At 67.9% G+C, this 453,436-nt stretch carries 438 protein-coding genes, 6 tRNA genes, 2 pseudogenes and 1 riboswitch (2 of these 447 only partly in view); of the genes and pseudogenes, 242 read left to right on the forward strand and 204 right to left on the reverse strand.

The genetic code is table 11. The features are described 5' to 3' along the window. Positions 1-537: the 3' portion of a cupin domain-containing protein gene (locus ACIA12_RS20070; protein ID WP_396368525.1), read on the forward strand. It extends 405 nt beyond the left edge of the window; the window shows 537 of its 942 coding nt (coding positions 406-942); the start codon falls outside the window, past its left edge; its stop codon occupies positions 535-537. A 3-nt stretch (positions 538-540) separates the two neighbouring features. Here the strand turns inward: ACIA12_RS20070 and ACIA12_RS20075 are convergent, their stop codons facing one another. The 3 genes from ACIA12_RS20075 to ACIA12_RS20085 are packed head-to-tail and all read right to left on the reverse strand — an operon-like array spanning position 541 to position 3,454. Next, positions 541-1,482: a hypothetical protein gene (locus tag ACIA12_RS20075; protein WP_396368527.1), complete on the reverse strand. Its 942-nt coding sequence runs from the start codon at positions 1,480-1,482 to the stop codon at positions 541-543. A 4-nt stretch (positions 1,483-1,486) separates the two neighbouring features. Further along, the gene (locus ACIA12_RS20080) at positions 1,487-2,197 is read right to left on the reverse strand and encodes a dienelactone hydrolase family protein (RefSeq protein WP_396368528.1); all 711 of its coding nucleotides are present in this window, start codon (positions 2,195-2,197) and stop codon (positions 1,487-1,489) included. Between the two features lie 21 nt (positions 2,198-2,218). Continuing rightward, a complete protein-coding gene (locus ACIA12_RS20085) occupies positions 2,219-3,454 on the reverse strand; it encodes an MFS transporter (RefSeq protein WP_396368529.1) in 1,236 nt (411 codons plus the stop codon). Positions 3,455-3,536: 82 nt separating this feature from the next. Between ACIA12_RS20085 and ACIA12_RS20090 the strand changes: the two genes are divergently transcribed. From ACIA12_RS20090 to ACIA12_RS20115, 6 genes are all read left to right on the forward strand, one after another. Then, complete coding sequence (locus ACIA12_RS20090) at positions 3,537-4,424, forward strand: LysR family transcriptional regulator (protein WP_396368530.1); 888 nt, start codon at positions 3,537-3,539, stop codon at positions 4,422-4,424. Between the two features lie 124 nt (positions 4,425-4,548). Beyond that, positions 4,549-5,625 carry an ABC transporter ATP-binding protein gene (locus ACIA12_RS20095; RefSeq protein ID WP_396368531.1) on the forward strand — a complete coding sequence of 359 codons (1,077 nt, stop codon included), beginning with the start codon at positions 4,549-4,551 and terminating at the stop codon, positions 5,623-5,625. A gap of 107 nt (positions 5,626-5,732) precedes the next feature. Then, positions 5,733-6,224 (forward strand): protein phosphatase, encoded by a 492-nt coding sequence (locus tag ACIA12_RS20100; protein WP_396368532.1) that lies wholly within the window; start codon positions 5,733-5,735, stop codon positions 6,222-6,224. 26 nt (positions 6,225-6,250) lie between these two features. Next, entirely contained in the window at positions 6,251-6,859 is a 609-nt protein-coding gene (locus ACIA12_RS20105) for a hypothetical protein (RefSeq protein WP_396368533.1), read from the forward strand. Positions 6,860-6,931: 72 nt separating this feature from the next. Then, a complete protein-coding gene (locus ACIA12_RS20110) occupies positions 6,932-7,831 on the forward strand; it encodes an alpha/beta hydrolase (RefSeq protein ID WP_396368534.1) in 900 nt (299 codons plus the stop codon). 59 nt (positions 7,832-7,890) lie between these two features. Continuing rightward, on the forward strand, positions 7,891-8,286 hold the full coding sequence (locus ACIA12_RS20115) for a RidA family protein (protein ID WP_396368535.1): 396 nt from the start codon (positions 7,891-7,893) through the stop codon (positions 8,284-8,286). A 3-nt stretch (positions 8,287-8,289) separates the two neighbouring features. On the opposite strand, the gene ACIA12_RS20120 is transcribed toward ACIA12_RS20115, so the two are convergent. Then, positions 8,290-9,600 carry an FAD-binding oxidoreductase gene (locus ACIA12_RS20120; RefSeq protein ID WP_396368536.1) on the reverse strand — a complete coding sequence of 437 codons (1,311 nt, stop codon included), beginning with the start codon at positions 9,598-9,600 and terminating at the stop codon, positions 8,290-8,292. A 63-nt stretch (positions 9,601-9,663) separates the two neighbouring features. Between ACIA12_RS20120 and ACIA12_RS20125 the strand changes: the two genes are divergently transcribed. Continuing rightward, a complete protein-coding gene (locus tag ACIA12_RS20125; protein ID WP_396368537.1) occupies positions 9,664-10,632 on the forward strand; it encodes a helix-turn-helix transcriptional regulator in 969 nt (322 codons plus the stop codon). Here the strand turns inward: ACIA12_RS20125 and ACIA12_RS20130 are convergent. Then, complete coding sequence (locus tag ACIA12_RS20130; protein ID WP_396368538.1) at positions 10,622-11,029, reverse strand: hypothetical protein; 408 nt, start codon at positions 11,027-11,029, stop codon at positions 10,622-10,624. The two genes, ACIA12_RS20125 and ACIA12_RS20130, sit on opposite strands and share 11 nt — an antisense overlap. An 85-nt stretch (positions 11,030-11,114) precedes the next feature. Between ACIA12_RS20130 and ACIA12_RS20135 the strand changes: the two genes are divergently transcribed. Both ACIA12_RS20135 and ACIA12_RS20140 read left to right on the forward strand, forming a co-directional pair. Then, positions 11,115-11,756: a MerR family transcriptional regulator gene (locus ACIA12_RS20135; RefSeq protein WP_396368539.1), complete on the forward strand. Its 642-nt coding sequence runs from the start codon at positions 11,115-11,117 to the stop codon at positions 11,754-11,756. 206 nt (positions 11,757-11,962) lie between these two features. Next, positions 11,963-13,303: a hypothetical protein gene (locus ACIA12_RS20140; RefSeq protein ID WP_396368540.1), complete on the forward strand. Its 1,341-nt coding sequence runs from the start codon at positions 11,963-11,965 to the stop codon at positions 13,301-13,303. Here ACIA12_RS20140 and dnaB read toward each other — a convergent pair. Then, a complete protein-coding gene (gene dnaB / locus ACIA12_RS20145) occupies positions 13,300-15,864 on the reverse strand; it encodes a replicative DNA helicase (RefSeq protein ID WP_396369377.1) in 2,565 nt (854 codons plus the stop codon). The genes ACIA12_RS20140 and dnaB overlap by 4 nt on opposite strands. Positions 15,865-16,253: 389 nt before the next feature. Here dnaB and ACIA12_RS20150 point away from each other — a divergent pair, with 389 nt between their 5' ends. Next, positions 16,254-17,570, forward strand: a complete 1,317-nt coding sequence (locus ACIA12_RS20150; protein WP_396368541.1) for an MATE family efflux transporter — start codon at positions 16,254-16,256, stop codon at positions 17,568-17,570. Between the two features lie 61 nt (positions 17,571-17,631). Further along, complete coding sequence (locus tag ACIA12_RS20155) at positions 17,632-18,192, forward strand: hypothetical protein (protein ID WP_396368542.1); 561 nt, start codon at positions 17,632-17,634, stop codon at positions 18,190-18,192. A 37-nt stretch (positions 18,193-18,229) separates the two neighbouring features. Here ACIA12_RS20155 and ACIA12_RS20160 read toward each other — a convergent pair whose 3' ends face one another. The 10 genes from ACIA12_RS20160 to ACIA12_RS20205 are packed head-to-tail and all read right to left on the reverse strand — an operon-like array spanning position 18,230 to position 28,188. After that, positions 18,230-18,589, reverse strand: a complete 360-nt coding sequence (locus tag ACIA12_RS20160; protein WP_396368543.1) for a YrdB family protein — start codon at positions 18,587-18,589, stop codon at positions 18,230-18,232. 19 nt (positions 18,590-18,608) lie between these two features. Further along, positions 18,609-18,983 (reverse strand): DUF4913 domain-containing protein, encoded by a 375-nt coding sequence (locus ACIA12_RS20165; RefSeq protein WP_164601935.1) that lies wholly within the window; start codon positions 18,981-18,983, stop codon positions 18,609-18,611. Continuing rightward, positions 18,973-20,826, reverse strand: a complete 1,854-nt coding sequence (locus tag ACIA12_RS20170; protein ID WP_396368544.1) for a type IV secretory system conjugative DNA transfer family protein — start codon at positions 20,824-20,826, stop codon at positions 18,973-18,975. The genes ACIA12_RS20165 and ACIA12_RS20170 overlap by 11 nt, the downstream gene beginning before the upstream one ends. Further along, positions 20,826-22,445 carry an ATP/GTP-binding protein gene (locus ACIA12_RS20175; protein WP_396368545.1) on the reverse strand — a complete coding sequence of 540 codons (1,620 nt, stop codon included), beginning with the start codon at positions 22,443-22,445 and terminating at the stop codon, positions 20,826-20,828. Before ACIA12_RS20175 ends, ACIA12_RS20170 begins: the two co-directional genes overlap by 1 nt. A 16-nt stretch (positions 22,446-22,461) precedes the next feature. Continuing rightward, entirely contained in the window at positions 22,462-23,982 is a 1,521-nt protein-coding gene (locus ACIA12_RS20180) for an SCO6880 family protein (protein WP_396368546.1), read from the reverse strand. Then, positions 23,957-25,507 (reverse strand): hypothetical protein, encoded by a 1,551-nt coding sequence (locus tag ACIA12_RS20185; RefSeq protein ID WP_396368547.1) that lies wholly within the window; start codon positions 25,505-25,507, stop codon positions 23,957-23,959. Before ACIA12_RS20185 ends, ACIA12_RS20180 begins: the two co-directional genes overlap by 26 nt. Position 25,508: 1 nt before the next feature. Continuing rightward, complete coding sequence (locus ACIA12_RS20190; protein WP_396368548.1) at positions 25,509-26,360, reverse strand: hypothetical protein; 852 nt, start codon at positions 26,358-26,360, stop codon at positions 25,509-25,511. Between the two features lie 11 nt (positions 26,361-26,371). Beyond that, positions 26,372-27,226, reverse strand: a complete 855-nt coding sequence (locus tag ACIA12_RS20195) for a hypothetical protein (protein WP_396368549.1) — start codon at positions 27,224-27,226, stop codon at positions 26,372-26,374. 45 nt (positions 27,227-27,271) lie between these two features. Continuing rightward, complete coding sequence (locus ACIA12_RS20200; protein ID WP_396368550.1) at positions 27,272-27,541, reverse strand: conjugal transfer protein TrbC; 270 nt, start codon at positions 27,539-27,541, stop codon at positions 27,272-27,274. Between the two features lie 14 nt (positions 27,542-27,555). Next, positions 27,556-28,188 (reverse strand): DUF6668 family protein, encoded by a 633-nt coding sequence (locus tag ACIA12_RS20205; RefSeq protein WP_396368551.1) that lies wholly within the window; start codon positions 28,186-28,188, stop codon positions 27,556-27,558. A 249-nt stretch (positions 28,189-28,437) separates the two neighbouring features. Between ACIA12_RS20205 and ACIA12_RS20210 the strand changes: the two genes are divergently transcribed. Both ACIA12_RS20210 and ACIA12_RS20215 read left to right on the forward strand, forming a co-directional pair. After that, positions 28,438-29,844, forward strand: a complete 1,407-nt coding sequence (locus ACIA12_RS20210) for a hypothetical protein (RefSeq protein WP_396368552.1) — start codon at positions 28,438-28,440, stop codon at positions 29,842-29,844. Beyond that, a complete protein-coding gene (locus tag ACIA12_RS20215) occupies positions 29,841-30,080 on the forward strand; it encodes a hypothetical protein (RefSeq protein WP_396368553.1) in 240 nt (79 codons plus the stop codon). Before ACIA12_RS20210 ends, ACIA12_RS20215 begins: the two co-directional genes overlap by 4 nt. 734 nt (positions 30,081-30,814) lie before the next feature. Here ACIA12_RS20215 and rplI read toward each other — a convergent pair. From rplI to ACIA12_RS20240, 5 genes are all read right to left on the reverse strand, one after another. After that, the gene (gene rplI / locus ACIA12_RS20220) at positions 30,815-31,261 is read right to left on the reverse strand and encodes a 50S ribosomal protein L9 (RefSeq protein ID WP_396368554.1); all 447 of its coding nucleotides are present in this window, start codon (positions 31,259-31,261) and stop codon (positions 30,815-30,817) included. Positions 31,262-31,275: 14 nt separating this feature from the next. Further along, on the reverse strand, positions 31,276-31,509 hold the full coding sequence (gene rpsR / locus ACIA12_RS20225; protein ID WP_020390880.1) for a 30S ribosomal protein S18: 234 nt from the start codon (positions 31,507-31,509) through the stop codon (positions 31,276-31,278). Positions 31,510-31,586: 77 nt separating this feature from the next. Continuing rightward, positions 31,587-32,201, reverse strand: a complete 615-nt coding sequence (locus ACIA12_RS20230; protein ID WP_363826972.1) for a single-stranded DNA-binding protein — start codon at positions 32,199-32,201, stop codon at positions 31,587-31,589. An 89-nt stretch (positions 32,202-32,290) separates the two neighbouring features. Continuing rightward, positions 32,291-32,581: a 30S ribosomal protein S6 gene (gene rpsF / locus ACIA12_RS20235; protein WP_164601910.1), complete on the reverse strand. Its 291-nt coding sequence runs from the start codon at positions 32,579-32,581 to the stop codon at positions 32,291-32,293. 209 nt (positions 32,582-32,790) lie between these two features. Next, positions 32,791-33,234, reverse strand: coding sequence for a DUF4241 domain-containing protein (locus tag ACIA12_RS20240; RefSeq protein ID WP_396368555.1), 444 nt, complete (start codon positions 33,232-33,234; stop codon positions 32,791-32,793). Between ACIA12_RS20240 and ACIA12_RS20245 the strand changes: the two genes are divergently transcribed. Further along, positions 33,135-33,938: a deoxyribonuclease IV gene (locus ACIA12_RS20245; RefSeq protein ID WP_396368556.1), complete on the forward strand. Its 804-nt coding sequence runs from the start codon at positions 33,135-33,137 to the stop codon at positions 33,936-33,938. The two genes, ACIA12_RS20240 and ACIA12_RS20245, sit on opposite strands and share 100 nt — an antisense overlap. A gap of 31 nt (positions 33,939-33,969) precedes the next feature. Here the strand turns inward: ACIA12_RS20245 and ACIA12_RS20250 are convergent, their stop codons facing one another. Next, positions 33,970-34,368, reverse strand: a complete 399-nt coding sequence (locus ACIA12_RS20250) for a hypothetical protein (RefSeq protein ID WP_396368557.1) — start codon at positions 34,366-34,368, stop codon at positions 33,970-33,972. Between the two features lie 122 nt (positions 34,369-34,490). On the opposite strand from ACIA12_RS20250, the gene ACIA12_RS20255 reads away from it, so the two are divergent. Next, entirely contained in the window at positions 34,491-35,030 is a 540-nt protein-coding gene (locus tag ACIA12_RS20255; RefSeq protein WP_396368558.1) for an NUDIX hydrolase, read from the forward strand. A gap of 72 nt (positions 35,031-35,102) precedes the next feature. On the opposite strand, the gene ACIA12_RS20260 is transcribed toward ACIA12_RS20255, so the two are convergent. From ACIA12_RS20260 to ACIA12_RS20270, 3 genes are read right to left on the reverse strand one after another with little or no spacing between them, the layout of a single operon-like run. Further along, complete coding sequence (locus ACIA12_RS20260; RefSeq protein WP_396368559.1) at positions 35,103-36,206, reverse strand: MFS transporter; 1,104 nt, start codon at positions 36,204-36,206, stop codon at positions 35,103-35,105. Between the two features lie 30 nt (positions 36,207-36,236). After that, complete coding sequence (locus ACIA12_RS20265; protein ID WP_396368560.1) at positions 36,237-36,953, reverse strand: SDR family NAD(P)-dependent oxidoreductase; 717 nt, start codon at positions 36,951-36,953, stop codon at positions 36,237-36,239. Positions 36,954-36,962: 9 nt separating this feature from the next. Further along, a complete protein-coding gene (locus ACIA12_RS20270; RefSeq protein ID WP_396368561.1) occupies positions 36,963-37,532 on the reverse strand; it encodes a TetR/AcrR family transcriptional regulator in 570 nt (189 codons plus the stop codon). Positions 37,533-37,667: 135 nt separating this feature from the next. Between ACIA12_RS20270 and ACIA12_RS20275 the strand changes: the two genes are divergently transcribed. The 4 genes from ACIA12_RS20275 to ACIA12_RS20290 all read left to right on the forward strand — a co-directional run bounded on the left by ACIA12_RS20275 (position 37,668) and on the right by ACIA12_RS20290 (position 41,750). Further along, on the forward strand, positions 37,668-38,594 hold the full coding sequence (locus tag ACIA12_RS20275; protein WP_396368562.1) for an SDR family NAD(P)-dependent oxidoreductase: 927 nt from the start codon (positions 37,668-37,670) through the stop codon (positions 38,592-38,594). Positions 38,595-38,886: 292 nt separating this feature from the next. Continuing rightward, positions 38,887-40,017, forward strand: coding sequence for a lipid II:glycine glycyltransferase FemX (locus ACIA12_RS20280; protein ID WP_396368563.1), 1,131 nt, complete (start codon positions 38,887-38,889; stop codon positions 40,015-40,017). A gap of 4 nt (positions 40,018-40,021) precedes the next feature. Further along, on the forward strand, positions 40,022-41,023 hold the full coding sequence (locus tag ACIA12_RS20285; RefSeq protein ID WP_396368564.1) for an alanine racemase: 1,002 nt from the start codon (positions 40,022-40,024) through the stop codon (positions 41,021-41,023). 46 nt (positions 41,024-41,069) lie between these two features. Next, on the forward strand, positions 41,070-41,750 hold the full coding sequence (locus ACIA12_RS20290; RefSeq protein WP_396368565.1) for a methyltransferase domain-containing protein: 681 nt from the start codon (positions 41,070-41,072) through the stop codon (positions 41,748-41,750). A gap of 30 nt (positions 41,751-41,780) precedes the next feature. Here ACIA12_RS20290 and ACIA12_RS20295 read toward each other — a convergent pair whose 3' ends face one another. Further along, positions 41,781-43,019, reverse strand: coding sequence for an MFS transporter (locus ACIA12_RS20295; protein WP_396368566.1), 1,239 nt, complete (start codon positions 43,017-43,019; stop codon positions 41,781-41,783). A gap of 112 nt (positions 43,020-43,131) precedes the next feature. Between ACIA12_RS20295 and ACIA12_RS20300 the strand changes: the two genes are divergently transcribed. Further along, positions 43,132-44,037 carry a LysR family transcriptional regulator gene (locus ACIA12_RS20300; protein ID WP_396368567.1) on the forward strand — a complete coding sequence of 302 codons (906 nt, stop codon included), beginning with the start codon at positions 43,132-43,134 and terminating at the stop codon, positions 44,035-44,037. 3 nt (positions 44,038-44,040) lie between these two features. On the opposite strand, the gene ACIA12_RS20305 is transcribed toward ACIA12_RS20300, so the two are convergent. Beyond that, positions 44,041-45,204 (reverse strand): NAD-dependent epimerase/dehydratase family protein, encoded by a 1,164-nt coding sequence (locus ACIA12_RS20305; protein ID WP_396368568.1) that lies wholly within the window; start codon positions 45,202-45,204, stop codon positions 44,041-44,043. Between the two features lie 148 nt (positions 45,205-45,352). Between ACIA12_RS20305 and ACIA12_RS20310 the strand changes: the two genes are divergently transcribed. Further along, positions 45,353-46,078 (forward strand): class I SAM-dependent methyltransferase, encoded by a 726-nt coding sequence (locus ACIA12_RS20310; protein ID WP_396368569.1) that lies wholly within the window; start codon positions 45,353-45,355, stop codon positions 46,076-46,078. Here ACIA12_RS20310 and ACIA12_RS20315 read toward each other — a convergent pair. Both ACIA12_RS20315 and ACIA12_RS20320 read right to left on the reverse strand, forming a co-directional pair. Next, positions 45,996-48,212, reverse strand: a complete 2,217-nt coding sequence (locus ACIA12_RS20315) for a glycosyltransferase family 2 protein (RefSeq protein ID WP_396368570.1) — start codon at positions 48,210-48,212, stop codon at positions 45,996-45,998. The genes ACIA12_RS20310 and ACIA12_RS20315 overlap by 83 nt on opposite strands. Then, a complete protein-coding gene (locus tag ACIA12_RS20320; protein WP_396368571.1) occupies positions 48,209-49,132 on the reverse strand; it encodes an NAD-dependent epimerase/dehydratase family protein in 924 nt (307 codons plus the stop codon). Before ACIA12_RS20320 ends, ACIA12_RS20315 begins: the two co-directional genes overlap by 4 nt. 253 nt (positions 49,133-49,385) lie before the next feature. Here ACIA12_RS20320 and ACIA12_RS20325 point away from each other — a divergent pair, with 253 nt between their 5' ends. Beyond that, positions 49,386-53,351 carry a GH92 family glycosyl hydrolase gene (locus ACIA12_RS20325; RefSeq protein WP_396368572.1) on the forward strand — a complete coding sequence of 1,322 codons (3,966 nt, stop codon included), beginning with the start codon at positions 49,386-49,388 and terminating at the stop codon, positions 53,349-53,351. Positions 53,352-53,521: 170 nt separating this feature from the next. On the opposite strand, the gene ACIA12_RS20330 is transcribed toward ACIA12_RS20325, so the two are convergent. From ACIA12_RS20330 to ACIA12_RS20345, 4 genes are all read right to left on the reverse strand, one after another. After that, a complete protein-coding gene (locus ACIA12_RS20330) occupies positions 53,522-54,715 on the reverse strand; it encodes a mannosyltransferase family protein (RefSeq protein ID WP_396368573.1) in 1,194 nt (397 codons plus the stop codon). Positions 54,716-54,823: 108 nt separating this feature from the next. Next, positions 54,824-55,201 carry a hypothetical protein gene (locus ACIA12_RS20335; protein WP_396368574.1) on the reverse strand — a complete coding sequence of 126 codons (378 nt, stop codon included), beginning with the start codon at positions 55,199-55,201 and terminating at the stop codon, positions 54,824-54,826. A gap of 65 nt (positions 55,202-55,266) precedes the next feature. Then, positions 55,267-57,501, reverse strand: a complete 2,235-nt coding sequence (locus ACIA12_RS20340; RefSeq protein WP_396368575.1) for a transglycosylase domain-containing protein — start codon at positions 57,499-57,501, stop codon at positions 55,267-55,269. A 112-nt stretch (positions 57,502-57,613) separates the two neighbouring features. After that, positions 57,614-59,110, reverse strand: a complete 1,497-nt coding sequence (locus ACIA12_RS20345; RefSeq protein WP_396368576.1) for a short-chain fatty acid transporter — start codon at positions 59,108-59,110, stop codon at positions 57,614-57,616. A gap of 222 nt (positions 59,111-59,332) precedes the next feature. Between ACIA12_RS20345 and ACIA12_RS20350 the strand changes: the two genes are divergently transcribed. From ACIA12_RS20350 to ACIA12_RS20370, 5 genes are all read left to right on the forward strand, one after another. Next, positions 59,333-59,914 carry a PadR family transcriptional regulator gene (locus tag ACIA12_RS20350; RefSeq protein ID WP_363827094.1) on the forward strand — a complete coding sequence of 194 codons (582 nt, stop codon included), beginning with the start codon at positions 59,333-59,335 and terminating at the stop codon, positions 59,912-59,914. 10 nt (positions 59,915-59,924) lie between these two features. Beyond that, the gene (locus ACIA12_RS20355; RefSeq protein ID WP_343968103.1) at positions 59,925-61,004 is read left to right on the forward strand and encodes an inositol-3-phosphate synthase; all 1,080 of its coding nucleotides are present in this window, start codon (positions 59,925-59,927) and stop codon (positions 61,002-61,004) included. Between the two features lie 94 nt (positions 61,005-61,098). After that, positions 61,099-61,962: a DUF72 domain-containing protein gene (locus tag ACIA12_RS20360; protein ID WP_396368577.1), complete on the forward strand. Its 864-nt coding sequence runs from the start codon at positions 61,099-61,101 to the stop codon at positions 61,960-61,962. Between the two features lie 89 nt (positions 61,963-62,051). Beyond that, the gene (locus tag ACIA12_RS20365) at positions 62,052-62,204 is read left to right on the forward strand and encodes a hypothetical protein (protein WP_396368578.1); all 153 of its coding nucleotides are present in this window, start codon (positions 62,052-62,054) and stop codon (positions 62,202-62,204) included. After that, on the forward strand, positions 62,201-63,295 hold the full coding sequence (locus ACIA12_RS20370; protein WP_396368579.1) for a hypothetical protein: 1,095 nt from the start codon (positions 62,201-62,203) through the stop codon (positions 63,293-63,295). The genes ACIA12_RS20365 and ACIA12_RS20370 overlap by 4 nt, the downstream gene beginning before the upstream one ends. On the opposite strand, the gene ACIA12_RS20375 is transcribed toward ACIA12_RS20370, so the two are convergent. Next, positions 63,267-64,613: a PEP/pyruvate-binding domain-containing protein gene (locus ACIA12_RS20375; protein ID WP_396368580.1), complete on the reverse strand. Its 1,347-nt coding sequence runs from the start codon at positions 64,611-64,613 to the stop codon at positions 63,267-63,269. The two genes, ACIA12_RS20370 and ACIA12_RS20375, sit on opposite strands and share 29 nt — an antisense overlap. A gap of 137 nt (positions 64,614-64,750) precedes the next feature. On the opposite strand from ACIA12_RS20375, the gene ACIA12_RS20380 reads away from it, so the two are divergent. Genes ACIA12_RS20380 through ACIA12_RS20390 form a run of 3 tightly spaced genes read left to right on the forward strand, consistent with a single transcriptional unit; the run spans position 64,751 to position 66,278 of the window. Further along, entirely contained in the window at positions 64,751-65,269 is a 519-nt protein-coding gene (locus ACIA12_RS20380) for a hypothetical protein (RefSeq protein ID WP_396368582.1), read from the forward strand. Next, complete coding sequence (locus ACIA12_RS20385) at positions 65,266-65,898, forward strand: transcriptional regulator (protein ID WP_396368583.1); 633 nt, start codon at positions 65,266-65,268, stop codon at positions 65,896-65,898. The genes ACIA12_RS20380 and ACIA12_RS20385 overlap by 4 nt, the downstream gene beginning before the upstream one ends. After that, positions 65,898-66,278, forward strand: a complete 381-nt coding sequence (locus tag ACIA12_RS20390; protein WP_396368584.1) for an HAD family hydrolase — start codon at positions 65,898-65,900, stop codon at positions 66,276-66,278. Before ACIA12_RS20385 ends, ACIA12_RS20390 begins: the two co-directional genes overlap by 1 nt. Before the next feature lie 200 nt (positions 66,279-66,478). On the opposite strand, the gene ACIA12_RS20395 is transcribed toward ACIA12_RS20390, so the two are convergent. The 3 genes from ACIA12_RS20395 to ACIA12_RS20405 form a co-directional block, all read right to left on the reverse strand. Beyond that, positions 66,479-67,453, reverse strand: a complete 975-nt coding sequence (locus ACIA12_RS20395) for a hypothetical protein (RefSeq protein ID WP_396368585.1) — start codon at positions 67,451-67,453, stop codon at positions 66,479-66,481. A gap of 226 nt (positions 67,454-67,679) precedes the next feature. Then, positions 67,680-69,113 carry a pre-peptidase C-terminal domain-containing protein gene (locus tag ACIA12_RS20400; protein WP_396368586.1) on the reverse strand — a complete coding sequence of 478 codons (1,434 nt, stop codon included), beginning with the start codon at positions 69,111-69,113 and terminating at the stop codon, positions 67,680-67,682. Between the two features lie 95 nt (positions 69,114-69,208). After that, the gene (locus tag ACIA12_RS20405; protein WP_396368587.1) at positions 69,209-70,657 is read right to left on the reverse strand and encodes a pre-peptidase C-terminal domain-containing protein; all 1,449 of its coding nucleotides are present in this window, start codon (positions 70,655-70,657) and stop codon (positions 69,209-69,211) included. Between the two features lie 280 nt (positions 70,658-70,937). On the opposite strand from ACIA12_RS20405, the gene ACIA12_RS20410 reads away from it, so the two are divergent. Together ACIA12_RS20410 and ACIA12_RS20415 are read left to right on the forward strand one after the other, a co-directional pair. After that, the gene (locus tag ACIA12_RS20410; RefSeq protein WP_396368588.1) at positions 70,938-71,576 is read left to right on the forward strand and encodes a dihydrofolate reductase family protein; all 639 of its coding nucleotides are present in this window, start codon (positions 70,938-70,940) and stop codon (positions 71,574-71,576) included. Between the two features lie 83 nt (positions 71,577-71,659). Beyond that, the gene (locus ACIA12_RS20415; RefSeq protein ID WP_396368589.1) at positions 71,660-72,730 is read left to right on the forward strand and encodes a glycoside hydrolase family 75 protein; all 1,071 of its coding nucleotides are present in this window, start codon (positions 71,660-71,662) and stop codon (positions 72,728-72,730) included. Between the two features lie 13 nt (positions 72,731-72,743). Here ACIA12_RS20415 and ACIA12_RS20420 read toward each other — a convergent pair whose 3' ends face one another. Both ACIA12_RS20420 and ACIA12_RS20425 read right to left on the reverse strand, forming a co-directional pair. Then, positions 72,744-73,850, reverse strand: coding sequence for a zinc-dependent alcohol dehydrogenase family protein (locus ACIA12_RS20420; protein ID WP_396368590.1), 1,107 nt, complete (start codon positions 73,848-73,850; stop codon positions 72,744-72,746). After that, on the reverse strand, positions 73,847-74,263 hold the full coding sequence (locus tag ACIA12_RS20425; RefSeq protein WP_396368591.1) for an acyl-CoA thioesterase: 417 nt from the start codon (positions 74,261-74,263) through the stop codon (positions 73,847-73,849). Before ACIA12_RS20425 ends, ACIA12_RS20420 begins: the two co-directional genes overlap by 4 nt. Positions 74,264-74,285: 22 nt before the next feature. Here ACIA12_RS20425 and ACIA12_RS20430 point away from each other — a divergent pair, with 22 nt between their 5' ends. Together ACIA12_RS20430 and ACIA12_RS20435 are read left to right on the forward strand one after the other, a co-directional pair. Beyond that, a complete protein-coding gene (locus ACIA12_RS20430) occupies positions 74,286-74,939 on the forward strand; it encodes an alpha/beta fold hydrolase (RefSeq protein ID WP_396368592.1) in 654 nt (217 codons plus the stop codon). Between the two features lie 46 nt (positions 74,940-74,985). Further along, positions 74,986-75,915, forward strand: coding sequence for an acyl-ACP desaturase (locus ACIA12_RS20435; RefSeq protein ID WP_396368593.1), 930 nt, complete (start codon positions 74,986-74,988; stop codon positions 75,913-75,915). On the opposite strand, the gene ACIA12_RS20440 is transcribed toward ACIA12_RS20435, so the two are convergent. Beyond that, positions 75,912-76,595: a MerR family transcriptional regulator gene (locus tag ACIA12_RS20440; RefSeq protein WP_396368594.1), complete on the reverse strand. Its 684-nt coding sequence runs from the start codon at positions 76,593-76,595 to the stop codon at positions 75,912-75,914. The two genes, ACIA12_RS20435 and ACIA12_RS20440, sit on opposite strands and share 4 nt — an antisense overlap. Positions 76,596-76,671: 76 nt before the next feature. On the opposite strand from ACIA12_RS20440, the gene ACIA12_RS20445 reads away from it, so the two are divergent. Beyond that, positions 76,672-77,145: a DUF4188 domain-containing protein gene (locus ACIA12_RS20445; protein ID WP_396368595.1), complete on the forward strand. Its 474-nt coding sequence runs from the start codon at positions 76,672-76,674 to the stop codon at positions 77,143-77,145. A 191-nt stretch (positions 77,146-77,336) separates the two neighbouring features. Here ACIA12_RS20445 and ACIA12_RS20450 read toward each other — a convergent pair whose 3' ends face one another. Continuing rightward, positions 77,337-77,594 carry a ribbon-helix-helix protein, CopG family gene (locus ACIA12_RS20450; RefSeq protein ID WP_396368596.1) on the reverse strand — a complete coding sequence of 86 codons (258 nt, stop codon included), beginning with the start codon at positions 77,592-77,594 and terminating at the stop codon, positions 77,337-77,339. A 417-nt stretch (positions 77,595-78,011) separates the two neighbouring features. Here ACIA12_RS20450 and ACIA12_RS20455 point away from each other — a divergent pair, with 417 nt between their 5' ends. Beyond that, positions 78,012-78,482, forward strand: coding sequence for a hypothetical protein (locus tag ACIA12_RS20455; protein ID WP_396368597.1), 471 nt, complete (start codon positions 78,012-78,014; stop codon positions 78,480-78,482). Positions 78,483-78,623: 141 nt separating this feature from the next. On the opposite strand, the gene ACIA12_RS20460 is transcribed toward ACIA12_RS20455, so the two are convergent. After that, the gene (locus ACIA12_RS20460; RefSeq protein ID WP_396368598.1) at positions 78,624-78,893 is read right to left on the reverse strand and encodes a ribbon-helix-helix protein, CopG family; all 270 of its coding nucleotides are present in this window, start codon (positions 78,891-78,893) and stop codon (positions 78,624-78,626) included. 235 nt (positions 78,894-79,128) lie between these two features. Here ACIA12_RS20460 and ACIA12_RS20465 point away from each other — a divergent pair, with 235 nt between their 5' ends. Beyond that, positions 79,129-79,542: a hypothetical protein gene (locus ACIA12_RS20465; RefSeq protein WP_396368599.1), complete on the forward strand. Its 414-nt coding sequence runs from the start codon at positions 79,129-79,131 to the stop codon at positions 79,540-79,542. Positions 79,543-79,692: 150 nt separating this feature from the next. Continuing rightward, positions 79,693-80,976, forward strand: coding sequence for an MFS transporter (locus ACIA12_RS20470; protein ID WP_396368600.1), 1,284 nt, complete (start codon positions 79,693-79,695; stop codon positions 80,974-80,976). Here ACIA12_RS20470 and ACIA12_RS20475 read toward each other — a convergent pair. Genes ACIA12_RS20475 through ACIA12_RS20490 form a run of 4 tightly spaced genes read right to left on the reverse strand, consistent with a single transcriptional unit; the run spans position 80,951 to position 85,456 of the window. Beyond that, a complete protein-coding gene (locus ACIA12_RS20475; protein ID WP_396368601.1) occupies positions 80,951-82,393 on the reverse strand; it encodes an ABC transporter permease in 1,443 nt (480 codons plus the stop codon). The genes ACIA12_RS20470 and ACIA12_RS20475 overlap by 26 nt on opposite strands. After that, positions 82,390-83,082 (reverse strand): ABC transporter ATP-binding protein, encoded by a 693-nt coding sequence (locus ACIA12_RS20480; RefSeq protein ID WP_396368602.1) that lies wholly within the window; start codon positions 83,080-83,082, stop codon positions 82,390-82,392. Before ACIA12_RS20480 ends, ACIA12_RS20475 begins: the two co-directional genes overlap by 4 nt. Beyond that, positions 83,079-84,377: a peptidoglycan-binding protein gene (locus ACIA12_RS20485; protein ID WP_396368603.1), complete on the reverse strand. Its 1,299-nt coding sequence runs from the start codon at positions 84,375-84,377 to the stop codon at positions 83,079-83,081. The genes ACIA12_RS20480 and ACIA12_RS20485 overlap by 4 nt, the downstream gene beginning before the upstream one ends. After that, positions 84,374-85,456 carry a hypothetical protein gene (locus tag ACIA12_RS20490; protein WP_396368604.1) on the reverse strand — a complete coding sequence of 361 codons (1,083 nt, stop codon included), beginning with the start codon at positions 85,454-85,456 and terminating at the stop codon, positions 84,374-84,376. The genes ACIA12_RS20485 and ACIA12_RS20490 overlap by 4 nt, the downstream gene beginning before the upstream one ends. A 273-nt stretch (positions 85,457-85,729) precedes the next feature. Here ACIA12_RS20490 and ACIA12_RS20495 point away from each other — a divergent pair, with 273 nt between their 5' ends. The 4 genes from ACIA12_RS20495 to ACIA12_RS20510 are packed head-to-tail and all read left to right on the forward strand — an operon-like array spanning position 85,730 to position 89,330. Continuing rightward, the gene (locus tag ACIA12_RS20495) at positions 85,730-86,443 is read left to right on the forward strand and encodes a response regulator transcription factor (RefSeq protein WP_396368605.1); all 714 of its coding nucleotides are present in this window, start codon (positions 85,730-85,732) and stop codon (positions 86,441-86,443) included. Next, positions 86,433-88,313, forward strand: a complete 1,881-nt coding sequence (locus ACIA12_RS20500; protein WP_396368606.1) for a sensor histidine kinase — start codon at positions 86,433-86,435, stop codon at positions 88,311-88,313. The genes ACIA12_RS20495 and ACIA12_RS20500 overlap by 11 nt, the downstream gene beginning before the upstream one ends. Before the next feature lie 13 nt (positions 88,314-88,326). Beyond that, complete coding sequence (locus tag ACIA12_RS20505; protein ID WP_396368607.1) at positions 88,327-88,746, forward strand: MmcQ/YjbR family DNA-binding protein; 420 nt, start codon at positions 88,327-88,329, stop codon at positions 88,744-88,746. Positions 88,747-88,772: 26 nt separating this feature from the next. After that, positions 88,773-89,330 carry a hypothetical protein gene (locus ACIA12_RS20510; protein ID WP_396368608.1) on the forward strand — a complete coding sequence of 186 codons (558 nt, stop codon included), beginning with the start codon at positions 88,773-88,775 and terminating at the stop codon, positions 89,328-89,330. 1 nt (position 89,331) lies between these two features. Here the strand turns inward: ACIA12_RS20510 and ACIA12_RS20515 are convergent, their stop codons facing one another. Next, entirely contained in the window at positions 89,332-90,012 is a 681-nt protein-coding gene (locus tag ACIA12_RS20515) for a DUF6518 family protein (RefSeq protein ID WP_396368609.1), read from the reverse strand. 93 nt (positions 90,013-90,105) lie between these two features. Here ACIA12_RS20515 and ACIA12_RS20520 point away from each other — a divergent pair, with 93 nt between their 5' ends. Beyond that, positions 90,106-90,819, forward strand: a complete 714-nt coding sequence (locus tag ACIA12_RS20520) for a hypothetical protein (protein ID WP_396368610.1) — start codon at positions 90,106-90,108, stop codon at positions 90,817-90,819. Position 90,820: 1 nt separating this feature from the next. Here ACIA12_RS20520 and ACIA12_RS20525 read toward each other — a convergent pair whose 3' ends face one another. Genes ACIA12_RS20525 through ACIA12_RS20550 form a run of 6 tightly spaced genes read right to left on the reverse strand, consistent with a single transcriptional unit; the run spans position 90,821 to position 96,286 of the window. Further along, positions 90,821-91,765 (reverse strand): LLM class F420-dependent oxidoreductase, encoded by a 945-nt coding sequence (locus ACIA12_RS20525; protein WP_396368611.1) that lies wholly within the window; start codon positions 91,763-91,765, stop codon positions 90,821-90,823. Continuing rightward, positions 91,765-92,508, reverse strand: coding sequence for an SDR family oxidoreductase (locus ACIA12_RS20530; protein ID WP_396368612.1), 744 nt, complete (start codon positions 92,506-92,508; stop codon positions 91,765-91,767). Before ACIA12_RS20530 ends, ACIA12_RS20525 begins: the two co-directional genes overlap by 1 nt. Positions 92,509-92,517: 9 nt before the next feature. Then, positions 92,518-93,201, reverse strand: coding sequence for a histidine phosphatase family protein (locus tag ACIA12_RS20535; protein WP_396368613.1), 684 nt, complete (start codon positions 93,199-93,201; stop codon positions 92,518-92,520). Next, complete coding sequence (locus tag ACIA12_RS20540) at positions 93,202-94,266, reverse strand: phosphotransferase family protein (RefSeq protein ID WP_396368614.1); 1,065 nt, start codon at positions 94,264-94,266, stop codon at positions 93,202-93,204. Beyond that, positions 94,266-95,060 (reverse strand): SDR family NAD(P)-dependent oxidoreductase, encoded by a 795-nt coding sequence (locus tag ACIA12_RS20545; RefSeq protein ID WP_396368616.1) that lies wholly within the window; start codon positions 95,058-95,060, stop codon positions 94,266-94,268. Before ACIA12_RS20545 ends, ACIA12_RS20540 begins: the two co-directional genes overlap by 1 nt. Beyond that, positions 95,057-96,286, reverse strand: coding sequence for an acyl-CoA dehydrogenase family protein (locus ACIA12_RS20550; protein WP_396368617.1), 1,230 nt, complete (start codon positions 96,284-96,286; stop codon positions 95,057-95,059). Before ACIA12_RS20550 ends, ACIA12_RS20545 begins: the two co-directional genes overlap by 4 nt. 59 nt (positions 96,287-96,345) lie before the next feature. Here ACIA12_RS20550 and ACIA12_RS20555 point away from each other — a divergent pair, with 59 nt between their 5' ends. Next, the gene (locus ACIA12_RS20555; RefSeq protein WP_396368618.1) at positions 96,346-97,017 is read left to right on the forward strand and encodes a TetR/AcrR family transcriptional regulator; all 672 of its coding nucleotides are present in this window, start codon (positions 96,346-96,348) and stop codon (positions 97,015-97,017) included. Positions 97,018-97,056: 39 nt separating this feature from the next. Here ACIA12_RS20555 and ACIA12_RS20560 read toward each other — a convergent pair whose 3' ends face one another. After that, positions 97,057-98,067 carry a LacI family DNA-binding transcriptional regulator gene (locus ACIA12_RS20560; protein ID WP_396368619.1) on the reverse strand — a complete coding sequence of 337 codons (1,011 nt, stop codon included), beginning with the start codon at positions 98,065-98,067 and terminating at the stop codon, positions 97,057-97,059. 131 nt (positions 98,068-98,198) lie between these two features. On the opposite strand from ACIA12_RS20560, the gene ACIA12_RS20565 reads away from it, so the two are divergent. After that, the gene (locus ACIA12_RS20565; protein WP_396368620.1) at positions 98,199-100,130 is read left to right on the forward strand and encodes a glycoside hydrolase family 30 beta sandwich domain-containing protein; all 1,932 of its coding nucleotides are present in this window, start codon (positions 98,199-98,201) and stop codon (positions 100,128-100,130) included. Here ACIA12_RS20565 and ACIA12_RS20570 read toward each other — a convergent pair. Both ACIA12_RS20570 and ACIA12_RS20575 read right to left on the reverse strand, forming a co-directional pair. Then, positions 100,121-101,362, reverse strand: coding sequence for an amidase (locus tag ACIA12_RS20570; protein ID WP_396368621.1), 1,242 nt, complete (start codon positions 101,360-101,362; stop codon positions 100,121-100,123). The genes ACIA12_RS20565 and ACIA12_RS20570 overlap by 10 nt on opposite strands. Positions 101,363-101,369: 7 nt before the next feature. Further along, positions 101,370-102,932, reverse strand: a complete 1,563-nt coding sequence (locus ACIA12_RS20575) for an alkaline phosphatase D family protein (protein ID WP_396368622.1) — start codon at positions 102,930-102,932, stop codon at positions 101,370-101,372. Positions 102,933-103,075: 143 nt separating this feature from the next. Here ACIA12_RS20575 and ACIA12_RS20580 point away from each other — a divergent pair, with 143 nt between their 5' ends. After that, positions 103,076-103,531 carry a GNAT family N-acetyltransferase gene (locus ACIA12_RS20580; RefSeq protein ID WP_396368623.1) on the forward strand — a complete coding sequence of 152 codons (456 nt, stop codon included), beginning with the start codon at positions 103,076-103,078 and terminating at the stop codon, positions 103,529-103,531. Here ACIA12_RS20580 and ACIA12_RS20585 read toward each other — a convergent pair. Further along, positions 103,528-104,145, reverse strand: coding sequence for a hypothetical protein (locus ACIA12_RS20585; RefSeq protein WP_396368624.1), 618 nt, complete (start codon positions 104,143-104,145; stop codon positions 103,528-103,530). The genes ACIA12_RS20580 and ACIA12_RS20585 overlap by 4 nt on opposite strands. A gap of 53 nt (positions 104,146-104,198) precedes the next feature. Between ACIA12_RS20585 and ACIA12_RS20590 the strand changes: the two genes are divergently transcribed. Next, on the forward strand, positions 104,199-105,002 hold the full coding sequence (locus tag ACIA12_RS20590; protein WP_396368625.1) for an aminotransferase class IV: 804 nt from the start codon (positions 104,199-104,201) through the stop codon (positions 105,000-105,002). On the opposite strand, the gene ACIA12_RS20595 is transcribed toward ACIA12_RS20590, so the two are convergent. Further along, entirely contained in the window at positions 104,977-106,413 is a 1,437-nt protein-coding gene (locus ACIA12_RS20595) for a CCA tRNA nucleotidyltransferase (protein WP_396369378.1), read from the reverse strand. The two genes, ACIA12_RS20590 and ACIA12_RS20595, sit on opposite strands and share 26 nt — an antisense overlap. 63 nt (positions 106,414-106,476) lie before the next feature. On the opposite strand from ACIA12_RS20595, the gene ACIA12_RS20600 reads away from it, so the two are divergent. The 8 genes from ACIA12_RS20600 to ACIA12_RS20635 all read left to right on the forward strand — a co-directional run bounded on the left by ACIA12_RS20600 (position 106,477) and on the right by ACIA12_RS20635 (position 116,528). Beyond that, positions 106,477-108,810 carry a hypothetical protein gene (locus tag ACIA12_RS20600; protein WP_396368626.1) on the forward strand — a complete coding sequence of 778 codons (2,334 nt, stop codon included), beginning with the start codon at positions 106,477-106,479 and terminating at the stop codon, positions 108,808-108,810. Continuing rightward, on the forward strand, positions 108,803-110,458 hold the full coding sequence (murJ, locus tag ACIA12_RS20605) for a murein biosynthesis integral membrane protein MurJ (RefSeq protein WP_396368627.1): 1,656 nt from the start codon (positions 108,803-108,805) through the stop codon (positions 110,456-110,458). Before ACIA12_RS20600 ends, murJ begins: the two co-directional genes overlap by 8 nt. 174 nt (positions 110,459-110,632) lie before the next feature. Continuing rightward, complete coding sequence (locus ACIA12_RS20610; RefSeq protein ID WP_396368628.1) at positions 110,633-112,315, forward strand: protein kinase family protein; 1,683 nt, start codon at positions 110,633-110,635, stop codon at positions 112,313-112,315. Continuing rightward, the gene (gene sigM / locus ACIA12_RS20615) at positions 112,312-112,986 is read left to right on the forward strand and encodes an RNA polymerase sigma factor SigM (RefSeq protein ID WP_396368629.1); all 675 of its coding nucleotides are present in this window, start codon (positions 112,312-112,314) and stop codon (positions 112,984-112,986) included. The genes ACIA12_RS20610 and sigM overlap by 4 nt, the downstream gene beginning before the upstream one ends. Positions 112,987-113,095: 109 nt before the next feature. Further along, positions 113,096-113,857 (forward strand): anti-sigma factor family protein, encoded by a 762-nt coding sequence (locus tag ACIA12_RS20620; RefSeq protein WP_396368630.1) that lies wholly within the window; start codon positions 113,096-113,098, stop codon positions 113,855-113,857. 118 nt (positions 113,858-113,975) lie between these two features. Then, the gene (gene trxB / locus ACIA12_RS20625) at positions 113,976-114,962 is read left to right on the forward strand and encodes a thioredoxin-disulfide reductase (RefSeq protein ID WP_396368631.1); all 987 of its coding nucleotides are present in this window, start codon (positions 113,976-113,978) and stop codon (positions 114,960-114,962) included. A gap of 49 nt (positions 114,963-115,011) precedes the next feature. Then, positions 115,012-115,341 (forward strand): thioredoxin, encoded by a 330-nt coding sequence (gene trxA, locus ACIA12_RS20630; protein ID WP_328331454.1) that lies wholly within the window; start codon positions 115,012-115,014, stop codon positions 115,339-115,341. A 59-nt stretch (positions 115,342-115,400) separates the two neighbouring features. Further along, on the forward strand, positions 115,401-116,528 hold the full coding sequence (locus tag ACIA12_RS20635) for an N-acetylmuramoyl-L-alanine amidase (RefSeq protein ID WP_396368632.1): 1,128 nt from the start codon (positions 115,401-115,403) through the stop codon (positions 116,526-116,528). On the opposite strand, the gene ACIA12_RS20640 is transcribed toward ACIA12_RS20635, so the two are convergent. Further along, positions 116,490-118,631, reverse strand: coding sequence for an MMPL family transporter (locus tag ACIA12_RS20640; protein WP_396368633.1), 2,142 nt, complete (start codon positions 118,629-118,631; stop codon positions 116,490-116,492). The genes ACIA12_RS20635 and ACIA12_RS20640 overlap by 39 nt on opposite strands. 85 nt (positions 118,632-118,716) lie before the next feature. On the opposite strand from ACIA12_RS20640, the gene ACIA12_RS20645 reads away from it, so the two are divergent. Next, positions 118,717-119,055, forward strand: coding sequence for a PadR family transcriptional regulator (locus ACIA12_RS20645; protein ID WP_396368634.1), 339 nt, complete (start codon positions 118,717-118,719; stop codon positions 119,053-119,055). Here ACIA12_RS20645 and ACIA12_RS20650 read toward each other — a convergent pair. The 4 genes from ACIA12_RS20650 to ACIA12_RS20665 are packed head-to-tail and all read right to left on the reverse strand — an operon-like array spanning position 119,041 to position 120,960. Then, complete coding sequence (locus ACIA12_RS20650) at positions 119,041-119,706, reverse strand: permease prefix domain 1-containing protein (RefSeq protein WP_396368635.1); 666 nt, start codon at positions 119,704-119,706, stop codon at positions 119,041-119,043. The two genes, ACIA12_RS20645 and ACIA12_RS20650, sit on opposite strands and share 15 nt — an antisense overlap. 30 nt (positions 119,707-119,736) lie before the next feature. Continuing rightward, on the reverse strand, positions 119,737-120,117 hold the full coding sequence (locus ACIA12_RS20655) for a DUF2784 domain-containing protein (protein WP_396368636.1): 381 nt from the start codon (positions 120,115-120,117) through the stop codon (positions 119,737-119,739). Next, complete coding sequence (locus ACIA12_RS20660) at positions 120,114-120,767, reverse strand: GNAT family N-acetyltransferase (RefSeq protein WP_396368637.1); 654 nt, start codon at positions 120,765-120,767, stop codon at positions 120,114-120,116. Before ACIA12_RS20660 ends, ACIA12_RS20655 begins: the two co-directional genes overlap by 4 nt. 16 nt (positions 120,768-120,783) lie before the next feature. Beyond that, complete coding sequence (locus ACIA12_RS20665; protein ID WP_396368638.1) at positions 120,784-120,960, reverse strand: hypothetical protein; 177 nt, start codon at positions 120,958-120,960, stop codon at positions 120,784-120,786. Between the two features lie 214 nt (positions 120,961-121,174). On the opposite strand from ACIA12_RS20665, the gene ACIA12_RS20670 reads away from it, so the two are divergent. From ACIA12_RS20670 to ACIA12_RS20700, 7 genes are all read left to right on the forward strand, one after another. Then, positions 121,175-122,485 carry a PLP-dependent aminotransferase family protein gene (locus tag ACIA12_RS20670; protein ID WP_396368639.1) on the forward strand — a complete coding sequence of 437 codons (1,311 nt, stop codon included), beginning with the start codon at positions 121,175-121,177 and terminating at the stop codon, positions 122,483-122,485. A gap of 107 nt (positions 122,486-122,592) precedes the next feature. Further along, on the forward strand, positions 122,593-123,540 hold the full coding sequence (locus tag ACIA12_RS20675) for a D-alanine--D-alanine ligase (RefSeq protein WP_396368640.1): 948 nt from the start codon (positions 122,593-122,595) through the stop codon (positions 123,538-123,540). Between the two features lie 46 nt (positions 123,541-123,586). Further along, complete coding sequence (locus ACIA12_RS20680; RefSeq protein WP_396368641.1) at positions 123,587-124,429, forward strand: SURF1 family protein; 843 nt, start codon at positions 123,587-123,589, stop codon at positions 124,427-124,429. Continuing rightward, the gene (locus ACIA12_RS20685; protein WP_396368642.1) at positions 124,426-124,767 is read left to right on the forward strand and encodes a DUF3817 domain-containing protein; all 342 of its coding nucleotides are present in this window, start codon (positions 124,426-124,428) and stop codon (positions 124,765-124,767) included. The genes ACIA12_RS20680 and ACIA12_RS20685 overlap by 4 nt, the downstream gene beginning before the upstream one ends. 74 nt (positions 124,768-124,841) lie before the next feature. Next, positions 124,842-125,615, forward strand: coding sequence for a class I SAM-dependent methyltransferase (locus ACIA12_RS20690; RefSeq protein WP_396368643.1), 774 nt, complete (start codon positions 124,842-124,844; stop codon positions 125,613-125,615). 113 nt (positions 125,616-125,728) lie between these two features. Continuing rightward, positions 125,729-126,151 carry a nuclear transport factor 2 family protein gene (locus ACIA12_RS20695; protein ID WP_396368644.1) on the forward strand — a complete coding sequence of 141 codons (423 nt, stop codon included), beginning with the start codon at positions 125,729-125,731 and terminating at the stop codon, positions 126,149-126,151. A gap of 251 nt (positions 126,152-126,402) precedes the next feature. Beyond that, positions 126,403-127,224, forward strand: a complete 822-nt coding sequence (locus ACIA12_RS20700; protein ID WP_396368645.1) for a MarR family transcriptional regulator — start codon at positions 126,403-126,405, stop codon at positions 127,222-127,224. Positions 127,225-128,531: 1,307 nt separating this feature from the next. Here ACIA12_RS20700 and ACIA12_RS20705 read toward each other — a convergent pair. From ACIA12_RS20705 to rpmH, 8 genes and pseudogenes are all read right to left on the reverse strand, one after another. Beyond that, on the reverse strand, positions 128,532-129,506 hold the full coding sequence (locus ACIA12_RS20705) for a ParB/RepB/Spo0J family partition protein (RefSeq protein WP_396368646.1): 975 nt from the start codon (positions 129,504-129,506) through the stop codon (positions 128,532-128,534). 308 nt (positions 129,507-129,814) lie between these two features. Next, the gene (locus ACIA12_RS20710) at positions 129,815-130,753 is read right to left on the reverse strand and encodes a ParA family protein (protein ID WP_396368647.1); all 939 of its coding nucleotides are present in this window, start codon (positions 130,751-130,753) and stop codon (positions 129,815-129,817) included. Positions 130,754-132,249: 1,496 nt separating this feature from the next. Beyond that, positions 132,250-132,924: a 16S rRNA (guanine(527)-N(7))-methyltransferase RsmG gene (gene rsmG / locus ACIA12_RS20715; RefSeq protein WP_363829211.1), complete on the reverse strand. Its 675-nt coding sequence runs from the start codon at positions 132,922-132,924 to the stop codon at positions 132,250-132,252. Between the two features lie 52 nt (positions 132,925-132,976). After that, positions 132,977-133,489: a R3H domain-containing nucleic acid-binding protein gene (locus tag ACIA12_RS20720; RefSeq protein WP_344844018.1), complete on the reverse strand. Its 513-nt coding sequence runs from the start codon at positions 133,487-133,489 to the stop codon at positions 132,977-132,979. A 352-nt stretch (positions 133,490-133,841) separates the two neighbouring features. Then, a pseudogene (gene yidC / locus ACIA12_RS20725) lies at positions 133,842-134,759 on the reverse strand (membrane protein insertase YidC); the annotation flags it as partial. Positions 134,760-134,825: 66 nt separating this feature from the next. Continuing rightward, on the reverse strand, positions 134,826-135,137 hold the full coding sequence (gene yidD, locus ACIA12_RS20730; protein ID WP_396368648.1) for a membrane protein insertion efficiency factor YidD: 312 nt from the start codon (positions 135,135-135,137) through the stop codon (positions 134,826-134,828). Continuing rightward, positions 135,134-135,487 (reverse strand): ribonuclease P protein component, encoded by a 354-nt coding sequence (gene rnpA, locus ACIA12_RS20735; protein WP_396368649.1) that lies wholly within the window; start codon positions 135,485-135,487, stop codon positions 135,134-135,136. Before rnpA ends, yidD begins: the two co-directional genes overlap by 4 nt. A gap of 30 nt (positions 135,488-135,517) precedes the next feature. Continuing rightward, positions 135,518-135,655 carry a 50S ribosomal protein L34 gene (rpmH, locus tag ACIA12_RS20740; protein ID WP_083933330.1) on the reverse strand — a complete coding sequence of 46 codons (138 nt, stop codon included), beginning with the start codon at positions 135,653-135,655 and terminating at the stop codon, positions 135,518-135,520. Between the two features lie 684 nt (positions 135,656-136,339). Here rpmH and dnaA point away from each other — a divergent pair. From dnaA to ACIA12_RS20770, 6 genes are all read left to right on the forward strand, one after another. Then, entirely contained in the window at positions 136,340-138,004 is a 1,665-nt protein-coding gene (gene dnaA, locus ACIA12_RS20745; protein WP_396368650.1) for a chromosomal replication initiator protein DnaA, read from the forward strand. Between the two features lie 511 nt (positions 138,005-138,515). Next, a complete protein-coding gene (dnaN, locus tag ACIA12_RS20750; RefSeq protein WP_396368651.1) occupies positions 138,516-139,661 on the forward strand; it encodes a DNA polymerase III subunit beta in 1,146 nt (381 codons plus the stop codon). 33 nt (positions 139,662-139,694) lie between these two features. Continuing rightward, entirely contained in the window at positions 139,695-140,615 is a 921-nt protein-coding gene (gnd, locus tag ACIA12_RS20755) for a phosphogluconate dehydrogenase (NAD(+)-dependent, decarboxylating) (protein ID WP_396368652.1), read from the forward strand. Between the two features lie 101 nt (positions 140,616-140,716). Further along, positions 140,717-141,859, forward strand: coding sequence for a DNA replication/repair protein RecF (recF, locus tag ACIA12_RS20760; protein ID WP_396368653.1), 1,143 nt, complete (start codon positions 140,717-140,719; stop codon positions 141,857-141,859). Next, on the forward strand, positions 141,852-142,406 hold the full coding sequence (locus tag ACIA12_RS20765) for a DUF721 domain-containing protein (RefSeq protein ID WP_396368654.1): 555 nt from the start codon (positions 141,852-141,854) through the stop codon (positions 142,404-142,406). Before recF ends, ACIA12_RS20765 begins: the two co-directional genes overlap by 8 nt. A 44-nt stretch (positions 142,407-142,450) precedes the next feature. Next, positions 142,451-143,782: a hypothetical protein gene (locus ACIA12_RS20770; RefSeq protein ID WP_396368655.1), complete on the forward strand. Its 1,332-nt coding sequence runs from the start codon at positions 142,451-142,453 to the stop codon at positions 143,780-143,782. Here the strand turns inward: ACIA12_RS20770 and ACIA12_RS20775 are convergent, their stop codons facing one another. From ACIA12_RS20775 to ACIA12_RS20785, 3 genes are read right to left on the reverse strand one after another with little or no spacing between them, the layout of a single operon-like run. After that, positions 143,783-144,328 carry a hypothetical protein gene (locus ACIA12_RS20775; protein ID WP_396368656.1) on the reverse strand — a complete coding sequence of 182 codons (546 nt, stop codon included), beginning with the start codon at positions 144,326-144,328 and terminating at the stop codon, positions 143,783-143,785. It abuts the gene before it with no gap. Continuing rightward, complete coding sequence (locus ACIA12_RS20780; RefSeq protein WP_396368657.1) at positions 144,325-144,918, reverse strand: hypothetical protein; 594 nt, start codon at positions 144,916-144,918, stop codon at positions 144,325-144,327. Before ACIA12_RS20780 ends, ACIA12_RS20775 begins: the two co-directional genes overlap by 4 nt. Continuing rightward, on the reverse strand, positions 144,915-145,547 hold the full coding sequence (locus tag ACIA12_RS20785) for a hypothetical protein (RefSeq protein ID WP_396368658.1): 633 nt from the start codon (positions 145,545-145,547) through the stop codon (positions 144,915-144,917). The genes ACIA12_RS20780 and ACIA12_RS20785 overlap by 4 nt, the downstream gene beginning before the upstream one ends. A 282-nt stretch (positions 145,548-145,829) precedes the next feature. Here ACIA12_RS20785 and gyrB point away from each other — a divergent pair, with 282 nt between their 5' ends. The 6 genes from gyrB (at position 145,830) to ACIA12_RS20815 (ending at position 152,193) form a co-directional block, all read left to right on the forward strand. Continuing rightward, positions 145,830-147,908 carry a DNA topoisomerase (ATP-hydrolyzing) subunit B gene (gene gyrB / locus ACIA12_RS20790; RefSeq protein ID WP_396368659.1) on the forward strand — a complete coding sequence of 693 codons (2,079 nt, stop codon included), beginning with the start codon at positions 145,830-145,832 and terminating at the stop codon, positions 147,906-147,908. A 162-nt stretch (positions 147,909-148,070) separates the two neighbouring features. Further along, on the forward strand, positions 148,071-150,734 hold the full coding sequence (gyrA, locus tag ACIA12_RS20795) for a DNA gyrase subunit A (RefSeq protein ID WP_396369380.1): 2,664 nt from the start codon (positions 148,071-148,073) through the stop codon (positions 150,732-150,734). After that, positions 150,734-151,759, forward strand: coding sequence for a DUF3566 domain-containing protein (locus tag ACIA12_RS20800; RefSeq protein ID WP_396368660.1), 1,026 nt, complete (start codon positions 150,734-150,736; stop codon positions 151,757-151,759). The genes gyrA and ACIA12_RS20800 overlap by 1 nt, the downstream gene beginning before the upstream one ends. A 109-nt stretch (positions 151,760-151,868) precedes the next feature. Beyond that, positions 151,869-151,942: transfer RNA gene (locus ACIA12_RS20805), tRNA-Ile, on the forward strand. 33 nt (positions 151,943-151,975) lie between these two features. Next, the gene (locus tag ACIA12_RS20810; RefSeq protein WP_396368661.1) at positions 151,976-152,107 is read left to right on the forward strand and encodes a DLW-39 family protein; all 132 of its coding nucleotides are present in this window, start codon (positions 151,976-151,978) and stop codon (positions 152,105-152,107) included. A 13-nt stretch (positions 152,108-152,120) separates the two neighbouring features. Further along, positions 152,121-152,193: transfer RNA gene (locus tag ACIA12_RS20815), tRNA-Ala, on the forward strand. A 60-nt stretch (positions 152,194-152,253) separates the two neighbouring features. Here the strand turns inward: ACIA12_RS20815 and ACIA12_RS20820 are convergent. The 4 genes from ACIA12_RS20820 to ACIA12_RS20835 all read right to left on the reverse strand — a co-directional run bounded on the left by ACIA12_RS20820 (position 152,254) and on the right by ACIA12_RS20835 (position 155,359). Further along, complete coding sequence (locus ACIA12_RS20820; RefSeq protein WP_396368662.1) at positions 152,254-152,565, reverse strand: hypothetical protein; 312 nt, start codon at positions 152,563-152,565, stop codon at positions 152,254-152,256. Between the two features lie 27 nt (positions 152,566-152,592). Continuing rightward, positions 152,593-153,804: an RNA polymerase sigma factor gene (locus ACIA12_RS20825; protein ID WP_396368663.1), complete on the reverse strand. Its 1,212-nt coding sequence runs from the start codon at positions 153,802-153,804 to the stop codon at positions 152,593-152,595. Further along, the gene (locus ACIA12_RS20830) at positions 153,804-154,208 is read right to left on the reverse strand and encodes a YciI family protein (RefSeq protein WP_396368664.1); all 405 of its coding nucleotides are present in this window, start codon (positions 154,206-154,208) and stop codon (positions 153,804-153,806) included. The genes ACIA12_RS20825 and ACIA12_RS20830 overlap by 1 nt, the downstream gene beginning before the upstream one ends. A gap of 257 nt (positions 154,209-154,465) precedes the next feature. After that, positions 154,466-155,359, reverse strand: coding sequence for an AraC family transcriptional regulator N-terminal domain-containing protein (locus ACIA12_RS20835; protein WP_396368665.1), 894 nt, complete (start codon positions 155,357-155,359; stop codon positions 154,466-154,468). A gap of 141 nt (positions 155,360-155,500) precedes the next feature. On the opposite strand from ACIA12_RS20835, the gene ACIA12_RS20840 reads away from it, so the two are divergent. Continuing rightward, positions 155,501-156,583: an aldo/keto reductase gene (locus ACIA12_RS20840; protein WP_396368666.1), complete on the forward strand. Its 1,083-nt coding sequence runs from the start codon at positions 155,501-155,503 to the stop codon at positions 156,581-156,583. On the opposite strand, the gene ACIA12_RS20845 is transcribed toward ACIA12_RS20840, so the two are convergent. After that, the gene (locus ACIA12_RS20845) at positions 156,577-157,044 is read right to left on the reverse strand and encodes a GNAT family N-acetyltransferase (protein WP_396368667.1); all 468 of its coding nucleotides are present in this window, start codon (positions 157,042-157,044) and stop codon (positions 156,577-156,579) included. The genes ACIA12_RS20840 and ACIA12_RS20845 overlap by 7 nt on opposite strands. Positions 157,045-157,142: 98 nt before the next feature. On the opposite strand from ACIA12_RS20845, the gene ACIA12_RS20850 reads away from it, so the two are divergent. Both ACIA12_RS20850 and ACIA12_RS20855 read left to right on the forward strand, forming a co-directional pair. Next, a complete protein-coding gene (locus tag ACIA12_RS20850) occupies positions 157,143-157,862 on the forward strand; it encodes a G5 domain-containing protein (protein WP_396368668.1) in 720 nt (239 codons plus the stop codon). A gap of 292 nt (positions 157,863-158,154) precedes the next feature. After that, the gene (locus ACIA12_RS20855; RefSeq protein ID WP_396368669.1) at positions 158,155-158,796 is read left to right on the forward strand and encodes a VanZ family protein; all 642 of its coding nucleotides are present in this window, start codon (positions 158,155-158,157) and stop codon (positions 158,794-158,796) included. A 97-nt stretch (positions 158,797-158,893) separates the two neighbouring features. Here the strand turns inward: ACIA12_RS20855 and ACIA12_RS20860 are convergent, their stop codons facing one another. Continuing rightward, entirely contained in the window at positions 158,894-159,505 is a 612-nt protein-coding gene (locus tag ACIA12_RS20860) for a pentapeptide repeat-containing protein (RefSeq protein WP_396368670.1), read from the reverse strand. 75 nt (positions 159,506-159,580) lie between these two features. Between ACIA12_RS20860 and ACIA12_RS20865 the strand changes: the two genes are divergently transcribed. Both ACIA12_RS20865 and ACIA12_RS20870 read left to right on the forward strand, forming a co-directional pair. Beyond that, positions 159,581-160,492 (forward strand): NAD-dependent epimerase/dehydratase family protein, encoded by a 912-nt coding sequence (locus tag ACIA12_RS20865; protein WP_396368671.1) that lies wholly within the window; start codon positions 159,581-159,583, stop codon positions 160,490-160,492. A gap of 4 nt (positions 160,493-160,496) precedes the next feature. Continuing rightward, positions 160,497-161,261 carry a protein phosphatase 2C domain-containing protein gene (locus ACIA12_RS20870; protein ID WP_396368672.1) on the forward strand — a complete coding sequence of 255 codons (765 nt, stop codon included), beginning with the start codon at positions 160,497-160,499 and terminating at the stop codon, positions 161,259-161,261. Positions 161,262-161,274: 13 nt separating this feature from the next. On the opposite strand, the gene ACIA12_RS20875 is transcribed toward ACIA12_RS20870, so the two are convergent. The 3 genes from ACIA12_RS20875 to ACIA12_RS20885 all read right to left on the reverse strand — a co-directional run bounded on the left by ACIA12_RS20875 (position 161,275) and on the right by ACIA12_RS20885 (position 164,566). After that, on the reverse strand, positions 161,275-162,315 hold the full coding sequence (locus tag ACIA12_RS20875) for a DUF4328 domain-containing protein (RefSeq protein ID WP_396368673.1): 1,041 nt from the start codon (positions 162,313-162,315) through the stop codon (positions 161,275-161,277). An 80-nt stretch (positions 162,316-162,395) separates the two neighbouring features. After that, positions 162,396-163,937 carry a glycerol-3-phosphate dehydrogenase/oxidase gene (locus tag ACIA12_RS20880; RefSeq protein WP_396368674.1) on the reverse strand — a complete coding sequence of 514 codons (1,542 nt, stop codon included), beginning with the start codon at positions 163,935-163,937 and terminating at the stop codon, positions 162,396-162,398. After that, complete coding sequence (locus tag ACIA12_RS20885; protein WP_396369381.1) at positions 163,934-164,566, reverse strand: TetR/AcrR family transcriptional regulator; 633 nt, start codon at positions 164,564-164,566, stop codon at positions 163,934-163,936. Before ACIA12_RS20885 ends, ACIA12_RS20880 begins: the two co-directional genes overlap by 4 nt. Positions 164,567-164,661: 95 nt before the next feature. Between ACIA12_RS20885 and ACIA12_RS20890 the strand changes: the two genes are divergently transcribed. The 4 genes from ACIA12_RS20890 (at position 164,662) to ACIA12_RS20905 (ending at position 169,730) form a co-directional block, all read left to right on the forward strand. Next, on the forward strand, positions 164,662-166,497 hold the full coding sequence (locus ACIA12_RS20890; RefSeq protein ID WP_396368675.1) for an FAD-binding oxidoreductase: 1,836 nt from the start codon (positions 164,662-164,664) through the stop codon (positions 166,495-166,497). A gap of 78 nt (positions 166,498-166,575) precedes the next feature. Next, positions 166,576-167,919, forward strand: a complete 1,344-nt coding sequence (locus ACIA12_RS20895) for an MFS transporter (RefSeq protein WP_396368676.1) — start codon at positions 166,576-166,578, stop codon at positions 167,917-167,919. Positions 167,920-167,982: 63 nt separating this feature from the next. Then, the gene (locus ACIA12_RS20900) at positions 167,983-168,702 is read left to right on the forward strand and encodes an SDR family NAD(P)-dependent oxidoreductase (protein ID WP_396368677.1); all 720 of its coding nucleotides are present in this window, start codon (positions 167,983-167,985) and stop codon (positions 168,700-168,702) included. Then, positions 168,699-169,730, forward strand: coding sequence for an S-adenosylmethionine:tRNA ribosyltransferase-isomerase (locus ACIA12_RS20905; RefSeq protein WP_396368678.1), 1,032 nt, complete (start codon positions 168,699-168,701; stop codon positions 169,728-169,730). Before ACIA12_RS20900 ends, ACIA12_RS20905 begins: the two co-directional genes overlap by 4 nt. A gap of 220 nt (positions 169,731-169,950) precedes the next feature. On the opposite strand, the gene ACIA12_RS20910 is transcribed toward ACIA12_RS20905, so the two are convergent. From ACIA12_RS20910 to ACIA12_RS20925, 4 genes are all read right to left on the reverse strand, one after another. After that, positions 169,951-170,619: a TetR/AcrR family transcriptional regulator gene (locus ACIA12_RS20910; protein WP_396368679.1), complete on the reverse strand. Its 669-nt coding sequence runs from the start codon at positions 170,617-170,619 to the stop codon at positions 169,951-169,953. A 64-nt stretch (positions 170,620-170,683) separates the two neighbouring features. Continuing rightward, entirely contained in the window at positions 170,684-171,490 is an 807-nt protein-coding gene (locus ACIA12_RS20915) for a sugar phosphate isomerase/epimerase family protein (protein ID WP_396368680.1), read from the reverse strand. Between the two features lie 4 nt (positions 171,491-171,494). Then, the gene (locus ACIA12_RS20920; RefSeq protein ID WP_396368681.1) at positions 171,495-173,558 is read right to left on the reverse strand and encodes a DUF4328 domain-containing protein; all 2,064 of its coding nucleotides are present in this window, start codon (positions 173,556-173,558) and stop codon (positions 171,495-171,497) included. A 205-nt stretch (positions 173,559-173,763) separates the two neighbouring features. Then, positions 173,764-174,492 (reverse strand): DUF4328 domain-containing protein, encoded by a 729-nt coding sequence (locus ACIA12_RS20925; RefSeq protein WP_396368682.1) that lies wholly within the window; start codon positions 174,490-174,492, stop codon positions 173,764-173,766. Between the two features lie 151 nt (positions 174,493-174,643). Between ACIA12_RS20925 and ACIA12_RS20930 the strand changes: the two genes are divergently transcribed. Next, positions 174,644-175,123 (forward strand): methylated-DNA--[protein]-cysteine S-methyltransferase, encoded by a 480-nt coding sequence (locus ACIA12_RS20930; RefSeq protein WP_396368683.1) that lies wholly within the window; start codon positions 174,644-174,646, stop codon positions 175,121-175,123. A 169-nt stretch (positions 175,124-175,292) separates the two neighbouring features. Beyond that, positions 175,293-175,613 carry a hypothetical protein gene (locus tag ACIA12_RS20935; RefSeq protein ID WP_396368684.1) on the forward strand — a complete coding sequence of 107 codons (321 nt, stop codon included), beginning with the start codon at positions 175,293-175,295 and terminating at the stop codon, positions 175,611-175,613. A 150-nt stretch (positions 175,614-175,763) separates the two neighbouring features. On the opposite strand, the gene ACIA12_RS20940 is transcribed toward ACIA12_RS20935, so the two are convergent. Beyond that, positions 175,764-176,498, reverse strand: a complete 735-nt coding sequence (locus tag ACIA12_RS20940) for a hypothetical protein (RefSeq protein WP_396368685.1) — start codon at positions 176,496-176,498, stop codon at positions 175,764-175,766. 218 nt (positions 176,499-176,716) lie between these two features. Here ACIA12_RS20940 and ACIA12_RS20945 point away from each other — a divergent pair, with 218 nt between their 5' ends. Both ACIA12_RS20945 and ACIA12_RS20950 read left to right on the forward strand, forming a co-directional pair. Next, entirely contained in the window at positions 176,717-177,259 is a 543-nt protein-coding gene (locus tag ACIA12_RS20945) for a peptidylprolyl isomerase (protein ID WP_396368687.1), read from the forward strand. Between the two features lie 85 nt (positions 177,260-177,344). Beyond that, positions 177,345-178,085 (forward strand): rhomboid family intramembrane serine protease, encoded by a 741-nt coding sequence (locus ACIA12_RS20950; protein WP_396368688.1) that lies wholly within the window; start codon positions 177,345-177,347, stop codon positions 178,083-178,085. On the opposite strand, the gene ACIA12_RS20955 is transcribed toward ACIA12_RS20950, so the two are convergent. Beyond that, entirely contained in the window at positions 178,075-178,686 is a 612-nt protein-coding gene (locus tag ACIA12_RS20955) for a TetR family transcriptional regulator (RefSeq protein WP_396368689.1), read from the reverse strand. The two genes, ACIA12_RS20950 and ACIA12_RS20955, sit on opposite strands and share 11 nt — an antisense overlap. Before the next feature lie 100 nt (positions 178,687-178,786). Here ACIA12_RS20955 and ACIA12_RS20960 point away from each other — a divergent pair, with 100 nt between their 5' ends. Both ACIA12_RS20960 and ACIA12_RS20965 read left to right on the forward strand, forming a co-directional pair. After that, positions 178,787-179,935 (forward strand): FAD-dependent oxidoreductase, encoded by a 1,149-nt coding sequence (locus tag ACIA12_RS20960; RefSeq protein ID WP_396368690.1) that lies wholly within the window; start codon positions 178,787-178,789, stop codon positions 179,933-179,935. Positions 179,936-180,034: 99 nt separating this feature from the next. Next, positions 180,035-181,699: a M14 family metallopeptidase gene (locus ACIA12_RS20965; RefSeq protein WP_396368691.1), complete on the forward strand. Its 1,665-nt coding sequence runs from the start codon at positions 180,035-180,037 to the stop codon at positions 181,697-181,699. Here ACIA12_RS20965 and ACIA12_RS20970 read toward each other — a convergent pair. Continuing rightward, positions 181,696-182,697 (reverse strand): LacI family DNA-binding transcriptional regulator, encoded by a 1,002-nt coding sequence (locus tag ACIA12_RS20970; protein WP_396368692.1) that lies wholly within the window; start codon positions 182,695-182,697, stop codon positions 181,696-181,698. The genes ACIA12_RS20965 and ACIA12_RS20970 overlap by 4 nt on opposite strands. A 169-nt stretch (positions 182,698-182,866) precedes the next feature. On the opposite strand from ACIA12_RS20970, the gene ACIA12_RS20975 reads away from it, so the two are divergent. The 7 genes from ACIA12_RS20975 to ACIA12_RS21005 all read left to right on the forward strand — a co-directional run bounded on the left by ACIA12_RS20975 (position 182,867) and on the right by ACIA12_RS21005 (position 191,714). Then, positions 182,867-184,369 (forward strand): alpha-N-arabinofuranosidase, encoded by a 1,503-nt coding sequence (locus tag ACIA12_RS20975; RefSeq protein WP_396368693.1) that lies wholly within the window; start codon positions 182,867-182,869, stop codon positions 184,367-184,369. Further along, a complete protein-coding gene (locus ACIA12_RS20980; RefSeq protein ID WP_396368694.1) occupies positions 184,366-185,694 on the forward strand; it encodes an ABC transporter substrate-binding protein in 1,329 nt (442 codons plus the stop codon). Before ACIA12_RS20975 ends, ACIA12_RS20980 begins: the two co-directional genes overlap by 4 nt. Positions 185,695-185,723: 29 nt before the next feature. After that, on the forward strand, positions 185,724-186,638 hold the full coding sequence (locus tag ACIA12_RS20985; protein ID WP_396368695.1) for a carbohydrate ABC transporter permease: 915 nt from the start codon (positions 185,724-185,726) through the stop codon (positions 186,636-186,638). Beyond that, on the forward strand, positions 186,635-187,462 hold the full coding sequence (locus tag ACIA12_RS20990) for a carbohydrate ABC transporter permease (protein ID WP_396368696.1): 828 nt from the start codon (positions 186,635-186,637) through the stop codon (positions 187,460-187,462). Before ACIA12_RS20985 ends, ACIA12_RS20990 begins: the two co-directional genes overlap by 4 nt. A 30-nt stretch (positions 187,463-187,492) precedes the next feature. Then, positions 187,493-189,718 (forward strand): family 43 glycosylhydrolase, encoded by a 2,226-nt coding sequence (locus tag ACIA12_RS20995; RefSeq protein ID WP_396368697.1) that lies wholly within the window; start codon positions 187,493-187,495, stop codon positions 189,716-189,718. Between the two features lie 92 nt (positions 189,719-189,810). Beyond that, complete coding sequence (locus ACIA12_RS21000) at positions 189,811-190,713, forward strand: glycoside hydrolase family 43 protein (RefSeq protein ID WP_396368698.1); 903 nt, start codon at positions 189,811-189,813, stop codon at positions 190,711-190,713. 71 nt (positions 190,714-190,784) lie between these two features. Then, entirely contained in the window at positions 190,785-191,714 is a 930-nt protein-coding gene (locus ACIA12_RS21005; RefSeq protein WP_396368699.1) for a hypothetical protein, read from the forward strand. On the opposite strand, the gene ACIA12_RS21010 is transcribed toward ACIA12_RS21005, so the two are convergent. After that, positions 191,701-193,068 (reverse strand): PLP-dependent aminotransferase family protein, encoded by a 1,368-nt coding sequence (locus tag ACIA12_RS21010; RefSeq protein WP_396368700.1) that lies wholly within the window; start codon positions 193,066-193,068, stop codon positions 191,701-191,703. The two genes, ACIA12_RS21005 and ACIA12_RS21010, sit on opposite strands and share 14 nt — an antisense overlap. Before the next feature lie 66 nt (positions 193,069-193,134). Between ACIA12_RS21010 and ACIA12_RS21015 the strand changes: the two genes are divergently transcribed. Next, positions 193,135-193,821, forward strand: coding sequence for a pyridoxamine 5'-phosphate oxidase family protein (locus tag ACIA12_RS21015; protein WP_396368701.1), 687 nt, complete (start codon positions 193,135-193,137; stop codon positions 193,819-193,821). A gap of 3 nt (positions 193,822-193,824) precedes the next feature. Here the strand turns inward: ACIA12_RS21015 and ACIA12_RS21020 are convergent, their stop codons facing one another. The 6 genes from ACIA12_RS21020 to ACIA12_RS21045 form a co-directional block, all read right to left on the reverse strand. Then, a complete protein-coding gene (locus ACIA12_RS21020; protein ID WP_396368702.1) occupies positions 193,825-194,466 on the reverse strand; it encodes a TetR/AcrR family transcriptional regulator in 642 nt (213 codons plus the stop codon). Then, positions 194,466-195,734, reverse strand: a complete 1,269-nt coding sequence (locus ACIA12_RS21025) for a methyltransferase family protein (RefSeq protein ID WP_396368703.1) — start codon at positions 195,732-195,734, stop codon at positions 194,466-194,468. Before ACIA12_RS21025 ends, ACIA12_RS21020 begins: the two co-directional genes overlap by 1 nt. Continuing rightward, on the reverse strand, positions 195,731-196,531 hold the full coding sequence (locus tag ACIA12_RS21030; RefSeq protein ID WP_396368704.1) for a hypothetical protein: 801 nt from the start codon (positions 196,529-196,531) through the stop codon (positions 195,731-195,733). The genes ACIA12_RS21025 and ACIA12_RS21030 overlap by 4 nt, the downstream gene beginning before the upstream one ends. Before the next feature lie 241 nt (positions 196,532-196,772). Further along, a complete protein-coding gene (locus ACIA12_RS21035; protein ID WP_396368705.1) occupies positions 196,773-197,561 on the reverse strand; it encodes an ABC transporter permease in 789 nt (262 codons plus the stop codon). Continuing rightward, positions 197,558-198,520: an ATP-binding cassette domain-containing protein gene (locus ACIA12_RS21040; protein WP_396368706.1), complete on the reverse strand. Its 963-nt coding sequence runs from the start codon at positions 198,518-198,520 to the stop codon at positions 197,558-197,560. The genes ACIA12_RS21035 and ACIA12_RS21040 overlap by 4 nt, the downstream gene beginning before the upstream one ends. A 141-nt stretch (positions 198,521-198,661) precedes the next feature. Further along, entirely contained in the window at positions 198,662-199,195 is a 534-nt protein-coding gene (locus tag ACIA12_RS21045) for an EXLDI protein (protein ID WP_396368707.1), read from the reverse strand. A 72-nt stretch (positions 199,196-199,267) separates the two neighbouring features. On the opposite strand from ACIA12_RS21045, the gene ACIA12_RS21050 reads away from it, so the two are divergent. Beyond that, positions 199,268-200,209, forward strand: coding sequence for an alpha/beta hydrolase (locus tag ACIA12_RS21050; protein ID WP_396368708.1), 942 nt, complete (start codon positions 199,268-199,270; stop codon positions 200,207-200,209). 18 nt (positions 200,210-200,227) lie between these two features. Here the strand turns inward: ACIA12_RS21050 and ACIA12_RS21055 are convergent, their stop codons facing one another. Together ACIA12_RS21055 and ACIA12_RS21060 are read right to left on the reverse strand one after the other, a co-directional pair. Further along, positions 200,228-200,836 (reverse strand): hypothetical protein, encoded by a 609-nt coding sequence (locus ACIA12_RS21055; protein ID WP_396368709.1) that lies wholly within the window; start codon positions 200,834-200,836, stop codon positions 200,228-200,230. A gap of 294 nt (positions 200,837-201,130) precedes the next feature. After that, positions 201,131-201,397 (reverse strand): cell division protein CrgA, encoded by a 267-nt coding sequence (locus tag ACIA12_RS21060; protein WP_396368710.1) that lies wholly within the window; start codon positions 201,395-201,397, stop codon positions 201,131-201,133. A 105-nt stretch (positions 201,398-201,502) separates the two neighbouring features. Between ACIA12_RS21060 and ACIA12_RS21065 the strand changes: the two genes are divergently transcribed. Continuing rightward, positions 201,503-202,270 carry a DUF881 domain-containing protein gene (locus tag ACIA12_RS21065; protein ID WP_396368711.1) on the forward strand — a complete coding sequence of 256 codons (768 nt, stop codon included), beginning with the start codon at positions 201,503-201,505 and terminating at the stop codon, positions 202,268-202,270. Between the two features lie 39 nt (positions 202,271-202,309). After that, positions 202,310-202,927, forward strand: a complete 618-nt coding sequence (locus ACIA12_RS21070; protein WP_396368712.1) for an aminodeoxychorismate/anthranilate synthase component II — start codon at positions 202,310-202,312, stop codon at positions 202,925-202,927. Between the two features lie 83 nt (positions 202,928-203,010). Here the strand turns inward: ACIA12_RS21070 and pknB are convergent, their stop codons facing one another. The 6 genes from pknB to ACIA12_RS21100 form a co-directional block, all read right to left on the reverse strand. After that, positions 203,011-204,900: a Stk1 family PASTA domain-containing Ser/Thr kinase gene (pknB, locus tag ACIA12_RS21075; protein ID WP_396368713.1), complete on the reverse strand. Its 1,890-nt coding sequence runs from the start codon at positions 204,898-204,900 to the stop codon at positions 203,011-203,013. Between the two features lie 124 nt (positions 204,901-205,024). Then, the gene (locus tag ACIA12_RS21080) at positions 205,025-206,479 is read right to left on the reverse strand and encodes a peptidoglycan D,D-transpeptidase FtsI family protein (RefSeq protein ID WP_396368714.1); all 1,455 of its coding nucleotides are present in this window, start codon (positions 206,477-206,479) and stop codon (positions 205,025-205,027) included. After that, positions 206,476-207,873: an FtsW/RodA/SpoVE family cell cycle protein gene (locus ACIA12_RS21085; RefSeq protein ID WP_396368715.1), complete on the reverse strand. Its 1,398-nt coding sequence runs from the start codon at positions 207,871-207,873 to the stop codon at positions 206,476-206,478. The genes ACIA12_RS21080 and ACIA12_RS21085 overlap by 4 nt, the downstream gene beginning before the upstream one ends. Beyond that, the gene (locus ACIA12_RS21090; protein ID WP_396368716.1) at positions 207,870-209,264 is read right to left on the reverse strand and encodes a PP2C family protein-serine/threonine phosphatase; all 1,395 of its coding nucleotides are present in this window, start codon (positions 209,262-209,264) and stop codon (positions 207,870-207,872) included. The genes ACIA12_RS21085 and ACIA12_RS21090 overlap by 4 nt, the downstream gene beginning before the upstream one ends. Positions 209,265-209,274: 10 nt before the next feature. Then, entirely contained in the window at positions 209,275-209,763 is a 489-nt protein-coding gene (locus ACIA12_RS21095; RefSeq protein ID WP_396368717.1) for an FHA domain-containing protein, read from the reverse strand. Positions 209,764-209,773: 10 nt separating this feature from the next. After that, positions 209,774-210,595, reverse strand: a complete 822-nt coding sequence (locus tag ACIA12_RS21100) for an FhaA domain-containing protein (RefSeq protein WP_396368718.1) — start codon at positions 210,593-210,595, stop codon at positions 209,774-209,776. A 234-nt stretch (positions 210,596-210,829) separates the two neighbouring features. Between ACIA12_RS21100 and ACIA12_RS21105 the strand changes: the two genes are divergently transcribed. Then, a tRNA-Leu gene (locus ACIA12_RS21105) sits at positions 210,830-210,913 on the forward strand. A gap of 96 nt (positions 210,914-211,009) precedes the next feature. Here ACIA12_RS21105 and ACIA12_RS21110 read toward each other — a convergent pair. Further along, positions 211,010-211,504 carry a hypothetical protein gene (locus ACIA12_RS21110; RefSeq protein WP_396368719.1) on the reverse strand — a complete coding sequence of 165 codons (495 nt, stop codon included), beginning with the start codon at positions 211,502-211,504 and terminating at the stop codon, positions 211,010-211,012. A 97-nt stretch (positions 211,505-211,601) separates the two neighbouring features. Here ACIA12_RS21110 and ACIA12_RS21115 point away from each other — a divergent pair, with 97 nt between their 5' ends. Beyond that, a complete protein-coding gene (locus ACIA12_RS21115; protein ID WP_396368720.1) occupies positions 211,602-212,435 on the forward strand; it encodes a carbon-nitrogen hydrolase family protein in 834 nt (277 codons plus the stop codon). On the opposite strand, the gene ACIA12_RS21120 is transcribed toward ACIA12_RS21115, so the two are convergent. The 3 genes from ACIA12_RS21120 to ACIA12_RS21130 form a co-directional block, all read right to left on the reverse strand. Continuing rightward, positions 212,432-212,899: a hypothetical protein gene (locus tag ACIA12_RS21120; protein ID WP_396368721.1), complete on the reverse strand. Its 468-nt coding sequence runs from the start codon at positions 212,897-212,899 to the stop codon at positions 212,432-212,434. The two genes, ACIA12_RS21115 and ACIA12_RS21120, sit on opposite strands and share 4 nt — an antisense overlap. A gap of 420 nt (positions 212,900-213,319) precedes the next feature. Then, on the reverse strand, positions 213,320-213,940 hold the full coding sequence (locus ACIA12_RS21125) for a GNAT family N-acetyltransferase (protein WP_396368722.1): 621 nt from the start codon (positions 213,938-213,940) through the stop codon (positions 213,320-213,322). Between the two features lie 69 nt (positions 213,941-214,009). After that, entirely contained in the window at positions 214,010-214,222 is a 213-nt protein-coding gene (locus ACIA12_RS21130; RefSeq protein ID WP_396368723.1) for a hypothetical protein, read from the reverse strand. Between the two features lie 133 nt (positions 214,223-214,355). Here ACIA12_RS21130 and ACIA12_RS21135 point away from each other — a divergent pair, with 133 nt between their 5' ends. Next, on the forward strand, positions 214,356-215,333 hold the full coding sequence (locus ACIA12_RS21135) for a helix-turn-helix domain-containing protein (RefSeq protein WP_396368724.1): 978 nt from the start codon (positions 214,356-214,358) through the stop codon (positions 215,331-215,333). A gap of 36 nt (positions 215,334-215,369) precedes the next feature. On the opposite strand, the gene ACIA12_RS21140 is transcribed toward ACIA12_RS21135, so the two are convergent. Beyond that, on the reverse strand, positions 215,370-219,038 hold the full coding sequence (locus ACIA12_RS21140; protein WP_396368725.1) for a S8 family peptidase: 3,669 nt from the start codon (positions 219,036-219,038) through the stop codon (positions 215,370-215,372). A 151-nt stretch (positions 219,039-219,189) separates the two neighbouring features. Beyond that, entirely contained in the window at positions 219,190-219,573 is a 384-nt protein-coding gene (locus ACIA12_RS21145) for a PASTA domain-containing protein (RefSeq protein WP_396368726.1), read from the reverse strand. Positions 219,574-219,657: 84 nt separating this feature from the next. On the opposite strand from ACIA12_RS21145, the gene ACIA12_RS21150 reads away from it, so the two are divergent. Next, the gene (locus tag ACIA12_RS21150; protein ID WP_396368727.1) at positions 219,658-220,443 is read left to right on the forward strand and encodes a PrsW family intramembrane metalloprotease; all 786 of its coding nucleotides are present in this window, start codon (positions 219,658-219,660) and stop codon (positions 220,441-220,443) included. Here ACIA12_RS21150 and ACIA12_RS21155 read toward each other — a convergent pair. After that, complete coding sequence (locus ACIA12_RS21155; RefSeq protein ID WP_396368728.1) at positions 220,440-221,378, reverse strand: LD-carboxypeptidase; 939 nt, start codon at positions 221,376-221,378, stop codon at positions 220,440-220,442. The genes ACIA12_RS21150 and ACIA12_RS21155 overlap by 4 nt on opposite strands. A gap of 74 nt (positions 221,379-221,452) precedes the next feature. Here ACIA12_RS21155 and ACIA12_RS21160 point away from each other — a divergent pair, with 74 nt between their 5' ends. From ACIA12_RS21160 to ACIA12_RS21190, 7 genes are all read left to right on the forward strand, one after another. Further along, positions 221,453-222,076 (forward strand): transcriptional regulator, encoded by a 624-nt coding sequence (locus ACIA12_RS21160; RefSeq protein WP_396368729.1) that lies wholly within the window; start codon positions 221,453-221,455, stop codon positions 222,074-222,076. Beyond that, positions 222,060-223,190 (forward strand): aminotransferase class I/II-fold pyridoxal phosphate-dependent enzyme, encoded by a 1,131-nt coding sequence (locus ACIA12_RS21165; protein WP_396368730.1) that lies wholly within the window; start codon positions 222,060-222,062, stop codon positions 223,188-223,190. Before ACIA12_RS21160 ends, ACIA12_RS21165 begins: the two co-directional genes overlap by 17 nt. Beyond that, on the forward strand, positions 223,169-224,110 hold the full coding sequence (locus tag ACIA12_RS21170) for an ornithine cyclodeaminase family protein (RefSeq protein ID WP_396368731.1): 942 nt from the start codon (positions 223,169-223,171) through the stop codon (positions 224,108-224,110). Before ACIA12_RS21165 ends, ACIA12_RS21170 begins: the two co-directional genes overlap by 22 nt. Before the next feature lie 174 nt (positions 224,111-224,284). Further along, a complete protein-coding gene (locus ACIA12_RS21175; RefSeq protein ID WP_396368732.1) occupies positions 224,285-225,391 on the forward strand; it encodes a DUF4185 domain-containing protein in 1,107 nt (368 codons plus the stop codon). A 272-nt stretch (positions 225,392-225,663) separates the two neighbouring features. Then, a complete protein-coding gene (locus ACIA12_RS21180; RefSeq protein ID WP_396368733.1) occupies positions 225,664-226,932 on the forward strand; it encodes an extracellular solute-binding protein in 1,269 nt (422 codons plus the stop codon). A gap of 4 nt (positions 226,933-226,936) precedes the next feature. Then, positions 226,937-227,908 (forward strand): carbohydrate ABC transporter permease, encoded by a 972-nt coding sequence (locus ACIA12_RS21185; protein ID WP_396368734.1) that lies wholly within the window; start codon positions 226,937-226,939, stop codon positions 227,906-227,908. Beyond that, entirely contained in the window at positions 227,905-228,738 is an 834-nt protein-coding gene (locus ACIA12_RS21190) for a carbohydrate ABC transporter permease (RefSeq protein ID WP_396368735.1), read from the forward strand. The genes ACIA12_RS21185 and ACIA12_RS21190 overlap by 4 nt, the downstream gene beginning before the upstream one ends. On the opposite strand, the gene ACIA12_RS21195 is transcribed toward ACIA12_RS21190, so the two are convergent. Continuing rightward, on the reverse strand, positions 228,735-229,439 hold the full coding sequence (locus tag ACIA12_RS21195) for a GntR family transcriptional regulator (RefSeq protein WP_396368736.1): 705 nt from the start codon (positions 229,437-229,439) through the stop codon (positions 228,735-228,737). The two genes, ACIA12_RS21190 and ACIA12_RS21195, sit on opposite strands and share 4 nt — an antisense overlap. Positions 229,440-229,575: 136 nt before the next feature. Between ACIA12_RS21195 and ACIA12_RS21200 the strand changes: the two genes are divergently transcribed. The 12 genes from ACIA12_RS21200 to ACIA12_RS21255 all read left to right on the forward strand — a co-directional run bounded on the left by ACIA12_RS21200 (position 229,576) and on the right by ACIA12_RS21255 (position 239,683). Beyond that, positions 229,576-230,508 carry a glycoside hydrolase family 16 protein gene (locus ACIA12_RS21200; RefSeq protein ID WP_396368737.1) on the forward strand — a complete coding sequence of 311 codons (933 nt, stop codon included), beginning with the start codon at positions 229,576-229,578 and terminating at the stop codon, positions 230,506-230,508. A gap of 343 nt (positions 230,509-230,851) precedes the next feature. Then, positions 230,852-231,349: an RNA polymerase sigma factor gene (locus ACIA12_RS21205; RefSeq protein WP_396368738.1), complete on the forward strand. Its 498-nt coding sequence runs from the start codon at positions 230,852-230,854 to the stop codon at positions 231,347-231,349. Beyond that, positions 231,346-232,065: a hypothetical protein gene (locus tag ACIA12_RS21210; RefSeq protein WP_396368739.1), complete on the forward strand. Its 720-nt coding sequence runs from the start codon at positions 231,346-231,348 to the stop codon at positions 232,063-232,065. Before ACIA12_RS21205 ends, ACIA12_RS21210 begins: the two co-directional genes overlap by 4 nt. Positions 232,066-232,188: 123 nt before the next feature. Further along, positions 232,189-233,328, forward strand: coding sequence for an endonuclease (locus ACIA12_RS21215; RefSeq protein WP_396368740.1), 1,140 nt, complete (start codon positions 232,189-232,191; stop codon positions 233,326-233,328). Between the two features lie 18 nt (positions 233,329-233,346). After that, positions 233,347-233,769: a VOC family protein gene (locus tag ACIA12_RS21220; protein ID WP_396368741.1), complete on the forward strand. Its 423-nt coding sequence runs from the start codon at positions 233,347-233,349 to the stop codon at positions 233,767-233,769. Positions 233,770-234,224: 455 nt separating this feature from the next. Continuing rightward, positions 234,225-234,482 carry a type II toxin-antitoxin system Phd/YefM family antitoxin gene (locus ACIA12_RS21225; RefSeq protein WP_396368742.1) on the forward strand — a complete coding sequence of 86 codons (258 nt, stop codon included), beginning with the start codon at positions 234,225-234,227 and terminating at the stop codon, positions 234,480-234,482. A 129-nt stretch (positions 234,483-234,611) separates the two neighbouring features. Continuing rightward, complete coding sequence (locus tag ACIA12_RS21230) at positions 234,612-234,917, forward strand: ArsR/SmtB family transcription factor (protein WP_396369382.1); 306 nt, start codon at positions 234,612-234,614, stop codon at positions 234,915-234,917. Continuing rightward, positions 234,914-235,732: a cation diffusion facilitator family transporter gene (locus ACIA12_RS21235; RefSeq protein WP_396368743.1), complete on the forward strand. Its 819-nt coding sequence runs from the start codon at positions 234,914-234,916 to the stop codon at positions 235,730-235,732. The genes ACIA12_RS21230 and ACIA12_RS21235 overlap by 4 nt, the downstream gene beginning before the upstream one ends. A 142-nt stretch (positions 235,733-235,874) precedes the next feature. After that, complete coding sequence (locus ACIA12_RS21240) at positions 235,875-236,930, forward strand: hypothetical protein (RefSeq protein WP_396368744.1); 1,056 nt, start codon at positions 235,875-235,877, stop codon at positions 236,928-236,930. Continuing rightward, positions 236,930-237,991, forward strand: a complete 1,062-nt coding sequence (locus ACIA12_RS21245; protein WP_396368745.1) for a hypothetical protein — start codon at positions 236,930-236,932, stop codon at positions 237,989-237,991. The genes ACIA12_RS21240 and ACIA12_RS21245 overlap by 1 nt, the downstream gene beginning before the upstream one ends. Positions 237,992-238,071: 80 nt before the next feature. Then, positions 238,072-238,902, forward strand: a complete 831-nt coding sequence (locus tag ACIA12_RS21250) for a siderophore-interacting protein (RefSeq protein ID WP_396368746.1) — start codon at positions 238,072-238,074, stop codon at positions 238,900-238,902. Positions 238,903-238,966: 64 nt separating this feature from the next. Next, complete coding sequence (locus ACIA12_RS21255; RefSeq protein WP_396368747.1) at positions 238,967-239,683, forward strand: NADPH-dependent F420 reductase; 717 nt, start codon at positions 238,967-238,969, stop codon at positions 239,681-239,683. A gap of 39 nt (positions 239,684-239,722) precedes the next feature. On the opposite strand, the gene ACIA12_RS21260 is transcribed toward ACIA12_RS21255, so the two are convergent. After that, positions 239,723-240,475, reverse strand: coding sequence for a hypothetical protein (locus ACIA12_RS21260; protein ID WP_396368748.1), 753 nt, complete (start codon positions 240,473-240,475; stop codon positions 239,723-239,725). A 47-nt stretch (positions 240,476-240,522) separates the two neighbouring features. On the opposite strand from ACIA12_RS21260, the gene ACIA12_RS21265 reads away from it, so the two are divergent. The 5 genes from ACIA12_RS21265 (at position 240,523) to ACIA12_RS21285 (ending at position 246,086) form a co-directional block, all read left to right on the forward strand. Next, entirely contained in the window at positions 240,523-241,434 is a 912-nt protein-coding gene (locus ACIA12_RS21265; RefSeq protein WP_396368749.1) for an aminoglycoside phosphotransferase family protein, read from the forward strand. An 18-nt stretch (positions 241,435-241,452) separates the two neighbouring features. Next, entirely contained in the window at positions 241,453-241,911 is a 459-nt protein-coding gene (locus tag ACIA12_RS21270) for a group II truncated hemoglobin (protein WP_396368750.1), read from the forward strand. Positions 241,912-242,081: 170 nt separating this feature from the next. Beyond that, complete coding sequence (locus ACIA12_RS21275) at positions 242,082-243,164, forward strand: glycine betaine/L-proline ABC transporter ATP-binding protein (RefSeq protein WP_396368751.1); 1,083 nt, start codon at positions 242,082-242,084, stop codon at positions 243,162-243,164. A gap of 55 nt (positions 243,165-243,219) precedes the next feature. Next, a complete protein-coding gene (locus ACIA12_RS21280) occupies positions 243,220-245,127 on the forward strand; it encodes an ABC transporter permease subunit (RefSeq protein ID WP_396368752.1) in 1,908 nt (635 codons plus the stop codon). After that, positions 245,124-246,086: an ABC transporter substrate-binding protein gene (locus tag ACIA12_RS21285; RefSeq protein WP_396368753.1), complete on the forward strand. Its 963-nt coding sequence runs from the start codon at positions 245,124-245,126 to the stop codon at positions 246,084-246,086. Before ACIA12_RS21280 ends, ACIA12_RS21285 begins: the two co-directional genes overlap by 4 nt. Positions 246,087-246,121: 35 nt before the next feature. Here the strand turns inward: ACIA12_RS21285 and ACIA12_RS21290 are convergent, their stop codons facing one another. Next, entirely contained in the window at positions 246,122-247,438 is a 1,317-nt protein-coding gene (locus tag ACIA12_RS21290) for an FAD-binding protein (RefSeq protein WP_396368754.1), read from the reverse strand. A 127-nt stretch (positions 247,439-247,565) separates the two neighbouring features. Between ACIA12_RS21290 and ACIA12_RS21295 the strand changes: the two genes are divergently transcribed. Then, positions 247,566-248,162: a ParA family protein gene (locus ACIA12_RS21295; RefSeq protein WP_396368755.1), complete on the forward strand. Its 597-nt coding sequence runs from the start codon at positions 247,566-247,568 to the stop codon at positions 248,160-248,162. Positions 248,163-248,738: 576 nt separating this feature from the next. Here the strand turns inward: ACIA12_RS21295 and ACIA12_RS21300 are convergent. Further along, positions 248,739-249,950 carry an ROK family protein gene (locus tag ACIA12_RS21300; protein WP_396368756.1) on the reverse strand — a complete coding sequence of 404 codons (1,212 nt, stop codon included), beginning with the start codon at positions 249,948-249,950 and terminating at the stop codon, positions 248,739-248,741. Positions 249,951-250,111: 161 nt separating this feature from the next. Here ACIA12_RS21300 and ACIA12_RS21305 point away from each other — a divergent pair, with 161 nt between their 5' ends. Then, entirely contained in the window at positions 250,112-250,963 is an 852-nt protein-coding gene (locus ACIA12_RS21305; RefSeq protein ID WP_396368757.1) for an SAM-dependent methyltransferase, read from the forward strand. Here the strand turns inward: ACIA12_RS21305 and ACIA12_RS21310 are convergent. Continuing rightward, positions 250,960-251,871, reverse strand: a complete 912-nt coding sequence (locus ACIA12_RS21310; RefSeq protein ID WP_396368758.1) for an oxygenase MpaB family protein — start codon at positions 251,869-251,871, stop codon at positions 250,960-250,962. The two genes, ACIA12_RS21305 and ACIA12_RS21310, sit on opposite strands and share 4 nt — an antisense overlap. A 36-nt stretch (positions 251,872-251,907) precedes the next feature. Next, positions 251,908-253,566, reverse strand: coding sequence for a PHP domain-containing protein (locus ACIA12_RS21315; RefSeq protein ID WP_396368759.1), 1,659 nt, complete (start codon positions 253,564-253,566; stop codon positions 251,908-251,910). 129 nt (positions 253,567-253,695) lie between these two features. On the opposite strand from ACIA12_RS21315, the gene ACIA12_RS21320 reads away from it, so the two are divergent. Both ACIA12_RS21320 and ACIA12_RS21325 read left to right on the forward strand, forming a co-directional pair. Further along, positions 253,696-254,040 (forward strand): PadR family transcriptional regulator, encoded by a 345-nt coding sequence (locus ACIA12_RS21320; protein ID WP_396368760.1) that lies wholly within the window; start codon positions 253,696-253,698, stop codon positions 254,038-254,040. Then, on the forward strand, positions 254,037-255,056 hold the full coding sequence (locus ACIA12_RS21325) for a hypothetical protein (RefSeq protein WP_396368761.1): 1,020 nt from the start codon (positions 254,037-254,039) through the stop codon (positions 255,054-255,056). Before ACIA12_RS21320 ends, ACIA12_RS21325 begins: the two co-directional genes overlap by 4 nt. On the opposite strand, the gene ACIA12_RS21330 is transcribed toward ACIA12_RS21325, so the two are convergent. Next, positions 255,020-255,556, reverse strand: coding sequence for a GNAT family N-acetyltransferase (locus tag ACIA12_RS21330; protein WP_396368762.1), 537 nt, complete (start codon positions 255,554-255,556; stop codon positions 255,020-255,022). The genes ACIA12_RS21325 and ACIA12_RS21330 overlap by 37 nt on opposite strands. Positions 255,557-255,564: 8 nt before the next feature. Further along, positions 255,565-256,860, reverse strand: coding sequence for an XRE family transcriptional regulator (locus ACIA12_RS21335; RefSeq protein ID WP_396368763.1), 1,296 nt, complete (start codon positions 256,858-256,860; stop codon positions 255,565-255,567). Between the two features lie 230 nt (positions 256,861-257,090). Between ACIA12_RS21335 and ACIA12_RS21340 the strand changes: the two genes are divergently transcribed. Beyond that, the gene (locus ACIA12_RS21340; RefSeq protein ID WP_328331733.1) at positions 257,091-257,267 is read left to right on the forward strand and encodes a hypothetical protein; all 177 of its coding nucleotides are present in this window, start codon (positions 257,091-257,093) and stop codon (positions 257,265-257,267) included. 364 nt (positions 257,268-257,631) lie between these two features. On the opposite strand, the gene ACIA12_RS21345 is transcribed toward ACIA12_RS21340, so the two are convergent. Then, positions 257,632-258,051, reverse strand: a complete 420-nt coding sequence (locus ACIA12_RS21345) for a hypothetical protein (RefSeq protein ID WP_396368764.1) — start codon at positions 258,049-258,051, stop codon at positions 257,632-257,634. A 28-nt stretch (positions 258,052-258,079) separates the two neighbouring features. Here ACIA12_RS21345 and ACIA12_RS21350 point away from each other — a divergent pair, with 28 nt between their 5' ends. After that, positions 258,080-258,511: a MarR family winged helix-turn-helix transcriptional regulator gene (locus ACIA12_RS21350; protein ID WP_396368765.1), complete on the forward strand. Its 432-nt coding sequence runs from the start codon at positions 258,080-258,082 to the stop codon at positions 258,509-258,511. Here the strand turns inward: ACIA12_RS21350 and ACIA12_RS21355 are convergent. Next, the gene (locus ACIA12_RS21355; protein ID WP_396368766.1) at positions 258,498-259,514 is read right to left on the reverse strand and encodes a GNAT family N-acetyltransferase; all 1,017 of its coding nucleotides are present in this window, start codon (positions 259,512-259,514) and stop codon (positions 258,498-258,500) included. The genes ACIA12_RS21350 and ACIA12_RS21355 overlap by 14 nt on opposite strands. Positions 259,515-259,574: 60 nt before the next feature. Here ACIA12_RS21355 and ACIA12_RS21360 point away from each other — a divergent pair, with 60 nt between their 5' ends. After that, positions 259,575-260,450, forward strand: coding sequence for a proline dehydrogenase family protein (locus ACIA12_RS21360; RefSeq protein WP_396368767.1), 876 nt, complete (start codon positions 259,575-259,577; stop codon positions 260,448-260,450). On the opposite strand, the gene ACIA12_RS21365 is transcribed toward ACIA12_RS21360, so the two are convergent. After that, on the reverse strand, positions 260,447-261,895 hold the full coding sequence (locus tag ACIA12_RS21365) for an MDR family MFS transporter (RefSeq protein WP_396368768.1): 1,449 nt from the start codon (positions 261,893-261,895) through the stop codon (positions 260,447-260,449). The genes ACIA12_RS21360 and ACIA12_RS21365 overlap by 4 nt on opposite strands. A gap of 127 nt (positions 261,896-262,022) precedes the next feature. Here ACIA12_RS21365 and ACIA12_RS21370 point away from each other — a divergent pair, with 127 nt between their 5' ends. Next, positions 262,023-264,305 carry an NACHT domain-containing protein gene (locus tag ACIA12_RS21370; RefSeq protein WP_396369383.1) on the forward strand — a complete coding sequence of 761 codons (2,283 nt, stop codon included), beginning with the start codon at positions 262,023-262,025 and terminating at the stop codon, positions 264,303-264,305. Here the strand turns inward: ACIA12_RS21370 and ACIA12_RS21375 are convergent. The 8 genes from ACIA12_RS21375 to ACIA12_RS21410 are packed head-to-tail and all read right to left on the reverse strand — an operon-like array spanning position 264,288 to position 274,852. Next, on the reverse strand, positions 264,288-264,920 hold the full coding sequence (locus ACIA12_RS21375) for a TetR family transcriptional regulator (protein ID WP_396368769.1): 633 nt from the start codon (positions 264,918-264,920) through the stop codon (positions 264,288-264,290). The two genes, ACIA12_RS21370 and ACIA12_RS21375, sit on opposite strands and share 18 nt — an antisense overlap. Then, positions 264,913-266,469, reverse strand: coding sequence for an AMP-binding protein (locus ACIA12_RS21380; RefSeq protein ID WP_396368770.1), 1,557 nt, complete (start codon positions 266,467-266,469; stop codon positions 264,913-264,915). The genes ACIA12_RS21375 and ACIA12_RS21380 overlap by 8 nt, the downstream gene beginning before the upstream one ends. 51 nt (positions 266,470-266,520) lie before the next feature. Further along, positions 266,521-267,678: an acyl-CoA dehydrogenase family protein gene (locus tag ACIA12_RS21385; protein ID WP_396368771.1), complete on the reverse strand. Its 1,158-nt coding sequence runs from the start codon at positions 267,676-267,678 to the stop codon at positions 266,521-266,523. Continuing rightward, positions 267,675-269,648 carry an acetyl/propionyl/methylcrotonyl-CoA carboxylase subunit alpha gene (locus tag ACIA12_RS21390; protein ID WP_396368772.1) on the reverse strand — a complete coding sequence of 658 codons (1,974 nt, stop codon included), beginning with the start codon at positions 269,646-269,648 and terminating at the stop codon, positions 267,675-267,677. The genes ACIA12_RS21385 and ACIA12_RS21390 overlap by 4 nt, the downstream gene beginning before the upstream one ends. A 5-nt stretch (positions 269,649-269,653) precedes the next feature. Further along, a complete protein-coding gene (locus ACIA12_RS21395; protein WP_396368773.1) occupies positions 269,654-271,219 on the reverse strand; it encodes an acyl-CoA carboxylase subunit beta in 1,566 nt (521 codons plus the stop codon). Continuing rightward, positions 271,216-272,349, reverse strand: a complete 1,134-nt coding sequence (locus ACIA12_RS21400) for an acyl-CoA dehydrogenase family protein (RefSeq protein ID WP_396368774.1) — start codon at positions 272,347-272,349, stop codon at positions 271,216-271,218. The genes ACIA12_RS21395 and ACIA12_RS21400 overlap by 4 nt, the downstream gene beginning before the upstream one ends. Then, positions 272,346-274,067 carry an acyclic terpene utilization AtuA family protein gene (locus tag ACIA12_RS21405; RefSeq protein WP_396368775.1) on the reverse strand — a complete coding sequence of 574 codons (1,722 nt, stop codon included), beginning with the start codon at positions 274,065-274,067 and terminating at the stop codon, positions 272,346-272,348. The genes ACIA12_RS21400 and ACIA12_RS21405 overlap by 4 nt, the downstream gene beginning before the upstream one ends. Beyond that, a complete protein-coding gene (locus ACIA12_RS21410) occupies positions 274,064-274,852 on the reverse strand; it encodes a TIGR03084 family metal-binding protein (RefSeq protein WP_396368776.1) in 789 nt (262 codons plus the stop codon). The genes ACIA12_RS21405 and ACIA12_RS21410 overlap by 4 nt, the downstream gene beginning before the upstream one ends. 563 nt (positions 274,853-275,415) lie before the next feature. On the opposite strand from ACIA12_RS21410, the gene ACIA12_RS21415 reads away from it, so the two are divergent. Beyond that, positions 275,416-276,135 (forward strand): GntR family transcriptional regulator, encoded by a 720-nt coding sequence (locus ACIA12_RS21415; protein WP_396368777.1) that lies wholly within the window; start codon positions 275,416-275,418, stop codon positions 276,133-276,135. A gap of 10 nt (positions 276,136-276,145) precedes the next feature. Here ACIA12_RS21415 and ACIA12_RS21420 read toward each other — a convergent pair whose 3' ends face one another. Together ACIA12_RS21420 and ACIA12_RS21425 are read right to left on the reverse strand one after the other, a co-directional pair. Next, positions 276,146-276,583, reverse strand: coding sequence for a MarR family winged helix-turn-helix transcriptional regulator (locus ACIA12_RS21420; RefSeq protein WP_396368778.1), 438 nt, complete (start codon positions 276,581-276,583; stop codon positions 276,146-276,148). A gap of 29 nt (positions 276,584-276,612) precedes the next feature. Further along, the gene (locus tag ACIA12_RS21425) at positions 276,613-277,770 is read right to left on the reverse strand and encodes an ROK family protein (protein WP_396368779.1); all 1,158 of its coding nucleotides are present in this window, start codon (positions 277,768-277,770) and stop codon (positions 276,613-276,615) included. A gap of 99 nt (positions 277,771-277,869) precedes the next feature. On the opposite strand from ACIA12_RS21425, the gene ACIA12_RS21430 reads away from it, so the two are divergent. The 6 genes from ACIA12_RS21430 to ACIA12_RS21455 all read left to right on the forward strand — a co-directional run bounded on the left by ACIA12_RS21430 (position 277,870) and on the right by ACIA12_RS21455 (position 283,714). Beyond that, a complete protein-coding gene (locus ACIA12_RS21430; protein WP_396368780.1) occupies positions 277,870-279,162 on the forward strand; it encodes an extracellular solute-binding protein in 1,293 nt (430 codons plus the stop codon). Continuing rightward, positions 279,159-280,046, forward strand: a complete 888-nt coding sequence (locus tag ACIA12_RS21435) for a carbohydrate ABC transporter permease (RefSeq protein WP_396368781.1) — start codon at positions 279,159-279,161, stop codon at positions 280,044-280,046. The genes ACIA12_RS21430 and ACIA12_RS21435 overlap by 4 nt, the downstream gene beginning before the upstream one ends. After that, positions 280,046-280,888 carry a carbohydrate ABC transporter permease gene (locus ACIA12_RS21440; protein WP_396368782.1) on the forward strand — a complete coding sequence of 281 codons (843 nt, stop codon included), beginning with the start codon at positions 280,046-280,048 and terminating at the stop codon, positions 280,886-280,888. The genes ACIA12_RS21435 and ACIA12_RS21440 overlap by 1 nt, the downstream gene beginning before the upstream one ends. Then, positions 280,885-281,955: an SIS domain-containing protein gene (locus tag ACIA12_RS21445; RefSeq protein WP_396368783.1), complete on the forward strand. Its 1,071-nt coding sequence runs from the start codon at positions 280,885-280,887 to the stop codon at positions 281,953-281,955. Before ACIA12_RS21440 ends, ACIA12_RS21445 begins: the two co-directional genes overlap by 4 nt. Positions 281,956-281,959: 4 nt before the next feature. After that, on the forward strand, positions 281,960-282,907 hold the full coding sequence (locus ACIA12_RS21450) for a carbohydrate kinase family protein (RefSeq protein WP_396368784.1): 948 nt from the start codon (positions 281,960-281,962) through the stop codon (positions 282,905-282,907). Positions 282,908-282,970: 63 nt separating this feature from the next. Next, the gene (locus ACIA12_RS21455) at positions 282,971-283,714 is read left to right on the forward strand and encodes a hypothetical protein (RefSeq protein WP_396368785.1); all 744 of its coding nucleotides are present in this window, start codon (positions 282,971-282,973) and stop codon (positions 283,712-283,714) included. A gap of 43 nt (positions 283,715-283,757) precedes the next feature. Here the strand turns inward: ACIA12_RS21455 and ACIA12_RS21460 are convergent, their stop codons facing one another. From ACIA12_RS21460 to ACIA12_RS21470, 3 genes are read right to left on the reverse strand one after another with little or no spacing between them, the layout of a single operon-like run. Further along, on the reverse strand, positions 283,758-284,201 hold the full coding sequence (locus tag ACIA12_RS21460; RefSeq protein WP_396368786.1) for an SRPBCC family protein: 444 nt from the start codon (positions 284,199-284,201) through the stop codon (positions 283,758-283,760). Position 284,202: 1 nt separating this feature from the next. Beyond that, positions 284,203-285,570, reverse strand: coding sequence for an NAD(P)/FAD-dependent oxidoreductase (locus tag ACIA12_RS21465; protein WP_396368787.1), 1,368 nt, complete (start codon positions 285,568-285,570; stop codon positions 284,203-284,205). After that, positions 285,555-286,037 (reverse strand): Lrp/AsnC family transcriptional regulator, encoded by a 483-nt coding sequence (locus ACIA12_RS21470; RefSeq protein ID WP_328331787.1) that lies wholly within the window; start codon positions 286,035-286,037, stop codon positions 285,555-285,557. Before ACIA12_RS21470 ends, ACIA12_RS21465 begins: the two co-directional genes overlap by 16 nt. 147 nt (positions 286,038-286,184) lie before the next feature. On the opposite strand from ACIA12_RS21470, the gene ACIA12_RS21475 reads away from it, so the two are divergent. The 5 genes from ACIA12_RS21475 to ACIA12_RS21495 are packed head-to-tail and all read left to right on the forward strand — an operon-like array spanning position 286,185 to position 291,676. Continuing rightward, a complete protein-coding gene (locus tag ACIA12_RS21475; protein WP_396368788.1) occupies positions 286,185-287,372 on the forward strand; it encodes a spermidine/putrescine ABC transporter substrate-binding protein in 1,188 nt (395 codons plus the stop codon). Between the two features lie 5 nt (positions 287,373-287,377). Beyond that, the gene (locus ACIA12_RS21480) at positions 287,378-288,544 is read left to right on the forward strand and encodes an ABC transporter ATP-binding protein (RefSeq protein ID WP_396368789.1); all 1,167 of its coding nucleotides are present in this window, start codon (positions 287,378-287,380) and stop codon (positions 288,542-288,544) included. Further along, entirely contained in the window at positions 288,541-289,470 is a 930-nt protein-coding gene (locus tag ACIA12_RS21485; RefSeq protein WP_396368790.1) for an ABC transporter permease, read from the forward strand. The genes ACIA12_RS21480 and ACIA12_RS21485 overlap by 4 nt, the downstream gene beginning before the upstream one ends. After that, a complete protein-coding gene (locus ACIA12_RS21490) occupies positions 289,467-290,291 on the forward strand; it encodes an ABC transporter permease (RefSeq protein ID WP_396368791.1) in 825 nt (274 codons plus the stop codon). The genes ACIA12_RS21485 and ACIA12_RS21490 overlap by 4 nt, the downstream gene beginning before the upstream one ends. After that, positions 290,288-291,676, forward strand: coding sequence for an NAD(P)/FAD-dependent oxidoreductase (locus ACIA12_RS21495; protein WP_396368792.1), 1,389 nt, complete (start codon positions 290,288-290,290; stop codon positions 291,674-291,676). Before ACIA12_RS21490 ends, ACIA12_RS21495 begins: the two co-directional genes overlap by 4 nt. 216 nt (positions 291,677-291,892) lie before the next feature. Here the strand turns inward: ACIA12_RS21495 and ACIA12_RS21500 are convergent, their stop codons facing one another. After that, positions 291,893-293,284: an aspartate aminotransferase family protein gene (locus tag ACIA12_RS21500; protein WP_396368793.1), complete on the reverse strand. Its 1,392-nt coding sequence runs from the start codon at positions 293,282-293,284 to the stop codon at positions 291,893-291,895. A gap of 154 nt (positions 293,285-293,438) precedes the next feature. Here ACIA12_RS21500 and ACIA12_RS21505 point away from each other — a divergent pair, with 154 nt between their 5' ends. Together ACIA12_RS21505 and ACIA12_RS21510 are read left to right on the forward strand one after the other, a co-directional pair. Continuing rightward, the gene (locus ACIA12_RS21505) at positions 293,439-295,085 is read left to right on the forward strand and encodes an amidohydrolase (RefSeq protein ID WP_396368794.1); all 1,647 of its coding nucleotides are present in this window, start codon (positions 293,439-293,441) and stop codon (positions 295,083-295,085) included. A 63-nt stretch (positions 295,086-295,148) separates the two neighbouring features. Continuing rightward, positions 295,149-296,573, forward strand: a complete 1,425-nt coding sequence (locus ACIA12_RS21510; protein WP_396368795.1) for a gamma-aminobutyraldehyde dehydrogenase — start codon at positions 295,149-295,151, stop codon at positions 296,571-296,573. A gap of 99 nt (positions 296,574-296,672) precedes the next feature. Here the strand turns inward: ACIA12_RS21510 and ACIA12_RS21515 are convergent, their stop codons facing one another. Then, positions 296,673-297,503 (reverse strand): LLM class flavin-dependent oxidoreductase, encoded by an 831-nt coding sequence (locus tag ACIA12_RS21515; protein ID WP_396368796.1) that lies wholly within the window; start codon positions 297,501-297,503, stop codon positions 296,673-296,675. 190 nt (positions 297,504-297,693) lie between these two features. On the opposite strand from ACIA12_RS21515, the gene ACIA12_RS21520 reads away from it, so the two are divergent. The 3 genes from ACIA12_RS21520 to ACIA12_RS21530 all read left to right on the forward strand — a co-directional run bounded on the left by ACIA12_RS21520 (position 297,694) and on the right by ACIA12_RS21530 (position 300,821). Beyond that, positions 297,694-298,638: an N-acetylglucosamine kinase gene (locus ACIA12_RS21520; protein WP_396368797.1), complete on the forward strand. Its 945-nt coding sequence runs from the start codon at positions 297,694-297,696 to the stop codon at positions 298,636-298,638. Positions 298,639-298,845: 207 nt separating this feature from the next. Next, the gene (locus ACIA12_RS21525) at positions 298,846-300,306 is read left to right on the forward strand and encodes a hypothetical protein (protein ID WP_396368798.1); all 1,461 of its coding nucleotides are present in this window, start codon (positions 298,846-298,848) and stop codon (positions 300,304-300,306) included. Between the two features lie 14 nt (positions 300,307-300,320). Beyond that, entirely contained in the window at positions 300,321-300,821 is a 501-nt protein-coding gene (locus tag ACIA12_RS21530) for an AAA family ATPase (protein WP_396368799.1), read from the forward strand. Here the strand turns inward: ACIA12_RS21530 and ACIA12_RS21535 are convergent. Then, entirely contained in the window at positions 300,810-302,873 is a 2,064-nt protein-coding gene (locus ACIA12_RS21535; protein ID WP_396368800.1) for a YhgE/Pip family protein, read from the reverse strand. The genes ACIA12_RS21530 and ACIA12_RS21535 overlap by 12 nt on opposite strands. Continuing rightward, positions 302,870-303,685, reverse strand: coding sequence for a hypothetical protein (locus tag ACIA12_RS21540; RefSeq protein ID WP_396368801.1), 816 nt, complete (start codon positions 303,683-303,685; stop codon positions 302,870-302,872). The genes ACIA12_RS21535 and ACIA12_RS21540 overlap by 4 nt, the downstream gene beginning before the upstream one ends. Positions 303,686-303,743: 58 nt before the next feature. Here ACIA12_RS21540 and ACIA12_RS21545 point away from each other — a divergent pair, with 58 nt between their 5' ends. After that, positions 303,744-304,352 (forward strand): TetR/AcrR family transcriptional regulator, encoded by a 609-nt coding sequence (locus ACIA12_RS21545; protein WP_396368802.1) that lies wholly within the window; start codon positions 303,744-303,746, stop codon positions 304,350-304,352. Between the two features lie 53 nt (positions 304,353-304,405). Here ACIA12_RS21545 and ACIA12_RS21550 read toward each other — a convergent pair whose 3' ends face one another. Together ACIA12_RS21550 and ACIA12_RS21555 are read right to left on the reverse strand one after the other, a co-directional pair. Then, positions 304,406-305,947 carry a molybdopterin-dependent oxidoreductase gene (locus ACIA12_RS21550; RefSeq protein WP_396368803.1) on the reverse strand — a complete coding sequence of 514 codons (1,542 nt, stop codon included), beginning with the start codon at positions 305,945-305,947 and terminating at the stop codon, positions 304,406-304,408. A 105-nt stretch (positions 305,948-306,052) separates the two neighbouring features. Next, positions 306,053-306,607, reverse strand: coding sequence for a MarR family transcriptional regulator (locus ACIA12_RS21555; protein ID WP_343966704.1), 555 nt, complete (start codon positions 306,605-306,607; stop codon positions 306,053-306,055). Positions 306,608-306,804: 197 nt separating this feature from the next. Between ACIA12_RS21555 and ACIA12_RS21560 the strand changes: the two genes are divergently transcribed. Together ACIA12_RS21560 and ACIA12_RS21565 are read left to right on the forward strand one after the other, a co-directional pair. Further along, a complete protein-coding gene (locus tag ACIA12_RS21560; RefSeq protein ID WP_396368804.1) occupies positions 306,805-307,806 on the forward strand; it encodes a hypothetical protein in 1,002 nt (333 codons plus the stop codon). Next, positions 307,806-309,317 carry a hypothetical protein gene (locus ACIA12_RS21565; RefSeq protein WP_396368805.1) on the forward strand — a complete coding sequence of 504 codons (1,512 nt, stop codon included), beginning with the start codon at positions 307,806-307,808 and terminating at the stop codon, positions 309,315-309,317. Before ACIA12_RS21560 ends, ACIA12_RS21565 begins: the two co-directional genes overlap by 1 nt. Positions 309,318-309,726: 409 nt before the next feature. Here ACIA12_RS21565 and ACIA12_RS21570 read toward each other — a convergent pair whose 3' ends face one another. Further along, positions 309,727-310,371 (reverse strand): GNAT family N-acetyltransferase, encoded by a 645-nt coding sequence (locus ACIA12_RS21570; protein ID WP_396368806.1) that lies wholly within the window; start codon positions 310,369-310,371, stop codon positions 309,727-309,729. A 64-nt stretch (positions 310,372-310,435) separates the two neighbouring features. On the opposite strand from ACIA12_RS21570, the gene ACIA12_RS21575 reads away from it, so the two are divergent. Further along, entirely contained in the window at positions 310,436-311,362 is a 927-nt protein-coding gene (locus tag ACIA12_RS21575; protein ID WP_396368807.1) for a hydroxymethylglutaryl-CoA lyase, read from the forward strand. A gap of 31 nt (positions 311,363-311,393) precedes the next feature. On the opposite strand, the gene ACIA12_RS21580 is transcribed toward ACIA12_RS21575, so the two are convergent. From ACIA12_RS21580 to ACIA12_RS21590, 3 genes are all read right to left on the reverse strand, one after another. Then, on the reverse strand, positions 311,394-312,224 hold the full coding sequence (locus ACIA12_RS21580; RefSeq protein WP_396368808.1) for a helix-turn-helix transcriptional regulator: 831 nt from the start codon (positions 312,222-312,224) through the stop codon (positions 311,394-311,396). A gap of 44 nt (positions 312,225-312,268) precedes the next feature. Continuing rightward, positions 312,269-312,964: an EcsC family protein gene (locus ACIA12_RS21585; RefSeq protein ID WP_396368809.1), complete on the reverse strand. Its 696-nt coding sequence runs from the start codon at positions 312,962-312,964 to the stop codon at positions 312,269-312,271. Between the two features lie 119 nt (positions 312,965-313,083). After that, entirely contained in the window at positions 313,084-314,001 is a 918-nt protein-coding gene (locus ACIA12_RS21590) for a class I SAM-dependent methyltransferase (protein WP_396368810.1), read from the reverse strand. Between the two features lie 96 nt (positions 314,002-314,097). Here ACIA12_RS21590 and aat point away from each other — a divergent pair, with 96 nt between their 5' ends. Beyond that, the gene (gene aat / locus ACIA12_RS21595; protein WP_396368811.1) at positions 314,098-314,784 is read left to right on the forward strand and encodes a leucyl/phenylalanyl-tRNA--protein transferase; all 687 of its coding nucleotides are present in this window, start codon (positions 314,098-314,100) and stop codon (positions 314,782-314,784) included. Here the strand turns inward: aat and ACIA12_RS21600 are convergent. Further along, positions 314,768-315,457: a TetR/AcrR family transcriptional regulator gene (locus tag ACIA12_RS21600; protein WP_396368812.1), complete on the reverse strand. Its 690-nt coding sequence runs from the start codon at positions 315,455-315,457 to the stop codon at positions 314,768-314,770. The two genes, aat and ACIA12_RS21600, sit on opposite strands and share 17 nt — an antisense overlap. A gap of 122 nt (positions 315,458-315,579) precedes the next feature. Here ACIA12_RS21600 and ACIA12_RS21605 point away from each other — a divergent pair, with 122 nt between their 5' ends. Continuing rightward, positions 315,580-316,041 (forward strand): nitroreductase family deazaflavin-dependent oxidoreductase, encoded by a 462-nt coding sequence (locus ACIA12_RS21605; RefSeq protein ID WP_396368813.1) that lies wholly within the window; start codon positions 315,580-315,582, stop codon positions 316,039-316,041. Positions 316,042-316,190: 149 nt separating this feature from the next. Here the strand turns inward: ACIA12_RS21605 and ACIA12_RS21610 are convergent, their stop codons facing one another. Beyond that, positions 316,191-316,676, reverse strand: coding sequence for a DUF1016 N-terminal domain-containing protein (locus ACIA12_RS21610; RefSeq protein ID WP_396368814.1), 486 nt, complete (start codon positions 316,674-316,676; stop codon positions 316,191-316,193). A gap of 73 nt (positions 316,677-316,749) precedes the next feature. Here ACIA12_RS21610 and ACIA12_RS21615 point away from each other — a divergent pair, with 73 nt between their 5' ends. From ACIA12_RS21615 to ACIA12_RS21635, 5 genes are all read left to right on the forward strand, one after another. After that, the gene (locus ACIA12_RS21615; protein ID WP_396368815.1) at positions 316,750-317,832 is read left to right on the forward strand and encodes an adenosine deaminase; all 1,083 of its coding nucleotides are present in this window, start codon (positions 316,750-316,752) and stop codon (positions 317,830-317,832) included. Between the two features lie 34 nt (positions 317,833-317,866). Continuing rightward, positions 317,867-318,379 (forward strand): GNAT family N-acetyltransferase, encoded by a 513-nt coding sequence (locus ACIA12_RS21620; RefSeq protein WP_396368816.1) that lies wholly within the window; start codon positions 317,867-317,869, stop codon positions 318,377-318,379. Positions 318,380-318,446: 67 nt separating this feature from the next. Then, positions 318,447-319,142 (forward strand): helix-turn-helix transcriptional regulator, encoded by a 696-nt coding sequence (locus ACIA12_RS21625; protein ID WP_396368817.1) that lies wholly within the window; start codon positions 318,447-318,449, stop codon positions 319,140-319,142. 150 nt (positions 319,143-319,292) lie between these two features. Next, positions 319,293-320,282, forward strand: coding sequence for an ATP-binding cassette domain-containing protein (locus ACIA12_RS21630; RefSeq protein WP_396368818.1), 990 nt, complete (start codon positions 319,293-319,295; stop codon positions 320,280-320,282). Further along, the gene (locus ACIA12_RS21635; protein WP_396368819.1) at positions 320,279-321,103 is read left to right on the forward strand and encodes an ABC transporter permease; all 825 of its coding nucleotides are present in this window, start codon (positions 320,279-320,281) and stop codon (positions 321,101-321,103) included. The genes ACIA12_RS21630 and ACIA12_RS21635 overlap by 4 nt, the downstream gene beginning before the upstream one ends. Here the strand turns inward: ACIA12_RS21635 and ACIA12_RS21640 are convergent. Beyond that, a complete protein-coding gene (locus ACIA12_RS21640) occupies positions 321,085-321,792 on the reverse strand; it encodes a hypothetical protein (RefSeq protein WP_396368820.1) in 708 nt (235 codons plus the stop codon). The two genes, ACIA12_RS21635 and ACIA12_RS21640, sit on opposite strands and share 19 nt — an antisense overlap. A 66-nt stretch (positions 321,793-321,858) precedes the next feature. After that, positions 321,859-322,812 (reverse strand): helix-turn-helix domain-containing protein, encoded by a 954-nt coding sequence (locus ACIA12_RS21645; RefSeq protein WP_396368821.1) that lies wholly within the window; start codon positions 322,810-322,812, stop codon positions 321,859-321,861. Positions 322,813-322,895: 83 nt separating this feature from the next. Here ACIA12_RS21645 and ACIA12_RS21650 point away from each other — a divergent pair, with 83 nt between their 5' ends. The 3 genes from ACIA12_RS21650 to ACIA12_RS21660 all read left to right on the forward strand — a co-directional run bounded on the left by ACIA12_RS21650 (position 322,896) and on the right by ACIA12_RS21660 (position 325,070). Continuing rightward, on the forward strand, positions 322,896-323,165 hold the full coding sequence (locus ACIA12_RS21650; protein WP_396368822.1) for a hypothetical protein: 270 nt from the start codon (positions 322,896-322,898) through the stop codon (positions 323,163-323,165). Between the two features lie 95 nt (positions 323,166-323,260). Next, the gene (locus ACIA12_RS21655; protein ID WP_396368823.1) at positions 323,261-324,202 is read left to right on the forward strand and encodes a DUF6528 family protein; all 942 of its coding nucleotides are present in this window, start codon (positions 323,261-323,263) and stop codon (positions 324,200-324,202) included. A gap of 43 nt (positions 324,203-324,245) precedes the next feature. Then, a complete protein-coding gene (locus ACIA12_RS21660) occupies positions 324,246-325,070 on the forward strand; it encodes a class I SAM-dependent methyltransferase (RefSeq protein ID WP_396368824.1) in 825 nt (274 codons plus the stop codon). Positions 325,071-325,082: 12 nt separating this feature from the next. On the opposite strand, the gene ACIA12_RS21665 is transcribed toward ACIA12_RS21660, so the two are convergent. Together ACIA12_RS21665 and ACIA12_RS21670 are read right to left on the reverse strand one after the other, a co-directional pair. Next, positions 325,083-325,226 carry a hypothetical protein gene (locus ACIA12_RS21665; protein WP_396368825.1) on the reverse strand — a complete coding sequence of 48 codons (144 nt, stop codon included), beginning with the start codon at positions 325,224-325,226 and terminating at the stop codon, positions 325,083-325,085. Positions 325,227-325,306: 80 nt separating this feature from the next. Continuing rightward, positions 325,307-325,795 (reverse strand): CbrC family protein, encoded by a 489-nt coding sequence (locus ACIA12_RS21670; RefSeq protein ID WP_396369384.1) that lies wholly within the window; start codon positions 325,793-325,795, stop codon positions 325,307-325,309. A gap of 166 nt (positions 325,796-325,961) precedes the next feature. Between ACIA12_RS21670 and ACIA12_RS21675 the strand changes: the two genes are divergently transcribed. The 5 genes from ACIA12_RS21675 (at position 325,962) to ACIA12_RS21695 (ending at position 332,290) form a co-directional block, all read left to right on the forward strand. Next, positions 325,962-326,819 (forward strand): DNA-formamidopyrimidine glycosylase family protein, encoded by an 858-nt coding sequence (locus ACIA12_RS21675; RefSeq protein WP_396368826.1) that lies wholly within the window; start codon positions 325,962-325,964, stop codon positions 326,817-326,819. A gap of 53 nt (positions 326,820-326,872) precedes the next feature. After that, positions 326,873-327,190: a rhodanese-like domain-containing protein gene (locus tag ACIA12_RS21680; RefSeq protein WP_396368827.1), complete on the forward strand. Its 318-nt coding sequence runs from the start codon at positions 326,873-326,875 to the stop codon at positions 327,188-327,190. Positions 327,191-327,329: 139 nt separating this feature from the next. Then, a complete protein-coding gene (locus ACIA12_RS21685) occupies positions 327,330-330,701 on the forward strand; it encodes a phosphodiester glycosidase family protein (protein ID WP_396368828.1) in 3,372 nt (1,123 codons plus the stop codon). Positions 330,702-330,737: 36 nt separating this feature from the next. Beyond that, positions 330,738-331,376, forward strand: a complete 639-nt coding sequence (locus ACIA12_RS21690) for a flavin reductase family protein (RefSeq protein WP_396368829.1) — start codon at positions 330,738-330,740, stop codon at positions 331,374-331,376. Continuing rightward, positions 331,373-332,290: an LD-carboxypeptidase gene (locus ACIA12_RS21695; protein WP_396368830.1), complete on the forward strand. Its 918-nt coding sequence runs from the start codon at positions 331,373-331,375 to the stop codon at positions 332,288-332,290. Before ACIA12_RS21690 ends, ACIA12_RS21695 begins: the two co-directional genes overlap by 4 nt. Here ACIA12_RS21695 and ACIA12_RS21700 read toward each other — a convergent pair. Then, positions 332,283-334,073: an alpha/beta fold hydrolase gene (locus ACIA12_RS21700; RefSeq protein WP_396368831.1), complete on the reverse strand. Its 1,791-nt coding sequence runs from the start codon at positions 334,071-334,073 to the stop codon at positions 332,283-332,285. The two genes, ACIA12_RS21695 and ACIA12_RS21700, sit on opposite strands and share 8 nt — an antisense overlap. Before the next feature lie 124 nt (positions 334,074-334,197). Here ACIA12_RS21700 and ACIA12_RS21705 point away from each other — a divergent pair, with 124 nt between their 5' ends. Further along, complete coding sequence (locus tag ACIA12_RS21705; protein ID WP_396368832.1) at positions 334,198-334,716, forward strand: SigE family RNA polymerase sigma factor; 519 nt, start codon at positions 334,198-334,200, stop codon at positions 334,714-334,716. Then, positions 334,713-335,525: a hypothetical protein gene (locus tag ACIA12_RS21710; RefSeq protein WP_396368833.1), complete on the forward strand. Its 813-nt coding sequence runs from the start codon at positions 334,713-334,715 to the stop codon at positions 335,523-335,525. The genes ACIA12_RS21705 and ACIA12_RS21710 overlap by 4 nt, the downstream gene beginning before the upstream one ends. A 48-nt stretch (positions 335,526-335,573) precedes the next feature. Here ACIA12_RS21710 and ACIA12_RS21715 read toward each other — a convergent pair whose 3' ends face one another. Both ACIA12_RS21715 and ACIA12_RS21720 read right to left on the reverse strand, forming a co-directional pair. Beyond that, positions 335,574-337,352, reverse strand: a complete 1,779-nt coding sequence (locus tag ACIA12_RS21715; protein WP_396368834.1) for an ABC transporter ATP-binding protein — start codon at positions 337,350-337,352, stop codon at positions 335,574-335,576. Continuing rightward, a complete protein-coding gene (locus ACIA12_RS21720) occupies positions 337,349-339,112 on the reverse strand; it encodes an ABC transporter ATP-binding protein (protein ID WP_396368835.1) in 1,764 nt (587 codons plus the stop codon). Before ACIA12_RS21720 ends, ACIA12_RS21715 begins: the two co-directional genes overlap by 4 nt. 189 nt (positions 339,113-339,301) lie before the next feature. Between ACIA12_RS21720 and ACIA12_RS21725 the strand changes: the two genes are divergently transcribed. Next, entirely contained in the window at positions 339,302-340,732 is a 1,431-nt protein-coding gene (locus ACIA12_RS21725; RefSeq protein ID WP_396368836.1) for an MFS transporter, read from the forward strand. A 52-nt stretch (positions 340,733-340,784) separates the two neighbouring features. Then, positions 340,785-341,756, forward strand: coding sequence for an ArsR/SmtB family transcription factor (locus tag ACIA12_RS21730; RefSeq protein ID WP_396368837.1), 972 nt, complete (start codon positions 340,785-340,787; stop codon positions 341,754-341,756). Here ACIA12_RS21730 and ACIA12_RS21735 read toward each other — a convergent pair. Next, positions 341,753-342,781, reverse strand: a complete 1,029-nt coding sequence (locus ACIA12_RS21735) for a GTP pyrophosphokinase family protein (protein ID WP_396368838.1) — start codon at positions 342,779-342,781, stop codon at positions 341,753-341,755. The two genes, ACIA12_RS21730 and ACIA12_RS21735, sit on opposite strands and share 4 nt — an antisense overlap. A 165-nt stretch (positions 342,782-342,946) precedes the next feature. Here ACIA12_RS21735 and ACIA12_RS21740 point away from each other — a divergent pair, with 165 nt between their 5' ends. The 6 genes from ACIA12_RS21740 to ACIA12_RS21765 all read left to right on the forward strand — a co-directional run bounded on the left by ACIA12_RS21740 (position 342,947) and on the right by ACIA12_RS21765 (position 348,821). Beyond that, complete coding sequence (locus tag ACIA12_RS21740) at positions 342,947-344,140, forward strand: ATP-binding protein (protein WP_396368839.1); 1,194 nt, start codon at positions 342,947-342,949, stop codon at positions 344,138-344,140. A gap of 22 nt (positions 344,141-344,162) precedes the next feature. After that, positions 344,163-344,948 (forward strand): methyltransferase domain-containing protein, encoded by a 786-nt coding sequence (locus ACIA12_RS21745; RefSeq protein ID WP_396368840.1) that lies wholly within the window; start codon positions 344,163-344,165, stop codon positions 344,946-344,948. A 30-nt stretch (positions 344,949-344,978) separates the two neighbouring features. Further along, positions 344,979-345,836: a DUF3152 domain-containing protein gene (locus tag ACIA12_RS21750; RefSeq protein ID WP_396368841.1), complete on the forward strand. Its 858-nt coding sequence runs from the start codon at positions 344,979-344,981 to the stop codon at positions 345,834-345,836. 61 nt (positions 345,837-345,897) lie between these two features. Further along, positions 345,898-346,671 carry a hypothetical protein gene (locus tag ACIA12_RS21755; protein WP_396368842.1) on the forward strand — a complete coding sequence of 258 codons (774 nt, stop codon included), beginning with the start codon at positions 345,898-345,900 and terminating at the stop codon, positions 346,669-346,671. Continuing rightward, positions 346,662-347,351, forward strand: a complete 690-nt coding sequence (locus tag ACIA12_RS21760; protein ID WP_396368844.1) for an alpha/beta fold hydrolase — start codon at positions 346,662-346,664, stop codon at positions 347,349-347,351. Before ACIA12_RS21755 ends, ACIA12_RS21760 begins: the two co-directional genes overlap by 10 nt. A 21-nt stretch (positions 347,352-347,372) precedes the next feature. Further along, positions 347,373-347,498: riboswitch (TPP riboswitch) on the forward strand. Then, positions 347,493-348,821 (forward strand): purine-cytosine permease family protein, encoded by a 1,329-nt coding sequence (locus ACIA12_RS21765; RefSeq protein WP_396368845.1) that lies wholly within the window; start codon positions 347,493-347,495, stop codon positions 348,819-348,821. Its footprint overlaps the riboswitch before it by 6 nt. Here the strand turns inward: ACIA12_RS21765 and ACIA12_RS21770 are convergent. After that, on the reverse strand, positions 348,818-349,528 hold the full coding sequence (locus ACIA12_RS21770; protein ID WP_396368847.1) for a flavodoxin family protein: 711 nt from the start codon (positions 349,526-349,528) through the stop codon (positions 348,818-348,820). The two genes, ACIA12_RS21765 and ACIA12_RS21770, sit on opposite strands and share 4 nt — an antisense overlap. 149 nt (positions 349,529-349,677) lie before the next feature. Here ACIA12_RS21770 and ACIA12_RS21775 point away from each other — a divergent pair, with 149 nt between their 5' ends. Continuing rightward, positions 349,678-350,358: a class I SAM-dependent methyltransferase gene (locus ACIA12_RS21775; RefSeq protein WP_396368848.1), complete on the forward strand. Its 681-nt coding sequence runs from the start codon at positions 349,678-349,680 to the stop codon at positions 350,356-350,358. A gap of 83 nt (positions 350,359-350,441) precedes the next feature. Here the strand turns inward: ACIA12_RS21775 and ACIA12_RS21780 are convergent, their stop codons facing one another. Together ACIA12_RS21780 and ACIA12_RS21785 are read right to left on the reverse strand one after the other, a co-directional pair. After that, positions 350,442-351,023: a methylated-DNA--[protein]-cysteine S-methyltransferase gene (locus ACIA12_RS21780; protein ID WP_396368850.1), complete on the reverse strand. Its 582-nt coding sequence runs from the start codon at positions 351,021-351,023 to the stop codon at positions 350,442-350,444. Beyond that, positions 351,016-351,516 (reverse strand): RNA polymerase sigma factor, encoded by a 501-nt coding sequence (locus ACIA12_RS21785; RefSeq protein ID WP_396368852.1) that lies wholly within the window; start codon positions 351,514-351,516, stop codon positions 351,016-351,018. The genes ACIA12_RS21780 and ACIA12_RS21785 overlap by 8 nt, the downstream gene beginning before the upstream one ends. A 307-nt stretch (positions 351,517-351,823) precedes the next feature. Here ACIA12_RS21785 and ACIA12_RS21790 point away from each other — a divergent pair, with 307 nt between their 5' ends. The 6 genes from ACIA12_RS21790 (at position 351,824) to ACIA12_RS21815 (ending at position 356,760) form a co-directional block, all read left to right on the forward strand. Further along, positions 351,824-352,387, forward strand: coding sequence for a flavin reductase family protein (locus ACIA12_RS21790; protein ID WP_396368853.1), 564 nt, complete (start codon positions 351,824-351,826; stop codon positions 352,385-352,387). A gap of 21 nt (positions 352,388-352,408) precedes the next feature. Beyond that, positions 352,409-353,467, forward strand: a complete 1,059-nt coding sequence (locus tag ACIA12_RS21795) for an ABC transporter substrate-binding protein (RefSeq protein ID WP_396368854.1) — start codon at positions 352,409-352,411, stop codon at positions 353,465-353,467. Then, on the forward strand, positions 353,464-354,312 hold the full coding sequence (locus ACIA12_RS21800; RefSeq protein ID WP_396368855.1) for an ABC transporter permease: 849 nt from the start codon (positions 353,464-353,466) through the stop codon (positions 354,310-354,312). Before ACIA12_RS21795 ends, ACIA12_RS21800 begins: the two co-directional genes overlap by 4 nt. Next, the gene (locus tag ACIA12_RS21805) at positions 354,288-355,010 is read left to right on the forward strand and encodes an ABC transporter ATP-binding protein (RefSeq protein WP_396368856.1); all 723 of its coding nucleotides are present in this window, start codon (positions 354,288-354,290) and stop codon (positions 355,008-355,010) included. The genes ACIA12_RS21800 and ACIA12_RS21805 overlap by 25 nt, the downstream gene beginning before the upstream one ends. Then, the gene (locus ACIA12_RS21810; protein WP_396368857.1) at positions 355,007-356,344 is read left to right on the forward strand and encodes an LLM class flavin-dependent oxidoreductase; all 1,338 of its coding nucleotides are present in this window, start codon (positions 355,007-355,009) and stop codon (positions 356,342-356,344) included. Before ACIA12_RS21805 ends, ACIA12_RS21810 begins: the two co-directional genes overlap by 4 nt. A gap of 62 nt (positions 356,345-356,406) precedes the next feature. Then, positions 356,407-356,760, forward strand: coding sequence for a 5-carboxymethyl-2-hydroxymuconate Delta-isomerase (locus ACIA12_RS21815; RefSeq protein WP_396368858.1), 354 nt, complete (start codon positions 356,407-356,409; stop codon positions 356,758-356,760). Between the two features lie 12 nt (positions 356,761-356,772). Here ACIA12_RS21815 and ACIA12_RS21820 read toward each other — a convergent pair whose 3' ends face one another. Both ACIA12_RS21820 and ACIA12_RS21825 read right to left on the reverse strand, forming a co-directional pair. Then, positions 356,773-357,771, reverse strand: coding sequence for a zinc-binding alcohol dehydrogenase family protein (locus ACIA12_RS21820; protein ID WP_396368859.1), 999 nt, complete (start codon positions 357,769-357,771; stop codon positions 356,773-356,775). Continuing rightward, positions 357,758-358,390 carry an NADPH-dependent F420 reductase gene (locus ACIA12_RS21825; protein ID WP_396368860.1) on the reverse strand — a complete coding sequence of 211 codons (633 nt, stop codon included), beginning with the start codon at positions 358,388-358,390 and terminating at the stop codon, positions 357,758-357,760. The genes ACIA12_RS21820 and ACIA12_RS21825 overlap by 14 nt, the downstream gene beginning before the upstream one ends. A gap of 94 nt (positions 358,391-358,484) precedes the next feature. On the opposite strand from ACIA12_RS21825, the gene ACIA12_RS21830 reads away from it, so the two are divergent. From ACIA12_RS21830 to ACIA12_RS21845, 4 genes are all read left to right on the forward strand, one after another. Beyond that, positions 358,485-358,856, forward strand: coding sequence for a winged helix-turn-helix transcriptional regulator (locus ACIA12_RS21830; RefSeq protein WP_396368861.1), 372 nt, complete (start codon positions 358,485-358,487; stop codon positions 358,854-358,856). Positions 358,857-358,922: 66 nt separating this feature from the next. Continuing rightward, entirely contained in the window at positions 358,923-359,804 is an 882-nt protein-coding gene (locus ACIA12_RS21835) for a glycerophosphodiester phosphodiesterase (RefSeq protein WP_396368862.1), read from the forward strand. A 252-nt stretch (positions 359,805-360,056) separates the two neighbouring features. Then, entirely contained in the window at positions 360,057-360,473 is a 417-nt protein-coding gene (locus ACIA12_RS21840; RefSeq protein ID WP_396368863.1) for an ATP-binding protein, read from the forward strand. A gap of 45 nt (positions 360,474-360,518) precedes the next feature. Next, positions 360,519-361,487, forward strand: coding sequence for a DUF5926 family protein (locus tag ACIA12_RS21845; protein ID WP_396368864.1), 969 nt, complete (start codon positions 360,519-360,521; stop codon positions 361,485-361,487). A gap of 230 nt (positions 361,488-361,717) precedes the next feature. Here the strand turns inward: ACIA12_RS21845 and ACIA12_RS21850 are convergent, their stop codons facing one another. Further along, a complete protein-coding gene (locus ACIA12_RS21850; RefSeq protein ID WP_396368865.1) occupies positions 361,718-362,917 on the reverse strand; it encodes an arginine deiminase in 1,200 nt (399 codons plus the stop codon). Positions 362,918-363,132: 215 nt separating this feature from the next. On the opposite strand from ACIA12_RS21850, the gene ACIA12_RS21855 reads away from it, so the two are divergent. From ACIA12_RS21855 to ACIA12_RS21865, 3 genes are read left to right on the forward strand one after another with little or no spacing between them, the layout of a single operon-like run. Beyond that, positions 363,133-363,891, forward strand: coding sequence for a glycosyltransferase family 2 protein (locus ACIA12_RS21855; protein ID WP_396368866.1), 759 nt, complete (start codon positions 363,133-363,135; stop codon positions 363,889-363,891). Beyond that, the gene (locus ACIA12_RS21860; RefSeq protein WP_396368867.1) at positions 363,888-365,456 is read left to right on the forward strand and encodes a DUF2029 domain-containing protein; all 1,569 of its coding nucleotides are present in this window, start codon (positions 363,888-363,890) and stop codon (positions 365,454-365,456) included. The genes ACIA12_RS21855 and ACIA12_RS21860 overlap by 4 nt, the downstream gene beginning before the upstream one ends. A gap of 32 nt (positions 365,457-365,488) precedes the next feature. After that, the gene (locus ACIA12_RS21865; RefSeq protein ID WP_396368868.1) at positions 365,489-365,839 is read left to right on the forward strand and encodes a cupin domain-containing protein; all 351 of its coding nucleotides are present in this window, start codon (positions 365,489-365,491) and stop codon (positions 365,837-365,839) included. 45 nt (positions 365,840-365,884) lie between these two features. Here ACIA12_RS21865 and larC read toward each other — a convergent pair whose 3' ends face one another. Both larC and larB read right to left on the reverse strand, forming a co-directional pair. Continuing rightward, positions 365,885-367,282 (reverse strand): nickel pincer cofactor biosynthesis protein LarC, encoded by a 1,398-nt coding sequence (gene larC, locus ACIA12_RS21870; protein ID WP_396368869.1) that lies wholly within the window; start codon positions 367,280-367,282, stop codon positions 365,885-365,887. Next, on the reverse strand, positions 367,279-368,019 hold the full coding sequence (gene larB, locus ACIA12_RS21875; RefSeq protein ID WP_396368870.1) for a nickel pincer cofactor biosynthesis protein LarB: 741 nt from the start codon (positions 368,017-368,019) through the stop codon (positions 367,279-367,281). Before larB ends, larC begins: the two co-directional genes overlap by 4 nt. A 98-nt stretch (positions 368,020-368,117) precedes the next feature. On the opposite strand from larB, the gene ACIA12_RS21880 reads away from it, so the two are divergent. Beyond that, positions 368,118-368,645: a DUF4446 family protein gene (locus ACIA12_RS21880; RefSeq protein WP_396368871.1), complete on the forward strand. Its 528-nt coding sequence runs from the start codon at positions 368,118-368,120 to the stop codon at positions 368,643-368,645. 30 nt (positions 368,646-368,675) lie between these two features. On the opposite strand, the gene ACIA12_RS21885 is transcribed toward ACIA12_RS21880, so the two are convergent. After that, complete coding sequence (locus ACIA12_RS21885) at positions 368,676-368,861, reverse strand: hypothetical protein (RefSeq protein WP_396368872.1); 186 nt, start codon at positions 368,859-368,861, stop codon at positions 368,676-368,678. Positions 368,862-369,004: 143 nt separating this feature from the next. Next, positions 369,005-370,597, reverse strand: a complete 1,593-nt coding sequence (locus tag ACIA12_RS21890; protein ID WP_396368873.1) for a diacylglycerol kinase family protein — start codon at positions 370,595-370,597, stop codon at positions 369,005-369,007. Between the two features lie 93 nt (positions 370,598-370,690). Here ACIA12_RS21890 and serS point away from each other — a divergent pair, with 93 nt between their 5' ends. Together serS and ACIA12_RS21900 are read left to right on the forward strand one after the other, a co-directional pair. After that, complete coding sequence (serS, locus tag ACIA12_RS21895) at positions 370,691-371,965, forward strand: serine--tRNA ligase (protein ID WP_396368874.1); 1,275 nt, start codon at positions 370,691-370,693, stop codon at positions 371,963-371,965. Beyond that, on the forward strand, positions 371,962-372,753 hold the full coding sequence (locus ACIA12_RS21900) for an HAD family hydrolase (RefSeq protein WP_396368875.1): 792 nt from the start codon (positions 371,962-371,964) through the stop codon (positions 372,751-372,753). Before serS ends, ACIA12_RS21900 begins: the two co-directional genes overlap by 4 nt. Positions 372,754-372,898: 145 nt before the next feature. On the opposite strand, the gene ACIA12_RS21905 is transcribed toward ACIA12_RS21900, so the two are convergent. Then, a complete protein-coding gene (locus ACIA12_RS21905; protein WP_396368876.1) occupies positions 372,899-373,540 on the reverse strand; it encodes a WhiB family transcriptional regulator in 642 nt (213 codons plus the stop codon). Between the two features lie 465 nt (positions 373,541-374,005). Between ACIA12_RS21905 and ACIA12_RS21910 the strand changes: the two are divergent. Next, positions 374,006-374,820 (forward strand): annotated as a pseudogene (locus tag ACIA12_RS21910) (HAD family hydrolase). 18 nt (positions 374,821-374,838) lie between these two features. On the opposite strand, the gene ACIA12_RS21915 reads toward ACIA12_RS21910, so the two are convergent. After that, positions 374,839-375,459, reverse strand: coding sequence for a bacterial proteasome activator family protein (locus ACIA12_RS21915; protein ID WP_396368877.1), 621 nt, complete (start codon positions 375,457-375,459; stop codon positions 374,839-374,841). A 32-nt stretch (positions 375,460-375,491) separates the two neighbouring features. Beyond that, positions 375,492-376,022 (reverse strand): CGNR zinc finger domain-containing protein, encoded by a 531-nt coding sequence (locus ACIA12_RS21920; protein WP_396368878.1) that lies wholly within the window; start codon positions 376,020-376,022, stop codon positions 375,492-375,494. Between the two features lie 25 nt (positions 376,023-376,047). Between ACIA12_RS21920 and ACIA12_RS21925 the strand changes: the two genes are divergently transcribed. Beyond that, positions 376,048-376,215 (forward strand): hypothetical protein, encoded by a 168-nt coding sequence (locus tag ACIA12_RS21925; RefSeq protein ID WP_396368879.1) that lies wholly within the window; start codon positions 376,048-376,050, stop codon positions 376,213-376,215. 29 nt (positions 376,216-376,244) lie between these two features. On the opposite strand, the gene ACIA12_RS21930 is transcribed toward ACIA12_RS21925, so the two are convergent. From ACIA12_RS21930 to ACIA12_RS21940, 3 genes are read right to left on the reverse strand one after another with little or no spacing between them, the layout of a single operon-like run. Then, complete coding sequence (locus ACIA12_RS21930; protein ID WP_396368880.1) at positions 376,245-378,887, reverse strand: FtsX-like permease family protein; 2,643 nt, start codon at positions 378,885-378,887, stop codon at positions 376,245-376,247. After that, a complete protein-coding gene (locus ACIA12_RS21935; protein ID WP_396368881.1) occupies positions 378,887-379,606 on the reverse strand; it encodes an ABC transporter ATP-binding protein in 720 nt (239 codons plus the stop codon). Before ACIA12_RS21935 ends, ACIA12_RS21930 begins: the two co-directional genes overlap by 1 nt. Further along, on the reverse strand, positions 379,603-380,181 hold the full coding sequence (locus ACIA12_RS21940) for a PadR family transcriptional regulator (RefSeq protein WP_396368882.1): 579 nt from the start codon (positions 380,179-380,181) through the stop codon (positions 379,603-379,605). Before ACIA12_RS21940 ends, ACIA12_RS21935 begins: the two co-directional genes overlap by 4 nt. Before the next feature lie 98 nt (positions 380,182-380,279). On the opposite strand from ACIA12_RS21940, the gene ACIA12_RS21945 reads away from it, so the two are divergent. Beyond that, entirely contained in the window at positions 380,280-380,699 is a 420-nt protein-coding gene (locus ACIA12_RS21945) for a VOC family protein (protein ID WP_396368883.1), read from the forward strand. Between the two features lie 27 nt (positions 380,700-380,726). On the opposite strand, the gene ACIA12_RS21950 is transcribed toward ACIA12_RS21945, so the two are convergent. Genes ACIA12_RS21950 through ACIA12_RS21960 form a run of 3 tightly spaced genes read right to left on the reverse strand, consistent with a single transcriptional unit; the run spans position 380,727 to position 383,185 of the window. Further along, positions 380,727-381,704 (reverse strand): NAD(P)H-quinone oxidoreductase, encoded by a 978-nt coding sequence (locus ACIA12_RS21950; protein ID WP_396368884.1) that lies wholly within the window; start codon positions 381,702-381,704, stop codon positions 380,727-380,729. A gap of 18 nt (positions 381,705-381,722) precedes the next feature. After that, positions 381,723-382,604: a phosphotransferase family protein gene (locus tag ACIA12_RS21955; protein WP_396368885.1), complete on the reverse strand. Its 882-nt coding sequence runs from the start codon at positions 382,602-382,604 to the stop codon at positions 381,723-381,725. A 41-nt stretch (positions 382,605-382,645) separates the two neighbouring features. Further along, positions 382,646-383,185 (reverse strand): molybdenum cofactor guanylyltransferase, encoded by a 540-nt coding sequence (locus tag ACIA12_RS21960; protein ID WP_396368886.1) that lies wholly within the window; start codon positions 383,183-383,185, stop codon positions 382,646-382,648. A gap of 57 nt (positions 383,186-383,242) precedes the next feature. On the opposite strand from ACIA12_RS21960, the gene ACIA12_RS21965 reads away from it, so the two are divergent. From ACIA12_RS21965 to ACIA12_RS21985, 5 genes are all read left to right on the forward strand, one after another. After that, positions 383,243-384,034, forward strand: a complete 792-nt coding sequence (locus ACIA12_RS21965) for a carbon-nitrogen hydrolase family protein (RefSeq protein WP_396368887.1) — start codon at positions 383,243-383,245, stop codon at positions 384,032-384,034. Positions 384,035-384,086: 52 nt separating this feature from the next. Then, positions 384,087-385,124, forward strand: coding sequence for an Rv2231c family pyridoxal phosphate-dependent protein CobC (cobC, locus tag ACIA12_RS21970; protein WP_396368888.1), 1,038 nt, complete (start codon positions 384,087-384,089; stop codon positions 385,122-385,124). Between the two features lie 119 nt (positions 385,125-385,243). Next, positions 385,244-385,852: a BatC protein gene (locus ACIA12_RS21975; protein WP_396368889.1), complete on the forward strand. Its 609-nt coding sequence runs from the start codon at positions 385,244-385,246 to the stop codon at positions 385,850-385,852. Continuing rightward, on the forward strand, positions 385,852-387,102 hold the full coding sequence (locus ACIA12_RS21980) for a cupin domain-containing protein (RefSeq protein WP_396368890.1): 1,251 nt from the start codon (positions 385,852-385,854) through the stop codon (positions 387,100-387,102). The genes ACIA12_RS21975 and ACIA12_RS21980 overlap by 1 nt, the downstream gene beginning before the upstream one ends. Before the next feature lie 367 nt (positions 387,103-387,469). After that, positions 387,470-388,456: a sucrase ferredoxin gene (locus ACIA12_RS21985; protein ID WP_396368891.1), complete on the forward strand. Its 987-nt coding sequence runs from the start codon at positions 387,470-387,472 to the stop codon at positions 388,454-388,456. A 599-nt stretch (positions 388,457-389,055) separates the two neighbouring features. Here ACIA12_RS21985 and ACIA12_RS21990 read toward each other — a convergent pair. The 3 genes from ACIA12_RS21990 to ACIA12_RS22000 all read right to left on the reverse strand — a co-directional run bounded on the left by ACIA12_RS21990 (position 389,056) and on the right by ACIA12_RS22000 (position 391,503). Then, positions 389,056-389,352 carry a hypothetical protein gene (locus ACIA12_RS21990; protein ID WP_396368892.1) on the reverse strand — a complete coding sequence of 99 codons (297 nt, stop codon included), beginning with the start codon at positions 389,350-389,352 and terminating at the stop codon, positions 389,056-389,058. A 50-nt stretch (positions 389,353-389,402) separates the two neighbouring features. Beyond that, a complete protein-coding gene (locus ACIA12_RS21995) occupies positions 389,403-390,005 on the reverse strand; it encodes a gamma carbonic anhydrase family protein (protein ID WP_396368893.1) in 603 nt (200 codons plus the stop codon). A 277-nt stretch (positions 390,006-390,282) separates the two neighbouring features. Continuing rightward, positions 390,283-391,503, reverse strand: coding sequence for an MFS transporter (locus ACIA12_RS22000; RefSeq protein WP_396368894.1), 1,221 nt, complete (start codon positions 391,501-391,503; stop codon positions 390,283-390,285). Positions 391,504-391,664: 161 nt separating this feature from the next. Between ACIA12_RS22000 and ACIA12_RS22005 the strand changes: the two genes are divergently transcribed. Together ACIA12_RS22005 and ACIA12_RS22010 are read left to right on the forward strand one after the other, a co-directional pair. Then, a tRNA-Ser gene (locus ACIA12_RS22005) sits at positions 391,665-391,753 on the forward strand. A gap of 351 nt (positions 391,754-392,104) precedes the next feature. Further along, complete coding sequence (locus ACIA12_RS22010; protein ID WP_396368895.1) at positions 392,105-392,761, forward strand: class I SAM-dependent methyltransferase; 657 nt, start codon at positions 392,105-392,107, stop codon at positions 392,759-392,761. On the opposite strand, the gene ACIA12_RS22015 is transcribed toward ACIA12_RS22010, so the two are convergent. After that, on the reverse strand, positions 392,758-393,582 hold the full coding sequence (locus tag ACIA12_RS22015) for an alpha/beta fold hydrolase (RefSeq protein WP_396368896.1): 825 nt from the start codon (positions 393,580-393,582) through the stop codon (positions 392,758-392,760). The genes ACIA12_RS22010 and ACIA12_RS22015 overlap by 4 nt on opposite strands. A 161-nt stretch (positions 393,583-393,743) precedes the next feature. On the opposite strand from ACIA12_RS22015, the gene ACIA12_RS22020 reads away from it, so the two are divergent. Continuing rightward, positions 393,744-394,472 (forward strand): class I SAM-dependent methyltransferase, encoded by a 729-nt coding sequence (locus ACIA12_RS22020; RefSeq protein WP_396368897.1) that lies wholly within the window; start codon positions 393,744-393,746, stop codon positions 394,470-394,472. An 85-nt stretch (positions 394,473-394,557) separates the two neighbouring features. Next, on the forward strand, positions 394,558-395,100 hold the full coding sequence (locus ACIA12_RS22025) for a dihydrofolate reductase family protein (protein WP_396368898.1): 543 nt from the start codon (positions 394,558-394,560) through the stop codon (positions 395,098-395,100). 6 nt (positions 395,101-395,106) lie between these two features. Here the strand turns inward: ACIA12_RS22025 and ACIA12_RS22030 are convergent, their stop codons facing one another. From ACIA12_RS22030 to ACIA12_RS22045, 4 genes are all read right to left on the reverse strand, one after another. After that, positions 395,107-395,865: a YybH family protein gene (locus tag ACIA12_RS22030; protein WP_396368899.1), complete on the reverse strand. Its 759-nt coding sequence runs from the start codon at positions 395,863-395,865 to the stop codon at positions 395,107-395,109. A gap of 58 nt (positions 395,866-395,923) precedes the next feature. Continuing rightward, positions 395,924-396,883, reverse strand: coding sequence for a sigma-70 family RNA polymerase sigma factor (locus tag ACIA12_RS22035; protein ID WP_396368900.1), 960 nt, complete (start codon positions 396,881-396,883; stop codon positions 395,924-395,926). Next, the gene (gene trpD, locus ACIA12_RS22040; RefSeq protein ID WP_396368901.1) at positions 396,868-397,899 is read right to left on the reverse strand and encodes an anthranilate phosphoribosyltransferase; all 1,032 of its coding nucleotides are present in this window, start codon (positions 397,897-397,899) and stop codon (positions 396,868-396,870) included. Before trpD ends, ACIA12_RS22035 begins: the two co-directional genes overlap by 16 nt. Before the next feature lie 160 nt (positions 397,900-398,059). Further along, positions 398,060-398,305, reverse strand: coding sequence for a hypothetical protein (locus ACIA12_RS22045; RefSeq protein ID WP_396368902.1), 246 nt, complete (start codon positions 398,303-398,305; stop codon positions 398,060-398,062). A gap of 161 nt (positions 398,306-398,466) precedes the next feature. Between ACIA12_RS22045 and sigJ the strand changes: the two genes are divergently transcribed. Both sigJ and ACIA12_RS22055 read left to right on the forward strand, forming a co-directional pair. Continuing rightward, on the forward strand, positions 398,467-399,339 hold the full coding sequence (sigJ, locus tag ACIA12_RS22050) for an RNA polymerase sigma factor SigJ (protein WP_396368903.1): 873 nt from the start codon (positions 398,467-398,469) through the stop codon (positions 399,337-399,339). A 96-nt stretch (positions 399,340-399,435) separates the two neighbouring features. Next, complete coding sequence (locus ACIA12_RS22055; RefSeq protein ID WP_396368904.1) at positions 399,436-400,716, forward strand: FAD-binding oxidoreductase; 1,281 nt, start codon at positions 399,436-399,438, stop codon at positions 400,714-400,716. 51 nt (positions 400,717-400,767) lie between these two features. Here the strand turns inward: ACIA12_RS22055 and ACIA12_RS22060 are convergent, their stop codons facing one another. Beyond that, entirely contained in the window at positions 400,768-401,679 is a 912-nt protein-coding gene (locus ACIA12_RS22060) for an SH3 domain-containing protein (RefSeq protein WP_396368905.1), read from the reverse strand. 224 nt (positions 401,680-401,903) lie between these two features. On the opposite strand from ACIA12_RS22060, the gene ACIA12_RS22065 reads away from it, so the two are divergent. From ACIA12_RS22065 to ACIA12_RS22075, 3 genes are all read left to right on the forward strand, one after another. Then, positions 401,904-402,683, forward strand: a complete 780-nt coding sequence (locus ACIA12_RS22065; RefSeq protein WP_396368906.1) for an enoyl-CoA hydratase/isomerase family protein — start codon at positions 401,904-401,906, stop codon at positions 402,681-402,683. A gap of 129 nt (positions 402,684-402,812) precedes the next feature. Beyond that, on the forward strand, positions 402,813-402,968 hold the full coding sequence (locus ACIA12_RS22070; RefSeq protein WP_396368907.1) for a DUF6131 family protein: 156 nt from the start codon (positions 402,813-402,815) through the stop codon (positions 402,966-402,968). Positions 402,969-403,045: 77 nt separating this feature from the next. Beyond that, the gene (locus tag ACIA12_RS22075) at positions 403,046-403,387 is read left to right on the forward strand and encodes a YciI family protein (protein WP_396368908.1); all 342 of its coding nucleotides are present in this window, start codon (positions 403,046-403,048) and stop codon (positions 403,385-403,387) included. 20 nt (positions 403,388-403,407) lie between these two features. Here the strand turns inward: ACIA12_RS22075 and ACIA12_RS22080 are convergent, their stop codons facing one another. Next, entirely contained in the window at positions 403,408-404,808 is a 1,401-nt protein-coding gene (locus ACIA12_RS22080; RefSeq protein ID WP_396368909.1) for an MFS transporter, read from the reverse strand. A gap of 185 nt (positions 404,809-404,993) precedes the next feature. On the opposite strand from ACIA12_RS22080, the gene ACIA12_RS22085 reads away from it, so the two are divergent. The 3 genes from ACIA12_RS22085 to ACIA12_RS22095 are packed head-to-tail and all read left to right on the forward strand — an operon-like array spanning position 404,994 to position 407,317. Next, positions 404,994-405,347, forward strand: coding sequence for a YciI family protein (locus ACIA12_RS22085; protein ID WP_396369385.1), 354 nt, complete (start codon positions 404,994-404,996; stop codon positions 405,345-405,347). Beyond that, a complete protein-coding gene (locus tag ACIA12_RS22090; protein ID WP_396368910.1) occupies positions 405,344-406,579 on the forward strand; it encodes an RNA polymerase sigma factor in 1,236 nt (411 codons plus the stop codon). Before ACIA12_RS22085 ends, ACIA12_RS22090 begins: the two co-directional genes overlap by 4 nt. A gap of 42 nt (positions 406,580-406,621) precedes the next feature. Further along, positions 406,622-407,317, forward strand: coding sequence for a hypothetical protein (locus ACIA12_RS22095; protein WP_396368911.1), 696 nt, complete (start codon positions 406,622-406,624; stop codon positions 407,315-407,317). On the opposite strand, the gene ACIA12_RS22100 is transcribed toward ACIA12_RS22095, so the two are convergent. Beyond that, positions 407,314-407,862 carry a DUF4240 domain-containing protein gene (locus tag ACIA12_RS22100; RefSeq protein WP_396368912.1) on the reverse strand — a complete coding sequence of 183 codons (549 nt, stop codon included), beginning with the start codon at positions 407,860-407,862 and terminating at the stop codon, positions 407,314-407,316. The genes ACIA12_RS22095 and ACIA12_RS22100 overlap by 4 nt on opposite strands. Before the next feature lie 128 nt (positions 407,863-407,990). On the opposite strand from ACIA12_RS22100, the gene ACIA12_RS22105 reads away from it, so the two are divergent. Beyond that, entirely contained in the window at positions 407,991-408,599 is a 609-nt protein-coding gene (locus ACIA12_RS22105) for a transglutaminase family protein (RefSeq protein WP_396368913.1), read from the forward strand. Between the two features lie 95 nt (positions 408,600-408,694). Here the strand turns inward: ACIA12_RS22105 and ACIA12_RS22110 are convergent, their stop codons facing one another. Beyond that, entirely contained in the window at positions 408,695-409,213 is a 519-nt protein-coding gene (locus tag ACIA12_RS22110) for an AAA family ATPase (RefSeq protein WP_396368914.1), read from the reverse strand. Beyond that, positions 409,206-410,399, reverse strand: coding sequence for a LacI family DNA-binding transcriptional regulator (locus tag ACIA12_RS22115; RefSeq protein ID WP_396368915.1), 1,194 nt, complete (start codon positions 410,397-410,399; stop codon positions 409,206-409,208). The genes ACIA12_RS22110 and ACIA12_RS22115 overlap by 8 nt, the downstream gene beginning before the upstream one ends. A 203-nt stretch (positions 410,400-410,602) precedes the next feature. Between ACIA12_RS22115 and ACIA12_RS22120 the strand changes: the two genes are divergently transcribed. The 12 genes from ACIA12_RS22120 (at position 410,603) to ACIA12_RS22175 (ending at position 427,591) form a co-directional block, all read left to right on the forward strand. Beyond that, positions 410,603-412,108, forward strand: a complete 1,506-nt coding sequence (locus ACIA12_RS22120) for a sugar ABC transporter ATP-binding protein (protein ID WP_396368916.1) — start codon at positions 410,603-410,605, stop codon at positions 412,106-412,108. 98 nt (positions 412,109-412,206) lie between these two features. Next, positions 412,207-413,223, forward strand: coding sequence for an ABC transporter permease (locus tag ACIA12_RS22125; protein ID WP_396368917.1), 1,017 nt, complete (start codon positions 412,207-412,209; stop codon positions 413,221-413,223). Then, positions 413,213-414,298, forward strand: a complete 1,086-nt coding sequence (locus ACIA12_RS22130) for an ABC transporter permease (RefSeq protein ID WP_396368918.1) — start codon at positions 413,213-413,215, stop codon at positions 414,296-414,298. The genes ACIA12_RS22125 and ACIA12_RS22130 overlap by 11 nt, the downstream gene beginning before the upstream one ends. Before the next feature lie 26 nt (positions 414,299-414,324). Continuing rightward, entirely contained in the window at positions 414,325-415,416 is a 1,092-nt protein-coding gene (gene rhaS / locus ACIA12_RS22135) for a rhamnose ABC transporter substrate-binding protein (RefSeq protein WP_396368919.1), read from the forward strand. Between the two features lie 10 nt (positions 415,417-415,426). Next, positions 415,427-415,777 carry an L-rhamnose mutarotase gene (locus tag ACIA12_RS22140; protein ID WP_396368920.1) on the forward strand — a complete coding sequence of 117 codons (351 nt, stop codon included), beginning with the start codon at positions 415,427-415,429 and terminating at the stop codon, positions 415,775-415,777. A gap of 1 nt (position 415,778) precedes the next feature. Next, on the forward strand, positions 415,779-416,936 hold the full coding sequence (gene rhaI, locus ACIA12_RS22145) for an L-rhamnose isomerase (protein ID WP_396368921.1): 1,158 nt from the start codon (positions 415,779-415,781) through the stop codon (positions 416,934-416,936). After that, a complete protein-coding gene (locus ACIA12_RS22150) occupies positions 416,933-418,972 on the forward strand; it encodes a bifunctional aldolase/short-chain dehydrogenase (protein ID WP_396368922.1) in 2,040 nt (679 codons plus the stop codon). Before rhaI ends, ACIA12_RS22150 begins: the two co-directional genes overlap by 4 nt. An 11-nt stretch (positions 418,973-418,983) precedes the next feature. After that, a complete protein-coding gene (locus ACIA12_RS22155) occupies positions 418,984-420,444 on the forward strand; it encodes an arabinose isomerase (protein WP_396368923.1) in 1,461 nt (486 codons plus the stop codon). Positions 420,445-420,454: 10 nt separating this feature from the next. Then, complete coding sequence (locus ACIA12_RS22160; protein WP_396368924.1) at positions 420,455-421,993, forward strand: rhamnulokinase family protein; 1,539 nt, start codon at positions 420,455-420,457, stop codon at positions 421,991-421,993. Between the two features lie 8 nt (positions 421,994-422,001). Next, entirely contained in the window at positions 422,002-422,538 is a 537-nt protein-coding gene (locus tag ACIA12_RS22165; RefSeq protein ID WP_396368925.1) for a LuxR C-terminal-related transcriptional regulator, read from the forward strand. Positions 422,539-422,811: 273 nt separating this feature from the next. Next, positions 422,812-426,759: a family 78 glycoside hydrolase catalytic domain gene (locus ACIA12_RS22170; RefSeq protein ID WP_396368926.1), complete on the forward strand. Its 3,948-nt coding sequence runs from the start codon at positions 422,812-422,814 to the stop codon at positions 426,757-426,759. A gap of 61 nt (positions 426,760-426,820) precedes the next feature. Next, entirely contained in the window at positions 426,821-427,591 is a 771-nt protein-coding gene (locus ACIA12_RS22175) for a hypothetical protein (protein ID WP_396368927.1), read from the forward strand. Between the two features lie 3 nt (positions 427,592-427,594). Here the strand turns inward: ACIA12_RS22175 and ilvA are convergent, their stop codons facing one another. Continuing rightward, the gene (gene ilvA / locus ACIA12_RS22180) at positions 427,595-428,866 is read right to left on the reverse strand and encodes a threonine ammonia-lyase IlvA (RefSeq protein ID WP_396368928.1); all 1,272 of its coding nucleotides are present in this window, start codon (positions 428,864-428,866) and stop codon (positions 427,595-427,597) included. 230 nt (positions 428,867-429,096) lie between these two features. On the opposite strand from ilvA, the gene ACIA12_RS22185 reads away from it, so the two are divergent. After that, the gene (locus ACIA12_RS22185) at positions 429,097-429,963 is read left to right on the forward strand and encodes a hypothetical protein (RefSeq protein WP_363816309.1); all 867 of its coding nucleotides are present in this window, start codon (positions 429,097-429,099) and stop codon (positions 429,961-429,963) included. A gap of 76 nt (positions 429,964-430,039) precedes the next feature. Here the strand turns inward: ACIA12_RS22185 and ACIA12_RS22190 are convergent, their stop codons facing one another. Genes ACIA12_RS22190 through ACIA12_RS22200 form a run of 3 tightly spaced genes read right to left on the reverse strand, consistent with a single transcriptional unit; the run spans position 430,040 to position 433,132 of the window. Beyond that, positions 430,040-430,999, reverse strand: a complete 960-nt coding sequence (locus tag ACIA12_RS22190) for an acetylxylan esterase (protein WP_396368929.1) — start codon at positions 430,997-430,999, stop codon at positions 430,040-430,042. A gap of 39 nt (positions 431,000-431,038) precedes the next feature. Beyond that, positions 431,039-431,497: a hypothetical protein gene (locus ACIA12_RS22195; RefSeq protein ID WP_396368930.1), complete on the reverse strand. Its 459-nt coding sequence runs from the start codon at positions 431,495-431,497 to the stop codon at positions 431,039-431,041. Between the two features lie 57 nt (positions 431,498-431,554). Next, complete coding sequence (locus tag ACIA12_RS22200; RefSeq protein WP_396368931.1) at positions 431,555-433,132, reverse strand: LCP family protein; 1,578 nt, start codon at positions 433,130-433,132, stop codon at positions 431,555-431,557. Positions 433,133-433,367: 235 nt separating this feature from the next. Between ACIA12_RS22200 and ACIA12_RS22205 the strand changes: the two genes are divergently transcribed. Further along, a tRNA-Ser gene (locus tag ACIA12_RS22205) sits at positions 433,368-433,457 on the forward strand. 839 nt (positions 433,458-434,296) lie between these two features. On the opposite strand, the gene ACIA12_RS22210 is transcribed toward ACIA12_RS22205, so the two are convergent. Continuing rightward, positions 434,297-436,735, reverse strand: coding sequence for a beta-L-arabinofuranosidase domain-containing protein (locus ACIA12_RS22210; protein WP_396368932.1), 2,439 nt, complete (start codon positions 436,733-436,735; stop codon positions 434,297-434,299). Positions 436,736-436,862: 127 nt separating this feature from the next. On the opposite strand from ACIA12_RS22210, the gene ACIA12_RS22215 reads away from it, so the two are divergent. After that, positions 436,863-437,882: a LacI family DNA-binding transcriptional regulator gene (locus ACIA12_RS22215; protein WP_396368933.1), complete on the forward strand. Its 1,020-nt coding sequence runs from the start codon at positions 436,863-436,865 to the stop codon at positions 437,880-437,882. Here the strand turns inward: ACIA12_RS22215 and ACIA12_RS22220 are convergent. The 4 genes from ACIA12_RS22220 to ACIA12_RS22235 form a co-directional block, all read right to left on the reverse strand. Beyond that, positions 437,879-438,292 (reverse strand): TIGR03618 family F420-dependent PPOX class oxidoreductase, encoded by a 414-nt coding sequence (locus ACIA12_RS22220; RefSeq protein ID WP_396368934.1) that lies wholly within the window; start codon positions 438,290-438,292, stop codon positions 437,879-437,881. The two genes, ACIA12_RS22215 and ACIA12_RS22220, sit on opposite strands and share 4 nt — an antisense overlap. A gap of 117 nt (positions 438,293-438,409) precedes the next feature. Continuing rightward, entirely contained in the window at positions 438,410-440,281 is a 1,872-nt protein-coding gene (locus ACIA12_RS22225; RefSeq protein WP_396368935.1) for a phosphoenolpyruvate carboxykinase (GTP), read from the reverse strand. A gap of 328 nt (positions 440,282-440,609) precedes the next feature. Then, on the reverse strand, positions 440,610-441,257 hold the full coding sequence (locus ACIA12_RS22230; protein ID WP_396368936.1) for a hypothetical protein: 648 nt from the start codon (positions 441,255-441,257) through the stop codon (positions 440,610-440,612). Further along, on the reverse strand, positions 441,254-441,832 hold the full coding sequence (locus ACIA12_RS22235; RefSeq protein ID WP_396368937.1) for a hypothetical protein: 579 nt from the start codon (positions 441,830-441,832) through the stop codon (positions 441,254-441,256). Before ACIA12_RS22235 ends, ACIA12_RS22230 begins: the two co-directional genes overlap by 4 nt. Before the next feature lie 83 nt (positions 441,833-441,915). Here ACIA12_RS22235 and ACIA12_RS22240 point away from each other — a divergent pair, with 83 nt between their 5' ends. The 3 genes from ACIA12_RS22240 to ACIA12_RS22250 all read left to right on the forward strand — a co-directional run bounded on the left by ACIA12_RS22240 (position 441,916) and on the right by ACIA12_RS22250 (position 443,241). After that, positions 441,916-442,377 carry a cupin domain-containing protein gene (locus ACIA12_RS22240; RefSeq protein WP_396368938.1) on the forward strand — a complete coding sequence of 154 codons (462 nt, stop codon included), beginning with the start codon at positions 441,916-441,918 and terminating at the stop codon, positions 442,375-442,377. Positions 442,378-442,412: 35 nt separating this feature from the next. Next, entirely contained in the window at positions 442,413-442,967 is a 555-nt protein-coding gene (locus tag ACIA12_RS22245) for a hypothetical protein (RefSeq protein ID WP_396368939.1), read from the forward strand. A gap of 198 nt (positions 442,968-443,165) precedes the next feature. Beyond that, a tRNA-Arg gene (locus ACIA12_RS22250) sits at positions 443,166-443,241 on the forward strand. Between the two features lie 650 nt (positions 443,242-443,891). Here the strand turns inward: ACIA12_RS22250 and ACIA12_RS22255 are convergent. The 5 genes from ACIA12_RS22255 to ACIA12_RS22275 form a co-directional block, all read right to left on the reverse strand. Beyond that, on the reverse strand, positions 443,892-446,138 hold the full coding sequence (locus ACIA12_RS22255; RefSeq protein WP_396368940.1) for a P-loop NTPase fold protein: 2,247 nt from the start codon (positions 446,136-446,138) through the stop codon (positions 443,892-443,894). A gap of 597 nt (positions 446,139-446,735) precedes the next feature. After that, positions 446,736-447,341, reverse strand: coding sequence for a GNAT family N-acetyltransferase (locus ACIA12_RS22260; protein ID WP_396368941.1), 606 nt, complete (start codon positions 447,339-447,341; stop codon positions 446,736-446,738). A 587-nt stretch (positions 447,342-447,928) separates the two neighbouring features. After that, on the reverse strand, positions 447,929-448,795 hold the full coding sequence (locus ACIA12_RS22265) for a helix-turn-helix domain-containing protein (RefSeq protein ID WP_396368942.1): 867 nt from the start codon (positions 448,793-448,795) through the stop codon (positions 447,929-447,931). A gap of 11 nt (positions 448,796-448,806) precedes the next feature. After that, entirely contained in the window at positions 448,807-449,376 is a 570-nt protein-coding gene (locus ACIA12_RS22270; protein WP_396368943.1) for a DUF6879 family protein, read from the reverse strand. Next, complete coding sequence (locus tag ACIA12_RS22275; protein ID WP_396368944.1) at positions 449,373-449,606, reverse strand: hypothetical protein; 234 nt, start codon at positions 449,604-449,606, stop codon at positions 449,373-449,375. Before ACIA12_RS22275 ends, ACIA12_RS22270 begins: the two co-directional genes overlap by 4 nt. A gap of 346 nt (positions 449,607-449,952) precedes the next feature. On the opposite strand from ACIA12_RS22275, the gene ACIA12_RS22280 reads away from it, so the two are divergent. Beyond that, positions 449,953-450,282 (forward strand): hypothetical protein, encoded by a 330-nt coding sequence (locus ACIA12_RS22280; RefSeq protein WP_396368945.1) that lies wholly within the window; start codon positions 449,953-449,955, stop codon positions 450,280-450,282. Positions 450,283-450,650: 368 nt separating this feature from the next. Here ACIA12_RS22280 and ACIA12_RS22285 read toward each other — a convergent pair whose 3' ends face one another. After that, on the reverse strand, positions 450,651-450,848 hold the full coding sequence (locus tag ACIA12_RS22285) for a hypothetical protein (protein WP_396368946.1): 198 nt from the start codon (positions 450,846-450,848) through the stop codon (positions 450,651-450,653). Between the two features lie 293 nt (positions 450,849-451,141). On the opposite strand from ACIA12_RS22285, the gene ACIA12_RS22290 reads away from it, so the two are divergent. Then, positions 451,142-452,248, forward strand: coding sequence for a hypothetical protein (locus ACIA12_RS22290; RefSeq protein WP_396368947.1), 1,107 nt, complete (start codon positions 451,142-451,144; stop codon positions 452,246-452,248). Between the two features lie 508 nt (positions 452,249-452,756). Here the strand turns inward: ACIA12_RS22290 and mraY are convergent. Then, positions 452,757-453,436: the 3' portion of a phospho-N-acetylmuramoyl-pentapeptide-transferase gene (gene mraY, locus ACIA12_RS22295; protein WP_396368948.1), read on the reverse strand. 406 nt of this gene lie beyond the right edge of the window; only the last 680 of its 1,086 coding nucleotides appear in the window; its start codon lies beyond the right edge, outside the window; the stop codon is at positions 452,757-452,759.

Raw genomic sequence — 453,436 nt, forward strand, 5'->3', positions numbered from 1 at the left:
CGACTGCTCGCCGCGCTTCCACCGGTACTGGTCGTGCCGGCCGCGGAGGTCGCCGGGCATGTGATGGACATCGTGCTCGGCGAGATCCAGCGAGACGAGCCGGGCCAGCAGTCGGTGCTCGATCGGTGGCTCGACCTTGCGTTGATAACGACCATGCGTGCGTGGTTCGCGCGGCCCGAGTCGCATGCGCCGGGTTGGTACCAGGCGCAGAGCGATCCGGTGGTCGGGCTGGCGTTGCGGCTGTTGCACGAGGATCCGGCGCATCCGTGGAGTGTGGTCGAGCTGGCCGACCGGACCGGGGTGTCGAGGGCCAGCCTGGCCAGGCGGTTCAGTGGACTGGTCGGGGAGGCGCCGATGGCTTATCTGACCGGGTGGCGGATCACATTGGCCGCTGACCTGTTGCGGGAGACGACCGAGACGGTCGAGTCGATCGCACGGAAGGTTGGGTATGCGAATGCGTTCGCGCTGAGCGTGGCGTTCAAGCGGGTCCGTGGCACGAGTCCGACAGCACACCGTCGAGCAAGCACCGCGGCCTGAGAGTCAGCGGTTGAGGATCCAGGCGAGGTCTGTTGTGGGGAGGTACGGCTCGAAGACGGGTGGTTCGGCGATGCGGTTCCAGAGGTCGCCGGTCGTGCGGGACGGCAGGTAGGCGTTGACGAAGGCGCCGTGGTCGACGCTCACCAGGGTGGCCTCGACGGTTTTCACCCGGCCAGGGAATGCGGCGCGGAGTACGGGCTCCGCGGCGGTGAGCAGGGCCGGTAGCTTCGACGGGTTCGCCGTCCGCAGCTGCCGACGGTAGGAGTCGAAGCCCGGCCAGCTCGCCTGGAGAGCTCGGTCGAATTCGAGTGGCTGGACGGCTTCGGCGTACGGGAGCTGTGTGGTGAGCAGGTGCTTGACCGCCCAGCTCTCGGGTGGCACGGGACCGGTGTCGACGAAGAGCCGGTCGGCTTGGACGAAGGTGGTCGCGAGGACGCGCGGGCTCGGGTCGGTGCGGCCGGCCTTGCGGTGGTCCGCGTAGGTCGTCGAGCGGTCGGCGTAGTTGGGGATCAGATGGATGATTCCGGCGCGCAGCAAGGGCTCCGCGGTGAGGATGCGTTGGCCGAGTGCGGTCAGATCCGGAGTGTGGATGCCGAGCTGCATCTCGGTGTAGTTGCGGCGGCGTTCGGGCTCGAGCGTCATCGGGTCGTCCAGCGGCGCTTGGTTGCTGCTCGCCACCATCAGCGGATGGAAGGCCCCCGGCCGGTGATCGGGCAATACCAGGGTGTCGACGATCAAGCGGGTGCGTTCGAGCAGCCACTCGTCGGCGGCCGGTACGACGGAGACGGCGAAGCGCTCGCCCTGCCGCCAGCGGAGTCCGTCCGGACCGGTGATGAATCGCTTCGCGTAGGCCTTGGCGACCAGCTCCGGAGTGGGGGCGAGCCGCCGGAAGAAGCGGTTCATCCGGCGGCTCAGCGCGGGATTGCGGCTGTACCCCTGCGCCATTTACTCAGGCGGTGGTGGCGTCGATGAACGCGAGCGCCTGCGGCCAAGAGAGCCGGTAGGCGTCGGCATTCACCTGCTTGTCCTGGCGGGCACTGTCGGTGTAACCGTGCTCGGCACCGGGATAGAACTGGGTGATCGTCGCCCCGGTCTCCCGACTCTGCAACGCCGTCTGCAACGCCTCGAAGTCCGCGACAGGTACGGCGGCATCGGCGCCCGGGTAGGCGATCAGCACCGGCGCGGTGATCCCGATCGAGTCCGCGATCGCGTCGTACGAGTGATTGGGCTTGAGCTCCGACGGCACCGTCGGGTGGAACGCGATCACGTTCGCGAGCCGGTGATCCCTTGCCCCCAGCAACAACGCGAACCGGCCGCCGAGGCACCAGCCGACCGTACCGACCTTGGTGCAGCCCAGCTCGCCGAACAGGTGGTCCAGCAGCGCGACCTGCTCGGCGAGGACGGTGTCGTCGTCCAGACCGGCGAGCAGCTCTGCCAACTCGTCGATCGTCGAGTTGTCGCTGCTCCGCCCCTTGAACGGATCCCAGACCAGCGCCGTGATCCCGCGGCCGGCCAACTCGTCCGCCCAGTTCCGGAGCTGCTCGCCGATCCCCTTGATCATCGGCAACAGCAACATCCCCGGCCCGGCGGCCACTCCGGCCGGCCGGGCAAGGTATGCGCTCTGCTCTCCGACCTGTACCTGACTCGCGTCAATGTCCACGCGTCGGAGGTTAACCGAACCTCAGGTCCGGTTGGCCTTCAGCATCCGCTGGCCGGCCACGTTGACGAGGATGAAGATGATCGCGGAGAAGATCAGCAGGGCGAGCTGGTCCGGGAGCAGGGCGACGCCGACACCGACGGCGAGGACCGGGAGCGCGAGTCCGGCGTACGCGATCAGGAAGAGTGCGGCGAGCACCTCGCCGCGTGAACCTGCGTCGGCCAGCGAAGCCGCGGTAGCGACCGCGCCACGGAAGACCAGGCCGACGCCGGCACCCGCGATCACGCCGCCAATGACGAACAGCCACAGGTTGGGGACCAGACCGCCGACCGCTACTCCGACCAGACCGACAGACATCAGGACCAGGCCGAGCCGAAGCTGCCACGGGCGGCTGAACCGTACGAACAGCACTTGGCTGGCCGCTCCCGCGATGAAGACCACGAACGTCACGACGCCTGCGAGCAGCCGCGAGGTGTGGTGCAGCGTGCCGGCCAAGAACGTCGGCGCGAGCGAGGTGAACAGTCCGAAGATCGCGAACGCCGCGAACGCGCCGACCGCCGTGGCGAAGAACTGCGGCTTGGCAGCACTCGGCAACGCGACCCGCTGCGGCCGGTACGCCGGACGCTCCTCCAGCCGCTCGACGGTCTCCGGCACCAGCGCGATACCGAGGGCGCTCAGCAGCAACAGCACGAGGAACAGCTCGTACGGACGATCCAGCGGCTTCGATCCGTACTCCGCGAGCAGCCCGCCGACGAGCGGACCGAACGCGAGCCCGCCCAGGTTCACCATCGACGAGATCAGCGCGGAGTGGCTCGGGTCCTCGTCCGGCCGCGAGATCCGTCGCAGCTCGGACAGGTGAGCCGTCGCGGTCGCCGTCAGCACGCCGACGCCGACACCGCTGATGAAGCGAGCGAGCAGCAACCCGGGCACGTCCTGCCAGAGCAGGAAGACCACGGCGGCCAGCGCCTCGGCCAGTACGGCGAGCAGGGCGACCCGGCGACGGCCGAGCCAGTCACTGACGTGGCCGGCCAGGTACAGGCTGACCATCACGCCGACCGCGTAGGCGGCGAAGATGACCGTGATGAGGAAAGTCGGGAAACCGTCCCGGCGCTGGTAGATGGCGTAGAGCGGGGTCGGGACGGTCGAGAACGCCATCGTGATCAGGAACGCGACAGCGATCATCCAGAAGCCGGCACTGTGCGCGAACTGGACGCGCGGACCGGCCTTGTCGAGCGAACGGGCGCCGGAAAGAGTTGTCATGCTTCAAGATTGCTCTCGTTGATCTATCGAGTCCAACGAATCTTCTTGCACTGTCTTATCGGTCATGGCGATAATTGAGGTTGTGGACAGCAGACAACTGGAGTATTTCGTCGCGGTCGCGGAGGAACTGAGCTTCACCCGGGCGGCGCAGCGGCTCTTCACCGTCCAGTCGACCGTCTCGGCCGCGATCCGCGCGCTGGAGACGGACCTGAAGACGACGCTGTTCGATCGGTCGACCCGGCGGGTGACGCTGTCGGACACCGGCGAGGCCCTGTTGCCCGAGGCGAAGGCTGCACTGGAGGCGTTGGACCGGGCTCGCGCAGTCGTCGAGGAGGCGTCGACCGGGCTGCGCGGCAGTGTGCGGATCGGCACGATGACCAGGCTCGGGCTCGTCGACCTGGCCTCGCTGCTGGGCGCCTTCTACCAGCGCTATCCGTTGGTCGACGTCCAGGTGACGACTTCGCCGACCGGGTCGAGCGGGTTGGCTGACGACGTGCGGCACGGCCGGCTCGACGTCGCGCTGGTCGGGTTGCCGGCGGCGGAGCTGACAGGGCTGGAGCCGCGCGAGTTGGCGACGGTGCACTTCGTAGTACTGGTGCCGTCTTCGCATCGGCTGGCCGGGGCGGGTGAGGTTCGGCTGACGGAGCTGGCCGGGGAGCGGTTCGTGGACATGCTGCGCGGGTTCGGGAATCGGAAGGCGGTGGATCGGGCTTTCGATCAGGCCGGCATCCCTCGGCGGGTTCAGGTGGAGGTACCGGATCTGACCACCGTTCCGGATTACGTGCGGGCGGGGCTGGGGGTTGCCGTCGTACCGGAGATCGACCTGGAGGAGGTGCCCGGCGTGGTCCGGTTGCCGCTGGCGGATGCGGGACTGACGTGGACGTTGTCGGCGATCACCTTGGCCGGCAAGCGGCCGAGCCGGGCGGTGACCGCGCTGCTGGACCTGATGGCGGCCTCGGTCCGGACGTGACGTACGCCACTTTGTTGATACATCACCAACTCGACGTACGCTCGAGGTAGACACCCACTCCTGGGGGCCTTTGCTACGGATCGTCCGGCACGTTCCTGCCGGCGAAGGAAAGGAAGTCAGCGACATGGCCACTGTGTCGTTCAAGGGAGCAACCCGGATCTACCCCGGCACCGAGCTCGCCGCCGTCGACAAGCTCGACCTGGACATCCAGGACGGCGAGTTCGTCGTACTGGTCGGGCCGTCGGGCTCCGGAAAGTCGACCGCGCTGCGGATGCTCGCCGGCCTCGAAGAGGTCAACGAAGGATCGATCTACATCGGTGACCGCGACGTCACCAACAGCCCGCCGAAAGAGCGCGACATCGCGATGGTGTTCCAGAACTATGCGCTCTATCCGCACATGTCGGTCGCGGACAACATGGGCTTCGCGCTGAAGATGCAGGGCATCCACAAGGAAGAGCGGGCCAAGCGGGTCGCCGAAGCCGCCAAGCTGCTCGGCCTGGAGGAGTACCTCGAGCGCAAGCCGAAGGCCCTGTCCGGCGGGCAGCGCCAGCGGGTCGCGATGGGGCGCGCGATCGTGCGTGATCCCCAGGTCTTCCTGATGGACGAGCCGCTGTCGAACCTCGACGCCAAGCTCCGGGTGCAGACCCGAACCCAGATCGCCGAACTGCAGCACCGGCTGGGCGTCACGACGGTCTACGTCACGCACGACCAGATCGAGGCGATGACGATGGGCGACCGGGTGGCCGTTCTGAAGGACGGCCTGCTCCAGCAGGTCGACACCCCGCTGAACCTGTACGACGCCCCGAAGAACCTGTTCGTCGCGGGCTTCATCGGCTCGCCGGCGATGAACCTGATCGAGGCCCGGATCGTCGACGGCGGCGCGATGATCGGCGACTACCTGGTGCCGATCGCCCGCGACCTGCTCGCCAAGGCGGGCGACGACACGACGATCATGCTCGGCATCCGGCCTGAGTCGTTCCACCTGGCCGACGAGGGCCTCGCCGTGAAGGTCTCGGTGATCGAGGATCTCGGCTCCGACGCCTACCTCTACGGCAGCGCCGTCCACACCGACGACCAGCAGATCATCGCCCGCGTCGGCACCCGCCTGCACGACGACAAGGGCGCCATCGTCCACCTCGCCCCCCAGCCGGAGAACCTCCACCTCTTCTCCAAGTCCACCGAACTCCGCATCACCGCCTGATCCCTCCCCCTCCGCCCCCTCCATTTGAGGGGTCAACCCCTCAAATGGAGGGTTGTCACCCCGTATGCAGGGGTGACAACCCACAACGTCGGGGGTTCACCCCTCAGATGTCGGGGCGGAGGGCAGTGGGCTGGGGACGCGCTAGCGTCGGCGGGGTGGAGACGTGGGAGTTGGGTGGGGCCGGGGTGTTGAGGCTGCCTTCGGGGCGGTTGGTGCGGGGGCGTGGGGTTCGCGACGGGGTGCCGGCGGGAGCGTTGCCGGCGTACGGGGTGTACTTGCTGGGGAAGGAGCCGCCTGAGGTTCCGTGGGAGTCTCGGTGGGTGGTGTGGCCGGACTTCCGGCTACCTGCGGATGATCGGGATGCCCGGGACGCGTTGGTAGGGGCGCTTGCGCGAGCGGGTGATGAACGGGTGGAGGTTGCCTGCGCGGGTGGGCGCGGACGAACCGGTACTGCGCTGGCCTGCTTGGCGGTGCTCGATGGGGTCGCGTCGGCCGATGCGGTGGCCTACGTGCGGGCGAACTATCACGCCAAGGCGGTGGAAACCTTTTGGCAGAAGCGTTACGTGCGGCGCTTCGAGGCTCGCCCAAGTCGTTCATAACCTGGAGATTGGCTACTGTCACGCAGGTGGATGACGTTGCTCCGGAGAAGGCGGGCTATCGGCGGTCGGCCGGGTCGGCGCGTGGTGAGGCGCGGCGGCGCGAACTGCTCGAGCGCGTGACCGATGAGGTCGGAGCCAACGGGTTGGTCGACTTCTCACTGCGCCGTGCCGCCCGGGCCGCCGGTACGACGCACAAGGTGTTGCTCTACTACTTCGACGGACCCGAAGACCTGCTCACCCAGGCCGTGCTCCAACTGCGCGAGCGACGGATCGACCGCAGCCTGGCCGCCGCCGACCTGGCGGACTCGACACTGGCTGGTCGCGTACGGGCGATGTGGCCGGTCCTCGTCGGCGACGAGTCCTGGGTGCTCGACCAGGCGATCGGCCTCGCGATGTACGACTCCGCCCGGTACGCCGAACTCGCCCGGACCGCGTCGGTGCGCTACCTGCCCGCGCTGATCTCGATCTGCCCGCCACAGTGGCCGGACGAGCGCAAGCACCAGGTGTCCGAGTTCATTCTCGCCGTCCTGCGTGGATTCCTGATCGAGTGGCGGACCAGCGGCGACGGACCCGGGATCGAGTCCGGCTTCGCCGCGTTGAGCCGGGCCCTCGACCACGAGGAGGCCAGGACCTAGGCCTCGACAAGTTTGCGAACCACATGGTTCACTTCTGGCATCGGAGAGCTTTCGTCAGAGGTGGGGTGCGTCATGGAGCGCGAGTCGGTGCGGTTCGTCAGCGGGGACGCGGAGTGCGTGGCCTGGTACTACCCAGGCACCAACGGTGGGTGTGTGGTGATGGCCGGCGGCTTCGGGGTGACGAAGGAGCCGGGCACGGACCTGTTCGCCTCGCGGTTCCAGCGCGCCGGGTTCGGCGTACTGGCCTTCGACTATCGGCGGTTCGGGGAGAGCGGGGGCTCTCCGCGGCAGGTGGCTCGGGTGGGTGAGCAGTTGGCCGACTGGCAGACCGCGATCGCGTACGCCGCTGAGCTGCCCGGGGTCGAGAAGGTCGCGATCTGGTCCTTCTCGTTGTCGGGTGGCTACATCTTCCCGATCGCCGCGCGGAATCCGCAGTTGGCCGCCGCGATCGCGCAGACGCCCAACGCGGATGGACCTGCTGCGTCACGCAATGCGGCACGGCACCAGAAGCCGTTGGCGATGCTGCGGTTTGCCGGGCGCGCTTTGGCTGACGCGCTCGGCAGCTTGATCGGGCGGCCGCCGTTGCTCGTTCCGCTGGTCGGGCCGCCTGGCACGGTTGCGCTCCTGACGACTCCGGACTCGCTGCGTACGAACGAAGCTCTTAACCCGGGCAACAAATACAACGAGTGGATCCAGGCGGTCGCCGCGCGGTCGGCGCTCCGAATCACCGCCTATCGACCCGGCCGGGCTGCCTCGCGAGTGAAGATCCCGCTGCTCGTCGTCGTCGCCGACCAGGATCAGACGGCGCTGGCTCAGCCTTCTGTCGACGCTGCCGCGCAAGCACCTGGCGCAGAACTCCTTCGTGTCCCCGGTGGGCACTATGCCCCTTTCCTGGAGCAGCACGACGTCGTGGCCGAGGCTGAAATCACCTTCCTGACAAAGCATCTGGTGTCCAATGTGGTCAGTGGGTGATATTCCGGAGATGGAGATATCCGTTTGACGGTGGCCGCGGCGGAGCGTTTGCTCTGAGGGTGACGATCGAGCGCACCAATCCCCCGGCCCTGCACGCGACTCCCGGCTATCACCATGTGACGAAGGTCCGCGCTGATGAGCTGATCATGCTGGCGGGGCAGTGCCCGCTCCGGCCGTCGGGTGAGCTGGCCAAGGGTGGGCTGAGCGGGCAGACCGAGCAGGTGATTCAGAACATCCTGCTCGCGCTCGAGGCAGCCGGCGCTGGTCCGGCGGATGTCGTGCGGACGGTCATCTACGTGGTCAGCGCGGACCGCGAGCAGCTCAGCGCGGTATGGACGCAGCTCAACGAGTCGCCGCTCGCGCCGGCCTTCACCAGCGCGAGCACGCTCCTCGGCGTCGCCCAGCTCGGCTTCCCCGGCCAGCTGGTGGAGATCGACGTCACCGCTGCTTTGTGACGGTCAGTTGATCGGGTGGTTGGCTTGCAGCAGGCCGTGTGGGTCGTAGACGCCACGGAGCCACCTGAGCCGGTCGTGGTCGGCGGGCTCGAAGGCGTACCGGAGTTCGTCGTCGGTGAGCGGACCCATGCTGAAGTTCAGCGACCGGCCGATCGCGTCCTTCGACCAGGGCGCGAGGATCTCGTCGTGCACGGCTCGCAGGTCGTCCTCTCCTGGTGACAGGACGGTCAGTGAGTACTGCGCGTCGCGGTGCCCGATCGCGTTCTCGACGGCCGGCTTCTGCGAGAGCGCACCACCAAGGTGCCGGATGCCGACGACACACATCACCGCCGCACCCGGCCCAGCCAGCTTGGGGATGCTGGCAAGGGCTTCAGGGTCAAGGTCGCTCAGCAGGGCGTTCCGGGAGCTGAAGGCATCGGGCCGACCCGGCTCGTCGAAGATCCGCCCGGACTCGCTGAACGGCAGGTCGCCCACCGTATCCACGAGCGGCTCGCCAAGAGCGCCGCGGAGGTTGCTGACCAGCGCGGGGGCATCGAGACCGTCCGGGATGATGCTGAGTTGGATTTGGGCGATGTACTTGCCTCGGAGTGCGGCCGGGATCTGTTTGATGTTGGGGAACGGGAGCACGGCTACGGCTGAGGTGACTGAGTCGGGGACTGTGCGGGTCCAGTCGCGCCAGGCTTGCAGGACGCCGGGGGTCGTCGCGAGGTCGTAGTACAGGCTGCCTCCGTGGAGGATCGGGACGGGGAACAGGTCGATCTCCATCGCGGTGACGATGCCGAAGTTGCCCCCTCCGCCGCGGAGGGCCCAGAAGAGGTCGGGGTCGTCTTCGGCCTTGCGCAGCTCGCCGTCGAGGGTGACGACCTCGATCCGGCGGACGTGGTCGGTGGCGAAGCCATAGCGTCGCGCCATCAGGCCGAGGCCGCCGCCGAGGGTGTACGGAACGGCGGTGACGCCGGGAAAGCTGCCCGACAACGGCGCGAGTCCATGCGGCGCGCTCGCCTCGATCACCTGCTGCCAGGTCGCCCCGGCCTGGACCCAGGCGGTCCGGTTCTGCGCATCGACGGTCACCCGGTTGAGGCGGGTGGTCGTGATCAGGAGCCCGCCGTCGAGCGGAGTGCCGTGTCCGTGGCCGCTTGCTTTGACCGCGATCGTGAGGCCGTGCTCGCCGGCGTACCGGACCGCGCGCTGCACGTCCTCGGGAGTTGTGGCGCCGACGATGTGAGCCGGCCGATGGGGTTCGCGCCGCTGGAAGCCGAGCCGCTCCTCGTCGTACCCGGGAGTGTCTGTGGTCCAGTGCTTTCCGGTAATCATGTGACCGACGCTAGAGGCGCTTCCGGACACATCTTGTCCGCAGGCTGTGCGAATCTGAGATCCATGAGCACGCGGAAGGATCTGCCCGGGCGACTCCTGCGGCTGCTCGCGCTGCTGCAGAGCCGCCGCGAGTGGTCCGGCAGCGAGCTGGCCGAGCGCCTGGGCGTCACCGATCGCACCGTACGCCGGGACGTCGAGCGCCTGCGAGCTCTCGACTACCCGGTGACAGGGACAACCGGTACTGCGGGCGGGTACCGGCTCGCATCCGGCAAGAATGTGCCGCCGCTGGTGCTCGATGACGACGAAGCCGTTGCGGTGGCGATCGGACTGGCCGGTGCCGCGGCGAGTGGCGTCAGCGGGATCGCGGACAGCTCGATGAGCGCGCTGGCCAAGCTCGAGCGAGTCCTGCCGGCTCGATTGCGGCCTTCGGTGGCGGCCGTCGGTGCGGCGGAGGTGGTCGGGCGGGAAGGTGCTCCACGAGTGGATCCTGGGCTGCTCGCAGTACTGGCTGCATGTTGCCGGGATCTGGAGATCGTTGCCTTCAGCTACAAAAATCGACGGGGGGACGACAGCCGGCGGCGGGTCGAGCCGACGCAACTGGTGTCTGTGGTCGGCCAGTGGTACCTGCTCGCCTTCGATCCGGAGCGCGACGACTGGCGGACGTTCCGGGTGGACCGGATCGGCGACCTGGCGCCGACCCGGCATCACTTCACTGCGCGCGACCTGCCCGCGGCCGACGCGGCGACCTATCTCGCCGAATCGTTTGCGGGTGCTGAGTACCGGCACAGTGTACGGATGGTCGTGCAACTGCCGGCCGACGAGGTCCGCCGGAGTTTCTTCCACGGCTCGCCGGGGACGATCTCGCCGCTCGGGCCGGACAGATGCGAGTACCGGTTGAGTGCCGACTCCGCCGGGATGCTGGTCCAGTACGTCGCGGCGATCGTTGCCTCCGGCGCCGACTACACGTTGGAGGCGTCGCCCGAGGCCGCGGCGCTGTTGCGGACGGTTGGGGCGCGCTTGGTCAGGCCGTGATCAGGCCCAGGCCGAGGGTCACGACGCCGACCGCCAGGGAGAGAGCACCCAGCCAGAGCACCCAGATGAACTGGTTCGGCTTGGTCAGGCCCTTGCCTGCTGACGAGGCGAAGAAGCCGCCAGACATCAGGATCGCCGCGACTGGGATGCCGAGCCGGCCGAGCCAGATCCAGACGCCTTGAAGGCTGGTCTGGTCGACGTACAGGAGTCCGACCAGGCTCAGGATCACCAGAACGCCGGCGTGGCCGTGACCGGCCCGCGCGAACGACTTCTGGAAGTCGGTCATCGGCACGTCGCCACGGACGATCTTGGTCATGAACCAGCCACCGAACTGGATCGTGACGATGGTGAGCAGGATCGCTCCGGCGATGATCCGGGACGCGTCGGTCAACTGCATGGCCTGCTCCTTGTATGGATAGTGACGGTATCCGTTTATGGATACTGCTACTATCCATCACAGACCAGAGAAAGGCAACGCATTTATGCGGATCGCAGAGTTGAGCCGAATCTCCGGGGTGCCGGTGCCGACGATCAAGTACTACCTCCGCGAGAACCTGCTGCCCCCAGGCGAGCTGACCAGCCCGAACCAGGCGTCGTACGACGACACCCACCTGCACCGACTCCGCCTGATCCGCGCCCTGGTCGACCTGGGCCAGGTACCGGTTGCCCGCGTGAAGGAGGTACTGGAGGGCCTCGACTCGAACACGATGTCGCTCCACGACAAGATCGGCCGCGCCCACTACGCCATCACCCCGCAACGGCAGCTCACCTCGACCTCGGAGGCGCACGACTCCGCGACTACCCAGGTACAGGACCTGCTCGCGTCCCGAGGCTGGTCCGTCCATGCCGACGCCCCGGCCCTCAACACCCTGATCGAGACGGTCGCCGCCCTGCGCACCCTGCACCAGGACCATCTGGTGAACTTCCTCGACTCCTACGCCGCCGCCGTAGAAACCTTCACCGAACTAGAAGTCGCCGCCGTCGAAACCCGCCCCTCCCCCGACGAACTAGCCGAAAGCGTCATCCTCGGCACCATCCTCGGCGAAACCCTCATCTCCAGCCTCCGCCTACTGGCCCACGAATCCATCTCCGCCAAGAGGTGGTCCTCCGACGCGCCCAGGTGAGCGTGCCGGCATGGAGCCTGCGCATCCCGTGCTGTACACCTGTCTCCTTCCGGCAGACCTCCACTGCGCCAGTCATGCAATGCTTTCCGATCCGATCCGGGGTGCCGTCAGGGGAACCTATGAGACTCATCTGCCAGTCATCTCCAACAAGCCGGAACGCAGGAGAGAGTTGGCTCTGGCAAGGTCCAGACAACTTTCGGGTCGTCGTGGACGTCGGGGCTGATCGCGAGTTCGGCGTACAAGCCGCCTCCTTCGCGCCTGATGTTCTCGTGCTGACGCACGACGACAAGGATCACGTCGGTGCGGCAGACGCCTTCTTCGAGGGGCGCAGCTACCGTCACCGGTTTCGTGGAACCGACCTCGGAGCACCTGAGGTTTGGGTTCCCCTGGATTGGCTCCATGTATTGCAGGCCCTCGCCCAGCTCGGCTACAGGAAGAACGAGCGCACGGCCCCTGGTCGAGATCGACAGGTCAAGGCGGCCATGCCTTCGCAGGGGCCAGTCGATGAAGACATCGATGCCATCAGAGATCTGCTCGGCACGCCTAAGCCTCGGCGCAGTCGATCAGAACCCTCAGTGATGGTCATCGGTCGTACCGGCGACAACAGGCCCGGACCACCCTCCGATGTCCCTGGCCCACAGAAACTCTCCGCCGAGATCGCACGGGGTGCGGCGGCCAGCCTCGGTCGAGAACTCCAAGTCCTCGATTCGCGAGAGCTAGGGCGCTATCCCAGACAACTCCGCGGCGAGGCGATGCGCCGTATCAGCCGTGCGGTCGAACCGGTGATCAACAGCCACCGGCAGGTCCTCTCCGACAATCGACGCGGCACAGGCCCGATCGCGGAGAGTTGGGCCGGCACTGATCGCCAGGTTGCCACTCGCGTCGCGGAGTCGGCCGTACGCATTGCCGGTATTCTGTTGGGCGCCTACGTCGCCGGTTGCCGCTTTCGTTGGTTTGACGTGGACCAGGCGACTATGGCGGAATCGCCTTGCTGGCCTTCCGAAGGGCTGCCCTACCTGGTAACCATAGTCAACGCGGTAGAGGTTGAGCCCCCGCCGCCGCCAGCCGCCGATCCGGCCCTGGCACTGACGCTCGCCACTCGGCTATCTGTCCAGAATCGCCGTGCTCTCGTCACCTATCTCTGGCCAACCATGCCCTCGCCTAAGAGCCCGTGGCCCCACACGAACCGGACGGACGGTGTGCTGATCTGGAGCGACGCGGAAGCAGTCGTCGCTGGCAACGCGCCGACAGCCGGGTTAGTGCCATGGAAGACAATCTCACTGATGTCCGCACCCCATCACGCCTCCGCAGTCTCGGCCCACGAGGCCATCTGGCTTCATCGCCCGCCAAATGTCAAAGTCATGCTGAGCAGCAACAACCAGAGAGACAGCAAGCACTTCCTGGCGATCCCCTCACAGCTTCGCGACTGCACCCGCTGCGGAGCCAAGCGGTACGACAGCCCAGTCGGCGCAGAATCGAGATCCTGGCCAGCCACCGATGGCATCGAACTAGACGGCCAGTGCGCTCGAACCCACCGCGCTCACTAGCCGTCGTGGGCCATGTCTACGAAGCGGGAGTAGTGGCCTTGGAAGGCTACGACGATGTCGGCGGTGGGGCCGTTGCGGTGTTTGGCGACGATGAAGTCAGCTTCGCCGGGGCGGGTCGACTCCCGCTCGTAGGCATCCTCGCGGTGCAACAGGATGACGACGTCGGCATCCTGTTCGAGGCTGCCGGATTCGCGGAGGTCGGAGGCCATGGGGCGTTTGTCGGAGCGTTGTTCGGAGCCTCGGTTGAGCTGGCAGATGGCGATCACCGGGAGCTCTAGTTCCTTGGCGAGGAGTTTGATCGAGCGGGAGAACTCGGAGACCTCGAGCTGGCGGGACTCGACCTTCTTGCCCGAGGTCATCAGCTGGAGGTAGTCGATGACGATGAGTTTGAGGTCGTGGCGTTGCTTCAGCCGGCGGGCCTTGGCGCGGATCTCCATCATCGTCAGGTTGGGCGAGTCGTCGATGAACAGCGGGGCCTCGGAGACCTCACCCATCTTGCGGGCCAACCTGGCCCAGTCCTCATCGGTCATCTTGCCGTTGCGCATGTGATGCAGCGGAACCTTCGCCTCCGCCGACAACAGCCGCATGGTGATCTCGTTCCGGCTCATCTCCAGCGAGAACACACACGACGTCAACCCGTGCTTGATCGAAGCAGACCGCGCAAAATCCAGCCCCAGCGTCGAGTTGTGAGTCGGGATCATGGATCGACCGGCCAGGTAGAGGTGATCAGCGTTGTCCACCTCTACGCAACGCACCGGCACGCTGTCGACCAAGCGGACCTGCTTGATCAGGCGGTTGCCGATCCGGATCGTCGAGTCGGGCCGACGCTCCTTGTGCGTGATCATCTTTCGCGACAGCTTGAAGACATCGTCGACGGTGCTGAACGTCAGCACGTGCCCGACCGAGGATTCCGCGGTCCGGCCCTGGACGATCCGGGTCCGGTGACCGCACTTGTAGCCCAGGCTGACGATCAGCTCATAGACGCCCAGCGCCAGCCGCTCGTTGGTCAGCGTGATCTGGCAACTGCCCGTCGGGTTCACCGTCCCGTCGGTGTCCATCAGACCCGCCAGCAACTCTCGCCGCTGCTGCTCGGACGCCCGGAGGTACTCCGCCGGGATGTGCTTGTCGCCCAGGACACCGATCTTCCGCAGTACGGCCTGAACGGTCCCGTGGTCGGCATGGCACTCCATGCAGCGCCGGCCGCCCGCGTAGGCGGCACCGCAATCCGGGCAGCTCGGCGCCGCGACGGCTTGCGACAGGAAGCGAGCCTTGCCACCGCAGGACTGCCCACAGGTCCGGACCTCGACCGTCCTGGGCACGAACTGCTTCCCGCAGACGACGCACTCACGAGTTGGCCGCGACTCCCGCGGGAACTGGAGCGAGTAGTTCAGACCCGACTGCTGTCCGACGACCAGGCCGGTTGCCTCGACGAACATCGCGACCTCCGGGTCCGCGGAGGTGAACCTGGCCGATGCCGAGTGCCCGTCGCCGAGCCAGACGCCGAGCGCGTACGGCGGCAGCGGCAGCGTCGCCGCCGGCAGGTCGAGCGCCTTGGCGTTGTCCACCGAATGATTCGCGCGCCGCTCGGAACCCGCGCAGTACAGGGTTTCGGCGATCTCCGCAGTCGTCCGGACGGCGGCGAACTGTTGCTGGCCCCGGGTCCGGTTGTACTGGTTCTCTGCTGCCCAGCGAGCCTTCCGGGATCCACGGGTCTCGGTCAGCCATTGGTGCTCTGCATCCGCGATGAGGGTGCTGCCGTCGGAGAAGGTCAGTTCGTAGCAGGGGCGGTTGAGCATGATGTCGGTTGCCGCGACGACCTTGGTGGGATGGCCGTCGGCGCCGATCAGCTCGTTGCCTATGGCAACTTCACCCATGGTGGTCCAGCCGGTTGGGGTCGGCAGGGGGGTGTCGAGAGCCAGCGCCTTACCCATGGCGGGACGGGCCGCGACGATGATCATTTGGCCGGGGTGGAGGCCGTTGGTCAGTTCGTCCAGGTCGGTGAAGCCGGTGGGGACGCCGACCATGGCGTCGCCGCGGGAGTCGATGGCCTCGATCTCGTCGAGGGCGCCTTCCATGATGTCTTTGAGGGGGGCGTAGTCCTCGGTGGTGCGTTTCTCGGTGACCGAGTAGATCTCGGCCTGGGCCTGGTCGACGACGTCGTCGACCTCGCCCTCGCCGGCGTAGCCGATCTGGACGATCTTGGTGCCGGCCTCGACCAGGCGGCGCAGGATCGCCTTCTCCCGGACGATGTGTGCGTAGTAGCCGGCGTTGGCGGCCAGCGGGACCGAGGCGACCAGGGTGTGCACGTACGGCGCGCCGCCGATCCGGGCCATCTCGCCGCGCTTGGCCAGCTCGGCGGCGACGGTGATCGCGTCGGCGGGCTCGCCCCGGGCGTACAGGTCGGTGACCGCGTCGAAGACGATCTCGTGCGCCGGCCGGTAGAAGTCCGTGCCGCGCAGGGTCTCGATCACGTCGGCGATCGCGTCCTTGCTGAGCATCATCGCGCCGAGCACGCACTGCTCGGCGGCCAGATCCTGAGGTGGAGTGCGGTCGAAGCCCATCTCCGGGCTGCGTTCTTCGTTCCCGCCGCCCGGCCCCCCGCGGAACTCCGCAACGCTCACTCGTCCAGCCTCCTCGTTCGGCTCGAATCGAACACCTGATCGAACCCTAGCGAACATCGCCGACACTTTCGCGGGCAGTCACGCGACCGTACGCCCCTCACGCCGACCCCTGGTAGCCAGCCATCCACAGGGGGTGTGGACAAGCCGTGCATAACCCCACGAAGAGCTGTGCACAGGTTGGGCATATCCCTGTGGATATCTGGGGACGAAGATCCACAACCCGCCTCTGACCTGCGGTTTTGTCCACCCACAACTGTGGAGAAGAAAAAGATTCGATACCCACAGGTCCAGTGCGATGCGCGCCGGCGCGGCCAGGCACAATAAGGCCCATGCCCCTTACCAGCTGGTCGCAGGATCGGGAGATCCTCCGGCTGGCGGTGCCGGCCTTCTTCGCCCTGGTGTCCGAGCCACTGATGCTGCTCGCCGACGCGGCGATCGTCGGCCACCTCGGTACGCCGCAGCTCGCGGCCCTCGGCGTCGCGGGCACCATCCTGCAGACGCTCGTCGGCATCTGCGTCTTCCTCGCCTACGGCACCACGTCCGCGGTCGCCCGTCGGATCGGGGCGGGCGACCATCGGGGTGCGCTGACACAGGGCATCGACGGACTCTGGCTGGCCTTGCTGCTGGGCGCAGTACTGGCCATCGTCGGTGTAGTGCTCGCTCCGCTGGCCATCAGTGGCTTCGACCCGTCGCCGGACGTCGCGGACTACGCAGTGACCTACCTGCGGATCAGCTGCCTTGGCATCCCGTCCATGTTGCTGCTGCTGGCGGCCACCGGCGTACTGCGGGGTCTCCAGGACACCAAGACCCCCATGGTGGTGGCGATCTCCGCCAACCTCGCCAACATCGGCCTGAACCTCTTCCTGGTCTACGGACTCGACTTGAACATCGCCGGCTCAGCGCTGGGCACAGCTATCGCCCAGACGGCAGCAGGAGTCGCACTGGTCTGGGTAGTGGTCCGCGGCGCCCGCCGCGACGGCGCCAAGCTGCGCCCCGACCGCCCGGGCATCCTGGCGTCGGCACAGGCTGGAATCCCTCTGGTGGTTCGCACACTGACGTTGCGCGTGGCAATCGTCCTGGCAACCTTCGTCGCCACCTCCCTCGGTACTACCTCAGTCGCCGCCCATCAGGTCGCCTTCACGCTCTGGTCCTTCCTGGCGCTGGCACTCGACGCCATCGCGATCGCCGCGCAGGCGTTGACCGGCCGCGCGCTCGGAGCCGGCGACGTCGAAGGGACCCGGGCGATCACCCGGCGGATGATGTGGTGGGGCCTGGTCTCGGGCTTCGTCGGCGGACTCGCGTTGTGGGGGCTGCGGGGCCTGTATGTCCCGTGGTTCACGTCCGATCCCGAAGTACGGCACACACTGGCCGCGATCCTCCTGGTGGCGGCGCTGTGGCAGCCGGTCAACGGGGTCGTCTTCGTGCTGGACGGCGTACTGATCGGAGCCGGAGACGGGCCGTACCTGGCGATCGCCGGTGTGATCGCGCTCGTTCTGTACGTGCCGCTGGCGCTCAGCGTGCTGTGGTTCGACGGCGGCGTGGTGGCTTTGTGGTGGGCCTTCGGTGGGTTCATGCTGCTCAGGCTGCTCACCTTGCTGACCCGCGAGCGCCGGGACAGCTGGCTGGTCACCGGGGCGACGCGCTGATCCACGGCTAGGCGGCTGACCTGCTTTTGCGGCATCGTGGGCTGCGAACGGAAGGAGCGGCATGGCCGACACGGATGACGAGCTCGCAGCCAAGCGCGCCGAGGAGGACCAGCAGCAGTTCGACGAGGAGGTCGAGCTGGACGCCCTCGAGGAGCGCGAACTCGCCGACACCCGGCGCAGGATCGAGACTGATGCCGACGTCGCCGATGCCATGCGTCGAGCCGATGTCGCCGAGCGGAACCACAGCTACCTGCGGGCCAAGGCGGCCGACGAGCGGTTGCTGGGCCACGCCGACACGGCCCACGCAGCGCATCTCCGAGATGGCGCCGCCGGCCGGGACGACGCTCAGTCGGACGCCGACCTGAGAGCAGCCGACCGGGCCCAGGCGAGGGCGAACTCTCGCTACCGCACGGCGGCCGATGACGATCGCCGGGCCGACTGGAACTACGCGGAGGGCCGCGCCGAGCGCAGCCGCTCCGAGCAGGCTCCGGCCGCGGAAGCCGTCCGCAACGCTCCGGAGGAGCCGCCGGTCGCCCGCAAGAACGTCCAGCCCGTCCGCCGCCGGATCAAGGACAAGGAGAAGGACCCGAAGGCCCTCCGCCACTTCGGCCTCGGCGACTGACCCGTACTCCGGACCGCCCCGCCCCCCACCAGTCGCGCTAGCTAGGCGTGGCCGCCGTGCTCAGGTGGCCGGCGCGGATGATCACGTAGTTGGCCGCCACCACCAGGACGAACACGGCCGCCAGGACGTGGTGATCGCGCGTCCACAGGGCAAGGCCCGCCAGCCCGAAGAAGGCGACCTTCACGACAGTCGTGATGACCGGGTTGCCGTAGCTCGCCGTGGGTGCGGCGAACAGACCCCAGAGCACAGCAGCGATCACCGGCAGCCCAATGGCGAGCAGGAGGCGGAGCGCAGTACTGCTGCTCGCGTTCCAGCCCCACCAGGCGAATACAGCCAGGCCAGTCAGCTCCACCAGGAACAGCAGGCCCAGATTGCTCCAGCGCCAGATCTCGTACATCTGTCTCCTCAGGGAGGTACTAGATCCCGCGCAGGTTGGGTTGGCGCTGGTCGAAGAAGAGGCCGGCGGGCGGCTCCTCCACCGGGAGTGGTGGGATCGGGTAGTCGCTGTGCACCCCGCGGCAGGCCGCGAACGGGCCGTCCGGGTCGAGCAGCGCCTGCATGTGCGGGTCAGCGTGGTCGCGCCACCAGACCGACATGCCGGTCGCCGGGTCGAGCCGCAAGTGCTCCCAGGCCCGCCAGATCGAGTCCAGCCGGCTCAGTGCCTCGGCATGCCGGAACCACTCCGGGCACCACATGTACTGCTGGCCGATGCGCCGGCAGTACAGGTAGACCAGGCGGTCCTCGACGAAGGCCGCTACATGCGGGTAGAAGAGTTCCTGCTCACCATCCACGACGCTGCTCCTCGGTCTGCTCCCAGATCGGCACCGGCGGGCCCGACGGCGCGGCCGGAGCCTGTGGCACTCCACCCGTGCCGGCTGCCACCCATGCGTTCGCCCCACCCTGCGCTGCGAACCCTGCGGCAGCACTTGGATCGTGGTGAGCCAGCGAGGCCTTCACCGCGCCGGCGTCGGGGCGGGCCATCCACGGCACGGTCTTGATCATCGTCGCCGGGATACCGGACGGGAAGATGACAGCGCGGCCGGGCGGCATCGAGGCGAGGTCGGAGACCTCCATGATGTGGTGCCGCTGGGTCTGCTTGCTCGTCCCGCGCTCGCCCTTGTTGTACGAGACCGAGCTGGACAGGATGTCGTAGTCGCCGATCAGCTTGCTCAGCCGCTCGAGGAAGTTCGCGTCTGATGCGCCACCGCCGTACACCCGGATGTTCGCCGCGGACCAGAGCTTCTCCATCCCGCGCTCGCCCCAGCACTCCATCCCCTGCGCCCAGGACTGCAGGATCGTCATCAGCACGATGCCGCGGGAGCCGAAGTGGCTGTAGAGGTCCGGCAGGTTCTTCCAGCGGCAGACGTTCGCCGCCTCGTCCAGTACGCCGACCAGCGGGTTGGGCAGCCGCCCCATCGGGCACGTCTTGGCGTAGTCCTCGGCCGCCTCCACGACGGCCACCGTCAACGCGGTCACCAACGGTCCCGCAGTACCGGCGCCTTCCTTGGACAGGCTGTACAGCGTGCCGCCCTCGCGGACGAACTTGTGCGGGTCGAACTGCGGCCGGTTGTCGTTCGGGCCGGCCGGGATCACCCAGCGAGTGACCTTGCGGTTGACCAGGAACTGGGCACTCTGCTGTGCGGTGCCGTAGACACCGGCGCGCTGCTTGTCCGGGGCGTTGATGACGCCGGACAGTGCGTCCGCGGAGAGCTGCAGACCCGGAGTGGAGCGCAGGATGCGCTCGGGCTCGTCGTTGCGCTGGTCGGCGAGCCAGCTGTAGACCTGCGTGATCGGGCGCTTGGCGACGGCCGCCGCCAGCAGCAGACCGGCTAGCAGGTCCGTACCGGCAGAGTCGAAGAAGGCGTCCGTCTGGGCGCCTTCCTTGCGCTGCGAGGCGACGAAGTGCTCCGCCAGCTCCCGCGCCTTCGTCTCGTCCGTGATGTAGCTGAGCGGGTTCCACCACCAGTTGTTCGGCTCGCCGCAGACCTCCTGCGGGTCGAACACCCAGACCGGGCCTTTCCTCGATCGGGGGTCACGAGTCGCGTCGACGATGTCGCGCTTGTTCGACGTGGCCACCACGGCCCCCGGAGCGTCCAGGATCGCCGGTACCGCGCGAGACGTCGTCTTACCGGTACGGGGACCCCAGATGTCGACGTGCATGTCCTCCCAGGACCCGAAGACCTCGAGGTTGTCCCGGACGGTGCGGCCGATCATCACGCCGGGACCCGCGTGCCCGGCGCCCAGCCGGTTGGCGATCTCCTGCGCGCCTTGCCGGGTGAGCTTGTAGATCTCCTTGCGCTTCGACATCAGCTGCGCGGATTTGTCGACGCGGGAGCCGGCATTGCGTCTCCGGGTGACCAGGTAGTACCCGCCGACGGTCAGCAGACCGAGCACGACGATCTCGATGATCAGTACGCCGGTAGCCGCGCCGGACCAGCGGACCCGGCCGTTGAGCATGTCGGAGATGTTGGTCATCGGATCGCCGACCGGCCGGGTGTGGTTGATCGCGGCGGCGATCTTGGTCGCCACCCAGGTCCCGCCGACGACCAGCGCGAACAGCCCGATCCCGATGAAGACCAGAACCGACTCCGCCGACAGCCCACCGGGGCCGGTACTCCGCTTGCCTTCAGCCATTACTCGTCTACTCCCGTGCGGGCGACAACGCGCGTTGTCGGGTCGGGGGGCGGCAGTGCCGTCATCGCGGGGTCGTCGAAGGTGTACTCCTCGACGACCTCTTCGGTACCGTCGTCGGCGATCTCCACCTTCAGTGGCCGGCCGTCCACGCCGGTCTTCCACAGCTTGTTCGTGTCGTTGATCTCGCGCTCGACCGAGGTCAACCCGACGTGCACCGGGATGCCCGGCCGTCCACCGACCTTGACCAGGAAGTTGCCTCGCCCGGGGGGCGCCGCCTCCTCACCGGTGGCCGGATCCCACGCGGGCGGGTCCTGCCAGCCGATCAGCATGTTCTGCTCCTCGCCGGACAGCGGTACGACGGCGGTCAGGTTCTCCATCTCGGCGCGCGGCAGGCCACCGCAGATCACCATCCCGGACCGTTCGACGAAGCCCTTCGCCTTCATCCGGTCCTCGGAGTGCTCCAGCGCCAGCAGGTCGGACATCGTGTGCGAGATCATCGCCATCCCGACACCACGCTGCCGGTTCAGCCGGGTCAGCGCGTCGACCCGGTCGACCAAGCCGCGCCCGGCGCGGAGTACGCGCCAGAGCTCGTCGAGGATGACGAAGTAGTGCCGCCGGGGCTCGAGACCGGCATCCGCCAGGGCCTGCGAGACCGCGACCGCGCCGAACCCGTATGACCAGCAGGCCAGCAGTACGGCGGCCTGCAGGCTGGTCTCGGAGTCGTCGATGTTCGAGACGTCGAAGACCACCGGTCGGTCCATCTTCATCGGCTGGTCGGTCTGCTCGGAGAAGATCTCGCCGAGCCGGCCGCCGCCGACCAGACCGATCAGCGACGCCTCCAGGCCTTCGGTGATCTGCCGGTACCGGTCCATGCTGCCGCGGTCGAGCGCGACATCGCGGACCCGGTCCGGCGCCTCCTGGACGACCTGCAGCAAGTCACGGAGTACCGGCGTGCCCTCGTGGCGCTCGTCGAGCACCTTGAGCGCCTCGTCGAGAATGGTCTCCTCGCGGTCGGTCGGCGGCGCGGACCGCATGATCGAGATCAGCGCCGAGACCATCGTCGACCGGCGGCCGTGCGCGTCGGCCTGGATCGCCTGCCGTGCACTGCCGGTGAGCCGCAGCGCGGCCTGCCGGGACTCGCCCGGGTCGAGCACGTTCAGGTGCCCACGGCCACGACCGAGCTCGATCACCTGGCCACCAAGGGCCACGACGAGATCCTTGTAGTCGGGCTTCAGGTCGCCAAGTACCAACGGCATCACCCCGTACCCGGCCAGGCCGAGCGCCATCCGCCGGGTGATCGTCGACTTCCCCAGACCGGGCTTGCCGAGCACGAACATCGACGGGTTGGAGATCAGCTTGGCGCGCATGAACCAGCTGATCGGGTCGCAGCACATGGTGGCCCCGGACAGGATGTTGCGGCCGATCGGCACCCCGACCATCGGGCTGCCGGTCCCCGCCGAGAACGGCCACATGCCGCAGACCTGGACGGTCGTACCGCGCCACTCCTGCGGGGCTTGCAGGTACGTCGAGTAGCCGCGCGCTGGGCCGGGCCAGCCACGTGGCATCGGCCGGCGGCCGCCCCGGCTCGGGTCGACCGGCTTCTTCTCCTTCTTGCTCACACTGACTCCCGCTGGGTCATAGCGCTTCCCGGAGGCCGGCCGGAACCGACAGGTGGCTCTGCAGCACGACGCCGAGCGGCAGCGCCGCCACGAAGGCGGAGTCCTGCGACCCGTACGCCGGGCGCAGCAGTACGCGGGCGGTCGCGCCGAGGTTGTCGATCGCGGCGACCATGTCGGGGATCTGCTCAGCCGTCATGACCGTGCCGGTGACGACCATGCCGAAGTTGACCAGGCCGGCGCCGCGGGCCTCTTCCATCGCGGTGCGGTCGGCTGCCCTGGCCTCGGTCATCGAGCGGGCCGACGGCCGGGACGACGTGGTCGCCCGGAAGGACGCGTTGCGCTTGTCAGCCTCGACCATCCGGGCCGCGGTGGCCGCGTCGAGCGGGCGGTAGAGGAGGGTGACGCGCTTGCGGTCGATGTCGGGGTGGGGACCGACCAGCTGGGACAGTACGGACGAGAAGACCTCGCCACGCGGGGCCTGGGTCATCTGCCAGGTCACCGACCAGGCGCTGTCATGCCGGTACTTGTCCCAGAACGCCTGGGCACCGGCCGGGCCGACATCCGTCCACTGCAGCTCGGGCGACATGCCCTGGCTACGGGCCTCGTCGATCAGTCCGGCGGCCGCCGGGTCGTACGCGATCCGGATCGTCTCGCAGAGCTCCTGGGCGTTGACCGGTCGGGCGGCGCCCGCGCCGGTGGAGTTCAGGCTCTGGGTCAGCGCGGGGAGCCGGGACGCGAGCTCGCGGCCCATGTCCTCTTCCTTGCGCCGCTTGCCGCTGCGGTCGGTGCCCTTGAAGGTCAGCGCGACCCGGGCCGAGACCAGCGCGGAACCCTCGGGGTAGGTCTGGACGACCTCGGTCAGCATCGCCCGGGCGATCGCCGGGGTGCCTTCCTGCATGTTGTTCATCACCTCGCGGCGCAGCCGGATCCCGGTGTCCGGGGCGCTCTCCACTGTCACCGAGGCGGCGATGATGCCCGGCTCGTGGCCCAGCGACGCGAGCCACTGACCCCAGTGCGCGACCCAGACGTCGATCTGGTCCTCGTCGACCAGCGAAGCACCGTCCGGCTCGGCGTTGATGATCACCGTGAAGTGCCGCGTGCTCGGGTAGAACAGCAGCGCGAACGGCCGGCCGTAGGAGTCCTTGTACTCGCTCAGCTGGGAGGCGGCCGCCAGACCGGGCAGCTGGAACTTGCCCCACGGCGTCCGCCCGAGCGGACCGGAACGGTAGATGTTGTGCTTGGCCATCTTTGCTCGCTGCCATCCAATACGGGTCGAGAGCCGTTGCAGGGCGGACTGGTTGTGTTTGTCCTTCATCATCAGCAGCAACAGGGAGCTGCCGACGATCAGCATGACGACCAGCGCCGCGCCCAGACCACCGGCGGTCAGGGCGATGATGGTCATCACCATGCCGCCCATCATGATTCCGGTGCCCAGCGTCCCCAGGCCGCCGATACCGGCCGAGGCCGGCTGGCGCCAGTTGCCGTAGGTCCGCGGGGCGGTCCGGACGTTGTCAGCCGCTGCCACTTGGTCCCTCATCCATCGCGTCGTTGTTGATCGTCTCGTTCGCGCCCGCCTGGGCCGCATCCTTGGTCACGTCGATGCCCTTCTTGACGGCAGCCGCGGTGGCGACCACCGCGATGCCGACCGGGCCCGCCGCAGCGCCGGCTCCTGCGGCCGCACCACCGGCCGCGGCTCCACCGCCTGCGGCAGCACCACCCGCAGCGGCACCGCCACCACCAGCGGCCGCGCCGCCCGCAGCACCACCGCTCGCGCCACCGGCTGCACCGCCACTCGCGCCACCGTCCGCACCGGCACCACCACCGCCGCCACCCCCGGCACTAGCCGGCGAGGCACCCCCACCTGCACCACCGGTACCACTGGGCTGAGGCGAGCCGCTCGGACCTGACGGCGGCGGCTGACTCGGCTGACTCGGCCTGGGGACGTTGCGAGCACCGCTCGGCCCGTCGCCCTGACTCTGGGCCGACTCGTTCACCTTGTCGCCGATCTTGTCAGCGCCGATCAGCTTGGCCGCGATCATCCCGGCACCGGCCGAGCCTGCCGTCGCGGCGACCATCGGTGCGATGAAGCGCATCAGGGCCGGCAACGCGAACAGGGCCAGCACCAGCATGGTGATGCCGACGACCATGTTCATGATCTGCAGGCCGACCGGGTCCTTGACCTCGCTGAAGTTGAAGCCGTGCCCGTTGTTCGACGCCAGCATGATGGCGGTCGCATAGACCAGGGCGGCCACCGGTTTGTACAGGACGAAGGCGAGCAGCCAGGAAACGATCCGCTTGAACCAGGCCTTGCCCATCTCGGTGTTGGTCGCCGCCGCCGCGATCGGCAGCACGCCGAGCAGCAGGATCAGCATCCCGCTGCGGACCACCATCAAGACGATCTGGATCACCGAGGCGAGCAGGGTCAGGATGCCGATCGTGATCAGCAGCCCGATACCGAGCCCGCCGGTCGCCGCCGCCGAGAAACCCATGATGCCCTTCATGGCGTCACGGAAACCGTCGCTGGCATGGAGCACCTGCGCCGGTTTGTCCAGGTCGACGCAGGTCCAGCCCTTCGCGTCCGCGGCAGGGTCACCGGTGGCCGTCACCGAGGTGGTGACGATGCAGTTCGCGAACTGGTCGCCGAACGAGATCAGCGCCTGGACCACCGCGATGCTGAACACCGAGGCGGCGCCGAAGGTGACCAGCGAGCGGATCAGGTCACGGGCCGTCTCGCCACGCTGGGTGTACGCCATCTGGATGGCGGCCACGAACACCCCGAGGGTGGCGACGGCGATGCCGATGTACTGCGTATGGGTCCAGATCCAGCCGACCGTGCCGCTGGCCGGCCGGCCGGTCGCCTCACTGCCCACCGCCGGTGTGGGGATGTAGACCCAGAAGGTGGCGATGGTGGCGAACATGCTGGCCAGGGCCTCGGAGAGGGCATCGAGAATTGGCTGGAACACGAGTTCGATCAACTTTCCGACGGCAGTTCCGAGTGCTTCCACGACCCAGCCCAGCAGGCAGTTGTACCAATTGCCGCCGCAGAGCGCGATCCTGATCATCTCAAGCCGCCTTCGGGGAGACGAAGCGCAACAGAGCGGGGAGCGCGACGATGCCCATCAGCATCATCGTCACGCCCGTGATGACCTTGAGTGAGTCGTCGGCCGGTGCGGCCATCAGCTTGATCGCGGTGGCATAGATCAGCGCGGCCACCGGTTTGTAGATCACGAACGCGACCAGCCACGAGATCGACCGCTTGAACCACATCATGCCCATCTCGGTGTTGGTGGCCGAGGCGGTCAGCGGCACCACGCCGACCAGCAGGATCAGCATCCCGTAGCGGATGATCATCAAGACCAGCTGGATCAGTCCGCTGATCACCATCAGGATCCCGACCAGGACCACCAGCGCCAGCCCGATCCGGCCCTTGAGCGGATCGGTGAGCTTGGCGGTCAGGCTGTCCTCGAAGGTCTTGCCCTTGCCCAGTGCCTGCTTGATGATCCAGCCCGAGAAACTGTCCGAGGCCTCGATCAGCAACGCGGCGAAGCCGGTGATACCGGCCGACACCATCGCCATCGTGATCAGGCTCTTCAGGATGTCGCGGAGCGGCTCACCGCGCTGCGAGATGGCCATCTTGATCCCGCCGGAGATCACCGCGATCGACGCGGCGAAGATCAGGATGTACTTGGTGTGGCCGGAGACGAAGCCGATCGTCTCGTTGCCCTGAAGATTCGGTGACTGGATGTCGATCCAGAGGAAGCCGACCGCCTTGACCACGGCGACGACGGCCTCGATCACCAGCGCCTTGATCGCGTCGAAGATCAGTCCGAAGAAGCCACCGAGGGCGACGTTGACGGCCTTGCCGAGGAACTCGGTGATGCAGTCGTCCCAGTTCGGTGGCCACCAGCAGTTCATCAGTGGAAGCATCACGCGCCCCCGAACCGGACGTACCCGGTCATCGACTGCAGCAGGTCCGGCTCGGTCGAGCCGTTGAAGCTGCCGTCGCTCTGCAGCACGGCTTTCCAGTCACCCTTCGACCAGGCCATCGTCACCGGGATCGACGCCACGTTCTTGTCGTCGATCCGGACCGCGATCGCGATGATCGCCCGGTTCGGCAGGTAGTCGAGCACCTTGAAGGCGGTGAACTGCGCCACCGTCTTGGTCTGCCCGGGCGTCGGCGGCGTCGCCTTGCCCTCGGCCAGCGCCAACTTCAGTCCCTGGTTGGGGACGAAACGCTCACGCAGTACCGGGATGGTCAGGTCCGGGTTGCGGATCTGACCGAGCGTCACCAGGGCGGCGAGCACCGCGCCGGTGGGCGAGTGGGCGAAGCAGGAGCGGACCCCAGCGCTGTTGGTCAAGGCCGGCCCACCTTCCTGCTGCGTCGGGATCAACATGTCCGCCTCGAACTCCCACGTCACCGCCGTCGGCGTCGTCCTGGGGATCCGCTGGTCGGGGTTCAGGTTCTTGCAGCCGCCGTGGCCCGGCTTCGGGCGCGCCGGGGGCGGAGTCGTCGTACCGGTCGGCTCCGCCGGCGGGGTCGCCGCCGAGCCGGTCGGTTCCTCGGTGGGCTGCTCGGTAGGAGCGGTACTGGTGGTCGGCGCCGACGGCTGGCTCACCGGGGTGTTGTTGCCCCGGGCGAAGAACCAGACCAGGAGGCAGACGAGCACCGCACCGACGACGATCACCGAGGCGACGAACCCGCGCCCCTGCCAGATGGCCTCGTCATCGCCGGTGCCGCCACCTCCGGCCCCGGAGTCGTCGTCCCTGCTGAACAGTCCCACTCCCGGATCAGCCTCCGGTGGCCGGGCGCGGGCAGTGGTTCAACGTCACGTCAGCTGTCCGACGAGGACGGTCGCGGACGCGATCACGATGCAGGCGGCCAGTACCCAGCCGAGCCGGGCGGCGTGCTCGCCACCCTCACCGCGACGCTGCCCGACGGCCATCATCGCGCCGGCGATCAGGATGCCGAGGATGCAGACGGTGAAGGCGATCCAGCGGACCCAGTCGACGACCTTGAGCAGCTTGTCCGAACCGGGCGGCGGAGTTCCGCCGTTGCCCATGATCAGGTCGGGAATCAGGTGTGCCAACATCATCATTGCGGTGTTGCCTTTCAGTAAGGGGCGGGGTATCCCGCTGGATTCGACGCGCGAAGAGCGTAGATGGATTCAAGGACTTCGAAAACCTCGTCCGGGGTGTTGTCAGGGGTGGGATCCTCCCCCCTTCGCCACTCCTCGATCCACGGAATGTCCCAGACCCTTGGAACCCCTCCGCCGACGATGTCGGCGAAATCGTCCAGCACTCTGGGCAACCGGCCAGGCGCGTCGGCGATCAGCACCAGACCGAGCACCGCCACTCCCTGGACCACTCCGGATGCCCACTCGATCGCAGCGCGCTGGGCCGCTCGCAGACCCGATCCATGGGTCCTGGCGACCAGTACCACCGGAGTCGGCACCGGCGGCGGCGGGATCGGCCAACGGTGGCCGGCCGCCCTGGTACCAGGCAGCAGTTGCGACATCGTCGTCTCGCCCGCTCCACCGTGCACACCGACCCACCACAGGGTGTCGGCGGCCGGAATGGCGAACTTGGGCAGCCGCTGGTCCTCCGCCGGCGCCGGTACGCCGTGCTGCGGCGTCGCCGGGCCTCGCGGAGTCAGGTCTGACGGCTGAGGCGGGCCCTGGTGCAGCTGCTGGGGACCTGGATCCGGCTGTTGTTGCCTCGTCCACGGGTTCTGCGGTTGCGTCATCGGCCCTCCTCTCGCGGTGTGTCACAGGCTGTCGCCCACAGTATTCTCTCGCTATCCGGGTGTGCTGGCGTGACCCATCCACAGGCGAGGATGTTTCTACCCCCTTGTCGGGGTCAGACGAGCCGGGGCCGGCTCGCGTTCTGGCATGCCATCGGGCGGAAGCATGAGTTACGGGCGGACGACATGCTAGAACGGCATCGGTACAGACGCTTCAACGAGGGAGTTTTGTGGCTGGAATGAGAGGTCACCGTGGCTGAGAAGGGCATTCCGTCCTGGCCGAAGGTGACGATCCGGCTGTACGACGACCACAACGCCGAGGTCAAGATCGCCGGCCGCAGTCACCCGGTCAACCACCACGACCCACGGCAGGCGGCGATCCAGCTCGTCAGTGAGCGCGCGGCCCAGCTCGGCCGCCCGGTGAAGGCGACCGCGATCGAGTCGGACGGCGCGTCCTGGCCATTGATCATCCACCCGGACGGCCAGGTCGAGTCGGTCGACGTCGATGTCAAAAGCAGCAAACCGATCTGGCCGATCATCGTGGCGACGATCGTGGCCGGCGTACTGATCGCCGCGACCGTCGTCTATCTGGTCGTCCTCCGGCCGTCGGGCGACGACGTCACCGAGCCGACCGTCTCGCCGAAGCTGCCGGAGCTGCCCGCGCCGAGCGTCGGGCCGGACCAGTTCGCCGCCCGGCCGGTGCCGATGGGCTGGACGGCCAGTGCCAGCTGGACCGTGGATCTCGATCCCGACACCGCCCCGGCCGTCTCCCCCGACGGCAAGGAGGTCGCGATCATCACGCCGGACGAGAAGATCGCGGTCTTCGACAGCAACGGCAAGGTGCTCTGGCAGGACAAGGTGCCGCGCGGCGCCGAGACCCCGGTCTACACCACCGTCGACGGCAAGCCGGTCGTGGCCGTGGTCGCACCGGAGTCCCTGTACTACTGGGCCGGCGACGGCGCCGAGGCGATCGAGCTCGAGCTGCCGAACACGGCCACCGTCGAGTTCTTCGGTACGTCGCCGCTCGTCGTGCTCAGCAGCGATGCCGGCGCGAGTGTCGTCTCGGGCGGTGAGCTCAAGCCACTGCCGACCGCTCAGCGGCTGACCACGCTGCTGCTGGCCGAAGGCGACAAGGCGCTCTCCGCGCGGTACGCGGGTCCGTTGTACTGGGACCAGCCGGACAAGGAGGTCGTCGCGTTGATGCCCAAGGCACCGAAGGGCGCGACGACCATCGACCACATCGTTGCCGCCAGCCCCGGTCGCGCGCTGGTGGTCTGGAAGACCCCGGTCGCCGATCGGGTGATCCCGACGGTGAACGACAGCACCAGCGGCGCCGTTCTCGCGATCTGCCCGACCGTGGCCGCGAACGAGGCGGCCGGCTGGCAGTGGGTGCCCGACGAGGCGCACAAGGTGGCCGCGTGGGGTGAGTGCCTGATCAACTTCAGCAGCAAGAAGACCGTGTTCACCAAGGACTTCGAGCCGCTGTCGATCACCGGGGTGACCGTCTACGGCCAACTCGGCAGCAACCTGTCCGCCGGTACGCCGGGAGGCAAGTTCCGTACCCTGGCCCCCGACACCGCCCGGCCGTGGGGTGTAGCAGGCACCCACGCGATCGTCGTCCACGATGGCGTCCTGTACGCGCTGGACAAAGCAAAGTGAAGCGACCACTGGCCGCTCTGGTCACCACACTGACGCTGCTACTGCCGGGCCTCCCGGCCGCGGCCGCCGGCGACGACCCCGCTCCCCAGTCCTGGCCCACCATCGAAAACCCAGGCACCAGCGGCGGCTCGGCCAACGACCCCAAAACAGTCGACTGGCCACAAATCACCAAACCCGACAACAGCACCACCAACGACCCCAAACCCAACGAATGGCCAGCCCCCGAACCGGGCTGAGCCCTCGAAGCCCTGCGCATCACGTCGGCGCCCAGGGCGATACAGCAAGGCGCTGAACCGCTGCGACGACGCCAGCCGAGCGCTCCCGAAGAAGCCCACACCGAGCCGAGCACCACCGGTAGCTGCGACCAAGGCCGACCCCGAGCCGCCTTACTTCCAACGCCCGCGAACGGACCGAAGGCCAGCCCCCGGGGGGCGCAGTGCCCGCGGCGGACGCTGCGGACAAAGCCGACCCCGAGCCGCCGTACCTCCAACTGCCCGGACGGACCGAAGGCCGGCCCGGAAGTGTGGGGCCGGCATGGCGCTGTGGGCGAGACCGGGGTGGAGCGCTGGGGGCGCGGGTGGGGACAAGCGAGCGCTGGCCAGGAGCTGTGATCCCTGCCCGGCCTGTAGGTGAGACCGCGGCGGAAGGCTGCGGGCGCGGGTGGGGACAAGCGAGCGCTGGCCGGGAGCTGTGATCCCTGCCCGGCCTGTAGGTGAGACCGCGGCGGAAGGCTGCGGGCGCGGGTGGGGACAAGCGAGCGCTGGCCGGGAGCTGTGATCCCTGCCCGGCCTGTAGGTGAGACCGCGGCGGAAGGCTGCGGGCGCGGGTGGGGACAAGCGAGCGCTGGCCGGGAGCTGTGATGCCTGCCCGGGCTGTGGGTGAGGCCGGGGCGGAGGGCGGGTGTTGTGGGTGGGGACAAGCGAAGGCCCGCTCTCCGGGGAGGGCGGGCCTTCGGGGTGGTGCTGGGACCTCAGACCGCCTGGACCTCGAGGCGGACGGTGGCGGCCACGTCGGAGTGCAGTTGCACTGAGACCTGGTGCTTGCCGGTGGTCTTGATCGGCGAGCCGATGGTGATGGCGCGCTTCTCGACCAGCGGGCCACCCGCGGTCTTGATCGCCGCGGCGATGTCCGCCGGGGTGACCGAACCGAACAGGCGACCGGTGTCGCCGGCCTTCACGTTCAGGGTGACGCCGAGCTGCTCGAGCTGGTTCTTGACCTCGCTCGCGTGCTCCTTGCCCTGGATCGCCCGGGCGTCACGCGCCCGCTTGATCGACTGGATCTGCTTCTCCGCACCACGGGTCCAGCCGATGGCCAGACCACGCGGGACGAGGTAGTTGCGGCCGTAGCCGTCCTTGACCTCGACAATTTCGCCGGGGGCTCCGAGGCCCTCGACTTCCTGCGCCAGGATGAGCTTCATGTCTCAGACCTCCCTCAGCGAGCGGTGCTCGTGTAAGGCAGCAGAGCCACCTCGCGAGCGTTCTTGATAGCGGTTGCGACATCGCGCTGGTGCTGGACGCAGTTGCCCGTCACCCGACGCGCGCGGATCTTGCCGCGGTCGGAGATGAACTTGCGCAGCAAGCCCGTGTCCTTGTAATCGACGTACGTTGCCTTGTCCTTGCAGAAGCCACAAACCTTCTTCTTGGGCTTCCGAATGATCTTGGCCATTGTGGTGCTCTCTTCCTACTAGCTAGAGCCCGGCTGCTGCCGGAATGGTCATTCGGTAAAACAGGCCTGCGACGAGATCAGAACGGAGGCTCTTCCATCGAGCCGCCGCCACCCTGACCTGCCCAGGGGTCGTTCTGCGGGGCAGCGGACTGACCGCCGCCACCGCCACCACCGGCCGGAGTGGCCCACGGGTCGTTCGCCGGGGCGCCGCCGCCACCTTGGTTGCCGCCGAAGCCGCCCCCTTGGTTGCCGCCGCCACCGCCGCCGAAACCACCGCCACCGCCCTGGTTACCGCCACCACCGAAGCCACCGCCGCCGCCGTCGGTGCGCGACGTCTTGGAGATCTTCAGCGTCGCGTACCGCATGCTGGCGCCGATCTCCTCGACATCGCACTCGAAGACGGTCCGCTTGTTCCCGTCGCGGTCGTCGTAGCTACGGGCCTTCAGGCGACCGTGCACGACGACCCGGGAACCGCGGGTGAGGGATTCGGCAACGTTCTCGGCAACTTGGCGCCACACCGAGCACGAGATGAAGAGGGTCTCCCCGTCCTTCCACTCGTTGGATTGCCGGTCCAGCGTCCGCGGGGTGCTCGCGATGGTGAAATTCGCCACCGCGGCGCCCGAGGGCGTGAACCGCAGTTCCGGATCACCCGTCAGATTTCCGATCAGGGTGATAGGTGGTTCGCCTGCCATTGCCGTTCCTCCTGCATTCGGGTGTGGCTGTGTCTACAGCTATCAGTAGCGGATGGCACCGACACCGAAGCCGTTGACGACCCCAGGGATCAGTGCTGGTCCGGACGGATGACCTTGGTGCGCAGGATCGACTCGTTCAGCGTGAGCTGACGGTCGAGCTCCTTCACGACCGCCGGCGTGGCGGTCAGGTCGATGATGGCGTAAATGCCCTCGGACTTCTTCTTGACGTCGTAGGCCAGCTTGCGACGGCCCCAGATGTCGAGCTTCTCGACCGTGCCACCTTCCTTGCGGACGATGTTCAGGTACGTGTCGAGGGACGGTTCGACGGTGCGCTCTTCGAGCTCAGGGTCGAGAATCACCATGACTTCATAACGACGCATGCGCGAACTCCACCTCCTTCGGACTTTGGCGGCCACGGTCTTTCCGTGGCAGGAGGGCGATGCGTGCCCGCCGCCGACAATCGCCGTCGGCGCCGAGCTGGGTCAAGCAGTAAGCCCGGTCGAAGGACCGGGCCCACACCAACAGAATACCAGCGCCTGGACACACCCTTGACCACTATCCACAGGCCAGTTCCGCCCGGGCGTGGCGCTCAGCCGGCCTCGAGCACAGGGTAGGCGCCGTCTCCCCAGCCCGAATGGGCCAGTACGACGTTCTCTCCCGCCGTCGCGGCCGGCATCACGATGTTCGCGCAGCCCTCGATCAGGTGCGTGCCGGAGTCCATCAGCGAGAACCAGCTCCGATCGGTGCCGTTGTCGAACAGCTCCTCGTACCAGTTCCCCTCCGGCATCCCGGCCGCAACCGCTTCGGCGTCCGCGAACCCGACAGTGCCCGCGTCGACGAAGACCGCCAGGCACTGGCCTTCCTCCAGCGGCTCGTCCGCAGGGGCGCGCGGTGGTTGCGGAAGTGTCGGTGGGCGGTCATAAGGTGACGGGCATGAGCTTGAAACTTGGCGCGCACGTTGAGCAGAACGATCCGCTGGCTGAGGCTGCTGACCGGGGTGCCGAGGTGGTGCAGTTCTTTCTGGGCGACCCACAGGACTACAAGGCGCCGAAGGTGGCGTACGCCGACGGCGCCGAGGCGCTGAAGGTGCGGGCGGAGGCCGAGGGGATCGACCTGTTCGTGCACGCGCCGTACCGGCTGAACGTGGCGACGCTGAACAACCGGATCCGGATCCCCAGCCGCAAGCTGCTGCAGCAGACCCTGGACAAGGCGGCCGAGATCGGCGCCAAGGGCGTCATCGTGCACGGCGGGCACGTCGGCGAGGACGACGACCCCGAGGCCGGCTTCGACAACTGGCGCAAGTGCATCGAGCGCGCGGACCTGCCGGTGCCGCTGCTGATCGAGAACACCGCGGGCGGCGAGAACGCGATGGCCCGCAAGCGGGAGCGGATCGCCCGGCTGTGGGACGCGGTGCAGAGCTCAGGCAACGAGCACGTCGACCGGGTGGGCTTCTGCCTGGACACCTGCCACTTCCACGCCGCCGGCGAGGACCTGCCGACGGTGGTCGAGCGAGTTGTCGCGATCACTGGCCGGATCGACCTGGTGCATGCGAATGGCTCGCGGGATGCGTTCGGCTCGGGCGCGGACCGGCACAGCAACTTCGAGGAGGGCGAGATCGACCCGGCCGAGATCGTCGCGGTGGTGAAGGCCGCCGACGCTCCCGTCGTGGTCGAGACCCCGAACGGCGACCACGGCCAGAAGGCCGACATCGACTACCTCCGCGCGCACCTCAAGTAACCCGCCAAGCAGTCCGCCCCGGCGGTCCGGGTCAGTCTGTGGGTGGGCGGTTGAGGTTGTGGAGCCAGTAGGTGATGCCCCAGGGGAGCAGGAGGGCCAGGCTGCCGGTGTCGCGGCCGGGGATGAGGATGTCGGCGCCGACGGCGATCACCAGGCAGATGGCTGAGAGCTGGAAGAGGTTCGTCGGGCCGACCTTGGTACCCAACGTGACCCGCCCGAGCCCGCAGGCGACGTACAGGGCAGCAAGGGCGAGGATGGCGAGTCCGGCGAGGGCGATGCCCACCCAGGCGGCCGTGCCGTACCTGTCCGACGACTTGACGATGTCGGCGACCAGGAAGACGCCGATGAACGCGGTGAGCACGGCGCAGCCCCAGAGCACGCGGATCGTGGTGCGCTGGGCGCGCTCGGGATTCGGTTCGGCAGCAGCCATGCGCGGGACGGTACCGCAGACCCGCGAGGCCCCGGTGCACCAGCCGCAGACCCGCAAGCGCCGGTGCACCAGTCGCAGGCCCGGATGGGCTCGGTGCACCAGCGGCAGACGAGAATGGTCCGATGCAGACCTGGGCCGACCGACTTCCCGACCTGTACGCCCCCAGCCACTGGCCGTGGGGTGAGCTCGACGTCCAGTTCACCACCGAACTGCCGCCTGACGAACTGATCAGCAACGCGCACGTCGTCGGCCGGACCGAGGGCGGCATCGTCGTCTGCGCCAACGACCTCGGCTGGCGGTTCCTGCCCGGCGGCACCCGCGAGCCGGACGAGACGATCGACAACCTGGTGGAGCGCGAACTGCTCGAAGAGGCAGGTGCCCGGCTCACCGGCCCGCTCATCTGGCTCGGCGCCCATCGAGCCGAGCACCGCCGACCGGCGCCGTACCGGCCGCATCTGCCGCACCCGGTCTCGTACTGGGCGAACTACGTGGTCGATGTCGTGGTCGACGGCCAGCCGACCAACCCCGACGACGGCGAGCAGGTCACCGAGGTGCTCGTGCTGCCTCCCGACGAGGCGATCGCCTACCTCGACGCGATGGACGACAACCACGGCGTGATGGGCAACCTGGTCAGGCTGGCTCAGGCAATGGGTCTGGTCTGACCGACCACGGCAGTACGAACGCGCTGACCAGGCACAACGCGCCGGCCACGAACATCGCAGTACGCAGGCTGGTTAACCCGGCAGTACGCCGCCCGCCGCCATGAACACGGGCTGGACCGAGCGCGACGTGATCGACCATGAGGTGAGTACCCGCGCCATGAACCCGTCCTGCGTGACCTCCATCCGGTAGGTCGCGAACGACGGGTTGAAGGCACCCGCGGCAACCAGCAACCCCGTCTCGGCCAGGATCAGCAGTAGGAACCCGTCGACACCAGACGTCGCCAAGGGCAGCAACAGCAGCCACGGCGTGCGCAGTACGCCGAAGACCAGCAGCATCCGGTGCAGCCCGAGGCGACGGGTCAGCCGCGGAGCGAGCCAGGCACCGAACACGCCACCGAGGCACGGCACCCCGGCGACCAGCCCGTACTGCCACGGGTGCATGTGCAGGTCACGCAGCATCAGCACGGGCAGCAGCGGCGACACCATCATCACCGGACCGCCGAACAGTTGCGAGTTCCAGAACAGCGACCGGAGCCCGCGATCGCGCCAGATGTACCGCCAACCGGCAGCGACGTCGCGCTTGCCCTGCCGCGCTACCGGCCCCGGCTCGGGCTTGCGAATGCGCCGGACGCCGACCGCCGAGAGCAGGTACGACACGGCATCGATCACGAGCGTCAACGGAGCGCCGACCAGGCTGACCAGCGCACCACCGATCGGCGGCCCGATGCTCAGAGCCGTCCAGGTGGTCGATTCGAACCGGCTGTTCGCCTCGGCTCGCCCCTCAACCGGCACCAACGCCTTCAGATGCGCGCCGCTCGCCGCCGTGAACGCGATCAACGCCGCCGACTGCACCACGCCGACCACGCACAGCTGTGGATAAGTCAGCGCATCGAATGCCATCGCGACCGGGACGCTCAGCAACGCGACGAACCGCACCACATCGGCCGCGATCATCACCGGCCGCTTGCGTCTCTGCTCGATGAAATCGCCCATCGGCAACGCCAGTGCGGCCCCCGCAAGCGCCGACAACGCCGCCAGCAGCGCCACCTGGAAGGTGCTCACGTCGAGCACCAGCACGGCGATCAGCGGCAGTGCGCCGTACCCGATCCCGCTCCCGATCGCGCTGATCGCATACGCAGTCCACAACCGCCCGAAGTCCTGACTCAGTGACGGCACCCGCCCGAGCGTAGAAGGCGCCACCGACAGTCAGCGGAGGTTGAGGCCGCCGTCGAGCATGATCACTTCGCCGGTCAGATAGTCGTGCCCGGCGATCGCCGCGATCAGGTCGGCGACATCCGCGGGTTGGGCGGGGCGGCGCATCGGGCTGAGGGTTTTCCACAGGGTTTGGGCTTCGGTCCAGTCCGCTGTCATCGGGGTGTCGACCAGGCCGGGGGCCACGGCGTTGACGCGGACCTCGGGGCCGAGGGCGGCGGCCAGAAGTTTGGTGACGTGGTTGAGGGCGGCCTTGGTCGCCGCGTAGGCGATCGAGCTGCCTTTGGGGCGGACGCCGGCGTGGCTGGTGACGTTGACTATTGCGCCGCGGGACTCGCGGAGGGCGGGCAGGGCTGCGGTACAGAGCAGCCACGGGGCGATGAGGTTCACCTCCAGGAGCCGGCGCCAGTCGGCGGCGGTGAGGGCGTCGAGGTCGGCGTGGGGCACCGGCCAGCTGATGCCGGCGTTGTTCACCAGTACATCGAGGCGCCCGTACGCTGCGAGCACCTGAGGTACCAGCCCTGCTGCCTCGTCCTCCTGCGACAGGTCGGCCTGCAGATAGCACCCGCCCAGCTCGGAAGCCAGCGCGAGCCCCGCATCCCGGCTGCTGCGCGAATGGACCACCACTGTCATCCCGTCGGCAGCAAACCGCCGTGCCGTCGCCTCCCCGATCCCAGAGGCCGACCCAGTCACCAGCGCCACCTTCTGCATGGCCTCACCCTAGGACGAGCGGTAGCGCAGGCCATCCATCAGCAGGTCGAGCAAGCGACCGGCCTGCTCACGGTTGGAGCTCGCTGCGAGCGCAACCCCGCTCAGGCTCATCAGCACGTCCCCGGAGTCGAAGTCCGGCCGGATTTCGCCGGCCGCTGCGGCCGCCTCCAGCAGCGGCTGGATCGCCCCGGTCAGCAGCTCGAAACTGTGCGCGTACGGATCCGCCCCGGAAGCGATCAGCGCCCGCAGCGCATCAGCCATCCCGATCTTGCGGGTCATGAAGTCGACGAAGCGATCCATCCAGGCCCTGGTCGCCTCGACCGGCGTCATCGTGGCAAGCAGCTCCGGCGCGGCCGCGCAGACCGCGCCCAGCTCGCTGCGATACACCGCCTCGACCAGCGCCTCGCGCGTCGGGAAGTGCCGGTAGAGGGTGCCGATGCCGACCCCGGCGTTCTTCGCGATGCCTTCGAGCGTCGCGTCCATGCCGCACTCCGTGAAGGCCTTTCCCGCGGCGTCGAGCAGCAGATCGCGGTTGCGCTGGGCGTCCGCCCGCAGCGGCCGCTCGTTCGTGGCACTCATCCCGATCCCCCCTCTCTCCGCCCCAGAACCTAGCCGAACCGACCGCCACCTTGTGAAGCGGAGGTTCCTCCGGTTAACTGGAGACCTTCCGGAGGGTCCTCCGGTTAAACCATAGCTCAGGACAGGAAGAGTCGGATGAGCAGAATCACCACTCCCTTCACTCGCGAGTCGACCGCCGCGGAGGTCCTCGCCGGCGTCGATCTGACCGGCCGCCGGGCCGTCGTCACTGGTGGCGCGTCCGGCATCGGCGTCGAAACCGCCCGGGCGCTCGCGGCCGCCGGCGCCGAGGTCACGCTGGCCGTCCGCAACCTCGAGGCCGGCGAGAAGGTCGCCGCCGACATCACCACGACGACCGGCAACAAGAGCCTGTACGTCGCTCCGCTGGAGCTGGCCGATCGAGCCTCGGTGCGAGCCTTCGCCACCAACTGGCAAGGCCCGCTGCACATCCTCGTCAACAACGCCGGAGTGATGGCCGAGCCGCTGAACCGTACGCCGGAAGGCTGGGAGCACCAGTTCGCGACCAACCACCTCGGCCACTTCGGACTGGCTGTCGGGCTGCACCCGGCGCTGGCGGCAGCCGGGGACGCCCGGATCGTCTCGGTCAGCTCCTCGGCTCACCAGCGGGCCGGCGTCGACTTCGACGACATCCACTTCGAGCGCCGTCCATACGACCCCTGGGTCGCGTACAGCCAGTCCAAGTCGGCGAACGTGCTCTTCGCGGTCGAGGCAGCCAAGCGCTGGGCACCCGACGGCATCCTCACCAACGCGCTGATGCCGGGTGGAATCCGGTCCGCCCTGCAGCGTCACATCGACGAGGAGGACCCGGCCCTCAAAGCGACCTTCGCCAGCTTCCCGTGGAAATCCACCGAGCAGGGCGCCGCGACCTCGGTACTCCTGGCGGGCTCGCCGTTGATCGACGGAGTCAGCGGCCGGTACTTCGAGGACGTCAACGAAGCCGAGCGGACGGTAGTACCGGGCATGTCCGGGGTAGCCGAGCACGCGCTCGACCCTGCAGCGGCGACCCGGCTCTGGGAACTCTCGCTGGACCTGCTCGCGGAGTAGGCGGGATCGCGAGCTACATCCACGGCAAGGGTCTGAAGGCCGGCATCTATATGGCCGCCGGGCTGGAGCAGGAGGCGTACAACAAGAGCGCGCCGATCGCCGGTACGAGTTGCGTGTTGCCGACCCGGATCACCGCGGGCAGTACAAGGTCTGGAAGAAGGTCATCAACAGCTGGACAGCCTCCGGCGTGCCCGCTCATGGGTCCCGGCTGGTCAAGATCGGCTAAGCGGTATGCGGTCAGGTTCCCGGCTCGGCTACGGTCTTGCGCCTCGGGCCGGTAACCTGACCGACCGTGAGTGACTTGAGCATCCGGACCATCTCCGCCGAGCAGCACGCCGCCTATCTCGCGGCGCGGCCCTCGGCCAGCTTCCTGCAGACCCCGGGCTGGGCGGCGGTGAAGAGCGAGTGGAAGGCCGAGTCACTGGGCTGGTTCGATCCGGCGGCTCCGAACGATCTGCTGGGCGTCGCGCTGGTGCTCTACCGGCAGATGCCGAAGGTCAAGCGCTACCTCGCCTACCTGCCCGAGGGCCCGGTGATCGACTGGGACGCGATCGACCTCGGCCGGTACCTGCGTCCGCTCGCCGCGCACGCGCAGGAGATGGGCGCGTTCGGTGTGCGGATGGGCCCGCCGGTGCCGACCCGGCGCTGGTCGGCCAAGACGATCAAGGACGCGATCGCCGGTGGGCAGCAGCCCAAGCTCGGCGACGTCCGCCCGGACGTGATCGAACCGTCCGGCGCGACCGTGTCCGCCCAGCTCCGCGCGCTGGGCTGGAAGGCCCCGAAGACCGGCGAGGGTTTCGCCGCCGGTCAGCCGCAGTTCGTCTTCCAGGTGCCGCTGGCCGGCAAGACCGAGGAAGACCTGCTGACCGGGATGAACCAGCAGTGGCGACGCAACATCAAGAAGTCGGCCAAGCTCGGCGTCGAGGTGTCGCTGGGCACGATCGAGGACCTGAAGGCCTTCCACGCGCTGTACGTCGAGACGGCCGAGCGGGACCATTTCACCCCGCGGCCGCTGCCGTACTTCGTGAAGATGTACGAGGCGATGTCGACCCAGCCGGCCGACTGCTGTGACTTCCGGCTCTACAACGCCTACCACGAAGGCGATCTGGTCGCTTCGACCATCTGGGTCCGGGTGGGCGGTCACTCCTGGTACTCCTACGGTGCCAGCTCGACCGCGAAGCGGGACGTCCGTGGATCGAACGCGATCCAGTGGCGGATGATGTCGGATGCGCTCGCTGCGGGCGCTTCCGTGTACGACCTACGGGGCATCACCGACACCTTGGACCAGAACGACCCGCACGTCGGGTTGATCCAGTTCAAGGTCGGCACCGGCGGCGAAGCCGTCGAGTACGTCGGTGAGTGGGATCTGCCGTTGAACAAGGCGCTCTACACCGCATTCGACCTCTACATGAGACGGCGATGACAACATGCCCCTGATCCTGCACATCGATTCCGATCGATGGCGCGACCATTTACGTTCCACGTGGAACCCCGACATCGTCCCGGTCGCCAAGGGCAACGGGTACGGCGTCGGCAACACCCGGCTGCTGGCCGAGTCGCGCGCGCTCGGCGCCCGCACGGTCGCGGTCGGGACGTACACCGAGGTCCCGCCGGACTTCAAGGACGACGTCGTGGTGCTCACGCCGTGGCGGCCGTTCCTGGAGATCCCGCAGGGCAAGAACGTCATCCACACGGTCAGCCGGCTGGCCGACCTGGTCTCGATCCCGGCCGGCAGCCGGGTACTGATCGAGGTCCAGACGTCGATGCGGCGGCACGGCATCGGCGCCCGCGAGCTGCGCCACACGATGCTGCTGAACGCGCTGGACCGGATCAAGTTCGAGGGCTGGTCGCTGCACTTCCCGATGGGCGCGGGCGGTACGTCCGCGAACATCAGGGAGGCTCAGGAGCTCAGTCGCGCCGCCCGCGCGGTCCGCAACGGACCGGTCTGGGTGTCGCACGTACCGGCGCAGAAGCTCGCCGACATCGGCGACAACGTGAAGCTCCGGATGGGTACCGGCCTCTGGCTCGGTGACCGCGGTGCTCTGACGGTACGGGCGACCGTGCTCGACGTGCATTCGGTACGCCGCGGCGAACGCGTCGGCTACCGGCAGCGGCGGGTGGCCGGCGACGGACACATCCTGGTCGTCTCGGGTGGTACCGCGCACGGCGTCGGCCTGGAGGCCCCGACCGCGGCGGCGACCGTCCGGCAGCGCGCGATCGCGATGGCCAAGGGCAGCCTGGACGCCGCCGGGATGGCGTTGTCGCCGTTCACGATCGAGGGCAAGCAACGCTGGTTCGCCGAGCCGCCGCACATGCAGGCCAGCATGCTGTTCCTGCCGTCCTCGGTGGCCCCGCCGGCCGTCGGCGACGAGGTCGGCGTCGACGTCCGCTTCACCACCACCGTCTTCGACAAGATCTCGATGGACTGAGCCGGGGCTTGACTTCAGGTGCACCTGAAGTCCGAGCCTTGGCAGTATGGGTGAACACGACTTTCTGGACGGCCTCCGGCTCAGTGCCGGTGACACCTGTGTGGATGTGGGTTGTGGCGACGGGAACGCCGTCGCCGCGCTGACGCGCGCGCACATCAAGGCGATCGGAATCGACCCGGATCCCTCGGTGATCGCGGTCGCGCGTGCGCGGACGCCCGGCGCGGTGTTTCACGTGGCACATTCCGATCACCTGCCGCTCGAGGACGAGTCGGTCGACGGCTACCGCGCCGCCAACCTCTTCCACCTGCTGCCCGATCCGCTGCCGACCTTGACCGAGGCCCGGCGAGTACTACGCGCCGGCGGGCGGATCGCGCTGGTCGGCCAGGACTACGGCTTCCTCCTGCTGGACAGCGACGACCAGGATCTGACCGACGTGATCGGGCTCGGGCTGGAGTCCCGGTCGGTGGCGCCGCGGGCGGCCCGGAGCTACCGCGATCTCCTCCTCGACACCGGCTTCCATGAGGTCGAGGTCGCCGTCCATACCCGGGTGACCACCGACTACCAGAAGCTGGCCGACAACCTTGCGGATGCTGCGTCGGCCGCGGTCGAGAAGGCGCTGATCACCCGGGAGGACGCCGACGGCTGGCTCGCCGAGCAGGCGGACCGGGGCCGGCGCGACCGCTTCCTCGGCATCGCCCCGATCCTCGTCGTCACCGGCACCCGCTGAGCCAGCGCCCGCTAGGCGGCCGTGCGGTCGTCAGCTGACAGGCACCGGCTGGACGGTCGTGGCCGGACGACGCGCGACCAGGACAGCGGCGAGCGCGCCCACGGACAGCACGACGGCGAAGCCGATCATCGTCAGCTTGAGGTCGAAGTGCCGGATGAACAGGCTGAAGGCGATCGACGGCAGGCCCATGCCGAAGTACGAGAGCACGAAGAACGTGGCCAGTACGCCGGCCCGGGACGCGGGTTCGGCGGCGATGGCGGCTTGGGTGACTCCGCCCTTGAAGAGCAGGCCCACACCCGCGCCGGCGAAGGCGGCCGCGAGCAGAGCCAGCCCGAGCGACGCGTGGTACAGCGACACCGCGGTGAGCGCCAGCCCGATCGGGAACAGCACCACACCGATCGTGATCAGCCTGGGCAACGCGACCTTGCCGAGCGCCAACTGACCGACCGCCGAGGCAGCGAACGCGAGGAACGGCACCAGCCCGGCGATGAAGTGGGACGTGATCCCGAGCTCGCCACGGACGATGATCGCGCCCAGCGACGAGAACAGGCCCAGTACGGCGAAGGAGAAGGCGCCGATCACGGCAGCGGCTCCGAAGCCCGCGAGCTGACCCGGCCGGACCGCGAAACGCACCGGCCGATCCTGGTCCGCCAGCTCGGTGTCGACGGTCTCGGGACTGGCCAGCACGAAGCCGAGCAGGATCGTCATCAGCACGGCGAACACGATGTAGACCGTGTGCAGCGGCGCGCCGACCCACTCCGCGAACACCCCGGCCACCAGCGGCCCGAGCGCGAGGCCACCGAGGTTCGCGGCGGTCGCCACCAGGCCGGGGAGGCGGGAGCCGGTACGGTCCGGGCGCGCTTCGGAGTACAGGTCGGTGAGGTAGGCGGTGGCGGTCGAGGCCATCAGGCCGATCGCCACGCCGGTCAGCAGTCGGCCGATGATCAAGCCGGCGAGTGACGGCCAGCCGGCCAGTACGACGGCGGACAGGATCCCGGTCAGCAGCGCGGGCACGATGATGCGGCGACGACCCAGCCGGTCGGACAGGTGGCCGAGCCAGCGGAGGCTGCTCGCCGCGCCGACGACCATCACCGCGAAGGCGATCGTCACGGTGGTCGCGCCGAAGTGGTCGCGCTGCTGGTAGATCGGCCAGAGCGGGGTCGGCGCGGTGCCGAACGCCATCAGGCTCAGAAAGGCGACCGCGACGACCCAGAACCCGCTCAGATGGCGGCTGCTGGTCCTGGCCGGTGTTGCTACTGCGGTGGTCATGAATCCCTCTCGCGAAGACTTCGTTGTGTCTTCAACCAGGGTGACGCGACGAGGACCAGCTTTCCAGAATGCGTTGGAGATGCTTTCCATCTCCACCAGAGATACTGGTGCGATGGAGCTACGGCATCTGAGGCATTTCGTGGCGCTCGCGGAGGAGCGGAGCTTCACCCGCGCCGCCGAGCGGGAGCAGATCGTCCAGTCGGGGCTCTCCACCTCGATCCGGGCCCTCGAGAAGGATGTCGGCGCGCTCCTGTTCGTGCGTGGCACCCGGCCGGTCCGGCTGACGGCCGAGGGGACCGCCCTCATCCCGGCCGCCCGGCACGCGCTCGACGCGGCGGGCGCGGCCCGGCAGGCGGTACAGGATGCCGCCGGCGTACTGTCCGGGACACTTCGCATCGGCACCCTGCAGACGACGGGTCACACCCTGCCGTTCACGGCCTGGGTGGCCGAGTTCGCGCTGGCCCATCCGGGTGTGGACATCTCGGTTCAGCAGTTGCCGGCGATGCAGATGGTCGATCTGGTCGCCGACGGGCGGCTCGACTGCGCGCTGGTCTCGCTCCTCACCGACCGGGTGCCGGGTCTGCAGGTGATCCCGCTGATCGCCGAGCCGATCGGTCTGGTCGTCTCCCCAACCCACCCCCTGGCCGGTGCGGAGTCGGTGACACTGGAGCAGTTGGCCGGGGAGCGCTTCATCGACACCCCGGCGCAGTGGACGATCCGGGCCATCATCGACACCGCCTTCCGGACCGCCCGGATCGAGCGGCGGATCGTCTGCGAGGTCGGCGAGTGGCAGATGCTGCTCGACCTGGTGGCGGCGGGCGTCGGCGTGAGCCTGGCGTCGACCGGATTCGACCTGGCAGCCGGGATGGGCCCGGCGGTCAGGGTCGTCCCGTTGGCCGGGGCCGGCCTGATCCGCCGGGTCGATCTGGTCCTGCCCCAGGGGCACGCCGCGACTCCGGCGGCCCGCCGCTTCGCGCAGTACGCGACCGCCTGGGCGTCGTCACACCCAACGGCCTGAAGCTCAGCCGGCGGTCTTCTTCAGGCCGCCGCGCCATTGCACGGTCGGCAGCAGGGCTTCCAGGTTCACCCGGTCCTTGTGTTCGGCAACGATCGGGAACATCGACTCGATCAGCGTGTCCGACAGCAGGTGCGGCTGCAGGCCGAGGCCGACCAGGCCGGTGTGCTTGACGTTGTAGTAGTGCTCTGGCTGCTCGACCCGCGGGTTCTCCAGGTGGTCGACCTGGACCGGTCCGGGGAAGGTGTCGGCGACCAGCTCGGCGATCTCGCCGACCGAGAAGCTCTCCGTCATCTGGTTGAAGACCCGGAACTCACCGACCTCCGCCGGGTTCTCGACCGCGAGCCGGATGCACTCGATGGTGTCCCGGATGTCCAGCAGGCCACGGGTCTGGCCACCGGTGCCGTAGACGGTCAGCGGCTCGCCGAGCACTGCCTGGATGACGAAGCGGTTCAGTACCGTGCCGAACACGGCGTCGTAGTCGAACCGCGTCGCCAGCCGCGGGTCCAGCATCGTCTGCGGGGTCTGCTGGCCGTAAACCACACCCTGGTTGAGATCGGTGACCCGCAGTCCCCAGACCCGGCAGCCGAACTCCAGGTTGTGCGAGTCGTGCACCTTGCTCAGGTGATAGAACGAGCCCGGTTTCTTCGGGTACAGCATCCGGTCCTTGCGGCCGTTGTGCTCGACCTCGAGCCAGCCCTCCTCGATGTCGATGTTGGGCGTGCCGTACTCACCCATCGTGCCGAGCTTGACCAGGTGGATGTCCGGGTCGATCTCGGCCACCGCGTACATCAGGTTGAGGGTGCCGATCACGTTGTTCTGCTGCGTGTACACGGCGTGCTGCCGATCCATCATCGAGTACGGCGCGGCCCGCTGCTCGGCGAAGTGCACGATCGCCTCGGGCCGGTACTCACGAAGTACTCGGTAGACGAAGTCGGCATCGCACAGATCACCGGAGTACGACTTGATCTGTTGGCCCGACACCTCTTGCCAGGCGGCCACCCGGGTGTCGAGGTCCTCGATCGGGACCAGGCTGTCGACACCGAGTTCGCGGTCGTAACCTCGCCGGGCGAAGTTGTCGAGCACCGCTGTCTGATGTCCGCTGTCGGACAGATGCAGTGCTGTCGGCCACCCCAGGTAACCGTCACCACCCAGGACGAGAACGCGCACGGACCAACCGCCTTCCAGCCGGAAATGTTGCCTTTGTCCTGCCTTGTGTACCCAGCCTGTGCAGGAATCACCTGGCTGAAACCTGGCAATCTGCTGTGAATCGGCTCGCACCGGTGACCGCTGGGGTGAACGATGCAGAATGGGCTGGATGCAAGAACATGCCGGAGCCTTCAGCAACGCCACCGGGCGCGCCCTCGAGCAGGGCGGCGCCGACCAGCCGCGCTATCGCCGCTACCAGAGGGAACTGATCGCCCCGTACTGCGGACGCTCCGTGCTCGAGGTCGGCGCCGGACTCGGCGAGTTCGCCGCGGAGCTGACCGGTCTGGACCGGTTGGTCGTCACCGACGCCGACCCGGGCGCGGTTGCCCTGCTGGACAAGCGTTTCAGCGACCGCCCGGAGGTCGAGGCGAAACAGCTTGCCCTGGGCAACTCACTTGACCTTGCCGAGCCGGTCGAATCCGTGATCGCCATCAACGTGCTCGAGCACATTGAGGACGACGCGGCCGCCTTGGCCGAGCTGGCGAAACTCGTCGTACCGGGCGGGACGATCGTGTTGTGGGTGCCCGGGTACCAGCAGCTGTACGGCGAGTTCGACCGTCGCGTCGGCCACTTCCGCCGCTACACACCTGCCACGGTCAGTGACGCGGTACTGCGAGCAGGGCTGACCGTGGAGGTCGCCAAGCCGGTCAACCTGCTGGGCGGAATCGCCTGGTGGGCAGCGGTCCGCCGTGGCGGGAGTACCGCGCCCAACCCGAAGCTGGTAGCGATCTACGACCGTGTCGTCGTACCGATCACGCGGGCCGTTGAGCGCCGGGTGCGCGTACCTTTCGGCCAAACCGTGCTGTGCGTAGCACGTACTCCCGCAGCCAAGTAGTGGTCATCACGCGCGCGTAGTTGGCGCCGTAGACGAGCCCCGGTCCCTTCTTGCTCGTACCGTCTCCCCTGCGCCGCATGGTCATCGGCAACTCGACCACACGGGCACCGCTGGCCAGTACTCCGAGCAACAGCTCCGACGACTGGTACTGCGGCTCCCGCAGCGTCACCTTGCAGGCAAGGGCTGTCCGCATCGCGCGAAACCCGAACGACGTGTCGGTCAGCCGCCGACGGGTCAGGATCGACGCCAGGGCAGCGAAGACGCGAACCCCGAGCCATCGCAGCCTGCTGTCCGCGTCCTCCTCGCCCAGGCGTCGAGACCCGGTGACGAAGTCCGCCCTACCCTCCAGGATCGGCTGCAGCAACACGTCGAGCTCGTCGTTGTCGTACTGTCCGTCCGCATCCGTAGTGGCGACGTACTCCGCTCCGCCCTGCCCGGCAAGCTGATAGCCGAGCCGGAGTGCAGCGCCCTGCCCACGGTTGCGCGGAGCAACGCAGACGTAAGCATCTTGCGCAACGGCGATCTCGGCCGTGTTGTCCTCCGCCCCGTCGACGACAACCAGCACGTCGACCGGCAGGCCGGCGCAGGTCTTGGGCATGTTCGCCAGCACCGGGCCGATGCCACCCGCTTCGTTGTACGCGGCAATCACCACGACCAGCGGAGCAAAGGCCGGCTCACCATGCCTGGCCCGGAAGTCGTCCAACGCTTCGGAATCGGTCCGGTCTGGATAACTCGCCAGCGGCGGCCGCGCCTGGTCCTTGCCGAGGATCGCCCGTAGGCCCAAGGCTCCTGCAAGCGGGAAGAACACCAGGCCTGGCAGCTGATACCGCCAGGAGAACTCGAAGGCGGCGGACCCCAGCAAGAGGATCACCCCAGCCGCTGCAGGCAGGAGAGCCGCAGTACGGAGCCCTGACTGCCTAGCCCGACTAACCCCGGCCACGGCAGCAAGTGCGATCAGTACTGCGAGTCCGAGCACCAGGCCCGACGTATAGCCGCCGTTGAGCTGGTAGGCGCGCAGTACGGCGGCCGGGCCGTGGTTGACGTGTGGTGCCTGGCCGCCCCAGGTCTCGGCCGCCTCGGCCGTGTGCGGATCCTCGAGGTTCGGGTAGGTCAGCTGGAACTGCCATCGCTCGAGCGGTACATCGTCCGGCGAGGTGGTCTTCGTCGGCGCGAAGCCCTTGAGGAAGTCCTTGGTCGCGGCCCACGCGACGTCGAACGGCTGATGCTTGATCACCAGCGAGCTGAACTCCTTGGCCAGCTCCTGCTTGGTCGTGCCGGGTGGGAGCGGTCCAGGAGGCCAGTTCGGGTCGCCGTAGCGGTTGTGCGCGTACTTATCCACACCCAGCCGCTGGCCGAGCGGCTCTTCCGGGCAGAACAGCTTGGTACCCGCGTCGAGCGGCAGCTTGGCGCAGTCGGCAACCTGGGCGGTCCGGCCGTACAGGATTGTGACGTCGGAGCCTGAGATGGCCCACTTGCCCGTCTCGCTGTGCATGTACCCGACGTAGGTGCCGAAGACGACGGCAAAGCCAGCCAGGGCGGCAGCGGTTCGCAGGAGGAGCCGGCTGCGATGGTGACGCCAGTCGGAGCCGACTACGACGAGGTACAGGACCGCAGCGACGATCAGGGTCAGGCCGATCGTGCGTACTGCGAAGGTGGCGCCCAGGAGGAGGCCTGCGAGCAGTGCCCGCTTCCAGCCGGGCTTGCCCCAGCCCAGCAGGGTCCAGAGGATCGCTACGAGCAGTACGTCGAAGGTGGTCTCGGACATGATGTTCTGCTCGATCTGCACCTGGTAGGCGTCGAGCAGGATCGGTGCGGCGGCCACTGCTGCCAGCCAGCGGTAGACCGTGAGCCGCCGCGCCAGGGCGTAGATAGCGACGCCTATGCCCAGCCCGGCCAGGTGCTGCACGATCACCACGCCGGTGAGGCCGCCGAGGTCGACCAGTGGCTTCAGGACGAAGTCGTAGCCGATCGGGTTGAGCTGGTCGGGACGCAGCTCCTTCATGTTGGTCAGGTACTGCACCGAGTCCGTGTAGATGATCGCCGGTCGATAGGCGATGGTCGCCAGCACCCGCAGCACCAGACCCGCCACCAGGAAGATGGCGAGCAACCAGTGCGTCCGGAGCGCCCTTCTCACTGGGCTTGGAAGTACTGCCAAGCCCGTGCCAAGCCGTCCTGCAGTGACACCGTGGGCCGGTAGCCGAGCGTCTCCGCACTGGCGGACACGTCGACCACCACCGCCGGCATCTCGCCGGCAGGTGCCTCCACATGCTCAGCCGGTACTGCGGCACCCGTCACCGCGCGCACTGTCTCGACCAGGTCGAGCACCGAGACCGAGTTGCCCGAGCCGATGATGGCGCGGCCGTCGAACCGGGTGTCGAGGGCCAGGAGCACGGCGGCGACCACGTCGTCGACGTACACGAGGTCCCTGCGCTGCTTGCCGTCGCCGTAGACCTTCACCCCGGTACCGGCGAGGGCGGCTCGCATCATGCGCGGCACGAAGCTGTCCTTGTGCGACATGCCCGGGCCGTAGACGTTGGTGAAGCGCAGGGCGGCCGTCGCCAGGCCGTAGCTTCCGGAGTATGCCGAGAGCAGCATCTCGGCCGCTGCCTTCGTCGCGCCGTACGGCGTGAGCGGGCGCAGCGGCTGGTCGGCGGTGATCGTCTCGGTGCCGACATCACCGACCACTGCGTTGGTGGAGGCCATCACGAAGCTGTCGACGCCGCTGCCCCGGGACAGTTCGAGCAGCACCTGGGTGATGGTGACGTTCTCGGCGAAGGTACGCATCGGGGCGTCGACGGAGCGCAGTACCGAGGTCAGCGCCGCCAGGTGGACCACAGCCCGCGGCCGCGTCTCGAAGGCCGCGATGCAGACCTCCTGCTCGGCCAGATCACCAGTGATCGCAGTGACGCCCTCATCGGAGGCCCAGGACGCGTCCGGCGGCTCCCGGTCGACCGCGGTCACCGGCAGGTCCCGCTCCCGCAGGGCAGCCACTACAGCCCGCCCGATGAAGCCCGAGGCACCCGTCACGAGCACCCTGTCGTCGAATCCGTCCATACCAGCAACCTACCGGTGGTGGTCCAACTCGCCGTACGCCGGAAGCGGTCAGCGATGAACTCTTGACCCGGGGTGACGATGATGGGGAAGATCACCCCGGACGCGGGCTGACAACCTTGTCATCGGGGCCGCGTAAATCTCCGGCACACGGCGACCGCCGTACGCCGGACTTGTCGTGCAAGGAGCGTCGATGGATCTCCGCCGTCCCCTGGGACTCGTCACGGCTCTCGGACTTGTTGTGACAATGTCTGCCATGTCCTCCACGTCAGCGAGTGCCGGCTCTACCGAGAATTCGGCCGCCGAAGCACAGCCGGTCGTCTCCGGTTCCAGCTTCTTCACCTCCTTCGAGCCGGGCCAGCCGCAGCCCGGGTACACCGACGCGGTCGAGACCGGCCCCGACGGGCAGCCACGGACCGGCGGGGTCGAAGGCCCGACGCCGACCGGGATCGGCGGCAGCGAGATGGACAAGGTCACCAAGGTGACGGCGAACGGCGAGAACACCGGTGGCGGTGAGATCGCGACCAACGCCGCCGACGGTGACAAGTTCACCAAGTGGCTGGTCTTCGAGCCGACCGGCTGGCTGACCTACGAGACGTCCGCCCCGGTCGTGATCCGCAAGTACGCGCTCACCTCGGCCAACGACGCCGACGGCCGCGACCCGCAGAACTGGACCGTCTCCGGCTCGAACGACGGTACGAGCTGGACCACCTTGGACACCCGGACCGGCGAGAGCTTCGCCAACCGGTTCCAGACCAAGGAGTACAGCTTCAGCAACGAGACGGCGTACAAGTTCTTCAAGCTCGACATCACGCTGAATCACGGCGAGAACATCGTCCAGCTCGCCGACTGGTACCTGTCCAACGGCGCCCCGCTGCCGCCTCCTGGTGAGACGGCCGAGTCGCGCCTGGACTCCGGCCCGACCAGCGCGTACAACGCCCGCGCCCGGACCGGCTTCACCGGCGTCAAGTCCTTCCGGTACGCCGGTCACCAGACCGCCGAGGGCCGGGGCTACACCTGGAACAAGATCGCCGATGTCGACCTGACCGTCGGCCCGGACACCCAGCTCGGGTACAAGATCTTCCCCGAGCACGTCGAGGGTGATCTGAGCTACCCGAGCACCTTCGCCGCCGTGGATCTGGCGTTCTCCGACGGCACCTACCTGAGCGACCTGAAGGCCAAGGACCACCACGGCTTCGAGCTCAGCCCGCGCGGCCAGGGCGACGCCAAGGGCCTGTCCACGAACCAGTGGAACAACATCGAGGCCGACCTGGGCAAGGTCGCGGCCGGCAAGACGGTGACCCGGATCCTGGTCGGCTACGACAAGCCGTCCGGCCCGGCCGACTTCCGCGGCTGGATCGACGACATCCGGATCAGCAAGGCGACCACCTCGGACGCCGCCTCCCAGCTGACCGCCCGGCACCACCCGTCGGACCTCGCGATCACCACCCGCGGCACCAACTCGACCGGCGGCTTCTCCCGGGGCAACAACTTCCCCGCGACCGCCGTCCCGCACGGCTTCAACTTCTGGACACCGGTCACCAACGCCGGCTCGATCTCCTGGCTGTACGACTACGCCAAGGGCAACAACGACCAGAACAAGCCGGAGATCCAGGCGTTCTCGATCAGCCACGAGCCGAGCCCGTGGATGGGTGACCGGCAGACCTTCCAGGTGATGCCGTCCACCGCCGACACACCGACCGCGAACCGGGACGCCCGGGCCTGGTCGTTCAGCCACGACAACGAGATCGCCCGGCCGTACTACTACGGCGTCACCTTCGACAACGGCAACGCGGCCGAGCTGACCCCGACCGACCACGCCGCGATGATGCGGTTCTCGTTCCCGGCCGGCAAGGCGTCGCTGGTGTTCGACAACACCAGCAACCTGGGCGGCCTGACACTGGATGCCGCGACCGGCGTGGTCACTGGCTACAGCGACGTGAAGAGCGGACTGTCCACCGGCGCCGGCCGGCTGTTCGTGTACGGCGTCGTCGACCAGAAGGTCGTTGCCAGCGGCAAGCTCTCCAACGGCGGCGGCGCGAACGTCGGCGGCTACTTCTCCTTCGCCCCTTCGGTGAAGCAGGTCCAGCTCCGGATCGCGACCTCGCTGATCGGCACCGCGCAGGCGAAGAAGAACCTTGAGCTGGAGCTGGCCGAGGGCAGCCGGTTCGAGAAGGTCCGCAACGCGGCCCAGAACGCCTGGGACGCCAAGCTGTCCACGATCGAGGTCGACGGTGCGACCACCGACCAACTGCACACGATGTACTCCAACCTGTACCGGCTGTTCCTCTACCCGAACAACGGCTCGGAGAACACCGGTACCGCGTCGGAGCCGGTGATCAAGTACGCGTCGCCGACCTCGCCGAAAGTCGGGGCGGACACACCGACCACGACCGGCTCGAAGATCGTCACCGGCCAGACCTACGTCAACAACGGGTTCTGGGACACGTACCGGACGGTCTGGCCGGCGTACAGCCTGTTCTCGCAGGACGACGCGGCCGATCTGGTCAACGGGTTCGTCCAGCAGTACAAGGACGGCGGCTGGATCTCGCGCTGGTCCTCGCCGGGGTACGCCAACCTGATGGTCGGTACCAGCTCGGACGTGGCCTTCGCCGACGCCTACCTCAAGGGGATCAAGGGCATCGACGTACAGGCTGCCTATGACGCGGCGCTGAAGAACGCGGCGGCCCGGCCGCCGACAGACAACGTCGGCCGCAAGGGCCTCGACCACTCGGTGTTCAACGGCTACACGGCCAACACCACCGGTGAGGGCTTCAGCTGGTCGATGGACGGCTACATCAACGACTTCGGCATCGCGAACATGTCGAAGGCGCTGTACGACGCGGCCAAGAGCAACGACCCGCGCAAGCAGGAGTACAAGGACAACTACGACTACTACCTGAACCGCGCGCGCAACTACGTCACGCTGTTCGACCCGGCGCTGAACTTCTTCCAGGGCCGCAACGGCGACGGTACCTGGGGCAACTCGCCGTCCACCTTCGACCCGATGGACTGGGGTCACGACTACACCGAGACGAACGCCTGGAACATGGCCTTCTCGACTCCGCAGGACGGCGCTGGCCTGGCCGCCGTGTACGGCGGTCGCGACGGTCTGGCCAAGAAGCTCGACGAGTTCTGGAGCACGCCGGAGGACGCGCTGCACACCGGCGGCTACGGCGGCACGATCCACGAGATGCTCGAGGCGCGGGACGTCCGGATGGGCCAGTACGGGCATTCGAACCAGCCGTCGCACCACATCGCCTACATGTACGACTTCGTCGGGCAGCCGTCGAAGACGCAGGAGAAGGTGCGCGAGGTGCTCGACCGGCTCTACCTCGGGTCGGAGATCGGCCAGGGCTACCCGGGCGACGAGGACAACGGCGAGATGTCGTCCTGGTACCTGTTCAGCATGCTCGGCTTCTACCCGCTGCAGGTCGGTTCGCCGAACTACGCGATCGGGGCGCCGCTGTTCACCAAGGCGACGGTCCGGCTGTCCGGTGGCAAGAAGCTGACCATCAGCGCGCCGAACAACAGTGCGACGAACAAGTACGTGAAGGGCGTCAAGGTCAACGGCAAGACGTGGACCTCGACCAACCTGCCGCACGACCTGATCGCGAGCGGCGGCAAGATCGAGTTCGACATGACGGATCAGCCGTCGACCTGGGGCTCCGGCCGCAACGACGCCCCGCCGTCGATCACGACTCCGGGCGAGGACCCGAAGACGTGGCGCGACTCGACCGAGGACGCCGGCGCGGTCGTCTCTGCCGGTGGGGTGGACGTGTCGGCGCTGACCGACAACGACTCGAAGAAGCAGGTCACGCTGACCGGCGCGACGCCGACCGTCTCGGTTCAGCTGCAGCAGGGCCGGCCGGTCACGATGTACACGCTGACCAGCGGCAACACCGGGGTCGCGCCGTCGGCCTGGACGCTGGAAGGGTCGAACGACGGGACCACGTGGACCGAGGTGGACAAGCGGGCTGGTGAGTCGTGGGCCTTCCCGGCGTACACCCGGTCGTTCAGCGTGGCCGCGCCGAAGGCCTACACGCAGTACCGGCTGGTGATGACTCCAGCGGCCGGGGCCACCGGCGTGACGCTGTCCGAACTGGAACTGCTCGGCACCCTGAAGGGCATCGAGGCAGGCACCCACCCGAGCGACAAGCGGGTCGCCCAGAGCAAGCCGAGCGTCACCCCGTCCCAACCGATCGACCGCAACTTCGGCTGACAGGAGACAGAAAAAATCCGGCGGAACCTGCCCCTGAGAGGTTCCGCCGGGAAATTATGGAGGGGTGGCGACCCCGCCCGGCCTGCCACCCCAACACTCTTACTGACGAGCAGACCTCCGCTGAGGTTGCCTTGACCCGAATCTGTCCACATCCTGGACAGATTCGGGCGTCAGCCGCTCCACCGGCCGTTGAAGTAAGCCGCCGCCCAGATGGCTGCCAGCGGGACTGCCACCGCCAGGTAGAGGCGCCCCAGCCAGGGTTTTCGTTCGGCCAGGACCGCCAGGCCGATCCAGAGCGGCCACCAGAGCAAGGTGGCGCGGGTCAGCGAGAAGATCCAGAACGACGTCACGAAGGCTGCGATCGTGCTCCCCACCCAGGCGGCCTCGCCCCAGGAGTGGCGCCAGAGCAACCAGGCCAGCAGCACCAGGCCGACGGCCAGAGCCACCAGCTCCGCGCGGAACATCCAGGTCCAGTCGCTCTGAGCCCCCGTGAAGCGTCCCTTGGTCGCCGCGTCCACAGTGTTCTGCAGCGAGACCCACGGCTTGGTGAACTCGCGCTGCCAGCCCTTCTCCTGCGCCTGCTGCCAGGCGAACCAGGACCCATGGATCTGCTTCAGGTACGCCATGAAGCCGAGCACCGGCACGAGCGGCAACGCGAGCCACGGCACGGAGTACCAATCGCGCTTCTTCGAGGTGAGGAACTCGACGCCCAGGGCGAAGATCAGGAAGATGCCTGAGACCCGGACCGTCGACGCGAGCGCGACGAACAGCGCCGCCCGCGCCCATCTGCCTTGCCGGGCCGCGAGCCAGCCGGGGAAGGCGAAGGCGCAGAACAACGCCTCCGTGTACGGCACGGCGAGAAAAACTCCGACCGGCGCAGCGAACCAGATCAGCGCCGCCTTCGGCCCGAAGTTGGTCAACTGCGGAAACTCGTACTGCGCGAGCCGGGCAAGGTAGACCCCCGCGACGGCGCTGGCCACCAGCGAAACCACCACGCCGCCCGCAACCGGGCCGATGCCGGTCGCGCCGACCACCCGCATCAGGTAGGGCAGCCCAGGAAAGAACGCGGCCAGCGGAGCCCCGGACGGCTCGCCATGGTTGTACCCGAACTCCGCGATCGCCTCGAAGTGCGCGACGTCCCACTGCCTCCAGGCGTGCCACACGTTCGGGTAGTCGGTGTTGCGGTTGAACAGCAACGGCGCCGACACCGACAGCACGAAGATCCCGATCCGGCTGACCAGCCACCACCCGAGCGTCTCCCGAAAGACCAGATCTGGCCGCCACCGGATCCCCAGCGCCGTCCCGTCCTTGGCCCGCCGTGCCCGCCGCGGCTGCTCCTCGGACGCGGCCCGCTCAACAACCACCAGACGCCCGTTTCTGCGCACAACGCCCCCGCCGCGCAACCTTCCGCCTAGGCGCCTTCACTCCCCCATCGTGCCCCATTCCCCATTTCCGAGTCGAACAAGCCACCCTCAGCCCGCGGCCCCACCCTTCCGCCAGAACACCAACCCGCCCCCCGCCACGACGACGACGCCCAGCCCCATGATCACCAAGGGCACGACCGTGACGTCCCGAGCCATCAGTTCAGCCTCCTCTCCGGTCTCCGGCCACCGGCACACCGAGCTGACCGGAAACGCCCGCGGCGTTGTCGTCGGAACTCCGCCGTGGTCCCGATCCGGCCCTCCCCGAGCCGTCGCACAGGCTTCGTCCACCGGCTGCATCGGCGAGTACGCCAGCATCAGAAAGAACCCATAGATCAGCGCGCCGACCAGGACGACCCCGCACCCGCACAAGGCGACCGTCAACCCAACCAACCGCCGCGCGAGGCCGGGGCCCTTCGCCTCACTCATTCAGGTTCCTCACTCCGGGACAAGAAAGAACGGCACCTCGGGGTCGAGATGCCGTTCTCTGGAGCTTATTGACCTCCGCCGCCCGGGGTAACCGGGGTGTTCGACGGCTTGGTCGGTTTGGTCGGGATCGACGGCCAGCCCGGCGGTTTCGGGGTCTTGGTCTTCGTCGGGGTCGGCGGCGTCGGAGAGCTCGGCGGCGGGCTGCTCGGCGGCGGTGAACTCGGCGGCGGGCTGCTCGGCGGAGGAGAACTCGGCGGCGGCGAGGACGGCGGCGGCGAGCTGGGAGGCGGCGGCGCCGGGCTGTCCTCCAGCGCGTCCTGGTCCGGCTCGGGGAACGGCTCGTCCGGCAAGCCCTTCAGCGCCGGCTCCATGAACGCCAGCCAGGTCCGTACCGGCCAGTTGCCACCGAAGAACGCCTCGTCGTCGCTGTACGGGTCGAGGTCGCCCTCACCGGTCTTGCCGGCCCGGTACAGCACCGCGGTGGACAGCTGCGGCGTGTAGCCCACCCACCACGAGGTCAGAGTGTCCTTGCCCTCCTTGCAGCCGTTGCACGCGGCGTTGGCCTTCCGGTGCTCGAGGGCCACACCACCGGCGGTGCCGGTCTTGCCCGCCGCCGGCCGGTCGAGCTCCTGGGCCCGCTCGCCGGTGCCCTTCTTGCCCTCGACCACGTTCTGCAGAACGTAGTTGACCATGTTGGCGACCTCTGCCGGAAAGGCCTGCCTGCCCTTCTTCTCGATGACGTTCTTCTGATCGGTCCAGGGCTTGATGTTCGGACCGATCACCGACTTCAGCGTGTGCAGCGGCACGTACTTGCCGCCGGCCGCGAAGGTCGCATAGGCGTTGGCCATGTCGACGGGCGCCGCGTACGGGTCCGGACCGAGGACGGTCGAGGAGTTGTTCCGGCCACGCTCGAGGGCCGAGGTCTTCGGGATCCCGGCAGCCTCGGCGGCGTTGACCAGCTTCGCCGGACCGTCTTCCATCTGCTTGTCGATCAGGTCGTAGAACGCGGTGTTGATGGACTGCTCGGTCGCCTGGTACAGGTTCACGTCGCCGTAGTCGTCGTCGAACTCGTTGTTGAGTTCCTGACCGTTGATCTCGATCGGGCTGTCGCCCTGGAAGGTGTCCCAGATGCTCCGCTGGTCCAGCAGCGCCGCCGCGACGGCGAACGGCTTGAAGGACGAGCCGGGCCGGCCCTTCGCGGTGGCCCAGTTCAGTTGGCTCTTCAGATAGTCGGGCCCGCCGTACATCGCGACCAGCCGGCCGGTGCCCGGCGCGACCGCGGCGAGACCGACATGCAGATTGTCCCGTTTCTCCGGCAGTTCCGACTGGGCTGCCCGGGTCATCTCACCCTGCCTGGCCCGGTCGAAGGTGGTGACGACCTTCAGACCGCCGCCGCTGATCTGGTCCTGCGGGACGAGCGTCCCGAGTTCCTTCTTGGCCATGTCGAGCAGGAAGCCGTTCGGGCCCTTGTACTTGCCACCCGTCTTCTTCGGCTTGTTGATCTTCGGAAGCTTCGCGCTGTACTGGGCCGCCTGCGCCTCCGTGATCGTTCCGGTCAGCCGCATCCCGTCGAGGACATACCGGTAGCGTTCGAGAATCCGCTGGTGCGCCGCCGGGTTGTCCGGGTCGAACCGGGTCGGGTTGTTCAGCACGGTCGCCAGGAAGGCCGCCTGCTGAACGCTCAGCTTGTTCGGATCGGGGACGCTGAAGTACGCCTCACCCGCGGCCGCAACCCCGTACGCGCCTTCACCGAAGTAGATGGTGTTCAGGTAGCCCTCGAGGATCTGCTTCTTGTCCTGCGAGCGGCTCAGCTTGGTGGCGATGAAGAGCTCGGAGAACTTCCGCGAGAAGGTCCGCTCCTGGGTCAGGTACATGATCTTCACGTACTGCTGGGTGATCGTCGAGCCACCCTGCAGTTGCTGACCGCGGGCGATGTTGAAGGCCGCCCGCGCCATCCCGGACGGCGAGACGCCCGGGTTGGTCCAGAAGGTCCGGTCCTCGGCGGCGATCATCGCGTCCTGGACGTACTTGGGTATCTGCTCCAGCGGTACCGAGCGCCGGTTCTGGTCGTAGAAGGTGCCGAGAACGGTCTTTCCGTCGGACCAGTAGACCGTCGTCGTGTTCGCCGCGAACTCCTTGTTGGGGTCCGGGATGTCGGTGGTCTGGTACCCGATGAAGAAGGCCGCGACGACGCCGATCACACCGAGGAAGAACAGTCCGAGCAACCAGCCCGCTACCCTCAGTGCCCAGTGTTTCTTGGCGCGTGCGCGGGTAGGAGCCTTCCTACGACCTTCACTCACAGTGCAATCCTCGACGATCTCGCTGAAGTCATTGCGTCACAGAGTACGGCGGATGTGGTAACGGTCCCTATTCCGCCTTGGATCGTAGCCGCCGGTACCGGTCACTGCCGACTCAGCCGGTCACGTGCGGTGCGAGCAGCGTCACAGCGATCAGCGCGGCCGGGAAGCAGGCCAGGAACATGGTGAAGGTGTAGCCCATGATGTCGCGGGCCTTGAGCCCGAGGATGGCCAGCGTCGGCAGCATCCAGAACGGTTGCAGCAGGTTGGCACTGGCCTCTCCGAGGTCGTACACGACGACCATCCACCCCGCGTCGACATGCAGCTGGTTGGCCGCGTCGAGCACGTACGGCGCCTCGATCACCCACTTGCTGCCACCACTGGGCACGAACACCCCCAGCACGCAGGAGTAGATGGCCACCAGCGGCGGGAAGAAGAACTGGTTGCTTGCCTGTACCAACCACCCGGCCAGTCGAGCCGAGATGCCGGTGTACGCGATCATGCCGAAGATGCCGCCGTACAACGGGAACTGCAGCAGTACTCCGGCCGCCGCCGGCGCACCGTCACGCACTGCCCGCGCCATCCGCCACGGACGCCAGTGCAGCAGCATGGCGAGCAGGAAGAGGATCAGGTTGACGGTGTTCAGGTCGAGCGCGTTGAAGAAGCTCTTGCCGTCGAAGTACCGCACCAGGTACAGCGCACCGAGCAGCACGACCAGGAGGCTGAACAGCGGCGAGTGCTCCAGCCAGTCACCCGGCCGGCGCTGCTCGTCCTCCGCACCGTCCACCCGCTGCCCGTTGTAGGGCGAACCGCGGCCGATCAGCGGTCGCAGCTCGATGCCGATGTCCTCGGCCGTCTTGGCGTTCCCCTCCCCGGGTGCGACGAACCACGCCATCGTCACGCCCACGGCGTACACGATCAGCGTCGCCACGATCGCCTGCCAGGTGAAGATCGTGTCGCTGAGCGGGATCAGCCCACTGGCGTGCCCACCGGCCCGGATCACTTCCTGTACCGGGGCAGGGCTACTGCTCGCGCTGGCGACCTGCAGGGCGGCCGAGCCGGACAGGCCCTGCGCCCAGACCGTGCCCAGCCCGAGGAACGCCATCGCGCCCAGTGCCCGGTAGTCGGCCTTCGGCACGTTGCGGGCGACCTCACGGGCCAGGATGGCGGCGAAGATCAGGCTGAAGGCCCAGTTGAGATAGGACGCCAGCATCGCGACCGCGGCGACGAAGGCCACCGCCGTACGGGGTGACTTGGGGATCCGGGCCAGCCGGGTGATCAGCCGGGCGACCGGGCCGCTGGTGGCCACGGCGTACCCGCCGATGATGATCATCGCCATCTGCAGCGTGAAGGTGATCAGGCTCCAGAACCCGAGACCCCAGGCGTCGACCAGGCCGTAGCCCTTGGTCGCGGCCGGGTCGTCGGGGCGCTTCAGCAGCGGCTCGCCGGTGATCAGCCCGAAGACGAGCACCACGAAGGTGCCGACCAGCACGAATCCGAACGCGTCCGGCAACCACTTCTCGGTGAAGGCGGTGAAGCGCAGCGCGGTCCGGGCCAACGGGCCCTCGCCCTCGGTGCCGTGCTTCGCGTGCTTCCCATGGCTGTCCGCCATGACCCTCCGCTCCTGGCCCACGACTCTGTGTCAAGTGATTAACGCAGATCAGCGCCTGACGTAACAGGTTTTGCCGCAGTGGGTCGTGGGATAGCTAACAAAGTCCGTCTTTGTCAGGAGTTGTCCACAGCCGACCGTCGTGTTTACAGTGGCGGAGCGATGTATCAACTCGATACATCAGGTCATGACAAACCATGACAAAATGGTCGAGGGAGGTGGGTCATGGGAAACCGCAGCGGGGTCCTGGAACTCGCCGTACTCGGCCTGTTGCACGAAGCGCCGATGCACGGATACGAGCTCCGCAAGCGCGTCAACGCCCAGTTCGGCTGGGGACGCGTGCTGTCGTTCGGGTCGCTCTACCCGTGCCTGAAGGCGATGCTCCGCAACGGACTGATCTCCGCCGACGCCGGTACGCCGGACGCCGGCCGGAGGCAGAAGATCGTCTACACGATCACGGCCGACGGCAAGGACCACTTCGCGCAAGCGATGCACGACGCCGGACCGTCGGCGTGGGAGGACGACACGTTCGGCGTCCGGTTCTCGTTCTTCGGCCGGACCGATCCGGCCACCCGGTTGCGCATCCTCGAGGGCCGACGGGCCCGGATGGAGGAACGGCTGGCCAACTTCCGGGCCGCGATGAGCCGGACCGCGGAGCGGGTCGACGCGTACACCCTCGAGCTGCAACGGCACGGCCTGGAGTCGGCCGAGCGCGAGGTCCGCTGGCTGAACGAGCTGATCGACGGCGAACGCAGCCGGCAGCGGCCCCCTGAAGAGCACCAACCGCCTGTTCCACCCCCCAACTAAGGAGTTCCAGATGACTTCGATCCGCGTAGCGATCGTCGGTGTCGGCAACTGCGCCAGCTCGCTCGTCCAGGGCGTGCACTACTACCGCGACGCGAAGCCCGACGAGCGCGTCCCCGGTCTGATGCACGTCCAGTTCGGCGACTACCACGTCCGCGACGTCGAGTTCGTCGCCGCGTTCGACGTGGACGGCAAGAAGGTCGGACTCGACCTCGCCGACGCGATCGGCGCCAGCGAGAACAACACGATCAAGATCTGCGACGTACCGCCGTCCGGCGTCACGGTGCAGCGTGGTCACACCCTCGACGGTCTCGGCAAGTACTACCGCGAGACCATCACCGAGTCCGACGCGGCGCCGGTCGATGTCGTCAAGGCGTTGAAGGACGCCCAGGTCGACGTCCTGGTCTGCTACCTGCCGGTCGGTTCCGAGCAGGCCGCGAAGTTCTACGCCCAGTGCGCGATCGACGCCAAGGTCGCGTTCGTCAACGCGCTGCCAGTCTTCATCGCGGGCACCAAGGAGTGGGCCGACAAGTTCACCGAGGCGGGCGTGCCGATCGTCGGCGACGACATCAAGTCGCAGATCGGCGCCACCATCACCCACCGGGTGCTGGCCAAGCTGTTCGAGGACCGCGGCGTCACCGTCGACCGGACGTACCAGCTGAACGTCGGCGGCAACATGGACTTCAAGAACATGCTGGAGCGCGACCGGCTGGAGTCCAAGAAGATCAGCAAGACCCAGTCCGTCACTTCGCAGCTGGTCGACAAGATCGACCCGCGCAACGTGCACATCGGCCCGTCGGACTACGTGGCCTGGCTGGACGACCGCAAGTGGGCCTTCATCCGGCTCGAGGGCCGCAACTTCGGCGACGTCCCGCTGTCGCTGGAGTACAAGCTCGAGGTCTGGGACTCGCCGAACTCGGCCGGCATCATCATCGACGCCATCCGCGCGGTGAAGATCGCCAAGGACCGCGGCATCGGCGGCCCGATCCTGTCCGCCTCGTCGTACTTCATGAAGTCGCCGCCGGAGCAGTACGCCGACGACGTCTGCCGCGACCTGGTGGAGAAGTTCATCAAGGGCGAGGTCGAGCGCTGACCCGGCATCACCAGTACTTCTAGTACTGACAGACCCCGTGGCACTCGCCACGGGGTCTGTGTTTGTGCCGGTGTAGTTCGATAGCGTCCTCTGTATGCGGCTGCATGTGGGGTGTGCCATGTGGACCCATGCCCCATGGAACGGCCGCTTCCTCCCCCACCCGCTGCCGTCCTCCGAGCGCCTCGAGGCCTACGCCACCTGGTGCAACGCCGTCGAGGGCAACACCACTTTCTATGCCACACCAGCCCGATCGACCGTAGAGATGTGGGCCGCGCAGGTCGCACCCGACTTCCGCTTCGTCCTGAAGCTGCCGAAGGTCATCACCCACGACCTCCGCCTCCACGACGCCGCCGACGCCGAACTGCGCACCTTCCTCAACGCGATGCAGCCCCTCGGCCCGCGAGCCCACGCACTCTGGATCCAGCTACCGGCTTCCTTCAGCCCCTCCGAGCTCGGCTCCCTGGCATCGTTCCTGCACCGAGCACCATCGGCCTTCCGGTACGCCGTCGAAGTCCGCCACCCGGCCTTCTTCACCGACGATCGAGCGACCCAGCAACTCGAACAAGTCCTCGGCCGCGTCGGAGCCGAATGGGTGCCCTTCGACACGATCACCCTCTTCGAGACACCCGCGTCGAGCTACGGCGAACGCGAGGCGTGGATGAGCAAACCGCGAGTGCCCCGCCGGACGCGAGCCCTCACGCAGTACCCGATCGTGCGCTACATCGGCCGCGACGACGTCGAGGTGACCGCCCGCGGCTGGCAGTACCTCGCCGACCAGACCGCCGCCTGGCTCCGCGAGGGCCGATCGCCGACCATCTTCCTGCACACCCCCGACAACGTCGAGGCGCTTGCGCTGGCCCGGCGGTTCTACGACGACGTCCGTGCTCTGGTACCTGACCTGGTACCTCTCCTGCCGCCGCCGGTGGCGGTGCCGGCGGAGCCGCCGACCCTGTTCTGAGGGTTGTCCACAGCTGGAAAATCCGCGGCTGAGCCCGGAGCGAAAGTCCATATGTTCCCCGGTGAGACCAATCTCCCCGGGAGGACACCATGGAATCCACTGAAGATCGCTACATCCGTACCCAGCTGCTGATCGCCGAACTGCGCCGGCGCGCGGAGACCTGCGAGAACCCGCGGGAGCAGGTCAACTTGCGACGATCCGTGGACTCCCTGATCCGCGTGGCCCTGGCGCTCGCGCCGTGATCGCCTCCCTCGAGGACCTGCTGGAGCAGCACGCGTGGGCGGCGCTGCGCATCAGCGGCGCCGACCAGACCGCCTGGAACGGTGAGATCGTGGAAGCCGGTGAAGGAATCCTCGGCCTGGCGCACTGGGACGGCACGCTGCATCTCGACCGCGAGTACATCCTCGACCCCTTGCGAGATCTGTACGACCGCGCTGGCGAGCCGCGTTCAGAAGCCGAGCTCCTTCGCTGTCGCGAGGCGTTGGTGACGCTGCTGCACGAGCAGTCGCACTTCCTCGGCCCGGCCGGTGCCACCCAGGAGGCGGCGCGTGCGGCCTTCAAGCTCCCCGGCGGCCGTGCGTTGGAGGAAGGCGTCGCCGAGGCCTGGGCGCACGACCACCTGAACGACTACCTGCGTGAGCTCGACATCGACAAAGTTGCCCCCGGCATCCTTCACGTCCGCAACGAGCCGTCGTACGCCGCCTTCGTCCCCGCAGTCCGCCTGTTCGCCGCCGATCTCGACCGCCTCTCCGGCGCCCCCGACGGCGAAACCCTCGACCTCCTCAACCGCCAGACCGCCGAGGGCCAATGGCACCAGGCAATCACCCGCATCTACCACTCCACCCAACTGCCGCACCTGGTCCCGCCCGATGAGGCCCCGGCCGTCCGCCTCCACCTGGAACAGGCCTTGCGCTCGTCCTTCAAAGCCCTGGAACTCTATGAACCCTTGCCTCGAGGCTTCGCCGCCTCCCGCTCCCAGGCCGCCACCACCAGGACCCTCACCTTCCTCCACCAGGAACTGTCCACCGCCGAACGCCACTACACCCCAATTCCCCGACCGACCCGGATCCACCTGTCTCCGTCCACCGCGCCAAACCGGCTCATCCCGCAGACCTTGTCCGCGCCCACCGCACCTGTCAGCGATTCGCCTGTGCCTGCTGGGATCTCAACACCAACCCATCGACTCTCTCCGGCCGACTCCCGCCAAGCCGCCCTGCACGCCTTCGCCGGAGTCAGCCCGCCCACCGCCTGCACACCAACCCCGCCAGCCGCCACGACTAAACCCACAACCTCGGCCGGCGCCTCTACGAGCGCGAGAGGTCTGGAACGTTGACCACGCCGGTGTTCCCCACGACCGTGACCATCTGCCCGTCCTCCAGCGCGCTCATCACGCCCGAAACCCCAAGCACAGCGGGGATCCGATGCTCCCGCGCAACGATCGCCGCATGCGACAGCCGCCCACCGATCTCGGTCACCACTCCCGCAACCACCCCGAACAGCGGCGTCCAGGCAGGATCGGTGAATGGGCAGACCAGGATGTCCCCTGCCTCGACCTGCCCGAAATCCTCAACCCCGCGGACCAACCGGGCCGGCCCGGTCGCGGTTCCCGGGCTGCCGGCGACTCCGCGGAGTACGGGCTCGTCGTCCGTCGGTCGCGGCTGCTCCGTGGCATTGAGCGGCTGCTCCGTGGCGTCGAGAGGTGCCGTGATCGGCCGAGCCTGGAGAAGCCAGACCCGATCGTTCTCCAGCGCGAACTCGATGTCCTGCGGGCCACCCATCAGCTCGGCAACCTCCTGCCCCAACCGCACGATCCGCCTCACCTGCTCATCCCCTAGACACAACGCCTCCCGCTGCTCCACCGGCACCTCACTGGAGACCACGCCGCCACCATCACCACCCGACCCCCGATCCCGCCTGATTGCCTTGCTGCCACACCGCCGATCGATCTCCCCATCGGCCTGCACCACATAGCTGTCCGGCGTCACCAACCCCTGAACCACGCTCTCCCCCAACCCCCACGACGCCTCGACCACAGCCGCGCCACCCGGCGTCCGAGGATCAGCAGTGAACAGAACGCCGGCCACCTCAGCATCAACAAGCCGCTGGACGATCACCGCGATCTCTGGAGTCCGTTCGGGCTGACGCAGCCTGTAGGCGACCGCGCGCCGACTCCACAACGAGCCCCAAACCAACTGAACCTTGTCGACGACCGCATCCACCCCTTCGACCGCCAGATAACTGTCGTACTGCCCCGCCGCTGACCCCACCACACCGTCCTCACCCGAACCCGACGACCGCACAGCAACCGCCCCACCCCCCAACACCTCCAACGCCCCCGCCACCTCCCCCACCAACCACCCCGGCACCACCACCCCCCGCTGCCCCTCCCCACCGCCGAACAGCCCAAGTCGACTCACATCAGACAGCCCGAGCCCCGCCCCGCCGGACGGACCGGCGCACCCAGCGGCGTCGAACGGCTCCGGGCGCTCAGCGGTGTTGGACGGGTTGGGGTGGGTGGTGGCGGAGGGGGCGGCGGCGGTGGGGATTACGAAGGCTGGGGGGACTGGGAAGCCGGCGCGGATCAGGTGGGCGAGGGCGGCTGCCTTGGGGCCGGCGTTTTCGGAGGTGGCTTCGATGAGCGGGATGATCAACGCGCGTTCCCCTCCTGGAGAGTCGACCAGCGATCGGATGGTTGTGCGAGTCGGTGGGTAGCCAGCGACCCGCTGTCCCCGCGTGGGGTGGTGTGCCGCGTGGCTGGCTTCAACAGATTGTTGACAACGTTTTGTTGATGATGGACTGTTTCGGGGTGCAGCGCAATGAGGGTGTGGATGAGTCGGCGAGTGATCAGCGGCAAGCCCAGCGAGAGCGGGAGGCCCGGGAGCACTTGCTGGCGGTCGGTGCCGACCAGTTGGAGCGGCGGCCGTGGCAGTTCGGCGCGATGCCGCCTTCTGCCATTGATCTGATCCAGTTCTTCCTGTGGCGCTCGAGTTCGGCGCCGTCGAGTTCGGAGCGGTCGAGTTCTGCACTGTCGGGTTCGGCGACGTCGGGTTCTGGGGCGTTGGGTGAGTCGGGTGGTGGTGGTCAGGAGGTGATGGAGGCGGTGGTGGCTGCGCTTCGGTTGTTGCCGGCGGCTCGGGCGGAGGTTGATCAGCTGGAGACCGGGTTGTTGTTCGCGGCGCGGGGGCTTGGGTTGACTTGGGCTCAGATGGCCGAGGCGCTCGGACTGAATTCGCCCCAGGCCTGCCAGCAGCGCCTCGACCGTCTCACCTCCCGCAGCAGTAGATCGGCCGACGGGCTTGCGCAATGACCAGCCTTTCCGCGACGGAGTTGTTGGTGTTGCACGCGGTTCGGTTGAAGGGGTTCGCGGACGACGTGGCGATCGCCGCACGGTTTGGACTCGAGGTGGACCTGGCGGCGGAGTTCTTGCTTGATTCGCAGGCGTTCGGCTGGGTCGCGTGGAGTGAGTTCGCCGGATCCGGTGGGTGGTCGCTCACCGAGGCTGGGCGGGCAGAGAATGCGCGACAGCTTGCCGCCGAACTCGACCAGGTGGGTGGTCGACTGGCGATTCAGCAGGCTTACGCGGAGTTTCTGCCGCTCAACGGGCGATTGCAGGAGGCCTGCACCCAGTGGCAGTTGAGGCCGACGGAGGACGATGCACTCGCGTTCAACGATCACACCGATGCGGACTGGGATCGCCGGGTTGTTGAGGAGTTGGAGAGTCTGGGGCAGTCGCTTCGGGGGATTTCGCATCGGGTGAGCGCAGTACTGGAGCGGCTCGGTGGGTATGACGCCAGGTTTGCCGCGGCGCTGCGGCGGGTGCGCGAGGGGGACGGCAGCTGGGTCGATCGGACGGGGGCTGACTCCTGTCACACCGTGTGGTTCGAGTTGCATGAGGACCTGATTGCGACGCTCGGCCTGACTCGGGGCACGCACTGATGAGCCGGATTCGGCATGTGCTCTTCGACGCTGACGGGGTTCTGCAGGACATGCCCGGTGGGTGGTACGCCGCGATGGAGCCGTGCCTCGGCGAGAGGGCACGGGAGTTTCTGCATCGGACCTGGAAGGACGAGTTGCCGATGCTCGCCGGGCGCGGGGACTACCTGCCGTGGCTGGCCGCGACGCTCGCGGAGTACGGAGTGAAGACTGCTGTCGAGGTCGTCTACCGAGACGTGTGGCACCGGATCGTTCCGAGCGACGAGTCGTTCGCGATCGTGGAAGCCCTTCGGCGGAAGGGTTACGGGGTGCACCTGGGCACGAACCAGGAGAAGTACCGCCTCGGCCTTCTTCGCCGAGGCCGCGCGGCGGATCGGCGCTGATCCGACGAGCATTCTGTTCATCGACGACAACGCCGCAAACGTCGAAGGAGCAAGCGGCGCCGGGTTCGCCGCTGAGCAGTGGGAGCTGTCTCAAGGGCACGACGCTCTGGTTGCCCTGCTCGCCCGGCACGGCGTCGACACCCGGCGCGAGCCTGTGGGTCGGTCAACTGGAGAATGACCAACCCACAAGGTGCCGGCGGCTAGCCGGCGGTGACTCCGGCGGCCTCGAAGTCGTACGTCTTGCCGCCGAACTTCAGTGCGTCGACAGCGCCGGAGAAGGCGTAGTCGCGGCCTTTGCTGATCGTCGCGGTGAGCAGCTTGGCGCCGTCATCACCATCGTTCAGGTAGTCGAGCATCTCGGTCCAGGTGCACCGGGCGCCGTTGATCGAGCAGGGGGTCGCGTTGAACAGGCTGCCGGTGAGACCCCAGTGCTTCACCGTATCCGTGCTGGCGTTGAAGGCCGTCCACTGGTTGGCGGCTCCGTTCGACGGGACGTACACCAGCGATGAGTAGTTCGAGGCGACCGCGGCCACGTTCGGGTCGATCTCGAAGATGATGCTCGGCATGTTGTTGCCCAGGGCGTTGTTCTCGCCGGTGGTGTAGACCGAGAAGCCGACCGTGCCGAGATCCGTCACGTTCTGGCCGGCGAAGTCGGCCTCGTTGCCGAAGGCGACCTTGTCGGTCGCGGACGCCGTGTGCAGGTTGAGGGCACCATCACCGAGCGGCGCCTGCGTGGAGGTCGTCGCCAGCTGGGCGTCGGCCGCTCCGATCACGTTGCGGTGCACCGTGCCCCAGTGCTTCAGGTACGCCGGTCCGGTGGCGTTGAGCTTGGCCTTGACCGCAGCGTTCAGATCGGCCTCGGTGAGAGTGCCGTCCTGGACGGTGGCCGCGTTCACGGTGTTCGGGTTCGGCGTGCGCAGCAGCGTCACCAGCGCAGGCGCCAGATTGTCCTGCGCGATGGTTCCGAGCCCGTAGTCGCCGTGCGCGATGCTGCCGTTCACGATTTGGCTGCTGGCTACCGAGTTGGCCACCAGCGGATAAGTCACCGGCGCGGCCGACGCACCGGCCACGTCGGCATTCGCTGCTCCACCGCCGAGCACCGAGATACCGACAGCGGTGACGACCAGCGTGAACGCGGATCCGGCCGCCATCAGGCGGTTCTTCGAGTTGGACATGATTCCCCTTGCTTCCGCTCCGAACGGGGCGGAATTGCGGTGCGGCCAGGAGTCGAACCCGACAGAATCCCTCTACACCTAGCGGTCTAGGCCGCTGACTCTCCGTCAACGTAGTAGTCCACAGCGGTGAGCGGAACAGCCAAACGGTCCGCAAAGGTCCTGACTTTGCCCGGCAAAGGGCCTGCGGCTGGTCAGCCCACCAGGGGATGACCAACCGCAGGGCGAATCACGAAGGGTTGATGGCCAGGGCGTAGGCGCCGCGGCTGCCGTAGGTGGAGTAGCCGGTGTTGAGGGGGTCTCCGTAGCCGACGTTGTCGACGCGGAGATAGTAGGTGCCGGGCTGGAGGTTGCTGGTGACGGTCGCGCTCAGGCCCGTCGGGGTGCCGGCGTTGGACTGGCCGGAGGCCGGGTCCGCTGAAGTAACGACGGTGCCGGCGGAGTTGAGCAGGTCGAGCTTGATGTCCAGGTTGCCGCCGATCGCGGCCGCGCTGGCGGTCGCGGTGTAGTTGCCGGCCGTGGTGACGTCCACCCGGTAGACGTCGGTGTCGGTCTCGGCCGCGATGAAGCCGTTGGCAGTCGCGCCTACGGCGAGGGTCGCGGCGGCGCCGGTGGTGTCGCCTGCTTCGTCGGTGCGCAACGCGAGGCCGTGGGTGCCGATGACCGAGTAGTCGTCCTCGGTGTTGTTGGCGCCGGCGTACTCGCCCTTGCTCCACTGGCTGATGCCCCGGTAGTAGCCGACGCCCATGATCGGCGCCCAGGAGCCGTGGCCCTCGTAGTACCCGACGGAGGCGGTGCCGTCGTGGCCGAGGCCGACGTTGTGGCCGGCTTCGTGGGAGGCGGCTTCGGCGATGTTCTTCGCGCCGGTACCGACGCCCTTCGTGAACACCAACGCGGGCTGGTAGTAGTCGTGCTGACTCGAGTTGTCGTACACGCCGATGTACGCGACACCGCCACAACCGCAGCCCGACTGGTACCAGGTGTCCGGATCGATCAGTACGCGCGTGCCGTACTGCAGATCGGAAGCGCTCGTCCGGTTGATCGCGTCCTGCGCCGGCTGCTGTGTCGTGACGTCGACATCGAAGGCGGCGTAGTCCTCCGCGACCCGCGCCCACACCTCGTGTACTACGTCCTGCTCGGCGGTACCGAACACCGCCGGGTTCCCGTCGGTGTCGTACGCCGAGACGTTGACCGGGTCGATCCCCTTGTCCGCGTTCCACGCCGTACCGGTGATGCTGTGGCCGTCGAAGTCGAGGTAGAGCACCCGGTTCGAGCCAGGCTTGCTGTGCAGCTCGAAGGCCGGTCCTTCGGCTGCGGCGAAGGCTTCGGTCGCCCAGCGCGGCGATGCCTCGGGAGCCTTCTGGGCTGGAGTCAGCACGGGCTCACGGAAGAGCAGCCGGCCGGTGGAATCGAGCCACGCGGTCTTGTCCGTGGCGAGAGTGTCACGGAGCCGCTGCTCGGAAAGACCGTTGCGCTGGGCAACTTCTGCCAAGCGGGTCTGGATTTTGCCGAGCGCGGTCAGGCCGGGCGTCGGCTGGGAGATGAGCTGATCGAGCGGTAGTTGTTGGGCGTCGGCTTGATTACCGGCAACAAGGGCCAGTGCTCCGAAGACGACGGCACCGGCACCTACCAGAGCACCGGTACGGCGGAATCTGTTCTGCACGTTGGATCCTCACTGGTCTACGTCCCCCCGCGGACGTAGCCGAGGACATGTGGACGGGCCGAGCGCCCACATGTCCCGGGCCACAACTAGGTGGGTCAGCCGGCGGTGACCTTGACGGCGTACGCGCCGCGGCTGCCGTACGTCGAGTAGCCGGTGTTCAGCGGGTTGCCGTAGCCGGTGTTCTCGACTCGCAGGTAGTACCGCCCGGCGCTCACCTGACGGTTGATGCTCGCGCTCAGCCCGGTCGGCGTACCCGAGTTGGTCTGCCCCGATGCCGGGTCGGCCGTGGCGACGACCGCGCCGGCGGAGTCGAGCAGCTGGAGCTTGATGTCCAGGTCGCCACCGACCGCGGCGGCGTTGGCCGCGAAGGTGAAGGTGCCGGCGGACAGGTCGATCCGGAACGTGTCGACGTCGGAGTCGTTGGCGTAGATCCCGTTGGCCGCCGTACCGAGCGTGAGCGCGGTCGCGTCCGAGGTGCCGTTGCCGTGGTCGTCGGCGCGCAGGGCCAGGCCGTTCTGCCCGATCACCGCGAAGTCGTCTTCCTTGTTGTTCGCGCCGGAGTACTCGCCCTTGCTCCACTGGCTGATCGCCTTGGAGTAGCCGACGCCCATGATCGGCGCCCAGGCGCCGTGACCGCTGTAGTAGCCGACCGACGCGGTGCCGTCGTGGCTGAGCCCGACGTTGTGGCCGGCCTCGTGGGACGCGGCCTCGGCGATGTTCTTCGCGCCGGTACCGACGCCCTTCGTGAACACCAAAGCCGGCTGGTAGTACGAGTGCTGCGAGGTGCTGTCGTAGACGCCGACATAAGCGACGCCGCCACAGCCGCAGCCGGACTGGTACCAGCTGGTCGGGTCGATCACGACGCGGGTTCCGTACTGCTGGTCGGACGAACCGGACCGGGTGATGGCCGACTCGGCCGGCGCCTGGGTCGTCACGTCGACGTCGAACGGCGCGTAGTCCTCGGCGACCCGGGCCCATACCTCGCGGACCACGTTCTGCTCGGTCGTGCTCCAGTTGCCGGTGTTGCCGTCGGTGTCGTACGCGGTGACGTTCACGGTGGCCGGCTTGCCGTTGCCGTTCCAGGCGGTGCCGGTGATCGTGTGGCCGTCGAAGTCCAGGTAGATGACCCGGTTCGAGCCGGGCTTGCTGTGCAGTTCGAAGGCGGGGCCGGTAGCGGCGGCGACCGCGCGAGTGGCCCACTTGGGCGACTTGGCGGTGGCGGCGCGCTCCGAGCGGGTCGCGACCGGCTCGGAGTAGAAGAGCTTGCCGTCCTTGTCCAGCCAGCTGGTCTTGTCGGTCGCCAGGATCCGCTGCAGCTTCTGCTCGGCGATGCCGTTGCGCTCAGCCAGCTCGGCGAGTCGCGGCTGCAGCTTGCCGAGGGCGGCCTTACCTTGGAGCGGCTGGCCCCCGAGCAACGAGGCCAGCGGAGCCGGGGACGGAGTTTGGTCAGCGCCTGCCTGGTTCGCGGCCACCACGGCCAGCGATCCGAACAAGACGGCGCCGGTGCCGACCAGGGCACCGGTTCGGCGGAACCTGCTTTGCATTCTGGGGTCCTCCTCGGGGACTCCTGACGACTGCTCGGCGAGTACGCCGGGGCGGCGGGGAGCAGCGTCATGCCTCACTTGTGGTGCGCTCGCGCGCACTCTGCGTAGAGTGCCCCATCGGTTGCCCCGATGTATACATTTCCCCGAGGAATTTACATTTCCCCGCAGTGTGTGATGTGGATCACATCAAGCCGGTTGTCGATCCGGCCGGAGCTCACCCGACGCGTCGTCGAAAGCACGCAAACCCCGGGAGCACCGGGACGACGAATCGGAGACAACCATGAAGCTCACACTGCACACCTTCCTCAGCATCGACGGCGTCATGCAGGGTCCGGGCGGCTTCGAGGAGGACCGCAGCGGCGGCTTCGACCGCGGTGGCTGGTTGATGCCGTACGGCGACGAGGTGATGGGCGAGATCGTCGAGGGCTGGTTCGCCAAGGCGGACGCCATCCTGCTCGGCCGGACGACGTACACGATGATGCAGGCGTACTGGTCGCAGATCCACGACGGCAGCAACACAGCCACCGGGCTGAACGACCTGCCGAAGTACGTCGCCACCTCCACCCCGCTCGAGCCGGTCTGGAACGACAGCACCGCCATCAGCGGTGACATCGTCAAGCAGGTCGAGGAGCTCAAGGCGAAGCCGGGCGGCGAACTGCAGATCCACGGCTCTTGCAAGCTCGCCCGTACGCTGCACGAGGCCGGCCTGATCGACGAATACCGGCTGATCACCTTCCCGGTCGCCGTCGGCACCGGCAAGCGGCTGTTCACCGAGGACGCGCCGGCGACCGGTTTCAAGCTGATCGAGAGCCGCGTCACCGGCACCGGCGGCGTGTATTCCGTGCTCACCCCGACCCCGTTCCGGACCGGCAGCGCGGTGATCGAGGACGGCAGTTCCACTTTCTCGGTCGACAACTGAAGTTCCGGAACTCCAGGCTCTTGACGAGGCGAATCACCTCTCTGATAGTTAGGAAAGTTTACTAACTATCAGAGAGGTGAAAGATGCGTAAGTTCCGCCCCATCGCACTTGCCCTCGCCCTGTTCGGCGCCGCTTTGCTGGTGCCGACCGTCGCGACCTCAGCGTCCGCAGCGACCACCACCTACCAGGCCGAGAACGCGGCCCGGACCCAGGGAGTGGTCGAGTCAAACCACGCCGGCTACACCGGTACCGGGTTCGTCAACTACGACAACGTGACCGGCTCGTCGGTGACGTTCACCGTGAACGTCGGCACGGCCGGCAGCGCGTCGCTCGCGTTCCGGTACGCCAACGGCACCACGGTCAACCGGCCGATGACGATCGCCGTCGACGGCACCACCGTCGCGACCCCGCAGTTCGCCAGTACCAGTGTCTGGACCACCTGGAACACCACCACGGTGAACACCACGCTGTCGGCCGGCTCGCACACCATCAAGACCACCGCGACGACCGCCAACGGCGGCCCGAACCTCGACTCGCTCACCGTCACGGACGCCGGTGGCGGTGGCGGTGGCGCGCCGACCGCGGCCGAGCTGCTCGCCAAGGTGACCAGCTGCAGCCAGATCTCCAACGGCACCTACAAGACCGACTCCGAGCTCAGCCGGACCATCCCGGTCTGCGGCAAGAACGGCGCCGTCTTCTGGAAGGCCGACATGGACATCGACTGCGACGGCATCCGCACCGCCCAGTGCAACGAGAACACCGACTGCTGCTTCCTGCCCGACACCGCCTTCCACACGTCGGCCGACGCACCCTTGAACGCGGCACAACTCCCGTACGTCGTGGTGCCGAGCCCGAGCAGCACCTGGAACTTCCAGAACTTCCAGATCGCCGGTGGCGGTGTGGTCGCGGTGATCTACAACAACCAGGTCACCTATGCCGTGGTCGGTGACACCGGCCCGACCGACATCATCGGCGAGGCTTCGTACGCCGCCGCGCAGCAGCTCGGCATCAATCCCGACCCGAGCAACGGCGGCACCGACTCCGGCGTCACCTACATCGTGTTCAAGAACTCGACCATCAACCCGATCGAGAGCCACGACCTCGCCGTGTCGCGCGGTCAGGAGCTGGCCCGGACCTTCATCAACAACAACTGAGCATCGACAACAACTAGAGGACCAGCACCTGGCGGATCGAGGTACCGGCCGCCAAGGTGTCGAAGGCTTCGTTGAGGCTCTCCAGGCGGACCGTCGAGGTCAGCAAGCGGTCGACCGGCAGACGGCCCGCCTGGTAGAGCGCGATGTAGCGGGGGATGTCGCGGCTCGGGATCGCCGATCCCAGGTAGGAGCCCTTGAGCGTGCGCTCCTCGGCGACCAGGCTGACGGCCGGGATGCTCAACATCTGCGAGGGATGCGGCAGCCCGACGGTCACCGTGGTCCCACCGCGGCGGGTCGCTGCATACGCCTGTCCCAGTACGGCGGCACTGCCGACGGTCTCGAAGGCGTAGTGCGCCCCGCCACCCGTCGCCTCCTGCACCTGCTCGACCACATCGTTGCCCCGGGCATCGATTGCGTGAGTCGCTCCCAGCTCGAGAGCAAGGGAAAGCTTCTCCGGTACAACGTCCACTGCAACCAGCGGATGCGCTCCGACCAACGCGGCGCCGAGCAAAGCCGACAACCCAACGCCACCGAGCCCGAAGACCACTGCGGCCTGCCCCGCCTGCACCCGCGCGGTGTTGACGACCGCACCGACACCGGTCATCACCGCGCACCCGAAGAGGGCGGCGATCTCAGGTGGCAGTTCCGGATCGATCTTGACGGCCGACCGCGCCGAGACCACTGCGTGGTCCGCAAAGCCTGAAACACCTAAATGATGGTGCACCCCATTGAGTCGCCCTGCACCCGAGAGAAGTGTTCCCGCTGTGTTGGCCGCAGCCCCCGGCTCACAGAGCGCAGCTCGGCCTTCTGCGCAAGGGGCGCAGGTGCCGCAGGCCGGTACGAAGGCGAAGCCGACCGTGTCGCCGGCCTTGAAATCGGGTGACTCCGACTGGATCACCTGGCCGGTGGCCTCGTGGCCGAGGAGCATCGGCATGACCCGGGGGCGGGAGCCGTCGATGACGGAGAGGTCGGAGTGGCAGAGGCCGGCGGCGCGGATCCGGACCAGCAGCTCACCCGGGCCGGGTGGCGCGAGCTCGAGCTCCTCGATCGTGAGCGGTCGCGATTCGGCGTACGGGCTCGGCAGACCCATCTCCCGCAGTACTGCGCCGCGAACGATCATCCGGCGATCCCTTCGAGAGCGGTCCGGATCGGGGCTGGGATCGGGACGGGTCGACGGTTGGAGCGGTCCACGAAGACGTGGACGAACCGACCCGTGGCGGCGGGGTCGGCGGAGCCGGCGCGGAACAACCCGATCTCGTAGGTGACGCTGGAGTTGCCGAGCTTCGCCACCCGCAAGCCGGCGTCCACGGTCTCCGGGAACGCCAAGGACTGCTTGAAGCTGCACTGCGACTCCACGCAGAGACCGATCACCTCACCGCGATGGATGTCCAGCTCGCCGGCCCGGATCAGGAACTCGTTGATCACCGTGTCGAAGAAGCTGTAGTACTCGACGTTGTTGACATGCCCGTAGACGTCGTTGTCCTTCCACCGCGTCCCGATCGCGAGGAAGTGCGGATAAGCGCTCCGGTCCATTCACCCAGCCTAGGGTGACCGGGTGACCTATGTGCTGATCCCCGGCGCCGGCTGTACCCCTTGGCACTGGCATCCGCTCACCGCCGAACTGCAAGCCCGTGGCCAAGAGGTCGTCGCCGTCGACCTTCCCTGCGACGACGAGTCCGCCGGGCTGAGCGCGTACTGCGATGCGGTGCTGACCGCAGTCGGCCGGCGCGCCGACCTGGTCGTCGTCGCGCACTCGCTCGGAGGCTTCACTGCGCCCGCCGTCTGCGAAAGACTCCCGGTCGAGTTGCTGGTCTTCGTGGCGGGGATGATCCCGCTTCCCGGCGAGACGGTGAGCGACTACTGGGGACATACGGAATATGACTGGCAGGGTGATCCGGAGTCGGACTACTTCTTCCAGGACCTGCCGACGGAACTCGCGGCTGAGGCGAGGCGGCAGCTGAGGTCGCAGGCCGGGCGGCCGATGGACGATCCGGCGCTGTTCGAGCGCTGGCCGGACGTACCGGTGCAGGCGGTGATCGCGACCGAGGATCTGCTGTTCCCGGCCGACTACCTCCGCAAGCTGACCATCGATCGGCTCGGGACCGCGCCGGCTGAGCTGGCCGGTGGGCACTTCCCGATGCTTGGGCACCCGGTGGAGTTGGCCGAGCTGCTGGAGGGGTGGCGACAGGCTGAACCTACGGTTGCGTAACTTACGGTGCCGTAGGGTGGGGGTACCCGCCGACGAAGGAGATCCGGTGAACGAGAAGCTGGTGACGAACCTGCTGCACGAGCTGGAACCCGTCGTCGAGGAGAATCTCGAGCGGCATCTGGCCATCACCAAGGACTGGAACCCGCACGACTACGTGCCGTGGAGCGAGGGCCGCGACTTCGCCTTCCTCGGCGGCGAGGACTGGGCGCCGGAGCAGTCCCGGCTCGATCCGGTCGCCAAGGTCGCGATGATCACCAACCTGCTGACCGAGGACAACCTGCCCTCGTACCACCGCGAGATCGCCACTCAGTTCGGGCTGGACGGCGCGTGGGGCACCTGGGTCGGCCGCTGGACCGCGGAGGAGGGCCGGCACGGGATCGCGCTGCGCGACTATCTCGTGGTGACCCGTGGCGTCGACCCGGTCGAGCTCGAGGTGGCCCGGATGGCGCACATGACCGCCGGGCACCAGGTCGACAAGAACATGCTCGAGGCGATCGCGTACGTCAGCTTCCAGGAGCTGGCCACCCGCGTCTCGCACCGCAACACCGGCAAGGCCACCGGTTGCCCGATCGCCGACCAGCTGCTGGCGCGGATCGCGACCGACGAGAACCTGCACATGATCTTCTACCGCAACCTGGTCTCGGCCGCCTTCGAGTCGGCCCCGAACGAGACCATGAGGGCGGTCGTCAACGAGGTTCGGGACTTCTCGATGCCGGGCGCCACCATGGAGGGGTTCGCCCGGAACTCGGTGACGATCGCCAAGGCCGGCATCTACGACCTGCGCCTGCACCACGACGAGGTGGTCGCCCCGATCCTGCGGATGTGGAAGGTCTTCGAGCGCGAGGACCTCAGCGGCGACGGGGCCAAGGCCCGCGACGAGCTGGCCGAGTTCATGACCGCCCTCGACGCCCAGGCCTCCCGCTTCGTCGAGCAACGCGCCCGCCTCCTCGAGCGCCAGGCAGCCCGCGCCAACTAGCCCGTACTACGTACGCCCTGGCTCGTACTACGTACGGCGGGTTCGGCTGTGTCGCAGGCGGGCCGATGCGGGTTGCCGTAGCGCTGGGCCGACGCGCTTTGCTGCGCCAAGCGACGGAGGGCCAGGAGGACCGGGCCACCCAACGCAGTGACGACAACAGTTGCCTCGACGGTCCGTTGGCGATCGTCGGCCGGCAGGCTGGTCACTTCGGCATCGGCGACCTGCACGGCCGCCGATGCGTAGGTCTTCAGCAGGTGGTCGTCGAGGTGGTACCCGACCTTCTCCAGAGCGTCGAGCGCGTTCGCGAGCAGCAGTCGGTCCGGCGACTCGGAGTCGACCTGCCAGCCCTGCTCGGCGACTAGCTCGTCGACCCGGCCGCGGGACTCCTCCGTTGTCGTGAGGTCGGAAGGGATCAGCGCGCCGTGGGCCGCACCCAGGACTTCGTGCATCTCGCGGGTCTCCTCGTCGACCTCGGCGAGCACGTTGCGGACGCGGGCGAGCGACAGGCCGCCCGCCTCGACGAGGGCGCGGATCAGCCGGAGCCGGCGGACGTGCGTTTCGTCGTACCGGGCCCTGGTGGCGCCGACCGCTTCGCCGGCGTGCAGCAGGCCCTCGCGTAGGTAGTACTTGATCGTCGCGACCGGCACATCGGTCTGCCGGGACAGTTCAGCGATCCACATCCGCGCCCTCCTCTTGACTTTTGGAGAGTATCACTTTCCAATATTGGGTAGTTGAACTATCCAACAAGGAGTCATGATGAGTGTTGTCGAGGGACGGCAGACAGCGGCGTACGACGGAGAGATCGTCGTGTTCGTGATCGGCTTCCGGGTGAACAAGCTGCGCGCGTTCCGGCAGTGGCTGCCGGTGGCGCTGGCGATGGGCCCGATGCTGCGCGAACTGAGCGCCGACAAGGACAGCGGCCTGCTCGGCTTCCGCACCTTCCCGGGCCTGCGGACCACGACGATGATCCAGTACTGGGAGTCGGCCGAGAAACTGCAGGCGTTCGCCAACGACCCCGGCCGCACCCACCGCCCGGCCTGGACCAACTTCTTCAAGTACGCCTACCAGGGCAACAACGTCGGCATCTACCACGAGACCTACATCGTCCCCGCCGGCCACACCGAAACCATCTACGGCAACATGCCACCCACCGGCCTCGGCGCCGTAACAGGCGTCGTACCGGTGAACAAGCGGGGAAATACCGCCGCGGAAAGGTTGCGCACTCCGTAGGGTCACGGCGCAGATGCCCACAACAGACAAAGGACCCACGGCCTGCGTTCGGCTGCATGGGTCCTTCGGCGTTTGTGGAACCGTTAAGTGCGCGGTTCAGGGGACCCCGGCTCTGCCGGGGCATGATCAGAGGTATCTATCGGTCGGTCGGGTGACTGCGGACTCGGCTATGGGCGGGCCGACCGTCCTGGTCACCCCACCAGGAGGATTTCCCGGACGCGCTGCTTGCCATCCTCATCGGTCTCGACGATGGCGAGCGTGTTGCCTTTGTCCAGCTCGTCCTCGATGAACTTCAGGACACTGATCGCTCGGCGGATCGTCTCCGTCAGCGACAGCCCGCGGCGGCCCGCGAGCCAGCGGAGCGCATCCATCGCGTCCGCCGCGAGATTGACGGACAGCCGAACGATCGCGGACGTGGCGACGTCGTTCTTCTCCTTAGCATTCGACATGGTTGGGTCGACCTTTCACAGTGTGGTACCGGCCAATGGACGCCGGCGGGCAGCTTCCGGCTGATCGGAGGCCCCAACCCTCCCTGTGCTCCTCAACGCCACAGAACGGGATGTCGCCTCACCTCCACCTGGAAGCACGATGGCCCTCCTTTCGCTCTTTTCAGTTGGACATCGGACGTGGGCGGACCGCTGCCGGAGCGCGGCCCGGTGCCGGGAGAGCGCTCTTTGATCAAACTACAACAACATATGTGTAGATCCTACGTATCTGTGCCGCAGTTCATACGCATTTCAATGACGGGATTACGTCAGCCATGCTCCCGTTGCGCGGTTGTCATGTGGCATGCTGGCTGTTCAGACGGCCCGGTGCCCTGCAGGGCAACCCCTCCGCCGAGCCGCCCGGACGAAGGAGAAACACCCGTGGTCCCAGAGATCCCGGACCGTACCGACTCTCCGGACGAGTCGGCGTACCGTGCCCAGCTCAAGCCGTTCTGGGCTGAGATCACCGCTGCCCTCGCGGGCGGGATGGCCGCGTTGCCGCCGGCCCGTTCCCGCACCCAACTGGCCGTGGAGGAGAACCTGACTCCGCAGCCCATGACCGAGCTACTCGTACCGGGCAAGTACCTGCTGGAGCTCGAACAACCCGCACGCCCCGCACTATCCGCACATCCTGCACGACAGGTGCCGACCGGCCGGCTGGCTGCCGTCGCCCTCGGCGGGCTGGCCGGCATCACCCTGCTGGCGGCCGCCGTTGCCGCAGTTCGGCTCTCTCCGGAGCAGATCCTGGAGGAGCTCACGAAGCTCGGCATCATCCTCGTTCCGCTCGCGCTCGCCGGGCTGCTGCACCGTCAGCAGACCGACCAGGACACAGCGCAGGTCCGGCCCACCTAGAGCCGGATCGCCGTCGGCCGGCAACAGCCGGCCGCCGCGGCCACAGTCGAGTCCCGAGTATCGCACCGGAGGCCCGTCGGCATCGAACCGGCGGGCCTTCGTCAGGTCGGCGCGGACACCCTGCAGACCCGCCGATCACGGTCAACCGACCAGCATGATCTCGCGGACTCGTTGCCGCCCGTCGGCGCCGGTCTCGACGACGGCGAGCTTGTTGCCCTGCTCGACCTCGTCCTCGACGAACTTGAGAACAGCGATCGCCCGCCGGATGGTCTCGGTCAGCGACAGTCCCCGGCGGCCGGCCAGCGAGCGCAGCACATCGGCGACGTCGGCGGCGAGATTGACTGAGAGCCGGACGATCGCCGGCGCCTCCGCGCCGGCCGGCGGCTTGGTGATGACCTTGGTAGTTGTCATGTCGGGCGTCCTCCCATTGGGACCACAGTCCACCGATCTGTCGGTGACGGAGCGCCACACTCCGTCACCGTCTGAACACAATCTTTACCTTAGCGCAGGACTGACGCATTACATACACCTGAGACACGCCGATTCGACATCGTAATACGTCGTCTATACGCCCCATTTACGTCAATCGTGTGAGAGGATCGCAGGACGGCCGACCAACGTCTCGGTCGTGGAAGGGAGACTGGCTATGGCCGACAACGATGATCCGGACCCGTCATCTCGTGCCCTCGGTGACGGGTTGGGCGCGGCTGAGGAGCCCGCAGGTCAGAGGGCAGCCGAGGAGACGATCCGCCGTTCCCGGGACGTGGAACTCGAGCCGGTGGTGCCGGACGAGGAGGTGACGGAGGACGAGCCTCCGAAACCCTTCATCGGCAACCCCGTGCTGGAGCCGGGCGAACCGCTGCGGATGCGCGAGAAAACACGCAGCCGGCTGGCGATGCTGCTGGCCGGCCTGGTGGGGGTTGTGCTGATCGCCAACGTAGGAGCGGCTTTCAGGTTGTCACCGGTGGACTCGGTCGAGCAGCTGAAGGACTTGCTGTCGATCCTGTTGCCGGTCCTGGTCGGCACCTTGGTTGCCTACTACTTCCCCAAACAGCAGTAATCGGAGAGGAGACACCGAGGAAGGACCCGCCAGCACGAAACTGGCGGGTCCTTCGTCGTCCATCCAACTCCACTCCCGCCTCACGCACAGCTCGAATCTCGGACCACAGACACCGCCGACCGAATCGCCGCCGCCGACTACAGTGCAGGCGTGCAGTTTGTGCGGGAGTTGGGGCGGTTGTTGCGGCGGGGGGATTTCCGTCGGCTGTTTGCTGTTCGGTTGACGTCGCAGTTCGGGGACGGGGTTTTTCAGGTCGCGCTGGCGGCGTATGTGTTGTTCTCGCCGGAGCGGGCGCCGGATGCGGCGGCGATTGCCGGGTTGTTCGCGGTGGCGTTGCTGCCGTTCTCGGTGTTGGGGCCGTTCACGGGGGTGTTGCTGGATCGGTGGTCTCGGCGGCAGATCTTGTTCGGGGCGAATCTGACCCGGGCCGCGCTGGTGCTGGCGGTCGGCGGGATTGTTGCTGTGGGCAACGCTGGGGTGCCGTTCTATCTGGCGGTGCTGCTGACGCTGGGGGTCAATCGGTTCCTGCTCAGTGGGCTGTCGGCGGGGCTTCCACATGTTGTGGACAACGACGAGTTGGTGATGGCCAACGCGGTCACGCCTACGTCCGGTACTGCGTTCTTCCTGGTCGGCGGTGGTTTCGGGGCCGGTGTAAAGCTCATCTCCGACTCCGACCTGGTCGTGCTCGGTACGACGGCCGCTGTCTATCTCGCCGCCGCCTTCCTCGCCCTGCGACTCGGGCGCGGACAGCTCGGTCCGGATCTGACCGGCGAGGAGCCGGGGGTGCTCGAGGCGATCCGCGGCATCGTGGCGGGACTGATCGACGGCGGCCGGCATCTGAGGGAACGGCGGCAAGCGGCCCTCGGGCTGGCGGCGATCGGGTCGCTGCGGTTCTTCTTCGGGCTCGTCACGGTCGCGATGATCCTGCTGTACCGGAACAAGTTCTACGGTCCCGACCAGCTCGACCAGGCGTTCGGCGCCCTGGCGCTGGCAACCGGAGCGGTCGGCGCCGGACTCTTCATCGCCGCGCTCGTGACGCCTTGGGCTACAAGGGTTCTGACGTTGCGCCGGTGGATCACCGTGCTGTTCGTCGCGGCGGCTGTAGTGACGGCCGTGCCCGGCGGGCTCTATACCCAGCCCGCGATCCTGGTCTCCGGTTTCCTCACCGGCTTCTGCGCTCAAGGCGTGAAGATCAGCGTCGACACCCTCGTCCAGACGAGTGTCGACGACGTCTACCGCGGTCGGGTCTTCTCGCTCTACGACATGATCTTCAACGTCGGGCAGGTGTCCGCAGCCGCGCTCGGCGCGGTCATCCTGCCCGACGACGGGAAGTCCTACCCGGTTCTCACCTTCGTGGTGCTCGGCTTCCTGCTGACCGCCTTCCTGTACTCGCGTTCCTCCTCGACGGTCACGCACTCCCCCGCAATGCCGTGATCGGCTGAATGGCGGACGCCTTCCAGGCCGGGTAGGTGCCGGCGATCAAGCCGATCACCGCGCCGAGGAAGGGCGCTCCGAAGGTCAGCTTGTTGTCCAGGATCGGCGTCCAGTCCCGCGCGAACGAGACCCCGACAGTCAGCAACACTCCGACGGCGGTGCCCAGCAGGCCACCGAGGAAGCCGACGATCACGCTCTCCACCAGGAACTGACCGGCAACGTGTCGTCGTGCGGCGCCCAGGGCACGGCGCAGCCCGATCTCGCTCACGCGTTCCAGCACCGACAGCAGCGTCACGTTGGCGATACCGAGGCCGCCGACCAGCAGCGCCACCGCGCCCAGCAGCAGGAACAGCGCGTTCAGATTCGACTCGACGCCCTTGCGGACGCCGCCTTGCTTCGGCGGCGCGTCGACCTTGAGCGAGCTCGGGTTGTTCGGATCGATCGCGACCGGCGCCTGCTTGGCGATCAACTGTGCCGCGCCGACCGACGTACGGATCTCGACCGTCTCCGGCGCCTTCAGCTTGTACTCCGCCTTGGCCGTCCCGTTGGGCATGATCACCGAGTCGAGCAGCTCGGCCTTGCCGCTGACCGAGTCGAGGATGCCGATCACCGTGTACGCCTGGTCGCCGATGAAGACGGCCGGCTGCGAGTCGACCCGGTTGATGCCGAGCCGCTTGGCCGCGTTCTTGCCCAGTACGACGACCTTGTCCCCGCGAGCATCATGACCCGCATCGAAGAACCGCCCGGTCTTCAGCACCGAGCGAACTGCGTCGAACAGCCCACCCGACGCCGCCATCACCTGCAGGTTGAGCCCGTCCTTCTGCCCGTCCAGCCCGGCGACGCTGTGGACCGTGTCATCCCCGACATCGACGTTGCTGACCGTGCCGGCCGCGTCAACCCCGTTCAGCCGGACGATTCGCTGCGGCGCGTCCCACGGCAGCTCGGCCGCCGCTTCGTCCTGGCCGTTGCTGTCCGGACTGACGACGACCCGGGTCGCGGCTGCCAGGTCGAACAGCTGAGTGATCTGGCCCGCCGCGGTCTGCCCGAGCCCGACCGTTCCCACCAAGGCGGCGACGCCCAGGACCGTACCGAGCGTGGTCAGTACCAGGCGTGTCGGCCGAGCCGCAACACCCGCGAGCGCCTCGTCGAGCAGGTCCCGCAGTGCGGGACCGCTCTTGCGCCGGGGACTTCCGGGACGAGACGGCCGTTGGTCGTCTCGTCGCGCTCCGGCGACTCGCCGCACCACGCCCGCCAGCGCAAGCCGCCCCGGCTTGCGCTGGCGGTGTGACGTGGACGGCCCGCCGGCGGGATCCGGGAGGCCTGCTTGAGGATTCACGCTCGGCGTCTGCTGGGCTGCTGACGCATCGGCCGAGCGGGTTCGGCCGGTTGTCGGCGTCTTGATGCGCCGCCAGCTCACCATTGCAGCGTCCCGTCGACGATCCGGACCCGTCGCTGGGCGCGTTCGCTGACGTGGTCGTCGTGGGTGATGACCGCGAGCGTCATGCCTTCGTGGTGGAGTTCGTCGAACACCTCGAGGATCGCCTCCGCGTTGGCACTGTCCAGGTTTCCGGTCGGTTCGTCGGCGAGCAGCAGACTCGGCTCGGCCACCAGCGCCCGGGCGATCGCGACCCGCTGCCGCTCGCCACCCGACAGTGTCGTCGGTCCGAACTCCATCCGGTGTGCCAGCCCGACCCGTTCCAGGGCGACTCGTGCACGCGCCATCCGCTCCTTCCGGGGCACCCCGACGTACACCATCGAGAGTGCGACGTTCTCCAGCACGGTCCGGTGGTCGAGCAGATGGAACGACTGGAACACGAACCCGATCCGCTCACCCCGCAGTACTGCCCGGCGCCGTTCCCGCAGACTCATCGTGTCGACGCCGTCCAGCCGGTAGACGCCACCGGTCGGGTTGTCGAGCAGCCCGAGCAGATGCAGCAGCGTCGACTTGCCGGACCCAGACGGGCCGACGATCGAGAGGTACTCGCCTTCGCGGATGGTCAGGTCGATCTCGCGGATCGCCTGGACCTCGGGCGGACCGGGAAAGAACCGCCGGACGCCGATCATCTCGACGACGGGTGCCGGCAAGGCCACGGCTGTCGCGGTCATTTGCCGACCACCACTTGGTCGCCCTCGGCCAGCTTGGCGTCGCCGGTCGCGCTCACCTGGGCAAATCCGTCGGCCGACAGTCCGACCTTGACCGGCACCAGCTCGACCTTGCCGTCGCGCAGTACCTCGACCCGCGAGCTGCCGTCCGAGCCTGCCGAGAGCGCGGCCAGCGGCACGGTCAGCACCTTGCCGTTGGTGCTCTTGAGCGGGATCGTCACCTTCACGTTCGCGTCCCGCAGCCGGTTGAGCTGGGCCGCGGTGAGCGACTTCGGCGAGATCACCACGCTGTACTCGTCCCCGCTGCCCGTGATCCGGACGATGGTCGCCTTGATGATCGTGCCGTCGCCGATGTCGAAGCTGGCCGGCATCCCCGCCTTCAGCCGCTCCTTGGTCTCCGCGTCCACCTTGACGCTGACCACCAGCGAGGCGCCGCTGGCCGACATCACCACGCCGTTGACCGTTCCGCCCCGCTCGACCTTCACCTCGTCGACCCGGCGCGGCAGTGACTTCACGTAGACGATCTCCGACACCGGCACCGGCGTACCGGCCTTGAACTCGGCCTCATTCTTGGCCTCGACCGCGTCGGCCAGGTTCTCCTCCGCGTCGTCGACCGCGCCCTGCTGCACGGTGGTGTCCGCCTTGCCCGGGCCGGCCTTGGCCTGCTTGAGCGCCAGCTTCGCCTGCCGCAGCGCATTCTTCATCGCGTCGACGGTCTTGTCGGCGGCATCCACGGCCTGCTTCAACTGCTCGTCCGGCTCCGGGGCGTCGTACCCGGCCGCCTCGTAGAGCTTCTCCACCGCGTGCGACGTGTCAGCCGTGTACAACGTGTCGACCTTGCCCGGGTCGAAACCGAGCTTCTCCAGCGTCTGCTCGAGCTGCAACACGTCCGGCCCCTTCGAGCCGGGGGCCAACGCCCGGTACATCGGCAGTACGCCGGGAAGCCCGATGACTGGCCGACCCGCTATCTCCAAAAGCGCCTTGCCCGCCTGGAGCGTCGAACCCACCTTCGGAACCTTGCCCGTCACCACGGCCGGCGTCTGGAGCCCGCTCGTCTCGACCCGGATGTTCACCGCTCCGTCGAACGAGGTGTCCCCGCGTCCGACCACCTTGCTGGACAACGCCTTCAGCTCCACCGGCACGGTGATCTGGGAGGCCTTCGGCGCTGCCGTCTTGGCCGCCGCGTCCTCCGGCGACATCAACCGGCTGCCGGCGGCGACGCCCACCCCGAGCGAGAGCGTCGCCACCGCGGAGACTCCGACCAGGACCCGGCGGCGCGACTTGGGTGAGGCGGTCACCGCTCCGACACCGAGTCGCGGTACGCCTCGAGCTGGGTCTTGTTCGCCGCGACGAACTCCTTCTCCAGCTCGTACTGCGCCAACTTGGCGGGCTCGTCGTAGACCTTCTTCTTGCAGCCCTGGTCCGCCTTGGCCAGCTCGATCTCCTCCTTGCGCAGGTCGGCCAGCTGGGCGGCCGGGACCTTGTCGAGCGACGGTGCCTGGAACACGGTCACGTTGCCCTTGTCGTCGCCGCCGGCACTGGTCGGGCCGCCGTTCTTCTTCGCGCCGGTGAGCTTGTCGAGCTTGTCGCTGATCGAGGACCGCGGGTCGTCGAGCTTCTTGAAGCCGCTGTGCCCGGCATCGGCCAGGCAGTCGGCCCAGGCGGCGGTCGCGTCGATCACCCGCTGGTCGGCCTCGAACCTCTTCCGCAGCGCCTCGAGATCCTTGAACAGCGAGTCGAACTTGGCGAAGTCGGCCTGATGCTCGTCGGCCTTGCCGTAGACCTCCTCGGCGGCCTTGCCCCGGCAGCCGGTGTCCATCGGCTTGCCCTTGCCGCCGGCCGGCTGCGCGGCGATCATCCCGCCGTTGCCGCTGATGGCGAGCTGCCCGTTCAGTGCCTTGTCGTAAGCCTTCTGCGCGTTCGGCGACAGCGCCTTGCGGATCTTGGCGTTCGGGTCGTCCTTGTCGGCGTCGTCCGGCTTGCCCCAGTCGATGGTGCTGACGCCGTAGCCGTACTGCTCGGCAAACTTGTCCGGCGGCAGGCTGAAGGCCTCGTCGAACTTGCCCTTGCCCTTCTGCTCCGGCGGCACCACCACGTAGTCGAAACCGGCCGTCTTCATGCAGGTGGCGGTCGACTCCTCGATCTTGCGCTGCTTGGCCAGCTGCTCCTCCGACGACTCGTTCGGGCCGCCGATGGACCGGGTGGCGACCATCCCGCCACTGGAGTTGTTGATGTAACCGTCGCCCATGTACTCCGCGAGCGGGCTCTTGTCGTCGCCGTTCTTCACCGGTTCCTTGTCGGCTGCCGAGCTGCCCGCTCCACAGCCGGCAAGTGCCAGGACGGCCACCAGGGAGAGCGCTATGCGTGAGTTCTTCATGCCGTGGAGCGTGCCGGGAACGCCGTGAAGAACCTGTGAAGGACCGATCAGCACCCGATGCTCTCAGCCGATCTTCATCGAAATCTCATGAAGATCAGTCACTCTCGGAGTGCCCCGACCCGGGGGAACGTCGAGTGCTGGAGGTGTCCAGGTGAGTGCATCGCAAGGCGGAAGAGCTGACACGATGTGGTTCTATCGTGTCTGCTCTTCCAACGCGGCGAGGTGCTCGCCTGGGCGCCTCCAGTGCCGACGTTCCCCCGGGTCGGGGCACTGATGCCAGCCCGGATTCTTGTCGCCGAAGACGATCTCAAGCAGGCGGAGCTGATCCGGCGCTACCTCGAGCGGGAGGGCCACCTGACCGTGGTCGTGCACGACGGGCGGGCCGCGATCGACGAGGCCCGCCGGCGCAGCCCCGACCTGCTCGTGCTGGACGTGATGATGCCCAAGGTCGACGGTCTGGACGTCTGCCGGGTGCTGCGCGCCGATGCCGCCGGCAACGGTGACGTGCCGATCATCATGCTGACCGCCCGGTCCACCGAGGACGATCTGCTGCTCGGCCTCGACCTGGGCGCGGACGACTACCTGACCAAGCCGTACAACCCGCGCGAGCTGGTGGCCCGGGTCCGGACCGTACTGCGGCGCACGCGGATCCGCTCGGAGGGAGAGGTCTATCGGGTCGGCGGGCTGGAGATCGACCCGGTGCGGCACGAAGTACGGCTGGACGACGAGCTGGTCGAGGTCACCCCGGCCGAGTTCAAGATCCTCGCCTGCCTGGCCGCCTCCCCCGGCCGGGCGTTCTCCCGGCAGCAGTTGCTGGAGCACGCGTTCGGCTTCGACCACTACGTGTTCGACCGGACGATCGACGTCCACGTGATGAATCTGCGCAAGAAGATCGAGCGGGCGCCGGCGATCCCGGCGTACCTGAAGACCGTGTACGGCGTGGGCTACAAGCTCGCCGACAAGGTGGTGACCACCGATGCGTCGTAGCGTCCTGCTGAGATTCCTCGGGCTCTCGCTCGCCGTCGCGCTCGGTGCCGTCATCGCGACCGCCGTGATCGCCACCTACAGCACCTCGGAGAAGCTCCAGGGCGAGCTGGATCAGAACACGTCGCAGCTCCAGGTCGACGGCGACATCTACAGCCAGCTCAGCACGTACGCCGTCGACAACGCGACCTGGTCGGGCGTCGACAGGCTGGTCTCCTCGCTGTCCGACCGGACCGGGCGGCGGATCGCGCTCACCAAACCCGACGGTACGGTGCTCGCCGACTCGGCCCGGATGCTCGGCGCCGGCCCTGACCTCCCTTCGGTGCCCGCGGCAACCATCGACGTGAGCAGGCAGCCTGGTGTGTCGATGTGGAGCACGGCCGGCGTGCCCGCGACCGCCGCCACGTCAGCACCGCGCGGCGTGATGTATCGGGCGGCCACAGCCGTCGCGTTCGGCAGCCAGGCGCCGGGCGCGCCGGACTGGGGCCTGACGGACGCGGAGAAGCACGAGCGCGAGCGACTCACGGACCAGGCGGCCTCGTGCATGCAGGCGCGCGGCACCGATGTCACCAAGACCGAGCCGGCCGCCGGCGGCTATCCGGGGTTGATCGTCCAGTCGGGGCAGACCTCCGACGGCGCCACCGTGAAGCAGTTCCAGGATCCGGCCACGCTTGCGAACGACCCGTGCGTACCACCAGGACTTTACGCGCCGAGCGCGAAGGCCAAGACGGTCAACGTCGACGAGATCCAGCGTGCTGAGCGCTGCCTGGACTCCGCCGGTCAGACCTACGACCTGGGCACGAACTCAGCGGACGGGCTGCTGTCGGTAGTACCGGTGGACAGTCAGTCCCCGATGTCCGAGGCTTTCGCGAGCTGCGTCGACACGGCTCGGACCGAGGCGCTCGCGCCGTACGTCGCGCCCGAGGCCAAGCTCTACCTCGGGGCCAAGAGCACCTTCAACGTCTTCTCCGGCGAGGGCCTGGCCCGTACTGCGGCCACCGCGCTTGGTGTACTGCTGATAGCGGCCCTCGTGATGGTGTTCGCCGGCCGCCGGCTGGTCCGGCCGATCCTGGCTCTCACCGGCGCGGCCCAGCGGATGACGAACGGCGACCACGCCGCCCGGGTACCGGTCACCGGGCGGGACGAGGTGGCTCGGCTCGGGCACGCGTTCAACGCGATGGCGGAGTCGATCCAGCATCACGATCACCAGCGCAAGGCGATGGTCAGCGATGTCGCCCACGAGCTGCGGACGCCACTGGCCAACATCAAGGGCTATCTGGTCGCCTCCGAGGACGGGGTCGTACCGCTCGATCGTGAGCTGGTCACCTCGCTGCTGGAGGAAGCCGGGCTGCTCGAGCGGCTGGTCGCGGATCTGCAGGACCTCGCGCTGGCCGATGCGGGCAAGCTTCGCATCCATCCTGAGCTGAAGGACCTGTCCGAGCTGGCCCAGCAGGTGGTGTCGGCGCATCGGCCCGCGGCTGAGGCAGCCCAGGTCACGCTGACGGCCGAGGTCGACGGGCCGGCACCGGCGGTTGTGGACAACGCGCGGATCCGGCAAGCGCTGGGCAACCTGGTCGCCAACGCGATCCGGTTCACGCCCAGCGGCGGGCGGGTGATGGTCGGCGTACGGCGGGCCGGCAACGGCTACAACCTGACGGTCGCGGACAACGGGACGGGGATCTCGGAGCAACACCTGCCTTATCTGTTCGACCGGTTCTACCGGGCTGAGCAGTCGCGAAGCCGATCGACCGGCGGCAGCGGGCTCGGCCTGGCCATCACCAAGCACCTCGTCGAGGCGCACCACGGCACGATCGCGGCCACCAGCCGGGTCGGACATGGATCGACTTTCACCATCCACCTACCGGCTCGGTAATTAGACTGCGGGGATGGCGAGGAGTCGGAAGGCTCGGGTGGCCGACGTGCACGCGGTCGCGGCGGGGATGCCGCATGTGACCGTGGTACAGGGCGGTGGGGAGAACCCGGTGTACCAGGTCGGCGGCAAGTCGTTCGTGTTCTTCCGGACGCCGCGGCCGGACGCGTTCGATCCGGAGACGGGCGAACGGTACGACGACGTGATCGTGTTCTGGGTGCCGGCCGAGGAGGACAAGCTCGCGCTGGTGGCGGACGAGAGCAACCCGTTCTTCACCACCCCGCACTTCGATGGGCATCTGTCCGTGCTGGTCCGGGGCAGCCGGCTGGGCGAACTCACCGTGCAGGAGCTGACCGAGGTGATCCAGGACGCCTGGCTCTCCCGCGCCTCCAAGCGCCGCGCCGCCACCTGGCTCGAAGAACATCGGCTGGCATAGACCCCTCTCCTGCAAAACTACGAAGCGTGAGCTCACCGCAGGGATACGGACCACCTCCGAAGCGGAGCAACACCGGGGCGATCATCGGGGTCGTGGCTGCTGTCGTCCTGGTGTTGATGACGATCGGCGGCCTGATCGTGATCATGCAAGGTGAAGGCGAAGGCCCGACGCCGTCCGAGCCCAAAGCGCAGTCGAACCGGCAGCCCGGTCAAGGAGCGCCGACCAACGGGTCGGCAGCTAGTACGCCGGCCGCGGGCGCGCCGCGGTTGACCGAGGCGACGGCCTTGGCCGGCAAGTTCGTCGGCTTGCTGAGCGTGAACAAGCAGAAGGAGGCCGCCGCGCTCGGCTGTGAAGGCTCGAAGCAACTGCTGCCCACCTCGATCATGCTGATCGTCGACGAGCAGACCAAGCTCAAGCTCAGCGGCACGACGACCGTCGAAGAACCCGGCACGAGCGCCTACCCGATGCGGATGGATCTTGTCCCGATCAGCGGCAAGACCCGCTTCGGGCCGATGAGCGGCTTCGTACGGATCCAGGACGTCCCGGGTGAGCCGCTGTGCGTGCGGATCTTCCAGCTGAAGTGACTCAGCCGGCCAGCAGCGCGTCGATCAGACCGTAGGCGGCCACACCGAGCAGGCCGAGTGGGATCAGCAGCAGGAACCCGGTCACCCGATCGCGGCTGCTGTGGGCCAGCGACAGCGGCGCGAGGATCGCCGCGATCAGCTCGAGCCGGCCGGACGCATGCTTGTTCTCCACCCGCCAGAGAAAATAGATGCCCTCGGCAAGCAGTACCGCACTCAGCAACGCCACCGCGACAACCGACCGGCTGAGGTGCCACAACCGCGCCTCGGCCCGATCCGACTCGCCCCCGCTGCTCAACCAGGTCCCCGTACTACGCACCGCGCCATCCTCACTCCACCAACTCCCAGCGACCCCGAAGACGGGTCCCCCCACGAGCGCGGCGAGCACCCAGACCGCCATGGTCGACGCCGAGCTGCTGACCCCTTCGATGACGCGGGCCGATACGTAGTACCCGGTCAGAGCACCGAACAAGGTGATGAATCCGAGCAGCGCCGACCACCCTGTCGGCAAGCGCCAAGCGGCGGTGACCATGAAGGCGACGATCACCCAGACGACACCCGAGTTGGCCAGGGTGTTCCAGTTGCCGGGCAGTTCACCCTGCAGGTACTGGGTGAGGAATCCCAGCGCGACCCCGACCACCAGCGCACCGGCCACGGCCCTGACTGTTCGTGAGGGATCGGTCACCGGACCAGTCTGCTGCACGGCGAGGGGCAAGCACCGTCGGGACGCGCGAACAACTGGCGGTCCGGATGGACCTCTCGCTGCCACACTTGGCTCGTGAGCTACCCACCGCCGCCCGGTCCGCAGGGTCCGCCCCAGAATCCAGCCGGCCAGAGTCCAGCCGGGCAGAATCCCATCGGCCAGAACCCGGGCTGGCAGCAACCGACGTACCAGCCGCAGGGCGGCAACTGGGCAGCTCCGCCATACGGCACCCCGCCGCCGAAGAACCGGGCCGGCCTGATCATCTTCCTGATCGTGGTGCTGGTGGCCGTGATCCTCGGCATCGTCGGGTTCGTGACCTATCGCCTGACCTCAGGCGGCAGCGACGGCGGTTCGGCGCCGGTCCCGCCGCCGGTGAGCACCAAGGCGACCACCGCACCCCCGAAGCTGCCGACCAAACCTGCGCCCAGCAAGGCCGTGCCCAGCAGACCGGTGCCGGCCAAGACCGCGCCGAGCAAGCCCCTGGCGACCGAGCCGGCGTCCGGTACGAAGCAGGCCGCGTTCGAGCTGGCCGGACGGTTCGCGGCCGCGCTCAACGCGGACGACACCGCGGCCGCGGTCGCACTGACCTGTCGGGTGACGCAGGAGATCGTCCCGGCCCTGATCTCCAACTGGATCAAGCCGCCGACGAAGCTCACCGTCACCAACGCGGTGGTCGGGCAGGATCCCTTCGCGGTTCCGATCTCCGGCACCACGAACGGTCAACGGATGGGCGGCCTGGTGATCGTCCAAAACTCCTGCGTCCAGGTCTTCAACCTCGAGCGGTCTTGACCTACGGCGCGAGGGAACGAGCAGTCTCCAGCAAGTCGGCGCCGGTCGGCAGGGTGGCGAGGATCGGGGTGTCGAGCCCGTTGGCAACGTACTCGTTGATCTGGGCCCGGCAGTCGGCGGCCGACCCGTGCACGACCAAGTCGTCGATCACCTCGATCGGCACGGCGGCCATCGCGGCGTTCCGGTCGCCGGCCGCCCAGGCGTCGCGCATCGTCTTCATCGCCTCGCCGCGACCGAGCCAGTCGTGGAAGGCGGCGTACCCGGGAACGGTCAAATAGGTCGCGATCAGGAACCGGCCGATGTTGCGAGCCATCTCGGCATCCTCGGTGACACACACGAAGATCCGCGCGGCCAACTCCTTCTCGTCGCCGAGCTCGGCACGTACCTGCCGAACATCCGCCGCCGAGAGCCAGTTGGTGATCGCGCCGTCCGCCTCCCGCGCGGCCAGCTTGAGCATCTGCGGCCGGAGCGCGGCGAGCATGATGGCGGGCGGTACGTCGGGCGCCTTCTCGAGCCGGAACCGCTTGATCGTGAAGCTGTCGAACTCGCCGTCGACCTTCTCCCCGGCGAACGCCTGGCGCAGGAACCGCAGTACGTCGCGAGTACGAGCGAGCGGCGGGTCGTACGCGATCCCGTTCCAGCCGGTGACGATCGTCTCCGACGAAGCCCCGATCCCCAGCACGAACCGCCCGGGCGCGAGATCGGCCAACGCGGCCGCACTCATCGCGAGCGCCGCCGGACCACGCGTGTGAACCGGTACTACGGCCGTCCCCAACCGCAGTTGCTCCTCCCACTCCGACGCAAGTACCAGCGGGGTGAACGCATCGGCGCCAGCCACCTCGGCCGACCACAGGTCCGTGTACCCCAACGAAGCCAGCTCGGTGATCAGCGGCTTGTGATCCCGGATCGGTACTCCGGTCAGCGGAACGGTCAGACCCCAGCGCATCAGATCATCCTCTTCACGAGCGGCAGCGGAGCGTACTTGAGAACCCTTGCCAACAGCACCCAAGGCCTGGCCGGCACGTACGCCGTCGCCTTCTCCGCCTCGATCGCCGCCACTATCGCCCGGACGCCAGGCACGGTCTGGACCACAAACGGCATCTTGGCGGCGTTCGGGTTCAGCTCGGACATGATGTAGCCGGGCAGGATCGTGCTCACCTGGATCGGCTTGCCCAGCTGCTCGAGCCGCAGCCCTTCGGCGAGCGTCGTCATGCCGGCCTTGGTCGCGGAGTAGGTGGTCATCGCGTTCGGCGTCCCGCGCACCGCCGCCACCGAGGAGATGAAGACCAGGTGGCCGGCGTTCCTGGCCCGGAAGAGCTCCATCGCGGCCTCGGCCTGGGCCAGCGCGGCGACGAAGTTCGTCTGCGCGGTGATCAGATTCGCGTCGAACCGGCCGGTGCCGAGCGGCGCGCCCTTGCCGATCCCGGCGTTCACGATGATCCGGTCCAGGGTGAGCTCGGCATCGATCGCGCGGAACGTCCCGAAGACCGCATCGTGGTCGTTCACGTCGAGGGTGCGGACCAGGATCTTCAGCTGGGGATGCTTGGTGGTCAGCTCGGTCTGCAGTGCCTTCAGCCGGTCCTCACGCCGGGCGGTCAGCGCGAGGTTGTGGCCCTTGGCGGCAAACTGCCGGGCCATCTCCTCGCCCAGCCCCGAGCTCGCCCCGGTGATCAGGATGTTGCGTCGCATCAGGTCGCCCTATCTGTAGGAGAGCAGTTCGGTGCCGTCGAGGTGGCCGTGCTCGTTGTAGCTCACCAGGGTGAGTCCGCTGCGGCCGACGGTGAGCTTGGTGATCGCGGTGTTGACGGTGACCGGGTTGAGCTTGAGCCAGAGGTCGTCGGTGCCGTTGAGGAGGCGGCTGGTGACGGCGGCGATCGGACCGCCGGAGGTGAAGACGACGGCGGTCTCGCCTTTGCCGAGGCGGGTCGCAGTACGGCGTACCGCGTCCTCTGACCTTTGGCAGAAGGCCTGGAAGGACTCCGGATAGTCGTCGCCGTCCGTCTCGACCCAGCGTTGGGTCGCCGCGGTGAACATCTCCTGGAAAGCCCTGGCTGGGTGACCGCTGCGGGCGAGGTCGGCCAGCAGGACCGCGCGGCGTTTGTAGGCAGGCTTGTACGCGACGATCACGTGGTCGTGGTCGAACTCGTTGAGGCCTTCGTCGATCTCGGCCGGTACTTCGATGCCCGCTGTCTTGAGGGCGATCTCGACGGTCTGCGCGTGCCGTCGCATCGCGCCCATGACGACGAGGGCCGGCTTGATACCGCGTTCGGCGAGCGCCTTGCCCAGTACCGCGGCCTGCTGCTCGCCCTGCGGAGAGAGCCGGTCGTAGTCGCTGCGCCCGAACGACGCCTGCGCGTGCCGGATCAGGTAGATTGCCGGCATTCAGCGGCTCATGATCTTGCGACAGCGCCGCTCGAGCAGATTGACCGGCAGCCAGAGATTCTTGAACCTCGGGTTGCGGGTTTGCTTGTGGTGGTACCGGTAGTAGATCTGCTGCGCGATCACCGCGAGCCGGAACAGCCCGAACACCTCGTAGAAGGCCCAGTTGGACACGTCGAGGCCGGTCTTCTCGTAGTAGTACCGAACGATCTCGTCCCGCCCGATCATCCCCGGCACGTCCGACGGCTGCAGCCTGAACCGTCTGAAAGCCCAGTCGTCATCAGCCTGCACCCAGTAGGCGAGCGCCGATCCCAGATCCATCAACGGATCCCCCAACGTCGCCAGTTCCCAGTCCAGCACCCCAACGATCTTCAGCGGATCGTCCGGCGCCAACACCACGTTGTCGAGCCGGAAGTCGTTGTGGATCACGCAAGTCCTGACATCAGCCGGCCTGTTCGCCTCGAGCCACGCCATCACCTTCTCGAAGCTAGGCACATTCCACGTCTTGACCTTCCGATACCGCCCACTCCACCCACTCACCTGCCGCTCGACAAACCCCTCACCCTTCCCGAGGTCCCCGAGCCCAGCCTTCTCCGCATCCACCTGATGAAGGTCGACGAGAGTATCGATCAGCTTGTACCCAAGCTGCCGCGCCTGCTCCGGCGTCAGCTCGACCCCCAACTCGGACCGCCGCGGGATGATGCCGTCGATCCGCTCCATCACGTAGAACTCGGACCCGATCAGTTCCGGATTGTTGCTATAAGCAACCATGCGTGGGACGTACGGGTAGACCGGCTCCAGCTGCTGCTGGATCCGATACTCGCGGCCCATGTCGTGCGCGCCCTTGGCCTTGGTACCGGCCGGCGGACGCCGCAGGATGAGGTCACGACCGGGGTACCGCAGCAGGTAAGTGAGGTTCGACGCGCCACCCGAGAACTGCCGGACCTCGGGCAGCCCGGCCGGCAGCGTCGTCTGCTCCCGGAGCCAGGTGTCGACCGCGGTGATGTCGAAGGCGTCCTCGGTACGGACCGGGCGCGCGCCGTCGACCGCGGTCCGGTCTGCCGGCATCAGTGGTCTCCGCTGCCTGCCTCGACCCGGGTGCGGGCCCGGGCGGCCATCTTGCGCATCTGCCGGTCGTAGAGCGGGCGGGCGAACCGCTTGACCCGCCAAGCCAGCAGGGCCGGCCGGTCGGGGATGATCAGGAACTGCTGCTTCTTGATCCCGGCGATCACCTTGGCCGCGATGTCGTCCGCGGTTCGCGGCGACTTCTCGATCAGCTTGCGCGCGGTCGCGCCCATCTCGGTGTCGTCGCCCTGGATGGAGTCGCCGAGGTTGGTCCGGAAGAAGGACGGGCAGACGACAGACAGCGTCACGCCGTACGGGTGCAATTCGTGCGAGAGCGTCTCCGACAACGCCACCACGCCGGCCTTCACGGTGTTGTAGGAGCTCATGTACGGCGGGTGCACGAGCCCGGCGGCCGAAGCGGTGTTGACGATGTGGCCGGAGCGCTGGCGCTTGAAGAGCGGGGTGAAGGCGCGGCAGCCACGCACGACCCCCATCAGGTTGATGTCGACGACGCGGTCCCACTCGTCCAGCGACTCGACATCGATCCGCCCGCCGGTCGCGATCCCGGCGTTGTTCACCAGGATGTCGAGCCCGCCCCAGTTCTCCTCACACCACGCGACCGCCTTGTCCCAGTCACCCGCGTCCCGCACATTCAGCTGCCGGTACTCCGCGCCTACCGGCGGCGTCGACTCCGCCGCCACGTCGGTACTGAGAACTTGGTGGCCGTCAGCAACAAACCGGGCAACCAGCGCCGCCCCGAGTCCACTGGCCCCACCGGTGACGAGAACCCTGCTCATTCGGACTCCTTGTACTTCGCCAGCTCGATCTTCGCGACCACTCCACGATGCACCTCGTCCGGCCCGTCGGCCAGTCGCAGTGCTCTTGCACTCGTCCATGCGGCCGCCAACGGGAAGTCATCGGACAGCCCACCGCCACCGTGCAGCTGGATCGCCATGTCGATCACGTCCTGCGCCATCCGCGGTACCGCGACCTTGATCTGGCTGACCTCGCTCAACGCGCCGGCCAGCCCCTTCGTGTCCAGCAGGTACGCCGTCTGCAGCACCAGCAGCCGGGCCTGGTTGATCGCGATCCGCGCGTCGGCGATCCGCTCGCGGTTGCCGCCGAGGTTGACCAGCGGCTTCCCGAACGCGGTCCGGCTGGTGCCGCGCACGATGGCAAGCTCAAGCGCCTTCTCCGCCAGCCCGATCAGCCGCATGCAGTGGTGCACGCGACCTGGACCGAGCCGGCCCTGGGCGATCTCGAACGCGCGACCTGGACCGACCAGGATGTTGGACGCGGGCACCCGGACGTCGGTGAACGAGACCTCGCCATGGCCGTGCGGTTCGTCGTACCGGCTCATGGCGGGGAGCAGGCGCTCGACCTTCACGCCGCGGGCGTCGCGCGGTACGAGGACCATCGTGTGGCGGGCGTACCGGTGGGCGTCGGGATCGGTGAGGCCCATGAAGATGAGCAGTTGGCAGTCGGGGTGGCCGACGCCCGTGCTCCACCATTTGCGGCCGTTGAGGACGACCTGGTCGCCGTCGAGGATCGCGGTGGCGGCCATGTTCGTCGCGTCGGACGAGGCGACGTCGGGCTCGGTCATGCAGAACGCGGACCGGATCGTGCCGTCGAGCAACGGCTCCAACCACTGCTGCTTCTGCGCGGCAGTGCCGTACCGGAGCAGGACCTCCATGTTGCCGGTGTCGGGGGCGTTGCAGTTGAACACGTACGGCGCGATGAACGAGCGGCCGGTCAACTCCGCGATCGGGGCGTAGTCGAGGTTGCTCAATCCTTCGCCGTACTGCTCGTTGCCGGGCTCGGCGGGTGGCAGGAAAAGATTCCACAGACCCTGCTTGCGGGCCTTCGCCTGCAGCTCCTTGAACCCGGGCTGCGGCTGCCACGGATCCCCGGCGGCCTTGGTCGCGGCATGCAGCTCGGCCTCGACCGGCTCGATCTCGGTCCGGATGAACCCGTCGACCTGCCCGATCAACTCCTGCGCCCTCGCGGACGGTTCGAACCCCATCACGTCTCCTCGCTCGGCTCCCTTGACGGTAGCGCACTTACTGAGCAATGCTCAATAGCGTGCCGGCCGAAGAGGAGCTCCACGCTGAAGCGTCGCTGGAGGACAGCGAGGCAGGTGCGCAGGGCGGCGTCGAGGCGTCGGAGGGGCGGCGTCGGCGATTGAGTGCGGAGGATCGGCGGAAGCAGTTGGTTGGGATCGGGCTGATGATGCTGCGGACCCAGCCGATCCATGAGCTGTCGATCGACGCGGTCGCGGCCGAGGCGGGGATCTCTCGCGGGCTGCTGTTCCACTACTTCCCGACCAAGCGCGACTTCTACGTCGAGGTGATGAGCGCCGCCGGCCGCCGCCTGCTCCGAGTCACCAAGCCCGACCCCGACCTGCCGGCCGACGAGCAACTCCGCCAGATGCTCTTGTCGTTCGTAGCGTTCGTCACCCGCCGCCGCGACTCCTACATCTCCTTCGTCCGCGGCGCCGCCGGCGGCGACAACTTCGTCGTCGAGGTCTACGCCGCAACCCGAGCCGGCCTCACCACCCGAGTCCTCACCCTCCTGGGCCAACCCGACGCCACCGCCCCCGCCTCCCCCCTCCGCCTGACCGTCCACGCCTGGCTCGCCTACGTAGAAGACCTGACCATCGAATGGTCCGGCCTCCCCGAACCCGACCGCCCCACCACCCCAGACGCCCTAGTCACCCACTTCATCACCGCCCTCCAAGCACTCCGCGCCCTGTAACCCCTGCTCCGGACCGCCACACGATGCGGACTTTGCGCGTTAGGGCGGTGGGGATGTGGAGTCGCGGATGACTAGTTCGGTGGCTAGTTCTACGTGGAGGGCTTCTACCTCGTGGCGGTCCAGGAGGCGGGTTAGGAGGCTTACTGCCATTCGGCCCATTTCCTGGAGGGGTTGGCGGACCGTGGTCAGGCGTGGGGTGGTGGAGCGGCTGATGTCTATGTCGTCGAAGCCGGCGATGGAGAGGTCGGTGGGGACGGACAGGCCTCGGGTGGCGGCGGCTTGGAGGGCGCCTACTGCTGCTTTGTCGTTGAAGGCGATCAGCGCGGTCGGGCGGTCGGGGAGGTCCAGGAGTTGGCCGGCGGCTCGGTGGCCGTGTTCGGTGGTGGGTTGGATCGGGCGGACGAGTGCGGGATCGGGGAGGATGCCGGCGTCGGCGAGGGCGGCGGCGTGGCCGCTTAGGCGGGCGTCGGAGGCCAGCCACTCGCTGGGGCCGCCGATGACGCCGATCCGCGTATGGCCCAACGACAACAGGTGAGCGGTGACCTGCCGCGCGCCGGCGAAATGGGCTGCGGAGACGGCAGCGATGTCGCGCGGCAGCGGAGTACGGGGATCGACGACGACGAACGGGAAGCGGCGCGCCCGGAGCTGGATCAGCTCACCGCTGGTCTCCGGCGGCAGGATCAGGATCGCCCCGGCGAGGTCGCGCTGCGCGGGCAGCTTGGTGAGGACCTGGTCGTGCTGGGTCGCCTCACCCGCGTTGAGAACCAGCCGCCGCCCATGCCGATCCAGCGTCTCCGCGATCGACGAGACGATCAGCCCGAAGTAGTCGGTCAGCACATACGGACACCGCAGATACACCGCCCCACCGACCGGCTTCGGCGACCCACCCCGCGGATTCGGCGCCCGTACGCCGAGCCGCTCCACCGCCCGCTCGACCAGTTCACGGGTGGCCGGCGCGACGTTCCCCTGCTGATTGAGCACCCGCGAAACCGTCGCGATCGAAACCCCGGTCTCGGCCGCGATGTCCCGGACCGTGGCCCTACCCAGCATTTGTTACATCACCTTGTTTCACACTCAGCACGGTAGCCGATCTTGACAGTGCTCGCCCAGCGTCGTTTCCTGAGGCGCAGATGTTGCGTTCTTGTTTCATTTGTTACATCGGGGTTGACCTGAGGAGAACGATGAAGAGACCTGCGATCGGCGCCGTCGTGGCCGGCTCCGCCCTACTACTCAGCGGGATGACGGCCGGCGCCCAGGCGGTCGAGCTGCCCACCGCCCAGAACACCAAGAGCACCAGCAAAGCGAGCGTCTGGGTCACCACCCCCGACCGCGCCGAGCTGCTGCACCAGCGCCCGGACGTCGCGTTCGCCAAGGGCCAGAGCGCGCAGACGACCATCACGGTCGACCCGAGCACGAAGTACCAGACGATGGACGGCTTCGGCGCCTCGATCACCGACTCGTCGGCGGCGGTGCTCTACCGGCTGACGCCGGCGGTGCGCGACCAGACGATGCGCTCGCTGTTCGACCGCGAGCAGGGCATCGGCGTGAGCTTCCTGCGCCAGGTGGTCGGCTCGTCCGACTTCACCGCGGCGCCACAGCACTACACCTACGACGACGTACCGGCCGGGCAGACCGACTTCGCGCTGCGGCACTTCAGCATCGCGCACGACCGGGCGCAGATCCTGCCCCTGCTGCGCCGGGCCAAGCAGCTCAACCCGTCGCTGAAGGTGATGGCCACGCCGTGGAGTCCGCCCGCTTGGATGAAGACCGGCGACTCGCTGGTCGGTGGCCGGCTCAAGGACGACCCCGCGGTCTACAACGCCTACGCGCGCTACCTGGTGAAGTTCGTGAAGGCGTACGAGGCAGCCGGCGTACCGGTGGACTTCCTCTCGATCCAGAACGAGCCGCAGAACCGCAAGCCCAGCGGCTACCCGGGTACGGACATGCCGGTCCGCCAGGAGGCCGCGGTAATCGAGCAGCTCGGCCCGCTGCTGCGTGCGTACAGCCCTCGAACCAAGATCCTCGGCTACGACCACAACTGGACCACGCATCCCGGCGACGTGAACAGCACCCCGCCCGGCGAGGACCCGGAGACCGACTACCCGTACCAGCTGCTCGACAGCCCGGCAGGCAAGTGGCTGGCCGGTACTGCGTACCACTGCTACTCCGGCAACCCGAGCAACCAGAGCGCACTGCACCAGGCCTTCCCCGACAAGGGCATCTGGTTCACCGAGTGCTCCGGCTCGCACGGCGCCAACGACACGCCGCCGCAGATCTTCCGCGGCACGCTGACCTGGCATGCCCGCACGCTGATGCTCGGTACGACCCGCAACTGGGCCAAGTCGGTGGTGAACTGGAACATCGCGCTGGACGACAAGGGCGGCCCGTACAACGGTGGTTGTACCACCTGTACCGGACTCGTCACCGTGCAACCGGACGGCACCGTCACCACCGACGCGGAGTACTACACGATCGGTCACCTGTCGAAGTTCGTGCGGACCGGTGCTGTGCGGATCGCCAGTACGTCGTACGGCACGACCGGCTGGAACGGCCAGCTCATGTCGTCGGCCTTCCGCAACCCGGACGGCTCGACCGCGCTGGTCGTGCACAACGAGAACGACGACCCGCGGACCTTCGCGGTCGCGGTCGGCGACGAGTCCTTCGAATACACGCTGCCGGGTGGCGCGATCGGCACCTTCGTCTGGCAGCGCTCGCCGAAGGCTGCTTTGACTCCGGTGTCGTTGGCGGGCGCGACGGCGAGCGCAGTACCGGCTGCCGATGCGGCGCCGGCGTTCGACGCCGACGGCTCCACTGTGTGGCAGTCGAAGGCAGCGCAGGCTGCAGGGCAGTACGTGCAGGTGGATCTCGGTACGGCGAAGCAGTTCCGACGGGTCGCGATTGACAGCGGCGGCAACCTCGGTGACTTCGCTGCCGCATGGCAGGTATCGACCAGCTTCGACGGCACCACGTGGCGGCCGCTGGCGTCCGGTACCGGCACTGGCCAGCTCACCAATGTCGACGTGAAGCAGACGCGCGCCCGCTTCGTCCGGATCGCCAACACCGGTACCAGCGACCACTGGTGGAGTCTCGCGGACGTCAGGCTCTACAACTGAGCCTCGATCCACAGCGCGACAGCGCCGGCCTTCTGGTTGTCCCGGGCAATGACCTGGAGACCAACCGGAAGGCCGGCGGTCTTCAGCGGGATGCTGATGGCAGGGACGTCGGCGATGTTGGCCAAGCGGATATGGCGCATCAGGGTCGCTCGGACGTCTGGTGCGTCACCGAGCAGTGGAGCGACGATGGGCACCGTAGGCACCACTACCGCGTCGACTTGCTCCAGCAACTCGGACAGCTGCGTCGCTAGCTCGGCTGCAGTTGCTCGGGCCTGGACATGACGCCAGGCCGGCACCTCTGCGGCTTCCCGCAGGCGTTGCTGGACATCTGGTTGGTATAGCCCTGTAGATCTGCCCATGTGGTTGGCAACGGCTTCTGGACCTTGCAGATCTATGCCTGTCTGCAGAGTCGTGCTCCAGTCGGGTAGCTCGACCTCTACTGTCAGCAGCTTCGCGAGAGCCTGCTCCCAAGCAGTGCTGACCTGCGCGTCATGCTCCCTGTACTCCGGGTTGGTGGGCACACCCAGACGCGGTGTGCTGATTCCAGCTGAATGGGCGGTCTCGGACAGCGCAGCGATCGCGTACACCGCGTCCCCGACCGACCTGGTCAGCACCCCCACCACGTCGAGCGTCTGCGAGAGCGGCCATACCCCGTCCATCGGCAGCGTCCCCCTGGTTGGCTTGAACCCGACTACGCCGCACAGCGCCGCAGGCGTCCGCACCGAGCCCGCCGTGTCGGTCCCGATCGCCAGTGGCACGACCCCGGCCGCTACCGCAGCAGCAGCGCCCGAGCTGGAGCCGCCGGTCATCCGCGACAGGTCATGCGGGTTGAGGCACGGCCCGGTGCGATTCGAAGTACCGGTGCAGCCGTAGGCGAACTCGTGCGAGTGGCTGAGCCCGATGACGACCGCACCGGCCGCGCGCAACCGGCGTACGACGTCGGCATCCTTAACCGCGGGCCCATCCATCGAGGCCGAGCCGCAGCGGTAGGGCAGCCCCTCGACCTCGATGATCTCCTTGACCAGCACGGGAATGCCCGCGAGTGCACCCGTCCTGCTGTGCGCAGCAGCGGCGGCCCGAGCGCCCTCGGCGTCCAGGTGGACGACAGCGTTCAGGTGGGCCGCATCAGCCGCTCGCCGCAAGGCCTGCTCGACGAGGTCGACCGGGTGGAGCTCACCTGCACGGACGGCTGCTGCTGTGGCTTCAAGGGAGGGCACTTCCAGGGACGGCACTGGCCAATCAGATCACCTCTACTGTCGAGCTGCCCCGCGCAGTGCGGACCTGGTAGCTGGTGCTGACGCCTGCGTTGACGTGCAGCTTGTCCACTGCCCGGTAGGAGAGCTTGGCGTCATCCTGGGTCACCTCGAGTACGCCGTACCCGTGCTGCCGCATGTCGATCTGCTTCAGATGCGGGTTGTACTGCAGCCGCTTCTGCTCCTCCGCCTTCGCACCGGCCACGCCCTTGGTGTCGCCGGTGTTGGTCGAGGACACGGACGGTACGACGAACTCGACCCCGGCCCGCCGGGTACCGCCAGGATTGCCGGGTGTGCCCGGCGCGAAGCCCGTGTCCCACAGCTCGCCGGAGAACGTGTCGTGGTCGTCGCCGGTCACCACCACCAGGTCGGACACCCGCTCGGCGGCCAGCGACAGCAGTTCGGTGCGCTCGGCGCCGTACCCGTCCCAGGTGTCCATGAACGCGCGCTCCCCGGCCGCGCCGGTGACCATGCCCATCATCATGTTCGGGTTGGCGAGCACCTTCCAGCGCGCGCCCGACGACCGCAGCCCGTCCTCGAGCCAGGCCTTCTGCGCCGGCCCGAGCATGCTGCGCCCAGGCGCGTCGGCGGCCGCGCAGACGATCGAGCCTCCGTCGTCACAGGGCTGGTCATCCTTGTACTGACGGTTGTCGATGGCGAACAGCTCGACGGTCCGGCCCAACTTGAGCGAGCGATAGGTCCTGGTCATGTCGCCGGCGTAGCGCGCTACCGGCATCCGCTCGAACCACGCGTGCCAGGCAGCGCTCTTCTTCTCCTGGAAGAACAGCTCGGGCAGCGTCCAGTTGTCCAAGCTGTAGTTGTTGCGGAACTCGTGGTCGTCCCACAGCGGCAGGAACGCGTGCTGCGCGTGCATCGCCCTGAGATCGGGATCGCTGCGATAGAGCGTGTACTTCGCTCGCATGCTCGGCAGGATCTGCGGATAGAGGTTGAGATCGATCCCGCGGACTCCGGGCACGGTGGCCTCGTAGACGTAGTCGCCGAGGCAGACGACGAGGTCGAGGTCCTCAGCGGCGAGGTGGCGGTGCGTCGCGTAGTACCCCTCGGTGAAGCCCTGGCAGGTGAAGAAGCCGATCCGGACCGGCTGGTTCGAGTCGGCCGGGCGCAGGGTCTGGAAACGGCCCACCGGGCTGACGGTGTCCTTGCCGCGAAACTGGTAGAAGTACTCCGCGGCGGCGGCGAGCCCGTTCGCCTGGAAGTGCACGCAGCCGTCCCACTGCTTCTCCGCGATCACCGTCTCGACGATCTCCGGGCTGCTCAGGTCGCGTTGCCTCGACACCACGATCGCCAGTTCGGCATCGCCGTCGAAGAGGCCACGAGGGACTCGCGTCCACAGAGTCGCGCCGTCGGTGCGGGGGACGCCGGCCATGATCCCCTCGGGGAAAATCGCGCCGCGGACCAGAGTCGGCGAGGCGTCGGCGGCGGTTCGGAGCGTCGGCGTACCGGTGCTCCAGGCGACGGCCGGAGCCGCAGCCGTGGCTCCAGCAACGGTCAGAGCGCCGAGGACGGTCCTGCGGGTGAGGTCAGCCATGCAGAAAATACTGAGAGGTAATGATGAATCTGGGAAGACCTCAGCGCGACCGATCGGTGACAGCCTGTCGACCTCACTCCGCGCTGGGCGGGCAGTGAGGAAAGCGAAACAGCAGCGTCACGCCTGATTGCTAGCGTCGGCCCATGGAGCTGATGGAGGGCGTCGAGCTACGCCACGCCGACCGGACCGATCCAGCCGTCCTGGCGCTGACCACCGCGCAACAGACCGAACTGGCCGCCCTCTACGGCGAGGACCAGCCCATCGTCACCCTGCACCCCGACATCGAGTTCATCCTGCTCACCCTCGACGACACCCCCGTCGGCTGCGTCGGCCTGCAACCGATCTCCCCCGGCCTCGGCGAGATCAAGCGCATGTACGTAGAACCATCCTCCCGAGGCTGGGGCCTGTCCCGCCTCCTCCTGGCCGAGATCGAGTCCCACGCCCGCACCCGCGCCCTGACCACCCTCCGCCTGGAGACCGGCACCAAGCAGCTCGAAGCCATCGCCCTCTACACCCACCACGGCTACACCGAAACCCCGCCGTACCCGCCCTTCGAAAACGAAACAGTCTCCCGCTGCTTCGCCAAACACCTCGACTAGCTGGGCAGGTCGAGGACCAGGTGGTTGCCTTCGGGGTGGAAGCCTAGGTTTTTGAGGTAGCCGTCGGTGGCTTTCATGCGGGGTGGGGCGAGTACCTGGCGGAAGCCGTGGTCGGTGAAGACGTCGCTGCGGCGGTAGACGAACTCGCCGGGGGTGAAGTCGCGGTACTCCGGGAGGACGTAGTCGAGGTCGATCTGGGCGCGGCCGGAGCCGGCGTCGTGGGCCAGGACGACGCCTACTGTGCGTTCGCCGCGCTGGACGAGGAAGGCGTACGGGCTAGCGGCTGACGTGAAGCCGGGGTTGAACTTGGAGATGTCCTTCTGGTGCGCGGTCAGCACGTGGCCGAGGTAGGAGTCGGTGCTGTTCACCTCGAGCACGGCGTACTCCAGGTCGTCGTGCCGGTGCCGGAGCAGGCGCCACATGTGCACGACGTTGATCACGGCAAGTACGGCGTTCATGCCGACCATCGGCCAGACGGGGATGGCGAGGTTGAAGCCGACCAGGATCACGCAGCCGATCAGATTCAGTACACGCAGTCGCAGGATCCGGGTCTGTAGCAACGACACGACGACCAGCGCCGAGCCGCCCCACCCGATGATGCTCAAGAGGTCCACGGCGTGAGACTAGACCAGGTGGCGCGGTGGACTGGTGCACGCAGACTGATCCTGTGACCCACCTCGTACAGCTCAACGACTCGCCGCTCGCCCTCGACGACCCAGCGTTGCTGAGCGCGACCAGCTACGGCCACTTCACCTCGATGCAGGTCCGCGACGGCAAGGTCCGCGGTCTTGACCTGCACCTGGAGCGCCTGGACCGCAGCTCCCGTGAACTCTTCGGCCACGGCGTCGCCCCCGACCGGATCCTGACCTACCTCCGTACTGCGCTCGCAAGCTCGCCATCAGCCGACCTCTCGCTGCGGGTCAACGCCTTCACCCGCGACCGGTCCTTCCTCGACGGCACCCCGGTCGAGCCCGACCTGCTGCTCACGGTCACCGACCCAATCGAGCCGACGACCAGATCACCACGTCTGCTCGCCGTCGAGCACGAACGGGCCGCGCCGCATCTCAAGCACACGGGCACCTTCTCGCTGACCCACGAACTCCGCCGCGCCCGGCTGGCCGGCTACGACGACGCCGTCTTCTACGACCGCGCGGGTCACATCTCGGAGGCGTCCGTCTGGAACATCTGCTTCGCCACCGAGGACCGGATCGTCTGGCCGGCCGCCGACGTGCTGCCCGGCATCACCATGCTCAGTCTCCGGGCAGCCCTCGATGTTGCACGTGAAACTGTCGACATTCCGCTGACAGCACTCGGCGACTACCGGGCTGCCTACCTGACCAACTCGATCGACCCCGCGCTCCCGGTCGCCTCCATCACGACCAGCGCCGGCACTACGGAGTACAAGCCGGACCCGGAATCGGCCGGGCTGATCGCGGACGCTTACCTCAGGATTCCGTGGCAGGAGATCTAGTGCTCCACCACTCCAGCAGCTTCTGGCCGGCGGCTTCCTCGCCGAGCGGGCCTTCGTCCATCCGCAGTTCCATCAGGAACTTGTAGGCCTCGCCGACCTCGCGGCCGGGGCCGATGCCGAGCAGTTGCATGATCTGGTTGCCATCGAGGTCCGGGCGGATGGAGTCGAGTTCCTCCTGCTCCCGCAGGCGCTCGATCCGCTTCTCCAGATCGTCGTACGCCGTCCGGAGCGCCTCGGCCTTGCGCCGGTTGCGGGTGGTCGAGTCGGCGCGGGTCAGGACATGCAGGCGGCTGAGCAGGTCGCCGGCGTCGCGGACGTACCGGCGGACGGCGGAGTCGGTCCACTCGCCGGTGCCGTAGCCGTGGAAGCGCAGGTGCAACTCGACCAGCTTGCCGACCTGGTCGATCTGCTCGTTGCTGAACCGCAGCGCCTTCATCCGCTTCTTCGCCAGCTTCGCACCGACCACGTCGTGGTGGTGGAAGGTCACCTTGCCCGCCTCCTCGAAGCGGCGGGTCTTCGGCTTGCCGATGTCGTGGATCAGCGCGGCGAACCGGACCACGAAGTCGGGCAGCTCGACCCCGAGCCGGGGCTCCAGATCGATCGCCTGCTCGAGCACGGTCAGCGAGTGCTCGTACACGTCCTTGTGCCGGTGGTGCTCGTCCAGCTCCAGCCGCAGCGCGGGCAGCTCGGGCAGCACATGGTCGGCCAGCCCGGTGCCGACGAGCAGATCGAGACCGATCCGCGGGTACGGCGCGCAGACGAGCTTGATCAGCTCGTCGCGCACCCGCTCCGCCGACACGATCGTGATCCGCTCGGCCATCGCGGCCATCGCGGCCACCACGGCCGGGTCCGGCGTGAAGCCGAGCTGGGCGGCGAACCGGGCCGCGCGCATCATCCGCAGCGGGTCGTCGGAGAACGAGTCCTCGGGCGAACCCGGGGTCCGGATCACCTTGTTGGCGACGTCCTCGATCCCGCCGTACAGGTCGACGAACTGGTGCGACGGGAGCAGTACCGCCATCGCGTTCATGGCGAAGTCGCGCCGGGCCAGGTCGCCCTGCAGGGTGTCGCCGTAGGCAACCTCCGGTTTGCGCGAGGTGGGATCGTAGGACTCCGACCGGTAGGTCGTGATCTCCAGAACCCAGTCGTCCTTCTGACAGCCGATGGTGCCGAACGCCTTGCCGATGTCCCAGACGTGGTCCGCCCAGCCGGCCACCAACCGCTCCACCGCGTCCGGCCGGGCCGACGTGGCGAAGTCGAGATCCTTGCTCCCGCGACCGAGGAGAATGTCCCGGACGGGACCCCCGACCAGGGCGATCTCATGGCCGGCGGCGGCGAACCGGGCACCCAGTTCGTCGACCACCGGAGCGATCTTCAGCAACGACTGGACACCTTGCCGCTGTACCGCGGACAACGATCCGGCAGAGGCTGAGCGGTCGGGATTAGAGGACACGGGGAACTAGGTTACGGTGACGGCGTGTTCAGACGGCGACTGAGGCTCTCCACGGCGGCGGGCGCGAGCCTGCTGATCGCTGCGTCGGCCGGCGCGCTGGCCCCGACGCAGGCGGCCGCGACCGCGGCGGAAGACAACCCGATGGTCGATGTCACCATCGAGTCGTTCAGCCCGTCGACCCCGGCGCCCGGCCAGCCGGTCACGATCACGGGCCGGGTCACGAACACCAGTCAGACCACCTTCGAGAGCTCCCAGGCGACTGCCTGCATCGAACGCGACCGCCTGTCGACGGCCGCCCAGGTCGCGGCCATCCCGACCGAGGCCGACGTGCCGGTCAAGGACCGCAACGACTGCTCCGGCCTGACCAATCCCGAGGCATCCACCTTCCAGGAGTTCGAGGCGCCACTGGCCCCCAAGGACTCGGTGCCGTTCAGGTTGGTGGTGCCGTGGAGCGAGTGGAAGATCTCGGGCGAGCCCGGCGTCTACTCGGTCGGCGTCCGATTCCGTGGCAACGTCAGCAAGACGGACCGGACCACCGCCGGGCTGAGCCGGATCCTGATGCCGGTGATCCCGAAGACACCCCTGCCCGGCCGGGTGAACGCCGCCGTGGTGCTGCCGTTGACGCATCGGCCGACGTTGCTCTCCGACCACCTGTTCGCCAACGATTCGCTGGCCGAGGCGATGGCGCCGGCCGGCCAACTCGGCCGGCTGCTCGCGCTCGGCCAGAAGCGGCTCGTCACCTGGCTGGTCGATCCGGCGATGATCGACGAGGCGCGCACGATCGCCGAGTCCGACAGCTACAAGATCGCGGCCGGCCCGGGCCAGACCAAAGCCGGCACCGGCCGCGCGGTCGTCAAGGCGTGGCTGGAGGCGTTCGACAAGAGCCGCAACGTCAATCCGACCGTCCTGCTCCCGTACGGCGATCCCGACATCGCGAGCCTCGCCGCCGCCGGTGACGCGGCCGGCAAGATCATCAGCAGCGCGCGCTCGGCCAGTGAGCGGTACAACCTGCGGATGCCACTGTCCGAGCAGGGCAACCCGTCCGGCCTCTGGCTCGGGGACGGCCAGGTCGACTCCAAGACGCTGGCCGCCGGCTCCTTCGGGTTCGCCGCCCAGCGCGACGACGACGTGAACATCCTGCCGAGCTCGGCGTGGGCCGACAACGAGCGGCCGAAGCTGCAGCCCAGTCCGGTCTACAAGGTGATGACCCCGGAGGCGCCGGCCCCGAAGTACGTGAAGGCAGTGATCGCGGACTCCGATCTGCTGGCCGGCGGCCCCGATCCGGCAAGCGCGAAGCAGCCGGTCCAGCTGCAGCAGCGATTCGCGGCCGAGACCTCACTGCTCGCCGGTACCGCCGGTACTTCGACAGTGGTCGTCGTACCGCCTCGCGGCTGGGACAGCGACGGCCTGTCGACCGCTGCCGTCCTGCAGACGATGTCCACCTCCCCCTGGATCACGCCGGTGGGGATCAACCAGGTCACCAGCCTCGCTGCCGGTCAGACGAAGGCCCCGGCCGCACCGGCCAACACGTCCGGCCTCTCGGGCGGCCAGCTGGACAAGATCCGGGACCTGAGCAGCACGACCACGACGTACGAATCGCTGCTGTCGGACCCGGCCGCCCAGACCCCGTTGAGCATGACCCAGGGACTGCTCCGGTCGGCCTCGCTCGAATGGAGTGCCACTCCGAACGAGGCGCAGCGCTTCGTCAACTACCAGCGCAACGCCGTCGCCGCCCAGCTGAAGAAAGTCCATCTGGTCACCAACAAGAGCAAGGGCCAGCACGACGGCATCAAGGTCAACCTCTCCGGCAGCAAGGGCAGCTTCCCGCTGACCGTCGAGAACGGGCTGGACGTGACCATCCGGGTCGGCCTGGAGGTCACCTCGACCGGCAACCGGAACGACCTGAAGATCGCCCAGCTGCACACCCTGCTGCTGCCGGCCGGCCAGAAGGGCACCTTCCAGGTCAAGGCGAGCGCCGAGCAGAACGGCGTGATCAACGCCAACGCGCAACTGGTGACCGCCGGGAAGCAGCCGGTCGGCGACTCGCAGCCGCTGGTGATCCAGGCGGCGCAGTACGGCAGCGTCGGCTGGATCCTGGTCGGCGCCGCGGTAGCACTGCTGTTCGGTACGTCGATCGTCCGGATCTACCGCCGGGTGCGCTCGGAGCGCCGCAACCCGGAGCCGAAGCCCGCCGCCGACGCGCTGCACCCGGAGCCGCTGCCGCTCGAGGACCTCGGCCAGGACGATCCGGCCGCCGGCCCGAACGGCCTCGCCCACCCTGAGTCTCCAGCACCGCTCGTGCCCGGGCAGAGCGATCTCGAAAGCCTGAAAGAAGGAGTCGGAACGAAGGATGGCTGACCGCACCCTGCGCTCCGCGGCGGTGATGGCAGCCGGAACGGTGCTGTCCCGCCTGCTCGGATTCGTCCGGATCGCTCTGCTCGCCGCCGCCATCGGCACCGCGTTGCGCGGCGACATCTTCACCGCCGCCAACACGATCCCGAACAGCCTGTACATCCTGCTGGCCGGCGGCATCTTCAACACCGTGCTGGTGCCGCAACTGGTCCGCGCGATCAAGAACCACGACGACGGCGGCCAGGACTTCACCAACCGGCTGCTGACGTTCGGCTTCCTGGTACTGGCCGTGGTCACCGTGGCCTGCGTCGTGCTGGCACCGCAGATCTCCGAGCTCTACCTGCCGAAGGAGCTGCACGATCCGTCGCGGCTGGCCGAGAAGAACTCGATGATCATGTTCGCCCGGCTCTGCCTGCCGCAGATCTTCTTCTACGGCGCATTCGTCCTGGTCGGCCAGGTGCTGAACGCCCGGCGCCGGTTCGGCCCGATGATGTGGGCGCCGATCGCGAACAACGTCGTCGCCTGCGCCTCGATCGTGATCTTCCTGCTGGTCTACCGGGCCGGCGACAATCCGCCGACCTTCAGCCACGGTGAGGAGCTGCTGCTCGGCCTCGGCCACACACTGGGCATCGCTGTGCAGTTGTTGGTGCTGCTGCCGTATCTGAAGGCCAGTGGCCACACGTACGTGCCCAAGTTCGGCCTACGCGGCACCGGACTCGGTCAGACCGCCAAGCTCGGCACCTGGACCGTACTGTTCGTCGCCGTGAACCAGGTGACTCTGGTGGTGGTCACCAAGCTGGCGATCGCCGGTAGCGCCTCAACCGACCCAGGCGCAAAGGCTGGTCTGTTCGCCTACAGCACCGCGATGCTGATCATCCTGGTGCCGCACGGCATCGTCACCGTCTCGCTGGCCACGGCAGCGCTGCCGCAGATGTCGGCCTTGGCGGCCGCGGGTGACGTGACCGAGGTGGCCCAGTTGTCGGCCCGGTCGATCCGCCAGACGCTGGCGATCGTCGTACCGGCGGCCGCGGCGATGATCGCCTTTGCCTACCCGATCGTCACGGTGATCGCCGGCTACGGATCCGGTAAGAACAACCTGCAGCTGATGGCGTACACGCTGATGACGCTCGCGCTGGGCATCGTGCCGTTCACGGTCCAGTACTTCCAGTTGCGCACGTTCTACGCGTTCGAGGACACCCGTACGCCGTTCTTCATGCAGTGCGCGATCGCCGCGACGAACATCGCCGCCGCGCTGATCGGCGTACGGGTGCTGCTTGACGAGGAGCACCTGCGGTTCAGCGGCGTCGTGCTCGGTGCCGCCTACGCGCTGGCGTACCTGGTCGCCGTCCTGATGTCCCGCCGCGTACTCCGCCGCCGGGTCCCCCGGGTGGCCGGCTCGGGCATCGGGCTGCCGCTGCTCGCGATGGTGATCGCGGCCGTCGCCGGTGCGGGTATCGGCCGGGGGGTACTGACCGTGTTCGACTCGGCCGTCGACTGGACCGGCCCGCTCGCGGCGGTGGTCCAGCTAGCCGTCGGAGGCATCGTGATGCTCCCGGTGTACGTCGGTGTGGCGCGGGTACTTCGTATCCACGAGGTCACCGACGTGGTGGCCGCGGTCACATCGAAGCTCCCCGGGCGCTCCGGCAGAGCCTGATCCGGCCGCTTGTGCACTCGTGCACCACTTGTCCGGTCAACGGGGCACTAGCATGGGGGCTGCGATCGGACCGCCAACCGTTCGCACCTGCCTGGATCAGCCGAAATCGGCCGCCGACCGGATCCAGGGCGGAGACGCAGGACGACCAGTGCATCGAGGAGGGCGAGAGACACCGTGTCGAACCAGACCGTCAGTCCTGGTGCCCTGCTCGCCGGCCGCTACCGGATCGCCGAGTTGCTCGCGGAGATCGACGGTGCGCGGGTGTGGCGAGCAGTGGACGAGGTGCTCAGCCGGGCAGTGGTCGTAGACGTCCTGCCGGTTGGCGACCCGAGGACCAATCAACTCTTCGACGCGGCCCGGCGCGCCGCGGCGGCAGCCGACCCCCGGTTCCTGCGGGTGCTCGACTGCGACATGCACGAAGGCGTGACGTACTGCGTCCGTGAATGGGCAGGTGGCCGCCCCCTTGAGCGGATGCTCAGCGCCGGCCCGCTGACCGGCCAGCAGGCAGGCTGGCTGGCCCGCGAGGTCTCCGAGGCACTGGAGAACCTGCACCGCACCGGCCACTCGCACGGCTCGATCAGCCCCTCCACTGTCGTCGTGACCGACGCCGGAGCCATCAAGGTCGTCGGCCTCGCCACTGAGGCCGCCCTGCGCTCTACCGGCCCTGGTTCCCCGGAGGAGGACGTCCGCGCGCTCGGAGAGCTGCTGTACGCCTCCCTGACCGGACGCTGGCCCGGCCCTGGCCCGGCCTGGGGCCTCCAGCCCGCTCCGGTCGAGCACGGTCGGCTGCTGAGCCCGCGCCAGGTGCGCGCCGGCGTACCGCGCTCCCTGGACGACATTGCTGACCGCTTGCTCGGTGACCCGCCGCGGCACCACTCCGTGCCGATCACCAGTGCGGCAGGACTGTCCGCTGCGCTGTCCGGGGTCATCGGCAGCTCGCACGAGCCGCCGAGCCAGATGGACGAGACAGTCGCGGTCGCCCGGCAGAACGGCAGCGTCGACGACGCCACCCAGATCGCGCCCGCGCTGCAGGTTCCCCCTGCGCTCGACCCGACGCCGCAGATTCCGGAGTACCAGCAGAGCGCCTACGCCGAGAACAACGGCCGGGTCCCGACCCAGCCGGCGTACGCGACCGCTGCCGAGACCCAGCCGGTACGCCGCCAAGCCCCGCCCCCGCAGAACGGCGGTCGCCGCAAGGCGCCGGCCGACGAGCCGAAGCAGCGCGGCGGCTGGGGTGGCCGGATCCTGATCCTGCTCGCCATCTTGGCGCTGCTGTCCGTGGTGGCGATGGCGCAGTTCCTGGTCAAGGGCGCGATCAACAAGGACCAGGGCAGCGACAGCAAGACCAACGCGCCGCCACCGGCCACCTCGGCCCCGCCGTCGGCGTCCGGCGCTCCGGCGAAGATCGTCGGCGCCAAGGACTTCGACCCACCGCCGGACGGCAGCGGCTCGGAGCACCCGGAGGACGTGCCCAACACCTACGACGGCAAGCTGAGTACGACCTGGACGACCCAGTCGTACAAGCGCAAGCCGGAGCTCGGTGGCACCAAGGACGGCGTCGGCATCATCTACGACCTCGGCGCGCTCACCGACGTCTCGAAGGTGACGGTCAGCCTGGTCGGTGACGACACCAGCCTCGAGCTGATGGTGCCGAAGGCCGACCCGAGCACCTCACCCGCCGCCGCCAGCGGCTGGAAGCCGGTCGCGACGCTCAAGGATCAGGGCGCGCAAGCGATCCTGACGCCGGCGGCGCCGGTCAAGACCCGCTACGTGCTGGTCTGGCTGACCAAGCTTCCGAAGGAGGCCGAGGGCAATGGGTACCGCGGCGAGATCGCGGAGGTCTCGGTCCAGAAATGACCTCTGACATCACCCGAATAGGCCCGCCAGACGCAGCAGTTGCTGCGCCGCAGGCCGGGTACGACACGATGGACGACCACGAGTTGCTCCGGCTGCACGTGGCCGGCAATCCGGACACCTTCGGCATCCTGGTCAAGCGGCACCGCGACCGGATGTGGGCGGTCGCGATCCGCACCCTCGGCGAGCCCGAGGAGGCGGCCGACGCGCTGCAGGAGGCGTTCATCTCGGCCTTCCGCCGCGCCGACTCGTTCCGCGGCGACGCCAAGGTGACCACCTGGCTGCACCGGATCGTGGTGAACGCCTGCCTGGACCGGATCCGCCGCCGGCAGGTCCGCCAGGCCGACCCGCTGCCCGAGGACGAGGACCGCGCGGCCGAGCTGGCCGGGCCGGTCGAGGAGGACGCAGCCGAGGTCCGCGAGCGCCGTCTCGACGTACTGAACGCTTTGAAGCAGATCAACGTCGACCAGCGCAGCGCGCTGGTCCTGGTCGACATGGAGGGCTACTCGATCGAGGAGGCGGCCGCGATTCTCGGCTGCGCGCCAGGCACGGTGAAGAGCCGCTGCGCCCGCGGGCGAGCCCGGTTGCTGCCGTTGCTGCGCCATTGGCAGACCACCCGCGGCGGCTCCGACGTACCGGAGAAGACTGCCGCGGAATCGGTGGGAACCGAATGACCGCCGTCCCCGTCGAAGCAGAGTCGCCACCCTGCGACCCCGTGATCGCCGACCGGAGCACTTCACCGATGACCACTCTGCGCACCTCCCGTGAGGAGGCGAGTTCCCGATGACCGAATCCGGTCTGCCGACCAGTGAGCACCTCGAGCACCTGGACACGGACACCATCGCCGACCTGATCGAGAACCTGCTCCCTGCCACCGACGCGCATCGCGCTCGTGAGCACGTGAAGGCCTGCCCGGACTGCCAGCAGACGTACGACGCGCTGCTGCAACTGACCGAGGACCTGGCCGACGAGGGCCGCGCCGACATCCCGATGCCTGCCGCCGTGGCCGAGCACCTCGACTCCGTCATCGTCTCCGAGTCCGTACTCCGCGCCTCCACGGTCGGCGTCCACTCGCTGGTCCAGATGCGCGAAGAGCCACGCCGTCATCTCCCCAAGCTGGTGCTGGCCGCGGCCGGCGTGCTCGCGATCGCGGCGATCGGTGTCGGCGTCGCACTCGGCACCGCCGGCCACGGCAACGAGGGCGCCGCCGGGATCAACCCGACCGTGCCGATCGACTCGATCCCGTCGCTGTCGACCGATCAGGTCGGACCGAACGTGCAGCGCTGGCTCGAGAACGCCAACGGCCCGCTGCTGCACGCCGGCCCGACCGAGGTCGACTGCGCCCGGGGCTTCGCGGCCGGCCGGTCGAACCCGGACCTGCGGCTGGTCCAGCAGGCCAAGGTCGACGGCAAGCGGGCGACCGTGATCGGCGTCCAGGGCAGTTCGCCTAGCGACATCCAGATCACCGTGGTCACCGGCTGCAACACCGCCGGTGGCGTCGCCACGCCGCTTTACGAGACCACGGTGACGTTGCGCAACCGTTGATTCCAGGCGGTGAGCCGATTGGGTGGCACCTCGGCTCGATGGGTACCGTGGGAATGGTCGGCCTCAAGGATCCGTTGAGTACGACGTACCCAGTCTCGACGACCCGAGGAACGCCTGAATGAGCGAGGCAGAAGTCCGCAACGTCATCATCATCGGTTCCGGCCCGGCCGGTTACACGGCCGCCGTCTACGCCGCGCGCGCCCAGTTGGCGCCGCTGGTCTTCGAAGGTTCCGTCACGGCCGGTGGCGCGCTAATGACCACCACCGAGGTGGAGAACTACCCGGGCTTCTCCGCGGGCATCATGGGCCCGGCGCTGATGGACGAGATGCGCACCCAGGCCGAGCGCTTCGGCGCCGAGCTGGTCGCTGACGACATCGTCGCCGTCGACCTGACCGGTGAGATCAAGTCAGTCACCGACTCGGCCGGCACCGTGCACCGCGCCAAGGCCGTCATCCTGGCGATGGGCTCCGGCTACCGCAAGCTCGGCCTGGAGCACGAGGAGCGGCTGTCCGGCCACGGCGTCTCCTGGTGTGCGACCTGTGACGGCTTCTTCTTCCGCCAGCACGAGATCGCCGTGATCGGCGGTGGCGACACCGCGATCGAGGAGGCGACCTTCCTGACCCGGTTCGCCGACAAGGTCACCATCGTGCACCGCCGCGACGAGCTGCGCGCCTCCAAGATCATGGCCGAGCGGGCCTTCGCGAACGAGAAGATCGAGTTCGCGTGGAACTCCGAGGTGGCCGAGATCAAGGGCGACGAGAAGCTCAGCAGCATCGTGCTGCGCGACACCGTCAACGGTGACACCCGCGAGCTGCCGGTAACCGGCCTGTTCATCGCGATCGGCCACGACCCGCGCTCCGAGCTGGTCAAGGGTCAGGTCCACCTGGACGAGGACGGCTACGTGCTGGTCCACCCCGACAGCACCCGGACCAACCTGCCCGGTGTGTTCGCCGCGGGCGACCTGGTCGACCACACCTACCGCCAGGCCATCACGGCCGCCGGTACCGGCTGTGCCGCGGCTCTGGACGCCGAGCGCTTCCTGGCCACGCTGGAGTTCGAGGCGACCGCCGCGGCCGCTGAGGCCACCGAGCCCGTCACCGTCTGACTCTCAACACCCTCGCCACTTCGAGCAGCAACCCTTTAAGGAGATCGCCATGGGCGACAAGATGAACGCAGTCACGGACGCCGAGTTCGACGCGACCGTACTGAAGAGCGACAAGCCGGTACTGGTGGACTTCTGGGCCGAGTGGTGCGGACCGTGCCGTCAGGTCTCGCCGATCCTGGAGGAGCTGGCCGGCGAGCACAGCGACAAGGTGACCTTCCTCAAGATGAACGTCGACGAGAACCCGGTCACCCCCAGTACTTACCGCGTCACCGGCATCCCTACCATCAATGTCTACGTGAACGGTGAACTGGCCAAGTCCATCGTCGGCGCCAAGCCCAAGGCGGCGCTGCTGAAGGAACTGGCTGACTTCACCGGCTGAGACACTGCTTGAGGCGTTCCCGCGAGGGGACGTATTCCGCCGCATGGCAAGGAGCATTGATGGCCGCCTCCCAAGGCATCTACCGAATCGGCGACAGTGGTGAAGCCGTCGCCGAGATCATCGGAAAGCTGCAGCGGCTGGGGCTGCTGCAGCCGGGCGATCGCTACGTCTACGACGAAGAGACCGCACATGCCGTTCGGGGGTTCCAGCAGCAACGCGGGCTGATGATCGACGGCATCGTCGGCCCGCAGACGTACCGCGCGATCGACGACGCCCGTTGGCGGCTGGGTGACCGGCTGCTGACGTACGTCGTCTCGCACCCGCTCACCGGCGACGACGTCCAGGCCCTGCAGGCGAAACTGCAGGAGCTGGGCTTCGCCGTCGCCCGGGTGGACGGCATCTTCGGAGCGGACACCCAGCGCGCGGTGACCGAGTTCCAGCGCAACATGGGCCTGCCTGCCGACGGTACTTGCGGCCCCTCCACCTTCAAGGCCCTGCAGCGGATTCGCCCGATGGCGACCGGCGGCCGGCCTGACGCCCTGCGCGCATCGGAGGCCGTCCGCGCGGCCGGTCCGCGCTTGTCGGGCAAGACAGTCGTGATCGACCCCGGCCACGGTGGCTTCGACTACGGCTGGGAGGGCTTCGGGCTGCGCGAGTCCGACGTCGCGTACGACCTGGCTTCCCGGATCGAGGGCCGGCTGGGCGCTACCGGCGTACGGGCCTATCTTTCGCGGGGACGCGATCAAGGGCCGGACGAGCTGGCGCGGGCCGCGTTCGCCAACGAGACCGACGCGAATCTGTGCGTCTCGCTGCATACCGACGGGTCGATGAACCCCGAGGCCCAGGGCATCGCGACCTACTACTACGGCAGCGACCTGCATGGCGCTTCATCCAGCGTCGGCGAGCAGTTCGCCGGTCTGGTGCAGCGCGAGATCGTCGCTCGCACCGATCTGCTGAACTGCCGCACCCACCAGAAGACCTGGGATCTGCTGCGCCGCACCAAGATGCCCGCGGTCCGGCTCGAGATCGGCTACGTGACGAACCCGCACGACTCGTCGCGGCTGGCGGACCCGGCCTTCCGGGACGTGATCGCCGAGGCGATCGTCGTCGCGATCCAGCGGGTGTACCTGCCGCCGGAGCAGGACGCCTCAACCGGCATGCTGCATTTCGGCCAGCTCACCGTCTGATCCAGCCGTCGGCTCCTCCCGCTCGAGTGCGATGACCGGGAGGAGGCGGTCGAGCCAGCGGGGCAGCCACCAGGCCCGGGCGCCCATCAGGCGTAGTACCGCCGGAACGATCACGCACCGGATCAGCAGCGCGTCGAGCAGCACCGCGACCGCCAGCCCGAGGCCGAACTGGTTCAGCATCCGGTCCGGGCTGAGCAGGAAGGCGCCGAAGACGACGACCATGATGGCCGCGGCGGCCGTGATCACGCTGCCGGTGTTGGCGAGGCCCTCCCGCACCGCCTCCCGGGCATCACCGGTCCGCCGCCACTCCTCGTGGATGCGCGAGACCAGGAACACCTCGTAGTCCATCGACAGCCCGAACACGATCGCGAAGATCATCACCGGTACGAACGCCTCGATCGGCCCTTGCTGCGCGCCGAACCAGCCGTGCTGGAAGACCAGCGTGATGACCCCCAGTGAAGCGCCGATGCTGAGCAGGTTGAGCAGCGCGGCCTTGAGCGGGATCAGCAGCGAACGGAAGACCGCCATCAGCAGCAACGCGGACAGGCCGACCACGACCAGGACGAAGATCGGCAGCCGCTTGCTCACCGCACTGGCGAAATCGTCCGCCGCAGCCGTCGATCCGCCGATCAGATAGGTCGCCTTCGTCTCCTGCGCGAGCGGCGGCAGCGTCTTGTCGCGGAGCCGCTGGACCAGGTCGCTCGTCGCCTTGTCCTGCGGCCCCGAGGTGGGGAAGGCGAGCATCGTCGCGACCTTGCCGTCGGCCAGCAACTGCGGCGGGGTGACGCCGGCGATGCCCGGATCCTTTGCCAGCAAGGTGTTGAGCTCCTTGGCCGCCCCCGGGGTGCCCTCGGACATCACGATCAGCGGACCGTTGAAGCCAGGGCCGAAGCCGCTTGCCAGCAGGTCGTACGCCTTCCGGCTGGTCTTGGCGGGAGCATCCGTACTGGCGTCCGCGAACCCAAGTCGCAGGTCGAGGGCCGGCAGGCAGAGCGCGACGAGCGCAACCGTTCCGAGCACGAGCGGCACCCACGGCCCGCGCTGGACCGCCGTCGCCAGCTTGCGCCAGCCGTCGCCCGGGTGCCGACGTGACTTGGCCGCGTGCTTGCGGATGCTGCGCTCGATCCGCTTGCCGAACAGGGTGAGCAACGCGGGCAGCAGGCTCACGGCAGCCAGCATCGTCATCAGCACGGTGACCGTGACGCCGAGCGCCATCCCTTGCAGCGATCCGAGTCCGAGCGCCAGCAGGCCGAGGAGGGCGATCACAACGGTGCAGCCGGCGAAGAGTACCGAGCGGCCGGCGGTGTCGAGGGCGATCCGCCCGGCCTTCGCCCGGTCGGCGCCTTTGAGCAGCTCACCGCGGTACCGGGAGAAGATCAGCAGCGCATAGTCGATGCCGACGCCGAACCCGACCAGCATCATCACAGGCGCGGTGTAGCTGGGGATGGTGAAGACGTGCGAGGCCAGCACCAGCAGGCCGAGGGTGCTGCCTACCGCGAAGACGGCGGTCAGCAGTGGCAGGCTCGCGGCGAGCAACGAGCCGAACAGGAAGACGAGAATCACCAGTGCAGCAAGGATTCCGGCGCCTTCGGAGGCTCCGCCCGGACTCTCCTCGGCGCTGCGGACCAGGTCGCCACCGAGCTCGACCTGCAGCCCGTCGGTCGCGATCCCCTGCGCCTTGTGGATGATCGTTCGCACGTCCTCGGCCGGCATGTCCGCCGCGGCGACGTCCAGGTCGACCGTCGCGTACGCCGTCTTGCCGTCGGTCGACAGCGAGCCCTTCGCCGTGAACGGGTCGGCCACGGCCGCGACGTGCGGCAACTCGCCGACCTCGGCCAGCATCCCGGCGATCCGGGTCTTGCCAGCGGTCAGGCCGTTTTCGTTGTACAGGACGATCTGGACCGAGTCGGTCGCACCCTGTGGCTGGTGCTCGCGGAAGATGTCGATCACCCGCTGGGAGTCCGTTCCGGGCAGCGAGTTGTCGTTCTTGTACGCGTTTCCCACCAGCGTCGATCCCGCGGTCACCACGATCAGCGCGACCAGCCACAGCGTCACCGCCAGCCCCGCCCGCCGCATCGCCCACGCCGCCACCCGCTGCACCATCGACTCGTCCTTCCATGCATGGCTACATGTAGCTGAGCTACCTATTGTCTCTCGACGGTAACACGCGTATGGGTAGACTGCCTACATGAAGGCGGATGCGCTCCGAGGGCACCTGGACCCGATGATCCTGGCCGTGGTCGAGTCCGAACCGCTGCACGGCTACGCGATCATGGAAGCGCTGCTGGAGCGCAGCGGCGGCGAGCTGGATCTGCCGACCGGCACGCTGTATCCGGCGCTGCGGCGACTCGAGCGGGCCGGCTATCTGGCCAGCGAGTGGAGCACTGTGGGCGGCCGCAAGCGGCGGACGTACCAGCTGACGTCTGCTGGGCAGAAGATGCTCGCCACCGGCAAGACCGAGTGGGAGACCTTCCGGACCGTCGTCGAAGGCGTCCTGCGGCCCAGGGGCGCGTCAGGCCAGGCGTAGGCAGCGGTGGGCCGCACGGCTCACCAGCAGCAGGGGCGCGATCACGAACGCGAAGACGACCAGGATTCCGCTCGAGGCGGCACCGTTGGCAATCGAGCTCGTGATGGAGAGCAGCAGCGCGACGACGCTCACCGCGGCACAGCTCGACAGTGCGAACCGGGCCGTCACCCTGGCCACATGGTCGCGGACCGCTGGGTAGCGCAGCCCGACGCCGGTGGCGATCAGGACGAGCATGCCGCCGGCGATCGACACTCCACCGGTCAGCATCACCAACTGATTGAGGAAGCCGACGATCGGGGAGCCCGAGTCCGGGTGCTGGTTCCAGGCCCAGAAGCCCTCCTGCCAGATGATCGGTTGAGCGATCATCACCAGCAGGAGCAGTACCGCCGTACGCCTCCCCTGCGCTATCCCCAGCTCCGACCGGTATCCGGGTACGACCTCGTCCAGGTCGCCGAAGTCGGCCACGGCCTGCTCGGCCGCTTCTGCAGGGCTCAGTCCATCGGCTTCGTAGGCCTCGGTGGCGTCGATGAGACTGTCCCGCGCCTCCGCCAGCAGGTCGGCCTTACGCCGGCGCGGCCCATGCAGCGCGCGGCTCAGACCGGCCAGGTACGTCTCGACCGGGTCCTGGACGACGGTTCCGTGACTGGACACAGCTACCAGTATGGGGACGAACGGGACGAATCACGTCCGGGTCTCCACTGAGCGAGCCCTGGTTCGCCGGCTGACGAAGTACAGGCCGACGTAGGAGATGACGAGCAGCGCGAAGCCGACCTTCTCCGCGACCCAGGTGTAGCCGGCCGGGTAGACGGTGCCGTCGATGTAGTGCTGGATGAAGCCGCCGGCATACGGCTGCTCGCCGCCCTCGCGGCGCCAGTGCTTCTCGAGCGCCGTGATCGGGCAGCCGAAGTCGAGGATCACGATCGCCAGGTTCCAGACGCCGACGAACAGGTGCGCCCAGATCACCCGCCGCCACTTCCACGCCAGGAAGCCGCCGACAAGGAAGAACACCAGCAGGGCGCCGTGCACGATCGCGACCAGGTCGGCCAGCACCCGGTAGATCATGACGGCTTACGGGTCAGGGTGTCGCGTACTGCGGCCGGCGCCGGGCGGGCGGGTTCGGGGCGAATCGCCCCCATCAGGCGTTCGACGGCGGCCTCCATCTCGCTGCGCCAGGTGATCACCGAGCGGAGATCGAGCCGGAGCCGGGGATTGCGCGGATGCTCCCGTACTACGGCGAATCCGACCGCCTGGAGGAAGTCGGTCGGCCAGACGCAACCCGGTCCGTGCCATTGGGAGTCGCCGAACGCCTCCACTGCCCGGAAGCCGCGCTTGAGCACGTCCTTGGCGACGGCCTGGATGAGGACCTTGCCGAGTCCCATGCCCAGGTACCGGGGCAGGATGCGACCTGTTGCCAGCACGACGGCGTCGGGGCTCGGTGGAGCTGTGGGGAACGCCTGGATCCGGGGCAGGTACGCCGCGGGCGCGTAGAGCGCGAATCCGGCGGGTGCGTCGTCGACGTACAGGACGACTCCGGCCGTACCCCAGTCGAGCAGCAACTGGGAGAGCCAGGCTTCCTTCTCCAGCTGGGTGTCACCGCTGCGGCTCGCCTGCCGCGCGGCGACCGGGTCGAGCTCCCAGAACACACAGGAACGGCATGGCACCGGTAGCTCGTCGAGGTTGGCGAGCGTGAGCGGTTCCAGCCGTCGGGCCATCAGCGCATCCAGTCGGTCACCGGGCAGCCGGCGCCGGGGTCCTGGCGTCGGGGGTCTCCGCCGCCTCCGGAGCGACGTACCGCTGTTGCACCTTGGCCGCCGGTTGCCGTCGGAACAGCTCCCCCGCGAACCCGGCGAGGACGCCGAGCAGTAGTCCGCCGATGGCCAATCCGAACGCCTTGCCCATGCTCATCCGATCCTGCCTTCCACAGCACTCCAGGTCGTGCCTTGGGCCGGTGGCCATCTCAGCCACCAGTCGGCACCATGGTCGAACCTGCCCCTATAAGGCATGGTAGTGAGAGGTAGCGCCGATCGGCAGTCCGGGCACGCGAACACGCTCGGCTACTTCGGCGTAGCCTGGTGCCTTCCCCGGCATGCCCCTCGTCGCCTGTTCTTGGAGCCGCTCCGTGAGTGCTGACCTGCCTGATGTCCGGCAGACCCGTCTCGACAACTACGTCGACCGGTACGCAGCACGGACCAAGGGTATGACCGCATCGGAGATCCGGGCCCTGTTCTCGGTCGCCAGCCGCCCAGAGGTGGTCTCGCTGGCGGGCGGAATGCCCAATATCGCGGGGCTTCCGCTCGATGTGGTCGGCAGCGCGGTCCGCGATCTGGTGGTCGACAGCGGCTCCGTCGCGATGCAGTACGGCTCCGGCCAGGGCGACCCGACGCTGCGCGACCAGATCTGTGACGTGATGAAGCTGGAGGGGATCGAGGCCCATCCGGACGACATCGTGGTCACCGTGGGTAGTCAGCAGGCGGTCGATCTGGTCACCCGCGTGTTCTGTGATCCTGGTGACGTCGTGCTCTGCGAGGCCCCGTCGTACGTCGGTGCGCTCGGGGTTTTCCGGGCGTACCAGTGTGAGGTCGTTCACGTTGCGATGGACGACGACGGGGTGGTGCCGGAGGCGCTGGAGCAGGCGATCGACGCGGTCCGGGCGGCCGGCAAGAAGATCAAGTTCTTCTACACGATCCCGAACTTCCACAACCCGGCCGGGATCTCGCTGTCCGACGAGCGCCGGCGGCGGGTGCTGGAGATCTGCCAGCGGGCCGATCTGCTGATCCTCGAGGACAACCCGTACGGGCTGCTCGGGTTCGACGGCGAGCCGCAGCGCGCGTTGCGGGCCGACGATCGTGAAGGGGTCATCTATCTCGGCTCCTTCTCCAAGACCTTCGCTCCTGGCTTCCGGGTCGGCTGGGCGGTGGCGCCGCATGCGGTGCGGGAGAAACTCGTGCTGGCGCAGGAGTCCGCGACCCTGTGTCCACCGGTGTTCAGTCAGCTCGCGATCTCGTCGTACCTGATCCGGCACGACTGGCTCGGCCAGGTGAAGCAGTTCCGGGAGATGTATCGCGAGCGCCGGGACGCGATGCTCGCGGCCCTCGCCGACAAGATGCCTGCGGCAACGACCTGGACCCGGCCTGGTGGTGGGTTCTACGTCTGGCTGACCCTGCCCGACGGCCTCGACTCGAAGGCGATGCTGCCGCGCGCGGTCACCGCCCGGGTCGCGTACGTCCCCGGCACCGCCTTCTTCGCCGACGGTTTCGGCTCCCAGTGCATGCGGCTGTCCTACTGTCATCCGACGCCCGAGCGGATCACCGAAGGGGTCGCCCGGCTCGCCGCGGTGATCAACGAGGAGCTCGAGCTGCGGCAGACGTTCGGTCCGCTGAAGCCCGGCTCGGGTCGTGACTACGACGCGCCAGGGCCAGAGCTTAGTTAAGGATTGACCGGGCACCGGTCATATCCGACCGGTGATGGCGGTACCGTTCAAATGGGCCTCGGGACCGGCGCCCGCCGGAGTCGCCCACTAGTGATCGGGAAGTTTCTATGAGTGATCTGGGTCGAGTGCTGGTACTAGCCGGCGGACTGTCGCACGAACGGGACGTTTCGCTGCGCTCCGGCCGCCGCGTCGCCGATGCCCTGCGCAGTGTCGGGGTCGAGGTCGAGCAACGCGACGTCGACGCCAGCCTGGTCGAACGCCTGCGCAACGACCCACCCGACGCGGTCTTCCCGGTCCTGCACGGGGTCACGGGTGAGGACGGCGCACTCCGCCAGGTCCTCGACCTGTATCGCGTGCCCTATGTCGGCGCCGACGCGGAGGCCTGCCGGACCGCTTTCGACAAGCCGGTCGCGGCGACGATGGTGACGTCGGCTGGGCTGCACACGCCGCCTTCGGTCGTGCTGGGTCATGACACTTTCCGCGAGCTGGGCGCTGCCGCGTTGATGGAGGCGGTAATCGGTCAGATCGGGCTGCCGCTGGTGGTGAAGCCTGCTCGGGGCGGATCGGCGCTGGGCGCTTCGATCGTGCGGGCTGCTGATGAGCTGCCTTCGGCGATGGTGAACTGCTACGCGTATGGGCCGGTCGCGTTGATCGAGCGGTACGTCGATGGCGTCGAGGTGGCGGTCACCGTGGTGGACACGGGTGATGGGCCGCGCGCGTTGCCGGCTGTTGAGATCCGGCCTGATTCTGGGTTCTACGACTACGAGGCCCGGTATACGGCGGGGGCTACGCAGTTCGTAGTACCGGCACGGCTTGAGGCCTCGGTGGCTGCTGCTTGCGCGGCAGCTGCGGTGACCGCGCATACGGCACTGGGGCTGCGGGACCTGTCGCGCTCCGACCTGGTCGTCGACGCTGACGGACTGCCGTGGTTCCTCGAGGTGAACGTGGCGCCGGGGATGACGGAGACGTCGCTGGTCCCGTTGGCCGCGGAGGCAGCCGGTATCGAGCTCGGGGTGCTGTGTCGCGATCTGCTGGCCGCGGCCGCTGCTCGTTGAGCCACTGATGTCTGTCGCGCCTCCTACCTCGCCTGTGGGTCCGTCGGTGGCGCGACCCTTGTGGCGCACGGTTTTCACGCCGCGATGGATCGCTCTGCTGCTCCTCGCGCTCGCGATCGCCGCCACCATGTCGGTGCTCGGTGTCTGGCAGCTGGACGTGTATCACTCGAAGACCGCAGCGGCGACGGCGAAGCGGGCCGAGGGTGCACCGGTGCCGCTGAACACGCTCTTCTCGATCGACGAAGGGCTGACCTCGAAGGCCGTCGGCCGGAAGGTGACCGTCACCGGGACCTGGGGACCGGCTGCCGACCAGCTGTACATCTCGGATCGCCGGCTGGGTGACCGGAACGGCTTCTGGGTCGTCTCGCCCGTCATGCTGGATTCGACCGGAAGCGCGGACGGCTCGACCGGTGCGGTGATGGTGGTCCGTGGCTGGGTGCCGACCGTCACGGATCCGGCCGTCAAACCTTTGACCGGCCGCGTAGAGCTCACCGGCGCGGTAGCGCAGTCCGAAGCCCAGGACGCGTCTGGTGACGCCGCCAAGGGCCGCACCCTTCAGTCGCTGCGGATCCCCACGATCGTGGATCTGGTCGACTACCGCATCTACGACGCCTTCGTGGTCCTCTCCTCGATCGACAGTCCGGCTGCCGCCGCCAGCGGCGCCCCAGCGCCGACGATCGTGCCCGCCCCGGCCCCGCCGACCGACCACGCCGGCCTCCGCAACGTCGCCTACGCCTTCCAGTGGTGGATCTTCGCCGCCTTCACCCTGTGGATGTGGGGCCGCATGGTCCTCGACGCCCACCGCGCCGACGAAGCCGACGCAACTGAATCGGACGAGCCAGACCAGGCGAATGGCGAGCTGGAGTCAAGCGGTACCGTTTCAGCGTGACCTCCCCCGCAGACCCCGCCACGTCCGCCCTGTCCCCGGCAGTGAAGGGCGCACTCACCCGGTACCGCGTGATCGCCTACATCGTCGGCGTGATGCTGCTGGTGCTGGTCTTCGTCGCGATGCCGCTCAAGTACCTCGGCGACAATCCCTCAGCGATGAACGTGGTCGGTCCCCTGCACGGCTTCCTCTACGTGGTCTACCTGCTAGGCGCCTTCGACCTCGCCCGCCGGGTCCGCTGGAGCCTCCCCCGCCTCATCCTGGTAGCCCTGGCCGGCACCATCCCCTTCCTCTCCTTCTACGCCGAGCGCAAAGTCACCCACGAGCTCACCCGCTCCTGAGCCGCCACCGCCTCAACTCAGCCTCGGAGCTAATTGCAGTGCGGCGTCCCCAGTCCTGACCTAGCTTCGACGGCATGAGCTCTCCACTCGAGCAAGTCACCGAAGCCAACCGCGCCAGCTGGAACCAGATCGCCGCCGCCCGCCAAGGCCAACCCGCCGAATTCTTCCGCGCGGGCGGCCTGGCCCTCGAAGACTTCGAGCTGGCCCTGGCCGGCGACGTCCGCGGCCGGCGCGTCCTTCAACTCGCCTGCTCCTGCGGCGACGAGGTCCTCTCCTGGTCCGCCCTCGGCGCAACCGCGATCGGCGTCGATATCTCCGAAGTCGCCCTCGCCATCGCTCGGCAGAAGTCCACCGACGCAGGCATCCGAGCCGACTTTCGCCGCGCCGACATGTACGACCTGCCACCCGACCTCGTCGACCTCGACCTCATCTACTTCAGCTGGGGCGCGATCTGCTGGGCACCCGACCTCACTCGCCTGGCCAACATCCTCGCCACCCGCCTCCGCCCCGGCGGCTCGGTCCTGCTCGCCGAACACCACCCGCTCTGGGAAGTCCTGGCTGTCCGCGGCGACAACCACCTTGCCGTCACCGGCGACTATTTCGGCCGTACCACTCCCCGCGCCGAAACCGACGACGCCAAACTCCCCACCGGCGCCCGCGGCACCACCGCCCCACCAGCCTTCAACGCCTTCGTCTGGCCCGCCAGCGACGTAGTCATGGCACTCCTCAACGCCGGCCTCCGTTTGGACTCCTTCACCGAGTCCCCCGCCCCCGATATCTACAACGGCCTGGGCCCGGCAGCCACCCGACTCCCGGCCTACTACGTCATCAAAGCCACCAAGCCCTGACCCTCGATCCCGATGTTTCACATGAAACATTCGGGCCGATAGGTCGCCAAGTATCTATGTCGACAAATCCCACGAACCCTCATCCGACTGCTCCCCGCACTTGGAGAACCCAAATGACCGCCCGCGAAGCCATCGAAACCCTGATCCTGACCTACGCCGAACTGGTCGACGCCGGCAACTTCGACGGAGTAGGAGCCCTCCTCTCCCAAGCAACGTATGCCGGAGCCACCACCGTCACCGGGCAGGAAGCCATCACGCAGAACTTCCACAACACCGTGATCCGCTACGCCGACGGCACACCGCGCACTCGCCACATAGTCACCAACTTCCTCATCAAGGTCGACGAGCAAGCAGGCACCGCCACCTCCCGCAGCACCTTCACCGCCTACCAGTCCCTCCCCGACTTTCCCCTCCAACCCATAGCGGTCGGCCACTACGACGACACCTTCACCCGCATCAGTGCGACCTGGCAATTCACCACTCGCCAGGTAACAGTCGACCTAGCAGGCACCCTCACCCACCACCTCCGAACCTGACACCCCACCCCGAGCCTCACCGCGCCTCACCGCGCCTCGGCCGCTCGATGGCGGCCCGGGCCCAGGCCCGCACTGCTCTGCCATCCCACCTGATTGGCGAGCGTTCCACGTGAAACGTGAGAGCCCGGCAAGCGGTCGGCGCTCTGCCTCAGCTGGAATTCCTGCGGGCACCGGTGTCGAAAGCACGAAGGGCGGTTCGTGGACAAGGTACGACACCGGTGACAGATCGGTTCGAGGCGAGGAGAACGTCGATGGAGAACGTGGCGCGGCTGCTCAAGGATCTGTTCGTACCGATTCATGAGGTCGCCTACATGGCCGACGAGCCGAACGAGGAACTCCAGGCGCTCGGCTACGAGGGGTACTGGCCGTTGTACTTCGCCTCCCGGTCAGCACCACTCGGGCAGGTACCCGCCGAGGTAGTGGACGCGCTGTTCTACAACTTCGCGCCCGGTGAGGTCGCCGCCTGCATCCCCAGCGTCTGGGACGTCGCCACCCCGGAGGCCGTTCTCGCCGCCCGGCAGCGCGGCTGCGTCGCGGCGCTCCGCCACATCCTCGGCGACCTGGCCGACAGCCCTGTGATCGCCCGAGCCGCCGAACTCTTCACGAAGGCCGCATTCAGCGCACCACTGGAGGGCAGGGTGCTCTTCGCCGCCCTCCGCTCGCTTCCCGTACCTGAGGAGCCCCTCGCCAAACTCTGGCACGCAGCCACCCTGCTCCGTGAACACCGCGGCGACGGCCATACCGCCGCGCTGGTCGCCAACAGCATCAACGGCCAGGAGTCCCACGTCCTCCTGGCCCTCTTCTGGGACATGAAACCAAGAGAGTTCGGCCGACTCGACCCTCTCACCGACGACCAACTGGCGGAGGTCATCGACGGCCTCCACCACCGCGGCCTGATAGACAACAACGGCGGCTTCACCCCAGCCGGCCGCAAACTAAGAACCAACATCGAATCTCTAACCGACGCCCTAGCCGCCCCCGCCTACACCTGCCTAACCCCCCAAGAGATCGAGGAACTAACCACAGACCTACCCCCACTAATCCAAAAGATCAAAGCCGCCAGCCCCTTCTAACCAACACCCCCACCGCACCCACCGACCCCGCTTCAACAACACGCAACCCACCAACACCGCTTCAGCAGCTCCCAACCCCCACCCGCCTCAGCACCACCGGAACCACTGACGCAGCTCCCCAACACAATCCCACCGACTCCACTTCGACAGCACCCAACCCCACCGGCCTCGCCCACCCAGCAGCACCCCAACCATTAACCACGCTTCAGCAGCGCGCGCCGTCTCCGGCTTCGCTTCAGCGGCGCGGATCCGCTTGCTTCGGTGCCACAGGCCACGGGCGGCTGGGTCGGTGACGACTCTGCCCATCGCCTCCTGCCAGCGCCCACCACAAGAGCCTGGAGCAGGACCCGTGTGAGCACCGCGACCGCCCGGTCTTCGATTCCCAGAATTCACATCGCCCCGCAGTCGCACCGACGGCTGACATCCTGAGCCGCACGGCCGCGTCGGGCTCCGGCGGCAGGTGGTAGCGCTATCTCGCGGCGGCCAGCATCTGAGCCTGGGGCAGCCTCCCTGGTACCGGGGTCGGAGTGGGCGGCGCCGTGGCGGCCGGTCGCCGGCTGGGAAGCCGGGCGGGAATCTCCCCCACCGCCACCTTCGCGCATCGCAGGTTTACATCAGCAGGCTCGACACCACCACCGCTCGACACCAGATCGTGGCGACCCTCACCGCAACAGCCTCGCCGAGCCGCGGCAGCACCACTCGACGCCCCACGCCCGGCCCAGCACCGCTCAACCCCGCCACCGCTCGGCCCAGCACCGCTCGACCCAAGCGCTGCTCGGCCCAAGCGCTGCTCGACCCAGGCGCTGCTCGACCCAAGCACCGCTCGACCCAAGCGCTGCTCAACCCAAGCGCTGCTCAACGCCAGCCATGCACAACCCCAGCACAGCTCACCCCAGCACCGCTCGGCCCCAGGACCGCCCCTCCTCAGCGGCGGTCGGCGCCGTGGCTGGGATGTGGTTGTGATCGGTGTCGGGTGCTCTGGCCGACTCCGGCGCATCATTTGTCGACGGGGCTCGCGGGTCGCAGGGTTGGCATACGGCTCTGTCGTCGGCGGCCGATGCGTGCTGGTGGGAGCTCTGAGGGCGGGAAGGTGTGGGGGCTGCGCGCGTCGCGGCGGCTCGGTGGCGATTGGCGGCTTTGTGGGCTGCTCTAGTGGATGTTGCTGCTTGCCTCGAGCCAGGTTGACTCGGGAACAGCCGGCAGTTCTCCCGTCTGCCGGGTCGGAGAGGCCTGCTTGCCTACTTCGGGGTGGGCAGCAGGACGCCCTGTGGCATCGGGGGGATGGCACAGGGCGTTGGGAGGGGGGCTTAGGACTCCGGCGAATCCGTGGAGTCCGTCGCGGTCTTGTTGGGGTCCATTAGGGTGACGATTCGTTCGAGGTCGTCGATGGTGGCGAATTCGACGGTGATGCGGCCCTTGGTTTTGCCTAGGTCGACCTTGACTCGGGTTTCGAAGCGGTCGGAGAGGCGGTCGGCCAGGTCGACCAAGCGGGGGGCTACCGGCTTGTTGCGGCGGCGGGCTGGCGTGGGGTCGTCGGCGGACATGTCGCCCATCGCGACGATCTCTTCGACGGTACGGACGGACATGCCTTCGGCGACGATCCGCTGGGCGAGGCGTTCGATGGCGTCACCGCTGGGGAGACCCAGGAGGGCGCGGGCGTGTCCTGCCGAAAGAACGCCGGCCGCTACCCGGCGCTGGACTGAAGCGGGGAGCTTCAGCAGGCGCAGGGTGTTGGAGATCTGGGGACGGGAGCGACCGATCCGGCTGGCCAGGACTTCCTGTGTGCAGTCGAAGTCGTCGAGCATCTGCTGGTAGGCGGCGGCCTCTTCCAGCGGGTTGAGCTGGCTGCGGTGCAGGTTCTCCAGCAGCGCGTCGCGGAGCATGACGTCGTCGGAGGTGTCCCGGACGATCGCCGGGATCGTCGTGAGACCGGCCAGCTGGGTCGCGCGCCAGCGGCGTTCACCCATCACCAGTTCGTACGTCGTGTCGGTCAGCCGCCGGACGACGATCGGCTGCAGCAGGCCGATCTCCTTGACCGAGTGCACGAGCTCCGCCATCGCGTCCTCGTCGAAGACGCTCCGGGGCTGCTTCGGGTTCGGCGTGATCTTCTCGACGTCGATCTCGGCGAACTCCGCGCCGGGGACGGCAGCGAGTTCGGGGCCGGCCGGGACCGGCGGGGCTCCTGGAATCGAGTTGGACTTGCTGCCCAGGCTGTTGGTCGTGCCGGGAGCAGGGGTGCTGGGAATCAACGCACCGAGTCCGCGTCCGAGTCGGGTGTTCATCGCTGCTCCCTCGAGTTCAAGTGCTTCGGTTCGATCAAGTGTCGTCGACAGCAACTGCGCCACGGTAGCTGGTCTGGGGTGACAGCCGCAGAGCCGGTCCCCCTCCTGTGGAGAACTCCCTCACCAGCAAGCTGTTTCACGTGGAACACCAACTCTGTCGACGTCCAGGTTTCACGTGGAACGTTCATGGGCCAACGGTCCGGCTTCACGTCAACCGCCACCGGGCGAGCGGTCCGGTTTCACGTGAAACGCCAGTAGTACAACGAACGGCTCGCCAGCAGGGCCGGCGAGCCGTTGGTCAGTTCAGGTCAGGAGGCGTTGTTGCGCATCGCGATCTCACGCGACGCCTCGAGGTATGACAACGCCCCGGCCGAGGCCGGGTCGTACGCGAGCACGGTCTGTCCGTGGCTCGGGGCCTCCGAGATCCGGACCGAGCGCGGCACCGCGGTTCGCAGGACCGAGTCCTGGAAGTGGTTGCGGACCTCGGTCGCCACCTCGCCGGCCAGCTTCGTCCGGGCGTCGTACATGGTGAGCAGAATTGTCGACACATCGAGAGTCGGATTCAGGTGCGACTTCACCATGTCGATGTGACGGAGCAACTGGGACAGACCCTCGAGCGCGTAGTACTCGCTCTGGATCGGGACCAGTACCTCGCGGGCCGCGGTCAACGCGTTCACAGTCAACAGGCCGAGCGACGGCGGGCAGTCGATGAAGACGTAGTCGTACCTCTCGCCCGCGGCCTCCGTCTCGGCCAGGTGGGCGTCGAGCGCCTTCTTCAGCCGGCTCTCACGGGCGACGATGCTGACGAGTTCGATCTCCGCGCCGGCCAGATCGATCGTCGCCGGGACGACCACGATGCCGGGATGCTCGGCGCAGGGAACAAGCAGCTTGCTCAGCGGCTCCCCCTCGATGACCGCTTCGTAGACACCGGGGGTGCCCTCCGAGTGCTCGATGCCGAGCGCCGTCGAGGCGTTGCCCTGGGGGTCGAGGTCGATCACCAGGATTCGTGCGCCGTACAGCGCCAGGCCGGCGGCGACGTTCACAGTTGTTGTGGTCTTGCCGACGCCACCCTTTTGGTTGGCGACCACGAAGACCCGGGTCTCTGCGGGCAGCGGGAACTCGCGGCCCATCGTGCGTCCTTCATTCACCAGCAGGGTCCGTTCGGTGGCGGCGGCGATCGGAGTTTCGAGAAGTCGTCGCTGAAGCTCGTCCGAGGTGGCCCGCGCGGCGATCTGTGCGGCAGTCATAGCGCCCATTCCGATAGGTGCGGTACTTGGCCCGAAGAGGATGTCGGTGGGGGTCGGAGCGGCTCTGCCCCCAGGTTTATCCACAGCCCTCTGTGGATGAGTTCCCGCGTAAGTAGGCGTTTCCAGGGGGTAGTCATCCACAGGCCGGGGCGATTCGGGGAACTCTTCCTCGGTGCCCTCGGTGGTCGTCGTTTCGGGCGAAACGGTCGCGGGAGTTTCACGTGAAACGGCTTCTGACGGCGTCGCATCCGGCTCGTCGCCGAGCCCGATGGAAGCGGCCACCCGAAGCGCTGACTGCCCTTCCGGAGTGCTGTCAAAGTCTCGCTCGCCCGGCCCGTCCAACTCAACCTGTTCAGCCGAGTCGTGGGCCGACACCGGCCGCACCGGCGGAGTAAACACCGGAGCCGCCGGCAGCCCATGCGCAGGCAGAGAGTTGGCAGGTGCCCCGTCCGAAGGGGCCGCGTCGGCAGGTGCCGCGTCGGCAGGTGCGGGGCTGGCTGACGACGCGCCAGCAGTTACCGCTTCGTCGACCGGTGCCGGGCTCGTAGAAGTCACGGTCGCAAGAGCCGTGTCCGCAGGTGCCGTGTCCGCAGGAGCCAGATCGGCTGAGGACGGGGTGGAAGTGGGGTGCTCGGCTGGTGTGGTCGTTGTGGTGTCGAGGGCCGAGGTCGGCGGCGACGGCGGGGCTGTCGCGCTGGCTGAGACCGCGGTGGCGGTGGCGTGCGCAACTGGCGAGGTCGTCGCAGGAGCGAGGGCCGAGGCCGACTCGGTCGGGCCAGTCGGCTCGGTTAGCCCTGTGGGCTCGGTTGGCTTGGTCGAGCCAGACGGCTCAGTCAGCCCTGTGGGCTCGGTTGGCTTGGTCGAGCCAGACGGCTCAGTCAGCCCTGTGGGCTCGGTTGGCTTGGTTGAGCCAGTCGGCTCGGTCAGGCCGGTGGGCTCGGTTGAGTCCGCCCTGCGGGCGCTGGCAGCGGGGCTTGGTGCTGGGGGTGAGTCGGGTGCAGGGGCGACCAGCGCGGGAGCGCCGGGCGCTGAACCATCGGTCGTGAGGGTGTCGAAGCTCGAACCGTCGGACGCCGACTCCTCCGGTGTGGCGGTGTCGGACCCCAGGGTGTCGGAGGCTGAAGCCTTGGCCGGCGAGCCGTCGGAGGCGGCCGTGTTGGACGTCGGGCCGTCGAGCGTGACGGTCTCGGATGCCGAGCCGTCGACCGTGGCCGCGTCGGACGCCGAGCCGTCGGAGGTCGTGGCGGATGCTGAGCCGTTGGGTACGGCGGTGTCGGACGTCGAGCTGTCGGACGCTGGACCGTCGGGTGTGGGGGTATTGGAGGCAGAGCCGTCGAAGGTGACGCTGTCGGGCTTCGAATCGTCGGGGGTGGGGGTGTTGGACGGGGGCGGTGTGGGTTGGGTGGGGTGGTCGGCGGGCCAGCCGATTCCTTGGGACTCCCGGGGTTTACCGGTGCTTTTTTCAGGCCATCCGAGGGCACGACTCACGAACCCGATCACCTCCCGCGTCTCCTGTGCTGCGATCCCCGCGCAGCACGTCCGGCCACAATACTCACGACTGTCGTCGGCTGGGCCAGTTCATCGACACCGAGTTGGTGGACGTGCCATTCTTCGGCGCCGAGGGCCTCTAGTTCGGCTTCAGAGGCAGCTAGTTCCTCTTCCGCGGAGGCGCCTTTCATTGCCAGCATCAGACCGCCTTCGGCCGTCAGCGGCAGGCACCAGCCGGCCAGCTTTCCGAGCGGAGCGACAGCCCGTGACGCCACCACGTCGTACGGGGCCTGGCCGCGTGCCGCGCCTTCAGCTCCTGAGCGAGTGCCGGGGATCAGGTCCTCGGCACGGGCGCGGACAACGACGGCGTTGGTGCAGCCGAGCAGGTCGACCGCTTCTTCCAAGAACGTGGTGCGCCGGAGCAGCGGCTCGACGAGCGACACCTGGAGATCAGGACGAACGAGGGCGAGCACGATCCCTGGCAGGCCCGCGCCGGTGCCGATGTCGGCGACCGTGGACTCCTCGGGGATCAAGCGCTCCAGCACCGCACAGTTCAGCAGGTGCCGATCCCAGAGCTTCGGCACCTCGCGCGGACCGATCAGTCCGCGCAGTGTTCCTTCGGTCGCCAGCAGCTCGGCGTACGCCGCAAGCCGCTCCGCCGCTCGTGGGTACAGCTTCTCCACGAGCGGCGGTGTTTCACGTGAAACGTCGTCCGTCACGAGCAGGACACGGCGATCACGCGGGCTGGACGACGACCCGGCGACGCGGCTCCTCGCCCTCGGACTCGCTGGTCAGGCCGGCGGCGGCCACGACGTCGTGGACGACCTTGCGCTCGAACGGCGTCATCGGAGCGAGCTTGACCGCCTCGCCCGAGGCCTTCACCTCGTCGACGGCCTTGCGCCCGACCTCTTCCAGTTCGGTCTTGCGGTTGGCCCGGTAGTTCGACACGTCCAGCATCAGTCGCGACCGCTCGCCGGTCTCCCGGTAGACGGCCAGCCGGGTCAGCTCCTGGAGCGCCTCGAGCACCTTGCCGTTCTCGCCGACCAGGTTGCTCAGGTCGGCGCCGACGATCGAGACCGCCGCGCGGTCCCCGTCGATGTCCATGTCGATATCGCCATCGAGATCGGCGATGTCCAGCAACTCTTCCAGGTAGTCGGCCGCGATGTCGCTCTCGGCCTCCAGTGCCTTCAGGCGGTCAGCCGCCTGGTCTGCCGGCGCGGACTTCTCCGCTGCCTCGGTGTTCTGCATGCCGTCGCTCACGGCCACTCCTTCACGTTTCGAGATCCGCCCCACGGGGACCCAGGTCGTACACAGCAGAGAAAAACGGGTGCCGGTCAGCCGGCCATCCGGACGACCAGCGTCAGGAACGGCGGCCGCCGGAGCCACCACCGGGCTTCTTCTGCGCGGCCTTCTTCTGGGCGGCCTGACGAGCGGCTCGGGACTTCGCGGCCGGCTGTCGCTTCGCTCCCGAGGTCTGTCCGGACGTCTGCTTGGCCGCGGCCTTCTTCACCGGCTGCTGGCCATTGCTCGACGCCTTCGGGGTGTCCTGCACCTTGGGCGCGTCCTGCACCGAGGACTCACCGGCCGCCGGAGCGACGGTCTTCCGGGTGCTGCGGGACTGACGCTTCGGCTGCTGCCGGTTGGCCGGGCGACGTTCGGTCGCGACCGAGCCATCCTCCGCGGCGCCGCCCAGGCCCTCGTCGGCCGGCCGGCCCGCCTTCAGGTTGTGCTCGCGCTTGCGGGCCTCCATCGCGTCGAAGGCCGGCGTCCCCGGAGCAGGGTTGCGGCGGATCACGTAGAACTGCTGGCCCATCGTCCACAGGTTCGAGACGAACCAGTAGATCAGCACACCGATCGGGAAGTTGAAGCCACCGATCAGGAAGAAGACAGGGAAGACGTAGAGCATGATCTTCTGCATCTGCGCCGCCTGGCCCTCGAGGGCCTCCCTCGGCATGTTCTTGCGCATCAGCTGCAGCTGGGTGGTGAACATCGTCGCGGTCATCAGGATGATCAGCACGATGGCGACCACCTTGACGTTGCCGGCGCCCTCGCCGTTCGCCTTCAGGAAGGTCTGCGAGATCTCCGCGCCGAAGATCTTCGCGTGCTGCAGCGAGTTGACGTGGTCCTTCATGATCTCGCTGTGCCACTTGCCCTTCGACGCGTAGTCGAGGACCCGGAACAGCGCCAGGAAGATCGGCGACTGCAGCAGCAGCGGCAGGCACGAGGAGAACGGGTTGGTCCCGGTCTCCTTGTACAGCTTCATCATTTCCTGACCGAGCTTCTCCCGGTCGTGGCCGTACTTCTTCTGCAGCTCCTTCATCTTCGGCTGCAGCAGCTGCATGTTCCGGCTGGAGCGGATCTGCCGCACGAACAGCGGGATCAGCAGCGTCCGGATGACGATGGTCAGGCCGGCGATGGACAGCGCCCAGGCCCAGCCGCTGTTCGGATCGAACACCTGTGACAGCAGCCAGTGCCATCCCACCAGCAGCGCCGACACCGCCCAGTACAGCGGCGTCATCACGGCGTTGAAAATGTCTACGATCCCGTCCCACAACGCGAGTTCGGGGATGGCCAGAAGAGTCACTCAAGCACCTCGCTGCACAGGCCCACCGTCGACAGACGGCTCGGGCTGGTTGGCGGAGACTGCATCTCCGCGCTGGTCGACATCTGTGGGTGGAACGGGGTCGTAGCCGCCGGGGTTCCACGGGTGGCAGCGGGCGAGTCTCCTCGCCGCCAGCCAGCTACCGCGCACCGCGCCGTGGCGTTCGACCGCTTCCAGGGCGTAAGCAGAACAACTGGGGTAGAACCGGCACACCTGCCCGTACATCGGGCTGACGAACTTCCGGTACAACCTCAGAAAACCGATGATCCCGTACTTGACGGGCGCGATCTTCATCGCAGGACCCGGGACAGCGCGGCCTGTACGTCGGCCGTCAGCTCCTCGAACGACGAAGAGCCCGACGGCGGCAGCGCCCGGACAACGGTCAGGCTGCCGGCCGGCAGGCCGGGGAGCTGCGCCGCCATCACAGCGCGCAGACGGCGGTGGACGCGGTTCCGCAGAACCGCATTGCCCACCGCCTTGTTCACCACGAATCCGACACGAGCAGGCTCGGCCGCCGAATCGGTCCCTGGATCGGTCGCCGGCAACAGATGGACCACCACGGCACGCCGACCCGCGCGGCGTCCGGTTCGGACGGCGCGACGGAAGTCGCCGGACCGGCGTAACCGATTCGACGCGGGTAACACGAGGTGGTCACCGTCGCCAGCTCAACGGCGTCAGGCCGCGAGGCGCTGGCGACCCTTCGCACGACGCGTTGCGAGGATGGCGCGACCCGCACGGGTACGCATCCGAAGACGGAAGCCGTGCTTCTTGTGCCGGCGCCGGTTGTTCGGCTGGAAGGTCCGCTTGCTCACTGGAATGACTCCGGTTACTCGAGATCACATTTGTCGACAAATCCACTGATAGATCTGTCCCTGGTGCAGGTCCTGGCCCACCGCTCGAGAAACCTTCAACACAAGGTCGATCCCGTAGGGAGCGCAGCACGAAACGGCCGGTTCAATACCGACTGATCCACGGTACGTGGCGGCCTGTGGACAGGTCAAACCAGCCGTCCCCATAGTTTTCCACAGGCCTGTGGATGGAACGGCCTGTCAGAGGCCGGTCACAGCCAGGTCACCACCGCTACCGACGGCGACAGCTCAGCCCGGCAACGAACACGATTACGCTCCGGCGTCTACCCGACACGCCGCAGGTTGCCCCCAATTTACGCCCCATAGCCTGTGGATGACGGCTTGAAGCGGCATGGGCGGACTTGTTAGCGTCAGCCCCTCACACCAGAGGTCCCACACCCCGACACCGGTAACCAACTGCCTCCGCGCTTCGTTCACAACTGTGGACAACGATGTGGACAATGAGGAAAACCGGCTGAGGAGAAAGCAACTGCTACGTGCGGCCGACCGGCGGCACGGGTGGGGTGCCGGGTCGAATGGTCGCGTTGCACCGGGGACCAGCCCGGGAGCGCCGGCCACCGCAGCGAAGGATTCGGGGAGCAACGCGTGGTCGAGGACCAGTCCGCCAGTGCGGAAAGCAAGGCGGAAGTGAATGATCTGGACGTTGCCTGGACCAGGGTCCTCGCCGGACTGCCACCGAACCAGCGCGCCTGGCTGACGAATTCGCGGCCGGTGACGCTGCACGAGAGCACCGCGATCGTCGCCGTCCCGGACGATTTCACCCGGGGGCAGCTGGAGACCAGGCTGCGGCCCGACCTGGAGCGCATCCTCACCGAGAGCTTCGGCCGCGACATCCGGATCGCCGTCACGGTCGACCCGTCGCTCGATCCCGAGCTCCGCGAACCGGCGCCGGCGCCGCAGCCCGTAGTACGGGAGCAGGCACCGGTGTATCAGTCGCCGATCAACCAGCCGCCGAACCGGCCGCTGACCCAGCCGTTCGGTCAGCGCGTCGAGCAGCCGTACGAGCAGCCCCAGCACCAGCCCATGCAGCAGCCAGTACAGCAACCGGCGCAGCACCCGATGCATCAACCACAGCACCAACCGCAGCACCAGCAGACTGAGCAGCTGGCCCCGGCCCCGGCGCTGCAGGAGCCGACGCATCTTCAGCAGCAGCCGGAGCCGATCCAGCAGATCCAGCCGCCGCCCCCGCCGCTTTCGGTGGCGCCGCCGCCGAACGGGTCGGCCCAGTTCCAGCCGCCCACCGACTCCCAAGGTGAGGCGCGGCTCAACCCGAAGTACACGTTCGAGACCTTCGTCATCGGCAGCTCGAACCGGTTCGCTCACGCCGCTGCTGTCGCCGTCGCCGAGGCGCCGGGCAAGGCGTACAACCCGCAGCTCATTTACGGGGACTCTGGGCTGGGCAAAACGCACCTTCTGCACGCGATCGGCCACTACGTCCGCAGTCTCTACACGGGCGCCCGGGTCAGGTACGTCTCCAGCGAAGAGTTCACCAACGACTTCATCAACGCGATCCGCGACGACAAGGCGGCCCAGTTCCAGCGCCGCTACCGCGATGTCGACGTACTGCTGATCGACGACATCCAGTTCCTGGAAGGCAAGATCCAGACCCAGGAAGAGTTCTTCCACACCTTCAACACGCTGCACAACGCGAACAAGCAGATCGTGATCAGCTCCGACCGGGCGCCGAAGCGGCTCGAGGCACTGGAGGACCGGCTGCGGAACAGGTTCGAGTGGGGCCTGATCACCGACATCCAGCCGCCCGACCTCGAGACCCGGATCGCGATCCTGCGCAAGAAGGCCGCCACCGAGCGGCTGACCGCGCCGCCCGAGGTGCTCGAGTTCATCGCGAGCAAGGTGCAGACCAACATCCGTGAGCTCGAGGGCGCGCTGATCCGGGTGACCGCGTTCGCCAGCCTCAACCGTCAGCCGGTCGACCTGTCGCTGGCCGAGATCGTGCTGAAGGACCTGATCCCCGAGGGCAGCAAGCCCGAGGTGACGGCCAGCATGATCATGGGCCAGACCGCCTCGTACTTCGGATTGTCGATCGACGACCTGTGTGGTTCGAGCCGCAGCCGGGTCCTCGTCACGGCCCGGCAGATCGCGATGTACCTGTGCCGCGAACTGACCGATCTGTCCCTGCCGAAGATCGGCCAGCAGTTCGGCGGCCGCGACCACACCACCGTCATGCACGCCGAGCGGAAGATCCGCCAGCTGATGTCGGAACGGCGCAGCGTCTTCAACCAGGTGACCGAGTTGACCAACCGGATCAAGCATCAGGCCAAGCAGCAATGAGGTGTCGTGTGACCGGGTCGGAAAGCGTGTACGCCGAGCGCTACGACGCGGTCACACGAACCACACAGGCTGGGGACAGTCCTGTGGATAACTGTGGGTATCTCGGTGGACACAGCCGCCTTCGCTGTGGATTGCCTGTGTGGAGAGAATCCGTCGTACCCAGGCATCCAGAGATCACCCCCAATTCGTCCACAGCCCACCCACAGGGCAAAACCGGGTCTGACCTGCGAACTCACGCCTTTTCCACAAGATCCACAGGTGCGAAGAACCCTATGGAATCCCTAATGAGGCTCCAGACCGAAAAAGGTTCTGGCCGCCCTTCCTGGGGAAAACTCCGATTTCGCCCCTGCCCGACGGCCTCCGGAGCAGGCCTGTCACGCTGTCCCCACCAGCACCACGACGACGGGGACACGACCCGCCCGAACCGCCACGTCAAGCCCGGTTGGCGCACATCACATCTGTCCGTGGCAGGATCTGCCTGGCACACAGCCGAAACAGGAGGCACCCAGCGGTGAAGTTTCGCGTCGAGCGCGACGTACTGGCCGAGTCGGTGGCCTGGGCCGCGCGCAGTTTGCCCAGTCGTCCGAGCGTTCCGATCCTTGCCGGACTGTTGGTCGAGGCCGAGGAAGGCCAGATCACTCTGTCCGGCTTCGACTACGAGACCTCCGTCCGGGTGACCGTTCCCGCTCAGGTGGCCGATACCGGCAAGTGCCTGATCTCCGGCCGGCTGGTCGCCGACATCTCGAAGAGTCTCCCGAATCAGCCCGTGGACATCTCGGTGGACGGCGCGAAGGCGCAAGTCACCTGCGGCACCTCGAGATTCACGCTCCAAACGCTTCCCACAGAGGAATATCCGGCTTTGCCAGATCTTCCGGCCGCCTCCGGTACCGTCCGCAGCGACGTTTTCGCCCAGGCGGTCGCCCAGGTCGTCACCGCGGCCGGCCGCGAGGACACCTTGCCGGTACTCACCGGCGTACGGGTCGAGATCGAGGGCTCCACGATCTCGTTGCTGGCCACCGACCGGTACCGGTTGGCGATCCGCGAGCTCGAATGGAACCCGCAGAGCCCGGATGCCTCTGCTGCAGCCCTTATCCCGGCCCGCGTGCTCTCGGAAACCGCGAAGGCGATGACCGGAACCGACATCATCGTCTCCCTGGCAGCGCCGGGCAGCGGTGAAGGCATCGTCGGCTTCGAGGGCGAGGTCTCCGGTGGCAACCGGCGCGCGACCACCCGGCTGCTCGACGGTGAGTTCCCCAAGGTTCGCGGCATCATCCCGACCGACGCGGCGATCGCGACCCGGGTCCGGATCGACACCGCGACCCTGGTCGAGGCGGTCAAGCGAGTCGCGCTGGTGGCTGAGCGCAACGCGCCGGTCCGGCTGACGTTCTCCGACGACACGGTCACCCTCGACGCCGGCAGCGGCGACGAAGCGCAGGCGTCGGAGTCGATCGAGGCGCGCGTGGTTGGCGAGCCGGTTACCGTGGGATTCAACCCGACGTACCTGCTCGACGGCCTGAACGCGATCGGCACCCCGGTCGCGCACCTGGCCTTCACGCAGGCGACGAAGCCGGCCGAACTGACCGGCGTGAAGGATTTCGACGGCGACCCGATAGCTGAGTTCCGGTACGTGCTGATGCCGGTCCGCCTGAACAGCTAGCACCCAAAAGTCAACAGAACAAGGGGATTCACGATGGAGCTCGGCCTTGTCGGTCTCGGCAAGATGGGCGGCAACATGCGCGAGCGGATGCGCGGCGCAGGCCTGACCGTCGTCGGTTTCGATCACAACCAAGCCATCTCCGATGCGACGGACCTGGCCGACATGGTCGGCAAGCTGACCGCGGCCGATCAGCCGAAGGTCGTCTGGGTGATGGTGCCGGTCCAGGCTATCGACCCGGTGCTGACCGAGCTGGCCGAACTGCTCTCCGAGGGCGACATCGTGATCGACGGCGGCAACAGCCGCTGGACCGATGACATCCGGCGCGCCGAACTGCTGTCCCACAAGGGCATCAAGTTCGTCGACTGCGGGGTGTCCGGTGGCGTCTGGGGTCTGGAGAACGGCTACGCGCTGATGTGCGGTGGCGACACCGACACGGTCAGCACGCTGATGCCGATCTTCACCGCCCTGAAGCCCGAAGGCGAGTTCGGTTTCGTGCACGCCGGCAAGGTCGGTGCCGGCCACTTCGCCAAGATGGTCCACAACGGCATCGAGTACGCGATCATGCAGGCGTACGCCGAAGGGTTCGAGCTGCTCGAGGCCGCCGAGATCGTCGAGAACGTGCCCGAGGCGTTCGACTCCTGGCGCGAGGGCACGGTGATCCGGTCCTGGCTGCTCGACCTGATGGTCAACGCGCTCAAGGAAGACACCCACCTGGACAAGATCCGCGGCTACGCCGACGACTCGGGCGAGGGCCGGTGGACCGTCGAGGCAGCGATCGACCACGCGGTACCGGTGCCGGCGATCGCCGCGTCGCTGTTCGCGCGGTTCGCGTCCCGCCAGGACGACTCCCCCGCGATGAAGGCGATCGCCGCGATGCGCAACCAGTTCGGTGGCCACGCGGTCAAGGGCGCTGCGGCCGACCCGTCGTACGCCACCCCGCCGATTCAGCACTGAGCACCAAGTCCGGGTCGCCGCTACATCCGGCGGCCCGGACTCTGTACGATCGGCGACTCGGGGCCACCGCCCTCAGGATCCGCCCAGCAGAGGAATATCAGGTGTTTGTCACTGCTCTCGGCCTGATCGACTTCCGGTCGTACCAGCAGGCGGAGGTCCAGCTCGAAGCCGGCGTGACCGCCTTCGTCGGCCCGAACGGCCAGGGCAAGACCAACCTGGTCGAGGCGATCCACTACACCGCGACCCTCGGTTCGCACCGCGTCGCCAACGACGCCCCCCTGGTCCGGGCCGGCGCTCCGCGCGCGATCGTGCGGACCGAGATCCGCTCCGACCAGGAACGCGATCTGGTCGTCGAGCTGGAAATCAATCCTGGGAGGGCAAATCGGGCCCGGATCAACCGGTCCCCGGTCCCCCGGCCGCGCGAAGTGCTCGGATTGCTCCGTACGGTGCTTTTTGCGCCCGAGGACCTCGCGCTGGTGAAGGGCGATCCGTCCGAGCGGCGCCGGTTCCTGGACGAGTTGCTCACCCTGCGGTCACCCCGGTTCGCCGGCGTGCGGCAGGACTACGAGCGGATCCTGAAGCAACGGAACTCGTTGCTCAAGAGCGCCGCGGTGGCCAGACGCCAGAATCGTTCTGGTGGAGCGATCGAGGGCCAGCTGCGCACCCTCGATGTCTGGGATTCGCACCTGGTCACCACGGGAGCAGAGCTCCTGGCGGCGCGGCTCGACCTGCTGGAATCCCTTCGCCCATTGGTTTCCGGCTCGTACGACGCTGTTGCCCGGGGCAAGGGTGATGCGCGGCTGGAGTACAAGTCGTCGGTGCCGTTGGAGCCGGGGGTGGCCAGTCGGGAGCAACTCGCCGAGGTGTTGCAGAACGCGGTCCGGGACCGGCGGACCGACGAGCTCGATCGTGGTGTCTCGCTGGTCGGTCCGCATCGCGACGACGTAGTACTCGGCCTCGGGGACTTGCCCGCGAAGGGGTATGCGAGTCACGGTGAGTCCTGGTCGTTCGCACTCGCGCTGCGGCTGGCGTCGTACGAGTTGCTGCGGTCGGACGGGGGTGAGCCGGTGCTGATTCTGGACGACGTGTTCGCCGAGCTCGACACCAGCCGGCGCGACCGGCTGGCCGAACTCGTCGCGCCCGCCGAACAGGTACTCGTCACCGCGGCCGTCGGCGCCGACGTACCGGCGGAGCTGAGCGGTGCCCGGTTCGACGTCGGCGAGGGCTCGGTCCGTCGTGTCTGAAGACCGGAATTCCTCTGAGAGCGGCGTCCAGAGCGAGCCGGTCGAAGAGGTCGAGCACGACAAACGCGGCCTGGAGCTGGCGAAGACGCTCGCCAGCCGGCTCAAGGGGGCGGGCCCGATCCAGCCTGTCAAGAAGACTCGCCGCCGTCGCCCAACCGGCAACCAGCTCAGCAGCGCCCGCGCCGACGACCGAGACCCGCAGTCGCTGACCAACACCCTCGGCCGGCTGATGCGCGACCAGGGCTGGGAGGTCGACGTCGCCGTCCACGGCGTGATGGCCCGCTGGCCGTCGATCGTCGGCCCGGAGATGGCCTCGCACTGCCAGCCGGAGAGTTACACGGACACTGAGCTCACCGTCCGTACCGACTCCACCGCCTGGGCCACCCAGGTCCGTCTCCTGGCCCCCGACCTGGTCCGCCGGCTCAACGCCGAACTGGGCGACGGCACCGTCACCAGAGTCAAGGTGGAAGGCCCGAACGCCCCCAGTTGGCGCAAGGGCCCGCGCACTGTCCGTGGCGGCCGCGGACCGCGCGATACCTATGGCTGATCGGCTGCTGTAGAGACCCGCCGGATCACCTAGGATCGGGCGCGATGCGCGCGATCGTTGACGGTTTTCGAGAGATGGTCCACCTGATCGGAGACACCTTCCGGTTGTGGTGGCGCAACCTGTTGCCACTGGTCACCTGGTTCCTGGCCGGGTACATCGGCTTCCGCGCCGGCATCCAGGGTGCGATCTGGCTGGACGAGCACCAGCACTCGAGCTTGGGCGTCGGGGTGTTCGCCACCGGCGTCCTGGTTCAGATCGCGGCCACCGTCGGCATGATCCGGACCTGTGCGACCTCGCTGTACCGGTGGCGCGACGCGGCCGTCAACAAGGCCGAGGAGACCGCGGACCCAACCCAGCAAGGGCTGCTGGAGTTGCTGGCCGTGACGCTGCTGCCGATGATCGCCGTCTGGTCGGCCTGGGGATTCCTGGACGACCGGATCGCCGAGCTGTCGATCAGCAACATCGTCCAGCGTGGCTTCGGCGGCGGTGCCTCCTTCTTCGAGCTGGCCGACAACGCCTGGCATTCGTACGTACCGGCGATCGTGATCCTGCTTGTGCTGCGGCGGGTGCTGGAGGCCGTGGACGACCGCTGGCCGAGCCGGCCGGTCAGATTCGCCCAGGTCTGGGCCGAGGCGTTCTTCGTGCTGCTGACGGTCGTCGTCACGCCGTTCGCGGTGGCCGATCTCAAAGGATGGTTCGAGGACCGGAACTTCTGGTACGTCTCGGCCAACTGGTGGGACGGCTTGAAGGACTTCTTCGCCGGCATCCACATCCCGATCCCGGCCGGTCTGGAGTGGCTCTGGGGCGCCTTCTGGGACACGCTGTGGCCGTTGTTCAAGCTTGGTGTCGCTGAGCCGCTGACCTGGCTGGCGATCACCACCGTGGTCTTCGGGCACCGGGTCCTGGCCAGCGGTGGCGTCTTCCGCGGCACCCGGATCGAGCGACGGCTGGGCGGCCGAGTGGTCACCGAGGGCGAGGCGCCGAAACAGAACCGGCTGGTGACGCTGACCAACCAGGCCCCGAATCTGGTGCTCGGTGGAATCCGGGAGAAGTTCTACCCGGCGCTGACCGCCTTCCGGCTGCTGATCCGCGTCGGGCCGGTCTTCCTCGGCGTGGTCTGCATGGTCTACACGTTCTGGCTGCTGGGCAGTGACTGGGCCTTCGCCGGTCTGGTCCGGCTGATCGGCGTCCACGGCGTCGGCACCGACTGGGGTCTGATGAACCACGAGATCGCCACCCTGATCCGGGACTCGGTGTTCGAGACGCTGCGGATCGCCTTGCTGGCAGCGGCTTTCGACCTCTGTATCTCGGTCGGCGCCGAACGCCGGGCCGAGGCCGCCGCGGCCGAGCCGCAGACCGAACCGGTCCCGGCCTGATCAGCGGGTGAGCAGGACCCGCTGGTACTCCGCCAGGTTCTCGACCTGGACTCCGGTCAGGTGCGGCACGGCCGACTCGGGGACCACATAGACCTGAGCGAGCGTTCCGGTCTTGTCCCGGACGAACGGGTGGTCGTCATCGCTACAGCTCGTCGGCAGCTCGTAATCGGACGCGTACTGGCCCTTCCACAGGTTGCCGCGATCGTCGCGGAGCGTGGCCGAGCAGCCCAGTTTGCTGCCGCCGGCCAGCGGGGTGAGCGCGATCTTGGCGACGACCACCACCGACCCGGCAGGCTGGTCCAGGGAGATCTTCTCCTTCTCCTTGTCGACCAGCTGGGTGTAGACCTCGAGCGACTCCAGCTTCCATCGCATGTCGGCGATCGTCACCGGTCCCTGCGCGACCACCTCCGTGACCGCACCCTGCCGGTACATCTTGTCCTGGTCGCCCAGATAGGGCCGGAGCAGCAGCACGGCGCTGGTCGCGGCCAGCGCGGTCAGCAGCGCGATCTGCGCGGCCAGCCGCAGCGCGCGCTGGTACCGGTTCATGAGGCCACTCGCTTGACCGCACGTGGGATGAGGTACTCCGGCGCCGCGGCGTCGATCATCCGCTGACCGATCGCCTCGTCCGGGATGCCGAGATCGACGGCGACATCGCGAGTCAGCACCGTGTACAAGGGAGTGCTCCGGATCTTCAGGGTCAGCCCCTTCACATCGGCCGGATTCACCTCGAAGAGGAGCACCCCGTTCACGCCGAAGCCCGGCTCGGCGAAGTCGAGCTGGCCGGCGTTGGTGTCACCGATCGGGGCGTACACGGTGCCCTCGTCGGTCAGCAGTTGCGGGCTGGGCAACTGCGGGTCCTGGGTGCCCCGGACCGTGTCGTACTCGACCGCGACGTAGATGCCGGTGGTCTCGACGGCCTTCTCGTCGCTGGCGCCCGTCAGATAGGCGTGAGCGAACTTGACCCGGTTCACCTTGACGGTGGAGCCGTTGTAGGGAAGCGCCTGGCCGATCGTGCCGCGGACGAGGTCCCGGTTCGCCTCGTCGTAGACCTGGTCCGGTTCGGCCAGCCGGGTCAGCCCGCCGAGCAGGACGAACATGATGCCGACGAGGATCGTCGCCGGCCGGTACAACTTCATTCGGACTCCGTCGTGAGCGTCGTCTTGACCCGGACCACCGCGACCGCCTTCTCGCCCTGCCAGTACGGCTTCTCCGACGCGCCGAACAAGCCTTCGTCGGATTTGTACTCCTCGGCCAGGACGCCGATCTCGGTCTGGTCGGTGCTGAAGCTGGGCGACACCTCGAAGGTGGCGACGCAGGCCTCGGCGGGCAGTCCGTAGACGAGCACGTAGCCGATGATCTTCTTGTCCTTGCACTTCACGTTGGCCGGCTTGATCGGGTCCTTGCCCGGGACCACCCAGCGCAGCAGCTCATCGTCCATGTAACGAGTGCTCTTGTGTTCCTCGTCGTCGATGTTCTTCAGCTGCAGGCCGACCTCGAGCCGGGCCTTGGCCGGGCTGTAGTCCGTCTTCGGCGTCCGGATGATGGTGGCGTCGGTGATCCCGACCTCGAACCGGCCGGCCTTCAGGGTGGTGGGGGCGTCGAGGGTGTCGACGGTGCGGCCCTTGTGCTCCTTCCAGCCGCCGGTGAAGAAGATGACGACGGCCAGCACCAGGATCAGGGCGACGGCGATCAGCCATTTCCGGCGGTGCCGGTGGATCACCCGGTCGGCGATCATGGCGTCGATGACGTCGTCGAGACTTTCCACGGCAGCGATCTTAGGGTGCGGTGGGGCCGGTGGTCGCGGGGTCGGCCGGTCTCGGTTCGCAGACAGTCAGGGGCGATCCGGTCAGAAGCCACTGAGCGCCGTGAGCGCTTTCGGAAGCCCCTCCCCGCGTGGGGGGACATGGCAAGGAGTCCGAAAAGACGCCCTGTCCACAGTTTTAGCCGTCCGGTGGCAGGTTCTGCTTCGGTCGACGGGTAAGATGGAGCTGTTGAGAAAGCCACCCCACTGATGAACACAGTATGGGGCGGCTTCTACTGTGCATCGATGCCTCGCGCACGCGGGGTCCGAGGAGGACAACAGCCGGTGACCGACGAGCCGACCGAGATCGACGAAACAACGTCCGCCGACAGCACCGGTATCGAAGAAGCACCGCTCACAGCGATCACCAGAAGCGCGGTCGAGCGCGAGTACGACGCCAGCGCCATCCAGGTCCTCGAGGGACTGGACGCCGTCCGCAAACGGCCCGGTATGTACATCGGGTCCACCGGTGAGCGTGGCCTGCACCACCTGGTCTACGAGGTGGTCGACAACGCGGTGGACGAGGCGCTGGCCGGCTTCTGCGACAAGATCGTCATCACCCTGCTGCCCGACGGCGGCGTCCGGGTCGTCGACAACGGCCGTGGCATCCCGGTCGACATCGTCGAGTCCGAGGGCAAGCCGGCCGTCACGGTCGTGCTGACCGTGCTGCACGCCGGCGGCAAGTTCGGCGGCGGTGGGTACAAGGTCTCCGGTGGTCTGCACGGCGTCGGTGTCTCGGTCGTGAACGCGTTGTCCAGCAGGCTCCGGGTGGACGTGCACAAGAACGACAAGGTCTACATGCAGTCGTTCACGATCGGCGTGCCCGACGAGGACCTGAAAGAGATCGGCACGACCGACACCACCGGCACGACGATCACCTTCTGGCCGAGCCCGGACGTGTTCGAGACGACGGTCTACTCGTACGAGACGCTGGCCACCCGCTTCCGCGAGTACGCCTTCCTGAACAAGGGCCTCGAACTCGTCATCCGCGACGAGCGTCCGGACCACACCGAGGACGGCAAGCCGACCGAGCAGTCCTTCAAGTACGACGACGGCCTGGTCGACTACGTGAAGTACCTGACCGGCATCCGGGAGACCGTGCACCGCGAGGTGATCGCGTTCGAGGCGGCCACCGGCGAGGACTCGCTCAGCCTCGAGGTCGCGATGCAGTGGAGCGGCTCGTTCCAGGAGTCCGTACACACCTTCGCGAACGCGATCAACACGCACGAGGGTGGTACCCACGAAGAGGGTTTCCGGGCCGCGCTCACCTCACTGGTCAACTCGTTCGGCGAGGACCAGGGCATGATCAAGAAGAAGGAGGACAGGCTCACCGGCGACGACATCCGGGAGGGCCTGACCGCGATCATCTCGGTCAAGCTGGCGGAGCCGCAGTTCGAGGGTCAGACCAAGACCAAGCTCGGCAACACCGAGGTCAAGGGGTTCGTCCAGCGGGTCGTGAACGACCGGCTGGGCGCGTGGTTCGAGCAGAACCCGCAGGAGGGCAAGGAGATCATCCGCAAGGCCACCGCGGCCGCGAGTGCCCGGATCGCCGCCCGCAAGGCGCGCGACCTGGCCCGCAACCGCAAGGGCCTGCTGGGTGGCGGAGGGCTGCCGGGCAAGCTGTCCGACTGCCAGTCGACCAACCCGGAGGAGTGCGAGGTCTACATCGTCGAGGGTGACTCGGCCGGTGGCTCCGCGAAGGGCGGCCGCGATCCGAAGTACCAGGCGATCCTGCCGATCCGGGGCAAGATCCTGAACGTCGAGAAGGCGCGGATCGACCGGGTCCTGCAGAACAACGAAGTACTCGCGATCATCTCGGCGCTCGGCACCGGGATCCACGAGGACTTCGACGAGGAGAAGCTCCGGTACCACAAGATCGTGATCATGGCCGACGCCGACGTCGACGGCCAGCACATCCGGACGCTGCTGCTCACCCTGCTGTTCCGGTTCATGCGGCCGCTGATCGAGCGCGGTCATGTGTACGCCGCGCAGCCGCCGCTGTACAAGATCCGCTGGAGCGGTCAGCCGCACGAGCTGGCCTACACCGAGCGGGAGAAGGACGGCCTGCTGGAGGCCGGTGTCGAGGCCGGCAAGAAACTGCCGAAGGACAACGCGATCCAGCGCTACAAGGGTCTGGGCGAGATGAACGCGCAGGAGCTGTGGGAGACCACGATGGACCCGGCCAACCGGGTGCTGCTGCAGATCACCCTGGACGACGCCGCCCGCGCCGACGAGACGTTCGCGACGCTGATGGGCGACGACATCGAGGCCCGCCGCAACTTCATCCAGCGCAACGCCAAGGACGTCCGCTTTCTTGACATCTAGCGCCGCCTTGACCTCTGAGGGCTGCCCGGGCCGTGCCCGGGCACTCCTCGCGCAGCGCCGACCTCACCGACGTACTGACACGAACGGGACGAGCACCAGATGACCGAGACCCCCATTTCTCCGGGACACGACCGGATCGAGCCCCTCGATCTGCAGACGGAGATGCAGCAGTCGTACCTGGACTACGCGATGGCCGTCATCGTCGGCCGGGCGCTGCCCGAGGTCCGCGACGGACTCAAGCCGGTGCACCGCCGGATCCTCTACGCGATGTACGACGGCGGCTACCGCCCCGACCGCGGCTTCTCCAAGTGCTCCCGCGTCGTCGGTGACGTGATGGGTCAGTACCACCCGCACGGCGACTCGGCGATCTACGACACCCTGGTCCGGCTGGCGCAGCCGTGGGTGATGCGGGCGCCGATGATCCAGGGCCAGGGCAACTTCGGCTCGCCGGGTAACGACCCGGCTGCCGCGATGCGGTACACCGAGTGCCGGCTGGCCCCGCTGGCGATGGAGATGGTGCGCGACATCGACCAGGAGACGGTCGACTTCCGCCCCAACTACGACGGCCGCTCGCAGGAGCCGGTGATCCTGCCCAGCCGGTTCCCGAACCTGCTGGTGAACGGCTCGGCCGGTATCGCCGTCGGGATGGCGACGATGATCCCGCCGCACAACCTGCGCGAGGTCGCCGCCGCTGCCCAGTGGTGCCTCGAGCACCCCGACGCCACCCAGGAAGAGGTCCTGGCGGCGTGCATGGAGAACATCAAGGGCCCGGACTTCCCGAACGGCGCCCTGATCGTCGGCTACAAGGGCATCGACGACGCGTACCGCACCGGCCGTGGCTCGGTCACGATGCGCGCGGTCGTGGACGTCGAAGAGGACGCCAAGGGCCGGACCAGCCTGGTCGTCAGCCAGCTGCCGTACATGGTCAACCCGGACAACCTGGCGCAGAAGATCGCCGAGCTGGTCAACACCGGCAAGATGACCGGCATCGCCGACATCCGCGACGACACCTCGTCGCGGACCGGCCAGCGCCTGGTGATCGTGCTCAAGCGGGACGCCCAGCCGCGGGTCGTGCTGAACAACCTCTACAAGCACACGCAGCTGCAGGACACCTTCGGCTGCAACATGCTCGCGCTGGTCGACGGCGTGCCGCGCACGCTCAGCCTGGACCTGTTCATCACGCACTGGATCGACCACCAGATCGAGGTCATCCAGCGACGGACCCGGTACCGCCTGCGCGAGGCCGAGAAGCAGGCGCACATCTACCGCGGACTGGTGAAGGCGCTCGACGCGCTGGACGAGGTCATCGCGCTGATCCGCCGCAGCCCGGACGTCGAGGAGGCCCGCGGCGGCTTGATGTCGCTGCTGGAGATCGACGAGATCCAGGCCCAGGCGATCCTGGACATGCAGCTGCGCCGGCTGGCCGCCCTGGAGCGGCAGAAGATCATCGACCGGCTGAACGAGCTCGAGGTCGTCATCGCCGACCTCGAGGACATCCTGGCCGACCCGGTCCGGCAGCGGCACATCGTCCGCGACGAGCTGGCCGAGATCGTCGAGCGGTACGGCGACGAGCGGCGGACCGAGATCATCGCGGCCGACGGCGACCTGTCCGTGCAGGACCTGGTGCCGGACGAGGAGGTCGTCGTCACGATCACCCGTGGCGGGTACGCGAAGCGCACCAAGACCGACCTGTACCGCACTCAGAACCGTGGCGGCAAGGGCGTCCGGGGCGCGACGATGCGGGCCGAGGACGAGATCGGCCACTTCTTCGCCACCACGAACCACCACTGGATGCTGTTCTTCACCACCAAGGGCCGGGTCTACCGGGCCAAGGTCTGGCAGCTGCCCGAGTCCGCCCGCGACGCCAAGGGCTCGCACGTGGCCGGCCTGCTGTCGTTCCAGCCGGACGAGGAGATCGCCCAGGTCCTGACGCTGCGCGACTACGAGCAGGAGCCGTACCTGCTGCTCGCCACCAAGCGCGGCCTGGTCAAGAAGACGGCGCTGACCGACTACGACTCGGCCCGGCAGAGCGGCATCATCGCGGTCAACTTCCGCGACGAGGACGACGAGCTGATCGGCGCCGAGCTGGCGTCGGCCGAGGACGACCTGATGCTGGTCTCCAAGAAGGGCCAGTCGATCCGCTTCACCGCGAACGACGAGCAGCTGCGGCCGATGGGCCGGGCCACCTCCGGTGTGACCGGGATGAAGTTCCGCAACGGCGACGAGTTGCTGTCGATGGCGGTCATCCGGGCCGGCTCCGAGGAGGACGCGCAGTTCGTCTTCACCGTGACCGACGCCGGTTACGCCAAGCGCAGCCGGGTATCTGAATACCGGCAGCAGGGTCGTGGCGGTCTGGGCATCAAGGCGGTGAAGTTGAACGACGAGCGTGGTTCGCTGGTGGGTGCGCTGATCGTGGTCGACAGCGACCAGGTGCTGGCGATCAAGAACAGCGGCCAGGTCGTTCGCAGCCGGGTGGACAGCGTGCCGGTCAAGGGCCGCGACACGATGGGCGTGAAGTTCGCCGGGGTCGGCGAGTCCGACGCCGTGGTCGCGATCGCGCGCAACACCGACCTCGCGGTGGCCGACGAGGCCGACGCGGCGGCCGGCACCGACGCGCTGGTGGTCGACGGCGTGGTGGTCGACGAGGGCGGCGCGCTGGACGGTGTGGTCGTCGACAGTGGCGAGTTCGCCGGTGACGTCCAGGATGTGGACGCCTCGACAACCGAAACACCCTCTGCGAGCGTCAGCACTGATGACCAGCATTCGACGGACGTCGACGGCGCGGCTACGGTCGAAGACGACGAAGCCGGCCAGGAGGGTACCTGATGACCAACCGCGCGAGGCCGACCTGGCCTGATGGAGCGGACAGCCCCAACCCCCAGCGACCGAACAGCGGCGCCGGCAAGGGACAGTCCACCCCACCTGCCACTCCGGCCTCCAACGGTCGTAGCAGTTCGAACGGCAACGGCCAGACCAGATCCGGTACTGCGAACGGCCAGCGCCCCGGCGATGCGCGTCAGCCGCGTCCGGGTGGACCGTCGGCGACGCCGTCGAGCGCCGGTACGTCGGCACGGCCGCCGCAGCAGCCCCCGGTGAGGCCGGCCGGTGCGCCGTCGAGCGCCGGGTCGGTCCGGCCGGGTGCGACCACGAGTCCGTTCCCGGCCAACCCGAGTACTCCTGGGCGACCGGAGCCGCGGTTGCCGGGTGCGGGCAAGGTGGGTGACGGTGGCGGGTCGGCGTACGGGCAGACCGGGAAGCTGGCGACGCCGACGCACACTCCGACGGAGAGCTTCAGCGACAAGCTGAACGCGGCGAAGCAGGCAGTGCTCGGCCGGGCCAGCGCGCTGAAGGAGTCCGCGACCTCGGTGACGTCGGGGGCGCTGGGGACGCAGACGGCGGAGCCGAAGGCCAAGATCGAGCAGCGCGAGGACTACCCGCCGGCCGCCGCGCCGGCGCCGAAGACCTCGGGCCGGCCGCAGACCCGGAAGGCGCGGCTGCGGCTGACCCGGCTCGACCCGTGGTCGGTGATGAAGACCGCGTTCCTGCTCTCGATCGCGTTCGGCATCGTCACCTGGGTGGCCGTCTTCATCATCTGGTCGGCGATCGGCGCGGCCGGGGTGTTCGACAACATCAACAACACGGTCCGCGAGGTCCTGGGCAACCAGGAAGGCGCCGATCCGTTCCAGATCGAGGACTACATCAACACCGGCAAGGTGATGGGATTCACCACCCTGCTGGCCTGCGCCGACGTGCTGATCATCACGGCGCTGGCGACCCTCGGATCGTTCCTCTACAACATCGCGGCCACCCTGCTGGGCGGCCTCGAGGTGACGCTCGCGTCGGAGGACTGAGGCCTGACTTGTCGATTCGGCCGGGACGTGCTCCGGCCCGGCCGAATCCAATTTGGGAGCCAGGCACCGGGTGCGGTAATCTCTCCCAGGTTCGTCCCCCGCAGTTCGCGGGCCTATAGCTCAGTTGGTTAGAGCGCTGCCCTGATAAGGCAGAGGTCACAGGTTCAAATCCTGTTAGGCCCACCCTGATCGACATCGATCCGAGGAGAATCCCCGATGTTCAAGAAGGTTCTGCTGGTCCTGCTGGCCAGCGTCGGTGGATACTTCGTCTACAAGAAGACCCAGCAGGCCCGCGCCGAGCAGGACCTCTGGGCCGAGGCCGTCGACCCGGTCACCCCGGGCCGCTGATTCTCACCCCCACGGGGGCGTAGCTCAACTGGCAGAGCACTGCCTTTGCAAGGCAGGGGTTAGGGGTTCGAGTCCCCTCGTCTCCACCCCAAGCCGGTTCCCCAGGGACCGGCTTTCTGCTTGCCCGCTGAGTTCGACGGACTGCTTCAAGATGCTCGCAGGGCGCGGACGGCCGAGGGAAGCTCTCGGCCCAGGCTCAGGCGGTGCCAGAGGAGCTGGTAGCCACTCGGGCGGCTCTTCCCTTGGCCGAGAGGGGCTCGAGCTCTGAGCCCGAACGCCAGCAGGGTGATCAGCAGTTGGCCGGCGAGAAACAGGCAGGCACCGATGATGACCTGTGATCCGGTGCCGCTGGTTGCTTGGTTGTAGAGGGTCCAGGCGATGCCGACCACCATGGCTACGAAGGCGACGACATAGGTTCCCGCGAAGACTTGTCCCTTGCGTCCTGCTGGCCAGTTCATGGCGGGACAGTAGTCCTCTTCTGCGGATCAGAGGGCGGCGGCCTTGCGGAGGAGTACTGAGCGTTCGTGAGGGTTGGTGCAGAGGCGGGCGGCGAGTTCGAGTTCGGTGCGGGCTTCTGGGTGGCGGCCCAGGCGGGTCAGTAGTTCGCCTCGGACGGTGGGGAGTAGGTGTGAGCCGGGGAGGCGGTTCGAGGCGACAAGTTCGTCGACCATGGTGAGGGCTTGGGCTGGGCCTGAGGCCATTGCGACCGCTACGGCTCGGTTGAGGTCGACGATCGGGGAAGGGGCGACTCGGCCCAGGGCCTCGTAGAGGACGACTATTCGGTCCCAGTCGGTTGCTTCCACTGAGGGTGCTGAGGCGTGGGTGGCGGCGATTGCGGCTTGCAGGCCGTACGGTCCGAGACCGCGGGGTGATGCCTTCGCCAGGGCGGCCAGGCCGCGGCGTACCGCGGAGAGGTCCCAGCGTCTGCGGTCCTGGTCCTCGAGGAGGATCGGTGAGCCGTCGGGGGCGGTTCGGGCTGGGAAGCGTGCAGCAGTGAGCTCGCACAGGGCGAGTAGACCGTGTACCTCCGGCTCGTCCGGCTGTAGCGCGGCCAGTGTGCGGGCCAGCCGGATCGCCTCGTATGCGACATCGGGGCGCAACAGCCGGTCGCCGGACGTGGCCGTCGACCCTTCGGTGAAGATCAGGTAGATGACGCTGAGCACGCCACCCAAGCGTTCCCGGCGCTCATCGGCCGGCGGCAACTCGAACGGCACTCCGGCCGCCGCGATCGTCTTCTTCGCCCGGGTGATCCGGGCCTGCACGGTCGGTACGGAGACCAGGAAGGCGCGGGCGATCTGCTCGGTGGTCAGGCCGCCGACCACGCGCAGGGTCAACGCCACGCGAGCTTCAGGGGAAAGTACCGGATGGCAACTGATGAACATCAGCGACAGGATGTCGTCGTCGATCCGGTCGGGGTCGAGCTCGGCGTCCACCACCGGGTCGGGCGCCAGTTGGGCGTAGCGGTCCTTGAGGGCGGCCCGGCGGCGAATCGCGTCGATCGCACGGCGCCGGGCCGTGGCCATCAGCCAGCCGGCCGGACTGGCCGGCGGATTGAGCGGCCACGACACCAGCGCCTCGGCCACCGCCTCCTGGGCGGCGTCCTCAGCCAGCCCGAAGTCGCCGGTGAACCGGGTCAGCGCGGCAACGATCCGCGCCGACTCGATCCGCCAGACGGCCCCGACCTCGGCAGGATCCATCAGATCCGGCCAGTGCTGCCGGCGTCGCTGGACTCGTCGAGGCCCGGAGGCAGCTCGTCGTCCCCGGCCACCCGGCGGACCTCGATCTTGGTGCCGGTGGCCGCGGGGACCCGCCTGGCCCACTCGACCGCTTCCTGCTTCGAGGCGACGTCGAGCAGGAAGTAACCGCCGAACAGCTCCTTGGTCTCGCCGTACGGCCCGTCCGTGACCACCGGGGTCTCGCCGCTGAAGTCGACCACGACGGTCTCCTCCGGCCGGTCGAGCCCTTCGGCCGCGAGCAGCACGCCGGCCTTCTGCAGGTCGTCGATGAACTGGCGAGTGGTCTTCATCAGCTCTTCGATGTCGGCCATCATGGCCGCGTTCGACTCGTCGGTGCCCCGCATGATCAGCATGTACTTCGACATCGTGTTCTCCCTGTCCACGGGGCCGCCGCTCGGCCCACGCACCCCCAGGTCGAACGGCCGACCCGGCGATCGACACCGCCCGGAAAGAATCTTTGCGCCTGCTGCCCGCAAAACGCTATCGCCGCAGAGGGCCCACCCAGCTGGAAAGCTTCAGCACATGAGCAGCAACGAGAACGTGCTTGCCGAGCTGAGAGCACGCGAGCCGATCTTCCACCGGCTCGAGCGGGGGACGACCACGGCCGACTTCGAGGCGTGGTCTAGGGCAGGTGAGGGGTGGTTGTGCGGAGGCGGGCGGCGTCTTGGCCTGGGGGGGTGCCGAAGAGGCGGCGGTATTCGCGGTTGAACTGGGAGGGGCTGTCGTAGCCGACCAGGTGGCCGATGCCGGCGATGTCGGTGGGGTGGGAGGCGAGGAGGGAGCGGGCTTCCTGGAGGCGGATGCGCTTCTGGAACTGGAGTGGGCTCAACGCCGTGATGGCGCGGAAGTGGCGGTGGAAGGCGGCTGGGCTCATGCCGGCCAGGCTGGCCAGGTCGGCGATGCGCATGGGTTCGGCGTAGTTCTCGCGGATCCAGCGGATGGCTCGGCTGATGTGGGTGAGGCTGCTGTCGGCCAGGCCGATCTGGCGGATCACGTCCGCGTGCGGGCCGGTGAGTAGACGCCAGAGGATCTCTCGCTCGATCATCGGGGCCAGTACGGGGATGTCAGCCGGGGAGTCGAGTAGGCGGAGCAGGCGGGCCGCCGCGTCGAGGAGCTCCGGGGAGGCGGGTCCGGTGGCCATGGCGGGGCCGCTGGGCGTAGTACGGGGTCTTGTGGACTCCAGGAGCAATGGGGCGATGGTGGCGGGGCGTAGTACCAGGCCGAGACCGAGTGAGGGCTGCTCTGGTGAGGCTTCGATGAAGTGGCCGGTGACCGGGAGGTCGGCGGTGACGATGAGGACGTCACCCGCCCGGTACTCGTAGACCTTGTCGCCCAGCAGGAGCTGCTTGGCGCCCTGAGCCATCACGACCAGGAGCGGTTCGGTGAGCGAGTAGTCCGGGTCCGACGACTCCATCCTGGCCAGCAGCAGCCCGTCGATCGGCGTCTGCAGGTCCGCCCGCGTATGAGCGGCGATGCGATCGCGGAGCTCGGCGAGGAGCAGGTCTGGATCAGTCACGATCTCATCAGAGCACACGGAAGCCCGATCCCAACGCAGATGATCGGAATAGGCAATAGCCCGCGAGGAACGGTCTACCGCCGGCCGACCTGCAGAGGCTTCGATAGAGAGGTCACCTTCGAAGCACCTAGGAGCATGATCATGCAACTCGACCACTATCTAACCCTCGGCCGTTCCGGCCTCCGGGTCAGCCCGTTCGCGCTCGGCGCGATGACGTTCGGCGAGGATCCGGGCGGTGCCGGGACCACCGTCGAGGAGTCCGAGAAGATCCTCGCGACCTACCTCGACCTCGGCGGCAACTTCATCGACACGGCGAACTTCTACACCAACGGCCACTCGGAGAAGATCCTCGGCGACTACTTCGCCGCGCGGCCCGGCCGCCGCGAGCACGTCGTACTCGCATCCAAGTTCTTCGGCAACATGTTCCCCGGCGATCCGAACGGCGGCGGCGCCGGCCGGACCTCGATCCGCGCGCAGCTGGACGAGTCGCTGCGCCGCCTGCAGACCGACTACCTCGACGTCTACTACCTGCACAACTGGGACCGCCACACCCCGATCGAGGAGACGCTGAGCACGCTCGACGACCTCGTCCGGGCCGGCAAGATCCGCTACATCGGCTTCTCCAACACGCCCGCCTGGTTCACCGCCCAGGCGCAGACGATGGCCCTCCTGAAGAACTGGACGCCGCTGATCGTGCTCCAGGTTGAGTACTCCCTGCTGACCCGCACGGTCGAGGGCGAGCTCGCTCCGTTCGCGCTCGACCAGGGCATCGCGCTGACGCCGTACAGCCCGCTGGCGCATGGCTTCCTCTCCGGCAAGTACCGCCGCGGTACCGAGGTCACCGACTCGGCCCGTACCGCGTACGTCGGCAGCCCCACCGAGGCCCAGTACGTCGTCATCGAAGCCGTCGCCGAGATCGCCGACGAACTCGGCACCACCTCGGCCGCCGTCTCACTGGCCTGGTTGCGTGCCCGCCAAGGCACGGTCGTACCGATCGTGGGAGCCCGCCGGGTCGAGCACCTCGAGAACAACCTCGCTGCCCTCGCCGTGACCCTGACACCCGAGCACCTGAGCACTCTGGACGAGGTCTCGGCGCCGACTCTCGACTACCCCGCCCCGATGCACGGAGCGCCGCGGGCGATGCTCCAGTTCGCCGGCGCCACGGTCGACGGGGTGCCGTCGACGGTCTACCCGCCACTCCTGCAGAGCGACGTCCGCTACTGAGGCTCAGCCGAGATGACCCGGTAGCCGCGGCTCTGGTAGTTCCCAAGCGCGTGGGGATGGTCGTCGGAGGAGGTCTGCAGCCACACCCGCTTGGTCGGCCGCCCGAGCTGCCACGCCAACTCCGTCGCCCGGGTCAGGAACATGGCTCCGAGTCCTCTCCCCTGGTACGCCGGAACGAGCCCGAACACCACGATGCCGACCTCACCGTCGACGCTGACCTCCAACTCCAGCAGGCCCGCCGTCTCCCCCTGTACCCGGGCAAGCCAGCTCCGGATCGCGGGGTGGGACAGCTCGGCGGCCCATTCCTCGTCGCTCCACTCCAGCCGCCCGTGCGCCTTCAACGGCTCCCAGATCCGCACATAGGTCGACCGGACGACGGGCGCCTCCTCCTGGCCCACCTCGATCAGGTCGAGACCCACGTCCGACAGCTCCCCCGGGACGAGTTGATCGGGGGACGTCATCTCCAGGCGCGTGATGATTTCGGTAGCTCCGAGGTCTGGTCGCGGGTGCGGTACGGGGAGATCGTGTGGAGATGAAAACTGAAGTGTGGATGTGAAGTATGTGGGGGGCAAGAGCTGACCGATCAGCGGGGGGACTGCTGATCGCGCTGGGACTCGTACTGGGACTCGCACTGACCGGATGCGGGGCCGATCTGGCGCCGCAACGAGTGGCAGGCCGGGCCTCCGGTACTACGAGCCCGTACGCCGCCCCGGCACCGACCGGACCGCCGACCGAGCCGTCGAGTGGGCCGTCGACCGAGCCGCCGTCGACGCTGGCATCGATACCGTCTTTGTCGCCGCCGAGCACGCCAGTGCTGCCTTCGACGCCGGTGGCGACTCCGAAGGCGACCAAGGCCGTACCGGTGGTGGTGACCAAGAACGTCGTCGTGATCAGGTCGGTGGCGTTCGGCAAGAAGAACGTGCGGGACCCCGACCGGCCGCAGGGCGATAAGGCTGTCACCACCCGCGGGGTGAAGGGCAAGAAGGAGCTGACCTACGCGGTCACCTACACCGACGGTCGCGAGACCGGGCGGCGACTCCTCCGCGAGGCGATCACCGTGCGACCGGTCACCCAGGTCACGTCGATCGGCACCAAGAAGGAGTCGAGCGGCGGCTGCGACCCGAACTACACGGGGTGCGTCCCGATCGCCAGTGATGTCGACTGTGAAGGTGGCAGCGGCAACGGTCCGGCGTACGTCGCCGGCCCGGTCGAGGTGATCGGCTCGGACATCTACCGCCTCGACGCGGACCACGACGGAATCGGCTGCGAGGACGGCTGACCTCCGACGGCGCCTGGTCCGGCCGGCTGCCGGATCTGTTGCCTTCGGCTACTAAATTGGTTGCCGGATGCAATCGATAGGGAGGTGGCGTGACAGTTCCCGTACGGATTGTCACGGGGAACTCACTGTTTGTTTGCGGGTGCGTGCAGATGTTCTGAGTGACCTAGCGGTCGGTGGAGTGGACGCCGGAGTCTCTGTGGAGGAAGAGACATCGGGAAAACCACTGACGACGTGATCGCGCGGAGACCTACCGGGACTGCGTGGGCCGGTCGACTACGGAGGTTCCGGACGCGTGCTCGAGACCTATCGCGGAATTCCGCACCTGCTGGACACCTGGGTCGTGCTGACCGGGATGGCGATTCCGATCGCCATCTCGTCGGCCCGCCGGCCCGGTGAGCTCGTCCCCAGGGGCGCGGCGCTGCTGATGCCCGCCGCCTTCGCGCTGATCCTCGCGGCCACGCTCAGTCCGACCAGCCATCGATTACCCGGGATCGGTACCTGCGGCACGCACCTGACGACCACCGGCGGGCTCACCTCACTGCAAGGCCTGCTCAACGTCCTGCTGTTCATCCCGGCCGCCGGGCTGCTGACGCTGGCGAACGGACGGCCCGCCGACGGGATCGCGGCGGGGATCGGGATGTCCGCGGCGGTCGAGGCGATCCAGGCGCTGATCGCGCCGCTCGGCCGGTCGTGTCAGCTGCACGACCTGATCGCGAACACGCTCGGCGCCTTCGCCGGAGTCGCCCTGGCCGCGGGGCTGCAGGTCGCGCTGCGAGCCGCCACCCGCCCGATCACGCTGACGAACCCCGGGTACGTCGTGGAGCACGGCGCGATGCTCGTCAGGCGCCCGGCCGCACGCCATCGCCGAGCCGAGCTGGCCCCCGCGCTGGCTCCGTCCTTGGCCGAGGCCCGACCGGTCGCGCGGGCGCGGTGACCAGCTCACCGTACGGCCGGATAGTTATCCACAGGTTGTGGGTAAACCGGGGGATGACGGGTCATAACCCTGGAGATATCCACAGGCGAGCCGCGGATCAGGGGCGGACCTCCAGGCCTAGTGAGGTGGTGATGACGATCGCCTGGGGCAGGTCCACGATCGCGTCCCTGAGCGTGACGGTCAGCGGATCGAGGGTCGAGAGGTCGGATCCGCGCAGGTCCGCGCCGGTGAAGTCGGCGCGTTGCATCGAGGCGCCGGACAGGTTTACGTTCCGCAGTACCGCCTTGCCGGCCCGCAATCCGGTGAGATCGGCCTCGCGCAGCTTCGTGCCGCTGAGCTCGACCCCGGTCAGGTTCGCCCCGGGCAGGCCGACGAACGACCAGTCGCCGCCCTCGACCTTCATCAGGTTGTAGGAGCAGTCGTCGAACATGCTGCCCATCAACTTGCACCGGGTGAAGGTGCTGTCGAAGAACGAGCACCGGACGAAGGTGCAGTTCACGAACGCCGCCTCGTGGTGCACCGACGCGTTGAACCGGACGCCGCGGAACACGCACTCCTCGAACACCCCGCGACGGTTGTTCACCTCGGTCAGGTCCGAGTCGATGAACAACACCCGGGTGTACGTCTGCCCGGACGGATCGGCGTCGTCCCAGTCGCGGATCGTGGACTCGGTCTTGGGCGCCGCCCGGCCACCCATGCGCTCAGCCATCGCACTCCTCTTGGTTTTCCAGCAGTTTGCCCTGTGCCACCGACAATGTTCAGACCGACCGGGAGGATGGCTGATGTGACCGGATCAGAGCGAGTGATGGTGTTCGGCGCGGGCGGCTTCCTGGGCGGCGCGATCTGCCGGCTGCTGGCGGAGCGCGGGATCGAGCATCGCGGGTTCACGCGGTCGACCGGCGATCCGCATCGGCGCTTCGACCTGGCCAGCGGGCACTGCTTCGCGCTGGACACCCAGCTGGGCGCGTACAAGCCGACGGTGATCGTCAACGCCGCGGCCGCCACCCATGGCGATGTCCTCGAGCTCACCCGCGGCAACGTGGTCGCCGTCCAGTCGCTGCTCTCCTCGATGAACGGGCACGCGAGCAACGCGCGCTTCATCCAGATCGGTTCGGCGGCGGAGTACGGCGGTGCGCCGCGCGGTACGAGCCAGGACGAGCAGGCCGAGCTCCGGCCGGGAGCGGCGTACGGGTTCACGAAGCTGGCCGGTTCCGAGCTGGTACTGCGGGCGCAGCGCAACGGCGCCGACGCCGTCGTGCTGCGCTCCTTCAACATCACCGGGCCGGGTTCGCCACCGAGCACCCTGTTCGGCCGGGTGCTCCGCCAGCTCGGCACGACGGACACGATCCAGCTCGGGTCGCTCGAGGCGTGGCGGGACTACGTCGACGTACGGGACGTCGCCGAAGCCGTGCTGGCGGTCGCGACGGCGGACGGCAAGCTGCCGCCGGTACTCAACGTCGGTTCCGGCAAGGCGACGCTGGCCCGCGACGCGGTCAACAAGCTGATCGAGGTCAGCGGAACCAAGACGAAGATCGTCGAGGGTGAGGCGCACGCCGGCCACGCGGGCTCTCCCGCCGACGCGGTCGCCTGGCAGCAGGCCGACACGACCCTGATCAGCAAACACCTCGGCTGGTCCAGCAAGATCCCCCTCGACCAGTCCCTCACCGACACCTGGACCGCCCGCCCCCGAGAATGAGGTTGTGGATATCTGGTCGGTTTGTGAGCCGGCGCCGGATCGGGAAGGGCCGAACGAGGATCTGGTGGTCAGTGGGCCGGACTTCGTGGTGGTGCTGGATGGGGCGACCGCGCCGAAGGGGATCGAGTCGGGGTGCGTGCACTCGGTCGCCTGGCTGGTCGCTCGGTTGGCGACGCAGTTGGCGCTCCCGCTGCTTGGGCGATCCGAGGCGCCGCTCGCCGATCTGCTCGCGGACGCGATCAATGCAGTGCGGGCTGAGCATGTGGATACCTGCGATCTGACCAATCCCGACAGCCCGTCGTCGACCGTCGCGATGGTGCGGGTGGGCGACGACGAGGTCGAGCACCTGGTACTGGCCGATTCGCCGATCGTGCTGCGTGCCACCGATCGGCGGGTGACGGTGCTCGCCGACAACCGGGTCGATCTGCTGCCGGAGTACACGTTCGAGGCCGTACGCCGGTTGCGCAACCAGCCGGGTGGATTCTGGGTCGCGAGCACCGAACCCAAAGCGGCATACGAAGCAGTCGCCGGTACTACGGAACGCGCGGCGGTCGAGCTGATCGCTCTCCTCACCGACGGCGCCTCCCGCTACTCCGAGCGCTACGGCCATCCGTGGGAAGACCTGGTCGACACCCTCGTGACCGCCGGCCCGCAAACTCTGATCGACAGGGTCAGGCGGTACGACGCGGAGGCACCCGTCGGCACCTTCCGGGGCAAACGCCACGACGACGCAACCGCGGTCCTCTGCCGACTGCCAAGGCGAGGGTAGGCGCGAGCCGCTGTCAGGGCTGACGCGGCGACGGCGCGTAAGGCGGCGGGTTGGGCACAGAAGACGTCGGCGGGTAGGGCACGGAAGACGTCGGTGGGTCGGGCACGGGGGACGACGGCGGATAGGGCGCCGAAGGCGGTGGCGGGTAGGGGGCGTACGACGGGAAGTCGGGTGGGCGGGGAGCGTACTGCGGGGGGCCGGGTGGGGGGTCGGTGAGTGGTGGTGCCATTCGCTCGTCCTGCCAGGCGTTGGTGCGGAACATCAGCCGGACGATCATCACCCCGGCGACAGCGAGCAGCACGGCGGCGACGGTGAAGCCGATGTTCACGCCGAGCGCTGTCCGGACCATGAAGCTCTGCAGGTCGTAGATGTCCACATAGTCCCCGGTCGCGTCGGCCACCTCCTTGCGATGGACCAGCCGCACCACCCAGACGACGAAACTGACCAGCGCGAAGCCGCTCCCGCCGACGATGATCAGCCAGAACGTCGTCCACGCGGCCCACCACCCGTACAGCAACCCCCGCGACGACTTCGCCTGGCCGGGCCGGCCCGGCGGCTCGCTGGCACGAACCACGTCCTCGACCACCTGCAGCGGATACCAGAACTGGACGATCGGGCAGATCCAGCTGCCGATCACCCAACCCTGCTCGCGCCGATGCACGCCGTCACCCAGCCGCTTGGCCCCTTGGTAGCTGACGCCCGAGGACGGCGCGAACAACTCCGTGTTCTCCCGCGCCTTCCACAGCCAGATCACGAAGAAGACGCCGGTCGCGGGCACCAGCAGGCTGATCAGGTCGAGCAATGGACCCGCGTTGCCGATCGACTCCACTCCGCGCGCGAGTTCGTCCTCGGAGAGCAGCCCGTACACGAGCCGCTTCACGTCGTCGTACGAACGCCACATCAGCACCGCCTGGAGGATGGCGACGAGCGTGGTCAGCACCATCAGGACCAGGAAGACGACAGTGATCTGCCGAAGCGGCTTGTACGTCCGCACCGGCATCCCCAGATACGGCGCCGGGTGGTAGCCGGGCGGCCCCGGATACGGCTGACTCACCGACCTCACCTCCCCACTGACAAAGTTAACCCGTTGGCGGGAGCGGAGAGGAGTTGTCCACAGGCCAAAAGCGGCAAACCTCAGACGGCGGCGAAAGCCTCTCGTGCCGCCGGCAGCGCCAGCGCGCGATCCATCGCGGACAACCCGATCCGGGTCCGCCGATCGAGCAGATCGTCCTCGGTCAGCGCCCCTTCATGCCGTACTGCGAAGCGCAGCTCCGCATGTGTCGTCGCCAACCCCGGCGCGATCGGCGCGAGCAACTCCGGCTCCACCGCGATCACGTCCGTCGCCTCCACGCCGTACCGATCGACGAAGCGCGAAGGCGCCCGGACCGCAGCCAGTTGCACCCGGCTCGCGGCCCCCACCAGCGGAATCCGATGCGTCAGACACGGCCGCCGCACCTCTACCGACGACTGATCGAGCGCAGTGTCGAGCGTGTCCTGCGCCATCCGCCGGTACGTCGTGAGCTTGCCGCCCACGATCGTCACCACCCCGTCGGGACTCGTGATCACCGCGTGCCGCCGCGAAATGTCCGCCGTCTTGTCCAGCCCCTTGTGATGGCCGGTGTCGAGCAGCGGCCGCAGACCCGCGTAGCTGCCGAGCAGATCGTCACGCGTCAACGGCACCCGCACAGCCGAGCTGATCGTCGACAGCAGGAAGTCGATCTCGGCGTCCGTTGCCCGTGGAACATCACTGACCGGACCAGGCGCCTCTTCATCCGTCAGCCCGACATAGACCCGTCCATCAGGCGCCGGGATCGCCATCACCACCCGTCGCAACTCCCCCGGCACCGGCACGGTCAGTACTGCGGACAGCCCACCGAACGCGGATTGCGGCAGCACCAGATGCGTCCCCCGGCTCGGCCGGAGTTTGATGCCTGAGGCAACTTGATCGGCCCAGATGCCGGTCGCGTTGACGACGATCCCGGCGTCGAGGTCGATCCGCCGGCCGGACAGCTGATCCACCAGCACCGCTCCCCGCCCGGTCACCTGCTCGGCGGCGCAGTGCGTGACGATGCGGGCTCCGTACGATGCCGCGGTGCGCGCGATGGAGACGACCAGCCGCGCGTCGTCGTAGAGCTGACCGTCCCAGGTGAGGAAGCCGCCGCGGAGACCCTGCGGGCGGACGGTCGGTGCGTACCGTAGTACCTCCGCGGAACTGACCCGGCGGGAGTGCGGCAGGTGGTCGTCGCTGGTACGGGCGAAGGTGCGGAGCACGTCGCCGCCGAGGAATGCGCCGCGTAACAAGGCCGCCTGGGCGAATCGCGCCTCGGGAAACCAAGGCGCGACCTGAGGCACCGGATGGACGAGATGAGGCGCGGTCGTCTTCATCAGGATGCCGCGCTCGACGGCGCTCTCATAGGCGATGCCGACGTGCCCGGAGGCGAGGTAGCGCAGGCCACCGTGGACGAGCTTCGAGCTCCAGCGGCTGGTGCCGAAGGCGAGGTCGTGCTTCTCGACCAGCGCGACGGTGAGGCCACGGGCAGCCGCGTCGAGGGCAACGCCTGTGCCGGTGACGCCGCCGCCGATGACGAGGACGTCGACCCGGCCGGCCGTGTCGAGCCACTCGAGCTCGCGAGTCCGCCGGGCCGCGTTGAGGCTGGCGTTGCCGACCGCGATCATGGCGTCAGGTACCTGGTGAGCATCACCCGCAGCTCCTCGTCGAGCTCGGGGTACTCCTTCGGCTCGGCGAGCACCGGTCCGGAGACCGCGGAGGCGAGCGAGACCAGGATGATCTGCCGGGACAGCCAGTCGGAGTCGCCCTCGCGGATCGAACCGTCGGCCTGACCGGACTCGATGCCGGCCTTCACCAGCGCGAGGTGCGCGACGGTGCTGCTGCCGCGGCGCTCCAGCAGGTACGGCGTGAGGAACTCGGGGTCGAGCTCGATGATCTTGCGCATCAGTGGGTGGGTGCGGGTCTTCGCGACCACCTCGACGACGCCCTCGACCAGGCGGGCGCGGCCGTCGACAGCGTCGGGCTGGAAGGCGGAGACCAGCGCAGTGGTCCATTCGCGGGTCATCAGGGCGGCGACCACCGCCTGTACGTTCGGCCAGCGGCGGTACAGGGTGGCGCGGGAGACCTCCGCGTGGCGGGCGATGTCGGCCATCGTCATCCGCCGCATGCCGATCGCCAGCAGCAACTCGTAGGCCGCGTCCAGGATCCGCTCCTCGCCGATCGCGTTCGCCGGCGTCGGGCGCGACGATCCGGTCGAGCTGGAGGAGGTGTCGGATTCGCTGCTACGCTGAGACATCACACGTCAGAGTGTATCAGCGACTTCGCCGACTGCAAGAGGTGTCCGGTCCCTCGGCGACGCTACCTCCGAACACCACAGATGGGGAGCCCACCATGACCGAGTCCGACCTCCCGGTGGTCAACCTCACCCCCGGCCGCTGGGGCGACCCCGCCCAAGCAGTAGAACTCCCCGCAGCCGCCCTCGAAGCGCTCAAACACCTAGGAGTCCGCCCCCCAGCGCCTCCAGCGCCGGACGGCGGGGTTGAGGAGCGCGCGCCGGGCGAGGCGGGCGGGCCCGGCGGAGCGGGCGAGGCGCATCGAACCGGCGGGCCAGGCGGAGTGGGCGGGCCGGGCGAGGCGCGTGGAGCCGGTGGGCCAGGCAAGGCAGGCGGAGCCGGCGAGGCCGGCGGGCCGGGTGGAGCGGGTGGGCACCGCGAGGCGGGTGGAGCGGGTGGGCACGGCGGAGCGGGCGGAGCGGGCGGGGCGGGCGGGGCGGGCGGTGGGTGGGAGCTTGGTGGGGAGGAGATGGGGGTGCTGGTGGGGGTGCTTGGTGGTGAGTATGTGGTGACTGACTTTGCGAGTCGGTGGGCGCATACGCGGGGGTATTCGACTCCGGATCTGTTGCGGTATCGGGCGGGTGACACCAGCGATATGCCTGCCGCGGTTGTGTATCCGGGGTCGCATGAGGACGTGCAGGCGCTCTTGGGTGTGTGCTCCGAGCGGGGTATCGCGGTGGTTCCGTATGCGGGTGGGACCTCGGTGGTGGGTGGGCTTGCGCCGCAAGGCACCTCGTTTGTCGCCGTCGACCTGCGCAGGCTGGACAGGCTGGTGGAGATCGACGAGGTTTCCCGGACAGCCACGATCGAAGCGGGTGTGCGGGCGACGGCGGCCGAGGGGTTGCTGGCTGAGCGGGGATACACGCTGGGGCATTTTCCGCAGTCGTATGAGGGCGCGAGCATCGGTGGGTATGCGGCGACGCGGTCCAGTGGGCAGGCGTCGGCGGGGTACGGGCGGTTCGATCAGATGGTGGTGGGGCTCACCGTGGCTACTCCGCGCGGGACGATCGAGTTGGGACGGGCGCCGATGTCGGCGGCCGGGCCGGATCTCCGGCAGCTCTTCCTCGGGTCGGAGGGGGCGTTGGGCATCATCACCAGCGTTGTGGTGAGGGTTCGGCCGCGCCCGACCGAGCGCACCTTCGAGGGCTGGCGGTTCGCGACCTTCGACGAAGGGCTCACCGCGATCCGCCGGCTGGCCCAGGACGGCCCGTTGCCGACAGTGCTGCGGCTGTCCGACGAAGCCGAGACGGCGATCAACCTGGCCGACCCCAACGTACTCGGCGGCGGCTCCGGCGGAGTGCTCGCGATCGTCGGCTTCGAAGGCGCCCGTACGCCGACCCGCCGTGCCGAGCTGGCCGACGTGCTGACGGCCGCCGGTGGCGAGTACCTCGGCGAGGGACCCGGCGAGACGTGGCGCCAAGGAAGGTACCGGGCTCCGTATCTCCGCGATCCCCTGCTCGACGAGGGCGCGCTGGTCGAGACGCTCGAGACGGCCGGCTTCTGGTCGACCCTCCCCGCGTTGAAGGCGGCCGTCACGGAAGCCCTGGTCAACGAGCTGTCCGGCCAAGGCACCCCGCCGATCGTGCTCTGCCACGTCTCCCACGTCTACGAGACCGGCGCCTCGCTCTACTTCACCGTCATCTCCGCCCAGACCGACGATCCCGTCGCGCAGTGGCGGCAGGCGAAAGCCGCGGCCAACCAGGCGATCGCCAAGGCGGGCGCCACGATCACCCATCACCATGCCGTCGGCACCGACCACCGCGATGCCTACGTCACCGAAGTCGGCCCACTGGCCATTGAGTCCTTGCAAGCAATCAAGCAGACACTCGACCCCAACGGCATCCTCAACCCAGGCATCCTCATCCCTCCCAAACCGACCGAGAAGCACCAGTAGTCCGGGGCCGTCCACGACGGGTGCGTTAGCGTGTGCGGCTGGCCCCTGCCACCTCGACGCGCCCGGGAGTGACCTGCCGTGCTGACGGTTCTTCGACGTCCACTTCGGCCCGCCGAGCCTGTTCGCACCTACTACCTGCTGAACGCTTTCTCGTCGTTCTTCTACGTGCTGACCTTCACGCTCAGCCTGGTGTACTACGTGAAGGACGTAGGGCTGAACCCGTTGGAGATGGTGCTGGTCGGCACGGTCCTGGAAGCCACCGTCTTCCTGGCCGAGGTACCGACCGGCGTCGTCGCCGACCTGGTCAGCCGGCGGCTGTCGATCATCGTCGGGCTGTTGCTGATCGGCCCGGCCTTCCTGCTGCAGGCATCGGTGCCCACCTTCGCCGCGGTACTGATCGCACAGGTGATCTGGGGCGTCGGCTACACCTTCACCTCCGGTGCGCTGGAGGCCTGGATCACTGACGAGATCGGCGAGGACGGGGTGACTCCGGTCTTCACCCGGGAGCAGCAGATCCACCTCACCGCGACCGTGCTGGCAACTGTCACCGCGGGTGGCCTCGGCCTGATAAGCCTGCGGCTGCCGATGGTGGTCTCCGGAATCGGCTTCCTGATGCTTGCGGTGGCGATGCTCGCCGTGATGCCGGAACGGAACTTCAGCCCGACCCCGAAGGGCGACCGCGACACCTTCACCCATCTGACGTCGACCCTCGTCGAGGGTCTGAAGGCCGCCCGTCGCCGCCCGGTGGTCCGCTACTTCTTCCTGATCAGCATCCTGGCGGGCCTGTCCAGCGAGGCGTTCGACCGGCTCTGGACGGTCCGGGTCCTGAACGATCTAGGCCTGCCGAGCCTGTTCGGGCAGACCTCCCCGGCGATCTGGTTCGCGGTCTTCGCGCTGATCAGCACCGTGCTCTCGCTGGCCACCTCGCTGGTGGTCAACAAGGTCTCCGCCGAGCGGGTCAACTCGCTCCACCCGAACGGCCTGCTGGCCTTGCTGACGGTGCTTCAGGTCGCCGGTATCGCCGGGCTGGCAGTGTTCGGCAACCTGTGGGTGGCACTTGCCGCGATGTGGTTACGCGACGCGGCGGTCGCCGTCGCGCTGCCGATCCAGACGTCCTGGCTGAACCGCAACGTCGATTCCCAGTCCCGCGCCACCGTGATGTCGCTGAACGGTCAGGCCGACGCCATCGGCCAGGTCGTCGGTGGCCCACCCCTCGGCGCGCTCGGAAACCGCACCTCGCTGACGACTGCCCTGGTCGCGTCCGCGGTGATCTTGTCGCCCACCGCACTGCTCTACCTGCGGTTGCGTCCGACCGCCGGCGCCGACACCAGCCCGCCGGAGGCCGACGCCGGCACGCCACCCACCACGGCGCCCCTCAACACTCAGCTACCCACTGGACCGGGTCCCACCGACGAGACCTGATCACGAGATCTTCGGGCAGTAGCGCTTGACCTCAAGCTCGCTTGAGGTATGAGGGTGGCGGGCATGACCACTGAATCTCTGACTCGTCCTGTTGCTCTCATCACCGGTGCCAGCGCGGGCCTCGGCCTCGCGCTGGCGCACGGCCTGGCCGAGCGTGGCTGGGCCCTGATCATCAACGCGCGGGGCGCCGACGCGCTCAAGAACGCGGCCGACGCGCTGGCCGCCCGGACCGACGTCGTGCCACTGGCCGGGGACGTCACCGATGCCGAGCATCGGGCCGATCTGCCCGATGCGGTCGGTGAGCTCGGCCGGCTCGATCTCCTGGTCAACAACGCGAGCTACCTCGGCGCGAGTCCGCTGCAGCGGTTGGCGGGAACCGACCTCGACGAGTTGCGGCGCGTCTACGAAGTCGACGTGATCGCGCCGATCGCGTTGAGCCAGGCATTGCTGCCGGAGTTGTCGGCGACGGCCGGGATCGTCATCAACATCAGCTCTGACGCCGCGGTCGAGGCCTACGAAGGATGGGGTGGCTACGGGTCGGCCAAGGCGGCGCTGGATCACGCGAGCGCAGTACTGGCGGCTGAGCATCCCGGGCTGGCTGTGTACGCGGTGGATCCGGGTGATCTGCGCACGGCGATGCACCAGGCGGCCTTTCCTGGGGAAGACATTTCTGATCGGGCCGAGCCTGCGAGCGTCGTACCGGCGTTTCTGCGGTTGCTGGACAGCCGGCCGGCGAGCGGTCGCTACCGAGCCTCGGAATTCGCGCCGGCGGTGGCTTCATGAGAGTTCATCCACAGACCAGGTTCACGCTGCCCGACGAGCTGAACGCGGTCGAGCCGCCGGAGGCGCGTGGACTGGCCAGGGATCAGGTGAGGCTGCTGGTCGCGGAGGGGTCGACCGTCACGCACACGAGGTTCGACCGGATCGGTGACCACTTGCGGCCAGGCGATCTGTTGCTGGTCAACACGTCAGGGACGTTGGGGGCCGCGGTCGACGGCACCTGGATCACCGGCTCGGGCGTCGCTCCCGTGGTCGTGCACTTCTCGACTGCACTCGACGACGGCAACTGGGTGATCGAGCTGCGCAACGGCGGCATGCCGATGTTCGGAGGGGCGGCAGGCGATCGGGTGGAGCTGCCTGAGGGAGTACTGACGCTGCTGGAGCCCTACGAGCCAAGCAGCCAGCGGTTGTGGAAGGCCAAGCCGCCAGTGGCCGACATGGTCAACTACCTGTGGCGGAACGGGCGGCCGATCACCTACAAGTACGTCGGTAAGCAATGGCCGCTCGCGCTCTACCAGACGGTGTTCGCGAACCAGCCTGGCTCTGCGGAGATGCCGAGCGCGGGCAGGCCGTTCAGCTTCGAGCTGGTGAGTCAGTTGGCGGCTGCCGGAGTACTGATTGCTCCTATCCTGCTGCACTGCGGAGTGTCGTCGCTGGAGAGCCATGAGCCGCCGCTGCCCGAGCGGTACGAGGTCACCGAGCACACTGCGCGGTTGGTGAACTGGGTGAAGGCCAACGGCGGCAGGGTGATCGCAGTCGGCACTACGGCGGTCCGTGCGATCGAGTCGGCCGCACAGCCCGGTGGTGTGATCGCAGCGAAGGGCTGGACCGACCTAGTGCTCGGTCCCGACCACCCGGCGACTGTGGTGGACGGGCTGATCACCGGCATGCATGCACCAGAGGCGTCGCACCTGCTGTTGCTGGAATCGGTGGTCGGGGGCGACGTCGTCCAGCGTGCCTACGACGCCGCCCTCGAACACTCCTACCTGTGGCACGAGTTCGGCGACGTCAGCCTTCTGCTCCGTCGGTGAGCTCGGCCGCGGCCGGGTCGGCTTCGGCTGGTTCCGTGGTCTCGAAATCGGCAGTGGTCATCGGTGGTCCGGCCGGAGCGGGAGTGGCGTCGTTACCTGGCCGGGCCCGCTTGTCGACCGCCCGCGGGCTCACCGCGGCCACCGATCGGTGGAATTGAGCATCTCGAAATGTCCTTACCTGCAAGGTCCCCCGTTGGGACTTCACTCCTTTGACGAGTGATCAGTGCCCAATGTCATGCGCCGAAGCGAAATTGTGGCCTAGGCCTTTATTAGTTCGTCTTTCAACCGTCGCCGGCCGGGCGCCACAACCGTGCAGGAAGGTATGGACGCCGCTGGTGACCGTCTCGCGGATCTGGTCCGTCGTCCGCCGGTTTTTCGGGTCCGCCGGGCCGGCGCCGGAGATGAGCAGGGAGAAGTGCAGGGCCGCCCGCATCGGGTCCTCGAAGTCGAGCAGCCCCTCGTCGGCGAGGGCGTTGAACCGGTCGGCGAGCGCGCGGTGGACGGCCAGCGGGCCGGTCCGCTGCCAGGCGTCGATCGCTTCCTCGGGGATGTGGCCCGCCTCGGCGTCGACCTGGCGGACCAGCGCGGAGTGCTCGGCGTAGTCCGGCATCGGGGTTCGCCAGGCGATGCCGAACTCGACCAGGTCCGCCTCGAGGTCGGTGATCCTCCGCAGGTACCGATCGACGATCTGCAGTTGCGCGGCGGCGACCCGCTCGGCGCTGTCCTGGATCACGGCGCGGAACAGCCCGGCCTTGTCCTGGAAGTGGTTGTAGATGGTCCGTGACGAGACCTGCGCCTCGGCGGCGATCACGTCGATGCTCGCTCGGGCATAGCCGTCCCGCGCGAATACGGTCAGCGCGCCCTTGAGCACCGCTTGCCGCTTGTCCATGGGGGTCAGCCTCTGGTCGGTACAACGCGCGTTGTACAGCTACAACGAGCGTTGCACGTCCGGGTCATGACAACCAGGTCAGCGTGGCCGGCAGGGCCTCGGCGAGCGGCGGCAGGTGCGGGTGCCACTTGAGCTCCCATTCGAGGGACAGCCAGTAGTCGGTGCCCTGGATGGTCTGCAGGAGATCTGCGATCGGGTAGTCGCCGGAACCGATCGGCACCGGCTGGTAGCCCTGGGTGGAGTCCTCGTCCTTGATCTGGATGAAGTCGATCCACGGCTTCAGCAGGTCGTACGCCTCGGCGGGGGTCTCGCCGTGGCTCCAGGTGTGGGCGCTGTCCCAGATCACCTTCGCGTTGTGACCGGGCGCCTCCGCGTCGAGCAGCCGGCAGAGCCGGGCCATCTTGGACCCGGCGGAGTGCGAGTCGTGCGTCTCGAGCAGGATCCGCGAGTCCTTCGGGGCCGACGTCACCCGGTCGAGGGCACGGATCTCGCCGGCGGTGGGCGCCTCGGAGTCACCGCCGGCCCGGCGGTGACCGGCGTCGTCACCCGCGTCGTCACCTGCGTCGTCACCTGGGAAGACGCGGACGCCGCGGGCGCCGAGGTCAGCGGCCAGTTCGAGGTGAGCTTCGAGAGGTTGCTCCTCGACCGCGCAGAGTTTCACGTAGCTGTTGACGGCGAGGATCTCCAGCCCGGCGTCCTCGATCCGGGTGCGCAGTTCGCGACGCTCGGTGGCGGTCAGCCCGAGATGGGTGAACTCGTCGTCGGCCGTCCGCAACTCCAGCCCGGAGATATTGCTGCCTTTGGCAAGCTCCAGGACGTGGTCGAGGGGCTCGCCGGGGCAGCCGAGGGTGGAGAAGCCGAGCGGGAACACTCGGTCAGACCCAGCGACGGCGCGGGTGGGTGCGGGGCGCGGTGGTCTCCGACTCGTCCTTCTCCGGAGCGGCGGGCGCGGCGGCCGGGGTGGTCGGCTCGGCCGGGGGCTCGTACGAGTACGGCGAGGACTGGTAGTCCGTGGCCGACTGGTCGGAGTAGCTGGTGCTGTTGTAGTCCGAGGTGTACTCGCTGGAGTAGTTCTCCTGCGGGTAGGTCGGGCTGTAGGAGCTGTCGTAGCTCGTGCTGTAGTCCGTGGCCGGTGCCGTGTACGAGGTCTCCGGGGCCGGCGTGTACGAGTCGTAGCTCGCGTTCGAGCTGTACGTGTCGTACGACGAGGACTCCGCCGAGTAGTTGTCGTAGCTCGTGCTGCTGTAGTCCGAGGTGTACGTCGGCTCCGGCGTCGTCGGCTCGGTGTACGAGGAGTAGTTCGACGAGAAGTCCGAGGTGTACGACGTCTCGTACTCCGGAGTGGTGACCGGGGCCGCCGGCTCTTCGTACGGCGCGTAGGTCGGGTCGGGCGTGTACGTCGGAGGCGTGTAGCTGGTCTCCGGGGCGTACGACGGCTCGGGACCGAACGACGGGACGGTCGGGAGCGGCTTCGACGGGGTCAGGTAGTCGTCCTGCGCGGGCAGCGAAGGGGCTGCCTGGTAGTAGCTGTCCGAGTCGGACACAGCAGCCTGGACCGTCGACGGGCTGTCGACCGCGACCCGAGCGGCCCGGCGACCAGCGCGCGCAACGGGCGCGGGCTCAGGCTCGGGTGCGGGCTCCGTGGAGGTCAGGTAGTCAGAGGTGCCGGCGCCGTACGAGTAGGAATCGGAGTACGAGCTGGCCCAGGAAGGCTCGGTGGTGCGGGCGGCCGGCTGGTATGCGTACGGGTCGGGCTGCGGCGGGGCGACGGTCTCGGCCTGCCAGCTCGGCAGCGGCGCGGAGGAGAGCAGGTCGTCACTCGGGGCCGGGGTGTACGGGTTGGAGGGGCTCGACCAGGTCGGCGTCTCCAGCCCGGAGGCGGTCTGCTGGTACGACGGCAGCGCCTCGATCACCTGGCCGGTGTCCTCGCGCCAGCTCTCGATCGGGCTGAACTGCTCGGTGGCCGGTCCGGCGTCCTGCCAGGAAGACGCGGCGGGCGCTGCCGGGGTCTCGGCGACCGGGGCGAAGGGGCTCCACTTCGGAGCCTCCTCGGCCGGTGCGGCACCGGGACCGGCGAGGGCCAGGGCGGGCTGACGCTCCACCCGCGGGGCGGCGATCGGCTCGGAGATCGCGGGCTGCTCGGAGGTGTCGTCGTCGGCAGCGACCCGGTACGACGGGACGGCCACCAGCTTCGGCTCGCGCTGGTCCCACCAGGGCATCCACTCGCGGGTGGTCTGCATGGTGTTGATCTTGCGAATGATCAGCGTCGCGGCGACGGCGGAGACCGCGGTCAGGATCAGCGAGGCCGTCCCGGCCAGCGCGATCCCGCGCAGGGAGCCGACGGTCGCCTCCATCCACATCAGCGCCCGGCGGATCACCACGTCGAACACGAGAGCGCCGACCCAGGCGACCCACCACACGTTCGTGAGGAGGGGCTTCCTGAGCCGGCGCAGGTCGTCGGCGTACACGGGGGTCTTCGGATCGCTGGCGAGCCAGATGTCGTCGACGATCTGTTTCGGATAGATCAGGTTCGGTCCGGGGCAGAACCAGCTGGCCAGCACCCAGCCGTGGCTGCGGCGATGGTCGGCCTGGCAGAAGACCTCGGAGTTGACCCGGACCCGCCACAGCCAGATCACGAAGACCACGGCGGCGGCGACGGAGATGATGACGTTCGGGATCGAGGTGATCCGGGAGATGCTGTCGGCGCGGTTCAGGTCCGCATCGTCGACGTTGGGGCCGCCACCGAGGTAGCTGTGCACGACGCCGTAGGTGTTCCAGTCGGACCACGTGCAGAGCAGATGAGTGACCGTGGAGGCACCGAGCAGCCCGATCGCGATCTTCCCGACCGTACCGACCTGCTGGAACTCCTCGGCGGCATGTGGCTGCCACTCATCTTTGTCTTCAACAGCAGAAAGAACTGCTCGTTGCGGGTGGCTCACGTCGTGCGTCCCTCGCGTTGCTGGAACTCCGTCTGTTCGGCGTCTCGGTCGAATCCTGCCCCCGCGTGACCGAGCCACATTGATACCACGAAGTAAGTACGCCTGTGGAGTCGATGCCAGCACGGAGGGTATCGACTTAACGCGGTCTTTTCGTACGCCCATCACCACTTGTAACGAGGTACTCGACCGTGTGTAACGGTTTGGTTTACCGCGCAGGAGGTTGGTACCCCCGGTCGACCGGATATCCGGCCTGGTCCTGGGCCCACCACGGCGTCCACGGCCGGCGCAGTTGGAGTTCGTTGACGCGCTGAACCAACATCACTGCGAGTACTGCCGCGGCGGTCGTGCTGACCGCGGAAATGCCGGACATCACAGCATTCGTCCGAAGTTCGGAAAGCTGCGGAGCGCCATCCAGCACGCTGCGCTGGGCGAGGTTGTCGAGGACCAGGCCGACCACCCAGGTGATCCACCAGGCCCAGACCAGCCGGGTGCCCGGGATGCCGCGCAGCGTCGCGATTCCGGTCGGGGTGCGTGGGTCACTGGCGGCGACGATGTCGTCGACGACCTGCTTGGGGTACCAGAGATTGACCACCGGGCAGATCCAGCTGCCGAGCACCCAGCCGCGGGTGTACCGGTGCTCGCCGCGGCAGAACATCTCCGCGTTCCAGCGGACCCGCCACAGCCAGATGATGAAGACCGCGGCGGCCGCGAACAGGGCGAGCGCGGCAACGATGCCGAGCGAGCCGGAGATCAGGTCGGCCTGCGCGAACTTGTCGTCGTCGTCCGGATAACGCTCAAGGGTGCGGTAGGAGTACCAGTCGGACCAGGCGGTGGCCCAGCCGAGCACGGTGACCACGCCGATCAGCACGGAGGCGGCCAGACCCATCGCCTCCTCCGAGCTGAACCATCGGTCCATCGGCGGCTGACCGGTCACGTGCACCTCCTCGGGATCGGCGAGCCATTAGAAATAGCACACGGACAGTGATCGGGCGAGAACCTTGCGTGCGGCATCGACGGTGTCGTCGCGCGAAATTCCCGCTGCCGAGCCGGGTGAAAGTGTCGGTGCCTGGGTGGACGATATGACCATGCGCTGGTCCGTGTTCGATTCGCCCATCGGGGAGCTGTCGGTCGCCGTCGACGACGACGGTCTGTGCCGGCTGCGGTTCGGCGCCATCGAGCTCGGCCCGGACCGGGCCCGCGACGACCTGCTGCTCGCGGCGGAGGAGCAACTGAAGGCGTACTTCGCCGGCGAGCTGACCGAGTTCGACCTGCCGCTGTCGGTGCGCGGCGGGTCGCGGTTCGAGCGCGCGGTCTGGGAACGGCTCAAGCAGATCCCGTACGGCGAGATGCAGACCTACGGCGAGGTCGCCAAGGCCGTCGGCGACCCGGGGGCCGCGCGGGCCGTCGGGGTCGCCTGCAACCGCAACCCGATCGCGGTGATCGTGCCCTGCCACCGGGTGGTCGGCGCCGGCGGCAAGATGGTCGGCTTCGGTGGCGGCATCCCGATGAAGCGCCATCTGCTCGAGCTCGAGGCGCGGGTCACCATCGAAACGCAATGGCTCTGAACACTCAGTGAAGAAGTTGTGGATGAAGCGTAAAGAAGTTTCCGTCGTGCCGTTGCGATGGCAGCTATCGGTCAGCCAGGCGCTAATGTCGCGGTGTGCGATCACGCTGACACAGTTCGATCACACGTTTGAACTTGTTGGCCGCCCCGACCTGCCCGGAGACGAAGAGATGACGCAGCCCAGCTCGGCGCCGCACGACGACCTGAGCCAGTTGATGGACAAGAGCGCCGAAGAGTGGTCCGCGCCGGAGATCCAGGACGCGGCCCGGACGGCCATGCAGTTGCATGCGCCGGATCGCGAACCGCTGACCTGGATCAAACGGTTCGGCGTACTGCCCTGGCTGCACCGCAACGAGGCCGTCTGCCGCGAGTGTGGTGGCAGCTACCCGTGCATCACCCATCGCTACGCGACCCAACTGCTGTCGGCCGGCCGCGTCCAGATCGCCGGCGGCCGGCGCGACGACGAGCCCGGCGACGAAACGCTGAACTAGCCGGCCCTGAACCAGCCGGCCCTGAACCAGCCGGCCCCGAACCAGCCGGACCTGAGCCGGCTGACCCCTGAGCTGGGACGCGTTGAACGGACGAAGGCCGCGACCTCCACCTGGGGGTCGCGGCCTTCGCCGTTGCGGTGGCGAGGTGGTTCAGGAGTCGGTCGGCTTCGCGTCCGTCGACTTCCGCGGGGTGCCGGCCTTCTTGGCGGCGCCGTTCGAAGCAGCCTTCGGAGCGTCGTCGGCGGTGGCCTTCTCGTCCTCGGTCTTGCCGTTGGCGGACGTGGTGTCCGTCTTGGTCTCGGCCTTCGGCGCGGCAGTGGCCGGCTTGTCGGCAGCCGGCTTGTCAGCGGCCGGGCGCGACGTCGTACCGGCCGGGGCCGAGCTGTAGTCGCGGCCGCTGGTCGGGGTCGACTGCCAGGCCGGCTCCGGCGGCGTGAGCAGCTTCTTCACGGCCGCGGCCGCCAGTGCGCCGAAGCCGAGGAACAGCACCACCTTGCGCAGCTTGTGGCTCTTCTTCGGGACGTCGATCTCGCCCTTGAGCGCGGCAGCGGTCGCCTTGCCCCGGCGCGAGCTCTCCTCGATGACCGGCTCGGCGGCCGCGGCCAGCGTCGCCAAGGCGGCGGTCACCTTCGGCAGTACGTCGTCGAACCGCTCGCGGGCCCGCTCGGCCGCGTGCTCGGTAGCCGGTCCGACCTTGCTCAGCGCGTCGTCGATCACCGGTCCGGCCTTCTCCACCGCGGCGTGCGCGACGGCGGCGCCCCGCTCAACTGCCTTCTCGGCGTACGGCGACACCTTCTCCCGTGCGGTGCCCACGGCTGACTCGGCCAGCGGACGGACCTTGTCCTTCGCGGTCTCGACCCGGCCCTTGGACTTCAACAAACCCACGGTTCCTCCATGGACGCTTCGATTCGACTTCTGGACAAATCCGGCTTCGTCTGCATCGTACGACGTACCCAGCCGATAAACGCCGTGGCCGCACCCTGAGATCTCCCTGGCACCTTCCCGGGCACCCTGGAAGCGCCGGCCGGGCACGTCGATGCGGGCCGAACTTGTGGCGCATGACAGGATCGATGCCGTAAGCCGTAACCGATGAGGAGTATCTCGTGGCCGAAGAACTGTTCGCGACGCTGCAGACGACGAAGGGCGACGTCGTCATCAAGCTGTTCCCCGATCACGCGCCCAAGACGGTGCAGAACTTCGTCGGCCTCGCCGAGGGCACGAAGGAGTGGACCGACCCGACGACCGGCCAAGCCAGCACCGCGCGCTTCTACGACGGCCTCGGCTTCCACCGGGTCATCGACGGGTTCATGATCCAGGGCGGCTGCCCGCTCGGCACCGGCACCGGCTCGCCGGGCTACAGCTTCGACGACGAGATCCACCCGGAGCTGCAGTTCGACCGCCCGTACCTGCTGGCGATGGCGAACGCGGGCATCCAGTTCGGCAAGGGCACCAACGGGTCGCAGTTCTTCGTGACCGTGGTCCCGACGCCGCACCTGAACCGCAAGCACACCATCTTCGGCGAGGTCGTCGACGACGACTCGAAGAAGGTCGTCGACGCGATCGCGACCGCGGACACCACGGCCGGCGACCGGCCGACCGAGCCGATCGTGATCAACAGCGTCAAGATCGAGCGCAAGACCGTCTGATCCACCGCGTGACCGGCCGCCGGCGACGGCGGCCGGTTCCCGCACCCCTTTATGCACCATCCGTCCGACCGCGGAGGACCAGGGCGTGACCGAGACCGTCTGCTATCGGCATCCGGATCGGCCCGCCGGTGTTCGCTGCCAGCGGTGCGACCGGCCGATCTGCCCGGCCTGCATGAACGACGCCGCCGTCGGCTTCCAGTGCCCGTCGTGTTTCAACGAGGGCGTGAAGTCGGTCCCGCGCACCCGGACCTCACTGGGCGGCGTCGCGCGCGGCAACAGCCCGTACGTGACCTGGACGATGATCGCGCTCAACGTGCTGGTCTTCATCGCGGTCCGCAGCGGCAGCCCGAAGCTGCTCAACGATCTGGTGATGGTCCCCGTGCTGGTGGACTCCGAGCCGTGGCGGTTGCTCACCTCGGCCTTCACCCACGTGCAGATCTTCCACATCTTCTCGAACCTGTTCATGCTCTGGCAGGTCGGCCCGATCCTGGAACAGATGATGGGGCAGGTCCGGTACGCCGTGCTCTACCTGCTGTCCGCGCTCGGTGGTGGGGTCGCGGTCTGGCTGCTCGGCTCCCCCGGCGGCGCGACCCTCGGCGCATCCGGTGCCGTCCTCGGACTGGTCGGCGCGCTGCTGGTGATCAGCAAGGCCCGCGGTATGGACGTCACCTGGATCATCGCCTACGTGGCGATCACCGCGGTCATCTCGTTCGCCGTCCCGAACATCTCCTGGGAAGGCCACCTCGGCGGCTTCGTCACCGGCGCCGCAGTCGCCTGGCTCTTCCTCCAGGACACCAAGCGCCGCCGGAGCAAAGTCAGTCGCTGAGCTCGCCCGTCAGATACCGGGTGATGGTCGGCCCGAGCCAGGCGACTGCTTCCTCGCGAGTCAGTGCGGCCACCGGCGGCAGGGCCAGGACATAGCGGCAGAGCGCGAACCCAAGCGCTTGAGTGGCAACGAGCCCGGCGCGGGTTGCTGCGTTGGAGGTGGCCGACGAGACGGCTTGGCCGCCGAGGTCGGATCCGGGGCTTGGCGGGGTGCTGAGGCTCATGATGGCTGGGCCGAGTTGGTCGGCGAAGAGTTGGCGCATGCGGTCGGCGGCTGCCTCGTTGGTGACGCTGGCGCGGAGTAGGGCCTTGAGGGACTCGTCGTCCTCCCAGCGGTCGAGGAAGTGGTTGGTGAGTGCTGCCCCGACGTCTTCTCGCGGGAGCTTGCTCAGGTCGGGCAGTCGCAGGTCGAACTCCGCCGCTGCCGCGAAGAGTTTCTCCTTGTTCCCGAAGTACCGCATCACCATCGCGGGATCGATGGCCGCGTCCGCCGCGATCGCCCGGATCGTCGCCCGCTCGTACCCGTCAGCGGCAAACCGCTCTCGCGCCGCGGCCAGGATCAGCCCCCGGGTCCGATCAGCCGACCGCTTCCCATCACTCATCCCCACACCGTAGGTCAACAGGTGTTGACTTGGCTATCCGACCTGCCTACAGTGAAGTCAACAAGCGTTGGCCAACAAGTGTTGACTAAGGAGGGTCGGGATGATTCCGGAGCAGACCGAGGTGCTGGTGGTGGGGGCTGGGCCGGTGGGGCTGGCGGTGGCGGTTTCGCTGGCTCAGCACGGGCGGCAGGTGGTGGTTGTCGACCGGCAGGCAGCGGGGGCGAATACCTCGCGTGCTTCCGTGGTGCATCCGCGGACGCTGGAGTTGCTGGAGCGGATCGGGGTCAGTGAGCGGCTGACCGGGCTTGGCATCCACGTCGAGCAGTTCAACATCGCCGATGGGGACCGGACGCTCGTGCCGGTTCGCTTCGACAAGCTGCCGACCGAGTACCCGTATGTCCTGATGATTCCGCAGAGCCTGACCGAGCAGGTGCTGCTCGACCGGCTGATCGAGCTCGGTGGCACGGTCCACCGTCCGTACGTTGCCACCGGACTGCGGCAGAGCGCCGACGGAGCCGAGGTCACGTTGGAGTCGGGTGAGGTGATCAAGGCGCAGTACGTCGTTGCCGCCGATGGGATGAACAGCCGGATGCGCGATCTGGCCGGGCTCGGATTCGATGGCGCGGATGCGTTGGCGCTGAATTTCACGCTCGTGGATGTGCGGGTGGAGAGTGGGCTGCCGGCTGACGAAGTACTGCTGTACTTCTCGAAGCCCGGCATGTTGGTGGCGGCGCCGTTGCCTGATGGGACCTTCCGGCTCGTGGCTGAGGTGGAGGAGGCGCCGGAGCACCCGGATGTCGCTTATGCGCAGCGGCTGCTCAACGCCCGGGGCCCGCGGGAGCAGACCGCGAGGGTGACGGAGGTCGTCTGGGGATCGCGTTTCCGGATCCACGAGCGGGTGGCCGATCGGTACCGCGAAGGACGGGTCGTACTGGCCGGCGATGCCGCTCACACCCACAGCCCAGCAGGCGGCCAAGGCATGAACCTAGGTCTCCGCGACGCAGTCGTCCTAGGCGATGCGCTGGCGCACGCCCTGTCCGCCGGCGATGAATCCAAGCTCGACGAGTACGCGCAGACCAACCGCGAAGAAGCAGTCCGGGTAGTAGCCCTCGCCCACCGCCTCACCCGCCTGGCAACAGCACCGTCCGCGCTGAGGCCGGCCCGCAATGCCGGGCTTCATCTTCTTTCTCATCTTCCGAACTTCCGTCGTGGTCTCGCCGAGCAACTGGCTGCCATCGGTCACCGCTGAGGGTTTCCCCGCACACTTGCCCGAACTGCTTCCACCTGCACCGCCGAGCGCCCTACCCTCCAGTTACCCATCGCAACAACCTCACTACTGGAGGTCACCGTGTTCCATCCCGCCCGATGGCACCGACTTGTCCCCCTCGCGATCGCGGCCGCCGTGGTCGTCGGCGCTGGCAGCCACGTCCAGGCTGTCGCGCCACCCGACCGCAAGGTGCAGGCCTACGAGAAGGCCGAGCTGATCCAGCTGCTCCGGATCAACACCCCGACGACGGCCGACCGCAAGCGGCTGAACACCCTCGATCTCGACCTGGCCGAGTCGGCCGGCAAGAACTACGTCGACGTGGTTGCCTATGGCAACCAGGATCGGCGGCTGCTGAAACTGGCCGGCTTCACCTGGTCGGTACTCGAGGACGATCTGGTCGGCGCCGACCAGGAACGCGAGCGCGCGGACGCGGCGTACGCCAAGGCGGTGAAGACCCGCGCCATCCTGGCCACGCTGCCGAGTGGGCGTACGGCGTACCGGCAATTGGCTGACTACAACAACGACCTCGCGTCGCTGGCGTCGCAGTACCCGACGAAGGTCAAGCCGATCACCCTGAAGAGCACCTCGCTCGAAGGCCGGACGGTCCGCGGGATCGAGATCAGCCGGGACGTCAACGTCAGCAACGGCAAGCCGGTGTTCATCATGATGGGCCTGCACCACGCGCGCGAGTGGCCGTCGGGCGAGCTGACGATGGAGTTCGCCTACGACCTGCTGAAGAACGACGGCGTGGTCCCGCGGATCACCAACATCCTGGACAAGGCGCGGATCGTCATCGTCCCGGTGGTGAACCCGGACGGCTTCAACCTGAGCCGCACCCTCGGCTACGAGATGAAGCGGAAGAATTGCCGCGTCACCAACGGCCAGATCCCGACCACGGGCCAGTGCGCGCAGTCGGCCAACCAGTCGCGGGGCACCGACCTCAACCGCAACTACGCCGGCTTCTGGGGCGGCCCGGGCGCGTCGACCAGCCTGACCTCGGAGACGTACCGGGGTGCGAGCGCCTTCAGCGAGCCCGAGTCACGCAACATCCAGGCGCTCGTCTCGTCGTACCAGGCGACCACGCTGATCACGAACCACACCTACTCCAACCTGGTACTGCGTGAGCCCGGGTACGCCGGCGCCGGCAACACCCCGGACGAGGCGCTCTACAAGTCGCTCGGCGACCAGATGGCGGCGCAGAACGGTTACGACAGTCAGTTCGGCTACGAGCTCTACGACACGACCGGTACCACCGAAGACTGGTCGTACTACGCGACCGGCGGTCTCGGATTCACCTTCGAGCACGGCGCGAGCAGCTTCCACCCGGCGTTCAGCAACATCGCCAACTTCTACTTCGGTTCGGGAAGCACCGCAGGCAAGGGAAACCGCGAGGCCTACCTGATCGCCGCGGAGAGCACGATCAACCCGGCCCGCCACTCGGTGATCACCGGCACCGGCCCGGCAGGCGCAGTACTGCGGCTGAAGAAGTCGTTCAACACCAAGACATGGAACGGCACTCTCATTCCAGACGTGCTCGACACGACGATGACGGTGCCGGCCGGTGGCACGTACACGTACCACGCCAACCCGTCCACGCGGCCGATCACCGTCCAGCAAGGCGGTACGGAGTCGTGGACCCTGACCTGTGAGCGCCCGACCGGTCAGGTGCTGGAGACTCGTTCCATCACGGTGGCACGGGGAGCGTCCGTCACGGCGAACCTCACCACCTGCGCGGCGGCCTTCTAGCCCGCCGTCGACTCGCGAATCTGCAGTGTGTAAGGGACGGTGAGGTCGCGGCGGTCGACCTCACCTGTTCCCGCGATCCGGTCCAGCAGCAGCCCGACAGCGTTCTCCGCGAGCCACTCCTTGTCCGCTGAGATCGTGGTCAGCGACGGCGAGTGGTAGCGGCCGTCCTCGATGTCGTCGAACCCGACCACGGCGACGTCCCCAGGCACTGACAGTCCGGCCTCGGCGAGTGTGCGCAAGGCACCGAGCGCGAGCAGATCGTTGAAGCAGAACACGGCATCCGGCGGCTCGGGCAGCGCGAGCAGCTCTCGCATCGAAGCGGCGCCGTCCTCGCGGTGGTACCCCGTACCGGCCAGCTCCAGCGCGGGATCGAGCGGCAGGCCCGCCGCCTTCAACGCCTTGCGGTACCCCTTCCGCCGTACGGCGCCTGTCCCCGCGCCGCCGCCGACCCCGATCGCGGCGATCCGGCGCCGGCCGATCGAGATCAGGTGCGTGGTCGCGTCGAAGGACGCCTGGACGGAGTCGACCGCGACGTGGTCGAGCGTGCCGCCCGCATGCCGCTCACCCAGCAGGACCAGGGGTTTCGCGTTCGCGGCGAGCTGGATCTTGGCCGGCGCGGTGGTGATCGGGGAGAAGATGATGCCGTCGATGAGTTGCCCGCGCATGCCGTCGAGGACCAGCTTCTCGGCGGCCGGTTCGCCCTCGGTCTGGTCGATCAGGACGGTGATGCCACGTTTTTTGGCTGCCCGGCTGATGGCGGCGCCGAGCTCGGCGAAGTACGGGGAGGCCATCTCCGGGATGGCCAGCGCGATGAAGTCCGAGCGGCCCTTGCGCAGCGAGCGAGCGCTCACGTTCGGGGTGTAGTCGAGCGCCTCGATCGCGGCCTCGACCTTGGCCCGGGTCTGCGCGGTGATGTGCGGATAGTCGTTGATGACGTTGGAGACGGTCTTCACCGACACCCCGGCGCGTGCCGCCACATCGCTCAGCCTGGTCGCCATCTCGATCTCCCTCCGCGCGATCTGTCGCAGTCTGTCATGTCGCTGCCGCGCTTCGTGCGGTCACAAGACGGCGACAGGACCAGTTGAGTCAATGGTCAGCTCTTTACAGCCGATGTCAATCGTTGTAAAAACTCAGGTTAATCGTTGTAGAGATTTCTCTGGAGGATCTGTGGCGCGTCTTGCGGTCGACCCCGCGTTCGTTGTCGGTGCCCTCGACCGGCGCCTGTTCGGCTCGTTCGTCGAGCACATGGGGCGGTGTGTCTACACCGGCATCTACGAGCCGGGCCACGCCACGGCGGACCCGGACGGGTTCCGCGAGGACGTGCTCGCGCTGGTGCGCGAGCTGGGCGTGACCGCGGTCCGCTACCCGGGCGGCAACTTCGTCTCCAACTACCGCTGGGAGGACGGCGTCGGCCCGAAGGACCAGCGGCCGCGGCGCCTCGACCTGGCCTGGCGCGCAGTCGAGCCGAACCAGTTCGGCACCGACGAGTTCGTTGCCTGGTCCCGCAAGGCCGGCGTCGAGCCGATCTGGGCGGTCAACCTCGGCACCCGCGGCATCACCGAGGCGGTCGAGCTGCTCGAGTACTGCAACCTCCCAGCCGGTACTGCGACCGCGGACCGCCGCGTCGCCAACGGCACTCCTGAGCCGCACGCGATCAAGGTCTGGTGCCTGGGCAACGAGATGGACGGCCCCTGGCAGATCGGCCACAAGACCGCCGAGGAGTACGCCCGGCTGGCCGAGGAGACGGCGAACGCCATGCGCCGCGTCGATCCGGGCATCGAGTTCGTCGCCTGCGGATCGAGCAACCGGCACATGGAGACGTTCGGTGACTGGGAACGGACCGTGCTGGAGCGCACCTACGACCTGGTCGAGCACATCAGTTTGCACGCGTACTACGAACCGAAGGGCGGCGACCAGCAGAGCTTCCTCGCCGCCGCCGAGGACATGGACCGGTTCATCGACTCGGTCGTCGCCACCGCGGACCACGTGAAGGCGCTCAAGCGCAGCGACAAGGAGATCACTCTGTCGTTCGACGAGTGGAACGTCTGGCGCCAGCAGGACTTTCCGGGCGAGCTCGGGCTGGACGTCCGCGAGGTCGGCCCGCTGATCGAGGACACCTACACCGTCGACGACGCGGTGGTCGTCGGCAGCCTGCTGATCACGCTGCTCCGGCACGCCGACCGGGTGAAGATCGCTTGCCTGGCGCAACTGGTCAACGTGATCGGCCCGATCCGGACCGAGCCGGACGGTCGCGCCTGGCGGCAGACGATCTTCCACCCGTTCGCGCTGACCGCGAAGTACGCGGGCTCGACGGTACTGCGCACAGAGGTGGCCGGCCCGGAGATCGATACCCCGGCGTACGGGCGGGTACCGGCTCTGTGGAGCACAGCGACCTACGAGGAGTCCACCGGTGAGGTGGTGCTCTTCGTGGTGAATCGAAGCGAGACCGACAAGGTCGACCTGGAGGTGCCACTGCGGCCCGGTCTGCGAGTGGTCGAGCACCTCGCCCTGTACGACGACGACCGGAGTGCGGTCAACACCGCCGAGGACCCCGACCGGGTGGTGCCCCGGCGGATCGACGGCACCGAGGTCATCAACGACAGCTGTACGGCCACGTTGCCTCCTGCGTCGTGGCACATGATCAGGCTCTCCCCTGGAGGTACACGGTGAACACCATCAACCGGCGAATGATGCTGGGCGGAATCGGCGCTCTGGGGGCGGCCGGTGTCCTGACAGCGTGCGGATCCGGATCGGCGGGCAAGCCCGGCGCGGCGCCCGCGACCGGCGACGGCGGCGCGAAGGGCTACAACGGACCGAATGTCGAGCTCGACTTCTGGAACGGGTTCACCGGTGGTGACGGCCCGTTCATGCGCAAGATCGTCGACTCGTTCAACAGCGAGCACCAGAACATCAAGGTCAAGATGACCGTGATGCAGTGGGCCGACTACTACACGAAGCTGCCCACCGCCGTCGGCAGCGGCCGCGGCCCGGCCGTCGCGATCATGCACGTCGACTCGCTGGCCACCAACGCCGCCCGGAACGTGATCGAGCCGCTCGACGACGTCGCCAAGGCGCTGGACCTCAAGCAGGAGGACTTCGCGGACGTCGTCTGGAAGGCCGGCGAGTACAACGGCAAGCGGTACGGCATCCCGCTCGACGTCCACCCGCTCGGCTTCTTCTACAACAAGACGCTGATGACCAAGGCCGGGCTCGACCCGGCCAAGCCGCCGGCCGACGCGGACGCGTACATGGCGGCGCTGGAAGCCCTGAAGAGCAAGGGCATCCAGGGTCACTGGGCCACACCGTTCCAGTTCACCGGCGCGCTGACCGTCGAGGCGCTGCTGTGGCAGTTCGGCGGCGACCTGTTCAACGCCGACGCCAGCAAGGCCGCGTGGGCCGACGAGCCCGGCGTGAAGGCACTGAGCTGGTTCACCGACCTGGTGAAGAAGGGCTACAGCCCGAAGAACGTGGCCCAGGACGCCGACAACATCGCGGTGATGAACGGCAAGAACGCGTTCGTCTGGAACGGGATCTGGAACATCAACACCTTCAAGGAGAAGAAGGGCCTGGAGTGGGGCGTCGCGCCGCTGCCGAACATCGGTGGCAAGAAGGCGGCCTGGGCCGGCTCGCACCAGTTCTGCCTGCCGAAGCTGAAGACGCCGGACCAGAACAAGTCCACCGCGGCCCGGGTCTTCGTCAACTACGTCAGCCAGAAGTCGCTGGAGTGGGCCAAGGGCGGTCAGGTCCCGGCCCGCAAGCAGGTGCGCGAGTCGGCCGACTTCAAGGCGCTCACCGACCAGGCCGCGCTGGCGACGCAGATCGACGACCTGCACTTCCCGCCGCCCGTCCCCGGCATCGGTGACGCGCTGGCCGAGCTGAACAAGGCGGTCAACGAGGCGGTCCTGCTGAAGTCCGAGCCGGCCAAGGCGCTGTCCGACGCGGCCGCCCGGGCGGACAAGATCCTGGAGGCCAACCGCAAGAAGTACGGGGCCTGAGGATGGCGGTCGAGGCCGGGGTGGGCACGGTGCGCAAACACCGTGCCCACGCCTCCACCGCTGCCCGCGGCTACGGTCGCGCGACGCCATACCTGTTCCTCGCGCCGTACCTGGTGCTGTTCCTGTTGTTCGTCATCGGGCCGGCCGTGTTCGGCTTGTGGATGAGCCTGCACGACTGGGACTTCCAGCTGCCGGGCAAGCCTTTCGTCGGGCTGCAGAACTACAAGGACCTGTTCGATCCGCTGTCGGCCACCGCCGAGCCGTTCTGGCACGGGATGCGGGCGACCGGGATCTTCACGATCGCGTCGGTGCCGTTCCTGGTGGCGGTACCGCTCGGTCTGGCGGTGCTGCTCAACCGCAAGTTCCCGGGCCGGACCTTCTTCCGGGCCGTCTACTTCGCGCCGTACGTGCTCGGGGTGGCGGTGATCGGCCTGATGTTCCGCTACATCCTGGACACCACCTTCGGCATCCTGAACGCCTTCCTCGGGGTCTTCGGCATCTCCGAGATCGGCTGGACCACCGAGCAGCCGTGGGCCTTCGTCGCGCTGGTCGCGGTGACCGTGTGGTGGACGGCCGGCTTCAACGCGATCATCTACCTGGCCGGGCTGCAGGACATCCCGGCCGACCAGTACGAGGCGGCCGAGCTCGACGGCGCCAACACCTGGCAGCAGTTCCGCCATGTCACTCTGCCGGGGCTGCGGCCGGTCACCGTCTTCATCGTCGTCATCACGCTGCTGGCCAGCGCCAACATGTTCGGCCAGGCACTGCTGATCACGCAGGGCGGTCCGGGCGACACGACCACGACGGCGCTGATGGTGATCACCGACACCGGCTTCGCCCAGTTCCGGATGGGGCAGGCCTCGGCGATGAGCTACGTGCTGGCGATCTGCCTGTCGATCGTCGCGCTGATCACGTTCCGGCTGATGAGGGAGCGTGAGTCATGAGACGCCGGCCGTCCGCGGCGTTCTGGGTGATGGTCGTACTGCTCACCCTACTGGTGGTCCTGCCGTTGTTGTGGATGGTGATCACCTCGGTCAAGACCATCGGTGAGTCGCAGGCCGACCCGCCGACGCTGGTCCCCCAGGACCCGAGCGGACGCGCGTTCGGGGAGATCCTCACCACCGGCGGCCAGAACCCGGTCCTGCGCTGGGCGCTGAACAGCTTCGCCGCGGCGACGATGCACGCGGTCCTGGTGGTCGTGGTGGCCTCGATGGCCGGCTACGCGCTGGCCCGGATGGACTTCCGGTTCAAGAACTTCATCTTCTCGTTCATCCTGACGACGCTGTTCATCCCGAGCTTCGTCTTCCTGATGCCGAACTACCTGCTGATGGACAACCTCGGCTGGCTGGACACGCTGTGGGCACTGGTGGTGCCGGGCGCGGCCGGTGCCTTCGGGGTGTTCTTCATGCGGCAGTTCTTCCAGGCCATCCCGAAGGAGCTCGAGGAGGTCGCGCTGATCGACGGCGCGAACACCTGGACGATCTTCACCCGGATCATCCTGCCGAACGCCAAACCCGCGCTGGCCACCCTGACCGTACTGTCGTTCCTGACCAACTGGAACGACTTCATCTGGCCGCTCTTCGTGCTGTTCAGCCCCGAACGCCTCACCCTGCCGGCCGGTCTCAGCCTGCTGCAGGGCGCCTACACGACCGACTACCCGGTGATCATGGCCGGCGCGACCGTCGCCGCCGTACCGGTCCTGATCCTCTACGTGTTCGTCCAGCGCTACGTCATCGAAGGTGTCGCCCGCAGCGGCATCAAAGGCTGATGATCCCCTGCTCAGAGAGGAACCCCGCCCGTGCCTCCTAGACGTTTGTTCGCGGCAGTTCTCGCCGTCGCCGCGGTGGCCACCGGTACTACGGCCGCCGCGGCGCCACCCGCGCCTGTCACCACGCAGAACCCGATCTCGTCATCCTTCGCCGACACCTTCGCCGATCCGTCGATCATCCAGGGCCGCGACGGCTACTGGTACGCCTACGCCACCTCCGATCCCCTGGTTGCCAACGGCCCGTTCGGCCTGATGCACATGGCCAGGACCAAGGACTTCGGCTCCTGGGAGTACCTCGGCACCGTCTTCACCGACGCCACCAAACCCGCCTGGGCGGCGCCCGGCTCGTTCTTCTGGGCACCCGACATCCGGTACTTCGGTGGCCGGTACGTCATGTACTTCACCGTCACCGACACCGCGGCCAACCCCGGCGGCGATCCGGCGATCGGCGTCGCCACCGCGCCCACGCCGAGTGGGCCGTGGACCGCCACCGACGGCCCGGTGGTCGCCCCGAAGCCCGACGGCAACGGCGGCTACTTCGGCAACATCGACCCGGCCATGCTGACCGCGGCCGACGGCAAGCGGTACATGTACTCCGGCGGCTTCTACGGCGGCATCTCGGTCACCGAGCTCTCCCCCGACGGCCTGCACGCTGTCGGTACGCCGACGCAGGTCACCATCGGCGACCGGTACGAGGGCTCGTACGTCGTCTATCGCAACGGCTGGTACTACTTCATGGGCTCGTCCAGCAACTGCTGCGCCGGACCGACCACCGGGTACTCCGTGTTCGCCGGCCGCTCGCGCTCGCCGAAGGGACCGTTCCTCGACAAGGACGGGGCCAGCCTCAACGAGTCGCGGGTCGGCGGTACGACCGTGATCACCCAGAACGGCAACAAGTGGATCGGTCCGGGCCACCACGCCTTCATCACCGACGCGGCCGGGCAGGACCACATCGTCTACCACGCGATCGACCGCGGGACGCCGTGGCTGACCGACCCGTTCGGGATCAACCGCCGGCCGATGCTGATCGACGACATCGACTGGATCGACGGCTGGCCGCGCACCCGGGCCGGTGCCGGTCCATCGGACACCCCGCAGCCTGCACCGACGACCGGCTCAGGTCTGGGGATCAACTCCACCGACCCCGCGGGCGGTCTCTGGGGTGCGACCAGGCTGGCTGGTGACTCGCTTGGTGGGCCGACCGCGTCCATCCGTGGAGCGGCGACGACACGGCAATCCGCGCCTAGTGGATCGGTACGGGTCGAGGCCAACGTCAAGCTCGGCAAGAGCTTCACCACCGTGTTGGGCGGCGGTGCCGTGGTGGTCACCGTTGGTGCGACCAAGCTCAGCGTCGTGGCCGGTGGGCGTACCGCGAGTGCTCCGCTGCCTGCCGACTTCGATCGGTCGCAGTGGAACAACCTCATCGTGGAGGTCTCCGGCAGCAAGGTGACCGCGCGGCTGAACGACGCGGGGCTCGGCGACCTGTACGCGGAGGCGCAGCTCGAGATTCGCGGGCTGACGGTCCGGTCGGCGCCGGTGAGTTGGCTGGGGACGGCCGAGGTGGACAACCTGACCGTACGTCCCGTGGCCGAGCCGGTACGCCGCGCCGCCGCGGTACCGGTGGCTGGGAAGTTGCTGGCCGGAGACGAGTTCAACGGCTCGGCGCTTGGTGACCAATGGTCGTGGGTGCGACCGGACGAGCGGGCGGTTGTTGCTAACGGCAACCTGTCGTGGCCGGTGCAGAACACCGATCTGGTCGGGTCGGGCAACAACGCCGGCCTGCTCTTCCACCAGACGCCGGCCACCGACAGTTGGATCGCGGAGACGAAGCTGCACCTCGACCTCGGTGAGGGCGACATCCGCAACTACCAGCAGGCCGGGATGATCGCGTATCTGAACGACGACGACTTTGCCCGGCTCGGCGACGTGTCGATCTGGCGGACGCGGCAGACCGAGTTCGGCCGCGAGTTGGTGGCACGGCCCTCCGACGGCGCGACCAGCTACGGCGGGGCAGCGATCGGGCGCTCGGCGCCGACGATGTGGATGCGGCTGGCCTATCACCGCAATGCGGCCGGCGAGCATGTGTACCGGGCGGGGACGAGTACCGACGGGTCGAAGTGGACCTGGGGCGCCTCCTGGGTGCTGCCGGCCGGGACGACGCCGAAGCTGGGTCTGTATGCGCATGGCGACCAGACCGGGTCCAACCCGCCACCGGTGGCCACGTTCGACTATTTGCGGTTCTACGCGAGCAAGTGATGCCGCGCTGGCCGGGGTTGCTGCTGCTTGTGCTCCTAGTGGCGGGGTGCAGCAACCCCGGCAGCGCTCCTGCTCCGCCTGAAGGGACGACGATGGGTTTCACGAATCCGGTGTACGACGGGAACTTCGCCGATCCGCAGGTGGTCGCGGTGGGTTCGCAGTACTACGCGTACGCGACGAACGGGCCGCTCGGCAATGTGCAGACGCTGACGTCGACCGACCTGGTCGACTGGGAGCAGGTGGGCGATGCGTTGCCGTCGCTGCCGGATTGGACGTCTGCTGGGAAGGTCTGGGCACCGGAGGTCGCAGTACAGGGAACTGATCGTTTCGTCATGTATTACACGACTTCTGACGATGCGTCGGGGCGGCAGTGTGTGAGCGTCGCGGTGGCGGCGACAGCCAAAGGTCCATTTGTCGACAAATCGAGTAAACCGTTGATCTGTCAGGTGGACGAGGGTGGTTCGATCGACGCGAGCCCGTTCCAGGACTCTTCTGGGCAGCGCTGGATCTACTGGAAGAACGACGGCAACGCGATCGGCGCCGACACCTGGATCTACGTCTCCCGGCTGTCGCCGGACGGGCTGACGCTGACCGGCGAGACGACGCGGCTGATCAAGCAGACCCTGCCGTGGGAGGGCAACCTGGTCGAGGCGCCGTACGTTGTCGAGCGCAACGGCAAGTTCCATCTGTTCTACTCGGCCAACGCCTACGACAGGGCGGAGTATGCCGTTGGCCATGCGCTCTGCGAGACCCCGGCCGGCCCCTGCGTGAAGTCGGGTGATCCCATCCTCACCACCTCCGACGACGCGGCCGGCCCGGGCCACAACATGGTGCTGGTCAAGGACGGCCGCTACTGGTTCGTCTACCACGCGTGGGATCCGGCGCTGGTCGGTGTCGACCCGCCCGGCCGCACGATGTGGCTGTCCGAGCTCACCTGGAACGGTGACCAACCCGTCGTCCAGCCGCCACGGAAACGCAATCCGGCAACGCCCTAACCTTTCTGGTCCACACCGCATCTAGAGGTATGAAAGCGATAGACGCGATGACGACCACAAGGGGACGAACTGTGACTGGACGAAAGCTCTTCCGTACCGGGTTGGCGCTGGCTGGTGTGGCCGCGTTGACCACCGCAGCGCTGGCGGCACCCGCGCAGGCTGCGAAAACGTCCGCGACGAGTGCCGCCGCAGCCTGCCGGCTGAGCGCCGGATCGGTTACGGCGGCCGGTGCGCAAACCACCAGCACGGTCGGCGGCCTTCCGCCGGTCAAAACCCCGTCCAACATCGCCCATGGGGTGTACCAGCCGGGCAAGGTGCGGGTCAGCTCCTACTTCATCAGCGAGCCGAACATCGCGGGCCTGGACATCTTCGGCTATGTGCTGCAGGGCGACGGCCTCTACTCGCACTCGTACTCGCAGGACGGCACCGGTGAGATCGACACCTCCACGCCCAACTCGCTGACCAGGATCGGCGGCGGCTGGACGAACTTCAAGGCGCTCGAGACCTCGGTGTACATCGCAGGCAACGCCCAGCGCCACACGGCGTACGGGCTGCGGAGTGACGGAACCCTGTTCCGCTGGAACACCTCGGGCGGGTCGTGGCGCTCGACCGGATCCACCGCCGGCTTCCCGTCGGTGAAGTCGATGGCACTGATCGGCAAGACCGCCACCTACGACACGTTCCTGGCCAACCTCAGCGGCGGCGCCCTCTACACGATCAAGATCCCCGCCACCACGCCGATGAAGCCGATCGTCACCAAGGTCCGTCCCTCCGGCTGGGGCGGCTTCGAAAAGCTGATCGCCAACAAGTGCGGCGCCTCAGGCACCCTGCTGCTCGGCATCGACCAGACCACCAAGTCCGGCTACACCTACGCCGTCAGCCACGCCAACGGCACCGCCACGGTCATCCAGAACCTGGGCAAGGTCAACGGCACCTTCCCCGACCCAGTGAACTTCCGCTGGGGCGTAGTAGCCGACCTAGACCCCCTCACCGGCGGGTGAGGACTTCGCAGAGGATTGTCAGGGCCTGGTGGAAGTTTTCGTCGGTGGGGGTGGCGTAGCCGATCACCAGGCCTGGGGGGCCGGGGATGGAGCGGCGGTAGTCGGAGAGGGGGGCGACGAGTACGCCGGCCGCTCGGGCCGCCGCGGCGATGGCCAGGTCGTCTGCTCCTGGGCGGAGGAGCAGGGTGATGTGGAGGCCCGCGTCCTGGCCGACGATCTGGCCGTACGGCTCCAGGACGGCACAGGTGTGGTTGCGGCGTTCGGAGTACAGGCGTTTCGATCGGCGGATGATCTGGTCCAGGTAGCCGTCGCGGAGCATGGCGTAGAAGGCGGACTGGATCGGCCAGGCCGGCCAGTCGTTGGCTTCTTCCCGGTACGTCGCAAGCTGGTCGACCGTCTCGGCGGAGGCGACGAGCCAGCCGAGTCGCAGGGACGGGCTGATCAGCTTGGAGAGCGTGCCCAGGTGGACGACGCGATCGAGGTCGAGCTGGGCAAGGGCGGGGAGCGGCGCTACGTCGTACCGGAACTCGCTGTCGTAGTCGTCCTCGATCAGGGTCGCCCCGGTACGCCGGGCCCAGCGGATCAACTCGTTGCGCCGGGCAACAGGTAGCCGGCCGCCGAGCGGGTACTGATGCGACGGCGTGACGTAGACGGCGGCGAGGCCGGTGTCGAGCTCGGAGACCACCAGGCCGTCCTCGTCGACCGGGATGTCCACCACCTCGAGCCCGTGCTGGCGGGCAGTGATCGCCGCGCTGATGTAGCCGGGGTCCTCGACGGCGAAGCGTTCACCAGGCGTGCCACGGACCGTCAGCAGCAGATGGAGTCCGTGCATCGTGCCGTTGGTGATCATCACGTTCTCGGGTCCACAGGAGATGCCGCGGACCCGACCGACATGCTCGACGAGCGCTGCCCGCAGTTCCGGTAGACCAGCGGGGTGGTCGTAGCCACGCGCAGGTGGTTGGGACGCCACCTCCCGCCACGCTCGCCTCCAGCCAGCGTCTGCCGTCGGGCCGACGTACGGGATGCCTGGGCGAAGCGTGAGGAGTTCCTCGTCGGCGGGCTCGGTCGGGCGCGCCCGCGGACGTAGTACAGGCTGCAGCGGTACTACGTCCGCCACGTAGGTCCCCGACCCGGTACGCCCCGCGATCCACCCCTCGGCGTGCAATTGGTCGTACGCCGCCTGTGCCACCGAACGCGACACGGATAGGTCCTTCGCCAGGTCCCGGGTGGACGGCAGCCGATGCCCTGCCTGCAGGCGCCCGTCACGAATCGCCGCGCGGAACTGCTCGGCCAACTGCAGGTGCAGCGGGCCGGTGCCGCCGCGGCTCAGCACGAGCGGGAGTGAGCTCTGCAAGTGGACTACCTGACTCGGGCGGGAATGGACCGTGCCAGCATGCCACTGAGCCGTCAAGCTGGAAACATGACCACCACACCGCTCTCCCCGACCACCCGGACGAAGCTGCGCCGGGAGAAGGAACGCGCCGCGACCGAACGCAGCGCTCTGCGTGAAGTCCTGCTCGACGGCATGTTCTGCCACCTCGGCGTGATCGTCGACGGAACGCCGCTCGTCCTGCCCACCGCCTACGGGGTCGATTTCGACGCCGGCGCCGACGGCACCCTCTACCTGCACGGCTCGGTGGCCGCTCGGAGCGTGGTCGCCTCGCCCGACCAGACGATCTGCGTCACGATCACCCACACCGACGGCCTGGTGCTCGCCCGGTCCGCCTTCCACCATTCGGTGAACTACCGCTCGGCGGTCATCTTCGGCGTCCCCCGGCTGCTCACCGACGCGGACGAGAAGCTGCACGGGCTCAACCGGATCGTCGACCACCTCGTCCCCGGCCGCTCCACCGAGGTCCGCCCACCGAACCGCAAGGAGCTGGCCAAGACGTCGGTCCTGGCACTCTCCCTCACCGAGGCCTCGGTTAAGTCCCGCTCCGGCGCGGCCAACGACGACGAGGAAGACCTCGACCTCCCGCACTGGACCGGTCTGATCCCGCTCCGCGTGGTGGCCGGCCCGCCGATCACCAACCCGGACTGCAATGTGACGGTCCCCCGCCACATCGACTCCAGGGCCAACAACCTCGGCGCCGCGGCCCTGATCTGAGGCTCAGGGGCTGAGCGGCCGCAGCTTCCGCCGGACGACGCGGCTGGTGACCGGGCCGAGGTTGTCCAGCTCGGTCAGCAGGGTCTCGGTCAGTACTGCGAGCTGCTCGAGCGACCCAAGTGCGCGGGTGGCGCCGGCCGGGTCGATCCCATCGAGCAGCTCGATGCCGACGAATCCCGCCGAGATCGCCCTGGCCAGACCACCCAGGTCGATCAGCGGGAGCAACGGGCTGTCGGCGAGCACTCGATGCAGTGTCTTCTCCACCTCGGCCACCCAGAGGTTGATCGCATCGGCGACCGCCGCCGCCACGACTTCGTTGCCGCGCGCACCGGCGAGCAACTGGGCCAGTACCGCGACGTTGCCCTCCGCATGCTCCGTGACGTGCACCCGCCGCCCGACCGTGAGCAGCTCGGCGAACGTACTCGCCTTGTCGAACTCGTCCCGGTACAGCGCGACCCGTTGCTCGGTACTGGTCCGGCAGGCCTCGGCAATCAGGTCGTTGACCGTGCCGAAGTGGTAGAACACCAGCGCCTGGTTCTGCCCGGCGGCCGTGGCGATGTGCCGGGCGGAAGCACCTGCGAAACCGAGCTCACCGATGGTCTGCAGCGCAGCGTTCAGCAGACCAGCCCTGGTGTCCTTCGCCATCACGTCTCCTTCGCCGTCGGCAGTTGCCGCGGTCCACCACCCATCCCGTCGACCAGCAACTGCAGCATCGGACGGACCACCGGCAACCTGATCGACCAGCCTAGATACGCCCATCCCGGACCACTGTGCTCCAGCCCACGGGCCACAGCAGCCAGACCGCTGGCCTGCAAGTCGTCCGGTCCCACGTACAGAGCCCGGCGCAGCCCCGCCACCGTATATCCCTCGGCGGCACGGATGTTGAGGTCCCGTGGGTTGGTGCACTCAACTAGAGCCCTCGTCTGCCGGCAAATGATGCAGGTGTCCGATAGATAGAGCGCAGCCGGTTCTGCCGCGTATGGCGTGCGCCTGACTCGCCACGGCCGTACCTCGGCGTCATAGGCCAGCCACTGCGGTCCCAAGCGGCTTACGAGGTCACTGCGCTCGTGCGGGTCCGCTACGAAGCGACCGAACGCCACAGCCCCGACAGTCGCCGCCACCAGGGACCAGCTGTGGGTTCCGACGGACAGCAGCGCCAGCATCAGTACTGCCGAGAGCTGCATCGGGTTGGCCACGTAGGCGTAGGGACCCGTGGTGATCAGCTCACTCGGGGGATCCCACGGGTACGGCGTACCGCGACCACGGCTGGCGAACTCGGTCATCGCCGACAAGGCCGGTACCGCGGCCAGCGCCATCAATTGCAGGACAGTGGAGCTCCGCCACAGGGGGTCGTCGACCAGGTGACTCCAGCTGCCGTCGCCACGGGCCATCACCGCTGACGGGAGCAGCCAGAGGGCCAGCCCGGTGAAGGTGAACAGTTGCAGGAGCGCTCGACCAGTGAGCTGCCGCTGGTCGATGGTCCACCTGCCTAGGAGCAAGGCGGGTGGCACTCCGAGCAGGAGCGCGAGCAGTTCGCCGTACAGCCAATGCGGATCTAGCTGGATGAGGCTATCGAGCCGGGGCATGAGTAGGACGTCCAGCCAGCCGTAGGCGAGCACTAAGGCCCAGATGGGCGGGCGGCGGCGGAGTAGAAGCGATACCGGTCCCCAGAGGACAGCCCAGCCGAGCCAGAGATCTAGTGGGATGCCCAGAAAGAGTCCGTCAGTCAATGTGAACCGCCACCACCCAGCAGCCAGCGCAACCTTGTTGGCCGCGCCGACGGCAACGAAGGCGGTCAGGAAGGACAGCAGAGCCGCACCTGCCGTCCTTCGGTCGGGCCGCCGCCACAGGATGAGCGCCAGCCCGATCGGAATGGCCAGGCAGAGCCAGCGCAGCAGGGCGGTCTCGGTCATAGCCCGAGTGAGTCGGCGAAGTGGTCGAGACCGGCGCCCACCATCGCCGCCTCGATCGGGCCGAAGTACCAGCTCGGGTCGAGCCTCCGGGTGAACGAGAGCTCGAGCTTCACCGCGGTCTCGCCGTCCGCCTGCGGAGTCAGCTGGACAACCGCTCGTTGCCAGCTGAGCCAGCGTTGCGTCTTCGACTGGTCCGAAACGACCTTGAACTCGATCCGGCGGCTGTCCCGGACACTGACCTCGGTGACGATCGGGCCGCCGGCCATCGTGAACGTCCACCTGGTCCCGACGGCGAGCCCGTCGCCACTCGATGCGGTCGGGGTGGGATAGCCACTGAACCTGAGCAGGAACGGCCGCCGCGCTGAGAAGTCCGGGCCGCGTTGCAAGCTCTGCTCGACCTGCCGCGGCGACATCGCGACCATGCGCTCCGTCGTCACGGTCTGGACCGGGTCGACCCGATAGGCGGTGCCTTCCAGGCTGGCGAGCAGCAGGAGCGGTAGTAGCGCGAGCGCGGCGCGGCGGCGTTCGCCGTACTCGCGGGCCTGTCGAACGAGCTCGGCGACGGCGTGACCGACGCCGTACACGAGCGGCGAGGCCATCAGGACGCAGGCGGCACCCTCGTGCAGGAAGGCTGAGGTGATCAGCAACCCGAAGGTGACGAGCCGAAAGGTCAGCCCGTGCAGGCTCTTGGCCGGTGGAGCGAGGGCGAGGATCACCGCCAGTACCAGCGGCACCCCGACGAAGAGCGCGGCGGTGTCCAGGTGGCCGGATCGGACGAGCAGAAACGGGGCGGTCACCCCGGTCACCGCAACGATCCCAAGCGCGGCAACCCGACCGCCCCGGCCCCCTGGTCGGGGGGCCGGGGCCGGTTCGGGCGCCGGGTACGTCGGGCCATGGTCGAGCTGGCGATCGATCGGGTGGGGGTCGACCGGGTGGGGGTCGGCCGGGTCTGGGCGATCGGGCGTGGGTGGGTCCGGTGGCGGCGTCATGCTTGTCAGCATAGACCCAGTTTTGAGCGATCGCTCAAACCCATCGATTTCAGGCGGCGGTGCCCTTGTTGTAGCTCTTCTGGGCCCAGAAGTAGCCGACCAGCGCGATGGCCACGCACCAGGCGACGGCCAGCCAGCCGGTGCCGCTGTCCATCGGCATTCCTAGGAGCAGATGGCGCAGCGTGTCGATGACAGCGGTGAACGGCTGGTACTCGGCGAACCAGCGGATGCCGCTCGGCATCGCGTCCAGCGGGATGAAGGTGTTGCTGAGGAAGGGCAGCAGCAGGCTGATCGGCAGGACGATGTTGCTCGCGCCCTCGGCCGTCTTGCTGGTCAGCCCCAGGGCGATCGCGAACCAGGTCAGGGCGACGGTCAGCGCGATCAGCAGGCCGGCGGCCAGCAGCCAGTCGACGACCGACGCGTTCGGGCGGAACCCGATTGCGACAGCGAAGCCGACCACCAGGACCAGGCTGACGATCGTCAGGATCACGTTGCCCAGCACGTGCCCGGTCAGTACCGCCGGCCGGAAGATCGCCATCGTCCGGAACCGGGCGACGATGCCGTCGGAGACGTCCATCGCGGCGCCGACCGCGGGCGACATCGTTCCGGACGCGATCGACATCAACAGGATGCCGGGGGTGAGGAAGTCGATGTAGTCGAAGCCGCCGCCGCCGATCCCGGCCGAGAAGGTCTTGCCGAAGACCAGCCCGAACAGCAGCATCATGATGACCGGCATCCCGAGCGCGCCGAGCGACAGACCGGGGTACCGCTGGGCATGCCGCAGGTTGCGGCGCAACATCGTGGCGGTGTCGGCCAAGGGGTAGCTCGCGGTGCTCATTTGCTGCTCACCTTCTGGTTGTCGGTGCTGGTGGGTTGGCCGGTGACGGCGAAGAACACGTCATCCAGGTCAGGGGTGTGGACGGTCAGTTCGTCTACTTCGAGGGAGGCGTCGTCCAGGCGGGCCAGTAGAGAGCGCAAGGCCTGCACGCTGCCGTCGTTCGGCACCTGGAGGACCAGGGCCTCGTCGTCGCGAGTAGTCGGCTGCAGTACCTGGGCCGCGAGGGCGAATTCGTCGGGTGCGTTGAACCGGAGCCGGACGTGTCCTCCCGGTGCGAGCCGCTTCAGTTGCTCCGGGGTGCCCTGGGCAACCAGCTTGCCGTGGTCCAGTACCGCGATCTGGTCCGCGAGCTGGTCTGCCTCCTCCAGGTACTGCGTGGTGAGGAGGACTGTGACACCCCCGGCGACGAGTTCGCGGATGATCTGCCACATGTTGTGCCGGCTGCGCGGGTCCAGCCCGGTCGTCGGCTCGTCCAGGAAGATGATCCGCGGGTTGCCGACCAGCGTCATCGCCAGGTCGAGCCGGCGCTTCATGCCACCGGAGTACGTCATCGCCGGCTTCTTTCCGGCCTCGACCAGGTCGAACTGCTCGAGCAGTTCCGCTGCCCGGCGGCGTCCTTCGGCGCGGCCCAGGTGGTACAGGTCGGCCATCATGATCAGGTTCTCGGCGCCGGTCAGCAGGCCGTCGACCGCGGAGAACTGACCGGTGACACCGATCGCCGACCGGACCGCTTCGGGGTCCTGGCTCAGATCGTGTCCGGCGACCCGGATCCGGCCCGCGTCGGCGGTGATCAGGGTGGACAGGATCTGGACCACGGTGGTCTTGCCCGCGCCGTTCGGGCCGAGCAGGGAGAAGATGGTGCCTTCGGCAACGTTCAGGTCGATGCCGTCGAGCACGAGGTGGTCGCCGTAGGCCTTGCGCAGGCCGGTGACGTCGAGCGCCGGGGTTGAGCTGTTCATGGGTCCTCGCTTGTTTTCGGGCAGGGTGAACCTGGCCCAGGTGGCTTGAACGTGTGGGAGGAGGAGCGTCAGGGCGTGCGGATCCAGCCGGCCGGCTCAGGAGCCGCCGCCGCTGGGGAGATGTTCAGTTGGTGCGAGTGGTCAGATGTCGAGGTCCTCCACGGTCGGCTGGTCCGCCGCCTCCTCGACCAGGGTGTAGAGGTCTTCCGGGATCAGGTCCCGGAGCTCTTCCACCGTCTCCACGATGTGCAGCGTCGCCTCGCCCTGGGCCATGCTCCAGGTCTGGTTGCTGCTGAAACTGCCGATCCAGCTGCGCCAGCCGGTCAGGTCCTGCGGCTCGCCGTCGACCGTGCCGGCCTGGCTGTACAGGTTGCTCCGGTCGGCATAGAGGACGAACTTCCCGGTCCGGCTGCGGTAGACCTTGAAGGCCTCGTAGCCGTTCTTGTTCGACCGCCCGCCCTCGGCCAGCAAGACGCCGGAGAACCGCTGTTTGCGGCCCGCCCCGCGCCCGACCCGGACGGTGATCTCGTCGAAGCCCTCGAGTCGGCCCTCTTCCATCTCGACGTACCGTCGGAGCGCGGTCGAGATGGCCTGGGACAGGTTTCCGGCGAGTTCCTGGGCCCGCTTGTAGAGCGCCAGGTCGTCATCGGAAACGTAGATCGTCTTGTTCGGCATGATGTCTCCTCCGACGTAGAACTATACGCACATCTCTACGTAGGCGTCTACATATATGGCAAGATCGCCGGTGTGGAGACTGCCGAGGACCGCTACGACCGCCTGACCGACCGCGTTGCCGCCCTGTACGACGAAGGCCTGCAGCCGGTCGCCCTCGACCTGCTGGACGCCGCCGACCCGGACCTGGAGCCGTGGGCCGCCGAGCTGGCCCACCTGCGCGCCTGTCTCCTCGGCTCCCTCCACGAGACGGCCGAGGCGCTCACGACGCTGCAACAGGCGAGCGCCAAGGGAGCCTGGTGGGCCGAGGAGATCCTCACCGATGACGGCGACCTGGCCGCCCTCCAATACCTGCCGGCCTTCCAGCAGATCCTGGAGACCTCCCGAGCCCGCCGGGTGACGTCAGTGGATCCGCCGCTCGTCCAGCTCCCGCAAGGGTCGAGCGACCCCGCGCAGGCGGGCGGGACGGAGGCGGACCGCCGACTCTGCGGAGTCGTGGTTGCGCTGCACGGAGCTGGGCAGCGGGCTGGGCATGCGATGCGGGACTGGGCCGGGGTGCTCGAGCTTGGCTATGCCCTGGTCGGGGTGGAGTCCTCACAGCTCATGTCGCCGATGTACCGGACCTGGCCGGACCCTGAGCTAGCCAGGAAGGACATCGCATGGGCTCTGGCTCAACTACCCGAGGAACTCCGTGGACTCCCCCTGATCGCGGCCGGCTTCTCCGCCGGTGGTCGAGTCGCGCTCGACTGGGCGCTGACCGGGCAACCCGAGCGAGCGGCAGGCGTCGTAGTACTGGCTCCGGCCCTGCGGGAGTTGCCGGCGGAGGCTCAGCTGCCGCTATCCCCGGCAAGCATTCTGGTCGGTACCGAGGACGACCTGCTCGAGGTCGTGGAGGAAGCCGCCGCCCAGCTCACCGCCTTCGGTCTCTCCATCGACAAGCTGCCCGCGCTCGGCCACCAGATCCCCGCCGACCTGACGGACCACCTGCGCGCGCTCCTCCCCGGAACCACTCGCTGATTCCGGGGAGGTAGCGGATCAGCGCGGCGAGTACAGCCAAGGGTGGGGAAGGTCGAAGAAGGTCGGCATCCCGACCGCCATCGAGTTCATCTCGTCCATCTGAGCCTTCAGCTCCGGCGGGGCCTCTTTGCGCTCACCCTCGCGAGCCTCGGCCTCGGAGGTGAAGAACATCGCCATCGTGTACTCACCGTCTCCGTACATCGCGGCCTCGGTGCCGAGGATCTCGGGGCGGAAGCCGGCCCACGCGTCGGAGTCCTGCGCCATCAGCTCGCGGGCCCGCTCCGGATCGCTGCCCTGGCCCTGGATCACCTGGACGAAGCCGGCCGCGTCAGGCTCACCTGTGAGGTCCACGACCACGTCGTCGGTGTCGTGGAAGGTCGCAGCACCCTCGAGGTTCGCCGAGAAGTCGTGCCACCACTGGTCCTGCGCCGGCTGGTCGCTGTTCTGCCGGGCGGCCTCGGCGGACTCGAAGCGGGCCAGCGCGATGAACCGGCCCTCCTCGGTCACCCCGGCCGTCGTACCGAGCCAGCCCTTGGCGTTGGGAGCCAGCTCCTCCATCCACCGGTCTAACGAGGCGTGCGCCTGCTCGGCATCCGCCACTTGTCCCTGAATCACCTGAACGAACATCGCGAGACCCTCCCTAGTCTCCAGCGCCGACGATCGGCCTACTTGACGCTACGCCGATCGCCGATCCCCAGCTGTGGATAAGGCGGTGATCAAACCTGATTTATCCACAGATTTCGTCGATTTCGGCCCCGATCGCGGCCAGGGCGGGGGAAAACCTGGGGACAAGTCCACCGAAAGCTGTGCACACCTGGGGATACCGGTGTGGATAACCACAGACCTGTAATTCAGCCGCAGACCCCGGCCGGTTGCGCCCGATCGCCGGCTGAGGTCTGCGGCTGAGATGTCAGGAAGCGACTAGATCCACTGGGTGGAGACGACGAAGCCGCCCGCGATCAGGCCCATGCCGATCAGCAGGTTCCAGTTGTTCAGGTCCTTCATCACCGGGATGTCCTGCCCGGCCACGTAGAAGACGACCAGCCAGGCGAGTCCGAGCAGCCAGCACCCCAGCATCAGCGGGGCGACCCACACCCGGCTGGTGGTACGCGGCTTCTTCGGAGTCTTCTCCACCTTCACCTTGTCGGTGGCGGACTTCTTGGTCTTGCGACTGCTCGACTCGGGCACGACTCGACTCCTCGTAACGGACACCTGACAGGATCACTACAGGGGACACATAAGCTAGCTCTGGCCTCGGTTAGCGTAGTGCAGACGAGAGCAAGGGGATCACGGGTGAGCAAGCTGCGGCGTTTTTCGCTCTGGCGCGCGACTGCGCCGGTGGCGTTGCTGTGTGCCGGGTTGCTCTTCGCGACCAGCGCAACGAACGCCCGCGGTACCGATCTGCGTCCCAGTCGTAACACTACGCTCGCGGGCCTGGTCGAGGAACAGAGCCGGCGCAGCGCCAGCCTGACCCGTCAGCACGCGGCGCTGACCCAGGACATCGAGAAGCTGCAGGCCCAGCAGGGCTCGATCGAGCCCAAACTGGCCAAGCAGCTGACGGATCTGTCCAACGAGGTCGGTACGACGCCGGTCACCGGTGCGGGCCTCACCGTCACGCTCAAGGACGCCCCGCCCGAGGTGGTCAAGGACAACCCGGACGTCGACGCCGACTGGCTGGTGATCCACCAGCAGGACATCCAGGCCGTGGTGAACGCGCTCTGGGTCGGTGGCGCCGACGCGATCTCGATCCAGAACCACCGGGTGATCTCGACCACGGGCATCAAGTGCGTCGGCAACTCGGTCGTCCTGCACGGCGTGCCCTACCTGCCGCCGTACCGGATCACCGCGATCGGCGACCGCAAGAAGCTGCAGCAGGCGCTGGACGACTCGAAGTACATCGAGAACCTGCAGGACTACGTGGTCCGGTTCCAGCTCGGCTACGAGGTCAAGACCGAGTCCTCGATCGCGATGCCGGCCTACGAGGGCACGCTGGAGCTGCAGAGCGCGACCGTGCCGGGCTTCGAGAAGTCGCCGACCACCAGTCCGTCCGCGACCGGCTGAGCAGGACCGCGCTTCGCCCGGTCTGTGACAATGGTCCGCATGCCGCGGATCCTCGTCGTCGACAACTACGACTCCTTCGTCTACAACCTCGTCCAGTACCTGCAGCAGTTGCAGGCCGACACGACCGTGCTGCGCAACGACGAGGTCACCCTTGACCAGGTCTCGGAGTACGACGGCGTCCTGCTCTCGCCCGGCCCCGGTACGCCGGAAGAGGCCGGCGCCTGCGTCGACATCGTCAAGGAGAAGGGCGGCGAGGTGCCGATCTTCGGCGTCTGCCTCGGCCTGCAGGCGATCGGCGTCGCGTACGGCGGCGTGGTCGGTCGTGCGGACGAGCTGCTGCACGGCAAGACCAGCCAGGTCTTCCACGAGGGCGCCGGTGTGCTCGCCGGACTCCCGTCGCCGTTCACCGCGACGCGGTACCACTCGCTGGCGATCGCCCAGGACAGCGTGCCCGACGTGTTGCAGGTGACCGCCCGGACCGAGGCCGGCGTGATCATGGCCGCCCGGCACCGCGACCTGCCCGTCGAGGGCGTGCAGTTCCACCCCGAGTCGGTGCTGACCGAGGGCGGCCACCGGATGCTCGCCAACTGGCTGCAGATCTGCGGCGACCCCGGCGCCGTCGAGCGTTCGGCCGGGATGGCCCCGGTCGTCAGCTAGTTCAACCAACGCAAAAGGCCGCCGGAGCACCTGCTCCAGCGGCCTTTCGTGTCTTCGGTACTACGAGACTGCGGTCCTGCCGATCAGCCGTTGCCCCCGCTACCGGGGCCGCCGCCGATGCCGCCACCGCCCGGGCCGCCGCCACCGGGGATGATCGGCGTCTCCGAACCCTCCGGATCGGTCGGCTCGGTGCTCGGCGGGGTCGGCGGGGCCTTCACGGCGATCGACAGGATCACCTTGGTGCCCTCCTTGACCTTCGAGTTCGCGGCCACGCTCTGCTTGGTCACCGTGCCCTCGGGCGCCGTCGGGTTGGTGTCGTCGTTGACGTACCCGACGGCCAGGCCCAGGGCCTTGAGCTGCGCGGTGGCGTCGTCCTTGCTCAGCGTGGCGACGTCGGGCACGGTGACCTGGACCTGTCCGGTCGAGATGGTCAGGGTGAACTTCGTGCCCTTGGCGTACTGGCCGTCCTGGCCCGGGTCGATCGAGAGCACGGTGCCCTTGGGGGCCTCGTTCTCGACCTCCTTGGACTTCGACGCGACCTTGAACTGGCCGGCCGCGTCCTCCAGCGCCTTGCGCGCGTCGTCCTCCGACTTGCCGATCACGTTCGGTACGGCGAAGGTGTCGCGACCGGCCGAGACGACGAGCGCCACCGACGTGCCCTTGTCCAGCTTGGTGCCCGCCGGCGGGTCCTGGCTGATCACCGTGCTCTTGCCGACCGTGTTGCTGGCCTGGGAGGTCTGGGTGTACTTCAGCCCCTGGTCGGTCAGCAACTGGATCGCCTCTGTCACCGAAAGTCCCTCGAGCTTCGGCACTTCGACCTGCTCCACCGGCTGGCTGGTGTTGGTGCTCGGGTTGGCGCCGCCGGTGTTGTCCTTGTCGCCCATGTTGGTGATGATCGCGTAGGCGCCGACAGCGATCGCGACGATCGCCAGGCCGAGCAGGAAGTACGCGAGCCCCCGGTTGCGACGGGCCCTCGCGGTCTCCGCCTCGTCGTCCCCGTTGTCGGGCGGGAGCAGGTCATGCGTCTGCGGCTGGTAGGCCTGGGTGGCCGCGACCGGTGCGACCTGGGTCGGCGCCATCGCGCGGGTCTCGGCGACGGCGGCCATCGGCGCGGTCACCTGCTGGCCGGCCAGTACCCGGTGGATGTCCTGGCGCATCTCGTTCGCGCTCTGGTACCGGTGCTCGCGGTTCTTCGTCAGCGCCTTCAGGACGACGGCGTCGACCTCCGGCGGGATGTCCGGGTCGAAGGACGACGGCGGCAGCGGCTCTTCCCGGACGTGCTGGTAGGCCACCGACACCGGCGACTCGCCGACGAAGGGCGGCCGGCCGACGAGCAGTTCGTACAAGAGGCAGCCGGTCGAGTACAGGTCGGAGCGGGCGTCCACGGTCTCGCCGCGGGCCTGCTCGGGTGACAGGTACTGCGCGGTGCCGATCACGGCCGCCGTCTGGGTCATCGTGGACGAGGTGTCCGCGACGGCCCGGGCGATGCCGAAGTCCATCACCTTGACCTGGCCCTGCGGGGTCAGCATCACGTTGCCGGGCTTGATGTCGCGGTGCACGATGCCGGCCCGGTGGCTGTAGTCGAGCGCCTCGAGCACGCCGGAGGTGATCTCCAGCGCGCGCTCGGGCATGATCTTGCGGCCCTCGCGGATCAGGTCGCGCAGCGTCTTGCCGGTCACCAGCTCCATCACGATGTACGGAATGGTGATGCCGGAGCCGTTCGGGTCCGGCTCCTCGCCGGTGTCGTAGACCGACACGATGGTGGGGTGGTTCAGTGAGGCGGCCGACTGGGCCTCCCGCCGGAACCGCGCCTGGAAGGTGGCGTCGCTGGCCAGGTCGACCCGCAGCCGCTTGATCGCGACGGCCCGGCCCAGACGGTTGTCGATGCCCCTGCGGACGTCTGCCATCCCCCCTCGACCGAGCGGTTCGCCTTCTTCGTAGCGCCCGCCGACGAGACGTGCCTGCGATGTCATTACTCTGCCTTCCAACCTGCGCGGATCGAACTCGGCCAATTCTTCAAAGTGCCCACGGTAGCCCGGACCATCCGCCGGCTGGTGTCGGCCGGACGCTCTGTCACCGGGTTATATCCCATCGTCATCACCGGCCGAGCACCGCTTCCATCATCTTCTTCGCGACCGGCGCGGCCAGCTTGCCGCCGGCGATGTCGTCGCGGCCGACGCCGACTGCGTCCTCGATGATCACCGCGACCGCGATCTGCGGGTCGTTGGCCGGGGCGAAGGCGGTGAACCAGGCGTACGGCGGCCGGTCCTTCGCGCTCTGCGCCGTACCGGTCTTGCCGGCCACGTCGATGCCGTTGATCTGACCGGGCTTGCCGGTGCCGTTCTTGACGACGTTCACCATCATTCCGGTCAGCTCGGCGGCGACCTCCGGGGTGACCGCCTGGTGCAGTTCCTCCGGCTTGGTCTCCTCGACCGTCTTCAGGTCGGGCGTCCGGACGTTCTGCACCAGGTACGGCTTCATCACGGTGCCCTTGTTGGCGATCCCGGCCGCCACCATCGCCATCTGCAGCGGGGTGGCCCGGACGTCGAACTGGCCGATCGCGGACTGCGCGACCTGCGGCTCGTTCGGGTCGCCCGGGAACTGGCTGGCGGCCGCGCCCAGCTCGGGCAGCTGCCGTTCGCCGAAGCCGAACTTCTCGGCCTGCTCGCGCAGCGCGTCCGCGCCGAGGTCGAGACCGACCGAGGCGAACGCGGTGTTGCAGGACAGCGCCAGCGCGACCGTCAGGGTGGCGTTGTTGCTGCCACCGCAGTTGCGGCCGTTCTCGTTCGGCAGCGGAACCGTGGTCTGCGGCAACGGGAGGCTGGCCGGCGAGTTCACCTTGGTGTCGGCCTTGTACCTGCCACTGGACAGCGCGGCCGCCAGGGTGACCAGCTTGAAGGTCGACCCCGGCGGGTAGACCTCCTTGATCGCCCGGTTCGACATCGGCCTGTTGGCGCTCGCGTTCAGCGACTTCCAGGCCTCGCTGGCCTTGCTCAGGTCGTGCGAGGCGAGCAGGTTCGGGTCGTACGACGGCTTGCTCACCAGGGCGAGGATCTTGCCGGTCTTCGGCTCGATCGCGACCGCCGCGCCCTTGTTGTTGCCCAGCGCGGTGTACGCCGCCTGCTGGGCCGCCGCGTTCAGGGTCAGGCTGACGCTCGCGCCCTGCTGGCCCTTGTCGGTCAGCACGTCGACGAACCGGCGGAACGCCAGCGCCGGGTCGGAGCCGTTCAGCTCGCTGTTCTGGTTGAGCTCGATCCCGCCCCGGCCGAACTGGAACGAGTAGTACCCGGTGACCGGCGCGTAGAGCGGGCCGTTGGAGTAGGTGCGCTGGTACTTGTACTGGTCGTTGCTCTGCACGCTGCGCGCGATCAGCGTGTTGCCGATCAGGATCGGGCCGCGGTTGACCGAGAACTGCTCGTTGCGGACCCGGCGGTTGTCGTTGCGGCCGTTCAGCTCGCCTGCGCGGAAGGCCTGCAGATAGGTCGAGTTGGCGATCAGCGCGAGCATCAGGATGATCGCCGCCACGGCCAGTCGTCGGATCGCTGAGTTCACTGCTTCTGCACCGCCATGGCGATCGTTTCGTCGGAGACCGGCGCCGCAGGGGTCTGCGGCCGCCGGGCCTGGTCACTGATCCGCAGCAGCAACGCCACGATCGCCCAGTTGGCGACCAGCGACGTACCGCCCAGGGCCATGAACGGGGTGGCCAGACCGGTCAGCGGGATCAGTCCGGTGACACCGCCGACGATCACGAACACCTGCAGCGCGAACGACATCGCCAGACCGGTCGCGACCAGCTTGCCGAAGATGTCCCGGCAGCCGAGCGCGGTGCGCAGGCCGCGCTCGATGATCAGGGTGTAGATCAGCAGGATCGCGATCAGGCCGGTCAGGCCCAGCTCCTCGGCGAACGAGGAGATGATCATGTCGCTGTTGCCGTAGAGGGTCCACTCCGGATGGCCCTGACCGAGGCCGCGGCCGAGGATGCCGCCCCAGGCCTGGCCGAGCAGGCCGCCGGCGATCTGGCCGCCGTCGATCGAGAACGGGTCCAGCCAGTCGGTGATCCGTTCGTGCACGTGCCCGAAGGCGGTGTACGCGAAGAAGGCGCCGCCGGCGAACAGCAGGCCGCCGATGATCAGCCAGCCCGCCCGCTCGGTGGCGACGTACAGCAGGAACAGGAACAGGCCGAAGAACAGCAGCGACGAGCCGAGGTCGTTCTCGAACACCAGCACGCCCAGGCTGACCACCCAGGCGATCCCGATCGGCCCGAGGTCGCGGGCGCGCGGCAGGTCGAGGCCCAGGAACCGGTGCCCGGCCAGCGTCAGCACGTCGCGCTTCACCACCAGGTAGCCGGCGAAGAAGACGACCAGGCACAGCTTCGCGAACTCACCGGGCTGGAAGGACATCCCGGCCAGGTGGATCCAGATCCGGGCGCCGTTCAGGTTGACGCCGAGACCGGGGATCAGCGGCAGGACCAGCAGCACCAGACCGGCCAGGCCGGCCGTGTAGGTGAGAGCCTGCAGCCGCCGGTGGTCGCGGATCACCAGGACGACGACGAGGAAGAGGACCACCCCGACGGCCGTCCAGGTGATCTGCTGCGGCGCCGCGGCCGCCTTGGGGTCCAGGCCCCGGGCGAGCCGGTCCGCGGCGATACCGAGGTCGATCCGGTGGATCATGGCGACGCCGAGGCCGTTCAGCAGCACCGCGCAGGGCAGCAGCACCGGGTCGGCGTACGGAGCGCGGTAGCGCAGGGCCAGGTGGGCGATCAGGGCGAGCAGGCCGATGCCGGCCGCGTAGTACCCGGTACTGGCCGGGACCTCGTCCTGCACGGTGAGGCCGATGTTGACGTAGGCGGCCACCGAGACGCCGACCGCGAGGATGAGCAACATCAGCTCCACCCCGCGCCGGGTGCGCGGGATGATCTGGATGACGGAGGTCGACGCGATACTCATCTGACGCCGTCGCAGTCGTCGGGGTTGACCGTGCCGTTGCTCGGGGTGGAGACCGGCGTGGAGGCCGGAGTCGAGACAGGCGTGGTCGCCGGCGGCTTGGGCGGCGTAGAGACCGGCGTACTGGGCTTGACGGTGGGCTTCGGAGTGGTGGTCGGTTTGGGCTTGGCCGCGCACTCGTCGGCCGCGTGCTGCAGCTCGCTGACGATCTGGCGTGCCGCGGCCAGGTCGTCGGCCTGGATCGTGCCCTCGACCTGCTCCCGGCTGTACGTCGGCAGCTTGTCGACCAGCAGCGTCTGCTTCTCATAGACCGACGACAGGTCGAGCCCCGGGACGACCTGGTCGACCCCCTTGAAGATCACCACGTAGTCGCCGTCGGTACCGACGTAGTACTGCTTCTGGGTCCAGTTGTAGGCGAACCAGCCGCCTCCGCCGATCAACCCGAGGATGACGACCACCACTGCGAGCCGCCGCAGCCAGAGAAACCGCTTGGGCGCCTGCGGTGCGTAACGGAGCTCCTCAGGGTCGAGGCCATGGCCATGGCCACCGCCGCCGCCCCCTCCGGCACCACCGTCGCCCTGGGCGCGCATGGTCGCGGTGGCCGGACCGGTCCCACCCTGGGCAAGCTCCGCCGCCGCACCGACCAGCTGAGGCTGGGTGCCGCTCGAAGGCTCCGTCTCGACCACATCGGCCACGACGCAGGTGATGTTGTCGTTGGACCCCGCCTCGAGCGCGTGGGTGATCAGGTCGACCACCACGGAGTCCGGGGTGCCCTCGGCCATCGAGGTGGCGATCACCTGCTCGCTCACGTAGTCGGGCAGGCCGTCGCTGCACAGCATCAGCCGGTCGCCGGCCTGGACGTCGAGGATCTCCAGGTCCGGATCCGAGTCGGGGCGGCCGTCGAGCACGCGGAGGATCAGGTTCCGGTGCGGGTGGGTGAAGGCCTCCTCCTTCGAGATCCGGCCCTCGTCCACCAGCGACTGGACGAATGTGTGGTCGTGGCTGAGCTGATAGAGCAGCCCGTCACGCATCCGGTAGGCGCGTGAGTCACCGAGATGGGCGAGGCCGAGCTGCTCGCCGTCGAAGAGCAGTGCGGTGACGGTCGAGCCCATGCCCTCGCGCTCGGGGTCCTCCTCGACCAGCTCGGACAGCCGCTCGTTGGCCCGGTGGACGGCGCCCGCGAGCGCCTCCATCATGTCGGGGCCGGTGATCCCGGGCTTGTCCAGCCGGCGGATCACCTGGACGGCGGCAGAGCTCGCGACCTCGCCGGCCGCGGCGCCGCCCATCCCGTCGGCGAGCAGCAGCAGGTGCGGACCGGCGTACGCCGAGTCCTCGTTGTTGCGGCGGACCCGGCCGACGTCGGACAGTGCGGCGTAGTCGAGCGATAGCGTCATGGCCGGCGTCCTACTTCGCGATGTTCAGCGTCGTGCGACCGATCCGGATGGAACCGCCGATCTCGGCCGGAACGGGACGGGTGACCCGCTGGCCGTCCAGGTACGTGCCGTTGGTGGAGCCGAGATCCTCCACCCACCACTCGCCCTCGGACAGGAACAGCCGGGAGTGCCGGGTGGACGAGTAGTCGTCGTCGAGCCGGATCTGGCAGTCCGAGCCGCGGCCGATCACGACCGGCTCGCTCACCAGGGTCGCGCCGACCCCGGCCTGCGGGCCGTCGGCGATGGTGACCGAGCCGGGCAGGCCCTTGCGCTTCTTCACCGGCTTGGCCGGCTTCGGGGTCCGGCCGTTCGGCTGCGGCGACGACGCGGGCGCGATCGCCCGGGCGTCCACCTTGGCGCCGAACAGGTCCGAGCGGATCACGGACAGCACCGCGAGGACGAACATCCACAACAGGGCCAGGAACCCCAGTTTGATCAGGGTCAGTGTCAGTTCCGACATGGAGGTTCCGTCACCACCCGCTGCTGGGCGGCTGGGCGATCGGCTCGTCCGCTAGGCGCAGCGTCATGGTGGTGTTCCCGATCCTCACGGTCGATCCGTCGGTCAGTTCGGCCTCGGCGGCCCGGCGTCCGTTGACCAGGGTGCCGTTGGTCGACCCGAGGTCGACCAGGACCACCCTGACACCTCCGGGGCCCTCCGGCATAAGCCGGATCTCCGCATGCCGCCGGGAGACGCCCGGATCGTTGATCTGGATGTCCGCGTCGGTACCCCGGCCGAGCACGACGCCCGGCGGGTTGATCGGCCGGCGGCGGCCGTTCACCTCGAGCATCACCTGCGGGTGGCCGCGGCGCACCGGCGGCGGGCCGGGCGGCGGCTGCACGGGCGCGCTCAGCTGGGTCGCGTTGGGGTCCGGAGCCGGCTGGTAGGTCGGCTGCGGCGGGGGTTGCGGCGGCCGTTGCTGGTTGCCGTGGGTGGCGCTGACGACGCGGAACTTCCCGGTCGGCAGGTCGTCTTCCTGGGTCAACTCGATCTCGATCGGTCCGGAGAAGGTGTAGCGCTGGATGTCCGCGTGGTCGCGGAGTTCGTTGGCGAGCTCGTGGTTCAGCGTCCGGCCGTAGGCGTTCAGCCGTTCGAAGTCGCCCGGGCCGAGCTCGATGGTGAAGTGGTTCGGCACCAGCCGGCGGTCCCTGGACAGGATCCGCGCGGTGTTGTCGATCTCTCGCTTGAGGGCCGCGGCCAGCTCGATCGGCTCCACGTCTCCCTTGAACGCGCGCGCGAAGACACCACTCACGATGCCCTCGAGGCGTCGCTCGAAGCGCTGCAGCGGTCGCACGCGTCCTCCTCCACGGTCGGTCGTCGGGTGGACCCAACGATCGTGCTTGCCGTACGGCACCTTCAAGAGGCTCGCCGTACCCCGTGTCCACCGGTGCGTGGGTGAACACACTGGTACGACGATCGATCGTATCGGCAGGTTCGACCGAACCCGCAATGTCAGAGTCTGCCTGAGGCCGTGCTAGTGTTTTCTCTCGGTCGCAGATGGCAGTTTTATCAGCCCTCAGCGACCAGCGCGCGAGTGGCGGAATAGGCAGACGCGCACGGTTCAGGTCCGTGTGCCCGAAAGGGTGTGGGGGTTCAACTCCCCCCTCGCGCACAGCAACTCCCAGTCAGACACTGACTGGGAGTTTTTGTTTTTCCGGGGCCGTTCAGCCGGTTGCTCGGTGCGGCATGCGTCACAGTCGGTGTTCGGTCAGCGGTTCCACAGGCCGTGGGTTCTCAGCAGGGTGAGGACCTGGGTTTCGAGGTAGCGGGCGTCGGGGGTGTCCGGGGTGACCGACCAGGCGACCTCGAGGTCCAGCCGGAGGACGGCTTCGCGGGCCCAGTCCTGGGCGGTCTTCGGGCCGTGGTGGCGGAGGTCGTGGAGTTGTTGCTCCAGCCAGGCCGGGTCGGCGAGGGCGCGGTCCAGGGCTTCCTCGCCGAAGCCGCTGATCGCTCCGCGGCCGTTGCGGTAGACGGTCAGGCGGCCGTAGAGGCCTTGCGGGCGGCCGGTCGCGGCGCGTTCGCCGGCCATACCGACGTACCGGATGATCGCGGTGATCGGCTCGCGGAGCAGGTAGACGCCCGGCTCGCGGGGTGCGGACGGGATCGCGGCCTCGAAGGGCATCCAGTCGGTCCATTCGGCCAGGTCGCGGACCTCGGCGTATCGCTCGCGGAGTGCGTAGTCGTGGACGGCTGACCAGCTCATGCGGTCAGTTTGCCGGTCGGTACCGACAATCCGGACAGCTTCGTGACGGCCGCCGCGTCCGGGCGGGATTGTCGGTCCGGGATGGGACCGTGGGGCGATGACGGGGATTCGCATTGCTGTTGCCGAGCCGATGATCACCAAGGATCCAGCGGAGAACGGCGCCAAGGTCCGGGAACTGATGAAGGTCGCGGCCGGCCACAAGGCGCGGCTGATCCAGTTTCCGGAAGGTCAGTTGTCGGGGTTTCCGAACGAGCAGTTCCAGGACTGGTCCGAGGTCGACTGGCCGCTGGTCCGCGAGGAACTGGAGAAGATCCAGAAGCTCGCCGCCCGGCTGAAGCTCTGGGTCGTGCTCGGCTCCGCCCACCCGCTGACCCCGCCGAACCGGCCGCACAACAGCCTGTACGTGATCTCCGACCAGGGCCGGATCGTCGACCGCTACGACAAGCGCTACTGCTCGAACACCGAGCTGACCCGCTACTTCAGCCCAGGCTTCGAACCGATCGTCTTCGATGTGGACGGCTACCGCTTCGGCTGCGCGATCTGCGTCGAGGTCAACTTTCCTGAACTCTTCAGCCACTACGAACGCCTCGGCGTCGAATGCCTGCTGCTCTCGGCGTACCCCGCGGACGCGGTCTTCGAGGTCAAGGCCCGAGCCCACGCCGCGATCAACAACTACTGGATCGCGATGTCCCTCCCCGCCCAGACCGCCGACCTGATGCCATCCGGCCTGATCGCCCCCGACGGCACCTACGTAGCCACCGTCACCCCACCCGCCGAACTGACGATCGCCACCATCGACCGCAACGACCCCACCTACGAAACCCCCCTCACCAAACTCCGCCCCTGGCGCACCCTCGCCCGCAAGGGCGACATCTACACCACCCGCCGCATCACCAACGACCCCCGCTCCACCAACCACACAATCAACTAGCTCGTACTACGGCCTGCGGCGAAGGACTCGAGCAACGGACCAACGGCCGACACCACCGAGCGCAGTTCGCGCACCGGCAGGTCATCGTTCTCGGTCGTCTCCAGCAGCAACTCCGCGCGCTGGATCGCGCCGTGTGCCGTCATCATCATCCGCACCTCGGCCTCCGGCGTGAGCGTCGCGCGGTCCTCGTCGTCGTCTCGGCCGAAGGCGAGAACGTCGATCCGGGACTGATAGAGCAGATCGGCGAAATGCGCGACCCTCGCCTGTGCCTGCTTGTGCTCCTTGTCGGCCAGGCGGCGGCACGTCTCCGAACAGAACTCCCGCTTACGGCCGGGCCCGGTCGCCTGCTGGAACTGCTTGCGGCAGGACGGACGACTGCAGTAGCCGGCCAGTTCGATCGCGTCCTCCGTGACCCTTCTACCCGCCGTGGCCGTGCCGATCCGAACCGGTACCTGTGAGCTCATGCCACTCTCCGATAATTCGCGCGGAATCTCGGCGTCTTCTACGCCTGCGACTGTCCAATCGTGCAACCCCCTCCCCGACTGTCCTAGCCGCCACGCCGTTGAAGGCAATTAATTCGCGCGGAATGAGCGCGTTTTTTGGCGCGGTTACAGCGCGTCGTCCGGTCAGTGCAGGGATCGGCTGCTCTAGTAGTCGCAGCAGCGATCTGAATCCGCGCGATTTGATTCGCCTGCGGGACGCCCTCACTGCGTGGAACAGGAGTCGGATGTCACCAAGCGTCGGCGGTTCGAGCCGGCCGTCCTTGCGGATGCACGTCAGCAGACAGCGGCCGGCTGCCCGAACCAGAAACCTTGCCCAGTACCGGAGAGCCCGGGGCGTGGCTGTCCCGGCCAGGGCCTCGGCGGTGCGGCGGTTGCTCTACTTCAGCGGTCCCCGGCGGTGCGGGTAGTCCGGCCCAGGTACGTGACCAGGTCGGTGTTGGGGACGGGGATGTGGTGGAAGCCGAGGCGGTCGTAGAAGGCTCGGGCGGGGGTGTTTGACGTGAGCATCGTCAGGTGGATGGCTGGGACGTTTGCCGCGGCCAGGGCTTTGAGGAGGGTGGTCATCAGGGCTCGGCCGTGGCCGGCGCCTTGGTGGGTGGGGAGTAGGTCTATGTGGAGGTGGGCGGGGTAGGCCGCCACCTCGGGGATGACCAGGCGTTCGGGGTTGTGGAGGAGGCTGATCATTTGCTCGGTGGGGGTGGTGGGCGGTCCGGTGAGGGGTGGGTAGCGGTCGGCTACTCGGGGGAGCCATTCGGTGCGGAGGCGGCGCGCGAAGGTGGGGGTGTCGGGGGTGGCCAGTATGTAGCCGACGGGGTGGTCGGCGTCGGTGAGGACGAAGGCGTAGTCCGGTTCGAGTTCGGCGTACGGGAGGGCGAAGAGGGTCGGCATCAGATCGAGGTCCGGGTAGAGCGATCGGGAGTCGCCGCCGTTGTCGGCGGTGCGGACGCAGATGTCGGCGACAGCGTCGCGGTCGCTCGGCCGGTACGGTCGGATCTCAGGCATGGAACCGCTCCAACAGACGTAGGGAACGCTCTTGAGAGCGCTCCCACACAGTAGTCTTGGTGGGCTGGTTCAGCGGAGTCTCAGGCGGGTGATCAGACGGTGTGCCGGGGCGCGGTGGCGGCCGGAGAGCGGGCGCGCGGGGGCCGGGTTTCCGGAATGTCGTGGCGCGCCGCGGTGTGGCGTGGTGGTGTTGGTGCCCAGAAGTGTGCCGAGCAGGGTCCAGCCGGCGAGTGCCGCGGCAGCAACCAGGCCGGCCAGGCCGGCGTAGTCCGTCCAGTTCATGGTGATCTCTCTCGATGGCGGCTCGGGCGGGAGGCACGCGATTGCGTCTTTCACCGGTAGTGACGTCATCGGCTGGATTTCGTGACGGCAGTTCGGTGCCACGATTGGGTGGAGTTTCGAGGAGGTGGGCACGATGCACGACGGATCGCTGCTGGACGCCGAGGAGGAGCAGGCGTACCGGCTGCTGGTCGGCCTGTCCGTGGCACGCTCGGCGGAGCTCGCCGAGGTGGCCAAGCTGCCGCAGCACGAAGCGGCCGAGGTGCTGCAGCGACTGCAGGCGAAGGGCCTGGTCGCGGCCCAGCCGGGGCCGGATCCCGTCTTCCGGCCGCTGGCTCCCGACGTGGCGCTCGGTACAACGTTGTTACGTCGGCAAGAGTCGCTCGAGTCCGCCCGGAAGACGGTGGCGTCGCTGAGCGAGGAGTTCCGTGCGAGCGCGAGCCGTCGGGACGCGCACCACCTGGTCGAGGTGATCGTCGGCGCGAACGTACTGCGCGACCGCCTCCGCGATCTGCAGCAATCTGCCCGCACGGAGATCCTCTGGTTCTGCCGTGCCAACCCACTGGCGATGCAGGGCGCCGAGAACACGGAAGAGTACGGCGCGCTCAGCCGGGGTGTCCGCTACCGAGCGATCTACGAGCGAGCGCTGCTGGAAACGCCGGGAGAGCTGGACAGCATTGCCGAGGGCGTGAGCTGGGGTGAGGAGGCGCGGGCGCTGCCGACACTCCCCGTGCGGTTGGCGATCGTGGATCGCGCTACTGCGGTCTGCCCGCTGGTACGGGACGAAGAAGCAGGGATTGGCGAGCCCACGGCAGCAGTGATCGGCAGGGGACAGCTACTGGATGCTCTGCTCGCTCTGTTCGAGAGCCACTGGGAGGCAGCGACTCCGGTGCGGCTGCAGGCCGACGAACCGCAGGACCCCGAGGGCCTCGACGGCAACGAGCGCTTCCTGCTGTCGTTGCTCGTCGCGGGTCTACCGGACAAGTCCATCGCGTCCCAGCTCGGCATCAGCCGCCGGACGGTGCAGCGCCGCCTCGATCGCTTGATGGCTCTGGCCGGCGTAGATACCCGCACAGGCCTGGCCTTCCAAGCGGCACGCCGCAATTGGCTGTAGCCGGGGTCCCCGCCCTGGGACCCCGGCTACAGGGATCTACTTGAGCCCGTAGGCCCTGATGACGGTCTGCGTCACCTTGTTGCCGGCACTGTCACCAGCAACAACCTTCAGCGACACAGTCCCCTTGCCTGCCGGTACTACGGCCACGTACCGACCCAGTGCTCCGACGGTGACGACCCGCCGCCACGTCTTGCCCTCGTCGAAGGACACCGACGCCTGCAGTGAGGTAGACCGCGCAGCAGCCGCACCGGCCTGCTGCTTGACGCTGAACCCGACCACATGCGGCCGACCAGCCACGCGCCCAGTCAGATCAACCGGTACGTCGTACCCGACCTGCAGAAGCGACAGCGGCACAGCCTTGTCGGTCGGAGCCTGCTTGGACCGGAAGTCCCAGACGGTGTGAGTGCTGGTACCCCAGTTCCACTCCCCCTCCGCGTCCTTCCGCTCAGTCGACAGCTCCAGCTTGTACGCCGCGTCGCCGCCGCTCGTGATCACGTCCTCCCACGCATCGGGCAGCTCGGCCACCACGGCGCCGTCGCGGCTCAGTACTGCGGACGCAGCGGTCGTCTCACCGACGGTGTAGTGCCCATCGGCGTCCACGAAGGACGGCACCCGCAGCGACAGCCGGTCACCCGTCCGAGTGGAGACGACGCCAGGAGCAGCAGCCGGCCGTACCACCGGTCCGAACCAGGTCTCGCTGGACGACCCCGGCTGGTAGGTGCGTGGCAGCGACGCCATCCCGCCCTGAAGCGGGTTCATCTCGTCCCAGGTGAAGAGGTGGTGCACCCGGTGCTGCCAGAGCGAGTCACCGGTGGTCACCCACTCCTCCCGAACCTTGGGCGTCTCGACGAAACGCTGGGAGTCGTTCCAGGAGTACTCCTGCCACGGGCGCCAGCCGAACCGCTGCTCCTTGGCCCAGTTGAAGCCACCGTTGTCGGCGTACGAGGTGGTCACCCGGGCGCTGTTCGCCGGGGTCACCTTGTAGTCGATCTTCTGCGGGATCGAGCCGCTCGACACCTGCTGCACGTCGTACAGGTAAGGGCTCGAGGTGGTCAGCGTCAGGTCGATCGTCGCGTGCCCCTGACGGATCCGGTCGAACAGCTTCTGGCCGTCGTTGCTGCCGGTCACCAGGGCCACGATCGGCTCCCGGTCGCCGGTCGGCTTCCAGACGGTCCACGCAGACCAGTCCGCCGGCCGGACCAGGATGATGCCCGCGGCACCGGCCTTGGCGACCGCGTCGATCTGCGCCTTCTCGTCGCCGTCCTCGTTCGTCCTGACGACGGCGATCGCACCCTTGACGCCGCGCAGGTCAGCGCCCGGCGCGACCAGCGAGAACTTCTTCTTGCCGTCGAATGACGGCGACTGGTGCAACAGGTTGATGTCCAGCGGCCCGCTGACTCCGGGGATGGACGTCTGGACAATCGGCGCGACCAGCTGCCAGCGCGACGAGAACTCGAAGCTGCCTCCGGCCACCGGCTTGGTCGGCGTCACCAGTACGTGCTTGACCGTGCTGAAGTGCATCACGCCGTGGCTGATGCTGCGGCCGTTGGGGTACACGCGATGCACGTAGTAGCTCAGGATCGCCTGCTGCTCGGACGGCTTGGGCGTCGAGATCGTGATCGGCACTGCCTTGCGGGCGTCGATGACGATCTCGGTGTCCTTGGTGATCGTGATGTTCGGGTCGGTGAACAGGCTGACGTTCTCGTCCTGCACGTTGTAGTCCTCGACCAGCGAGTGCAGCAGGTAGGTGCCTTCCTCGACCTCGGCTGTGTACTCCTCGCCGTCCCCGATCCAGGCAAGCACGTCGGACCGCGAGTTGTCGCCGAACAAGCTGATCACCGGTACGCCGGTGGGCTTGCCGTCACGTCCGACGGCGCGCAGCGTCACCTTGTGCTGCGGCCCTGCCTTCAGCGTGCCGACGGCGGTGTGGGTCACCACGCCATTGGGGCCGGTGGCAACGACCCAGCCGCTGTAGAGACCGCGACCGAGCTTCGCCGAGTCGAGCGCCAGCGGCACGTCGACGCTGCCGCCGGCCGGTACGGTGACGGTGCTCGGCACTGTGAAGGCCTGGGTCTCCGGCGTCTTCGAGTCGAGGTTGTCCACATCCACCGCCAGCGACAAGGTCACCGGGGCGGCCGTGTCGTTGCGATAGGTGATCGTCTTGGCCGCGTTGGCGCTGACCAGGCCGAAGTCGGCCGTCGCGGTCGCGTAGACCTTCTGCGCAACGGCGCGGGCCACATCCACCCGGCCGGAGCCCTGGGCGTAGACGCTCAGGTCCTGGTTCGTCTTGGCCGTGCTGACCAGCGCGTTCTTGAGCTGGTCCGCCTTCCAGTCCGGGTGCGCCTGGGCGAGCAGCGCGGCCGAGCCGGCGACGTGCGGGGTTGCCATCGAAGTACCGGAGGCTGCTGTGTAGAGGTCGTCGATCGGCTGACCCATGATCGTTCCGGCCGCGCGGGCGGCGACGATGTCGACGCCGGGGGCGGTGATCTCGGGCTTCAGGCCGTTGTCGCCGAGTCGCGGTCCGCGGCTGGAGAAGTCGGCCAGCTGGTCGTTGCGGTCGACGGCGCCGACGGTGAGCGCGGACTGCGCCGTACCGGGGGTACCGATCGACTGGTCGGCGCCGTCGTTGCCGGCGGCCACTACGAAGAGGGTCCCGGTCGAGGCGGTGATCTGGTCGACCGCCTGGCTGAGCGGGTCGGAACCGTCGGTGGGGCCGCCACCGAGGCTCATGTTGACGACCTTGGCGCCGGACGCCGCGGCCCACTCCATGCCGGCGATGATGGAGGAGTCGTAGCCGTAGCCGTCGTCGCCGAGCACCTTGCCGATCAGCAGGTCAGCCTTCGGCGCGACGCCCTTGCGGGTGCCGCCCGCTCCGGCGCCGGTACCAGCGATCGTCGCGGCGACGTGGGTGCCGTGGCCGAAGTGGTCCGCTGGGCCGGTCGGGCTGCCGGAGAAGTCCTCGGCCTCCTTGACCTTGCCCTGCAGGTCGGGGTGGTTCGCGTCGACGCCTGTGTCCAGTACCGCGACCTTGACTCCGCTGCCCTCGAAGCCGGCCTGCCATGCGGCGGGTGCACCGATCTGCGGCACGCTCTTGTCGAGACTCGCGCGGACCCTGCCGTCGAGCCAGATCTTCGAGATGCCACGGCTGAGCGCGCGGGCGTTCTCGGTCGGGTCGAGCGACTTCCACAGCGCGGGCAACTCGTCCTTGTCGGCGCGTACTGCCGAGGCGCCGATCGAGTCGAGGGTGCGGGTGGTCGTCGTACCGGTGAGCGACTGGGCCCGGGCCGCGGACGGGTCGGCGTACCGGACGATCAGCGGCAGCGTGGTCGCGGCCGAGTCGCCGAAGCCGTCGGCGACCAGCTCGTCGACGTCGAACAGGTTGGCGTCGAGTACGCCGGTCGAGATGTAGGGGACGGCGTCGCTCGGCAGGACTCGCAGGCCGCCGTCGACCTCGATGGTGTGGAACGCGATCCGCTCGCGTCCGGGTGCGGGCCGGACGGTGGCGGCCTTCTTGCCGCCGCCCGCGTCGGTGAGCTCGACGACGTCACCCGTGATCAGGGTGATGACCTTCGCACCCGGTACGCCGGTGGTGCGCGGCGTACCGGTAGTAGTTGGAGGCGGCGCGGCGCCGGCGGGGATGACCGCGGCGACGCTGAGCGCCAGGACTGCCGCCAGGGTGACGGCGGGCTTGCGTGGGGAGGACATGGGCAGATCTCCTCTTCGAGAGGCGTAGGGGCAGGGCACCTCTAACGAGCGAGTCTGCAACCGGAACCCGGGTCTGCGCCCTGTCCATTGCTGCCGTAGCTGCGACATGGCGCAACCGCGCCACCCCGGCGAATTCCAGGCGAACGGCCGGTTACTCGCCGATCTTCTTCGACTTGAGCACGATCTTGCTGTCGAGCGAGGCGGTCGTACCGCCCTCCGGCGACTGGCTGACGACGACCCAGTTGCGGTCGTTGATCAGCAGCCGTCCCTGGCCGGTGGCGTCCTCTTCGGTCAGGTAGTAGAAGCCGGCCGCCTGCATCGTGTCCTGGGCCAACTGATGGTTGAGCCCGACCACAGCCGGTACTACCGCAGCACGCGCCGTCTGCGGCGGAGTCGGCGGCCGCGTCGGCGTAGTCGCTTGAGTCGGAGTCGGCTGAGTAGCAGTGACCGTGACGGTTGCCGCTGGGCGGGGCTGATCGGAAATGCCGCAAGAAGCGGCCAGCAACAGCAGTGGCGCGCACCAGAAGATCCTCATATCGCTACCCCTCTCTGTTCGAGGTTAGCCGGACACGCGTCGTCACGAGTGCGGCCCAAGGCCCGACTGGTGGAGGATCTGCCTATGACGGCACAGCAGCTGGTGCGCAGGTGGGCCTGGGTTGGCACGTTCGTGATCGGCAGCGGGCTCTACCTGCTGGTCCTCGCGGTACTGACGGACACCGGCAACCCGAACCTCTTCCCGACGATGATCCTGCTCGGCGCGCTCGTCGTACCGCTGACGTTCGTCATGTTCGCCGCTGGTCGCTCCGGACGCTGGCTGATCGACGGGCCGACGCTGGGTGGCTCCCTGCTCTTCGGCGGTGTGGTCGGCGTGGTGGTCGCGGGTCTGCTCGAGTACGACGCGATACGCAAGCTCGGGGCGCTCCCGATGCTCGGCGTCGGCCTGATCGAGGAGGCGGCCAAGCTGGTCGTGCCGGCCGTCTTGGTGCTGTTCTTCGGGCACCGGTACCGGCACTCGATCGGTGGAGGCATCGTGATCGGGGTCGCGGTCGGTACGGGGTTCGCCGTGCTGGAGACGATGGGCTACGCCTTCGTCGCGCTGCTCCAGTCGGGCGGCAACGTGGGTGCTGCCGAGCAGTCGCTCTTCATCCGCGGTCTGCTGTCGCCCGCCGGTCACGCCTCCTGGACCGGCATCACCTGCTGGGGTCTGTGGCGTTTCGCCGTCGCGCCGAGCGGCAAGCGATTCCTCGGCTTCCTCGGCATGTACGCCGTGGCCGTCGCGCTGCACGCCACCTGGGACGGCCTCGGCGGGCGGGTCACCTACGCGATCGTCGGCGTGATCAGCATCGGCCTCCTCCTCATCGGCCTCCGCCGAGCCCAACGCGACGACTCCCGCGTTCCCGCCTAACGGACGCCGGCGGCGACGGTAAGGGTGCCGGCTGCCGTATCCATCGTCGCCACTGTGCCGAGCGGGACGGTGGCAGGGTTGCGGCCGTGACCGATGGGCAGGCCGCCCAGGATCGGTACCCCGAGTTTCGCCAGTCCGTCGCGGAGCACCTCGAGCACGCCCCAGCCGTTGATCAGATCCTCCTCGAACCCGGTGAACTGGCCGACCGCGACACCGAGCAGCCCGTCCAGCAGCCCCGATCGCCGGAGCTGGGTGAGGGCACGGTCGATCTGACCGAGACCTGAGCCGCGGGGCGCCTCGAGCAGCAGGATCCCGCCGTCCATACTCTCCAGGTCGGAGCCGACCGCGCCGCGGACCGCCTCGAGGTAGCCGCCGAGCAGAAACCCGGTCACGGCGTGGCCGCCGGTCAGCGGAGCGCTCAGCTCAGCAGAGTCCTGACGCACGACGATCTCGTCCGAGGTCATCAGGGCCCGGCGGAAGGCTTCGATCGAACCCGCGTCGAAGTACGGCGCCCACCAGTTCATGAACGGCCCGTGGAAGCTGACCAGGCCGGTCTCCTTCCACAGCGGCAGATGCAGGGCGGTGATGTCGCTGAACCCGACCAGCGGCTTCGGATCCCGCCTAACGGCATCGAAGTCGAGACCGTCCGCGAGCCGGTAGGCGCCCTTGCCGCCGTTCGTCGCGAAGACCGCGCGGACGCCGGGATCGCGGAAGGCGTCGTTCAGATCGGCGAGCCGGTTCTCGTCGCTGCCGGCCAGATATCCGACCTCGTCGAACACGTGCTCACCGATCTCGACGTGCAGCCCCCAATCGGTCAGCAGCGCGGTGCCTTGGCCGACCAACTCACGGTCGGGTGGGCTCGCGGGGGAGACGAAACGGACCCGATCGCCGGGTCGGAGGCGCGGGGCAAGGAGCGGAGTGCGGCCGGCTGTCATGGCCAGAACCCTCGCAGCAGCCGCCGACGTTTTTGGGTTGGACAATCTGTCCAAGTTGGACGTATCGTCCAGGCATGGCTCATCATCTCGCCCCGATCTGCGACGCGATCACGCGCTTGCTGTCGCCGCATGCCGAGGTCGTGCTGCACGACCCGGTGACGGACGAGGTGATCGGGATCTGGAACTCGTTCTCCGAGCGCTCGGTCGGCGATCCGTCGCTGCTCGGTGAGCTGGACGACCAGACCACCACCGGCCCGGATGTCTACGGTCCGTACCCGAAGTCCCTGGCCGACGGACGCCGGCTCTCCAGCGTCAGCGCCGTACTACGGGACGCGGCCGGCAACCCCGAGGCCGTGCTGTGCATCAACGTCGACCGGACCGCGTTCGAGGAGGCGAGCCGCGTGCTGGCCGCCTTCGCGTCGCCGGTCGTCGGTCAGCCGCGGGCGCTGTTCGAGCACGACTGGTCCGAGGCGCTGAACGAGATCATCGCCGACCACCTCCGCCGCCGCGGCACCACCGTCGACCGGCTGACCCGGGAGGACCGGCTGGAGCTGCTCGCGAAGCTCGACAAGACAGGCGTCCTCAGCCAGCGCCGCGGCGTACCGGCCGTTGCCCGTGCTTTGCGGATCTCGCGGTCCGCCCTCTATCAGTTGCTCGGTCAAGTACGTAAGGAGCCGATCGATGCCGACCCTTCCTGACTTCAAGTTGGAGACGTACTTCTCGCGCTGGGAGTTCAGCGCCCGCTATCACCTGACCGCCTCGGATGCGCAGACGATGGCCGTGTCCGAGTTGCTCGAGCTCGCCGATGAGGACGGCCGGCGGCGGTGGGAGACGTTGGCGCTGGGCTATACCGAGACGCGTGGGTTGCCGGCGTTGCGGGAGGAGATCGCGGCTACGTACGACGTCGTCGTACCCGAGGATGTGCTGTGTTTCGCGGGGGCCGAAGAGGCGATCTACCTGGCGATGCACGCGTTGCTGGAGCCTGGTGACCACGCGGTGGTGCTGACGCCGAACTACCAAGCCGCCGAGACGATTCCGCTGTCCCTGGCTGAAGTCACCGGCGTCGCATTGGTTGCTGAGAGCAACTGGTTGCTCGACGTCGACGCGGTCGAGCGGGCGCTCCGGCCGAACACCAAGCTGGTCTCGGTCAACTTCCCGAACAACCCGACCGGCGCGGTGCCGGATCCGGACACCTGGCTGCGGTTGGTGCGCTTGTGTGATGAGCGCGGGATCACGTTGTTCAGCGACGAGGTGTATCGCGGCCTCGAGCTCGACCGGCCGTCGTTGCCGCAGGCCGCCGACCTGTCGGAGAACGCGCTGTCGCTGAACGTGATGTCGAAGGCGTACGGCCTGCCCGGCCTGCGGATCGGCTGGATCGCCTGCCGGGATCGCGCTCTGCTGGACAAGCTCGAGCGGGCCAAGCACTACACCTCGATCTGCAACTCCGCACCGAGTGAGGTCCTCGCCCTGATCGGACTCCGCGCTCGCGATCAGCTGCTCGAGCGCAACCGCGGCATCGTCGCCACCAACCTGCCGCTGTTCGAGGACTTCTTCAGCAACTACCCGGACCTCTTCGAGTTCACCAGACCGCAAGGCGGCTGCGTCTGCTATCCGCGCTACCTGGGCGCGGACGGCGTCGAGGCGATGTGCACCGACCTGGTCGAACAAGCCGGCATCCTGCTACTGCCCTCAAGCATCTACCGCTCAACCCTGACCGAAACCCCAACCGACCGCTTCCGCATCGGCGTCGGCCGCCTGGCGCCCGAGGAAGCCTTGGCCGAGTGGGCGACGTGGCTGGACAAGCGCCGATGACCGCCGGTGCTCTGCCTGTTCTCGGACTCACCGAGATCGCTGCGATCGCAACGCCTGAGGTGATCTTCGATGCGGTCAAGCAAGCCTTGATCGCACACTCCGAAGGCCGAACGTCGGTTCCAGCGCCGATGGTCCTGGAGTTCCCGGACCACGCAGGCGACTGCCACGTCAAAGCAGGTCATGTCACCGGCTCACCCCACTTCGCGGTGAAGATCGCCAGCACCTTCGCCTCGGTCAACAACGGCCTGATCCTCGTCGTCGACGCGATCACCGGCGCTCCAGCCGCGGTACTCGCCGACGAAGGCATGCTGACCGCCTGGCGCACAGCGGCCGCCGGCGCCCTGATCACCCACGCCCTGACCCCATCCGACATCGACGAGGTCTCCGTCCTCGGCACCGGCGAACAGGCTCTCCTGCAGGTCACCTGGCTCCGCAAACTCCGCCCGATCAACCGCGTCCACGTCTGGGGCCGCCGCCCCGAAGCCGCCGACCGCCTCTGCCAAGCCTTCGAAAACGAAGGCATCACCGCCCATCCCGACGCCCTGGAAGCCGGCGCCCCATGCGTCATCACCACGACCGCCGCCAGATCCCCGTTGCCGGTGGAAGCCTTCCGCAATGCTGTCCACATCACCGGCGTCGGCACCGACATGCCCGGCAAGCACGAGTTGGCTGTCGAGCTGTTCGAGAACGCGCTGGTGGTCACCGACGACCACGCCCAATGCCTCCACCACGGCGACTTCGGCAACGCCGTCCGAGCCGGCGTCATCGACCCCACCGCAGACCACGCGGTCGGCATCATCCTGCAAGACCACCGCCCTGAGCGCGGAACGCGATCGATTGCAGACCTCACAGGCGTTGGCGCCACAGACGCGGCCGTCGCTTCAGTGGTGCTGACCGGTTGGCCTTCACCCCTGCGCTGACCTTCAACCACCCAGGCGTGCCGTCCCCGGAATGGGAAATCGATTTCGAGACTGATGGAAATCGATTTCAACGCTCGTCGAATAGGTCTGGTCGGGAGGTCTGAGGTCTGCGAGGTTCGTAGGCGACCAGTGACACGTTGTCACCGCCCCTCATGAACGCTGGAAGGCCAGATCATGAAACGACGGACATTTCTCGGAAGCGTTGCGGCGGCCGGAGTCGGTGCTGCCGTCGGCCCAGGGCTGATCGCACCCGCCATCGCACAAGCCGCCACCTGGAAGAAGCGGGTGACCGGGGCCGATCTGGACACCAACAGCCGGTGGCAGGTGGCCGGTACCGACCTGGGGATTCCGTACGTGCTCGAGAACGGGTCGATCGGCTACCTCTTCGGTGACACCTTCAACACCCCATGGCCCGAGCAGCCGAACAACGACTGGCGGTCGCCGGTGATGTTGCGGTCGGCCGTGCATCCGGGGGCGGCCGGCGGGATCGTCTTCGACAGCGCGGCCAAGGTGGCCGGCAACGGCCGGGCGCCCGAGATCTTGCACAACGGCCACAACGGGATCGGCATCGACGGCCTCTGGGAGGTCACGGTGATCCCGAACGACGGCATCAGCTTCCCCGAGACCGGCCGCCAGCTCGTCTCGTACATGAGCATCGAGAACTGGAACTCGGCCGGCCCGAACGGCCCGCAGTGGAAGTCCCGGTACGCCGGACTCGCCTACACCGACAACGGCAACGACTTCGTCCGTACCAACCTGAAGTGGTTCAACAGCGGCGACAACCTCGACCCGTTCCAGATGTGGACCATGCAGCGCGACGGCGACTGGGTCTACGTGTTCTCGGTCCGCTCCGGCCGGCAAGACGGCCCGATGATGCTGCGCCGCGTTCCCTGGGAGCGGATGTTCTCCCCGGAGGCCTACGAGGGCTGGGGCTGGAACGGCAGCAACTGGGGCTGGGGCCGACCGTGCTCACCGATCCTCAACGGCCGCTTCGGCGAACCGTCGGTCCGCCGGCTCGAGGACGGTACCTGGGCGATGGCCTACCTCAACTGCGCCACCGGCAACATCGTCACCCGGACGGCGGCCGGCCCCGACCAGGTCTGGACCAACGAGAAGATCCAGGTCACCTTCGCCCAGGAGCCGGCCTTGTACGGGGGATTCATCCACCCGTGGTCGACCAAGGCGGCCAACGGCCTGCACCTGATGGTGTCCAAACGGACCCACGCCCCCAACGGCGCCAGCACCGCGTACCACGTCAGTCAGTACGCCGGAAGCCTCTGACAGCCCTTGTCTCCGACCAAACTGGTCCGGTAAACGACTTACCACCGGCGAAATTGGTACGTTGCGCCATTTGCAACGCGAAATGCGGCCCATGCTCGGAAACGGCAGGTTTCGAGGAGGTTGCCGCGCGAGGACGCACTCACGACTTAGTAACGGATACTCCTGAACTATTGACGGGTCAGCAGCGCCTGGGCAATTCTCTACGCCACTGAACGACAGGTTCATACCAGTCAGCCGGAGGCCGATCCGGCTACTTCGCCCGAGGTGATCCGATGAAGTTCCGTTCCCTTGCCGTCGCCGCTGTTGCGGCACTATCTCTCACCGCACTCGCAGCTTGTGGGTCCTCCGACGACACCAAGGACACCGCCGCCGACTCCGGCCCGAAGACCATCGACGTCTGGCTGATGAAGGGCAGCGTCTCCGACGACTTCCTGAAGCGGTTCGAGGCCGGCTTCGCCGCCGACCACCCGGACATCAAGGCCAACGTCCAGATCCAGGAATGGAACGGGATCGGCCCGAAGATCATCGGCGCGCTGGCCAGCAAGGACGCGCCGGACGTGATCGAGGTCGGCAACACCCAGGTCGCGCAGTACTCGGCCAGCGGTGGCGTCAAGGACCTGACCGACAAGAAGTCCGACCTCAAGGGCGACGACTGGATCGAGGGCCTGGCCGGACCGGGCCTGTACGAGGGCAAGCAGTTCGGCATCCCGTACTACGCCGCCAACCGGGTCGTGCTCTACCGCAAGGACCTGTTCCAGGCGGCCGGCATCACCGCCCCGCCGAAGACCCGCGAGGAGTGGCTGGCCGACACCGCCAAGGTGAACACCGGCGGCAACCAGGGCATCTACCTGCCGGGCCAGAACTTCTACGTGCTGTCCGGCTTCATCTGGGACGAGGGCGGCGACCTCGCGGTCAAGGAGGGCGACCAGTGGAAGGGCGCGCTGGAGACCCCCGAGGCGCTCAAGGGAATGGACTTCTACAAGCAGATCCAGGCGCTCGGCAAGGGCCCGAAGGACTCTGACGAGGCCAAGCCGACCCAGACCGACGTGTTCGCGCAGGGCAAGGTCGCGCAGATGATCGCCGTACCGGGTGCCGCCGAGCTGATCGCCCAGGCGAACCCGGCGCTGAAGGACAAGATCGGCTTCTTCCCGATCCCGGGCAAGACCGCCGACAAGCCGGGCGCCGTCTTCACCGGTGGCTCCGACCTGATCATCCCGGAGGCCGCGGCCGAGCAGGATGCCGCCTACACCTTCATCAAGGAACTGGCCGGCGAGAAGTGGCAGACCGATCTGGCCAAGACGATGAAGTACGTGCCGAACCGGACCAGCCTCGCGTCGGCGGTCGGCTCGGACGAGGGCGTGGCGGCGATGGCGGCCGGCGCGGCCAACGGCAAGGCCACCCCGAACTCCCCGAACTGGGCCGCGGTCGAGGCGAAGAACCCGATCAAGGAGTACCAGACCAAGGTGCTGACCGGCGGTGACCCGGCCGCCGCGGCCAAGGCCGCCGACGAGATCATCACCCAGGCCCTGAACGCCAAGTAGAGCCATGGCTGTGGCTGAAGCTGAAGCGACCACAGCAGCCCCCGCCCCCGAGCCCGGTACGCCGGTCTCGGCCAGGCGGGGGCGACCCCTGTGGGAACGCCTCCTCCCGTACCTGCTGGTTGCGCCGACCGTCGTCGGTACGGCGTACCTGCTGGTGTATCCGCTGGTCCGCAACCTGCTGATCTCGTTCCAGAAGTTCGGCATCGCCCAACTGATCCGTGGCGGCGCCGAGTTCGTCGGGTTCGACAACTACGCGAAGATCCTGAACGACGACAAGTTCTGGGGCGTCGTCGGCCGGACCTTCGTGTTCACCGCGATCAACGTCGGCCTGATCATGGTGCTGGCCACCTTGGTGGCGCTGCTGATCGGTGCCCTGGGCAAGTGGATGCGGTTCGCCGTGATGGGCGGTCTCGTGGTCGCCTGGGCGATCCCGGTGATCGCGGCGACGACCGTGTTCCAGTGGCTGTTCCAGTCCCAGCTCGGCGTCGTCAACTGGGTGCTGGTCGCGCTCGGGTTCGAGCAGTTCGACGGCAAGGCCTGGTTCGCGGACGGCAACTCGACGTTCGCGATCGTGGTGTTGCTGATCGTCTGGCAGTCGGTGCCGTTCGCGGCGCTGACCCTGTACGCCGCGATGACGTCGGTACCGAAGGAACTGCACGAGGCGGCCCAGATCGACGGGGCCGGCTCGGTCAGGACCTTCTGGCTGATCACCTTCCCGATCCTGCGGCCGATGTTCGGGCTGATCCTGTGCCTGGAGGTGATCTGGGTGTTCAAGTGCTTCGTCCAGATCTGGGCGATCAGCCAGGGCGGCCCGGGCGACGCGCTGCTGACGCTGCCCGTCTACGCCTACCAGATCGCCACCGTGCTCAACCGGTACGACCTGGGCGCGGCAATCTCGATGGTCACGGTGCTGATCCTGGCCGTGGTGCTGCTGGCCTACTTCCGGCAGATGTTCAAGGAGGAGGGCGAACTGTGAGAACCCGCCTCAGCCGCAAGATCACGCTGAACGTGATCGCTCTCGGCGTCCTGCTGTTCTCGATCTTCCCGGTCTACTGGATGGTGCTGACCGCCTTCAAGCCGACCAAGGAGATCCAGGCCGAGACGCCGTCGTTCTTCCCGACCCACGTCACCTTCGCGCACTTCGGCACCGCGGTGCACGCGGACGGCTTCTGGACCTTCTGGCGCAACAGCGGGCTGGTCGCGATCAGCGCCGTACTGCTGTCGCTGGTGGTCGCCTGCGGCGCGGCGTACGCCGTCGGCCGGATGAAGTGGAAGGGCCGGCAGGGCTTCATCCTGATGGTGTTCATCGCCCAGATGACTCCGTGGGAGGCGCTGCTGATCCCGATGTACGTGATCGCCCGCGACACCGACATGCTGGACAAGCTGCCGATCCTGACGCTGATCTACTTCATGATGACGCTGCCGTTCACGATCGTGACGCTGCGCGGCTTCCTGAAGGGCATCCCGGTCGAGCTGGAGGAGGCCGCCCGGGTGGACGGCTGCAACCAGTTCGAGGCGTTCCGGCGGGTCGTCTTCCCGTTGCTCGCGCCGGGGCTGCTGTCGACCTCGCTGTTCGGCTTCATCACCGCGTGGAACGAGTTCGCCTTCGCCAACCTGCTGATCATCAAGAACCAGGACCAGCGCACGCTGCCGGTCTGGCTCTCGTCGTTCAGCAACACGTTCGGTACCGACTGGGGCGCGACGATGGCCGCCGCGACCCTGTTCATGCTGCCTGTCCTGCTGATCTTCCTGGTCCTGCAGGGCCGCGTCACCACCGGCGTCGCCGCCGGCGCAGTCAAGGGCTAGTCAGGGAACGTCAACCGCGTCGTGATCCTGTACCGATCCCCTCTGTAAATGGAGCGGGTGTACTCGATCACGGCGCGGTCTTCGTTGCGTGTGGTGCGCTCGAAGAGCAACGCCGGCGAGTGCAGCGGGACGGTCAGCAGCTCGGCCTCCTGCGCGTCGGTCACAGTCGGCTCGGTCGTCTGGACGGCCTCGCGCGCCGCCACGCCGTACCGGGATCGCATCAGGCCGTAGAGCGAACCGATCTCGAAGTCGCGACCGGTGATGCCGGGAACGAACGCCGCCGGGATCCGGATCCGCTCGATGCACATCGGCGCCGCGTCGACGAGCCGCAGCCGGACCACCGAGACCAGCTGGTCGCCTGGTGAGATCTCCATCCGCTGGCCGAGTCTGGCGCCGGCAGGCTCCAGGTCGAAGCTGATCAGCCGGCTCTGCCAGGGGGTGCCCTCGGCCGGTGGCACCTGGAAGTCGCCCTCGGCAGTCGGCTCGAGCGCCTGATGGATCTTCCGCGAGCTGGTGAATGTGCCGCGGCCGTGCTCGCGGGTGATCAGACCGTCGCGGGCCAGGTCGTCCAGCGCCGCGCGCAGGGTCGGGCGGGACACTCCGAGCGACTCGCTCAAGGTCCGCTCGGACGGCAGGGCTTCGCCGGGGCTGCGCAGCTCGATCAGCCGCAGCAGGCGGTCGCGCGCTTCCGTCCTCCTCATCAGCCAACCCTAGCAATCTTTACCAGTGGTTTTACCTATGGGAGCGTGTTCACTCCGTGCTTAAGCCTTGACTTGACCACTTGGATAGACCAGTTTAAGAGCAGATCTCCGCCCCGAGACGAAGGTGTGTGAACCCATGGCTCGATCACGCAAGCTCCGCATCACCGCCACAGCCGTCGTACTGGCCGCTCTGGCTGCCGCTGGTGCCAACACCACGGCCATTGCCCGCACCAGCCCTGAGAAAGTCGCCGCTTGTGGCGCGTTCTTCGACGACTTCAACTACAGCTCCCGGACCGACCCGAACTTCACCGGCCACGACTGGAGTGTCCGGACCGGCGGAGGCGGCCCGGGCATCGAGGGCACCTGGACCGCCAGCAACGTGACCTTCCCGGTCGTGGACGGGCAGAAGTCCTTGCAGCTTCGCGCCGCGACCAACGGCACGGTCGCCGGAACCACTCAATCGCAGGTGCAGCAGAACCAGGAGCGCTTCTTCGAAGGCACGTACGCGACCCGGTTCAAGTTCAGCGACACCCCGGCCAGCGGCGCCGATGGCGATCACGTCAACCAGACCTTCTACACGATCTCGCCGCTGGACTACGACTGGGAGCCGACGTACAGCGAGCTCGACATCTCGGAGTACCTGCCGAACGGTGGCTGGGGCGAGGCCGGTCCGGTCGACTTCATCACCAGCTGGAACACGTACCAGGCCGACCCGTTCGACGGCTGGCGGATCAGCGCCGCGCGTCGCTTCAGCCACGCCGGCTGGCACACGCTGGTCGCCACGGTCGGCGGTGGCCACGTGAAGTACTACATCGACGGCAGCCTCGCCGCTGACCACACCACCGATGGCAACGGCCACTCGGTCTACCCGCGGCGGCCGATGACGCTCAACTACAACGAGTGGTTCATCGACCTGGACGGGCACAGCGGCAGTACCAGCGCCTACGTGCAGTCGGCTGACTGGGTTTACTACGCGAAGAACGAAGTACTGTCCCCGTCGACGGCCACCGCTCGGGTGAACTCCTATCGCTCCGCCGGGCAGACGCACGCGGACACGATCAGCTGCTGAAACAGTGACCCGTCAGTACCGTGAGACGGCCTCCACGATCCATGGACTTTCGGTTCCGGACTGAGTACGGTCCGTAGCGGCGTCCGCACCACGCCACCGTTGTGAGAAGGGCCTTCGTGGTCCTCCTCTCTACAGACGGTGAGGTGCCACCCGCCAGTGGTGCCTCACTGGTGGATGGGCAAGCAGCCCGTGGCAGCAGCCACGAGCTGATGGGGGCCCGTACACCTAGGTGGGGCGGTGAGCGCGAGCGCTCCCGTCCCACCGACTCAAATCTTCTGGGCTCACCCCCCAACGCCGCACCGCACCTGTTCGTCTTGATGATTGACAGGGAAAGGTGGTGCGCATGGCTGACTGGGAATCCGCGTTCGGCGAGTTGCTGCAGGCTCGTGGTGGCGCGTTGCGTTCCTACGCCTATCTGCTGACCGGCGACACCGCGAGCGCGGGCGATCTGGTCCAGGATGCGTTGTTGCGGGTCTTCAGCCGGCTCCGGGTCGGCAATGACGTGGCGCAACTCGAGGGGTACGTCCGCCGGGCGATCCTCAACCAGTACGTCGATGGCCGGCGGCGGGCCAAGCTGTGGCGGCAAGCCCAGCACCTGCTGGTGAATCCGCCGGTGCACGAAGACGCGGACATCGGGATCGCCGACGAGGTACGACGAGCGTTGTCGACACTCTCGCCCAAACAGCGAGCCTGCGTCGTCCTGCGCTACTACGAGGACCTGACCGTCCAAGACATCGCGGACCAGCTCGGCTGCTCCGAAGGCACCGTCAAGCGCCACCTGTCCGACGCCCGGACGAAGCTGGCCAGCCAGCTCGGCACGACCGAGGAGAGCATGAGATGACCTCCCGAGACTTGAAAGACCTACTCCAGACGATGGCCTCGGACGGTACCGACCGGGTGCCCGTCGACGAACAGACCTTGATCCCCCGGATCCGCTCCCGCCGCCGCCGTCGCGCCGGCCTGGCAGCAGCCGTCGCCGCGTCGACCGCTGTGGTGATCGCGGCAGGGGCGTACGCAGTACTGCCTGGTAGTGGTGGTGGTGATGAGCAGCCGGTTGCCGCTCCGCCTCAGCCGACCATCACGATCAAGCCTGGCCAGGTGCAGCCGGTGCTGGCCTGCGGGGCCAAGTTCTCCGCACCGCTCGCGGGCGATCCGTCGATGAAGCTCGAGGTGACGCAGCAGGTCGTCACCCGCGACGACCGGGGTGGTGCCGGACCGATCAGCGTCCAGCTGACCAACACGACCGGCAAACCCCTGGACCTGTTCGACACCCCTGGCGGGCCGTCGATCTTCGTGGTCAAGGACGGAGTCGTGGTTGCGACTGCGCTCGCGCAGCACACCTCCGGCTACCACTGGAAGTTCGCACCGGGCGAGACCAGGACTCTGAAGACCGCCATGAGCACCACCCAGTGCATTCCTGGCGACCTGCCGGGATCGAAAGAACTGGCTCCAGGTGCTTACCAGATCTATGCGGTGAAGAACTTCATGCAGTACTCCGATGTCCAACTTCCCAAGGTGCCTGCCGCCGGTGGGCCCTGGACGGTCGAGCTGAAGTAGCCGGCGTCGGGAGTTTGCCGGATTGTCGGACAAACTTTGCCGGGGTTTGACGTTCGAACCAGGGGCGGCGGGGGCAGACTGATCTGCGATGCAGTGGTTCCCAACCGCCCCTGGGAGATTGCCGTGCCTGCTCTTCGATTAGTACGTCCTGCTGTGGTGATCGGCGTGCTGTTGGCGTTGGTCGGCTTCGGCATCACCCCGTCGACCGCCGCGACGACGGCCAACCTCACCGTGAGTGCTGCGATCGGGCAGCAGAACGGGTCGGTCGGCACTGTCGTCGGCTATGTGGTCGGGCAGCCGACTGCCGCCAATACGGTGATCCGGAGCGGCTATACCGGCGACACTGCGCTCGCGCTGGCCGATTCGGCTTCGACGACCTCGACCGGGTCGATGCTCTACGTGCAGATCCCGAGCGGCTTCAGGGCGCAGTACGGGCTGAAGACGAACCCGGGATTGCTCGGCGCTCAGATCACGGTCACGGGGACACTGACGCCGTACTTCACGCCGCATGCGGGGTTGAAGGATCCGACGGCGTTCAGTGGTGGTGGCGGTTCTGATCCGGGTGATCCAGGCGATCCTGGCGACTACTACGCGGCCGCCTCCGGCAAGACCGGCGCTGCGCTGAAGTCCGCGCTGCACACGATCATCTCGAGCCAGACCAAGCTCACCTACGAGCAGGTCTGGAACGCTTTGAAGGACACCGACCAGGATCCCGCCAATCCCAACAACGTGATCCTGCTGTACTCCGGTCGCTCGCAGGCCAAGAGCACCAACGGTGGTGGGGTCAACGACTGGAACCGCGAACACGTCTGGGCCAAGTCGCACGGTGACTTCGGTACGGCGACCGGACCGGGGACCGACGTGCACCACCTGCGTCCCGAGGATGTGTCGGTGAACTCGGCACGCGGCAACCTCGACTTCGACAACGGCGGCTCGGCCGTCACCGAGTGCCCGGGATGTACCGCCGATGGCGACTCGTTCGCGCCGCGGGCCGCGGTACGGGGTGATGTCGCGCGGATGATCTTCTACATGGCGGTCCGCTACGAAGGCGGCGACGGCTGGCCGAACCTGGAGCCGAACAACTCGGTGAACAACGGCACCGCGCCGTACATCGGCAAGCTGACGGTGCTGAAGGCCTGGAGCGCCGCCGACCCGCCGGACGCGTTCGAGAAGCGCCGCAACCAGGTCATCTTCGACACCTGGCAGCACAACCGCAACCCGTTCATCGACCACCCCGAATGGGTCAGCTCGATCTGGCCGTAGGTCTGTAGGTTTGACGGCATGAGCCCATCAGTACCGCGCTTCCACCTGGCCATGCCGGTCGACGATCTGGCAGCCGCCGCGGAGTTCTACGGCTCCGTGGTCGGCTGCGAACGCGGCCGCAGCTCCGACACCTGGATCGACTGGAACCTCCGCGGCCACCAGTTCGTGACGCACCTCGCGCCGTCACGCCCGCAAGCGATCCACAACCCGGTGGACGGCCACGACGTCCCCGTCCCCCACTTCGGCCTGATCCTCGAGATCCCCGACTTCCACGCTTTGGCCGACCGCTTCCGAGCCGCCGGCACCCCCTTCGTCATCGAGCCGTACCTCCGCTTCGAAGGCAAACCCGGCGAACAATGGACCATGTTCCTCCACGACCCCGCCGGCAACGCCCTGGAATTCAAAGCCTTCGCCAACGACGCCGACGTCTTCGCCACCTAACCAACCAGCTCTACCGGGCCAGCCGCCGTCGACCGTCCCCCACGCCGGCGCCTCGGTTCGCTCCTTCGTCGCTCCCGCGGCACTGAGCTCCCGCTCACCCCAGGCGCGGGCTCCTTCGTCGCCCACTTGACGAGAGCGAGCCGTCGCCGACCGGTTGATGTTGCGGTACAGCTATCGCCTGAGCAACTGGCGGGCCCGTCGTCGTCGGGCCCGCAGACGTGGCGGGGTAGATGGCGCCTGGCTGAGAGTGGATTGGGCGGCATACTCATGCGACCTCGCACTGCGGCATCGCCTTTGGCCCGGCGCATCGGCGGGCTTGCCGAGCTGACACCGGGTCGGTCTTCTGGCAGGGGCCCAGCATCTGCTGCCTAGCTGCCCCTCTCTGCCCGACGATCTGGCCTCGCCAACTTGCACCGGCCTTCCTAGGCTCAATCCACCAGCGAAAAGGAGACCCGGTGGATACGGTCGGCTTCCAGCAATTACGCCATGGCCTGGGCCGCTACCTCGAGGACGTGAGCCAAGGCCGCAGCTACACGATCACTCGCCACGGCAAGCCCGTCGCTCGACTCGTGCCGATCCAAGCAGCGAGCAACCTGGAGCGCTTGGTTGCCGAGGGCCGAGCCACGGCGCCCAGCCGTCCCAAGCGGCCCGCCCCGATACCGACCCCCGCGGACGGCACGGTGAGCGACCTCATCGACGAGCTAAGACGATGAGCCAACGCCCGGCAACCGGCTGAGTTGCCAGTTCACCAAGCTGAAGGCGACGTCCTGGTTGATACAGCTTTCGGTGAATACAGGGTTTGATGTACTGTTCGGTGGGTGGACACGATCAGTCGTGGTGAGGTGTTGGCTCGGTTTGGGCATGCGTTGTCGGATTCGACCAGGACTCAGGTGATGCTTGCCCTCAGCGAAGGTGCGAGTTATCCGGCTGAGCTGGCTGAGCGGATTGGTGTCAGCCGGCAGTCGCTGTCTAATCACTTGGCTTGCTTGCGCGGCTGCGGGCTCGTTGTGGCGGAGCCTGAAGGTCGCCGGACTCGGTATGAGCTGTCCGACCCCGCGCTCGGCACCGCTCTCGCCCAGCTTCTCAACGTCGTCCTCGCGGTAGATCCCGCCTGCTGCCGCCCCGACGCGACAGGCGAATGCCGATGACCGAAGCCACCAACCCCCCTCCCCAACTCCCCACGATCCCGCCGCCGACGGCGGCCACGCAGGCAGGACGCGAGCCGCGGCTCCTGCCCCTCACCACTCCGCTGTCGACGGCGCTCACCAATCCGGCGTCGACGGCGCAGCCGGCGGAGGTTCCACGGCATGATCCCGAGCAGCGGGCCGTTGCCAGGCGTCGGCGGTTGGGGCGCAGGGCGCAATTGCTGGCCGGGGCGAGCGTTGGGTACAACGTGGTTGAGGCTGGGGTGGCGATCGCCGCAGGCACCGTGTCCGGGTCGGTGGCGTTGGTGGGGTTTGGGTTGGACTCCATCGTCGAGGTGGCCAGCGGGCTGATCATCTTGTGGCAGTTCCGGAGTCCGATGCCGGAGACGCGGGAGCGGCGGGCGCTGCGGCTGATTGCGTTGTCGTTCTTCGGGCTTGCGCTCTACGTGTCGTTCGAATCCGTACGGTCCCTGGTCGCCGGTTCGACGCCGGATGCGTCCAGCGTCGGGATCGGCTTGGCGATCGCGTCGCTGATCGTCATGCCGGTGCTGTCGGCCGCGCAACGGCGTACGGGCAAAGCGTTGCAGTCCAACTCGGTAGTTGCCGATGGCACCCAAACACTGTTGTGCACGTACTTGTCGGCGGTGCTCCTGGTCGGTCTCCTGCTCAACGCGACGCTCGGCTGGTCCTGGGCGGACCCGATCGCCGGCCTCGTCATCGCCGCGATCGCGCTGCGCGAAGGAGTCCAAGCCTGGCAGGGCAAAGGCTGTTGCGCTCCCAGCGGCGCAGCTCAGGCATGCACAGACGGTTGCTGCTAGCCGTTGATCCCCTCAGAACACCTGATGCAGCCGGCCGCCGAAAAGTTGCGGTAAATGGCCGGTTAATTCTTTTTCACCAGAAATAGCAAGTATAATTCACCTCACCCTGGGAAGATTCCGTTTCCCGTGTCATTCTGCGGAAATGAACACATTTCGGGTGGCAATAACGGCGGTGCTGGGAATGGTATCGATGCTGTTGCCGGCGCCGGCCACAGCGGTGTCCAGCGCGGCTCAAGCGCCCGACCCGAAGCTGACCGTCACCGACGTCGGTCTCGGCCGCGCGACGGTCGCCGTCTCCGGCCTCAACCGGGTCGCCGTGCCGGTCACGGTCAAGGCGGGCTACAACTCCGACGACCCGCTGGCTCAGAACACCCGGCTCAGCGTGCTCCTGAAGCGGACCGCGGGAGTCGGCGCGGTCTCGCTGATGATCGCCGGTCAACTGACCCGCACCGCCGGAACGCTGAAGAACGGCACCTGGACCGGCACGGTCGACGTGCCCTCGACAGCGAACGGGACCTTCACGGTGTTCGGCGTGCTCCCCGGCGAAACCCTTGACGGCAGCGGGCCCACCGAGACGCTCTTCAACGGGCCGAGCATCGCGGTCACCGGGCTGCACCAGCCGAAGATCGGTGTCTCGGTGATCCCGAGAGTGGTGCCGTTCGGCTCGGGCTTCCAGGTGAAGGCAGCCATCTACGACTCCGCCACCGGCAAGCCCTACGGCAACCGGATCCTGCTCCAGATCCAGAACGACAACCTGTGTGTCGAGTACGACGCCGGCTCGAAGTACACCGATGCCGCCGGCATCCTGGTGGCCAGCTTCCCGGCGGCCGCCGCTGACTTCCTGACCTGTGTCCGGGTGCGGGGAAAGGACTTCGACACCCTGTGGCGCGGCTGGTTCGAACTCCGGCCCGGCATCGTCAGCGCCACCCCGTCGAAGACCAGCGCCAAGGTCGGCACGATCGTGCCGGTCAACGGCTCGGTGCGTGGTACGCCGGCCGGCTGCCCGGTCGTCCTGCAGCGCCTGTACGCCGGATCGCAGTGGCGCGGCGTCAGTACCGGAAAGGTCCGCAGCAGCGGCCGCTTCACCGTCAACGCTCAACCCCCGTATGCCGGAAACGTCAGCTACCGGGTGTCATTGCCGACCTGCGACAGATTTCAGGCCGGTGTCAGCAAGACCTTCGTCATCAGGGGAATCTAATGCGCAGTCGAAGAATTCAGGTGGTGATCGCGGCGCTGGCCGTGATCGGATCCACCATGGTCGCGACACCCGCGGCCCAAGCGATGCCTCCGGACCCGGACCTGTCCGTCACCAGCGTCACGCTGGGCCGGACATCGGTCGCGGTCTCGGGAATGAACCTGTACCCGGTACCAGTGACGCTCAAGGCCAGTTATCCGCCCAGTAGCCCGCCGGACGCCCACAAGGTGCTCAGTGTCGTCCTCAGGCGCTCGGGCGGTGTCGGGCCGATCAACCTGATCGTCGCCGGCGACCTGGTGCGGACCGTCGGTACGGCGCAGAACGGCACCTGGACGGGCAGTCTCAAGGTCCCGTCGACGGCCAACGGAACCTTCAAGGTCAGCGGAGTGGTCGAGTTCGACAGCTACACCGGCGACGACGGCAGCAAGCCGGGCCCGACGCCGTTCGACGGGCCGAGCATCGCGATCCGTGGCGTCCACATCCCGAAGATCGGTGTGTCGGTTGTCCCCCGAGTGGTGCCCTTCAACGCGGCGTACCAGGTCAGGGCGGCCATCTACGACTCAGCGACCGGCAAGGCCTACGGCACCCGCATCCTGCTGCAGGTCGTCCGGAGCAACCTCTGCGCCGAGTACGACGCCGGATCCAGGTACACCAACACGGCCGGGCTGCTCGTGACGAACTTCGCGGGGGTCGGCGGAGACGTCAACCACTGTGTCCGCGTCCGCGGGAAGTACGTGGACCAACTGGCCTTCCACTTCTACCCGCTCCGGCCGGGCGTCGTGTCTGCCGCGCCGGTGAAGACGAGTGCACCCGTCGGCGAGGTCGTGCTCGTCAACGGCTCCGTCAAAGGCGGGTACTTCCCGACGCCTCGCCCAGTGACGCTGCAGCGCCTCTACAGCACGGGGTGGCGTGGGGTTAGCAGCGCAACGGTTCGCCAGAGCGGCCGGATCACGCTCGCCGCGCCACCGGCACCCGCTGGGAGCATCACCTACCGGGCGTACCTGCCGACCTTCGGTCACTATCAGGCCGGCGCCAGCAAGACCTTCGTGATCCGCGGGACCTGAGGGCGTTTGGGTGGAGTGAGTTAGCCTGAGTTAGGTATGCCTAACTCATTCCGCCCGACCGTCGAGAGGACCGTACTCGCGTGAGTACCCCCGCACCCCGTAACCGCCGCGCCAAGCTGGGGGTCGTCCTCAGGACCGAGCGCGTCACCCCGCACATGATCAGGGTGGTGCTCAGCTGCGACGACTTCGTCGACAACGGCAGCACCGACCACTACGTGAAGCTCCTCTTCCTGCAGCCCGGAGTCGAGTACCCGGACCCGCTCGACATGGGCGAGGTCCGGGAGAAGCTGCCGTCCGAACAGTGGCCGACCATGCGGACGTACACCGTCCGTTCGTGGGACGACGCCAGCAAGGAGCTGACGATCGACTTCGTCCACCACGGTGACGAGGGTGTCGCCGGTCCGTGGGCCGCGGCGGCTCAGCCTGGTGACAAGCTCTGGTTCAACGGTCCTGGTGGCGGCTATGCGCCGCAGGAGAGCGCGGCCTGGCACCTGCTGGTCGGCGACGAGAGCGCGTTGCCGGCGATCGGCGCTGCCATCGAGGGTCTCCCGGCGGGCGCGCACGCCAAGGTGTTCGTCGAGGTCGAGGACGAGACCGAGGAGCAGAAGTTCAGCGGCTCCGGCGACGTCGAGCTGACCTACCTGCACCGCGCCGGCACGACCGGCGAACGCGGTGACGGCCTGGTCGCGCTGGTCGAGGCGCTGGAGTTCCCGGCGGGCGACGTACAGGTGTTCGTGCACGGCGAGGCCGGCTTCGTACTGCGGTTGCGCAAGCACCTCTTTGCCGAGCGTGGTCTCGCGCGCGACCAGGTCTCGCTGTCCGGGTACTGGCGACTCGGCAAGAACGAGGACGGCTGGCAGGCCGAGAAGGCCGACACCGCCCGCAGGGAACGCGCGGCCGCCGGCAACTGATCAACTGCCGCGCCCGGTACCGACGCCCGGTCGCTCTCGTTGCGAACCGGACGAGTGCGGCCGGATGATTCAGGGCTGCTGCGGTGTTGCGTCTCTGGGGGACAACTTCAGAGGAGCAGACGTGAAGATCGGCATCATCGGCAGCGGCAACATCGGTGGCACCCTGACCAGGCGGCTGAGCGCGCTCGGCCACGACGTCTCGGTGGCGAACTCGCGCGGACCCGAGTCGCTGCGTGATCTCGCCGCGGAGACGGGCGCGACCCCGGTCGCGGTGAGCGAAGCGGCCAACGGCGCCGAGATCGTGATCGTGACGATTCCCGAGGGCAAGGTACCGGCGCTGCCGGCCGGGCTCTTCGACGGTGCGGCCGACGGGTTCGTGGTCGTTGATACAGGCAACTACTACCCGCAGCGCGACGGCCGGATCGCGGGCATCGAGGACGAGGGCCGGACCGAGAGCGGCTGGGTCGCCGAGCAGCTCGGGCAGCCGGTGATCAAGGCCTTCAACAACATCATGGCGCAGCACCTGCTGGAAAAGGGTGTCGCCGCCGGTACGCCGGGCCGGATCGCGCTCCCGGTCGCCGGGGACGACCAGCAGGCGAAGGAGAAGGTGTTCCGCCTGATCGACGAACTCGGCTTCGACGCCGTCGACACCGGCACCCTCGCCGACTCCTGGCGCCAGCAGCCAGGCTCCCCGGTCTACGTAGCCGACGCCGACGCCGAAGCAACCCGCAAACTCCTAACCGAAGCCACCCCCACCCGCCCAGAAACCTTCAAAGGCTGACCCGGCACCGCCGCGGTCAGAGCGTGCGGGCGGCGGTGGTTAGTGGGTGCGGGCGGTGGCTATGCGGCGTTCGAGGATCTCGGCGATGGCCGGGGCCTCGTTCTGCGGTAGTACCCAGTCCTCGCCCTGCGCTTGCAGGATGAGTGCGGGGCCGGGGCTGCTCGCGGGTGCCAGCTTCATCGCCACCGGATACTTGAGCCGCTCGGAGCCCGACAGCGTCACCGCGTGCACACCCGTCACAGCGGTGAGTGGGTAGGACTTCTCCCGTACGGTGCTCTGGCCGTCGACGGTCTGCAGCACCATCTGCTCGTGCAGCGTGACCCGCTCGGCGTCGACGGACAGCCGCAGCCGGGTCAGCCCGCGCATCCGGAAGCTCAGCTCGTACTCCGAATCCGCCAGCTCCGCAATCGCAGGCATCATCAGAACGCGGAAGCCGTAGCGCCCGAAACCCGAACCGACGATGGTGCCGACGATCGTGATCGGCAGGGCCCACAGCGCCAGCGAGCCGGCGCTGAGCACATCCGCTTCGAACGCGCTGAACAGCGCCGTCACCCCACCGACCAGGGACCCGGCCCGCGGCCAGCGGACAGGCATGTAGCGGCTCTTCCCCCGACGCCACCACCCGGCAGCCAGGACGGCGAGCGGAACCAGCGCGGCCGCCCACTTCACCGCGCCGCCGTCGACGGTCGCCGTGATCCACAGGACCAGCCCCAGGAAGATCACCGGGATGCCGACGTAGGTGAACGACACGACCCGCTGCGCCTGCCGATGTCTTGCTTCCAGTGAGTTCACCGGAAAACCCAAGCACACCGAGCGCCCGCCGCCTAAAGTTGCCGGGGATGACCGCGCTCTTCGAAGTACCGGCCCCGCTCTTCAAGACACTCTCCGACCAGCTGCCGTGGCTCGCCGCCGTGCCCGCGCTGGCCGCGGAGTACCTCGATCGGTGGCAGTTGCGCCTCGACGGCAAGCCGCTGCACGGGATGGCCTCGGTAGTCCTGCCTGTGGTCCGGGCAGCCGACGGAACCCGCGCGATGCTGAAGCTCCAGCCCTTCACCGACGAGAACAAGGGTGAGGCTCTCGGGCTCAAGGCCTGGAGCACGGACGACGTCGTCGAGGTGCTCGACGACGACCCGGCGACCGCCACGATCCTGCTGGAGCGACTCGAATCACGCTCGCTCGACGACCTCCCCGACGACACCGAGGCGACGAAGATCCTGGCCGAGCTGCTCGCCCGGCTGTCCGCAGTACCGGCTCCGCCCGGCCTGCGCCGACTGGAGGACATCGTCACCGAGATGCTGACCGGCGCGCCCGAGCTGATCCCACGCCTGGCCGACCCGGACCAACAGTCCCTCCTACGCCGGTACGCCGCACAGGCGGCCGAATTGATGCAGGAGCCAGGCGACCGGCTCCTCCACTGGGACCTGCACTACGAGAACGTGCTCGCCGCCCAGCGCAAACCGTGGCTGGTGATCGACCCGAAGCCGCTGGCCGGCGATCCGGGATTCGAGTTGCTGCCGGCGCTGCACAACCGCTGGGACGATCTCGTCGCCACCGGCGAGCTGCACCGAGCGATCCGCCGCCGTTTCGACCTGCTGCTCGACGTCACCGGCATCGACCGCGAGCGTGCGGTCGGCTGGACGATGGTCCGGATCCTGCAGAACGCGCTCTGGGACCTCGACGGCCCTGAGGACGAGCGCGAGGACGAGATCGATCCGCACCAGCTGGAAATCGCCCGCGCGTTGACCCGCTGAAGATGCTTACATGATTACATGACAACACCGACGGTATACGAGTGGGCGGGGGGCGCCGAGGCGTTCCGCCGGCTGACCGACGTGTTCTACGACGAGGTGGCGAAGGACCCGATCCTCGCGCCGGTCTTCGCGCACATGAGCGACCAGCACAAGGAGCACGTCGCGATCTGGCTCGGCGAGGTGTTCGGCGGCCCGAGCCGGTACACCGACGAGCTCGGCGGCTATCCCGCGATGCTGGGCCATCACCTGAATCTCGGCCTGACGGAGGAGCAGCGCTCCCGCTGGGCTGCCCTGATCGCCGCCAGCGCTGACCCGGCCGGCCTCCCCGCCGACCCGGAGTTCCGCTCGGCCTTCGTCGCGTACGTCGAGTGGGGCACCCGCCTGGCCCTGGCCAACTCGCAGCCAGGCGCCACCCCACCACCGAAGGCCCCGGTTCCGCGCTGGGGCTGGGGCGAAGCACCGCCGTACCAGCCCTGATGTTGTGACATAACCGGTGCCACCGGAGGCTTTTGGCGCAGTGGAGCAGGGGTAAGACCTGGTAAAGGTTGAAGTGTCAGACACCCGTCGGGGGAAACCGGGAACCAGGGCTTCGATATTGTCGGCGGTTCACGACGAACCCGGTGGCCGGGATGCGAGGGTGAACCATAGTGACCGCTCAGCTCGAGTACCCCGACTTGCAAGACAGCGAGGCGATGCTGTCGATCCAGGGTCTGTGGAAGGTGTTCGGGCCGAAGGCGGCCCGGGTCCCCCGCCGGCCGGAGCTGGCGGCGCTCAGTCGCGCCCAGCTGCTGGACCAGACCGGCTGTACGGCGGCCGTCCGCGACCTGAGCTTCGACGTCGCCCCTGGTGAGGTGTTCGTCGTGATGGGCCTGTCGGGTTCCGGCAAGTCGACGCTCGTCCGCTGCCTCACCCGGCTGATCGAGCCGACCGCCGGCAGCATCTTCTTCGAGGGCGAGGACCTGCGCGCCGCCGACGAGAAGCGGCTGCGGACGCTGCGCCGGAGCAAGTTCTCGATGGTCTTCCAGCACTTCGGGCTGTTGCCGCACCGCAAGGTGATCGACAACGTCTCGTACGGGCTGGAGGTCCGCGGCGAGAGCAAGCCGGACCGCAAGCGCCGGGCCCAGGAGGTCATCGACCTGGTCGGCCTGCGCGGCAACGAGAACCTGTACCCCGAACAGCTCTCCGGCGGCATGCAGCAGCGCGTGGGCCTGGCTCGCGCGCTCGCCTGCGATCCGGATGTCCTGCTCTTCGACGAGCCGTTCTCCGCCCTCGACCCGCTGATCCGTCGGGAAATGCAGACCGAGGTCGTTCGGCTGCACCGTGAGGTCGGCAAGACGATGGTCTTCATCACCCACGACCTGAACGAGGCGCTCAAGCTCGGCGACCGGATCCTGCTGATGCGCGACGGCGAAGCGGTCCAGCTCGGCACCGGCGACGAGCTCGTCGGAGCGCCGGCCGACGACTACGTGCGCGACTTCGTCCGGGACATCCCGCGGGCCGACGTCCTCACTCTGCGCTGGATCGTCCGCCAGCCGCGCCCCAACGAGGAGCTGTCCGGGCTGGAGCTCGGCCCGGACGTCCTGGTCCGCGAGGCAACCCGCCAGGTGCTCGAGTCCTCGCTGCCGGTCAAGGTGGTCGCCGACGGGCAGTTGCTCGGCGTGATCGGCGACGAGGAGATCCTGACCGTCGTCGCGGACCGGGAAACTTACTCTTCCACCGCGCGCGCCTGACATGGCCTCCATCACCGGCTCGGTTCAGATCGAGGCCAAGCGTCCCCGGCGGTCTGTGATCGTAGGGGTGCTGCTGGTTGCCTGGGTCGCCGCGTGGTTCGTGCTCAAGGGCGTCAACACGCTCGCGCTCGGCGGCCAGGAGACGACCGGGCTGCACCGGTGGCTGACCGAGCACCGCGACTTCATGGGCAGCGGCAACGCGGTCCTCGACGGGATCCGGGTCGCCGTCGACCAGTTGGTCATCCTGCTCCAGGCGGTCATCTCCCAACCGTCGTACGGGCGGCCGGTGCCGGTCATCGGCTGGCTGGGGGTCGTGGCGGTTTCGGCGTACCTGGCCTGGGCCTTCGGCAACTGGAAGGTCGCGCTGCTGACCGCGGGCGGGCTGACCTTCCTCGGGCTGCAGGGGCTGTGGCAGGAGAGCATGGACACGCTCTCGCTGACCATCGCCGCAGTCCTGCTGGCGCTGCTGGTCGGCATCCCGCTCGGTATCTGGGCAGGGCTGTCGAATCGGGTCTTCAAGGTCGCGACGCTGATCCTCGACCTGATGCAGACGCTGCCGACCTTCGTGTACCTCGCGCCGCTGACCCTCTTCTTCGCGATCGGCCCGGCCGCCGCGACGATCGCGACGCTGATCTACGCCGCGCCGCCGGTCGTCCGGCTGACCGCGCACGCGATCCGCTCGGTGCCGCGCGAGAGTGTCGAGGCGGCACGGTCGCTCGGCTCGTCGGGCGGGCAGACGCTGGTGAAGGTGCTGCTGCCGATGTCGCGCAGTACGGTCGTCGTCGGCATCAACCAGACGATCATGGCCGCGCTGTCGATGGTGACGGTGGCCGCGCTGATCGACGCGCCCGGGCTCGGGCAGACGGTGCTGAAGGCGCTCCAGACGCTCGATGTCGGGGTCGCGTTCAACGCCGGCCTGGCGATCGTCGTACTGGCCATCGTGCTCGACCGGGTGACTACCGCGGCCGGCGACCGGCCGTGGCGTACCGCGAGCCTGCGGCGCAAGGTGCTGCTCGGGGTCGGCGCAGCGGCTGTGCTTGTGGCTGTCTGGTTCTCGCGGACCTACGTGTGGGCGGCCGAGTTCCCGGCCGGCGCGAATGTCGGCTCGAAGATCGCCGTCGCCGCGTCTGACGTGACCACTTGGGTGCAGGACGTCTTCGGCGGGTTCACCTATGGCGTGCGGGATGCGGTGACCAAGGGCGTGCTCAACCCGCTCGAAGGGCTGCTCACCGAGTCGCCTTGGTGGCTCGTGGCGGCGGTTGTCGTTGCGCTGGCCGCCTTGCTCGGGAGCTGGCGGGGCGCCGTACCGGCTGCTGTTTGCCTGGGCCTGCTGGTGGCGACCGGGGTGTGGCACGACAGCATGGTCACGCTGGCGTCGGTACTGCTCGCGACCGTTGTGGTCGTCGCCGTCGGGCTGGTGCTCGGGGTGTGGACCGGGCGCAATCACCGGGCGGACAGCTGGCTGCGGCCGGTGCTGGACGCCGGCCAGACGATGCCTCCGTTCGTCTACCTCGTACCTTTCCTGGCACTGTTCGGGACCAGCCGGTTCACCGCGATCGCGGCGGCTGTCGTCTTCGCCGTACCGGTCACCACCAAGATCGTTGCCGACGGCATCCGGGCGGTGCCGGTCGCTACTGTCGAGGCGGCGAACTCGGTCGGGTCGAGCACCTGGCAAGTGATCAGCAAGGTGCAGTTGCCGGTGGCCCGCCGGGCGATCACGCTGGCGGTCAACCAGGGGCTGATCTACGTGCTCTCGATGGTCGTCGTCGGCGGTCTCGTCGGCGCGGGCGCACTCGGGTACGACGTCGCCGCAGGCTTCGCGCAGAGTGAGCTGTACGGCAAGGGACTCGCCGCTGGGCTGGCCATCGTGCTGCTCGGCGTGATGCTCGACCGGATTACGCAGGCTGCGGCCCGGCGTACCCGGAAGTACAAGGGAAGATCTAGAGGAGACAACCTGTGGTGACCAACAAGCTCCGTACTGCTGGAGTGCTTACCGCGCTGGCGCTGGCTCTGACTGCCTGTGGCGGTGCGAAGGTCGGATCCGACAAGCCGGCTGCCGGCAGCAGTGGCAAGGAGTGCGGCACCTTCAACCTGACCGTCAGCCCGTGGGTCGGCTACGAGGCGAACGCGGCCGTCGTCGCGTACGTCGCGACCAAGGACCTCGGCTGCAAGGTGGTGAAGAAGAACCTCAAGGAAGAGATCGCCTGGCAGGGCTTCGGCACCGGCGAGGTCGACGTGAACCTGGAGAACTGGGGTCACGAGGACCTGAAGAAGAAGTACATCGAGACCGCCAAGGTCGCGGTCGAGGCCGGGTCCACCGGGGTCAAAGGCGTGATCGGCTGGTACGTGCCGCCGTGGATGGCGGCCAAGTACCCCGACATCACCGACTCGAAGAACCTGAACAAGTACGCCGACCTGTTCAAGACCTCGGAGTCCGGCGGCAAGGGCCAGCTGCTCGACGGCGACCCGTCGTACGTGACCTACGACGAGGCGCTGGTGAAGAACCTGAACCTGAACTACAAGGTGGTGCAGAGCGGGAGTGAGACCGCGCTGATCCAGGCCTTCCGGGACGCGGAGAAGAACAAGAAGCCGCTGCTCGCCTACTTCTACCAGCCGCAGTGGTTCTTCGACGAGGTCAAGCTGGTGAAGATCAACCTGCCGGCGTACAAGGCCGGTTGTGACAAGGATCCGGCGAAGATCGCCTGCGACTACCCGCCGTACGACCTGGACAAGATCGTCTCGAAGAGGTTCGCCGAGTCGGGCAGCCCGGCCTACGACCTGGTGAAGAACTTCAAGTGGACCAACGACGACCAGAACGTGGTGGCGAAGTACATCGCCGAGGACAAGATGACGCCGGATGCGGCCGCCGAGAAGTGGGTCAAGGACAACCAGTCCAAGGTCGACGCCTGGCTGGGCAAGTAACCCGCCACCCTCCGCCTTCCTTCCTTCCCTTGAGGTCAGAAGATTCCTGGGCCGGGGGTGAGGATGCCGGCCGGGTCGGTTGCCTGCTTGAGCTGTTGAAGGTGGGGCCAGCGGTCGCCGTAGTGGTCGGCCCAGTCGGTCTGGGTGAAGGCGACCGACTCGATCGGGTACCGCGTGCCGCCGAGCGCGCGGGCCCGGTCGTACAGGGCTCTGTTGCGGGCGAGCATCTCGTCGGCGAACTCGGCGCTGGGCGGGCCGGCCGTCATCAGGGTGAAGAGGTAGACCCACTCGCTGTCGTCCTGGGGCAGGCGCAGTGACGGCCGGGTCAGCATGGATTTGCGGTGGGCGTAGAGCAGTACGAAGCCGCCGGTCCCGACGTCCTTCGGGGTCAGTTGCCTGACCACCTCGGTGACGTACTGCTCGACGGCGGTCTCGGGCAGCCAGAGGGTGAGCCACGGCTTGGCCAGGTGTCCCCAGTCGAGGACAGCGTTCAGCTCGTCGACCGCGACGTCGATCCGGGTGACGTGTGGGAGGAAGTCGCTCTCGCTGATCACCGTCTCGGTCGGCGTGAGATCTCGGAGTACGTGCTCGTCATTGGGTGGTTGGGCCTCGGCGTGGAAGGTGAAGGCGTTGAGGTGCTGGACCTCGCCGTGCTCACCCGGCCGCCACCAGTCGCCGTAGATCTCGCTGATCTCGGCGCGCTTGAGCAGCGTCCGGAAATCCCGGAAGAAGTCCTTCACCTCGAGATAGGCGAGTTCATGGCCACGGACCTTCTCCGGAGCCGCTTCCAGGCGCACCTTTGCCTTGGCGATCACTCCGAACTGGCCCAGGCCCGCCAGTACAGCCTCGAACAGTTCTTCGTCCTGTGCCGGTGAACATCGCCGCAGCTCCCCGGTGCCGATGACCACCTCCAGCTCGAGCACGCTGTCGATCTGGGCACCGGACTGGATCGCTGGGGGAACTCCACCCAGCGACAAGGTGCCGCCGAGACTGAGCCCCAGGAATCCGGTGAGCGCCGGTGGGGTCAGGCCGCGGGCGTGTGCCGCGTTGAGGAGCTGCAGCCAGTCGACGCCCGCGTCGACCACCGCGTAGTTCTCACCGATCTCATGGATCGTGTTGAGCGCCGTCATGTCGATCAGTACGCCGTCGGTGAGTCCCTGGCCGTCGGTCGTGTTGGCGAGGCCTCGCGCGGCGACTGGGATGCCTTCTTGTGCGCAACGCTTGACGATTTCCTGGATGTCCTCGACGGAGGCCGGCCGGAGCACGCCTCGAGGCACCTTCGTCCGGTACCTCCCCGCATCCTGCGACACCCGCTCACGGCTGGCTTGGTCGACCAGGTACTCACCCTGCAAGGGGACCTCCGGCGTACAGGTTGAAGGGCGGTTGAGCTTGTTCGGGGCCAGCGGCAATTATCACGCGGCGCGCGAGCAACGCCGACGACACGCCGGAAATCGGGTGGAAGCAGGTAGCGTCGGTTCCATGATCATCGTGACAGCTGCACTGAAGGGCGGGGTAGGTAAGACAACCACGTCGGTGTACTTGGCCGCGCTGGCATCTTCCAACCGTCGCACAGCCACCCTCATCGACGCCGACCCGCAGGGGAGCGCCGCGGACTGGATCGCCGATTCCGACGACGACCACCTGGCCAGGATCGAGATCGCCGAGGCGCCGACCGAGCGACTCCTGACGAAGGCGCTGGACCGGGTGCCACCGGAAGGCATCGGGGTGGTGGACATGCCACCCTCCCACGAACGCCTCCTCAACAAAGCGCTCGAACGGGCCCGGATGGTCGTCATCCCCACCCGGGTAGGCGGCGTCGAAACACCCCGGGTGAAAGCGGTCCTCGAACTCGTCCCCAAAGAAGTCCCCGTCGGCCTGGTGATCTGTTCAGCTCGCACGTACACGCGGAGCTACCAAGAAGCCATGCAGCAGTACGCCGAAGAAAACATCCCCGTCTGGGGCACCATCCCCGAACGAGTCTCCATCACCGCCGGCCCCACCGGCCCCCTGGCCGAAGACGGCCTCGAGTCCTACCGAAAAGTCTGGCGAAAAATCCTAGCCGCCGCCCGCAGCTAGCCGACCCCGCGCCCGCCCTCCGCCCCACCAACGGAGGGCGCCCCCGCACGCCCGCTCCCGGCTCGTGGCGCTACGCGCCACCTCGCAGCCAGACCACTGCGGACCCATCCGGTGCCCCACCCACTCCAGTGCTCGTGGCGCTGGGCGCCACCTCGCGCGCCGAACCAGGCCCACCTCGCCCACCGCGTTCCCGCCCGGCTCGTGGCGCTGGGCGCCACCTCGCCCTGGATAACGGCGGAGGCGACAGCTCCTGCTCCCACAACCACCTGGCCGCCCGGGCTCGTGACGCTTCGCGTCACCTCGCAGGAGACAAGCGCGAAAGCGCCTGGTCCGCTCCGGGCCCCGCCGACTCCGGGCGGACCTGGAGTTGCTGGGGTAGCGCCGTCGGGTCCGCACGGCTTGAAGCTGGCGAGGTGACAACTCCGGGTTTTCGGCTGGCCTTGGCTAGAGCTCGAGGGATCGGCGGGCGGGGAGGGAAACAGCCCCCCCGCGGGGTAAAAGCCGCCCCGGTCGACGCCGAGAAGCTCCCAAGACGGTCCTCGGAGGCAGTGGCGGGGGCGGGCTAGGTCGAAGAGGTCAGCGGTTGAGGGGTGGTTCGCCTCGGACGTAGGAGCGGATGACGGTGGCGGCGGCGCCTCGGGCCCAGTCGTCGAAGGTGTGGGAGCGGAGCATCAGGCGGCAGTCGCCGGCGGCGCCGAAGGCGTGTTCGGCGAAGGCCTGGCGCATGCGCTGGTCGTAGAGGTCGTAGTCGGCGACTCCTTCGCCGGCGATGACGACCAGTTCGGGGCCGACCAGGTTGACCATCGCGGCCAGGGCCGAGCCGATGACCTCGCCGGCCCGGTCGAAGGCTTCGCGGGCATGTGCGTCGCCGTTGTGGGCCAGCTCGATCGCCCCGGACAGATCCAGCTCCGGCTGACCAGTGGTCTCCCGTACCCGGGCCAGAATCGCGTCCGACGATGCGACCGTCTCCACACAACCCCGTCGTCCACAGGTACAGACAAGATCCCCAGGCGCCAACGGCAGATGCCCGAGCTCACCCGATACCCCATGCGCCCCAGACACCACCTCCCCGTTGATGTACAGCCCGCATCCCACCCCAGACCCGATCGTCACCACCGCGAACGAATCCGCGTCGACCCCGACCCCGAACCAGTGCTCCGCCACCGTCAGCGCCCGCACATCGTTCGACACCACGACCGGCACCTTCACCTGCTCGGACAGCAGCGAGGCAAGCGGCACATCCCGCCACCCCATGAACGGCGAGTCCCGCACCACCCCGTGCAGCGCGTCAACGTCGCCGGAGACCGCGACCCCGATCCCGATCAGCGGTCCGGCCGGATCAGCAGGATCGTCGAGCGTCTCGATCAGCTCCTTGGCCAGCTCGGCCAGCCGCTTGATCACCGACTCCGCCGACGTGTCGGTCACCTGCTGGTGCCGTACCGCCCGAATCCCGGCCCGGAAGTCCGTCGTCACGCCGATCAGGTCCGTCGGCGTCACCTTCAGCCCGATCACCGAGATGCTGTCCGGTACCACCGTCAGCGGACTCACCGGCCGCCCGATCCCCAGCTCGACCCGGCCCACGTCGTCGACCGGCACGGCGACCGGCTGGTCGGTCACGAAACCCGCCTCGATCAGCGGCGCGACGGCCTTGGTGACGGCGGCTTGGGAGAGTCCGGTACGCCGGGCGATTTCGACCCGCGGGATCGGTCCCTGGGTCAGAATCCTGGTCAGCACCTCGACCCCCGCCGGAGTAGCGAGAGGCAGCGGGCGGTTCGGGCGCAACGGCACAGGACCAAACTACCGGCGCCGGGCTCCTTTCATCGCTCCGGGCGCACCTCTCACCGCAAAACAGTGCAAAGACTGCTTCGCCGCCCGGGTGGTCACCGCCGCGCCGGCTTAGCCTCGGACGAGGGGAAAGCTACCGGGGGCAAGCGAAACGAGGTTGGTGAATGCCGCACCCGGCGAGCCAGGATCCCGTCGTGGCCCCCGGTGTCGACCCCTCCAGGCCGAGTGTCGCGCGCGTGTACGACGCGTTCCTGGGCGGCAAGGACAACTACGAGTCCGACCGCGCCGTCGTCCGGCAGATCCTCGAGATCGCGCCCGAACTGCCCGACTGGACCCGTGAGAACCGCCGCTGGCTCGGCCGCGTCGTCGAGTGGCTGACCCGCGAGGCCCGGCTGACCCAGTTCCTCGACCTCGGCTCCGGCCTGCCGACCGCGCAGAACACCCATCAGCTCGCCCAGCAGGTCAACCCGGCCGCCAAGGTCGTGTACGTCGACAACGACCCGGCCGTGATCGCCCACGGCCGTGCCCTGCTCGTCGACAACGACAACACCTTCTTCGTACCCGCCGACTTCACCGAGCCCGAGAAGCTGCTCGCCGACCCGATCGTGGTGGACAACCTCGATCTCGGCCGCCCGGTCGGGCTGATCCAGGCGCTCGTCCTGCATCACCTGGAGGACTACGAGCAGACCCGCGAACTCGTCCGCACGTACGTCGACGCGCTGCCGTCCGGCTCGTTCCTCGCGATCAGCCATGCCTGCAACCCGCGCGACGGCAGCGAGGCGGCGCGGTTGTCGACGGAACTGGAGGCCAAATTCCACGAGAGGTTCCCGTCCCTGCGCTTCCGCACTCCGGCCGAGATCACCCCGTTCTTCGACGGCCTGGAGATCCTCGACCCGGGCGTCGTCCGCCTCTACGACTGGTGGCCGCCCGGCGTCGTCCTCGAGGAGAGCCCGGCCGCCGGCCTCCGCGCGGGCGCCGGCCAGATCCTGTACTGCGGCCTGGCGCGCAAGCCCTAATCCGGCAAGGGCGACTTGTCGACTTTCATCCCCGCCTCGAGTGTCGGCGACGCCAGCGCCCACCGAATCGTCCGGGTCAGCCCCTCACCAGCAGCCCGCACCACGGTGCCCTCAGCCAGCGGCAGGTAGGGCAACCGCAACGGCCACCGAGTCCACCGAGGCAACAGCCCGACCGCCGCAGTAGTCAGTACTGCGTACGCAGGCCGCGCGGCGAGCGGTACCGGCGGGTGCACCAGGATGAAGCGAGCAGCCTGCCGCGCCTCCGTAGTACCGCGTAGCTCTGGCCGGTACTCCGCCAGCATCTGCCGCAACTCCACCTGAGTGGTCGGCGGCTCCAGCACACCCAGTGCTTGAGCAACCCGAGCAGTGTCCTGCACGTACGCGTCCGTCTCGGCACTGTCGAGCGGCGCAGCGCCGTACTGCTGATGCGCAGCCAGGAAGCTGTCCACCTCGGCCAGGTGCACCCACTTGAGCAGATGCGGGTCAGAGGCCCGGTACTTCACCCCATCAGGGCTGGTCCCGCGCACCCGCTCGTGCACCGCGCGTACCCGCGCCACAGCCTCCTCCGCATCAGCACTAGCGCCGTACGTCGTGATGGCCAGGAAGTAGCTGGTCCGCTGCAGCCGTCCCCACGGGTCGCCGCGATAGCCCGAGTGAGCCGACACCGCCGCCATGGCCAGCGGATGCAGCGACTGCAGCAGCAACGCCCGCAACCCACCCGCGAACATCGACGCGTCCCCGTGCACTCGCCGGATCGGCCGATCCGGCGCGAACCACCGAGGACCTGGGGTGTCGTGCACCCGGGCCCGCTCAGCCAGCGGATCCGGCCCGGCCACCTTCGTCAGGATCATCCGGGCAAGGCCGTCCCTCAACGGGTTGAACAGGCTCTCTTGTGTCGTGGCGGACATACCCCCAGTCTGCCCACCACTCCAAGCCCCCGACCATCAGTGCGAGACGTCGACGAACACAGGGTTCGTGTACAGCCAGGTGTCGAGCCACGGGTCGCCGTCGCCGTTCGGGTGCTGGATCGGCCCCGCCGGGTCGATCTGGCGGCCCAAGTAGCCAGGACCGTTCCGCCTGCCGTCACTGCCCCGCAGGCGGACGTAGTGCGACCGCTCTGCCCGGCCGAGCGGGATGCGCAGCGTGTACGTGCCGGTCTTCCGGTGTACGTCGATCTGCTCGACCACTCGCGTATCCGGAGCCCGCCAGCTGTCCTTGTCAGGCGCAGTACCGGTCACTACTCCCCGGATGACGTCCAGGTGAGCCAGTTGCGGCAGCAGACCGTGGAAGTTCGGCCGGGTCGCAGTGGTCACCGTGACCCGCAACTCCAACCACTCACTCCGGCGTACCTTCAACCGCCCGCCCAGGGTGACCCCGCGATGAGACGAGCCGGCCGGAGCCACCCGTACGTCGATCCCGTCGACCAACTGTCCGTGATCCACCCAGACCCGGCCAGCCCGCAGTCCGGCCATCACGTCCAGGTATCCGTACTTCGTCACGCCCACATGCGTCCGGCTGAACTGACCCGGCCAGAAGTCGCTACCGGCCTGCGGAGTACCCGTATCGGTCGGGGACGGCTTCCACCCGAGCGAGTCGAAGTTCTGACCGGGCGGGAACACGCCATCCGTCCAGGTGTCCCAGATGGTCCGGTGGTTGTCGCTGTTCGAGGTGATCGAGAACAGCTTGCCCTCGGCGAGCAGGGCGTCCCACAGCCCGCCCACTGTCGCCGTCGCCCAGTCGAAGCCGCCGTAGGTCCGGTAGGCGTCGTTCGGGTACCCGGGGAAGCTGGCGGCGCTCGGGCTGTTCACGTACTCGCCGCGCTGCGAGTTGGTCGTCCCGCGATACGCGACCCAGGCCGGATCGGCGTCGCCCTGCGAACCGGGCGCCCCCTCCATCCCGATCATCATGCCGCTGTCCCGCCACGCCCTGAGCTCGTGCGGCGAGTCGATGCCAAGCCGCAGCGGGTGGTTGGCCAGTACGAGCACGTCATCGACGAACCCGCTCTCCTTCTGCGCGGCCAGCCACCGCAGCGCCTTGACCGCATGCGCCTCGTTCTCGGGGGTGTCGCCGGAGCGGTTGGTCAGCTTGCCGTCGTACTCGCGCTCGAACTGCTGCAGCAGCGCAACGTTGTTCGGCCCCGGCGCGACCAGCAGGGTGCCATGCTCGGCGGCGGGGATGTACCACTCGAGGCCCTGGAAGATCAGCATCCGCGGGTTCTCCGCCCGCGCCTTCAGCACCTCGGCGTTCTCCGCGGCCGCGCCCTTGTCCGCGTGCCCGAAGTTGCTGTGCTCGGTGAACGCCATCCAGTCCAGCCCGAACTGCGCCCCACGCTGCGCGTGCTGGGTGAAGTCGTACTTCGCGTCGTGGCTGTACCGGCTGTGGACGTGATGGTCCCCCACCAGATACACCAGCTCCGGATCCCCGGACGACGTACTGGCCGCCGCCTCGCCGGCTCCCGCGACCCCACTGATCCCGGCCGCGGCGAACCCCGCACCCAGGAGCCCGGCGCCCCGGATCAACCCACGGCGCGACACCCCCTGCGGATCGAGCGCCTCTTCGGGAACGTCGGGATCGGCCCACTCGGGGACTTGCTGCTCGGTCATGGCGGAACCTTTCTTGTGCTGACAAGCCACTGTCAAGGCCCGCGATGACGCGAACCTGTGCACCGGATGAACTGTCGTCCGACGTACCGATGATTGTCATATACCGATGAACTGACTATGGTGATCCGCATGCCTTCCACCGAGATGCGCGAGCCGACGTTCCTCGTCCTGGCCGCGCTGGCCGACGGCCGCAAACACGGCTATGCCGTGATCACCGAGGTGACCGGCCTGTCCAGCGGCCGCGTCACCCTCCGCCCAGGCACCCTGTACGCCGCCCTCGACCGCCTCTCTGCGGAGGGCCTGGTCCGCCCGGCCGGCGAGGAGGTCGTCGACGGCCGCCTCCGCCGGTACTACGAACTCACCGACTCCGGCGCCGAGGCGCTGGCCACCGAGGCGGCCCGCCTGCGCTCCAATGCCGACCAGGCCGTCAGCAGGCTCCGGCTCCGTCCCGCGGCCGGGGGTGGTGCCGCATGAGCGCCCTCAACCGTGCAGTGCTCAAGTGCTACCCGCGCTGGTGGCGTGAACAGCATGGCGAAGAGGCACTCGGTCTGCTGCTCGACTCCGCCGAGGCCCGCGGTCGTACCGATCTCAGAGACCTGCTCAACCTGGCGGCTCATGCTGCCCGCGTCCGTCTGACTCAATCTGGTCCGCCAACCCTGGTCCAGGGGATCCGCAATCGCGTGTCGCTGATCGCGGTGACCTTGCTCGCCGCGATCAGCAGCACCTTCCTGATCTTCGGCGAGTGGGCACCCTGGGACCCACAGACCGGTATGACCAACTCGCCGGTCGCCAACGTGACCACCGGATCTGTCTGCTTCCTCGCCGGCCTGCTCGCCGCGATCGCAATGCTCTTCGACCGCGCCACCACTGCGCGCTGGCTGGCGGCAGCCACGGCGATGACTGCGCTGGCGATCATGTGGCCGCCGATCCAGCAGTTGGCTGAATCCCACGGCTTCACCCGCCCACCAGGCGCAATCCTGCTCTTCACCGCCGCAATAGCAACCCTCGCCACCGCCGGCACCTCAACACCCCATACCTCGCGAGCAGTTCGCGGTTCGCGTGGCTGGTTCGCTCTGCTGGCGGCTTGTCCGTCTATCGGCGCAGTGCTGGTGACGGCTCTGTCGATCCAGCCCGAGCCGTGGTTCTTCTACCGCCTGCCCGACCAGGAGTCGCTGCGGGTCGGCCTCGGAATCCTGCTGGGCACAGCCCTGATCGTTCTCGCCGTCGTCCTGCTATTCGCCGGTCACCGCGCCTGGGGAGCGGCGCTCGCCATCAACTCGGTGCCCTGGCTGCTGCTGTTCTACTTCAATGCAGCGCTGAGCGGTGCCTGGACGGCCGACGGCCCGCTGGGCGTGGTCGGCACGATGCCGCTCGGCGGTCTCGGCGTGCTGCTGGCCGTGATGCTGTCAGCTCTGGTGGCCGGCCTGATCGCGGTCCGGATCAACCGCCGGCCTCAGCCGGCCGGGAACTCGGTGGCCAGTAGCGAGTAGAGCAGCGAGTCGCGCCAGTCGCCGTTGGTGAAGACGTGGTGGCGGATCCGGCCCTCGTAGCTGAAGCCGAGGCGCTTGACCACCGCGACCGAGGCCACGTTGTCCGGGCCGATCGCGGCGCTGACGCGATGCAGTTCGAGCGGCCCGAAGGCGAACTTCAGCATCGTCCGGGCCGCCTCGGTGGCGTAGCCGTGACCCCAGTGGTCCGCGGCGATCGCGTAGCCGAGGTGCGCTGCCTGCACTCCGGTCGGCCCGAGCCGGGCGAAGCCGATCATCCTGTCGTCGTCGAGGCGGGTGACGGCGAGCAGGTAGTCGGGCCGTTCGGGCTGCTGGGACCGCTCGACGATCGCGGTCAGCGTGGTGGCTGCCGCCTCGCGGTCCCGGCTGTCGAACGACAGCCAGTTGGTCACCCGATCGTCACCGACGATGGCCAGATAAGCATCCAGATCGTCAGGCTGGAACTCGCGCAGCCTGACGCCATCGCCGGTGAGCGGATCCATCCCGCCTGCTACCGCGGGAAGGTCTGCATCGGCGTCCGGGTGAACAGCTCGATCTCTTCCTGCAGCTCGCGCGCGTCGTCGCCGTGTCCGGACTGCCGCAGGGCCTGGTGCACCCGGCGGGCCGAGTGCACGACACCGTTGATCCGGCGCTCGGCGGGCAGACCCAGGACCGGTGCGAGCGCGTCGGCGGCGCCCTCCAGCTCACCGCTCGCGATCCGGGTGATGGCCATGGCGGCGTGGCTGCCGGCGGCGTCGCCGAAGGCCCACTCGGGGTGCGATTGGTCGGTGTAGGCGTCCACTGCCTGCCGGGAGTACTGCTCGGCGGTCTCCCGCTCGCCCGGAAGCCAGGCGAGGGCGTCGGCCGCGTAGTACAGCTGGCGGTTGCGGCCGAACGTGCACAGGCCGCCCATCTCGTCCAGCTCGTCGGCCTGGACCGTGCCCCACGCGTTCTCCGCGCGGACCAGGGCGGCCCGAGCGGCATCCGCGTTGCCGAGCGCAGCCCACGCGCGGGCCTCGCTGACCGGGAGCCAGACACCCGTGGTGCTGTTGGCCTGCTCGGCATACCCGGCGCCGAGCTGGGCATACCGGACCGAGTCGTGCGGGTTGCCGGCCCAGTAGGAGACCAGCGACTGCAGCCCACGGACCCAGGCGCGCAGCCCGTGGTGGTCGGCGTTGTCGGCGCACAGGAAGGCCGTCCTGGCCTGGGTCAATGCGGCGTGCGGGTTGCCGAGGTCGTGTGACGCCTTGGCGAGCAGACCACCGGTGACGCCACCGAGGAAGTACAGCTGCCGCAGGTGTTCAGGACGCTGCCGGCTCTCCAGCAGCGCGAAGACCAGGTCCTGCGTCTCGACCAGCTGGCCGAGGATTTCCGGCAGCGGGCGCTGCGGGTAGGCCTTCGCGACGTGTTTCACGTCGTCGTACACCTGTTCCATGGCCTCGCTTCCGAGACCGGTCTGGGCCGCGAGGGCGAAAGCCCGCGCACGGCTGGCAGCCATGTCGAGTACCTCCATCTCATTACCTGTCGTGATCCGTCCACCTGCCGCAGGCGCCGGCGCCACCTGGGCGGCCTGCTCGGGGACGTACGGGGCGAGGAGCTCCTCGACCGGCTTGCCGAACATGCGTTGCAGGGTGCGCCGGGTCTGTGGAGTGGTCCCTGCTCGCTCGCCCGATGCGAGGCGCCGCAGGTGCCGCTCGGTGATGGTTCCACCCAGCTCGACGAACTCGGCGACGATCTCGGAGTAGGTCTGGTTCCGGCGCTGGATCAGGTGCGCCAGGACCGTCTTTGGCGTATACCTACCCGCCATCGTTCCTCCCGTTCACGTCAGATAAGACGTTGTCTCGACTCATGCCCCACTACAAGGTGCAGTCACCCAGATGTCCGCCAGAGGTCCGGGAGAGGTCCGGCAAAGGTCCTCTCCAGGTCCTAGAGCGGTCACGGTCGGTCTGTGCACCATTACTGCCATGACAACCAGTAAGTCCAACTGGTTGCAAGGGCTGAGAGTTACGGGGTGAGCAAGCAGTGACTGTTGCGGAAATGACGTCGAGGCAGCACCGGCGCCGAGTGCGGGTCTGGTTCGGTGAGCACGTGATCGCCCAGTACGTGGCCGAAGCGCCGCTGGCAGCGCGCTACGAGCAGGCGATGCGGCGCCGTTTCGCCGGTCTCAAGGTCACCAACGACCTGCTCGGCCCGCAGCAAGAAGCGGACGTTTAACACCTGAAAACTTCCGGGTCCTCCTCAGACCCGGAGCTGCTCCTGGGGTCTCCTCACGTCCAGGGTCAGCGATCGAAGGTCCGGGGCACTCCTCAGCTCCGGACAAAACCAAAGGTGCGGTCCGGGGCATCCTCAGCTCCGGACCGCACCGCCCACCGGCCCGGCTGGGTCGGCGGCTGAGTCCCTGTATCGCCGCCGCCCAGCCGTTCCAACCACCTCCTGGCCGACACCTCGGGCCGGGCGGGGCAGTGTCCGTCGCCGGAGCCCCGAGCTCCGGCGGAGGGCACGTGTGGCTCCTGACACCTCACCAGGAGCCACACTCCGAGGTGGCCGGATCCGCTGTGTGACCGCCGCGCCTGGGCGGTCACGCAGCGGACCCATTTGCGGGCCGGTAGCCGAGATTCACCGCCATCCGGCGCAGCACGTCGAGCGTCTGCAGGTACTCCGCGTCCACGATCCCGTTGGTGATCCGCCGCCGCTGCGCCTGCACCTTCTCGGCCAGTGCCGCGTACGCCGCCTCGCCGGCCGGCGTCAGTCCGTCGTCGTCGAGCCACCCCCGGGCGGTCAGCGGTGCTGTCAACGATGCCAGCTCGGCCGGATCGCCGGACAGGAACGGCTTGATCGCGACCGCGACCGGCGCGTCGCCCTGCACGGCGTTGAGGAGCTGCCACTGGCGACGGTTCAGCCCGTCCGCCGCGAGGACCTGCTCGAAGGACTGTTCGAGCAGCCGGTCCACTTCCTTCAGCCACCATCCGATAGGCTTGTTGTCATCTGGCATATGCATGTCAATGAGCATATATCTTGGAGGGCTTATGGTCGACCCCGTTGCCGAGGTCGAGGCCGCGATGGTGGCGATCCGCCGCCGCCAGACGAAGCGGATGTTCGCGCGCGCGGCCGGGGTCGCGGACGACTCGGGTCAGCAGGTGATCGACGCGATCGAGACGGCCGGCCCCGAGCCCTTGGGCGTGAACGGCATCGCCGAGGCCCTGGGCGTCGACCAGCCCCGTGCCAGCAAGCTCGTCGCCGCCGCGGTCTCGGCAGGCCTGGTACGCCGGGAAGCCGATCAACTGGACGGTCGACGAACCAACCTGGTTCTCACCCCCGCCGGCCACGACCGCCTCGCCGCCGTCCACGCCTTCCGCCGAACCCGCTTCGCCGAGGCAATGACCGACTGGCCGGAAACCGACAAACAAGCCTTCGCCACCCTCCTAACCCGCTTCGTCGCAGGCCTCAACCGGACGTAGCGACGTACACAGCGAACGGTGCATCCGGATGGACACCCTCCCGGCCCTCGACCAGACCATCGGTCCGGATCTCCCCCGCGTACTTCATCCCCAGCCGCTCCATCACCGCGCGCGACGCGGTGTTGATCCGTTCAGTGAATGCAATCACCGAGTGAGCGCCCAACCCACCGAAGGCGAAATCGAGTGCGGCCTGGCCGAGCTCGGTGGCGAATCCCTGACCACGAGCTGAGCTCAGCAACGCCCAGCCAAGCTCCAAACGATTACTTGTCCACAGACCACCGTCATCGAGCAGGGCTGCGATCTTTGCGGTGACTTCTGCGTCTTGGCTCATTCGTTCCAGGCCGCCGCGGCCGACCAGAGCGCCGGTCGAGCGGTCGTAGGCCATCCACTTGCTGACGCCGTTGCTCTCCCAGCGCGACTGGAACCCGGCGGCCCGGCGTACCGACTCCTCCGTGGACCACCTCTCGTCGTACCACTCCGCCACCCACGGATCCGCGTGCAGCCGCTCCAGGTCCGCCGCATGTCCGGGTAGGACCTCACCCGGACCGGTGATCGGTACCAGCATCAACCGATCAGTGAGCTGCGTCCGTACGGCGTACGCGACGATGTCCCGCAGCCGCCGATCCCCATCGGTCCGATTGACCATCAACAACTCCAGGTCGTCCGGCCCGACCCAGGCACTGGCGTCGTGCTTCCCCTCCTCCAGCCGAGGCCGCGCTAGGTCCCCGTCCACCTCGACGAGGTAGTCGATCTCCCGCCGTACCCGACCCTCGTACTCCCACTCCCAGTCGGTGACGGCCGCCACCACCTCCCGCACCCGCCACCCCGTCTCCTCCTCAACCTCCCGAGCCAGCGCCTCCTCCGGCGACTCCCCGTTCTCGAGATGCCCGCCCACCACGTCCCAGATCCCCGGCAACAGCCGCCGCTCCGCAGTACGCCGCTGCACGTACACGCGCCCATGCTCATCCCGGATCAGCGCCCCAACACAATCCACAGCCCGCATAACCAGCACGCTAACGGCACCCCAGGGCTAGGACCCGGGTGCGCTGGCAGACTGACATGCATGCGCGCGGACCGGGCGATTCTGTTCAAGCTGGCGACCAACGAACGACTGGAGCAATTGGTGAAGGGCATCCCCGGCGGGGAGGAGAACGCCTGGCGGGCAGCCTCCCGGTATGTCGCCGGCCGGACCCGCGACGAAGCACTGCAAGTGACGGAGGCCCAGCTCGCCAAGGGCCACGGCATCAGCGTCGACCTGTTCGGTGAAATGTCCACCGACCCGGCAGACGCCGCGCGAGTGGTCGACGAGTACCTAGAGCTGGCCAAGCTCCTCCCCGAACCACCCGCCGACGTCTGGCTCTCGCTGGACCTCTCGCACCTAGCGCTGGACGTCGACCCCACCGGCGCCGCCGACCACGTCGCCACGATCGCCGAAGCCCTCCCACCCGGCCGCCTGCTCCAACTAGGCGCCGAGGACACCGCCCGCACCGACGCCATCCTCCACTGCGTCCTGGACGTAGCCGGTCGCGGTCTAGCGGACCGTATCGGCGCCACCGTCCAGGCCAACCTGCAGCGAAGCCCCGACGACATCGACGCGCTCACGAAGGCCGGAGTACAGATCCGCCTGGTCAAAGGCGCCTACGTCGAACCCACAGGCGCCTACCCCTACGGCGAGCAGACAGACATCGCGTACCTCCGCCTAGCTCACCAGTTGGCAGCCAGCGAAGCCCGCTGGTCCCTGGCCACGCACGACGCCCGCCTACGCGAGGCAGTGCTGCTCTCACTCGGCACAGTCCCCGTTGAGCAACTACTAGGAATCCGCCCCGACGTCCTCGACGACCTGCGCACCCGCAACATCCCCACCCGCGTCTACATCCCCTACGGCCCATCCTGGTTCCGCTACTGGCTCCGCCGCCTCGCAGAATCCCGCGGAGCTTAACTCCGGGGCATCTCGGTGACGCGGTTGGGCATGAAGAGGACTGCGACGACGAGGAGTACTGCGGCCGCGGCGGCGCCGTAGTACACGTCGTGGATGGCGGGGGCGAGGACCGAGGCGGGTAGCTTTTCAAGGTCGTCGTGGTTGTCGCCGAGCCGGCTGGCGACCATCGCGTTGGCGACCGCGCCGAAGATGGCGACGCCGACCGCGCTGCCGACCGAGCGGGCGAACATGTTGGCGCCGGTCACCACGCCGCGGCTGGTCCAGACGACCGACGACTGCGCGGCGACCACGCCGGGCGAGGCGGAGAAGCCGAGGCCGATACCGATCACGAAGCAGGCGAAGGCGAGGTAGACGACCGAGCTCGTCGGCTTGACCGTGAGCAGCAGGGCCGAGCCGATCACGACGAAGACCGAGCCGATCGACATCGTCCACCGGAAGCCGATCCGCAGGTAGATCCGGCCCGCGAGCGACGCCGCGATCGGCCAGCCCAGCGTCATCGCCGCGAGCGCGAAGCCGGCCACCAGCGCCGACGTCCCGAGCACGCCCTGCGCATACAGCGGCACGTAGGTCGACAGGCCGATCATCAGTACGCCGACCAGCAGCGCGGACGAGTTGGCGGAGTTCAGTACGCGGTGGCTGAGCACCCACAACGGCAGGACCGGCTCGGCCGCGCGGCGCTCGACGAAGGCGAAGGCCACCAGCAGTACGCCGGAGACGGCCAGGATCGCGATGCTGGTGACCGAATCCCAGGACCACATCACCCCGCCCTCGAGCAGACCGAGCAGGAGGAGCGAGCCGCCGACCGCGAGCAGGATGGTGCCCGCGTAGTCGATCTGGTGGCGGGTGGTCGCGACGACGTTCTCCTTGAACCGGCGGTACAGCACGATGCCGGCCGCGAGCCCGAGTGGAACGTTGACGAAGAAGATCCAGCGCCAGGAGATGTAGTCGGAGAAGACGCCGCCGAGGGTCGGGCCGACGAACGAGGCGACGCCCCAGACGCTGGCGATGTAACCCTGGACCTTGGCCCGCTCGGCGACCGAGTAGATGTCGCCGACGATCGTCATCGCGATCGGCTGGATCGCGCCGGCGCCGAGCCCCTGGATCAGCCGGAACGCGATCAGCGCCGGCATGCTCCAGGCGAATCCGCAGAGCACCGACCCGAGTACGAAGAGCACGACACCGAAGAGCATCAGCGGCTTGCGGCCGCGCTGATCGGCGAGCTTGCCGTAGATCGGTACCGAGACCGCCTGGGCCAGCAGATAAATGGAGAACAGCCAAGGGAACTGGGTGAAGCCGCCAAGATCCTCGACCACCGACGGGACCGCCGTCGCCAGGATGGTCGCGTCGATCGCCACCAGCCCGACACTCAGCATCACCGCGAGCAGGATCGGTCCCCGCTCCGACCGCAGCCCCACACTCGCCCGGTCGATCCGTTCAGTAGTCATAACAGGTACACAACTTACGTGACGGGACATCGATTCCTGTACCGGCGGATCACCAGGTGGACCCCGGGCTGACGCTCCGGCAGCGGAGGCGGTGGGCCGGTGCCGTGGGTACTCTCCGTGGGTGAGGATGCACGGGCTGGTCAGGGTCGTCGTGCTGGTGGTGACGATCTCGCTGACGCTGGTGTTGCTGCCGATCGCGATCAACGTCGGCACCGGTGGGACCGCCCCTGAGTTCCTCGAGCCGTACGTCGGCTGGACCTGGCCCGCCATCGGGGTGCTCTGGCTGGTCGCGATCGGCACCGGACTGGCGCAGTACCGGAGCCGGCGCACCGTCGGCCACTCGGCCAGAAGCGCCGACCAGCCGCGCAACCGCCCGAACGCGCTCGCCCGCGTCGACCGCTACCTCGCCGACCGCTTCGCCGGCTCGCTCGCCTCGCGGGCCCGCCTGGCCTTGGCGCTCGACGTCAGCCCGGAGGCGGTGATCCGCCCGTACGACCTGCTCGTCCAGCCGCTCAACAGCAGCGTCACCGAGATCCGCGAGGACGCCAACATCGCAGCGGCCTTCGACGACCTCCAGGACTCCATGCTCATCCTCGGAGCCCCCGGCGCCGGCAAGACCACCCTGCTGCTGGAGCTGGCCCGCACCCTCGCCGCCGAAGCCCACACCAACCCGAACAACCCGATCCCTGTCCTGGTAGACCTCGCCAGCTGGACCGCAAGCACCGCAAAGGAACAAGAGGACGACCCCGGCGACAGCCCTCTCCTGGCAGGCTTCATCCGCTGGCTCCTCACCGAGCTCAACACCCGGTACCAGATCCCTGCCGCTGTAGGCCGGGTCTGGCTCACCAAGGGCCGCCTCGCCCTGCTACTGGACGGCCTGGACGAAGTAGCCCTGGCCCACCAGGAGAAGCTCGCCCCGGTACTGGCCGAGCTGGGCCAGCGCTACCTGATCGGCCAGGTGGCCGTCACCTGTCGCATCCAGGAGTACGAGGCGCTTCACCACAAGCTCAAGCTGTATGGCGCTGTCCGCATCCGCCCGCTCAGCCGCGAGCAGGTACTCGACTACTTCGCCTCTGGTGGCGACGAGCTGGCCGGTGCGCTGGCCGCGATGGAGCGGGACGACGACCTCTGGGACCTGGTCAACTCCCCGCTGATGCTGAACGTCATGGCCCTCGCCTACCGAGGGAGAGACGCCCGCGACATCGCTAGCGGAGTACTGGCCGACCATCGACGAGAACTGTTCGACACGTTCATCTCCGAGGTCCTCGCTCGCTACCGGCCCAGCAGTGCGCCTTTTGAGTCCCGTGCCGCCGTCCGTTCCCTCTGGTGCCTCGCCTGGTGGACTCGCACTCAGGCCGGTGACCGGATCGAAGTACCGCGTCGGCTGACGCCCAGCGGCTGGTACGGCCTGGTGTTGCCAGCCGTCGGCTACCTGGCCCACATGATCTGCCTACCAGGCCTCTTCGCCGGCCTGGCCGCTGGAGCCGCAGTAGGAGCCACCGCCCTGTACGGCGTATCGGCCGGCCTGGCCGTCTGCGCTGTCGCCCTGGTGCTGGTCCATGTCCGACCGCAGACCTGGTGGATCCTCCAGCAGGGCCGCGACCAACCGCGCCACCTCCTGCTGGCAGTCATGATCTGCATCGGCACGGTCGCCGGCCTCATCTCGGTCCTGGTCGTCACTGCCCTCGCCGAGCGCTTGCCGCCTTGGCTCGGCCTGGCGTTCCAAGGGGTGATCGTCTGGGCGTCCTACGGCCTCGAGTACATCCTCTCTGCCAACAACCGCCGCCGAGTGCTGCTCAGCATCCGCCTGGTGGGCGTGACCGTGGCGAGCTTGATCGTCTTCGCCACCGTCGACGACCAGGCCGACTTCGTCGCCGGCTGCGCGATCGGCCTGGTCGTTGCCCAGGGCATCCGTTTCGTGAAGACGCTGCCGATGGATCACCTGGTCTATCCACACAGCAAGTCGGAACACCAGGACGGCCCCGGGGTTCGCTGGCGGATGGGCAAGTGGACCGTTGGTGGCGCACTGGCAGGCGTGCTCATCGCGGCGGCACTCGGCGCAAGCCTGTGGTGGACCACCGGCCCCGAGGCGGTACTGGGCATAGTCGCCGGCACAGTCGCCTCCAAGGCCTGGCGCCGCCGGGCCCCGTTCTTTTCCGGCGCTCTCTCCCGAGGCCTGCACGGCTTCCTGCTCCGGTGGAGCGGCTACCTCCCGTGGCGGCGCGGTGCGTTCCTCCGGTACGCCGCCGAGCGCTACGTCCTCGCCAAGACCGGCCGAGGGGAGTACGCCTTCATCCACCTACTAGTGCGCGATCACCTGGCCGAGTGCGACCCAGACGCCCTTGCTGCCAAGGTGGACCAGCGGATAGCCGCAAGATCCCAGCGAACCGGCCTAGCGCGCAGCCGCTAGCACCTGGTCGAGGATCAGCGACCACTGCCGCACAATCCCCCGACGTCGCGCCGCGTCATCAGTCAGCAGATCGGCCAACCCCAGCCCGCGAGCCAGGTCGAGCACACCCTGGATGGTCTCTCGCACTCCGGGCGTGCGCTCCTCAACCTCCAGTACCTCCAAAAGGGCCCGATGTGCCTGCCGTCCGACGTGCGCCTCCAGCCGGACGATCTGCTGCCGCAGCGGCTCCTCGGTAGAGGCCGCTACCCACAGATGCAGCGCCGCTTTGAACAGTGGTCCGGTGTAGACGTCCGCAAGCATCCCGACGATTGCCTCGGTCCGCCCCTCGCCGCTAGGCAGCCCGACCGCCTGCTCGCGGATCTCTGCCAGTCGCACCTCGGTCATGTACTCCACCGCCGCAGCAAACAGGTCTGCCCGAGTAGGGAAGTGATGCTGCGCCGCCCCACGCGAAACACCGGCCCGAGCCGCCACTACCGCGACAGTGGTCGCCGCATAGCCCACCTGTGACAGTGACTCGAGCGCCGCCTCCAGGAGCTTCTGCCGGGTCGCCCGACTCCGGTCCTGCTGCGGCTCCCGCAGTACCTCACTCATGCGGCCCGGCAGGGTTTCACTCACGCGCGGCCTCCCGGGCTCGCAGCTCGCGCCGCAGGATCTTGCCCGAAGCGGCCTTCGGGACGGCATCGATGAACTCCACCTGCCGGACCTTCTTGTACGGCGCCACCCGCTCCGCGACGTACTCGATCACGTCCGCCTCGGTCAGCTCCACCCCCGGCATCGCGACCACGAACGCCTTCGGCACCTCATTGCCATCCGCCTGTACGCCGATCACGGCCGCATCCGCGATCCGGGTGTCGGTCAGCAGCACCGCCTCCAACTCGGCCGGCGGCACCTGGTACCCGTGGTACTTGATCAGCTCCTTGAGCCGGTCGACGACGTACAGGTACCCGCGCTCGTCCACCCGGCCGATGTCACCGGTGTGCAGCCAGCCGTCCGGATCGACGGTGGCGTCCGTCTCCGCGGGCCGGCCGAGGTAGCCCTTCATCACCTGCGGCCCACGGATCCAGATCTCGCCCTCGTCCGAATCGTTGCCATCGGCACCGATCAGCCGCATCTCGGTGGACGGGAACAGCTTGCCCACCGAACCCCGCGGCGGGTCGAGGTCGTCCTGCGGTACCGAGTGGGTCCCCGGCGACAACTCCGTCATCCCGTAGCACTGCATCACCGCATGCAAGCCGAGCCGCTTGGCGCACGCCTCGGCCAGGTCGGCGTCGAGCGGCGCGGCCGCGGACGTCACGTACTTCAGCGCGGACAGGTCCACCTCGTCGACCGCCGGGTGCTTCGCCAGTGCCAGCACGATCGGCGGTGCGACGAAGGCCCGGGTGATCTTCTGCTCGGCGAGCACGGTCAGGAACTGCTGCAGCTCGAACTTGGGCAGCACCACGACGGTCGCGCCGAGCCGCAGCGGCAGGTTCATCAGCACGGCTTGGCCGTAGATGTGGAAGAACGGCAGGATCGCGATGATCCGTTCGTCCTCGTCCAGGGTGAACAGAGGCTCGGCCTGGGTGAGGTTGGTCGCGATGTTGCTGTGCGTCAGCATCACGCCCTTGGCGACGCCCGTCGTGCCGCTGGAGTACGGCAGTACGGCGACGTCGTTCAGCGGGTCGATCTCGACCGCCGGCTCCGGCGCGGTCGAGGCCAGCAACTCCTGCACCGACCGATACCCCTCGGCCTGGTCGCAGACCAGGATCTCCTGGACGTCCGTACCTTCCACCGCCTCCGTCGCGACCGGCAGGAAGAGCGAAATAGTCACCAGCAACTTCGCTTTGGAGTCGACCAGTTGCTTGTGCAGCTCGCTCGCCGTGTAGAGCGCGTTGACCGTCGTCACCGTGGCGCCCGCGCGGGTCGCGCCGTAGAACACCGCCGGATAGAGGATCGTGTTCGGGCTGTGCAGCGCGATGGTGTCGCCGTGCACGATGCCCAGTTCGGCGAACCCGGCAGCGATCCGCCTGGTCATCTGGTCGAGCTGGGCGTAGCTGATCTCCCGCCCGGTGACTCCGTCGACCAGCGCGATCCGGTCGCCGTACTCCTGCGCGCGGCCGAGCACCGCGTCGTGAAGCGGTACGTCGAGGACGTCGACGGGCGGGTACTCACTCTGGATGACCACGGGCGGGGTCCTCTCTACGCGACGTTCGGGTTGGAGGAACGATGACGGACATCAGTAGGACTTCGGTAGGCCCAAGCTGTGCTGGGCCACGAAATTGAGGATCATCTCGCGGCTGACCGGCGCGATCCGGGTAGCCCGCGCGGCCGCGACCAGCGACGCGACGCCGTACTCGACCGTCATCCCGTTGCCGCCGAGCGACTGCACCGCCTGGTCGGTGGCCCGGACGGTCGCTTCACCGGCCGCGTACTTCGCCATGTTGGCCGCCTCGCCGGCGCCGAGATCGTCGCCGGCGTCGTACAGGGCGGCGGCCTTCTGCATCATCAGCCGGGCGAGTTCGAGCTCGATCTTGTTCTGCGCGAGTGGATGCGCGATGCCCTGGTGGGCGCCGATCGGGGTCTTCCACACCTGCCGTTCCTTGACGTACGCGACGGCCTTGCCGAGCGCGTGCCGGCCGATCCCGATCGCGAACGCCGACGCCATGATCCGTTCCGGGTTGAGCCCGGCGAACAGCTGCATCAGGCCGGCGTCCTCGGAGCCGACGAGCGCCTCGGCGGGCAGCTGGACATCGTCGAGGAAGAGCGAGAACTGCTTGTCCGGGCTGATCAGGTCCATCTCGATCTGCCGGAACTCAACGCCCGCGGCATCCGTGGGAACGATGAAGAGCGCGGGCTTGAGCTTGCCCGTCCTGGCGTCCTCGGTCCGCCCGACGACGAGCACGGCCTTCGCCACGTCGAGGCCGGAGATGTAGACCTTCCGCCCGGACAACGACCAGCCATCGCCGGTACGCCGTGCCGTCGTGGTGATCTCATGTGAGTTGGAACCAGCATCGGGCTCGGTGATCGCAAAAGCCATCGTGGTGGACCCGTCGGCCAATGACGGCAGCCAGCGCTCCTTCTGCCCCTCGGTGCCGAACCGGGTGATGACCGTGCCGCAGATCGCCGGCGACACGACCATCATCAGCAACGGACAGCCGGCCGCGCCGAGCTCCTCCAAGACGATCGACAGATCGGCCATACCGCCGCCACCGCCGCCGTACTGCTCGGGCAGGTTCACGCCCAGATAGCCGAGCTTGCCGGCCTCCTGCCAGAGCTCCGTCGTCTGCCCGCCGGAGCGCGCTCGCTCGTTGAAGTACGCATAGCCGTACTTCTTCCCCAGCTCGCTCACCGCCGCTCTCAGCGCGCGACGTTCCTCGGACTCGACGAAGCTCATGCGCTCTCCTCAACTTGTACGACGGCCAGTACCGTCCCCACCTCGACCTGCTGCCCCGCTACAACGCCCAGCTCCACCAAAACCCCATCAGCCGGCGCCGAAATGGTGTGCTCCATCTTCATCGCCTCCAGCCACAGCAGCCCCTGCCCCGCCGTCACCTTCTCCCCAACCTCAACCCCAACCCGCACCACAGTCCCCGGCATAGGCGCCACCAACGACCCAGCCACCAACTGCTCCGCCGGATCCACAAACCTCTCCACCGGTGTGAGCGCCACCGACCCAACACACACCAGCCCCGGATACGCGGCAACGTCGTACGCCCGCCGCACCCCAGCAACCTCCAGCACCACCCGCTCGCCCTGGGCCTCGACAACCTCAACCCCATCGACGGCGACGCCGTCCCGAGTCGCCCGATAGTCGATGTCGTACTGCCGATCGCCCACCAGATAGCTCTTCCGCTGCGGCTGAGAAGCCAAATTCCGCCACCCACCAGGCAACCCACGCTGCACCTTCGCGCTCGCCCTCCGCGCAGCCGCATCAGCCAACGCCGCCGCGACCGCCGCCACCCGCTCGCCGCCCTCATCCGCCGGCTCGCCAATCCCATGCGTCTCAAAGAACGCAGTATCCGTATCGCCAGCAAGAAACGCCCGATGCCTGAGAATCCAAACCAGCAGATCCCGATTGGTCCGCACCCCATGAATCTCAGCCCGCTGCAAAGCCGCGGCAAGCCGCGCAGCGGCTTGCTCGCGCGTCGCCCCCCAAACGATCACCTTGGCAAGCATCGCGTCGTAGTACGGCGAAATCACCGACCCACTCACCACCCCCGAGTCAACCCGAACCCAAGGCGCCCCGGCCCGAGGCCCACCGGGCCCAAACTCCGCCACCCCGCCGCCTCGCCTTCCCTCCCCGGCACCCTCCACCGCGAAGCGGTGGAGGGTGCCTGTTTGGGGTTGCCAGTCGTTGGCGGGGTCCTCTGCGTACAAGCGGACCTCGATCGAATGCCCAACAGCAGCAGGCTGCTCAGCCGGGAGCACCTCACCGGCGGCAACCGCGAACTGCAAGGCAACGAGATCCAACCCAGTGGTCGACTCAGTGACCGGGTGCTCCACCTGTAGACGGGTGTTCATCTCCAGGAAGTAAAAGCCACCGGACTCATCAGCCAGGAACTCGACGGTCCCCGCCCCCACATACCCGATCGCCTCGGCCGCCTTCCGCGCCGCGTCGAACAACCGCTCTCGCATCCCCGAAATACGTTCCACCAAAGGCGAAGGAGCCTCCTCCACCACCTTCTGATGCCGCCGCTGGATCGAGCACTCCCGCTCCCCGACGGCCCAAACGGTCCCATGCTGATCAGCCAGCACCTGTACTTCGATATGCCGCCCGCCGGCCAGATACCGCTCGCAGAAAACCGTCCCGTCCCCAAACGCCGACAACGCCTCAGCCGACGCGGCATCAATCTCAGCCGCCAGATCCTCCAGCCGCCGGACCACCCGCATCCCGCGCCCACCACCACCCGCCGACGCCTTCACCAGCACCGGCAGATCGTCAGCGCTCACCGAAGCCGGCGTCAGCTCAGCAAGCACCGGCACCCCGGCGGCCGCCATCAGCTTCTTCGCCTCGATCTTCGACCCCATCGACGAGATCGCCTCGACCGGCGGCCCGATCCAGGTCAGCCCCGCCTCGATCACCGCCGCCGCGAACTCAGCGTTCTCCGACAGAAACCCATACCCCGGATGCACCGCATCGGCGCCCGCCTTCAACGCCGCCTCGATCACCAACTCCCCACGCAAATACGTGTCCCCAGGCGCGGTACCAGGCAAATGAACAGCAGCATCCGCCTCGCCGACGTACGGCGCGTCAGCATCGGCGGAAGAATGCACCGCCACGCACTCCATCCCCAAGGAACGCGCAGTCCGAAACACCCGCCGCGCGATCTCCCCGCGATTGGCCACCAGTACCGACTTAATCATCGCCATCACATCCGGAAGACGCCGAAGTTGGCGCCGTCGAAGCGGGTGCCCTCAACCGGGCCGGAGTGGATCGCGGACAGGCAGATGCCGAGCACGGTCCGGGTGTCGCGCGGATCGATCACGCCGTCGTCGTAGAGCCGTCCGGACAGGAACATCGGCAGCGACTCGGCCTCGATCTGGCCTTCCACATACGCCCGCATCGCGGCATCACCGTCCTCGTCGTACGGCTGCCCCTTCGCCGCCGCGGCCGCCCGCGCCACGATCGACAGCACCCCGGCGAGCTGCTGCGGCCCCATCACCGCCGACTTCGCCGACGGCCACGCGAAGAGGAACCGTGGATCGAAGGCCCGCCCGCACATCCCGTAGTGCCCGGCGCCGTACGACGCCCCCATCAGGATCGAGATGTGCGGCACCTTCGAGTTGGAGACCGCGTTGATCATCTGCGCGCCGTGCTTGATGATCCCGCCCTGCTCGTACTCCTGCCCGACCATGTACCCGGTCGTGTTGTGCAGAAAGATCAGTGGCGTATCGGCCCGGTTCGCGAGCTGGATGAACTGCGCCGCCTTCTGCGACTCCTCGCTGAACAGCACGCCCCGCGCGTTCGCCAGGATCCCGACCGGATACCCGTGCACCGACGCCCACCCAGTCGCCAGCGACGACCCGTACAGCGGCTTGAACTCGTCGAACACCGACCCGTCCACCACTCGCGCGATCACGTCTCGCGGATCGAACGGAATCTTCAGATCCCCCGGTACGATCCCCAGCAGCTCGTCCTCGTCATACAAGGGCTCGTCGTACGAGGCCGCCGGCGCCGGTCCGAGCTTCTTCCAGTTCAGCCGCGACACGATCTGCCGCCCGAGCCGGATCGCGTCCGGCTCGTCGACTGCGAAGTAATCGGCCAGCCCCGAGGTCCGCGCATGCATCGCCGCGCCACCGAGCGACTCGTCGTCCGCATCCTCACCGGTCGCCATCTTCACCAGCGGCGGCCCGGCCAGGAAGACCTTCGCCCCACCATCGACCATCACCACGTAGTCGCTCATGCCCGGGATGTACGCGCCGCCCGCGGTCGAGTTGCCGAACACCAGCGCAATAGTCGGGATCCCCTCGGCCGACAACCGGGTCAGGTTGCGGAACATCGCGCCGCCCGGGATGAAGATCTCCTTCTGCGTCGGCAGATCCGCGCCGCCCGACTCGACCAGGCTGATCACCGGCAGCCGGTTAGCCCGCGCGATCTCGTCCGACCGCAGCGCTTTCCGCAGCGTCCACGGGTTGCTCGCGCCGCCCTTCACCGTCGGGTCGTTCGCCGTGATCAGGCACTCGACCCCTTCCACTACACCGATACCGGTGATCAGGCTCGCGCCGACCGTGAAGTCGCTGCCCCAGCCGGCGAGCGGCGACAGTTCGAGAAACGCGGTGTCCGGATCGAGCAGCAACTCGATGCGCTCCCGCGCGAGCAGCTTGCCGCGCTGGTGATGCCGTTCCACGTACTTCGGGCCGCCACCGGCCAGCGCCTTGGCGTGCTCGGTCTCCAGTTCGGCCAGCTTGTCCAGCATCGCCTCGCGATTGCTCATCCGGTGAACCCCAGTCTCTTGGCCGCCAGGCCGGTCAGGATCTCGGTCGTACCGCCGCCGATGGCGAGAATCTTCTGGTCCCGGTACTGCCGTTCGATCTCGGCCTCGCGCATGTACCCGAACCCGCCGTGCAACTGCAGCGCCTGGTCGCAGACCCACTGGCCGGCCTCGACGGCGGTGTTCTTGGCGAAGCAGGTCTCGGCGATCACGTCCTCGCCGCGCTCGGCCCGCTCGGCGACAGAGTGCACGTAGGTCCGGGCGACATCGATCCGCCGGGCCATCTCCGTCAAGGTGTGCTGCACGCTCTGCCGCGAGATCAGCGGCCGGCCGAACGTCTCCCGGGTCCTGCACCACTCAACGCTGAGATCCAGCGCCCGCTGCGCCCCGGCGTACGCCTGCACCGCCAGCGTCAGCCGCTCGGCGACGAAGTTCACCGCCAACTGGACGAACCCGGTCCCCGCCTCGCCGACCAGGTTCGCCACCGGCACCCGGACCTCGGTGAACGACAACTCCGCCGTATCCGAGCAGAGCCAACCCATCTTCGCCAGCTTCCGCGACACCGCGAACCCCGGCGTACCGCGCTCGATCACCAGCAGACTGATGCCGTGCGCGCCCGGTCCGCCGGTCCGGACCGCCGTCGTCACGAAGTCCGCACGGCTGCCGGAGGTGATGTACGTCTTGGCCCCGTTGACGACGAAGTGATCGCCCTCGCGACGAGCCGTCGTCCGCAGCCCGGCGACGTCCGAGCCGCCGTCAGGCTCGGTAATCGCCAATGCGCCGATCAGCTCACCTTCGAGCGTCGGCCCGACCCAGCGCGCGATCTGCCGTTCATTGCCAGCAGCAACAATGTGCGGCAGGGCGATTCCGCAGGTCAGCAGCGATGCGACCAGCCCGCCGGAGCCGCCCGCGTAGTGCATCTCCTCGACCACCGCGATCGCGTCGCCGAGCGATCCACCGCCACCACCCACAGCCTCCGGGAATCCGACTCCGAGCAACCCGAGCTGACCAGCCTTCTTGTGCAGCTCCCGGGGCAACTCGCCGTCCCGCTCCCACTGCTCCAGATTGGGCAGTACCTCCGCGCTCATGAAGCGCCGCACGCTGTCCCGCAGTGCTGTCCGTTCGGCATTCACAGCAAGACCTCCGGTACGTCGATGTACCGCGACCGCAGCCATTCGCCGACCGCCTTGGCCTGCGGATCGAAGCGCGCCTGCGACGCGACTCCGTCACCGAGCAGCCCTTCGACGACGAAGTTCAGCGCCCAGAGATTCGGGAAGACGTACCTGATCACGTTCAGGCCCTGCGTCTCCGGCAACAACTCCTGGAACTTCTCGACCGTCAACGTGTGCGCGAACCACCGCCAGGCCGTCTCGCTCCGCACCCACACCCCGACGTTCGCGTCGCCACCCTTGTCGCCACTCCGCGCTCCGGCGATGCGGCCCAGCGGCACCTCCCGGGTGAGAGATCTCGCTGGCCGCCCAGCCGCGACGAGTTGTGGCAGCGGCATGGGGAGCGCGCCACCTTCCGCCTCGGCCAGCACCTGGGTTTCCTCGGACGGCTCGATCGTCTCGCGCCGGCCGTCGGGGAGTACGACGATGTGCTGCAGTTCGTGCGGATCGACGTACCCGGCACTGAAAAGCCCGTACGCCTGTTCACTGCCGGGAGGAGCCGTCACGTGGAAGCCGGGGTAGCTCGACAGCGCCAATTCGACCGCGGCGCTGCTGAACACGCGACCGGCGACCAGCGGATCGGGGTCCTTGATGGTGCACTTGAGCAGCACGCTCGCCTGCTCCTCGGTGTCCGCGTTCGGCTGCTCGCTCCACAGCACGGACCACTTCATCTCGGTCGGCCGCTTGACCAGGTCCCGCTCGAGTTGCCGCTGAATCAGCTCGGCCTTCGCCTCCAGGTCCAGCCCGGTGAGCACGAAGGTCACCTCGTTGCGGAAGCCGCCATGGCTGTTCAATGACACCTTGTACGTCGGGGGCGGCGGCTCGCCCTCGACGCCGGTGATCCGGATCCGGTCCGGGCCGTCCTCGGACAGCTCGATCGAGTCCATTCGCGCGGTCACGTCCGGACCGGCGTACCGGGCGCCGGTGATCTCGTAGAGCAGTTGCGCCTTGACCGTGTCGATCGTGACCGCGCCGCCGGTGCCGTCGTGCTTGGTGATCACGCTGCTGCCGTCGGCGTGGATCTCCGCGATCGGGAAGCCGGGTCGGCTGAGGTCGCGGACCTCTTGGAAGAAGGAGTAGTTGCCGCCGGTCGCCTGGCAGCCGCACTCGATCACGTGCCCGGCGACGACGGCTCCGGCCAGTTCGTCGTACTGGTCGCGCCGCCAGCCGTGATGCGCGGCGGCAGGTCCGACGATGACGGAGGCGTCGGTGACGCGGCCGGTGACGACGATGTCGGCTCCGGCCTTGAGTGCTTCGGCGATGCCCCAGGCGCCGAGGTACGCGTTGGCGGTGAGGGGGTCGCCCAAGCCGAGTTCCGCCGCGCGTGAGATGAGGTCGTCGCCTTCGACGTACGCGATCTTCGGGTGCAGTCCGAGCTTGTCCGCGATCTCGTGGATCTTCTCGGCGAGCCCGGCGGGGTTGAGGCCGCCGGCATTGCTGACCACCTTCACGCCGCGGTCGAGCACCTCTCCGAGCGCGCCCTCGAGCTGCGCCGGGAACGTCTTCGCGTACCCCATCGAGGGATCCTTCGACCGGTCGCGGCCGAGGATCAGCATCGTCAGCTCGGCCAGGTAGTCGCCGGTCAGCACGTCCAGCGGACCGCCGGTCAGCATCTCCTTGAACGCCTTGAACCGATCGCCGTAGAACCCCGACGAGTTCCCGATCCGGATCGGCTCAGTCATCCGAACTGCCCTCGCTCCCGGCCCTTGCCCGGCACCCCGGCGAACGCCTGGATGATTCCCAGCCACTCGTCCGCAGCGGCTCCCACCGCCTGTACGTCGAGGTCGTCGCGATGCCGTCGCTGCGTCGCCAGCAAACAGAAGTCCAGCGCCTTGCCCGTTACCCGCTGCTCAGCGTCATCCGGCCCCCAGGTCCACAGCTCACCCTCGGGCCCGGAAAGTTCCACGTGGAACGGCGCCGGCGGCGGCTGCCGATCATTCAGCAGATAGGCAAAATCCCGCGTCCGTACCGCGAGGTGCGCAACGTGCCGCAGCCGACCGGACGGCCGCCGGGTCACCCCGAGCGCATCGGCAACGTCCTGCCCGTGCGCCCAGGTCTCCATCAACCGGGCCGTCGCCATCGAGGTGGGACTCATCGGCGGCCCGAACCACGCCACCTTCTGCCCGGCCGGCACCGCCTTCAGCGCTTCCTGCAACTCGCCACGCGTCTGCCGCCAGTACGTCAGCAACTCTCCCGCCGGCAACGCAGCCCCTTCGGCGGCGCCGTCATCCACAAACCCGGCGGGGTTTTCCACAGCCTTCCGCAGCTCGACCTGGAACGCCTCCGGCTCGACCGCCGCCAACCGGGCAGCCTCATCCGTCCACGCCAGATGAGCGATCTGATGCGCGACCGTCCATCCCTCGGCCGGCGTCGGCGTACGCCACCCATCGGTCGCAAGCCCACCGACGAGCAGATCCAGCTCGACACTCTCGGCACTCAGATCGGCCAGCACCTCATCCAGCTGCACGCGCGACTCCCGCCCTAGACCCGATCCCCCGACCCTCCCACCCAACCCCGAAAGAATCAAGCACGCGTGCTTGTTTTTCGAGAGGAGGGAGAGAGGAGGGCTCCGCCGGCTGGAAGTCAGGGCGTGACAAAGGACAACGAAGGAGAAGAAGAACAAAGAGCGACATTCAAAGGCAGAAGAGATAGAGAGGATGCTGTGCGGTCACTGAACGCTGTTAGCGGCGGTCGGCTCCGACGGCCGCCCACACAGGGACGCTGGCCGTGTTCAGCTCTCCTAACCAACGTGCTCCAGCCTTTCGCGAGGACGGGCTAGAGCCTCCCTGTTGCTGCTCTGAGTGCCAACCTTGGTGATAGTCGCGGCGGTTCCAGCAATAGCTGGTCAGATCCGGCTCAGGGCGACCTGATCGTGTAGATAGGCGTCGCCGACGATTGCTAGCAGCAGTTTGGTTGAGAACCTGCGGTTGGGGGCTTCTTGACGGCCGCATGCGCACTCGGGGCCGATCGGCCAGTTGCACGCTGTTGGAAAAGGTTTCGGGGGACCCCGTGGGGGTGTTAGGCAGGGGAATGCACAGTTCCCTGCCCGGTAAGGCCGCCGAGATCAGAGCGCTGCTGTTGAGTCTGATCGACGCCTTGCCGGAAGGGGCCGCCTTGCCGCCGGAGCGGGAGTTGGCGGCTCGGTGGAAGGTTGCGCGGATGACGTTGCGGCGGGCTGTCGACGAGCTGGTGATCGAGGAGTTGCTCGTCCGTCGGCATGGGAGCGGGACGTACACGGCCCGGCCGAAGGTGGCCAGGTGGCTGGGCATGATGGGGTTCTCCGAGGACATCCGGCGGCGCGGGATGCGGCCGGGGAGCCAGACGCTGGAGTTCGGCCGGGCGAAGGCCGAGCGCGCGGCCGCCCGCCGGCTGCGGATCCCGGTCGGCGATCCGGTGCTCACCTTCACCCGGCTCCGGCTCGCCGACGAGATGCCGATGGTGGTCGAACGCACCACGCTGCCCGGCAGCTACGTACCGGGCCTCGAGGCCGACGACCTGAGCGGGTCGCTCTACGAGCTGCTGACCAATCGGTACGGCATTGAGCTCGCCTCCGGTACGTCGAAACTCGAACCCGTGATGCCCGACGCCAAGACGGCCGCGTGGCTCGACATCCCCACCACCCAACCATGCCTGGCTCTGCACGGCGTCAGCTTCGACCGCCGTGAGCGCGTCTTCGAGTACACCTCGGCCGTCTACCGCGGCGACCGCTACGCCTTCACCGCCGAACTCCGGATGACCCCGACGATCTGAGCGGACGCCTCTAACCCTTGCTCTTCTGGTGCTCCACGATGTCCTGGAAGACCGCCTTGAACTCCGCGAACTTCTCCCGCCCCAGCCGCCGCGCATGCCGCTCCTGGATGGCCGCCAGGATCTTGTCGGCCGCCGCCAGCTCCGCGACCCCACGCTCAGTCGGGCAGATCAACTTGGCCCGCCGATCAACCGGATCAGGCCGCCGCTCCACATACCCCAGCCCTTCCAGCTCATCAATCACCGTCCCGATCACCTGCTTGTGCTGCCCCGACCGCCGAGCCAACTCAGTAGCCCGAACCCCCTCCGGCTCCAGATAAGCCAGCACCGCCCCATGCCTCGGATGCAGATCATCAAACCCAAGCTCAGCCAGCCGGCCGAACAACTCCCCCTGAACACCAAACAACAACTGCCCCGCCAACACCCCAAGGTCACCCCGCCTGACAGTCATAACCAGTGACTATCACAAATCGCCCGCAGTTACCCGGTGACCGAGTCCGGGGTTTCTACTCGGGAGAGTAGTTCGGTGGTTGCGTGGGTGGTGGCGGTGGTGATGGCGCCTACCAGGCTGGCTCGGTCGCCCAGGGAGGAGCGGACGATGGTGGGTGGGATGGGGAGGGCGGCTGCGAGTTCGGCTACACGGGCGGCGAGGAAGTCGTTGTCGCCGATGCCGCCGCTGAGGATGACTGTTTCGGGGTCGACGACGGCGCAGATGGCGGCGACGATCTCGCTGATCCGGCGGCATTCGTCTTCGACCAGGGACAGGGCCTGGGGATCGCCTTGCTGGGCTCGCTGAAAGAGGTCGGCCACGTCTTTCAGGGCCGGGTCCAGCGCTTGGGCTTCGCGCAGGAGCGCTTTGCCGCCGGCTTCGTCGGCGCTGCTCGGGGTACCGCTGCGGTGGGCGTGGCCGGTTGGCAGGAAGGCGACCTCGCCGGCCGCGCCATGGGCGCCGCGCAGGAGGGCGCCGTTGTGCATGATGCCCGCGCCGACGCCGGTCCCGATCGCGATCACGGCGAACATCGATGCCTCGGTGCCGGCTCCGTGCCGGTGCTCGCCGATCGCGGCGAGGTTCACGTTGTTCTCCAGCAGTACCGGCCCGTCGATCGCGGCCGACAACTGCGAGTAGAAGTCGTACGGCTTGTCCTCGCCGACGTTCCAGGCGTACCGGACCATCGGATCGTGCCGGTTCACGACTCCAGGAATCGACACCCCAGCAGCCAGCAGCGGCACCTCCACCCGATCAGCCGCCGCCCGCGCCTCGGCCAGCAACTCGACAGCCTGTCGTACGACGCTCGCCGCGCCCTTCGCCCGCGTCGGCCGCTTGAGCTCCGCTAGAGGAGCACCGCTGAGGTCACAGACGGCTGCCCGAAGGTTCGTCCCGCCGATGTCGATCCCGGCCACACACCCAGCACCAGCCGGTACGCCGTACAGCGTGGCCGTCCGTCCGGGTAGACCACTCCGTTGCGCCACCGGTTCCGCCAGACCGAGCGACTCGAGGCGTTCGACCGCGGCAAACACGGTTGGACGGGAAAGGGCACACGCCACCGCGAGCTCCGACCGGGTCTGTGGTCCAGACCGGGTCAGCAGCTGGGTCAGCACGACGCTCGCGCTGGGAGTGCCGCTCACAACACGGTTCATGCGTCACCTCCGGTTAAGCCTTGACTACCGCCTCGGAGCCTGATGATACTTCCCATAAGTTAGGCAGGCTGCCTAACAAACTCGGAATCGGAGTGAGTCATGGCAGACAACCTCTCCCGGCGGACCGCCCTGCAGGCGGCGGGCGGACTCGGGCTGGCAGCGTTCCTGGCGGCGTGTGGCGGTGGCAAGGGCGCCTCGACGGGCGACCAGGGCAGCGGCAAGGGCGAGGTCCGCGCGCTGTTCATGAAACAGGCGGGCTACTCCGAGGACGACATCACCAAGATGACGGCCGCCTTCACCAGTGCGAACCCGGACATCACCGTCAAGCCCGACTTCGTCGCGTACGAGGCGCTGCACGACAAGATCGTCGCGGCCGGTCCGGCCGGTACGTACGACGTGGTGCTGATCGACGTGATCTGGCCGGCCGAGTTCGGCGGCAAGAAGATGATCACCGACGTGACCCGGCAGTGGCCGCTCGGCTGGAAGTCGGACATGCTGGCCGGCGCGGTCGCGACCGCGGAGTACGACGAGAAGCTGTACGGGGTGCCGTGGATCATGGACACCAAGTACTTCTTCTACAACGAGGCGCACCTGCAGGCCGCCAAGGTCGACGCGGCCGGCCTCGACACCTGGGACGGCGTGCTGGCGGCTGCCCGCAAGATCAAGGCGGCCGGCGCTGCGAAGTACCCGCTGATCTGGTCGTGGCAGCAGGCCGAGGCGCTGGTCTGCGACTACGCCCAGCTGCTCGGCGCGATGGGCGGCAAGTTCCTCGACGACTCGGGCAAGGCCGCGTTCAACACTGGCGGAGGGGTCCAGGCGTTGGAGTTCATGCGGCAGACGATCGTCGACGGGCTGACCAACCCGGCGTCGACGCAGTCGCTGGAGGCCGACGTACAGCGGGTGTTCCAGGCCGGGCAGGCGAGCGCGGTACTGAACTGGACCTACATGTACGGCGCGGCCAACGACGCCAAGCAGAGCAAGGTCGCGGGCAAGGTCAAGGTGCTCCAGACGCCCAAGGGCTCGGCCGGGCGGCCGGGTGTCAACGGTGGGATGGCGCTCTGCGTCACCACCGGCAGCAAGAACCAGGCGGCGGCCTTCAAGTACATCAGCTTCCTGACCAGCCAGCCGGAGCAGGACAAGTACGCGCTCGACTCGCTGCCGGTCTGGAAGACCTCGTACGACGACCCCGCCGTCGTCAAGACGAACCCCGCCGTCGTCCCCCAGGCCAAGAAGCAACTCGACGACCTGATCCTCCGCCCCCAGGCCCGCAACTACAACGCCTTCTCCCAGGCCCTCCAGGCAGAACTCCAGAACGCCCTACTCGGCCGCAAACCCGCCCAAAAGGCCCTGGACGACGCCGCCAACAAGGCGAACAGCCTCCTGCAGTCGTGAGCCGAACAAGACAAGTAACAGTCAAGGGAGAGGGCAAGTTCGCGCTGTTCTTGCTCCTCCCCGCCGCGCTGGTCGTCTTCGGCGTCGTGCTTTACCCGGTCATCCGCACACTGTTGATCTCGTTGTACAAGGTCGACAGTGCGATGCCGGGGAGTTATCCGTTCGCGGGGCTGAGCAACTACACGAAGGTTTTCAGCGACCCGTCGTTCTATCCGGTGCTCGGCCACACGGCGTACTTCACGCTCGTCTCGACCGCGATCGAACTCGTACTCGGCCTCGGCGTCGCGCTGCTGCTCAACGCGCCGCTGCGCTTCCGCTGGCTCTGGCGCAGTCTCGTCGTCCTGCCATGGGCGCTGCCGACGATCGTCAACGGCGCGTTGTGGCGCTGGATCTACAACGGCCAGTACGGCGTACTTAACCAGATCCTCGGCACCGACACCCAATGGCTCGGCTCGCCGTTCCTGGCGCTCAACATGGTGATCGTCGCCGACGTCTGGAAGAACACCTCGATCGTCGCCTTCTTCCTGCTCGCCGGCCTGCAGACGATCCCGGCCGAGCTGCACGAAGCGGCCGTGGTGGACGGCGCGAGCAAGCTGCGCACCTTCTGGTCGGTCGTCGTCCCGCTGCTCAAGCCGAGCATCGCGGTGGTCCTAGTCCTGCGCACGATCGAAGCCTTCAAGGTGTTCGACATCATCTACGTGATGACCGGCGGCGGCCCCGCTTCGGGCACCCAGACCGTTGCCTTCTACACCTACCTGCAGGCGTTCTCGAACCAGCTCTTCGGGTACGGCGCCGCGCTCGCGTACCTGATCGTGATCGCCGTCGGCGCGCTGGCGATGTTCTACCTGCGCATTCTCCGGCAGAACCAGTTGGCAGGTGTCTGATGCGCAACCGTCCGTCTCCCGTGCTCTACGTCTTCTGCGCGGTCCTCGCGGTGGTCGTACTCGCGCCGTTCGCCTGGCTGGCGATCTCCAGCATCTCGCCGTCGAACGAGTTGACCGCCGGCGCGCTCTGGCCGGATCACCCGACGCTCGAGCGCTACCGCGACATCTTCACCTCGTCGTCGGGTGGCGACAACGTGGCCGGCACGTTCCGGGTCGCGATGCTGAACAGCCTGATCGTCGCGTCCTGCACGACGGTGATCTCGCTGGTGGTCGGCTCGCTCGGCGGGTACGCGTTCGCCCGGCTGCGGTTCCGGTTCCGGCGTACGACGTTGTTCGCGTTCCTCGCGATCTACATGCTGCCGCCGATCGCGCTGGTGATTCCCCTGTACCTGGCGATGGCGAATCTGCAGTTGCTCGACACCAAGCTCGGGCTGATCGTCACGTACTGCTCGATCGTCACCCCGTTCTGCCTGTGGACGATGAGCAACTTCTACCTGAGCCTCCCGATCGAACTGGAAGACGCCGCCCGCGTCGACGGTTGCTCGCGCCTGGGCGCCCTGCTCCGCGTCGTCCTGCCGCTGGCTCGTCCCGGCATCGTCGCTACCGCCATGTTCGGCTTCCTGCTGGCCTGGGATGAGTTCCTGTACTCCCTGATCTTCACCTCGACCACCAACGCCAAGACCATCCCGGTCGCGATCGCCGAATTCACCGGCAAATTCTCCTCGGACTTCGGCCTGGTAGCCGCCGGCGGCGTCCTGGCCGCCCTTCCCCCCGTCCTCCTCGCCCTGCTCTTCCAGCGCTACATCGTCAGCGGCCTGACCGCCGGTTCGGTCAAGGGATGAAGTTCGCCGAGGGCATAGCCGCCCAACCCGCAGCCCTGGCCGCCAGCCTCGCCTCCCTCGAACTCCCTTCTTTTGAAGGCGGCCTGATAGCCCTCGTAGGCATAGGCGCCAGCGAGTACGCCGCCCGCGGAGCAGCCGCAGCGTGGCGCTCCGCCGGCCTACAAGCCGTAGCCGTCCCAGCCACCGACCCACCGGTCGAAGCAGCCGTCACCATCCTCATCAGCGAATCCGGCCGCAGCGCCGAAGTCCTCGCCTACCAGCCCCCCTCCAGAACCATCGCCCTGACCAACTCCGCAGACAGCCCACTAGCAGCAACAGCCGACGAGCTAATCCTCCTGAACTCCGGCCCAGACAGCCCCGTCTACACCACCGGCTACACCGCCACCCTCCAAGCCCTAGGCATACTGGGCGACCACTGGACCAAGACCTCCGCCGAGGACACGGCGGCCGCCAATACCCCGATCGCCACCGCCTCCGGCGGGCCCACCAGCGTTGCAGGCGGGTCCGGCGGGGACGTGTTCGCCTCGGCGACCGACGGCGGCGAAGCCGGGTTGGCCGGGCCGGGCTTCGATTGGACTGCGCTGCCTGCTCTCGTTTCCGCCGTGCTCGCCGCGCCGCTAGGCGCGGCGAGCACGTATTTGGACGAGGCGCGGTTGGTTGATGTGGTTGCTAGTGGGGTGAGCGTGGCCACTGCGGGGGAGGGCGGGCTGTTGTTGCGTGAGTCGGGGCGACTGCATACGGCGGTGCATGAGACGCGCAACTACTTGCATGGGCCGATGGAGATACTCGACGAGCAGACGACCTGTCTGCTGATCGGAGATGGGCGTGAGGTGCAGTTGGCGTATGACGTGTTGGGCTACGGGACGAAGGTTGTGCTGATCACCACGGGTGAGGTCGACCAAGCGGAAGGGCTGGCGGTGGTCAGGTTGCCTGAGGCAAGGAACGAACTGGCGCGGACGGTGTTGGAGATGGTGGTGGTGCAGCGGTTGGGGTGGGAGGTGGCTCAGCGGCGGGGGTTGAAGGTTGATGGGTTCCGGCATCGTCAGAGCGATACGAAGGTGAGTTGATCCTTTGCCCACGATCCACGTCATCGGCAACGTCCAGCTCGACGTGCTGGCTGACCCCGTCACCGCCCTCCCACGCCCCGGCGGCGACTCGATCATCGACCGTATCGACGTCCGGCCGGCCGGTGCCGCCGGCAACGTGAGCCTCGCGCTCGCCGCCCTCGGCGCCCCGCACCGCCTGTTTGCCGCAGTCGGCGACGACTACGCCGGCCGCTGGGTCCTCGACGAACTCGAGAAGCTCAAGCTCAACGAAGACATCCTCGTCAAACCCGGAGCGACCGGAATCTCCATCGCCGTCGAGGCCCCCGGTCGTGAGCGCGCGTTCATCACCGCGCACGGAGTACTGGCCGACTGGACCCTGGCAGACCTCCCGGACGACGCGACTGCCGCCGACTATGTCCTGCTCACCGGCCACTTCTCCCTCCCCGCCCTCCGCCCCGCCACACACGAACTCCTCAAGCGGGCTCGCGCGAACGGCGCCACCACCGTCCTCGACACCGGCTGGGACCCCGACGACTGGAAGACCACCGGCCGCCAGGAGATCCTCGACCTGCTCCCGCTCGTCGACCTCTTCCTCCCCAACGAGCCCGAGGCGCTGGCCCTCACCAACCTCCCCATCCCGCACGACGCCGCCACTACCCTCACCAAACACAGCGGCCACGCAACCATCCTCAAACGAGGCCCGTACGGTGCCCTGCTCACCACCCCGACGCGTCCCAACGGCAGACCGGGCGCAGCAGAACCCGGCGCCGACACCATCGTCGTCCCCGCCCCACCCGCTGTCCCGTTGGACACCACCGGCGCCGGCGACAGCCTCGCCGCAGCCCTCCTGGCCGAGCTGGCCACCGGCAAACCCCTCCCCGAGGCCCTTACCTTCGCCGTCGCCTACGCCTCCGCAGTAGTAGCCCGCCCCTCGCACAACCGCCACCCCACCCGCGCCGACCTACCCCACTAGCCACTCCACTGCCCCACTGACACAGAGTGATCAGCCAGTCACTATGATCACTAAAGTGATCATGTGCGCAGAATTGTGGGCACGGTAGCGGTGGACTTCAGTACGCCGATCAGCACCGTCATCCCCTCGCTCGACGGACCCGTGCTCCAGGTACTCGCCCGCTCCGACCGCATGCTCTCCGGCCGCCAAGTGCATGCCCAAGCAGGTACCGGCAGCGTCGCAGGCGTCCGTCTGGTCCTCCAGCGGCTCGCCTCGACCGGCCTGGTGCACGTCGACGAGGCCGGCACCTCACTCCTCTACCGCCTCAACCGCTCCCATCTAGCGGCTCAAGCGGTAGAGCTCCTGGCCAACCTGCGCGCCACCTTCACCGACACGCTCGCGGCCAACATCGACTCCTGGCGCATCCCGCCCCTGCACGCCAGCCTGTACGGCGCTGCCGCCCGCGGCGAAGGCGACCTCACCAGCGACGTCGCCCTGCTCCTGGTCCGCTCCGACGAGGTAGCCGCCGACAACCTCCTCTGGGAGCAACAAGTCGGCGGCCTCATGAACGACATCGTCGAACTCACCGGCAACCCCGTCGACGTCGACGAGCTCAGCCTCCGAGACCTCGCCAATCACCACCATGCCGCCGTACCCGTCATCCGGGACTGGCTGCACACCCCCACGATCCTGTACGGCCCTCCGCTCCAGGTCCTCCTGGCCGGCCGCGCCAGCGTCGAGCGCCCGATCCTCGCCGACCTGCCGTCCCTCCCAAACCTGGCCAACTTCCCAGCCCTCCCCGAGCTGACCGCCGGAGCCCTCCGCTAGACGGTGGTGACGCGGCAAGCAAACCGGCTCACCTGCGCTCGGCTCACTCAGCCGATTCGAGCAGGTTCTTGAGGCGGCTGAGGTCCTTCTGATTCGCGCGCCGCATGGCGACTGCCATCAAGGGCGCCGCGACCCCGGCGAAGCCAGATGGTTCACCACGGTTTCGCAAGGTCATCCGGGTCGCCTGCTCACCTTCGGCCGACCACTGGTAGCTCGTCTCCATCGGGAACGGTCCCTGGGCGGTTCGCATCACCAGTCGTTCCAGTGGTACCAGTTCGACCACCTCGTAGGTGTAAGCGAGCCGCCGGCCAAGAAAGTGCGCGACGAAGTTCATCCGCGATCCGACGGCGACGGGCGGAGTGGTGAGCCAGTCGACCGACTCGATGTTCGAGTACCACTCCGGTGCGTTCCCCGGGTCTCCGGCGTACCCGGCGACCTCGGCGAGCGGTCGGCCGATCCGGATCTCGGTCAGTACGTCGACGGCCATCTCACCCTCCGAGCAACGGCGACATCCAGCGTGCGATGCGGCTGTCCCGCCTGGTCAGCCGCTCTTCGGTGTCGGCGACCGTCACGGCGCGCAGGCCGGCGTTGATTCCCAGCCAGCGTAAGGGTTCCGGCTCCCAGCGGGGCGAGCGGTGGTCCACCCAGGGAAGGTGGATCAGGGGAGTGTCGCGGCGGAGGATGAGGTCGGTGAGGGTGCGGCCGGCCAAGTTCGTCGTACTGACGCCGTCGCCGACATAGCCGCCGGCCCACGCCAGACCGGACTGATGATCGATCCCGACCGAAGCCGTCCAATCTCGCGGTACGCCGAGCGCCCCGCCCCACGCGTGGGTGAAGGCGACATCATCCAGCCCGTCGAAGAGATCCCGCAGCGTCGCCTGAAGCGCGGCGAACACGCGAGGCTCCTCGTCGAAGGACGGCTTGATCCGCGACCGGAAGTGGTACGGCGCCCCGCGCCCGCCGAACGCGAGTCGCCCGTCAGCCGTCCGCTGCCCGTAGATCACCAGATGCCGGTGATCGCTGAAGGTCGGCCGATCCGCCAGCCCGATCCGCTCCCACGTCGCCGCGCTCAACGGCTCCGTCGCCACCATCAACGAGTAGACCGGCGCCAGCGTCCGTGCCTCACCAGCCAGCGACGGCGTGAATCCCTCGGTAGCCCGGACGACAACCTCAGCCCGCACCACCCCGTACTCCGTACGCGCACACCCACCCGAAATGGAAAGCACCGGAGTGTGCTCATGAATAGTGACCCCGAGCCCCTCCACCACGGCTGCCAGCCCGCGCACCAGCTTGCCCGGATGGACCGCGGCGCAATGCGGCGTAAACGTTGCCCCCAGCACCTTTGTCGCCCGCACGTACGCCGCGACCTCGTCAGGCTCCAGGAACCGCAGATCCCCCGGCCCCCACTCACCCGCCGAAGCCACCTCAGCCCGAGCCCGAGCCAATTGAGCCTTGGAACGAGCCAGCACGATCGTCCCGCCCTTGTGGTAATCGCAGTCGATGCCTTCGAGCGCACTCACCCGGCCGACCTCGTTCACCGACCCCTGCATCGCCAGGTGCATCGCGATCGCCGACTCCCGACTCGACCCCGGCAGCGAGGCCAGCCGATGCGACGACACCGGAAACAACGCGGAACACCAACCACCGTTGCGTCCCGAAGCGCCGAACCCAACGGTCGCGGCCTCCAGCACCACAATCCGCAGCGAAGGATCAGCGCGAGCCAGGTAGTAGGCCGTCCACAACCCGGTGTACCCGGCCCCGACGATCGCCACGTCGGCATCCCGGTCGCCCGCCAGCCCTGGCCGCTCGACCACAGGTGCCGCGGCCGAGCTCCACAGGATCAGCGCACACCCCACGAGTAGGTCTGCTTGACCAGCTTCAGGTACACGAAGGTCTCGGTCCCCTTGACGCCCTTGATCGACCGCACCCGTTCCGACAGCACCCGCAGCAACTGCTCGTCGCTCTCGCAGAGCACCTCGGCCAGCAGGTCGAACGATCCGGCGGTGATCACGACGTACTCGATCTCGTCCATCGCGGCGAGCTCGTCGGCGATCGGCTCGAGGGCTCCCTCGGCCTTGATCCCGATCATCGCCTGCCGGGCGAACCCCATCTCCAGTGGATCCGTGACGGCCACCACCTGCATGATGCCGGCCTCGGTCAGCCGCTGGACGCGTTGCCGCACCGCGGCCTCGGACAGTCCGACCGCCTTGCCGATCGCGGCGTACGATCTGCGCCCGTCGACCTGGAGTTCGCGGATGATCGCCTTGGCGGTGTCGTCGAGCAGTACAGCGTTCTTTTCGGGGTTCCCCGTGCGTCCGGTCACCTGGAGATCCTGTCAGCGTCACCGGGGGGAGGCAACCCGCAGTACCGGAATCCGTTGCCAAATGAGCATTCAACTGCGGAATCCCTTGTCTTGACCGAAACCGTTTGACAGTATCGCCCGCTAACAGACCCAGACAGGGAGGTCCGGATGAGTCCTCGTCCCCAGCCTGTGATCGGGCGCCGGACCCTTCTCCGCGGGGCCGCGCTCGGGCTGGGCGCCGCCGGCCTGCTCAACGGCTGCGGTATCCCGGCCGCGAAGCAGAGCGCCGGCAGTTGCGTCAGTACGGACAAGTCGGCGACCGAGAAGGCGCTGATCTTCTCCAACTGGCCGAGCTACATGGACGAGTCCGACGAGAAGGTCAACGGCAAGACGGTGCTGCCGACGCTGGCGGACTTCGAGAAGAAGTCGGGCGTCAAGGTCACGTACACCGCGGACGTCAACGACAACTCCGAGTTCTACGCCAAGGTGCGGGACCAGCTCGGCGCCTGCCAGCCGTGTGGTCGCGACATCTTCGTGCTGACCGACTGGATGGCCGCTCGCACCGTCGGCCTCGGCTGGATCCAGCAGCTCGACCACGCCAAGATCCCGAACGTCGACGCCCATCTGCTCAAGCAGTTGAAGGCTCCGCGCTGGGACCCGAACCGCGACTTCAGCGTGCCGTGGCAGTCGGGGCTCACCGGCATCGCCTACAACGCGAAGTACACGAAGGAGGTCGGCAGTTTCGCCGACCTGCTCACCCGCGGGGATCTCAAGGGCAAGGTCACCATGCTGTCGGAGATGCCGGACACGATGTCGTTCATGCTCCGGCTGGTCGGCGCCGACCCGAACAAGTTCGACGACGCGGCCTGGAGCAAGGCACTCGACAAACTCAGCGGGTACGTCGCTTCCGGGCAGGTCCGCCGCTTCACCGGCAACGACTACGTGCAGGACCTGAACGCCGGCAACATCGTCGCCTGCCAGGCCTGGTCGGGTGACGTGCTGGCGCTCCAGGCGGACAACCCGGACGTGAAGTTCGTCGTACCCGAAGAAGGTCTGGCGCTCTGGTCGGACAACATGCTCGTGCCCAACAAGGCGACCCACAAGGCGAACGCCGAGGCGCTGATGAACTACTACTACGACCCGGAGGTCGCGGCCACGCTGGCGGCCTGGGTGAACTACATCTGCCCGGTCGAGGGCGCCCGCAAGGCGATGGAGAAGGTCGATCCCGAGCTGGTCGACAGCCCGCTGATCTTCCCCGACGCCGAGGTGCTCGAGAAAACCTTCGCGTTCATGCCGCTGGACACGGCCAAGGCGAAGCTCTACGAAACCGACTTCAACCTCGCGATCGGGGGCTGACCGCCATGACTGTCACTCAGGACGACACTGTCGCCGGTACCACCACCAAGACCAGCGATCTGGTGCTCAGGGGGCTCAGCAAGCAGTTCGCCGGCCATCGGGCCGTGCACGACCTGGACCTGACCGTGCCACAGGGCGAGTTCTTCGCGTTGCTCGGCCCGTCCGGCTGCGGCAAGACGACCACGCTGCGGATGGTCGCCGGGCTGGAGGAACCCACCAGCGGGACGATCAGTCTCGGCGACCAGAACATCACCGGCCTGCGGCCGTACAAGCGGCCGGTCAACACCGTCTTCCAGAACTACGCGCTCTTCCCGCATCTGGACATCTTCGAGAACGTCGCCTTCGGGCTGCGCCGGCGCAAGGTCAAGGACGTCAAGCAGAAGGTCGACGAGATGCTCGAGCTGGTCGAGCTCGGCGGCTATGGCCGGCGCAAGCCGGGGCAGTTGTCCGGCGGTCAGCAGCAACGAGTCGCGCTCGCTCGTGCGCTGATCAACCGGCCGCAGGTGCTGCTGCTCGACGAACCGCTCGGCGCGCTCGACCTCAAGCTCCGGCGGCAGATGCAGATCGAGCTGAAACGGATCCAGACCGAGGTCGGCATCACCTTCGTGCACGTCACGCACGACCAGGAAGAAGCGATGACGATGGCCGACACGATCGCCGTGATGAACAGCGGCGTGATCGAGCAGCTCGGTTCGCCCGCGGAGTTGTACGACCTGCCGGCCACCACGTTCGTCGCGAACTTCCTCGGCCAGTCGAACCTGGTCCGGGCCAGGATCGTCAGCCAGGCCGACGGCAACCTGGTCGTCGACGTGCACGGTGGCAAGGTCGTCGTACCGGTTCCGCGCTGCCGGGTGACCGAGGGCGACGTGTGGATGGGGATCAGACCGGAGAAGGTCTTCCTCGCGCCGTCGGGGTCCGAGGACGACATCGGCTCGAACGTGCTGCGGTCGGCCGTGGTCACCGATGTGAGTTATATCGGCGTGAGTACGCAGTACCTGGCAAAGCTGCCGTGGGGGCAGGAGCTGACGGTGTTCGAGCAGAACACCGGCGCCCGGGCGGCATTGAAGGTCGGCGACGCCGTCGATCTGCACTGGCAGCCGTCGCACACCTTCGTCCTCGATGCGGCGCAGGACGCGCTGGCCGGTGTCGAGGACATCGCGGACGCGGGATGAGCGCCCTCGGTCAACTCCCGGGGCCGGCGGCCGGTACTACGCCGGGGGCCGGTGCTACGCCGGCCGCGCTGCCGCCTGAGCGCAAGGGGCGCAGCCTGACGGGGTACCTGCTCCTGGCGCCGGGTGCTCTGTGGCTGTTGCTGTTCTTCGTCGTACCGATCGTGTCGTTGCTCGCGGCCAGCCTGTACGACCCGAACGGCTCGATCGAGGCCGGCTTCAAGATGACGTGGAGCTTCCACAACTACCTGGACGCGCTCGCCGACTACGCCCGGCCGTTCGCGCGCTCGCTGTGGTACTCCTTGCTGACCACGGCCTTCTGCCTGCTGCTCGGCTATCCGCTGGCCTACGCGATCGCGTTCAAGGCGGGCCGCTGGAAGAACATCATGCTGGCGCTGGTGATCGCGCCGTTCTTCACCAGCTTCCTGATCCGCACCCTGTCGTGGAAGTTGCTGCTCAGCGACAACGGCTTCGTCGTGGACTTCCTCAAGACGGTCCACATCCTCGGCTCGGACGGCCGCCTGCTCGCCACCACGGCCGCGGTGGTCACCGGGCTCACGTACAACTTCCTGCCGTTCATGATCCTGCCGCTCTACGCCAGCCTCGAGAAGATCGATCACCGGCTGATCGAAGCCGGTGGAGATCTGTTCGCCGGACCGGTCACGACCTTCCGCACGGTGACGTTGCCGCTCTCGATGCCGGGCGTCGTCGCGGGCACGCTGCTGACCTTCATCCCGGCGGCCGGCGACTACATCAACGCGCAACTGCTCGGTACGCCGAAGCAGCGGATGATCGGCAACGACATCCAGCGCCTCTTCGCGGCCGGCGCCTACCCGACGGCCGCCGCGCTCTCGGTCACGTTGATGGCCGCGATCGTCGTGCTCGTCCTGTTCTACGTACGCCGCGCCGGGACGGAGGAGCTGGTATGACCGCGCTGAGCTTGACCGGTGTGGGCCGCTGGATCGGGCGGCACCTGATCCTCTTCCTCGGACTGCTCGTCCTGCTGTACCTCTTCGCGCCGATCTTCGTCGTGATCCTGATGTCGTTCAACGCGCCCAAGAGCAAGCTGTCCTACACCTTCGACGGCTTCACCTGGGAGAACTGGCAGCACCCGTGCCGCCCGTTCGGACTCTGTGACGCGGTCGGCACCAGCCTGCAGATCGGCCTGGCCTCGACCGTGATCGCGACCGCGCTGGGAACGTTGATGGCGTTCGCGATGGTCCGTCAGCGGTTCCGCGGCCGGTCCGCGACCAACCTGTTCATCTTCCTGCCGATGGCCTCCCCGGAGATCGTGCTCGGTTCGTCGTTGCTCGCGCTGTTCGTGTCGTCCGGCTTCGGCGGCCGGCTCGGGTTCTGGACGATCCTGATCGCGCACGTGATGTTCTGCCTGTCCTTCGTCGTCGTCACGGTGAAGGCACGCTTGTCCGGGATGGACTCGCGGCTCGAACAGGCTGCGATGGACCTGTACGCCAACGAGTGGCAGACGTTCTGGCGGATCACTTTTCCGTTGGTGTTCCCCGGCATCCTGGCCGCGGCCCTGCTCAGCTTCTCGCTGTCCTTCGACGACTTCATCATCACCAACCTGAACGCCGGCACGACGGTCACCTTCCCGATGTTCGTCTGGGGATCGGCCCAACGCGACCTGCCACCCCAGATCAACGTCGTCGGTACCGCGATGTTCCTCCTCGCCTTGTTCCTGGTACTCGGCGGCGAGCTGGCCCGTCGCCGGCGAAACGCCCGTGCTCGGTGAGCGCGTCGCCCGGGCTCGCGTTGCGGGAAGCCCAGCCCCGCGTTTTCTGGCTGGACGACCCGGCGGCCCCGGAACCGGCTGAACAGCTCATCGGGGAACATACAGCGGACCTGGCGATCGTCGGCGGTGGATACACCGGCCTGTGGACAGCGCTTCGGGCCAAGGAACGCTACCCATCGCTGGACGTGGTCGTGCTGGAGGCGTCGACCTGCGGGAACGCGGCCAGCGGTCGCAACGGCGGCTTCTGCGACGCCAGCCTGACGCACGGTTTCGGCAACGGCCAGGCCCGCTGGCCGGACGAGTTGCCGTTGCTGGAGCGACTCGGTGAAGAGAACCTGGAAGCGATCGGCGCGACCATCGCGAAGTACGGGATCGACTGCGGCTGGGAGCGTACCGGCGAACTGACCGTCGCGACGGCGCCCCACCAACTGGCAGAGCTCGCGGCGGAGGCCGAAGCCCGGCAGGCGTTCGGCCACAAGGTAGCCCTGCTCGACGCCACCCAGACCCGCGCCGAGGTGAACTCCCCGACCTACCTCGGCGCGCTCGCCGACCACTCCGGTACTGCGCTGATCGAACCAGCTCATCTTGCCTGGGGCCTACGCCGCGCCTGCCTCGAGCTCGGCGTCCGCATCCACGAGCACTCGCCTGTCACCGGCCTCCGTGGTGATCGGTTGCTGCTGGCAACTGGTTCGCTACGGGCCGGCCGGATCGCGCTGGCCACCAACGCTTTCCCGTCCTTGCTCCGGCGCCTACGGCTGTACACGGTGCCTGTCTACGACTTGGTGCTGATGACCGAGCCGTTGTCGCCGGCGCAGTCGAGTGCGATCGGCTGGCGTGGCCGGCAAGGCATCGGCGACGCGTCGAACCTCTTCCACTACTACCGGCTCACCCGCGACAACCGGATCCTCTGGGGTGGCTACACACCGCTGTACTACTTCGGCAGCCGTATCGACCCAGCGCTGGAGCAACGCGACGCCATCCACGAGATGCTGGCCGGGCACTTCTTCGCGACCTTCCCGCAACTGGAGGGCCTGCGGTTCACCCATCGCTGGGGCGGCGTGATCGACACCAGTACCCGCTTCTGCGCCTTCTTCGGCACTGCGTCCGAAGGCCGCGTCGCCTACGCCCTCGGCTACACCGGCCTAGGCGTAGCCGCCACCCGCTTCGGCGCCGACGTGATGCTCGACCTCCTGTACGGCGAGAAGACCGAGCGTACGGACCTCAAGATGGTCCGCGAGCGCCCGATGCCCTTCCCTCCCGAGCCGATCCGGTCAGCCGGCATCCACCTCACCAGATGGTCGATGGCCCACGCGGACTCCCACGCAGGCCATCGCAACCTCTGGCTCAGAACCCTTGACCGACTAGGCCTCGGGTTCGACTTCTAACATCCCCACCACCCCAACCACTTTGAGCACCCGCCAGCCACCGAACAGCCAATTCGGCGACTACCCGGTGCCCAAAGTCGTCCCCACCGCTGTCGAGCACTCCCCACGCCCGGCGCTCACGCGCGACTTTGAGCACCGGTCAGCTGCCAGGTCGCCGATTCGGCGACTGCTGGGTGCTCAAAGTCGCGCCTGTCAGGGGCGTAGCGGGGTGATGGGTTAGAGCTTCGTTTCCGCCTCGGTGAGGACGGAGCGGAGGATCTGTTCCATCTCGTCGAAGTGGGACTGGTCGCAGATCAGCGGCGGGGAGAGCTGGATGACCGGGTCGCCGCGGTCGTCGGCGCGGCAGTACAGGCCGGCGTCGAACAGTGCCTTGGAGAGGAAGCCGCGGAGCAGCCGCTCGGACTCCTCGTCGTTGAAGGTCTCCTTGGTCGTCTTGTCCTTGACCAGTTCGATCCCGTAGAAGTACCCGTCACCGCGGACGTCGCCGACCAAAGGCAGGTCGAGCAGCTTCTCGAGCGTCGCACGGAACTCCCCCTCGGTGTCCCGGACGTGCTCGTTGATGCGCTCACGCTCGAAGATGTCGAGATTCGTGAGTGCGACGGCCGCGGAGACTGGATGGCCCCCGAAGGTATAGCCGTGGGCGAACGACGCGTTGCCCTGCAGGAACGGCTCCATCAGCCGGTCCGAGGCGATCATCGCGCCCAACGGGGCGTAGCCGGAGGTGAGTCCCTTCGCGCAGGTGATCATGTCCGGTTGGTAGCCGTACCGCTCGGCGCCGAACATATGGCCGAGGCGGCCGTACGCGCAGATCACCTCGTCGGAGACCAGCAGTACGTCGTACTGGTCGCAGATCTCTCGTACTCGCTCGAAGTACCCGGGTGGCGGCGGGAAGCAGCCGCCCGCGTTCTGAACCGGCTCGAGGAAGACGGCGGCGACGGTCTCGGGGCCCTCTTGCTCGATCGCGACGGCGATCTGGTCGGCGGCCCAGCGGCCGAACGCGACCGGGTCGTCGCCGTGGATCGGGGCGCGGTAGATGTTCGTGTTCGGCACCCGGAAGGTGCTTGGTACCAGCGGCTCGAACTGCTGCTTGAGCTCCGGCAGGCCGGTGATCGAGAGCGCGCCGTGGGTGGTGCCGTGGTACGCGATGGCGCGGCTGATCACCTTGTGCTTCATCGGCTTGCCGGTCAGCTTGAAGTAGTTCTTCGCCAGCTTCCAGGCGGTCTCGACGGCCTCGCCGCCACCGCTGGTAAAGAAGACCCGGTTGAGGTCGCCCGGCGCGTAGTTGGCGACCCGCTCGGCGAGCTCGATCGACTTCGGGTGCGCGTAGGACCAGAGCGGGAAGAACGCCAGCTCAGAGGCCTGCTTGGCCGCGGCCTCGGCGAGCTCGGTGCGGCCGTGGCCGAGCTGGCTGACGAAAAGGCCGGCCAACCCATCGAGGTATCGCTTGCCGCGGGCGTCGTAGATGTAGGCGCCGTCGCCCCGGACGATGACCGGTACCTCGGCGGTTTCGTAGCTGCCCATCCTGCTGAAGTGCAGCCACAAGTGGTCGCGCGCAGACTGCTGCAAACGGTCGAAGGCGGCGTCGTCAAGGGCGTCGGACGGCATCATCGGTTTCCTCATCTCAAGCTGGCCGTTCCCGCCATCCTGCCCGCCAACTTTCCCTCTGGCAAGTGATTTCGTTCTCGCAGGACCAAGATCCTGTCGATCTCATCGGTTGATCACGCCATCTGATTCGGATTCCGCAGTACGAGAGGATGCATTCGTGGACACCCTCTTCACCAACGGCTCCCTCTTCAACGGCCACACCCACCACCCCAACTGGTCCGTCCTGATCCGCTCCGGTCGGATCCTCGCCACCGGCCCCGACCTGTCTTCCCATCTCGATCCACAAACAGAAGTAGTAGACCTGCGTGGTGGTTTGCTGCTGCCTGGCTTCGTGGATGCTCATGTCCATCCGGTCCAGGGCGGGCTCGAGCGTGCCCGGTGCGACCTCTCCCCGCTCTCGGGCCGCGCGGCGACGCTCGACGCGATCTGGGCGTACGCTGCGGCGCATCCTGAGGTGGAGTGGATCCTCGGTGGTGGTTGGCATCAGCCCGACTACGAAGGCGGCGCCCCGCTCGCGAGTGACCTCGACGCCATCGTCAGCGACCGGCCGGTGTTTCTCGCCAACGCCGATCACCACGGTGCATGGGTCAACTCGCGTGCTCTGGCTCTGGCCGGCATCGACGCCCGTACGCCGGACCCCGCCGACGGCCGGATCGAGCGCGACGCCAACGGCAACCCCACCGGCACCCTGCACGAAGGCGCCATGGATCTGGTCGGGCACCTCGTCCCACCGATCACCCACGACGAGCAGGTCGCCGCCCTCCTCGGAGCGCAGGCGTATCTGCACTCCTTCGGCATCACCGGCTGGCAGGACGCCATCTTCGGCGACTACGCCAACCTCGACGACTCAACCCCCGCCTACGTCGAACTCGCCCGCGACGGCCGCCTGACAGCCCGTGTGAACGGCGCCCTCTGGTGGCGCCGAGACCTAGGCGCCGAGCAACTCCCCTCCCTGATCGAACGCCGCGAAGCCCTGCAATTCCCACGACTCCGCGCCGGCAGCGTCAAGATCATGCAGGACGGAGTAGTCGAGAACTTCACCGCCGGAATGCTCGACCCGTACCTCGCGAACCCCACCCCACCGCCCCGGCTTGGGAACGGCTGCGGCTGCGGCACCGCAAACTCCGGTCTCTCGTTCGTCGACCCCATTGCCCTCCGCCAACACGTCACCGCCCTCGACGCCGCAGGCTTCCAAGTCCACGTTCACGCGATCGGCGACCGCGCGGTCCGCGAAGCCCTGGACGCCTTCGAGGCAGCCCGGGCATCGAATGGCAGCAACGACCTGCGGCACCACATCGCCCACCTGCAAGTCATCCACCCCTCCGACATCGCCCGGTTCGCCGCGCTGGACGTCGCCGCCAACATGCAAGCGCTGTGGGCGGTTCACGAGCCGCAGATGGACGAGTTGACCATCCCGTTCCTCGGGCCGGAGCGGACGCGGTGGCAGTACCCGTTCGGTGACCTCGCCCGTTCGGGGGCACGGCTGGCGGCCGGCTCGGATTGGCCCGTTTCGAGTCCGGACCCGCTGGCCGCAGTACAGGTTGCGGTGAATCGGCGGCATCGCGACGCGGAGTACGAGCCGTTCCTGCCGGAGCAGGCGCTCGACCTGGCGACTGCGCTCGCGGCGTACACGTCGGGGAGTGCATGGGTGAACCACGCCGACGAGACCGGGCGGATCGCGCCCGGGATGCTTGCCGACCTCGCGGTGCTCGACCGGGATCCGTTCGCGCAGCCGATCGAGGAGATCGGTGAGGCGCGGGTTGTGGCGACCTATGTCGAAGGAGATCGCGTCTATAGCGAGTGAATCCGTTGTGAGATGGCAGTTAGGCCTACCGAATTCGTTGCGAGTCCGGTTAGGCTCCCAGGCATGCAGACGCTCTCGAATCTTGTGGATGGCAAGCCGGTCGGCGCGCTCGGCGGCGCGACGTACGACGTGATCGATCCGACGACGGGTGAGGTCTACGCGCAGGCGCCGAAGTCCGGGGCGGAGGATGTCGACGCAGCGATGCGGGCGGCGGATCGCGCCTTCGAGACCTGGCGGGACACCACGCCGGCTGAGCGGCAGCGGATGCTGCTGAAGATCGCGGATGCGCTGGAGACGCGCGCGGACGAGTTCACTCGGGTCGAGAGCCAGAACACGGGCAAGCCGCTCGCGTTGACGGCTTCGGAGGAGTTGCCGCCGTGCGTGGATCAGCTGCGGTTCTTCGCCGGGGCGGCGCGGGTGCTCGAGGGGCGGTCGGCCGGGGAGTACATGGCCGGGCATACGTCGTGGATCCGGCGCGAGCCGATCGGTGTCGTCGGTCAGGTGACGCCGTGGAACTACCCGCTGATGATGGCGATCTGGAAGATCGCTCCGGCGCTCGCGGCGGGCAACACGATCGTGCTGAAGCCGAGCGACACGACCCCGGCTTCGACGGTGCTGCTGGCCGAGCTGTGCAACGAGTTCCTGCCGCCGGGTGTGTTCAACGTCGTCTGCGGTGATCGTGACACCGGGCGTGCGCTGGTGGATCACGAGGTTCCGCAGCTGGTCGCGATCACCGGCTCGGTGCGAGCGGGGATGGAGGTCGCGTCGGCGGCGGCCCGGCAGCTCAAGCGCACCCACCTGGAACTCGGTGGCAAGGCCCCGGTCGTCGTCTTCGATGACGCTGACCTCGAAGCCGCCGCTGAAGCGATCGCCGGTGCGGGCTACTTCAACGCCGGCCAGGACTGCACCGCCGCGACCCGAGTCCTCGCCGGCCCGCGCATCCACGACGACTTCGTCGCTGCTCTCACCGAGCAGGCTCGTTCGACCAAGACCGGTCGCCCGGAGGACGACGTCGCGTACGGCGCTCTGAACAACGCCGACCAGCTCAGCCGGGTCAGCGGTTTCATCGACCGCCTCCCCGACCACGCTTTGCTCCAGACCGGCGGCCACGCGGTCGGCGACCGCGGTTACTTCTACGAGCCGACGGTCGTGTCAGCGTTGAAGCAGGACGACGAGGCCATCCAGCAGGAGATCTTCGGCCCGGTCATCACCGTCCAGCGCTTCACCGACGAGGACGAAGCGCTGCGCTGGGCCAACGGCGTCGAGTACGGACTGGCCTCCTCGGTCTTCACCCGCGACCACGGCCGCGCCATGCGGATGGCCCGCCGCCTCGACTTCGGCTGCGTCTGGATCAACACCCACATCCCGATCGTCGCCGAAATGCCCCACGGCGGCTTCAAGAACTCCGGCCACGGCAAAGACCTCTCGATGTACGGCCTCGAGGACTACACCCGCATCAAACACGTGATGTCGAACATCGAGATCTGACCGAATGCCCTCCATGTCTCGAACCCACCGACCGACTTTGAGCACCGGGCAGTCGCCGGATCGGTGATCGGGTGACTGCTGGGTGCTCAAGGTCGGCGGTCAGCGGTAGGTGTCGAGCTTTGCGGTGACCTTGTCGAAGACCGCCTGTTCGTGTGGCTTCGGGGCGTAGACGACCAGCTCGTTGAAGCCGATCGCCTCGTAGCGTTCGACCAGGCGGCCGAAGCCGTCCTCGGAGGCCCATGGGTCGATCTGTCCGTAGGCCAGCAGGACTCGGCGGATCTCCCGCCCGGCGAGACCTTCGTCGAGTGTCTTCGCGCGTTCGATCGACTTGGCGTAGAACTCTTCCTCGGTCGCGGCGCCGGGGAAGGTGACCCAGCCGTCGGCATGGGCTGCGACGACGGCTAGTGCGCGAGGGGCGTTCGCGGCGACGATCAGGGGCAGGCGCTCCTGTACGGTGCCGGGCGTCATCGCGGCCAGGGTGTACGGGTAGTACGGGCCGTCGTGGTCGGTGACGTCGCCGGACAGGAGCCGTTCGACGACGGCGACGAACTCGGCCAGTCGGTCGGTTCGCTCGCGCGCGGTCCAGACCGGCGTACCGGCCATGCCGTGGTCGGTCGGCCAGACGCCCGAACCGATGCCGAGGTCGAACCGTCCGCCGGAGATGTGGTCGAGCGTGGTGGCCGCCTTGGCCAGTACGGTCGGCTGCCGGAACACCATGTTCGCGATCAGCAGCCCGACCCGGATCCGGCTCGTCGTCGCCGCCCAGCCGGCGATGACGGTCGGCCCGTCGTGCACCGGGATCGCGGCCTCGCGCGGGTTGCGCAGGTTGTCGCCGGTCCACAGCCCATCGAAGCCGATCGACTCGGCGATCCCCGCCCACCGCGCCGCGTCATCCCAGCCGGCCGGATTCACCTTGAGCCCGAAGCGCATCTCGTTCCCTCCCGTAGTCCTGTTGCACCACCCTCGCACGCCACCAGCTCGCGGCCCTCGGAACCAGCCCCCAACGCGAAAACCCTGCCCACAAGCGGGAAACCGTGCCCGGGAGGACCCTCGACGTGTGATCAGTGGTCTACTCGGCTTGCTCCGACCTACCGCCGCACAGAAGGCAGAGGACCACCACATGACCCACCTTGCTTTCGACGGCGGCCAGTCAGCCCTCCGCCTCCGCGTCCTCCCCACCCGCACAACCGCCGAAGGCCCCGGCCACACCCACACCCCCCAAAGCCTCCAAGCCACCCTCCAAGCCATCCGCCAAACAGCCACCAAAGCCGGCATCCCCGAGCAACCCCGCACCCCCACAACCACCCGGGCCGCCGCCACCACCCCCGGTGGCTCCGAGTGGGTTGAGGTTGTTGCGCTTGGGCTTACTGGGTTTCCAGCGGATCCGGTGGTTGCGCGACAGTTGGCGGCTGGGATTGCGGATGTGCTGCAGGCGAAGGAGGTGCGGCTGACGCAGGACATGGTGACTGCTCATGCGGGGGCTCTGCCCGGTGGGTACGGGGTGGTGGTGGCGGCTGGGACCGGGCTGGTCTGCTTGGCGGTGGATCGGGACGGGGGTTGGTACAAGGTGGATGGGCACGGGTACCTGTTCGGTGACGCGGGGAGTGCGTTCGCGATCGGGCGGGCCGGGCTGGTCGCAGTACAGCGAGCAAGAGATGGGCGTGGGCCTGAGACGGCGCTGGCTGAGACGGCGCTCGATCCGATCGCGCTCTACCCGTCGCCGACGTTGGTGGATGACGTCGCCCGGTTCGCGCCGGAAGTACTGCGGTGTGCTGCCGAGCAGGACGCCATCGCCCAGCGCATCGTCACCTGCGCCGCCACCGACATAGCCGAGACGATCACGACCGCCGTAGCCCGGCTGGCCGGCAACGAACCCGTCCCCGTCGCCTGCGTCGGCGGCCTGTTCGCCGGAGCCGGCGACCAACTAACCGAACCACTCCGCGCACTCCTCCCCAAGCGCGCCCACCTCACCGCCCCAGCCGGCAACTCCCTCGACGGCGCCGAACGCCTCGCCACCGAACCCCCCGGCCCCTACGCCGACCTACTCGTCATCCACCACACCTGAAAACCGCCGACACCATGCTCCGCACCTGAGCGACCGGCGGCAGCGTCTCCCGCGCCGGGGCCGGCGTCACCCGTCCTCCGCATCTGGGGGACACCTTGTTCTGCGGCGGCGGTTCTTGCGGCACCCTCGGTGGAGGTTTGGGCGGGGTGCCTGTCTACTGGTGTCCACAAGCAGATCGGCACGGGGCTGACGGCTGGAGCATGGAACATGAGTGAGTTGCTGCTGGCAGCGGTGTCGCTGGACGTGACCCCACCACCGGGTCATCGCCTCGACGGCTACGCCGCCCGCGAGGGCAACGCCACCGGTACTGCGGACCCGCTCCGCGCGACGATGATCTGGCTCAGTACGGCGGACTCGCCCGGCGTGCTCTGGCTGAGCCTGGACGCGATCGCCGTCAGTACTGAACTGGCAGCCGAACTGTCCACCGCGGCCGGTTCAGCCGCCGGCATCCCGCCCGAATGCGTCCTCGTCTGCGCCTCCCACACCCACTCGGCACCAGCCGGCTGGGCCGGCCAGATCCACCCGGTCATCCCCGTATGCCGCGAGCCCGACCTGTACGAAGCACTGACGACCGCCGTCGCCTCCGCATCGATGGAGCGTCGCCCGGTGCGAGCGTCCTGGCGTTCGGCCGAGGTCGTCGGCGTCGGCACGAACCGGCACCGGCGCAATGGCCCGCACGACAACACGGCCGGCATTCTAACGTTGCATTCCGTCGCCGACGGCTCACTCACCGCCGTCCTCCTCGACTTCGCCTGCCACCCCACGACGTACGGCCCCGAAAACCTCCTGTACTCCGCCGACTGGCCCGGCGCCACCCGCAAAGCCCTAACCCACCTCACCACCACCCCCACGTCGCCCCCCGCTCCCGCTTCCCCGGCAGCTCCCGCCGCAGCCGCTTCCCCGGCCGCTGCTCCCGCCGCCGCTCCAGCGCGTGACGGCTCCGCCTCCGACTTCTCCATCCCCGACACCGCTGCCCTTCACTCCTCCGCCCCGGACGCCTCCGTCTCTGCGTCCGCCGCCGGAGCCGACGCGGCTCAGCGCGAGCCTGTGGTCGGCTTTCTTCAAGGAGCCGCAGGCGACGTCAGCCCGCGCTTTACCCGCCAAGGCCGAGGTGCCCTCGAGGTAGCGCGCCTAGGCGGCCTCCTAGCCACCCGCGTCGCCGAAGCCATCGCCATGCCCGGCCTCGACCTCCCCTCGGAAGCCCCGACCATCCGCCGCGCCACGGTCACCCTCAAGGTGCGCGACCTTCCCACCCCAACCGACCTGGAAGCAGTAGTCGCCACCGCCGAAGCCGGCCTCCACACCGGCCAGGACGACCCCACCCGCCGCATAGCCCAAACCCGCCTCGACGGCGCCCGAGGCCAAGCCCTGATGGCCGCCGCCGACCTCCCACCCACCCTCGACCTCCCCATCAGCGTCGTCATGCTCGGCGACGTCGCCTGGGTCCATCTCCCGGTAGAACTCTTCGCCAGCCACGGCTGCCACCTCCAGGCCGACAGCCCCCACCCCATCACCCGCGTCATCGGCTACACCGACGGCTACTACGGCTACGTAGTGGACCCAGACGCCGCCCACCAAGGCACCTACGAAGCCCTCATCACCTACTTCGACCAGCCCACCACCCAAACCCTCCTGACCTCCGCCACCAACCTGCTGACGGCCGAGTGACAACCGTCATCGTGGTGACCGGCTTGCCCGGCACAGGAAAGTCGACGCTGGCTGAACGCATGGCGGGAGAAACAGGAGCGCCGTGCTTCGCCGGTGACTGGTTGATGGGGGCCTTGAAGCCGCACGGGGTGTTGCAGGGGCTCGACCGGGCGACATTCCTAGGCCTGTACTACGACCTGCTCGGCACTCTCGTCACGCGGCAACTCATGCTCGGGCAGTCAGCGGTCGTCGACTGTCTGGTCGACGAGGTGATCGTCGAGCGCTGGCGTGAGCTCGTTACGCGGTACGACGGACGACTGTTGGTGGTGGAGTGCATGTGCTCGGACGAGGCCGAGCACCGTCGGCGCCTGGACGGTCGGCAGCGCGGGATCCCGGGCTGGCACGAGGTCGACTGGGCTCACGTCGAGCGGATGCGAGCGGAGTACCCGCGATTGGCCTCGGTTGATCTGGTGGCGGATGCGATGGACCCCGTCGAGGCGAATCTCGACGGGGTCCGGCGGCTGTTAGAGGGCTAGCTCCGGCTGGAGCTTCTTGGCGGGCCAGACTCGTTGTTTGCGGGCTGCCAGGGCGGAGGCGCCGAGGCCAGCCAGGAGCCAGGCAGTGAGGACGAGGAGGTCCTTGCCGAGGCTGTTGCCCGGGCCGTCGTACATGAGGTGGCGGACGCCGTCGATGGCGTAGCTCATCGGAAGTACGTGGTGGAAGAAGTAGAGCGGGGCGGGGATCGTCTGCCAGGGGAAGGTACCGCCGGCGGAGACGAGCTGGATGACCATCAGGACCAGGCCGAGGAACTTGCCCACGGCTCCGAACCAGGATGAGAGGGCATGCAGGATCGCCACGAAGGTGATCGACGTCAGCATCAGATACCCGACGGTCATCAGTGGATGCGCGGTGTCGATGCCCAGCCCGAAGATGACCGCGGTGAAGACCAGCGCCGCCTGGATCGCGCCGAAGATTGCCGGAGGCAACCAACCGCCGAGCGCCACCCGGATCGGTGCCTGTAGACCGGCCAGCGCTCGGGGCGACAGCGGGCGTACCAGCAGGAAGAGAACGTAGGCGCCGATCCAGCAGGAGAGGCTGAGGAAGAACGGAGCGAGACCGGCGCCGTAGCTGTCGGCGGTTGCCTGCGAGTCGTTCTTCAGTCCGACCGGAGCGCCGAGGGTCTCCGCAACCGCCTTGCGTGCTTCGGGTGACGGGTCGGGGATCTGCTTCGCGCCGTTGGTCAGCGCTGTGTTCAGCTCACCAGCGCCGGTCTTGAGCTTGCCGACACCCGTCGCGAGGCTGTTGACGCCGGCGAGCAGTTGCCCTTGTCCGGTGACCGCCTGCTGCTCACCTGTCGCGAGTTGCGCTGCGCCGGATTGCAGAGCGTCGACGCCGGTCTTCAGCTGACCAGCGCCTGAGTTGAGCCGGCCGGCGCCAGTGGCGGCGCTCGAGATGCCGGCGGTCAGCGCCGGAGTCGCATCGGCGAGCGTCTGTGCGCCGGTCGCCACCTGCCGCGCACCCGATGCGAGCTGGTTGAGCTGCTTCGAGGTCGACTGGATCTTGGTGTTCGCCGCGACCACCGGGCCGCGCAGCTTGGCCGTCTCGGTCAGTACCTGGTTGATCTGCGCCTGGGTGAAGCCGCGCTCCTTCAGCCGCGCGGCAAGGCCCTTGTCGAGCGAGGAAAGGTCCGACACCAGCGTGCTCGATGCGGTCGCGACCTGCTGCCCGATGCCCGCGATCTTCTCGTTGCCATCGGCAACTTGATCGGCGCCGTTGGCAAGCTTCTTCGTGTCGGTCGGCAGGCTCGCCGTCTTGTTCTTCAACGTCGTCAGCCCGGAACTCAACTGGCCGGCGCCGCTGGCCAGGTCACCCGCGCCCTTCGATGCCGTCGTGAGTCCGGTGCTCAGCTTGCCGGCTCCCGCGGACAGCTGCTGCTGCGCGGTGTTCAGCTGGCCGGCGCCGGTCTGAAGCTTGCCGACGCCGGTCGCGGCCGACGTGAGCCCGGTCTGCAATTGCCCAGCACCGTCCGCGGCCTTGGTGATCTGTCCGTGGATCGTGCTGAATCCGGCCAGCAGCTTGCTCGCCGCGGTTTCGCTCACCTGCGCCGCGACGGATTTGGTCACCTGCGCGACGACCTGATTGGCGATCGTGTGGGCGAGGTAGTTGTTGGCGTCGTTGGTCAGCAGCTCGAGATTCGCCTGCCTGGGTTCGAATTCCGCACTCGACGCGAGGTCTGACGAGAACGACTTCGGCAGTACCAGGGCGAACTCGTACTTCCCGTTCTGCACCCCCGCCAGCGCCTCGGCCCGGTCGACCCGGTGCCAGTCGAAGCTCTTCGACTTCACCAGCTCGTCCGCGACCTGCGGTCCGACTGACAACTTCTCGCCGGTGGACAACGTCGTACCGGCGTCCTCGACGACGACCGCGGTCGGGACCTTGTCGAGCCGGCCGTACGGGTCGTGGTTCGCGTACAGGTAGAGCCCGCCGTACAGCGTCGGGACGAGGATCATCGCGATCACGGCCAGCTTGGGCAACCGCCCCGCGGTCAACCGCCGCAGCTCGCTCATCGCCATCCGGATCGAGGTCATGCTTCGTCCTTCTTCTCATCAACCGCCGTGGCCTCTGCAGGCTCTTCCGCGTCGTCTTCTGCCGCTGTTTCGTCAACGGGCTCGTCAACCTCGGTCGGCACTTCGGTTGGTGCTTCGACCTCGGTCGGTACTTCGTCCTCGATCGGTACTACGGGTTCGACCGGCGCGGCCGCTTCCACCTGCACCGGATCTGGCTGACTCAGCGACCCCAGCTGTGCCGCCTCCACGCCCAGCAACCGCGCCGACGCGTCAGCGCACGTGATCACCACGCCGTACCCGCGCGACGCCAGCTCGCGACCCACCGCGTACCACTCGTGCGGATCCCCGCCGAGCCGATCCGGCATCGTCAGGATCACGAACTTCACCTCGGGTCGCGCCACCGTCAGCTCGGCGAGCATCTCGGTCCGCACCCCGACCGGCAGATGCTCGAACCGCCGCTCCGCGAACTCGGCCCAGTCATGCTCAGTCAGCCACGCGTCAACCGCCTTGCGCCCGGCCTTATGTCCAGCGATCGCCAGCTCCTCGCCAACGACCGTCCGCACCGGCAGCGCATCGTCCGGCTCGGTGATCCCCGGCGTATCGACCACGGCGACCCGCTGGCGCAGTACGCGCCCAGAGGTATCGCCATCCAGCTGTACGTCCCCACCGTTCGGCTTCAGTCGCCCGGAGAGGCCCAGGGCCAGTGCGACGTGCCCAGGTCCGGGATAGCCCGTCAGCAGGACCAACTGATGGTCACTGACGCTGATCGACGTCGCATGCAGCATCGGCGCGTGCGGACCCTGCACGCTGATCGCGTGAGCCTTGAGCTCCATCGTGGACTACCCCGTTCAATACGGTTGTGTATTCAATACAGAACTGTATCCTACTGCTATGGAAACGCCCAAGCGACGTCGCTCCGCCACCCGGGCCCGGCTGCTCGAAGGCGCCCTCGAGGTGTTCGCCGAGCGCGGCTTCCACGGCGCCTCGGTCGAGGACATCTGCGAACGGGCCGGCTTCACCCGCGGCGCGTTCTACTCGAACTTCGGCTCCAAGGACGAGTTGGTGCTCGCCCTCTTCCAGGCGACCACGGATCGCCTGCTCGAGCAGATCGCCGCGCTGCTGCCTGACCTTGCGAATCAGCCAGGAACGCTGCTGGACGCAGTACTGGGCCTGCTGGACGAGGCCGCGCCCGACCAGCGGCAGTGGCACCTGATCTCGACGGAGTTCACCCTGCATGCGCTGCGCCACCCCGAGGCCGCGGCGGCGCTCAACCAGCAGCGCGCGATGTTCCGCGATCAGCTGACGCGGCTCGTTGAGGAGATCATCAAGGCGAGCGGCCTGCGGATGAGCGTCCCGCCACAGCAGTTCGTACGGCTCGTCATCGCCGTCCACGAAGGCGCCCGCGCCCAGAGCCTGCTAGAGCCCGACCTGGTCCCGGCCGGCTCGTTGGAACACACGTTCCTGCCACTGGTACTGGACGCGGTGTCCGGCCGCACCTGACGGCCGCGCGACTCGACGCGGTGCGCGGCCGGCCGCGCTGACCCGACGCGGGTCTAGCCGACCTTGATGTCGACGCTGTGCAGGCCGGTCGAGCCATCCGGGGCGGGCGGGGCCTGCGCCTCGATCTGAGGGTTGCCCTGGGCGTCGAACGCGCGGACCTGCAGCACGTGGTTGCCACGCGGCGCATCCCAGGTCCAGTGCCACTGCCGCCACGTGTCGATCGACGCATCCGCGGCCAGCTCGGCCTCTTGCCACTGACCACCATCGACGCGGACCTCGACCTTCGAAACGCCCACGTGCTGATCCCACGCGACGCCGGCCACGGTCACCTGACCGGTCGACGCCTTCGATCGCGGTACGTCGATCCGCGACGACAACTTGATCGGACCCTTCTCCGACCAGCCGCGCGGGGTCCAGTACGCCTCGAACTGATCGAACCGGGTCACCTCGATCTCGGCCAGCCACTTCGTCGCCGAGACGTACCCATACAGACCCGGTACGACGATGCGCACCGGGAACCCGTGTTCGACCGGCAGCGGCTGCCCATTCATCGCGAACGCCAACATCGACTCGCGATCATCGGTCAGTGCGCTCAGCGGCGTACCGGCCGTGAAGCCGTCCTTAGACGTCGACTTGATCGCATCGGCATTGGCCGACACCCCGGCCTCGGCCAGCAGGTCCTTGAGCAGTACGCCGGACCAGAGCGCGTTGCCGATCAGGTCACCGCCGACCTCGTTGCTCACGCAGGTCAGCGTGACCCACTTGTGGACAACCTTGCGCTGCAGCAGATCGGCGAAGTTCAGGTTGATCTCGCGATCGACCATGCCGTGGATGCGAAGCGTCCAGTCGCTCGGCATGATCAGCGGCACGGACAGCGCCGTGTCGATCCGGTAGAAGTCCTCGTTGGGCGTCGCCCACGGATCAGCACCGGCAGCCTGTACTCCGGCCGGCGGGTCGAGGCTCGGCGGCAAGGGCAACTTGAGTGCGTCGCGTGCCTCCGTGACGGCCGCGCGGTGCCCGCCGATGACCCGGCCGAGAGCGCCGACCGCGATCGTGCCGAGCGTCACTCCGGCCGAGAGTTGGAGGAAGCCGCGGCGACTGACGCCGTCCTCGGGGTACCTGGCCAGCCCGGACAGCCTGGTGGCGAAGAGCCGGAGCAGGAGCAGGGCGGTGATACCGGCGACGAAGGATGGGGCGAAGCCGGTCTGTCCGGCGTCGGGCCTGGTCGCCGCGGCGAGGACGGCGACGCCCGCGAGCACGATGACGACGGCCGCGCCGGCCCAGTACCGGCGTACCGACAGGATGCCGCCGAGCGCGGCGAGGGCGAGCAGAACGACGAGGATGCCGGTCTTGAGAGCGGTCTTGTCGTGCGTCCCGAACAGCGAGATCGCGAGGTCCTTGAGCCACGGCGGGACGCGGTCGATGAAGGCCGAGCCGATCGCCACGACGGGCGTCTGACGGGTTCCGAGCAGCGCCGCCGCGACAGAACCCGCGGCGAGACCTGCGACGGCGGCCAGGATGCCGCCGACAGCCGATCTGAGGAAGAGTCCTCGCCGGTCTGGTCGCGCCGGGATGTTGCTACCAGGGTCGCTCACGGGAGACCGGACGAGTGGATGGTTCACAGCTCAACCATCGCTCGGCGCGGCGTCCGGCACCAGCCAGACGCCGCATCCGTTAGTAGCGGGTAATGCGAAGGTGGTTCAGATCCGGTCGGCCGCGGACAGCGAACCGAGGTTGGGCCGGCCGTTGGGCCAGCGACGGGCATTGTCGCGTACGCGACGGAGCTTGCCGAGGACGAGTTCCTGCTCGTCCGCCAGCTGGGACATCCACAGGCTGTCGATCTCCAGGAGGTGGTCCGGCAGCGCGTCGCGAAGCCGCCGCTTTCCCTCCTCCGTGAGGACCGCATACGAGCCGCGGGCGTCATCGGGACAGGGCTCCCGGCGCACCAGACCGAGGTTCTCGGCGCGGTCGACCAGCCGGGTGATGCCGCCGGTGGTGACGGTCAGCTCCCGGGCGAGTGAGGTGAGACGCTGCTTCTCCCCGTGGCTGCGGGCAAGCCGCAGCAACAGTTCGAACATTGCCATTTGCAGACCACTGCGCTTGAGGGAATGGCGCATCAGGTGATCGAGTTCGGCTGCTGCTTCACGCAGCAGGCCGTACGCGGTGATCACGTCGCTTTCCCAGGGTTCGGCGGCGTGAGTGGGTTCTGCATCGGCGAGCGCTAGGGGCGAGCAAAGCGAAGGCGCGATGGTCATGCGCGGACTCTATTAGCTGACGCGGTGACTTCGCTACACGGGGTGACCTATCGGCTACAGGTCGAGACGCGATTGATGGCATATTGAGCGTGACTGAGGCCCGTTCAGGTGCTGCCTGTGGATAACTTCCGCGGCGATCGGCCGATCTTTGCCAGGCTTTCCCTGTCAGTCCGACAAGGGGAAAGCAGGAGTTTCCGATGACCGAGCCCGAAGAGAAGTCCCCGTACGGCCCAGGCTTCATCGCCGCCTGCATAACCCTGACCGCCATCCTCGCCTGCGGCGCCCTCCTCCTCTTCACCGCCCCCTCCACCACACCCACGTCCGCCAACCCCACCTGCCCCGACGGCGCAACCACCGGCACGTCTGCCGACGGTGGAGTTGCTGGCGGCTCGCCCTCCGCAGACTCCTCGGCCGCTGGCGGCCAGTCCGAGTGCGGGGCTGGGGAGCCAGAGGGCGGGGCGGCCGGGGACGGCTCAGCCGGTGGCGTCGACCAGCCCTCGACAGCAGGCTCCGGCCAGCCTTCGACCGCCGCGTCCAGCCTGCAAGACCCCAGTCAGTCCAGTCAGCAAGGCGCGACCCCCGGCACCCCACAGCCCGCCGGCGAGGCCGTAGCTCTTCCGAGTGGCTCGACGTCGACGGGGTCGTCCGGTGGTACTGCGAGCAGCTGTGGCTTGACCGATGGCGACCAAGCGACACCGTCGAGCCAGCCGCCGAAGGCTGACTTGTGGGAGGTCAGCCGTCGAGTGGTGGTGCCGCGCTCGTCGGCGTACGGGCCGGGGAAGACCGACTCCGACGGCTTCCGGAGATGTTTCGCGCATTCGCCGACCGGCGCGGTCTACGCGGCGTACAACGTGATCGCCGCCCTGGCCGACCAGACCAAGATCATCCCGACCGCGACCAAACTGATGGTCCCCGGCCGCAACACCGACCTCCTGCTCCAGGAGGTGCGCAAGGAGACTCCCGACACGGCGTCGACCCCGGCGCAGGTCGCGGGCTACCGGATCGTCGACGCCGACCGCGACCGCGTCACCATCATGCTCGCGATGCCGGTGCAGACGGAGTTCATGAGCGCCACCTTCACGCTGACCTGGCACGCCGGCGACTGGCGGCTGGTACCACCGCCGAACGCCGGCGACGTCGGCGCGCCGTACTCCCAGCACCACAACCTCAACGACTTCGTCGAATGGAGTGGTGTCTGATGTGCGGAAAAGTGGACATCGGCTGCAAGGTCGGCGAAGGCATCGGCAACGTGATCAGCAAGGCCACCGAAGCGCTGGTCCAGCAACTGTCCGACGCCGTGCTCGCCTGCCTGCACTCGCAGGCGACCTTCTGGATCCAGATCAAGAGCCCGACACTGGCTACCGAGGACGCGGCCGGCCACTGGAAGAACCAGTCGACGATCGCCTTCCTGCAGACGCACACCTTCTGGCTCACCACGACCCTGTTCACCCTGGCGATCCTGGTGGCCGGGATGCGGATCGCCTGGGAGCAGCGCGGCGACCCGCTGCGACAGTTGCTCAAGGCAATGATGACGTTCGTGCTGGTGTCCGCGGCCGGGACCGCGACGCTGCAAGTGCTGACCGCCTGGTCGGACAGCTTCGCCACGAGCATCGTCAATGCGGCGCTGCCGCCGGATGTCTCCTTCGAGAACGCGATGCGAGGGGTGATGATGCAGGACGGCAGCCAGATCGCGCAGCGGATGCCGCTCTTCCTGATCATCTTCTCCGCCTTGGGGGTGTTGTTCGGTTCGCTCATCCAGATCGTGTTGCTGCTGATCCGCTCGGCGATGCTGGTACTGCTGGCCGGCCTGTTCCCGCTGGCAGCGGTCGCGACCCACACTGAACTCGGCAAGGCCTGGTTCAAGAAGTTCTGCGGCTGGGCGCTGGCGTTCATCGCGTACAAACCCGCGGCCGCGCTGATCTACGCGGCGGCGATCCGGATGACCCACGAGGGCATGGTCAACTCGACCGGTGACGGCCTGATCCAGACGCTGACCGGCATGATGATGCTCGGCCTGGCCGTCGTCGCCCTCCCCGCCCTTCTCCGCTTCACCGTCCCGCTCACCGCTGCCGCTGCAGGCGGCAGCTCAGGCACCGGCGCCGCAGCCGCCGACCCCGGCGGCCTGGCGTCAGGAGCCATCAACGTAGGCCGCTCTTCCGGCTCAGCCTCAGCGTCCGGCGCCTCCGCCGGCAAGGCAGGCGGAGGCGCCGGTGCCAGCGCTGGTACCGGTGCCACCGCTGGCGGCGGCGCGGCTGCTGGTGCAGGCGGCGGCGCATCAGGCGCAATCGGCGCCGGCCCAGCAGGCGTAGCCATGGCCGGCGCCAAGAAGGCAGCCGGCTCCGTAGCCGGCGCAGTAGCCCACTCAGCCGGCGAACCAGGCGGCGGCACCTCATCCTCCGGCAGCTCATCCGGCGGCTCATCAGGCGGCTCCGCGGGCGGCTCCCGCTCAGGTGGCTCGCGCCCCAGCGGCTCCGGAGCAGGCGGCTCTCGCTCAGGCGGCTCCCGCTCAGGCGGCTCCGGCGGCTCCCGTTCGGGCGGCTCGGGCTCCGGCGCTGGCGGCTCACGTTCAGTCGGTTCCGCCTCTGGCAGTTCTGGCTCCCACGGCGGCGGCTCCAGCCCGTCGGGCTCGGGGTCCGCATCGCCCCGCGCCAAACCCCCGCCTGCAGGCTCAAGCTCCTCCGACCACACCGGCCCCTCCGGCAACTGGTAGCCCCAACCAACACCTGAGTCCCCGCCAGCCCGCCCGCCAGCGGCCGATACACCTAACCCACAGCGGAGCTTCCGCCAGCCACCAGCCAACCCGCCTGCGGCTGGTGCGTCTAACGCACAGCGAGCTGCTTTCGCCAGCCACCAACTCGGCCGTCGGCGGCTGGTGTGCCCGAGCTCAGAGTGGAGCCGCTTGCGCCCGCCCGGCTTGCAGCCTGCGTTGCGGTTGGCTTGCCGGCCGGCAGCTGAGTTGCCTTCGGATCGGCCGGTGCGGGTTGCGGCGGGGGCTGTTTCCCAAGCTGTGGATAACGCTGTGCAAAAGTCTGGGGACAACGGGTCAGGTGGGGAATCGATGCCATTGGTGCCAAACCCATTGTGGCTTTGGGGATCGGCGCTGGGGGCAGCCTCAGGTGTTAGCGGACGAGTAGGGCTTCGGCGCCGACTGGGTGGTAGTTGGCGGCTAGGAAGGTTCGGGTGGAGGCGGCGTTGCCGGGGCTTACCTGGGACCAGATGTGGGTGCCGGGTGGGATGAGGGCTCGGGCGGCTCGGGCTAGCTGGCGGCCGTGGCCGGTGCCTCGGGTTGGCTCGGGGACCTCGAGGGCTACTTCCAGGCGGCCGGCCAGGCCTCGGCCGGTGAGGACGAGGCCGCCGTACGGGCTGGTGTACGCGTGGACGTCGTCGCGGTAGCGCCAGGCTCGTTCGATTCGGGGGTGGCCGCGTTCGGTGACCTCGATCAGGCCGTCGACGGCGGCGGCGCGTTCGGCTGGGTCGGTGAGGGCGGGGGCCAGGAGCATCTGGTCGATGGCGTTGACGCGGCGGCCGGTGAGTTGCTCCAGGGCGTACAGGAAAGGCGGGTTGAGCGGGGCGGACAAGTCGCCGTCGGGGATCAGCTCGGCGACCCAGTCCGGCGAGACGTCCGCGGCGATCACGATGTGCGCGGTGAAGGCCACCACGCAGACCTCGCGGTCGGACGGAGCCGGTACCACCGTGATGCTCAGGTCCGGGGTGGGGAAGACGCCGCCTTCGATCCCGCGCAGAATGTCAGCCAGAGTTGTCATCACGAGCCATTGTGGAGGAGAACCCTCCCGGCCCACGGGCCAGGCTCACGAGACGGAGGCACACGTGCGCAAGCCTGAGCTGGTCGCGGCCGAAGGGCTGCCCGAGAGCGTGACGATCTACGAGGTCGGTCCGCGGGACGGGTTGCAGAACGAGGACGCGATCGTCGATGTCGCGGTCAAGGCCGAGTTCATCCAGCGCCTGGCCGCGGCCGGGCTGACCACGATCGAGACGACCAGCTTCGTGCATCCCAAGTGGGTGCCGCAGCTCGCCGACGCGGCTGAACTGCTGGCCCGCCTCGACCTGCCGGACGGACTCCGTACGCCGGTACTGGTGCCGAACGAGCGTGGCCTCGACCGGGCGCTCGAGGCCGGCGTGAGCGAGATCGCGATCTTCGCCAGCGCGACCGAGACTTTCGCTGCGAAGAACCTGAACTCGACGGTCGACGAGCAGTTCGCGATGTTCGCCCCGACCGTGCGGCGCGCGCTCGACGAGGGGTTGAGCGTTCGTGGGTACGTCTCGATGTGTTACGGCGATCCGTGGGAGGGCGACGTACCGATCGACCAGGTGGTCAAGGTCGGCGCGCGGCTGGTCGAGCTCGGCTGCCACGAGCTCTCGCTCGGCGACACGATCGGCGTCGCGACGCCGGGTCAGGTCGTCGCTCTGGTCGGTGCGTTCGAGAAAGCCGGAGTCGGCGTCGACAAGCTGGCCGTGCATTTCCACGACACCTACGGGCAGGCGCTGGCCAACACCCTCACCGCACTCCGCGAGGGCGTCACCACTGTGGACAGCTCGGCAGGTGGGCTCGGCGGTTGCCCGTACGCCGAAAGCGCCACCGGCAACCTCGCCACCGAAGACCTCCTCTGGCAACTCGACGGCCTCGGCATCAAAACCGGCGTAGACCTCGAAAGCCTCGTAACCACCAGCGCCTGGATGTCCACCCAACTAGGCAAGCCCTCCGCCAGCCGAGTCGTCCAAGCCCTCGCCGGCTAACGGCCAGGAGTCGCTGCGAGCGGCGGAGCTCCTAGACCTCGGCTGGTTGCCGGCGGGTCAGGGGTAGCCGTTCGCGGGTGCTGTCGTCCGCCGGGGTGTCGACGAACAGGACCAGGTCGGGATGCGCCGGCACGGCCAGCTCCGTCACTGTGAACGACAGCTCCCCGGCGACCGGATGCACCAGCCGCCGCAGCCGTGCCTCACCGTCCGCCACCTCGTGCCTCGCCCAGAGTTGCTCGAACTCCGGGCTGAGTTTGCGGAGGCGGGTGAGGTCGGTCTCCCAGTCGGGGTCGCCGATGTGTTCGACGTACGCCGACCGCATCCGGGCGACCAGGTACGGAACTTCGGTGTCGTAGTTCAGCAGCTGGTCGCGCGCGAGCGGCTCGGTCACGATGCACCACAGCAGGTTGAGGTGGATGCAGGGCAGCGTGTGCCAGTCGTGGTAGAGATCCTTGGACGCCTTGTTGGACTGGAGAATGTCGTAGCGCTTGTTGGTGATCAGCGCGGGCAGCGGATCGAGTGCGGCCAGGATCTCGCTCAGCACCGACTCGTTCGCGCAGACGCCGGTCTTCGTGCGCAACGGTGTCGCCTCGGCCAGCGAGTACAGGTGCGCGCGTTCCAGTTGATTCAGCCCGAGGGTCGTCGCGACCGCGTCGAGCACCTGCCCGCTGACATTGATCGGCCGGCCTTGCTCGAGCCAGGTGTACCAAGTCACGCCGACCCCGGCGAGCTGGGCCAGCTCTTCGCGCCGAAGGCCCGGAGTACGCCGCCGCCCGCCTGGAGGCAGCCCGACGGCTTCAGGCGTCACTTTGGCGCGACGCGCCTTCAGAAACTCCCCAAGCTCAGCCCGACGTGTACTCACCCGATCATGCTGACACGCACCACCGACAGTTTCCTCAGGATTTACTACTGCTCGATCGGCCGGCGGATCCGCCGGACCAGGCTCTTGTCGGCGTACTGGCCGATCCGGAACGTCGACCAGCCATCAACCCCGGCACCCACAGCGCCGCCGAGCAGCGGAACCCGTCGCGTCACCATCAGCCCCATCCGCTTCCCGCCGATCCGCGCGATGAGCTCACCCACCACCTCGCCGGCCACCAACCGGTCCAGCTCGGGGTCGAAAACCGGCGCGGTCGCGATCGCCAGCGGCGAAGTCGGCAGACTCGCCTTCTTCAACCGGTCCGTCACGCCATCCTCGCCGAGCAAACAGGTGATCACGGCCGTCCGCACCCGCGGGTCGTCCAGATCAAAACCGCGCAGATGAGCGATCGACGCGACCATTCGAGCCTGTACCACCGCCAGGCCGGTCAAGTTGGCCGGCAGCGCGACCGGCAGCGTGACGAGCCCGCCGATGCTGGTGACGAACCCCTGCACGCTGGCCAGCCGGATGTGCTGCTCGATCACCGTGTCGACCGCGAGCTCCGCATCGCCGTCGTGCTTGGCCAAATGCTTCTCGGCGACCTTCTCGGCGCCCGGAAACCGCTGGTACCCGTCGATCGCGATCTCCAGGACCTGACGGAGTACGCCGGCCGCCGCCTGCGGAGCGAACCGCTGGGCAGCAGGCGCAAGACTGCTGGCAACAAACCTGGCTACTCCGGCCACAGCACTCCCTCACAACTCGGACACCCGTCCCCGGAGACTCAAGGACAGGCGCAGCACCCTCAACTCTACGTGCCACCCCAGCTCGCGCCACTCGGGAGAAACCCTGGCCGGTCCCCTGCCTACCGACCGAGTTGGGCGCGAGTGCACCGGGTGACGTACGGCATCGTCAGATTCTTGCGACCGCGCAGGTCCAGATGCGAGTCGAGCAACTCGGTGACCTGGTGCATCAGCTCGTCGCGGTCCGCGGCCGGCATGGTGATGACGTACGACCGTGACGCGACCATGTCGAGCAGCTCTGCCCGGGTCAGCGCGTGCTCCCAACGGATCTCGAGTCGCTCGACCGCGCGGAACGGCGTACCGATCGGTGGTGATGAGTCGATCTCCTGGCGAGCGTGCCGGTGCAGCACACGATCGAGCTCGGCCACCCACGGCACCGTGTGGTCGCGGATGTTCCACACCAGCCCGAGCGTCCCGCCGGGAGTGAGCACCCGCGCGATCTCGGGCAGCGCGACAGCCGGATCGAACCAGTGCCACGCCTGCGCCACCACAGCAGCGTCAACAGCCCCGTCATCCAGCGGAATCGCCTCGGCCGAACCATCCCGTACGTCGGCCGACGGCACCGTCGCGACCAGTTCCTCGCGCATCGCGGCCAGCGGCTCGACGGCCGTCACCGCAAGGTCGCGAGCGGCCAGCAGTTGCGTGAGCTTGCCAGTACCTGCGCCGAGATCGAGCACCGACTTCGCAGTACCGGGGACCAGCCAGTCGACGGCCGACACCGGATACGACGGCCGCCCACGCTGGTACGCCGCGGCCGCGTCACCGAAGGATGCCGCCTGGGACTGCTTCGACCAGCGCCGACTCGCGCCCTGCCGGGTCATCCCGCACGCCTGCCCGATCTCCTCCCAGCTCGCCAGCCGCTGCGACCGCAACTGCTCGATCAGCTCGGTACGCCGATGCTCGAGCGCGGCGATCACCTCGGTCATCCGTGCGAGCCCGCCGAGCCCGCCGGAACCCTCGATCTCCTCGACGATCTCCATGCTCAGCAGCATATGCTGCCAACACCTAGACATGTCAACAAATGTTGCGGCAGCCCGGGCATGAGGTCTGTCGGTGGAGTAGGTCAGGATGGTGGGGTGCCAATCGATCCACCTCCCTCCGTGTGGGAATTCCCGCCGGTCGCGGTCGCCGGTGCGAGCGACGTCGTAGCGGCCGGGGCGGATCTCGAGCCGGGCACCGTGCTGGCGGCGTACAAGCGGGGTCTGTTCCCGATGCCGGACAGTCATGGGCCGCTGCTGTGGTGGTCGCCGGTGGATCGTGGCGTGATCGAGGTCGACGGCTACAAACCGTCGCGGTCGCTGCGGCGGGCGCGGCAGCGGTTCGAGATCCGGGTCAACACGGCGTTCGACCAGGTCATCCGGGCCTGCGCCGACCCGAGCCGGCCGGGGTCGTGGATCGATGACGGCATCATCGCGGCGTACACGAAATTGCACGAGATGGGCTGGGTCCACTCGGTCGAGGCGTGGGACGGCGACGAGCTGGCCGGCGGCCTGTACGGCGTGGCGATCGGCGGGCTGTTCGCGGGTGAGTCGATGTTCCACCACAAGACGGACGGCTCGAAGGCGGCGGTGCTGGGGCTGATCGAGTTGCTCAGCGACAAGTTCGCCTCCGAGCGCGTGCTGGACATCCAGTGGGTGACGAGCCATCTGGCGACACTCGGCGCGGTCTCGATTCCGCGCGAGACGTACGTCCGCCGGGTGGATCGCGCGCTGGCTTTCCCGTTGCCGCTGGCCTTCGGTGGAAGCCTCAGCCGATACCGATGAAGGTGGCCAGCTGGCCGGTCGCGTCCGCGAAGAACTCGTCGGCCGGGTCCATCGTCCCGACCAGTTGCCCGAACAGCTCGAAGCTGACCATCCCGTAGAGCTGGGTCAACGCGATCATCGCGCGAGCCAGCACCTTCAGCGGTACTCCGGGCGCGAGCTCGGCCAGGATGCCCAGCTGCTCCACCATCAATCCGCTCGGCTCCGGTGTGTCAGCAGGCGGAGTCAGTACGCCGGAAGCCTGCGCCTCACTCAAGATGCCCAGCAATGCGATCGCCACCCGCCCCGCTGGCTCGATCGTGCTCTCCGGCGCTTTGTAGCCGGCGACCGGCGACCCGTAGATCAGCGCATACTCCTGGGGGTGCGCGATCGCCCAGGACCGGACGGCTCGGCAGACGGCGAGCCAGGCCTCGCGTGGAGTCGGAGCGTTCTTGGCGGCTGTCTCGGCTTCACTGCCCAGCGCGTTGTACGCGTCGATGATGAGCGCGGTGAGCAGATCGTCGCGGCTGGGGAAGTACCGGTAGAGCGCCGACGAGACCATGCCGAGCTCGCGCGAGACGGCCCGCAGCGACAGCCGCTCGGCGCCTTCGATGGCGAGCTGGCGGCGGGCGGCGTCCTTGATCTCGTGGGTCAGCTCGGCCCGGGCTCGGTCACGGGCGGTCCGTCCGGCGTTCATACCGCGCAGTCTGCCATGATCACCGGACTAAATCGAGAGCACTGCTCTTGACTCGCGTGGCGATGGGGTGTTCACTGGTCACAACAGAGAGCACCGCTCTCGCAAACTGGGAGGCGATCCTGATGCAGGAGTACAACGACAAGCGAGTGGTGACCACCGGCCGCGGCAGCATGCTGGCGATGAACAAGGTGGTGGCCGGCTTGACCAACCTCGGCATCAGCCTGATGGGCAGCCGGGTGCTCTCGGTGCAGGGCCGCAAGTCCGGCGAGTGGCGCAGCAACCCGGTCAACCTGCTCGTCGTCGACGGCCAGCGCTACCTGGTCGCGCCGCGTGGTCACGTCCAGTGGGTCCGCAACCTGCGCGCCAGCGGCACCGGCACCCTCCGCGTCGGCCGCCAGATCGAGTCCTTCCGCGCCGAAGAACTCGCCGACGCCGACAAGCCCGACATCATCCGTACCTACCTGAAGAAGTGGGCCTGGGAGGTCGGCGCCTTCTTCGGCAAGGACGTCCGCAAGGACTCCCCTGTCGAAACCCTCCTGCACGTAGCCCCTGGCGTCCCGGTCTTCCGGATCCACACCGCCTGAGATTCCCGATCTCAGTCATCCCACTCCTTCTCGCTCTCCCGGACCACGTTCCCCTCCAGCCGTTTTCCACCCGGAAAACCAGGCGGGGCAGCTCGGGGCAGCGGGCTCGGGCGTGTCGGAACGGCGATCGGATGGGTGCGCAGGAGCGGTCAGTCGGCTGAGCTGGGCTTGGCGGGGCGGCGGAGATGGACCTGGCGGTAGAGGTTTTCGGTGATGTTGGTTCTGAGGGCGGCACGGGTCCAGTTGTTGTCGAGGGCTTCGCGGGCGTACCAGAGGCGCAGGGTGGGGCTGTCGAGGAGTTGCAGCAGGGTCAGGTGGTGGTACCAGGGGAGCTGGGCGAGTGGGCCGCGGGCGTACGCCTCGTGCGGCCAGGCCTCGGCGAAGGCTCGCATGTAGCTGAGGTTGCGGACCGAAAGGCCTTTGTGCGCGGGGAAGCGGGCCGTGAGGTCGGTGGAGAGGTGGACGAGGCAGCGGTTCGTCCAGTCCGGTTTCTCTTGCCAGTGCAGGATCTCCCGGCCGATCGACCAGTGGACGAGCAGTGGCTCGCGGTCCGCCGTGAGATGGGCGGCGACCGTCTCGAGGAAGTTGGGGTACCAAGCCGGCATCGAGGGCCGGGCGGTGGGAGTCGAGGTCATGCGAGACAGGATGTGACCGACCCCGTCGGCGACACGAAGGCCTTCGGCGGGCAGCTTGGGGCAAGATGGCGGCATGATCTCGCAGGAGCAGTTGAAGGTCGCGCCGAAGGTCTTGCTGCACGACCACCTGGACGGTGGGTTGCGGCCGCAGACCGTCGTGGAGCTGGCGGCGGAGGTCGGGCACAAGTTGCCGCGGACGGATGCCGGCGAGCTCGGGCAGTGGTTCGTCGAGTCGGCCGACTCCGGATCGCTCGAGCGGTACCTGGAGACCTTCGACCAGACCGTCGCGGTGATGCAGAACGCCGAGGCGATCAAGCGGGTCGCCAGTGAGTGCGTCCAGGACCTGGCCGCCGACGGAGTCGTGTACGCCGAGATCCGGTACGCCCCGGAGCAGCACCTCACCGCGGGGCTCAGCCTCGAGCAGGTCGTGGATGCCGTGCGCGAGGGGTTCGAGGACGGCATGGCGAAGGCCGAGCGCCCGATCGTGGCCCGGCAGTTGCTGACGGCGATGCGCCACCAGGCGAGGTCGATGGAGATCGCCGAGTTGTCGATCGCCTACCGCGATGGCGGTGTCGTCGGCTTCGACATCGCCGGCGCCGAGGCCGGCTACCCGCCCACCCGGCACCTGGACGCCTTCGAGTACCTGCAGCGCGAGAACGCGCACTTCACCATCCACGCCGGCGAGGCGTTCGGCCTGCCCTCGATCTGGCAGGCGATCCAGTGGTGCGGCGCGGACCGGCTCGGCCACGGCGTACGGATCATCGACGACATCTCGTACGACGAGAGCGCAGGGCCGGCCGGCAAGGTGGAACTCGGCCGGCTGGCGGCGTACGTACGCGACCGGCGCATCCCGCTGGAGATGTGCCCGAGCTCCAACCTGCAGACCGGCGCGGCCGACTCGATCGCCCAGCACCCGATCGGCCTGCTCGCGAAGCTCAAGTTCCGGGTCACCGTGAACACCGACAACCGGCTGATGAGCGGTACGTCGATGAGCCGCGAACTCGCCCTGCTCGCCGAGGCCTTCGACTACGGCCTGGCCGACTTCCGCTGGTTCGCGATCAACGCGATGAAGTCCGCCTTCATCCCGTTCGACGAACGGCTCGCGATCATCGACGGCATCATCAAGCCCTGGTACTCGGAGGCGCTAAACAAATAGACGCGGAGCCGCCGGGCGAAGCAGCATCGACGCCATGACGCCGAAGCAGATCCGGTTCGTAGAGTTGTCCCCTACGACGATGGCCGCATTGCTCGATGACAACCTGACCACAGCCAGTCGGGAAGCTGGTGTCGAGCTGACCGAGCTCTTCACCAACGACGAGTCGAAGTGGCTTTGGAACTACCGGATCGCCCAGTTGGAGGACGATCCGGAGGCCCAGCGCTGGATCGTCCGCGCAGCCGTGTCCGAGCCCGAAGGCGTCGTGATCGGCCACGGCGGCTATCACGGTCCGCCCGACGAGAACGGCATGGTCGAGGTCGGCTACACCGTCGACGCGGCGTACCGGCGGCGGGGCTACGCGAAGGCGATCCTCACCGCGCTGATCGAGCGCGCGGCTGCTGAGCCTGGCGTGAAGATCGTGCGCGCCTCGATCAGCCCCACCAACGCCGCCTCGCTCGCGACCATCGCAGGCTTCGGCTTCCTCGAGGCCGGCGAGCAGTGGGACGAGGAAGACGGCCTGGAACTGCTCTTCGAGCGCTCGGTCTGAATACTTGACATCGGATACCCTGGATCTAATACTCGATTTCGAGTAGTCGAGATCGAGGAGGTGTTCCGTGGCCAAGCGCAAGGTGGCGAACCCGTTGGCGTTCGCCGTGCTCGGCAGCCTCAGCGAGCGGCCGATGCACCCGTACGAGATCTCGACGATGCTCAAGACCCGCGGCAAGGACATGAGCATCAAGCTGAACTACGGCTCGCTCTACTCGGTCGTCGCGGCGCTGGAGAAGAATGGTTTCATCGAGGCGGTCGAAACCGTGCGCGACGGCAATCGCCCGGAGAAGACCGTCTACGCGATCACCGCCGCAGGCCGCGACGAGTTCGCCGACTGGCTGGCGGAGTTGCTCGGCAGTCCGGAGCGTGAGTACAGCCAACTGGAAGCGGGCCTGGCCTACCTGCCGGCGTTCTCGCCGGACCGGGTGGTCGAGTTGCTCGACCAGCGAATCGAGGCGCTGACTGCCGAGATCGAGAAGCTGGAGACAGCGCACGCCGAGATGGCGTCGCACAAGTTCCCGCGGATCTTCTGGGTCGAGTCAGAATTCCGGCTCGCCCTGGTGAAGGCGGAGATCACCTACACCCGGCAGCTGGTCCGGGCGATCAGGACCGACGCGTTGGAGGGTTCTGCCTTCTGGCGCAAGGGGTTCGAGGCGGTCGAGAAGTACGGCATCCAACCGGCCGACCTGTTCAAGGACCCGGTCAAGTACTTCGGAGAAGAGCTCCCCTGGCTGCAGGAGGTTCCCCCAGACGCTAGATAAGCACGGCCCTCGACCAGGGAGCGGCAACTCCCGGGCCAAGGGCCGCAGTTCCTCGAGTCGATCCCGCAAGCGAGACCTGACACCCAAGGCGCACTCGTCAGGATAGCCGGGTCGACTCCTCAACACTGAAGCAAGAGGAGTCACGTCACCATGGCACCACCCCCTGCCCTCGAGGCAGCAGAACTGGTCAAGACCTATCCCGCCGGCCGCAAGAAGCCGCCGCTGCGGGCGCTCGACGGACTGAGCTTCACGGTCCCGGAGGGCGTAGTACTGGGGTTGCTCGGGCCGAACGGCGCGGGCAAGTCCACCACCGTCAAGATCCTCACCACGTTGTCGCGGGCCGACTCCGGCACCGCGCGGGTGGCCGGCTTCGACGTCGTCAAGCAGCAGGCGGAGGTCCGGCACGCGATCGGCTACGTGCCGCAGAAATCCAGCTCCGACCCGATGGCGACCGGCGTCGAGAACCTCGTCCTGTCCGGCCGCATCTACGGCCTGTCCAGGCAGGAGTCCGTACTCCGAGCAGCCGAACTCCTCGCCCGTTTCGACCTCACGGACGCCGCGGACCGTCAGGTACGCACGTACTCAGGTGGCATGCAGCGCAAGCTCGACGTCGCCCTCGGACTCGTCCATCGCCCGCGGGTGCTCTTCCTCGATGAGCCGACCACCGGCCTCGACCCGGAGGCCCGCGCGGACCTGTGGACCGAGGTCGAACGACTCTCCGGCACCGAAGGCCTGACCGTCCTGCTGACAACCCACTACCTGGAGGAGGCCGATCGGCTGGCCGACCAGCTCGCGATCGTCGACCACGGCAAAATCGTTGCCGAAGGCACCCCCGAGGCACTCAAGGCCGAGCTGCGTGGCGACTCGGTGCAGGTCGAGCTGGTGGACGCCGATCTCGATGGCGCCGTTCGGAAGCTGTTGAGCAACCTCCCCGGCATCGGCGAGATCGTTGTCGACGGCAACACCTTGCGGGCGCGCGTCGACCGTGGCGCGACGGCGGTTCCCGCGGTGCTGGGAGCCCTTGAGGAGAAGGCGATCCCGGTCACCGCGGTGACGGTGTCGAGGCCGTCGCTGGATGACGTCTATCTGCAGTACACGGGTCGCTCGTTCAAGACGGCGGAGAAGGAGCAGGCGGCATGAGCGCGATGACGGCAGAACGAGTCACCACCCGGAGCGCGGTTCGGCGGGGAGGCTTCCTCACCCATACCGGGTTCATCACGGGACGGTGGCTGCGGGCGCAGTACCGGTCTCCTGCTTTGATCGCGTTCACCTTGGTGCAGCCGGCGATCTGGCTGCTGCTGTTCGGCCAACTCTTCAAGGGTGTTGTCGCATTGCCGGGCTGGAGCGACTCGTCGTACATCGCGTTCCTGACACCGGGCATCGTGATGATGACGGCGCTGATGACCAGCGGCTGGAACGGCACCACCTTCATCGCGGACATGGAACGCGGCGTGATGGACCGGATGCTCACCTCACCGGTCCGTCGTGGCGCCCTGATGGCCGGCCAGTTGATCAGCAACGGCACCACCACGGTGATCCAGACGATCCTGGTCTTCGCCATCGGCTTCGCGGCCGGCGCCCGCTACGACGGCGGCGTCCTCGGCTACGTGGTGACGATCATCGTCTCGATGCTGGTCGGCACAGCCTTCGGCTCACTCTCCAACGCCGTGGCCCTGCTGACCCGCCAGCAAGAAGCCCTGATCGGCATCTCCCAATTCATCTCCCTCCCCCTGACCTTCATGTCCTCGATCATGCTCGACCCCAAACTGGCCCCGCACTGGGTAGCCGTAGCAGCCCGCTACAACCCCGTCGACTGGGCCGCCATCACCGCCCGCCAAGCCTTGTCAGCCACCCCCGACTGGAACTCAGCCCTCCACCACGGCCTCTACCTCCTGGCCTTCACCCTCCTAGTCGGCTACCTCTCCACCCGAGCCTTCCGCACCTACCAACGCTCGGTCTGACGAAGACCATCGAACTGTGCCCTCCGGAAGGGCACAGTTCGAGATGGAAAGCTGGAGTAGTGAGTGTGTAAACTGAAGCGCAGCCCAGGCAATAGCCGTGGGAAGTGAACCCGGGAGCCGTCCGGACGGTCGGTCGCCCGGGTTTCGCGCGTCTGGCGGTCAGGGCTCGATGTCCCGGAGCCGCACATCCCCACACCGACGCTTCCAATCCCCGCCCCGGCCGACGGCCCAGCAACAATGTCTGGCAGCCACAGCAAGGGTTCGCCGGCCGGGGCCGAGTGCAGACAACTGAAGCGCTCCTCCGCCTGAGCCTTGATCACCATCTCGCGAATCACCTGGTTGTCCTGCCGATCCTGGTCACAGGACTCGACCACCATCCGCGAGACACCGAGCTCCTCGATCAACTCCGGCACCATCACCCGAATGCACTCATCTCTGGTCCGTCGCTCGGACCGGCCGTCGATCTTGGCGCGGTAGATCCGGGTCTCGACCTCCAACTGCGCGACCACGCTGAGGATCTCCCGGCGTCGTCCGTCACTCTCGTGCTTCATGTGGATCCGTCGCTGCCCGGGCTTGCACAGACTACGGAGAGTTCGACGCGCTGGAGCGAGATCGGCCGGCAGCAACACCACCGCGCAGAGCAGGTAGCCGCCCCTGGAGGATTCGTCGACGAAGGCGTGGGCGGGCATGATCTGTCAACGATAGAAGGGTTTCGGGCCTCACCAAACCGGTGGGAAGCTGATTCGTCAGCGAGGTCAGCCGGCGGTTTGGAAGGTTCGGCGGTAGTTCTGGGGTGGGACGCCTACTACTCGGCGGAAGTGGTGGCGGAGGAGGGCTGCGGTGCCGAAGCCGGCTTCGGTGGCGATCTGTTCTATGCCTAGGCCAGTCTGTTCCAGCAGGGTTCTCGCGTGCAGGACTCGTTGGGTGGTGACCCACTTGAGGGGGGTGGTGCCGGTTTCGGCGACGAAGCGGCGGGCGAAGGTGCGGTCGGACATCTGGGCCCGGCGGGCCAGGTCGGGGACGGTGTGCTCGATCGTCAGGTTGGCGACCATCCAGTCCAGGACCGGTTGCAGGCTCTCGCCGGACGATTCAGGGACCGGTACTTCGACGTACTGCCGCTGGCCGCCGTCGCGTTGTGGCGGGACCACCATCCGGCGCGCGATGCGGGTCGCCACCGCGCTGCCGAGCTCGCGGCGGACGAGGTGGAGGCATGCGTCGATGCCTGCGGCGGTACCGGCGCTGGTGATGATGTCGCCGTCATCGACGAACAGCACGTCCGCGTCGAGCTTGGCCAGCGGGAACTGCTTGCGGAACTTGTCCGCATACCGCCAGTGGGTCGCGCAGCAGCGCCCGTCGAGCAGCCCGGCCATGCCGAGCACGAAGGCGCCCGAGCAGACCGTCAGCAGGATCGCGCCGCGTTCGTGCGCCTTGCGCAGCGCCTCGAGGATGCGTTCGTCGTACTCACCGCGCCAGGTGGTGGCCGGCAGCGCGACCAGGTCGGCGTCCTCCAGCTCCTCCAGCCCGTACGGCGCGATCACGGCGGAGTGGCTGCTCGTGCTCAGCGGCACGCCCGGCGTGGTCGAACAGACCTTGAAGTCGAAGGCCGGTACGCCGTCGTCGGTCCGGTCGATCCCGAACACCTCCGCCAGCACGCCGAACTCGAACAGCGCGACTTCCTCCATCAGCACGACAGCGATCTTCCGCAGCATGCGAGCCAGTATGGCAGAAATTTGTGGATGAGTGTCAATAGTGCCAATTGTGGCTGGATGTGGTTGGTAGAATGATTACTGCCATGAACGGAATCATCGTCCTCGCAGTACTCGCGCTGGTAGTGATCGCGGCGCTCGAAGGCAGCAGCAGGCGGAACGCCACCGGGCTCGGACACGCGCCCGACGGCAGCTGGGTTGCCGACGACCGCGACCTTGCCAGGTCCAAGCTCGACCTGCTCGCCCTCGGTGGCGCGGCAGAGCCGTTCTCCCACAAGCCCGTCGCCAACACCGGCAGCGTCGTCCACATCCGTCGCGCCCGGGTCCTCCACTCGCACGGCCGCCACGCGGCCTGACGCGCAGCACACCAGTGGCGGGGAGAGTCGTCTCCCCGCCACAGCTGTGTCCGGGCGGGTCAGGCGAGCCCCCTCCGGCGTCTAGCATCGCCGGAATGAAACGGAGAACTCTACTTCTTGGGTTGGCAGCGGCGCCCGTGGTGGCCGCCGTTGGAGAGCAGCAGGCGCAGGCGGCGGCGACGGCGAGCTACTACGTCGGGACCACCGAGCAGACGCAGAACAAGGTGATGGTCTTCGACAAGAACAAGGCGTTCAGCGACGCCAACCGGCACTGGAGTTTCAGCCCGGGTGGCGGGGCCTGGGCCAACCTGTCGGACGTGAAGTTCCGGGCGACCGAGGCGCAGGGGTGGATCGCGCTGGTGGCCGCGTCGGGTGGCAAGGCCGGCATCGTCAACATCGGCAGCGAGAAGGACACCGAGCTGAACGACCTGTCCTGGTCGGCGACGCCGGGCGGCAATCCGCATGCCATCGAGCGCGTACCGGGCAACGGCTCGGTGGTCGTCGCCAGCTCGGACGGCAAGCTGACCGTGTACGCGCCGAGCAGCGTCAGCAACCTCGGCAGCCTGGCGAAGGTGCAGACGATCGACTACGCCGGCGCGCACGGCGTGCTCTGGGATCCCACCTACGAACTGCTCTGGGTGGTCGGCAAGAACCGGTTCAGCCACTACGCCGTGACCGGGAGCAAGCGCAGTACGAGGCTCAAGTACGCCGCGCACTTCAGCCTGGGCACCGGAAACCTCGGGCACGATCTGCAGCCCGACTACACCAACAAGCAGAAGATGTTGATCACGGCAACAAAAGGTGTGTATGAGCTGCTCACCGACGGCGGGACGTTCCGCAGCCGGCAGATCTCCACCGAGCGCAGCGTGAAGTCGTACGTGAAGCACTCGTCGGGCGAGGTCGTCTCGATCAAGGGCGACGGCACCCAGCCGCGCGATTGGGCCAACAAGACGGTCCGTTTCTCTGCCTCGCCGGACCGGACCCGTGCGGGCGCGCAGTTCTACAAGGCGCGGATCTGGACCACCGCCTTCCAGTAAAACCACAGGCGTGGCCCGGGGAAGCTGTGTCACAGTCGGCCTCATGGACGACTACCGCACAGTGAACCGGGCCAGCTGGGACGAGCGCGTGCCGGCACATGCCGCCTCATCCGACTACATGCTGGACAAGTTCACCGACCCCGACTACCTGAGCCAGGTCGTGCAGTTCGACGTACCGCGGCTTGGTGACATCGCCGGGCTACGCGGCGTGCATCTGCAGTGCCACATCGGGACCGACACGGTATCGCTGGCGCGGCTCGGTGCGCGGATGAGCGGGTTGGACTTCTCCGGCCCGGCGATTGAGCAGGCGCGGAAGTTCGCCGACGGGCTCGGGCACGAGATCGACTTCCACCAGGCCGACGTGTACGACGCTGTCGAGGTGCTCGGCGAAGCGCAGTACGACCTGGTCTTCACCGGGATCGGCGCGATCGGCTGGCTGCCGAGCATCCAGCGCTGGGCCGACGTGGTGGCAGGGCTGCTGAAGCCCGGCGGGCGGTTGTTCATCCGCGAGGGGCACCCGATGTTGTGGTCGCTGGGCGTCTCGAAGACCAGCGGCGAGATCGTGCTCGACGCGCCGTACTTCGAGACCGAGGCACCGCAGGTCTGGGATGAGGGCGGCACCTACGTCGAGACCGATGTCGAGTTCAAGCACAACACCACCCACGAGTGGAACCACGGGCTCGGGGAGATCTTCACGGCGTTGCAGCAGGCCGGCCTGGACGTCACCCACCTGGAGGAGCACGACAGCGCTCCCTGGGACCCGCTGCCCGGCCACATGACGCGCGACGAGCAGGGCGAGTGGCGCCTCACGGTTCAACCGGAACGTCTCCCCGCCACCTACACCCTGCAAGCGCGCCGCCGGCAGTAGTTCAGCCGATGCCTAGTGAGCGCTCCGGCGCTGCTGCACCTTCTGGAACATCTCCTTGGCCTTGCGCTGGTTCTCCGGCTTGCTGAGCTCGCGCTGCGCGACCTGCAGCAGCTTGGCGACCACAGCGCCCTTGACCAGTGTCTTCGCGAAACCCATTGGGGGCCTCCTTCTCTCCTGCCTACGACCGTAGCGGTACCCACAACCATTCCCCATGGGTGATCCCCCGCAGTGATCCCTCAGACGTGATCGGCGTACGCCAGGTGGGTGCCGCAGTGCAGGCAGCGGAACAGATAGCCGGTCGCCTCACCGGTGGGCGACAGGGAACGGACGTACTCCTGCTGGACCATCTCCAGAGCCTCAGGGACGGTCAAGAGGTCCTCGTACCCGACCTTGCCCAGGTACGCCGCGGCGTCGGCGCAGTGGAACATCCAGTGCTCCTGCTGCCAGCCGCTGAACCCCGGGGTACGGGTGAGTACTTCGGTGAGGACAGGTCGGGGCACGTCGTCCGGGACGTTCGCCACGTCGGTGAACTCGGCCTCGAAAAGCGTCGCCGCGGAACCGTCCGCGATGCACCACAGGCACAGCTCCTCGACCACCTCGTCCGCGCTGTACACCGGCCCGGTGTAGATGAACCCCCGGTGCCGGCCACAACACCGGCAGGCCGCGTCCCCGGTGATCACCTCACCGGTGGCCACCGGATCGGGGTGGTAGCGGAAGGTCGGCATGTCGGTCACACCCAGACCCTGGCGGACCGAAGTACAGGGTGCAAGTCAGCCGGCCCCTCCGTCCCTTGCGCTGTCTCCGCCCCCTCCCTTCCGCTGTCCCCGCGCCCTCCCTTCCGCTTTCCTTCCTTCCCTTGCTCTGTCCCCGCCGTAAGGCACACTTGGGAGCGTGCCCGAGTTGCCGGAGGTTGAGTCGCTGGCGGGGTTCCTGCGGGAACGTGCCGTCGAGCGGGCGTTCGTGCGCGCCGACATCACCGCGATCAGCGCGCTGAAGACCTACGACCCGCCGATCTCCTCGCTGGTGGGCCTGCTGATCGACGACGTGCAGCGGCACGGCAAGTTCATCGACATCTCCGCGCAGGGCATCCACCTGATCATCCACCTGGCCCGGGCCGGCTGGCTGCGCTGGCGCGAGGAGCAGTCCACCGGCCTGGTCCGCCCCGGCAAGGGCCCGATCGCCTGCCGGGTGGTGCTCGACGACGGCTCCGGCTTCGACCTGACCGAGGCCGGCACCCAGAAGAAGCTCGCCGTCTACGTCGTCCGCGACCCCGCCGACGTGCCCGGCATCGCCAAGCTCGGGCCGGACCCGTTCACGCTGACCACCGAGGAGTTCGGCGACATCCTGAAGGCGGCCGGCCGGGTCCAGCTGAAGGGCGTCCTGCGCAACCAGTCGATCATCGCCGGCATCGGCAACGCGTACTCCGACGAGATCCTGCACGTCGCCAAGATGAGCCCCTTCAAACCGGCCTCCAACCTGTCCGCCGACGAACTCCAGCAGCTCTTCGACGCGATGCAGGAGACCTTGCGCGACGCCGTTACCCGCTCAGCCGGCCTCGCGGTCCAGGATCTGAAGTCGGAGAAGAAGAGCGGCATGCGCGTGCACGGCCGGACCGGTCAGAAGTGCCCGGTCTGCGGCGACATCGTCCGTGAGGTGAGCTTCGCCGACTCCTCCCTGCAGTACTGCGCCACCTGCCAGACCGGCGGCAAGCCGCTGGCCGACCGCCGCCTGTCCAAGCTGCTGAAGTAGTCAAACCGGACCGGAGGGCGCGATCGTCGGCGCGGGCTGCGATGATCAGGGGCATGACTCCGGAGATTCCCGCAGTGGTGGTGGCCGACGTCGACGACGCGTTGCTCGACGAGGCGTTCGTACTCGATGTCCGCGAACCCGACGAGTGGGCCCGCGGGCACATCGAGAACGCGGTGCACATCCCGCTCGGCCAGCTCCAGGAGCGGGTCGGTGAGGTTCCGCTCGGACAGAAGGTGCTCTGCGTCTGCGCGGTCGGCGGCCGGTCCTCGATGGCGACCCAGTTCCTGGCCTCCCAGGGCCGCGACGCGATCAACCTGGACGGTGGCATGACGGCCTGGGAAGGCGCCGGCCGGCCGGTCTCGTTCGACTGAATCAGGCAATAATCTTCCGGTATCCGATCAAAGACGTTACTTTGTCACCGATCGGTTGACCGGCGTACACCCACGCCTCACGCGGCGGTAGGGCCCACGGCGTCGGATGGCCGCGTCCGCCCACGCCGAGGAGGCCGCTGTGTCGTACCGTCGCGTTGCCGTCAGTGTCACCGCAGCAACTGCCCTGATTCTCGGTACTGCGCTCAACCCGGCCCAAGCCCAACCGGTCGACCACCAACCGGTCCCGGACAGCGCCATCGCCGGGGACGGCCTGGTGACGAGCCGGCAGGACGACCCGATCGCGCCCGGTGTCGACCACACCGCGTTCGAGCGGCTCGACGCCCGCGGCTGGTTGCGCGGTGACATCATCGTGGCCGACCTCGACCAGCACGGCGTGACCGTCGACTACGTGAACACGGGCAAGGTCTCCGGCGGGCAGCCGCTCAGCCAGCAGCTCGCCCGCGAAGGCGCGATCGCCGGCGTGAACGGCGACTTCTTCGACATCAACGACACCACCGCCCCACTCGGCGTCGGGATCGACCACGGCCGACTCGTCAACGCTCCCGCGGCCGGTCACAACGACACCGCCGTGATCGGCAAGGACGGCCTCGGCCGGATCGCCCAGGTCTTCCTGCAAGGCACGGCGACCGACGACGATGCCGTCAAGCTCGACCTGACCAACCTCAACTCACCAGGCGTCAACGCAGACGGCATCGGCCTCTACACCCCCGAGTGGGGCGACGCGCCCCGCACCCGAACCGTCGACGGCGTACCGAACGTCCGCGAGGTCCTCCTCCGCGACGGCGTGGTCGTCTCCTCGACCACCACCCCCGGTACTACGCCGCTAGCGGCCAACGAGCTGGCCCTGATCGGCCGAGACGCAGGCGCCACCTCCCTGACCGCCTTCGAACCCGGCGACAAGGTGGAAGTCCAGTACGGCCCGCGCCCCGACGCGCTCGACGCCGCCGTAGCGATCAGCGGCAACGTCCAACTGGCCCACGACGGCAAGGTCCCAGACGACGTACCGGACGCTGACCTCGCCCCGCGAACCGCCGTCGGCTTCACCGAGAACGGCCGCCGCATGGTCCTCCTCACCGTCGACGGCCGAGCGACCGGCTCGCGTGGCTTGTCGTTGAAGGAAATGGGCCAGCTGATGATCGGCCTCGGCGCCGACGACGTGCTCAACCTGGACGGCGGCGGCTCGTCGACGATGCTCGCCCGCTCACCCGGCGAGGCTGCCCCCGAGGTCGTCAACGACCCGTCCGACGGCGGCGAGCGGCTGGTCCCCAACGGCCTCGGACTCGTTCCCACCAAGGGATCCGGCAAGCTCAAGGGCTTCCAGATCGAAGCAGCCGGTACTGCAGATGAGGACGCCGACACCGACGTCTCCAAGAGCTCCCGCGTCCTCACCGGCCTCTCCCGGGTACTGACCGCCAAAGGCCACGACGAGACCTACGCCCCAGCCACCGGTACGCCGTACTGGTCGACGGGCAGCAATGCCGTGGTGAGCCGCGAGGGCATCGTCACCGGCCGCCGGGCAGGCGACGTCATCGTCACGGCCGCGAATGGATCGGCCCGCGGCCGGTTCCCGATGACCGTTCTCGGTACTCCGATCCGCCTGGCCCCCTCGACCCGGCAAGTATCGTTGCCGGACGCAACCGCCGCGGGCTTCTTCACCGTCAACGGCTACGACGCGGACGGCTTCTCCACCTGGGTCGAGCCCCGCGACGTCGAGCTCACCTTCGACGACAAGCTGGTCACGGTGGTTGCGCGAGGCAACGGCTTCGACGTGAGCGCGGTCGGTACCGACGCCGTCTCGACCGTCGTCACCGCGAAGGTAGGCTCGCTCAGCACGCAACTCAGTGTCACCGCTGGGCTGACCAGCCAGGTCGTGGACGAGGTCGACGACCCGGGCCGCTGGGTGGCGAACGCAGTACCGGTTGGTGCTGCCACCGCGTCCCGGTCCGTTGCCGAGGGGCACGATGGTGGTCAGGCCATCGCGTTGGACTACTCGTTGACCGGTAGCACGGCGACGCGGGCGGCGTATCTGGCGCAGACTCCGCAGCAGACGCTGCCCGGCCAGCCGCAGAAGCTCGGCGCGTGGGTCTACGGCGACGGCAAGGGTGCGTGGTTGCGCGCGAACGCCTACGACGGCGCGGGCGGCTCGGCCCAGACGCTCAACCTGGCGGCAGCGGTCGACTGGACCGGCTGGAAGTACGTGGAGGCGAACATCCCGCCGGGGCTGACGATGCCGTTGCGGTTCTGGCGGATCTACGTCGTCGAGACGGTGCCGACCAGGCAGTACTCCGGCCGGATCGTGATCGACGACCTGACCGTCCGCGGCGCCCCACCGGTGACGGTCGCGCCGCCGGCCAAGGTGATCGACCCGATGGTCGTCACGGACGGTACGGCGACCGCCGGCGGGCGCTGGAAGTTCGCGGTGATGTCGGACGCGCAGTTCACCGCCGACGACCCGAACTCGGACTACGTGAAGCAGGCTCGCCGGACGATCCGCGAGGCGCTCGCGCAGCACCCGGACTTCCTGGTGATCAACGGCGACTTCGTCGATCGCGGATTCGCGCAGGACATCGCGCTGGCTAAGAAGATCATCGACGAGGAGGTCGCCGGCAAGGTGCCGGTGCACTACGTGCCGGGCAACCACGAGAGCTACGGCCCGGGCGACCTCTCCGAGTGGACGAAGGTGTTCGGCGCCCCGACCAGCACCTTCGACCACAAGGGCACGCGCTTCATCCTGCGCGACTCGTCGCTCGGATCGCTGCGGGCGGGTGGGTTCGCGCAGATCGTCGACCTCAGGCAACAACTCGACGACGCCGCGCGGAACAAAGCGATTCGCAACGTCGTGGTGATGGCCCACCACCCGATCGACGACCCGTCGCCGACACAGAACTCGCAGCTCGGCGATCGCAAGGAGGCCGAGCTGCTGGTCCGCTGGCTCGCCGACTTCCGGGCCTCGACGGGCAAGGGAGCGGCCTACATGGCAGCGCACGCCGGGACCTTTGCGGCGACTCGCACCGACGGGGTACTGCTGCCGCTGACCGGCAACTCGGGCAAGAGTCCGGCGGCTGCTCCTGACGCTGGCGGCTTCACCGGGTGGGCACTGGTGGGTATCGACCCCAGTCCCCGGGAGGCGGCTGCTGGTGAGCGGCACTGGTCAGCACCTGAGCGGGACTGGTTCCAGGTCGAGCTGCGGGCGCATGTGGACTCGCTCGAGCTGTCGGCGCCGGCAGTGGTCAAGATGGGCAAGACGGGGGCGGTGGCGGCGACCGTAGTACAGGAGAGCCGACGAGTACCGGTGTCCTTCCCCGTCTCCGCAGACTGGTTCGGCTCATCCCTTCTGCACATTGGCCCGGTCCGTACTGCGCCCTTCTGGGCCGTCGCCTCCTACGACCCGGCCACCGGCATCCTCACCGGCCTCCGCCCCGGCACTGTCCAGCTAGGGGTGACAGTCAACGGCACCAGCAAGACCACGGCCGTGCAGGTCGACTGGTAGCCCTCACACAACCAGGCCCGCGGCCGTTCAACGGGCATGAAGCGAATCGTCGAGCCCAAGGTCCTGTACTTCGGTACGCCAGTGGTACTCATCAGCTCGCAGAACCCGGACGGCAGCACCAACCTCGCGCCGATGTCCTCGGCCTGGTGGCTGCACCGGACGGCGATGCTGGGGATGGCCGCGGCGTCCCAAACCGTGCAGAACCTGACGGAGCGGCCGGACTGCATCCTCAACCTGGTCGAGCCGGCCATGGTTGCCGGGCTCGACCGGATCGCGCTGCTGACCGGATCCCAGCAGATCCCCGACACCAAGCGGGCTCGCGGCTATCGCTACGTGCCGGACAAGTTCGCGGCGGCAGGCTGGACCAGAACGCCGGGAACCCTGGTGGACGTGGACGCCGTCGAGGAGAGCCCGATCAACCTCGAGGGGCGGATCGAGGCGATCCACACCGTCGGCGGGCCCGACTCGACGCTGCGGGCGATGGAGATGTCGGTGCGGCGGGTCCAGGTGCGAGACGACCTGCTGATGAACGACGACCGCTACATCGACCCACTGCGCTGGGAGCCGCTGATCATGAAGTTCACCGAGTACTTCGCCGGCGGCGTACCGGCGTACGAGTCGTCACTGGCTCGTGGCTGGCAGATGCCGGCGCTGCAGGTAGCGTCTGGTGCATGACTGAGGTGAGGCGCCCGCGGCGGCTGCGGAGTGGGGATCGTGTTGCCGTGGTGGCCCCGGCTGGGCCGTTGGTGGCCGAGCGGTTGGAGACGGGGTCCAAGCATCTCCGTGACTGGGGGCTGGAGATCGACGTCATGCCGGCCGTGCTGAGCCGGCATGAGCGGTTCCCCTACCTCGCCGGTGACGACGCTGCGCGCGCAGCGGACTTCCGGGCCGCGTGGCTGGACCCGCAGTACGCCGCTGTCTTCTGCGGGCGAGGCGGTTACGGGGTGCAGCGGTTGCTGCAGCACCTGGATCTGGATGAGCTGGCCGGAGTGGACAAGATGCTGGTCGGCTTCAGCGACATCACCGCGCTGCACGAGGCATTCAACGGTCAGGGGCTGGTCACCGTCCACGGTCCGATGGCCGCGGCCGTCGAGCAACTCGGCGCACTCGAGGGGCGCGAGCGGCTGCATGAGTTGCTGTTCGAGCCCGAGTCCGTGAAGGACCTGCTGGCACCTGGTTCGCCGCGAACCGCAGTGCCCGGCGTCGCCGAGGGCAGGTTGCTTGGTGGCAACCTCGCCCTGCTCGCCGCCAGCCTGGGAACTCCGACCTCTGTACGGCCGGACGGCATCGTGGTCCTCGAGGACGTCGGGGAGGACGGCTACCGGGTCGATCGCCTGCTCACCCAGTTGCTGCGGTCCGGCTGGTTCGACGGGGTCACCGGGCTGGTGATCGGCGACTTCAGCGAGGCCGACGATCAGGGTCTGGTCGGTGACGTGATCCGTGAGCGGCTCGAGCCGCTCGGCGTACCGATGGTCGAGGGCGCGGCGATCGGGCACGAAGAGGTCAACCTGGCTGTCCCGCTCGGTCTGCCGGTTCGTCTGGACGCGACGGCCGGCACGCTCACGCCGTTGCTGCCCGCCTTCAGCTAGACAGGTGCTCTTTGAGAAAGGCGAACGCCTGGGGATAGGCGTCGAGGCGGTTGGCGCGCTTGGCCAGGCCGTGGCCCTCGTCCGGGTAGACCAGTAGCTGACACGGCACGTCTCGCTTGCTGAGTGCCTCGACGATCTGCTCCGCCTCCGACAGCGGCACCCGCGGATCGTTCGCGCCGTGGATGACGAACAGCGGCGCCCTGATGTCGTCCACCCGGTTCAGCGGGCTGGCCTCCTCCAGGAACGCGCGGTCCACCGCCAGTACGCCGTACTCCCGCTCGCGAGCCACCCGCCGGTACGACGACGTGTTCTCCAGGAACGTCACCAGCGAGGCGATCCCGACGACATCCACCCCGGCCGCCCAGCGCTCCGGCTGGAACGCGAGCCCCGCCAGCACCATGTAGCCGCCGTACGACCCGCCCCACAACGCAGTGCGCTGCGGGTCGACCTCGATCGACGACAGCCAGTCATGGATCGCGGCCAGGTCTCGCACGGAGTCGAGGCGCAACACCTTGTCGTCCAGGGAGTACCAGCGCTTCCCGTACGCCGCTGAGCCGCGCACGTTGGGCACGATGACCGTGTGGCCCTCCGCAGTCAGCGCCGTGACCACCGGGTTCCAGATGCGCATCGCCATCATCTCGGGGCCGCCGTGCACCCACACCACGGCCGAGCCGTCGCCAGTGCCGTCGACAGGCCGGTACACGAACACGGGGATCTGCTCACCGTCGAAGGAGGTCACCCGATGGCTCTCGGGATGCCTGAGTCCCGGCGGAAGCGTTGGACTCACTGGGGTCTCGATGGCGTCGACCTCGCCGGTTTCGAGGGTGTAGCGGAACACGGACGGTGGGTCGATCGGCGAGCTGTGGTTGAGCAACGCGTAGCTGCCATCGGCCGACCAGAGCGGGTCGGGAGCCGTGATGAGCCGCGCTGCGCAGCCACCGATCGGTAGGTCGAGCTGTGCGACGTACGACGCGTCTTTGAGTTTGTGGAGCGCCATGGTGACGACACCGTCATCAGTGGTCCCGACCAGGAGGTGCTCACCGTCGGGGCAGACCCACCCGGCCAGGTCGTGCTTGTCGTCGACCAGGAGGTCGGTCCAACTCGCAGTACCGACGTCGTACCGGCGTAAGGCCAGCCGGTCGCGCCCTGCATCGCTGGCGACGACGAACCCGGATGAGTCGGGCAGCCACGAGGCTCCCTCCTGGTACGTCGGGTCGTCGTGCCCAGTGAGCTCGATGACGTCCCGCGCGGCCACGTCGACCAGCAGGAGCTGCACCGAGTTGCCAGGGCCGCCGGCGAGCGCGACCACTGCCCAGTGCTCGTCAGGGGACACGTGTGCCGACGAGAGATAGCCGCCGCCGTCGTACAGCGTGGTCTCGTCACCACTGGCCAGATCCAGCATCACCAGGTCGAAGTCCACGTCGTTGCGGCGGTTGGTGGTGAAGAAAACCCTGCCTGGCTTGGCATCCACGAGGTGATGGAAGTACGCAAGGTCATGCGTGAGCGGCGAGAGCACCCCACTGCGGTCATCCAGATCGAGCAAGGAGAGCTGGCCGCGCTCGTCACCACCACTGTCGTGCTCGATCACCACCTGCCGGCTCCCGGGCACGAACCGCGCCGCCCGAGCCGTGTCGTCCAAGTCCGTCAACGCACGCCAGGAACCGTCCACCGCCACGAGATGAATCTGCCGGACCCCGCTCCCGTCGTACCCGACCAGCAGATTCCCCGCCGGATCCACGTCAAAGGCCATCACGGTAGGCAGCGAGAGCAGCGTCGTCAGCACTTTCCAATCCTCACACGCGGCCGAACCCCGTGGACTGCAACTTCGTGCAAGCTGGATGCAACCTCCCGGCGAACCGCTCCGTCTTCTCGATCGTCCAACGCCGACGAGGGGAACGGGGCTGACGATGCTGGGAAGAGCCAAGCGCGACCGGGAGTTCTGCGAGTTCGTGCAGGCTCGCCGGTCGCGGCTGATGGGCGCGGCGTACCTGTTGTGCGGCAACCGGCATGACGCCGAGGACCTGGTCCAGGTCGCCCTGACTAAGCTGTACACGGCGTGGCCACGGATCCGGACCAGAGGGGCCGAGGACGCGTATGTCCGGCGGATCCTCGCCAACGCGACCATCGACGCGAGCCGTCGGCCGTGGCAGCGGGAGCGCAGTACCGAGCAACTGCCCGAGGTCGGGGTGACCGGCCCGGACGTCGAAGGCCGCGACGAGTTGGTGCGGGCGCTCGCCACGCTGGGCCCGGGCCAGCGCCGGATCCTCGTACTCCGGTACTGGCTGGATCTCACCATCGAGGAGATCGCCATCGACCTGCGGATCAGCCCTGGAACGGTGAAGAGCCAGGCCTCTCGAGGACTGGCCAATCTCCGCAGCCAACTGACCGATCTACGCATCGACGAGCTGACGGAGGAGTCGGTATGAGCGAGCAGGACCTGCGCAGGCGAATGCAACTCAGCGTCGACACCTACCTGGACGACGCGGTGATCGACGCAGCCGCCGACCTGGCCAGAGGCCGCCGGAGGCTGGTACGCCGACGCGCCACGGCCGGCCTGGTCGCCACCGCAGCGGCCGTCGCGGCAGCGATCGGGGTGGGAGCACTCGCGATCCCGGCCGTCGTGAACGCGCCGTCGTCCGGACCGACCCCCCTCCCGCTCGTGGCTCGGCCGCCGGACTCCGAACGCGACCGGGTAGCCACCCAATTGCTCGACACCCTGCTCAAGCACGTCGACGCCAAGCAGTCCTTCACCACCGGCGAGCCGCAGGGGATCGGTTGGGGTGGGTTCGACAAGAAGAAGCGCAGCTTGCTCGACGGACTTGACGTGCAAGACCTCTGGGCCGAGAACGGTGTCGGTCGCGGGGTTGCTTGGGCATCGGTGTCGCAGCCTGGAGCTGGGCCGACCCAAGAAGAGCGGTGCGGTCCGAAGCGCCTCGAGGGGTCCATGCCGTACCGATGCAGCGCCGGCAGGACTCCGACGGGCCGGCCGGTGGTGACGGGCGTCGCGACCATGACGCTGAGCAATACCACCGACGGCGTCGAGTACCCGGGAGTGCGCGGTTACTTCGTCCGCTACACCCGCTCCGACGGCCAGATCGTCGAGGTCGGCGTGGACGGCGCCGATCTGAACACGAACGTCGAGGGCAAGCTGTACCCGCCGGTGACGAGCCCGAAGGTGACCATCGAGCAGTTGATCGCCGCCGCGACCGACCCCGCGATGACGCTGAAGAAGTAGCTGGGTGAGGGGCTGCTGCCCCTCACCCAGCCCCTCACCCAGCAAGGCTCAGCGCTCGCCGTGCCAGGAGTGCCAGAGGGCCGCGTAGGGCCCTTCGGCTCCTACCAGTTCGTCGTGGCCGCCCAGCTCGACGATGCGGCCGTCCTCGACCACCGCGATCACATCCGCGTCGTGGGCAGTGTGCAAGCGGTGGGCGATCGCGACGACCGTCCTGCCTTCCAGCACTCCGGCGAGCGACCTCTCGAGATGACGCGCCGCACGCGGGTCCATCAGCGAGGTCGCCTCGTCCAGCACCAGCGTGTGCGGGTCAGCCAGGACCAGCCGGGCCAACGCGACCTGCTGAGCCTGGGCCGGAGTCAGTGAGACTCCACCCGACCCGACCTCGGTGTCGAGGCCGTGCTCGAACCCAGCCACCCACGCATGCGCATCGACCGCCCGCAAGGCAGTCCACAGCTCTGCGTCAGTAGCGCCAGTCCGCGCCAGCCGCAGGTTGTCCCGGACACTACCGACGAACACGTGGTGCTCCTGGTTCACCAGCGCCACATGGCTACGCACCTGCTCGGCAGACATCTTGTCCAGCGCCGCCCCACCCAAGGTGATGTCACCCACCCGTGGCGAGTAGATCCCGGCAAGCAGCCGGCCGAGCGTCGATTTCCCTGCTCCTGAAGGGCCTACGAGCGCAACCCGCGCACCCGGCTCGACGGTCAGCGTGACGCCGTGCAGCACGTCACGGCCTTCCAGATAACCGAACCGGACCTCGTCGGCCAGCACAGTACGGCCCTCGGGCTCGTCCTGCGCGGCAACCGTCTCCTCCTCGATCTCCCGTACGCCGACCAGGCGCGCCAGCGACACCTGGGCCACCTGCAGTTCGTCGTACCAGCGGATCATCATGTTGACCGGCTCGACCAGCATCTGGATGTAGAGCGCGCCAGTGGTCAGCGCGCCGACAGTGATCCAGCCCTTGATCGACAGCCCGCCACCGATCACCAGCACTGCGGCCAGCGCGACCGTGTGGGTCATGTTGATCACGGGGAACAGGATCATCCGCAGGTAGAGCGTGTACCGCTCCCAGGCGACCCACTGGCCGATCCGGGTGTCACCCATCTTCACCCGGCGGTTGCCGAGCCGGTGGGACTCAACGGTCCGCCCGGCGTCGACAGTCTCGGCCAGTGCCGAGGCGACGGCCGCATAGCCCGCGGCCTCCGACCGGTACGCCGATGGCGCGCGGCGGAAGTACCAGCGGCCACCGATGATCAGGATCGGCGCGGCGATGACGATCGCCACCGCCAGCTCCGGTGCCGTGACGATCAGCGCCCCGATCAGCAGTCCGGCCCAGATCACCGCGATGGTCAGCTGCGGAACCGCATCCCGCATGGCGTGTGAGAGGCGGTCGACGTCCGTGGTGATGCGGGACAGCAGGTCACCCGTGCCGGCCCGCTCCAGCACGCCCGGCGGCAGTGCGACCGCACGAACCAGGAAGTCCTCGCGCAGGTCGGCGAGCATCTCCTCACCCAGCACCGCGCCGCGAAGCCGGGTGAGCCGGACGAAGACCGTCTGCACGACAAGGGCGATCAGGAAGCCCAGCACCACGTAGGGAAGGTTGACGTCCGTCTCACCGAGCGACAGCTTCTCCACGACGTCGCCGAGCAGGTAGGGCCCGACCATGCCGCTCAGTGCCGCCACTGCGTTGACCAGCGTCAGCCAGCCGAAAGCACGCCGGTGCCTGCGGAACAGGGTCTTCAGATAGGCCGACACCGTCGCGGTGCCGGCCACCGGCAGGCGAGCCGCCTCCTGCGGGGCTGCCGGGTCGTACTCAGGGCGCTTCACAGCGACTCCTCAAGAGTTGGCTCGTCTTCACGGGTGACCACAGCGCGGTAGCGCGGGTTGGTGTGCAGCAGTTCGTGGTGGGTGCCGACGGCGTCGACCCGGCCGTCCGGCACGAACACGACCCGCTCGGCCCGGTCCAGCATCAGCGGGCTCGAGGTGAACACCACGGTCGTCCGGCCCGATCGGAGCAACCGCAGGCTGTCCGCGATCCGTGCCTCCGTGTGGGCGTCCACGGCACTCGTCGGCTCGTCGAGCACGAGCACCGCGGGGTCGACGTACAGGGACCGGGCCAGTGCGACCCGCTGCCGCTGTCCACCCGACAGGGACCGGCCGCGCTCGGTCAGCACGGCTGCCGTGGCATCAGTACCGCCGTCGGGCAGCGACTGACGCAGTACGTCGAGGATGTCGGCGCACTGAGCCGCATCGAGCGCTGCCTCGACCGACACGGCTCCACTCGCCGGTACGTCGAACAGCTCACGGACGGTGCCTGACAGGAGTACTGGGTCCTTGTCCTGCACGAGCACTGCGGTCCTTGCGGAGTACAGCGGGAGGTCGTCGAGGGCGACACCACCCAGCAGGACCGACGGGTCCTCTGGCTCGGCCTCGGGGCTGTGGCCGCCGAGGCGGTCCGCGAGCAGACCGCCCGCATCCGGGTTGCCACAGACCACGGCCGTGAAGCTGCCGGCCGGCACGGTCAGCCCGGACAACGGGTCGACCAGGTCACCGTGCGGCACCTCGGCCTCCGCCGTCCCCTTGCTGTCGTCCATCCGTTGGAGCGACAGCACACGAGCCGCCCGCCGCGCGGACACCTTGGAGAAGATGAACGCGCTCGCGGTCTCCTCGAAGGTGTGCAGCGGAACGAGCATGAAGGTGATGAAGCCGTACGTCGTGACGAGCTCGCCCACGCTGATGTGCCCATCGGTGACCAGCCCGACGCCCATCCACACGATCAGCACCAGGAACAGTCCGAACAGAAACACCTGGATGGCCGCGATCAGCGACCACATCCGGGCACTGCGAACAGCGCTCTGCCGGTACTCCTGTGAGGCGGCGCGGTAGCGGTCGAGGAAGAGCTGCTCGCCGCCGATGCCTCGCAGCACGCGCAGACCGGCGACCGTGTCCGCGGCCAGCTCGGTCGCGCGGCCGCCCTTGGCTCGCTGCGCGTCGGCCCGACGCTCGGCCGGGCCCATCAGCGGCACGATCGAGAAGGCCAGGATCGGTACCGCGATCAGCACCACCAGGCCGAGCCGCGGCTCGTAGAAGAGCAGGCCGACGACCACCGCGAAGCAGGTCAGCAACGCGGCCGTGAACCGGCCGAGCACCTCGACGAACCAGCCGATCTTCTCCACGTCACCGCTGCTGACCGCGACCACCTCGCCGGCGGCGATCCGGCGGGTCAGCATCGAGCCCAGCTCGGCCGCCTTGCGGGACAGCAGTTGCTGCAGGCGGGACGCGGTGGCGATCCAGTTGGTGACGACGGCCTTGTGGAAGTACGAGTCGGCGCCGGCCTTGGCAGCGCCCATCGCGAGCAGCAACAGGCCGGCCACGAACAGCTTCACCCAGGACTTGTCGATCACGGCCTGGACGGCCAGCCCGACCGCGACGGGCGCGGCGGCGATGCCACCGAAGTACAGCAGACCCCAGCAGAGCGCCACGGCCTGACCACGTAGCTGCTGGTGTTCGAGCCAGAGTATGAGACGGAGGCCGGACCGGGTGTCTGGCACACCCGGATCGGCGAACGGAATGAGGCGCAGCGACATGACGTCCCAAAGGAACTAGAGGGGCTTGTTCGGACCTGATCAGGCGAATGGATCCAGACTAGGTGCGGCCACCGACACTCCGCCAAGGCTTTTCCGCCCCGTGGATCGGGCGGCTGGAAACGGTTCCGGCGGAAGCCGGCGCAGTACTGGGTAGTACAGTATTCAACGGGTCCGGAGCGAGGGAGACGAGTGCAGGAGCTGAGTCGGCGGCGGCGGTTGCTGGTGCTGGCGATCTGTTGCCTGAGTCTGTTCATCGTGGGCCTCGACTCGACCGTGGTGAATCTGGCGCTGCCGTCGATCCGGTCGGAGTTGAACGCCTCGGTGTCCAAGCTGCAGTGGACGATCGACGCCTACACGCTGGTGATCGCCAGTCTGTTGATGCTGTCCGGCTCGACCGCTGACCGGCTTGGCCGGCGGCGGGTCTTCCAGGCGGGGCTGGTGCTGTTCGGGCTCGGCTCGCTGGCCTGCGGGTTCGCGCCGACGGTCGACCTGCTGATCGCGTTCCGGATGTTGCAGGCGATCGGCGGCTCGATGCTCAACCCGGTGGCGATGTCGATCATCACCAACACCTTCACTGATCCGCGCGAACGCGCCCAGGCGATCGGTGTCTGGGGTGGCGTGGTCGGGCTGAGCATGTCGGTCGGCCCGGTGGTCGGCGGCGCCCTGGTCGACTCGGCCGGCTGGCGGTTCATCTTCTTCGTCAACGTGCCGGTGGTGGTGGTCGCCCTGGTGCTGACCGCGTTCTTCGTCCCCGAGTCGCGGGCGGCGGTCGCGCGCCGGCTCGATCCGGTCGGGCAGTCGCTGGTGATCCTGTTCCTGGTCGGGCTGACCTACGGGATCATCGAGGGCCGGTCGGCCGGCTGGGGTTCGCCGCTGATCGTTTCGTGCTTCGTGGTCGTGGTGCTCGCGCTGCTGACCTTGGTGTTCTACGAGCGGCGGCGCGAGCAGCCGCTGCTCGATCCGCGCTTCTTCCGCAGCGCGCCGTTCTCGGGCGCGACCCTGATCGCGGTCGCCGGGTTCTCCGCGCTGTCGGGCTTTCTGTTCCTGAATTCCCTTTATTTGCAAGAGGTTCGCGGCTTCACGGCGCTGCATGCCGGTCTGCTCACACTGCCGATGGCAGCGATGACGGTGATCTTCGCGCCGGTGTCCGGCTGGCTCGTCGGCAACCGCGGGCCACGGCTGCCGCTGGTGGTCGCCGGAACCATGCTGGGTTTGAGTGGCCTGATCCTCGCCCAGTTGACCGCCACCACCGCGGTCCCGTTGCTGCTGCTCGGGTACCTGATCTTCGGTCTCGGCTTCGGCATGCTGAACTCGCCGATCACCAACGCGGCCGTCTCCGGGATGCCTCGCTCGCAGGCCGGCGTCGCCGCCGCGATCGCCTCGACCAGTCGCCAGGTCGGCGCGTCGCTGGGGGTCGCGATCGTCGGTACCGTGCTGACCGCCCGATTGACCGGCCCGCTGGAGACCGGCTTCGTCTCGGCGGCTCGGCTCGGCTGGTACATCATCGCCGGTTGCGGCGTACTGGTTCTCGTCTTCGGACTGATCACCAGCGGCCGCTGGGCGCGTGCTTCGGCGGCTCGTGTCGCCGCCCAGATGGAGCCCCCAGCTCGAATTGCTTGACAGGCCGTCGCCGCTCGCCTTCGATCTGTAGTCGAGGCCGACTGGGGGCGACATGCTGCGAGTGATCTTCACCGAAGACGACCTCTCCCAGGTCCGGGTGGCCGCGACCGCCGACCCGCTGTGGGAGATCGCCAACAGCCTCGACCGGCTCCAGACCCGGCGGGGCCGCTGGGCCTACGCGCCCTGGTACCGCGCCGCCTCCGAGACGCTGACCGAGCCGGTACTGCGCAAGCAGGTCACCTCGATGCTCCTGCCGCTCTTCCCGCGAGCGGCGTACTTCCCCGACTTCCTCACCCCGGCGGCCGCGCCCGACGGTCTCGAGGCCGACATCGACGCCATCTTGTCGACCCCGGCTGAGCGAGTCACCGGTGAACTCAAGACGCTGGCACTGGTCCACCAGGCTCCCTCATGGGGCCCGCGACTGGCCGCCGGGGACCTGCGCTCCGACCTCGGAGCCGCGCTGCGGACGTACCACCAGAGGGTGATCGAGCCCCACTCCGATCTGATCTCCGCAGAGCTGGCAGCCGACCGGGCAGCTCGCGCCCGCGCACTAGCCCGCGGCGGCCCCGACCGGCTGCTGAGCAGCTTCCAGCCCCTGATGCGCTGGCGCTCGCCGGTCCTCGAGGTCCGCTACCCGGTCAACCGAACCATCCACCTGGCCGGCCGAGGCCTCCGCCTGATCCCGTCCTACTTCTGCTGGCAGAACGCCATCACCCTGGCGGACACAGACCTGTCGCCAGTCCTCGTCTACCCCGTACTACGTGAGCCTCCCGGCCCGAAGGACGGCGAGGTAACGGCCGCTGCCCTACTCGGCAAGACCAGAGCCGCCGTACTCCGCGCCACCGCGTCAGGTCTGACCGCTGGTGAGATAGCCGTCCAGGTAGGCATCGGTGCCCCCACCACCAGCCACCACCTCACCGTGCTCCGCGACAGCGGCCTCATCGCGACGCATCGCGCCGACAAGACCGTGCTGCACGTCCTCACCCCACTCGGCGCAGCACTACTTCGCCAGCGGCCCCGTTAACCCTCGAGCAGCCCTGCCCGGACCAGCGCCTTCAACCGGCCGCGCAGGATCTTCTGCCGGCGCTCCTCCGCCGGGAAGAGGTCCACGTACTCCGAGCCCTTCGCCGCCAGCAGGTCGTCGTCGAGCCGGCGGACCGTACCGGCCGGGAAGCGATGGGTCATAGCCGCCTGGACGGCCTTGCTGTCGATGTCTTGCAGCAGCTCGGTCAGCTGGTCCTCGGTGGTGACGCCGAGCTGGCTGAGGATGCCGAGGATCCACGCGTAGTGGTTCGTCTTGGCGTGCGGGGCGTCTGGGTAGCGCCTGGTCAGGTACGTGGTCAGCGTCGCCGTCGTCAGGTCCATCGGCGCCGCGTCGGGCTCGGCGGCGGCGAGTTCGCGGTACAGCTTGTCGATCTCCGCAAACTCGTTGTCCGCCAGCTCCATCAGGGCTGCCGCTAAGAGGAAGCGCCGGTCGAACTCGGGCTTGCGGTCCGGCGGGATGTCCAGCTTGTAGCGGATGTCGTGCTCGAACTCGGCCCATGCGTGCTGGACGGCGGTACGGACCTGGATCTCCATCGTCAGGTTCTTCAGCACCGCGTACTCCGGCAGCTCCCGGCGGTGGGCGTTCAGGCGTACCAGGTAGTGCTTGCTCGCGTACCCGAAGGCGCCCTGGGCGCGGGTGTGCGCGCCCATGTCGGTGTGCTCGACGATCTCGAACTCCGACTCGATCACCTCGCAGACCCGATCGACGGCCTCGACCAGGAAGGTGATGATCCGGGCCGCGACCAGGTCGGTGATCTGGTTCAGCGGATCGTCGTACTTCGGTTTGGCGGGATCGTCCGGATGCGGTTTGGAGGCCTTCGCCAGGAACGACTCGGGATCCTTGGCCCGGGCCGTCGCGCTGAGGTAGTTGATGCCCTCTTCCTCGCCGATCAGCTCGTTGATCAGCGCTTCCAGCTTCCGGGCGCCGCCGACGTACTGCTGATGCGTCCGCTCGTACTGCGCGGCCGCCTGCACCGTCCAGTCCTGCAGTTCAGCCCCACCCATGCGCAGACCTTAGTGCCGATCGCGGTCTCTGGGGTGTGCTACGGGCGTCTAGCCCTTTCTAGTGTTTTTGCTAGATAGGGCTGAAACTGACAGATCAGCGACACGCGATCGGGTTGACTAGCGAAATCTAAGGAAAACGCTAGACAGCCTCATAGAGTGAAATGCATGGATCCGATCCGGAATCCCTATGCGCCCGGCGCCGGCCAGCGCCCGCCCGAGCTGGCCGGACGCGACACCGAGGTGCGGCAGTTCGAGGTGGTGCTCGAACGCGTCGCGGCGGGACGGCCGGAGCGCAGCCTGGTGCTGTCGGGGCTGCGCGGGGTCGGCAAGACGGTCCTACTCAACACGCTGCGGAGCCAGGCGATCAAGCGCGCCTGGGGTACGGGCAAGATCGAGGCCCGGCCCGACCAGAGCATCCGGCTGCCGATCGCCCAGGCGCTGCACACCGCGATGCGCGAGCTCGGGCACCGGCACCGCGACTCGGATCGGGTCGACGAGTTCAGCGCGGTACTGAAGGCCTTTGCGCTGCGTACCGGGCTGAACGACCGCAAGGGCATCCGCTGGCAGCCACCGGTCGACGTGGTCGCCGCGAAGGGCCGGGCCGACTCAGGCGACCTCGAGATGGACCTGATCGAGCTGTTCGCCGACGCGGCCGACCTGGCCGGCGACCTGTCGGTAGGGGTCGGCCTGTTCATCGACGAGATGCAGGACATCAGCGCCGACGACCTGTCCGCGCTGTGCGCCGCCTGCCACGAGATCAGCCAGCAGAGCGCCGCCCTGGTCGTCGTAGGAGCAGGCCTCCCGCATCTGCCGGCCGTACTGTCCGCCAGCAAGTCGTACTCCGAACGCCTCTTCCGCTACGTCCGCGTCGACCGCCTCTCCCGCGAGGCGTGCGACCGGGCGCTGATGATCCCCGCCGAGACCGAAGGCGTCGTCTTCGAAGAGGAAGCCCTCGACGAGCTCTACGCCCAGACCGACGGCTACCCGTACTTCGTCCAGGCCTTCGCCCACGCCACCTGGGACCACGCTCCCACCAGCCCCATCACCATCAAGGACGTGGCGGTAGCCGGCCCCGAAGCCTCCGCCGAACTGACCGTCGGCTTCTTCGGCTCCCGCTACGAACGAGCCACCCCCGCCGAACGCGAATACATGCGAGCCATGGCCGAACTCGGCATCAACGCCGACGACGGCCCGGTCCCCACCGCCGAGGTCGCCACCACCCTCAACCGCAAACCCCAGTCCCTCTCCCCAGCCCGAGACGGCCTGATCAAAAAAGGCCTGGTCTTCTCCGCCGAACGAGGCACGGTCGCCTTCACAGTCCCCCACTTCGGCAAATTCCTCCGCACCCGCACGGCCTGACCCGCCAGTACGATCCCTGGGCATGACGAACCAGGTGTTCGAGAACGAGGCCCCGACCCACATCGCCTACCTCGACCGGGTGGCGGCGAGCGCTTCGGGCCGCGCGTACAAGGACACGATGCTGGCGGCGCTCGATCTCCAACCGGGTCACACCGTGGTCGATCTCGGATGTGGGCCAGGGACGGATCTCGGTGCGCTGGCTCAGGCTGTAGGCCCGACCGGGACGGTGGTCGGTGTCGACCTCGATGAGGAGATGGTGGGGCGGGCCCGGGAGCGGACTGCTGAGGTGGGGCAGGTCGAGGTGCGGTTGGGGGACTTGCAGGAGCTGGAGTTCGAGGACGGGAGTGTGGATCGGGCTCGGACTGATCGGGTGCTTCAGCATGTGGCGGATCCGGTGCGGGCGCTCGAAGAGGCTCGGCGGGTGTTGCGGCCGGGTGGGCGGTTGGTGATGGGGGAACCCGATTGGGATTCGCTGGCCATCGACTCCGTGGATGCCGAGGTGTCGCGGGCGTATACGCGGCACGTTGCGGAGAAGGTTGTTCGCAACGGGGTGATCGGGCGGCAGTTGGCGCGGCTGGCGGTGGCGGCGGGGTTCGGCGTACCGACGGTGCTGCCGGTGACTTCGGTGTTCCGGGAGTTGCGGGAGGCGGATCAGATTTTCGGATTCGAGCGGAACACCGAGCGTGCAATCGAGGCGGGATACCTGTCCGCGAGTGCTGGACGGCAGTGGCTCGACGGGCTTGCGAGTGGTCCGTTTCTGGCGACGGTGACGTTGTACGTCGTTGTCGCGGAAGTTGCCCTTTCGTGATCTAACTGGGAGTCGATAGGGTAAGGCGAGATGACTACCGGGCGGAGTGGGCGGCGTTCGGGGAGTGGTGCGCGCCGAGGGAAATCAGGGCGGCACAGTCGGCGGAAGTCGTACAAGGCGCAGTGGTTCTCGGTGACGGCGCTGGCGGTGCTCGGCGTGGTGATGGTGGTTCATCCCGATGCCACCCAGGAGCGCAATCTGGCCGCGCAGTTCAGTGGCAGTGTCGTCGCGAAGAGCGAGCCGACACAGGTGCCGGTGGTGAAGCCGACGCATGTACCGACGCCGACCGCGACGTTCACGACACCGTTGCGGCCGGCACCGACCTTGACCCGGCGGCCCAAGGGATCCAAGCCGAATGTCACTGTGTCGACCGGGCGGTTGCTGGTGGTGGCTGGGTTCTCCAAGGCGACCGAGAATCACGACAAGCTGACGTACCGGGTCGAGATCGAGGACGGGCTGTCCCTCAACGGGGAGAAGGTCGCGGCCGAGATCCACAGGACGCTCACCGATCCGCGCGGCTGGCAGGCGCTCGGGCCGGTGCGGTTCGAGCGGACCGACAAGGTCGACGCCGACCTGCGCGTGATCGTCGCGACGCCGACGCTGACCGACAAGCTGTGCCTGCCGCTCGACACCGGCGGCGAGGTGTCCTGCCGGGTCGAGAACCGGGTGGTGCTCAACGCCAAGCGCTGGATGTACGCCGTACCCGCGTACGCCGGCAAGGTCGACCTCTACCGCAGCTACCTGGTCAACCACGAGGTGGGCCACGCCCTCGGCCACGGCCACTCGACCTGCGCCAAGCCCAACACCCCCGCGCCGGTGATGATGCAGCAGACCAAGGGCCTGGCCGGCTGCCTCCCCAACGCTTGGCCGACCATCAAAGCAACCTAGAACGACCCCGCCCGTGAGAACCTGTCCGAAGACGGTTCGAGTGAGCGGGAGGGTGTAGCGAATGTCGTCTCAGGACTTCCCCACCTATGGCCGGGGCGAGAACCCCGACGAGTCCCGCAAGGACGAGCACTACGCCAAGCCTGTGCCCTACGGCCAGCCGCAGTACGGCCCACCGAACCAGTACGCCGAACAGCCGCCGCCAGCTGCCTACAACCAGCCACCGCCGACTGCCTACAACCAGCCACCGGCCTACCGTCCCGGCAACCCGTACGGCCCACCCGCCAACCCGCAGCCGCACCAGCTACCCACCTACGGCCGCCCAGCCCCCCGCGACCCCCGCGCAGCCCGGGTAGTCCTCCTGGCCGCGGTCATCGCCGGCATCTACGGACTGCTGGTCGTCTCCGTCCAGCGCATCTCGCTCCGGGAGATCTCCCAGCTCCCCGGCTCCCCGCTGAACCACCCGCTCCGCACGGACGTCATCGACACCATCGGCCAGCTCCTGACTCTGATAGTCGGCCTGGCCGCCCTGGGCATGTGGCTGCGCGACGTCCTCAACCGCCGCAAGGCCGACCGCCAGCCAGACCCGATAGAGCTGACCGGCCTAGGCCTGGTCGCCCTGTCCCTCATCCCGATCCTGATCTGGTTCGTGATGGTGCTGACCACCGGCATGGGCGCCATCGACGACTCCCTCCACCGCCTCCCCACCGCGTACGCCTGGGGTGGTACCGGCCTCCTCATCCTCGCTGTCGGCCTAGCCCTCGGCTACCGCGAGCTCAAGCCGGAAGTACGCAACCCCGTGGTCCAGCAAGCCCCCGACCGCCCACCGTGGGAGTGACCCAGGTCGTACTGGTCCCCGGGCTAGGCCTCGGGCCGGAGTCGTATGCCCCGACCATCCAGCACCTCACCATGCCGTACGAGATCATCACCCTCCCCGGGTACGGCGAACGCGTGCAAGCCGGCGATGACCTCCATACCGAGGCGCTAGCTCAACGCGTGCTCACTCACGTCACGGAGCCATCGGTACTGGTCGGCCACTCGGCCAGCTGCCAGATAGTGGTGGCCGCTGCCCTCGCCCAGCCCCAGCTGGTGAAGGGCCTGGTGCTGCTCGGTCCAACAGGGGACGTCGGCGCCTCCGACTGGGTCACGCTCGCCGAGCGGTGGGTGCGCTCCGCTGTGTGGGAGTCACCGCGGCTAGTACCGGTCCTGGCCCCGCAGTACGCGCGTACCGGCCTGGTGTCGATGGCACAGGCGATGGAGGTCGCCAGGCGGTACGACCTCGCCGCAGCCATCCGCCGGCTCGAGCGGCCGGCCGTGATCGTCCGCTGCGAACACGACAACCTCTGTCCAGCTGGCTGGGCGCAGCGACTCGCCGACTTGGCGGGCGCGGACGCAGCAGGAGAGACCCATGCCGACGTCTGGACGGTGCCTTCCGGCGCCCACATGCCGGTACTGACGCACGGTGAAGAGGTTGTGACGTTCATCAAGCGGGCAGCCGGTGTATACAACGGTCAATGACGCGTTATCGTTGACGCAGTAACAAACCTCCGCGGGAGCTCGCGCCGATCAGCGGGCTGAGAGGGCGACGAGCTGGAAGCAGCCGGGTCGCCGACCGCCTGAACCTGACCGGGTAATGCCGGCGTAGGGAGCAGGTCAGCCATGACCACTACCGCTGCACGCACGTCCACCGCCACCGAGGCGCCGCTGGTCCTGACCACGGACGCGCCGCGGACCTTGGGGTTCCTCGACCAGTTCACCCTCTGGGGCAACTTCGGCATCTCGCTGTTCGGCCCGGTCACCGGCGCGCTCGTCGCGGCGTACACCGGATCGCTGGTGAAGGGCCTGATCGCCGTCGTCGTCGGCTGCGGGATCGGCGCTCTGGTCCTCGGCGGCGCCGCCGTCTTCGGCTCGCACACCGGCGCGCCCGCGATGACCAGCCTGCGCGGGCTGTTCGGCCGCCGCGGCTCGATGGCGCCGACCGTGCTCAACATCGCGCAGAACATCGGCTGGGCGACGATGGAGATCATCGTGATCTCCCAGGCGGCCGTCGCCGTGACGAGTGAGCGCTGGCGCTGGCTGTTCGTCCTGATCGCCGGCTTCATCGCGACAGCGATGGCGGTCCGGCCGCTCGGCAGCGTGAAGCTGCTGCGCAAGTTCATGGTCTGGCTGGTCCTGCTGGCCTCGGTCTACCTGTTCATCCAGGTGCTCAGCAAGCCGGTCCACGATCTCCCGCAGGACGGCGTCTTCGGCTTCTGGCCGGGCGTCGACCTCGCCGCGGCCGGTGTGGTGTCGTTCGCGCCACTCGCCGCCGACTACACCCGGCACTCGCGCACCAACAAGGCTGCCTTCGCCGGTTCCGCCCTCGGCTACGGCCTGGCCGCGATCCTGTACTACGCACTCGGCGTTATCGCGGTCGCCACCCTGCAGACCAACAGCACCGACGTCATCACCGCCCTGGTCACCCTCCCGGCCGGCGCGATCGCGTTGTTCGTACTGCTCGTGGACGAGGTGGACGAGGCGTACGCGAACGTCTACTCGACCACGATGGCCGCGCACAACCTGATCGGGCACATCGACCGGCGCTGGATCTCCGTCGCCATCGGCATCCTCGCCACCGTCCTCGCGCTCTTCGTTGACCTGGGCAACTACACCCAGTTCCTCTACCTGATCGGCTCGGTCTTCATCCCGCTGTTCGCGGTCGCGATCGCCGACTTCTTCGTGGTGAGCAAGATGAACTGGGACGTCTCCGACACCGCGAGGTTCCGCTGGCAGCCCACCCTGGCCTGGGTCTTCGGCTTCGTCGCCTACCAACTCGTCAACCCCGGCACAGTCGACGGCTGGTCCCCCTTCTGGCTGGACCTCCAACAGTCCCTCTTCAACAACCACCCAGTACCAGCCTGGCTCGGCGCGACGTACACGTCGATCGTCGTGTCCATGGTGGCGGCGATCCTCTTCGGCCGCCTGGGCCGCACCCGGCAGAACGCCTAGCGGTACTCGGGGTTTTCGAAGTCGAAGCGGGAGCCGGCGTCCCATTCGGAGCGTTGGTTGCCGTAGGCAGGGATGCCGCCGGCGTCCTTCAGCATCCTTGCCAGGTGCAACAGGTTCCAGGTCATGAAGGTCGTGTTCCGGTTGGTGAAGTCGTTGTCCGGGCCGCCCGATCCCTCGTCCAGGTACGACGGGCCCGGGCCGGCCTCGCCGATCCAGCCGGCGTCGGCCTGGGGTGGAACCGTGTAGCCCAGGTGCTGCAGGCTGTAGAGCACGTTCATCGCGCAGTGCTTGACGCCGTCCTCGTTGCCGGTGATGACGCAGCCGCCGACCCGGCCGTAGTACGCGTACTGCCCAGCGGGGTTGAGGATCGAGGAGTTCGCGTACAGCCGCTCGATCACCTTCTTGGTCACCGAACTGTTGTCGCCGAGCCAGATCGGTCCGGCGATCACCAGGATGTCGGCCGCCATCACCTTCTCCTGCAGGGCGGGCCATTCGTCGGTCGCCCAGCCGTGCTCGGTCATGTCCGGCCAGACACCGGTGGCGATGTCGTGGTCGATCGCCCGGATCACCTCGACCGCCACACCCTGCTTGTCCAGGATGTGCTTGCTCACGTCGATGAGCCCTTCGGTGTTGCTGCGCTCGGGCGACCGTTTCAGCGTGCAGTTGATGAAGAGCGCACGCAGATCGTCGTACCGGGTGGTGGGCATGGTTCTCCTTCGAGGAAGTCGTTGGCTCAGTGTCACGGCACCGGCCGGCGTCGCACGAGAGCCGTGCGATTACCGTTCGCCGACTTCGGAAGGTCTCGATCCGGTTCCCGATACTGACAGTGACCCAGCGTGGCCGGGATACTGGCGCAATGCTGAACTCTGCACTGCGCAGCCGGGCCGAGTACGAAGAACTCGGGGTCGAGGGGCTGGCCAGTCGCACCACGCCGGAAAGTGACGCCGCCATCGTCCAGGCCGTCGAAGAGCTCCTGGAAGGCCGGGAGTCCGTACTGGACCTGTGCTGCGGCTACGGCCGGATCAGCCTGCCGTTGCGGCGGGCGGGCAAGACCGTGCGAGCCCTGGACATCTCTCCGAACCTGGTCGAGGCCGGCCAGGCCAAGGCGCGCGAAGAAGAGCTGTCGATCGACTGGGCGATCGGCTCGATGACGGACCTGCCGTACAAGTCGGACTCCTTCGACGCGGTGCTCTGCCTGTGGACGGCGTTCCACGAGCTGTTTGCCGAGGACGAGCAGATGTCGACCATCTGGGAGATCTCCCGGGTACTACGACCCGGTGGGCTCGCCGTGATCGAGGGGCCGGTCTGGGGCCCGGCGACCGCGTCGGAGATCGCCAACGGACTACGCCAGGGCCCGGAGCACCGGATCGTCACCACCGAGCACTTCGGCACCAGCAGCGTCCACTACATCCACGACGAGGCCAGCTACGGCCGCCTCTGCTCGGCGGCCGGCATCAAGGACTACAAGGTCTACAAACGCGAATGGGGCGGCCGCCGCCGCCTCATCCTCGAAATCCATCAACCGGGCAACGAATAGAAAAAACAGCAGGTCCCCACTCCACATTGGGGACCTGCTGCCTTCCACCCGAGTATAAAGAAAACGAACGACCGCCGGAAAAGTTAACTTTTCGATTCGAGATTCAGCAGGAACCGCTTCGCGTCCAGCCCGCCGGCGTATCCGGTGAGCGCGCCGCTCGCGCCGATCACCCGATGGCAGGGAATCACCACGCACAAGGGATTTGCGCCGAGCGCCGTACCGACCGCCCGGGCCGCCTTCGGCCGGTCGATCTCGCCGGCGACCTGCCCGTACGTCGTCGTCTTGCCGTAGCGGGTGTGGTCGGGAAGATCAGCCAGCACGAGCCGCTGAAATGGCGTGGCCAGAGTCAAATCAACATTTAAATCAAATGCCTTTCGTTGACCGGTCAGGTATTCGTCCAATTGCCGCCGTACCTCGTCCAGCGGGCCGGGCTGGCGCAGTACCCGCGGGGAGATCGCCCGGGCCAGCCGCTCGGTCAGCGTCTCCTCGTCGCCGAAGGAGCTGGCCACCACCCGGTCACCCGCGACCGCGAGCAGCAGGGTGCCGATGGGGGTGTCGTGCAGGGTGTAGGAGACGTCGGCGGTCGGCAGGACCGGCGGGCGGGCGCCTGCGGGGGTGAGGCGGCTGAGCCGGGCCTCGATATCAGGCGCTGTGAGGTCAGTCATGATCCACTCCGAGTTTGGTGCGCAAGGTCGCGAGCGCATCGCTGACGAGTCGGCGGGATGCGGCGGGCGTGGTGTCCAGAGCGGCGGCCACGCCATGGTGGTCCAGGTCGCCGACGTACTTGAGCGTGACGGCGACGCGCTGGCGTTCGGGCAGGTCCTTCACGGCCTGCCAGAGCTCCGGATCGGGGAAGTCGGCGGCCTCCGGGCCGTCGACGGCGATCGGTGGCGCGTCGTCGAGGGGTGTTTGCGGTTTGCGGGCCCGGTGCACGTCGGTCGCGCAGCGGGCGGTGATGGTGAGCAGCCAGCCGCGCAGGTTCTGTGCCGAGGTGAGGTTCGGGTAGGCGGCGAAGGCCTTCTCCCAGGCGCGCTGGGCCACGTCGTCGCCGTCAACCGGCCCGGCCAGCGCCCGGGCGAGCCTGGCGACGTCGCGCCAGTGCTCGTCGACGAGCGCCTGGAAGGGCGGCAGTAAAAGCATCACGTCAGTAGAACGCATACACCCACGAAGGTGTGAGGGGCGTCCGGTGGACAGTCGTATCGAATGACGAGATTGTCTAGTTTTCCAGTGCACTTTGATGAGAAGCTCACTGACATGACAAGTTGTCTGCTCACCCGGCGCCGTGCCATCGACATGATGCGCACAGCCAGCGCGACCTGTCGATAGTCACACCGTTCCACCGCCTGTCCTGTCGGCGGCGTAGACGAGTTCTGGCCTGAGAGTCAGCTGTACCTCCATCCGCCCGGTTGCGGTTGCTCCTGCCTGTCCGCTGCCGGTCGTCCCTGCCCCGTCCCGAGGGAGAGACATGTCCGTCCATGCGATCCACCCTGCCCTGCCCAGCCGCCCCGGCCTCACCGTCGTTCCAGACCCAGAAGACGTGGAGCGCACGGTCGACGCCGACATCTTCCGCTCGGTGTTCCGCCGGCACGCGGCCGGCGTGGTGGTGATCACCGCCGACGCGGGCAACGGCCCGGTCGGCTTCACCGCGACCTCGCTCGTCTCGGTCAGCCTGCTGCCGCCGCTGGTGTCGTTCTCGATCGCCACCACCGCGTCCAGCTGGCCGACCGTCCACCGGGCCGACAGCCTGGTGATCAACTTCCTCGACGCCGGCCAGCACGAGATCGCCGGCCGGTTCGCCACCAGCGGCGTCGACCGGTTTGCCGAACCGACCCGCTGGTCCCGGCTCCGTACCGGGGAACCCGTCCTGGACGAGGCCCCAAGCTACCTGCGCGCTCTCGTCGAACACCGCTTCGCAGTCGCCGATCACCACATCGTCGTGGCCCGGCTCGCCACCCACGCCGAACGCCGCGAACACGAGCCGTTGCTGTACCACGACGGCCGCTACGCGACCACCGACCGGCCCTCCTGAACCCCTGTCTGGATGAAGCTCATGCCTAAGAAATCCCTTGCTGTCCTGGCCGCCGCGGCGCTGGCCGCCGTCACTATGCTCTCCGGCTGCGGCGGCGACGCCCAGGCCGGCGGTACCGGCGCGAAGCTCGCGCTCGACGCCCCGCTGCCCACCGAAGTACCGGACGGCGTCAAGATCGTCGTCGGCGATCCGGCCACTCAGGTGGCGTTCAAGCTGTCGGGTCAGCTCGACAAGGTCTCGAAGTACGTCACGTTCGCCAACCTCAGCGGTGGTCCACAGACCACGGAGGCGTTCCGCGCGCATGCGCTGGACCTCGGCTCGGTCGCGGAGATCCCGTCGATCCACGCCACCTGGACCGGGCTGCACGTCAAGATCGTCGCCTCCAAGTTCCGGCTGGACCCGATCAATCACCCGATCTACCAGCTCGGCGTGGCTCCCGGCGTACAGGTGAAGACGCTGGCCGATCTGCGCGGCAAGAAGATCGCGTACAGCCCCGGCCAGGCGCAGGGCGCGCTCGTGCTCAAGGTGCTGAAGAAGGCCGGGCTGACCAAGGAGGACGTCAAGCTCGTCGAGTTGCCGAGCACCGGGGACATCTACCCGAACGCGCTCGCCGCCAAGCAGGTCGATGTCGCGCCGATCGGCGGCGTCTCGATCAAGCGGTACCTGACGAAGTACGGCAAAGACGGGGCGACCACGATCCAGCACGGCCTGCGCGACGACGCCGGTCACCTCTACGGGCCGACCGAGTCGCTCGAGGACGCCGGCAAGGCGGCCGCGATCAGGGCCTACGTCGCCGCGTGGGGAGTAGCTCAGGACTGGATCGACAAGCACCCCAAGGAGTGGATCGAGGGGTACTACGTGAAGGACCAGGGACTCACCGAGGCGGATGGCCAGTGGCTGGTCGACAACGCCGGGCACCCCGACATCAGCGGTGACTGGAGCGACGCGATCAAGCGCCACCAGGAGACCATCGAACTGCTCGCCAAGGAGACCGGCAAGCCGGTGATCCAGGCCAAGGATCTGTACGACCTGCGCTTCCAGACCGTGGCCTCCGACGCGATCAAGGCGGCGGCCAAATGACGCAACTGGCGATTCCCGGCATCCGGACGTCGTCCGAGCGACCGGCGGTGGCCCAGCCGCTACGTCGTAGGCGACGTCTGGGGCCTGGCAAACAGCTCAAGTTCGGCGCCGCGCTCGGCCCGATCCTCTTACTGGTGATCTGGTCGATCGGATCCGCGACCGGCTTGCTCGATCCGCGCGTGCTGTCGGCGCCATGGACCGTGGTCACCACGACCGGCGACCTGATTGCGGACGGCCGGCTCCAGTCGAACCTGTGGACGTCGGCGCAGCGAGCCTTCGCCGGCCTCGGCATCGGTGTGCTGCTCGGTACGGTCCTGGCGTTGCTCTCGGGTCTGAGTCGGCTGGGTGAGGCGATCCTCGACGGGCCGATCCAGATCAAGCGCGCGATCCCCTCGCTCGCCCTGCTGCCGCTGCTGATCCTCTGGCTCGGCATCGGCGAGTCGATGAAGATCACCACCATCACGCTCGGTGTCTTCGTGCCGATCTACATCCACACCCACAACGGCCTGCGCACGATCGACAGCCGGTACGTCGAACTCGCCGAGACGGTCGGGCTGTCGCGCTGGGAGTTCATCCGCCGGGTGGTGCTGCCCGGCGCCTTGCCCGGATTCCTGCTCGGCCTGCGATTCGCCGTGACGGCCGCCTGGCTGTCGCTGGTGGTCGTCGAGCAGATCAACTCGACCAGCGGCATCGGCTACATGATGGAGCTGGCCCGGACGTACGGACAGACCGACATCATCATCGTCGGCCTGGTCCTGTACGGCGCGCTCGGCCTGCTCTCCGACGGCGCGGTACGACTCGTCCAAAGGAGGACGCTCTCATGGCGACGCACCCTGGCGGACTGACGCTGGATCACGCTGTCGAGGTCAGAGGACTGACCAGGCGGTACGACGATCGCGCGGTCCTCGACGATCTCGACCTGAGCATCAAACCCGGCGAATTCGTTGCCCTGCTGGGAAAGAGCGGCTCAGGCAAGAGCACCTTGCTGCGGGCGCTGGCCGGACTGGACTACGACGTCAAGGGATCCGGCGAACTCGTTGTACCTGGCAACGTCTCCGTCGTCTTCCAAGACTCGCGATTGTTGCCCTGGGCCCGGGTCCTGGACAACGTCGTACTGGGTTTGCGCGGCGCCGACGAGCGGGGACGCGAAAGCCTCGCCGAGGTTGGGTTGGCGGGCCGTGAGCAGGCATGGCCGAACGAACTGTCCGGTGGTGAGCAGCAGCGAGTCGCGCTGGCTCGGTCGCTGGTCCGCGAGCCCGCGTTGCTGCTGGCCGACGAGCCGTTCGGCGCGCTCGATGCGCTGACCCGGTTGAAGATGCATGTTTTGCTGAGGAAACTCTGCGCCGCGCATCAGCCGGCCGTCCTGCTCGTCACCCACGACGTGGACGAGTCGATCGTGCTCGCCGACCGGGTGATCGTGCTCGACGAGGGCCGGATCGTCGCGGAGGAGTCGATCGAGCTCGCCGAGCCGCGCAGTCCGGCGGATCCCGGGTTCGCTGCCGTTCGTACCAGACTTCTCGATGCGTTGGGAGTTTCGCTGTGAGCCGTCATCTGCACCTGAACGCGTTCTTGATGAGCACCGGGCACCACGAGGCGTCGTGGCGACTGCCGGAGAGCAACCCGGTCGCCAACACCGACGTGGCGCACTACCAGAACCTCGCCCGGATCGCGGAGCGCGGCAAGTTCGACTCGGTCTTCTTCGCCGATTCGCCGCAGCTGATCGGCGACATCGGGCGCCGGCCCGCCGGGGCATTGGAGCCGACCGTGCTGTTGACCGCGATCGCGGCGGCCACTTCACGGATCGGGCTGATCGCCACGGCCAGTACGACGTACAACGATCCGTACAACCTGGCGCGGCGGTTCGCGAGCGTCGATCACGTGAGCGGCGGGCGCGCGGGCTGGAATGTGGTGACCACGGCCGGGCCGGACGCGGCGAAGAACTTCAATCTGGCCGACCAGCCCGCGCATGCGGAGCGGTATGACCGGGCGGCCGAGTTCCTGGAGGTCGCGTACAAGCTCTGGGACTCGTGGGAGGACGACGCGACGCTGGCGGACAAGGAATCCGGCGTCTGGGGTGACAATGCCAAGGTCCAGCCGATCGAACACGTCGGCCGCCACTTCCAGGTTCACGGCGCCCTCAACCTGCCGCGGTCCCCGCAAGGCCATCCCCTCATCGTCCAGGCCGGCTCCTCCGAGGACGGCAAGGGCCTGGCCGCCCGCTACGCCGAGGCCGTCTTCACCGCACAGCAGACCCTGGAGGACGCCCAGGCCTTCTACACCGACCTCAAGGCCCGTACCGCGGCACTCGGCCGTGACCCGTCAACCCTGAAGATCCTCCCCGGCATCGTCCCCGTCATCGGCGACACCGAAGCCGAGGCGCTCAGACTGGAACGCGAGCTCGACGACCTGATCAAGCCCGAGTACGCCCGCCAGCAACTGGCCAAGACGTTGCGGGTCAAGCCCGAGGACCTCCCGCTCGACCAGCAACTCCCTGCCGACCTGCCGGACGAAGACGAGATCGAAGGCGCCAAGAGCCGCTACACGTTGATCGTCACCCTGGCCCGGCGGGAGAAACTCACCGTCCGCCAACTCATCGGCCGGCTGGGCGGAGGCCGAGGCCACCGGACCTTCAGTGGTACCCCGGAACAGGTGGCCGACGCCATCCAGGAATGGTTCGACGCCGACGCGGCAGACGGCTTCAACATCATGCCAGCCGTCCTGCCCTCAGGCCTGGAGGCCTTCACCGACCACGTAGTCCCGATCCTCCAGTCCCGCGACCTCTTCCGCACCGACTACACCGGCACGACCCTCCGCGACCACTACGGCCTCGCCCGCCCGGTTGGCCGGACCAAGTCCCTCCAAAAAGCCGTCAGCTGAAAGCCTGCCCACCACGTCTCCTCCAGGACGCGGTGGGCAACCCAGCCCGGATAATGGGTGGCATGCCTCAGATCAGGGTTGAGTACTCGGAGTCGTTGACGGACGCGTTCGATCGGCAGGGATTTGCGCTGGCTCTGCATCCCGCGGCGGCCGAGGTGATCGGCAGTACCGTGCCCGCTTTCAAGACCCGCTTCCGGACGACCGGGGAGACCGTCATCGCCGACGGCGACCCCAGCGCGGCGATGATCCACACCGAGGTGGCGCTCCTGCCTGGGCGTGACGCGGAGACCAAGGACCGCCTGGGCGAGCTGGTTCTCGCGTTGCTGGTCGACCACCTCAAGCCCAGTGCGGACCTGAACATCCAGCTCACCGTGGAGATCCGCGACCTCGCCAACTACCACAAACGAGTGCTGTGACGGCCGGCTCGGTCAGGTGATGCTGACCACCAGTTTGCCCACTGCCTCGCCGGCTTCCATGATGCGGTGGGCCTCGGCGATCTCGTCGAGGGTGAAGACGCGGTCGATCCGGATGGGGAGCTTGCCTGCGGCAACTAGATCGACGTAGCGCTGGAGGGCGGCGGCGGGGAGGTCGCTGGACTCGCCGCTGTAGGCGGTCAGGCGGACTCCGTTGGGGAGGTAGCCGATCGGGTAGAAGTCGGGGATCGTCCAGGCGTCGCTCAGCATGCCGGTGAAGCAGACGGTGCCGTGGACGGCGGTGGCCTTGAGGGTGTCGGGCAGGACGTTGGTACCGACCAGTTCGAGGGCCGCGTTGACGCCGTCGGGAAGGATCTCGCGCACCTGCGCCGCGATGTTGCCGTCGTCGACCAAGGGGTGATCGACGCCGAGCTCTCGCAACATGTCCAAGCGCTTGGGGTTGCGGGTCGTCGAGAAGACCGTCAGACCCTGCTCCTTGGCCAGTACGGCCGCCGCCACGCCGACTGACGACGTACCGCCGCGGACCAGGATCGACTGTCCCGCCTGGATCCCGAGCCCGGTGTGCAGCGAGCCGTGGGCGGTCTGGAGCATCTCCGGCAGGGCGCCGAGCGTCGCCCAGTCGAGGTCGGTCGTCACCGGCACGACCGAGCCGGCCGGTACGACGGTGTACTCGGCGTACCCGCCGTCGAACTCGCGGCCCATCCCGCCCATCATCGCGACCACCTGCTGCCCGACCGCGAACTCGCCACCGGGCGCCAGGTCCACCGTGCCGGTCGCCTCGATCCCCGGGATGACCGGGAACGTCGCGTTCGTCGCCATCCCCGCCCGGAGGTGGTACTCGGACCGGTTCAGCCCGAACGCCTCGACCTTGATCCGCACCCATCCTTGCCGCGGTTCCGGCCGCTCGACGCTGCTGACCTTCAACGACTCCGGCGGTCCAGGCTCGGTCAGGACAACTGCTCGCATCTGCGTCACCCGATCAGTGTGACTCACCCACCCGCACCTCGGGCACGGCCGACCGAGGATCGTGGCCCGCGGTCACCACCCGCATCACGAAGCCTGCCGCCTCCTCGAGCTGCCGGGAAGCACTCAGATCTCCCACCACCACGGCTCTCCCGCCGAGCTCCTCCACCAGCTCACCCACGACCTCCAACGCCCCACTGTCATCCCCGCAAACAGCCACCACCGGACCGTCAGTCGTCCGCCCAGGCCATGACGTGCCGGCGAACAGGTGCAGAGCCTTCACGACATGCGCTCCGGGCGCGAGCGAGGCGACCAGCTCGGCAGCCGAGCCTGTCTCCGGCTTCAACCGCCCGGTCGCGTAGTCCACCGCGTTGGTGCAATCGATCACCGTTTTCCCCGCGAACGCGCCCTCCGTCGCCCCCGCCGTCGACAGCATCGACGGCAGCCCTTCCCACGCCAGCGCGACCACGATCACGTCGGCGACCGCGGCCAAGGCGGCCGGCTCTACCGCGGTACCGGAGAACGCCGCGGCGGCCTTTGCCGAATTGTCCGACGATCGGCCGGCGACAAAGATCTCGTGCCCGGCCGCCGTCCAGACCTTGCCCAGTGCAACGGCCAGGTTCCCGGTCCCCAGAAAGGCAATCTTCATTTGATCAAATCCTCCACTTGTCCAATTTTCTGTAATTCACGCTAGCCACCGTTCTCCGACCGATCGGTAGGGAACTTCTTGCGACAATCGGGAGGTGGACAACGGCGGCTGTGAGACCTTCGTGGCGGACTGCCGCCTGCGCCAGGCGACCGACCTGATCGCCCATACCTGGGACCCGCTCGTCCTGGTGGCGCTCCGCCGCGGTACGACGCGCCGCCGCGACCTGCTCGGCGCCATCGGCGGGGTCAGCGACAAGGTGCTCAGCCAGGCCCTGGCCCGGCTCACCAAGAACGGTCTGATCGTCCGTACCGCCATTCCCGCCGATCAACGCGGCGTCGCCTACGAACTCACGCCTACCGGCCTGTCGCTGGCCACCGGCCCGCTCGCGGCGCTGGCCCGCTGGGCCACCGACAACGGCGACCACCTGGTGCCCACTGAGTGGCCTGGGCCGGAATCCGGCAAGTAACCGTTTTCCGACCGGTCGGCGAGCCTGCGTGAGTTGTTCACGACAAGGCGTGCCAGAGTTGTCGGTATGGCGAAACGCCCCAGCGTGGTGGCCCATCGCGGCGCCAGCGAAGTCAGTCCCGAGCACACGCTGGCGGCGTACCGCCGGGCCGTCGAGGCCGGAGCGGACGGGCTGGAGTGTGACATCCGGCTGACCGCGGACGGGCACCTGGTCTGCGTCCACGACCGGCGGATCGACCGGACGTCCAGCGGGCGCGGAGTGCTGTCCACGATGAGCCTGGAGGAGCTGGACGGCCTCGACTGGGGCTCGTGGAAGAACCCCTGGGCCGAGCTCGACGACGAGGCCGAGCTGCCCGACCCCGACCTCACCAAGGTGCTCACCCTCGAGCGCCTGCTGGAGACCGTACGAGACGCCGGCCGGCCGGTGGAGCTGGCGATCGAGACCAAACACCCCACCCGGTACGCCGGGCTGGTGGAGCGCCGCCTGATCGAGATGCTCGACCGCTTCGGCTGGGCCCATCCCAAGATCGGCACCGAGTCGCCGGTACGCGTGATGAGCTTCTCCTGGCTCTCGCTACGCCGGATGCGCGTCCTGGCGCCGGGCCTGCGCACGGTACTGCTGATGGACCGCGTCCCACTGCGGTTCCGCGACGGCTCCTTGCCCACCGGAGTCTCGTACGCGGGTCCGAGCCTGGAGATCGTCACAGCCCACCCGGAGTACGTCGATCGCGCCCACAAGCACGGTCACCAGGTGCACGTCTGGACCGTCAACACCGAGCAGGACGTCCGGCACTGCCAGGACATCGGAGTCGACGCCCTGATCAGCGACCGCCCGGAACTGGCCATCCAGACGCTGGCGACCCCTTGGCGGACCTCGCCGGCCCTCCCGGCCCAGCCCTCCCGCCGCAAGCTCCACCTGCCGCTCCGCCGGGCGCACCGACCGGATTGACCACTCCGGTCGGCGCTCATTCGAGCGGGCCCGGTCGCGGAGCGTTTGTGGAGTGCGTCTCACTTTGTCCTTCTGTGTGACGGGCCGAATGCGAGCTGTTATTCGGACGTTCAATTCCGTCCGAATTGTCTCGGTTTATCTACGGAACAGGTGAACTTCAGCGCCGCTGTGTAACGGAATACACAAGGGTGTTTTCGGAGCCCCGATCGGGGGCAGAAGTGGGAGTGTTGTTCCGACCTGAGGAGACCCTGCTTGTCCTCTGCGACCTTGCCCGCCGACGTGAGTGTTGTGGACGTCGTACTGCCGCACGAAGTCTCTGCGGTAGCAGATGCCCGCCGCCGTCTGGCCGGCTATCTGAAGCGGCACCGGGTGACAGAGCACGCTTGCGACGACGCGCAGCTGGTCCTCTCGGAGCTGCTCTCCAACGCGATCCGGTACGCGCCGCCGCTGCCGGGTGGTGAGGTGCGGGCCGCCTGGTGGATCGACAAGGCCGGAATCCACCTCGAGGTCGTCGACGGCTGCGGCGAGACCGAGCCCCGGCGGATCGCCGACGCCCACCCCGACGCGGTCGGTGGCCGGGGCCTGGCGATCGTGGACGTGCTGACGTCGGAATGGGGTGTCCGGACCGCCCACGCCCGCCGGACCGTGTACGCGCTCGTACCGCGCTGACCGCGGGTTGGTGGCCGGTAGCCCGGTACTGCAAGACTGCGGGGTATGGGAAAGAAGTCGCGCAACCGCGCCAACAACACCACGACCGTCACGCTGGATCCGGCCGACCTGGTCGACGTCGGCCCGCGCGAACCCTGCCCGTGCGGCTCCGGCAAGCGGTTCAAGCAGTGCCACGGCCGTGAGCGGGCGCAGGCGGCCGACAGCTTCGTGGTCCGCCCGTTCGAGGGCCTGCCGTCCGAGTGCGACCTGATCGCCTTCCGCGAGATCGTCCCGGCCGGTACCGCGGAGGTCACGCTGACCGGCGAGCACAAGGGCAAGACCGTCAACCTGGTCACCCTGCTGCCGATGGCGATGCCCGGGCTGGTCCGCGACGACGAGACGATCTGGATCGGCCTGCAGACGCACGCGTCGTCCGGTGACCCGAGTCGCGACGTCGCCCACGCGATCACCGCTGCGCTGGCGACCGAGCCGGGCAACCCGATCCAGCTGGGCGACCTGCTCAAGGACGGTCCGCGACTGCAGGACCTGATCGACACCTCCAAGCCGATCACCGTCAAGGTGCACGAGGGCTTCGACTACTGGGTCGGCGAGAACGTCGACGACCCGACCGGTGAGGTCGCGGCGGGGCTCGAGCGGGCCAACGCTGCCGCTGCTCCGACGGTACGGCTGGAATCGGTCGAAGCGGCGTACTGGACGCAGATCGGCGACCGCCGGTACCTGCGCTGGGTGCTGCCGCACGCGGAGGACACGCTGCTCGACGCGCTCGCCCGGCTGCACGCGGCCGGCTCGTCCGCGCTGACCGAGGGAAGCCGCCTGATCGGTTCGTTCCGCGCGCTCGGCGTACTCGCGCCGGTGTGGGAGCTGCCGGCCGACGCCGAGGCTGCCGATCTGGAGAAGCCGGCTGCCGAGTTCGCCGTCGCGCTCGACAAGGCGCTCGCCACCGAGGCCGCGCTGAGCACCGAAGAGCGGGCCGCCCGGGCCGGTCTGGCCAGCCGCCAGTTGACGATCCGTTAGGACAGAACAAAGGGCCCCGCACTCGATCGAGTGCGGGGCCCTTTCACGTGGACGGCCCAAGTCCTGCTGACGGGGGAGCAACAGGGCCTGGGCCTAGGCATGAAGAGTACTCACAACCGGCCCTGTCGACAACCCCCGATTTCACTCCGCGTGTCGCCTCCCGTACTTGCGTTGTCAGGTACCTCTTCGGATGCGGCATCGCTGCCACATCCGGAGCTGTTCCGGCGGTGTCAGGCCACAGTCACCGGGTCCCGTAGTACCGGGCAGGACATGCAGCGGGGGCCGCCTCGACCCGACCCGAGCTCGGAGCCCGCGATGCGGATGACCTCGACGCCGGACTCCTCCAGCCGCTGGTTCGTCTCGACTGTGCGCTCGTAGGCGATGCAGACGCGCGGTGCCAGGGCGAGGGTGTTGTTGCCGTCGTCCCATTGCTCGCGCTCGGCGGTGACCGGGTCCAGGCCGGTGTCGATCCGGCGCAGGGTGTCGATGCCGAGCGCCTTGGCCGCGGCGACCAGGAACGGCTCGGACTCCGCGACGTGCAGCTCCTCGCCCTCGGCGGTGACGGCGAGGGCACGCATCTCCTCGGCCATGTTCGGATACATCAGCACGGCGTCGACGTCGACCATCGTGCAGACGGTGTCGAGGTGCATCGTCGCTCGCTGCTGGGCGATCGGTACTGCGAGCACGGTGTGCGCCAGGCCCTTCGCGAACACCCGCCGAGCGAGCCGCTCGACCCCGGCCGGCGTGGTCCGCTCGCCGACGCCTACGGCCAGTACTCCGGGCCCGAGGGCGAGCACGTCACCGCCCTCGACGTGCTCGAGGCTGTGGTCGTACACCTTCTCCGCTCCGGCGAAGCGTGGGTGGTACGTGTAGATCAGCTCGGTCAGCTGCGACTCGCGCACGCGGGCCGGCATCGCCAGCGACGTGACGGCGACGTTGTCACGGATCCAGACGCTCGAGTCGCGGGTGAACAGCAGGTTCGGCAGCGGGTCGATCAGGAAGTCCTCGTGGGCGAGCAGTGACGTGACGAGCCCACCAGCCCGTACTTCGTCGTTGCGAACGCCGGCCATCAGCGCCTCGGCCAGCTGCTCCGGGTCGAGCGCCGTGAGGCTGTCCTGGAGGTATTTGCGCAAGGTGTCGCCGAGTCTCAGATCCTCGGTTGCACCGCTGACCGCCACGGTGCGGGCGGTCGGGTCGCTGAGCGACTCGGCGAGCAGCTTGTGGAGGTAGAGCACCTCGACACCGCGGTCGCGGAGTACCTGCGCGAACGCGTCGTGCTCGTCCTGCGCGCGGCCCACCCAGGGGAGGCCGTCGAAGAGCAGCTTGTCGTTGTTGCGTGGTGTCAGCCGGCGGAGCTCGTTGCCCGGCCGGTGCAGCATCACGGTTCGCAGCGGCCCGACCTCGCTGTCGACGCCATACGCCTGGGTCATCTGCCTGCCCTCTCGTCCGGATCCCGTCTCCACCAAGCTACGGCAGCTCCGCGTTGAGCGTGCATGCCGTCGTGATTCTGTCTGATTGTCCGACAATTTCTGCGGATTTCCAACTTGGCGAGGAGGGGGCCGGGGATCGGTCGAAAGGACGAGATATCCACAGGGCGCGGGGACGAGGGCGGGGATCGGCCGCGGAACAACTAGGCTGCGGTGCTGTGTCCGGTACTGATCTGCCTCCCGTCGAGCCCACGCTGGGATCCGTCGCGTGCGTGATCCCGGCCAAGGACGAGGTCGAGCGGATCGCGGCCACCGTCGACGCGGTGCGCAAGATCGCCGGCGTCGACCTGGTCGTGGTCGTCGACGACGGCTCCACCGACGGCACCGCCGAGGCCGCTGAGCGAGCCGGCGCCACGGTCGTACGGCACCCCCGAAACCGCGGAAAAGCCGCCGCCATGGAAACCGGCGCAGCCGCCGTGGCAAAGCAAGACGGTCCACAACCACGACACCTCCTGTTCCTCGACGCGGATCTGGCCGACTCCGCGACCGGCGCCGAGCCGTTGATCGAGCCGGTGCTGGCCGGCCGCGCCGACATGACGATCGGCACCCTGCCGGCCCAGCTCCGCCCTGACGGCAGCAAGCCTGGCGGCCACGGCTTCGTAGTACGCCTGGCGCGCGCCGGCATCGCGCAGGCCACCGGCTGGTCCCCTGAGCAGCCCCTGTCCGGCCAGCGCTGCCTGACCAGGGTCGCCTTCGAAGCAGCCCTCCCGCTGGCCCCAGGCTTCGGCGTGGAAGCAGCCCTGAGCATCGACCTCGGCCGCAAGGGCTTCCGCATCCTCGAGATCCCCATCGACGTCCGCCACCGCCCCAGCGGCAAAGACCTCCACGGCCAACTCCACCGAGCCCGCCAGTACCTACACCTCCGCCGAGCCCTCTCCGCCCGCAACGCCATACCCTCCCGCGGACCCAGCAAATGAGTACTGAAAAGGCTGAGGAGGTAGTTGCCGCCTCTCCGACCGCCGACCGTGACGGCAAGCGTGCGGTTGGTTTGTATCTGGCGTCGACGGTTCTGATTGTTGCGGCCGGGTTGCTCGGGCCTTCGGTTGTGGTGTTGACGTTGACGAACCGGCACGCCTGGCTGCCGTCGTACTGGTTCAACGCGAAGCCGAACGACTGGCTCGTGACGATGATGATCTACGTCGCGATCCTGCTCGGCGGGTACGGCGTTTTCCTGGCAGCAAGGGCGATCAAGAACGGCTGGGCCCCGCGCGTCAGCCGATTGGTTGCCCTAGGCATCGGTACGACGGCCGCCGTCACGCTGGTACCTCCGATGGCTTCCGGCGACGTCCTGATCTACGCGGCGTACGGCCGGATCATGTCGCTCGGCGGCAATCCGTACACGACCGCACCGGCCGACACCATCCGCCTCGGCTACGACCCGGTCATCGCCGCGACCGAGCGCCCGTGGCAGGGCGCGAAGAGCGTCTACGGACCGATCGCGACCTGGGTCCAGTGGTTCTCGTCCTGGGTCGGCGGCGACTCGATGCAGCTCACCGTCTGGATGCTGCAGCTGTCCGTCGCGGTCAGCCTGATCGTCTCCGGCCTGCTGCTGATGAAGCTCGTCGGCCCCAGCCTGCCCGCCAAGCGCCGCGTCGCCATGCTCGCCCTCGGCAACCCGCTGCTGCTCTGGACCGTGCTGGCCGGCGCGCACAACGACGCGATCGCGGTGATGTTCGCGGTGATCGCGCTGGTGCTCTTCCGGCGGCACATCCTCTTGGCCGGCATCATGCTCGGCATCGCGGGCTGCACCAAGCTGTCGATCGGCCTGGTCGGCGTCGCCATGCTCTGGTCGCTGCGGGCGGACCGCCGCAAGGCGATCATGTTCTGCATCGGCGGCGCGATCTCGATGGCCGGCCTGTACGCCGTCGTCGGCCTCGAAGCGCTACAGCAAGCCCGTTCGAACAGCTCGTTCATCTCCACCGGTACTCCGCACAAGGTGCTGCTCAGCTTCTTCACCCTGTTCCTGCCGAACGGCCTGGTCCGCACGGTGCTCGCGATCGCCGCCTGGGTCGGCCTGATCGTGCTGGCGATCCTGCTCTCCCAGGTCTTCCCGAAGTCGCTCGTCCCGCGCACGCATCCGGACGACCACACCCCGGAGGCGATCCGCTACACCGCCATCTACGGGATCGCCTGGATCGTCACGGCGATGTACTCCCTGCCCTGGTACGACGTGATCGCGTGGGTCGCGCTGGCCGCGGTGGCCGCGTCGAAGGTGGACAAGTGGATGGTCATCCGGACCACCATGATCGCGATCGCATACGTCCCCGGCCGCGACCCGAACGCACGCCAGGTGGCGCCGTTCCTGTCCGACTCGCTCGAGTGGTTCAGCACCCGCCTCCGCGACACCGTCTGCCCCGCGATCGAGCTCGCCGTCCTGATCGGCCTGATCGTCTGGGCGCGACGCGGCGGCGCCCAGTGGTGGCCGTACGACTGGCCGAAGCGCAAAGCAAAACCAGCGCAACAGAAGGTCTCCGCGCCCTAGGGCATGGCCGTCCGGGGCACTAGTCTCAGCCGGTGCAGAAGATTTCAGGGGCGGGCGAGTTCCAGCATGCGCTGCCGAGCCACTACGTGGATCAACTGACAACGAAGTCGTTGTCGGTGGGGACATACTCGATCCCCGTCGGTGGCGTCGACGACCAGCACCCGCACCGCGAGGACGAGATCTACGTCGTCACCACCGGCCGCGCCACCCTGGTCACCCCGTCCCGAACCGAACTGATCGGCCCAGGCGACGTCCTCTTCATCCCCGCCGAAGAACCCCACCGCTTCGTAGACATCACCGAAGACCTAGCCCTCCTGGTCTTCTTCGCCCCGCCCTACACCGGCCGCCACCCCCACCTGACCCACCCAGCCGACGCCCCCTAGCCGCCACTCGGCAGCATCTGGCTCGGCGCCAACAACCTTCGGGCGTTAGCTCCAGAGTTCGTGGCCGGCGGCGATGGCTTTGGCGAGGACGGACTTGATCGGCTTTTTCAGTACCGCGGCGGCCGCGGCGACGTCGTCGTACTCGGGTTGCACGTTGACCACCTGACCGCCGTACCGGGCGATCTTGACGTGGATGCGCTGGCCCTCGACCTCGACGCTGGCGAACTCGCGGTCGGCCGCATGCTTGCGGATCGTCGACTCGCGCAGCCCGATCGCCGACGTCTCGGACAGGATCACCGAGCGGACCTCCTCGGCATTCGCGCCGCCGACCAGGACCGACAGCGTGTGCGCCGGCCGGCCCTTCTTCATCAGGATCGGAGTCAGCCAGGCGTCCGCCGCGCCGGCCTCCATCAGCCGGGCGAGCACCTGCGGCCAGATCCGCGGGTCGAGGTCGTCGACGTTGGTCTCGTAGACGAGTTCGCTGGCCGGCCGATCGAGCGCGTCGCCGACGATCACCCGGACGATGTTCGGTACCTCGACCGGGTCCCGCCCGCCCGCGCCGATGCCGGTCTGCTGGATCCGCATCGCCGGCAACAGCCCGAACTCGTCCGCCAGCGAGGCGAGCAGCGCCGCCCCGGTCGGCGTAGTCATCTCGTACGGCGCCGTGCCCCCGACCACAGGCGCTTCCGCCTCACTCAACAACGCCAGCACCGCAGGCCCAGGCACCGGAATCCCCCCATGCTGCCCCCGAACCTGCCGCCCACCCCCCAGCGCGATGGTCGAAACAACTATCCGATCCAACTCCAACGCAACCGAAGCCGCGGCAACCCCGACGATGTCCGCAATCGCATCCAACGCCCCCACCTCATGAAAGTGCACCTCATCAGGCTCCACCCCATGAGCCGCCCCCTCAGCCCGAGCCAACCGAGCGAACGTGTCGAGAGCCCGATCCCGCACCGCCTCAGCCAATCCAGCAGCTTCAATCAACCGCCGAACCTCAGCCCAAGTCCGCGTATGCCCGCCACCCCCTCCCGCGTGCCCATGCCCGTGCTCGCCGTCATCAGCGTGGCCATGCCCGTGCCCGGGCTCGTGCTCGCCGTCATCAGCGTGGCGATGCCCGTGCCCGGCCTCGTGCTCGCTGTGCTCGGTCCCGGCCGCCGCCCGCTCGGGCGTGCTCCGGCCCTCCGCCTGATCCGAAGCGCCGGCGTTAGCCGGCGCCAGGTCCGGGAAGTTCTCAGGGTGGAGTTCGCCGGAGACTCGGACCGAGGCTTTGGTGGCGGCGATCTGGTGCCGGGTGGTCCGTTCGACTGTGATGGAGAGGGAAGGGTCTACAGCGGCGACCGCCGCGTTGACTACCTCGAGGTCGGCTCCGGCGGACAAGAAGGCGCCTAGGAGCATGTCGCCAGAGGCGCCGGCCGCGCAGTCGATCCAGGCGATTCTCACTGCGACTTCACCTCAGCGGGCGCAGCGCGCCGCGCGACCCGGGCCGCGAAGACGCCGGCCCCGAAGCCGTTGTCGATGTTCACCACGGTCACGCCAGGCGCACACGAGTTGAGCATCCCGAGCAACGCCGCGACTCCACCGAACGAAGCCCCATACCCAACAGATGTCGGTACTGCGACCAGCGGCACCCCCACCAGCCCGCCGACAACACTCGGCAGAGCGCCTTCCATCCCGGCGACCACGATAAGGCAGTCGGCCGCGTCCAGCCGCTCACGAGCGCTCATGATCCGGTGCAGACCGGCCACGCCGACATCCGTGATCAGGTCCACGTTGGCCCCGAACACCCCCACAGTCGTGGCAGCCTCGGCCGCCACCGGCGCATCCGAAGTACCGGCTGCTACGACCGCCACCGTCCCGCGCAGTACGGGCGCAGCGCCCAGTACCGCAGTACGGCCCACTGGGTCGACTACTGCCTCCGGCAGGGCGGAGGTGACCGCGTCCTGCGCCTCGACGGTCAGGCGGGTCGCCAGGACGGCGTGGCCCGGGTGCGTCGCGTGCAGGGTACGCAGGAGCTCTACAACCTGCTCAGGTGTCTTCCCGGCGCCGTAGACCACCTCGGCGTCACCCGTACGATCCAGGCGGTCAGTGTCGAGGCGTGCATAGCCGAGGTCGTGTACTCCGGGCAGCGGGCCGCCGCCGGTGCTGTTGCTGTGGCTGGGGTCAGGCAAATGAGTCACCCTGCGAATCTACGTGCCCGACCGCGATTCGCCCGATTCGGACCCCGCAGAGCAACGCAGCGCAGCCGCTCGGCCACGCAGCCATTAGGCTGCGGTGCGTGTCTTCGACGTTAGCCGCTGCATTCGGGATCGCCGCTCTGTTCGTGGCGGTGCTCGCCCTCGTGTTCGCCATCCAGGCGCTGAGGGCGCAGTCCGGCACGCCCAAGACCGCGACCAAGCTGCCCGCCACCCCGCAGCCCACGACCCAGCCCCAGTCCCAGACAGAGCCCCAGCCGGCTCAGTCCGAGGCCAAGCCGGGCACGGTCAAGTCCGAGCTCCGGCGGCTGAGCAAGGAGCTGGAGGACGCCCGCAGCGAGCTCCGCGAGACGCTGCAGCACCTCGCGGTCGTCAGGTACGACGCGTACGGCGACATGGGCGGCCGCCTGTCCTGGTCGATGGCGCTGCTCGACGACAAGGGCGACGGCGTCGTCCTCACCTCGATCAACAGCCGCAACGACGCCCGCTCGTACGCCAAAGAGGTCAAGTCCTTCGAAAGCGACGCCAAGCTGTCGCCGGAGGAACAAGAAGCCCTCGAAACCCTCCGCAAAGAAGCCGCCCAACCCCGCGAAACCCCAGAACCCGCCTGACCCCCCTCCGCTCCGCCCCCTTCCCCACCCCTACGTCAAGACACCCACTTTGAGCACCCACCAGTCACCAACTCGCGAGTAGAGCGACCAGCGGGTGCCCAAAGTCGCGATGGGCTCGGCCAGCGCGTCCACTTTGAGCACCCACCAGTCACCAACTCGCGAGTAGAGCGACCAGCGGGTGCCCAAAGTCGCGATGGACTCAGCCAGCGCGTCCACTTTGAGCACCCAGCAGTCACTGGATCGCGACGCGAGTGCCTGATGGGTGCTCAAAGTCGCACGAGCGGCGCGGGCGTGAGCGGTGGGGGCGTGAGTGGTGTGGGCGTGAGTGGTGTGGGAGCGAGGGGTGTGGGAGTGAGGAGTTAGCGGCGTTTGGGGACTCGGACTACCAGGGAGCCGGGTTCTACCTCGGCGGTGAGGGTTCGGCCGGGGCCGATGCCGTCGCCGTCTAGTTGGCGCTGGACGTCGACAGCGGCGGTGATCTCCACCTTGCGGCCGGTGAAGCGCTCCAGGTACATCTCGGTGCGCTTGGTCCGCGTCATCACCCGCCAGAACACCAGCGGCCACTGCGTCACCCGCCGCGGCGCGATCACCACCACGTCGATCAGCCCGTCGTCCGGCCGCGCGTCCGGCAGCAGCGGGATGTTCGCCTGCAGCATCCCCACGTTGCCGACCACCACGGTCCGCACCCGGCGCTCCATCGGCTCCTCGTCGTCCAGCACGATCCGGATCTTCACCGACGGGTGGTTGATGTTCTTCGCCGCCGAGACCAGGTACGCCGTCCAGCCGATCTGCGCCTTGAGGATCGGCGGCGCCCCGGTGATGATCGCGGCATCGAGCCCGAGCCCCGCCATCACCGCGAAGTGGTCCGTGTCCAGCCCGTCACCGGACACCTTGACCAGGTCGATCCGCCGGTCCCGCCCGTCCAGGATCCGCTCCAACGCGTCATCCAGATCGAGCGGGATGTGCAGATTCCGGGCCAGCAGGTTCCCCGTGCCGGCCGGGATCACACCCACCGGTATGCCGGTACCCGACAACGCCGCGCAAACGACCCGTACCGTACCGTCGCCGCCCGCGACCAGGATGAGGTCCGACTCGTTCTCGATCGCCCGCTTGGCCATCGCGTTGCCCGGATCGTCCTCCCGCGTCTCCAGCCAGAGCGGGTCGTCGAACCCGCGGACCGCGAGCGCCCGGGTCACCTTGCGCCGGAACGCCACCCCGTCGCCGACCTTGATCGGGTTGACGATGACCGCGGCCCGCGGCGGTACCGACGTACCGTTGCCGTCCGACGGGAGCCGCCGCCGGCGTCGCCGCAGCCCCGGCCGCAGCCCGAACCCGATCGAGGTCGCCGTCAGGATCGCCAGCCCGAGCGCCCAGCCGCCGAGCACGTCCGACACCCAGTGCAGGTTCAGCGCGACCCGGTCCACGGACGCGATCCAGACCACCGCGATCGTCGGCAGCGTCACCAGCAGCCGGAAGCGCCGTCGCCAGCCGCGGACCGACGGCAGCACCACCCCGAGCGCACCGGCCATCACGAAGGCGGCGGTGGCGTGCCCGGCGACGTACGACCAGCCGCCGGACTCGACCAGCATCTGAGCCGGCCGCGGCCGCTCGAAGATGTGCTCGACCGCCTGGACCAGCCCCAGCTCGGCGCCGGCGGAGACGATCAGCCAGACGGTCAGCAGCCGGGCGCGACGGTGCCACAGGTAGATGGCGACCACCAGGATCACCGCGCGCGAGGTCCACGGCAGGATCACCGCGCCGATGACCTGCCAGACGTCCACCACGCTCGGATGAGTCGCGCCGTACGCCGCCACGCGCGAGGCGACCGACTCGTCCCACCGCCGCAAAGGTGGCCAGTCCCCGAACACCAGCAGGGTCACCACGGTGAACGGCAGCGCACCCAGGACGACCGTCAGCGCACGGCCAACATGAGTCGGTGGGTGATGGTTCATCGCCGCTGATTTCCCCCTAGTAGACGAGCTGGCCCCAGCTCATCATCCCGAATACACTTCGCCGCCGCTGACACGCCCCGATACCCTTCGGGAGTGATCGATGCCAAATTGCTCCGTGAGAACCCCGATGTCGTCCGCGCGTCCCTGACCAAGCGTGGCGAGAGTACCGACCTGGTCGACCAGGTCCTGGCGGCCGACGGTGATCGTCGATCGTCCATCGCGGCGTTCGAGTCGTTGCGCTCGGAGCAGAAGGGCCTCGGCAAGCAGGTCGCGCAGGCCAAGGGCGACGAGCGCACCGCGCTGCTCGAGCGCACCAAGGCCCTTGCCGCCGAGGTGAAGGCCAACGAGGCCGCCGCCGCGGAGGCGGAGACGCGCTTCGACGAGCTGGCCGGCAAGCTGCCGAACCTGGTCTCCGACGAGGCCCCGGTCGGCGGCGAGAAGGACTTCACCGTCATCGAGGAGATCGGCAAGCCGCGCGACTTCGCCGCCGAGGGCTTCGAGCCCCGCGACCACCTCGAGCTGGGCGAGCTGCTCGGCGCGATCGACATGGAGCGCGGCGCGAAGGTCTCCGGCGCCCGGTTCTACTTCCTCAAGGGCGTCGGCGCGCTGCTCCAGCTCGGCATGCTCCAGCTGGCCATCGCCCAGGCGGTGGAGAACGGCTTCACCCCGATGATCACGCCGACCCTGGTCAAGCCCGAGGTGATGGGCGGTACGGGATACCTGAACGCCCACGACGACGTCTACCGCCTGGAGGAGCCCGAGCTCTACCTGGTCGGTACTTCGGAAGTCCCGCTGGCCGGGTACCACATGGACGAGATCCTCGACGTCTCCGCCGGCCCGATCCGGTACGCCGGCTGGTCGTCCTGCTATCGCCGCGAGGCGGGTTCGTACGGGAAGGACACCCGCGGGATCATCCGTGTCCACCAGTTCGACAAGGTCGAGATGTTCTCCTACTGCAGCCTGGAAGACGCCGCCGCGGAGCACCAGCGGCTGCTCGGCTGGGAGAAGGAGATGCTGGACAAGATGGAGCTGGCCTACCGGGTGATCGACACCGCGACGGGTGACCTGGGCGCCTCGGCGTACCGGAAGTTCGACTGCGAGGCCTGGGTGCCGACCCAGGGCGCGTACCGCGAGCTCACCTCCACCTCGAACTGCACCGACTTCCAGGCCCGCCGGCTGAACATCCGGCACCGCGACGCGGACGGCAAGCCACGTCCGGTAGCCACGCTGAACGGCACCCTGGCCACCACCCGCTGGCTGGTCGCGATCCTCGAGACGCACCAGCAGGCGGATGGCTCAGTCCGCGTCCCGGCAGCACTCCGCCCGTACGTCGGTGGCCGAGAGGTCCTCGAACCGGTGGGCAAATGACGGACGGCTGGCGGCCGAAGGCCGTTGCCCTCGACATCGACGGCACCCTGATCGACCACGACGAGCGGCTCTCGCCTGCCGTGGTCGACGCGGTCCGCCGGACCGCCGCGCAGGTACCGGTCATCCTGTGCACGGGCCGGTCGTGGCAGACCACCAAGCCGGTGGCCGAAACGCTCGGCCTGCCGGACGGATTCGTTGTCTCCAGCAACGGTGCGCGGACGCTGCGGTTCCCCTCCGGTGAGGTGGTGGACGAGCGCACCTTCGATCCGACGACGGTGATCGCCTCGGTCCGCGAGCACGCGCCCAACGCCCGGATGGCGGTGGAGGAGTTCGACGGCAGCTACCTGGTCACCGAGCCCTTCCCCGAGGGCGATCTGGGTTCCTCCGCGACGATCCGCGTGGTGAGTGACGCCGAGCTGGCGCCGGCCCCGGTGACCCGGTTGATCATCCGTGACCCCGAGCAGTCCGAGAGCGACTTCGTCCAGCTCGCCGAGCGTCTGGGCCTGCACGGGGTCGGCTACTTCGTCGGCTGGACGGCGTGGCTCGACATCGCGCCGGAGGGCGTCGACAAGAGCACCGGGCTGAAGGTCGCGCTGGCGCAGTACGGGCTGGAAGCCGACGATCTGCTCGCGCTGGGCGATGGCCGCAACGACATCGAGATGCTCGTCTACGCCGGCCTCGGCGTCGCGATGGGTTCGGCGCCCGACGAGGTCAAGGTGAAAGCGGACGAAGTCACCAAGTCGGTCAGCGACGACGGTGTCGCGGCGGTGCTCAACCGTTATTTCTGAAGCTCAGGTGAGAACTGTTCGAGCTGAATGAAATAGCCGGCGGAGATAGTTTCACGCGACAACTGAAAAAGCCCGTGGCACCTGCGGTAGCAGGAGCCACGGGCTTTTTGATGACTGATAGTCCGCTGGCGGGCCGAGTATCAGATCAGGCGACGCGGGTGGTACCGGGACGAGGTGACTGGCAAGGGCGGTCCACCACGGCGTCGAACGCGTCCAGGACGGCGCTGACCTCCGGGCGGGCCTGCGGGGCCTTGATCGCCGGGCTCTGTCCCCGGCGGGCCCTGCGCAGGTGGCGCTTGACGGTCGACAGCGAGCATCCCAGCCGCATGGCAAGAGATTCCAGGCTGTCGTTGGGGTACTGCGTGCGCAGCCGCAGGACCTCTTCGTGGCTGACCGGCCGGCGCGTGCCCCGCGCTCCGGCCAGCTGGTCGAAGTCGTCTGCCTGGACCTCGACGTCCAGCAGGTTGCGCATCGAGCGGCGCTGCGCGGCCGTGGTGCCCGCGACGAAGCCGCTGACATCGTGCTGCGCGACGGCGCTGAACAGGCAGTCGGTGAACAGCGGGCAGGACGCGCAGACTGCCTTGGCCTCCCGGACCAGCTGGTCATAGCGTTCCCGGGTCCGCCGGGTCGCCGACGCGGGCGGCGGCTCTTCCATCAAACGGTGCTGGAAGATGTCCGTGCGTGCGGTGCAGCCGGTCATCGTCCCTTCCAGGATGGAAGATGTGTCGACAGCCGCACGAGAGCCGCTGCTCCCTTGCCCCGCTATCTTGGCGCTGTTGACGATCATCGTGGCTCCCCAAGTTCCAGGACCCGAGTGAACGAACGATGAATGACGTTCGAACACCGAGCCCACTAGCTGATGGACCGATCTGTTGCCGACCCACCCCTGTCGTCCCGGCGCGGGACGCACCGATCCATAACTGTTGACGCTGTGGACGTGGATTTGGTTGCACCCAATTCCACATCGATATGTCGACGGTGTTTACCGGAGTGGGGCTGCACCGGACGGTGATCCGGAACAGGACTGGGACGCGGTTGAATCGCCCCCGGTTCCCCGCTCGCCACCGCATGAAATCACGCCGAAACCCTGCTGCGCAGGGGAACTGGCTGCCTTTGCAGCTTCCTGCCGTAACGGTCTGATGACGTTGTTCAACGGTCAATCAGATTGCAGGAATAGCCATGTCCAAATGGTTGCGCCCGAGTCTGCCGAAGAGGTATAGGCGACTCGGTCGCAAGAAGTTACCGTGGTCCGGTGCCGATCCCCGAAGCAGTCCGCCCACCCCGTCTGGTCGCGACCGATCTTGACGGAACCTTAGTACACAGTGATCATTCGATCTCGCCGCGGACGAAGGCGGCGGTGCTCGCGGTGCAGAAGCCGGCGCCCAGTTCGTGATGGTGACTGCCCGGCCGCCGCGCTGGCTGCACGACCTGACCGACCTGGTCGGCGCGCACGGTGTCGCGATCGTTGCCAACGGCGCCATTCTGTACGACGTCGTTGGCCGCAAGGCGATCCGGACCGCGCTGATCGATCCGGCGATCCTGCTGGAGGTCGCGCTGGCGATCCGGGCCGAGCTGCCGGAGGTCGAGTTCGCGATCGAGCGGACCGACCGTTACGGACAGGAACCGCACTATCTCAATCGGTGGCCGAAACCCGAGGACACGTTGGTCGCGCAGCTCGACGAGCTGCTGTCCGAACCGGCCGCGAAGCTGCTGGTTCGCCATCCCAGCAGGCATTCCGACGACCTGCTGGCCACCATCGGTCCACTGGTCGGTACCCGGGTGACGGCCAGCCACAGCGGTGGAACCAGCCTGGTGGAGATCTCGGCGAGCGGGGTCTCGAAGGCGGCGATGCTGGCCGAATTCGCTGCCGGGCTGGGGATCACGGCCGACGAGTCGATCGCGTTCGGCGACTCGCTGAACGATCTGCCGATGCTCGCCTGGGCCGGTACGTCGTACGGGGTGGCCAACGCGCACGCCGACGTACTGGCCATGGTCGACGTCGTCTGCCCCGCAAACGACGAGGACGGTGTCGCCACCGTCCTCGAAGAACTCTTCAACCTCCAGTGAGCTAGAGGTCCCAGTGAGCTAGAGGTACATGCCTCCGCTGCCTGGCCCGTCCGTCGTGCCGGGCTGCGGCGGGCCGGGGAAGGGCGAACCCTCTTCGGGGGCAGGCATTCCCTGGCCGCCCGGGAGGGCACGGCGCATCTGCTCCAGCTGCTGGCGGGCCGCCATCTGCTGGGCGAACAGCGCGGTCTGGATTCCGTGGAACAAACCCTCCAGCCATCCCACCAGCTGGGCCTGCGCGATCCGCAGCTCCGCCTCGGTCGGCGTGCTGTCCTCGGTGAAGTCGAGGCTCAGCCGCTCGAGCTCCTCGACCAGCTCCGGCGCCAGGCCGCTCTCCAGCTCCTTGATCGACGCCTCGTGGATCGCTCGCAGCTGGTTGCGCGACGCCTCGTCGAGCGGCGCCGCCTTCACCTCGTCGAGCAGCTGCCGGATCATGTTCGCGACCCGCATCACCTTGGCCGGCTGCTCGACCAGCTCGGTCACCGAGCGCGGCTCGTTGTCCTGCTCGTCGCTGCGGTCGCGCGGCGGCCCTTCGACGGCCATGCCGTCCGGACCGACGATCAGGATCTTGCCGTCCTCGGTCTGGGCGCCGGTCATCTGTACTTCCCGCTCGCCCTGGTTCTCGCCGCTGCTTTCACTCATGCGCCCATCCTAGGTGTGGGCGTTCGACGGCTTCAGGAGGCCTTGGAGCGATGCCTTCGCACCGCGTCACGGTTCGCACACGCAGGGCTGCAATAGCGCTGACGGCCGCCTCGGGACAGGTCGGCATACACGTTGTCGCAGCCGTTCGCGGCGCAGCGGCCGAGCCTGGACATCCCGCGGCCGGCCAGGTGCAGCGCAGTACCGGTGCTGATCAGCGTCGCGACCAGTCGTCCGACCGGTACGCCGTCAGGCCGGTAATGCATGTGCCAGCCGTCGCCGGCGTGGTTGGTCAGCCGGGGATGCTCGGTGTACTTCGCCAGCATCGCGTTCATCAACCGCACCCGGCTCTCCTCGTCGGGCGCGTCCACGACCTCCAGCCACTCATCCAGTGCGACCCGTACTGCCGCGAGGTCGGCGGACGTCACGCGTCGGGCTCGGACCAGCCGGCTCTCGACGCCGCTCTCCTCGCAACGTTCGGCCAGCTCCACCGCCGTCGAAGCCGGGTTGGTGACCAGATTGACGGCCAGCAGGACCGCGTCCGCGCCGTAAGGGTTGAGATGCACAATGCCATTACAGCACGATGGACCCATGACCACCACAGCTGAAGTCCACCGGCATCGCTGGCACGTCGAGTCGTCGCATCCCGTGAGCGAGGGATTGCTGAGCTACCAACGCTGTTCGTGCGGCCAGTGGCGGGTGACGAGTACGCCGCTGCACCCGGTCGCCCATCCCGATCTGGCCAGGATCGCCAGATAGGTGCTTAAGGCAACAAGGCGTACGGCGTACTAGTCGACCCGGCTGACCATCGGCAGCCGGGACCTGGTCAGCAGCCAGGCCAGCAAGCCCGCGAACAGCGGTACCAGGATCACGATGCCTCCGATCTCCCGCCAGGGGATCATGAAGTGCGGTGACCCGAAGGCCGCGTGAGCCGTGTAGCCGTACAAAGCGCCCACTCCCACGCCCAGCAGGCATCCCAGCTCACCCAGCACCCATGCCTGCGCGGCGGCCAGGTTCCGCCGACGCCGTGGCTGTGCGCCGATCGCGGCGAGGGTCGCGAGGTCTGCGCGCCCCTCCGCCGCGGACAACGAGACCGAGATGGCCACCCCGAGCAGCGTGACGATGGTCGCCGCGGCCATCAGCCCGAGGAACCAAAGTCGCGCCGGGCTCTCGTAGCCCTTCTCCACATGCACGTAGTCGTCATGCCCGAGCAGCTTCGCCACCGCGTCGAGCTCGTCGCCGGTCGGCTCGCGCTTGAGTTGATAGACCGCCAGGTACGGATCGACGGCGCCGAGCTTCTTGGCTGCTTCCGTGCTGATCAGCGCCGAGGTGGACAGCTGAGCGATCTTCGGAGCCGAAGAAACCGAGGTCGCCGGCATGGTTATGGCCGACTTGCTCTCGGGGTCGCCGTCCGAACTTACCGGGACGGTTCCGCCCTTGATGCCCACGGGCGAGGGGAGCACGATCTTGCCGGCCCGCAAGGCCGCGGCGGCTTGTGGGCCGTAGCCGGGGAAACGCGCGATGTACGCCGGGTCGACGGCCATCAAGCTGTAGCCGGACTGGGTCTCCGTCGGCGGTGTGACCACCGCGAGCGTGGGGATGTAGGGCCCGTTGCGTTGCTGGCCCGTCTGGATGATCTGGCCGATCTCGTAGGTGTTCTCGACCGGCAGTACGTCGGCCACTCGCTGCACGGTCACCGGGGAGTAGGTGAGGCCACCGGGCGAGAAACGCACGACGGCGTCACCGGGCAGGCTTTCGGGGATGTAGTCCACGGCGTCGGCCGCGATCGAGTTGGAGATCGCGAAGGCGATCGCCGCGGTCGCTCCGACCGACATCATGATGGCGGCCGCGGCAGGCCCGGTGCGATGCCGGTGCCGGGCCGCGTCGCGCAGTGCGAGCCGCCCGCTGAGTGGCAGGAATCGGGCGAACCCGGCCAGCTTGGCGACCAGATTCGGCAGCAACCAGACCAGACCGACGATCGTTGCGGTGATGCCCAGCAGTACCAGCGCGATCGGCTCGGTCGGGGTCACGGTCGCCCGGTACTGCTCGGCCTGAGCGGCCATCTGACGCCGGGCCTCCTCGAGTTCCCTCGACATCCAGATGCTGCCGATGATCGTGCAGAGCACACCGATGGCGACCAGCCCGATCGCCGGCTTGCGCAGTCTGACCACTCCACCGGCCGCGGCGAATCGACCGCTGAGTGCGGCCAGCGGCGTCTGCCGTCCAGCACTGATCGCGGGCACGATCGCCGCCGCAAGACCGGCCAGCAATCCCAGGGCCGCGATCGGTACCAGGCTGAGCCACGGGATCTCGTTGCTGACGATCAGCGTCGACAGCATCTTCTCCCACAGCGGCCGTCCGGCAAGTGCCGCGAGGATCGCGAGCAGCAGGCCGCCGCCCGCGCCGACGGCTCCCATGAAGATGCCCTGCGCCAAGACGATCCGCCGGATGTCGCGTGGTGTCCCGCCGGCCGCGGTGACGAGTCCGAGGTCGCGGGTCTGACGACGGGCGATGACGGCGAACGCGGTACCGGCGAGCAGGACGATCTCCAGGATGCCGAAGCCCGTCACCAGCGCCATCACCGCGACCGCACCGGCGTCGGTCGAGCCGCCGCCGTACGGGTCCGGTGGCGGGTCGACGATGTTTGCCCTCGGCAACAACGCGAGGCCGTTGCCGAGAAGCCTGTCGCTCAAGGCGTCGGCGTCGGTGCCGTCGGGGAGGTCGGCGAGGTAGACGATCGGATTGTTCGGATCCGGGGTCGCCAGTGGCGTGTCCGGAGTACCGAAGATCGTGCGCAGGCTGGGATTGGTGAAGGTGCGGGCCAGACCGACGACCTGGTACTTCCGGCCGCTCGCCGCAGTCAGCGTGGCGTCGGCTTTCAGCTTGCCGTCGTCCACGAGTCCGAGGTATTTCGCCAGCGAGGGAGAGACCGCGACCTCGGTGGACTTGCCGGGCAGCTGTCCACTGTCGAGCCTGAAGGTGCCGGCGGTCAGCTTGCTCCGGCCGTCGCCGGTGACCAGCTGGACCGACGTGTCGGCCCCTGGTCCGTGGACGTCGACCTGACCGGCCTCTTTCATCGCCCGGGCTGTCGTACTCCCCGCCGGCAGGAAGGGCAGCGGATCGACCTTGCTGGTGTCGCGTGGCTGCTGCTCGGTGCCCGCCAGCATCCCCGGGTCGCCGGTCATCAGACTCGGGCGGGCCGGCCACGGATTGAGCTTCGCGTACGCCGCGACGGTGAGCTGCGCGTCCGCCGAGCCGATCGTGGTCCGGGCCAGCGTCTCGCCGGTCGGGCTCTGGGCCTTGTCCATCAGCCCGATCCACGACGCCGCGAACACCGGTACGCCGATCAGCGCGGCGACCAGCAGGGTCCTCCCCAAGGAACGCCGGGCGGTTCGACGGGCGATCCGGAGTGGGGGTCCCCAGCCGGCCATCAGTGCGTTTCCAGCAGGATGTCGACCTCGGGGAGCGGACCCGCCTGGCCTACCAGGACACCATCACGCAGGTAGACGACTCGATCGGCCCAGGCGGCGTGCCGGGCGTCGTGGGTGACGAGGACGCCGGCGATGCCGTGCTGGTCACAGCGATCGCGGAGGAGCTGGAGGACCGCCTCGCCGGTCTCGGAGTCGAGGGCGCCGGTGGGTTCGTCGGCGAGCAGGATGCGACGGTCGCCGACGATGGCCCGGGCGATCGCGACGCGTTGACGCTGTCCACCGGACATCTCGTCGGGAAACCGGTCGGCCAGCTCCGCGATGCCCACCTCCGTCAGCGCGGTGTCGGCGAACTTGCGGGCGGTACGGGCGCGGGTGCCGTCCAGTTCGAGCGGCAGCATCACGTTCTCGGCGGCGGTCAGGGCCGGGATCAGGTTGAAGTCCTGGAAGACGTACCCGATCCGGTGCCGGCGCAGGGCGGCGACCGCCTTGGCGCTCAAGGTGGCCAGGTCGTTGCCGTCGACCAGGATCTCGCCGCTGGTCGGCCGGTCGAGGCCGCCGGCGCAGGTCAGCAGAGTGGACTTGCCCGAGCCGGACGGGCCCATCACGGCGACGAGCTCACCGGAGGCCACCGCCAGGTCGACGCCGCGCAGCGCGTGCACGGCCTGCTCGCCGGTACCGTGCACCCGGGTGAGGTTGCGAATGTCGAGGATCGTGCTCATCGGTTGGCCCCCGCCTGTTGGTCTTCCTCTTGGATCGCCTGCGTGGTGGGCGTCGCGGACCTCCGGTGCCGGGAGAGCATCGCCTCGCAGTGGTCCAGCCAGCGGATCTCGGCCTCAGCGCCGAAGATCATCGACTCCAGCACCAGCAGCCAGGAGATCTCGCCGTCGCGGCTGCCGCGCTTGAGCCGGGTCAGCTCCTGCATCGACTGCATGGTCGCGGCGCGCTGCCGCTGCAGCACCGCCGTCACGTCGATCCCCGGTACGGCGAGCGCCAGCGCGAGCTTGATCGCCAGCTCGTCCCGCGGCCGCGACTCCCGGGTCACCGGCGTCTCGAACCACTTCGCCAGCTCGTCCCGGCCGGCCTGTGTGATCTCGTACAGCGACCTGCCGTCGTCGTCCTGGTCGGCGCTGGCCTGGACCAGACCGTCGCGTTCGAGCCGGGTCAGGGTCGTGTAGACCTGCCCGATGTTCAGCGGCCAGGTCGAGTTGGTGGCCGCCTCGAACTCGCCGCGCAGCTGGTACCCGTACTTCGGCTCCGGCCTGAGCAACGCCAGCAAACCGTGCTTGATCGACATAGATACCGAGTATGCATACTCGGTATGTCCCGGTCAACAGGCCCTCTGGTGGCGCTAACGTTCAGCCTTCAAAACGACCGACGTCAGTGAGGAGTTCTATGCAGCCCGCAGCATTCGGCGCGACGGTGGTCACCGCCCGCCCGGCCGAGGTCGCCGCGTTCTACGAGCGGCACTTCGACCTGAAGATCACCCTCGACATCGGCTGGTTCATCACTTTGCGGCGGGCCGAGGCGGACTGGGAGCTGGCCATCACCGAACGCGGCCACGAGTCGGTGCCGGCCGCCGTCTCGGCGCTCACCGAGAGCGGCAACGTCTTCGGTTTCATCGTCGAGGACGCCGATCGGCTGGCCGCGGCGCTGGTCGAGGCGGGCGTGACGCTGGAGACCGAGGTGGTCACCGAGGTCTGGGGCCAGCGGCACTTCTTCGTCCGCGACCCCGAGGGCACCTGGATCGACGTCATCCAGCTGGTCGCCCCGGACCCGGACTGGCTGGCCGCGAACTTCCCCGCCGCCGAGTAGGCTCCCCGACCGGGGAGCCGTTGGGCCTCAGATGGTGAGCAGGATCTTGCCGATGTGGTTGGACTGCTCAAGCGCCTCGTGCGCCTGAGCGACCGCCTCCAGGGGATAGGTGCGCTGGATCACCGGGCGCACCTTCTTGGCGGCGACGAGCGGCCAGACGTGCCCGACCACCTCGGCCAGGATCTGCCCCTTCTCGGCCACCGAGCGGACCCGCAGACCGGTACCGGTGACAGAGCCACGCCTCGACATCAGCCGCCCGAGGTCCAGCTCGCCCTTGGTGCCGCCCTGCATCCCGATCACCACCAGCCGGCCGTCGTACGCGAGGGTCTTCAGGTTGTCCTGCAGGTACTTCGCGCCCATGATGTCGAGGATCACGTCGGCGCCGGCCTTGCCCGTCGCCTCGTTGACCACCGAGGCCCACTCGGCTTCCCGGTAGTTGATCGCGACCTCGGCGCCGAGCCGGTGGCAGAAGTCCATCTTCTCCTTGCTGCCGACCGTGCAGAGCACCCGCGCGCCGTGCGCGACTCCGAGCTGGATCGCCATCGTGCCGATCCCGGAAGAGCCGCCGTGCACGAGCAGGGTCTCGCCCTCCTTGAGGTGCGCGGTCATGAACACGTTCGACCACACCGTCGCGACCACCTCGGGTAGCGCGGCCGCGCTCACCAGGTCGACGCCCTCAGGTACGGGCATCACCTGCGGAGCCGGTACGACGACCTTCTCGGCGTACCCACCCCCGGCGAGCAGCGCGCAGCACTCGTCACCGACCGACCAGCCCTCGACCTCCGCGCCGACCGCCGCGATGGTGCCCGACACCTCGAGCCCGATCGTGCCGGGTGCGCCCGGAGGCGGCGGGTAGTGCCCCTGCCGCTGGAGCAGGTCCGCCCGGTTCACCCCGGCGGCGACCACGTTGATGACGACCTCGTCGACGGCAGGGGTCGGATCCTCGATCTCACCGATCGTCAGGACCTCGACGCCACCGGCACCCTCACAAACGACAGCTCGCATGTCTGCCACCGTACTGGCTCAGCCGACGATCTTGGCCATGTCCCCGGCAATGCTGTCGAGTGGATCGACGGTGCCTATCGACTTGAACCAGTCCCAGAGTTCCAGTGAATGGTAGAGGCGGTAGAGCGTCATCCGCGGGCGCCAGTCGGAGGGAAGGTCGCCGTACCCCTCGACGAGACCGGCGAGCTTGTCGGCGTTGCCCCAGATCGAGTAGCACTCGGTCTTGGCGAGGTCCATCAGCGGGTCGGCGGCGATCGCATTCTCCACGTCGATGAATCCCTGCACCTGCCAGGTCGCCGGATCCACGAGCACGTTGCCCTCGTGGAAGTCGTTGTGGCAAAGGGTTGGTGCCGTGTTGGCGCTGAAGAGGTGCGCGTGCTCTTCGACGTACCGGGCGATCTCTCCGCCTAGCTGCTTGTCGCCTTCGAGTTCGTCGAACTCTTTGAGTTTCTTGGTGAACTGGCGACGCATGTAGGCGTCGTTGTCCGGCACTGGCTCGAGCACCTCGTCGGTGAGATATCCGTACGCCGGTTGTGGAATGCGGTGTATTCGCTGGAGCAACTCGCCGAGCTGGACGTAGATGCTCTTCCAGTCCGGTGGCTCAGCCTCCGACAACGGCACGCCGTCGAGCTTGGTCAGCACGGTGAAGGCCGGCTCGCCGGGCTCGGCGTGCAGAACTCTTGGCACCGACTCGCGCAGGTGCTCCTGCAGCAGCCCGTAGACATGGACTTCCTTGGCCTGCTTCCAGGCCCACTCCGGCTCGTAGATCTTGACGATCACCGGCTCGGCCGCGGTTCGGCGTACCTCGAAGACCTTACTCAGCTGGCCGCCGGACCTCTCGACCACCTCTTCGATCGAACTACCCGGGCAGGCCTTCTCAACCATCGCGGCGACATCCATTGCCGCCAAGGTAGGGCGCGGGATGGCTGGTGTCGAAGGAATTAGTCGTCGAGGTCGGCCCAGGAGTCGACGTCGTCGGCGGCTCGGGTGGGTGCGGACCAGGCGAGGTCCAGCCCGAGGAAGAGCCGCCTGACCGACTTGTTCCGCGGATCGCCGATCCGCTTCAACGCCTCGACCAGCGCCGTACGCCGGTACGCGGCAGCCAGCCATTGCTCCCGACCGCTCGTGTCGAGCAGCCCGAACCCGTCATGCTCCCCGACACCGTCGACCAACAGCTTGACCTCGTCGGCCGTGATCCAAGGCAGGTCGCACGACAGCAGGACGACTGTGGGCGCCAGTCCGACAGCGAGCCCGGCTGCGATGCCCGCGACCGGCCCACCGCTCGGGGGATCCTCCGTCGTCCAATCCACTGGCCGGCCAACCCCACGCTCAGGCCCGACCACGACCGTCGACGCCGCGCCGGTCGTTGCCGCCAGCACCCGATCCAGCAACGCCACCCCATCCAGCACCAGCAGCGCCTTGTCCACCCCACCAAACCGTGTAGACCCACCCCCAGCCAGCACCACCGCATCGAATTCCACCCCTCCAGTCTGCCCCGCCCCCGCCTGCTCCGGTCGGATTCCTGGCACCATGGAGGGGTGAAGATCGCCGTGGTGCAGACCGCCAGCTCGCACGACAAGGCCGCCAACCGCGACCTGGTGACGCGACTCGTCGCCGAGGCGGCGGCCGGCCGGCCCGATCTCGTCGTACTGCCTGAGGCGATGATGGCGGACTTCGCGACCGAGGGCGGTTCGGTCGGCGATCTGGCCGAGGCGCTCGACGGAGACTTCGTCAGCACGCTGCGCAAGGTCGCGGCCGAGCACGGCGTCGCGATCGTGGCGGGCATGTTCGAGCGGAGCTGCGACGAGGCCCGGCCGTACAACACCCTGCTCGCGGTCGGCGCGGACGGCGACCTGCTCGGCGCGTACCGCAAGATCCACCTGTACGACGCCTTCGGCTATCGCGAGTCCGACCAGCTGACCCCGGGCGACGTCGCGCCGGTGGTCGTCCAGGTCGCCGGGCAGAAGCTCGGGCTGATGACTTGCTACGACCTGCGGTTCCCCGAGTTGTCGCGGGCGCTGGTCGACGCGGGGGCGGAGGTGTTCGTAGTACCGGCTGCTTGGGTGCGGGGACCGCTCAAGGAGCACCACTGGACCACGCTGCTGACGGCTCGCGCCATCGAGAACACCTGTTATGTCGCCGCGGCCGCCCAGAACGGGAAGAAGTACTGCGGGCTGAGCCAGATCATCGACCCACAGGGCATCGCCGTCGCGGCCGTCGGCGAGGCGGACGGGATCGCGGTGGCGGAGATCTCCGCGGACCGGCTGGCCGAGACCCGACGGCGCAACCCGTCCCTGCAGAACCGGCGCTTCACAGTCTCTTCGCGCTAGGTTTCCTGAGATCAACCGCCCAAAGTCCGGACAAGCGAGCTAGCCTCCTGCTGTGACGCAGCGGCGCGATGATTTCGACCTCGACCACCATGGCGATCTCGAGGTCGGGCATGGCCTGGTCGATCTCGCGGTCAACGTCCGGGCCGGTACGCCGCCCGGCTGGCTGGTCGAGGAGGTCGGCGCGAGCCTGACCGACCTGGCGGCGTACCCACGCCAGGACGCGGCGCTCGCGGCTGTGGCGGCGCGGCATCGTCGTGACCCGTCGCAGATCCTGCTCACCGCGGGTGCTGCCGAGGCCTTCGTGCTGATCGCTCGGGCCTTCCGGCCGCGGCACCCGGTCGTCGTACATCCGCAGTTCACCGAGCCCGAGGCTGCTTTGAGGTCAGCCGGCCATCTGGTCGATCGGGTGATCCTGGGGCCGGAGACGGGGTTCGCCCTGGATCCCCGCGCGGTGCCTTCCGACGCGGACCTGGTCGTCATCGGCAATCCGACCAACCCGACGTCGATCCTGCACAGTGCCGATGAGCTCCGCGAACTCGCTCGCCCTGACCGCATCCTGGTCGTCGACGAGGCGTTCATGGACGCCGTACCGGGTGAACCGGAGTCGCTGGTGGGGGCGTCGATTCCCGGGCTGGTGGTGGTACGGAGTCTGACCAAGACCTGGGGGCTGGCTGGGCTTCGGGTCGGGTATGTCGTGGCGGCGCCGGGGCTGATCGAGCAGTTGGCGGCGGTGCAGTCGCAGTGGCCCGTGTCCACTCCTGCGCTGGCTGCGGCGATTGCTTGCAGCAACGAGCGGGCTTTGGCGGAGGCGGCGCAAGCGGCTGCTGATCTGGATCGGCAGCGGGCTCATCTGCTTTCAGGTCTCAGGTGTACGGCTGCTGTTTCGACGTACGGGGTGGCCCGTGGGCCGTTTGTGCTGGTGCATGTGGCGGGTGCTGCGGTAATACGGGAGCAGTTGCGGGATCGTGGTTTCGCCGTACGGCGGGGCGACACGTTCCCTGGGTTGGGTCCGGACTGGTTGCGGATCGCGGTGCGGCCGGAGACGGTCACGGACGCTTTTCTGAAGGTCTGGCAGGACGTGCTCGGTTGATCGGCTGATCGCTGTGGAACCGAGTGCTCGTTGTAACGCGCTCAAGGGTTTAGGCCCGGTCTACTTTGCGCACAAGATGGGCGACAGAACACTCCGGGTATTTCGAAGGGAGCAGCATCATGGGTTTGAGCGACGACGACATGACGACCTCGTCGGCCGACAGCGAGGGGCCGGCCGACGGTGGTGCGTCCAGTGGCGCAACCGATGGCGGCGCTGACGGTGGCGGCAACACCTCGTCGAGCGGCTCCGGGCTGCCCGGAAACGCCGAGGGCGAGGGCTTCGCCGACGGCGGCGCAACGCTCGGCGGCCAGGATGGTGGCGCGGACGGCGGTGCTGATGCCGGCGCCGGCGAAGGCCCTGCAGACGGCGGAGCCGTAGGCGGCGGAACCGACGGCGGTGCGGACGGCGGTGCCGAGGGGCTTGCCGATGGCGGCGCTTCCTCGGGTGTCAGTGACGGTGGCGCAGATGGGGGTGCCGACAGCGGCGCTGAAGGCCCGGCCGATGGCGGCGCTTCCTCGGGTGTCAGTGATGGCGGTGCAGACGGTGGTGCCGACAGTGGTGCTGAGGGACCCGCCGATGGCGGCGCGTCGCCGGGCGCGACGGACGGCGGAGCGGATGGCGGCGCCGGTGGCGAGGGTCCTGCCGATGGCGGTGCCAACCCCAGTGGTGCTGATGGCGGAGCCGATGGTGGTGCTGACGGCGGTACCGGCGGGAACTTCTCAAGTTGATGAGCCCAGTGCCGGAGAGCGGGTGGCTTCCGGAAGGGCGCCCGGCTCTCCGGCGCTGTGTAGGCGGCGAACTCGACCTTGACGAGTTCGGCCGCTCCTACTGGGGTGCCCGCGCGCTGCTCTCACACAGCGGCGACTACAGCGACCTGTTCAGCCTGCAGGCCGCCGACGAACTCCTCTCCCGCCGCGGCCTCCGCACTCCGTTCCTGCGCATCGCCAAGAACGGCACAGTCGTCGGCGACAGCCAGTTCACCGGCCCTGCCGGTGTCGGCGCGGAGATCGGCGACCAGATCCGCGACGACAAGGTAGCTGCGCTCTTCGCCAGCGGCCACACCGTAGTACTGCAGGCTCTACACCGCACCTGGCCGGCACTGGTCGACTTCGCGACCCAGCTGTCCTCCGACGCCAGGCACCCGGTACAGATCAACGCCTACATCACCCCGGCGGAGTCCCAGGGCTTCTCCGCCCACTACGACGTCCACGACGTCTTCGTACTGCAGGTTGCAGGCGAGAAGCACTGGACCGTACACGAGCCAGTCCACGTCGACCCCCTCCGCAACCAGCCCTGGACCGAGCACTCGCAAGCAGTCGCAGCAGCAGCCCGCGACCGCGCCCCGGTGATCGACGGTGTACTACGCCCCGGCGACGCGCTCTACGTCCCCCGCGGCTTCCTCCACTCGGCCAAGGCGCTCGGTGGCGTCAGTGCTCACCTAACCGTCGGCCTCCACACCATGACGCGCTACCTGCTGGTCCAGGAGCTCGCAGCTCTGGCAGCAGACGAACCAGCCCTCCGTGCCGCACTGCCCCTCGGCTTCGACCCCGGTGACCCATCGCAACTAGCCGGAGTCCTGGAAGAGGTGACGGCGTTGCTGACCAAGCGGATAGAGCAAACCACCCCAGATGACCTAGCCCCACGTCTGCGCCGCCGCACCTGGTCCGGCAACCGCCCAGCCCCACTACCCCCGCTGGCCCACGCCGCCGCCATAGCCGCCCTAGAGCCCGGTACTACGGTCCGCCTACGACCCGGCCTGCGCTTCCACCTGGTCGACGGCGACCCAGTCCGGCTCCAACTCGCCGACCGCACCATCTCCTTGCCCAAGGCAACCTATACCGCCGTGGCGGCCCTGTGCTCAGGTACCGACGTCAAGGTAGCCGACCTCCCGATGGACGAGGCAGATTGTTTGGTCCTGGTCCGCCGCCTCCTGACCGAAGCAGTCCTCGTAGTACAGAGCCCCCGTGAAGACAGCTGAGGACCTCGCCGAAGCCCTAGGCCTCAGATGCGCCGCCGCAGCGGAACACCGCGGCGACCCCCTAACTGCCAGCGCCCCACCCGCCACCCGCTGGCTCCTGATAGAACACAGAGCCCCCTGGCCCCGCCAAGCCCTAACCGCCCTAACCCCCACTCCACCAGCGACCAACCCAACGGCTGCCGCTCCAACAGCACCCGGTCCCACAGCGGGTGGCCTAGCGGCGGATGACTCAGCGGCGGGGGACCTGGCTACACCCCAACCCCCTGCAGTAGGTCCGGTACCGGTGGGTGCGGCTGGTGCGGAGCTTGGTGCGGGTGGGCTGGCTGCTGAGGTTGCGCGGTTGTGTGCGGCAGCGGGGATCCGACCAGTGCTCATCAGGCGCCACGGCCGGCAGGACCGCAGTACTGCCCGGCGCTGGGCGCTGGTGGACAGCCGCCCCGGGCAAGAATCCGTCCGCTGGGGCGAACTCCCCACCGACGAGCACCTCTTGAACGTCCTAGCCGGCCGCGACCCAGGCACCCCCAGCACCGACCCGATCTACCTCATCTGCACCCACGGCCGCCACGACGCCTGCTGCGCCATCCGCGGCCGCCCAGCCGCCGCCGCCCTCTCGAACGCCTTCCCCGACCGCACCTGGGAATGCAGCCATGTAGGCGGCGACCGCTTCGCCGCCAACCTCGTCTTCCTCCCCCACAGCCTCTTCTACGGCCACGTCCCCAGCACCGAAGCCGTCGAGCTGGCCGCCCAGTACAACGAAGGCCTCGTCGTACCGAAGTACCTCCGAGGCTCAGGCGCCCACCCACCCCCAATCCAAGCAGCCCAACACTTCGCCCGCTCCACCGGCGCCCCCCTCTCCGTAAACGCCCTACTCCCAGTCCAGGTCCTCCACCCCACCCCCACCACCTGGCAAATCCACCTAACCACCAACAACACCAGCGCGAGCACGAGCGCCACCACCAACGCCGCTACCAATGCCACCACCAACGCCGCTACCAATGCCCACGCCAGCACCAACTCCGCTACCAATGCCCACGCCAGAGCAGACGCAGAGACCGACAACAGCGCCACTGCAGACATCCGCTACAGCAAGCAGCCAGACGAAGACACCGACGCCAGCGACCGGACCCCCGACAGCGGCAGCACCAACGCCAGCGACACCCCGCAGACAAACGCCAACGCCAACACCGAAGCCAGCGACATCCCAAGCGCCAACGCCGACGCGGACGCCGGGCTCTACGTGGTGACGTTGACTGCGGGAACGACCACCATCGACGCCGCCATGACGTGTGCTTCACAACCTCCTGGGCAAGTGACCACGTACACCCTCACCGGGATCGAGCAAACCTACCGATAGCCCGCCGACAACAAGGCCACCGAAAAGCCTCCCGCAGGCGACCGCAAGCAGCAACGCCGACGCCAGCCCCACCACCAATGCCTTCACCACCGCCAACCGATCCCCGTACCGACGCGCATCAGCACCAACGCCGGTACCGCCGCCAGCACCGAGCCCGGTATCGATGCGCGCCGGCACCAACGTCGACGTCATCACGGACCGAGCCCTGTATCGGTGCGCCGGCGTCAACGCCGGTGCCGCCGTCCGCGCCGAGTCCGGTATCGATGGCGCGCGCCAACAGCGCCGGTACCACCGCCAACCGAACCCGGTATCGACGTGGGCGCGGCACCAAACGCCGGTGCCGCTGCAGCACCGAGTCCGGTATCGATGCGCGCCGGCACCAAGGCCGACATCATCACGGACCGAGTCCAGTATCGGTGCGCCGGCATCAACGCCGGTACCACCGCCAACCGAACCCGGTATCGACGTGGGCGCCGGCACCAAACGCCGGCACCGATGCCCAGCACCGAGTCCAGTATCGGGGCGCCGGCATCAACGGGGGTGTCGCCGTCAGCAGCGAGTCCGATGATGCGCGCGTCGGCGCCACGCCAGTACCAACATCAGCGTGGGATCGGGCAGGGCGTGCGGATAGCCGCCTGGGCCGGGCACGAAGTCGCCGCGCGCCAGTACGACGGGGAGGTGCTCCAACCGCCGCCACGGACCAGTCGATGACCGATCGGCAGGCATCGGCCAAACCCACGGTAGCGCTGGTCGAGGCCGTACTCACCGAGGAACGGATCCGCATGGACCCGGGGTCCGCGTGGACCGGAGGAATGGATCCGCGTGGAGTCGAGGAACGGATCCGCGTGGAACACGCCGTCGAACGCGACCTGGTCGAGCAGGCACTTGGACGGCACCTTCGTCAGCCGGGAAGGTGGGATGGGTGTGGGTGCCTCGTTGGTGGGGGCTAGTCGGGGTTGGGGAGTTGGCGGTCCTGTTGGTGGGTGCCGTAGTAGGCGGATTGGCCGGCCATGATGTCGCGCATGGTGGTGTCGCGGTCTGCGCCGTAGAGGGTGCCGGGGAAGTCGAGGGTTTGCTGGACTGCCCAGATGTCGTCGTGGCGATCGGGGGAGAAGAGTTGGGCAGGATCGCCGACCGCGATCCAACCAATCGGCAGGACGGTGCCTGGGGCCAGCCGGGAGTTGACCTGGAGCACGCTGTTGATCCGCAGTTCGGCGCCGGTGCCGGCGACCGAGCCTGGGAACAACGCGGCGCCCGTGGCGATGAAGACCTCTGCTTCGACCGTGGCGCCGTTCACGTGGGCGTGCGGTCCAACCAAGACCGCAGCGCCGATCATCGCGGGATGAGCCGCCCGGCCGCGAACCAGGGCGTTCTCCATCACCACGCTGTTCCCTCCCAGGTGGACCTCACCGTCCTCCGCCGTCAGTACTGCGCCATGCAGCACCCGGCTGCCCTCGCCCAGTACGACGGCTCCACACAGCACGGCTGATGGCGCCACGTACGCGGACTCAGGGACGACCGGTCTCCGGCCACGATGTTCCAGCAACATGGGTAGATCCTCTCCGTCGTGCATCACCTCGGTCTTCCGTTAGCAGTTGTACTTGGCAGCGGGCGGGTTCTCCACAGCCCGGGCCCTCACTGCCCGGGCGGCCAGCGCTCGATCCCGGCTGTCCACATCGGAGGTGGGAGGCTCAGCCGTCACGAGCGAAGGTTTGGGTGGGAGTGAAATCCGCGAGCTACGAGAAGGACATTAGAACACCTGTTCGAAGAGCGCAAGAATGCCTGACCCGTCAATCGCAGCGCCCCGAACCGAGCGCCGCCGAAGCTCAAGTACGCCGTGTCGCCGCGTCCGGCAGCACCCGCTCGAGGACCACGATCGTCGCGGCCGCGACCAGCGCCAGCACCGACAGCGTCACCCAGGGCAGCTCTTCCCGCACCTCGAAGAGCTGCGCGAAGAACGCCGGCACCAGCACGCTCGCGAAGGTGAACGAGTACTGCCAGTAGGAAAGGTACTTCCCACGTCCGACAGTCGGCGCAACCGCCGCAGCCAGCGCGTTCCCCGTAGCAGCGTGCAGCACATCAGCCCCGGCGAACACCACAGTTGCCAGTACCAACCCCGGTACGACCAACCCTGCCGGCACATGCAGCAGCCCTGCCATCAGTACGCCCCACACCGCCCACAGCACCCCAGCGAGCACCAAGACGGAAGTACGCCGCCGCCGCTCGGTGTGCCGCACCACTAGCGTCTGACCGGTCGCCAGTACGACCGACGTCGCGGCCAGCAGTACCCCCACGATCCACTTGGGCGCCTCGGGCAGTGCCTCGGTCACGTACACCGGAAGCGCCACCCCGATCATCATCGTGCAGAGCGCCAGGATGGTGTTCGCTGCGATCAGTACCAGGAACGGCTTGTCCTTCCGCAGTAGCGGAGCAGGTCCACTGTCCTGAGCGGCCTGCGCCTCATGCTGCGCACGCAATCCGAGCAGCAGCACACCAGCGATGAAGAACGTGACCGCATTCACCGCTATGCCGACCAGGAACGGCGTATCCCCGCCGATGCTCAGCAGTACCCCGGCAGCCAGCGCGCCGAGGCCGAACCCGGCCGCCTGCATCATCCCGCCGAGCCCGAACCAGCGATCCCGATCACCAGGATCCGCGATGTCCGCCAGCAGGCTGAAGATCGCCGACCAGAAGACCCGCTGACCGGTCGTCGTCACCAGCGCGCAGAGGAACAGCAGCCACAGCGAGCGGCCGAAGAAGAAGCCGGTGAACCCCAGCCCTTGCGCGAACTGTGCTCCGATCACCAGGTTCCGCGGCCCGACCCGATCGATCACCACGCCGACGGCGGCCGGCGCGGCGATGGAGAACATGGTCGCCACGGTCAGCATCAGTCCCGCAGTACCGAGTGGGATGTCCGCGACGCGGACGAAATACAGCAACATCAGCGGTCCGGCGCAACCGCCACCGAACGAGTCGATCGCCAACGCGGCCAGCAACGGCGCACGCCCACGCACATTGGGCAGGCCGAGCGACCCGGCGTTCGGCATGACATTCCCCTGGCTGCAGTCGGACCCCCGACCGGGAAGCGTAACAACGCCCAGCCGCGACTCTCCAACTCTTTAGCCGCTCCCCGCTCCGGGTGCCACCCACCTCCGCCAACCCTGTACCGGTATCCTCAACCTTCGGCGACACCTCCGGGTGACCGCCTGGAGGGCTCGCATAGTGGCCGAGTGCGCTGGTCTTGAAAACCGGTATGGCGGGTGACCGTCATCGTGGGTTCGAATCCCACGCCCTCCGCTTCTGGTAGGTGCAGGGTCCTTGGGCGGAGCTAGAATCCGTAGCGTGACCAAGGGAACGGGCGCTCACGCTGAGGGTGTGCAGACGTGTGGCGCGACTGACGAGATGACGGAGCCAGGGGCAGCAGGCCACAAGGAGCACATCTGCCGTCGCCCGGCCGGCCACGGGCCCGAGCATCGATGCTCGGTCTGCCCCCACGCATGGGAGGCCGACTAGCCAGAGAGCACCTGGCTGCCGGCGGCGGCCTTGCCGTTCGCCTTGGTGTCCTTTACCCAGACGTGGTCGCGTACTCCGCGACCCGCGGAATCACGCTGAGGAATCTGTCGGTGGTGACGTCTAGGGTCCGTCGGCATGGTGACTGAGGGCTTTCTGGCGGCTACCCGCGACTCGTATGACACGTTGGCGGTCGAGCACCCGGATGTGGTGCAGGCGGGGCTGGAGGACAGCCCGCTTGATCGGGCGTTGTTCGCGACGTTTGCGGAGCTTGTGCAAGCGGCAGGTGGCGGTCCGGTGGCGGATGTTGGGTGTGGGCCGGGGCGGGTGACGATCTTGCTGTCGCGGCTGGGGCTGGATGTGTTTGGGGTCGACTTGTCGCCGGGGATGTTGGCGTTGGCTCGGCGGAGCTATCCGGAGCTCAGGTTCGACGAAGGGTCGATGCTGGCGTTGGAGCTGCCGGACGGGTCGCTTGGCGGGGTGCTTGCCTACTACTCGATTATTCACATTCCGTGGGAGCTGCGGGGGCAGGTGTTTGCCGAGTTCTACCGGGTGCTCGCGCCTGGCGGGGTGCTGATGCTGGTGTTCCAGATTGGTGATGACCGCGGGCGGAGGACCGAGTACGACGGTACGGCGATCGAACTCGACTTCTACCGGCAGCAACCCGACGAGGTCGCGGGGTTGCTGCGGGAAGCCGGGTTCGAGGTGTGGATGACGGCGGTACGCGGGCGTGCGGAGTGGGAGAAGGTCGATCAGGGTTATCTCCTGGTCCGCAAGCCCGCGACCGGTGTTTAGGAGCGGAAGAAGTCGAGGAGGTCGGCGTTGATCACGTCGGCGTGGGTGGTGGGCATGCCGTGCGGGTAGTCCTTGTACGTCTTCAGGACGCCGTTCTTGAGGAGCTCTGCTGAGCGCGGGCCGGAGGCGGCGTACGGGACGATCTGGTCGTCTTCGCTGTGCATGACCAGGACGGGGATGGTGATCTTGCCCAGGTCCTCGGTGAAGTCGGTCTGGGAGAAGGCGACGATGCCGTCGTAGTGCGCCTTCGCGCCGCCCATCATCCCTTGGCGCCACCAGTTGGCGATGACCGCCTCGGACGACTCCACGCCCGGCCGGTTGAAGCCGTAGAACGGTCCCGACGGCAGCGCCCGGTAGAACTCCGATCGATTGGCGGCCAGTTGCGCCTGGAGGTCCTCGAAGACCTCGAGAGGCAGGCCGCCCGGATTCGCGTCGGTCTTCACCATCAGCGGCGGTACTGCGCACAGCAGCGCCGCCTTGGCCGCCCGGCCCTCGCCATGCCGGGCCAGGTAGTGGGCCACCTCCCCGCCGCCGGTCGAGTGGCCGACGTGGATGGCATCGTGCAGATCGAGATGCTCGACGACGGCCAGCAGGTCGTCGGCGTAGTGGTCCATGTCGTGACCGTCACTGGTCTGCGTCGACCGGCCGTGGCCGCGGCGGTCGTGGGCGACGACCCGGTACCCCTGCTGCTGGAAGAACAGCATCTGGTTGTCCCAGTCATCGGCCGACAACGGCCAGCCGTGACTGAAGACGATCGGCTGGCCGCTGCCCCAGTCCTTGTAGAAGATCTCGGTGCCGTCGCTGGTGGTGATCGTTCCCACGGTGGTGCCTCCCTAGAAGAACACGTTAGGTAGGATCCCTTGTCAGCAAGGGATCCTGTGACTCCTCACCCCGACGTCACGATAGCGCGGTACCGGAGAGTCGAGGAGTCCGTGGGATTAAATCTTTGCGTGACGCAACGGGCACTACGTAGCGTGCGCGTGTGACTGTGGATCCGTACGGGGACGAGCGCCTGGTCGAGCTGTATGACGAGGACAACGGGGCCGGCGAGGACCACGAGTACTTCCTGAAGCTCGCGGGCGGAGCCGAGAAGGTCGTTGACTTCGGGTGCGGGACGGGACTGTTGACGCGGGCCTTCGTGCAGCCGGGGCGAGTCGTGATCGGGGTGGATCCGAGCGCGACGATGCTGAACTACGCACGCCGGCAGCCGGGGGCCGAGGCTGTCACGTGGATCGACGGGGACGCCGGCGCCGTCGAGGGCTCCGGTGACGCGGATCTGGTGGTCAGCAGCGGCAACACGATGATGCACATCAGTACGGAGGACCTCCAGTGGGTGCTGGAGGCATTGGCGGCGGCCTTGAGGCCCGGTGGGGTGCTGAGCTTCGAGAGTCGCAACCCGGCCGCGCGGGCGTGGGAGCAGTGGGGACCGGACGCGACGTACGGGGAGCGCGATACGCCGGCCGGGCACCTCAAGGAGTGGATGGAGGTCACCGAGGTCGACAACGGCCGGGTGGTCTTCGACGCACACAACGTGTTCGAGGACGGCGTCGACACGGTCTACACCACCACCCTGTACTTCCGTACCGCCGACGAGCTCCGCGCCGGGCTGGAGAAGGCCGGCTTCGGCGAGATCGACGTGTACGCCGGCTGGCACGAGCAGCCGCTCACGGAGGACTCCCGCCTGCTCGTAGTACGGGCGACCAAGTCGTAGTACGAGCAGCCGACTCTGGCTGACTCCTTGTCGAGAGTGGGTACGTGGTTCCGACGTACTCCGAAACGACGGAGGAGGCTGGCCCATGCGCGATCTGGTGGTGACCGAGAACATCACCCTCGACGGGGTGATCGATACGAGCGAGGGATGGTTCAACCCTGGCGACGCGGACCTGTCTGACGTACTGGGGGCGCTGGAGGTGCAGCGGGAGGCTGCTGATGCGTTCCTGGTCGGCCGGCAGACCTTCGAGGACATGCGCGGCTACTGGCCGCACCAGACCGATGACCCGACCGGTATCGCCGACTACCTGAACGCAGTGGCGAAGTACGTGGTCTCCACGACCCTGCAGGACCCGCAGTGGGAGCACAGCACGGTGCTGCGTGGGCTGGACGAAGTGGAGGCCCTGAAGGCCACATCTGGCAAGGACATAGTCGCCACCGGCAGCATCAGCCTCGTGCACTCGCTAGCGGCTGCCGGCCTGGTCGACGAGTACCGCCTGTTCGTCTACCCGGTAGTCATCGGTAAGGGCGAGCGCCTCTTCCCCGACGCGACCACGCCAGCCACCCTGCAGCTAGTGGAGAGCCAGCCCTTCCGCTCCGGCGTCACCCTGCTCAGGTACCGCACGTAAAGCGCGCTAGCTGGATGGGAAGGACAGGTGTTGGTGGATCAGCTTCCAGCCGTCCCGGTGCCGTTGGAACACACGGGTAGCCCGCGACCAACTGTCTACTGACCCGGCCTGTACGTGGTCGAGACCCCAGGCGACTGCCAGGTCCCCGCGCGTCTCCACCCGCAGGTCAGGGGTCTCGAAGCTGACCGAAGCAGCCGCCTCGAGGCCCGCCGCGCAGATCGCCCGTACTGCGGCCTTGCCCACGTACTGCAGTTGCCCGCCGTGCTCGTAGGACACGACATCCTCCGCGATGCCCTCCATCAATCCGTCGAGATCCTTGGCAGCCGTCAGTTCCGACCACCGAGCATGCAGATCCCGTACTTCGGAAGCCGGCGAATCGTCCGACGGGAAAGAGTGATGCTCATGCGACACCACCCACCGGCCGCCCTCCTTGCGCAACCCCAGCGTCAGCCGCAGTCGCGTCGGACTGTCCGGGAACTCGGCAGCCTGTCCACAGCGCAACAACGCGAAAGCGAACGCCACGTCCGCACCCGCGGTCACCTCCAGCGACTCGATCTCGAAGACAGCTCCCGCCGCCTGCCACTCGAAGAACCCCGGCCAGGTCTCGCGATAAGCGTCCAGCCCGCGGACACCGGAGTACGGCGGTGGTACGTCGAACATGACGATGTCGTCGGCGTGATCCTCGAGCACGACCTCCAGTTCACCCGCGTGCACCGCCTCTGCCCAGCGTTCGATCAGCTTGCGGACGGCCTGCTCGTCAGTCATCGTTCCAGTCCTCTCTCGAAGCCACTGTCACGACTACAACCCGCGCCGGCCGCCAAACTCATCGCAGAAGCGGCAGCGACAACGGCAGCCCGAACTCAGCGAAGTCGGCCTCCAGGAAGGACACCACCTCAGCGATCGCCGGCCCGCGCAGTGCCAGCAGATCCAGACCCTTGGGCACGTAGCGTCCGTCCTCCAGCATGTAGGTGCCGAACGCGAGCTGCCCATTCGCCTGGCAGGGCACGAACTTCCACTGCTGCTTCAACGGCCCGTCGAGCAGGAACCCGCGGATCCCGTCGACCCCCTCGAACCAGACCGGCAGCGGCGGCATCGAGTACTTCGCATCCTCGGTCAGCAACGACACGATCGCCTCAACATCACCCGCCTCCCAAGCGGACAGGTACCGCCGGCCCAGCTCCCGGGTAGCGGCCTCACCGAGACTCGCCAGCGTCGCCTGCTGCGTTGGCGCGCTACCGACGACCTTCCGAGCCCTCTGCAAGGCACTGTTGACCGCAGCGACCGTTGTATCGAGCAACTCGGCTACCTCACTGGCAGCGAAGGCCAGGACGTCCCGCAGCAGCAGTACTGCGCGCTGAAGCGCCGACAGCTGCTGCAACGACGCCACAAAGGCCAGCTCCACCCCCTCAAGCGCAAGCACCCGAGCCTCTGGCGTCAGCTGCGCAGTCCAGGCCATCCGGGCCGAGGGATAGGGCTCGATCCAGACAGCCTCAGTTGAGGGCGCACTGAGATCGGTAGGGAGCTCCCGACGCCCCCTGCGCTCGATCAGTGTCAGGCAGCGGTTGGTGGCGATCTTGTAGAGCCACGGCCGCACCGAGTCGCCTTCGAACCGCTGCAGGCTGCTCCAGGCCCGTACCAACGTCTCCTGCACGCAGTCCTCGGCATCGTGATCCGAACCCAGCATCCGGTAGCAGTGCGCGTGCAGCTCGCCTCGGAGCGGCCCGAACAGCTCACCGAACGCGACCTCGTCCCCTGCGCGTGCAAGCTCTATCCGGCGATCCATCGGCCCAGTGTCGCAGCCGCTCGGCCGCTGTCGATCGCTTCTGTGCACTGCTTCAACGTGAGAGCCAGCTGGTCCAGTAGTGGGTCATCCGTCAGCTGTACGACGGCCACAGCAGCAGCGGCGTTCAGTAGTACTGCGTTGCGCACTGGGCCGGGCTCGCCGGATAGGACGGAGTGGAGTACCTGGGCGTTCGCAGCCGCAGTACTGCCTCGCAGTGCAGCAAGTGGAGACAGGGGGAGGCCTAGTGAGCGTGGATCCAAGGACTCAGGCTCACAGCGGCCGTTGCGGACTACCCAGACGCGGGAGGAGGTAGTAGTCGTCAGCTTGTCGAGGCCGTCGTCGCCCCGGACGATTAGTGCTGTGGTGCCGCGATCGGCGAGTGCTGCGGCTAGTACCGGCTGCATGCGCGCATCGGCGACCCCCACCAGCTGATGCCGGGGATGGGCGGGGTTGATGAGGGGACCGAGCACGTTGAACGCGGTTGGCACGCCCAGCTCACGGCGTACCGCGGCCACGTGCCGCAGAGCCGGGTTGAACCGAGGTGCGAACAAGTAGGTGATCCCTACCGTCTCGGCGACCCTGACAGCGTCAGCGGCAGACAGGTCGAGGGGAATGCCCAAGTGCTCGACAAGATCGGCAGAACCGCCGGCCTGCGAGGACGCGGCGCGGCCACCGTGCTTGACCACCGTCACCCCGGTGGACGCGGCGACGATCGCTGCCATCGTGGAGATGTTGACCGCGCCCGTGCCGTCGCCACCCGTCCCGACGATGTCGACAAAGGTCCCCGGGATGACGACGGAGGTGGCGTGCTGCCGGAGCGCGGAAGCCATCGCCGCGATCTCGCCCGGCGTCTCGCCCTTCGCCCGCAAGGCGACCAAGAACCCAGAGATCTGAGCCGAAGTCGCTTCGCCACGGACCACGCCGTCCATCGCCCACCAGACGGCCTCCGCCGTGAGGTCACGACCGGCAAGCAGGTCGGAGATGAGCCCGGCCCAGGTGCGATTCGCAGTTGGCAAGATCAGTCCTCGGAGTCATGCCGACCCGACAAGGCTGAAGCCCGAACAACAACGGCCGCCTCATCGAGGCAGCCGGTTGGTTACGCGCAAAGCAAGGTGGCCGCCTAGTCGACGGGCCACCAGCTACTCAGACGCGTGATCACAGCAGGACGATATCAACTCATTCGTAACCCCGGATGTAGTCGATGACGAATTCGGGCGTCGCCTCGGCAGAGGAGGCGGGGAAGTCGAACACGGCGACCATCAGTTGCATCGGGTACGCCGGCGGGCTCGGGCAACTGCGGACCAAAGCACCGTCGACGTAGAAGTCGGCACGCTCAGCCGACCATCGAGCGGGGAGAGACGACGGCGCGGGCGCGAAGTTCGATGTAGGGAAGTTGCCCGACTGGATGCCCGAGACGCGCATCGGCCGGCTGTGGTCGTCCTCACACCACAGGGCCTGATCGAGCGGTCCTCGAAGACGAGTTGACGTTCGGCCATGGCGGTAATGATCAGCGCAGTAGCCCCGAGCTGTCACATGATGGCCTCGACGACCGTCAGAGGATTGACGACGAGAGATTGGGACCTGTGGACGACTTCGACCAACTGGCCGGCCAGTTCGAGCAGCACCGCACCCAGCTGCGCTCGGTGGCGTACCGGATGCTCGGTTCCGTCAGCGAGGCGGAGGACGCGGTCCAGGAGGCCTGGCTGCGGCTGAGCCGATCGGACCCGGGCGAGATCCAGAACCTGGGCGGCTGGCTGACCACGGTGGTGTCACGCGTCTGCCTCGACCAGTTGCGCAGCCGGAAGACCCGCCGCGAGGACTCGCTCGACGTCTTCGTTCCGGATCCGATCCTCAGCCCGCTCGACCCGGCCGAAGAGGCCGCCCAGGCGGACGCGGTCGGGCTGGCGATGATGGTCGTACTGGACAAGCTGTCCCCGGCCGAGCGGCTGGCGTTCGTGCTGCACGACATGTTCGGGCTCAGCTTCGACGAGGTCGCCGAGATCGTCGGCAAGACCCCGGCCGCCGCCAGACAGCTCGCCTCCCGCGCCCGCCGCCGGGTCCAGGGCGCCCCGATCACCGACAGCGACGTGACCCGCCAGCGCGAGGTCGTCGACGCCTTCCTCGCCGCCTCTCGCAGCGGCGACTTCGAGGCGCTGCTCTCACTCCTCGACCCCGACGTCGTACTCCGCGCCGACGCCGGTACTACGGAATCCCACGGCCCCGCAGTCTCCAAGCTGGTGCGAGGCGCCCTCGCCGTCGTCGAGCAAGCCCTCACCTTCACCCGCCTGGCCCCGCACACTCGCCCGGCCCTCATCAACGGCTACCCCGGCGCCATGACCGTCGTCAACGGCACCCTGATGGGCGTCATGGACCTCACCCTCCACAACGGCAAGATCACCGAGATCAACATCCTCGCCGATCTCCCGCGCCTCGAGTCCCTCCCGATACCAGCCTGACGAAACTGACGGAAAAAGTTCCACCGGTCGTGTCTATCTGGCGCCGGCCGCTTCGACGTGTGTGTAAGAGCCAGGCACACGCGAGGGAGCAGCAGGATGAGCACGCAAGCGATCTACTCGGTAGAGACGACTGGTAGCGACGTTGTAGCGGCACTGCTCGGTTCCGGCTTCAACGGGTCGATCCACCGGCCAGGAGACGAGCAGTACGACGTACTGCGCCAGTCGATCGTCCCCACCTTCGACTCCCGACCGCTGGTGGTCGCAGAGGCCAGCAGCCGCACAGACGTACAGGCGGCAGTGCGCACCGCTCGGCAACTTGGGCTGCCGATCGCAGTGCAGGCGACTGGGCACGGGACTCGGGTACCGGCGGATGGCGGCATCCTGCTCAACACCTCTGCCATGACGTCAGTACTGGTCGACCCGCAGCGGATGGTCGCCAAGGTCGCCCCGGGAACCCGCTGGGGCGCAGTGATCGACGCCGCTGGGCAGTTCGGGCTAGCCCCGCTGGCTGGGTCGTCGCGGGACGTCGGAGTCACCGGCTACACGCTGGGCGGCGGAGTCGGCTGGCTTGCCCGGAAGTACGGGTTCGCCGCCGACAGCGTGATTCGCGCCGAGGTCGTGACCGCAGACGGCCGCGTCGTCACCGCGAGCGCTGACGAGCACCCGGATCTCTTCTGGGCGATCCGCGGCGGCAGCGGCAACTTCGGCATTGTTACTTCACTTGAGTTCCGTCTGCACGATGTGCCGCAGGTCCACTCCGGCATCGTCTACTTCGAGATCGGCAACGCAGCCGAGACGCTCAAGTTCTACCGCGACTGGTCCGCCACGATCCCCAACGAGCTCAGCACGGCCATCCTCCTGACCCGCACCCCCGACGGCACCCGCGCGCTCGCGATCAAGGCCTCGTACTCCGGTGAGGCCGAGCTGGCCGAGTACCTCCTCAAGCCGCTCTTCGAGGTCGCGGGCCAACGACTGGCCGGCGAACTCAAGACCACCCCGTACGCCGAATCGTCGATGGGCGGAACCCCCGCCCGCTACCTCGACCTGCTCGACACCCTCGACGACGAGCTGCTCGACCAGCTGGCCGAGCTGCCCAGTGCGACCGTCGAGATCCGCCACTGGGGTGGCGCGATGGCGCACCCCGGTCCCGGCGCCGGCCCGGTCGGCCACCGCGAAGCGGCGTACTCGCTGATCATCGACCAGGAGGTCCCGGAGCTGGAGTCACGCAACACCGGCCGGACGTTCCTCAACTTCCTGGCCGACCCGGCCCGCGCGACCTCGGCGTACTGCGCAGCCGACCTGGCCCGCCTCCGCGCGGTCAAGCGCGCCTACGACCCGGACAACTTCTTCCATCTGAACCACAACCTCAAGCCATGAGAAACGGCCCGGCCCTCGAAAGGGAGCCGGGCCGTTCTTCAGAACAAGATCTCAGGCAGTGCCGGAGTTGCCGTACACGGTGACGTGCACGTGGTCGTAGTGGTTGGCCGTGGCGCCGCCACGGTCCTCCATCGCGCGCCAGCCTTCGCTGCTGCGCTGGACCGTCCAGATGTGCTGCTGCCAGATCAGCTGGCTGACGCCCATCGCCTTGCGGTTGGCTCGCAGCCAGTCGGCGATCTCCTGGCCGGTCTCGCCACTGACCATGATGTCGAGCGCGTGACCGGTGGAGTGCTCGCTGCCGCTGTCGCCGCTGCGGAGACCGCCGTACGACGTCACGGAGGGGAACAGGTGGCAGATCGCGCGGTGCACCCGGATGGCGTCCGGGGTCAGGCCTTCCTCGACGCTGGAGCCGGACTTGCAGGCTGCCTGCGACGGGGTGCCCTCGACGGACTCCTCGACCGGCTTGGTCGCGGCCAGGTACTGCGCCTTGACCCAGCGGGAGACGCCGTCGCGGACGATCTCGGCCCAGATGCCCTGGACCTTGCCGGTGACCGAGACCTTGCTGCCCTTTTCCAGGACGGTCAGCAGGTTGCCGGTGACCGGGGCGGACCAGACGTTGACGTCGGTGGTGGTGAACTTGCTGCCGATGATCTTCGGCGGGGCGACCGTCTTCACGCTCTCGGCGGCCCGGGTCTTCACCGAGTTCGGCTTCGGGATCGGCGCCTGCTTCTTCAGGTGCTTGGCGGCCGGCGCCTTGGTGGGCGCCTGCGTCGGAGTGAGGTCCAACGACGGACGATTCGCATCCCGGCTGGTCGGTGCCTCACGCTTCAGCTGCAGGGGCGAGCTGGCGGTAGTCACGTCGTGCTTCGGGGCTTCGTCGGGGAATGCAACTGCGGAGCCGGTGGCCAGTAGAGCCACCGCGGCGCCGGGAATCGCGACCTTCACGATGCCGGGGCCGATCACCTTGGGGCGCGGTTGACGGTGCCGCGCCTGTCTATGCCGTCCTTCAGCCACTGAGATCACCAATCTGCCGAGATCAAAACGTTATCGACCGGAGGAGTCAAGCACACAACCTGGCGAGTCCACCAACCGGCGCGGCTTTTTAACGCATTACGAACATCCCGCACGCTCAGCGGTTGTGATTTACCGCGCGGCGCCGGGCCGTGGTGTCTGCTTGACTGCCCGTCATGGGCGATCTCGGGTTCAGCGTCGAACGGGGTGCTGTGGCCCGGGTTGTGATCGACCGGGTACCCAAACGCAACGCCCTCACTCGGGCGATGTGGGAGGCGCTGCCGGGCCTGCTGGCCGAGTTGGCCGCGGATCCCGAGGTGAAGGTCCTGCTCGTCACGGGCGCCGGCGCGACCTTCTCCGCGGGCGCCGACATCGGTGAACTCGTCTCCGGAGCCGACCCGGCCGACCCGATGGCCGAGTTGCGGGCCCACAACCTGCGGGCGCAGGCGGCGCTGCGCGAGTTCCCGAAGCCGACGGTCGCGGTGATCCGGGGCCACTGCATCGGCGGTGGGCTGGAGATCGCGGTCAACTGCGACTTCCGGTTCGCGGCGAGCGGGTCGACGTACGGGGTGACGCCGGCGCGGATCGGCGTGGTCTATCCGCCGGCCGCGATCAAGGTCCTGCTCGATCTGGTGGGGCCGGCGACTTCGAAGTACCTGCTGTTCAGTGGTGAGCTGCTGACCGCGGAGGAGGCGTACGCGAAGGGCCTGGTTGATCGGGTCTTCGCCGCGGACGAGCTTGATGCCGGGGCATTGGAGTTCGCCGCGACGCTGATCTCGCGGTCGCAGCTGACGATTCGCTCGGCCAAGGAGACGGTCAACGCGCTGCTCGCCGGGAAGGACGCGGATTCGCTCGCTTTCCGGCGGTACCAGGAGACGATCGCGGACGGTGAGCTGGTCGAGGGCATCACCGCCTTCCAGCAGAAGCGCTCGCCGGTCTTTCCCTGGCGGAGCTGACTTTCCGGTATTGCGTGATCGCCGGCTGTAGCCGGTTTCTCCGCACGATTAGGTGCGAATACAGGTGGGCACCAGATACGAGCGCCGCCAACCCCCGCCCTGGCGGCCAGAGGAGACAAGGGAGGCTTCATGCTCATCCTCGGACTGATCCTGTTGATTCTGGGATTCGTGTTGAGTATTCCGGTCCTGTGGACGATCGGCATCGTGCTGCTCGTCATCGGAGCCGTGCTGTTCCTGCTCGGCTCCACCGGTCGCGCTGTCGGGGGACGCCGCCACTGGTACTGATCCTGAGGTAGCCGACGTCCCCGCGGACCTTCTGGTCCGCGGGGACCTGTCGGTGCGGGTGGTTACGATCCGGCGGTATGAAGTACCTCGTACTGATCTACGGCGACGACACGTTGACCGGCTCCCCGGCCGATCTCGACGCGGTGCGTGCGCTGACGAAGTTCAAGGACGAGCTGGCCGTGAGCGGTGAGCTGGTCAGCTCCGAGGGGCTGGCCTTTCCGAGCGAAGGCCGGGTGGTCCAGGTCCGTGATGGCGCCAGGGTGGTCACCGACGGTCCGTACGGTGAAGCCAAGGAGCAGCTCGCGGGCTTCTTCCTGGTCGAGGTCGCCGACGACGACCGCGCTCAACAGGTAGCCGGCCGTGTCTCCGCGATCGTCGGCGACCGCGTCGAGCTCCGTCCAACGGTGCTCAGCACCTAGTGCCCCTCGTCTGAAGTTCACTAGGCGCCGACTGCTACTGGTTCGCGTGCGGCCGCGCGCCTGACCAGCAGGCCGGTACCGACCAAGCCGACTGCGATGAAGGCCCAACACGCGGCGAAGGCGACCCGGTATCCCGACACCAGCTCAGCCGGCGTGCTGCCGTGCGTGTTCCCGACCGCGACCGCGGACAGGACCGCGATTCCGATCGCCCCACCGATCTGGAACGTCGCGTTCTGCAGCCCCGAGGCGACACCCGAGTCCTTTGCGGCGACGTCACCCAACGCCGCGATCGCCCCGGCCACGGAGCCCGCACCGAGTCCGGCGCCGAAGATGGTCAGCCCCCAGAACGCGATCTCGAAGTACCCGGAGGAGACCGACAGCAGGCTCATCACGGTGCTGCCGATGCCCGCCAGGACAAGGGATACGGCAGCGATCGGACGCGGGCCGATCCGGGTGACCAGGTTCTGCCCGACGATAGATCCGCAGACCGCCGCGGCCGCCAGGACGGAGGACATCAACCCGTAGCGGATCGCGGAGGTACCGAGGGCGAGCTGCGCGTACTGCGTGTAGACGAAGTTCAGTCCGAAAGCGGCCAGCCCCCAAGTCATCCCGATCAGGTTGCCGCCGACGACCGCGCGCGACCGGAAGATCCGGAGCGGGACGAGCGGCGCCGCCGATCGCTTCTCCACCTGCACGAACAGCGCGAAGAGACCGGCCGACACGACAGCCAGCAACGTCGTCCGCCCGGCCGAGGAGGTGGGCGCTTCGATCACGGCGTACACGAGGACGATCAACGCAGCGGTCACCGTGACGGCACCGGCGACGTCGAAGCCACGGCGGCCGGGGCCACGGCTGTCCTTGAGTAGTACCGGAGCCAGGGCGACCACCAGCAGGCATACGGGGACGTTGATGAAGAAGATCCACTGCCAGCCGAGGCCGTCCGTCACGGGTCCGCCGATGAGCGAACCTGCGGTCCCGCCGACGCCACTGGTGGCTCCCCAGATCCCCAGCGCCTTGTTCCGCTCAGCGCCGTCCGGGAACGTCGTCATCACGATCGAGAGCGCGCTAGGAGCCAGTACCGCAGCAGCGATTCCCTGCAGACCGCGTGCGAACACCAGTGCGTCGCCTGACCAGGCAAAGCCGCACAGGAGCGAGGAGGCCGCGAACAAGAGCAGTCCGGCCATCAGTACCCGCCGTCGGCCCAGTAGGTCTGCCACTCGTCCCCCAAGGAGCAGTAGGCCGCCGAACATCAGTGCGTAGCCACTGGGCACCCACTGCACACCACCGGTGGAGAACGTCAGCTCCCGCTCGATCGACGGCACCGCGACGAGCACGATCGACGCGTCCAGGATGATCATGAACCCGGCCAGACAGAGCAGGGCGAGGGCGAGCCAGCGCTTCGGATCGGGATTGTTCTCCATGATGCAGGGCCTCCAGTACTCCGGACACCCGGGCTGGGCGCCTCTTGCCCGGTACGTCGGACCCCTCGCCGGCGGCTCGACATTTCGCGTCGCCATGTCGAGATCAGGCGGTGCGGCTACGACGTACCGGGTGAGATGAGGTCACCGGGACCTCCGCGACCGTCAGGATGGTGCCTGTGAAGTACATGCTGCTGATCTACAGCAACGAGGAGAGCTGGGCCGGGCTGACGGCCGAGCAGCGCGAGGGCCTGGCCCGGTCGCACGACGAGTTGATGCACGAGCTGACCGAACAGGGCATGCTGGTCAGTGCCGCCGGACTGGCCGATCCGATCACCACCCGGACCGTCTCCGTCCGCGGCGACACCCTGACCACGACCGACGGACCGTACGCCGAAGCCAAGGAGCACCTGGCGGGCTTCTATCTGGTGGAGTGCGACGACATCGACCAGGCGATCGACTACGCCGCCCGGATGCCGGACGCGAAGTACCTCGCCGTGGAGGTGCGACCTGTGATGGACAGCTCCGGGCTGGAGATGTGAGCGACTTCGAACTCCTGCTGCGGGAGGAGACGCCGCAGGTGCTCAGTGCGCTCGTCCGGCACTACGGGCACTTCGACCTGGCCGAGGAGGCTGTGCAGGAGGCCCTGCTCGCCGCTGCCCAGCAGTGGCCTTCGGAAGGTGTTCCTGACAACCCGCGGGGTTGGTTGATCAGGGTCGGCTCGCGGCGGTTGACCGACCTGCTGCGGAGCGAGTCGGCCCGGCGCCGGCGGGAGGAGAACGCGGCCAACCTTGCCGCGCCTGAGGAGTTCGTTGCCTCGGCACCGGATGTCGACGACCTCGCCGGGCGGGACGACACGTTGACGCTGCTGTTCCTGTGCTGCCATCCGGCGGTGTCGGCCGCGTCGCAGATCGCCTTGACCCTCAGGGCTGTCGGCGGTTTGACCACGGCGCAGATCGCCGCCGCGTTTTTGGTGCCTGAGGCAACTATGGCGCAGCGGATCTCGCGGGCGAAACGGAGTATCAAGCAGGCGGGCAGCACTTTCGAGATGCCGCCCGAGGCCGAGCGGGATGCCCGGATGGGTGCTGTGCTGCATGTTCTGTACCTGATCTTCAACGAGGGCTACACCGCGTCGTCCGGGACGTCGTTGCACAGTGCGGAGCTGACGACCGAGGCGATCCGGCTGGTCCGCGGGGTCCGCCGGTTGCTGCCGGACGACGGTGAAGTGCAAGGGCTGTTGGCGTTGATGCTGCTCACCGACGCGCGACGGCCGGCGCGGACCGATGCTGATGGCGCGCTCGTTCCGCTGGCCGAGCAGGATCGGTCGAAGTGGAACAAGTCGATGATCGTCGAAGGAGAGGCGCTGGTCACCGACGCGTTGTCGCGGACTCAGCTCGGGCCGTACCAGGTGCAGGCGGCGATTGCCGCTGTACACGGGACTGCCGAGCGGTCGGAGGACACCGACTGGCCGCAGATCGTCGCGCTGTATCAGGTACTGGAGCAGATCTCGGACAATCCGATGGTGACGCTGAACCACGCGGTGGCGGTGGCGATGGCGACCGGGCCGAAGGAGGGGCTGGCCGTGCTGGAGCCGCTCGATTCGGACAACCGGATCACTGAGCACCATCGGCTGGAGGCGGTTCGCGCGCACCTGCTGGAGATGTCGGGTGACCTCGACGGAGCCCGGGCGAGCTACCTGCAGGCGGCCCGGCGGACAACCTCGATCCCCGAACGCAACTACCTGCAATCCAAGGCAGACCACCTCACTCCTTGACGCCGAGTCGCGCCGACGCCGGTGGTGTGTCAGCGTTGGAGTGTGGATCTCACCAAGGCATCGCTCCTGCGCGAGATGCTGACCGGGACGGAGCTCGGCAGCCGTACGACCGAGTTCGCCCACTCGCTGCGCAGGTTCACCACCCGGACTGGCGGCCTGATGCTGTTCGGCCCGGCCGACGACGAGCCCTGGCACCTCACCGCCCACCTGGACGACGAGTTGCACCGCGCCGGCATCGAGGACATCCGCCCGTCGCTGGTCCGCTGGGCCCCGCCGCCGGACGCGCCCCCGCACCTCTCGATCGGCCTCGACCGCCTCCGCGAGTCCGGCCGTGGCGAGTCGCTCCTCGTCGTCACCGAGCAGACGCCGGCCGACACCCTGCTGGAGCGCATCGACGACGTACGCCGGCGCGGTACGACGATCTTCAGCATCGACAACGGCAACAAGGACCTGGCATCCCTGTCGCACGAGTCGCTCGTCCCCGAACTCCTGGTCCCGAGCAGCTTCGGCGCGGGCTGGATCAGCCACCCGGTCGGCCAGGACCACGACGAACCGGACCACGGCCGTCACGCCATCCCCGACGAAACCCTGACCGCCCTCCGCGAGGCGGTCGCCGGCTTCGAGATGACCCAGCACCTGGTCAGCCTCGCCGTAGCCGACGAAGACACCGCCCAAACCGCCGGCTGGCGCCGCTCCCTCCGCACCTTCATCGAACGCCTGAGCGGCGAACCCGCCTAGCTGTCCTGGAGGCCGGCGAGGAGGGGGTAGCGGGCTTCCATCTCGGAGTCGTCGTCGAAGTCGAAGTTCTCGCCCGCGGGGAGGTCCGGACTGTCGATCCCGGCCGCCTCGACGATCTCCCAGTACTCCGCGCTGGAGCCGCCCGCCGCCTCGTAGGCGTGCTGAGCCACGCTCAACATCCCCTCACCGTTGAACCCTTCGAATCCCTCACCGAGATCCTCGTCGACCACATCGGCCAGCGAGTCGGGATCGGCCAGCGCGGCCTCCCAGATCTCCCGGCCCTGCGCGACCAGCCAGCCGCGGAAGTAGTCGAACCCGTCGTCGGAGGCGCCGCCGTTGATCAGGTACGCCGCACCCCACAGATCCTGCCGGTACGACTCCGCCTGCAACCGCTCCCACTCGACGCCGAACCCGGCGATCTCCTCCAGCGCCAACTCACCCAGCGCCTTGGTCAACGCGTCAGCGACCCCATCGGGATCCGCGACGGTGTCATCCACCTCAACCCGAGCCGCCTCGACAAGCTCCCAGAACCCATCCCTGTCCACCCCGAAATCGTGTCACGAAACCCGGTCCACAAGCACGCGTTCGTCCGAAGTTTTGGGCCTGCTCCGGCGACGACCATCAGCTGAGACAATTGATGTCGAATGTCGGACACCCGTGCAAAACTAGAGACATGAGCGAGTACCTGGCTGAGGACGATGTGATCGATTATTCGCATCCCGCGGTCAGTGGTCTGGCCGCTCGGATCCGGGCCGAAAACCCCGGTACTACGGACTTCGTCCGGGCCGCTTTCGGCTTCGTCCGCGATGAGGTGAAGCACTCGATGGACGTCGCTGATCCGGTGGTGACGGTGACGGCGTCCGAAGTACTCGAGCAAGGTTCCGGCCTCTGCTTCGCCAAGTCGCACCTGCTGACCGCGTTGCTGCGGGCCGAGGGTGTGCCCGCCGGACTCTGCTATCAAAAGCTTTCCAACGGCCGTGGCGGCCACTTCCTGCACGGCATGGTCGCGGTCTACCTCGACGGCGAGTGGCACCGCCAGGACCCGCGCGGCGACAAGCCCGGTGTCACCACCGCGTTCTCCCTGACCGACGAGCGCCTCGCCTATCACCCCCGCGAGGAACTGGGCGAGGCCGACCTCGACCCCATCCTGGCCAGCCCGGATCCAGGTCTGGTCGCAGCACTCCGGAACGCCGGCAACACCATCGATCTGGTCCTCAAGGACGGCCTCCCCGCCGATCTCACAACCCGCGAGGACCTCCCGCGTACCGCGCCACGCGGGTAGGGTTTGTTTTCTTCGGCCCCGGGCCGGCTGAACTTACCGGCGTCCGCAGGGGTACGGCGGTCAGACAACCGGCCCGGGACCGAGGCGAACAACCCTCACGACCAGCGCGCGAGCACCTCTTGGGCGACGTCGTCCGTACTACGGCCGCCCGTCGCCACCGAGAAATCACTGGGGTCGTCAACGGCCAGTTGCGCCGACAACTCGGCGGCACGCGCCGCCAGCCTGGCCAGGTCGTCACCCTCCTCGCGCCCACGCCGCTCGATCCGCAGAGCCAGCTCCCCGTCGGACGCCTCCAGCCGGCAGATCAGCACCGGCCCACCCGTTGCCTCCTCCAGCAGCCGCCGCTCCTCCGCGCTCTCGACGACTCCCGCCACGATGAGCCGCCGACTCCCGGCCTGCTGGTAGTTCGCCCAGACAGCAGCCAGGTTGGTCGCCTTCAGCTGCGCGTTGTACGGATCGTCGGCCGGAGCCGGCCAGCTCGCTCCCAGCAAGTCGAGGTCGGCGAACGCAGGGGCCTGTCCGAGATCGATGCACCGGTCCCAGACCCGCCACCCCACGGTCGTCTTGCCGACGCCCGGCGCCCCGGACAGTACGAGGGCAGCCGTACTACGCATTGCCCCGCGTCGACGTCCTGACCACGAGCTCCGGCGTGAAGGTCACCCGCTGGTGCTCATGATCGGGGTTGGAGGACTCGTCCAGCAGCAACTCCGCCGCCGTACGGCCGAGCAGCTGGCGTGGCTGTCGCACCGAAGTCAGCGGTACCGCGGCAGCCGCCGCGAACTCGATGTCGTCATATCCCACGATGGCGAGATCCTCCGGTACTCGAAGCCCGAGGCTCACACATTGCTGCAGCAACCCCAAGGCCAGCAAGTCGTTTGCGCAGAACGCCGCCGTCGGACGCCGATCCGCGGGCAGTCCGGCAAGTCGTTGCCCAGCGCCCCTGCCTTCGGCAACCGTCAGAGCCCCGGTGAGCACGTCGACCAGGTTCTCGGGTGGCAACCCGGCCTTCCGCAACGCCTCTTGAGCACCCTCGCGCCGGTCGGTGACCTGGCCGATCGTGTTCGGCCCGCCGACGAAGGCGACCCGCCGATGCCCGAGCTCGATCAGGTGGCTGAGCGCGACCTCGCCGCCCAGCACGTCGTCGACCGCCACCGAGCAGTGCTCGCCGTCGTCGATCGCGCGGTCGACCACGACGACCGGCGTACCGCGGTTGGGCAGCGTGCTGAGGCGGGACGAGTCGGGGTCGATCGGCGTGATCAGGACGCCCTGAACGCGTTGCTGTTCGAGTAGATCGAGGTAGTCCGCCTCGCGTCCCGCGTCCTCGTTGCTGTTGCAGAGGAAGACCGACAGGCCGGCCTTCTGGGCCGCCTCCTCGACGCCGCGCGCGACGTCGGTGAAGAACGGGTTGCCCGCGTCGAGCATCAGGTAAGCGATGATCCGGCTCGAGCCTGCCCGCAGCTGCCGGGCCGACTCGTTACGGACGAAGCCGAGCGACTCCATCGCGGACTCGACCTTCGCCCGGGTCGTCGGGCTGACCATCTCGGGCCGGTTCAGGACGTTCGAGACGGTACCGAGCGAGACTCCCGCCGCGGCCGCGACATCCTTGACTCCGGCCGCCGACCGGGTCGCGCCACCCGGCCGCGATCGCCGGGCCTGACGCCGCGCGCCGGCCTTCGCCAGCCGCTCCTGGTCCCTGGCCGCGTTCGGAGTACGCGGCGGGTTCGGAGTACGGGACGGGGTCGGGGTACGGGCCGGGTCGGGCGTACGGCGTGCGCGGTCGGCAGCGCCACTCGGTGCCACGCGGCCTCCCCGGGGTTGAAACGTGATAGCTGACGAAGCGTACCTGCTTTCCTGTGGAAAACCTCAGTGTTTCCGCGCGGTTCTCCACAGACTGCTTTCGAGGCCTTGACGGCCGGAGTGGCCCGCCATTACCTTCGTGCAATCTTCTTGAAACCTTTCAGCAACGACCTTTCAACGACCACCCGAACCCGCCGGAGGTGAGCATGCCGACCGAAGCCCCAGTACTGCGGGTGCGTGAGGTGTCGAAGTCGTTCGGCGCCGTCGCCGCCGTCCAGGGCGTCTCCTTCGACCTGTACGGAGGCGAGGCGCACGCGTTGGTCGGTGAGAACGGCGCGGGCAAGTCCACCATCGTGAAAATGCTGGCCGGCGTGCATCGTCCGGACGCCGGCACCCTCGAGCTCGACGGCGCGCCGATCGAGCTGACCAGCCCGGCCGACGCCAAGGCGGCCGGAATCGCGGTGATCTACCAGGAGCCGACACTGTTCCCCGACCTGTCCGTCGCGGAGAACATCGCGATGGGCCGGCAGCCACTGGGTCGTTTCAAAACGATCGACCGCGCGGCGATGATCGAGCAGGCCGAGCAGCTCTTCAGCAGGCTCGGTGTGGCGATCGAGCCGAGCCGTCCGGCGCGCGGGTTGTCGATCGCGGACCAGCAACTGGTCGAGATCGCGAAGGCGTTGTCAGCCGATGCGCGGGTCGTGGTGATGGACGAGCCGACCGCGGCGCTCACCGGTGTCGAGGTCGAGCGGTTGTTCGCCGTCGCCCGCTCGCTGCGTGACGACGGCGCCGCGCTGGTCTTCATCTCACACCGGTTCGAGGAGATCACCGCCCTGTGCGAGCGGGTGACGATCATGCGCGACGGTAAGCACGTCTCGACCGACCTGGTCAGCGACGTCAGCGTCGACGAGATGGTCCGCCGGATGGTCGGCCGCGATCTGGGCGCGCTGTTCCCCAAGCAGGACGTGACGCCGGGCGCGGTGGTGCTGAGCGTGACCGGATTGACCCGCGATCCGGTCTTCGCCGACGTCTCCTTCGAGGTCCGGGCCGGCGAGATCGTCGCGCTGGCCGGGCTGGTCGGCTCCGGCCGGTCCGAGGTGGTCCAGTCGATCTTCGGCGTCGACCCGCGTGACGCCGGCACGGTCAAGGTCGGCGGCAAGACCTTGAAGGCGGCCTCGCCCCGGGCCGCGATGGCTGCTGGGGTCGCGCTGGTGCCGGAGGACCGTCGCCAGCAAGGCCTGGTAATGGAGCTGTCGATCGAGCGCAACGTGACGCTGCCCAGGTCGCGCGCGCTCTCGCAGCTGGGCTTCCTCACCGGCAGCACCGAGCGCCGCTCGGCCAAGGAGTGGACCCAGCGCCTGAAGACGAAGTACGGCCGGTTGTCCGACGAGGTCGGCACCTTGTCGGGTGGCAACCAGCAGAAGGTCGTGCTGGCCAAGTGGCTGGCGACGGCGCCGAAGCTGCTCATCGTCGACGAGCCGACCCGCGGCATCGACGTCGGTACGAAGGCGGAGGTGCACCGGTTGATGTCCAGCCTCGCCGCGGAAGGAGTCGCCGTCCTGATGGTGTCGTCGGAGCTGCCCGAGGTGCTCGGGATGGCCGATCGGGTGCTCGTGATGCGCGAGGGCCGGCTGGTCGCCGAGCTCGACCGCGAGCGGGCCACCGAGGAGTCGGTCATGTTCGCCGCGATGGGACAGGAGGCCTCGGTATGACCCCCACACCAACCCGCGCCGACTCGGCTGGTGTCAGCCCGGCTGGTGCTGGCTCCGCTGGTGCTGGGCCGGGCCGGGGCGGCTCAGCCTCTTCGGCCGTGAGGCCGTCCACGCCGGGCGCCCGCCGATCTCCTCTCGATCTGGTCCTGCGTGCCCGCGAGCTCGGCATCGTGCTCGCTCTCGTGCTGCTCGTCGCCGTGACGGCGGCCTCCAACTCGCGCTTCCTGTCCGGCCAGAGCATCCGCGACATCCTGCTCGGCACCGCGATCCTGGCCGTTCTGGCGGTCGGCCAGGCCGTGGTGGTGATCACCCGCAACATCGACCTCTCGGTGGGGTCCGTGCTCGGCCTGAGCGCGTTCACCGTCGGCACGCTGCTGCGCGACCACCCCGGCCTGCCCGTTGTGCTGGCCCTGCTCATCGGTGCCGCCGTCGGCGGAGTCTGCGGCGCAGTCAACGGAGTGCTCGTTCGCTACGGCAACGTCCCCGCCCTGGTCGTCACCCTCGGCACCTTGTACGTCGTCCGCGGCATCACCTACTTCTGGGCCGGCGGCCAGCAGATCAACGCGGACGAACTGCCGTCGGGTTTCCTCGACTTCGGCAACGCGACCCTGCTGGGAGTTCCGTACCTCGTCCTGATCGCGCTGCTGGTCCTCGTCGTCACCGGTGTGGTCCTCCGGAACTACCGCGTCGGCCGCGAGCTGTACGCGATGGGCTCGAGCCCGCAGGCCGCGAGGCTGGCCGGCATCTCGGTCGGCCGGCGCACGATCGGCGCCTTCGGAGTCAGTGGGGCACTCGCCGGTCTCGCCGGGGTCCTGTTCGCGGCCCGGTTCGGAACCATCGACGCGGCGGCCGGCACGGGATACGAGCTGAACGTCGTCGCCGCGGTCGTGGTCGGCGGGGTCGCCGTGTTCGGCGGCAGCGGTTCGGTCTGGGGCGCCGCGCTCGGCGCGCTGCTGCTGACGACGATCGGCAGTTCGCTCGCGGTGCTGGAGATCAACCAGTTCTGGCAGCAGGCGATCGTCGGCGGCCTGATCCTGCTCGCCATCGGCGCCGACCGCCTGGTCGCCGCCCGAATGGCAGCGTCTCTGAAGAAGCGAGGCTCCCATGTCAGCTGACAGCAGCATCGCCCCCGGCACCTCGACCCCCGCCTCGTCGTCAGCCCCCGGCTCTTCCCCCGGTCCGGCCGCGGGCGGTGGCTCGGCCGCCGGCATCGCCGGCCGCTTCGCCAACTGGAACGTCGCGATCATCGCGGTCACCATCGTCGTGCTGATCGTGGCCGCGGCGACCGTGGACAACTTCGGCACCTCGCAGAACTTCGGCTTCCTCGTCCTCGACCTGCTGCCGATCGCGCTCGTCGCGTTGCCGATGACGCTGGTGATCGTGACCGGCGAGATCGACCTGTCGGTGGCGAGCACGCTCGGCCTGTGCAGCGCGGTGATGGGCTCCCTGTGGAACTCCAATCAGCCGATCGAGACGATCATCCCGCTCTGCCTAGTTCTCGGCGCTGTCCTGGGAGCAGTCAACGGCTTCTTCGTCACTGTGCTCGGCCTACCGTCCCTCGCCGTCACCATCGGCACCCTCGCCCTCTACCGCGGCCTGGCGTTCGTAGTACTGGGCGACAGCGCCGTCGCCGACTTCCCGGTCCAATACACCGACTGGGTGACCGGCAACATCGCCGGTACGTCGATCCCGAACGTGCTGCTCATCATCGTCGTACTGGCCGTCGTCTTCGGCATCCTGCTGCACGCGACGCCCATCGGCCGGGCTGTCTTCGCGGTCGGCGCGAGCGAGCAGGCGGCCCGCTTCGCCGGCGTCCGCCCCGGCCGCCTCAAGTTCTGGCTGTACGTCGTCAGCGGTCTGGTGTCCGGCCTGGCCGGCCTGCTCTGGACGCTGCGCTACTCCAGCGCCCGAGCCGACAACGGCGCCGGGCTCGAGCTCGCGGTCGTCGCGGCCGTCCTGCTCGGCGGTGTCTCCATCTTCGGTGGCAAGGGCGCGCTGCCCGGCGTGATCGCCGGTGTCGTCCTGCTTGCCTCGCTCCAGAACGCCCTTCGGCTGTCCGACGTCTCGAACGAGGCGCTCAACGTGGTCACCGGCGTCCTGCTGATCGTCTCCGTGCTCGCCCCCAACCTCGCCAACGCCGTTCGCGGCTCGGTCCAGCGCCGCCGGCACCGGACCACCAATCCCCTGTAGGGCCACTTGTCCAGAAAGGACAGCTCATGTCTTTCCGCATCTCACGCCGCCTGGCGGTGCCCTTGTCGACGGTGGCCGTCGCCTCGCTCGCACTGACCGCCTGCGGTGGTGGCACCACCAAGACGAGTACCGCCAACGAGGCCACCGGCGCGCCGAGCAGCACCAACTCGGCCGCGGCCGACCCGAACGCGCCGCTCAAGGAAGGCCTGAAGATCGCCTACCTGCCCAAGCAGCTCAACAACCCGTACACCGACGTCGAGGTCGGCGGCGGCAAGGTCGCGGTCGGCGAGCTCAAGGGCGAGTACAAGCTGGTCGGCCCGAACGACGCCAGCGCGTCCTCGCAGGTCAGCTACATCAACACGCTGATCCAGCAGTCGCAGGACGTGATCGTGGTCGCGGCCAACGACCCGAACGCGGTCTGCCCGTCGCTGAACCAGGCCCGCAAGGCCGGCATCAAGGTCGTCTCGTTCGACTCCGACGCCTCGAAGAACTGCCGGGACGCGTTCATCAACCAGGCCACCACCCAGGGCATCGGCGAGAGCCTGGTGAAGATGGCCAGCGAGCTGGCCGGCGGCTCTGGTGAGATCGCCGTCCTGTCCGCGACCCCGAACGCGACCAACCAGAACTCCTGGATCGAGGTGATGAAGACCGAGCTGAAGAAGCCGGAGAACGCCAAGCTCAAACTGGTCAAGGTTGCCTATGGCAACGACGACGACCAGAAGTCGTTCACTGAGGCGCAGGGCCTGCTGCAGTCGTTCCCGAACCTCAAGGTGATCGTGTCGCCGACCACGGTCGGCATCGCCGCCGCTTCGCGGTACGTCAGCGCCTCCAACTACAAGGGCAAGGTCGCGATCACCGGCCTCGGCCTGCCGAACCAGATGCGCAAGTTCGTCAAGGACGGCACGGTCAAGAAGTTCGCCCTGTGGAACCCGGCCGACATCGGCTACCTCGCCGCGTACGCCGGTGCCGCGCTCAAGTCCGGCCAGATCACCGGCGCCGAGGGCGAGAAGTTCAAGGCGGGCAAGCTCGGCGACTACACCGTCGGCGCGGACGGTGAGATCGTGCTCGGCCCGCCGACCGAGTTCACCGCGGCCAACATCGACAAGTTCGACTTCTGAGCCCAGACCGATGAATCGCTACTGCTTCTGCCTCCAGGTCCGGCCGGACCGGCTGGACGAGTACGTCGAACGCCACCGCCACGTGTGGCCCGACATGCAAGCCGCACTGCGTGACTCCGGCTGGCACAACTACTCGCTCTTCCTCCGCGACGACGGCCTGCTGGTCGGCTATGTCGAGGCCGACGACCTGGAGGCGGCGCAGCAGGCGATGGCGGCGACCGAGGTGAACACCCGCTGGCAGGCCGAGATGGCTGAGTTCTTTACTAGCCAAGAAGAGGGCACAGTCGAGGGGCGGCCGCCGGACGAGTCGTTCGTGCTGCTGCCCGAGATCTTCCATCTGACTCCGAGTACCGAGGACTGATATGACCACCGTGACCGATGCACTGAGCCGTCAGGAGATCGAGCTGCCCTCGTGGGCGTTCGGCAACTCGGGGACCAGGTTCAAGGTGTTCAGCCAGCCCGGCGTACCGCGGTCGCCGGAGGAGAAGATCGCCGATGCGGCCGTCGTGCACAAGTACACCGGGGTCGCGCCGAGCGTCGCACTGCACATTCCGTGGGACAAGGTCGACGACTACGCGGCGCTCGGGGCGTACGCCAAGGAGCAGGGCGTCCGGCTCGGCGCGATCAACAGCAACGTCTTCCAGGACGACGACTACAAGCTGGGCAGCGTCACCAACCCGGATCCGCGGATCCGCCGGAAGGCGACCGACCACCTGCTCGAGTGCATCGACATCATGGACGCCACCGGCTCGCGGGACCTGAAGCTGTGGTTCTCCGACGGTACGAACTATCCCGGTCAGGACGATCTGTGGGATCGGCAGGACCGGCTGGCCGAGGCGCTCAGGGAGGTCTATGACCGGCTCGGCGACGACCAGCGGATGCTCCTGGAGTACAAGCTGTTCGAGCCGGCCTTCTACGCGACCGACGTGCCCGACTGGGGGACGTCGTACGCGCACTGCCTCGAGCTCGGACCGAAGGCCGTGGTGTGCATCGACACCGGTCACCATGCGCCGGGGACGAACATCGAGTTCATCGTGGCGTTCCTGTTGCGGGCCAAGAAGCTCGGCGCGTTCGACTTCAACAGCCGGTTCTACGCCGACGACGACCTGATGGTCGGTGCCGCCGATCCGTTCCAGCTGTTCCGGATCATGAACGAGATCGTCCGCGGCGACGCCCTCGACCCCGATCGCGGGATCGCCTTCATGCTCGACCAGTGCCACAACATCGAGGCGAAGATCCCGGCCATCATCCGCTCGGTGATGAACGTCCAGGAGGCGACCGCGAAGGCGCTGCTGGTCGACCGCGACGCGCTGCGCAAGGCCCAGCAGGACGGTGACGTACTCGCCGCGAACGCCGCGATCATGGACGCCTTCAACACCGACGTCCGCCCGCTGCTCGCCGACCTGCGGACCGCGAAGGGTCTCGACCCCGACCCGGTAGCCGCGTATCACCGCAGCGGCTACTTCGAACAGATCACCAAGGACCGCGCCGACGGCCAGCAGGCCGGATGGGGAGCATGACAGTGTCTGAAACACCCGCCGAACTTGTTGCGCGAAGCAACAGATTGGGCGCCGATCCGCGCAATACCAACTACGCGGGCGGCAACACGTCCGCGAAGGGCACGGCCATCGATCCGGTGACCCAGCAGCCCGTCGACCTCGTCTGGGTGAAAGGCTCCGGCGGCGACCTCGGCACGCTCACCGCGGCCGGTCTTGCGGTACTGCGGCAAGACCGGCTGAACGCCCTCGTCGAGGTCTATCCCGGCGTGGATCGCGAAGACGAGATGGTCGCGGCCTTCGACTACTGCTTGCACGGCAAGGGTGGAGCCGCTCCTTCCATCGACACCGCGATGCACGGACTCGTGGACGCGCCGCACGTCGACCACCTGCACCCTGACTCGGGGATCGCGCTGGCGACGGCTGCCGACGGCGAGAAGCTGACCGCGGAATGCTTCGGCGACCGCGTCGTCTGGGTGCCTTGGCGGCGGCCCGGGTTCCAGCTCGGACTCGACATCGCCCAGGTCAAGAAGGACAACCCGCAGGCGATCGGCGTGATCCTCGGCGGCCACGGCATCACCGCGTGGGGCGATACCTCGGCCGAGTGCGAGGCCAACTCACTCGACATCATCCGTACGGCGGAGCGCTTCCTGGCGGAGCGTGGCAAGACTGAGCCGTTCGGGAGCGTAGTACCGGGGTATGAGGCTCTGCCTGAGGTCGAGCGGCGGCAGCGGGCGGCGGCGTTGGCGCCGGTGATCCGCGGGCTGGCGTCGACGGACAACCCGCAGGTCGGGCACTACAACGACTCCGACGGCGTGCTGGAGTTCACCGCCCGGGAGCGGTTGGCCGAGCTTGCGGCGCTTGGCACCTCTTGCCCCGACCACTTCCTGCGGACGAAGGTCCGGCCGCTCGTTCTGGACCTGCCGGCCACGGCCTCGGTTGAGGAGGCCACGCTCCGGCTGAGGGAGCTGCATCTGCAGTACCGCGAAGACTATGCGGCGTACTACGACCGCCACGCGACGCCTGACAGCCCGCCGATGCGCGGCGCCGACCCGGCGATCGTGTTGGTGCCCGGCGTCGGGATGTTCAGCTTCGGCAAGGACAAGCAGACCGCTCGGGTGGCCGGCGAGTTCTACCTGAACGCGATCAACGTGATGCGTGGCGCGGAAGCCGTCTCGACGTACGCGCCGATCGACGAGAGCGAGAAGTTCCGGATCGAGTACTGGGCGCTGGAGGAGGCGAAGCTGCAGCGGATGCCGAAGCCGAAGCCGCTCGCCACCAGGGTCGCCTTCGTGACTGGCGGCGGTTCCGGTATCGGCAAGGCGATCGCTCAGCGACTGGCCGATGAAGGCGCCTGCGTCGTCGTCGCGGACCTCGACCTCGCCGCGGCCGAAGCAGTCGCCAAGGAGATCGGTACTACGGACCGCGCGGTGGCCGTCGGTGCGGACGTATCGGATGGTGCTGCAGTCGAGCAGGCGATGCGGGAAGCCGTGCTCGCCTTCGGTGGAGTCGACCTGATCGTCAACAATGCAGGCCTCTCGATCTCGAAGCCGCTGCTCGAGACGACCGAGAAGGACTGGGATCTGCAGCACGACGTGATGGCGAAGGGGTCGTTCCTCGTCTCCCGCGCCGCGGCGAAGGTGCTGATCGACCAGAGCATCGGCGGGGACATCGTCTACATCTCCAGCAAGAACGCCGTCTTCGCCGGTCCGAACAACGTTGCCTACGGCGCGGCCAAGGCCGACCAGGCGCATCAGGTCCGGCTGCTGGCCGCTGAGCTGGGCGAGTACGGCATCCGCGTCAACGGTGTGAACCCCGACGGGGTGGTCCGAGGCTCGGGGATCTTCGCCAAGGGGTGGGGTGCGCAACGCGCCGCGGTGTACGGCGTACCGGAGTCTGAACTGGGTGCGTTCTACGCGCAGCGCACGCTGCTCAAGCGCGAGGTGCTGCCGGAGCACGTGGCGGCGGCAGTCTTCGCCCTCGCCGCTGGGGATCTGTCCCAGACGACTGGCCTGCACGTACCCGTCGATGCCGGCGTCGCCGCCGCCTTCCTGCGCTAAGGAGTTTCGCCATGTGGAGCAGTGATCCGAGCCGCTCGGTGGACGGGCACGGCGTGCTGCCGTGGATCGAGCCGCGGAAGACGCGGATCGGCCTGGTCGCGGGTGGGCTGGGCGCGTACTGGCCGCAGTTCCCCGAGTTGCTCCCGCAACTGCAGGCCTCGGCGCGACGCGTGTCGGAGCGGTTCTCGGCGCTCGACTGCGAGGTGATCGACGTCGGCTTCATCTCGGACGCCACGGAAGGCGCGGCAGCGGCCGAGAAGCTGAGGCTTGCGGACTGCGATCTGATCGTCGGGTTCCTGACGACCTACATGACCGCTTCGATGCTCGTGCCGATCGCGCAGCGCAGTGGGGCACCGGTGCTGCTGCTCAATCTGCAGCCGACGGAGTCGATGGATCACGCTTCGTTCGACACCGGCGCTTGGCTCGCGTACTGCGGTGCTTGTCCGTTGCCGGAGATGGCGAACGCCTTCGAGCGCTGCGGGATCGACTTCCGGTCGGTCTCGGGGTATGTGGAGGACGAGCGGGCGTGGGCCCGGATCGAGCGGTGGCTGAAGGCGGCGGGTGTGCGAGCCGCGTTCCGGCACGGGCGGCATGGGCTGCTGGGACATCTCTACCCCGGGATGATGGACGTGATCACCGATCCGACGCTGGTCTCCGCGCAGCTCGGCGGGCATGTCGAGATTCTGGAGATCGACGATCTGCGGGTCCGGGTCGAGAAGGTGACCGAGGCCGAGACGGCTCTGCGGATGAAGGTCGCCCGAGAGATCTTCACGCTGGACGATTCGGTGAACGAGGACGACTTCCGCTGGGGTGCGACGGTGTCGGTCGCGCTGGATCGGTTGGTCGAGGACTTCCAGCTGGACACCTTGGCGTACTACCACCGAGGGCTCGACGGCGAGACGCACGAACGGGTCGCCGCGGGGATGATCCTCGGCGCATCGTTGCTCACGGCAAGGGGTGTGCCGGCGGCGGGGGAGTACGAGCTGCGGACGTCGCTGGCGATGCTGGTGATGGACAAGCTGGGCGCGGGCGGTTCCTTCACCGAGCTGCAGGCACTGAACTTCCACGACAACGTGGTGGAGATGGGGCACGACGGTCCCGCCCACCTGGCGATCAGTGCTGACAGGCCGCTGTTGCGTGGGCTCGGGGTCTACCACGGGAAGCGCGGTTGGGGCGTCTCCGTCGAGTTCGACGTGAAACATGGTCCGGTCACCGCACTCGGACTCGGCCAGCTCCGCGACGGTTCTTTCCGCCTGATCGCCTCCGAGGGTGAGGTCGTCCCCGGCCCCCTCCTCCAGATCGGCAACACCACCTCCCGCGTCGACTTCGGCTGCGACCCCGGCGAGTGGACCGACGCCTGGTCCGCCTCCGGTGTCGCCCACCACTGGGCCCTCGGCACCGGCCACCGCGTAGCCGAGCTGACAGCAGTCGCCGACCTCCTCCACCTAGACCTCCGCGTCGTAAAGGTCTGAGGACCAACCCATGGCCGTCAACCTCGCAGCAGTAGACCTAGGCGCCTCCAGCGGCCGAGTAATGCTGGCCCACGTCGACGCCAGTGCCGGCCGGCTGGAGCTAAGCGAGGCCCACCGCTTCTGGAATGGCGCAGTGCGGCTCGGGGACACGTTGCACTGGGACATCCTCGCGCTCTACCGCGAGACCCTCCTCGGCCTAGCCGCCGCCAACACCCTCGCCGGGGCCGCCACCACCCCGCCGACCCGCCCTTCCCCTGCAGCCCCGGCCCACCCAGCCCCGGCCCGCTCGGGCCCGGCCTCGCCGGGGTTGGACGGTGTGGGGATCGACTCCTGGGCGGTGGATTACGGGTTGCTCGACTCGCAGGGGCGGTTGCTCGGGAATCCAGTGCATTACCGCGACGGTCGGACCGACGGTGTGATGGAGCGGGTGCTCGAGAGCATCTCGGCGGATGAGTTGTATGCGGTGACTGGGTTGCAGCAGTTGCCGTTCAACACGATCTACCAGTTGGCGGCTGAGCAAGGGCTTGGGCGGGCAGCGACGTTGCTGATGATTCCGGATCTGCTGGGGTATTGGCTGACCGGCAAGCTCGGGGCTGAGGCGACCAACGCTTCCACCACGCAGTTGTACGACGTACGGGCGCGGGGGTGGAGCGAAGGGGTGGCCCGGCGGATCGGAGTACCGGCTGGGTTGTTGCCGGAGATTCGCGAGGCGGGGCAGGTGATTGGACAGCTGTTGCCGGCGGTTGCCGAGGAGACGGGGCTTGATCCGGCTACTCCGGTGATCGCGGTGGGATCGCACGACACCGCGTCGTCGGTGGTTGCGGTGCCGGCCTCCGAGGGGGAGCGGTTCGCCTACATCTCGTCGGGGACGTGGTCGCTGGTCGGGCTGGAGCTCGACGAGCCGGTGCTGACCGCTGGGGCGCAAGCGGCGAACTTCACGAACGAAGGGGGCGTCGACGGCCGGATCAGGTTCCTGCGGAACGTGATGGGGCTGTGGATTCTTCAGGAGTGCCTGCGGGTGTGGGGGGATGACGATCTGCCGGGACTGTTGCGCGCGGCCGCCGAGGCGCCGGCGTTCGCAGTACTGGTTGATCCGGACGAACCGAGTTTTCTTGCCCCAGGCAACATGCCGGGGAGGATCGAGGAGTTCTGTGCACGCTCCGGGCAGGATGCGCCGCGGTCGCGGGCAGCTGTCGCGCGGTGTGTGCTGGAGAGTCTCGCGCTGGCGTACCGCCGGACGCTTCGGCTCGCTCAAGAAGTCGCCGGGCGGGAGATCGACGTCGTCCACGTGATCGGTGGCGGTTCGCAGAACGAGCTGCTCTGCCAGCTCACCGCGGATGCCTGCGGCCTACCGGTCCTGGCAGGCCCGGTCGAGGCATCCGCCCTGGGCAACGTACTGGTCCAGGCGCGAGCGCTGGGCGAACCCCTCCCCGATCTGACCGCGATGCGCGCGCTGGTCCGCGCAACCCACAAGCTGCGGCGGTACGAGCCGCAGGGCAAACCGGCCGACTGGGACGCCGCCGAGTCCCGGGTGTTCGGAACAAGGTGATGACCCCCATGACCACCCTCCAGAACGACCCCCTGGCCCCAGAGAACCGCACCCATCCCCAACCCCACCTCCGAGCCGTAACCCACGACCCATCCCACAACCTGTACTCCGGTGAGCAACAAACGAGCGCCGGCCACAGCGATCCCGAGCCCCGCGACCTGCGCGCGCGGGACCCCGAGCCGCGGGACACGCTGACTCGGGAGGCGTTTGCCCGGGAGGCCTATGCGCGGGAAGCGCGCATGCGTGATCCGCTCGCCCGGGACCTGGTGGCCCGGGACGGGGTGGCGCATGAGGCGCTTGGGCGGGATGTGCGATCGCGAGAGGCGTTGGCCCGGGTTGGCCGGGGAGCGCATCGCGAGATCAGCCATGACGATCTGCAACTGCTCCGGCTGCTTGCGACCGGTCTGCCGATGGACTCCGTCGCCCGCCGCCTCGATCTGTCCGAACGCACCGTACGCCGGCGCACCCGCGCCGCCTGTGACCGTCTCGGCTTCGGCACCGCCGTAGAAGCCATCGTCTGGGCCGCCCGCCGCGGCCTCCTCTAGCCCATCCCGGCGCTTCTCCGCCGGGCGACCACGACCCATCCGGCCGTATACGCCGGGCGACCACGACCCATCCCGGCCGTCTACGCCGGTTGTTCACAACTCAACCCGGCCGGCTCTTCGCCGGTTGTCCACAACTCGTCTCGTCAAGGTCTGCCTGTCGGCTGAGTGGTCGACGGGCCTGTTTCGGCTGTGCTGTTCGTCCGGCCTCGCCTTCACCGAGTGCCGTGCTCCGTCCTGAAGTTCCCGCCCGAATCTCTCGAGGAGTCCGTCCAGATGTCCTTCCGCTTACGCATCGGCAGCCTGCTGGCAGCCGCCGTCCTGCTCACCCCGCTCCTGCCCGCGACAGCAGCCCCGCCACCAACCGCCCCCCAAGCCCAAGCCCTAGCCGCGGCCGTAGCGCCCACCGCCGTGGGCAGCCTGCGGACCAACAGCCTGACCAATCCGCTTGGCATCGCCCCGGGGGCGCCTCGGCTGAGCTGGCAGCTCGACTCCAGCCGCCGTGGAGCCGCGCAGACGAAGTACGAGGTCCACGTCGCCTCCGCCGCGGCCAAGACAGCGGACCCCGACATCTGGAACAGCGGTGTCGTCACCTCCGATCGATCAATCGACGTCCCGTACGCCGGCCCGGCCCTGACCCCGTACACCCAGTACTTCTGGCAGGTACGCGTCTGGGACGACACCGGCACCCCATCTGCCTGGTCAACCGTCGCCACCTTCGAGACAGCCAACCTGAAGCCCGACGACTGGCAAGGCGACTGGATCGGCGCCGACAGCCAGCCCGGCGCGGAGTGGACCGACTACACAATCGACGCCGACGTCACCCTCACCAAGGACGCGCTCGGCATCTTCTTCCGCGGCCGTGGTGGCAACGGCTACATGTGGCAGCTCAACCAGGAGAACGACGCGCGCCCCCTCCTGCGCCCCCACGTGAAGCTCGCCACCGGCTACAGCCTGCTCGGCGAGATCCCGCTCAACGGCGTCAACCTCAAGCAGCGCAACCACCTCAAGATCACCGTCGCGGGCCACACGATCACTACCTGGATCAACAACACCCAGGTCGACCAACGCGACCGCTCCGACCACGACGCCCCCGGCCTCGTCGGCTTCCGTACCAACGGCGTCGAAGCCGGCGTCGTCCACACCCTCAAGGTCACCAACGCCGCCGGCAAGACCCTCATCGACACGGCCTTCCCCAAGGGCGACCAGACCTTCCCTGACGGCACGGTCCTGTCCACCGGCGGCCTCGAGGTCAAGGGCACCACCGACCTCTGGCTCCCCGGCAAGGCCGTTCCCGTCTTCCGCAAGAGCATCACCCTGCCCAAGAAGATCGCCAAGGCCCGGATGTACGCCGCCGCCCAAGGCATCTACGAGCTGAGCCTCAACGGCCAGAAGGTCGGAGACCAGTACCTCGCGCCCGGCTGGACCGACTACGCGCACCGGATCCAGTCCCAGAGCTACGACGTCACCAAGCTGATCACCAAGGGCAGCAACACGATCGGCGCCGAGCTGGCCAATGGCTGGTTCGCCGGCAACGTGGCGATGTTCGGCTCGAACAAGTACGGCAGCCAGACCGCCCTTTCCGCCCAGCTCCGCGTGACCTACACCGACGGCACGACCGACGTCTTCGCCACCGATCCGACCTGGGAGACGGCGCCAGGCGCAGTACAGGCTGCTGATCTGCTCAACGGTGAGACCTATGACGCACGCAAGACGCCGACCGACTGGACACCGGTACAGATCAGGCCGAGCGCGACGTCCAAGCTCGCTCAGCAGACCGACCAGCCGGTCCGGGTCACCGGAGAACTCGCAGCGAAGGCGATCGCGTCACCCACACCCGGCGTCTACCTCTACGACCTCGGCCAGAACATGGTCGGCGTCGGCAACTTCAAGCTGACCGGCACCCCAGGCCAGACCGTCAAGATCCGGTACGGCGAAGTGCTCAACCCCGACGGCACCCTCTACACCGACAACCTGCGCAGCGCGAAGGCCACCGACCGCTACACGTTCGCCACCAGTGGCCCCGAGACGTACCAGCCACGCTTCACCTTCCACGGCTTCCGGTACGTCGAGCTCAGCGGCCTGCCCACCGCCCCACCGGCCAGCGCCATCACTGGCGTCGTCATGGGTACCGATGGGGCCAAGACCAGCAGCTTCATCACCAACTCGGCACTGGTCAACAAGCTGCACAACAACATCGTCTGGGGCCAACGCGGCAACTTCCTCTCGATCCCGACCGACACCCCGGCCCGCGACGAGCGGATGGGCTGGACGGGTGACATCAACGTGTTCGCCCGTACCGCCGTCTACAACCTGGACTCGCAGGCGTTCCTCACCAAGTGGCTGCAGGACCTCCGCGACAGCCAGGCTGCGAACGGCGCCTACGCGAGCGTCGCGCCGACCGTGCCCAACTCGTTCGACGGCGGTCTGGGCAACGCGGGCTGGGCCGACGCGGGCGTCAACGTCCCCTGGACGCTCTGGCAGGCGTACGGCGACACCTCCGTCATCAGCCAGCACTACGACTCGATGCGCCGGTACGTCGACTACCTCGTCGCCAGCTCCAACGGGCTGATCCGCGGCGGCGGTGACTACGGCGACTGGCTGAACCTCGACGACCCGACACCGGGCGACCTGATCGGCACGTCGTTCATCGCCAAGGGTTCTCGCCAGTTGAGCCAGATGGCGGCCGCGATCGGCAACCAGGCCGATGCGGCGAAGTACCAGAAGGTCTATGAGGACACCAAGGCCGCCTTCCAATCGAGGTTCGTGACGGCCGATGGCACGGTGGGGACGGACAGCCAGACCGGGTACATCCTTGCCTTCACCAACGACCTCGTTCCGGCCGAGAAGATCACGGCGGCCGGCGAGCACTTCGCCAACGCGATCCTCCGCCGCGACACCCACCTGTCGACCGGCTTCCTCGGGGTCGACGGGCTGCTGCCGGTGCTCACCAAGATCGGCCGCTCCGACCTTGCGTACAAGCTGTTGCAGAACACCTCGTACCCGTCCTGGGGTTACGAGATCGGCAAGGGCGCGACGACGATCTGGGAGCGCTGGAACTCGATCAACCCGGACGGCACCTTCAACGACGTCGGGATGAACTCCTTCAACCACTACGCGTACGGCGCTGTCGGCGAGTGGATGTACCGCACCCTGGCCGGCGTCTCGGCCGCCGAGCCGGGCTACCGCAAGGCGCTGATCGCCCCGACGCCGGGCAACGGGATCGACTCCTCCGACTTCAAGTACCAGACCCCGTACGGTGAGATCGCCAGCCGTTGGAAGGGATCAGCCGAATACGGTTTGACGCTGGACGTGACGGTGCCCGCGAACACGACGGCGACGGTACGGATCCCCGCGCCGAACGTCGGGGCGGTCACCGAGAGCGGCAACCCGTTGAGCGGAGCGGACCACGTGAGCGATGTGGTCGACGAGGGCTCGACCGTCGCCATGACGGTTGCCTCAGGCACCTACCGGTTCGTGGTCGAGCCGGCGCCGATCCGGCTCAGCGTGACCGGCTCGCCGGCCGCGGGGGAGCCCGGTACGACCGCCACCCTGTCGGCCGTCGTGAAGAATCGCTCGACGGCTCCGGTCACCGGCAAGCTCGAGGTGACCGTGCCCGAGGGGTGGACGGCGCCGACGACGGAGCCCGTGACCTTGGCGCCGGGTACGCAGACCACGGTCACGGTGCGGATCGTAGTACCGGTTGCTGTGAATGCAGGGCCGGTGGCGTTCGGGGTGAAGTTCCTCGATGCGGTGGCGCCGTCGATCGGCTTCACGGTGAATGAGTCGCTGGAGCCGGCGGATGCCATCGACTACGTGGATCTCGGAGTGATGGCGTCGGAGTCGGCGCACTCGTTGACGGCCGCGGCGTCGTCGGGGACGACCGTGGAGGCTGGGCGGACACGACGGTACGCCGGGATGTTCGTGCCTGGTGCGTGGTTCGAGTTCAACCTCGGAGTCGAGGCGGGGCAACCATTCGTGATGCGGTTGGTGGAGACCTATGACAAGGCGCAGACGAAGGATTACGAGGTGCTGGTCAACGGGAAGGTCGTCAAGCATCGGGTGATCAGCAGCCCGGGCGCCGGCCTGCAGACCTACCAGTTCGTGGTCGACGACCCGACGCTGCTGACCGGGTCGACCGTCCGGGTCCGGATCCAGCACAACGCGACCGCGTCTGGCTACGATCCGTCCATCGCGGACGTCTGGTCGCTGCCGATGCCGTAGCACGTTAGGGCGCGCGAAGTCCGGGTACCGGTCCTCCGAAAATCTCACCCTTGGAGGAGAGATGGACGGAACGACTGTCCTGTGGATCATTGTGGCCGTAGTGGTCGTGGCGATCCTGCTGGCGGTGATCATGTCCGCTTCGAAGAAGTCGAAGCAGCGCAAGATCGAGCACGACCGTCAGCAGGCGCACGAACACGAACAGCAGGCGAGGGTCTCGGCTGCCCACGCCGAGAAGCAGCAGGCTGCTGCTGACGAGGTCGATGCCCGGGCCCGGAAGGCGCAGGCGATCGCCGACGAGAAGGCGGCCGAGGCGCGCCGGTTGTCAGCCGGAGCAGCCGAGCGCCGGGAGGCAGCCGGCACCGCTCGCGCGGAGTCGGCTGATCACCTGAACCGCGCCCGAGCAGTAGACCCGGACACCCGACTCAGCGAGGGGGACCGCGACGGGTCAGCGGACCGAGGCTCTTTGGCCGACCGCGGTGGGTCAGCGGAGCGGGGCTCCGAGGCGGCTGCGCCGGATCAGGTACCGATGGCCGGAGCAACCGATGAACAAGTGCTGCGGGATCGCGACGATCGTGAGACGGCTGGCGACGGACGCGGGCCGGTTGGTGACGGTCGCGAGGCGGTTGGTTGGGACGGCCGCGCGGACGAGCCCGTCACGCGCGACGGACTGTCCGAGACAGGTACCCGGGACGGGTTATCCGAGACGAGCGCCCGGGACGGACAGCCGATGGGCACCCGGGACAGGGAGCGGATGGGCACCGAGGACGGGCAGCCGGCGGACGGCCGGAGCGACACGTCCGATCCGGCTCGGCACGCTCATCGGCAGCAGTGAGGGTCAGATGAGGTAGCGGAATTCGGCGGAATCGGGCTTGATGCGTTCGATGTCGAGAGGGGCCGCCTCCATCCGGCCGAGCAGACCGGTGAGGTCAGTGGGGCGGCCGATCTCGATACCGACAAGGGCGACACCGGTCTCCCGGTTGTTGCGCTTTACGTACTCGAACAACGTGATGTCGTCATCAGGCCCGAGTACGCCGTCGAGAAATTGCCGCAAGGCCCCCGGCTCCTGGGGGAACGTCACCAGGAAGTAGTGCTTGAGTCCCTTGTGCACAAGGGATCGCTCGAGGATCTCGCCGTACCGGCTGACATCGTTGTTCCCACCGGACAACAGACACACGACAGTCTGGCCCGGCTTGACCTCGACCCCGTTGCCAAGAGCCGCCGCAGACAAGGCGCCGGCGGGCTCAGCGATAAGCCCGTCGGTTTGGTACAGCTCCAGCATCTCCGAGCAAACCAACCCCTCGGGCACGGACACCATCTCCACCCCAGCGGCCGAAACCAAGGCGAGCGTCACATCACCGACCCGGCGTACCGCAGCGCCATCCACGAAGCTGTCCAGCTGCGGCAGTGTCACAGGCGAACCGGCAGCCAACGCAGCAGCCATACTCGCCGCCCCACCAGGCTCCACCCCGACAACCCGTACGCCGGGATGCCGATGCGCGAGCCACGTCGCCACACCGGCGATCAGCCCGCCACCACCCACCGGCACGACCAGTACGTCCGGAGCGTGGCCGAGCTGCTCAAGGATCTCGATGGCGACCGTCCCCTGCCCCGCAACGGTTCTGGGGTCGTCGAAGGCGGGTACCAGCGTCGCGCCGGTGGCAACTGCCTCGGCCAGCGCTGCAGCGGCTGCGTCGTCATAGGTGTCGCCTGTCACGATCACCTCGACCTGGTCGCCGCCGAGTGCCGCGATCCTGTCCCGCTTCTGGCGTGGCGTAGTACGGGGAACATAGACGCGGCCGTGGACGTCGAGGGTGTGGCATGAGTAGGCCAGCCCCTGGCCGTGGTTGCCGGCGCTCGCGCAGATGACGCCGGCCTTCTTCGCGGTGCCGTCGAGCTGGGCGATCAGGTTGTAGGCGCCGCGCAGCTTGTAGGAGCGGCCGATCTGCAGGTCCTCGCGCTTCAGCCAGACATCGGCGCCGGTGCGTGCGGAGAGTCGCGGGTTGCGCTGCAACGGCGTACGGACCGCGATCCCGTTCAGACGCATCACCGCGGCCTCGATCTGCTCCGCGTCAACCATGCTTGAAGCAACCGAATGACTTGCCTGCATGACGTTCCTTCCCGTGCATCTGCACGTTCTTCACCGTTTTGCTCGCTGCACAAGACACGCCGCGTCCAGAGTTCGGACCGTACAACACTGTTGCGCAACAGGTCCTTGTTTCATGCGTGAAACACCTCTGGCCTGGGCAGTCTAGTTCTCATACGCTCACTCGGTGTAACGGCCAGGGGTCTGGACGGGATGAGCCGAGTAAACCGGTCAACGGGGACTGGAGGGCAGAGATGGAATCGATTCCGTTCAGTCTGTGGGGAGATGCGTTGTGGTGTGGGCAGGAAGTCGTGCGGGAGGCTCCGCACGAGCAGGCGATCCGTCGCCTGTTTCCTGATCCGATCCCGGCGCGCGGCGCAGACCTGGACACCACCGCGGACCTGGTCCCGGAACCGCGGAACCGCTTCGACCCTCGCTCGATCGCTGTTCGGGTGCAGGGGAGTGTGGTCGGCTACTTGCCGAGGGACGATGCGCACCGGTACCACCCGGTGCTGTCGGAACTGGTGGCGCAGGGCCTGCAACCGCAGGTGCCGTGCCACTTGTGGGTCAGTGAATGGGAGCCCGCCGATTGGGAGGGCAAGGGGGACAACGGCACCGAGTTCCACGCCAGCGTCGCCGTCGCCCTGGGTCAGCCGCACATGCTGGTCCCGGTCAACCTGCCACCGCCCGGGAGCTACCACCTGCTGCCACCGGGCAGCGGGATCGTAGTACCGGGCAGTGAGGTCCATCCGGACGTCCTCACACCGTTCTTCCGGCCGGAAGGCGAGTGCTGGGCGTACGGGACGATGATCGCCGTCGAGGAGGTGGACGGGTTCCAGGAGCGGCACCAGCTGGTGGTGGAGATCAGGCTGGACGACGAACCCGTCGGCCGGCTGAGTCCTCGGCTGAGTGCCGAGTTCCTGCCCGCCATCCACTACCTGGCGGACATGCGTGCCGAGACAGCCGCGCGAGTCGCCGTCCGCGGCGACCGAACCGCATCGGAGGTGATTTTGTACGCAGCTCGGAGTCATGATCTGCCGGCGACCTGGCCGGACGGTCTGACCCGGTCTCCAGTGGCTTCTCCACCCTGGCACTACTGGGTCGGTAAAGAGGCGAACTGACGCCAAGGCGGCCGCGCAGTACTCACCTAAAAGGTGGAGGCGGGTACTGCGGGGCTACCGAGGGTTTCAGGGGGTTTCAGAGCTTCTGACTCAGCAGCTGGAAGATCTCGTCATGCGCGCCCGGCAGGTCGTCGTGGCCGAGGTCAGGATAGGTGCGGTGCTGCTTCGGGCCGGTCAGCTTGTTGTAGACCGCGTACTGCGTCGACGGTGGGCAGGTCTGGTCCTCCAGGCCGGAGTAGAGCGTAACTTCGGCCCGGACCCGGCCTGCCAGGTGCTGCAGGTCGATGTAGCCGAGCGTCGTGAACACCTCCTGCTCGCGCAGGTGCCTGGGGTCGCGCTTCTTGAACCAGGTGGTGATCTCGTTGTACGGACCCTTGTCGAGGTTGAGCTCCCATGCGCGCTGGTAGTCGGCCAGGAAGGGGAACACGCTCGCCGTGTACTTGATGGTCGGCGTCAGGGCCGCGGTGACCAGGCTGAGCCCGCCGCCCTGGCTCCAGCCGGTCGTGCCGATCCGGGCGGCGTCGACCTCGGGCAGGGCGCCGATGATGTCGGCGAGGCGTCGGGTGTCCAGGAAGACGTGCCGGTACAGCAACGCCTCGGGGCCGCCGTCCAGGCCCTCGACGAGGTGGTTGCGGAGCGAGAAGCTGTTCGGCTGCTGGGTGTCGCTGCGGTAGCCGACCTGCTCGCGCACGTCGAGAGCCGCGACGGTGAACCCGCGGGCGGCGTACGGGAGGAGGTCGACCCAGTTCGGCTGCTCACCGCCGTACCCGTGGAACATCAGCACGGCCGGGCCCTCGGGGTTGGCCGGGCGGATCACCTTGGCGTGCACGCGGTAGCCGCCGGTGCCGGTGAAGTAGAGGTGCTCGGCCTTCGCGAACGGCAGCGGGAAGTCGGTCGCCGGGGCGAACTCGGTCTCCGGGTCGGTACCGGCCAGCTCGACCAGGCCCTTCTCCCAGAACTCGTCGAAATCGGCCGGCCGGGGATTGGTCCCCTGGTAGGCGAGCAGTTCCTCGGACGACATCTCGAACGACAACACGGTCGGCGCACTCCCTATGTCAGGTCAAACGAACGACCTTCATTCTGCGGGGTCGGCCGGTTCGGCGGCAGTACCGTCCCAGATCTTGTAGCCGTTGGCCGTGTTGAGGCGCTCCCGCAGCTCGGTCTCGAGCTGGTCCACCCGCGCAGGTGCGAGCCACTGCACGGGGATCAGGACCGAGTGCTCCGCCTGCTTGGTCCGCAGGATGATCGCCTGGCCTTGCGTAGTACCGGTCCGGCCGACCTCGGTGATGTCCTTCCAGGCGGTCCGCAGCCCGCGTACCTGGACGTCGTCAGAGGCCAGCTTGAGCAGCACGGGCGGCCGGGCAAGGATCCACAGCCCGGCCAGCACCACGAGCCCGCCCAGTACGCCGAACACGGCGACCGCGGCCGCCGGCACCCCGAGACCCCAGAGCACCGCCGCCACGCCAAGCAGGATCAACCCAGCAGCCGGAATCCCGAGGAACCGCCCCGGCCGCATCCGGTACGTCGTACGCATCCCCCCAGGATCTCAACCGTCATGCGCGGCTCAGAAGGCGGGTACCTGGTCGGTGCGTCAGTTGCCCGTCTGGGTCGGGTCGTAGGCGCAGGCGTCGGCCAGGTTCTGCGGCTCGCCGGCCGGGGGCTTCGTGGTGGTGGGCTTCTTGCCCGGCTTCTTGGTGGTCGAGGTCGACGGCTTGGCCGACGGGGTGGAGGCGACCGGCTTGGTCTTCGGCTGGATCGCCTTCTGGACCAGCTCGCGCATCGCCTCGTAGTTCGGGTTCTGGCCGGTCGGGAAGTTCTTCGACTTGTCCAGGTCGACGTTGGTGACGTTGGCGTTCTTGACCTTGAGGCCGAGCTGGATGAAGTCACCCAGGATGTCGCCCGGGATGTCGGTGCGCAGCAGTTGCTTGCCGGCGGCGGCGATCTGGTTGTAGCTCGTCACCAGAGCGGCCGGGCTCGCGCTGTTCACCAGCGCGTGGATCGTGCAGCGTTGCCGCTCCTGCCGGGACGGGTCGCTCAGGCCGTACCGGCCGCGGGCGAACCAGAGGGCGTCGTGACCGTTGAGCTTCTGGTTCGGGCCGGGCTCCAGGTAGCCGGACGGCTTGCGGGCCGTGTTCGAGCCCGGGCCGGCGCCGTAGTCGCCGCCGATCGGCACCCGGTAGTTGATGTTGACGGTGATCCCGCCGAGGGCGTCGATGATCTGCTCGAAGCCCTTGAGGTTGACCTGCATGTAGTAGTCGATGTCGAGGCCGAGGGCCGCGCCGGCCGACAGCTTGAGCACGTCCGCGCCCATGTTGTCGGTAGCGCCCAGCAGACCCGGGTACTTCTTCGGGATGTTGTCGTACATCGAGTCGAGGTAGTACTCCGGCTGCTCGGCCGGGCCGCTCGGGTCGTAGTACCCGTCCGGATATTTCTCGTGCAGCGGGGAGTCCTCGGGGAACGGCATCCGCATCCAGTTCCGGCTGAGCGAGATCAGCGCGGTGTCACCGGTCTTGGTGTCGATGCTCGCGACGATCACCGTGTCGGTCCGGGTGCCCTCGCGGCCGACGCCGTCGTCGGCGCCGAGCAGGACGATGTTGAGCCGGGGCTTCTTGGCCCACGGGTCCTTCTTGTCGACGTTCGGCCGGGTGGCGCTCTTGGAGTCCTTCTCGGACTTGAAGACGCTGCCGACCAGGTCGCGCTGGGCCATCACGGTCTGCGCGGCGAAGGTGGTCGGGACGGCGATACCGAAGCAGAGCAACCCGACGAAGGCCGAGCCGGTGAACCGGCCGACCGCGGTCAGGCTGATCGGGCGGAGCAGCTTGTGGGACGAGACGACGATGCAGATCCAGATGAAGCCCATCACCAGGACGCCGCCGGTGGCCAGCAGCAGCCGGCTCGGGTCGACGGCGAGGTCGACGATGGCGCCACGCTGGGTGAGGGCGAAGTACGCGGCGAGCAGCAGCAGGCCGGCGTACAGGGTGATCACGAACGCGCCGAGCTTCTTGCGGCCGCCGAGGACGAAGCCGAGGCCGGGGATCAGGGCACTGACCAGGGTCAGGCCGAGGGCCTTGGAGACGGTCCGCGTGCGGTAGGCCCGCTGGGCCGGTTGCCGGGAACGGTTGGCGCGAGGCGCGGACCTGCGTCCAGCTGCGCGAGTACTCCGCGTCATGGCTCCGTTCCCTGATCGACGACGTGGCGGCGTGCGGGACCGTCAGAGTAGGTCCCTCTTACTCAGACGCCGACACGGCCTCCTTGGTTGACTTCACGTTACGACCCCCGTCGATTCGGCCAGGTTACAGGTGCGCGAAACCCTTCCCCAAGACGGCCGTCCGGCCCCGCTTTGCTGCCAGGCCGGTTGTCCGGATAGTCTTGGCCGTCGTCGCGTCGCACATGGGCGCAACGGAGGAGGCGTCGCCTAGTCCGGTCGATGGCGCCCGCCTGCTAAGCGGGTTGAGGGTAATCCCCTCTCGAGGGTTCAAATCCCTCCGCCTCCGCACTACCCGAGAGCCGCCCAGCCGCAAGGCGAAGGCGGCTCTCTTCTTTTCCTTCCTCCGGGTCACCCATCCCGCCAGCCGCTTCCCGCGACAGCTGGCGGAGCCACTTCCCCAGCGCCAGCACCCGGCCCCCAGGGCACCCCAGCCACCGGCCACCAACTCCGAACCCCGAGGGCCCGCCCCGACCTCCGCCTCGGCCCCGACCCCGGGCTCGGCCAGACCTCGGCCTCGGCCGACCCTCGACCCTCGACCCTCGATGCCGAGATTGCTGCGCGGAGCGCCGCTGGCCTGGGTTCTCGTCCCTATCGACAGGACATAGTCAGCCGGATAAGAAAGCCGCACGCTCGCGGAGACGGTTGCCGACCCGAGTACGAGCACTACGTCCTGTCGCTAGGCACAGACGACTTGCCACGCACGGGGGGTGATCGGCATCGAAGGGATCGACGCCGTCAGCATCCAGGCGGAGGCGATGTGGCGCCCAGCGCCACGAGCCGGTACCGGCCCGGCTGGGCGAGCAGGGTCGAGGCACGAGGATCACCCGATGCCGGTCGCTGGCGGTGGGGCTGATCGGCATCGGCCGGGTTTGTGCCGTCAGCATCTGGGGCGGAGGCGAGGTGGCGCGTAGCGCCACGAGCCATGTGTTGGGCGGGCTGCGCTTGGCCGGAGGCGGTTGCCGGCCTCTGGGCGGGTGCTGCTTCCTGTCGGTGGGTAGAGGTGGGTTGCTGGGCATAAGCCGTTGACCGGCGTCCGTGGAACTCGCCCCTGGGCCAGCTGCATCGGGGGCTGCTCGGTGCCGTCAGTATCCAGCGGGGGCGAGGTGGCGCGCAGCGCCACGAGCCTTACCGGGCGACGGGGGTCGGTCGTCTGCCGAAGGCGAGTTCCAGCAGCCCGCCGGAGAAGGTCGGCTGCAGTACGGCCTCAACCCGGAGCACCTGCGCCCGTACCGGAGCAAATGAAGCCAAGTTGGCCCGATCCCTCTCCACCCCGTACGCCGATGCGCCCAACACCTCCCGCCACGTGGAACCGTCAAGCCACAGCACCCGCCACGCGGCCGGTACCCGGCACGCGCCGAACCCAGTGTCGTCGAACCAGTACGCCGACACCGTCGAGACGACCCGAGCCGCCCGCAGGTCGTACTGGATCCACTCGGTCGTCCCCCGCCGATCCCACCAGGTGAAGCGCGGTATGGACGTGTCCGCCGAGGATGACGGAGTACGCCCGTCGTCAGCCGCCTCCAGCGAGTCGCCGTCGTTGACATGCGACGCGGTGACCCGAGTGCGGTACCGCCACTCAGTACCGCCACGAGCAACCGACGGGAAGGAGGTGATGCGCAGCCGCGCCGCCCCCATCGGTACCAGCGTCACCTGCTCAACAGGCTGGGTCGACCGCGCCGGGCTGGCCTGCAGTAGCCCGACCACGTCCTCGCTGTCCGCCTCCCACTTGGGGATGCGCCGAGCAGCCCCCTTCAAGAGCACAGGCGTACCGGCGTGGGTGAACGGATTGGCGTCGCGCGGAACAGTACGGCGCACTAGATCGAACTTGCTGTCGGCGACCAGGCCGTAGTTCCAGGGCGACTCTGGGTAGACGGCTAGCTCCGGCCACTCCGCAGTACCGCCGATGACCTCGGTGCGCTCGTCGATAGCCAGCGAATAGGTCAGTGGGCCACGAGAGACCGACACGGCTCCCTGGTTGTCCGACCAGACGCGTGTAGTCGTCCGCATCGGCAGGACGAGCTTCACCCGATCACCAGAGCGCCAGGCGCGATCCAGCTTGACCCAACCGCCCTCGGCACGAGCAGGCGTCCTAACCGAGTTGACGGTGACAGTGAAGTCCGCCGCCCACCCAGGAACCCTTAAATAGAAGGGGAAGCGAGCACTGCCCTGCACTGTGAAGGTTACGGCATCGCCGAACGGGTAGTCGGTGTCCGCAACGATGCTGACGGGAGTACCGTCCGCTCCAACCTTCGCTGTCACCTTGCTAGCGGCATACATGGAAGCGGCGAGACCGTTGTCGGTAGTGGCCAGCCACAGCTCCTGCGCGTAGTACGGCCAGCCCATGCCGTAGTTGTGCGGGCAGCAGCGGTACTGATGCACGCCGTACTTGTACGCCTGCATGGCAAACCCGTTCTGGAACTGCCCATGCTTCACCCGGTCATCCAGCTGGATGCTGTTGGCCGAGGTGATGTAGTGCAGCACCCGCTGCTGCTCGTCGTACGAGGCAGGGAGCAGGTTGAAGGCCAGTTCCTCGCAGCGATCCGTCCAGTCGGTATCACCGGTGAAGCGAGTCAGCATCTCGAACGTGTGCATCAGCTCGACGATCCCGCACGTCTCGAAGCCCTGCCGCGGGTCACCGAAACCAGGTCGCGAGTTCTCGTCCCCTGCGAACCCTCCACCGGGGAACTGCCCGTAGAGCCGCATGATCGTCGCGTAGTTCCGGTACGTCGCTGCGCGGTGGCTCGGGTCACCGCTGAGCAGCCCGTACTGCAGCGGCTCCCGGATGCCCTGCGCCAGGTTGACGTTGTGCCAGGTGGGGATGCCGTTGACGTAGTCGGCCGAGCCGGAGTGCATCTTGGTGACCAGGTCGAGCAGCCACTCGTCGCCGGTGCGGTTGTAGAGCCAGTAGGCGCTGTCGATGTTGTCGCCCCAGCGGAAGGCACCCCAGGACCGGTTGAAGACCTCTGCCGGCTGCGCGTCCTGGAACTGCAGATAGCGCGTCATGAACGGGATGACCCGCTCATCCCCGCTGTACTCGTACCAAGACCGGAAAGCGGCCAGCAACGGCATCCCCGGCCAGAAGTCGGGTCCACCCTCCAGCGAGGTGCGCAACCGCGACGGGCCGAACCAGCCGTCGGGTGCCTGAGTAGCGATGATCCCGTTGAGCCAGCGCTCGGCCCTGGTCAGTACGCCGGTATCGCCGGTGACGTACCCGAGATCGCCGAACCCCCTGAGCCAGTAGGGCAGCTCCTCCCAGGCACCCTGCGACGGGTCGACCCAGCCGTTGCCCTCGTAGGGGAGGAAGTCGGAGATCTCGTCGTACCGGCCGCAGAGTCCCTTCACCTGTAGGTCAAGCTGTTGCGCCAGCCAGCCGCGGGGCTCGATAGCGCCAGGTGGAAGCTTCTGGAACGGTACGGGTTGCAGGGGAGCCCGATTGGGGACGTAGTGGCCGCCACTGGAGGCAGGAGGTCCAGCGGCCTGGGCGGCGGTTGAGTTGACGGTCATGCCGACTGCCAGGCCGCCGGTTGCGAGCAGGAAGTCACGTCGGTGGATCCCTTCGACCATGGTGAAGCCTTTCGCGTGATGGTTCGGGGCGGGTTGCATCACACTGATTGCGGAAAAACGGCACACGTTTTCCGTGATCGATACTAAGCTGTCGCCAGGCGTTGTGGCAGGGCTCGGGAGGAAAAAGATGAGGCAGCAGGCGCGGATCGTCGACGTGGCCGCGCTCGCCGGGGTGTCCGCGGGGACCGCCTCGAAGGCGCTCAACAACACCGGACAGCTGAGCCCGGCGACGCGGGATCGGGTCCGGCGGGCGGCCGAGCAGCTCGGGTTCACGCCGGATACGCGGGGGCGGGCGCTGTCGTCGGGGCGGACGTACACGGTCGCGTTGCTGACCACGGACAGCTCGGGACGGTTCAGCATCCCGATCACGCGTGGGGTCGAGGATGTGCTGAGTGCTGGTGAGTTGGCGACGATTCTGTGCGACACCCGGGATGATCCGCTGCGGGAGCAGCACTACCTGCGGTCGCTGATCGCGCGGCGGGTCGATGGGATCGTGGTGACCGGTCGGCGTACTGAGCCGCGCGAGCCTATCGACGTACCGCGGGCAAGGCGCGGCTCGGTGCCGGGAGATCTACTGCTGCCAGTCGTCTATGCGCTCGCTGCGTCGACCGATCCGGACGATGCGTCGGTGATCGTCGACGACGCCGGTGGCGCGGCATCCGTGGTCACGCATCTCCGTGGGCTCGGGCGCTCGCGGATCGCCCACGTCACCGGCCCGGCCAACCACCGCTCGGCCACCGAGCGGGCCAAGGCGGTGGCTGAGGCTGCGGGGCCAGCTTTTGTCGGTGAGCCCTTGTTTGGTGAGTGGAGCGAGCGCTGGGGCCGCCAGTCGGTAGATCTACTGCTGCGCTCGGGTCCTGACGCCATCACCTGCGGCAGCGACCAGCTAGCCCGCGGCGTCTGCGACCGGCTCCGCGAGCTGGGCAAGTCGGTCCCGGTCGACGTGGCGGTCACCGGGTACGACAACTGGTCAGTGATGGCCGAGGCGAGCCGCCCGCCGCTCACCACGGTCGACCTCCAACTAGAGGAGCTCGGACGCCGTACTGCGACCCTGCTGCTCGACGCCATCGCCGGCGACCCGCATCACGGCGTACTGGAACTGCCGACCCACCTGATCCCGCGGGAGTCGACCCTCGGCACGTCCTAGGCCCACGGACCGACGCCGGAGATCTTGTCGACGGCGATGTGCGTGATGTACCCGGCAGGCAGGTCATCGCCGGGCAGGAAGTCCGCATCCGGCCCCTGGTAGGTCTTCGCCAGCTCGCGCAGCAACTGCACGGCACCGCCTTCGGTGATCCGGGCCGTCCCCTTCACCACCAGGTACTCCGTCAGGCCCATCTCGTTCTGCCGATCCGTCTCGATCGACAGCGCGACCCGGCCGTCCCGCCGGATGTTCTGCACCTTGCGGTTGTTGGGAACGTGCGCCGCGACGATCTCGTCCCCGTCCACGCCGACCCAGACGACCGAGACCTGCGGACTGCCGTCCGGATTGATCGTCACCAGATGCGCCAGTGCATCCGACTCCAGCAATTCCCGAACACTTCCCGGAATCTCCATGCGGTCAACCTAGAGGCGAAGCGCCCCGACCCATAAGGGCCGGGGCGCTTCTGCAGTCCGACGGCGCTGGCTTCCGGTCAGCTCGTCGGAGTACGGGGTGTATCGGTTTTTTCAGCGTCAGCCGAGGCGGGCGCGGAGGTTGTCGAGCTCGAGCTTGAGGGTCGCCGGGACCTTGTCGCCGAGCTTGCCGAACCACTCCTCGATCAGCGGGAGCTCGGCCTTCCACTCCTCGTCGTCGACGTTCAGCGCGACCTGCAGGGCCTGGAGGCTGAGGTCCAGGCCGGTGACGTCGAGCGCGTCCGGGGTCGGTACCAGGCCGATCGGCGTCTCGACCGCGTCAGCCGTGCCTTCGAGCCGCTCGATGATCCACTTGAGCACCCGGCCGTTCTCGCTGAAGCCCGGCCAGACGAACTTGCCGGCCTCGTCCTTGCGGAACCAGTTGACGTAGAAGATCTTCGGCAGCAAGGCGTCGCTGTGCTCCTTGCCGACGGTCAGCCAGTGGTTCAGGTAGTCACCGGCGTTGTACCCGAGGAACGGCAGCATCGCCATCGGGTCGCGCCGGACGACGCCGACCTGGCCGACCGCGGCGGCGGTGGTCTCGGACGACAGCGTCGCGCCCATGAAGACACCGTGGTCCCAGTCGCGCGACTGGGTCACCAGCGGCACGGTCGTCGCCCGGCGGCCGCCGAAGATGATCGCGGAGATCGGTACGCCGTTGGGGTCCTCGTACTCGTCGGCGATGATCGGGCACTGCTTGATCGGCGTACAGAACCGGCTGTTCGGGTGGCTGCTCAGCTCGCCCGACTCCGGCGTCCACTCGCGGCCCTTCCAGTCGGTCAGGTGGTTCGGCGGGGTCTGCGAGTAGCCCTCCCACCAGACGTCGCCGTCGTCGGTCAGCGCGACGTTGGTGAAGAGCGAGTTGCCCTTCTCGATCGTGCGCATCGCGTTCGGGTTGGTCTTCCAGCCGGTACCGGGGGCGACGCCGAACAGGCCGAACTCGGGGTTCACCGCGTACAGCCGGCCGTCCTCACCGAACCGCATCCAGGCGATGTCGTCGCCCAGCGTCTCGACCTCCCAGCCCTCCAGCGTCGGGTCGAGCATCGCGAGGTTGGTCTTGCCGCAGGCGCTCGGGAACGCGGCCGCGATGTAGTGGACCTTCTTCTCCGGCGAGATCAGCTTGAGGATCAGCATGTGCTCGGCCAGCCAGCCCTCGTCGCGGGCCATCGCGCTTGCGATCCGCAGCGAGTAGCACTTCTTGCCGAGCAGCGAGTTGCCGCCGTAGCCGGAGCCGTACGACCAGATCGTCCGCTCCTCGGGGAACTGGACGATGTACTTCTCGTCGTTGCACGGCCAGGGGACGTCCTGCTGTCCGGGTGCGAGCGGTGCGCCGACGGAGTGCAGGCAGGGCACGTACTTCGCGTCGGTGCCCATCTTGGCCAGTACTTCGGAACCGGTGCGGGCCATGATCCGCATCGACGCGACGACGTACGCCGAGTCGGTGATCTCGACGCCGAACATCGGCTTCTCGGCCGTCAGCGGGCCCATGCAGAACGGGACGACGTACAGGGTCCGGCCGCGCATGCTGCCGCGGTACAGGTCCGTCATCAGCGCCTTCATCTCGGCCGGCGCCATCCAGTTGTTGGTCGGCCCGGCGTCGGCCTCGTCGACCGAACAGATGAAGGTGCGCTGCTCGACCCGGGCGACGTCGGAGGGGTCGGTGCGGGCCCAGAACGAGTTCGGCTTCTTCTCGTCGTTGAGCCGGACCAGCGTGCCACCGGCGATCAGCTCGTCGGTCAGCTTCGTGTACTCCGCGTCCGAGCCGTCGACCCAGTGGATCCGGTCGGGCTGGGTGAGTTCGGCAACCTCGGCAACCCAGGCCAGCAGGCCCTGGTGCTCAGTCGGGGCGTCGCTCAGGTCGTAGGCCGTAGTGGGCGGGCTCTCGACTCTGAGGGCAGTCTCGGTATGGGCAGGGCTGGCGGTTGTCGTCATCGGCGGCTCATTCCCTCTCGCTCGCGATCGTCCCGGCGGGTACTCCTGGCCCTCGACGCTGAGGTTCGGGTACGACGTCGGCCGCCGGGGTCTCCGGCGGTTCGATTCAGCTGGCTGGCGGTGTGATCTGTCGCATACCAGTACGTCTAGTGGGCGTATACCAGTGTGCAAGTGGTACTAACGGTACGCGACTCGACGGCGTGTTGAGAACCGGTGGGACGTGAGGCCCGTCACAGAATCCGGCCGACAAGGGCTTTCCCAGCAAAAAATCCGGTCGCGGGTGGTCGCGCGACCGGATTGCGGCGGTGGGTGGTCTGGAGCGGTGGAGTTACTTCGGCTTGGCGGTACCTGGGAGTAGCACTGGCGACGGCAGAGCCCCAGGACTGACCAGCACCCCAGGACCCGGCACCACCGACCGCTTCTCGTCGTTGCCCTCGCTGCGGAGGGCGGCCCCCACCGAGTACAAACCGCAGAAAACGACCAACACAACCACCACCGCGCCCACCTTCAACCAGCCCCGGGCTCTCCCGCTGCCCTCCGTCGCTGGACCGCCCGACGCCGCCTTACCTCTGCCCGCCTCCTCGGCCGCGGTCATCGGCATTGCGCCGTACTGCGCCAACTGGCTGCGCACTGCGTCCAACGACTCCTCGTCGTTGCGCAGCACCCCATCCAGCGGATCCAGCAGCCGCTCGGCACCCGACTGACCGGGTACCAGTTGCGTCACGGCGTACGGGCGGTCTGTAGTGAGGTTGGCCGCCCACAGCGGCGTCTGCTCCAACCCTGGCTCGAGTGCAGCCGCCCGGCTCGCCCTACTCAACCTGTCGCGAACCTGCCCATCCGCCGCACCCTCCTCGCTGAGGACGAGTACGACGACCTCCATGCCCGTCGTCGAGCGCCCACGCCAGATCTCCGCCAGCGGGTGCGCCAGTAGCCGCTGGCCGAGCTCGTACCCCGGGAGCTGCGGCGTGGCGTTCACTGGCACTCCCAGATGGCCCGGTCGGCTATTACCTGAGCAGCCCGCTGTGCCGTGGCCAGGTCGACCGGGTGGGCGGCGTAGTCCACTTGGACCGTCAGGTCGGCTCGGTAGACGAGTACCGCGACTCGCGAGTCGCCTGCGTCGATACCGGCGTGCTTGTCGACCTTGGTCTCGTACGGGCGGTCTTTGACCAGCGGCCAGGGTCTGCGGGCGAAGGCCTGTTTGGCGCTCTCCGCCGGGGTGAATGGTGACCGGCCTGGGCCCGCTTCGCGGCCGGAGTACGGGGTGATCCTGATCGTGAGAGACCCGCCCGCCGATGCCGACTGCGTGCGCCCGGCAACGTCGACCGAGCAGGTCACCTCGGTGCGCCCGGTCTGGACCAGCCGCGCAGTAGTGGCCTTCGGCAACAACCCGGAGATGTCGCCGAGTCGCGCGCACAGATCCGCCGGCAGCAGCCGCGCTGACTGGATGTCTTCGGCATGCACAGTCTTACCGACGGCGAACCCGATGCCCAGCCCGGCAACCGCGGCAACGCCACAAGCAATCGCAGTACCCCGAACGAGCGAACTTGCCACGCTGAGGTTCCCCCTGTGTTGTGCCCCCGGACCTCGGCTTTGACGCTCTCGGGTTGGTCCTGGTTCCTGCCTATGCTGCGGCGGTGACTTCCTTCCCGGACATCGTCGTCGGTGCTCCCGGCGACGGCGAAGTACTCGACCTTCCGTTCGGCGTGTTCACCGTGCGCATCTCCGGCTCACAGACCGGCGGCGCCCTGTCCGTCGTCGACTCAGTACTCCCCGCCGGCGCGCTCGGGGCCGCGCCTCACATCCACCACGGACACGAGGAGTACTTCCTGGTCGTCGCGGGCGAGGTCACGTTCGACACGGCAGACGGCGTACTGACTGTCGGCGCAGGTGGTTCGGTGGCAGTGCCGCGGGGCCAGGCGCATGGCTACCGGAACGTGAGCAGTGAGGCAGCTCGGCTGACCACGTTGTTCACACCGGCCGGCTATGAGAACTACTTCCGAGCCGTCGCGTCGGCCGCCGCGGAGGGCGTCGAGATCACACCTGAGTTGCTGAATGCGCTACGGGCCGAACAGCAGACGACACCTGCTGAGTTCTGACCCTGGTTCGGTGTTTCGAGGAATACCATCCCGGCATGGATCTAGGGGATTTGCTGGGCGGCCGTGACATCGGCGATGTGAAGAAGGCTGTCGGCTTCGTACTGGACAACTCCGACGACTTCGACAAACTCCTGAAGCTGGTCAAGAACCTGCCCGACGACGCGCTCGGCTTCATCGGCCGCCTCCCGGACCTGATGAAAACCATCGGTACCGGCCTGGCCGAAGCCGGCGAACAGGCAGCCAAAGCCGCCGGCGCCCTGGTCGGCGACGACGGCGAAGGCGGCGCCCGCAAGGCCCTGACCGGCAGCGCCGACACGATGAACTCGGCCAAGGACAAACTCCACGACGCCGCCGGCATGCTGGCCGGCCTGGCCGGCGAACTAGACAAGATCCCCGGCATCGGCGACGCCGCCGCCAAACGCCTCAACGACGGCAGCGGCTCCATCGCCGGCGTAGCCACCGAAATCGAAAGCCTGGCCGGCAACCTCCAAGACCTCTCCGGAATCCTCGCCTCGGTAGGCGAAGCCCTGGCCGGCCTAGGCACCAAACTCACCGACTCCGGCACCTCCGTAAAAACCCTCCTCAACTAGCCCCTGCCCGCCGCACCACCCAACCTCCGGTACGCCGTGCCGCCCGGCCCTCCGCCCGCCGCGCGCACCCGTCCGCCAACCCTCACCACACCGCACCGACGCCCCCGCGGAGCCCCCCACCACGCCTTCCCAAAGGTGCCCAGGGAGCCGATTGGCACCCACCCCCATCCCGCGTGTATCGTTACCCTTCGTTGTCCGGCGCTCGTAGCTCAACGGATAGAGCATCTGACTACGGATCAGAAGGTTGGGGGTTCGAATCCCTCCGAGCGCGCCAGCAAAACCCCAGGTCACCAGGTGGATGACCTGGGGTTTTGTCATTCCGCGGACTGTGGCTCCCCACGCGGCCCCACTACGCAGGCTCCTCCGTCGCCGCTCCGCGGACCGCTCCCACCCACCCTGGGCGCGTGCTTCGCCCGCTTGTTCAACAGCACCCTGGCCGCGCGATCACGCGCCAAGTGAGCTGCTCCAAGAACCTGGCAGCCACGCTGCCGCGGCAAGGCCGGCCCTATGGACCAGAACCGTCGCGCGCGCCGTCACGCAGTACCCCGAAGGCGTAGTCCACCCGCTCTGCTCCGCGAGCGGCTTCAGAGCACCCTCACAACCACCCGACTGAAGAGATAGCCACCTTGCCGGCCAAGTAGATCTCCAATGCCGCCCTGGTCGTCTTGACGAATGCCTCGGGGACAGCAACTCGGCTGGACCTGAGTTCGCTCGTGACGTTCGGTTGCGTCTACAGCTCACCGAATACGCATGGCCCGCAGGCACCATCTGATGGCCGTGCTGTGAGCCAGAAGATCGGCGTCACAGGACTGCGGACTGATACACGATCAGGCCATAGGCCGGGGCGATCATCTAGCGCGTCGGGCCAGCCCGCACATGCAGATGTGTGTGCGTCTGAGGCGCCAATATGAGGCATTGGGGTTGTCAGTCACTACTTTCGTCAACGTCAGCGCTTGAGCTATCGACCTGCGCGCGGTGAATACGAGCGTATTGGTCGGCGAGCCGCAAGTCCTCGTCATCGCTCGGCTGTGAGGGCTCTTCGCCCTCGCCGATGCTGTCGCCAAGGCTCTGCTGGAGGCGGGGGAAGAGCCAATCTGGGTCTACGTAATCGCGGAGAGCCTCGTAACCCTCGCGGCGCATGTGAGGTACTAGCGGAAGGCCCGTGTCAATTGACCACGATTGACCAAGGAACGAGCGCATCAGAGCAAAGGCAAAGGCGACATCATCGTCGATACGGCTGCGTAGGCAGTTGCGTAGCGCCTCGCCGTCGCCGTACAAGGCGCACACGTGCAGTGATGCGGAGGCCTTCCTCGCAAGTCGCGTGAACGGATCACCAGCACACCAGACCTCAAGGAGCCGGTCAGCCAGGACTTGCCCTGCGGCCTCGCAAGCCTCCATGCTGAGGACCGCGCGCTCTTGATGGTCGGCCTGCGGCCGCAGCCAGCGAAGCAGTTCAACCGCGAACGGTAGGTGTTGCGCGTCGCGTACGAGCGATGTCGCGAGATCACCGCGCTCGTCAACGGCGACTTGGCCGAGGAGGTCGCGGACAAGGACCGCCGCCCGCTCAAGGGTCGACAGCCCTAGGAAGCCAGACACATCGGGGAACCGATCACTGAGGCCGGTGATGACCATCGCGAGGTACGCTGCCGCGTTCGAGCCTAAGCTGGGAATTCGTGCAGCAAGCTTCGGGAGCACCGTGTCTGGCCCGCCAGCATCGAGGAGCGCCGAGGCAATCGACATAACCCGATTGATGTCTGGCTCGCTGCCATTGGCTTCTGTGAGCAGCGCGTCCAGGTCGGCGTCGGGCACGTCACCCGGTGGGACCGTATAGGTGAAGTACCGGCGGAAATACAACTTGGATGCAATCCGCTTGTCTCTTGCCCATTGTTCGTCCCAGTCGCTAGGCCACTGTTTGTTGTCCCACGCGCTCTCCGTGCGTGGCAGCAAGGTCGTCAGCAGCGTCCGGGCGCGGGCCGAGTCATCGGCGGATAATCCCTCGGTCGCGGCGTCGACGGCGACGCGGAGGGCAGCGAGCGGCGCTTGGTCGCTGCCGCCGCCGTTGGAGTGTGGCCCGAGGACCTCGTGGGGGTGCGACCGGACCCACTCGTACAGCAGTGGATAGCAAATACGCATCGCCTCGATGAGCATCAGGTCAACGGGATGCACCTCGCTGCCTATCATCGGCAAACTAAAGAGTAGAGCGTTCCCGTATCGCTTGGCCGCGCGCGGAGTCAGTAGCCGGGGGCCAACTGCGCGATCGAAGATTGAGACAAATGCGACTGTCTCCTCTTTCGTCAAGTCGATTTCAGCTTGGGCGAGCGCCGCGTCGATGGTTTCTAAAGCAAGTGCACGCAGCACATCCGGTGGCGCCGGCGGCAGGTGCAGCGGCAACTGAATGATCTTGTCCATGAAGTTCGAGCCATGCGCCGGCTCGGCGGCATAGCGTTCAGCTAAGGCACTCGCTACAACGCGGTGGTCGAACGCCAGCACGTATGCCGTGTGTTTAAAGTCAGCCGCAACTTTCACCAGCCTGAACATGGCCTGAATCTCGCTCTTGTCAAGCCGGTCGACGTCGTCGATGAGGATGACGACGCGCTGCCCGTGCTTCGTGAGTAGCGACTCGATCTTCTTCCGCTCCTTGGCCAGGCTCGTCTCTGACAGTTTCGCGCCAGCCGCGCCAGCTCCCTCCTTCAGCGCGCCTCCGACCACGGGTACAGCGACCAGCAGCCCACCGTAGTCACGCAGTGTCTGGCCGACGCGCTCCGCGGTTGACGGCGTCTGCTCGTCAAGCGCGTCCGCTAGTGTCGCGAAGAATCCTTGGAACATCTCTGTTTCGTCGCCAAGCCGCCATGGGTTGAACCTAACGGGCACGACACCCGCAGTTTCGTCGAGCTTGTCGTGAATGAGGTTCAGCACGCTTGTCTTTCCGTCGCCCCATGGTCCGTAGATTCCCACCACCAGACTCGACGCATCCCGTTGCGCCGCAATCGTCTCCGCCACACGTCCTGCCCAACTGTGTCGCCGAAAGCGGTCTTGCTTGGCATCTTCGATAGGGCTGTCGGCCAAATAGTCGAACCCGACCTCCGGCACAACCGGCGAAGGCTCGAGCGTCGAATCCAGCCCCGTAGGTTCCTGCTCATCGTGACGATTGTCGCGGCGAAACCACCTCATCGCGGCCGACTAACTGCTGGCAGAGTCTCTTGTTCTTCCGGGCTCCCATGGCTGCGACCCGGCGACACGGATTCGGACACAGCTGAATCCTGCCAGGTAGAAACGTCCTTGCGGACTTGCTGCGTGTCGTAGTCTTCTCGCTGTGTCTCGTGCACGAACTCACGCGACACCATGTAGTGCCTGAGGGTGGTTGGTCGTCCGCCCGGATCTGCCACGATTGGTGCTTTCGCACCGCCGTGGATCACCTGACGGGCAGGTATCGCGCATCAGTCGACGGAGGACACTAGCAGTAGCTACCGCCCGGCAGGATTGGGTTCTTTGCGGAGCGAGGGGTGGGCGGAACTTGCTTGTGGCGCGGCCTGCTAGCCGGATCCAGCGCCAAAGGCCTACCCTGCCTGAAGTTCGAGGATCTCACAAAGAGCCAGCGGCCAGATCCCGTTCTAGGCATCCGACCCGCGGGTTCGCTGGCTGCTCGATCGTTCGGCCATCACAACCCACGTCAAGAGGACACCACGTCGCGCTACGGATTGAGCAAGCTCAACTTAACGTGCCGCGCTGATGTAGTTCTGCAGCTATCGGGGGGACAGGCGTAGTAGATCAGTTCAGGTCTTCGGGAAGATCGCCGATCGCCTGGACGCCGCTCCACTGCTGGAGGGTCTCATCACGCATGCCTGAGTGGACCAGACCCAAGCGACGACAGAGCTTCTGTGAGGCGACGTTGCCTTCGTCAACTAGTGCGATGACGTTCACTGCGTTCAGTCCTCGATCAATGGCGCGAGCCTCGATTCGTTGCCAGGTCTCTTCGCCCATCTCGTCCGCATAGCCACCACCCTTGAATCTGAGTCTGTAGGCCAACGCCATATAGCTCAGTTCGACCAGCAGAGGCCCATCAAGCTCCTCGAACACCGAAACCGCGCCAATGCCTTCGTTGTCCTCGCCAACGATCATCTGTGTGGGGTAGCTGTAGGCAGGCTGGAGTGCCCGAATGCGACATTGCACGTTCCACTCCCACATGCGCGGATGCTCTATGACGCACTTGCGGAGGCCAACGCGCCGTTTCGTTGCTGGGTCGGTGCAGACAAACGTTTGTAGGGCTGCCCTGTCACCGGCCTCAGCGGACCGCCATTTGAGAAGACCAGACACCCTACTGTTGCGCGACGCGCCGACGACGGTCGAAGACTGGGGAGCCCTCAGCAAGCTCATATGCGAGTTTCTTGCGATCTTCGAGGCTCAAATCGTGGCCACGCCTGCAAGCGAATTCCTGGCCAGCAGCGTGCTCATCTTCTGCGGTGATCCCAACGGATGGCCGCAGCAACTGAAGGGGCAGATCCAAGAGGGAGCGCAGGAGGGATCGCTCATCTCGCGATGTAGCTCTCAGTGCGTCACTCATCACGTCTGCCTCCCAGACCCGCTTCCGACGTCCAGACTATGTGTGCTGACAAGGAGCGTCCATAGCGCGCGTGTCAAGCGCAACCACGATCAAGTAACGATGGAACCTGAGATGAGTTAGACCGAGCATAAATTACATGCGTGGAACTTTGTGGGAGATAAAGCGCGCCGCGGGCGGCAAGAGGAGCAGCCGGAGTCTCAGATCCCTGCCACACGAGCATGGACGGCTGTCAAGAGATGTTGCGCTAGCGAGCGGCCACTACAAGGTCGAGGCAGGTCGAGGCAGGGGTATGAGAAGGCCGGAGCAACCCAGTCCGAAACCAAGTTGCCGACCAGCGGCCTCCCTCGCCACTCGCACAAGGGCGCGGGGTTGAATGAGGCATGTTGGCATGTGCAGGCACCTACGCATCAGGAGGCCGGCTGTTCGTGTCGAGGAGGGTGGTTAGTAGGGATCTGGCGGTGGGGCCGTAGGTGGCGGCGTTTGAGAGGTGGGTGAAGACTCGGGCGTAGGCGGCTAGTTCGTCGGGTTGGGTGATGTTTAGGACTGCGGTGAAGAGTTCCACCAGGGCGAGGGTGTTGTCGTAGAGGTGGAAGCCGTGGATGGGGGCGGCGGGGAGTGGGGTCGTGAAGGGGATGATGCCTACCCGGATGGTGGGGAGGGTGGTCATCGAGATGAGGTGGCCTAGTTGGCCGGCCATTACGTCGGGTGGGCATAGGCGATAGTGGAGTACTGCTTCGGTCATGATGAAGTGGAATTGCTGGTCGCCGCGGTGGAGGATTTGCTGGCGGTTCAGGCGGGCGGCGATTGCTTCTTCGACCTCGGCGTCGGACTTGGGGGCTGCGCGGTCGTTGTCGCCGGGGTCGCCTTCGGCGAAGCGGTAGCGGGCGTATTCGGCGGTTTGTAGGAGGCCGGGGACGAAGCAGGGTTCGAAGTTGCGGGTGAGTTTGGTCTTGGCTTCGATGTCGGCGATCGAGCGTTGCCTTGCAGGGAGGCCGTTGCGGAACATTCGGCGGTGCTCGACGTACTGCTGCTCGAGGGAACGTAGAGAGGCAACGAGTTCGCCGGTCAGCGCTTCGCGGTCGCAGGCGCGGGCCCAGAGTTCTAGGTCGGTGTCGGAGGGGGTTTGGCGGCCGGCTTCGATCTTCGAGACCTTTGAGGGGACCCAGTTGGCGGCCCTCGCCAAGTCGCGGCCGGAGAGGTGGGCGTCCAGCCTCAGCTCTCGAAGGCGGTTGCCGAGTGACTCGCGCGCTCGCTGGAAACTGGACACCCACGCTCGCTTTACTTGTTGATGTTCTGCTTGCTGAGGAACTCTTCGTCGTACTTGCCGAGGTACTCCGCCCGCGGCAGCGCGTAGTGCCGAGCGACGTCTCGATAGTGCGCGTGCTCGACGATGACCGCGGGGTCGCTGATCACGTCGGCACCGAGTAGGACATCACGCTCGTCGTGGCGAAGGATGCACATCTTGTGCGAGTCGAGCAGCCAGTAGTCGTACTCCGGTAGGCCGAGTTCTGTTGCCCGGTCGCGCGACAAGTACCGGATGTCCTCGCCGGCCGCGACGTTGAGCCGCGACAGGTTCAGGCCGAATCGGGTGTAGTCCGACCACGGCTCGGAGACGACGCGGACCCGTTCGATGCGCTGTCCCTCCAGTGTTCGCCGGAGGACGAGGCCCATCCAGTCCTCCATCCATGAGTCGTCCGCCGGCTCGCGTGCCAGGAAGCGGCGTACGTGCTCGGTCTCGCCGGGATCGGCGTACGCGTCCCGTACTTCGAGCCGGTACGCCGTGTGTCGGTAGCTGCGGGCGAACTGGACGAAGTCAGGACCCTTTGCGACGAAGGTTCCGTCGGTCACGCCGTCGTACCGTTGTGGTGGGCAACGATCAGGTCGGCCAGGCCCTTGGTGATGATCACCGCGTCCTCGCCGTCGGGGAAGTTGACCAACTGGGCTCGAGCATCGGCCCTGGTCAGCTTGTAGCCCTGGACTATGTAGCGACCATCTTCGGTCGCGTAGAAGGACGGGCAGCCGTCCTTGCCGGAGTTCGGATCGGTAGCGAGGTGCTCGAGGTGCTTCGGCTGGTCCATGTGGATCTCCCCTGGCAACTGAGGTGGTTGAGGTTGCTTACTCAGAGTGGAGCTCCAATGAGAAACAGTCAACGCGGATAGGAGAAATCTGGAGCAACTTTCTTCCACGCTGCGTAGCCGAGCTCTAGCGTCGTGCACATCCCAGTCGGCCTACGTTCGTCAGCGGAGAAGCGATGAGCAGCCATACAGAAGTACTCGCTCAGGTACGGCGCGTCTTGGACGAGGGCCATCCCGCCGAGGCGACGATTCGCGCTATTCGGAGTTTGTTGGAAACGCCGCGTCGCCAGGTGCCGATCGAGCGCACCGATCAAGGCTGGCCAGTACTGCGTGCTAGCGACCTACACCCATGACCGTGCTGTCCCCGATGCCCTTCGCGGTCGCCTACATCGGGGCACACGTGCTTGCGGCAGAGTACGAACTGCCCAGCCTGAAACGAGCCATTGCCGACTTCGCGTCCGGTCGCGGTCTCATCCTCTTCATGACCTACGTAGAGGACGCATCCACGGCGCCCGCCGCGTTCGGCGAACTGGTTTCGGATGTCTGGAGAGACGACGTGAAGACGGTCATCATGCCGAGCGTCGTCCACCTCGCCACCCTGGGCAACCCGCTGGTGATCAAGGCGCAGCTGGAAAGCCACATCGGCGGCAGGGTTCTCTTCGTCAATCCAGTCCCCTGATCGACGGAGTGAGCGTGCCGGTCCCTGCGCCCGCGCTCGCTCCGTCCTCCACCCGAACGGCTCGCGCCTCGCGGCCCGAGCAGGCCGTTGGAGAGTAGCTCCCACACTTCAACAGTCCAGCACCTCACGGACTGGGGATCTACTTCCGCCAGCGGCCCTCGCTTGGTCTCCTCACCGGTCGAGGGTCGCTCTGCATGCCCTGCCTGCCGACCGTCTGGCGCAGATACGACATGAACGTAGGTCTGTGTAATGCTGCATTACGCAACAATCAGCTGTGGCCGGAAGACAACCAGCAAGGTGCCATCGTTCATCCAGAGCCAACGAATGGCGCGTGTCGCCGTAGCTCATTCGGCGATTGTACCTGAGCGTCAGGACACCTGGCGCACTCGCACTCCTCGATTCATGCCGGCCACGAACATCGCCCCGTTCACGATTGCCGCCTCAGGACGGTACGCATATCGATACTCGTAGTAGTACTCAGCTTGTTTCCACTTCGAACCGTCGGTGAGCGTCACGACGGTGTCACCCTTCCAGCCGCTCCACGAGCCGTTCACATATAAAGTCATGAGTTTCCTCCTTCCTGCTCTTGATGATGCACGGCGCCTCCGACACTCCTGCGCTTGCGCGACTTCGACTCCGAACGATGCCACTAGCAGTGTCGCGGCTCCGAGATACACAGCGGGATGAGTCCGTCGGCGAGCCAATTAACCATCACCATCTCCTCTCCGGCCATCGAGGGCCGGCACCAGTTGAAGTCTGCGGATACGCACCACCGGAACGGCGGCGATGGCCTCGGATTGGTGCAATCAAGGCGACATGTTCTCGTCCCTAGACCATGGGCATGTGCGATATTCGATGGGTGTCGACGACCATCCCAGAAGAGGAGTTCGAGGACGGGTATGTCCTAGAGTTCCGCAGGCGCCTGCACGGGCGGTGCCTATGGTTGGAGTACCACCGGGACCGGGGAGCCATCGACCTTGGCATCCGCCTCAAGCGGCCCGGCACATACGAAGTGAGCCAGACACGGGTTTGGTTCCAGCTCAAGGGCCTCCACGATGCCACGCACGACGCGACCAAGTTCAACGACAAAGGCGCCTACGCCGACGTTGAGATCGCCCACTTGCGCGAGTGGTATGAGGCACCGGAGGTCGTATACCTCGCCGTTTGGGTCGAGTCAGTCGGTGAGTTCGTGGCGCTCGACGTTCGTGACCTAGTCGAGAGCAGATGGGGCGTCGATGTCCGGTGGGACGAGGTCGGCCAGCCTGGACAGAAGTCGATCCGTGTGTGGATCCCACCGTCTTGTCTAATCGACGATCCATTCCTCGATGGCCTCGATCGGCATGCCTCGATGCGGATTGACACCACGACTTGGCGTGGCCAGTACCTCGGCCACCGCCTTGACCCGTTGCGCAACGAGCTCGAGGTGGTCGAACCGTCCATGTTCAACAACGTTGTCGACGCGATCCTCCAAGCTCACGAGTTCGTCCTCGACGGCGAACTCGAGCCTGCTCAAGTCCTCGCTGCCGACTCGGACCCCGACGGCGTCCATCTCGCGCACACGCGGCTGCTGCAGGGACGCCTCTTTGGGACGCTGCGGTGGCCGTTCTCGTTGAGCATCGAGTATGGGTACGGCAATCCCGAGGAACCACGCGAGGAAGGCCAATGGTTCACCGCGCAGGGCAAGGTTGCCGTCCTCGTGATGGCCAAGCCGGGGGATCTGCGGACCCGAGGCGACCTTGACGAGACGCCTCTCGACCAGCTTCTCGGAAATTCCACAGGCCAGACGGTCGTCTTCATTAACGACATCGAGCGCCACGCCGGGCCGTGGCGTACGCGAGGTCTGCGGATGGCGGGACCACCGCTCGGGCTCGGGGCGCTCTCAGCGGTTGTCCTGCTGACGCCGGTCCTATACCGGGCCTTCGGAGGGAAGCTGCAGTGGCAACGGCCGGTTAATCGGTACAGTTAACCGACCTGACGACGCACCCCTCCTTCTGTCGACTATCCCTCCACGCTGACCTCGAAGGCGGGTCCTGTTCGGAGGCAGTTGAACGCGGACGCGTGGCGGCCGACTTCAGGAGGAGGCGCGTCATTCCGCCGTGATTGACACCGCGGCGCCATTCCAGTTGCGGGTTGAGACGGTACTCGCAACATCGGACATGCGTTGCAATCGCTGCGTGCTTTCCGGGGACGATTTCGACTTCCTCGGCAAGCCACCGGAGGACGCGGTCTGCGTGCACCTCAGGTCACCAGGCTGCGGGGGCTGAGGCTCTGGTCGGTGGGGATGGCAAACCGCGGCAGCGTGGGTGACCGGTTTATGGGCTGCTCACCGCAGACGAGTTGCCGGGGGCAGGGTGCTCTCGCGTAAGCGGGCGTAGCACGCGCCCAGGGTGGGTGGGAGCGGTCCGCGTAGCTGGCGACGGAGGAGCCTGCGGAGGGGACCGCGTGGGAGAACCACGGTCGCCGGTGCTCTGGCTTTAGGTCAGCCAGGAGGCGTAGAAGATGCCTAGGCCGAGGGCTACGAAGAGGCCGGCGATTATCCAGAAGCGGATTACTACGGTGACTTCATCCCAACCCAGGTGTTCGAAGTGGTGGTGGATGGGGGTGATTCGGAAGATGCGGCGGCCGGTGCCGGTGAGGCGTCTGGTGAGTTTGAAGGTGAGCATTTGGAGGATTACCGAGAGGGTCTCCAGGACGAAGAGGCCGGCGATTACGGTCATCAGTAGCTCGGTACGAGACATGATCGCGAGCCCGGCCAAGGCGCCGCCGATGGCGAGGGAGCCGACGTCGCCCATCATGATCCGGGCGGGCTTGGCGTTCCACCAGAGGAAGCCGACGCAGGCTGCGGCGATGGCGGTCGAGAAGACCGCGAGGTCCAGCGGGTCGCGCACTTGGTAGCAATGGGACTCGACCACGTTGGGGCGCGAGGAGTTGCACAGCTGGTTGTTCTGCCAGATGTTGATGATGGTGTACGCGCCGAAGATCAGGGCTGAGGATCCGGCGAGCAGGCCGTCCGCGCCGTCGGTGAGGTTGGCGCCGTTGGAGGTCGCGGCAACGATGAACCAGATCACCAGCAGGACCAGTACCAGCGGCAGCTTGATCCACCAGTCGTGAGTGGTGGAGATGTACTGCGACGCCGGCCTGACCCCGTGCCCGT

It is taken from the genome of Kribbella sp. NPDC051620 (assembly GCF_044453825.1).
Taxonomy (GTDB): Bacteria; Actinomycetota; Actinomycetes; order Propionibacteriales; family Kribbellaceae; genus Kribbella.

Bases quoted from the DNA above. Each gene is read 5' to 3' on its own strand.
- ACIA12_RS20075 (WP_396368527.1), bottom strand. From the start codon at position 1,482: ATGGCGCAGGGGTACAGCCGCAATCCCGCGCTGAGCCGCCGGATGAAC.
- ACIA12_RS20085 (WP_396368529.1), bottom strand. From the start codon at position 3,454: ATGACAACTCTTTCCGGCGCCCGTTCGCTCGACAAGGCCGGTCCGCGC.
- ACIA12_RS20095 (WP_396368531.1), top strand. From the start codon at position 4,549: ATGGCCACTGTGTCGTTCAAGGGAGCAACCCGGATCTACCCCGGCACC.
- ACIA12_RS20100 (WP_396368532.1), top strand. From the start codon at position 5,733: ATGTCGGGGCGGAGGGCAGTGGGCTGGGGACGCGCTAGCGTCGGCGGG.
- ACIA12_RS20110 (WP_396368534.1), top strand. From the start codon at position 6,932: ATGGAGCGCGAGTCGGTGCGGTTCGTCAGCGGGGACGCGGAGTGCGTG.
- ACIA12_RS20120 (WP_396368536.1), bottom strand. From the start codon at position 9,600: ATGATTACCGGAAAGCACTGGACCACAGACACTCCCGGGTACGACGAG.
- ACIA12_RS20125 (WP_396368537.1), top strand. From the start codon at position 9,664: ATGAGCACGCGGAAGGATCTGCCCGGGCGACTCCTGCGGCTGCTCGCG.
- ACIA12_RS20130 (WP_396368538.1), bottom strand. From the start codon at position 11,029: ATGCAGTTGACCGACGCGTCCCGGATCATCGCCGGAGCGATCCTGCTC.
- ACIA12_RS20135 (WP_396368539.1), top strand. From the start codon at position 11,115: ATGCGGATCGCAGAGTTGAGCCGAATCTCCGGGGTGCCGGTGCCGACG.
- dnaB (WP_396369377.1), bottom strand. From the start codon at position 15,864: ATGGGCTTCGACCGCACTCCACCTCAGGATCTGGCCGCCGAGCAGTGC.
- ACIA12_RS20150 (WP_396368541.1), top strand. From the start codon at position 16,254: ATGCCCCTTACCAGCTGGTCGCAGGATCGGGAGATCCTCCGGCTGGCG.
- ACIA12_RS20155 (WP_396368542.1), top strand. From the start codon at position 17,632: ATGGCCGACACGGATGACGAGCTCGCAGCCAAGCGCGCCGAGGAGGAC.
- ACIA12_RS20160 (WP_396368543.1), bottom strand. From the start codon at position 18,589: ATGTACGAGATCTGGCGCTGGAGCAATCTGGGCCTGCTGTTCCTGGTG.
- ACIA12_RS20170 (WP_396368544.1), bottom strand. From the start codon at position 20,826: ATGGCTGAAGGCAAGCGGAGTACCGGCCCCGGTGGGCTGTCGGCGGAG.
- ACIA12_RS20180 (WP_396368546.1), bottom strand. From the start codon at position 23,982: ATGAGGGACCAAGTGGCAGCGGCTGACAACGTCCGGACCGCCCCGCGG.
- ACIA12_RS20185 (WP_396368547.1), bottom strand. From the start codon at position 25,507: ATGATCAGGATCGCGCTCTGCGGCGGCAATTGGTACAACTGCCTGCTG.
- ACIA12_RS20190 (WP_396368548.1), bottom strand. From the start codon at position 26,360: ATGAACTGCTGGTGGCCACCGAACTGGGACGACTGCATCACCGAGTTC.
- ACIA12_RS20200 (WP_396368550.1), bottom strand. From the start codon at position 27,541: ATGATGATGTTGGCACACCTGATTCCCGACCTGATCATGGGCAACGGC.
- ACIA12_RS20205 (WP_396368551.1), bottom strand. From the start codon at position 28,188: ATGACGCAACCGCAGAACCCGTGGACGAGGCAACAACAGCCGGATCCA.
- rplI (WP_396368554.1), bottom strand. From the start codon at position 31,261: ATGAAGCTCATCCTGGCGCAGGAAGTCGAGGGCCTCGGAGCCCCCGGC.
- rpsR (WP_020390880.1), bottom strand. From the start codon at position 31,509: ATGGCCAAGATCATTCGGAAGCCCAAGAAGAAGGTTTGTGGCTTCTGC.
- ACIA12_RS20230 (WP_363826972.1), bottom strand. From the start codon at position 32,201: ATGGCAGGCGAACCACCTATCACCCTGATCGGAAATCTGACGGGTGAT.
- rpsF (WP_164601910.1), bottom strand. From the start codon at position 32,581: ATGCGTCGTTATGAAGTCATGGTGATTCTCGACCCTGAGCTCGAAGAG.
- ACIA12_RS20245 (WP_396368556.1), top strand. From the start codon at position 33,135: ATGAGCTTGAAACTTGGCGCGCACGTTGAGCAGAACGATCCGCTGGCT.
- ACIA12_RS20250 (WP_396368557.1), bottom strand. From the start codon at position 34,368: ATGGCTGCTGCCGAACCGAATCCCGAGCGCGCCCAGCGCACCACGATC.
- ACIA12_RS20255 (WP_396368558.1), top strand. From the start codon at position 34,491: ATGCAGACCTGGGCCGACCGACTTCCCGACCTGTACGCCCCCAGCCAC.
- ACIA12_RS20265 (WP_396368560.1), bottom strand. From the start codon at position 36,953: ATGCAGAAGGTGGCGCTGGTGACTGGGTCGGCCTCTGGGATCGGGGAG.
- ACIA12_RS20270 (WP_396368561.1), bottom strand. From the start codon at position 37,532: ATGAGTGCCACGAACGAGCGGCCGCTGCGGGCGGACGCCCAGCGCAAC.
- ACIA12_RS20275 (WP_396368562.1), top strand. From the start codon at position 37,668: ATGAGCAGAATCACCACTCCCTTCACTCGCGAGTCGACCGCCGCGGAG.
- ACIA12_RS20285 (WP_396368564.1), top strand. From the start codon at position 40,022: ATGCCCCTGATCCTGCACATCGATTCCGATCGATGGCGCGACCATTTA.
- ACIA12_RS20290 (WP_396368565.1), top strand. From the start codon at position 41,070: ATGGGTGAACACGACTTTCTGGACGGCCTCCGGCTCAGTGCCGGTGAC.
- ACIA12_RS20295 (WP_396368566.1), bottom strand. From the start codon at position 43,019: ATGACCACCGCAGTAGCAACACCGGCCAGGACCAGCAGCCGCCATCTG.
- ACIA12_RS20300 (WP_396368567.1), top strand. From the start codon at position 43,132: ATGGAGCTACGGCATCTGAGGCATTTCGTGGCGCTCGCGGAGGAGCGG.
- ACIA12_RS20310 (WP_396368569.1), top strand. From the start codon at position 45,353: ATGCAAGAACATGCCGGAGCCTTCAGCAACGCCACCGGGCGCGCCCTC.
- ACIA12_RS20320 (WP_396368571.1), bottom strand. From the start codon at position 49,132: ATGGACGGATTCGACGACAGGGTGCTCGTGACGGGTGCCTCGGGCTTC.
- ACIA12_RS20325 (WP_396368572.1), top strand. From the start codon at position 49,386: ATGTCCTCCACGTCAGCGAGTGCCGGCTCTACCGAGAATTCGGCCGCC.
- ACIA12_RS20335 (WP_396368574.1), bottom strand. From the start codon at position 55,201: ATGAGTGAGGCGAAGGGCCCCGGCCTCGCGCGGCGGTTGGTTGGGTTG.
- ACIA12_RS20345 (WP_396368576.1), bottom strand. From the start codon at position 59,110: ATGGCGGACAGCCATGGGAAGCACGCGAAGCACGGCACCGAGGGCGAG.
- ACIA12_RS20350 (WP_363827094.1), top strand. From the start codon at position 59,333: ATGGGAAACCGCAGCGGGGTCCTGGAACTCGCCGTACTCGGCCTGTTG.
- ACIA12_RS20355 (WP_343968103.1), top strand. From the start codon at position 59,925: ATGACTTCGATCCGCGTAGCGATCGTCGGTGTCGGCAACTGCGCCAGC.
- ACIA12_RS20360 (WP_396368577.1), top strand. From the start codon at position 61,099: ATGCGGCTGCATGTGGGGTGTGCCATGTGGACCCATGCCCCATGGAAC.
- ACIA12_RS20365 (WP_396368578.1), top strand. From the start codon at position 62,052: ATGGAATCCACTGAAGATCGCTACATCCGTACCCAGCTGCTGATCGCC.
- ACIA12_RS20380 (WP_396368582.1), top strand. From the start codon at position 64,751: ATGATGGACTGTTTCGGGGTGCAGCGCAATGAGGGTGTGGATGAGTCG.
- ACIA12_RS20385 (WP_396368583.1), top strand. From the start codon at position 65,266: ATGACCAGCCTTTCCGCGACGGAGTTGTTGGTGTTGCACGCGGTTCGG.
- ACIA12_RS20390 (WP_396368584.1), top strand. From the start codon at position 65,898: ATGAGCCGGATTCGGCATGTGCTCTTCGACGCTGACGGGGTTCTGCAG.
- ACIA12_RS20395 (WP_396368585.1), bottom strand. From the start codon at position 67,453: ATGTCCAACTCGAAGAACCGCCTGATGGCGGCCGGATCCGCGTTCACG.
- ACIA12_RS20405 (WP_396368587.1), bottom strand. From the start codon at position 70,657: ATGCAAAGCAGGTTCCGCCGAACCGGTGCCCTGGTCGGCACCGGCGCC.
- ACIA12_RS20410 (WP_396368588.1), top strand. From the start codon at position 70,938: ATGAAGCTCACACTGCACACCTTCCTCAGCATCGACGGCGTCATGCAG.
- ACIA12_RS20415 (WP_396368589.1), top strand. From the start codon at position 71,660: ATGCGTAAGTTCCGCCCCATCGCACTTGCCCTCGCCCTGTTCGGCGCC.
- ACIA12_RS20420 (WP_396368590.1), bottom strand. From the start codon at position 73,850: ATGATCGTTCGCGGCGCAGTACTGCGGGAGATGGGTCTGCCGAGCCCG.
- ACIA12_RS20425 (WP_396368591.1), bottom strand. From the start codon at position 74,263: ATGGACCGGAGCGCTTATCCGCACTTCCTCGCGATCGGGACGCGGTGG.
- ACIA12_RS20440 (WP_396368594.1), bottom strand. From the start codon at position 76,595: ATGTGGATCGCTGAACTGTCCCGGCAGACCGATGTGCCGGTCGCGACG.
- ACIA12_RS20445 (WP_396368595.1), top strand. From the start codon at position 76,672: ATGAGTGTTGTCGAGGGACGGCAGACAGCGGCGTACGACGGAGAGATC.
- ACIA12_RS20450 (WP_396368596.1), bottom strand. From the start codon at position 77,594: ATGTCGAATGCTAAGGAGAAGAACGACGTCGCCACGTCCGCGATCGTT.
- ACIA12_RS20460 (WP_396368598.1), bottom strand. From the start codon at position 78,893: ATGACAACTACCAAGGTCATCACCAAGCCGCCGGCCGGCGCGGAGGCG.
- ACIA12_RS20465 (WP_396368599.1), top strand. From the start codon at position 79,129: ATGGCCGACAACGATGATCCGGACCCGTCATCTCGTGCCCTCGGTGAC.
- ACIA12_RS20480 (WP_396368602.1), bottom strand. From the start codon at position 83,082: ATGACCGCGACAGCCGTGGCCTTGCCGGCACCCGTCGTCGAGATGATC.
- ACIA12_RS20490 (WP_396368604.1), bottom strand. From the start codon at position 85,456: ATGAAGAACTCACGCATAGCGCTCTCCCTGGTGGCCGTCCTGGCACTT.
- ACIA12_RS20495 (WP_396368605.1), top strand. From the start codon at position 85,730: ATGCCAGCCCGGATTCTTGTCGCCGAAGACGATCTCAAGCAGGCGGAG.
- ACIA12_RS20500 (WP_396368606.1), top strand. From the start codon at position 86,433: ATGCGTCGTAGCGTCCTGCTGAGATTCCTCGGGCTCTCGCTCGCCGTC.
- ACIA12_RS20505 (WP_396368607.1), top strand. From the start codon at position 88,327: ATGGCGAGGAGTCGGAAGGCTCGGGTGGCCGACGTGCACGCGGTCGCG.
- ACIA12_RS20525 (WP_396368611.1), bottom strand. From the start codon at position 91,765: ATGCGCTGGGGTCTGACCGTTCCGCTGACCGGAGTACCGATCCGGGAT.
- ACIA12_RS20530 (WP_396368612.1), bottom strand. From the start codon at position 92,508: ATGCGACGCAACATCCTGATCACCGGGGCGAGCTCGGGGCTGGGCGAG.
- ACIA12_RS20535 (WP_396368613.1), bottom strand. From the start codon at position 93,201: ATGCCGGCAATCTACCTGATCCGGCACGCGCAGGCGTCGTTCGGGCGC.
- ACIA12_RS20540 (WP_396368614.1), bottom strand. From the start codon at position 94,266: ATGCCGGCAGACCGGACCGCGGTCGACGGCGCGCGCCCGGTCCGTACC.
- ACIA12_RS20545 (WP_396368616.1), bottom strand. From the start codon at position 95,060: ATGAGCAGGGTTCTCGTCACCGGTGGGGCCAGTGGACTCGGGGCGGCG.
- ACIA12_RS20550 (WP_396368617.1), bottom strand. From the start codon at position 96,286: ATGGGGTTCGAACCGTCCGCGAGGGCGCAGGAGTTGATCGGGCAGGTC.
- ACIA12_RS20560 (WP_396368619.1), bottom strand. From the start codon at position 98,067: ATGCTGGGTAGGGCCACGGTCCGGGACATCGCGGCCGAGACCGGGGTT.
- ACIA12_RS20565 (WP_396368620.1), top strand. From the start codon at position 98,199: ATGAAGAGACCTGCGATCGGCGCCGTCGTGGCCGGCTCCGCCCTACTA.
- ACIA12_RS20575 (WP_396368622.1), bottom strand. From the start codon at position 102,932: ATGGCTGACCTCACCCGCAGGACCGTCCTCGGCGCTCTGACCGTTGCT.
- ACIA12_RS20580 (WP_396368623.1), top strand. From the start codon at position 103,076: ATGGAGCTGATGGAGGGCGTCGAGCTACGCCACGCCGACCGGACCGAT.
- murJ (WP_396368627.1), top strand. From the start codon at position 108,803: ATGGCTGACCGCACCCTGCGCTCCGCGGCGGTGATGGCAGCCGGAACG.
- sigM (WP_396368629.1), top strand. From the start codon at position 112,312: ATGACCTCTGACATCACCCGAATAGGCCCGCCAGACGCAGCAGTTGCT.
- ACIA12_RS20620 (WP_396368630.1), top strand. From the start codon at position 113,096: ATGACCGAATCCGGTCTGCCGACCAGTGAGCACCTCGAGCACCTGGAC.
- trxB (WP_396368631.1), top strand. From the start codon at position 113,976: ATGAGCGAGGCAGAAGTCCGCAACGTCATCATCATCGGTTCCGGCCCG.
- trxA (WP_328331454.1), top strand. From the start codon at position 115,012: ATGGGCGACAAGATGAACGCAGTCACGGACGCCGAGTTCGACGCGACC.
- ACIA12_RS20635 (WP_396368632.1), top strand. From the start codon at position 115,401: ATGGCCGCCTCCCAAGGCATCTACCGAATCGGCGACAGTGGTGAAGCC.
- ACIA12_RS20640 (WP_396368633.1), bottom strand. From the start codon at position 118,631: ATGGTGCAGCGGGTGGCGGCGTGGGCGATGCGGCGGGCGGGGCTGGCG.
- ACIA12_RS20645 (WP_396368634.1), top strand. From the start codon at position 118,717: ATGAAGGCGGATGCGCTCCGAGGGCACCTGGACCCGATGATCCTGGCC.
- ACIA12_RS20655 (WP_396368636.1), bottom strand. From the start codon at position 120,117: ATGATCTACCGGGTGCTGGCCGACCTGGTCGCGATCGTGCACGGCGCC.
- ACIA12_RS20660 (WP_396368637.1), bottom strand. From the start codon at position 120,767: ATGGCCCGACGGCTGGAACCGCTCACGCTCGCCAACCTCGACGAGCTA.
- ACIA12_RS20665 (WP_396368638.1), bottom strand. From the start codon at position 120,960: ATGAGCATGGGCAAGGCGTTCGGATTGGCCATCGGCGGACTACTGCTC.
- ACIA12_RS20675 (WP_396368640.1), top strand. From the start codon at position 122,593: ATGAGTGATCTGGGTCGAGTGCTGGTACTAGCCGGCGGACTGTCGCAC.
- ACIA12_RS20690 (WP_396368643.1), top strand. From the start codon at position 124,842: ATGAGCTCTCCACTCGAGCAAGTCACCGAAGCCAACCGCGCCAGCTGG.
- ACIA12_RS20695 (WP_396368644.1), top strand. From the start codon at position 125,729: ATGACCGCCCGCGAAGCCATCGAAACCCTGATCCTGACCTACGCCGAA.
- ACIA12_RS20700 (WP_396368645.1), top strand. From the start codon at position 126,403: ATGGAGAACGTGGCGCGGCTGCTCAAGGATCTGTTCGTACCGATTCAT.
- ACIA12_RS20705 (WP_396368646.1), bottom strand. From the start codon at position 129,506: ATGAACACCCGACTCGGACGCGGACTCGGTGCGTTGATTCCCAGCACC.
- ACIA12_RS20710 (WP_396368647.1), bottom strand. From the start codon at position 130,753: ATGACTGCCGCACAGATCGCCGCGCGGGCCACCTCGGACGAGCTTCAG.
- ACIA12_RS20720 (WP_344844018.1), bottom strand. From the start codon at position 133,489: ATGCAGAACACCGAGGCAGCGGAGAAGTCCGCGCCGGCAGACCAGGCG.
- yidD (WP_396368648.1), bottom strand. From the start codon at position 135,137: ATGAAGATCGCGCCCGTCAAGTACGGGATCATCGGTTTTCTGAGGTTG.
- gnd (WP_396368652.1), top strand. From the start codon at position 139,695: ATGGAGCTCGGCCTTGTCGGTCTCGGCAAGATGGGCGGCAACATGCGC.
- ACIA12_RS20770 (WP_396368655.1), top strand. From the start codon at position 142,451: ATGCGCGCGATCGTTGACGGTTTTCGAGAGATGGTCCACCTGATCGGA.
- ACIA12_RS20775 (WP_396368656.1), bottom strand. From the start codon at position 144,328: ATGAACCGGTACCAGCGCGCGCTGCGGCTGGCCGCGCAGATCGCGCTG.
- ACIA12_RS20780 (WP_396368657.1), bottom strand. From the start codon at position 144,918: ATGAAGTTGTACCGGCCGGCGACGATCCTCGTCGGCATCATGTTCGTC.
- gyrB (WP_396368659.1), top strand. From the start codon at position 145,830: ATGCCTCGCGCACGCGGGGTCCGAGGAGGACAACAGCCGGTGACCGAC.
- gyrA (WP_396369380.1), top strand. From the start codon at position 148,071: ATGCAGCAGTCGTACCTGGACTACGCGATGGCCGTCATCGTCGGCCGG.
- ACIA12_RS20800 (WP_396368660.1), top strand. From the start codon at position 150,734: ATGACCAACCGCGCGAGGCCGACCTGGCCTGATGGAGCGGACAGCCCC.
- ACIA12_RS20810 (WP_396368661.1), top strand. From the start codon at position 151,976: ATGTTCAAGAAGGTTCTGCTGGTCCTGCTGGCCAGCGTCGGTGGATAC.
- ACIA12_RS20820 (WP_396368662.1), bottom strand. From the start codon at position 152,565: ATGAACTGGCCAGCAGGACGCAAGGGACAAGTCTTCGCGGGAACCTAT.
- ACIA12_RS20825 (WP_396368663.1), bottom strand. From the start codon at position 153,804: ATGGATCCTGCCGAGGTCGGGGCCGTCTGGCGGATCGAGTCGGCGCGG.
- ACIA12_RS20830 (WP_396368664.1), bottom strand. From the start codon at position 154,208: ATGTCGAAGTACATGCTGATCATGCGGGGCACCGACGAGTCGAACGCG.
- ACIA12_RS20840 (WP_396368666.1), top strand. From the start codon at position 155,501: ATGCAACTCGACCACTATCTAACCCTCGGCCGTTCCGGCCTCCGGGTC.
- ACIA12_RS20845 (WP_396368667.1), bottom strand. From the start codon at position 157,044: ATGACGTCCCCCGATCAACTCGTCCCGGGGGAGCTGTCGGACGTGGGT.
- ACIA12_RS20850 (WP_396368668.1), top strand. From the start codon at position 157,143: ATGTGGGGGGCAAGAGCTGACCGATCAGCGGGGGGACTGCTGATCGCG.
- ACIA12_RS20860 (WP_396368670.1), bottom strand. From the start codon at position 159,505: ATGGCTGAGCGCATGGGTGGCCGGGCGGCGCCCAAGACCGAGTCCACG.
- ACIA12_RS20880 (WP_396368674.1), bottom strand. From the start codon at position 163,937: ATGATCGCGGTCGGCAACGCCAGCCTCAACGCGGCCCGGCGGACTCGC.
- ACIA12_RS20885 (WP_396369381.1), bottom strand. From the start codon at position 164,566: ATGTCTCAGCGTAGCAGCGAATCCGACACCTCCTCCAGCTCGACCGGA.
- ACIA12_RS20890 (WP_396368675.1), top strand. From the start codon at position 164,662: ATGACCGAGTCCGACCTCCCGGTGGTCAACCTCACCCCCGGCCGCTGG.
- ACIA12_RS20900 (WP_396368677.1), top strand. From the start codon at position 167,983: ATGACCACTGAATCTCTGACTCGTCCTGTTGCTCTCATCACCGGTGCC.
- ACIA12_RS20905 (WP_396368678.1), top strand. From the start codon at position 168,699: ATGAGAGTTCATCCACAGACCAGGTTCACGCTGCCCGACGAGCTGAAC.
- ACIA12_RS20910 (WP_396368679.1), bottom strand. From the start codon at position 170,619: ATGGACAAGCGGCAAGCGGTGCTCAAGGGCGCGCTGACCGTATTCGCG.
- ACIA12_RS20930 (WP_396368683.1), top strand. From the start codon at position 174,644: ATGCGCTGGTCCGTGTTCGATTCGCCCATCGGGGAGCTGTCGGTCGCC.
- ACIA12_RS20935 (WP_396368684.1), top strand. From the start codon at position 175,293: ATGACGCAGCCCAGCTCGGCGCCGCACGACGACCTGAGCCAGTTGATG.
- ACIA12_RS20955 (WP_396368689.1), bottom strand. From the start codon at position 178,686: ATGAGTGATGGGAAGCGGTCGGCTGATCGGACCCGGGGGCTGATCCTG.
- ACIA12_RS20960 (WP_396368690.1), top strand. From the start codon at position 178,787: ATGATTCCGGAGCAGACCGAGGTGCTGGTGGTGGGGGCTGGGCCGGTG.
- ACIA12_RS20970 (WP_396368692.1), bottom strand. From the start codon at position 182,697: ATGGCGACCAGGCTGAGCGATGTGGCGGCACGCGCCGGGGTGTCGGTG.
- ACIA12_RS20990 (WP_396368696.1), top strand. From the start codon at position 186,635: ATGAGACGCCGGCCGTCCGCGGCGTTCTGGGTGATGGTCGTACTGCTC.
- ACIA12_RS21000 (WP_396368698.1), top strand. From the start codon at position 189,811: ATGGGTTTCACGAATCCGGTGTACGACGGGAACTTCGCCGATCCGCAG.
- ACIA12_RS21015 (WP_396368701.1), top strand. From the start codon at position 193,135: ATGACCACCACACCGCTCTCCCCGACCACCCGGACGAAGCTGCGCCGG.
- ACIA12_RS21020 (WP_396368702.1), bottom strand. From the start codon at position 194,466: ATGGCGAAGGACACCAGGGCTGGTCTGCTGAACGCTGCGCTGCAGACC.
- ACIA12_RS21025 (WP_396368703.1), bottom strand. From the start codon at position 195,734: ATGACCGAGACCGCCCTGCTGCGCTGGCTCTGCCTGGCCATTCCGATC.
- ACIA12_RS21035 (WP_396368705.1), bottom strand. From the start codon at position 197,561: ATGAGCACCGCGAGCTACCCCTTGGCCGACACCGCCACGATGTTGCGC.
- ACIA12_RS21040 (WP_396368706.1), bottom strand. From the start codon at position 198,520: ATGAACAGCTCAACCCCGGCGCTCGACGTCACCGGCCTGCGCAAGGCC.
- ACIA12_RS21045 (WP_396368707.1), bottom strand. From the start codon at position 199,195: ATGCCGAACAAGACGATCTACGTTTCCGATGACGACCTGGCGCTCTAC.
- ACIA12_RS21055 (WP_396368709.1), bottom strand. From the start codon at position 200,836: ATGTTCGTTCAGGTGATTCAGGGACAAGTGGCGGATGCCGAGCAGGCG.
- ACIA12_RS21070 (WP_396368712.1), top strand. From the start codon at position 202,310: ATGCCGCGGATCCTCGTCGTCGACAACTACGACTCCTTCGTCTACAAC.
- pknB (WP_396368713.1), bottom strand. From the start codon at position 204,900: ATGACATCGCAGGCACGTCTCGTCGGCGGGCGCTACGAAGAAGGCGAA.
- ACIA12_RS21085 (WP_396368715.1), bottom strand. From the start codon at position 207,873: ATGAGTATCGCGTCGACCTCCGTCATCCAGATCATCCCGCGCACCCGG.
- ACIA12_RS21090 (WP_396368716.1), bottom strand. From the start codon at position 209,264: ATGACGCTATCGCTCGACTACGCCGCACTGTCCGACGTCGGCCGGGTC.
- ACIA12_RS21095 (WP_396368717.1), bottom strand. From the start codon at position 209,763: ATGTCGGAACTGACACTGACCCTGATCAAACTGGGGTTCCTGGCCCTG.
- ACIA12_RS21110 (WP_396368719.1), bottom strand. From the start codon at position 211,504: ATGAGCTGGTCAGCCGTCCACGACTACGCACTCCGCGAGCGATACGCC.
- ACIA12_RS21115 (WP_396368720.1), top strand. From the start codon at position 211,602: ATGACGGGGATTCGCATTGCTGTTGCCGAGCCGATGATCACCAAGGAT.
- ACIA12_RS21120 (WP_396368721.1), bottom strand. From the start codon at position 212,899: ATGAGCTCACAGGTACCGGTTCGGATCGGCACGGCCACGGCGGGTAGA.
- ACIA12_RS21125 (WP_396368722.1), bottom strand. From the start codon at position 213,940: ATGCCTGAGATCCGACCGTACCGGCCGAGCGACCGCGACGCTGTCGCC.
- ACIA12_RS21130 (WP_396368723.1), bottom strand. From the start codon at position 214,222: ATGAACTGGACGGACTACGCCGGCCTGGCCGGCCTGGTTGCTGCCGCG.
- ACIA12_RS21135 (WP_396368724.1), top strand. From the start codon at position 214,356: ATGCACGACGGATCGCTGCTGGACGCCGAGGAGGAGCAGGCGTACCGG.
- ACIA12_RS21140 (WP_396368725.1), bottom strand. From the start codon at position 219,038: ATGTCCTCCCCACGCAAGCCCGCCGTCACCCTGGCGGCAGTCCTGGCG.
- ACIA12_RS21145 (WP_396368726.1), bottom strand. From the start codon at position 219,573: ATGAGGATCTTCTGGTGCGCGCCACTGCTGTTGCTGGCCGCTTCTTGC.
- ACIA12_RS21150 (WP_396368727.1), top strand. From the start codon at position 219,658: ATGACGGCACAGCAGCTGGTGCGCAGGTGGGCCTGGGTTGGCACGTTC.
- ACIA12_RS21155 (WP_396368728.1), bottom strand. From the start codon at position 221,378: ATGACAGCCGGCCGCACTCCGCTCCTTGCCCCGCGCCTCCGACCCGGC.
- ACIA12_RS21160 (WP_396368729.1), top strand. From the start codon at position 221,453: ATGGCTCATCATCTCGCCCCGATCTGCGACGCGATCACGCGCTTGCTG.
- ACIA12_RS21165 (WP_396368730.1), top strand. From the start codon at position 222,060: ATGCCGACCCTTCCTGACTTCAAGTTGGAGACGTACTTCTCGCGCTGG.
- ACIA12_RS21175 (WP_396368732.1), top strand. From the start codon at position 224,285: ATGAAACGACGGACATTTCTCGGAAGCGTTGCGGCGGCCGGAGTCGGT.
- ACIA12_RS21180 (WP_396368733.1), top strand. From the start codon at position 225,664: ATGAAGTTCCGTTCCCTTGCCGTCGCCGCTGTTGCGGCACTATCTCTC.
- ACIA12_RS21185 (WP_396368734.1), top strand. From the start codon at position 226,937: ATGGCTGTGGCTGAAGCTGAAGCGACCACAGCAGCCCCCGCCCCCGAG.
- ACIA12_RS21195 (WP_396368736.1), bottom strand. From the start codon at position 229,439: ATGAGGAGGACGGAAGCGCGCGACCGCCTGCTGCGGCTGATCGAGCTG.
- ACIA12_RS21200 (WP_396368737.1), top strand. From the start codon at position 229,576: ATGGCTCGATCACGCAAGCTCCGCATCACCGCCACAGCCGTCGTACTG.
- ACIA12_RS21205 (WP_396368738.1), top strand. From the start codon at position 230,852: ATGGCTGACTGGGAATCCGCGTTCGGCGAGTTGCTGCAGGCTCGTGGT.
- ACIA12_RS21210 (WP_396368739.1), top strand. From the start codon at position 231,346: ATGACCTCCCGAGACTTGAAAGACCTACTCCAGACGATGGCCTCGGAC.
- ACIA12_RS21220 (WP_396368741.1), top strand. From the start codon at position 233,347: ATGAGCCCATCAGTACCGCGCTTCCACCTGGCCATGCCGGTCGACGAT.
- ACIA12_RS21235 (WP_396368743.1), top strand. From the start codon at position 234,914: ATGACCGAAGCCACCAACCCCCCTCCCCAACTCCCCACGATCCCGCCG.
- ACIA12_RS21240 (WP_396368744.1), top strand. From the start codon at position 235,875: ATGAACACATTTCGGGTGGCAATAACGGCGGTGCTGGGAATGGTATCG.
- ACIA12_RS21245 (WP_396368745.1), top strand. From the start codon at position 236,930: ATGCGCAGTCGAAGAATTCAGGTGGTGATCGCGGCGCTGGCCGTGATC.
- ACIA12_RS21255 (WP_396368747.1), top strand. From the start codon at position 238,967: ATGATTCAGGGCTGCTGCGGTGTTGCGTCTCTGGGGGACAACTTCAGA.
- ACIA12_RS21265 (WP_396368749.1), top strand. From the start codon at position 240,523: ATGACCGCGCTCTTCGAAGTACCGGCCCCGCTCTTCAAGACACTCTCC.
- ACIA12_RS21270 (WP_396368750.1), top strand. From the start codon at position 241,453: ATGACAACACCGACGGTATACGAGTGGGCGGGGGGCGCCGAGGCGTTC.
- ACIA12_RS21295 (WP_396368755.1), top strand. From the start codon at position 247,566: ATGATCATCGTGACAGCTGCACTGAAGGGCGGGGTAGGTAAGACAACC.
- ACIA12_RS21305 (WP_396368757.1), top strand. From the start codon at position 250,112: ATGCCGCACCCGGCGAGCCAGGATCCCGTCGTGGCCCCCGGTGTCGAC.
- ACIA12_RS21310 (WP_396368758.1), bottom strand. From the start codon at position 251,871: ATGTCCGCCACGACACAAGAGAGCCTGTTCAACCCGTTGAGGGACGGC.
- ACIA12_RS21315 (WP_396368759.1), bottom strand. From the start codon at position 253,566: ATGACCGAGCAGCAAGTCCCCGAGTGGGCCGATCCCGACGTTCCCGAA.
- ACIA12_RS21320 (WP_396368760.1), top strand. From the start codon at position 253,696: ATGCCTTCCACCGAGATGCGCGAGCCGACGTTCCTCGTCCTGGCCGCG.
- ACIA12_RS21325 (WP_396368761.1), top strand. From the start codon at position 254,037: ATGAGCGCCCTCAACCGTGCAGTGCTCAAGTGCTACCCGCGCTGGTGG.
- ACIA12_RS21330 (WP_396368762.1), bottom strand. From the start codon at position 255,556: ATGGATCCGCTCACCGGCGATGGCGTCAGGCTGCGCGAGTTCCAGCCT.
- ACIA12_RS21335 (WP_396368763.1), bottom strand. From the start codon at position 256,860: ATGGCGGGTAGGTATACGCCAAAGACGGTCCTGGCGCACCTGATCCAG.
- ACIA12_RS21340 (WP_328331733.1), top strand. From the start codon at position 257,091: ATGACGTCGAGGCAGCACCGGCGCCGAGTGCGGGTCTGGTTCGGTGAG.
- ACIA12_RS21345 (WP_396368764.1), bottom strand. From the start codon at position 258,051: ATGCATATGCCAGATGACAACAAGCCTATCGGATGGTGGCTGAAGGAA.
- ACIA12_RS21350 (WP_396368765.1), top strand. From the start codon at position 258,080: ATGGTCGACCCCGTTGCCGAGGTCGAGGCCGCGATGGTGGCGATCCGC.
- ACIA12_RS21355 (WP_396368766.1), bottom strand. From the start codon at position 259,514: ATGCGGGCTGTGGATTGTGTTGGGGCGCTGATCCGGGATGAGCATGGG.
- ACIA12_RS21360 (WP_396368767.1), top strand. From the start codon at position 259,575: ATGCGCGCGGACCGGGCGATTCTGTTCAAGCTGGCGACCAACGAACGA.
- ACIA12_RS21365 (WP_396368768.1), bottom strand. From the start codon at position 261,895: ATGACTACTGAACGGATCGACCGGGCGAGTGTGGGGCTGCGGTCGGAG.
- ACIA12_RS21370 (WP_396369383.1), top strand. From the start codon at position 262,023: ATGCACGGGCTGGTCAGGGTCGTCGTGCTGGTGGTGACGATCTCGCTG.
- ACIA12_RS21385 (WP_396368771.1), bottom strand. From the start codon at position 267,678: ATGAGCTTCGTCGAGTCCGAGGAACGTCGCGCGCTGAGAGCGGCGGTG.
- ACIA12_RS21390 (WP_396368772.1), bottom strand. From the start codon at position 269,648: ATGATTAAGTCGGTACTGGTGGCCAATCGCGGGGAGATCGCGCGGCGG.
- ACIA12_RS21395 (WP_396368773.1), bottom strand. From the start codon at position 271,219: ATGAGCAATCGCGAGGCGATGCTGGACAAGCTGGCCGAACTGGAGACC.
- ACIA12_RS21405 (WP_396368775.1), bottom strand. From the start codon at position 274,067: ATGACTGAGCCGATCCGGATCGGGAACTCGTCGGGGTTCTACGGCGAT.
- ACIA12_RS21415 (WP_396368777.1), top strand. From the start codon at position 275,416: ATGCACAGTTCCCTGCCCGGTAAGGCCGCCGAGATCAGAGCGCTGCTG.
- ACIA12_RS21420 (WP_396368778.1), bottom strand. From the start codon at position 276,583: ATGACTGTCAGGCGGGGTGACCTTGGGGTGTTGGCGGGGCAGTTGTTG.
- ACIA12_RS21425 (WP_396368779.1), bottom strand. From the start codon at position 277,770: ATGAACCGTGTTGTGAGCGGCACTCCCAGCGCGAGCGTCGTGCTGACC.
- ACIA12_RS21430 (WP_396368780.1), top strand. From the start codon at position 277,870: ATGGCAGACAACCTCTCCCGGCGGACCGCCCTGCAGGCGGCGGGCGGA.
- ACIA12_RS21440 (WP_396368782.1), top strand. From the start codon at position 280,046: ATGCGCAACCGTCCGTCTCCCGTGCTCTACGTCTTCTGCGCGGTCCTC.
- ACIA12_RS21445 (WP_396368783.1), top strand. From the start codon at position 280,885: ATGAAGTTCGCCGAGGGCATAGCCGCCCAACCCGCAGCCCTGGCCGCC.
- ACIA12_RS21460 (WP_396368786.1), bottom strand. From the start codon at position 284,201: ATGGCCGTCGACGTACTGACCGAGATCCGGATCGGCCGACCGCTCGCC.
- ACIA12_RS21475 (WP_396368788.1), top strand. From the start codon at position 286,185: ATGAGTCCTCGTCCCCAGCCTGTGATCGGGCGCCGGACCCTTCTCCGC.
- ACIA12_RS21480 (WP_396368789.1), top strand. From the start codon at position 287,378: ATGACTGTCACTCAGGACGACACTGTCGCCGGTACCACCACCAAGACC.
- ACIA12_RS21485 (WP_396368790.1), top strand. From the start codon at position 288,541: ATGAGCGCCCTCGGTCAACTCCCGGGGCCGGCGGCCGGTACTACGCCG.
- ACIA12_RS21490 (WP_396368791.1), top strand. From the start codon at position 289,467: ATGACCGCGCTGAGCTTGACCGGTGTGGGCCGCTGGATCGGGCGGCAC.
- ACIA12_RS21500 (WP_396368793.1), bottom strand. From the start codon at position 293,284: ATGATGCCGTCCGACGCCCTTGACGACGCCGCCTTCGACCGTTTGCAG.
- ACIA12_RS21510 (WP_396368795.1), top strand. From the start codon at position 295,149: ATGCAGACGCTCTCGAATCTTGTGGATGGCAAGCCGGTCGGCGCGCTC.
- ACIA12_RS21515 (WP_396368796.1), bottom strand. From the start codon at position 297,503: ATGCGCTTCGGGCTCAAGGTGAATCCGGCCGGCTGGGATGACGCGGCG.
- ACIA12_RS21520 (WP_396368797.1), top strand. From the start codon at position 297,694: ATGACCCACCTTGCTTTCGACGGCGGCCAGTCAGCCCTCCGCCTCCGC.
- ACIA12_RS21525 (WP_396368798.1), top strand. From the start codon at position 298,846: ATGAGTGAGTTGCTGCTGGCAGCGGTGTCGCTGGACGTGACCCCACCA.
- ACIA12_RS21535 (WP_396368800.1), bottom strand. From the start codon at position 302,873: ATGACCTCGATCCGGATGGCGATGAGCGAGCTGCGGCGGTTGACCGCG.
- ACIA12_RS21540 (WP_396368801.1), bottom strand. From the start codon at position 303,685: ATGGAGCTCAAGGCTCACGCGATCAGCGTGCAGGGTCCGCACGCGCCG.
- ACIA12_RS21545 (WP_396368802.1), top strand. From the start codon at position 303,744: ATGGAAACGCCCAAGCGACGTCGCTCCGCCACCCGGGCCCGGCTGCTC.
- ACIA12_RS21555 (WP_343966704.1), bottom strand. From the start codon at position 306,607: ATGACCATCGCGCCTTCGCTTTGCTCGCCCCTAGCGCTCGCCGATGCA.
- ACIA12_RS21560 (WP_396368804.1), top strand. From the start codon at position 306,805: ATGACCGAGCCCGAAGAGAAGTCCCCGTACGGCCCAGGCTTCATCGCC.
- ACIA12_RS21565 (WP_396368805.1), top strand. From the start codon at position 307,806: ATGTGCGGAAAAGTGGACATCGGCTGCAAGGTCGGCGAAGGCATCGGC.
- ACIA12_RS21570 (WP_396368806.1), bottom strand. From the start codon at position 310,371: ATGACAACTCTGGCTGACATTCTGCGCGGGATCGAAGGCGGCGTCTTC.
- ACIA12_RS21590 (WP_396368810.1), bottom strand. From the start codon at position 314,001: ATGGAGATCGTCGAGGAGATCGAGGGTTCCGGCGGGCTCGGCGGGCTC.
- ACIA12_RS21600 (WP_396368812.1), bottom strand. From the start codon at position 315,457: ATGAACGCCGGACGGACCGCCCGTGACCGAGCCCGGGCCGAGCTGACC.
- ACIA12_RS21605 (WP_396368813.1), top strand. From the start codon at position 315,580: ATGCAGGAGTACAACGACAAGCGAGTGGTGACCACCGGCCGCGGCAGC.
- ACIA12_RS21610 (WP_396368814.1), bottom strand. From the start codon at position 316,676: ATGACCTCGACTCCCACCGCCCGGCCCTCGATGCCGGCTTGGTACCCC.
- ACIA12_RS21615 (WP_396368815.1), top strand. From the start codon at position 316,750: ATGATCTCGCAGGAGCAGTTGAAGGTCGCGCCGAAGGTCTTGCTGCAC.
- ACIA12_RS21620 (WP_396368816.1), top strand. From the start codon at position 317,867: ATGACGCCGAAGCAGATCCGGTTCGTAGAGTTGTCCCCTACGACGATG.
- ACIA12_RS21630 (WP_396368818.1), top strand. From the start codon at position 319,293: ATGGCACCACCCCCTGCCCTCGAGGCAGCAGAACTGGTCAAGACCTAT.
- ACIA12_RS21635 (WP_396368819.1), top strand. From the start codon at position 320,279: ATGAGCGCGATGACGGCAGAACGAGTCACCACCCGGAGCGCGGTTCGG.
- ACIA12_RS21640 (WP_396368820.1), bottom strand. From the start codon at position 321,792: ATGCCCGCCCACGCCTTCGTCGACGAATCCTCCAGGGGCGGCTACCTG.
- ACIA12_RS21645 (WP_396368821.1), bottom strand. From the start codon at position 322,812: ATGCTGCGGAAGATCGCTGTCGTGCTGATGGAGGAAGTCGCGCTGTTC.
- ACIA12_RS21650 (WP_396368822.1), top strand. From the start codon at position 322,896: ATGAACGGAATCATCGTCCTCGCAGTACTCGCGCTGGTAGTGATCGCG.
- ACIA12_RS21655 (WP_396368823.1), top strand. From the start codon at position 323,261: ATGAAACGGAGAACTCTACTTCTTGGGTTGGCAGCGGCGCCCGTGGTG.
- ACIA12_RS21660 (WP_396368824.1), top strand. From the start codon at position 324,246: ATGGACGACTACCGCACAGTGAACCGGGCCAGCTGGGACGAGCGCGTG.
- ACIA12_RS21665 (WP_396368825.1), bottom strand. From the start codon at position 325,226: ATGGGTTTCGCGAAGACACTGGTCAAGGGCGCTGTGGTCGCCAAGCTG.
- ACIA12_RS21670 (WP_396369384.1), bottom strand. From the start codon at position 325,795: ATGCCGACCTTCCGCTACCACCCCGATCCGGTGGCCACCGGTGAGGTG.
- ACIA12_RS21680 (WP_396368827.1), top strand. From the start codon at position 326,873: ATGACTCCGGAGATTCCCGCAGTGGTGGTGGCCGACGTCGACGACGCG.
- ACIA12_RS21690 (WP_396368829.1), top strand. From the start codon at position 330,738: ATGAAGCGAATCGTCGAGCCCAAGGTCCTGTACTTCGGTACGCCAGTG.
- ACIA12_RS21695 (WP_396368830.1), top strand. From the start codon at position 331,373: ATGACTGAGGTGAGGCGCCCGCGGCGGCTGCGGAGTGGGGATCGTGTT.
- ACIA12_RS21705 (WP_396368832.1), top strand. From the start codon at position 334,198: ATGCTGGGAAGAGCCAAGCGCGACCGGGAGTTCTGCGAGTTCGTGCAG.
- ACIA12_RS21710 (WP_396368833.1), top strand. From the start codon at position 334,713: ATGAGCGAGCAGGACCTGCGCAGGCGAATGCAACTCAGCGTCGACACC.
- ACIA12_RS21720 (WP_396368835.1), bottom strand. From the start codon at position 339,112: ATGTCGCTGCGCCTCATTCCGTTCGCCGATCCGGGTGTGCCAGACACC.
- ACIA12_RS21730 (WP_396368837.1), top strand. From the start codon at position 340,785: ATGCTGCGAGTGATCTTCACCGAAGACGACCTCTCCCAGGTCCGGGTG.
- ACIA12_RS21735 (WP_396368838.1), bottom strand. From the start codon at position 342,781: ATGGGTGGGGCTGAACTGCAGGACTGGACGGTGCAGGCGGCCGCGCAG.
- ACIA12_RS21740 (WP_396368839.1), top strand. From the start codon at position 342,947: ATGGATCCGATCCGGAATCCCTATGCGCCCGGCGCCGGCCAGCGCCCG.
- ACIA12_RS21745 (WP_396368840.1), top strand. From the start codon at position 344,163: ATGACGAACCAGGTGTTCGAGAACGAGGCCCCGACCCACATCGCCTAC.
- ACIA12_RS21750 (WP_396368841.1), top strand. From the start codon at position 344,979: ATGACTACCGGGCGGAGTGGGCGGCGTTCGGGGAGTGGTGCGCGCCGA.
- ACIA12_RS21755 (WP_396368842.1), top strand. From the start codon at position 345,898: ATGTCGTCTCAGGACTTCCCCACCTATGGCCGGGGCGAGAACCCCGAC.
- ACIA12_RS21765 (WP_396368845.1), top strand. From the start codon at position 347,493: ATGACCACTACCGCTGCACGCACGTCCACCGCCACCGAGGCGCCGCTG.
- ACIA12_RS21770 (WP_396368847.1), bottom strand. From the start codon at position 349,528: ATGCCCACCACCCGGTACGACGATCTGCGTGCGCTCTTCATCAACTGC.
- ACIA12_RS21775 (WP_396368848.1), top strand. From the start codon at position 349,678: ATGCTGAACTCTGCACTGCGCAGCCGGGCCGAGTACGAAGAACTCGGG.
- ACIA12_RS21780 (WP_396368850.1), bottom strand. From the start codon at position 351,023: ATGACTGACCTCACAGCGCCTGATATCGAGGCCCGGCTCAGCCGCCTC.
- ACIA12_RS21785 (WP_396368852.1), bottom strand. From the start codon at position 351,516: ATGCGTTCTACTGACGTGATGCTTTTACTGCCGCCCTTCCAGGCGCTC.
- ACIA12_RS21790 (WP_396368853.1), top strand. From the start codon at position 351,824: ATGTCCGTCCATGCGATCCACCCTGCCCTGCCCAGCCGCCCCGGCCTC.
- ACIA12_RS21795 (WP_396368854.1), top strand. From the start codon at position 352,409: ATGCCTAAGAAATCCCTTGCTGTCCTGGCCGCCGCGGCGCTGGCCGCC.
- ACIA12_RS21800 (WP_396368855.1), top strand. From the start codon at position 353,464: ATGACGCAACTGGCGATTCCCGGCATCCGGACGTCGTCCGAGCGACCG.
- ACIA12_RS21805 (WP_396368856.1), top strand. From the start codon at position 354,288: ATGGCGACGCACCCTGGCGGACTGACGCTGGATCACGCTGTCGAGGTC.
- ACIA12_RS21815 (WP_396368858.1), top strand. From the start codon at position 356,407: ATGCCTCAGATCAGGGTTGAGTACTCGGAGTCGTTGACGGACGCGTTC.
- ACIA12_RS21825 (WP_396368860.1), bottom strand. From the start codon at position 358,390: ATGAAGATTGCCTTTCTGGGGACCGGGAACCTGGCCGTTGCACTGGGC.
- ACIA12_RS21835 (WP_396368862.1), top strand. From the start codon at position 358,923: ATGGCGAAACGCCCCAGCGTGGTGGCCCATCGCGGCGCCAGCGAAGTC.
- ACIA12_RS21845 (WP_396368864.1), top strand. From the start codon at position 360,519: ATGGGAAAGAAGTCGCGCAACCGCGCCAACAACACCACGACCGTCACG.
- ACIA12_RS21850 (WP_396368865.1), bottom strand. From the start codon at position 362,917: ATGACCCAGGCGTATGGCGTCGACAGCGAGGTCGGGCCGCTGCGAACC.
- ACIA12_RS21860 (WP_396368867.1), top strand. From the start codon at position 363,888: ATGAGTACTGAAAAGGCTGAGGAGGTAGTTGCCGCCTCTCCGACCGCC.
- ACIA12_RS21890 (WP_396368873.1), bottom strand. From the start codon at position 370,597: ATGAACCATCACCCACCGACTCATGTTGGCCGTGCGCTGACGGTCGTC.
- ACIA12_RS21900 (WP_396368875.1), top strand. From the start codon at position 371,962: ATGACGGACGGCTGGCGGCCGAAGGCCGTTGCCCTCGACATCGACGGC.
- ACIA12_RS21905 (WP_396368876.1), bottom strand. From the start codon at position 373,540: ATGATCGTCAACAGCGCCAAGATAGCGGGGCAAGGGAGCAGCGGCTCT.
- ACIA12_RS21915 (WP_396368877.1), bottom strand. From the start codon at position 375,459: ATGAGTGAAAGCAGCGGCGAGAACCAGGGCGAGCGGGAAGTACAGATG.
- ACIA12_RS21925 (WP_396368879.1), top strand. From the start codon at position 376,048: ATGACCACCACAGCTGAAGTCCACCGGCATCGCTGGCACGTCGAGTCG.
- ACIA12_RS21930 (WP_396368880.1), bottom strand. From the start codon at position 378,887: ATGGCCGGCTGGGGACCCCCACTCCGGATCGCCCGTCGAACCGCCCGG.
- ACIA12_RS21935 (WP_396368881.1), bottom strand. From the start codon at position 379,606: ATGAGCACGATCCTCGACATTCGCAACCTCACCCGGGTGCACGGTACC.
- ACIA12_RS21940 (WP_396368882.1), bottom strand. From the start codon at position 380,181: ATGTCGATCAAGCACGGTTTGCTGGCGTTGCTCAGGCCGGAGCCGAAG.
- ACIA12_RS21945 (WP_396368883.1), top strand. From the start codon at position 380,280: ATGCAGCCCGCAGCATTCGGCGCGACGGTGGTCACCGCCCGCCCGGCC.
- ACIA12_RS21950 (WP_396368884.1), bottom strand. From the start codon at position 381,704: ATGCGAGCTGTCGTTTGTGAGGGTGCCGGTGGCGTCGAGGTCCTGACG.
- ACIA12_RS21955 (WP_396368885.1), bottom strand. From the start codon at position 382,604: ATGGATGTCGCCGCGATGGTTGAGAAGGCCTGCCCGGGTAGTTCGATC.
- ACIA12_RS21975 (WP_396368889.1), top strand. From the start codon at position 385,244: ATGGGTTTGAGCGACGACGACATGACGACCTCGTCGGCCGACAGCGAG.
- ACIA12_RS21980 (WP_396368890.1), top strand. From the start codon at position 385,852: ATGAGCCCAGTGCCGGAGAGCGGGTGGCTTCCGGAAGGGCGCCCGGCT.
- ACIA12_RS21995 (WP_396368893.1), bottom strand. From the start codon at position 390,005: ATGTTGCTGGAACATCGTGGCCGGAGACCGGTCGTCCCTGAGTCCGCG.
- ACIA12_RS22000 (WP_396368894.1), bottom strand. From the start codon at position 391,503: ATGCCGAACGCCGGGTCGCTCGGCCTGCCCAATGTGCGTGGGCGTGCG.
- ACIA12_RS22010 (WP_396368895.1), top strand. From the start codon at position 392,105: ATGGTGACTGAGGGCTTTCTGGCGGCTACCCGCGACTCGTATGACACG.
- ACIA12_RS22025 (WP_396368898.1), top strand. From the start codon at position 394,558: ATGCGCGATCTGGTGGTGACCGAGAACATCACCCTCGACGGGGTGATC.
- ACIA12_RS22030 (WP_396368899.1), bottom strand. From the start codon at position 395,865: ATGACTGACGAGCAGGCCGTCCGCAAGCTGATCGAACGCTGGGCAGAG.
- ACIA12_RS22035 (WP_396368900.1), bottom strand. From the start codon at position 396,883: ATGGATCGCCGGATAGAGCTTGCACGCGCAGGGGACGAGGTCGCGTTC.
- ACIA12_RS22045 (WP_396368902.1), bottom strand. From the start codon at position 398,305: ATGCGCGTCTCGGGCATCCAGTCGGGCAACTTCCCTACATCGAACTTC.
- ACIA12_RS22055 (WP_396368904.1), top strand. From the start codon at position 399,436: ATGAGCACGCAAGCGATCTACTCGGTAGAGACGACTGGTAGCGACGTT.
- ACIA12_RS22065 (WP_396368906.1), top strand. From the start codon at position 401,904: ATGGGCGATCTCGGGTTCAGCGTCGAACGGGGTGCTGTGGCCCGGGTT.
- ACIA12_RS22070 (WP_396368907.1), top strand. From the start codon at position 402,813: ATGCTCATCCTCGGACTGATCCTGTTGATTCTGGGATTCGTGTTGAGT.
- ACIA12_RS22075 (WP_396368908.1), top strand. From the start codon at position 403,046: ATGAAGTACCTCGTACTGATCTACGGCGACGACACGTTGACCGGCTCC.
- ACIA12_RS22080 (WP_396368909.1), bottom strand. From the start codon at position 404,808: ATGGAGAACAATCCCGATCCGAAGCGCTGGCTCGCCCTCGCCCTGCTC.
- ACIA12_RS22085 (WP_396369385.1), top strand. From the start codon at position 404,994: ATGCTGCTGATCTACAGCAACGAGGAGAGCTGGGCCGGGCTGACGGCC.
- ACIA12_RS22105 (WP_396368913.1), top strand. From the start codon at position 407,991: ATGAGCGAGTACCTGGCTGAGGACGATGTGATCGATTATTCGCATCCC.
- ACIA12_RS22110 (WP_396368914.1), bottom strand. From the start codon at position 409,213: ATGCGTAGTACGGCTGCCCTCGTACTGTCCGGGGCGCCGGGCGTCGGC.
- ACIA12_RS22120 (WP_396368916.1), top strand. From the start codon at position 410,603: ATGCCGACCGAAGCCCCAGTACTGCGGGTGCGTGAGGTGTCGAAGTCG.
- ACIA12_RS22130 (WP_396368918.1), top strand. From the start codon at position 413,213: ATGTCAGCTGACAGCAGCATCGCCCCCGGCACCTCGACCCCCGCCTCG.
- rhaS (WP_396368919.1), top strand. From the start codon at position 414,325: ATGTCTTTCCGCATCTCACGCCGCCTGGCGGTGCCCTTGTCGACGGTG.
- ACIA12_RS22140 (WP_396368920.1), top strand. From the start codon at position 415,427: ATGAATCGCTACTGCTTCTGCCTCCAGGTCCGGCCGGACCGGCTGGAC.
- rhaI (WP_396368921.1), top strand. From the start codon at position 415,779: ATGACCACCGTGACCGATGCACTGAGCCGTCAGGAGATCGAGCTGCCC.
- ACIA12_RS22150 (WP_396368922.1), top strand. From the start codon at position 416,933: ATGACAGTGTCTGAAACACCCGCCGAACTTGTTGCGCGAAGCAACAGA.
- ACIA12_RS22155 (WP_396368923.1), top strand. From the start codon at position 418,984: ATGTGGAGCAGTGATCCGAGCCGCTCGGTGGACGGGCACGGCGTGCTG.
- ACIA12_RS22160 (WP_396368924.1), top strand. From the start codon at position 420,455: ATGGCCGTCAACCTCGCAGCAGTAGACCTAGGCGCCTCCAGCGGCCGA.
- ACIA12_RS22165 (WP_396368925.1), top strand. From the start codon at position 422,002: ATGACCACCCTCCAGAACGACCCCCTGGCCCCAGAGAACCGCACCCAT.
- ACIA12_RS22170 (WP_396368926.1), top strand. From the start codon at position 422,812: ATGTCCTTCCGCTTACGCATCGGCAGCCTGCTGGCAGCCGCCGTCCTG.
- ACIA12_RS22175 (WP_396368927.1), top strand. From the start codon at position 426,821: ATGGACGGAACGACTGTCCTGTGGATCATTGTGGCCGTAGTGGTCGTG.
- ilvA (WP_396368928.1), bottom strand. From the start codon at position 428,866: ATGCAGGCAAGTCATTCGGTTGCTTCAAGCATGGTTGACGCGGAGCAG.
- ACIA12_RS22185 (WP_363816309.1), top strand. From the start codon at position 429,097: ATGGAATCGATTCCGTTCAGTCTGTGGGGAGATGCGTTGTGGTGTGGG.
- ACIA12_RS22195 (WP_396368930.1), bottom strand. From the start codon at position 431,497: ATGCGTACGACGTACCGGATGCGGCCGGGGCGGTTCCTCGGGATTCCG.
- ACIA12_RS22200 (WP_396368931.1), bottom strand. From the start codon at position 433,132: ATGACGCGGAGTACTCGCGCAGCTGGACGCAGGTCCGCGCCTCGCGCC.
- ACIA12_RS22210 (WP_396368932.1), bottom strand. From the start codon at position 436,735: ATGGTCGAAGGGATCCACCGACGTGACTTCCTGCTCGCAACCGGCGGC.
- ACIA12_RS22215 (WP_396368933.1), top strand. From the start codon at position 436,863: ATGAGGCAGCAGGCGCGGATCGTCGACGTGGCCGCGCTCGCCGGGGTG.
- ACIA12_RS22220 (WP_396368934.1), bottom strand. From the start codon at position 438,292: ATGGAGATTCCGGGAAGTGTTCGGGAATTGCTGGAGTCGGATGCACTG.
- ACIA12_RS22225 (WP_396368935.1), bottom strand. From the start codon at position 440,281: ATGACGACAACCGCCAGCCCTGCCCATACCGAGACTGCCCTCAGAGTC.
- ACIA12_RS22245 (WP_396368939.1), top strand. From the start codon at position 442,413: ATGGATCTAGGGGATTTGCTGGGCGGCCGTGACATCGGCGATGTGAAG.
- ACIA12_RS22255 (WP_396368940.1), bottom strand. From the start codon at position 446,138: ATGAGGTGGTTTCGCCGCGACAATCGTCACGATGAGCAGGAACCTACG.
- ACIA12_RS22260 (WP_396368941.1), bottom strand. From the start codon at position 447,341: ATGAGCTTGCTGAGGGCTCCCCAGTCTTCGACCGTCGTCGGCGCGTCG.
- ACIA12_RS22275 (WP_396368944.1), bottom strand. From the start codon at position 449,606: ATGGACCAGCCGAAGCACCTCGAGCACCTCGCTACCGATCCGAACTCC.
- ACIA12_RS22280 (WP_396368945.1), top strand. From the start codon at position 449,953: ATGACCGTGCTGTCCCCGATGCCCTTCGCGGTCGCCTACATCGGGGCA.
- ACIA12_RS22285 (WP_396368946.1), bottom strand. From the start codon at position 450,848: ATGACTTTATATGTGAACGGCTCGTGGAGCGGCTGGAAGGGTGACACC.